This is a genomic window from Dinoroseobacter shibae DFL 12 = DSM 16493, from assembly GCF_000018145.1.
In the GTDB taxonomy this organism is placed as follows: domain Bacteria; phylum Pseudomonadota; class Alphaproteobacteria; order Rhodobacterales; family Rhodobacteraceae; genus Dinoroseobacter; species Dinoroseobacter shibae.
In genome coordinates this window covers 2,082,506-2,536,317 of record NC_009952.1, presented here as the reverse complement: position 1 = coordinate 2,536,317, position 453,812 = coordinate 2,082,506, and the positions used below count along the sequence as shown (strand labels likewise).

General features: G+C 65.4%; 435 protein-coding genes, 5 tRNA genes, 2 other RNA genes and 2 pseudogenes (2 of these 444 running past the window's edge). 234 read left to right on the top strand and 210 right to left on the bottom strand.

Going from position 1 to position 453,812, the window contains the following annotated elements; genetic code table 11:
• The 6 genes from DSHI_RS12225 to DSHI_RS22995 all read left to right on the top strand — a co-directional run.
• Positions 1-1,078, top strand: the final stretch of a protein-coding gene (locus DSHI_RS12225) for a putative PEP-binding protein (RefSeq protein WP_012179068.1). 1,511 nt of this gene lie to the left of the window's left edge; only the last 1,078 of its 2,589 coding nucleotides appear in the window; its start codon lies beyond the left edge, outside the window; it ends in the stop codon at positions 1,076-1,078.
• Positions 1,079-1,340: 262 nt separating this feature from the next.
• The gene (locus DSHI_RS12220) at positions 1,341-1,946 is read left to right on the top strand and encodes a cell wall hydrolase (protein WP_157865325.1); all 606 of its coding nucleotides are present in this window, start codon (positions 1,341-1,343) and stop codon (positions 1,944-1,946) included.
• Between the two features lie 90 nt (positions 1,947-2,036).
• Positions 2,037-2,888 (top strand): dihydroneopterin aldolase, encoded by an 852-nt coding sequence (locus DSHI_RS12215; RefSeq protein WP_012179066.1) that lies wholly within the window; start codon positions 2,037-2,039, stop codon positions 2,886-2,888.
• 10 nt (positions 2,889-2,898) lie between these two features.
• Entirely contained in the window at positions 2,899-3,912 is a 1,014-nt protein-coding gene (gene folP / locus DSHI_RS12210) for a dihydropteroate synthase (protein WP_012179065.1), read from the top strand.
• A gap of 18 nt (positions 3,913-3,930) precedes the next feature.
• Positions 3,931-5,274 (top strand): phosphoglucosamine mutase, encoded by a 1,344-nt coding sequence (gene glmM / locus DSHI_RS12205; protein ID WP_012179064.1) that lies wholly within the window; start codon positions 3,931-3,933, stop codon positions 5,272-5,274.
• A 169-nt stretch (positions 5,275-5,443) separates the two neighbouring features.
• Positions 5,444-5,572: a hypothetical protein gene (locus DSHI_RS22995; RefSeq protein WP_274580738.1), complete on the top strand. Its 129-nt coding sequence runs from the start codon at positions 5,444-5,446 to the stop codon at positions 5,570-5,572.
• Between the two features lie 70 nt (positions 5,573-5,642).
• Here DSHI_RS22995 and ilvC read toward each other — a convergent pair whose 3' ends face one another.
• Positions 5,643-6,665, bottom strand: a complete 1,023-nt coding sequence (gene ilvC / locus DSHI_RS12200) for a ketol-acid reductoisomerase (RefSeq protein WP_012179063.1) — start codon at positions 6,663-6,665, stop codon at positions 5,643-5,645.
• 134 nt (positions 6,666-6,799) lie between these two features.
• On the opposite strand from ilvC, the gene DSHI_RS12195 reads away from it, so the two are divergent.
• The 3 genes from DSHI_RS12195 (at position 6,800) to DSHI_RS12185 (ending at position 9,084) form a co-directional block, all read left to right on the top strand.
• Positions 6,800-7,258: an Lrp/AsnC family transcriptional regulator gene (locus tag DSHI_RS12195; RefSeq protein ID WP_012179062.1), complete on the top strand. Its 459-nt coding sequence runs from the start codon at positions 6,800-6,802 to the stop codon at positions 7,256-7,258.
• Positions 7,255-7,713 carry an Lrp/AsnC family transcriptional regulator gene (locus tag DSHI_RS12190; protein ID WP_012179061.1) on the top strand — a complete coding sequence of 153 codons (459 nt, stop codon included), beginning with the start codon at positions 7,255-7,257 and terminating at the stop codon, positions 7,711-7,713. Before DSHI_RS12195 ends, DSHI_RS12190 begins: the two co-directional genes overlap by 4 nt.
• Before the next feature lie 240 nt (positions 7,714-7,953).
• Positions 7,954-9,084, top strand: a complete 1,131-nt coding sequence (locus tag DSHI_RS12185; RefSeq protein ID WP_012179060.1) for an aminotransferase class V-fold PLP-dependent enzyme — start codon at positions 7,954-7,956, stop codon at positions 9,082-9,084.
• A gap of 232 nt (positions 9,085-9,316) precedes the next feature.
• Here the strand turns inward: DSHI_RS12185 and DSHI_RS12180 are convergent, their stop codons facing one another.
• From DSHI_RS12180 to DSHI_RS12170, 3 genes are all read right to left on the bottom strand, one after another.
• Entirely contained in the window at positions 9,317-10,516 is a 1,200-nt protein-coding gene (locus DSHI_RS12180; RefSeq protein WP_012179059.1) for a UbiH/UbiF family hydroxylase, read from the bottom strand.
• Positions 10,517-10,591: 75 nt separating this feature from the next.
• Positions 10,592-10,837: a hypothetical protein gene (locus DSHI_RS12175; protein ID WP_012179058.1), complete on the bottom strand. Its 246-nt coding sequence runs from the start codon at positions 10,835-10,837 to the stop codon at positions 10,592-10,594.
• A 129-nt stretch (positions 10,838-10,966) separates the two neighbouring features.
• The gene (locus DSHI_RS12170; RefSeq protein WP_012179057.1) at positions 10,967-11,614 is read right to left on the bottom strand and encodes a pyrimidine 5'-nucleotidase; all 648 of its coding nucleotides are present in this window, start codon (positions 11,612-11,614) and stop codon (positions 10,967-10,969) included.
• 92 nt (positions 11,615-11,706) lie between these two features.
• Between DSHI_RS12170 and DSHI_RS12165 the strand changes: the two genes are divergently transcribed.
• Positions 11,707-12,348, top strand: a complete 642-nt coding sequence (locus tag DSHI_RS12165; protein WP_012179056.1) for a GntR family transcriptional regulator — start codon at positions 11,707-11,709, stop codon at positions 12,346-12,348.
• Between the two features lie 12 nt (positions 12,349-12,360).
• Here the strand turns inward: DSHI_RS12165 and DSHI_RS12160 are convergent, their stop codons facing one another.
• The gene (locus DSHI_RS12160) at positions 12,361-14,268 is read right to left on the bottom strand and encodes a glycosyltransferase family 2 protein (RefSeq protein WP_012179055.1); all 1,908 of its coding nucleotides are present in this window, start codon (positions 14,266-14,268) and stop codon (positions 12,361-12,363) included.
• A gap of 79 nt (positions 14,269-14,347) precedes the next feature.
• Complete coding sequence (gene carA / locus DSHI_RS12155; protein ID WP_012179054.1) at positions 14,348-15,517, bottom strand: glutamine-hydrolyzing carbamoyl-phosphate synthase small subunit; 1,170 nt, start codon at positions 15,515-15,517, stop codon at positions 14,348-14,350.
• A gap of 166 nt (positions 15,518-15,683) precedes the next feature.
• Here carA and DSHI_RS12150 point away from each other — a divergent pair, with 166 nt between their 5' ends.
• On the top strand, positions 15,684-16,145 hold the full coding sequence (locus DSHI_RS12150; RefSeq protein WP_012179053.1) for a GatB/YqeY domain-containing protein: 462 nt from the start codon (positions 15,684-15,686) through the stop codon (positions 16,143-16,145).
• A gap of 71 nt (positions 16,146-16,216) precedes the next feature.
• Complete coding sequence (locus DSHI_RS12145; RefSeq protein WP_012179052.1) at positions 16,217-16,570, top strand: TraR/DksA family transcriptional regulator; 354 nt, start codon at positions 16,217-16,219, stop codon at positions 16,568-16,570.
• A gap of 407 nt (positions 16,571-16,977) precedes the next feature.
• Here the strand turns inward: DSHI_RS12145 and DSHI_RS12140 are convergent, their stop codons facing one another.
• From DSHI_RS12140 to lipB, 4 genes are all read right to left on the bottom strand, one after another.
• A complete protein-coding gene (locus DSHI_RS12140) occupies positions 16,978-17,499 on the bottom strand; it encodes a DUF2244 domain-containing protein (protein ID WP_012179051.1) in 522 nt (173 codons plus the stop codon).
• Between the two features lie 9 nt (positions 17,500-17,508).
• Positions 17,509-19,185, bottom strand: coding sequence for a cytochrome c oxidase subunit I (gene ctaD, locus DSHI_RS12135; RefSeq protein ID WP_012179050.1), 1,677 nt, complete (start codon positions 19,183-19,185; stop codon positions 17,509-17,511).
• A 411-nt stretch (positions 19,186-19,596) separates the two neighbouring features.
• Entirely contained in the window at positions 19,597-20,136 is a 540-nt protein-coding gene (locus tag DSHI_RS12130; protein ID WP_012179049.1) for a methyltransferase domain-containing protein, read from the bottom strand.
• A gap of 36 nt (positions 20,137-20,172) precedes the next feature.
• A complete protein-coding gene (gene lipB / locus DSHI_RS12125; protein ID WP_012179048.1) occupies positions 20,173-20,835 on the bottom strand; it encodes a lipoyl(octanoyl) transferase LipB in 663 nt (220 codons plus the stop codon).
• 190 nt (positions 20,836-21,025) lie between these two features.
• Between lipB and DSHI_RS12120 the strand changes: the two genes are divergently transcribed.
• Positions 21,026-21,112, top strand: a tRNA-Leu gene (locus tag DSHI_RS12120).
• An 88-nt stretch (positions 21,113-21,200) separates the two neighbouring features.
• Here the strand turns inward: DSHI_RS12120 and DSHI_RS12115 are convergent.
• The 3 genes from DSHI_RS12115 to alr are packed head-to-tail and all read right to left on the bottom strand — an operon-like array spanning position 21,201 to position 23,793.
• Complete coding sequence (locus tag DSHI_RS12115; RefSeq protein ID WP_044027847.1) at positions 21,201-21,947, bottom strand: ABC transporter ATP-binding protein; 747 nt, start codon at positions 21,945-21,947, stop codon at positions 21,201-21,203.
• 23 nt (positions 21,948-21,970) lie between these two features.
• The gene (locus tag DSHI_RS12110; protein ID WP_012179046.1) at positions 21,971-22,747 is read right to left on the bottom strand and encodes an MlaE family ABC transporter permease; all 777 of its coding nucleotides are present in this window, start codon (positions 22,745-22,747) and stop codon (positions 21,971-21,973) included.
• A complete protein-coding gene (gene alr, locus DSHI_RS12105; RefSeq protein ID WP_012179045.1) occupies positions 22,744-23,793 on the bottom strand; it encodes an alanine racemase in 1,050 nt (349 codons plus the stop codon). Before alr ends, DSHI_RS12110 begins: the two co-directional genes overlap by 4 nt.
• A 282-nt stretch (positions 23,794-24,075) precedes the next feature.
• Between alr and DSHI_RS12100 the strand changes: the two genes are divergently transcribed.
• Both DSHI_RS12100 and DSHI_RS12095 read left to right on the top strand, forming a co-directional pair.
• A complete protein-coding gene (locus DSHI_RS12100) occupies positions 24,076-26,100 on the top strand; it encodes a PhoX family protein (RefSeq protein WP_012179044.1) in 2,025 nt (674 codons plus the stop codon).
• Positions 26,101-26,228: 128 nt separating this feature from the next.
• Entirely contained in the window at positions 26,229-26,705 is a 477-nt protein-coding gene (locus tag DSHI_RS12095; RefSeq protein WP_012179043.1) for a hypothetical protein, read from the top strand.
• A gap of 24 nt (positions 26,706-26,729) precedes the next feature.
• Here DSHI_RS12095 and DSHI_RS12090 read toward each other — a convergent pair whose 3' ends face one another.
• The 5 genes from DSHI_RS12090 to pyrC form a co-directional block, all read right to left on the bottom strand.
• Positions 26,730-27,536: a DUF1194 domain-containing protein gene (locus DSHI_RS12090; RefSeq protein ID WP_012179042.1), complete on the bottom strand. Its 807-nt coding sequence runs from the start codon at positions 27,534-27,536 to the stop codon at positions 26,730-26,732.
• 96 nt (positions 27,537-27,632) lie between these two features.
• The gene (locus DSHI_RS12085; RefSeq protein WP_012179041.1) at positions 27,633-28,856 is read right to left on the bottom strand and encodes a HAMP domain-containing protein; all 1,224 of its coding nucleotides are present in this window, start codon (positions 28,854-28,856) and stop codon (positions 27,633-27,635) included.
• 287 nt (positions 28,857-29,143) lie between these two features.
• Positions 29,144-30,646, bottom strand: coding sequence for a replicative DNA helicase (locus DSHI_RS12080; protein ID WP_085930420.1), 1,503 nt, complete (start codon positions 30,644-30,646; stop codon positions 29,144-29,146).
• 248 nt (positions 30,647-30,894) lie between these two features.
• Entirely contained in the window at positions 30,895-31,575 is a 681-nt protein-coding gene (locus DSHI_RS12075; RefSeq protein WP_012179039.1) for an orotate phosphoribosyltransferase, read from the bottom strand.
• Between the two features lie 139 nt (positions 31,576-31,714).
• Complete coding sequence (gene pyrC, locus DSHI_RS12070) at positions 31,715-32,752, bottom strand: dihydroorotase (protein ID WP_012179038.1); 1,038 nt, start codon at positions 32,750-32,752, stop codon at positions 31,715-31,717.
• 237 nt (positions 32,753-32,989) lie between these two features.
• Here pyrC and DSHI_RS12065 point away from each other — a divergent pair, with 237 nt between their 5' ends.
• The 13 genes from DSHI_RS12065 to ureG all read left to right on the top strand — a co-directional run bounded on the left by DSHI_RS12065 (position 32,990) and on the right by ureG (position 41,101).
• Positions 32,990-33,835, top strand: a complete 846-nt coding sequence (locus DSHI_RS12065) for an urease accessory protein UreD (protein WP_012179037.1) — start codon at positions 32,990-32,992, stop codon at positions 33,833-33,835.
• A 94-nt stretch (positions 33,836-33,929) separates the two neighbouring features.
• On the top strand, positions 33,930-34,232 hold the full coding sequence (locus tag DSHI_RS12060) for an urease subunit gamma (RefSeq protein ID WP_012179036.1): 303 nt from the start codon (positions 33,930-33,932) through the stop codon (positions 34,230-34,232).
• Between the two features lie 131 nt (positions 34,233-34,363).
• Positions 34,364-34,669, top strand: coding sequence for an urease subunit beta (locus DSHI_RS12055; RefSeq protein WP_012179035.1), 306 nt, complete (start codon positions 34,364-34,366; stop codon positions 34,667-34,669).
• Positions 34,669-35,391 (top strand): hypothetical protein, encoded by a 723-nt coding sequence (locus DSHI_RS22335; RefSeq protein WP_012179034.1) that lies wholly within the window; start codon positions 34,669-34,671, stop codon positions 35,389-35,391. Before DSHI_RS12055 ends, DSHI_RS22335 begins: the two co-directional genes overlap by 1 nt.
• 112 nt (positions 35,392-35,503) lie before the next feature.
• Positions 35,504-35,833 (top strand): hypothetical protein, encoded by a 330-nt coding sequence (locus tag DSHI_RS12045; RefSeq protein ID WP_012179033.1) that lies wholly within the window; start codon positions 35,504-35,506, stop codon positions 35,831-35,833.
• Between the two features lie 135 nt (positions 35,834-35,968).
• On the top strand, positions 35,969-37,678 hold the full coding sequence (gene ureC, locus DSHI_RS12040; protein WP_012179032.1) for an urease subunit alpha: 1,710 nt from the start codon (positions 35,969-35,971) through the stop codon (positions 37,676-37,678).
• Between the two features lie 223 nt (positions 37,679-37,901).
• Positions 37,902-38,081, top strand: coding sequence for a hypothetical protein (locus DSHI_RS22330; protein ID WP_157865324.1), 180 nt, complete (start codon positions 37,902-37,904; stop codon positions 38,079-38,081).
• Positions 38,082-38,435: 354 nt separating this feature from the next.
• Entirely contained in the window at positions 38,436-38,642 is a 207-nt protein-coding gene (locus tag DSHI_RS12035) for a hypothetical protein (protein WP_012179031.1), read from the top strand.
• A gap of 129 nt (positions 38,643-38,771) precedes the next feature.
• Positions 38,772-38,981 carry a hypothetical protein gene (locus DSHI_RS12030; protein ID WP_044027845.1) on the top strand — a complete coding sequence of 70 codons (210 nt, stop codon included), beginning with the start codon at positions 38,772-38,774 and terminating at the stop codon, positions 38,979-38,981.
• Between the two features lie 22 nt (positions 38,982-39,003).
• Positions 39,004-39,486, top strand: coding sequence for an urease accessory protein UreE (locus DSHI_RS12025; RefSeq protein WP_012179030.1), 483 nt, complete (start codon positions 39,004-39,006; stop codon positions 39,484-39,486).
• Position 39,487: 1 nt separating this feature from the next.
• Complete coding sequence (locus DSHI_RS12020) at positions 39,488-40,120, top strand: urease accessory protein UreF (protein ID WP_012179029.1); 633 nt, start codon at positions 39,488-39,490, stop codon at positions 40,118-40,120.
• Positions 40,117-40,500 (top strand): carboxymuconolactone decarboxylase family protein, encoded by a 384-nt coding sequence (locus tag DSHI_RS12015; protein ID WP_012179028.1) that lies wholly within the window; start codon positions 40,117-40,119, stop codon positions 40,498-40,500. Before DSHI_RS12020 ends, DSHI_RS12015 begins: the two co-directional genes overlap by 4 nt.
• A complete protein-coding gene (gene ureG / locus DSHI_RS12010; protein WP_012179027.1) occupies positions 40,493-41,101 on the top strand; it encodes an urease accessory protein UreG in 609 nt (202 codons plus the stop codon). The genes DSHI_RS12015 and ureG overlap by 8 nt, the downstream gene beginning before the upstream one ends.
• A 125-nt stretch (positions 41,102-41,226) precedes the next feature.
• On the opposite strand, the gene DSHI_RS12005 is transcribed toward ureG, so the two are convergent.
• The 3 genes from DSHI_RS12005 to DSHI_RS11995 form a co-directional block, all read right to left on the bottom strand.
• Positions 41,227-42,477 (bottom strand): choice-of-anchor F family protein, encoded by a 1,251-nt coding sequence (locus DSHI_RS12005; protein ID WP_012179026.1) that lies wholly within the window; start codon positions 42,475-42,477, stop codon positions 41,227-41,229.
• Between the two features lie 515 nt (positions 42,478-42,992).
• Complete coding sequence (locus DSHI_RS12000; RefSeq protein WP_044028768.1) at positions 42,993-43,625, bottom strand: LysE family translocator; 633 nt, start codon at positions 43,623-43,625, stop codon at positions 42,993-42,995.
• Positions 43,626-43,847: 222 nt separating this feature from the next.
• A complete protein-coding gene (locus DSHI_RS11995; protein ID WP_012179024.1) occupies positions 43,848-45,068 on the bottom strand; it encodes an acyl-CoA dehydrogenase in 1,221 nt (406 codons plus the stop codon).
• A 142-nt stretch (positions 45,069-45,210) separates the two neighbouring features.
• On the opposite strand from DSHI_RS11995, the gene DSHI_RS11990 reads away from it, so the two are divergent.
• The gene (locus DSHI_RS11990) at positions 45,211-46,122 is read left to right on the top strand and encodes an AAA family ATPase (protein WP_012179023.1); all 912 of its coding nucleotides are present in this window, start codon (positions 45,211-45,213) and stop codon (positions 46,120-46,122) included.
• A gap of 100 nt (positions 46,123-46,222) precedes the next feature.
• Entirely contained in the window at positions 46,223-47,485 is a 1,263-nt protein-coding gene (locus DSHI_RS11985) for a vWA domain-containing protein (RefSeq protein ID WP_012179022.1), read from the top strand.
• A 10-nt stretch (positions 47,486-47,495) separates the two neighbouring features.
• On the opposite strand, the gene DSHI_RS11980 is transcribed toward DSHI_RS11985, so the two are convergent.
• From DSHI_RS11980 to DSHI_RS11970, 3 genes are all read right to left on the bottom strand, one after another.
• Positions 47,496-48,647 (bottom strand): MFS transporter, encoded by a 1,152-nt coding sequence (locus DSHI_RS11980; RefSeq protein WP_012179021.1) that lies wholly within the window; start codon positions 48,645-48,647, stop codon positions 47,496-47,498.
• 88 nt (positions 48,648-48,735) lie between these two features.
• Complete coding sequence (locus DSHI_RS11975; RefSeq protein ID WP_012179020.1) at positions 48,736-49,905, bottom strand: DUF1501 domain-containing protein; 1,170 nt, start codon at positions 49,903-49,905, stop codon at positions 48,736-48,738.
• 11 nt (positions 49,906-49,916) lie between these two features.
• Positions 49,917-51,263, bottom strand: coding sequence for a DUF1800 domain-containing protein (locus DSHI_RS11970; RefSeq protein ID WP_012179019.1), 1,347 nt, complete (start codon positions 51,261-51,263; stop codon positions 49,917-49,919).
• Between the two features lie 170 nt (positions 51,264-51,433).
• On the opposite strand from DSHI_RS11970, the gene DSHI_RS11965 reads away from it, so the two are divergent.
• Together DSHI_RS11965 and DSHI_RS11960 are read left to right on the top strand one after the other, a co-directional pair.
• The gene (locus DSHI_RS11965; RefSeq protein WP_012179018.1) at positions 51,434-52,423 is read left to right on the top strand and encodes an XdhC family protein; all 990 of its coding nucleotides are present in this window, start codon (positions 51,434-51,436) and stop codon (positions 52,421-52,423) included.
• On the top strand, positions 52,420-53,433 hold the full coding sequence (locus DSHI_RS11960; protein ID WP_012179017.1) for a molybdopterin-binding protein: 1,014 nt from the start codon (positions 52,420-52,422) through the stop codon (positions 53,431-53,433). The genes DSHI_RS11965 and DSHI_RS11960 overlap by 4 nt, the downstream gene beginning before the upstream one ends.
• Positions 53,434-53,451: 18 nt before the next feature.
• On the opposite strand, the gene DSHI_RS11955 is transcribed toward DSHI_RS11960, so the two are convergent.
• From DSHI_RS11955 to DSHI_RS11940, 4 genes are all read right to left on the bottom strand, one after another.
• Positions 53,452-53,817, bottom strand: a complete 366-nt coding sequence (locus DSHI_RS11955) for a HesB/IscA family protein (protein ID WP_012179016.1) — start codon at positions 53,815-53,817, stop codon at positions 53,452-53,454.
• Between the two features lie 71 nt (positions 53,818-53,888).
• Positions 53,889-54,251: an SUF system Fe-S cluster assembly protein gene (locus tag DSHI_RS11950; protein WP_012179015.1), complete on the bottom strand. Its 363-nt coding sequence runs from the start codon at positions 54,249-54,251 to the stop codon at positions 53,889-53,891.
• Positions 54,252-54,313: 62 nt separating this feature from the next.
• Positions 54,314-55,210 carry a LysR family transcriptional regulator gene (locus DSHI_RS11945; protein WP_044027841.1) on the bottom strand — a complete coding sequence of 299 codons (897 nt, stop codon included), beginning with the start codon at positions 55,208-55,210 and terminating at the stop codon, positions 54,314-54,316.
• A 273-nt stretch (positions 55,211-55,483) separates the two neighbouring features.
• A complete protein-coding gene (locus DSHI_RS11940) occupies positions 55,484-55,714 on the bottom strand; it encodes a hypothetical protein (protein ID WP_044027839.1) in 231 nt (76 codons plus the stop codon).
• Between the two features lie 18 nt (positions 55,715-55,732).
• Between DSHI_RS11940 and tgt the strand changes: the two genes are divergently transcribed.
• Entirely contained in the window at positions 55,733-56,863 is a 1,131-nt protein-coding gene (gene tgt / locus DSHI_RS11935; RefSeq protein ID WP_012179013.1) for a tRNA guanosine(34) transglycosylase Tgt, read from the top strand.
• A 226-nt stretch (positions 56,864-57,089) separates the two neighbouring features.
• On the opposite strand, the gene DSHI_RS11930 is transcribed toward tgt, so the two are convergent.
• Both DSHI_RS11930 and DSHI_RS11925 read right to left on the bottom strand, forming a co-directional pair.
• Positions 57,090-57,752: a response regulator transcription factor gene (locus DSHI_RS11930; RefSeq protein ID WP_012179012.1), complete on the bottom strand. Its 663-nt coding sequence runs from the start codon at positions 57,750-57,752 to the stop codon at positions 57,090-57,092.
• The gene (locus DSHI_RS11925; RefSeq protein WP_012179011.1) at positions 57,749-59,191 is read right to left on the bottom strand and encodes a cache domain-containing protein; all 1,443 of its coding nucleotides are present in this window, start codon (positions 59,189-59,191) and stop codon (positions 57,749-57,751) included. The genes DSHI_RS11930 and DSHI_RS11925 overlap by 4 nt, the downstream gene beginning before the upstream one ends.
• 208 nt (positions 59,192-59,399) lie before the next feature.
• Between DSHI_RS11925 and DSHI_RS11920 the strand changes: the two genes are divergently transcribed.
• The 4 genes from DSHI_RS11920 to DSHI_RS11905 all read left to right on the top strand — a co-directional run bounded on the left by DSHI_RS11920 (position 59,400) and on the right by DSHI_RS11905 (position 67,505).
• Positions 59,400-60,485: a TRAP transporter substrate-binding protein gene (locus DSHI_RS11920; RefSeq protein WP_012179010.1), complete on the top strand. Its 1,086-nt coding sequence runs from the start codon at positions 59,400-59,402 to the stop codon at positions 60,483-60,485.
• Between the two features lie 114 nt (positions 60,486-60,599).
• Positions 60,600-61,553 carry a TRAP transporter small permease subunit gene (locus DSHI_RS11915; protein ID WP_012179009.1) on the top strand — a complete coding sequence of 318 codons (954 nt, stop codon included), beginning with the start codon at positions 60,600-60,602 and terminating at the stop codon, positions 61,551-61,553.
• A 17-nt stretch (positions 61,554-61,570) separates the two neighbouring features.
• Complete coding sequence (locus DSHI_RS11910; protein WP_012179008.1) at positions 61,571-63,925, top strand: TRAP transporter large permease; 2,355 nt, start codon at positions 61,571-61,573, stop codon at positions 63,923-63,925.
• Between the two features lie 499 nt (positions 63,926-64,424).
• Positions 64,425-67,505, top strand: coding sequence for an Rne/Rng family ribonuclease (locus DSHI_RS11905; RefSeq protein ID WP_012179007.1), 3,081 nt, complete (start codon positions 64,425-64,427; stop codon positions 67,503-67,505).
• Between the two features lie 55 nt (positions 67,506-67,560).
• Here DSHI_RS11905 and DSHI_RS11900 read toward each other — a convergent pair whose 3' ends face one another.
• Complete coding sequence (locus DSHI_RS11900) at positions 67,561-67,788, bottom strand: sulfurtransferase TusA family protein (RefSeq protein ID WP_012179006.1); 228 nt, start codon at positions 67,786-67,788, stop codon at positions 67,561-67,563.
• Between the two features lie 123 nt (positions 67,789-67,911).
• Between DSHI_RS11900 and DSHI_RS11895 the strand changes: the two genes are divergently transcribed.
• A complete protein-coding gene (locus DSHI_RS11895) occupies positions 67,912-69,102 on the top strand; it encodes a hypothetical protein (RefSeq protein ID WP_012179005.1) in 1,191 nt (396 codons plus the stop codon).
• Positions 69,099-70,475, top strand: a complete 1,377-nt coding sequence (locus tag DSHI_RS11890) for a cytochrome P450 (RefSeq protein ID WP_012179004.1) — start codon at positions 69,099-69,101, stop codon at positions 70,473-70,475. The genes DSHI_RS11895 and DSHI_RS11890 overlap by 4 nt, the downstream gene beginning before the upstream one ends.
• Before the next feature lie 39 nt (positions 70,476-70,514).
• On the opposite strand, the gene DSHI_RS11885 is transcribed toward DSHI_RS11890, so the two are convergent.
• The 15 genes from DSHI_RS11885 to DSHI_RS11820 all read right to left on the bottom strand — a co-directional run bounded on the left by DSHI_RS11885 (position 70,515) and on the right by DSHI_RS11820 (position 80,968).
• Positions 70,515-70,706: a hypothetical protein gene (locus DSHI_RS11885; RefSeq protein WP_012179003.1), complete on the bottom strand. Its 192-nt coding sequence runs from the start codon at positions 70,704-70,706 to the stop codon at positions 70,515-70,517.
• Positions 70,707-70,783: 77 nt separating this feature from the next.
• Complete coding sequence (locus DSHI_RS11880) at positions 70,784-70,999, bottom strand: ribbon-helix-helix domain-containing protein (RefSeq protein WP_044027836.1); 216 nt, start codon at positions 70,997-70,999, stop codon at positions 70,784-70,786.
• A complete protein-coding gene (locus DSHI_RS11875) occupies positions 70,992-71,171 on the bottom strand; it encodes a DUF4169 family protein (protein WP_044027834.1) in 180 nt (59 codons plus the stop codon). The genes DSHI_RS11880 and DSHI_RS11875 overlap by 8 nt, the downstream gene beginning before the upstream one ends.
• 139 nt (positions 71,172-71,310) lie before the next feature.
• Entirely contained in the window at positions 71,311-72,702 is a 1,392-nt protein-coding gene (fumC, locus tag DSHI_RS11870) for a class II fumarate hydratase (RefSeq protein ID WP_044028766.1), read from the bottom strand.
• 122 nt (positions 72,703-72,824) lie between these two features.
• Entirely contained in the window at positions 72,825-73,352 is a 528-nt protein-coding gene (locus tag DSHI_RS11865; RefSeq protein ID WP_012179000.1) for an SspB family protein, read from the bottom strand.
• Between the two features lie 97 nt (positions 73,353-73,449).
• Complete coding sequence (gene chrA / locus DSHI_RS11860) at positions 73,450-74,703, bottom strand: chromate efflux transporter (RefSeq protein WP_012178999.1); 1,254 nt, start codon at positions 74,701-74,703, stop codon at positions 73,450-73,452.
• A gap of 34 nt (positions 74,704-74,737) precedes the next feature.
• Positions 74,738-75,082 carry an antibiotic biosynthesis monooxygenase family protein gene (locus DSHI_RS11855; RefSeq protein WP_012178998.1) on the bottom strand — a complete coding sequence of 115 codons (345 nt, stop codon included), beginning with the start codon at positions 75,080-75,082 and terminating at the stop codon, positions 74,738-74,740.
• A gap of 12 nt (positions 75,083-75,094) precedes the next feature.
• Positions 75,095-75,757, bottom strand: a complete 663-nt coding sequence (locus tag DSHI_RS11850; protein ID WP_044027832.1) for a VWA domain-containing protein — start codon at positions 75,755-75,757, stop codon at positions 75,095-75,097.
• A gap of 53 nt (positions 75,758-75,810) precedes the next feature.
• Positions 75,811-76,404, bottom strand: a complete 594-nt coding sequence (locus DSHI_RS11845) for a phage tail protein (protein ID WP_012178996.1) — start codon at positions 76,402-76,404, stop codon at positions 75,811-75,813.
• Between the two features lie 99 nt (positions 76,405-76,503).
• Positions 76,504-77,103 (bottom strand): phage tail protein, encoded by a 600-nt coding sequence (locus DSHI_RS11840; protein WP_012178995.1) that lies wholly within the window; start codon positions 77,101-77,103, stop codon positions 76,504-76,506.
• Positions 77,104-77,211: 108 nt separating this feature from the next.
• Positions 77,212-77,976 carry a hypothetical protein gene (locus DSHI_RS11835; RefSeq protein ID WP_012178994.1) on the bottom strand — a complete coding sequence of 255 codons (765 nt, stop codon included), beginning with the start codon at positions 77,974-77,976 and terminating at the stop codon, positions 77,212-77,214.
• A 226-nt stretch (positions 77,977-78,202) separates the two neighbouring features.
• Positions 78,203-78,552, bottom strand: a transfer-messenger RNA (tmRNA) gene (gene ssrA, locus DSHI_RS21770).
• A gap of 66 nt (positions 78,553-78,618) precedes the next feature.
• Positions 78,619-78,969 (bottom strand): DUF4345 family protein, encoded by a 351-nt coding sequence (locus tag DSHI_RS11830; RefSeq protein WP_044027830.1) that lies wholly within the window; start codon positions 78,967-78,969, stop codon positions 78,619-78,621.
• Between the two features lie 128 nt (positions 78,970-79,097).
• Positions 79,098-80,144, bottom strand: coding sequence for an ABC transporter substrate-binding protein (locus tag DSHI_RS11825; protein WP_012178992.1), 1,047 nt, complete (start codon positions 80,142-80,144; stop codon positions 79,098-79,100).
• A 95-nt stretch (positions 80,145-80,239) separates the two neighbouring features.
• Positions 80,240-80,968: a FadR/GntR family transcriptional regulator gene (locus tag DSHI_RS11820; RefSeq protein WP_012178991.1), complete on the bottom strand. Its 729-nt coding sequence runs from the start codon at positions 80,966-80,968 to the stop codon at positions 80,240-80,242.
• A gap of 90 nt (positions 80,969-81,058) precedes the next feature.
• Here DSHI_RS11820 and DSHI_RS11815 point away from each other — a divergent pair, with 90 nt between their 5' ends.
• The 12 genes from DSHI_RS11815 (at position 81,059) to DSHI_RS11760 (ending at position 91,754) form a co-directional block, all read left to right on the top strand.
• Positions 81,059-81,817, top strand: a complete 759-nt coding sequence (locus DSHI_RS11815; RefSeq protein WP_012178990.1) for a DUF2182 domain-containing protein — start codon at positions 81,059-81,061, stop codon at positions 81,815-81,817.
• 11 nt (positions 81,818-81,828) lie between these two features.
• Positions 81,829-82,530 (top strand): DUF1326 domain-containing protein, encoded by a 702-nt coding sequence (locus tag DSHI_RS11810; protein WP_012178989.1) that lies wholly within the window; start codon positions 81,829-81,831, stop codon positions 82,528-82,530.
• Positions 82,527-83,033, top strand: coding sequence for a DinB family protein (locus tag DSHI_RS11805; RefSeq protein ID WP_245533006.1), 507 nt, complete (start codon positions 82,527-82,529; stop codon positions 83,031-83,033). Before DSHI_RS11810 ends, DSHI_RS11805 begins: the two co-directional genes overlap by 4 nt.
• Positions 83,030-84,136 carry a dimethylsulfoniopropionate demethylase gene (locus DSHI_RS11800; protein WP_012178987.1) on the top strand — a complete coding sequence of 369 codons (1,107 nt, stop codon included), beginning with the start codon at positions 83,030-83,032 and terminating at the stop codon, positions 84,134-84,136. The genes DSHI_RS11805 and DSHI_RS11800 overlap by 4 nt, the downstream gene beginning before the upstream one ends.
• An 11-nt stretch (positions 84,137-84,147) precedes the next feature.
• Positions 84,148-85,134 (top strand): acryloyl-CoA reductase, encoded by a 987-nt coding sequence (gene acuI / locus DSHI_RS11795; protein ID WP_012178986.1) that lies wholly within the window; start codon positions 84,148-84,150, stop codon positions 85,132-85,134.
• A gap of 280 nt (positions 85,135-85,414) precedes the next feature.
• Entirely contained in the window at positions 85,415-86,845 is a 1,431-nt protein-coding gene (locus DSHI_RS11790) for a cryptochrome/photolyase family protein (RefSeq protein ID WP_012178985.1), read from the top strand.
• Between the two features lie 98 nt (positions 86,846-86,943).
• Positions 86,944-88,188 carry an SAM-dependent methyltransferase gene (locus tag DSHI_RS11785; RefSeq protein WP_012178984.1) on the top strand — a complete coding sequence of 415 codons (1,245 nt, stop codon included), beginning with the start codon at positions 86,944-86,946 and terminating at the stop codon, positions 88,186-88,188.
• Positions 88,189-88,207: 19 nt separating this feature from the next.
• On the top strand, positions 88,208-88,648 hold the full coding sequence (locus DSHI_RS11780) for a TrgA family protein (RefSeq protein WP_012178983.1): 441 nt from the start codon (positions 88,208-88,210) through the stop codon (positions 88,646-88,648).
• A 13-nt stretch (positions 88,649-88,661) separates the two neighbouring features.
• A complete protein-coding gene (locus tag DSHI_RS11775; protein ID WP_012178982.1) occupies positions 88,662-89,798 on the top strand; it encodes a gamma-glutamylcyclotransferase in 1,137 nt (378 codons plus the stop codon).
• Positions 89,799-89,850: 52 nt separating this feature from the next.
• A complete protein-coding gene (locus DSHI_RS11770; RefSeq protein WP_012178981.1) occupies positions 89,851-90,888 on the top strand; it encodes a cysteine synthase A in 1,038 nt (345 codons plus the stop codon).
• Positions 90,885-91,604 (top strand): alanyl-tRNA editing protein, encoded by a 720-nt coding sequence (locus tag DSHI_RS11765; protein WP_012178980.1) that lies wholly within the window; start codon positions 90,885-90,887, stop codon positions 91,602-91,604. Before DSHI_RS11770 ends, DSHI_RS11765 begins: the two co-directional genes overlap by 4 nt.
• Before the next feature lie 60 nt (positions 91,605-91,664).
• A tRNA-Ser gene (locus DSHI_RS11760) sits at positions 91,665-91,754 on the top strand.
• Between the two features lie 171 nt (positions 91,755-91,925).
• On the opposite strand, the gene DSHI_RS22605 is transcribed toward DSHI_RS11760, so the two are convergent.
• The 7 genes from DSHI_RS22605 to DSHI_RS11725 form a co-directional block, all read right to left on the bottom strand.
• Positions 91,926-92,441, bottom strand: a complete 516-nt coding sequence (locus DSHI_RS22605) for a hypothetical protein (RefSeq protein ID WP_012178979.1) — start codon at positions 92,439-92,441, stop codon at positions 91,926-91,928.
• Between the two features lie 464 nt (positions 92,442-92,905).
• Positions 92,906-96,571, bottom strand: a complete 3,666-nt coding sequence (gene putA / locus DSHI_RS11750) for a bifunctional proline dehydrogenase/L-glutamate gamma-semialdehyde dehydrogenase PutA (protein ID WP_012178978.1) — start codon at positions 96,569-96,571, stop codon at positions 92,906-92,908.
• Between the two features lie 187 nt (positions 96,572-96,758).
• Entirely contained in the window at positions 96,759-97,832 is a 1,074-nt protein-coding gene (locus DSHI_RS11745) for an ornithine cyclodeaminase (protein WP_012178977.1), read from the bottom strand.
• 8 nt (positions 97,833-97,840) lie between these two features.
• A complete protein-coding gene (rocF, locus tag DSHI_RS11740; protein WP_012178976.1) occupies positions 97,841-98,767 on the bottom strand; it encodes an arginase in 927 nt (308 codons plus the stop codon).
• Positions 98,768-99,444: 677 nt separating this feature from the next.
• Positions 99,445-99,714, bottom strand: coding sequence for a DUF6522 family protein (locus DSHI_RS11735; RefSeq protein ID WP_050757843.1), 270 nt, complete (start codon positions 99,712-99,714; stop codon positions 99,445-99,447).
• Positions 99,711-99,944, bottom strand: a complete 234-nt coding sequence (locus DSHI_RS11730) for a hexameric tyrosine-coordinated heme protein (protein WP_012178974.1) — start codon at positions 99,942-99,944, stop codon at positions 99,711-99,713. Before DSHI_RS11730 ends, DSHI_RS11735 begins: the two co-directional genes overlap by 4 nt.
• A gap of 24 nt (positions 99,945-99,968) precedes the next feature.
• Positions 99,969-100,388, bottom strand: a complete 420-nt coding sequence (locus DSHI_RS11725) for an RrF2 family transcriptional regulator (RefSeq protein ID WP_012178973.1) — start codon at positions 100,386-100,388, stop codon at positions 99,969-99,971.
• Positions 100,389-100,540: 152 nt separating this feature from the next.
• Between DSHI_RS11725 and DSHI_RS11720 the strand changes: the two genes are divergently transcribed.
• From DSHI_RS11720 to DSHI_RS11655, 14 genes and pseudogenes are all read left to right on the top strand, one after another.
• Entirely contained in the window at positions 100,541-100,936 is a 396-nt protein-coding gene (locus tag DSHI_RS11720) for a group III truncated hemoglobin (protein ID WP_245533005.1), read from the top strand.
• Positions 100,937-100,951: 15 nt separating this feature from the next.
• Positions 100,952-101,440 (top strand): hemerythrin domain-containing protein, encoded by a 489-nt coding sequence (locus DSHI_RS11715; RefSeq protein WP_012178971.1) that lies wholly within the window; start codon positions 100,952-100,954, stop codon positions 101,438-101,440.
• A 285-nt stretch (positions 101,441-101,725) separates the two neighbouring features.
• Positions 101,726-102,925, top strand: coding sequence for an NnrS family protein (locus DSHI_RS11710; protein WP_157865323.1), 1,200 nt, complete (start codon positions 101,726-101,728; stop codon positions 102,923-102,925).
• Between the two features lie 21 nt (positions 102,926-102,946).
• Positions 102,947-103,249 carry a hypothetical protein gene (locus tag DSHI_RS11705; protein WP_012178969.1) on the top strand — a complete coding sequence of 101 codons (303 nt, stop codon included), beginning with the start codon at positions 102,947-102,949 and terminating at the stop codon, positions 103,247-103,249.
• A gap of 406 nt (positions 103,250-103,655) precedes the next feature.
• The gene (locus DSHI_RS11700) at positions 103,656-104,009 is read left to right on the top strand and encodes a hypothetical protein (protein ID WP_012178968.1); all 354 of its coding nucleotides are present in this window, start codon (positions 103,656-103,658) and stop codon (positions 104,007-104,009) included.
• A 70-nt stretch (positions 104,010-104,079) separates the two neighbouring features.
• The gene (locus DSHI_RS11695) at positions 104,080-104,826 is read left to right on the top strand and encodes a hypothetical protein (protein WP_157865322.1); all 747 of its coding nucleotides are present in this window, start codon (positions 104,080-104,082) and stop codon (positions 104,824-104,826) included.
• Positions 104,827-104,878: 52 nt separating this feature from the next.
• Positions 104,879-106,057, top strand: a complete 1,179-nt coding sequence (locus DSHI_RS11690; protein WP_012178966.1) for an N-acetyltransferase DgcN family protein — start codon at positions 104,879-104,881, stop codon at positions 106,055-106,057.
• Positions 106,054-107,175, top strand: a complete 1,122-nt coding sequence (locus DSHI_RS11685; protein ID WP_012178965.1) for an alanine/ornithine racemase family PLP-dependent enzyme — start codon at positions 106,054-106,056, stop codon at positions 107,173-107,175. Before DSHI_RS11690 ends, DSHI_RS11685 begins: the two co-directional genes overlap by 4 nt.
• Before the next feature lie 72 nt (positions 107,176-107,247).
• Positions 107,248-107,412: a hypothetical protein gene (locus DSHI_RS22325; RefSeq protein ID WP_157865321.1), complete on the top strand. Its 165-nt coding sequence runs from the start codon at positions 107,248-107,250 to the stop codon at positions 107,410-107,412.
• A gap of 63 nt (positions 107,413-107,475) precedes the next feature.
• Positions 107,476-108,312, top strand: a pseudogene (locus DSHI_RS21760) (IS5 family transposase).
• Between the two features lie 125 nt (positions 108,313-108,437).
• The gene (locus DSHI_RS11670) at positions 108,438-109,910 is read left to right on the top strand and encodes a metal-dependent hydrolase family protein (protein WP_012178962.1); all 1,473 of its coding nucleotides are present in this window, start codon (positions 108,438-108,440) and stop codon (positions 109,908-109,910) included.
• A gap of 116 nt (positions 109,911-110,026) precedes the next feature.
• Entirely contained in the window at positions 110,027-112,336 is a 2,310-nt protein-coding gene (locus tag DSHI_RS11665; RefSeq protein WP_012178961.1) for a membrane-bound PQQ-dependent dehydrogenase, glucose/quinate/shikimate family, read from the top strand.
• Between the two features lie 53 nt (positions 112,337-112,389).
• A complete protein-coding gene (locus DSHI_RS11660; RefSeq protein WP_012178960.1) occupies positions 112,390-113,487 on the top strand; it encodes an HlyD family secretion protein in 1,098 nt (365 codons plus the stop codon).
• Between the two features lie 10 nt (positions 113,488-113,497).
• Positions 113,498-114,547: an FUSC family protein gene (locus DSHI_RS11655; RefSeq protein ID WP_012178959.1), complete on the top strand. Its 1,050-nt coding sequence runs from the start codon at positions 113,498-113,500 to the stop codon at positions 114,545-114,547.
• Positions 114,548-114,690: 143 nt separating this feature from the next.
• On the opposite strand, the gene DSHI_RS11650 is transcribed toward DSHI_RS11655, so the two are convergent.
• The 6 genes from DSHI_RS11650 to DSHI_RS11620 all read right to left on the bottom strand — a co-directional run bounded on the left by DSHI_RS11650 (position 114,691) and on the right by DSHI_RS11620 (position 121,503).
• Entirely contained in the window at positions 114,691-115,329 is a 639-nt protein-coding gene (locus tag DSHI_RS11650; RefSeq protein ID WP_012178958.1) for an META domain-containing protein, read from the bottom strand.
• 33 nt (positions 115,330-115,362) lie between these two features.
• On the bottom strand, positions 115,363-116,529 hold the full coding sequence (locus DSHI_RS11645) for a carbohydrate porin (protein ID WP_050757841.1): 1,167 nt from the start codon (positions 116,527-116,529) through the stop codon (positions 115,363-115,365).
• Positions 116,530-116,669: 140 nt separating this feature from the next.
• A complete protein-coding gene (locus DSHI_RS11640; RefSeq protein ID WP_012178956.1) occupies positions 116,670-118,040 on the bottom strand; it encodes a metal-dependent hydrolase family protein in 1,371 nt (456 codons plus the stop codon).
• A 30-nt stretch (positions 118,041-118,070) separates the two neighbouring features.
• Positions 118,071-119,087, bottom strand: a complete 1,017-nt coding sequence (locus DSHI_RS11635; protein WP_083768384.1) for a TAXI family TRAP transporter solute-binding subunit — start codon at positions 119,085-119,087, stop codon at positions 118,071-118,073.
• Positions 119,084-121,003 (bottom strand): TRAP transporter permease, encoded by a 1,920-nt coding sequence (locus DSHI_RS11630; RefSeq protein WP_012178954.1) that lies wholly within the window; start codon positions 121,001-121,003, stop codon positions 119,084-119,086. Before DSHI_RS11630 ends, DSHI_RS11635 begins: the two co-directional genes overlap by 4 nt.
• A complete protein-coding gene (locus tag DSHI_RS11620; protein ID WP_012178953.1) occupies positions 121,000-121,503 on the bottom strand; it encodes a MarR family winged helix-turn-helix transcriptional regulator in 504 nt (167 codons plus the stop codon). Before DSHI_RS11620 ends, DSHI_RS11630 begins: the two co-directional genes overlap by 4 nt.
• A gap of 301 nt (positions 121,504-121,804) precedes the next feature.
• Between DSHI_RS11620 and DSHI_RS11615 the strand changes: the two genes are divergently transcribed.
• A complete protein-coding gene (locus DSHI_RS11615) occupies positions 121,805-122,461 on the top strand; it encodes a DUF3299 domain-containing protein (protein ID WP_012178952.1) in 657 nt (218 codons plus the stop codon).
• 63 nt (positions 122,462-122,524) lie between these two features.
• Here DSHI_RS11615 and acmB read toward each other — a convergent pair whose 3' ends face one another.
• From acmB to torT, 4 genes are all read right to left on the bottom strand, one after another.
• Complete coding sequence (acmB, locus tag DSHI_RS11610) at positions 122,525-123,712, bottom strand: methyl acetate hydrolase AcmB (RefSeq protein WP_012178951.1); 1,188 nt, start codon at positions 123,710-123,712, stop codon at positions 122,525-122,527.
• A gap of 69 nt (positions 123,713-123,781) precedes the next feature.
• A complete protein-coding gene (locus tag DSHI_RS11605) occupies positions 123,782-125,446 on the bottom strand; it encodes a flavin-containing monooxygenase (RefSeq protein ID WP_012178950.1) in 1,665 nt (554 codons plus the stop codon).
• A gap of 211 nt (positions 125,447-125,657) precedes the next feature.
• Positions 125,658-126,542: a helix-turn-helix domain-containing protein gene (locus tag DSHI_RS11600; protein ID WP_012178949.1), complete on the bottom strand. Its 885-nt coding sequence runs from the start codon at positions 126,540-126,542 to the stop codon at positions 125,658-125,660.
• Positions 126,543-126,835: 293 nt separating this feature from the next.
• A complete protein-coding gene (gene torT / locus DSHI_RS11595) occupies positions 126,836-127,882 on the bottom strand; it encodes a TMAO reductase system periplasmic protein TorT (RefSeq protein WP_245533004.1) in 1,047 nt (348 codons plus the stop codon).
• Between torT and DSHI_RS11590 the strand changes: the two genes are divergently transcribed.
• A complete protein-coding gene (locus tag DSHI_RS11590; protein WP_245533003.1) occupies positions 127,872-130,610 on the top strand; it encodes an ATP-binding protein in 2,739 nt (912 codons plus the stop codon). The two genes, torT and DSHI_RS11590, sit on opposite strands and share 11 nt — an antisense overlap.
• Here the strand turns inward: DSHI_RS11590 and DSHI_RS11585 are convergent.
• Complete coding sequence (locus tag DSHI_RS11585) at positions 130,580-131,284, bottom strand: response regulator (RefSeq protein ID WP_012178946.1); 705 nt, start codon at positions 131,282-131,284, stop codon at positions 130,580-130,582. The two genes, DSHI_RS11590 and DSHI_RS11585, sit on opposite strands and share 31 nt — an antisense overlap.
• 114 nt (positions 131,285-131,398) lie before the next feature.
• Between DSHI_RS11585 and DSHI_RS11580 the strand changes: the two genes are divergently transcribed.
• From DSHI_RS11580 to DSHI_RS11570, 3 genes are all read left to right on the top strand, one after another.
• Positions 131,399-134,071, top strand: a complete 2,673-nt coding sequence (locus DSHI_RS11580) for a molybdopterin-dependent oxidoreductase (RefSeq protein ID WP_012178945.1) — start codon at positions 131,399-131,401, stop codon at positions 134,069-134,071.
• A gap of 147 nt (positions 134,072-134,218) precedes the next feature.
• A complete protein-coding gene (locus DSHI_RS11575; protein WP_245533002.1) occupies positions 134,219-135,427 on the top strand; it encodes a molybdopterin molybdotransferase MoeA in 1,209 nt (402 codons plus the stop codon).
• Positions 135,424-135,954 carry a DUF2478 domain-containing protein gene (locus DSHI_RS11570; RefSeq protein ID WP_012178943.1) on the top strand — a complete coding sequence of 177 codons (531 nt, stop codon included), beginning with the start codon at positions 135,424-135,426 and terminating at the stop codon, positions 135,952-135,954. The genes DSHI_RS11575 and DSHI_RS11570 overlap by 4 nt, the downstream gene beginning before the upstream one ends.
• Before the next feature lie 300 nt (positions 135,955-136,254).
• Here the strand turns inward: DSHI_RS11570 and DSHI_RS11565 are convergent.
• The 4 genes from DSHI_RS11565 to DSHI_RS11550 form a co-directional block, all read right to left on the bottom strand.
• Positions 136,255-136,329, bottom strand: a tRNA-Glu gene (locus DSHI_RS11565).
• 81 nt (positions 136,330-136,410) lie between these two features.
• Positions 136,411-138,168: a single-stranded-DNA-specific exonuclease RecJ gene (recJ, locus tag DSHI_RS11560; RefSeq protein WP_012178942.1), complete on the bottom strand. Its 1,758-nt coding sequence runs from the start codon at positions 138,166-138,168 to the stop codon at positions 136,411-136,413.
• Between the two features lies 1 nt (position 138,169).
• Positions 138,170-139,141: a class II fructose-bisphosphatase gene (gene glpX, locus DSHI_RS11555; protein ID WP_012178941.1), complete on the bottom strand. Its 972-nt coding sequence runs from the start codon at positions 139,139-139,141 to the stop codon at positions 138,170-138,172.
• A gap of 125 nt (positions 139,142-139,266) precedes the next feature.
• Entirely contained in the window at positions 139,267-140,553 is a 1,287-nt protein-coding gene (locus DSHI_RS11550; protein WP_012178940.1) for a homoserine dehydrogenase, read from the bottom strand.
• Positions 140,554-140,952: 399 nt separating this feature from the next.
• Here DSHI_RS11550 and DSHI_RS11540 point away from each other — a divergent pair, with 399 nt between their 5' ends.
• Positions 140,953-141,582 carry a TetR/AcrR family transcriptional regulator gene (locus DSHI_RS11540; protein ID WP_012178938.1) on the top strand — a complete coding sequence of 210 codons (630 nt, stop codon included), beginning with the start codon at positions 140,953-140,955 and terminating at the stop codon, positions 141,580-141,582.
• A complete protein-coding gene (locus tag DSHI_RS11535) occupies positions 141,582-142,091 on the top strand; it encodes a hypothetical protein (RefSeq protein ID WP_012178937.1) in 510 nt (169 codons plus the stop codon). Before DSHI_RS11540 ends, DSHI_RS11535 begins: the two co-directional genes overlap by 1 nt.
• Here the strand turns inward: DSHI_RS11535 and DSHI_RS11530 are convergent.
• From DSHI_RS11530 to DSHI_RS11520, 3 genes are read right to left on the bottom strand one after another with little or no spacing between them, the layout of a single operon-like run.
• Positions 142,088-142,642, bottom strand: a complete 555-nt coding sequence (locus tag DSHI_RS11530; protein WP_012178936.1) for a hypothetical protein — start codon at positions 142,640-142,642, stop codon at positions 142,088-142,090. The two genes, DSHI_RS11535 and DSHI_RS11530, sit on opposite strands and share 4 nt — an antisense overlap.
• Before the next feature lie 9 nt (positions 142,643-142,651).
• Positions 142,652-143,176: a TadE/TadG family type IV pilus assembly protein gene (locus DSHI_RS11525; RefSeq protein ID WP_012178935.1), complete on the bottom strand. Its 525-nt coding sequence runs from the start codon at positions 143,174-143,176 to the stop codon at positions 142,652-142,654.
• A complete protein-coding gene (locus DSHI_RS11520) occupies positions 143,173-144,834 on the bottom strand; it encodes a TadE/TadG family type IV pilus assembly protein (RefSeq protein ID WP_012178934.1) in 1,662 nt (553 codons plus the stop codon). Before DSHI_RS11520 ends, DSHI_RS11525 begins: the two co-directional genes overlap by 4 nt.
• 307 nt (positions 144,835-145,141) lie before the next feature.
• Between DSHI_RS11520 and DSHI_RS11515 the strand changes: the two genes are divergently transcribed.
• The 11 genes from DSHI_RS11515 to ribD all read left to right on the top strand — a co-directional run bounded on the left by DSHI_RS11515 (position 145,142) and on the right by ribD (position 158,103).
• Positions 145,142-146,392, top strand: coding sequence for a sarcosine oxidase subunit beta family protein (locus tag DSHI_RS11515; protein WP_012178933.1), 1,251 nt, complete (start codon positions 145,142-145,144; stop codon positions 146,390-146,392).
• A gap of 427 nt (positions 146,393-146,819) precedes the next feature.
• Positions 146,820-147,083, top strand: a complete 264-nt coding sequence (locus DSHI_RS11510; protein ID WP_012178932.1) for a sarcosine oxidase subunit delta — start codon at positions 146,820-146,822, stop codon at positions 147,081-147,083.
• Positions 147,080-150,022, top strand: a complete 2,943-nt coding sequence (locus tag DSHI_RS11505; protein ID WP_012178931.1) for a sarcosine oxidase subunit alpha family protein — start codon at positions 147,080-147,082, stop codon at positions 150,020-150,022. Before DSHI_RS11510 ends, DSHI_RS11505 begins: the two co-directional genes overlap by 4 nt.
• Positions 150,015-150,593 carry a sarcosine oxidase subunit gamma gene (locus tag DSHI_RS11500; protein ID WP_012178930.1) on the top strand — a complete coding sequence of 193 codons (579 nt, stop codon included), beginning with the start codon at positions 150,015-150,017 and terminating at the stop codon, positions 150,591-150,593. Before DSHI_RS11505 ends, DSHI_RS11500 begins: the two co-directional genes overlap by 8 nt.
• 55 nt (positions 150,594-150,648) lie before the next feature.
• Positions 150,649-152,601 (top strand): DNA primase, encoded by a 1,953-nt coding sequence (gene dnaG, locus DSHI_RS11495; RefSeq protein ID WP_012178929.1) that lies wholly within the window; start codon positions 150,649-150,651, stop codon positions 152,599-152,601.
• Between the two features lie 121 nt (positions 152,602-152,722).
• Entirely contained in the window at positions 152,723-154,717 is a 1,995-nt protein-coding gene (gene rpoD / locus DSHI_RS11490) for an RNA polymerase sigma factor RpoD (RefSeq protein WP_012178928.1), read from the top strand.
• 33 nt (positions 154,718-154,750) lie between these two features.
• Positions 154,751-155,191 carry a hypothetical protein gene (locus tag DSHI_RS11485; protein WP_044027822.1) on the top strand — a complete coding sequence of 147 codons (441 nt, stop codon included), beginning with the start codon at positions 154,751-154,753 and terminating at the stop codon, positions 155,189-155,191.
• 255 nt (positions 155,192-155,446) lie between these two features.
• Positions 155,447-155,908 carry a hypothetical protein gene (locus tag DSHI_RS11480; RefSeq protein ID WP_044027820.1) on the top strand — a complete coding sequence of 154 codons (462 nt, stop codon included), beginning with the start codon at positions 155,447-155,449 and terminating at the stop codon, positions 155,906-155,908.
• Between the two features lie 49 nt (positions 155,909-155,957).
• On the top strand, positions 155,958-156,377 hold the full coding sequence (locus DSHI_RS11475) for a secondary thiamine-phosphate synthase enzyme YjbQ (RefSeq protein ID WP_012178925.1): 420 nt from the start codon (positions 155,958-155,960) through the stop codon (positions 156,375-156,377).
• A gap of 159 nt (positions 156,378-156,536) precedes the next feature.
• Positions 156,537-157,004 (top strand): transcriptional regulator NrdR, encoded by a 468-nt coding sequence (gene nrdR, locus DSHI_RS11470; RefSeq protein ID WP_012178924.1) that lies wholly within the window; start codon positions 156,537-156,539, stop codon positions 157,002-157,004.
• A gap of 1 nt (position 157,005) precedes the next feature.
• Positions 157,006-158,103, top strand: coding sequence for a bifunctional diaminohydroxyphosphoribosylaminopyrimidine deaminase/5-amino-6-(5-phosphoribosylamino)uracil reductase RibD (ribD, locus tag DSHI_RS11465; protein ID WP_012178923.1), 1,098 nt, complete (start codon positions 157,006-157,008; stop codon positions 158,101-158,103).
• Here the strand turns inward: ribD and DSHI_RS11460 are convergent.
• The 3 genes from DSHI_RS11460 to DSHI_RS11450 all read right to left on the bottom strand — a co-directional run bounded on the left by DSHI_RS11460 (position 158,100) and on the right by DSHI_RS11450 (position 162,710).
• The gene (locus tag DSHI_RS11460; protein WP_245533001.1) at positions 158,100-159,998 is read right to left on the bottom strand and encodes a capsular polysaccharide biosynthesis protein; all 1,899 of its coding nucleotides are present in this window, start codon (positions 159,996-159,998) and stop codon (positions 158,100-158,102) included. The two genes, ribD and DSHI_RS11460, sit on opposite strands and share 4 nt — an antisense overlap.
• A gap of 155 nt (positions 159,999-160,153) precedes the next feature.
• Complete coding sequence (locus tag DSHI_RS11455) at positions 160,154-161,311, bottom strand: polysaccharide biosynthesis/export family protein (protein ID WP_012178921.1); 1,158 nt, start codon at positions 161,309-161,311, stop codon at positions 160,154-160,156.
• Between the two features lie 112 nt (positions 161,312-161,423).
• The gene (locus tag DSHI_RS11450) at positions 161,424-162,710 is read right to left on the bottom strand and encodes a capsule biosynthesis protein (RefSeq protein ID WP_012178920.1); all 1,287 of its coding nucleotides are present in this window, start codon (positions 162,708-162,710) and stop codon (positions 161,424-161,426) included.
• 186 nt (positions 162,711-162,896) lie between these two features.
• On the opposite strand from DSHI_RS11450, the gene DSHI_RS11445 reads away from it, so the two are divergent.
• The 4 genes from DSHI_RS11445 to nusB all read left to right on the top strand — a co-directional run bounded on the left by DSHI_RS11445 (position 162,897) and on the right by nusB (position 165,783).
• Positions 162,897-163,499: a riboflavin synthase gene (locus DSHI_RS11445; RefSeq protein ID WP_012178919.1), complete on the top strand. Its 603-nt coding sequence runs from the start codon at positions 162,897-162,899 to the stop codon at positions 163,497-163,499.
• 138 nt (positions 163,500-163,637) lie between these two features.
• Positions 163,638-164,753, top strand: coding sequence for a 3,4-dihydroxy-2-butanone-4-phosphate synthase (ribB, locus tag DSHI_RS11440; RefSeq protein WP_012178918.1), 1,116 nt, complete (start codon positions 163,638-163,640; stop codon positions 164,751-164,753).
• Between the two features lie 2 nt (positions 164,754-164,755).
• A complete protein-coding gene (locus DSHI_RS11435; RefSeq protein WP_012178917.1) occupies positions 164,756-165,307 on the top strand; it encodes a 6,7-dimethyl-8-ribityllumazine synthase in 552 nt (183 codons plus the stop codon).
• Positions 165,304-165,783 carry a transcription antitermination factor NusB gene (gene nusB, locus DSHI_RS11430; RefSeq protein WP_012178916.1) on the top strand — a complete coding sequence of 160 codons (480 nt, stop codon included), beginning with the start codon at positions 165,304-165,306 and terminating at the stop codon, positions 165,781-165,783. The genes DSHI_RS11435 and nusB overlap by 4 nt, the downstream gene beginning before the upstream one ends.
• Before the next feature lie 8 nt (positions 165,784-165,791).
• Here nusB and DSHI_RS11425 read toward each other — a convergent pair whose 3' ends face one another.
• Entirely contained in the window at positions 165,792-166,196 is a 405-nt protein-coding gene (locus DSHI_RS11425) for a hypothetical protein (protein ID WP_050757837.1), read from the bottom strand.
• A gap of 154 nt (positions 166,197-166,350) precedes the next feature.
• Here DSHI_RS11425 and DSHI_RS23110 point away from each other — a divergent pair.
• A protein-coding gene (locus tag DSHI_RS23110) for an IS630 family transposase (protein WP_422703591.1) occupies positions 166,351-167,305 on the top strand; the annotation gives its coding sequence in 2 pieces (ribosomal slippage) (positions 166,351-166,689 and positions 166,691-167,305; 954 coding nt in all).
• Positions 167,306-167,547: 242 nt separating this feature from the next.
• Complete coding sequence (locus DSHI_RS11410; RefSeq protein WP_012178912.1) at positions 167,548-167,895, top strand: hypothetical protein; 348 nt, start codon at positions 167,548-167,550, stop codon at positions 167,893-167,895.
• 18 nt (positions 167,896-167,913) lie between these two features.
• Here the strand turns inward: DSHI_RS11410 and ssrS are convergent.
• A non-coding RNA gene (gene ssrS, locus DSHI_RS21750) (6S RNA) lies at positions 167,914-168,069 on the bottom strand.
• Positions 168,070-168,156: 87 nt separating this feature from the next.
• On the opposite strand from ssrS, the gene DSHI_RS11405 reads away from it, so the two are divergent.
• The 10 genes from DSHI_RS11405 to DSHI_RS11360 all read left to right on the top strand — a co-directional run bounded on the left by DSHI_RS11405 (position 168,157) and on the right by DSHI_RS11360 (position 177,543).
• Complete coding sequence (locus DSHI_RS11405; RefSeq protein ID WP_012178911.1) at positions 168,157-168,597, top strand: MmcB family DNA repair protein; 441 nt, start codon at positions 168,157-168,159, stop codon at positions 168,595-168,597.
• Positions 168,598-168,652: 55 nt separating this feature from the next.
• Positions 168,653-169,408: an alpha/beta fold hydrolase gene (locus DSHI_RS11400; protein ID WP_012178910.1), complete on the top strand. Its 756-nt coding sequence runs from the start codon at positions 168,653-168,655 to the stop codon at positions 169,406-169,408.
• 89 nt (positions 169,409-169,497) lie between these two features.
• Positions 169,498-170,823 carry a histidinol dehydrogenase gene (hisD, locus tag DSHI_RS11395; protein ID WP_012178909.1) on the top strand — a complete coding sequence of 442 codons (1,326 nt, stop codon included), beginning with the start codon at positions 169,498-169,500 and terminating at the stop codon, positions 170,821-170,823.
• The gene (locus tag DSHI_RS11390; RefSeq protein ID WP_012178908.1) at positions 170,786-171,820 is read left to right on the top strand and encodes an ester cyclase; all 1,035 of its coding nucleotides are present in this window, start codon (positions 170,786-170,788) and stop codon (positions 171,818-171,820) included. Before hisD (DSHI_RS11395) ends, DSHI_RS11390 begins: the two co-directional genes overlap by 38 nt.
• A 13-nt stretch (positions 171,821-171,833) precedes the next feature.
• Positions 171,834-172,469, top strand: a complete 636-nt coding sequence (locus DSHI_RS11385; protein WP_012178907.1) for a hypothetical protein — start codon at positions 171,834-171,836, stop codon at positions 172,467-172,469.
• Between the two features lie 69 nt (positions 172,470-172,538).
• Complete coding sequence (locus DSHI_RS11380) at positions 172,539-173,291, top strand: SDR family NAD(P)-dependent oxidoreductase (RefSeq protein ID WP_012178906.1); 753 nt, start codon at positions 172,539-172,541, stop codon at positions 173,289-173,291.
• Positions 173,292-173,293: 2 nt separating this feature from the next.
• Complete coding sequence (locus tag DSHI_RS11375; RefSeq protein ID WP_012178905.1) at positions 173,294-174,328, top strand: LacI family DNA-binding transcriptional regulator; 1,035 nt, start codon at positions 173,294-173,296, stop codon at positions 174,326-174,328.
• The gene (locus tag DSHI_RS11370; protein WP_012178904.1) at positions 174,315-175,298 is read left to right on the top strand and encodes a nuclear transport factor 2 family protein; all 984 of its coding nucleotides are present in this window, start codon (positions 174,315-174,317) and stop codon (positions 175,296-175,298) included. The genes DSHI_RS11375 and DSHI_RS11370 overlap by 14 nt, the downstream gene beginning before the upstream one ends.
• Before the next feature lie 253 nt (positions 175,299-175,551).
• Positions 175,552-176,352: a hypothetical protein gene (locus DSHI_RS11365; protein ID WP_157865319.1), complete on the top strand. Its 801-nt coding sequence runs from the start codon at positions 175,552-175,554 to the stop codon at positions 176,350-176,352.
• A 54-nt stretch (positions 176,353-176,406) separates the two neighbouring features.
• Positions 176,407-177,543: a cobalamin-independent methionine synthase II family protein gene (locus DSHI_RS11360; protein ID WP_012178902.1), complete on the top strand. Its 1,137-nt coding sequence runs from the start codon at positions 176,407-176,409 to the stop codon at positions 177,541-177,543.
• Positions 177,544-177,634: 91 nt separating this feature from the next.
• Here the strand turns inward: DSHI_RS11360 and phaZ are convergent, their stop codons facing one another.
• On the bottom strand, positions 177,635-178,912 hold the full coding sequence (phaZ, locus tag DSHI_RS11355) for a polyhydroxyalkanoate depolymerase (protein WP_012178901.1): 1,278 nt from the start codon (positions 178,910-178,912) through the stop codon (positions 177,635-177,637).
• A gap of 103 nt (positions 178,913-179,015) precedes the next feature.
• On the opposite strand from phaZ, the gene DSHI_RS11350 reads away from it, so the two are divergent.
• The 5 genes from DSHI_RS11350 (at position 179,016) to DSHI_RS11330 (ending at position 183,727) form a co-directional block, all read left to right on the top strand.
• Positions 179,016-180,830, top strand: coding sequence for a PHA/PHB synthase family protein (locus tag DSHI_RS11350; protein WP_012178900.1), 1,815 nt, complete (start codon positions 179,016-179,018; stop codon positions 180,828-180,830).
• A gap of 129 nt (positions 180,831-180,959) precedes the next feature.
• On the top strand, positions 180,960-181,406 hold the full coding sequence (locus DSHI_RS11345) for a phasin family protein (RefSeq protein WP_012178899.1): 447 nt from the start codon (positions 180,960-180,962) through the stop codon (positions 181,404-181,406).
• 207 nt (positions 181,407-181,613) lie between these two features.
• Positions 181,614-182,042, top strand: coding sequence for a hypothetical protein (locus tag DSHI_RS11340; RefSeq protein ID WP_012178898.1), 429 nt, complete (start codon positions 181,614-181,616; stop codon positions 182,040-182,042).
• Between the two features lie 134 nt (positions 182,043-182,176).
• Entirely contained in the window at positions 182,177-182,737 is a 561-nt protein-coding gene (gene phaR / locus DSHI_RS11335; protein ID WP_012178897.1) for a polyhydroxyalkanoate synthesis repressor PhaR, read from the top strand.
• Between the two features lie 48 nt (positions 182,738-182,785).
• Complete coding sequence (locus tag DSHI_RS11330) at positions 182,786-183,727, top strand: LysR family transcriptional regulator (protein ID WP_340214005.1); 942 nt, start codon at positions 182,786-182,788, stop codon at positions 183,725-183,727.
• On the opposite strand, the gene DSHI_RS11325 is transcribed toward DSHI_RS11330, so the two are convergent.
• From DSHI_RS11325 to DSHI_RS11280, 10 genes are all read right to left on the bottom strand, one after another.
• Positions 183,724-184,917: a DegT/DnrJ/EryC1/StrS family aminotransferase gene (locus DSHI_RS11325; RefSeq protein WP_012178895.1), complete on the bottom strand. Its 1,194-nt coding sequence runs from the start codon at positions 184,915-184,917 to the stop codon at positions 183,724-183,726. The two genes, DSHI_RS11330 and DSHI_RS11325, sit on opposite strands and share 4 nt — an antisense overlap.
• Before the next feature lie 72 nt (positions 184,918-184,989).
• The gene (locus DSHI_RS11320) at positions 184,990-186,294 is read right to left on the bottom strand and encodes an NAD(P)/FAD-dependent oxidoreductase (RefSeq protein ID WP_012178894.1); all 1,305 of its coding nucleotides are present in this window, start codon (positions 186,292-186,294) and stop codon (positions 184,990-184,992) included.
• Positions 186,295-187,665, bottom strand: a complete 1,371-nt coding sequence (locus DSHI_RS11315) for a glutamine synthetase family protein (protein WP_012178893.1) — start codon at positions 187,663-187,665, stop codon at positions 186,295-186,297. It lies immediately after the preceding gene.
• Positions 187,646-188,356: a type 1 glutamine amidotransferase gene (locus DSHI_RS11310; protein ID WP_012178892.1), complete on the bottom strand. Its 711-nt coding sequence runs from the start codon at positions 188,354-188,356 to the stop codon at positions 187,646-187,648. The genes DSHI_RS11315 and DSHI_RS11310 overlap by 20 nt, the downstream gene beginning before the upstream one ends.
• A 68-nt stretch (positions 188,357-188,424) precedes the next feature.
• Positions 188,425-189,231 (bottom strand): ABC transporter permease, encoded by an 807-nt coding sequence (locus tag DSHI_RS11305; RefSeq protein ID WP_012178891.1) that lies wholly within the window; start codon positions 189,229-189,231, stop codon positions 188,425-188,427.
• On the bottom strand, positions 189,228-190,115 hold the full coding sequence (locus DSHI_RS11300) for an ABC transporter permease (RefSeq protein ID WP_012178890.1): 888 nt from the start codon (positions 190,113-190,115) through the stop codon (positions 189,228-189,230). The genes DSHI_RS11305 and DSHI_RS11300 overlap by 4 nt, the downstream gene beginning before the upstream one ends.
• Positions 190,116-190,189: 74 nt before the next feature.
• Positions 190,190-190,918 (bottom strand): transporter substrate-binding domain-containing protein, encoded by a 729-nt coding sequence (locus DSHI_RS11295; protein WP_012178889.1) that lies wholly within the window; start codon positions 190,916-190,918, stop codon positions 190,190-190,192.
• A 38-nt stretch (positions 190,919-190,956) separates the two neighbouring features.
• Positions 190,957-191,736: an ABC transporter ATP-binding protein gene (locus DSHI_RS11290; RefSeq protein WP_012178888.1), complete on the bottom strand. Its 780-nt coding sequence runs from the start codon at positions 191,734-191,736 to the stop codon at positions 190,957-190,959.
• A 164-nt stretch (positions 191,737-191,900) separates the two neighbouring features.
• On the bottom strand, positions 191,901-192,341 hold the full coding sequence (locus DSHI_RS11285) for a tellurite resistance TerB family protein (RefSeq protein WP_012178887.1): 441 nt from the start codon (positions 192,339-192,341) through the stop codon (positions 191,901-191,903).
• Positions 192,342-192,420: 79 nt separating this feature from the next.
• Positions 192,421-192,627, bottom strand: coding sequence for a cold-shock protein (locus tag DSHI_RS11280; RefSeq protein ID WP_012178886.1), 207 nt, complete (start codon positions 192,625-192,627; stop codon positions 192,421-192,423).
• Between the two features lie 221 nt (positions 192,628-192,848).
• On the opposite strand from DSHI_RS11280, the gene DSHI_RS11275 reads away from it, so the two are divergent.
• Positions 192,849-193,259: an acyl-CoA thioesterase gene (locus DSHI_RS11275; protein ID WP_012178885.1), complete on the top strand. Its 411-nt coding sequence runs from the start codon at positions 192,849-192,851 to the stop codon at positions 193,257-193,259.
• Here DSHI_RS11275 and DSHI_RS21745 read toward each other — a convergent pair.
• The 3 genes from DSHI_RS21745 to parA form a co-directional block, all read right to left on the bottom strand.
• A complete protein-coding gene (locus DSHI_RS21745; RefSeq protein ID WP_083768381.1) occupies positions 193,256-193,384 on the bottom strand; it encodes an entericidin A/B family lipoprotein in 129 nt (42 codons plus the stop codon). The genes DSHI_RS11275 and DSHI_RS21745 overlap by 4 nt on opposite strands.
• Before the next feature lie 546 nt (positions 193,385-193,930).
• Entirely contained in the window at positions 193,931-194,173 is a 243-nt protein-coding gene (locus tag DSHI_RS11270; RefSeq protein WP_012178884.1) for a TFIIB-type zinc ribbon-containing protein, read from the bottom strand.
• Positions 194,174-194,231: 58 nt separating this feature from the next.
• Positions 194,232-194,867, bottom strand: coding sequence for a ParA family partition ATPase (gene parA, locus DSHI_RS11265; RefSeq protein WP_012178883.1), 636 nt, complete (start codon positions 194,865-194,867; stop codon positions 194,232-194,234).
• A 114-nt stretch (positions 194,868-194,981) separates the two neighbouring features.
• Between parA and DSHI_RS11260 the strand changes: the two genes are divergently transcribed.
• Entirely contained in the window at positions 194,982-195,644 is a 663-nt protein-coding gene (locus tag DSHI_RS11260; RefSeq protein ID WP_012178882.1) for a hypothetical protein, read from the top strand.
• Between the two features lie 9 nt (positions 195,645-195,653).
• Here the strand turns inward: DSHI_RS11260 and DSHI_RS11255 are convergent, their stop codons facing one another.
• Positions 195,654-195,983: an antibiotic biosynthesis monooxygenase family protein gene (locus tag DSHI_RS11255; RefSeq protein WP_012178881.1), complete on the bottom strand. Its 330-nt coding sequence runs from the start codon at positions 195,981-195,983 to the stop codon at positions 195,654-195,656.
• 48 nt (positions 195,984-196,031) lie between these two features.
• Entirely contained in the window at positions 196,032-196,439 is a 408-nt protein-coding gene (locus DSHI_RS11250; RefSeq protein WP_012178880.1) for a universal stress protein, read from the bottom strand.
• Between the two features lie 96 nt (positions 196,440-196,535).
• Between DSHI_RS11250 and DSHI_RS11245 the strand changes: the two genes are divergently transcribed.
• Complete coding sequence (locus DSHI_RS11245; RefSeq protein ID WP_012178879.1) at positions 196,536-197,030, top strand: HugZ family pyridoxamine 5'-phosphate oxidase; 495 nt, start codon at positions 196,536-196,538, stop codon at positions 197,028-197,030.
• A gap of 9 nt (positions 197,031-197,039) precedes the next feature.
• Here DSHI_RS11245 and DSHI_RS11240 read toward each other — a convergent pair whose 3' ends face one another.
• The 3 genes from DSHI_RS11240 to DSHI_RS11230 form a co-directional block, all read right to left on the bottom strand.
• Positions 197,040-197,516 (bottom strand): DUF427 domain-containing protein, encoded by a 477-nt coding sequence (locus DSHI_RS11240; RefSeq protein ID WP_012178878.1) that lies wholly within the window; start codon positions 197,514-197,516, stop codon positions 197,040-197,042.
• Positions 197,517-197,618: 102 nt separating this feature from the next.
• Positions 197,619-199,910 carry a glycosyl hydrolase family 28-related protein gene (locus DSHI_RS11235; RefSeq protein WP_012178877.1) on the bottom strand — a complete coding sequence of 764 codons (2,292 nt, stop codon included), beginning with the start codon at positions 199,908-199,910 and terminating at the stop codon, positions 197,619-197,621.
• 158 nt (positions 199,911-200,068) lie between these two features.
• Positions 200,069-200,899 carry a DMT family transporter gene (locus DSHI_RS11230; RefSeq protein ID WP_012178876.1) on the bottom strand — a complete coding sequence of 277 codons (831 nt, stop codon included), beginning with the start codon at positions 200,897-200,899 and terminating at the stop codon, positions 200,069-200,071.
• A 151-nt stretch (positions 200,900-201,050) separates the two neighbouring features.
• On the opposite strand from DSHI_RS11230, the gene dacB reads away from it, so the two are divergent.
• A complete protein-coding gene (gene dacB, locus DSHI_RS11225) occupies positions 201,051-202,538 on the top strand; it encodes a D-alanyl-D-alanine carboxypeptidase/D-alanyl-D-alanine endopeptidase (RefSeq protein ID WP_012178875.1) in 1,488 nt (495 codons plus the stop codon).
• Positions 202,539-202,821: 283 nt separating this feature from the next.
• On the opposite strand, the gene DSHI_RS11220 is transcribed toward dacB, so the two are convergent.
• A complete protein-coding gene (locus DSHI_RS11220) occupies positions 202,822-203,223 on the bottom strand; it encodes a DUF4864 domain-containing protein (RefSeq protein ID WP_012178874.1) in 402 nt (133 codons plus the stop codon).
• Positions 203,224-203,311: 88 nt separating this feature from the next.
• Positions 203,312-204,970 carry a lysine--tRNA ligase gene (locus DSHI_RS11215; RefSeq protein WP_012178873.1) on the bottom strand — a complete coding sequence of 553 codons (1,659 nt, stop codon included), beginning with the start codon at positions 204,968-204,970 and terminating at the stop codon, positions 203,312-203,314.
• Between the two features lie 122 nt (positions 204,971-205,092).
• On the opposite strand from DSHI_RS11215, the gene DSHI_RS11210 reads away from it, so the two are divergent.
• Positions 205,093-205,515, top strand: coding sequence for a tellurite resistance TerB family protein (locus DSHI_RS11210; protein WP_012178872.1), 423 nt, complete (start codon positions 205,093-205,095; stop codon positions 205,513-205,515).
• A 39-nt stretch (positions 205,516-205,554) separates the two neighbouring features.
• On the opposite strand, the gene DSHI_RS11205 is transcribed toward DSHI_RS11210, so the two are convergent.
• Together DSHI_RS11205 and DSHI_RS11200 are read right to left on the bottom strand one after the other, a co-directional pair.
• Positions 205,555-205,890: a hypothetical protein gene (locus DSHI_RS11205; RefSeq protein ID WP_012178871.1), complete on the bottom strand. Its 336-nt coding sequence runs from the start codon at positions 205,888-205,890 to the stop codon at positions 205,555-205,557.
• An 88-nt stretch (positions 205,891-205,978) separates the two neighbouring features.
• Positions 205,979-206,566 carry a nicotinate-nucleotide adenylyltransferase gene (locus tag DSHI_RS11200; RefSeq protein WP_012178870.1) on the bottom strand — a complete coding sequence of 196 codons (588 nt, stop codon included), beginning with the start codon at positions 206,564-206,566 and terminating at the stop codon, positions 205,979-205,981.
• A 95-nt stretch (positions 206,567-206,661) separates the two neighbouring features.
• Between DSHI_RS11200 and DSHI_RS11195 the strand changes: the two genes are divergently transcribed.
• The 3 genes from DSHI_RS11195 (at position 206,662) to DSHI_RS11185 (ending at position 208,816) form a co-directional block, all read left to right on the top strand.
• A complete protein-coding gene (locus DSHI_RS11195) occupies positions 206,662-207,579 on the top strand; it encodes a trypsin-like serine peptidase (RefSeq protein WP_012178869.1) in 918 nt (305 codons plus the stop codon).
• Between the two features lie 202 nt (positions 207,580-207,781).
• The gene (locus DSHI_RS11190) at positions 207,782-208,225 is read left to right on the top strand and encodes a methyltransferase family protein (RefSeq protein ID WP_012178868.1); all 444 of its coding nucleotides are present in this window, start codon (positions 207,782-207,784) and stop codon (positions 208,223-208,225) included.
• Entirely contained in the window at positions 208,226-208,816 is a 591-nt protein-coding gene (locus tag DSHI_RS11185; RefSeq protein WP_012178867.1) for a TetR/AcrR family transcriptional regulator, read from the top strand.
• A 77-nt stretch (positions 208,817-208,893) separates the two neighbouring features.
• Here the strand turns inward: DSHI_RS11185 and DSHI_RS11180 are convergent, their stop codons facing one another.
• Both DSHI_RS11180 and DSHI_RS11175 read right to left on the bottom strand, forming a co-directional pair.
• On the bottom strand, positions 208,894-209,583 hold the full coding sequence (locus DSHI_RS11180; RefSeq protein WP_012178866.1) for an aspartate/glutamate racemase family protein: 690 nt from the start codon (positions 209,581-209,583) through the stop codon (positions 208,894-208,896).
• Between the two features lie 218 nt (positions 209,584-209,801).
• Positions 209,802-210,281 carry an MOSC domain-containing protein gene (locus DSHI_RS11175; protein WP_012178865.1) on the bottom strand — a complete coding sequence of 160 codons (480 nt, stop codon included), beginning with the start codon at positions 210,279-210,281 and terminating at the stop codon, positions 209,802-209,804.
• A 79-nt stretch (positions 210,282-210,360) separates the two neighbouring features.
• Between DSHI_RS11175 and ettA the strand changes: the two genes are divergently transcribed.
• The 3 genes from ettA (at position 210,361) to DSHI_RS11165 (ending at position 213,811) form a co-directional block, all read left to right on the top strand.
• Entirely contained in the window at positions 210,361-212,016 is a 1,656-nt protein-coding gene (gene ettA / locus DSHI_RS11170) for an energy-dependent translational throttle protein EttA (protein WP_012178864.1), read from the top strand.
• A gap of 272 nt (positions 212,017-212,288) precedes the next feature.
• Positions 212,289-213,311 carry a hypothetical protein gene (locus DSHI_RS22320; protein WP_012178863.1) on the top strand — a complete coding sequence of 341 codons (1,023 nt, stop codon included), beginning with the start codon at positions 212,289-212,291 and terminating at the stop codon, positions 213,309-213,311.
• A gap of 362 nt (positions 213,312-213,673) precedes the next feature.
• Positions 213,674-213,811 (top strand): entericidin A/B family lipoprotein, encoded by a 138-nt coding sequence (locus DSHI_RS11165; RefSeq protein WP_012178862.1) that lies wholly within the window; start codon positions 213,674-213,676, stop codon positions 213,809-213,811.
• 269 nt (positions 213,812-214,080) lie between these two features.
• Here the strand turns inward: DSHI_RS11165 and DSHI_RS11160 are convergent, their stop codons facing one another.
• Complete coding sequence (locus tag DSHI_RS11160) at positions 214,081-214,464, bottom strand: BrnA antitoxin family protein (RefSeq protein WP_012178861.1); 384 nt, start codon at positions 214,462-214,464, stop codon at positions 214,081-214,083.
• Between the two features lie 190 nt (positions 214,465-214,654).
• Here DSHI_RS11160 and DSHI_RS22990 point away from each other — a divergent pair, with 190 nt between their 5' ends.
• Positions 214,655-214,780, top strand: coding sequence for a hypothetical protein (locus tag DSHI_RS22990; protein WP_280985175.1), 126 nt, complete (start codon positions 214,655-214,657; stop codon positions 214,778-214,780).
• A 28-nt stretch (positions 214,781-214,808) separates the two neighbouring features.
• Here the strand turns inward: DSHI_RS22990 and uvrB are convergent, their stop codons facing one another.
• A complete protein-coding gene (gene uvrB / locus DSHI_RS11155) occupies positions 214,809-216,986 on the bottom strand; it encodes an excinuclease ABC subunit UvrB (protein WP_012178859.1) in 2,178 nt (725 codons plus the stop codon).
• A 499-nt stretch (positions 216,987-217,485) separates the two neighbouring features.
• On the opposite strand from uvrB, the gene DSHI_RS11150 reads away from it, so the two are divergent.
• Both DSHI_RS11150 and tig read left to right on the top strand, forming a co-directional pair.
• A complete protein-coding gene (locus DSHI_RS11150; protein ID WP_012178858.1) occupies positions 217,486-217,797 on the top strand; it encodes an ETC complex I subunit in 312 nt (103 codons plus the stop codon).
• 165 nt (positions 217,798-217,962) lie between these two features.
• The gene (gene tig / locus DSHI_RS11145; RefSeq protein WP_012178857.1) at positions 217,963-219,291 is read left to right on the top strand and encodes a trigger factor; all 1,329 of its coding nucleotides are present in this window, start codon (positions 217,963-217,965) and stop codon (positions 219,289-219,291) included.
• A 68-nt stretch (positions 219,292-219,359) separates the two neighbouring features.
• On the opposite strand, the gene DSHI_RS11140 is transcribed toward tig, so the two are convergent.
• The 4 genes from DSHI_RS11140 to rpsF form a co-directional block, all read right to left on the bottom strand.
• Complete coding sequence (locus tag DSHI_RS11140; protein WP_012178856.1) at positions 219,360-221,321, bottom strand: bifunctional 2',3'-cyclic-nucleotide 2'-phosphodiesterase/3'-nucleotidase; 1,962 nt, start codon at positions 221,319-221,321, stop codon at positions 219,360-219,362.
• A 191-nt stretch (positions 221,322-221,512) separates the two neighbouring features.
• On the bottom strand, positions 221,513-222,142 hold the full coding sequence (gene rplI, locus DSHI_RS11135) for a 50S ribosomal protein L9 (RefSeq protein WP_012178855.1): 630 nt from the start codon (positions 222,140-222,142) through the stop codon (positions 221,513-221,515).
• A gap of 12 nt (positions 222,143-222,154) precedes the next feature.
• The gene (rpsR, locus tag DSHI_RS11130) at positions 222,155-222,382 is read right to left on the bottom strand and encodes a 30S ribosomal protein S18 (protein ID WP_005982441.1); all 228 of its coding nucleotides are present in this window, start codon (positions 222,380-222,382) and stop codon (positions 222,155-222,157) included.
• 28 nt (positions 222,383-222,410) lie between these two features.
• Positions 222,411-222,764, bottom strand: coding sequence for a 30S ribosomal protein S6 (gene rpsF, locus DSHI_RS11125; RefSeq protein ID WP_012178854.1), 354 nt, complete (start codon positions 222,762-222,764; stop codon positions 222,411-222,413).
• Between the two features lie 263 nt (positions 222,765-223,027).
• On the opposite strand from rpsF, the gene DSHI_RS11120 reads away from it, so the two are divergent.
• The gene (locus DSHI_RS11120; RefSeq protein WP_012178853.1) at positions 223,028-223,612 is read left to right on the top strand and encodes a YceI family protein; all 585 of its coding nucleotides are present in this window, start codon (positions 223,028-223,030) and stop codon (positions 223,610-223,612) included.
• A 63-nt stretch (positions 223,613-223,675) separates the two neighbouring features.
• Here DSHI_RS11120 and DSHI_RS11115 read toward each other — a convergent pair whose 3' ends face one another.
• A complete protein-coding gene (locus DSHI_RS11115) occupies positions 223,676-224,878 on the bottom strand; it encodes a cytochrome b/b6 domain-containing protein (protein WP_012178852.1) in 1,203 nt (400 codons plus the stop codon).
• A gap of 160 nt (positions 224,879-225,038) precedes the next feature.
• Between DSHI_RS11115 and fabD the strand changes: the two genes are divergently transcribed.
• The 23 genes from fabD to cysE all read left to right on the top strand — a co-directional run bounded on the left by fabD (position 225,039) and on the right by cysE (position 245,809).
• The gene (gene fabD, locus DSHI_RS11110; protein WP_012178851.1) at positions 225,039-225,986 is read left to right on the top strand and encodes an ACP S-malonyltransferase; all 948 of its coding nucleotides are present in this window, start codon (positions 225,039-225,041) and stop codon (positions 225,984-225,986) included.
• Positions 225,986-226,723, top strand: a complete 738-nt coding sequence (gene fabG, locus DSHI_RS11105; RefSeq protein ID WP_012178850.1) for a 3-oxoacyl-[acyl-carrier-protein] reductase — start codon at positions 225,986-225,988, stop codon at positions 226,721-226,723. Before fabD ends, fabG begins: the two co-directional genes overlap by 1 nt.
• A 172-nt stretch (positions 226,724-226,895) precedes the next feature.
• A complete protein-coding gene (locus tag DSHI_RS11100; RefSeq protein WP_012178849.1) occupies positions 226,896-227,129 on the top strand; it encodes an acyl carrier protein in 234 nt (77 codons plus the stop codon).
• 164 nt (positions 227,130-227,293) lie between these two features.
• A complete protein-coding gene (gene fabF, locus DSHI_RS11095; RefSeq protein ID WP_012178848.1) occupies positions 227,294-228,556 on the top strand; it encodes a beta-ketoacyl-ACP synthase II in 1,263 nt (420 codons plus the stop codon).
• The gene (gene mltG, locus DSHI_RS11090; RefSeq protein ID WP_012178847.1) at positions 228,556-229,710 is read left to right on the top strand and encodes an endolytic transglycosylase MltG; all 1,155 of its coding nucleotides are present in this window, start codon (positions 228,556-228,558) and stop codon (positions 229,708-229,710) included. Before fabF ends, mltG begins: the two co-directional genes overlap by 1 nt.
• Positions 229,711-230,156: 446 nt before the next feature.
• Positions 230,157-231,521, top strand: a complete 1,365-nt coding sequence (locus tag DSHI_RS11085; protein ID WP_083768379.1) for a DNA-packaging protein — start codon at positions 230,157-230,159, stop codon at positions 231,519-231,521.
• Between the two features lie 107 nt (positions 231,522-231,628).
• The gene (locus tag DSHI_RS11080) at positions 231,629-232,819 is read left to right on the top strand and encodes a phage portal protein (protein WP_012178845.1); all 1,191 of its coding nucleotides are present in this window, start codon (positions 231,629-231,631) and stop codon (positions 232,817-232,819) included.
• Entirely contained in the window at positions 232,816-233,076 is a 261-nt protein-coding gene (locus DSHI_RS11075) for a GTA head formation protein, RCAP_rcc01685 family (RefSeq protein WP_050757836.1), read from the top strand. Before DSHI_RS11080 ends, DSHI_RS11075 begins: the two co-directional genes overlap by 4 nt.
• A gap of 12 nt (positions 233,077-233,088) precedes the next feature.
• A complete protein-coding gene (locus DSHI_RS11070; RefSeq protein ID WP_012178843.1) occupies positions 233,089-233,706 on the top strand; it encodes an HK97 family phage prohead protease in 618 nt (205 codons plus the stop codon).
• Positions 233,703-234,920 carry a phage major capsid protein gene (locus DSHI_RS11065; protein WP_012178842.1) on the top strand — a complete coding sequence of 406 codons (1,218 nt, stop codon included), beginning with the start codon at positions 233,703-233,705 and terminating at the stop codon, positions 234,918-234,920. The genes DSHI_RS11070 and DSHI_RS11065 overlap by 4 nt, the downstream gene beginning before the upstream one ends.
• Positions 234,921-235,074: 154 nt before the next feature.
• Positions 235,075-235,665, top strand: coding sequence for a head-tail connector protein (locus tag DSHI_RS11060; RefSeq protein ID WP_012178841.1), 591 nt, complete (start codon positions 235,075-235,077; stop codon positions 235,663-235,665).
• Positions 235,662-236,000 carry a head-tail adaptor protein gene (locus tag DSHI_RS11055; protein ID WP_012178840.1) on the top strand — a complete coding sequence of 113 codons (339 nt, stop codon included), beginning with the start codon at positions 235,662-235,664 and terminating at the stop codon, positions 235,998-236,000. Before DSHI_RS11060 ends, DSHI_RS11055 begins: the two co-directional genes overlap by 4 nt.
• Positions 235,997-236,407: a DUF3168 domain-containing protein gene (locus DSHI_RS11050; RefSeq protein ID WP_012178839.1), complete on the top strand. Its 411-nt coding sequence runs from the start codon at positions 235,997-235,999 to the stop codon at positions 236,405-236,407. Before DSHI_RS11055 ends, DSHI_RS11050 begins: the two co-directional genes overlap by 4 nt.
• A gap of 21 nt (positions 236,408-236,428) precedes the next feature.
• Complete coding sequence (locus DSHI_RS11045) at positions 236,429-236,842, top strand: phage major tail protein, TP901-1 family (protein WP_012178838.1); 414 nt, start codon at positions 236,429-236,431, stop codon at positions 236,840-236,842.
• Positions 236,843-236,847: 5 nt separating this feature from the next.
• Positions 236,848-237,177, top strand: a complete 330-nt coding sequence (locus DSHI_RS11040) for a gene transfer agent family protein (protein ID WP_012178837.1) — start codon at positions 236,848-236,850, stop codon at positions 237,175-237,177.
• A complete protein-coding gene (locus tag DSHI_RS11035; protein WP_012178836.1) occupies positions 237,174-237,389 on the top strand; it encodes a rcc01693 family protein in 216 nt (71 codons plus the stop codon). The genes DSHI_RS11040 and DSHI_RS11035 overlap by 4 nt, the downstream gene beginning before the upstream one ends.
• Positions 237,373-238,041: a phage tail tape measure protein gene (locus tag DSHI_RS11030; RefSeq protein WP_012178835.1), complete on the top strand. Its 669-nt coding sequence runs from the start codon at positions 237,373-237,375 to the stop codon at positions 238,039-238,041. The genes DSHI_RS11035 and DSHI_RS11030 overlap by 17 nt, the downstream gene beginning before the upstream one ends.
• A 13-nt stretch (positions 238,042-238,054) precedes the next feature.
• A complete protein-coding gene (locus tag DSHI_RS11025; protein WP_012178834.1) occupies positions 238,055-238,687 on the top strand; it encodes a DUF2460 domain-containing protein in 633 nt (210 codons plus the stop codon).
• Positions 238,684-239,574 carry a DUF2163 domain-containing protein gene (locus tag DSHI_RS11020; protein WP_012178833.1) on the top strand — a complete coding sequence of 297 codons (891 nt, stop codon included), beginning with the start codon at positions 238,684-238,686 and terminating at the stop codon, positions 239,572-239,574. Before DSHI_RS11025 ends, DSHI_RS11020 begins: the two co-directional genes overlap by 4 nt.
• Positions 239,571-240,011: an NlpC/P60 family protein gene (locus tag DSHI_RS11015; RefSeq protein ID WP_012178832.1), complete on the top strand. Its 441-nt coding sequence runs from the start codon at positions 239,571-239,573 to the stop codon at positions 240,009-240,011. Before DSHI_RS11020 ends, DSHI_RS11015 begins: the two co-directional genes overlap by 4 nt.
• A gap of 3 nt (positions 240,012-240,014) precedes the next feature.
• Positions 240,015-243,932, top strand: coding sequence for a baseplate multidomain protein megatron (locus DSHI_RS11010; protein ID WP_012178831.1), 3,918 nt, complete (start codon positions 240,015-240,017; stop codon positions 243,930-243,932).
• Complete coding sequence (locus tag DSHI_RS11005; RefSeq protein WP_012178830.1) at positions 243,925-244,632, top strand: DUF2793 domain-containing protein; 708 nt, start codon at positions 243,925-243,927, stop codon at positions 244,630-244,632. The genes DSHI_RS11010 and DSHI_RS11005 overlap by 8 nt, the downstream gene beginning before the upstream one ends.
• Before the next feature lie 367 nt (positions 244,633-244,999).
• Positions 245,000-245,809, top strand: coding sequence for a serine O-acetyltransferase (gene cysE / locus DSHI_RS10995; RefSeq protein WP_012178829.1), 810 nt, complete (start codon positions 245,000-245,002; stop codon positions 245,807-245,809).
• A 14-nt stretch (positions 245,810-245,823) separates the two neighbouring features.
• On the opposite strand, the gene DSHI_RS10990 is transcribed toward cysE, so the two are convergent.
• The 6 genes from DSHI_RS10990 to DSHI_RS10965 form a co-directional block, all read right to left on the bottom strand.
• Positions 245,824-247,086, bottom strand: coding sequence for a pyruvate dehydrogenase complex dihydrolipoamide acetyltransferase (locus DSHI_RS10990; protein ID WP_012178828.1), 1,263 nt, complete (start codon positions 247,084-247,086; stop codon positions 245,824-245,826).
• 13 nt (positions 247,087-247,099) lie between these two features.
• Positions 247,100-248,455 (bottom strand): pyruvate dehydrogenase complex E1 component subunit beta, encoded by a 1,356-nt coding sequence (locus DSHI_RS10985; RefSeq protein ID WP_012178827.1) that lies wholly within the window; start codon positions 248,453-248,455, stop codon positions 247,100-247,102.
• 12 nt (positions 248,456-248,467) lie between these two features.
• The gene (gene pdhA / locus DSHI_RS10980) at positions 248,468-249,463 is read right to left on the bottom strand and encodes a pyruvate dehydrogenase (acetyl-transferring) E1 component subunit alpha (RefSeq protein WP_012178826.1); all 996 of its coding nucleotides are present in this window, start codon (positions 249,461-249,463) and stop codon (positions 248,468-248,470) included.
• Between the two features lie 99 nt (positions 249,464-249,562).
• Entirely contained in the window at positions 249,563-249,865 is a 303-nt protein-coding gene (locus tag DSHI_RS10975) for an FtsB family cell division protein (protein WP_012178825.1), read from the bottom strand.
• Between the two features lie 274 nt (positions 249,866-250,139).
• Entirely contained in the window at positions 250,140-251,024 is an 885-nt protein-coding gene (locus tag DSHI_RS10970) for a fructose bisphosphate aldolase (protein WP_012178824.1), read from the bottom strand.
• A 94-nt stretch (positions 251,025-251,118) separates the two neighbouring features.
• Positions 251,119-252,300 (bottom strand): phosphoglycerate kinase, encoded by a 1,182-nt coding sequence (locus tag DSHI_RS10965; RefSeq protein WP_012178823.1) that lies wholly within the window; start codon positions 252,298-252,300, stop codon positions 251,119-251,121.
• Positions 252,301-252,481: 181 nt separating this feature from the next.
• Here DSHI_RS10965 and DSHI_RS10960 point away from each other — a divergent pair, with 181 nt between their 5' ends.
• The 3 genes from DSHI_RS10960 (at position 252,482) to DSHI_RS10950 (ending at position 254,723) form a co-directional block, all read left to right on the top strand.
• Positions 252,482-252,988 carry a peptidylprolyl isomerase gene (locus tag DSHI_RS10960; protein WP_044027783.1) on the top strand — a complete coding sequence of 169 codons (507 nt, stop codon included), beginning with the start codon at positions 252,482-252,484 and terminating at the stop codon, positions 252,986-252,988.
• Positions 252,981-253,529 carry a peptidylprolyl isomerase gene (locus DSHI_RS10955; RefSeq protein WP_012178821.1) on the top strand — a complete coding sequence of 183 codons (549 nt, stop codon included), beginning with the start codon at positions 252,981-252,983 and terminating at the stop codon, positions 253,527-253,529. The genes DSHI_RS10960 and DSHI_RS10955 overlap by 8 nt, the downstream gene beginning before the upstream one ends.
• 222 nt (positions 253,530-253,751) lie before the next feature.
• Positions 253,752-254,723, top strand: coding sequence for a DUF3179 domain-containing protein (locus DSHI_RS10950; RefSeq protein ID WP_012178820.1), 972 nt, complete (start codon positions 253,752-253,754; stop codon positions 254,721-254,723).
• A gap of 200 nt (positions 254,724-254,923) precedes the next feature.
• Here the strand turns inward: DSHI_RS10950 and tyrS are convergent, their stop codons facing one another.
• Positions 254,924-256,177 (bottom strand): tyrosine--tRNA ligase, encoded by a 1,254-nt coding sequence (gene tyrS / locus DSHI_RS10945; protein ID WP_012178819.1) that lies wholly within the window; start codon positions 256,175-256,177, stop codon positions 254,924-254,926.
• 51 nt (positions 256,178-256,228) lie between these two features.
• Between tyrS and DSHI_RS10940 the strand changes: the two genes are divergently transcribed.
• Positions 256,229-257,308: an anhydro-N-acetylmuramic acid kinase gene (locus DSHI_RS10940; RefSeq protein WP_012178818.1), complete on the top strand. Its 1,080-nt coding sequence runs from the start codon at positions 256,229-256,231 to the stop codon at positions 257,306-257,308.
• A gap of 18 nt (positions 257,309-257,326) precedes the next feature.
• Here DSHI_RS10940 and DSHI_RS10935 read toward each other — a convergent pair whose 3' ends face one another.
• Positions 257,327-257,767, bottom strand: a complete 441-nt coding sequence (locus DSHI_RS10935; protein WP_012178817.1) for a cupin domain-containing protein — start codon at positions 257,765-257,767, stop codon at positions 257,327-257,329.
• Between the two features lie 7 nt (positions 257,768-257,774).
• Positions 257,775-258,665, bottom strand: a complete 891-nt coding sequence (locus tag DSHI_RS10930; protein ID WP_012178816.1) for a DMT family transporter — start codon at positions 258,663-258,665, stop codon at positions 257,775-257,777.
• A 129-nt stretch (positions 258,666-258,794) separates the two neighbouring features.
• Here DSHI_RS10930 and DSHI_RS10925 point away from each other — a divergent pair, with 129 nt between their 5' ends.
• On the top strand, positions 258,795-259,238 hold the full coding sequence (locus DSHI_RS10925; RefSeq protein WP_083768425.1) for a hypothetical protein: 444 nt from the start codon (positions 258,795-258,797) through the stop codon (positions 259,236-259,238).
• Between the two features lie 141 nt (positions 259,239-259,379).
• Positions 259,380-260,129 (top strand): PRC-barrel domain-containing protein, encoded by a 750-nt coding sequence (locus tag DSHI_RS21410; protein ID WP_012178814.1) that lies wholly within the window; start codon positions 259,380-259,382, stop codon positions 260,127-260,129.
• Positions 260,130-260,204: 75 nt separating this feature from the next.
• On the opposite strand, the gene eno is transcribed toward DSHI_RS21410, so the two are convergent.
• Positions 260,205-261,479, bottom strand: coding sequence for a phosphopyruvate hydratase (gene eno / locus DSHI_RS10915; protein WP_012178813.1), 1,275 nt, complete (start codon positions 261,477-261,479; stop codon positions 260,205-260,207).
• Between the two features lie 199 nt (positions 261,480-261,678).
• On the opposite strand from eno, the gene ltaE reads away from it, so the two are divergent.
• Positions 261,679-262,713, top strand: coding sequence for a low-specificity L-threonine aldolase (gene ltaE / locus DSHI_RS10910; protein ID WP_012178812.1), 1,035 nt, complete (start codon positions 261,679-261,681; stop codon positions 262,711-262,713).
• A gap of 117 nt (positions 262,714-262,830) precedes the next feature.
• Here ltaE and DSHI_RS10905 read toward each other — a convergent pair whose 3' ends face one another.
• The 4 genes from DSHI_RS10905 to DSHI_RS10890 form a co-directional block, all read right to left on the bottom strand.
• Positions 262,831-263,742 carry a pirin family protein gene (locus DSHI_RS10905; RefSeq protein ID WP_012178811.1) on the bottom strand — a complete coding sequence of 304 codons (912 nt, stop codon included), beginning with the start codon at positions 263,740-263,742 and terminating at the stop codon, positions 262,831-262,833.
• An 84-nt stretch (positions 263,743-263,826) separates the two neighbouring features.
• On the bottom strand, positions 263,827-264,240 hold the full coding sequence (locus DSHI_RS10900) for a Fur family transcriptional regulator (RefSeq protein ID WP_012178810.1): 414 nt from the start codon (positions 264,238-264,240) through the stop codon (positions 263,827-263,829).
• Positions 264,241-264,349: 109 nt separating this feature from the next.
• Positions 264,350-265,069, bottom strand: coding sequence for a DUF533 domain-containing protein (locus DSHI_RS10895; protein WP_012178809.1), 720 nt, complete (start codon positions 265,067-265,069; stop codon positions 264,350-264,352).
• Positions 265,070-265,155: 86 nt separating this feature from the next.
• A complete protein-coding gene (locus DSHI_RS10890; protein WP_012178808.1) occupies positions 265,156-266,469 on the bottom strand; it encodes a cation:proton antiporter in 1,314 nt (437 codons plus the stop codon).
• 78 nt (positions 266,470-266,547) lie between these two features.
• Here DSHI_RS10890 and DSHI_RS10885 point away from each other — a divergent pair, with 78 nt between their 5' ends.
• Entirely contained in the window at positions 266,548-267,441 is an 894-nt protein-coding gene (locus DSHI_RS10885; RefSeq protein WP_012178807.1) for a DMT family transporter, read from the top strand.
• A gap of 73 nt (positions 267,442-267,514) precedes the next feature.
• Here DSHI_RS10885 and DSHI_RS10880 read toward each other — a convergent pair whose 3' ends face one another.
• From DSHI_RS10880 to DSHI_RS10865, 4 genes are all read right to left on the bottom strand, one after another.
• Complete coding sequence (locus DSHI_RS10880; RefSeq protein WP_157865317.1) at positions 267,515-268,684, bottom strand: LysM peptidoglycan-binding domain-containing protein; 1,170 nt, start codon at positions 268,682-268,684, stop codon at positions 267,515-267,517.
• 91 nt (positions 268,685-268,775) lie between these two features.
• Positions 268,776-269,426, bottom strand: a complete 651-nt coding sequence (locus DSHI_RS10875) for a protein-L-isoaspartate(D-aspartate) O-methyltransferase (RefSeq protein ID WP_012178805.1) — start codon at positions 269,424-269,426, stop codon at positions 268,776-268,778.
• On the bottom strand, positions 269,423-270,208 hold the full coding sequence (gene surE, locus DSHI_RS10870; RefSeq protein WP_012178804.1) for a 5'/3'-nucleotidase SurE: 786 nt from the start codon (positions 270,206-270,208) through the stop codon (positions 269,423-269,425). Before surE ends, DSHI_RS10875 begins: the two co-directional genes overlap by 4 nt.
• Before the next feature lie 99 nt (positions 270,209-270,307).
• Positions 270,308-270,973: an SDR family NAD(P)-dependent oxidoreductase gene (locus DSHI_RS10865; RefSeq protein WP_012178803.1), complete on the bottom strand. Its 666-nt coding sequence runs from the start codon at positions 270,971-270,973 to the stop codon at positions 270,308-270,310.
• Positions 270,974-271,095: 122 nt separating this feature from the next.
• Here DSHI_RS10865 and DSHI_RS10860 point away from each other — a divergent pair, with 122 nt between their 5' ends.
• Complete coding sequence (locus tag DSHI_RS10860) at positions 271,096-271,689, top strand: biotin transporter BioY (protein ID WP_012178802.1); 594 nt, start codon at positions 271,096-271,098, stop codon at positions 271,687-271,689.
• A 209-nt stretch (positions 271,690-271,898) separates the two neighbouring features.
• On the opposite strand, the gene DSHI_RS10855 is transcribed toward DSHI_RS10860, so the two are convergent.
• From DSHI_RS10855 to DSHI_RS10815, 9 genes are all read right to left on the bottom strand, one after another.
• Positions 271,899-272,417 (bottom strand): DUF1284 domain-containing protein, encoded by a 519-nt coding sequence (locus tag DSHI_RS10855; RefSeq protein WP_012178801.1) that lies wholly within the window; start codon positions 272,415-272,417, stop codon positions 271,899-271,901.
• Complete coding sequence (purF, locus tag DSHI_RS10850) at positions 272,414-273,901, bottom strand: amidophosphoribosyltransferase (RefSeq protein ID WP_044028704.1); 1,488 nt, start codon at positions 273,899-273,901, stop codon at positions 272,414-272,416. The genes DSHI_RS10855 and purF overlap by 4 nt, the downstream gene beginning before the upstream one ends.
• A 186-nt stretch (positions 273,902-274,087) precedes the next feature.
• Positions 274,088-274,558: a hypothetical protein gene (locus DSHI_RS10845; RefSeq protein ID WP_012178799.1), complete on the bottom strand. Its 471-nt coding sequence runs from the start codon at positions 274,556-274,558 to the stop codon at positions 274,088-274,090.
• Between the two features lie 315 nt (positions 274,559-274,873).
• Positions 274,874-275,428: a CvpA family protein gene (locus DSHI_RS10840; protein ID WP_012178798.1), complete on the bottom strand. Its 555-nt coding sequence runs from the start codon at positions 275,426-275,428 to the stop codon at positions 274,874-274,876.
• A gap of 22 nt (positions 275,429-275,450) precedes the next feature.
• Positions 275,451-276,818 (bottom strand): DNA repair protein RadA, encoded by a 1,368-nt coding sequence (gene radA / locus DSHI_RS10835; RefSeq protein ID WP_012178797.1) that lies wholly within the window; start codon positions 276,816-276,818, stop codon positions 275,451-275,453.
• 39 nt (positions 276,819-276,857) lie between these two features.
• Positions 276,858-277,361 carry a paraquat-inducible protein A gene (locus DSHI_RS10830; RefSeq protein WP_083768376.1) on the bottom strand — a complete coding sequence of 168 codons (504 nt, stop codon included), beginning with the start codon at positions 277,359-277,361 and terminating at the stop codon, positions 276,858-276,860.
• A gap of 169 nt (positions 277,362-277,530) precedes the next feature.
• Positions 277,531-278,151 (bottom strand): dimethylsulfoniopropionate lyase, encoded by a 621-nt coding sequence (locus tag DSHI_RS10825; RefSeq protein ID WP_012178795.1) that lies wholly within the window; start codon positions 278,149-278,151, stop codon positions 277,531-277,533.
• 207 nt (positions 278,152-278,358) lie between these two features.
• The gene (locus DSHI_RS10820) at positions 278,359-279,591 is read right to left on the bottom strand and encodes a M24 family metallopeptidase (RefSeq protein ID WP_012178794.1); all 1,233 of its coding nucleotides are present in this window, start codon (positions 279,589-279,591) and stop codon (positions 278,359-278,361) included.
• 120 nt (positions 279,592-279,711) lie between these two features.
• Entirely contained in the window at positions 279,712-280,608 is an 897-nt protein-coding gene (locus DSHI_RS10815) for a LysR substrate-binding domain-containing protein (protein WP_012178793.1), read from the bottom strand.
• A gap of 92 nt (positions 280,609-280,700) precedes the next feature.
• Between DSHI_RS10815 and DSHI_RS10810 the strand changes: the two genes are divergently transcribed.
• The 6 genes from DSHI_RS10810 to DSHI_RS10785 all read left to right on the top strand — a co-directional run bounded on the left by DSHI_RS10810 (position 280,701) and on the right by DSHI_RS10785 (position 287,281).
• On the top strand, positions 280,701-281,504 hold the full coding sequence (locus DSHI_RS10810; protein WP_012178792.1) for a creatininase: 804 nt from the start codon (positions 280,701-280,703) through the stop codon (positions 281,502-281,504).
• Between the two features lie 50 nt (positions 281,505-281,554).
• A complete protein-coding gene (locus DSHI_RS10805; protein ID WP_012178791.1) occupies positions 281,555-282,673 on the top strand; it encodes a polyamine ABC transporter substrate-binding protein in 1,119 nt (372 codons plus the stop codon).
• A gap of 77 nt (positions 282,674-282,750) precedes the next feature.
• Entirely contained in the window at positions 282,751-283,596 is an 846-nt protein-coding gene (locus tag DSHI_RS10800) for an ABC transporter permease (protein ID WP_012178790.1), read from the top strand.
• A gap of 1 nt (position 283,597) precedes the next feature.
• Positions 283,598-284,395 (top strand): ABC transporter permease, encoded by a 798-nt coding sequence (locus DSHI_RS10795; RefSeq protein WP_012178789.1) that lies wholly within the window; start codon positions 283,598-283,600, stop codon positions 284,393-284,395.
• Positions 284,392-285,522, top strand: a complete 1,131-nt coding sequence (locus DSHI_RS10790; protein WP_012178788.1) for an ABC transporter ATP-binding protein — start codon at positions 284,392-284,394, stop codon at positions 285,520-285,522. The genes DSHI_RS10795 and DSHI_RS10790 overlap by 4 nt, the downstream gene beginning before the upstream one ends.
• A 184-nt stretch (positions 285,523-285,706) precedes the next feature.
• Positions 285,707-287,281, top strand: a complete 1,575-nt coding sequence (locus tag DSHI_RS10785; RefSeq protein WP_012178787.1) for a BCCT family transporter — start codon at positions 285,707-285,709, stop codon at positions 287,279-287,281.
• Positions 287,282-287,319: 38 nt separating this feature from the next.
• Here the strand turns inward: DSHI_RS10785 and DSHI_RS10780 are convergent, their stop codons facing one another.
• Positions 287,320-288,306: a GlxA family transcriptional regulator gene (locus DSHI_RS10780; protein WP_012178786.1), complete on the bottom strand. Its 987-nt coding sequence runs from the start codon at positions 288,304-288,306 to the stop codon at positions 287,320-287,322.
• A gap of 126 nt (positions 288,307-288,432) precedes the next feature.
• Here DSHI_RS10780 and DSHI_RS10775 point away from each other — a divergent pair, with 126 nt between their 5' ends.
• The 7 genes from DSHI_RS10775 (at position 288,433) to purU (ending at position 297,186) form a co-directional block, all read left to right on the top strand.
• The gene (locus DSHI_RS10775; RefSeq protein ID WP_012178785.1) at positions 288,433-289,686 is read left to right on the top strand and encodes a sarcosine oxidase subunit beta family protein; all 1,254 of its coding nucleotides are present in this window, start codon (positions 288,433-288,435) and stop codon (positions 289,684-289,686) included.
• A 12-nt stretch (positions 289,687-289,698) separates the two neighbouring features.
• The gene (locus DSHI_RS10770; protein ID WP_012178784.1) at positions 289,699-289,998 is read left to right on the top strand and encodes a sarcosine oxidase subunit delta; all 300 of its coding nucleotides are present in this window, start codon (positions 289,699-289,701) and stop codon (positions 289,996-289,998) included.
• A complete protein-coding gene (locus tag DSHI_RS10765) occupies positions 289,995-292,997 on the top strand; it encodes a sarcosine oxidase subunit alpha (protein WP_012178783.1) in 3,003 nt (1,000 codons plus the stop codon). Before DSHI_RS10770 ends, DSHI_RS10765 begins: the two co-directional genes overlap by 4 nt.
• Positions 292,998-293,010: 13 nt before the next feature.
• Positions 293,011-293,541: a sarcosine oxidase subunit gamma gene (locus tag DSHI_RS10760; protein ID WP_012178782.1), complete on the top strand. Its 531-nt coding sequence runs from the start codon at positions 293,011-293,013 to the stop codon at positions 293,539-293,541.
• Positions 293,542-293,623: 82 nt separating this feature from the next.
• Entirely contained in the window at positions 293,624-294,898 is a 1,275-nt protein-coding gene (gene glyA, locus DSHI_RS10755; protein WP_012178781.1) for a serine hydroxymethyltransferase, read from the top strand.
• Between the two features lie 4 nt (positions 294,899-294,902).
• Complete coding sequence (locus tag DSHI_RS10750) at positions 294,903-296,315, top strand: L-serine ammonia-lyase (RefSeq protein WP_012178780.1); 1,413 nt, start codon at positions 294,903-294,905, stop codon at positions 296,313-296,315.
• A complete protein-coding gene (purU, locus tag DSHI_RS10745) occupies positions 296,290-297,186 on the top strand; it encodes a formyltetrahydrofolate deformylase (RefSeq protein WP_245533078.1) in 897 nt (298 codons plus the stop codon). The genes DSHI_RS10750 and purU overlap by 26 nt, the downstream gene beginning before the upstream one ends.
• Before the next feature lie 29 nt (positions 297,187-297,215).
• On the opposite strand, the gene DSHI_RS10740 is transcribed toward purU, so the two are convergent.
• Positions 297,216-298,133 carry a pseudouridine-5'-phosphate glycosidase gene (locus DSHI_RS10740; RefSeq protein WP_012178778.1) on the bottom strand — a complete coding sequence of 306 codons (918 nt, stop codon included), beginning with the start codon at positions 298,131-298,133 and terminating at the stop codon, positions 297,216-297,218.
• Between the two features lie 141 nt (positions 298,134-298,274).
• On the opposite strand from DSHI_RS10740, the gene DSHI_RS10735 reads away from it, so the two are divergent.
• Together DSHI_RS10735 and DSHI_RS10730 are read left to right on the top strand one after the other, a co-directional pair.
• Entirely contained in the window at positions 298,275-299,426 is a 1,152-nt protein-coding gene (locus DSHI_RS10735; RefSeq protein ID WP_012178777.1) for a DSD1 family PLP-dependent enzyme, read from the top strand.
• 172 nt (positions 299,427-299,598) lie between these two features.
• Positions 299,599-302,106 carry a cation:proton antiporter gene (locus DSHI_RS10730; RefSeq protein WP_012178776.1) on the top strand — a complete coding sequence of 836 codons (2,508 nt, stop codon included), beginning with the start codon at positions 299,599-299,601 and terminating at the stop codon, positions 302,104-302,106.
• Positions 302,107-303,486: 1,380 nt separating this feature from the next.
• On the opposite strand, the gene DSHI_RS10725 is transcribed toward DSHI_RS10730, so the two are convergent.
• Complete coding sequence (locus tag DSHI_RS10725; protein ID WP_245532997.1) at positions 303,487-304,212, bottom strand: hypothetical protein; 726 nt, start codon at positions 304,210-304,212, stop codon at positions 303,487-303,489.
• Between the two features lie 99 nt (positions 304,213-304,311).
• Here DSHI_RS10725 and DSHI_RS10720 point away from each other — a divergent pair, with 99 nt between their 5' ends.
• Positions 304,312-304,566, top strand: coding sequence for a helix-turn-helix domain-containing protein (locus DSHI_RS10720; protein WP_012178774.1), 255 nt, complete (start codon positions 304,312-304,314; stop codon positions 304,564-304,566).
• 339 nt (positions 304,567-304,905) lie between these two features.
• The gene (locus DSHI_RS10715; protein WP_012178773.1) at positions 304,906-305,586 is read left to right on the top strand and encodes a DNA methyltransferase; all 681 of its coding nucleotides are present in this window, start codon (positions 304,906-304,908) and stop codon (positions 305,584-305,586) included.
• On the opposite strand, the gene DSHI_RS10710 is transcribed toward DSHI_RS10715, so the two are convergent.
• Positions 305,581-306,692, bottom strand: a protein-coding gene (locus DSHI_RS10710) for an IS3-like element ISDsh2 family transposase (RefSeq protein WP_076611556.1) whose coding sequence is annotated in 2 segments (ribosomal slippage) — positions 305,581-306,437 and positions 306,437-306,692 — 1,113 coding nt in all. Because the reading frame shifts where the segments join, the coding sequence is not laid out codon by codon here. The two genes, DSHI_RS10715 and DSHI_RS10710, sit on opposite strands and share 6 nt — an antisense overlap.
• A 68-nt stretch (positions 306,693-306,760) precedes the next feature.
• Here DSHI_RS10710 and DSHI_RS21740 point away from each other — a divergent pair.
• Both DSHI_RS21740 and DSHI_RS10695 read left to right on the top strand, forming a co-directional pair.
• Positions 306,761-308,254 carry a site-specific DNA-methyltransferase gene (locus DSHI_RS21740; protein ID WP_157865316.1) on the top strand — a complete coding sequence of 498 codons (1,494 nt, stop codon included), beginning with the start codon at positions 306,761-306,763 and terminating at the stop codon, positions 308,252-308,254.
• Between the two features lie 3 nt (positions 308,255-308,257).
• On the top strand, positions 308,258-310,852 hold the full coding sequence (locus DSHI_RS10695) for a DEAD/DEAH box helicase (RefSeq protein ID WP_012178771.1): 2,595 nt from the start codon (positions 308,258-308,260) through the stop codon (positions 310,850-310,852).
• Between the two features lie 4 nt (positions 310,853-310,856).
• On the opposite strand, the gene DSHI_RS10690 is transcribed toward DSHI_RS10695, so the two are convergent.
• Positions 310,857-312,257, bottom strand: a complete 1,401-nt coding sequence (locus DSHI_RS10690) for a site-specific integrase (protein ID WP_245532996.1) — start codon at positions 312,255-312,257, stop codon at positions 310,857-310,859.
• A gap of 254 nt (positions 312,258-312,511) precedes the next feature.
• Positions 312,512-312,585, bottom strand: a tRNA-Cys gene (locus DSHI_RS10685).
• A 179-nt stretch (positions 312,586-312,764) separates the two neighbouring features.
• Between DSHI_RS10685 and DSHI_RS10680 the strand changes: the two genes are divergently transcribed.
• From DSHI_RS10680 to DSHI_RS10670, 3 genes are all read left to right on the top strand, one after another.
• Positions 312,765-313,418: a protein-L-isoaspartate O-methyltransferase family protein gene (locus tag DSHI_RS10680; protein ID WP_012178769.1), complete on the top strand. Its 654-nt coding sequence runs from the start codon at positions 312,765-312,767 to the stop codon at positions 313,416-313,418.
• Positions 313,419-313,549: 131 nt separating this feature from the next.
• Positions 313,550-314,851 (top strand): TolC family outer membrane protein, encoded by a 1,302-nt coding sequence (locus DSHI_RS10675; protein WP_083768424.1) that lies wholly within the window; start codon positions 313,550-313,552, stop codon positions 314,849-314,851.
• A gap of 119 nt (positions 314,852-314,970) precedes the next feature.
• Positions 314,971-315,699 (top strand): hypothetical protein, encoded by a 729-nt coding sequence (locus tag DSHI_RS10670; protein WP_012178767.1) that lies wholly within the window; start codon positions 314,971-314,973, stop codon positions 315,697-315,699.
• A gap of 18 nt (positions 315,700-315,717) precedes the next feature.
• On the opposite strand, the gene DSHI_RS10665 is transcribed toward DSHI_RS10670, so the two are convergent.
• On the bottom strand, positions 315,718-317,178 hold the full coding sequence (locus DSHI_RS10665; RefSeq protein ID WP_012178766.1) for a cobyric acid synthase: 1,461 nt from the start codon (positions 317,176-317,178) through the stop codon (positions 315,718-315,720).
• A gap of 165 nt (positions 317,179-317,343) precedes the next feature.
• Positions 317,344-317,664, bottom strand: a complete 321-nt coding sequence (locus DSHI_RS10660; protein WP_012178765.1) for a DUF6280 family protein — start codon at positions 317,662-317,664, stop codon at positions 317,344-317,346.
• Positions 317,665-317,877: 213 nt separating this feature from the next.
• Between DSHI_RS10660 and efp the strand changes: the two genes are divergently transcribed.
• Both efp and DSHI_RS10650 read left to right on the top strand, forming a co-directional pair.
• A complete protein-coding gene (gene efp / locus DSHI_RS10655; protein WP_044027775.1) occupies positions 317,878-318,441 on the top strand; it encodes an elongation factor P in 564 nt (187 codons plus the stop codon).
• Between the two features lie 330 nt (positions 318,442-318,771).
• Complete coding sequence (locus DSHI_RS10650) at positions 318,772-319,218, top strand: DUF4399 domain-containing protein (RefSeq protein WP_012178763.1); 447 nt, start codon at positions 318,772-318,774, stop codon at positions 319,216-319,218.
• 15 nt (positions 319,219-319,233) lie between these two features.
• Here the strand turns inward: DSHI_RS10650 and ygfZ are convergent, their stop codons facing one another.
• A complete protein-coding gene (ygfZ, locus tag DSHI_RS10645) occupies positions 319,234-320,019 on the bottom strand; it encodes a CAF17-like 4Fe-4S cluster assembly/insertion protein YgfZ (protein ID WP_012178762.1) in 786 nt (261 codons plus the stop codon).
• An 89-nt stretch (positions 320,020-320,108) separates the two neighbouring features.
• Between ygfZ and DSHI_RS10640 the strand changes: the two genes are divergently transcribed.
• Positions 320,109-320,804 carry a TIGR04283 family arsenosugar biosynthesis glycosyltransferase gene (locus DSHI_RS10640; RefSeq protein WP_012178761.1) on the top strand — a complete coding sequence of 232 codons (696 nt, stop codon included), beginning with the start codon at positions 320,109-320,111 and terminating at the stop codon, positions 320,802-320,804.
• Between the two features lie 52 nt (positions 320,805-320,856).
• The gene (locus DSHI_RS10635) at positions 320,857-322,113 is read left to right on the top strand and encodes a pyridoxal-phosphate-dependent aminotransferase family protein (RefSeq protein ID WP_012178760.1); all 1,257 of its coding nucleotides are present in this window, start codon (positions 320,857-320,859) and stop codon (positions 322,111-322,113) included.
• Here DSHI_RS10635 and DSHI_RS10630 read toward each other — a convergent pair.
• The 3 genes from DSHI_RS10630 to DSHI_RS10620 all read right to left on the bottom strand — a co-directional run bounded on the left by DSHI_RS10630 (position 322,110) and on the right by DSHI_RS10620 (position 327,018).
• The gene (locus DSHI_RS10630; protein ID WP_012178759.1) at positions 322,110-322,325 is read right to left on the bottom strand and encodes a hypothetical protein; all 216 of its coding nucleotides are present in this window, start codon (positions 322,323-322,325) and stop codon (positions 322,110-322,112) included. The genes DSHI_RS10635 and DSHI_RS10630 overlap by 4 nt on opposite strands.
• Before the next feature lie 87 nt (positions 322,326-322,412).
• The gene (locus DSHI_RS10625; RefSeq protein ID WP_012178758.1) at positions 322,413-323,531 is read right to left on the bottom strand and encodes a pyridoxal phosphate-dependent aminotransferase; all 1,119 of its coding nucleotides are present in this window, start codon (positions 323,529-323,531) and stop codon (positions 322,413-322,415) included.
• 373 nt (positions 323,532-323,904) lie between these two features.
• Positions 323,905-327,018 carry a valine--tRNA ligase gene (locus DSHI_RS10620; protein ID WP_012178757.1) on the bottom strand — a complete coding sequence of 1,038 codons (3,114 nt, stop codon included), beginning with the start codon at positions 327,016-327,018 and terminating at the stop codon, positions 323,905-323,907.
• A gap of 121 nt (positions 327,019-327,139) precedes the next feature.
• Between DSHI_RS10620 and DSHI_RS10615 the strand changes: the two genes are divergently transcribed.
• Together DSHI_RS10615 and DSHI_RS22315 are read left to right on the top strand one after the other, a co-directional pair.
• Entirely contained in the window at positions 327,140-329,437 is a 2,298-nt protein-coding gene (locus tag DSHI_RS10615) for a xanthine dehydrogenase family protein molybdopterin-binding subunit (RefSeq protein WP_012178756.1), read from the top strand.
• A 35-nt stretch (positions 329,438-329,472) separates the two neighbouring features.
• A complete protein-coding gene (locus DSHI_RS22315; RefSeq protein ID WP_157865315.1) occupies positions 329,473-329,931 on the top strand; it encodes a hypothetical protein in 459 nt (152 codons plus the stop codon).
• Positions 329,932-330,009: 78 nt separating this feature from the next.
• On the opposite strand, the gene DSHI_RS10610 is transcribed toward DSHI_RS22315, so the two are convergent.
• Positions 330,010-330,759, bottom strand: a complete 750-nt coding sequence (locus DSHI_RS10610; protein ID WP_012178755.1) for a VPLPA-CTERM sorting domain-containing protein — start codon at positions 330,757-330,759, stop codon at positions 330,010-330,012.
• Positions 330,760-331,164: 405 nt separating this feature from the next.
• Between DSHI_RS10610 and DSHI_RS10605 the strand changes: the two genes are divergently transcribed.
• Entirely contained in the window at positions 331,165-332,238 is a 1,074-nt protein-coding gene (locus tag DSHI_RS10605) for a DUF2235 domain-containing protein (RefSeq protein ID WP_012178754.1), read from the top strand.
• A gap of 90 nt (positions 332,239-332,328) precedes the next feature.
• Here DSHI_RS10605 and DSHI_RS10600 read toward each other — a convergent pair whose 3' ends face one another.
• Positions 332,329-332,796, bottom strand: coding sequence for a PaaI family thioesterase (locus DSHI_RS10600; protein ID WP_012178753.1), 468 nt, complete (start codon positions 332,794-332,796; stop codon positions 332,329-332,331).
• 151 nt (positions 332,797-332,947) lie between these two features.
• Here DSHI_RS10600 and DSHI_RS10595 point away from each other — a divergent pair, with 151 nt between their 5' ends.
• Positions 332,948-334,207: a PQQ-dependent sugar dehydrogenase gene (locus tag DSHI_RS10595; RefSeq protein WP_012178752.1), complete on the top strand. Its 1,260-nt coding sequence runs from the start codon at positions 332,948-332,950 to the stop codon at positions 334,205-334,207.
• Entirely contained in the window at positions 334,204-334,788 is a 585-nt protein-coding gene (locus DSHI_RS10590) for a c-type cytochrome (protein WP_012178751.1), read from the top strand. Before DSHI_RS10595 ends, DSHI_RS10590 begins: the two co-directional genes overlap by 4 nt.
• A 66-nt stretch (positions 334,789-334,854) precedes the next feature.
• Here DSHI_RS10590 and metF read toward each other — a convergent pair whose 3' ends face one another.
• Entirely contained in the window at positions 334,855-335,724 is an 870-nt protein-coding gene (gene metF, locus DSHI_RS10585) for a methylenetetrahydrofolate reductase [NAD(P)H] (protein WP_012178750.1), read from the bottom strand.
• A gap of 96 nt (positions 335,725-335,820) precedes the next feature.
• Here metF and DSHI_RS10580 point away from each other — a divergent pair, with 96 nt between their 5' ends.
• Positions 335,821-336,753 carry a LysR family transcriptional regulator gene (locus DSHI_RS10580; RefSeq protein WP_044028675.1) on the top strand — a complete coding sequence of 311 codons (933 nt, stop codon included), beginning with the start codon at positions 335,821-335,823 and terminating at the stop codon, positions 336,751-336,753.
• A gap of 91 nt (positions 336,754-336,844) precedes the next feature.
• Here DSHI_RS10580 and tpiA read toward each other — a convergent pair whose 3' ends face one another.
• Positions 336,845-337,588 carry a triose-phosphate isomerase gene (gene tpiA / locus DSHI_RS10575; protein ID WP_012178748.1) on the bottom strand — a complete coding sequence of 248 codons (744 nt, stop codon included), beginning with the start codon at positions 337,586-337,588 and terminating at the stop codon, positions 336,845-336,847.
• A 248-nt stretch (positions 337,589-337,836) separates the two neighbouring features.
• Between tpiA and DSHI_RS10570 the strand changes: the two genes are divergently transcribed.
• Complete coding sequence (locus tag DSHI_RS10570; protein WP_012178747.1) at positions 337,837-338,676, top strand: MBL fold metallo-hydrolase; 840 nt, start codon at positions 337,837-337,839, stop codon at positions 338,674-338,676.
• A 55-nt stretch (positions 338,677-338,731) separates the two neighbouring features.
• Positions 338,732-340,150, top strand: a complete 1,419-nt coding sequence (locus DSHI_RS10565) for an FAD-binding oxidoreductase (protein WP_012178746.1) — start codon at positions 338,732-338,734, stop codon at positions 340,148-340,150.
• Between the two features lie 189 nt (positions 340,151-340,339).
• Here DSHI_RS10565 and DSHI_RS10560 read toward each other — a convergent pair whose 3' ends face one another.
• Both DSHI_RS10560 and DSHI_RS10555 read right to left on the bottom strand, forming a co-directional pair.
• On the bottom strand, positions 340,340-340,792 hold the full coding sequence (locus tag DSHI_RS10560; protein ID WP_012178745.1) for a DUF302 domain-containing protein: 453 nt from the start codon (positions 340,790-340,792) through the stop codon (positions 340,340-340,342).
• 99 nt (positions 340,793-340,891) lie between these two features.
• On the bottom strand, positions 340,892-341,431 hold the full coding sequence (locus tag DSHI_RS10555; protein ID WP_012178744.1) for an adenine phosphoribosyltransferase: 540 nt from the start codon (positions 341,429-341,431) through the stop codon (positions 340,892-340,894).
• Between the two features lie 336 nt (positions 341,432-341,767).
• Between DSHI_RS10555 and DSHI_RS21395 the strand changes: the two genes are divergently transcribed.
• Positions 341,768-342,697 carry a jacalin-like lectin gene (locus DSHI_RS21395; protein WP_012178743.1) on the top strand — a complete coding sequence of 310 codons (930 nt, stop codon included), beginning with the start codon at positions 341,768-341,770 and terminating at the stop codon, positions 342,695-342,697.
• Positions 342,698-343,141: 444 nt separating this feature from the next.
• On the opposite strand, the gene DSHI_RS10545 is transcribed toward DSHI_RS21395, so the two are convergent.
• From DSHI_RS10545 to DSHI_RS10525, 5 genes are all read right to left on the bottom strand, one after another.
• Positions 343,142-344,713, bottom strand: coding sequence for a GMC family oxidoreductase (locus DSHI_RS10545; protein ID WP_012178742.1), 1,572 nt, complete (start codon positions 344,711-344,713; stop codon positions 343,142-343,144).
• A gap of 14 nt (positions 344,714-344,727) precedes the next feature.
• Entirely contained in the window at positions 344,728-345,252 is a 525-nt protein-coding gene (locus tag DSHI_RS10540) for a hypothetical protein (RefSeq protein WP_012178741.1), read from the bottom strand.
• A gap of 40 nt (positions 345,253-345,292) precedes the next feature.
• Complete coding sequence (locus DSHI_RS10535) at positions 345,293-345,688, bottom strand: VOC family protein (protein WP_012178740.1); 396 nt, start codon at positions 345,686-345,688, stop codon at positions 345,293-345,295.
• 114 nt (positions 345,689-345,802) lie between these two features.
• Positions 345,803-346,093: a ribbon-helix-helix domain-containing protein gene (locus DSHI_RS10530; RefSeq protein WP_012178739.1), complete on the bottom strand. Its 291-nt coding sequence runs from the start codon at positions 346,091-346,093 to the stop codon at positions 345,803-345,805.
• A gap of 152 nt (positions 346,094-346,245) precedes the next feature.
• Positions 346,246-347,118, bottom strand: a complete 873-nt coding sequence (locus tag DSHI_RS10525) for an S-methyl-5'-thioadenosine phosphorylase (protein WP_044027774.1) — start codon at positions 347,116-347,118, stop codon at positions 346,246-346,248.
• A gap of 182 nt (positions 347,119-347,300) precedes the next feature.
• Here DSHI_RS10525 and DSHI_RS10520 point away from each other — a divergent pair, with 182 nt between their 5' ends.
• Entirely contained in the window at positions 347,301-348,905 is a 1,605-nt protein-coding gene (locus DSHI_RS10520) for a SulP family inorganic anion transporter (protein WP_012178737.1), read from the top strand.
• A 111-nt stretch (positions 348,906-349,016) separates the two neighbouring features.
• Entirely contained in the window at positions 349,017-349,292 is a 276-nt protein-coding gene (locus DSHI_RS10515) for a hypothetical protein (RefSeq protein ID WP_012178736.1), read from the top strand.
• A gap of 5 nt (positions 349,293-349,297) precedes the next feature.
• Here the strand turns inward: DSHI_RS10515 and DSHI_RS10510 are convergent, their stop codons facing one another.
• Positions 349,298-349,903 carry a flavin reductase family protein gene (locus DSHI_RS10510; RefSeq protein WP_012178735.1) on the bottom strand — a complete coding sequence of 202 codons (606 nt, stop codon included), beginning with the start codon at positions 349,901-349,903 and terminating at the stop codon, positions 349,298-349,300.
• A 75-nt stretch (positions 349,904-349,978) separates the two neighbouring features.
• Here DSHI_RS10510 and DSHI_RS10505 point away from each other — a divergent pair, with 75 nt between their 5' ends.
• Together DSHI_RS10505 and DSHI_RS10500 are read left to right on the top strand one after the other, a co-directional pair.
• On the top strand, positions 349,979-350,479 hold the full coding sequence (locus DSHI_RS10505) for a GNAT family N-acetyltransferase (protein WP_012178734.1): 501 nt from the start codon (positions 349,979-349,981) through the stop codon (positions 350,477-350,479).
• 32 nt (positions 350,480-350,511) lie between these two features.
• Positions 350,512-351,267 (top strand): vWA domain-containing protein, encoded by a 756-nt coding sequence (locus tag DSHI_RS10500; RefSeq protein ID WP_012178733.1) that lies wholly within the window; start codon positions 350,512-350,514, stop codon positions 351,265-351,267.
• Here DSHI_RS10500 and ptsP read toward each other — a convergent pair.
• The 7 genes from ptsP to DSHI_RS10465 form a co-directional block, all read right to left on the bottom strand.
• The gene (gene ptsP, locus DSHI_RS10495) at positions 351,264-353,507 is read right to left on the bottom strand and encodes a phosphoenolpyruvate--protein phosphotransferase (RefSeq protein ID WP_012178732.1); all 2,244 of its coding nucleotides are present in this window, start codon (positions 353,505-353,507) and stop codon (positions 351,264-351,266) included. The two genes, DSHI_RS10500 and ptsP, sit on opposite strands and share 4 nt — an antisense overlap.
• Before the next feature lie 159 nt (positions 353,508-353,666).
• Entirely contained in the window at positions 353,667-354,905 is a 1,239-nt protein-coding gene (locus tag DSHI_RS10490; RefSeq protein WP_012178731.1) for an aspartate kinase, read from the bottom strand.
• A 310-nt stretch (positions 354,906-355,215) separates the two neighbouring features.
• Positions 355,216-358,008, bottom strand: a complete 2,793-nt coding sequence (locus DSHI_RS10485) for a bifunctional aconitate hydratase 2/2-methylisocitrate dehydratase (protein ID WP_012178730.1) — start codon at positions 358,006-358,008, stop codon at positions 355,216-355,218.
• 501 nt (positions 358,009-358,509) lie between these two features.
• Entirely contained in the window at positions 358,510-359,106 is a 597-nt protein-coding gene (locus DSHI_RS10480; protein WP_012178729.1) for a P-loop nucleotide/nucleoside kinase family protein, read from the bottom strand.
• On the bottom strand, positions 359,084-359,749 hold the full coding sequence (locus DSHI_RS10475; RefSeq protein ID WP_012178728.1) for an SDR family oxidoreductase: 666 nt from the start codon (positions 359,747-359,749) through the stop codon (positions 359,084-359,086). The genes DSHI_RS10480 and DSHI_RS10475 overlap by 23 nt, the downstream gene beginning before the upstream one ends.
• Before the next feature lie 4 nt (positions 359,750-359,753).
• Positions 359,754-360,230: a DUF1178 family protein gene (locus tag DSHI_RS10470; protein WP_012178727.1), complete on the bottom strand. Its 477-nt coding sequence runs from the start codon at positions 360,228-360,230 to the stop codon at positions 359,754-359,756.
• A gap of 125 nt (positions 360,231-360,355) precedes the next feature.
• On the bottom strand, positions 360,356-360,835 hold the full coding sequence (locus DSHI_RS10465; RefSeq protein ID WP_012178726.1) for an NUDIX hydrolase: 480 nt from the start codon (positions 360,833-360,835) through the stop codon (positions 360,356-360,358).
• 168 nt (positions 360,836-361,003) lie between these two features.
• On the opposite strand from DSHI_RS10465, the gene DSHI_RS10460 reads away from it, so the two are divergent.
• Together DSHI_RS10460 and DSHI_RS10455 are read left to right on the top strand one after the other, a co-directional pair.
• Positions 361,004-361,579: a glutathione peroxidase gene (locus DSHI_RS10460; RefSeq protein WP_157865314.1), complete on the top strand. Its 576-nt coding sequence runs from the start codon at positions 361,004-361,006 to the stop codon at positions 361,577-361,579.
• Positions 361,576-362,700, top strand: coding sequence for an acetoin utilization protein AcuC (locus tag DSHI_RS10455; RefSeq protein ID WP_012178724.1), 1,125 nt, complete (start codon positions 361,576-361,578; stop codon positions 362,698-362,700). Before DSHI_RS10460 ends, DSHI_RS10455 begins: the two co-directional genes overlap by 4 nt.
• Before the next feature lie 161 nt (positions 362,701-362,861).
• Here DSHI_RS10455 and DSHI_RS10450 read toward each other — a convergent pair whose 3' ends face one another.
• Positions 362,862-363,332: a hypothetical protein gene (locus DSHI_RS10450; protein ID WP_012178723.1), complete on the bottom strand. Its 471-nt coding sequence runs from the start codon at positions 363,330-363,332 to the stop codon at positions 362,862-362,864.
• 627 nt (positions 363,333-363,959) lie between these two features.
• Between DSHI_RS10450 and DSHI_RS22310 the strand changes: the two genes are divergently transcribed.
• From DSHI_RS22310 to DSHI_RS10425, 7 genes are all read left to right on the top strand, one after another.
• Positions 363,960-364,118, top strand: coding sequence for a hypothetical protein (locus DSHI_RS22310; protein ID WP_157865313.1), 159 nt, complete (start codon positions 363,960-363,962; stop codon positions 364,116-364,118).
• Positions 364,112-364,276 carry a hemin uptake protein HemP gene (gene hemP, locus DSHI_RS21735; protein ID WP_012178722.1) on the top strand — a complete coding sequence of 55 codons (165 nt, stop codon included), beginning with the start codon at positions 364,112-364,114 and terminating at the stop codon, positions 364,274-364,276. The genes DSHI_RS22310 and hemP overlap by 7 nt, the downstream gene beginning before the upstream one ends.
• On the top strand, positions 364,273-364,749 hold the full coding sequence (locus DSHI_RS10445) for a hypothetical protein (protein WP_012178721.1): 477 nt from the start codon (positions 364,273-364,275) through the stop codon (positions 364,747-364,749). Before hemP ends, DSHI_RS10445 begins: the two co-directional genes overlap by 4 nt.
• 105 nt (positions 364,750-364,854) lie before the next feature.
• A complete protein-coding gene (locus tag DSHI_RS10440) occupies positions 364,855-366,009 on the top strand; it encodes an ABC transporter permease (protein ID WP_012178720.1) in 1,155 nt (384 codons plus the stop codon).
• Positions 366,009-366,788 carry an ABC transporter ATP-binding protein gene (locus tag DSHI_RS10435; RefSeq protein ID WP_012178719.1) on the top strand — a complete coding sequence of 260 codons (780 nt, stop codon included), beginning with the start codon at positions 366,009-366,011 and terminating at the stop codon, positions 366,786-366,788. The genes DSHI_RS10440 and DSHI_RS10435 overlap by 1 nt, the downstream gene beginning before the upstream one ends.
• A gap of 21 nt (positions 366,789-366,809) precedes the next feature.
• Positions 366,810-368,549, top strand: coding sequence for an MCE family protein (locus tag DSHI_RS10430; RefSeq protein ID WP_012178718.1), 1,740 nt, complete (start codon positions 366,810-366,812; stop codon positions 368,547-368,549).
• An 18-nt stretch (positions 368,550-368,567) separates the two neighbouring features.
• The gene (locus tag DSHI_RS10425) at positions 368,568-369,182 is read left to right on the top strand and encodes an ABC-type transport auxiliary lipoprotein family protein (RefSeq protein ID WP_044028657.1); all 615 of its coding nucleotides are present in this window, start codon (positions 368,568-368,570) and stop codon (positions 369,180-369,182) included.
• Here DSHI_RS10425 and DSHI_RS10420 read toward each other — a convergent pair whose 3' ends face one another.
• The 4 genes from DSHI_RS10420 to DSHI_RS10405 form a co-directional block, all read right to left on the bottom strand.
• Positions 369,183-370,340 (bottom strand): acetate/propionate family kinase, encoded by a 1,158-nt coding sequence (locus DSHI_RS10420; RefSeq protein WP_012178716.1) that lies wholly within the window; start codon positions 370,338-370,340, stop codon positions 369,183-369,185.
• 3 nt (positions 370,341-370,343) lie between these two features.
• The gene (xsc, locus tag DSHI_RS10415; RefSeq protein WP_012178715.1) at positions 370,344-372,122 is read right to left on the bottom strand and encodes a sulfoacetaldehyde acetyltransferase; all 1,779 of its coding nucleotides are present in this window, start codon (positions 372,120-372,122) and stop codon (positions 370,344-370,346) included.
• Between the two features lie 98 nt (positions 372,123-372,220).
• Complete coding sequence (pdxR, locus tag DSHI_RS10410; RefSeq protein ID WP_012178714.1) at positions 372,221-373,687, bottom strand: MocR-like pyridoxine biosynthesis transcription factor PdxR; 1,467 nt, start codon at positions 373,685-373,687, stop codon at positions 372,221-372,223.
• A 140-nt stretch (positions 373,688-373,827) separates the two neighbouring features.
• The gene (locus DSHI_RS10405) at positions 373,828-374,031 is read right to left on the bottom strand and encodes a hypothetical protein (RefSeq protein WP_044027770.1); all 204 of its coding nucleotides are present in this window, start codon (positions 374,029-374,031) and stop codon (positions 373,828-373,830) included.
• Positions 374,032-374,334: 303 nt separating this feature from the next.
• On the opposite strand from DSHI_RS10405, the gene DSHI_RS10400 reads away from it, so the two are divergent.
• Together DSHI_RS10400 and DSHI_RS23105 are read left to right on the top strand one after the other, a co-directional pair.
• Positions 374,335-375,717 (top strand): aminotransferase family protein, encoded by a 1,383-nt coding sequence (locus DSHI_RS10400; protein ID WP_012178712.1) that lies wholly within the window; start codon positions 374,335-374,337, stop codon positions 375,715-375,717.
• 135 nt (positions 375,718-375,852) lie between these two features.
• A pseudogene (locus tag DSHI_RS23105) lies at positions 375,853-376,306 on the top strand (GcvT family protein); the annotation flags it as partial.
• A gap of 222 nt (positions 376,307-376,528) precedes the next feature.
• Here the strand turns inward: DSHI_RS23105 and DSHI_RS10395 are convergent.
• From DSHI_RS10395 to DSHI_RS10345, 11 genes are all read right to left on the bottom strand, one after another.
• Positions 376,529-376,936, bottom strand: coding sequence for a universal stress protein (locus tag DSHI_RS10395; protein WP_012178710.1), 408 nt, complete (start codon positions 376,934-376,936; stop codon positions 376,529-376,531).
• Positions 376,937-376,982: 46 nt separating this feature from the next.
• Positions 376,983-377,996: an Ldh family oxidoreductase gene (locus DSHI_RS10390; RefSeq protein ID WP_044027768.1), complete on the bottom strand. Its 1,014-nt coding sequence runs from the start codon at positions 377,994-377,996 to the stop codon at positions 376,983-376,985.
• Between the two features lie 59 nt (positions 377,997-378,055).
• Positions 378,056-379,237: a UxaA family hydrolase gene (locus DSHI_RS10385; RefSeq protein WP_012178708.1), complete on the bottom strand. Its 1,182-nt coding sequence runs from the start codon at positions 379,235-379,237 to the stop codon at positions 378,056-378,058.
• A 12-nt stretch (positions 379,238-379,249) separates the two neighbouring features.
• The gene (locus DSHI_RS10380; protein ID WP_012178707.1) at positions 379,250-379,540 is read right to left on the bottom strand and encodes a UxaA family hydrolase; all 291 of its coding nucleotides are present in this window, start codon (positions 379,538-379,540) and stop codon (positions 379,250-379,252) included.
• A gap of 15 nt (positions 379,541-379,555) precedes the next feature.
• A complete protein-coding gene (locus DSHI_RS10375; protein ID WP_012178706.1) occupies positions 379,556-380,539 on the bottom strand; it encodes an alcohol dehydrogenase catalytic domain-containing protein in 984 nt (327 codons plus the stop codon).
• Positions 380,536-381,300 (bottom strand): SDR family NAD(P)-dependent oxidoreductase, encoded by a 765-nt coding sequence (locus DSHI_RS10370; protein ID WP_012178705.1) that lies wholly within the window; start codon positions 381,298-381,300, stop codon positions 380,536-380,538. Before DSHI_RS10370 ends, DSHI_RS10375 begins: the two co-directional genes overlap by 4 nt.
• The gene (gene hisD / locus DSHI_RS10365) at positions 381,293-382,600 is read right to left on the bottom strand and encodes a histidinol dehydrogenase (protein ID WP_012178704.1); all 1,308 of its coding nucleotides are present in this window, start codon (positions 382,598-382,600) and stop codon (positions 381,293-381,295) included. Before hisD (DSHI_RS10365) ends, DSHI_RS10370 begins: the two co-directional genes overlap by 8 nt.
• Positions 382,601-382,609: 9 nt before the next feature.
• On the bottom strand, positions 382,610-383,938 hold the full coding sequence (locus DSHI_RS10360; protein ID WP_012178703.1) for a TRAP transporter large permease: 1,329 nt from the start codon (positions 383,936-383,938) through the stop codon (positions 382,610-382,612).
• Between the two features lie 12 nt (positions 383,939-383,950).
• A complete protein-coding gene (locus DSHI_RS10355) occupies positions 383,951-384,466 on the bottom strand; it encodes a TRAP transporter small permease (RefSeq protein WP_012178702.1) in 516 nt (171 codons plus the stop codon).
• A gap of 117 nt (positions 384,467-384,583) precedes the next feature.
• The gene (locus tag DSHI_RS10350; protein ID WP_012178701.1) at positions 384,584-385,732 is read right to left on the bottom strand and encodes a TRAP transporter substrate-binding protein; all 1,149 of its coding nucleotides are present in this window, start codon (positions 385,730-385,732) and stop codon (positions 384,584-384,586) included.
• Between the two features lie 11 nt (positions 385,733-385,743).
• The gene (locus DSHI_RS10345) at positions 385,744-385,935 is read right to left on the bottom strand and encodes a hypothetical protein (protein WP_012178700.1); all 192 of its coding nucleotides are present in this window, start codon (positions 385,933-385,935) and stop codon (positions 385,744-385,746) included.
• Between the two features lie 160 nt (positions 385,936-386,095).
• Between DSHI_RS10345 and DSHI_RS10340 the strand changes: the two genes are divergently transcribed.
• From DSHI_RS10340 to DSHI_RS10310, 7 genes are all read left to right on the top strand, one after another.
• The gene (locus DSHI_RS10340; protein ID WP_012178699.1) at positions 386,096-387,154 is read left to right on the top strand and encodes a LacI family DNA-binding transcriptional regulator; all 1,059 of its coding nucleotides are present in this window, start codon (positions 386,096-386,098) and stop codon (positions 387,152-387,154) included.
• Positions 387,155-387,524: 370 nt separating this feature from the next.
• The gene (locus DSHI_RS10335; RefSeq protein WP_012178698.1) at positions 387,525-388,262 is read left to right on the top strand and encodes a 5-oxoprolinase subunit B family protein; all 738 of its coding nucleotides are present in this window, start codon (positions 387,525-387,527) and stop codon (positions 388,260-388,262) included.
• Positions 388,259-389,275 carry a 5-oxoprolinase subunit C family protein gene (locus tag DSHI_RS10330; RefSeq protein WP_012178697.1) on the top strand — a complete coding sequence of 339 codons (1,017 nt, stop codon included), beginning with the start codon at positions 388,259-388,261 and terminating at the stop codon, positions 389,273-389,275. The genes DSHI_RS10335 and DSHI_RS10330 overlap by 4 nt, the downstream gene beginning before the upstream one ends.
• Positions 389,272-390,042, top strand: coding sequence for a LamB/YcsF family protein (locus DSHI_RS10325; RefSeq protein ID WP_012178696.1), 771 nt, complete (start codon positions 389,272-389,274; stop codon positions 390,040-390,042). Before DSHI_RS10330 ends, DSHI_RS10325 begins: the two co-directional genes overlap by 4 nt.
• A 61-nt stretch (positions 390,043-390,103) precedes the next feature.
• Positions 390,104-390,796, top strand: a complete 693-nt coding sequence (locus DSHI_RS10320; RefSeq protein ID WP_012178695.1) for a D-lyxose/D-mannose family sugar isomerase — start codon at positions 390,104-390,106, stop codon at positions 390,794-390,796.
• A 6-nt stretch (positions 390,797-390,802) separates the two neighbouring features.
• Positions 390,803-391,558 carry a sulfite exporter TauE/SafE family protein gene (locus DSHI_RS10315; protein ID WP_012178694.1) on the top strand — a complete coding sequence of 252 codons (756 nt, stop codon included), beginning with the start codon at positions 390,803-390,805 and terminating at the stop codon, positions 391,556-391,558.
• A 260-nt stretch (positions 391,559-391,818) separates the two neighbouring features.
• Entirely contained in the window at positions 391,819-393,498 is a 1,680-nt protein-coding gene (locus tag DSHI_RS10310) for an ABC transporter permease (RefSeq protein WP_012178693.1), read from the top strand.
• Between the two features lie 4 nt (positions 393,499-393,502).
• Here DSHI_RS10310 and DSHI_RS10305 read toward each other — a convergent pair whose 3' ends face one another.
• Both DSHI_RS10305 and DSHI_RS10300 read right to left on the bottom strand, forming a co-directional pair.
• Positions 393,503-393,919: a hypothetical protein gene (locus tag DSHI_RS10305; protein WP_012178692.1), complete on the bottom strand. Its 417-nt coding sequence runs from the start codon at positions 393,917-393,919 to the stop codon at positions 393,503-393,505.
• Positions 393,920-394,005: 86 nt separating this feature from the next.
• Positions 394,006-395,034 (bottom strand): Fe(3+) ABC transporter substrate-binding protein, encoded by a 1,029-nt coding sequence (locus DSHI_RS10300; protein WP_012178691.1) that lies wholly within the window; start codon positions 395,032-395,034, stop codon positions 394,006-394,008.
• 228 nt (positions 395,035-395,262) lie between these two features.
• Between DSHI_RS10300 and DSHI_RS10295 the strand changes: the two genes are divergently transcribed.
• Both DSHI_RS10295 and DSHI_RS10290 read left to right on the top strand, forming a co-directional pair.
• Positions 395,263-396,894, top strand: coding sequence for an alpha-D-glucose phosphate-specific phosphoglucomutase (locus tag DSHI_RS10295; RefSeq protein ID WP_012178690.1), 1,632 nt, complete (start codon positions 395,263-395,265; stop codon positions 396,892-396,894).
• Between the two features lie 101 nt (positions 396,895-396,995).
• A complete protein-coding gene (locus tag DSHI_RS10290) occupies positions 396,996-398,603 on the top strand; it encodes an FMN-binding glutamate synthase family protein (RefSeq protein ID WP_012178689.1) in 1,608 nt (535 codons plus the stop codon).
• A gap of 82 nt (positions 398,604-398,685) precedes the next feature.
• Here DSHI_RS10290 and DSHI_RS10285 read toward each other — a convergent pair whose 3' ends face one another.
• The 11 genes from DSHI_RS10285 to DSHI_RS10235 form a co-directional block, all read right to left on the bottom strand.
• Entirely contained in the window at positions 398,686-398,949 is a 264-nt protein-coding gene (locus DSHI_RS10285) for a spike base protein, RCAP_Rcc01079 family (RefSeq protein ID WP_012178688.1), read from the bottom strand.
• Positions 398,950-399,100: 151 nt separating this feature from the next.
• Positions 399,101-400,102, bottom strand: a complete 1,002-nt coding sequence (locus DSHI_RS10280; protein ID WP_012178687.1) for an ABC transporter ATP-binding protein — start codon at positions 400,100-400,102, stop codon at positions 399,101-399,103.
• Entirely contained in the window at positions 400,103-400,939 is an 837-nt protein-coding gene (gene ugpE, locus DSHI_RS10275) for a sn-glycerol-3-phosphate ABC transporter permease UgpE (RefSeq protein WP_044028641.1), read from the bottom strand.
• A 17-nt stretch (positions 400,940-400,956) separates the two neighbouring features.
• Positions 400,957-401,838: a sn-glycerol-3-phosphate ABC transporter permease UgpA gene (ugpA, locus tag DSHI_RS10270; RefSeq protein WP_012178685.1), complete on the bottom strand. Its 882-nt coding sequence runs from the start codon at positions 401,836-401,838 to the stop codon at positions 400,957-400,959.
• A 92-nt stretch (positions 401,839-401,930) separates the two neighbouring features.
• Positions 401,931-403,232 carry a sn-glycerol-3-phosphate ABC transporter substrate-binding protein UgpB gene (ugpB, locus tag DSHI_RS10265; RefSeq protein WP_012178684.1) on the bottom strand — a complete coding sequence of 434 codons (1,302 nt, stop codon included), beginning with the start codon at positions 403,230-403,232 and terminating at the stop codon, positions 401,931-401,933.
• 76 nt (positions 403,233-403,308) lie between these two features.
• The gene (locus DSHI_RS10260) at positions 403,309-404,214 is read right to left on the bottom strand and encodes an HAD-IIA family hydrolase (RefSeq protein WP_012178683.1); all 906 of its coding nucleotides are present in this window, start codon (positions 404,212-404,214) and stop codon (positions 403,309-403,311) included.
• The gene (phnE, locus tag DSHI_RS10255; protein WP_012178682.1) at positions 404,211-405,026 is read right to left on the bottom strand and encodes a phosphonate ABC transporter, permease protein PhnE; all 816 of its coding nucleotides are present in this window, start codon (positions 405,024-405,026) and stop codon (positions 404,211-404,213) included. The genes DSHI_RS10260 and phnE (DSHI_RS10255) overlap by 4 nt, the downstream gene beginning before the upstream one ends.
• Complete coding sequence (gene phnE / locus DSHI_RS10250; protein ID WP_012178681.1) at positions 405,026-405,838, bottom strand: phosphonate ABC transporter, permease protein PhnE; 813 nt, start codon at positions 405,836-405,838, stop codon at positions 405,026-405,028. The genes phnE (DSHI_RS10255) and phnE (DSHI_RS10250) overlap by 1 nt, the downstream gene beginning before the upstream one ends.
• On the bottom strand, positions 405,835-406,632 hold the full coding sequence (gene phnC / locus DSHI_RS10245) for a phosphonate ABC transporter ATP-binding protein (RefSeq protein ID WP_012178680.1): 798 nt from the start codon (positions 406,630-406,632) through the stop codon (positions 405,835-405,837). Before phnC ends, phnE (DSHI_RS10250) begins: the two co-directional genes overlap by 4 nt.
• 62 nt (positions 406,633-406,694) lie before the next feature.
• Positions 406,695-407,669, bottom strand: a complete 975-nt coding sequence (phnD, locus tag DSHI_RS10240) for a phosphate/phosphite/phosphonate ABC transporter substrate-binding protein (protein ID WP_012178679.1) — start codon at positions 407,667-407,669, stop codon at positions 406,695-406,697.
• A 34-nt stretch (positions 407,670-407,703) separates the two neighbouring features.
• Positions 407,704-408,474: a DeoR/GlpR family DNA-binding transcription regulator gene (locus DSHI_RS10235; protein ID WP_044027764.1), complete on the bottom strand. Its 771-nt coding sequence runs from the start codon at positions 408,472-408,474 to the stop codon at positions 407,704-407,706.
• 169 nt (positions 408,475-408,643) lie between these two features.
• Between DSHI_RS10235 and DSHI_RS10230 the strand changes: the two genes are divergently transcribed.
• From DSHI_RS10230 to DSHI_RS10220, 3 genes are all read left to right on the top strand, one after another.
• A complete protein-coding gene (locus DSHI_RS10230) occupies positions 408,644-409,111 on the top strand; it encodes an NUDIX hydrolase (protein ID WP_012178677.1) in 468 nt (155 codons plus the stop codon).
• Between the two features lie 284 nt (positions 409,112-409,395).
• Positions 409,396-409,773, top strand: coding sequence for a PAS sensor domain-containing protein (locus DSHI_RS10225; RefSeq protein ID WP_044027762.1), 378 nt, complete (start codon positions 409,396-409,398; stop codon positions 409,771-409,773).
• A gap of 62 nt (positions 409,774-409,835) precedes the next feature.
• Entirely contained in the window at positions 409,836-411,191 is a 1,356-nt protein-coding gene (locus DSHI_RS10220; RefSeq protein ID WP_012178675.1) for a cytochrome-c peroxidase, read from the top strand.
• Positions 411,192-411,363: 172 nt separating this feature from the next.
• Here DSHI_RS10220 and DSHI_RS10215 read toward each other — a convergent pair whose 3' ends face one another.
• From DSHI_RS10215 to DSHI_RS10200, 4 genes are all read right to left on the bottom strand, one after another.
• A complete protein-coding gene (locus DSHI_RS10215; RefSeq protein WP_012178674.1) occupies positions 411,364-411,987 on the bottom strand; it encodes a ferric reductase-like transmembrane domain-containing protein in 624 nt (207 codons plus the stop codon).
• The gene (locus tag DSHI_RS10210; RefSeq protein WP_012178673.1) at positions 411,959-412,474 is read right to left on the bottom strand and encodes a peptidase associated/transthyretin-like domain-containing protein; all 516 of its coding nucleotides are present in this window, start codon (positions 412,472-412,474) and stop codon (positions 411,959-411,961) included. Before DSHI_RS10210 ends, DSHI_RS10215 begins: the two co-directional genes overlap by 29 nt.
• Before the next feature lie 466 nt (positions 412,475-412,940).
• Positions 412,941-414,419, bottom strand: a complete 1,479-nt coding sequence (locus tag DSHI_RS10205; RefSeq protein ID WP_012178672.1) for an FG-GAP repeat domain-containing protein — start codon at positions 414,417-414,419, stop codon at positions 412,941-412,943.
• On the bottom strand, positions 414,416-415,615 hold the full coding sequence (locus tag DSHI_RS10200) for an ROK family transcriptional regulator (protein WP_245532995.1): 1,200 nt from the start codon (positions 415,613-415,615) through the stop codon (positions 414,416-414,418). The genes DSHI_RS10205 and DSHI_RS10200 overlap by 4 nt, the downstream gene beginning before the upstream one ends.
• A 257-nt stretch (positions 415,616-415,872) precedes the next feature.
• On the opposite strand from DSHI_RS10200, the gene xylF reads away from it, so the two are divergent.
• The 5 genes from xylF (at position 415,873) to xylA (ending at position 421,806) form a co-directional block, all read left to right on the top strand.
• Positions 415,873-416,895: a D-xylose ABC transporter substrate-binding protein gene (gene xylF, locus DSHI_RS10195; RefSeq protein WP_012178670.1), complete on the top strand. Its 1,023-nt coding sequence runs from the start codon at positions 415,873-415,875 to the stop codon at positions 416,893-416,895.
• Between the two features lie 117 nt (positions 416,896-417,012).
• Positions 417,013-418,320 carry a sugar ABC transporter permease gene (locus DSHI_RS10190; protein WP_012178669.1) on the top strand — a complete coding sequence of 436 codons (1,308 nt, stop codon included), beginning with the start codon at positions 417,013-417,015 and terminating at the stop codon, positions 418,318-418,320.
• Positions 418,317-419,063, top strand: coding sequence for an ATP-binding cassette domain-containing protein (locus DSHI_RS10185; RefSeq protein ID WP_012178668.1), 747 nt, complete (start codon positions 418,317-418,319; stop codon positions 419,061-419,063). The genes DSHI_RS10190 and DSHI_RS10185 overlap by 4 nt, the downstream gene beginning before the upstream one ends.
• Complete coding sequence (xylB, locus tag DSHI_RS10180) at positions 419,063-420,505, top strand: xylulokinase (RefSeq protein WP_012178667.1); 1,443 nt, start codon at positions 419,063-419,065, stop codon at positions 420,503-420,505. Before DSHI_RS10185 ends, xylB begins: the two co-directional genes overlap by 1 nt.
• Positions 420,502-421,806 carry a xylose isomerase gene (xylA, locus tag DSHI_RS10175; RefSeq protein ID WP_012178666.1) on the top strand — a complete coding sequence of 435 codons (1,305 nt, stop codon included), beginning with the start codon at positions 420,502-420,504 and terminating at the stop codon, positions 421,804-421,806. Before xylB ends, xylA begins: the two co-directional genes overlap by 4 nt.
• Positions 421,807-421,936: 130 nt before the next feature.
• On the opposite strand, the gene DSHI_RS22590 is transcribed toward xylA, so the two are convergent.
• Positions 421,937-422,656: a THxN family PEP-CTERM protein gene (locus DSHI_RS22590; protein WP_012178665.1), complete on the bottom strand. Its 720-nt coding sequence runs from the start codon at positions 422,654-422,656 to the stop codon at positions 421,937-421,939.
• Positions 422,657-423,924: 1,268 nt separating this feature from the next.
• On the opposite strand from DSHI_RS22590, the gene DSHI_RS10165 reads away from it, so the two are divergent.
• Genes DSHI_RS10165 through DSHI_RS10145 form a run of 5 tightly spaced genes read left to right on the top strand, consistent with a single transcriptional unit; the run spans position 423,925 to position 431,566 of the window.
• On the top strand, positions 423,925-425,085 hold the full coding sequence (locus tag DSHI_RS10165) for a glycosyltransferase family protein (RefSeq protein ID WP_012178664.1): 1,161 nt from the start codon (positions 423,925-423,927) through the stop codon (positions 425,083-425,085).
• Between the two features lie 23 nt (positions 425,086-425,108).
• Positions 425,109-426,353 carry a glycosyltransferase family 4 protein gene (locus tag DSHI_RS10160; RefSeq protein WP_012178663.1) on the top strand — a complete coding sequence of 415 codons (1,245 nt, stop codon included), beginning with the start codon at positions 425,109-425,111 and terminating at the stop codon, positions 426,351-426,353.
• Positions 426,353-427,501 (top strand): glycosyltransferase family 4 protein, encoded by a 1,149-nt coding sequence (locus tag DSHI_RS10155; protein WP_012178662.1) that lies wholly within the window; start codon positions 426,353-426,355, stop codon positions 427,499-427,501. The genes DSHI_RS10160 and DSHI_RS10155 overlap by 1 nt, the downstream gene beginning before the upstream one ends.
• Entirely contained in the window at positions 427,501-429,336 is a 1,836-nt protein-coding gene (locus DSHI_RS10150; protein ID WP_012178661.1) for an ABC transporter ATP-binding protein, read from the top strand. Before DSHI_RS10155 ends, DSHI_RS10150 begins: the two co-directional genes overlap by 1 nt.
• On the top strand, positions 429,323-431,566 hold the full coding sequence (locus DSHI_RS10145) for an aminoglycoside phosphotransferase family protein (RefSeq protein ID WP_012178660.1): 2,244 nt from the start codon (positions 429,323-429,325) through the stop codon (positions 431,564-431,566). Before DSHI_RS10150 ends, DSHI_RS10145 begins: the two co-directional genes overlap by 14 nt.
• A gap of 95 nt (positions 431,567-431,661) precedes the next feature.
• Here the strand turns inward: DSHI_RS10145 and DSHI_RS10140 are convergent.
• The 7 genes from DSHI_RS10140 to DSHI_RS10110 all read right to left on the bottom strand — a co-directional run bounded on the left by DSHI_RS10140 (position 431,662) and on the right by DSHI_RS10110 (position 439,188).
• A tRNA-Arg gene (locus DSHI_RS10140) sits at positions 431,662-431,738 on the bottom strand.
• Between the two features lie 127 nt (positions 431,739-431,865).
• Positions 431,866-433,098 carry an HlyD family secretion protein gene (locus tag DSHI_RS10135; protein WP_012178659.1) on the bottom strand — a complete coding sequence of 411 codons (1,233 nt, stop codon included), beginning with the start codon at positions 433,096-433,098 and terminating at the stop codon, positions 431,866-431,868.
• A 3-nt stretch (positions 433,099-433,101) separates the two neighbouring features.
• Complete coding sequence (locus tag DSHI_RS10130; RefSeq protein WP_012178658.1) at positions 433,102-433,497, bottom strand: hypothetical protein; 396 nt, start codon at positions 433,495-433,497, stop codon at positions 433,102-433,104.
• A 99-nt stretch (positions 433,498-433,596) separates the two neighbouring features.
• Positions 433,597-434,145 (bottom strand): DUF2478 domain-containing protein, encoded by a 549-nt coding sequence (locus tag DSHI_RS10125; RefSeq protein WP_012178657.1) that lies wholly within the window; start codon positions 434,143-434,145, stop codon positions 433,597-433,599.
• Between the two features lie 356 nt (positions 434,146-434,501).
• The gene (locus DSHI_RS10120; protein ID WP_012178656.1) at positions 434,502-436,670 is read right to left on the bottom strand and encodes an NADP-dependent isocitrate dehydrogenase; all 2,169 of its coding nucleotides are present in this window, start codon (positions 436,668-436,670) and stop codon (positions 434,502-434,504) included.
• Positions 436,671-437,101: 431 nt separating this feature from the next.
• The gene (locus DSHI_RS10115; protein WP_012178655.1) at positions 437,102-438,544 is read right to left on the bottom strand and encodes an aldo/keto reductase; all 1,443 of its coding nucleotides are present in this window, start codon (positions 438,542-438,544) and stop codon (positions 437,102-437,104) included.
• Positions 438,541-439,188 (bottom strand): GntR family transcriptional regulator, encoded by a 648-nt coding sequence (locus DSHI_RS10110; protein ID WP_012178654.1) that lies wholly within the window; start codon positions 439,186-439,188, stop codon positions 438,541-438,543. The genes DSHI_RS10115 and DSHI_RS10110 overlap by 4 nt, the downstream gene beginning before the upstream one ends.
• 104 nt (positions 439,189-439,292) lie before the next feature.
• Here DSHI_RS10110 and DSHI_RS10105 point away from each other — a divergent pair, with 104 nt between their 5' ends.
• The 9 genes from DSHI_RS10105 to DSHI_RS10065 all read left to right on the top strand — a co-directional run bounded on the left by DSHI_RS10105 (position 439,293) and on the right by DSHI_RS10065 (position 447,328).
• Positions 439,293-439,670, top strand: coding sequence for a TIGR04076 family protein (locus tag DSHI_RS10105; protein ID WP_012178653.1), 378 nt, complete (start codon positions 439,293-439,295; stop codon positions 439,668-439,670).
• Positions 439,667-440,749, top strand: a complete 1,083-nt coding sequence (locus DSHI_RS10100; RefSeq protein ID WP_012178652.1) for an aldo/keto reductase — start codon at positions 439,667-439,669, stop codon at positions 440,747-440,749. The genes DSHI_RS10105 and DSHI_RS10100 overlap by 4 nt, the downstream gene beginning before the upstream one ends.
• Complete coding sequence (locus DSHI_RS10095) at positions 440,742-441,515, top strand: ABC transporter ATP-binding protein (RefSeq protein ID WP_012178651.1); 774 nt, start codon at positions 440,742-440,744, stop codon at positions 441,513-441,515. The genes DSHI_RS10100 and DSHI_RS10095 overlap by 8 nt, the downstream gene beginning before the upstream one ends.
• A complete protein-coding gene (locus tag DSHI_RS10090) occupies positions 441,508-442,230 on the top strand; it encodes an ABC transporter ATP-binding protein (RefSeq protein ID WP_012178650.1) in 723 nt (240 codons plus the stop codon). Before DSHI_RS10095 ends, DSHI_RS10090 begins: the two co-directional genes overlap by 8 nt.
• The gene (locus tag DSHI_RS10085; protein ID WP_012178649.1) at positions 442,227-443,144 is read left to right on the top strand and encodes a branched-chain amino acid ABC transporter permease; all 918 of its coding nucleotides are present in this window, start codon (positions 442,227-442,229) and stop codon (positions 443,142-443,144) included. The genes DSHI_RS10090 and DSHI_RS10085 overlap by 4 nt, the downstream gene beginning before the upstream one ends.
• Positions 443,141-444,094, top strand: coding sequence for a branched-chain amino acid ABC transporter permease (locus DSHI_RS10080; RefSeq protein WP_012178648.1), 954 nt, complete (start codon positions 443,141-443,143; stop codon positions 444,092-444,094). The genes DSHI_RS10085 and DSHI_RS10080 overlap by 4 nt, the downstream gene beginning before the upstream one ends.
• 16 nt (positions 444,095-444,110) lie before the next feature.
• The gene (locus tag DSHI_RS10075) at positions 444,111-445,373 is read left to right on the top strand and encodes an ABC transporter substrate-binding protein (RefSeq protein WP_012178647.1); all 1,263 of its coding nucleotides are present in this window, start codon (positions 444,111-444,113) and stop codon (positions 445,371-445,373) included.
• Positions 445,374-445,657: 284 nt separating this feature from the next.
• Positions 445,658-446,575: a ribokinase gene (locus tag DSHI_RS10070; protein WP_012178646.1), complete on the top strand. Its 918-nt coding sequence runs from the start codon at positions 445,658-445,660 to the stop codon at positions 446,573-446,575.
• A 60-nt stretch (positions 446,576-446,635) separates the two neighbouring features.
• The gene (locus tag DSHI_RS10065; protein ID WP_012178645.1) at positions 446,636-447,328 is read left to right on the top strand and encodes a hypothetical protein; all 693 of its coding nucleotides are present in this window, start codon (positions 446,636-446,638) and stop codon (positions 447,326-447,328) included.
• A gap of 324 nt (positions 447,329-447,652) precedes the next feature.
• Here the strand turns inward: DSHI_RS10065 and DSHI_RS10060 are convergent, their stop codons facing one another.
• The 3 genes from DSHI_RS10060 to DSHI_RS10050 are packed head-to-tail and all read right to left on the bottom strand — an operon-like array spanning position 447,653 to position 450,884.
• Positions 447,653-448,927, bottom strand: a complete 1,275-nt coding sequence (locus DSHI_RS10060) for a DUF2201 family putative metallopeptidase (RefSeq protein ID WP_012178644.1) — start codon at positions 448,925-448,927, stop codon at positions 447,653-447,655.
• On the bottom strand, positions 448,924-450,042 hold the full coding sequence (locus DSHI_RS10055) for an AAA family ATPase (protein ID WP_012178643.1): 1,119 nt from the start codon (positions 450,040-450,042) through the stop codon (positions 448,924-448,926). Before DSHI_RS10055 ends, DSHI_RS10060 begins: the two co-directional genes overlap by 4 nt.
• A gap of 59 nt (positions 450,043-450,101) precedes the next feature.
• Positions 450,102-450,884, bottom strand: coding sequence for a FadR/GntR family transcriptional regulator (locus DSHI_RS10050; protein ID WP_012178642.1), 783 nt, complete (start codon positions 450,882-450,884; stop codon positions 450,102-450,104).
• Positions 450,885-451,235: 351 nt separating this feature from the next.
• Here DSHI_RS10050 and DSHI_RS10045 point away from each other — a divergent pair, with 351 nt between their 5' ends.
• Both DSHI_RS10045 and DSHI_RS10040 read left to right on the top strand, forming a co-directional pair.
• Complete coding sequence (locus DSHI_RS10045) at positions 451,236-452,288, top strand: TRAP transporter substrate-binding protein (RefSeq protein WP_044027755.1); 1,053 nt, start codon at positions 451,236-451,238, stop codon at positions 452,286-452,288.
• A 120-nt stretch (positions 452,289-452,408) separates the two neighbouring features.
• On the top strand, positions 452,409-453,812 hold the 5' portion of the coding sequence (locus DSHI_RS10040; RefSeq protein WP_012178640.1) for a TRAP transporter large permease subunit. Its footprint extends 663 nt past the window's final position; the window shows 1,404 of its 2,067 coding nt (coding positions 1-1,404); the start codon lies at positions 452,409-452,411; the stop codon falls past the right edge of the window.

Here is a 453,812-nt window from a genome sequence, read left to right as displayed (position 1 = left end):
CATCCGTGCCAATGCGGACACGCCCGCCGACGCCGAAACCGCCCGCCGGTTCGACGCCGAGGGGATCGGGCTGTGCCGGACCGAGCACATGTTCTTCGACGAAGACCGCCTGACCGTGATGCACGAGATGATCTTCGCCGAGACCGGCGAGGCGCGCGGCGCGGCGCTGGAGCGGCTCTTGCCCATGCAGCGGGAGGATTTCGTCGACCTGTTCGAGATCATGCGCGGCAAGCCGGTCTGCATCCGGCTGTTCGACCCGCCCCTGCACGAGTTCCTGCCGACCTCGCGGGAGGGCATCTGGAACCTGGCCGAGGCGCTGGACCTGCCGGTCTCGACGGTCACCCACCGGATCGAGGCGCTGAGCGAATACAACCCGATGCTGGGCATGCGCGGCGTGCGGCTCGGCATCGCGATCCCGGAGATCTACGAGATGCAGGCGCGCGCGATCTTCGAGGCGACGGTGGATGTCAGCCTCAAGGGCGCGATCGTGACGCCGGAGATCATGCTGCCGCTGGTTTCGGCCCGGCGAGAGGTCGAACTGCTCAAGACCAATATCGATGCGGTCGCCGCCGCGGTGCGCAACGAGCGCGGCACGCGCTTCGGCTTCCGTCTGGGCGTGATGGTGGAGACGCCGCGCGCCGCCCTGAAGGCCGGGGAGATCGCCGAGATCACCGACTTTTTATCATTTGGAACCAATGACCTGACCCAGATGACCTATGGGCTCAGCCGCGACGATGCAGGCCGGTTCATGGGAACTTATGTCCAGCAGGGGGTCTTTGCCGAGGATCCGTTCCATACGCTCGATGCGGATGGTGTGGGCGAATTGCTCAACATCGCGGCCGAACGAGGCAGGGCAGTGAAACCTGACTTGACCCTGTCGATTTGCGGCGAGCATGGGGGCGACCCCGATTCGATTGATTTTTGCCGAAAAGCGGGCTTTTCCTACGTTTCGTGCTCACCGTTTCGCGTGCCCGTGGCGCGTATGGCCGCAGCCCACCTGGCGCTGACGGACGCGCCGGTCGAGAAAAAACCGCGCCGTTTCAACCTGCTCGGACGCGTTCTTCGCAGCGGAAGCTGACCATCCGGTCAGCGCCTTCTTGCCGCCATACTGTTGCCCCAATGCCACGGGGGTGGACGCGGCGGCCCTGTTTTCATATGAACGCCCCGCAAGTTGCGCAATGCTGCAACTGCGAGAAATTGCTGCGACTGCATCATTCTGTTCGGATGTAGCGCGGGGGCTGACGAGGTTGATGATGATGTTTGGACAAACCGTTTTGCGGTCTGCATTGGCAGGCCTTTTTATTGCAACTGGCTCTCTGTCCCTGGCCGATGTGACGGTCATGTCGTCCAACAACCCCACCAAGGCCATCGACCTGGAGCTGCGCGGTCTGCTCAGTACCGAACAGGGCATGCTTTCGGCCGTGCCCTCCGACCGGTTGCAGCGGCTGGCCTCGCCGGTCACCACCAGCCCGCTGCCCGCGGAGCGCCGCTACAGCCGTGAGTGGATCGATGCCCAGCCCCCCGTGAGCGGCGGCGAGGCGTGGGAATGCCTGGCGGAGGCGCTCTATTTCGAGGCCCGCGGCGAGACCGTGAAGGGGCAGTTCGCCGTGGCGGAGGTGATCCTCAACCGGGTCGAGTCGGCGCGGTATCCGAATTCCGTCTGCGCCGTGATCAACCAGGGCACCGGGCGCAAATACCAGTGCCAGTTCACCTATACCTGTGACGGGCACCCGGAGCGGATCGCCGAGCCGCGGGCCTGGGAACGGGTCGGCAAGGTCGCGAAGATGAGCCTGCAGAGCGCGACGCGGCCCCTGACCGATGGCGCGACCCATTATCACACGACCGCCGTGAACCCCGGCTGGGCGTCGAAATACATCCGCACCGCCGCCATCGGCGTGCACCGGTTCTACCGGCAGTATTACCCCGGCCGCACCGCGTCGCGGTAACACGCCGGTTGCGCGCCACGGGCGCAGACCCCGGGCGCGGCCTGTGCTAGCGTCCCGCCGACTCAAGCCGCGGCCAAGGATCCCCTGCTGATGAACGATGAAACCCGGCGCGCCTTCGCGCATCCCGAGGCCCGTGCGCTGCATCTGTCGCGCGACGGGCGGGACAGGATCTCCTTGCGCGATTACGTGCTGGAGGTCGAGATCGGCGCCTTTCAGGCCGAGCGGGGCACGCGCCAGCGGGTCCGGTTCAACGTGGTGGTGGAGGTGCGCGCCGCCGCCGAGACCCTGGCCGATGATGTGGACAAGATCCTGTCCTATGACACCCTGACCGAGGCGATCCATGGCGCGCTGGCCGAGGAGCGGATCAACCTGCTGGAAACGCTGGCGGAACGGGTGGCCGACCGGATCCTGTCGGACCCCAAGGCCGCGCGCGCCTTCGTGCGGATCGAGAAGCTGGATCGCGGCCCCTTCGCCCTCGGGGTCGAGATCGTGCGCACCCCCGAAGAGGCGCAGCGCATCGCCAGCCCGGTTCCGCGCCCGCGGCTCGTGCGGGTGCATGCAGCGGCCATCGCGGCGCCGGACCTGTCAGCGCGACTCGACGCGCTGGAGACGGACGGCGTGCCGGTGATCCTGTGCATTGCCGAGATCGCCCGGGAGGGGCCGCGCGCAGCCCATCCCGCCGCCCAGCGGCGGATCGACCTTCTGGCGCTGGAGCAGACCGCCTGGATGCTGGCCGGGCGCGATCCGCGCTGCGTCGTGGTGGACAGCCGGACCGAGATCGACTGGGCCCTGCGGCAGGGGCAGATGACCGTCTGGGCGCCGGGCAAGATGCTGCTCGATGCGACGGACGGCCCGGTGCCGGAGCCGCGCGACACCGAAGGGCAGGCGGCCTGGCTGGCGGCCCGGCTCGATGCGCTTGAGGTTCGCGGGCTGGATCTGTAACCCCGGCCCCATGTCGCGCGCCTATTACCGCCCCATTCCGACCCTGACCCCCGGCGCGGGGGCGCTCCGCCTCGCGGGGGGCTGGGTGTGGTGCGACGGGGTGGAGGTGCTGCGCCGGGACGCGGCGGCGGTGCTGATCCCGGCGGGGGAGGTGCCCGCGGAGATGCGCGCCCGGCTGACCGCGCCGCGCGCGCCGGTGGCGGGGCTCGCGCTGGACCGGCCGCGATTGATGGGGATCCTCAACACCACGCCGGACAGTTTTTCCGACGGAGGGCGGTTCGACGGGCTCGGGGCGGCAGTCGCCCATGCCGGGCTGATGCGGGCGCAGGGGGCGGAGATCCTCGATATCGGTGGGGAAAGCACCCGGCCCGGGGCGCGCGAAATCCCCGTGCCGGAAGAGATCGAGCGCACGGCGCCGGTGATCGCCGCCCTGCGTGCGGGCGGTGTGCGCATGCCGATCTCCATCGATACGCGCAAGGCGGCGGTGGCGGCGGCGGCACTCGACGCAGGGGCGGACATGATCAACGATGTCTCGGCCTTCGGCTTCGACCCGGAGATGGGCCCGCTCGCCCGTAAGCGGGGCGTGCCCGCCTGCCTGATGCATGCCAGGGGCGCGCCGGAGACCATGCAGAACGATCCGCGCTACGATGCGGTGCTGCTCGATGTCTATGACGCGCTGGAGGATCGGATCGCCGCGCAGGAGGCGGCGGGTCTGCCGCGGAGCCATATCCTCGCGGACCCCGGCATCGGGTTCGGCAAGACGCTGGATCACAACCTCGCGCTTCTGCGGGGGCTGAGCCTGTTTCACGGGTTGGGCTGTGCGATCCTGCTGGGGGCGTCGCGCAAATCTTTCATCGGCACTCTGTCCGCGACACCTCAGGCGGCGGACCGGGTGGCGGGGTCGGTCGCGGTGGCGCTGCACGGGGCTGCGCAGGGGGTTCAGGTCCTGCGGGTCCATGATGTAGAAGCGACGCGACAGGCGCTCGCCCTCTGGGCGCCGCTGACGCAGATCGAGACCGGGTAGGAAAGGGCAAGAACAGCCATGGCACGCAAGCTTTTCGGCACGGACGGGGTCCGGGGCACCGCCAACACCGCGCCGATGACGGCGGAGATGGCCCTGCGCCTCGGTGCGGCCGCGGGGCGGTATTTCCGCCGCGACCAGTCCGCCGCGCACCGGGTAGTGATCGGCAAGGACACGCGGCTGTCGGGCTACATGTTCGAGACCGCGCTGACCGCCGGGTTCACGTCGACGGGGATGAATGTGCTCTTGCTCGGGCCGATCCCGACGCCCGCGGTGGCGTTGCTGACCCAGTCCATGCGCGCCGATGTCGGCGTGATGATCTCGGCCAGCCACAATCCCGCCGACGACAACGGCATCAAGTTCTTCGGCCCCGACGGCTACAAGCTGAGCGATGCCGCCGAGGAGGAGATCGAGGAGATCCTGGCGGGCGATATCCGCCCCGCCCAGGCGCCCAATATCGGCCGCGCCAAGCGGATCGACGACGGGCTCGGGCGCTATATCGAGCGGGCGAAGCGGACCTTTCCCGCGCATCTGCGGCTCGACGGGCTGAAGGTGGTGGTGGATTGCGCCAACGGGGCCGCCTACAAGGTCGCGCCCGCCGTGTTGTGGGAACTGGGGGCGGATGTGATCCCCGTGGGCGTGTCGCCGAACGGGCGCAACATCAACCGCGATTGCGGCTCCACCGCGCCGCAGACCGCCGCGGAGGCGGTGGTGTCCCACGGGGCGGATGTGGGCATCTGCCTCGATGGGGATGCGGACCGGGTGATGATCCTCGACGAGAATGGCGAGTTGGCCGATGGCGATCAGCTCATGGCGCTGTTCGCGACCCGCTGGGCCGCACAGGGGCTGCTGCGCGACAACACGCTGGTGGCGACGGTGATGTCGAACCTCGGTCTGGAATACTACCTGAACGATCTGGGGCTGAAGCTGGTGCGGACCGCCGTGGGCGACCGCTACGTGGTGGAGGCGATGCGCAAGGGCGGCTGGAACCTGGGCGGAGAGCAGTCGGGCCATATCGTCATGCTGGACCACGGCACCACGGGCGACGGGCTGATGGCGGGGCTGCAATTCCTGGCCGAGATGGTGCAGCAGGGGCGCAGTGCCTCGGAGTTGAAGCACAGCTTCACCACCGTGCCGCAACGGCTTGAAAACGTGCGCTTCGGGGCCGGGCAGGACCCGCTGGCGGCGGCGTCGGTCAAGTCGGCGATTGCCGCGGCCGAGGCGCAGCTGTCGGGCAAGGGGCGGCTGTTGATCCGCAAATCCGGGACCGAGCCCTTGGTGCGGGTGATGGCGGAATGCGAGGATGAGGCGATGCTGACATCCGTGGTGGGCGAGGTGGTCGCAGCGGTCGAGGCCGCCTGCTGAACAGGCGCGGCGCCCAATTTCCGGGCGCCAGACCCGCCGCCCGGGCCGATCCCGGTGCCCATGCGATTCCGGTTTGCAAAGCCGCATCGAACCTGCAACTTTTGGCTGCAGCGGGGGTCCGGCGCTGCGTCGGATGCCCGCGATTCAAAAAAACCAGGGAGCGAAAATCATGGAAGCCGTTGTTATTGTTGTTTTGTTGGGGTTGGCCGGTCTGTGTGGCTTCATGCTCTACAAGGATGGGACCATCGTGTTGCCCGGCACCACCGTGCCGCCCAAGAAAGACGACGCCGAGAGCTGACGCGCTGCGTCGCCCATGGGCACAAAAAAGCCCCGGCACCGGCCGGGGCTTTCGCGTTTTCGAGCCAGGCTCAGTTCTTTTCCTGGTCCACCAGCTTGCCGGCGGAAATCCACGGCATCATGCCGCGCAGCTCCTTGCCGACCGCTTCGATCTGGTGCTCGTCGTTCAGGCGGCGGGTGCCCTTGAAGAACGGCTGGCCCACGGTGTTTTCCTGCATGAAGTCGCGCACGAACTTGCCGGTCTGGATGTCGGTCAGGATCGCCTTCATCCGGGCCTTGGTCTCGTCATAGGGCAGCACGCGCGGGCCGCTGACATACTCGCCATACTCGGCGGTGTTCGAGATCGAGTAGTTCATGTTGGCGATGCCGCCCTCGTAGATCAGGTCCACGATCAGCTTCACCTCGTGCAGGCACTCGAAATAGGCCATCTCGGGAGCGTAGCCCGCCTCGACCAAGGTCTCGAAGCCCATGCGGATCAGTTCCACCAGGCCGCCGCAGAGGACCGCCTGCTCGCCGAAGAGGTCGGTTTCGCATTCCTCGCGGAAGTTGGTCTCGATGATGCCCGAACGCCCGCCGCCGATGGCGGAGCAATAGGACAGGCCGATCTCCAGCGCGCGGCCGGTGGCGTCGGTGTCCACCGCCACAAGGCAGGGCACGCCGCCGCCTTTGGTGTATTCGCCGCGCACGGTGTGGCCGGGACCCTTGGGCGCCATCATGATGACGTCGACGCCCGCCTTGGGCTCGATCAGGCCGAAATGCACGTTCAACCCGTGGGCAAAGGCGATCGCGGCGCCCTCGCGGATGTTGTCATGGACGTATTTCTTGTAGGTCTCTGCCTGAAGCTCGTCGGGCATTGTGAACATGATCAGGTCGCACCAGGCGGCCGCCTCGGCGATGCCCATGACCTGCAGGCCCTCGGCCTCGGCCTTCTTGGCCGATGCGGAGCCTTCGCGCAGGGCGACGACCAGGTTCTTGGCGCCGCTGTCGCGCAGGTTCAGCGCATGGGCATGCCCCTGGGAGCCGTAGCCCAGAATGGCGACCTTCTTGTCCTTGATCAGGTTCACATCGCAGTCGCGATCGTAATAAACGCGCATTATCCATCCTCCGGTTGCGGGTCGTATCGGCGGGCACCCTACACCGATGGGCGGGAAAGGGCAGAAGGCGGGCGCGAGAATTCGGATGCATTCTGAAATTGCTATTCGCGCTAGTTCGGTTTAGGTAAAAAATCATGCAAATCGATGACATCGACCGTCGGCTCCTGCGGCTCTATCAGTCCGACCCGACCCTTTCGGCGGCGGAACTGGCCGAGGCCGCGCGCCTGCCGCGGGCCACCGCCTGGCGGCGGATCGAGCGGATGGAGGCGGCGGGTGTGATCACAGGCCTGGAGGCGGTGATCGACTGGCGGCGCCTGGGCTTCGCGGTGGAGGTGGCCTTGCGGATCACCTTGGACAAGACCGAGCGCAACGCCTTCGACACCTTCCTCGCCGCCGCCCGCGGGGTGCCGGAGGTCACGGAGATCCAGACCTTCCTCGGCCGGGTCGATGTGCGCCTGAACGTGCTGGCCCGCGACATGGGGCATTACCAGGAGATTTACCGCGCGCGCATCCTGACCCTGCCGCATATCGCCGATATCGAGCAATTGATGCTGATCTCGGACGTCAAGACCGACGAGGCGCTGCCGCTGTGAGCGCGCTCGATGAGACCGACCGCGCGCTTTTGCGGGCGCTGTCGCGCGACGCGCGGCAGACCGCCGGGGCGCTGGGCCGCAAGCTCGGCCTCAGCCAGCCCGCGACCTGGCGGCGGATCAAGCGGCTGGAGGAGGCGGGGATCCTGAAGGGGCGTCGGCTGCGCCTCGACCCGCAGGCGCTGGGCTTCGGGGTGACGGTGTTTCTGGGCGTGAAGCTCGCCGCCAAGGGCCGGGTCAGCGTCGAGGATTTCGAGCGCGCGGTGACCGCGATCCCCGAGGTGCAGGTGGTCCAGCACGTTCTGGGCGCTTATGACTACCGGCTGCGCGTCGTGGCGCGGGACATTTCGGATTTCGAGCGGGTGCTGCGGCGGCGGATCATGACCTTGCCCGGCGCGGGAGAGGTGGAGGCGAATGTGCTGTTGTCGGAGGAGCGGCGGCCCGGACCGCTGGGCTGAGACGGGCCCGTGATGGGGGCTTTCGACCTCTTCGCGTATGCGGTGGGCAAGAGCCATCGGCGCGATGTGCCGGTCGCCTTCCTGGCGAAAACCTGCGCCCGCCGGAGCCGCCTGTTTCCGATCCGCGCCCGGCCTTTCCCCTGCGACGGAAAAGCCCGCGCTCGCCCTGCGGCTTTGCGTTAGTTTGTCCGTGACAGGTGCGGGGGGCGGTGGCTACCCCGGTGGCCAAAGGAGACTGACATGACCGCTTTGCTCGATACCGTCGATCCGGACGGCCTGCTGGAATACTCGGTGGTGTTCACCGACCGCTCGCTCAATCACATGTCCGGGGCGTTCCAGTGCGTGATGCGCGATATCCACGGCATGCTGTGCGAGGTCTACAATGCCGACCATGTGGCCGTGATCCCCGGCGGTGGCACCTTCGGGATGGAGGCCGTCGCGCGCCAGTTCGGCACCGACGCCCATGCGCTGGTGGTGCGCAACGGCTGGTTCTCCTACCGCTGGAGCCAGATTTTCGAGGCTGGGGGCTTCGTCGCCGAGACCACGGTGATCAAGGCGCGACAGGTGGGCAACGGCGCCACCGCGCCCTTCGCGCCCGCGCCGATCGAGGAGGTGGTGGCCAGGATCCACGAGACCCAGCCGGACGTGGTCTTCGCGCCCCATGTGGAAACCTCCGCCGGGGTGATCCTGCCGGATGCGTATGTCACGCAGCTGGCCGAGGCCGCCCATGCGGTGGGCGCGCTGATGGTGCTGGATTGCATCGCCTCGGGCTGCGCCTGGGTGGACATGAAGGCCACCGGGGTCGATGTGCTGATCTCCGCGCCGCAGAAGGGCTGGTCCGCGTCGCCCTGTGCGGGTCTCGTGATGCTGTCGGAGCGGGCCGTGGCCCGGGTGCGGGAGACGGAGTCCACCAGCTTCGCCATCGATCTGAAGAAATGGCTGTCGATCATGGATGCCTATCTCGGCGGCGGACACGCCTATCACGCGACCATGCCCACGGATGCCCTGCGGGCGTTCCGCGACACCATGCTGGAGACCCAGGCCTACGGCTTCGGCAAGCTGGCGGAGGCGCAGTGGGAATTGGGCACCCGGGTCCGCAGCCTGCTGGCGGCGCGGGGGTTCCAGTCGGTCGCAGCGGACGGCTACGGCGCGCCGGGGGTGGTGGTGGTATATACCGACGATCCGGCCCTGCAGAACGGGTCGAAATTCGCGGCCCAAGGGATGCAGATCGCGGCGGGCGTGCCCTTGCAATGCGACGAGCCCGCGGAGTTCCGAACGTTTCGGATCGGGCTCTTCGGGTTGGACAAACTCTATGACGTGCCCGCGGCGGTGACCCGGTTTGAGACCGCCCTGGACAAGGTTCTGAGCTGAGCGCTGGCAAGGGGGCGCGCGCCCCCTTGGCCCCGCCTGGAACGCGCGCGAGGGGCGCATGACGGGCGCAGCGGAACCGTCTGGCGTCCCCGGCTACGCAGACCATGCCGCTACACCGGCGCCGCGGCGCGGTTCGGCCCGGGTATGAGGAAGGTCTGCCGCGGCGCGCCAGCAAGGGGGCGCGCGCCCCCTTGGCCCGGCTCGGCTGTTGCGCGGCCTTGGGGCGGGGCGCCTAGCGGACCCCGAGCCCCAGCTGCATCAGCGATTTGCGCACCGGGGCCAGGCCGTAGAGCGCCTTCAGCCCCTGCGCCCGGGCGTCCCGAAGCGGCTGTGCCCCGGCCATGGAGGCGCGGTTCAGCAGGTCGATCCCGGTGATCCGCGTACGCACATCCGGTGCCCGTTTGCGCGCGTAGGCCTGCAGCATCTCCGGGCTGCCGAGGGTGTCCGGCGCGGCCTCGGCCAGCTCCAGCAGCACCCGCACATCCGCCAGCGACATGTTCAGCCCCTGCGCCCCGATGGGCGGCACCACATGGGCGGCCTCGGCGATCAGGGCCGTGCGCGGGCCGGTGAGCCGCTCCGCCATCTGGCTGATGATCGGCCAGACCGACCGTCTGGAGACCAGCTTGAGCGGGCCCAGCAACCCGGTGGACCGGGCGGTCATCTCGGCTTCGAATTCTGCCACGTCGCAGGATGCGAGGCGCAGCGCCTCCGGTCCCCGCTCCATCCAGACGATGGCGGAGCGCGGCTGGCCCTCCAGATCCGGCAGGGGCACCAGGGTGAAGGGGCCGCCGGAGCGGTGGATCTCGGTGGAGACATTGTCGTGCGGGATCGGGTGGGTGACCGCGAAGGCCAGCGCTTTCTGGCCGTACCGCGTGGTCCGGACGCCGATCCCCAGCGCGTTGCGCACCGGGGAGTTTCGCCCGTCCGCCGCGATCAGCAGCCGCGCCGAGACCATGGTCCCGTCGGTCAGCCGCACCCGGGCCTCGCGTTCGCGCGCCAGCACGTCCGCGGTGCCGACCCCGGGGCGAAAGGTGACGTTCGGCAGCTCCTCGAGCCGTGCGACCATCTCGCGCCGCAAAAGCCAGTTCTGCAGGTTCCAGCCGAAGGGATCGTCGGAGATGTCCCTTGCGTTGAAGGCCTTCTGCACCCGGGCCACGGGCTCGGTCCCGCCGGCATCGATGATCTGCATCACCTGCAGCGGGGCTGCGAAAGGTGCCAGCCGCGCCCAGAGCCCTGCCTTTTCCAGCACCTCGCGGGAGGGCTGCAGGAACGCGGTGGTCCGCATGTCGGCGCCGTCCGCCGCGCCCTCGGTCACCGGCGGGGCGGGGTCGACCACGATCACCTGGAACCCGGCGGATCCAAAGGCGGCGGCGGCGGACAATCCTGCCACGCCGCCGCCGGAAATCAGAATATCGGTCTGTTCGGTCTGCATGCTCCGCCCTCCATTGTTCGGCAACCTAAGGCTGCGACGGGCAGGGGCCAAGCGGCATTTCGTCCGCGCGGCGCGTCAGCCGCGGCTGATCAGCACCAGCGCGGCGTAGATCGCCGCGACCATGGTCAGCGCGCCGACGATCAGCCCGGCATAGCCGAAGACCAGCGTCGCGCCGCCCCAGAGACCGATGATGGCCAGCGCCAGCAGGATGAATTGCACCTCATCCTTGTTCACCGAGGCGTCGAACCGGCTTTCCCGAACCACTTTTTGGGACTTGGGGGCGGGAGCGGATATCGGCGTGTTGGTGGTCAGCGTGGTCATGAGGTTTCTCCGAGTTCTGGGTCTGCGCCGTATATGGCAGCATAGCCATGCGCCGGACAGGAGGCGCGTTGCCGCAGTGCAGCAAAAGCTGAGAAAACCATGCGGGTTTTTTGCCGCCCTGCCCGTGGATCAGGGCAGGACGCGGGTCAGAAAACCGCTCAGGTCATCGGTGTGATGGTGAATATGCGGGGCCGGGTCCGGCTCCGGCGCGACATGGACCGTCTGCATGCCCATCGCATGTGGGGCATGCAGGTTGCGGACATCGTCCTCGAACATGGCGGCGCGCCGGGGTGTCACGCCGTCCTGGGCGAACACGGTCTCGAAGGCCGCGCGCTCCGGCTTGGGGCGGAAGCCTGCGTGTTCCACCCCGTAGACCGCGTCGAAAATCCCGCTCAGCCCGCGATGGTGCAGCACGTTTTCCGCATAGGGCGCGCAGCCGTTGGTGTAGACGATCTTGCGCCCGGGCAGGGCCCTGAGCCGCGCCGCCAGGGCGGGATCCGGGGCGAGCACGGTGAAGTCGATGTCATGCACATCCGTCAGGTAGGGGCCGGGATCGACCCCGTGCACCTCCATCAGCCCCGCCAGCGTCGTGCCGAACCGCGCCCAGTACTCCCGGCGCAGGCGGTCCGCCTCGGCGCGGGAGACACCCAGCGCGTCCATCACATAGGCCGTCATGCGCCGCTCGATCTGGTCGAAGAGGCGCATCTGCGGCGGATAGAGCGTGTTGTCGAGGTCGAACACCCAGGTGTCGACATGGGAAAAGCGATCAGCAACCATGCCCTGCACCTACGCTTTTGCCGCGCGCTTGCCAATGCTTGCTTGAAATTCGGACGCCCGGGCGGATAGGGTTTCGCGCGGAGGAGACAAGAATGACAGAGCCCAAACCGGCCCAGAAAGACGCCTATGACATGATCCTGGAGGCCATCGACGTGGGCATTTACCGCCCCGGCGACCGGCTGGTGGAAAGCGACCTGGCCGAGCGCTTCGGCGTGTCGCGCACGCCCATTCGCGAGGCCCTGCAACGGCTGGAGACCCAGTCCCTGCTGGCGCGGGACGGCCGGTCGCTGATCGTGGCCTCGCTCGATCACAACCAGATGGCGGAGCTCTACGTGGTTCGCTGCGAGTTGGAGGGGCTGGCGGCGCGTCTGGCGGCCCGGCATGCGGCGGTCGAAGAGATCAAGGTTCTGTCGGACATGGTCGAGAGCGATGCCGCGCTGCTCGGGGATGCGGCGGCCATGGCGCGGGCGAACCGGCGGTTTCACAAGCAGATCCACCTGGCGTCCCACAACCGGTTTCTCGTGCAGCAGCTCGATCTGGTCTATCGGTCCATGGCGTTGATGGCGACCACGTCGCTGGCGGCCGAAGGGCGCGGAGAAGAGGCGTTGGAAGAGCATCGCGCGATCCTGGCGGCGATCACCAACCGCGATGAGGATGCGGCCTACGCGGCGCTCAAGGCGCATATTTCCCTGGCGTTCGAGACCCGGCTGAAGAGCGACGCGGAGAAGCTCTGAGCCGGTGGCGGCTCAGGCGGGCGGCTCGGGTACGTCCATCGCGATCCCGTGGTCGGTCTTGTCCCAGTAGAACGGCTTGTAGAGCAGCTCGACCAGCGCCTTGAGCGCGGCGATGCTCGACATCAGGAAATAGACATGCAGCAGCGGCAGCATCGGCCACAGGTGGCGGTGCCGGGCCGCCCGCACGCCGGCGGCCCAGAGCGCCAGGTTCACCGCCTCGATCCCCAGCATCACCGGGCCGAGCACATGGGCCGGTGGCAGAGTGGCCAGCACGGCGTTGGGCACGATCGGGGCGCCCAGATGCCCGAGCCAAAGCCACAGCAGCAGCGGCATGGTCAGCGCACTCAGGATCGAGCCGAGAAACAGGCATTGCAGGGCTGCGAACCCGCCCGGCCCCAGCGCCCGCCACAATGCGCGGGGGCTGCGCATATGCACCGCATAGGTCGCCATGTAGCCCTTGATCCAGCGCGAGCGCTGCTTGATCCAGGGCCAGATGCGCACGTTGGCCTCTTCCTGGGTGACTGTGTCGATCAGGCTGACCCGGTAGCCGTGGCGGTAGAGCCGCATGCCGAGATCCGCGTCCTCGGTCACGTTATGGGCGTCCCAGGGCCCGACCTCCTCCAGAACCTTGCGGCGCAGGAACAGGGTCGTACCCCCCAGTGGGATCGGCAGGCCCAGCCGGTCGAGCCCCTGCAGGAACAGTCCGAACCAGCCGGCGTATTCGGCGGTAAAGCACCGCGCGATCAGGTTGAACCGGGTGTTGAAGAAGTCGAGCCGCCCCTGCAGGCAGGCCACCTCCGGCGCGGCGTGGCGGAAGCCTTCGGCCACCTTCAGCAGCTGGTCCGGGTCGGGCCGGTCCTCTGCGTCGTAGATGCCCACGATCTCGCCGCGGCAGAAGGGCAGCGCGAAATTCAAGGCCCGCGGCTTGGTCTGCACCGTCCCGCGGGGCACCTCCAGCATGCGGAACCCCTGCGGCAGGCGCAGCTGCGACAGGGCGTTCTTGGTCACGTCATCCTCGGCCTCGACCACGAACAGAACATCCAGCAACGCACGGGGGTAGCGGAGCCGGTCGAGATTGTTCAGCAGTTTTTCCGCCACCTCGCTTTCCCGCAACAGAGGCACGAGGATGCTCATGGCAGGCAGGGGCGGTCTGGTCTTGTTCCGCTCCGGGGGCGGTTGCGGCGGGGGGCGCGCGCTCAGGCAGGCGACCGCGAGCATCAGTTTGAAGCCCATGGTGATCGCCAGCACCGCGAGCGTGATCCACATAAGCGCGCTGGTCACAAGCCCCGGGATCAGAACCAGGGCGGCGGTGGCCAGGTACAGGCACACAAGCCCCATCATCGCCGAGAGTGGCCGGAAGCCGCGGCAGCTCCAGCGTCCGGGCAGGGCGGTCTCGGCGCGGGCGATCAGGTGGGGGGCATGGGCGGCGCGGATCGCCTCGGCAATGGCATCGGCACCGGCCACGGCCAGCACCGGCTGCCCGGCTTCGGGTGGCAGGGTCGCGGCGATATCGGCGAATTCCTCCGGCTCGGCCACCAGGTACACGGTCGCCCCGGACAACCGCCGCCAGGGCAGGATACCGTGGGTGAGACACCAGTCGATCCCGTAGGCGCCGATCAGATCGGGATCGGCGGGCGCCTGCTCCGGGTCGATGCGGCCCGCGCGGTACATCTCGCAGCGCGCTTCCAGCAGCAGTTCGGGCGCCAGCCAGCCTTCGGCCTCCAGAACTTCCAGCGGGCGCCGTCCCTGCAGCCGTGCCATGTGCACGGCCTGCAACCGCTCGGCCGGCGAGATGTCCCCCCGCCGCACCAGCAGATCGGCCAGCAACTCCCGCTCCGGGCGCGGCGCTGGCTTGCGCGGCACCGGCGCAAGAAGACCGTCACCCGTATCGCGGGTGGGTTGGAGGGAAATCACGGACATGGCGCTCACAGCGGGGAACACAGGCCGTGCCACCGTGAAACGGCAAGGTTAACATCAAGTTAAGGCGGGTTGCGCCGCGTTAGCCCGCCGTAACTGCACGGCGCGCAGCCATGGCCGCAGCGAACCGCTCGAACAGATAGTAGCTGTCTTGCGGGCCGGGGCTGGCCTCGGGGTGGTACTGCACCGAGAAAACCGGGCGGTCGGTCATGCGGATGCCGCAGTTCGACCCGTCGAAGAGCGACCTGTGGGTTTCGACCACGCCGTGGGGCAGGGTCTGGCTGTCCACGGTGAAGCCGTGGTTCATCGAGGTGATCTCGACCTTGCCGGTTTCCAGATCCTTTACTGGGTGGTTGGCGCCGTGATGGCCGTGGTTCATCTTCACGGTCTGTGCGCCGAGCGCCAGGGCCAGCATCTGGTGGCCGAGACAGATGCCGAAGACCGGCACGTCCGAGGCCTCCAGCACGCCCTTGATCATCGGGACCGCGTATTTCCCGGTGGCCGCCGGATCGCCGGGACCGTTGGACAGGAACACGCCGTCGGGGTTCTGGGCCAGCACGTCTTCGGCGGTGCTGGTGGCGGGCATCACCGTCACGTCGCAGCCCGCCGAGGCCAGGCAGCGCAGGATGTTGCGTTTCGCGCCGTAATCCAGGGCCACGACCTTGTGGCCCGGTGTGGTTCGGCGGGTGTAGCCCTCGGGCCAGGCCCAGCGTTGCTCGTCCCAGCGGTAGGATTGCGCGCAGGTGACCTCCCGGGCGAGATCGACCCCCTCCAGCCCGGCAAAGGCGCGGGCCTGGGCCACGAGGGCTTCAAGGTCGAAATTCCCTTCCGGGTCGTGGGCCAGGGCCACATGGGGCGCGCCCTGCTGGCGGATCTGCCGGGTCAGGCGCCGCGTGTCCACGCCGCCGATCCCGATCCGGCCCGTGCGGGTCAGCCACTCGGTCAGCTTGCCTTGCGCGCGCCAGTTCGAGGGTTCGCTCGGGTCCCATTTGACCACCATGCCTGCGGCGACGGGGTCGGCGGCCTCGTCATCCTCGGCGGTCACGCCCGTGTTGCCGATATGGGGAAAGGTGAAGGTCACGACCTGACCCGCATAGGAGGGGTCGGTCATGATTTCCTGGTAGCCGGTCATGGCGGTGTTGAAGCACAGCTCCGCCGAGGTCGTGCCGACCGCGCCGAACCCGCGCCCGTAGAAGACCGTGCCATCGGCGAGCACGAGGCAGGCGGTCGGGGTGTCGGGGGCGGCGGGCATGGGCGACTCCTCAGCAGCAGGCAAAATCTGGCGGACCCTAAGGGGGGGGCGCGGTCGGGTCAAGCGCGCGCGATCACATCCGGCCCCTGCGCCTGCACCCGCTTGCCAGACCGCGGCGGCCTTCTTACATAGGGCAGGCTTGCCACTTCTGGGGGACAGACACGACATGGATTTGCGCGAGAAGATCTCCTCGGGCCTGAAGGCCGCGATGAAGGAGAAGGACGCCGCCCGGTTGTCCACCCTGCGGCTCATCAGTGCCGCGATCAAGGACAAGGACATTGCCCTGCGCGGCCAGGGCAAGCCCGAGGGCGTGTCCGAGACGGACATCATGGCGATCCTGGGAAAGATGGTGAAGCAGCGCCAGGAGACCGCGCGCACCTATGAAGAGGCCGGGCGGCTGGAGTTGGCCGCGCAGGAACTGGCGGAGATCGAGGTGATCGAGGAATACCTGCCCACCCCGCTCAGCGAGGACGAGATCGACGCGGCGATCGACGACACGATCACGGCACTGGAGGCGGACTCGATCCGCGACATGGGCCGGGTGATCGGCGCGCTGAAGACCCGCTACACCGGCCGGATGGATTTCGGCCGGGTGGGGCCGATGGTCAAGGACCGGCTCAGCGCCTGAGGCGGCCCGGACAAGACAGCACGCCTGCCCCGACGACCCCGACCACGACCCTCGCGCCCCAAGACCCCGCCATGACCGACACGCCAGCCGACGCCCAGACCCTCGCCCGCCGCTACCGCGCGGTGCTGGATGCGGAGATGGCGCAATTGGTGCAGGCCTCCGAAGACAGCGGCGCGGCGCGGCAGACAGTGGAGCTGGACCAGCAGAGCGTCGGGCGGCTGTCGCGGATGGATGCGCTGCAGGGCCAGGCGATGGCGGCCGCGCTGGAGGTGCGCCGCCGCGGACGCCGGGCGCGGATCGTGGCGGCCCTGCACCGTATGGAGACGGGGGAGTTCGGCTATTGCGTCGATTGCGGCGGCTTCATTGGCCTGCCGCGGCTCGACGTGGACCCGACAACGGCAGAGTGCCGCGACTGCAAGGGCTGAGAGCGGCCGCGCGGTCTGCATGTCGCGCATACAAGGGCGCCAACCGGGGTGGTGTCCGGCTGGCGCAGGCCGGTCCGTAATGCGGGCCGGTAACTGCCGGGGCACTCACTCGCTACCACCGAAGGCACTCGTTGCGCCACGCACTGTGGTCCCGGCACCGGTAAGTGTAGGGCACCCGCAGAGAGGGCGCCCTGATCTGGCGCATGTCGGGGCGGATTTGGCCGCGCTGTTGTGGGCAGAGCGCCCCAAAGCCCGTTCGAACGGGCTTGAACGCGCTTTGCGGAGCGGTTGCCGCCTGTTGCGCCGCGCGCGCTACGCGGGGCCGCGGCAGAGGTCCGGGGGCCTGCGAGGCGTGTCGCGCGGGCTGGGCCAAGCCCGTTCGAACGGGCTTGGTCGCGTGTGGGGGCTCAGGGGCGCCGCATCCGGTTGAGCCGGTCCTGCAGGTCCGCATGCAGGTCCAGACGTTCCTCCGGGGACAGGAACGCGCCCAGTTCCACCTCCCGGTCGGAGCCGCGCAGGGTGATGTAGTTTTCCACCGGCCCCTCCTTGGGGTGCAGGCGCAGCTCCACCCAGTAGGGGTTGGCTTCCCAGTGTTGCGCGGCACGGTGCGGGTTGTGCCGGGTCAGGGCGATCCGGTCCTCGGCCAGCACCAGCACCTCGTGCAGGCTCATGTCCCGCTGGTTGCGGCGAATGCCGTACCACACCCCGCCCAGCGACAGCAGCATGAAGGGCAAGAGACCCCAGAGCACCCCCGTCCCCAGCACCGCGACGAGGGGCAGGGACAGCGCCAGCGCGGTGATCGTCATGAACGCGACGAACCCCTTGGCCGTCAGCGACTTGTGCGGCCAGAGATACAGCCGCTGCTCCGTCAAACAGGCCCCGGATTTCTCCGGAGCCTGCTGCGACGTGGTGATCCACTCAAGTGGCATGGGGTTCCCTCAGTGCGACGGCTGCTTGTCCCACATGTCCCGGGTCGGGAGCTGCTCGAACGTGTGCTCGGGCGGCGGGTTGGGCAGGGTCCACTCCAGGGTGTCCGCATGCTCGTTCCAGTAGTTCTCTTCTTCCACGCGCTTGCCGCGGGTGATGGTGTAGAAGACCACACCGATGAAGAAGAGGAACGAGGCGAAGGACAGGAACGCGCCCCAGCTCGACACCCAGTTCCAGAGCCCGAAGGCCTCCGGGTAATCGATGTAGCGGCGCGGCATGCCCTGGCGGCCCAGGAAGTGCTGCGGGAAGAAGGTGATGTTGGTACCGATGAAGAAGGTCCAGAAGTGCACCTTGCCGGCCCATTCCGGGTACTGACGGCCCGACATCTTGCCGATCCAGAAGTAGATCCCGGCGAAGATTCCGAACACCGCCCCGAGGCTCATCACGTAGTGGAAGTGAGCCACCACGTAGTAGGTGTCGTGATAGGCCCGGTCGACGCCCGCCTGGGACAGCACGATACCGGTCACGCCGCCCACGGTGAACAGGAACAGGAACCCGATGGCAAAGAGCATCGGTGTCTCGAACGTCAGAGACCCCTTCCACATGGTCGCGATCCAGCTGAAGATCTTCACCCCCGTTGGCACCGCGATGACCATGGTCGCCAGCATGAAGTAGCTCTGCTGGGTCAGGGACATGCCCACCGTGTACATGTGGTGTGCCCAGACCACGAAGCCCAGGCCGCCGATCGCGATCATCGCCCAGACCATGGGCATGTAGCCGAAGACGGGCTTGCGCGAGAAGGTCGCGATCACGTGGCTGATGATGCCGAAGGCTGGCAGGATCACGATGTAGACTTCCGGGTGGCCGAAGAACCACAGGATATGCTGATAAAGCACCGGGTCGCCGCCGCCGGCCGGGTCGAAGAAGGTCGTCCCGAAATTCCGGTCGGTCAACAACATGGTGATCGCGCCCGCCAGAACCGGCAGGGCCAGAAGAATCAGCCAGGCGGTGACGAAGATCGACCAGGCAAAGAGCGGCACTTTGAACAGTGTCATGCCCGGGGCGCGCATGTTCAGGAAGGTCGTGATGATGTTGATCGCGCCGAGGATCGACGAGGCGCCCGACACGTGGACCGCGAAGATCGCCAGATCCATCGAGAACCCGGCCTCAGTCGTGGACAGCGGCGGATAGAGCACCCAGCCCACGCCGGAACCTGTCTGGCCATTGCCGCCCGGTGCCAGCACCGAGGCAATCGCCAGCGACGTCCCGGCCACGTAGAGCCAGAAGGACAGGTTGTTCAGCCGCGGGAAGGCCATGTCCGGCGCACCGATGTGCAAGGGCATGAAATAGTTGCCGAAACCGCCGAAGAGGGCCGGGATCACCACGAAGAACATCATCAGGATGCCGTGGCCGGTGATCAGCACGTTCCACAGGTGCCCGTTCGGCGTACAGACATCGTTCGCGCCGGCCGCGATGAAGCGCGCGCCCTCGGTACACATGTACTGAACGCCGGGGTTCATCAACTCCATGCGCATGTAAACCGTGAAGGCGACCGAAATGAACCCGGCCAGACCCGCCACGAGGATATAGAGGATCCCGATATCCTTGTGATTGGTCGACATGAACCAACGGGTGAAGAACCCGCGGGTATCTTCGTGACCGTGGCCATGGATGGCTGCATCTGCCATGCTGCTCTCTCCTGTTCGTCGTTCTCCGCGGGGGCCTGTCCAAAGGGTCGTTCAGACGGACTCGCCCTGCGGTTCCGAAATATGTTCTATCGGGGCTGCGCGGGTGCGGCAATGCCGTACACCATGACATACAACAGATTCTGCATGTGTTTTTCGCCACATGGGCGCAAAGGTCGCATGGCTCGGCCATCTGGCGGGGGCGTTCGGGGGCGCTGCCCCCGTCGCCCGGGCCGGGCAACTTCCCCGGAGTATTTTCGCAAAGATGAAGAAGGGCGCGGCGCGGCGTTAAGGCATCACGCGGGAAAGGCGGTTACGACGCCGACAAGTTTTTTCGCGAAACGGCGCGGGATCAAGGGTTTGCAGAGATTTGTTTCGCGAGCGAAGCATTCGATTCTCGCAATGGTTGACGGCTCAATCGGCCTCGGTATCCGGGCGGGGCCAGGTCACCAGGCTGACGGAGTTCGGATTGAACGAGCGCACCTTGCGCACCGTGTCGAACTGCGCGCCCAGCCGGGCCGTCCACCAGCGGGCGGGGCGCACCGTGCAATGGGCGTTCTCGCCATTGGGCAGGATCTCGGCGGCCTTGACGCAGGAGATGTTGAAGAACGCGTTGGGCGAGACGCTGCGGATCTCGGCGAGGACGCGGTCGACCTCTTCGAGGGGGATATGCTCCATCACGTCGGTGCAGATCACGAGGTCGGTCTCCACCTCGGGCAGGGTCGCGATCTGTGGCAGTGCGGGGTCGTAGCGATAGGCGGTGGCGTCGAAGATCTTCGCCAGCCAGTCCACGGTCCGCGCCTGCCCGCAGCCATAGTCGAGGATGGTGCGGGGCGGCGGCAGGAAGGCGACCTGCCGCAGGATGTAGCCGGTCAGCAGCTCCGAGGTCTGGCCATAGACCTTGCCCTCGTGCACCGCGCGGTACTGGGCGATCAGCTCTGCGCTGCGGGACATGAAGACCTCCTGCAAGGGATTTTACGGGACACGGGTTCAGGCCTCCACCGGCAGGGGGCCGAAGGTCTCTTCGAAGCATTTGCGCAGGGCCACGTCCACATCCGCCATGGTCACCGGCAGGCCGAGATCGACCAGGCTGGTGACCCCGTGTTCGGTGATGCCGCAGGGCACGATGCCGGAGAAATGGTCGAGATCGGGCTCCACATTGATCGACAGACCGTGAAAGCTCACCCATTTGCGCAGGCGCACGCCGATAGCGGCGATCTTGTCCTCCTGGAGCTGCCCGGCGGCAGTGCGCGGTTTGTCCTGCCGTTGCACCCAGACGCCCACGCGGCCTTCGCGGCGTTCGCCGGTGACGTTGAACTCGGCCAGGGTGGCGATCACCCAGGCCTCCATCCGGCAGACGAACTGGCGCACGTCGCGGCCGCGTTTGCCCAGATCGAGCATGACATAGACCACCCGCTGGCCCGGCCCGTGGTAAGTGTACTGCCCGCCGCGCCGGGCGGTGTGGACCGGGAAGCGGTCCGGGTCGGTCAGGTCGGCGGGGTCGGCGGAGGTGCCGGCGGTGTAGAGCGGCGGATGCTCCAACAGCCAGATCATCTCGGGCGCGCGGCCCTCGGAAATGGCGGCGACACGCGCTTCCATGGTGGCGAGCGCGTCCTCGTAGGGCACCAGCCCATCGGAAATGATCCAGTCCATCGGCCCCTCCGTGCGGTCCATGAGGGGATGCCCGAAACCGCCGCCTGCTGCAAGGGACGCCCCCTTGCGAGCGGTTGTGAATGCCGCAAATGCGCGCGGACGGCCGGGTGGAAAATCGCGTGCGGGAGGCACAATTCCCTCTTGGCATTGCGGCCAAGGCCCGCTAAACCCCCGCCATTCTCCAAGGCGTGCGGTCGTGGCGGAATTGGTAGACGCGCAGCGTTGAGGTCGCTGTGGGGTAACACCCGTGGAAGTTCGAGTCTTCTCGACCGCACCATTTTCCCCCCGGATGAATGACTTTCCCTACCCTTGTGCGTTTTGCGGCTTTGGCCGGACTTGCCGTGGCACGGGCACCCGCCGACGCCCTATCGCACCGCTTCTATGGGGCCATCGGCGGAGCCGCTGATGAATTGGGTGAGGTAGGGATCGCCGCTGTGATCCATGTCCGAGACCGGGCCGGTCCAGCGGATCTTGCCCCCGTGCAGCATGGCCACGTCGTCGGCGATGGCGCGCACGCTGGTCATGTCATGGGTGATGGTCATGGCGGTGGCGCCCATCTCGACCACGATCTCGCGGATCAGGTCGTTGATCACGCCCGACATGATCGGGTCGAGCCCGGTCGTGGGCTCGTCGAAGAAGATGATCTCGGGCTCGGCGGCGATGGCGCGGGCGAGGCCCACGCGTTTCTGCATGCCGCCCGACAGCTCGGCCGGGAATTGGTCGGCCACGTCCGGGGTCAGGCCCACGCGGCGCAGCTTCTCGATGGCGATGTCGCGGGCCTCGGCGCGCGGGCGTTTCAGCGCCCCGCGCAGCAGGCGGAACGAGACATTCTGCCAGACCGGCAGGCTGTCGAAGAGCGCACCGCCCTGGAACAGCATCCCGAAGCGGGCGAGGAAGGCATCGCGCTCCACCTTCTCGACATCCTTGCCGTCCACCAGGATTTGCCCCGCATCGGGCGAGATCAGGCCCAGCACGCTCTTGAGCATCACCGATTTGCCCGTGCCCGAGCCGCCGATGATCACCATGCTCTCGCCCTTGGGGATCACGAGATCCACGCCGCGCAGAACCTCCTTGGGCCCGAACGCCTTGGAGACGCCGCGCAACTCGATCATCGGAGGGGGGCTGGTGGTGTCGGTCATCCGGAGAAAAACAGTTCGGTCAGCATGTAGTTGGCCGCGAGGATCAGCACGGCCGCCGCGACGACGGAGGATTTGGTGGCCGCGCCCACGCCCTGCGCACCCCGCCCCGAATTCATGCCCGAATAGCAGCCCATCAGGGCGGCGATGGCGCCGAATACGGCCCCCTTCGCTAGCGACGAGACGATGTCGTGCAGTTCGAGGAAATCCACCGTGTTCTGCAGGTAGGTCGCCGGGTTGAAGCCCAGCCGGGAGGTCGAGACCAGGTAGCCCCCCATGATCCCGATCGTGTCGCCCACCGCCACCAGCAGTGGCACCACGAGGATCGCGGCCAGCACCCTGGGGGCGGTGAGGTATTTCATCGGGTGGGTGGACAGGGTGACCAGGGCATCGATCTGCTCGGTCACTTTCATGGTGGCGATCTCGGCGGCGATCGACGAGGTCACGCGCGCCGCGATCATCAGACCGCCCAGCACCGGGCCCAGTTCCCGCACCATGCCGATGGCGACGATCTGCGGCACCACGGCCTCGGCCGAGAAGCGCGCGCCACCCGCGTAGATCTGCAGCGCGAGCGCGCCGCCGGTGAAGAACGCTGTCAGGCCCACCACCGGCAGGCTGAAATAGCCGATATTCAGCAGGGCCTGGCCGAATTCCCGCCAGTAGAAGGGCGGGCGCACCATGTGGCTGAAGGCGGCGCCGACGAAGATGGCGAACCGGCCCGCGGCCCCCAGGATGCCCAGCACGCTCGCCCCGATGGCGGCGATCAGGCGGATCATGCGACGCCGCCCGCATAGTGCCGGGCGTAGCGGGGCCCCAGCGAAGTGAGGATTTCATAGCCGATCGTGCCGGCGGCCTCGGCCAGACGGTCCACGCCTTGCGCGGGACACAGCAGATCGAGCGCCTCCGGCACCTCGTCGAGATGGCTGACATCCACGGTGAGCAGGTCCATGGACACGCGCCCGGCCAGCGGGCAAGCCACGTCGCCCGCATAGAGCATGGCGCGGTTGCTCATTGCCCGGATCAACCCGTCGGCATAGCCCGCCGAGAGCGTCGCGATGGCCCCGTCCGATTGCGCCACCCAGGAACACCCGTAGCCCACGCTTTCGCCCGCGGTGACCGCGCGGACCTGCACCACCGGGATCGACAGGCGCACCACCGGCTCGGCCGCGCCGAAGGGGGCGCCGCCATAGAGCCCGATGCCGGGCCGGGTCATGTCGAAATGATACGCCTCGCCCAGAAGGATGCCGCCCGTGGCCGACAGGCTGCGCGGCACGGTGATCCCGTCCGTGAGGCGGTGAAACTCGGCCAGCTGTGCGGCGTTCGCGGCATGCCCGGGCTCATCGGCGCAGGCCAGATGGGACATCACCAGCTTCGGCCCTTGCCCCAGCGCGAATTCCGCCACCGCGGCCCATTCGTCCGCCTCCATCCCCAGCCGGTTCATGCCCGTGTCGAGTTGGATGCCGAAGGGATGGCGTGGCAGGGCCTCGAAATGCCGGGCGAGTTGCTCGGCGGAGTTGATCATCGGGGTCAGCCGTGCGCCAGCGATGGCCTGGGTGTCGCCCTCCATATGCCCCGAGAAGACGTTGATCGCCGGGCCCGGCCCGAGAGCCTTGCGGAGCGTGACACCTTCCTCGGCGACGGCCACGAAGAACTGGCGTGCCCCGGCCTGGGCGAGGGTGCGCGCGACGCGCCCCGCATCGAGCCCGTAGCCATCGGCCTTGACCACGGCGCCGGTCGCCACCCGACGGTTGGATGCACGATCCAGTGCGCGCCAGTTCGCGGCAATTGCGTCGAGGTCGATGGAGAGGGTTGCGGTGGCCATGGGGCGGTTTTGACAGGCCCGTGTCCGGCGTCAAGGGGGGATGGCGGTCTGAGCGGCGCGCGGCCCACCTGGAGCACGGCAGCACAGGCGGCTGTCGCGGGGGGACGGCGGCCTGGTGCTTCGAGGCCGCTCCAGAATCTGTTTCGAAAAGGCGCAAAGTTCGCTAAGGTTTAGCGGTATTGTCAAGAGTTCGTTACATTTCAAGACCATGACCGGCCACGGGCGCGCAGATGCCCGGTCCGGTATGCGTAACCCAGCCAATCAACAGTCAGGGAGACACAAATGGCACGCGACGAAATCATCCACGATCCCGAATACGGCAACAAGGCGGAAGCCTTTGAAGCGTATGATGATATTCCGACGAACCCGAACCTCGGCAACACGATCGGCGACGTGATCAACGAACGCTACGGGCGGCGCGAGGTTCTGCGCGGCATGCTGGGCGTGTCGGCGACCACGGCGCTGTTCGGAAGCTCTGCCCTGGTGGCGCCGAAGAGGGCCGCGGCCATGACCGCCGCCGACAGCCGCTATGTCTTCGACGAGCTGGCCTGGGGCAATGACGAACGCCATCATATCGCCGATGGCTATAACGCCGATGTCTTGGTGCGCTGGGGAGACCCGATCACGGCCGATGCGCCGGAGTTCGACGTCATGAACCAGACGCCCGAGGCGCAGTCGAAACAGTTCGGCTACAACAACGACTATGTCGGCTTTGCCGAGATCGAACCGGGCCGCGGCATGCTCTGCGTGAACCACGAATATACCAACGAAGAGGTGATGTTCCCCGGCCTCGGGCGCCAGGACCGCACGGGGTTCGAAGGCATGACCAAGGAGCTGGTGGATATCGAGATGGCCGCCCATGGTGGCTCGGTCTTCGAGGTGGTCAAGGGCGCCGATGGCAAGTGGTCGGTGAACCGCGACAACCCGGCGAACCGGCGCGTCACCGCCAACACGCCGATGACCATCGATGGGCCCGCAGCCGGGCATCCGCGGATGCGCACTTCCGCCGATCCGGCGGGCATGACCGTGCTCGGCACGATCAACAACTGCGCCGGAGGGATGACCCCCTGGGGCACCTACCTGATGGCCGAAGAGAATTTCCACGGCTATTTCTGGTCCGACACGCTGGATGCCGAAGGCCGCCCGGACGTGTCGGCCCAGCCCGAAGCCGACAGCATGATCCGCTACGGCGTGCCGGGGCGATGGTATGCCTGGGGCAAGTTCCACGACCGGTTCAACATCGACAAGGAACCCAACGAATCCAACCGCTTCGGCTACATCGTTGAAGTGGATCCGATGAACCCCGACGCGATGCCGATCAAGCACACGGCGCTGGGCCGGTTCCGCCATGAGGGGGCCGAGACCACCATTGCCTCCGACGGGCGGCTGGTGATCTATTCCGGCGACGACAACCGGTTCGACTATCTCTACAAATGGGTCTCTGCCGATCCGGTAACCGAAGAAAACAGCCGTTTCGGATCGGAGCTGTTGTCCGAAGGCACGCTCTACGTCGCGCGGTTCAACCCGGATGGCGTGATCGACTGGCTGCCGCTGGTGCATGGGGAAGGGCCGCTGACCGCGGAGAACGGGTTCGAGTCCCAGGCCGATATCGCCATCGACACACGTCTGGCCGCGGATGCGCTGGGCGCCACTCCGATGGACCGCCCGGAGGATGCGCAACCGGGCCCGAACGGCACCGCCTATGTCATGCTGACCAACAACAACCGACGCACGCCCGAGCAGGTGAATGCCGCCAATCCGCGCCCGGAAAGCAATTTTGGCCACATCATCGAGATCCGCGAGGACGGCGGCAACCATTCCTCGCCCAAGGGAACCTGGGAGATCCTCGTGCTCTGCGGCGATCCCGCCATTGCCGAGGTGGGCGCGCGCTGGAACCCCGAGACGTCCGAGGCGGGCTGGTTTTCGTCGCCGGACAACTGCGCCATCGACGATGCGGGGCGGCTCTGGGTCTCGACGGATCAGGGGTCGGGCTGGGGCCGGACGGGCAAGTCCGACGGGCTCTATTCGCTGGAAACCGAGGGGGATTTGCGCGGGCATGCAAAGCTGTTCTTCCGCTGTCCGGTGGGGGGCGAGTTGTGCGGGCCGTATTTTGCCGACAACGATGAAACGCTGTTTCTGGCGGTGCAACATCCGGGCACGGACGGGACCAAGGATTACCCGGGCTTCGAACGCGACAGCACCTTCGAGGATCCGGCCACCCGCTGGCCCGATTTCGACCCCAACATGCCGCCACGCCCCTCGGTGGTCGTGGTAACGAAACAGGGCGGCGGCAAGATCGCGGTCTGAGCCGTCACCGTTTTGACTGCGGCCGGCCCCCGGCGCGGGGCCGGTTCGCCCGGTGCATGACGCGATGAACCCGCCCGGCGCCTTGGTCGGCCCCGGGATCTCGCAACGCCGTTGGAGGGAGAGAGACAGTGCATTTTCCGCAAGAGGGCGCCTTTGACGATGATCGCACATTGTTGAAGGCGTTTGTGCGCGCCTACGGCGATCACCTCGGCATCATTCTGGGGTTCCGCGCCTCAAGCACCTACCGGATGCCGGTTATTTCCGACGACCTCGGAGAGGTGCTCGGGCCAGCGGGATGGAAACAGATAGAGGATGATCTGGAGGCGTTGATCGAGGCCATCGACAAAACCTCTGACGACGGCAAGCTGCTGCAGCACGGGCTGCTCGGGCGTCACCTGAGGTTCAAGATCGCCGCTTTGAACCACCGGGAAGCAAGGCTTTATCAGGGTGGCAATTTCGTTTTCAATCCGCTGTTTGGCAGGTCGGTGGGAAACATCGCCGACACGATCATCGACAGTGCCTTGGACGCCACGGGGGCAGGGACGACACTTCGGGAAATCGGGGATATCGCCAGCGACGTGATCGGCGATGTGATCGACAGCTGAGGAGGCCCCGGATGCGTCGCCGCCTCAGGGCGTGCCCCAGATGCCACGATTACGCTCCCATATCTTTTCTCCGATCTGGCAGTCGCGGGCATCGTTCGGGCCGGGGCGGTATTGTACCGGGCGTGGCGTCGGCGCGGGCGACGTGCCGACCAGTTCCAGCACCAGCTTGCGGCGCACGGCTTGGGCGAAATCGGCCCAGCTGGTGACCGGGATCACGAAACTGCCCGGCCCACCGATCACGCAGGTCCGGTAATAGATATCGAGATCGTCGAGATGCCAGCGGGAGCGGGGGACCTCCACCGTCATCAGGGGCAGCCCGTTGATCACGATCCCCTCCGCCACGGCCCGGTCGCGTGCAAGGGTGACGAGACCGCCCTGGTTGTTCGGGCCATCCCCGGAGATGTCGATGACCCGTCTCAACCCTGCAAAGGCGTTGCCATTCAGGCTCTCGCGCCCGAAGGCGATCGCGCCGGTGATCGACGTGCGGCGCAGGGCCGGGTTGAACTGCGTGTCGAGCTTCGCGGCGAAGGCTTCGGCCCCGGCCCGGTCCTCGATCAGGGTCCAGTCCACCACGATCCGTTGCGCGCCCGCCCCGGCCCATTCCACGTAGGACAGCGCCACCCGGCCCAGCAGCCCGCCTTGCAAGGCCGAGATGACTTCATCCGAGCGCAGGGCCTCGGCGTAGCCGCGGCGCTGGATTTCCAGTTCCGCCGGGGTCATGGAACGCGACACGTCCACCGCAAGCAGCAACTCGACGTCCACCTCGACGTCCTCGGCCCCCGAGGGACCGGCAAGAAGCGCCGCAAAGACGAAAGCCAGAATCCAAGCCATGGAGAAATCCTACGGCATCGCCGACTTGAGGGGAGCCTAAATCCACCCCGCCGCGCGATTGTGATCGCAGGCGCGCGGTCGTTCGCGGCGCGCGCGCTATTCCGCCGGGTTCTTGCCGTCGGAGCGGAGCCTTTTCACCAGCCCGCTGCCGCTTTCGATGATCGATTTCAGCCGCTCTTCCAGCCGGGTCATCTCGAGGGTCGAGGTCTTGAGGTTCTCGCTCTGATCCCCGATCTCGGCGAGCCCCTTGTAGAGCGTCTCGCTGGCGCTGGTCTGGGCTTCGGCATTGGCAACCACCTGACGGAGCTTTTCCAGCAACTCGGTCGCGGCCGCCGCGTTTTCGACCTCCGCCAGGGCGTCATCGAGGGTTGCGATCGATCCGCGCACCGCGTCGAACCAGGCATTCGACAGGCGCGGCTCCTGCTTGGCGCTCAGCATCGCGTTGCGCTCCAACTGCCGGATGCCCGAGACCACCGTGTCCACGGTCGCGCGCAGATCGCCCTGCACCGCGATGATGTCGTCATTGGCGGTCACGACCTTGCGCAGCACTGTATCCAGCTCGCCCACGATCCCGGTGATCCGGTCCAGAAACAGGTTGAGATCGCGCGCCAGAACCCCGAATTCATCCGACGTGCGGATATCGGCGCGGTGATCGAGCGTGCCGTAGGCGCGCGCCAGGTTGCTGACAACGGCGCGCAGTTCCATCAGTGGCTCCAGCCGGGCGCGCAGGATCAGAAACAACAGGAAGGAATGCAGCACGATCTTGCCCGCTGACAGGATGCCAGTCAGTTGTACGTCCTTGAACCAGATGGCGAAATCTCGGCTGAGATAGTTGCGCACCACGACGGTGCCGAGCACGTCGCCCACGACCGCCTGGGTGTGACAGGCCAGGCAGAAATCCTCCGCCACGATATCGATCTCGAAGCTCTGGTAGCGTCCCTCGGGCCAGTTGTCCCCGGGGATGCCGCGCGGGGTGAAGCCGAAACTGTCCTCGATCGAGGTGACCGTGACCGGGGTGGGTTCGATGGCGATGACATAACCCAGATCGGACCAGTTTTCCTCCAGGATGGGATACATGGTGCGCGCGGCGACCGGCCCGCCTTCGTTTTGCATGATGGAGCGGACATTGTCGGCCAGATCCTCGGCCACGAGCTCGGCCTCTTCGACCCCGTTGGTTGCGTAGTTGTAATAGACAAGAGCGGCTTTCAGCGAGAACTCCGCGACGGTGACGATGATCAGGATCACGAAGAAATCGCGGATCATGTGAACAAGGAACGACTTGTCGAACCGACCGATGGAGGCGCTGTTCTGGTTGATCATCCGCAGGTCTCCTCCGGTGTTCCCGGAAGAAGTAGCGTTGGCCTGCCGAGTTTAAAGGCGCATCAGCGGGCGCGGCAGGGGGCGGATCGGCTGGGCGCCGTGCAAGGCCCTTCGAAGGGCCTTGGCGCCTCGCGGCACAGTCTGCGCAGGAGGCGCGGTCCGGACGCGCCCCGAGGTCTCGCTTGCGTCATTTCCAAGCGGGCAGGGCCAAGCGGGCAGGCGCGCGTCGCGCGCACCCGGTGCGCGGCGTGCCCCAAGGCCGTTCGAACGGCCTTGTACCGCGTCGCTCAGCCGAACCCGCCCGCATCGCCGCTGTCCTGCTGCCAGCGTTTCACCAGGTTGCCGAAGCGCGTGAACTGGCCCTCGAAGCTCAGCTCGACGGTTCCGATGGGGCCATGGCGCTGTTTGCCGATGATCACTTCGGCGCGGCCGTGGAGCTTTTCCATCTCCTCCTGCCACTTGGCCATGGCCTCCAGGTCGTGGTCGCCGGGCTTCTCGCGTTCCTTGTAGTATTCCTCGCGGAAGACGAACATGACCACGTCGGCGTCCTGCTCGATGGAGCCTGATTCCCGAAGGTCGGAGAGTTGCGGGCGCTTGTCCTCGCGGTTTTCCACCTGGCGGCTGAGCTGCGACAGCGCGACCACGGGGATGTCGAGCTCCTTTGCGATGGCCTTCAAACCTTGCGTGATCTCGGAAACCTCGTTCACGCGGCTGTCCTTGGCCGTGGCCGGGCGCACCAGCTGCAAATAGTCCACGATCAGCACGTCGAGCCCGTGGGTCCGTTTCAGCCGCCGCGCGCGGGCGGCGAGCTGGCTGATCGGCAGGGCCGGCGTGTCGTCGATATAGAGCGGGCAGCTTTCCAGCGACTTGGCGGCCTCGACGAAGCGGCGGAACTCGGTCTCGGTCATGTCGCCCCGGCGGATCTGCTCGCTGGGGACCTCGGCGGCCTCCGACAGGATCCGGGCCGCCAGCTGTTCGGCGCTCATCTCCAGGCTGTAGAACCCCACCACACCGCCATTGACCGTCCCCTCGGAGCCGTCGGGCTTGACCCCGCGCCGATAGGCCTTGGCGATGTTGAAGGCCATGTTCGTGGCCAGGGAGGTCTTCCCCATGGACGGGCGCCCGGCCAGGATCAGAAGGTCCGAGCGGTGCAGGCCGCCGAGCTTCTTGTCCATGTCGATCAGCCCGGTGGAGACCCCGGCGAGCCCGCCGTCGCGCTGATAGGCGGCGTTGGCCACGTCCACGGCTTGCGTCACCGCGCGCAGGAAGGACTGGAAGCCGCTGTCGCTCTTGCCCTGCTCGCCGAGGGCATAGAGGGCTTGTTCGGCCTCGACGATCTGTTCTTTCGGCTCGGAGGCCACGTCGACCTGGGCGGCCTTGCTGACGATTTCCTGGCCCAGCTCGATCAGCTCGCGCCGGATCGCCAGGTCGTAGATCATCTGGGCGTAGTCCTTGGCTGCGAAAGCACTGATCGCGGCGCCCGCGAGGCGCACGAGATAAGCCGGTCCGCCCAGTTCCGCGAGGCCCGGATCGTCCTCCAGAAATGCCTTGAGTGTCACCGGGGAGGCCAGCGCGTTCTTCTGGATGCGGGTCGCGGCAACCTCGTAGATCCGGCGGTGGACCGGGTCGAAGAAATGCTCCGGCTGGATGATCATCGACACCCGGTCGAAGACGTCATTGTTGGTCAGGATCGCGCCCAGCAGCTGCTGTTCGGCCTCGATGTTCTGCGGCAGGCCCGGGCTGTCGCCCTCGGGCCGAAGCGCCGCCACCGCACCAGCCAGTTTCGCCACTTCCGTCACGCGCCGCACCCCTCTTTGACCCGGACCGTTTTTATGGCCCAAACCGCTTTGCAGGGCAATTGTTAGTAACTCTGTTGATAACTGAAAACCCTAGGCATGACCACTGCATCCTGTGGTTGCATATGCCAACCGGTCTACAGAATGTGGTGTCGCATTGGGGCCACGCGCAGGAAATTTTCCGCTCGCGCGGGATTATCCACATGGGCGCGCCCGGCCCGAGAAGGCCCGGGCGCCCTATGTCAATCGCGCTTGTGGGCCTCTTGCCAGGCGCGCGGGTCGTTCAGGAATGTTTCAACTGCGCCAAGCGTTTCGGGATCAAAACTGCCCCGTGCGCGCGCCTCGGCCAGCACGTCCCACCAGGTGCACAGGTGGTGCAGTTTCACCCCTTCGGCGGCGAGGCTCGATTCGGTTTCGGGGAAAATGCCGTAGCTGAAAATCACCGCCGTATGGCCGCAGGTCGCGCCGGTCTTTCGAATCGCTTCCACGAATTTCAGCTTCGATCCGCCATCGGTGGTCAGATCCTCCACCAGCAGCACGCGCTCCCCCTCGCGCATCACGCCCTCGATCTGCGCATCGCGGCCATAGCCCTTGGGCTTCTTGCGCACATAGGTCATCGGTAGCGCCAACCGTTCCGCCACCAAGGCGCCGAACGGGATGCCCGCGGTCTCGCCCCCCGCGATGTTGTCGAACGCCTCGAACCCGGCCTCGCGCATCACCGTGACAGTCAGGAAATCCATCAGCGTCGAGCGGATACGTGGAAAGGAGATCAGCTTCCGGCAGTCGATATAGGTCGGCGAGGGCAGGCCGGAGGCCAGGATGAACGGCTCGCGCGCATTGAAATGCACCGCCTCGATTTCCAGCAACATGCCTGCGGTGAGGCGAGCCATCTCGGCCTGGTCGGGGAAACTGTTGGGGATCATGGCGGCCTCGCTGGGTTGGGACGCTTTCCCCTAGAGCAATCCGAATGCGGGTTGAACCCTTTTTGACGGGCCGCGACGTGCGAAAATGCCGTTGCCATGCCGGGATCCGACATGGATCCCATGGGCAACTCGCGCCCTGTCAGTCCAGAACCCGCCAATGCAGCGGGTGGCCCGGATCGAACAGGGTCACGGGGCCCGCGCCGGTTTCGATCTTCGCGGGGTAGGGGACGGGGTCGTCCGACCGCTCCAGCGTGATGGTGCCCTCGTTGGGTTCCAGCCCGTAATGGGCGGGGCCATGTAGCGACGCAAAGCCTTCGAGCTTGTCGAGCGCGCCCTCTTCTTCGAACACATGGGCCAGGCACGCCATGGTGTTGCTGGCCGAGAACACGCCCGCGCAACCACAGGACGTCTCCTTGTTGTCATCCGTATGGGGCGCGCTGTCGGTGCCGAGGAAGAAGCGCGGATTGCCCGAGATCGCCGCCGCGCGCAGGGCCGCCTGATGCGACGCCCGCTTGACCACCGGCAGGCAGTAATAATGGGGCCGGATGCCGCCCACCAGCATGTGGTTGCGATTGATCATCAGGTGATGGGTGGTAATCGTGGCCCCGATATGGCCGTCGGCACCGGTCACGTAGTCCACCGCGTCCTTGGTGGTGATATGCTCCATCGTTACGCGCAACCCCGGCGTTGCCCGGCGCAGCGGGTCCAGAACCGTGTCGATGAACACCGCCTCCCGGTCGAAGATGTCGACCTCGGGCGTCGTGACCTCGCCATGAAAACACAGGGGCAGGCCGATCTCGGCCATCTTTTCGAGCACGCCGCGCACCTTGTCGAAATCCCGCACGCCCGACGCGGAGTTGGTCGTCGCCCCCGCCGGGTAGAGCTTCACCGCCGTGATCAGCCCGTCCGCATGGGCGGTGGCGACGTCCTCCGGGTCGGTCTCTTCGGTCAGGTAGAGCGTCATGAGCGGGGTAAACGCCATGCCCTTCGGCAGCGCCGACAGGATGCGGTCGCGATAGCCGAGGGCATCCGCGCCCCGCACCACGGGGGGCACCAGGTTCGGCATGATGATCGCGCGGGCGAAATGCCGTGCGGTTTCCGGCAGGACCCCTTTCAGCATGGCGCCATCGCGCAGGTGCAGGTGCCAGTCATCAGGGCGGCGCAGGGTCAGGCGCATGTGAAGTCCTCGTCTCGGCGCGCCCGGTACGGCGCTTTTGTCGGTCCTAGCGCAGCATGCGCCGCGCGGCCAGAGCCAGACTTTCGGAAGAATGCCCGTTTCTTGGTCGATATGCGTCGGCATTAGGCGATTTGGAGACATGCAGGCGCAACAGGCTGGCAAGTTTCTGCGCTGCGGCATGGGGTCGGATTGCAGCCGCCGCTCTGTCGGGGCAGGGTGGCCGCGAAAGGAGCAGACATGCTCAACACGCTAGAGCCGCAGCCTTGCGAAACGGACGCGCTTTCCCCACGCCTGCAACGCAGCACGGGAAGTGCCCGTGTCGTGATGCGGCGCAAAGCCGATGGGACAACGGCGCTGGCCGATCTGGCGCAACAGGGATGTGCCAAGGCGATGCTGCCCCGGGTCCATGCGCCGGTGCCCGAGGTGGTGTTCCTGAACACCGCCGGTGGCGTGACCGGTGGCGACAGTCTGAGCTACAGGCTTGACCTAGAGGCTGGCGCGCAGGCGACAGGGGCGACACAGACGGCCGAGCGCACCTATCGCAGCAGTGCCGGTACGGGCGAGATGCGCGTGCATCTGACGCTCGGGTCCGGTGCGCGGCTCGACTGGTTGCCGCAGGAGACGATCCTCTTCGACGGCAGCGCCACCCGCCGTTGCACGGAGGTGGAGATGGCCGCGGACGCGACGCTTCTGTGGTGCGAGACGCTGGTCTTCGGCCGCGCCGCCATGGGCGAGGCGTTGTCGCGCTTCGCGTTTCGCGACGATCGGCAGGTGCGGCGGGACGGCAAGCTGGTCTTGTGGGAGCCGTTGACCCTGGATGCGACCCATCTGGCGCCCCGGGCCTGCCTCGGCGGGGCCCGCGCGATCGCGACGGTGGCGTTCCTGGCGCCGGATGCGGAGGCGGCGCGCGACACGGTGCGGCGGCTCGCGCCGGAGGGCGTGGACTGGGCGGTCTCGGCCTGGGACGGCAAGCTGGTTCTGCGCGCCTTTGCGCCGGACGCGCAGCCGCTCAAGCATGCTTTGGCGCAGGTTTTGCATGTGTTGCGCGAGGGCGCATCCCTGCCGCGGGTGTGGCAGTTGTGAGGGGGTGTGCAGCATCCTGCGACATGGCGCATCGTCCCATTGCAGAGCGGGGCGGCGACGCCCAAGTGACGAAAGGCAGACGAGAGGAGAGGACATGAACCTCACCCCAAGGGAGAAAGACAAACTGCTCGTGAGTCTCGCGGCGATTGTGGCCCGCGGGCGGCTGGAGCGTGGCGTGAAGCTGAACCACCCGGAGGCCATCGCGCTGATCACGGACTACGTGGTCGAAGGCGCACGGGATGGCCGTTCGGTCGCAGACCTGATGCAGGCCGGCGCGCAGGTGGTTCGGGCTGAGCAATGCATGCCGGGCATTCCAGAGATGATCCATGACGTGCAGGTTGAAGCGACCTTTCCCGACGGCACCAAGCTCGTCACCGTGCACCACCCCATTCGCTGACCAAGGAGCCCGACCATGCAAGACCTGATAGACCGTTTGCGCGAAGCCTTGGACCGTCTTTTCCCGGTGCCTGCTGCCCGGCCCGTGCCGGTGCGCGTCAAGGACGACCGGCCGCGCGGGGGGGCGCGCCGATGATCCCCGGTGAGATCATGGCGGCACCGGGCGACATCACGCTCAACGCCGGGGCCACGCCGCTGACCCTCACCGTGTCCAACACCGGCGACCGACCTGTACAGGTGGGCAGCCACTATCATTTCGCCGAAACCAACGCCGGACTGTCCTTTGATCGGGACGCGGCGCGGGGGATGCGGCTCGACATCGCTGCGGGAACGGCGGTCCGGTTCGAACCCGGACAAACCCGCGACATCACGCTTGTGCCGTTTGGGGGGGCGCGCAAGATTTACGGATTCAATCAGGGTATTATGGGAGCACTGTAATGACCAACCTTCGAACGCCGCTGGACCTCTGGGCCAGTGGCATGAAATTCTGGAAAATGTCGTTGGACATGCAAATCCAGATGGCCGAGAGCGCCTTCAAGCTGGCCAATGCTTATTCGCCCAACACCATGACGGTGAAAACACGGGTTCTGAAGCGCGCGGCGCCCACGCCCAAGGCTGTGTCGAAGCCGTCGGTGAAGGTGGCGCCGAAGCCCGCCGCCCCCGCGCCCAAGGCGAGCGCAACTGTGACCGAACTCAAGCCCGCCGCGAAGTCGGCAGCCAAACCTGCGCCCGAGCCAGCGGAGGAGGCCGCGCCGAAACCGGCGGCAAAGAAGGCCGCGCCCAAGCCCAAGGCGAAGACAGCCCGGAAAGCAGCGGCCAAACCGGCCGCCAAGGCGGTGCCGAAGGCCGGTGCCTCGGCGCCGACAGCGAAGCCGAAAGCCAAGCAGGCTGCGCCGGTTCCGGCTGCGAAGGCTGCGCCGGAAGCGGCGCCCAAGCCCGTCACGCAGGATGCAGCGCCCCAGGCGGTGGCCAAAACCGCAGCCAAGCCTGCCGCCAAGGAAACCGAGGCGCCGAAGAAGCCCTCCCGTCGTCGGGCGCCGCCGCGCAAGAAGACCGTAAGCCTTGCGCCGATGCCAGAGGCCGTGACCGCGCCTGCCAAGGCCAAGGCCGAGGCGACTCCGGCAGAGGCCCCGGCGAAAGCGGCCAAGTCGCCCTCCTGAGGGCGGCGCAGCACCGATCAGATCCCGTGCTGGCCCCCAAGGGGGCCGCACCTCCCTGCGCTCAGCGCTCTCCCCGTTCCGGGGACGCCCCTTTTCCGAAAGTCAGCCCCCCATGCACCATGCCATTCAGACCCAGTCCAACATGTTCGATTATCTCAGCACCGGCGCGAATGTCTGGCGCCTGGGGGTCGAGACGAATTCCGTGATTCTGTTGCGGATGATGGGCATGGCCGGAATCTGGAACACGCCCTTCGACGAGAACTGGCGCATGATGGCCGAGAAGCCCAAGGTTTTCATCAACTCCGGCCGCGACGGAATGGTCGCCGCCATGGAGGGCAAGGACCCCGCCAAGGTGATGGATGCCTCGATCAAGCATCTCAACGACGCCACCAACGAGAACCGCAGGCGCCTTGTGGATCGCGGTTTGCGCAAACTGAGCTGATCTTGGGCGCGGCGCTCGTTTTTTGGGCAAATGCTCTGCTCTGAGTACGCTCCGCGCCGATCATTTCGGGCCTGCTGCTGCGGAGCTGGGCAAAACACCTCATCTTCGGGCTGACGAAAAACCCGAGGACTGCCCATGCCCGCCACGATCTCCCGCGCCGCCTATGCCGACATGTATGGGCCGACCACGGGCGACAAGGTGCGGCTTGCCGATACCGACCTGATCATCGAAGTCGAGCGCGACCTCACCACCTATGGCGAAGAGGTCAAGTTCGGCGGCGGCAAGGTCATCCGCGACGGCATGGGGCAGTCCCAGGCCACCCGCGCAGAAGGCGCGGTGGATACCGTCATCACCAACGCGCTGATCGTGGACCATACGGGGATCTACAAGGCCGATGTGGGCCTGCGCGACGGGGTGATCGCGGCCATTGGCAAGGCGGGCAATCCCGACACGCAAACAGGGGTGGATATCATCATCGGCCCCGGCACCGAGGCGATCGCGGGCGAGGGGCGGATCCTGACCGCGGGCGGTTTCGACAGCCATATCCATTTCATCTGCCCCCAGCAGATCGAGGATGCCCTGCATTCTGGCATCACCACCATGATCGGTGGCGGCACGGGCCCGGCCCATGGCTCGCTCGCCACGACCTGCACGCCCGGCGCGTTTCATATCGGGCGCATGCTGCAATCCCTCGATGCGTTTCCGATGAATTTCGGGCTGGCGGGGAAGGGCAATGCATCTCGCCCCGGCGCGCTGGTCGAGATGATCGAGGCCGGGGCCTGCGCCATGAAGCTGCACGAGGACTGGGGGACGACCCCCGGCGCCATCGATTGCTGTCTCAGCGTCGCCGACGACATGGACGTGCAGGTGATGATCCACACCGACACCCTCAACGAGAGCGGCTTTGTCGAGAACACCATCGCCGCCATGAAGGGCCGCACGATCCACGCCTTCCACACCGAAGGCGCGGGGGGCGGCCATGCGCCGGACATCATGAAGGTCGTGGGCTTCGAGCATGTGTTGCCCTCCTCGACCAATCCGACCATGCCCTACACGGTCAACACCCTCGAAGAGCATCTCGACATGCTCATGGTCTGCCACCATCTCGACAAGGCAATTCCCGAGGACGTGGCCTTCGCCGAGAGCCGCATTCGCAAGGAAACCATCGCTGCCGAGGACATCCTGCACGACATGGGCGCGTTCTCGATCATCGCATCGGACAGCCAGGCCATGGGCCGTGTGGGCGAGGTCATCATCCGCACCTGGCAGACCGCCGACAAGATGAAGAAGCAGCGCGGGCGCCTTGCGGAGGAGACGGGCGACAATGACAATTTCCGCGTCCGCCGCTACATCGCGAAATACACGATCAACCCGGCCATCGCCCACGGTATCAGCGCCCATATCGGGTCCATCGAGGTCGGCAAGCGCGCCGATCTCTGCCTCTGGAATCCGGCCTTCTTTGGCGTGAAGCCCGAGATGATCCTCATGGGCGGCACCATCGTCTGCGCCCAGATGGGCGACCCCAACGCGTCGATCCCCACGCCGCAGCCGGTCTACACCCGGCCCATGTTCGGGGCTTACGGACGGTCCGTGGAAAACTCCGCCGTCCTGTTCGTCAGCCAGGCGGGGCAGGCGGCGGGCATCGGCGCCAGCCTCGGCCTCGCCAAACAGACCCTCGCGGTCAAGACCTGCCGCGATATCGGCAAATCTTCTATGGTGCATAACAGCGCCACGCCAGAGGTCGAGGTGCATCCCGAAACCTACGAGGTGCGCGCCGATGGGGAGTTGTTGACCTGCGAGCCGGCGACAGAACTGCCGCTCGCCCAGCGTTACTTCATGTTCTGATCCATGGCGATGTTTCAACAGCAGTCGAACACGGGGTCCGGCCCGAGGAGGGGGGCGCGGCGCGCATGGTCGGATACTGACAGCGTTGACGCAGTACCTTTCTGCATACCAAGGTATGCACGGAGCGCAATGCAGCCTTGCATCTGGAGGGCTACCAGCTTTGGTGCATTTGGGGCACATCTTATATACGATCTAAGTATACAATCGTATTCAGAGGTGAGACATGCCGACTGCACCCCTCCAGCCCCCCGCAAACCTTGCATGGATGCACGGCGTGACAGGCGCGTTCCGCAATGCCTATCGCTTCATGTGCCTGTTCCAGCGCTCCGATCGCGAGTTGGAGCGGCGCGGACTGAGCCGCAAGCAATTGGTGGACAGCTACCTGCGCAGCTTCGACGCCTGAACCGACTTCGTCCTGCGGCGTGCGCCAGCCGCAAGGGCGCCCTCCTGGGGCGCTTGGATCTTGGCGCGGTGATCAAACCGCATGGCGATGGTGCGTGGACTCCGTCCCAGGTGCGGAGTTGCCCTTCCCCAGCCGTGAAAATTCCAGATCTTGGTAGGCGGCTCAAGGCGCCAGTGCGGCCGCAGGCTCAGGTCAGCCTGACGGCACATTCAATGAACATGTCCGAAGTGCGCGGCGGCCTATGCTGCAGGTGCAAACCGGGCTTGCGGTTGCGGGTCTACCTCCGCCGCGCGGGAGAGGCCATTTACGAGGTCGAAAGCGGCACTGACGTGTCTGCAAAAACGGAGACCTCCCATGGCGACCCTCACGCTCGACCGTCCCGCGATTGCCGAAATCGCATCGTCCATTTTCGACGCCGTCCTTTATGTGCCCGCGCGGGTTGCCCATGCGCACGAGATGCGCGCGGAAATCGAGCATGTGATGGCTTTGACGGACGCAGAGATCGACGCCATGCAGACAACGCGCGAGACCCTGCTGCGGGATATCGCTCAGCGGGTCTGAGAGCACCGTACGGCACTCCGTCCCCAAACTCACGGCCGGACTGTCCTTCGGCTGTGCATCCCAGAGGCTCTTCGTATGTCGCAATGTGCGAACGAACGGGCCGAACGACAATCAGGTTCAGACCACTTCATGACCATGCCGCTTTGCCTCAGGCCAGGCTCTTCCGGACTGCTTGCCCGTCTGCGCGAGGTGTTGCGCAACCCCCGGGCGATGCCACCACCCTCGACCGAGTTCGATCGGCTCAATGCCCTGTCCGATGCGGAACTGCAAAGAATGGGGCTGACCCGCTCGGTCCTTCGGCGCCACCTGCACCAGAAGCGCACCGCAACGCGGCAGTGATCGCCCTGCAGGCGGGGGCGACATGAGCCTGCCGCGCATCACCCGCCTTGGCAAAGCCCACGGGGCGACGGACACGCTGAGCCTCGATTACGAAGCGCGCTTTCTGCGCCGCAAGCGCCTTGTGTCCGATGGCGGGCGCGCCTTCCTGCTGGATCTGCCCGAGGTGGTCAGCCTGGGCCCGGAGCATGGGATCGACTTGCCCGACGGGACCCGCATCGCCGTGAGGGCGGCCCCCGAAGCGCTGCTGGCGGTAAAGGGGGATCTGACCCGGCTGGCCTGGCATATCGGCAACCGGCACACGCCTTGCCAGATCACGCCGGATGCCCTCTATATCCGTCACGACCATGTGCTCGCCGACATGCTGCGGCAGCTTGGTGCCGAGGTCGCGCAGGTGACCGCGCCATTCACCCCGGAGGGCGGGGCCTATGGCCACGGTCGCACCATGGGGCATGAGCACGGACACGGGCACGGGCATGACCATGCCCATGGGGCGTCCGATGACTGACATGATCGCGGCCCGGCTGCGTCTGTCGCAATGGCTGTCACCGAGTTTCCCGGTGTCGGGCTACGCCTATTCCCACGGGCTCGAACAGGCCATTTCGACCGGCGACATCGCGGATGCCGAGGACCTTCTGGCATGGCTCCAGGCACTGCTCACGTCCGGCGCGTGTCAGGCCGATGGTGTGCTGGTGGCGCGGGCCGCCGCGGGTGACCCGCTGGAGCCTCTCTGCGAGGCGGCCGAGGCGCTCGCAGGCTCCGCCGAGCGCTGGTCCGAGACCCGAGATCAGGGTGCGGCCTTCGTGAGCACCACGAACGCGCTCTGCGACACGGCGCTGCGGCCCATGCCCTATCCGGTGGCCGTGGGCGCCCGGGCGCGGGCGCTTGGCCTGCCTGTCGGCGAAGTCGTCGCCCTTTACCTGCAGGCCTTTCTCGGCAATCTCATCTCCGGGGCGGTGCGGCTCATCCCGCTCGGCCAGACCGAGGGCCAGCAGGTCAGCCAGAGCTTGCATCCGACCATTTCCACCCAAGCCCGTTGCCTCGCCACGCGCCCGCTGTCGGAGATCGGCACCGGTGCAGTCCGTGCCGAGCTCGCGGCGATGGCCCATGAAACCCAAGAGGTCAGGATCTTCCGCACATGACGACGACCGAGACCGGACGCGCTCTCTCCGAGGCGCTCAACCCCGGGATGGAGGCCGCGCTGGAGGCGCGCTATGGCCACCTTGTGCCCGGCCTCGCCGAGGGGATCGTGGATTTCGCCTATGGCCGTCAATATGCCCGCCCCGGTCTTTCGCTGCGGGACCGCTACCTCGCGACCATCGCGGCACTCGCTGCGTTGGGTGGTCAGACGCGGCCGCAGCTCAAGGTCAACATCGCCGCCGGACGCAAGGCGGGCCTGACCCGTCAGGAGATCGGTGAGGTCATCTGGCAGATGTCGCTCTATGGCGGTTTTCCATCCGCGATCAATGCGTTGAATGCTGCACTTGAAGTTTTCGACGAAGAAGGTGCCGAGGATGTCTGAGCATGGCCCCCTGCGCATTGGGATCGGCGGACCGGTCGGTGCGGGCAAGACGACACTGACCGAAAGGCTCTGTGCTGCGTTGCGCGACGACTACTCCGTGGCGGTGATCACCAACGACATCTACACCTCGGAGGATGCCGAGTACTTGATGCGCGCGCAGGCCCTGCCGCTGGAGCGGATCCGCGGGGTGGAAACCGGGGGCTGTCCGCACACGGCGATCCGGGAGGATGCCTCGATCAATCTCGCCGCCGTGGCCGACCTGCGGGCGAGTTTCGCGGATCTCGACGTGATCCTGATCGAGAGCGGAGGCGACAACCTCGCCGCAACCTTCAGCCCGGAACTCGCGGACCTGACGATCTACGTGATCGACACGGCGGCGGGCCAGGACATCCCGCGCAAGAAGGGGCCGGGGCTGGCCCGGTCCGACCTGCTGGTGATCAACAAGACCGATCTGGCGCCCCATGTGGATGTGGATCTCGCACTCCTGGAGTCCGATGCCCGCACGGCGCGCGGCGCGCGTCCTTTCGTGATGGCGGCCCTGAAATCGGGACAGGGGGTTGCCCAGATTGTTGCGTTTCTGGAACGTGAGGGCGGGCTCTGAAAGGGTCCCTCGAGAGACCGCCGTGCCGGATTGGCCAGGCACCCAAGGCCTGGATCACAGCGCGCCATAAACAAGAAAACCGGGCGCAGGAACGCCCGGGATCGAGGTTTTTCACCGACTGCCGCTCAGGCGGTCTTGCGCCGACGCACCCAGCCAAGCAGGCCCAAAGCCCCCAGCAGCAGCGGAGCCCCCGCCGGCAGCGGGACAATCGACGGCGCGGGGATCGCAGTGGTTCGGATGGTAAAAGACGACTGGCCCGTCAGGTCTCCAAGCTCGATCGCGTAGTTGAGGTTGAGGTTCGCGAGATCCTCGATCTCCCCCTCCTCGAAGATGTCGATCCACGGATCGTCCGGGTTCGACAGGGCCTCGACGATCTGGTCGAAGGTGCCGGTCTCGAAGGTATCCAGCGTTTGTCCGAAGGTGCAGTTCAGCGAATCGTCCGGATCGCAGGTTTCGCCAACCGTGCGGCGCAGCTCCCACAGATCGTCGCCGATCTGCCATGCCATGAGCAGGTTGTCGGTTTCCGCATCGTCGTCGAAGTCCCAGAACAGCCCCTGGGCGACATCGGTCTTGGTGTTCCAGTCGCCGAAGATGTCTTCATACGCGCCGTAATAACCCGCTGTGGTGATCATGTGGTCGGTCTGGACAAGGTCGAAACCGGTGCGTTCGTCCGAGAAGAACCCGTCGATCAGGAAGTTGTCATTGTCGCCGGCATCCCCGAACAGGCCGAAGGGCATCTGGGAGGTCGACGATTTCCCACTGTTGTTGGGTTGGGCCGTGAACTCGGTCGAAAACACCAGCTGGTCGGTCGTGGCGGCCACGAAGTCTTCGCCGATGCCGAAGCCCAACTCGACGGTGACGCCTTCCAGCGCCGCGCCGGAGTCGTTGATCAGCCGCCCGAAGACCTGGTAGGCCTTGCTGCCTGTGTCGGACGCGTCGATGTCGAACACGAGGTCCACGGGCGCAAACCCTGTGATGTTCTGCTTGATGCGCTTGCCGCTCTGGAACGGACTGGTGCAGACCGCGCTCGGGTTGGAGGTCATCAGACACCCCGACAACTCCAGCGGCGCGCTGGAGCCGGTGTCGTCATAGGTCTGACTTTGGACCTTGATCCCCGGGCTGCCGGCTTCGGGCGGCGCGAAAGTGATGGTGCCGCTGGTGGTCGCTCCTGTGGGCACGCTGCCATCGGGGTTCAGGGTGCGGTCATAGACTTCGCTGGTGCCGGTCACGCCGGGTGCCGCGTTGGGATCTACGGCGACATTGCCCGTATTCCATTGCACGATCGTGGCGGCGTGACCCGCAACAGGGGCCAGCGCGGTCATGGCGCACAAAAGCGCAGGCTGGACCCTGCGCTTCAAATCGTCTGTTCGGGGCATAGAACTTTCTCCCTTGTTACTACCCATTGGGCCGGGAGAGTTTCCTCATGAGCCATTGAACCCACCTTCCCCCAAAAGCGCCCAATAGATTCATTTATTCATATTAAAGAATATAAATCAACCTCAAGGAGCATCGCGATCTCGTTACGTCATGCATTGGCTGCAGTGCGCGTGGCGCTGGCAGTGAAAAGAAAGCCTCGTAAGGGTCTGAAAATGGAACCTTATGCGCGGGCTTCTCTTGCGTCCGCCGTCGCACGCAGGAGTTGCGCGGCCTTGGGGGCGACTCGATGCTGACCTTGGCCCTGTCGCACCGTGGCAGGACAATGCTGCGCATCTTAAGGGCGGCAGCCCCGGCATGGCGGCCGCGTCCCGCCGCAGCTGAAGCGCGTGTCGCCGGGCAGGGCGATGCGCGGGATCAGTGCCGGGTCAACCCGGGCATGTTCTGTTGGTGGCTTGAAGCGCGCAGGACACGCACCTCCAGGGATGTCGCGCCGCAGGTCGGGCAAATGGCCCGGTCAGGCGCGCTGTGCCGTGGCCGTCAGCACACCCATGCCGATCAGCGTTCCGCCACCCGCGCGGGTGATCCAGGCGAGCACACGGGGACGCCTTATGGCTCTTCTCAGCCGATCGGCCAGCAGCGCATAGGCCAGCGCGTTCAGGGTCGCGAGCGTTACGAAGGTCAGGATCAGAAGGGTGAATTGCGGCAGCAGCACCGCGCTGGCATCGATGAACTGCGGCACGAACGCGATGAAGAAGGCGATGCTCTTGGGGTTGAGCGCCGTGACCGTGGTGGCATGAAGGAAGGTCTCGCGCGGCCTGACCTTGCCCGCGCCCTGCACATGGCCTGGCGCCAATGCGGCCCCCGTTGCACTGCGTAGCAACTTGATCCCGAGCCAGATCAGATAGACCGCGCCCACCCATTTCAGCGCCGTGAACAGGGTGGCCGACGCCAGCACCAGCGCACCGAGACCCGCGAGCGAAGCGCTCATGGCAATCAGGTCCCCCAGCGCGACCCCCGCCGCCGTGCTCAGAGCGACCCGTCGCCCCTGGCTGAGCGCATAGCTCAACACCAGAAGGATCGTCGGGCCGGGGATCAGGAGCAGAAGCGTCGAGGCCGCCACGAAGGCGAGCCAGGTCTCGATCGGCATGATGGTAAGGGGCATGGGGCGGTCTCCGAGGGTGTTGCGCTACTGCGAGTATAATGGCGGACCTGCGCCGCGGAGAACTGGAAGGATTTTCGAAAATCCTTCCGCCCCGTCCAAACCTATGCGCCAGACGCGCCGGCCCGGTCCCGGCGTAATGCAACCGGGCGCTGCCGCCAGCCTTCTGTGTCCAAGGATTTTCGAAAATCCTTGGCCCGGCTCAACGGTTCAGAAAAACGCCTGCAACCCGGTCTGCGCCCGCCCGAGGATCAGCGCGTGCACGTCATGGGTGCCTTCATAGGTATTCACCGTCTCCAGATTCACCATGTGGCGCATGACCTGGAACTCCTCGGAGATCCCGTTGCCGCCATGCATGTCCCGCGCCGCCCGCGCGATCTCCAGCGCCTTGCCACAATTGTTCCGCTTCAGCAGGCTGATCATCTCCGGCGCCGCACGCCCCTCATCCATCAGCCGTCCGACCCGCAGCGCCGCCTGCAGCCCCAGCGCGATCTCGGTCTGCATATCCGCCAGTTTCTTCTGGAAGAGCTGGGTCTGCGCCAGCGGGCGCTTGAACTGATGCCGGTCCAGCCCGTATTGCCGCGCGGCGTGCCAGCAGAACTCCGATGCGCCCATCACGCCCCAGCCGATGCCATACCGCGCCCGGTTCAGGCAGCCGAACGGCCCCTTCAGCCCCTCGACCCCGGGCAGCAGCGCGTCCTCCCCGACCTCGACCCCGTCCATGACGATCTCGCCGGTCACGCTGGCGCGCAGGGACAGCTTGCCCCCCACCTTGGGCGCGCTCAGCCCCGGCGTGCCCTTGTCCAGAACGAAGCCCCGGATCTTGCCGCCATGGGCCTCGGACTTGGCCCAGACCACGAAGACATCCGCAATCGGGCTGTTGGAGATCCACATCTTGGACCCCGTCAGCCGGTAGCCCGTCGGCGTCTTCTCCGCCCGGGTCTTCATGCCCGCGGGGTCCGAGCCCGCATCCGGCTCGGTCAGCCCGAAACAGCCGATCAGGGTGCCCGCGGCGAGGCCGGGCAGGTACTTCTGCCGCTGCTCTTCGGTGCCGTAGGCGTGAATCGGGTACATCACCAGCGAGGATTGCACCGACATCATCGATCGATAGCCACTGTCGATGCGCTCGATCTCCCGCGCCACGAGCCCATAGGCCACATAGGAGCCGCCGAGCCCGCCATAGGCCTCGGGCACGGTGATCCCCAGCAGCCCTGCCGCGCCCATTTCCGAGAAGATCTCCGGCGCCACGGTGGCCTCGCGATAGGCGTCGATCACCCGCGGTGCCAGCTTGTCTGCGGCAAAGGCCGCCCCCCCGTCGCGCAGCATGCGCTCCTCTTCGGAAAGCTGGTCTTCCAGCCGCAGGGGATCGGGCCAGTCGAACCCTGCCAGGTCCGGGGCATCCTTGTTGGAAATCGGCGTCTCGATGTTCATCACGGTTCTCCTCGCGGTCCGCGTGGAACATAGCGCCAGGGCCCGGCGGCGTCCATCGCGCCGCTGCGGGGCCGCGACCTGCGCCTGATGTGGGGCTTGACCCGCCCTCGGCCCCATGCAGGGTGGGGGCACGGAGGATTTGATGAGCGATACGTTTACCAGCATCGACCATGTGCAAGAGGTGCTCTCTGCGCAGAACTATGTCTGCGGACGCCCCCTTGCGACGGTCGTGTTCCTGGCCGCGACCCTGGGCCGGCCGATCTTTCTCGAAGGCGAGGCGGGGGTCGGCAAGACCGAGATCGCCAAGGCGATGGCCGCGGCCCTGGGCAAGCGGTTGATCCGGCTGCAGTGCTACGAGGGGCTGGATGCGTCCTCGGCTGTGTATGAGTGGAACTTCCCGGCGCAGATGGTGGCGATCCGCACGGCGGAGGCCTCGGGTGGTGCGGACCGGCAGGCTCTGCAGGCGGAACTCTTCTCGGACGACTACCTGATCGAGCGGCCCCTGCTGGAGGCGATGCGCCCGCAGGAAGGCGGCGCGCCCGTGCTGCTGATCGACGAGATCGACCGGACGGACGAGCCGTTCGAGGCCTTCCTGCTGGAGGCGCTGTCGGATTACCAGGTAACGATCCCGGAACTGGGCACCATCGTCGCCGCCGAGCCGCCGCTGGTGGTGCTGACCTCCAACCGGACGCGCGAGGTGCATGACGCGCTCAAGCGCCGCTGTCTCTATCACTGGGTCGATTATCCGACATTCGACCGGGAGATCGCGATCCTGCAGGCCCGCGCGCCCGAGGCCGCCGCTGCGCTCAGCCGCGAGGTCGTCGCCTTCGTCCAGCGCCTGCGCACGGAGGATCTGTTCAAGAAACCGGGCGTGGCCGAGACCATCGACTGGGCAAAATGCCTGCTGGCGCTCGACGTGATGGAACTCAGCCCCGAGGTCATCGCCGACACGCTGGGCGCCATCCTGAAATACCAGGACGACATCCAGAAGATCGAAGGCTCCGCCGCCAAGCAGATCCTCGACGAGGTCCGCGCCGAACTGGCACCGGCTTGAGCGATGCCGCGCAACGCCTCATTCTCAAGTCTGCAAATATCCTCGGGGGGTCCGGGGGGCAGACAGCCCCCCGGCCTTTCCGTCTGAGCCGGGGTCTGCCATGGCGCAATTCCGCGATCTCGACCTGCCCGACGATCCCAAGCTGAGTCACAACATCACCTATTTCGCCCGCGCCCTGCGCGCGGCGGGGCTGCCCGTGGGGCCGGGGCGGGTGATCGATGCGGTCAAGGCAGTGCAGGCCGCGGGCTTCACCGAGCAGCGGGATTTCTACTTCACCCTGCAGGCGTGTTTCGTCTCGCGCCCCGAGCAGCGCGCGGTGTTCCACCAGGTCTTCCGGCTCTACTGGCGCGACCCGCGCTACATGGAGCAGATGATGTCCTTCCTGACGCCCATGGTCCGCGGCGTCTCGGAGGAGCGTAAGGCCAAGGCGGCGGAGAAGCGCGCCGCCGAGGCGCTGCTCGACGGGGTTGACCGGGACCTGCCGGACATGCCGGAGATGGAGGACGAGGGCACCGAGATCGAGATCGACGCCTCGCGCACCATGTCGAGCCAGGAGCGTCTCCAGACCCTCGATTTCGAGCAGATGTCCAATGCCGAGATGGCCGAGGCCAAGCGCCAGATCGCCAAGCTGACCCTGCCGGTGAAACCCATCCGCGCGCGCCGGACCAAGGCCGACCCCTACGGCGCCCGGGCCGATTGGCAACGCACCATGCGCGACGCCATGCGCAGGGGCGGCGAGATCCAGTCGCTTGCGACCAAGGCGCCGCGCACGCGCTGGCCGAACCTGGTGTGTCTGTGCGATATTTCGGGGTCGATGTCGCAGTATTCGCGCGCCGTGCTGCACTTCCTGCATGCGGTGAGCAACGCCAAGGGCGCGGGCTGGGCCAAGGTGCATGCGTTCACCTTCGGCACGCGGCTGACCAACATCACCCGGCACCTGCACCAGCGCGACGTGGACGCGGCGCTCTCGGCCGCCGGGGCCGAGGCGCAGGACTGGGAGGGCGGGACGCGGATCGGGCAGTGCCTGAAGACGTTCAACCATGACTGGTCGCGACGGGTGCTGAACTCGAACTCCATGGTCCTGCTGATCACCGACGGGCTGGACCGGGACGACCCGGAGGCGCTGGAGGCGCAGATGACGCGGCTGCATCTGTCCTCGCGCAAGCTGGTTTGGATCAACCCGCTCTTGCGGTGGGACGGGTTCGCGCCCAAGGCCGCCGGGATCATGGCGATGCTGCCCCATGTGGACAGCTTCCGTTCTGGGCATAATATCGCGTCTTTGCAGGCGCTTGCAGAAGCTATTTCATGTGACGACGATCAGGGGGAAAAGGCCCGTCTGATGGCAATGATGCGCGCCGCGTGACCGTGACCCCTCAAACCGGCGCGCGCCCGGTCTGACGCATGGCACGCAGGGACAGAACGAGGGCGATGCCCACCACCAGCGCGCCCACCAGCGGCAAGGCCGCGAGCCCGCCCATGGCCAGCACCGCGCCACCGAGCGCGGCCCCCAGCGCCTGTCCTGCAAAGAGAATCGAGGAATTGGCGGGCAGCACGACCGTGGCCAGCCCCGGCGCGGCGTCAACGAGGCGGGCCTGCTGCGCCGTGTTGATGCCGAACACGGCACTGCCCCACAGGATGATCGCCAGACCCGCCAGCACCGGCGCCCCCGCGGTGCCAAGAAGCGCGACCATGCTCAGCGCCGTCAACGCGATCGCGCCATGGGCCACCGGGCCTGCGCCCACCCGGTCCACGGCCCATCCGGCGGCGAAATTGCCGATCAGGCTGGCGAGCCCGAAGAGAAACAGCAAGCTCGCGATCCCGTCCGTGCCGACCCCCGTGACCGTGCCGAGATAGGGGCCGAAGAAGGCAAAGAGTACGAAGCTCCCGCCGATCTGGAACAGCGTCACGCCAAGCAGCGCGCGGATGATGGGCAGGCGCAGGGCCTCGTCCCAGCGGGCCAGCGTGGCCGCGGGCAGGAAGAGCCCACCGGGCACCCCGCGCCACAGGGCGATCACCGCGCCGAGGCTGAGCACCCCGAGCCCGGCCAGCAGGATGCGCCAGCCGAAATTCAGCCCGATCCAGGTGCCGAGGGGCACGCCCAGCACGCTGGCGATGGTCATCCCGCCGAAAACGAGGGCGATGGCGCGGCCCCGTTCCGCCGGGGGCACAAGCGAGGCGGCCACGGCCACGGCCGTTGGCGAGAAGGTCGCGGCGGCCAGCCCGCCCAGCCCCCGCGCAATCAGCAACGTCGTGTAATTCGGCGCCACCGCGCTGAGCAGGCTGGCGGCGGCGAAGACCAGAAGCGACAGGGCCAGCACCCGCGACCGGTCGAACCGGCCGGTAAAGGCGGCGGCGACGGGGGCTCCGAGCGCGAAGGCGAGGGCGTAAACGGTCGTGACCTGGCCCGCGGCAGAGACGCTGATCGCGAGATCGGCGGCGATCGGGTCGAGGATGCCCGACACCACCATGGTGCCGGTGCCGATCATCACGTTGCCGAGGGTCAGGTAATAAAGACGGGCGTCCATCGCGGGCTCCGGGGATCGGGGGGGGAATGCCCCGCCGCGCGGTCTAGCATGCGCGCGAAGCGGCGTCTGCCGCCTATGAAACGCCCTGTCAGGCGATCAGGCGCGGGGAGCTGCCCATCTCCAGCCCCGGGAACACGATGCGGTCGAGGTGGCTGGCCGCGACCCCCATATGGTCGCGCAGCACCCAGGCCGCCAGCGCCCGCAAATCGCGCGTGGGCATCAGGTCCCGCCCTTCGTACAGCGCCGCATCCGACAGGCCCGGCCAGTCGGTGATCACCCGCCCCCCGGCCAGCGCGCCGCCGGCGAACAGGGCCGCCCCACCCGTGCCGTGGTCGGTCCCTTGCGAGCCGTTCTCCCGCGCGGTGCGGCCGAATTCGGTCACCGCCATCACCACCGTGCGGGACCAGTCCGCTCCCAGATCGGTCTTCAGGGTGGTCAACGCGCTGACCAGATCGCGCAGGGCGCGCGCAAGGGCAGGCGCCTGGCGCGCATGGGTGTCCCAACCGCCGAGGGAAAAGGCCGCAACGCGGGTTTCCTCGCGCAGCCGTGCGGCCGAGAACCGGGCCAGCGCCTCGCCCCGCCGCGCCTGTCTCGCGCTCATCTCGGCCGCATCGGTCGCCTCCGACAGGGCCGCGGCCTGCGCATGGGCGGCGGCGAAGAGGGGATCGCCCGCATAGATCTTGCGCAGCAGGGCCTGCGCCTGCGGCGACAGGTGAAGATCCGCGTCCGGTGCCCAGGTGGAAACAGGCTGGTCGCCGCGCAGCAGCAGCAGTGTTTCATGGCCCACGGCGAACCCGGTCTCGCTGCGGACATCCGGCAGCCCGGCCAATGCCCGGTTGAGCCAGCCATCGGCCCCGGGGGTCAAGGCGCCGTTCGTGGCCGCACTGCCGTTTTCCAGTGCATCCTGCCCGTCGAAATGGCTGCGCCGATCCCGGTACGGGGTCGAGACCGCATGGGCGAAGGCCAACTCGCCCCGCTGCCACCAGGGGGCAAGGGGGGCCAACTCCGGGTGCAGCGCGAACCGGGTGTCGAGGGCGGGGCCGTGATCCGTGGCCGAAGGGCGCAGGGCTTTGAAATCCACGTCGCCCACGGGACGCACGACATCGAGCCCGTCCATCGCCCCGCGCAGCACGATTACCACCAGCCGCGCGTCGCCGGGCACCGCCGCCAAGGTCACCGGCGTGATCAATGGCGAGGCCGCGAGCGAGCAGCCCACCGCAAGGCCCGACCGCAGAAGTTTTCGTCGCGTGACGTCCATGTGCAGGCTCCTTACCGGCGGTTGAATTCAGGGCTGGCCAAGACGATCACATGGCCTTCGATGCGATCCTCGGCCCCGGCCACGGCAAATCGCAGGGTGGGCGACGCGGCATCCCCGACGGCCGTGTCGAGAAAGTCGCGGGGGTCCGAGCCGCCGAGCATCCGCTTGGCGAACCCGTCGCTCCAGCGCAGCCGTGCCGAAAGGCCCACCGGCGTGATCCATGCCTCGGGTGCTTCGGGCCATCCGTCGGGACCCTGGGGCCGCCAGAGCGGTTGACCCATTTGCGCCAGCGGTTGCAGGAAGTCCCGGTTGACCTCGCGCGGGCGCAGGCCGCTGAGCTGCGCGGGATCGGTGCCTGCGGCGCGCAGGGCCGCCACCACGAACTCGAAGGGCGTCCGTGCCTTCACCGCCTGCGGGTGCCAGGCTCGGGGGTCGTGCAACATCACATCGTAGAGCGCCGTCAAGCGCGTGTCCGTGGCGAGATAGGCATCGGCCATATCCGCAACCAGGTCCCGTGGTGCCGGGGCGCCAAGGAAATGTACGACGAGCTTGCGCGCCAGGTGCTGGGCGGTCTCGGGATGTGCGGCGAGATCGTCAAGAACCTGCGCGATCGGCTCGATGCCCGGCCGGTCGCTGTGATAGGTGCGCCCCATCACGGTTTCCGGCCCCGGCTCCACCCGCCCGCGGTAGAAGGCGTAGCCATCGGGTCCATGGGCAAGCCCGGTGAGCAACTCGGCCAGCTCGCGCACATCGGTCTGGGTATAGCCCGCGTCAACGCCAAGCGTGTGCAACTCCAACAGCTCCCGCGCGAGGTTCTCGTTCAACCCCCGACCGCGTTCCAGCCCTGCGGGGCTGTTGGGGCCGAAACTCCGCCCCTGGTCGAGATACATCACCATGGCCGGGTGCGTGATCACCGCGCGCAGCATGTCCTTGAAGCGGCCGGTAATGTGCGGGCCGATGGCTGTCGCGTGCATGTGCGGCAAGGCCAGGGACAAGCGCGGGAAGGTCTGAGCCGCGGTAAAATGATCGATCCAGAACGCGAGCAGGCGCTGATCGAAGCCCGTGGGCGATTCCATCGCGGCCTGAACGGCGCGCCGCTGGTCCCGGCGCAGATACTGTGCGAAAGCCCGGTTGGCGCTGCGGCTGCGCTGCATGCTCCCGTCCACGCCCCTGTCGCGGTCCCGGCGGGCCTGCCGGATCATCTCGAAGATCGCGTAGCGCGTGTCCCAGTCGTCGGTAAACGGCAGGCCCGCGTCCGGCAGGCTGGCGAGCAGGCCCGCGGCATCGCGCACCTTCGCCCCGTCAGGCCGGGGGCCGTAGCCGTATCTGAACGCGGCGAGGGTTGCGGCGCTGACCATCCTGGCCTCCAGCGGCGAGTGTTCCTGCTACATATAGGATGCGCCGGGCGCAGCGCGAGAGGGGGAGGAGCCCCGGACCGAGGTCCGGCAGGGTTTCGCGTGTTTGCAGCTCCGCGCGGCCTCTGGTCCCCCGTTGGCCTTTGGGTCATAGTCGCGGCGGGAGGTGCTCCATGACGATATCGCACGATCAGATGCCCGAGCAGGCACTGGCCTGGCACCGGCAGGGCAAGGGTGCCGTGATCGCCACGGTGGTGGAGACCTGGGGCTCCGCGCCGCGCCCCATCGGGAGCCAGCTGGTGATCTCGGGGGAGGCTGAATTGGCCGGGTCGGTCTCGGGCGGCTGTGTCGAAGGTGCGGTGGTGGCCGAGGCCCTCGACGCCATCGAGAGCGGCAAGGCCAGTTCCATGACCTTCGGGGTCAGCGACGACGAGGCCTTTGCCGTCGGGCTCGCCTGTGGTGGGCAGATTCGCGTGATCGTCGAACCGGTGGGGCCACATGTTTCCGAGGACATGCTGGCCGACCTGGTCGCGGCCCGCGCCGCCCGGGCCCCGGTCGCGCTGGCGGTGAACCCGGACACGTGGGAGCGACGCCTTGTCCGCCCGGACACCGATGATCCGCTGTGCCCGGCGCTGATGTCGCGGGCACGGGCGGACAAGTCCGGTTTCGAAGGCGACTGGTTTCTCGGGCTGCATAATCCGCCCCTGCGCATGGTGGTGGTGGGGGCCGTACATATCGCCCAGCCCTTGCTGGCCATGGCGCGGCTGGCGGGGTATGATCCGGTCCTCGTCGATCCGCGGGCGGCCTTCGGCTCGGAGGCGCGCTTTCCCGGCGAGACGATCCTCGACGAATGGCCGGATGCCGCATTGAAGGCGCATGGGCTCGACGCGCGCACGGCGGTGGTCACCCTGACCCATGATCCCAAGCTGGACGATCCGGCCATCGAGGTTGCGCTTGGCGCGCCGTGTTTCTACCTCGGCTGTCTCGGATCGACGCGGACCCACGCCAAACGGGTCGCGCGCTTGCAGGAGGCCGGGTTCGACGAGGCCGCGATCGCGCGCATCCACGCGCCCGTGGGTCTCGACATCGGGGCAAAATCGCCCGCCGAGATCGCCATATCGATCATGGCCGAAATCACGGACCGGCTGCGGAAGGCGCCATGAAGTTCGGAGCGGTTCCCTTGACCAAGGCGGAAGGCGCCCTGCTGGCCCATGCGCTGCGGCTGCCGTCGGGCAAGCTGTCCAAGGGGACGGTTCTGACCTCGCAGATGCTGGCCGAGATCGCGCAGACCGGTCTCGACGAGGTGATCGTCGCCCGGCTCGAGCCGGGGGATATCGATGAGAACGCCGCTGCGGCGCGGGTGGCCGCCGCGCTGGTGCCAGAGGCCTCCCGGCCGCATCTGCGGATCACCGAGCCCTTCACAGGTCGGGTGAATATCGTGGCGGAAGCCTCTGGAATAATTGAGATAGATGTTCCGGCCATCGAGGCGCTGAACTCCGTCGATCCGTTGATTACCCTGGCCACCGTGCCGCAATATGCCCGCGTTACACCGGGTATGCTGGTCGGGACGGTCAAGATCATTGCCTATGGCGTGGCCGCCGACGCCGCGCAGCAGGCCGCGCAGTGTGGCGCGGGCAGCTTGCGTCTGCGCCCGGCCCGCTACAGCTCCGCGGGGCTGGTTCTGACGGAGTTCGGGCCCGCCGATGCCCGTTTGCGCGACAAGAGCATTGCGGCGATCGAGACGCGGCTGATCCAGCTGGGCATGTCATTGGCCGAGACCCGCGTGACCGGCCACAACACCGCCGAGATCGGGGCGGCCCTGGCCGGTCTCGATGGTGAGATGGCGCTCTTGCTGACCGCCTCCGCCACCTCGGACCCGGCGGATGTCGGGCCGGAAGGGGTGCGCGCGGCAGGCGGACAGGTGACCCGGTTCGGCATGCCCGTGGACCCGGGCAACCTGTTGTTTCTGGGCGAGATCGGGCCGCGGCCGGTGATCGGGCTGCCGGGTTGTGCGCGGTCGCCCGCGCTCAATGGCGCGGATTGGGTGCTGGAGAGGGTGGCGTGCGGGTTGCAGGTCACGGGCGCGGATATCGCGGCCATGGGGGTTGGCGGGCTTCTGAAGGAAATCCCCAGCCGCCCGCAACCGCGCCGTCCCCGGCGCAAGCCGGAGTGACCGCGCAGGCGCGCAGGCTCAGGTTTTCGCGGCGAGCGCTTCGTCGAACTTGATCGATTCACCGCATCCGCAGGCATCGACCACATTCGGATTGCGGAACTTGAACCCGGATTCGAGCAGGGAGGTTTCGTAATCGATCTCGGTCCCGAACAGGAACATCTGCGCCATGGGCGCGATCATCACCCGGGCTTCGCCGGTCTCGACCACCTCGTCATGGGGGTCGATCTCGTCCACGTAGTCCATGGTGTATTCCATGCCCGCGCAACCGCCCTTCTTGACCCCGATCCGCAGGCCTTGCTTGTTGCCCTGCGCCATGAGCTTGCCGATATGCGCCGCCGCACGGTCGGTGATGGTCACGGGGGCCTTGCCGGGGATACCAAACATGATCAGGGTCCTTTGCGTCTGGAGCAGATGTAGGCGCCGCGTATGCGTGCCACAAGTCCGAGGCGGACGGGTTACATGAAGCCCAGTTCGAGCCGGGCTTCGTCGGACATCATTTCCATGCCCCAGGGCGGCTCCCAGGTCAGGGCCACGTTGACCTGCTTCACGCCGGGCAGCGGCTCGACCGCTTCGGCGACCCAGCCGGGCATTTCGCCCGCCACGGGGCAACCCGGGGCCGTGAGGGTCATGATGATATCCACCTCGGCCTCGTCGCTGATCTCGATCGTGTAGATCAGGCCGAGATCATAGATGTTCACCGGGATCTCCGGGTCGAACACCGATCGGCAGGCCTCGACGATCTGCTCGTGCAAGGGGTGGTCCGTGCTCGAAGGCCGGATCAGCGGCGCACCTTCCATCGGGGGGGTCTCTACGCTCATATCTATCTCTCAGGATTGTTGACCAAAGATATAAGGTTTTGCGTCCCGCCCGTAAAGGGGCGCTAACGTGTGGAGCGAACCACCTCGCGCAACCAGCTGTTCCGCGCAGCATTGTCGTTGCGCACATGCCAGAGCATGTCATGGGTGATCGGGGGCAGCGCCATTGGCGGTGTGCTGTAGCTGAAGTCCTTGAAGACGGTCTTGTGCAGTCGCAGGGGCATCGTCGCCACGTAATCGGAATCGCGCATGAGTTCCGCCAGTGTGTGGGAATTGGGTGCGGTCATCCGGATGCGCCGAATGATGCCCTGTCGCTCCAGTTCTTGTCCGACCGAGCTCTTTATGGATGCTCCGAAGTCGAGGGCCGCATGCTTGGCTTCCACGAAATCCTCGACGCTTTCGATCGGGCCACGTTGCTTGGGGCAGTAGTAACAGACAGATCGGTCCGAATAGAGCCGCTCGGCCAGCAACAGGGACGGGTAACTCGGCAGGCTCACGGCGATCACCAGGTCTGCCGCCCCGGCAGAGAGCAGTTCGCCGGCATTTACCCGTGAACCCATGTCGTGGAAGTGGATGGTGACATGGGGGGCGGCCTTGCAAATCCGGGCCTTGATCTCGATGAGCTTGGGCAGGATTTCGGTCACGTTGGTCGCGATCCGGAAGGCCCCGGTGTCTTGGGCCGGGTCATAGGTGGCGCTTGTGCGTAACCCCTCCAGACCGATCAGAACCGCGCGCACCCGGGGTGCCAATTCCTTTGCCGTGTCGGTCGGCGCAATGCCACGACCCGATTTGACGAATAGCGGATCGCCGAGTGCTTTTCGCAACCTTTCCAGCCCATGGCTGGCCGTAGATTGCGTGATCCCCAGTTGATCCGCGGCCCGACTGACCGAAACAGTATCGAATACACACAGGAATAGCTTCAATTGACGGCCGTCGAGGCCGTAGATATCCAGATCCTTCATACCCTCGCTCGAGTCCCTGAAGGGGTGCGCGCACGGAAAACCGTGCAAACACCGCATTTTATATGCGTGGGCATGCGTCCGTGAGTGTGGCTTGGATGCGGCGTGCCCGATGGGTCGTATCGATTAATCCGATACATATAATATCATGCATCAATTGATCTCATCAAACAAGAGTGTGAATGTCAGGCCAGTGTCGCGCAGTTACGGGATGAGGCAATTCCGTCAGACGGCAGAATGGAATGACAAAATAGGCAAGGCATGGAAAATAATCTCTTACAGGACCCCGAAAAGAAGCGAGATGCTCGAAAGAGGGTTGATCTTGCCTGGCTCCCGGACGAGTTGGAAAATCTGCTCTTTCTTGTCGCGCGTGCGGGTATGACCGCAACGGCGCGCGACTTGCGTTTCGCGATCCGAAGTGCGCAGGTCGAACTCGCTCACCGCGGCGGCGGGACGCAGGTCGGAAGCGGGGGTCCCCTCCGGTTTTCGCGTGACGAGAGCGGACAAGGCTCCTAACAGCAGGGCATGACACAGAGATTTTCCTTCACGCGCCTCGGACAGGACGGGGCGGCGCGGCTTGGCCGTATCAACACGCCCCGCGGAGAGATCCGGACGCCGGCCTTCATGCCGGTGGGCACGGCGGCCACGGTCAAGGCCATGCGCCCCGAAAGCGTGCGCGAGACCGGGGCGGATATCCTGCTGGGCAATACCTACCACCTGATGCTGCGCCCCACGGCGGAGCGGATCGCGCGCCTCGGCGGGTTACACAGGTTCATGAACTGGGACCGGCCGATCCTGACCGATTCCGGCGGGTTCCAGGTGATGAGCCTGACCGGGTTGCGCAAGCTCACCGAGCAGGGCGTGACTTTCAAGAGCCATATCGATGGCTCGAAACACATGCTCAGTCCCGAGCGGTCGATGGAGATCCAGAAACTGCTCCGATCGGATATCGTCATGTGCTTCGACGAGTGCCCGGCCTTGCCCGCGCCGCGGGAGCGGATCACCGAGAGCATGGAGTTGTCCATGCGCTGGGCCGCGCGGTCGCGCGAGGCGTTCGGGGACTGGCCGGGGCATGCGCTCTTCGGGATCCAGCAGGGCGGGCTGGAGGAGGATCTGCGCGGCAAGAGCGCCGAGGCGCTGCGGGCCATCGAGTTCGACGGCTACGCAGTCGGCGGGCTCGCGGTGGGCGAGGGGCAGGAGGCGATGTTCGGCGTGCTGGATTACGCCCCCGGAATGCTGCCCGAGGACAAGCCGCGTTACCTGATGGGGGTCGGCAAGCCCGGCGACCTGGTGGGCGCGGTCAAGCGGGGCATCGACATGTTCGACTGCGTGCTGCCGTCGCGGTCGGGCCGCACGGGGCAGGTCTTCACCCGGCGCGGGGTGGTCAACATCAAGAACGCGCGCCATGCGGATGATCCGCGTCCGCTGGACGAGGATTGCACCTGCCCGGCCTGCCGCAGTTACAGTCGGGCCTATCTGCACCATGTGTTCCGGGCCGGTGAAATTCTGTCCTCGATGCTGCTGACCTGGCACAACCTGCATTACTACCAGGAGTTGATGCAGGGGATGCGCGATGCGATCGGTGCCGGGGATTTCGCAGGGTTCGAGGCGCGGTTTCTGGCGCAGCAGGCCGAGGGCGATATCGCGCCGGTCTGAGGGCGGGGCCGGTCTGGCCGCTGCGACGCGGCCGTGAGGCGCGTGGAGGCGCAAACGCTCAAAACGGGCGAATGACCCGCTTCGGGCGGCGATCTGGCCTCTGAAACCTTCCCCGCGGGGAAGGTTTTGTGGCGTGTTTACAATAATTTAACCGTGCGGAGCGCTAGGGAAATCTTAATCCGCCTGTGCCCTTCGCGGCCCGTCGCAGGCGCGCTGCGGGAGCGTGTCAGAGATCGACGCCGGTGCCTTGCAAAACGCCATGCTCCATGGCGTAGCGGGTCAGCCCCGCGGTGGACGATATGCCCAGCTTGCGCTTGATGTTCTTGCGATGGGTCTCGACCGTCCGGACCGAGATGTCCAATGTCGCCGCCACTTCCTTGTTGGACTTTCCCGAGGCCAGTTGCAGCAGGATCGTCTGCTCCCGCGAGGTCAGCGGTTCGCGCCCGTCGGCCGTGTTGGGCTCCAGTGAGGCCGACGCGCCGGTGCACATGTAGGTCTCGCCTCGCATCACGGCCTCGATGGCGAGGCGGATCTCGTCGGTAAGCACATCCTTGAGGATATAGCCCCGCGCGCCGTGGCTCATGGCGGTCGAGATGTATTCGGCGCTGTCATGCATCGACAGGATCAGGATCCGGGTGTCGGGGCATTTTTCCAGCACCATCTCGGTCGCGCTCAGCCCGTTGATCTCGGGCATGTTCAGGTCCAGCAGGATCACGTCCGGCGCAAGGGTTTCAACCTGCTCGACCAGCTCGCGCCCATTGCAGAGGCGTCCGATGACCTGCAGGTCGTCGTAGGTTTCAAGGATCGCCTCGATGCCCTCTGCGACCATCGGATGATCATCGACGATAACGACCTTGGTGCGCGGCGGCGTATCGGGTGCGAGTGTCATGCGCGGACCTTTCGGACGGGGGCCGCGGTGCTGCGGGCGGCCGGTTCTGGGGGCAGGATGTGACTGAGTGGCACGGTGGCGTCAATTCGGGTGCCAGCCTCCGAGGAGAAAACCTGCAGCGTGCCGTCGAGCTGTTCGACCCGCTCCTGCATGTTGCGCAGGCCGAGCCCGCCCGCGCCGCGGGAGACATTGGCCAGGCCGCGCCCGTTGTCGGCCACCCGCAGGGTCGCGCCGGTCTGGTGTCCGAAGAGGTCCAGATGCACTTCGGTGGCCTGGGCGTGACGTTCGATATTTGTCAGGGCCTCCTGGGCGATACGGTAGAGCGCGATCTTGGCCTCCGGGTCGAGGCGATTCCGGAACACGACCGTTTTCATTTCCGCGCGGATGCCGGTGCGCTTGGTGAACTCCTCGGCCAGGTCTTGGATCGCAGGGCCGAGGCCAAGATCGTCGAGCTGTCCCGGGCGCAGGTCGCGACTGATGCGGCGGACCTCCTGGATGGCGCCGTTCAGCCCATCGATGCCCTTCTCGATATTCTCCTGGGCGCGCGCGTCGCCGGTCTGGACCCGCCTTCGGGCCAGTTCCAGCGCGTAGCGGATGCCCACGAGAAGTTGGCTGATGCTGTCATGCAACTCGCGGGCCACGCGGCCGCGCTCTTCCTCCTGGGTGTCGAGGACGCGCTGGGTCAGCGCCTTGAGTTTGGCGTCTGCCAGCCGCCGCTCGCGGATGTTGATCAGCAAACCGGAGGCAAACACCGCCAGCAGGGCCGCCAGCGTGATCGCCCCGATCCAGAAGAAGGTCTGCGCGATGCGGGACTCGGTCGCGGCGCGGGCCGCGGCCACGTGCGTCAGCACGTCGTCGATGAAAATGCCGGTCCCCAGCGCCCATTGCCAGTCTTGCAGGCCGACCACGTAGGTGATCATCCGCGCCTCTTCGCCCGTGGAGGGTTTGACCCAGTCATAGGTGTGATACCCCGCCCCGGCGCGCGCGATGCGGACCAACTCGTCCACCACGGGGACGCCGTTGCTGTCGGTGCGGCCGGTCCAGTTGCGGTTGATCAGCTCGGTCTGGCGCGGGCTCACGAGGTTGGTTCCGTCATAATGATAGACGAAGAAGAACCCGTCGCGCCCATAGAGCATGGCGGCGAGGATCTGGGTCACCCGTTCCTTGGCGGCCTCGTCATCGGGGGCGGCGCGGCCGTATTCGGCAAAGAACGCGGTGCGGGCCAGCTGGATGTAATTGCGCAGCTCGCGCTTCTTGGCCTCGATCAGCTGGGTTTCCAGCCCTGAGATCTCGCGCTCCGCCAGTTGACGGCCCTGGTCGGCCACCACGACCGAGATCGCGGCCACCGCGAGCACGAGTGGAATGGTCGCCAGCAGAAAGAGCTTCTGGCCATAGCTGACCTGCAAGCGCTTCAGATACGGGGCAATGAACCGGGCCATGTCAGGTTCTAGCGCCTTCCGCGGACCGATGCCAAGCGTCGCGTTCGGCCGTTTGACGTTACGGAAGCCTGCCCTTCAGATATTATTTTCATCAATACCGACTGGTGGGTATTCCGCGTTGCAGGTGGATTGTCTAGGTTCGCGCCACTGTTAACGATCCGCCCATCTTGCAAAGGGTGGGCATCGACAAACCCGAGGGGAGGATTTTATGGATCGTCGTTCTTTTTTGCGGACATCGGCACTGGGCGGGACCGCGGCTGCGGCAAGCGCAGGGTTGGCCGCACCGGCCATCGCGCAGAGCACGCGCACACTGACCATGGTGACGTCCTGGCCGCGCGGCTTCGCGGTTCTGGATGATGCTGCGACCTACTTCAACGAGGCGGTCAATGCGATGTCGGGCGGCAGCCTGATCATCGAGAAAAAGGCCCCGGGTGAGCTTGTCGGTGCGTTCGAGGTATTCGACGCGGTGGCCGCAGGTCAGGCCGACATCTACCATTCGGCCGACTACTACTGGATCGGACAGCATCCGGGCTACGCATATTTCTGCGCGGTGCCTTTCGGCGCGACGGCACAGGAACTGACCAACTGGTACTACCATGACGGGGGTCAGGACCTGCACAACGAGCTGGGCGCGATCTTCGGCATGCACTCCATGCAGTGCGGCAACTCCGGCTCCCAGTCCGGCGGCTGGTTCCGCAACGAGATCACCTCGGCCGAAGACTTCAACGGTCTGCGCTTCCGGATGCCGGGCCTCGGCGGGCAGGTGCTCGGCAAGCTCGGCGCCTCGGTGCAGAACATCCCCGGTGGCGAGCTCTACCAGGCGCTGTCTTCGGGTGCCCTCGACGGTCTGGAGTGGGTCGGTCCCGCCGCGGACGAGAAGGCCGGCTTCCAGGAGGTCGCCAAGATCTACTACACCGCCGGCTTCCACGAGCCGGGCTCCGGGCTGACCGCATCGGTCAACCTGGACGTCTGGAACGAGCTGTCGCCGGAACATCAGGCGATCATGGACAACGCGGCCAAGGCCACGACGAACTACCAGCTGAGCCAGACACTGGCCATGAACGGCGCAGCCTTGGCGCGTCTGCAGGCCCAGGGCGTGCGCACCCTGCAATTCCCCGACGATGTCTGGGATGCGTTCGGCGCGGCCTCCAAGGAAGTTCTCGACGAAAACATGGGCGACGAGCTCTATGCCAAGATCCGCAACAGCTTCGACGCCTCGCTGGCCAAGAGCTCGGACTGGCTGCTGAAGTCGGACGCCTATTTCGTGGAGCAGCGCAACCGCGTGCTCGGCTAAAGCGACAAGACGAACGGCAAGGGCCCCCGAGCGGGGCCTTTGTCTCATGGACAGACCGGGGTGGCACGGCGAGGTCTGTCCGTCGCGCCCCGAGATGACGATGAGGGAACTCCCATGGAGAGTGAAGCGCAAGTCAGTGCTCTGGCGAGTATCGCAGGCGGGGTCTGGTGGGTCCTCCAGAATATCGGATTGGCTTTCTACAACACCGCCTGGGCGATCCTGAACCCGGGCCAATGGCTTGGCTGGATCGGTGGGCTTGAGACGACCGAAGACAAGGAAGCGCTGATGCGCTTTGCCTATTACGGCGCCTCGGTGGAGTTCTTCTTTTTCCTGCTGACGGCTTTCCTCGTGGCCCTTGCCATCGGCATCGCGCGGCCCCGGGCCATGTGGGGCATGGTGATCGGGCTGGAAGGGTTCGCGAACGTGGTCGGGCGCGTCGCGGCCTGGGCGGGTTTGCTGATGGTGGTTCAGCAGATCCTGATCGTGATGCTGCAGCGGTTCTTCCTCGTCAGCCAGATTTCAATCGGGCCGTTCGGGTATACATTTACCAAGGATCTCAGTTGGTTCGGCGAGGAACTTAAACTTTATAACGCGATCGTCGTCTGCCTGTGCTGCGCCTATACGTTCGTTCAGGGCGGGCATGTGCGCGTGGATCTGGTCTATTCGGTGGTCAAGCACCGAACCAAGAAGGTGATCGACATGGCGGGCAGCCTTCTGTTCATGATGCCGGCCATGGTGCTGATCTGGCTCTATTCGTGGTTTTTCATGTGGCGCCACCTGATCACACCCAAGATCAGCGCGTCCGACCCGTTCGACCGGATGATGTTGAAGGCGCGCGCGGTGCGCTGGAATGTCGAAACCGTGGGCTTCAGCCCGCAAGGGTTCGACGGATATTTCCTGTTCAAGATCCTGATCTGCCTGTTCGTGGCCATGGTCTTCCTGCAGGCGGTGGCGTTCTTCTTTCGCTCTTTCCAGGAATGGCGCGAGGGCGAGGAGAGCGCTGGCAAGTATCACGACAAGGATGCCTTGGGTGACGAAGACGCCGAACGCGTCGCGGAAATCCACTAGGGCATGGGGCTGACATCATGATTTTCGGTTTGGACGGCATCGAGATTGGCCTGATCATCGTGTTCCTGTGCCTGTTTGGCGGGATCATGTCGGGCTTCCCCGTGGCCTTCGCCATCGGCGGGGCGGGGGTGATCTCTTTCGGGATCATCGCGGCACTGGACAGCGCGGGGCTGCTCATTCACCAGGCAATCGACACGGGCAGCGCGGAATACGCGGCCCTGATGGCCGAGGGCGTGGCGCGCGAGGCGATCAGCGTGTTCCGCTACCCCGAACTGCCTAGGGTCGAAGAGGCGCTCTTTCCCGGCGGCTGGGAACAGGCGATGGATCGGAACCTGTCCTTCATCGTCAACCGCCTGAACGAGCGGGTGATCGCGGGCCAGAGCATCGAGACATTGTTGGCGGTTCTGATGTTCGTGATGATGGGCATCACGCTGGAGCGCTCCAAGATCGCCAATGACCTGCTGACCACCATGGCGCGGGTGTTCGGCCCGCTGCCCGGCGGTCTGGCCGTGTCCATCGTGGTGGTGGGGGCCTTCCTTGCGGCCTCCACGGGGATCGTGGGCGCGACCGTCGTGACCATGGGGCTGCTGGCCCTGCCCACCATGTTGCGCAACGGCTATTCCAAGGAGCTGTCCACCGGCGTGATCGCGGCCTCGGGCACGCTGGGCCAGATCATTCCGCCGTCCATTGTGATCGTCCTGCTGGGGACACTGGCGGGCGACATGTACGCCACCGGGCAGGAGAAGCGCGCGGTTCTTGCGGGGTGCACCGACGCGCTGACCTTCCTCGGCGAGCCGGCGGTTCTGTCGGTGGGCACGCTCTTCCAGGCGGCCGTGCTGCCGGGGGTGATGTTGGCGGTGCTCTATGCGCTTTATGCTTTTGGCTACGCGGCCTTCAATCCCTCCAAGGCTCCACCCGTGGTCAGTGATGCACCCGCCGGTGAGGTCATTACCCGCAACGAGGCGCTGACCTGGTTTCTGGTGGCGCCTTTCGGTCTGATTGCGGCGATCATCCTGTCGATGAATGTGGGCGTGATCGGCTCCCAATCGACCGCCGTGTCGACCATGACGGAGCTGGGCGAGACAGCGGAGCTGCGCACAAATGTCAGCCCGGCCTGCCAGGCCTCGATGATCGAGCTGCACGGGCAGGAAAAATGGGATCTGGCCGTCGCGCAGGCTGAACAGATCGCCGCAGGCGGCGGGGCTGCAGAGCGCCGCGACCTGACGGCCGAAGAGCTCGAGGTGGCTCAGGCCGAGCGCCTGGAAGATATCGCGCCCATCGGCACGGGCCTGAGCGTGTTCTTTCTGCTCTTCGGGCTGATGCTGATCGTGGCCCGTGGCGTGGCCCCTCTGGCCAACCCGGTGCCGCTGCTGATCGGCGGGGCAGGGGTCGTGCTGGCCTTCCTGACAGATGCCCTGCTGATCCCGGCGACCATGTCGCCCGGTGGCGCGTTCACGTTGCTGGCGATCCCTTTCGCCATGGTTGTTTATGGCTCTCGGGCGGCGATCACGCGGCTGGCGCAGAACGATCTGATCCGCGTGGTGTTCCCACCGCTGGTCCTGATCGTGGCGGTGCTCGGCTCGATCCTGGGCGGGATTACCAACCCGACCCCGGCGGCGGCGCTGGGCGCTGGCGGGGCGATCATGCTCGCGGCCTATCGCAAGCTGCGCGAAGAAGAGCGTAACGCCAAGCTGATCATCGGCGCTTCCTTCGCGCTCGTTATCCTGATCGTCATCGGCATCAATTTCGACCTGCGAACGGGCGTGGCGGATGTGAGCTTCCAGGATTGGGTGGCGATCATCATCGCCCAGGCGGCCTATCACGTGGCGGTGCTGGGGCTGCTCTATTCGTGCTGGGTGCTGTTCACCCGCGGGGTTTTGAGCCCGGTGGTGCGCGAGACGGCGAAGGTGACCTCGATGGTCTTCACCATCCTGATCGGATCGCAGCTCCTGAACCTCGTGGTGATCTCCTTTGGCGGAGAGCATTACATCCAGGAGTTCCTGCGCAGTTTCGACAACGAGCTGGTGGTGTTCCTGATCGTGATGCTGGTGCTGTTCATCCTGGGCTTCGTGCTCGATTTCCTGGAGATCATCTACATCGTGATCCCGATCGTGGGTCCGGTGATCTATGGCGGCACAATGGACCCGAAATGGGTGACGATCATGATTGCCGTGAACCTGCAGACCTCGTTCCTGACACCGCCTTTCGGCTTCGCGCTGTTCTATTTGCGCGGGGTGGCGCCGCCTTCGGTGACCACGGGTCATATCTATCGCGGGGTGTTGCCGTTCGTGTTGATCCAGGTGGCGGCCCTGGGAATGCTCTTTGCCTTCCCGGGCGTGGTGACCATCGTGCCGAACCTGCTGGGGAACTGATTAACCTTTATTAACAAGCGAAAGGGCGGCCCGAGGGGGCGCCCTTTTTGCATGCGAACTGGTCCGAGGGGGCAAAACAATCATTGTGTTTTGACCTCCACTGGATTTATCTAGGCGAACGGGCGTTCGCCAAGCGTATGGCGATGCCGTCCGGTTTCAGGTTTACCTGCCCCCGCTTCATGGACCAAGGCATCAACGCCGATCCTTTGCAGGGTGCAGTGTTTTCAAGGGGCTGACCGCTCTGCGCACTCTACGCGGCCGTCATCCCCTGTTCATTCCGCAAAGCTCTTGCGGGTTCGGTTTGCTCCCTCGGGAGCTGGAGAAACGCGATGAAACGCGACAAGGCGAGCAGGCAGGCTGCAAGACATGCAGCCGAGGTGACCGGGGTTCTGTCCCCGACCGTGCTGCGCCGCGCGATATCCATTGCACAGCAAAATACACGGCTGACATCCCGGGGGCTTGCGCCACCCGGGCCATTTCTGTCGTGCAGAAAGACAACATGGCAAAGAAGATGCTCATCGATGCCACCCACGCGGAAGAGACCCGCGTTGTGGTGGTCGACGGAACGAAGGTCGAGGAATTCGACTTTGAGTCGGTAAACAAGCGGCAACTTGCGGGAAATATCTATCTGGCGAAAGTGACACGGGTCGAGCCGTCCCTGCAGGCGGCCTTCGTGGACTATGGTGGCAATCGCCACGGGTTCCTCGCCTTCTCGGAAATTCACCCGGACTACTATCAGATCCCGGTGGCGGATCGCGAGGCGTTGCTGGCCGAGGAAATGGCCTTTGCAACCGCCGATGCGGAAGAGGACGAGGTCAAGCCGAAGAAGCGCCGTTCCCGTCGCCGGAAGAAGGTCGAGACGTCGGACGAGGACGCGGCCGAGGTCACTGCCGACAGCAATGCCGCCGAGGCCGAGACGGCACAGGACGCGGACGCTGCCGACAGCCCGGATGCAAAAGACGCCCCGGCAGTCGAGGCGGCGCAGGCTGCGCCGGAAGATGTCGCAGAGGACGCGCCGACAACCGAGACCGAAGCGCAGACAGCCGAGGCCGAACCGGCCGAGACCGCCGAGGCGGACGAAGATACCGCCAAGCCCCCCATGCCGCACGCGGTAGAGGGCGATGACCCGACCGTGAAATCCGAAGAGGTGAGCGAGGCCGACGCGGACCCGCAAGCCGAGCCCGGATCCCCGGCAGCGGAGGAGGCCCCTGCCGAGGACGCCCCTGCCGAGGACAAGCCGGTCGCCGAAGCCGCGCCGCGCCAGACACAGTCCATCCCCGGCATGGACGTGGTCGAGACCGACAGCGAGGCCGAGGACGGTCCGATCCTCGTGGCCGAAGCCGCGGGCGCCGGCCCGGATGGCGATAAGGAAACCGCCGAGAAGCCCAAGCGCCGTCGCAGCCGACGCCGCAAGAAAACCGATGTCGAGGTGTCCGAGGAGGCCACGGACGAGACCGCGGCGGCCGACAGCGACGCCGCAGACCAGGATGACGGTATCGAGGATGTGGCCGACGAGGATGTGGCCGAAGAGATCCGCCGCCCCCGCCAGCGCCGGGAGCGCCGCTACAAGATCCAGGAAGTCATCAAGGTCCGTCAGGTCCTGCTGGTTCAGGTCGTCAAGGAAGAGCGTGGCAACAAGGGCGCGGCCCTGACCACCTATCTCAGCCTCGCGGGCCGCTACTGCGTGTTGATGCCCAACACCGCCCGCGGCGGCGGCATCAGCCGCAAGATCACCAATGCAGTGGACCGCAAGAAACTCAAGGAGATCGCCTCCGAGATCGAGGTGCCGCGCGGCGCGGGCCTGATCGTGCGCACGGCGGGGGCCAAGCGGACCAAGACCGAAATCAAGCGGGACTACGACTACCTCAAGCGGCTATGGGAGCAGATCCGCGACTTGACCCTGAAATCCATCGCGCCCGCCCCGATCTATGAGGAAGGCAACCTCATCAAGCGCTCGATCCGCGATCTTTACAGCCGCGATATCGACGAGGTGCTGGTCGAGGGGGAAGAAGGCTACCGGGTGGCCAAGGACTTCATGAAGATGCTCATGCCGTCCCACGCCAAGAACGTGAAGCTCTACAATGAGAACCTGCCGCTCTTTGCGCGGTATCAGGTGGAAAGCTACCTCGCGGGCATGTTCAACCCCACGGTGCAGCTGAAATCCGGGGGCTACCTCGTGATCGGCGTGACCGAGGCGCTGGTGGCGATCGACGTGAACTCGGGCCGGGCCACCAAGGAAGGCTCGATCGAGGAGACCGCGCTCAAGACAAACCTGGAGGCCGCCGAGGAAGTGGCCCGCCAGGTCCGCCTGCGCGACCTCGCCGGTCTGATCGTGATCGACTTCATCGACATGGAAGAGCGGCGCAACAATACCGCTGTCGAGAAGCGTCTGAAGGACAAGCTGAAGACCGACCGCGCGCGCATCCAGGTGGGCCGCATCTCGGGCTTTGGCCTTCTGGAGATGTCGCGCCAGCGCCTGCGTCCGGGGATGCTGGAAATCACCACCCAGCCTTGCAACCATTGTCATGGCACCGGGCTGATCCGGTCGGATAATTCCTTGGCGCTGTCGATCGTTCGCGCGCTGGAAGAAGAGGGCATGCGCCGCCGCGTGCGCGAGGTTCTCGTCAAGGCGCCGGTCAATGTCATCAACTACCTCTTCAACGAAAAGCGCGAGCATATCGCGCTGATCGAGGGGCGCTACGGTTTGTCCGTGCGGCTGGAGGCCTCGAACGAACTTTCGGGGGCGGACTTCACCATCGACAAGTTCAAGACCGCGACCCGCAAGGTGGTCGAGCTTGACGCGCCGGTTGTGTCGATCGACACCTCGGGCGTGGACGAGGCCGAGATCGTGGAGGAGCCCGACGAGGAAGAGGCCGACACCGAGACCGAGGCAGAGACTGCCGCCACCGAGGAGACCAGCGAAGAGCAGGCCCCGCGCAAGCGCCGCCGCCGTCGCCGCCGCTCCCGCCGGGGCGGTGGGACCGAGAACGGCGAGTCCAACGGAGATGGCAGCGACGAGGCACAATCCGCCGCAGACGCGGACTCCTCGGATCAAGCTGACATTTCCGAAGAAGCGGAGTCCTCCCAACCGGCGGTTGAGGCAGAGGCAGAAGAGGCCCCGAAACCCAAGCGTCGTCGGCGTCGTCGCCGGAAGTCCGACGCAGAAGAGGGTGAAGCTGCTCCCGATGGGGATGCTGTCTCTGAAGACGTCTCTGCGCCTGAACCCGCCCCGACCCCCGAGCCGGTTGCGGAGGCCAAGGCCGACGCGCCTGCGGCGGAAGCCGAGCCTGTAGCGGAGGCCGAAGCGCCGGTTGAACCCGCAGAGTCTGAGGCGCCCGCCCCGGAGGTCGATCCCACGCCGGAGACGGCCGAAACGGCCCCTGTCGAACACGGAGACGAGGCATCCGACACGACCGATGAGGAGACCGGCCAACCGGTCTCCGAAGAGGCATCGGAAGCGGAGGCCGAAGACCCCCAAGCCGTGGAGCCCGAGCTTGCAGAGGCCGCCAACGAGGCTGCGCCCGCGCAGGACGACGACACCAAGCCCAAGCGGCGCGGGTGGTGGTCGCTCGCGCGCTGAACTGGTATCCATATCGATCGGAAAAGGCGTCCCTCGGGGCCCCTTTTTCATCGGCTCAGGTTTTGCGGATCACGTAGAGTTGGCCGTCGTCCCGGTCGGTCTGGCGCAGCAGTTCATGACCGCTCTCGGCGCAGTAATGGGGCACATCGACGATCGCGGCCGGGTCATCGGCCAGCAGGTGCAACTCCGCGCCCTTGGGCAGGGATTTCAGCGCCTTGCGCGCTTTCAGGACGGGTAGGGGGCACAGCAACCCCCGGGCATCGAGATGGGTCTGATCGGACATGGCCCTTGAATACCGGCCTGTCGCCCGCGCTGCACGTAAATTCCGCAGCCCTTACGCCGCTTTCGGCTCTGGTGATCTATCCAAGCCCCGGAGCGCGGGCTAGGGTCGCGCAAAACGCGAGCGATGCGAGCCATGACATCCACGGAACAGGCGCCAGAGGTCCGGCGCCGCAAGGTGTTCTACCTGCCCGGGTATGACCCGTTTCCGCCCCGGCGATACCGCGAGATGTATCGCCGCGAGGGCCGCAAGCAGGCCGAGCTGTCGGGCTATGGCCTGAAGGTCGCGGGCCTGCCCGGGGGGACCGCCTGGCAGGTGGACTTGCGCGACGGTGCGCGAGAGGTCGTGACGCAGATCGAGGTGCTGGTCTGGTCCGATCTGGTGCAGGCGTCCATGACGGGCAATGTGCTGCGGTCCTACGCGGCGCTGGTGCGAACCGCGTGGATCTATCTTGCCAGCGGGGCCCTCTGGCGGTTGACGCGGTTGCGCAAGGGGCCGGTGCTGGCCGCGCTCTATCCGGTGGTGGCCTTGCTGGCGCAGCTGCTGCTGGCGCTGGGGGCGGGGGTGCTGTGTCTGCAGCTGGTCCCGGTGCCATGGCTGGATCTTTTGCTGGCGGTCGGGGTCTTCGCCCTCGTGCTGGAGGCCGGGTACCGGGCGGATCGCTGGCTCTATGCCCATTACCTGATGCGGGACTATGCCTATGCGGCGGGGCTGGGCGGGGCGTATCCGCCGGAGTTGCGCGCCCGGTTGTCGGGGTTCGCGGACCGTGTGGCCGAGGCGGCGCGCGGAGAGGTAGACGAAGTGCTGCTGGTGGGCCATTCCTCGGGCGCGTATCTCGGGGTGACGGTGTTGGCAGAACTGCTGCGTGCCGGGCGCCTGGAGAGCGGCGTGACGGTCGGGTTTCTCAGCCTCGGTCACGTCACGCCCATGGTGTCGGCCCTGCCGCAGGCGACGGAATTGCGCGGCGATCTGGCGGTACTGGGCCACCAGTCCCGGGTTTTCTGGCTGGATGTGACTGCGCCCGGCGATGGCTGCGCCTTCGCGCTGTGCGATCCGGTGGCCGTGAGCGGCGTGGCACGCGCAGACCAGACCGGGCCGCGCATCATCTCGGCGCGTTTCAGCGAGACGCTCGCGCCGGAAACCTGGGCAAAGCTGCGCTGGCGCTTCTATCGGCTGCATTTCCAGTATCTGCATGCGTTCGACCGGCCCGGGGATTACGACTATTTCCAGATCACGGCGGGGCCGCTGCGGCTCAAGGACCGGTTCGAGGCGCGGGCCCCTTCGCCCAGCGTGCTGCGCCGACGTGTCGTCGCATGAGGCCGCCCGCCCCGAAACCCGTGGCGCGGCAGGACCGGGTGTCGCTCTGGCAGTACCTGAAGCTCTTTCGCAAGGACATCCTGTCGGCGCAGCCCGCGCGGCTTTACCGCGCGTGGATGGCGGAGTTCCGGACGCCGTTTTTCCGCTCCTACCTGGTCAACGACCCTGTGTTGGTGCGCGAGGTGCTGCACGATGCGCCCGAGGATTTTCCGAAATCCGACCGGATCGCAGAGGGGTTGCGCCCGCTTTTGGGCGAGAGTGTCTTTTTGACCAATGGGGCGACCTGGGCACGCCAGAGACGGATCATCGATCCGGCCTTCGAGCGGGGCCGCGTGCGCGAGAGTTTCGCGGCGATGCAGGACGCGGCGCGCAATGCCGTGGCGCGGCTGGAGGCGCGGCGCGCGGCGGATCTGGTCGAGATCGAGGAGGTCTGCGCCCATGCGGCAGCGGATGTCATTTTTCGGACCCTGTTCTCGGTGCCCATAGATGATGCGATGGCAGCGGTAGTCTACCGCGCCTTCCGCGCCCATCAGCGCAGCCAGCCGATCCTAAACCTCGGCGCGTTCCTGCCCCTGCCGCGCTGGATGCCCCGGATGCACCGGGCCGAGACAAAGGAGACCGCGGCGCATCTGCGGGCGCTGATCGCGCAGATGACGGCCCGGCGGCAGGCGGAGATCGCCGCTGGAACCGCGCCGCGGGATCTGGCCACGAAGATCATGACCACGCCGGACCCGGAGACCGGCGCCCGATTCTCGACCGACGAGATGGTGGACCAGGTCGCGATCTTCTTTCTGGCCGGGCACGAGACCAGCGCCAGCGCATTGGCCTGGGCGCTCTACCTGCTGGGCGCTGCGCCCGACGTGCAAGCCCGGGTCCGGGCGGAGGTGGCGGCGGTCGCACCTCTTGAAATGACATTCTCCGATCTGTCGAAATTGCCGCGCACGCGGGATGTCTATCGCGAGGCGCTGCGGCTCTACCCGCCGGTGCCGATGATGGTGCGGCAGGTGGAGGCGGCGCGCGTATGGCGGGGCCGGAAAATCCGGCGCGGCGCCCAGGTGGTGCTCAGCCCCTGGCATCTGCAGCGCCACACGCGGCTCTGGAGCGCGCCGGACGTGTTCGATCCCGACCGATGGCAGCGGGAGGAGACGCAACAGAGCCAGCGCGACGCCTATATGCCGTTCTCCGCCGGGCGCCGGGTCTGTCCGGGGGCGGGGTTCGCCATGGCCGAAGGAACCTTGATGCTGGCGGCGTTCCTGCAGGCGTTCCGGTTCGAAGCGGACCCGAACCACGTGCCGGTGCCCGAGGCGCATCTGACCGTGCGCGCGCGCCACGGGATCTGGTTGCGCGTCGGGGCCGCCGGCCAAGAGTTTTGAGCAAAACTCTTGGCAAAATCCTTGCTCAAGGATTTTGCGTCAGACCACCCGGCGGATCGGCTGGGCATTGCAGAAGATCACGATATCGCCGCCATTCTCAACCGCATGGAAGCCGCGTCTTCGGATCTCGGCCAGAAATTCGGCGCGCCCGACGATCCTCTCCACATCCCGCATGCGCCGCCGCACCACGCCGCCCTGGCGGGCTGTTTTCGAAGAAAAGACCTGGAGCATCCATGTCTCCGGGGATCTCGGGATCGGTCGCGTGCATCGCATGGCCGAAACCATGCCGCGCCACGGTAAACAGACCCTTAATCGCGATAGTGCCGTAGAATCGCCAGGCGAATGGCAGAGGCCAGCCCCAGATCCGCGCCGCGTTCGGCGTCGATTTCTGCGGCCAAGGCGTTGATCGGCATGTTGCGGTCGGCCGCCATGTCGCGGAATGCAGTCCAGAACTCGTCCTCCAGCGACACGCTGGTGCGGTGCCCGCGCAAGGTCAGGGAGCGTTTGACCGGGCGTCTAGTCATCCTCGGCATAATGCTGGTCGAGATGCTTCTTCTCGCGCTCGGCCCGCGAGATACGCAGCAGGCGTTCAGCCTTGCTCTCACCATGAAGAGTGGCTTTTTCCGAGGCAGTTACACGCTTTTCTTCACGTGCTTTCTGCTTTCTGATCGTGCGGAGATTCGTGACCTGGACCATGGTCGCAGGATGCGCATCTCCGCTCCGGATCACAAGTGGATGCAGGCGCCTGGCACCGGTTTTTCGATGCCAGGCATTAGAGGGACGTGTCAGCCCGGTGGGCGATGCGGTACACAGGATTGGTCGGTGGCGCAGCGCCTTACCTCGGGCCGATCATGTCCTCCGGGCGCACGACCTTGTCGAAGGTTTCCGCGTCAACGAACCCCAGCGCAATGGCTTCTTCCTTCAGGGTGGTGCCGTTCTTGTGGGCGGTCTTGGCCACCTTGGTGGCGTTGTCGTAGCCGATGGTGGGCGCGAGGGCCGTGACCAGCATCAGGCTTTCTTTCATCAACTTGTCGATCCGTTCTTCATTGGCGCGTGTGCCCATCAGCATCCGCTCGGTGAAGCTGTCGGCGGCATCGCCCAGCAGGGTCATGGATTGCAGCAGGTTGTAGGACATCATCGGGTTGTAGACGTTCAGCTCGAAATGGCCCTGGCTGCCGGCAAAGGAAATGGCCGCGTCATTGCCCAGTATATGGGCGCAGACCTGGGTCATCGCCTCGGCCTGGGTCGGGTTCACCTTGCCCGGCATAATCGACGAGCCGGGCTCGTTTTCCGGCAGGATCAGCTCGCCCAGTCCGGACCGTGGCCCGGAGCCGAGAAAGCGCATGTCGTTGGCGATCTTGTAGGCCGCCATGGCGGTCGTCTTGATCGCGCCGGACATGAAGACCATCGCGTCGTGGGCGGCGAGCGCTTCGAACTTGTTGGGGGCGGTCACGAAGGGAAGGCCGGTGATCTCGGCCATGTTGGCGGCCACGGTTTCGGACCAGCCCGGCGAAGTGTTCAGCCCTGTGCCCACGGCGGTGCCGCCTTGGGCCAGTTCGTAGATGCCGGGCAGGGCCATCTCGATCCGGGCAATGCCGTTGCGGATCTGCTTGGCGTAGCCGGAGAATTCCTGGCCCAATGTGAGGGGCGTGGCATCCTGGGTATGGGTGCGGCCGATCTTGATGATGTCCTTGAACTCTTCGGCCTTGGCTTCCAGCCCCTCGGCGAGTTTCACGAGCCCGGGCAGCAGCACGTCGCGCGCGGTGGTCGCGGCGGCGATATGCATGGCCGTGGGGAAGGTGTCGTTGGAAGACTGACCCATGTTGCAGTGATCGTTCGGATGCACCGGGTCCTTGGAGCCGATCACGCCGCCCAGGATCTCGATCGCGCGGTTGGCGATCACCTCGTTGGAGTTCATGTTGGACTGGGTGCCGGAGCCGGTTTGCCAGACCACCAGCGGGAAGTTGTCGTCGAACTTGCCGTCGATCACCTCGCCCGCGGCCTGGATGATCGCATCGGCCAGGCGGGCGTCGAGCTTGCCGCTTTTCTTGTTGGCCATGGCGCAGGCCTTCTTGATCACGCCGAGGGCGCGAACGATCGCCACGGGTTGCTTTTCCCATCCGATGGGGAAGTTCATGATCGAGCGCTGCGTCTGCGCGCCCCAATACTTGTCGGCAGGAACCTCGAGCGGGCCGAAGCTGTCGGTTTCGGTGCGGGTCTCGGTCATGGTCATGGGGGGACACTCCCTTCCGTATACGTTCGCATGCCGTTTACCGCTCAGGACAGGTCCGGGCAATCGGGGAATGGTGCCGCGTGCCCGGGCCAATTGGCGCAGGGCAGCAGGCGCGCTTACTTGCGAAAGGAATCGAGGCTGACGATCTCGGCGTCCTTGGACGTGCCAGGCTTCTTCTCGGTGGTGTCCTTGGCGGTCGGCTTGTGCGGGCGCGCCTCCGGCGGCGGAACGAGGGCCGTGACCTCATGGGTCTCTTCCTCGTCATCCTCCTCGTCCTCGAAATCGGCATCGTCCTGGGTTTCGAACCGCAAACCGAATTCCACGGAGGGGTCCACGAAGGTCCGGATTGCATCCAGCGGCACGGTCAGCGCTTCGGGCTGGTCGCCGAAGTTCAGCACCACCGAGAAATCCGCCTCGCGCACTTCCAGCCCGTCGAACCAGTGCTGCAGCACGATGGTCATCTCGTCCGGGTAGCGCTCGCGCAACCAGTCGGACAACTCGACCCCCGGGTGCTGGGTGTCGAAGGTGATGAAGAAATGATGTTCGCCGGGCAATCCGTCAGCAGCCACCTCACGCAGGACATCCTGAATGAGCGCCCGCATCGCCCGGTGCATTCGGTTTCCGTAATCGAGGCGTTCAGCCATTCGGGAGATCCTCATCGCGTGCAATCTCAGGTTAAGTAAAGTCACTTGGGATGGAAAGGTCCGGTCGTCAAAAAGAACATTTGCCGCGCAGGCGGTATCAGATCAGGGTGATGACCCCCGCAGCGGTGGCGCAAAAGGCAAGCACAACCGGGAATTCCAGCTTCAGGCGCAACATCAGGTAGGCCGCGAACAGGGTCAGGCCGAGGGCCGCCCCGTTCCACGAGGCCAGCAGCGGAAGCTCGGCCACCACACCCGGCACCGCCACCGGGCGCAAACTGTCGAACAGCACATGCAGCGCGAACCACAGCACAAGGTTCAGGATCACGCCCACCACAGCGGCGGTAATGCCCTGCAGAGCGCCGGTCAGGCGGGGCCGTGTGGCGATCCACTCCACATACGGTGCGAAGGTGAAAATCCACAAAAAACAGGGCACAAAAGTCACCCACAGCGTGATTAGCCCGGCGATCAGTGCCAGTCCGAGCCCGCCTTCGGCGAACCCTGCGAGAAAGCCCACGAATTGTGTGACCAGAATCAGCGGCCCCGGCGTCGTCTCCGCCAGACCCAGCGCGTCGATCATCTGCTCGGGCGTGAGCCAGCCCCGTTCCTGCACGACCTCTTGCGTCATGTAGGCAAGCACTGCATAGGCCCCGCCGAAAGTGACCACCGCGAGCTTGGCGAAAAAGAGGGCGATCTGGCTGAGCAGGTCGGCACCGCTGGCCCAGAGCACCGCGATGGGCGCGAGCCAAGCAGTCAACCAGGTCAGAATCGTGCCGATGGCAGGGTGGGGTAGGGCCTCGCTCTCCGCGGACGTCGTCACGGGCCCGCGGGCGCTCAACGCACCGTAAAGCGCCGCCGCGGCGATGATCGCAGGGAAGGGCACGCCGAACACGAAGAGCGCCGTGAAGCTGAGCGCTGCCAGCATCCATCGGTCCCGCGAGGTCAGCGTCTTGCGCGCAAGACCCAGGAGCGCCTTGAACACCAGGACGATCACGGCCGCCTGAATGCCCAGAAACACCCCGTCCACCAGGGGCAGATCGCCGAATGCGGCGTAGGCATAGGCGAGCGCGAAGATCACGCAGGCCCCCGGCACCACGAAGAGCCCCCCCGCGATCAACCCGCCCGGCGTGCCCCGCAGCTTCCAGCCCGCATAGGTGGCCAGCTGCATCGCCTCCGGCCCGGGCAGGAGCATGCAAAAGGACAGCGCGTTGAGGAATTGCGGCCGCGTCAGCCAGGCGCGGTCCTCGACCAGCTCTTCCTGCATCAGCGCGATCTGGGCCGCAGGGCCGCCGAAGGACAGAAGGCCGATGCGACCGAAGACGCGGGTCAGCTCCGACAGGGAGGGGGGCGTCATGGGGCCGGGTGCGGCATGGATGCGGCGCGGGGGCTCATCCGTGCAGGGCCACGCTGTCGGCGGGGGCCTCGGCCCGGTCGGTCATGCCGTAGTCGCGCAGCACATGGGCCACGCGCAGCCGGTAGTCGGCGAACATGCCCGCGCGGCCCGCGGTCTGCGCCCGCCGATGCTGCGTCAGCCGGCGCCATTCATCCAGCGCGGCTTCATCCCGGAAAAACGATACCGACAAGAGCTTGCCGGGGGTTGTCAGGCTCTCGAAGCGTTCGACCGACAGGAACCCGTTGATCTGCTCGACAAGGGGGCGCATCTCCGCGGCCATGGCGAGATAGGCGTCCTTGCGGCCCTCGGCGGGATGGACTTCGAATATCACGGCAATCATCTGGGGCTCCGGTCAGAACATGATCTGGGAAATTTCGCGGCGAATCTTCTCGCGCAGGGTGCGGGCATAGCTGCGATAGCCGCGGGCGGTCATCACGAAGCCGCCCCGGGTGATGACCGCGCGGCGAAAGTAATTGGTGATCGACAGGCCCAGCGACTCGATCGCCAGCGCATTGATCTCGATGCCCGCGCGTTCAGCGGCGCGGCGGGCCAGCCGCGGGTCGGAGCCCGCGTTATCCGGCCCATCGCCTGACACATCGATCACCTTGCGCGCGCAGTCCGGGACGGCCGCGAACTGCGCAAGCCCGAAGCTCAGCGCCTCGCCCACGGCGGTGTTTGACATGACATAGGCGCGCGGCATGGCACGGGCGCGGGCGGCGAAGGCCGCCAGGTCCGCCTGGCTGTGGATGCGTGTCCAGGGGATCGACAGGTTCTGCGCGTCCCGTCCGGACCATTGCATCACGGCCAGCGCCATACGGCCCCGGATCAGGGCCTCGGCGATCTCGGTATCGGCCAAGGCATCGGCCAGCCCTTCGGTTTGATACCGGTACTCGGCACTGTCGATGGATTGGGACACGTCGATGGCCAGCAAAAGCGCGGTCTGGCAGGCCCGCGCGGGCAGGGCGGGGACCAGCAGGGTCAGGGCCAAGGCGAGCGGGCGCAGGGGAGCGAGCATGGCCGCAGGTTGCACGCCGCAGGGGCGGCGCGCAATCACGGAGTGTGCCGGCGCTAGCTGCGCGAGGGGAACAGGCCCTGTGTCACGATGCACATCTGCACCACGGTATAGGGCGGCATGTTGTTGACCGGTTGTCCGGCGCCGGTACTGCCGATCGCGCCCGCGCCCATCCCGGTGTCGGCGCTGCCGGCGGCATAGCTGGAATCGCGCCCCGTCGTGGCGGGCAGGGCACCGGCGGGCGAGGGGGTATTGGCAGCCGTGCTTGTGCCTGTCAGCGCGTGGGCGTGTGGGGGCAGTTGGTCGACGGTCAGCGTGTTGGTTTCGCTGCCGCCCCGGGCGCCGATGCGCTTGTTGGTCAGGCCCGGCCCGGTTCCGTTGTGCAGGGCCACCCGGCCGCGCATGTCGGGCAGGGCGAAGGTCGTGCGCCCGTCCCCGCCGAATTGCGTGCCCAGCAGGGAGAACAGGGCAGAGTTCTGGCTGATCTGGATCAGTTGTCCGTTGAGTGGCGCGGTTCCGCGCGGACAGAAGTTCCATCCGCCCATGATGATCTGTCCGAGGTAGGCCTCCTGCGCGTGTGCGGGGGCCGAAACGGATGTGGCAAGGGCCAGGACGCAGGCGGCGAGGGAGGATTTGAGGGGATTGAACATGGGTAAACCTTTTTATGATGGTGCGCCCGCGGTGGCAGGCAAAGGGTCGTCCTGCACCTGTCATTGACGTGCAGGGGGGGCGGTGTCGCTGGGTTGGGGTCAGTTCCGGCTCGGGTAGATCCCGAAGCCCACCATGCAGTAGGTCACCACGTTGAACGGAGGCATGTTGTTGACCGCACTTCCTGCGCCAGTGCTTCCGATGGCGCCAGCGGCCATGGCGGTATCCGGGGTTCCGGCGGCATAGGTCGAGTCGCGCCCGGTGGTGGCCGGGAGCGCGCCTGCCGGAGACGGCGTGTTCGCCGCGGTTGCCGTGCCGCTCAGGGCGTGGCTGTGGGCGGGCAGTTGCGCGACGCTGAGAGTGTTGGCCTCGCTCCCGCCCGTCTGGCCCAACCGGCGGTCTGACAGGCCGGGGCCCTGGCCGGTGTGAACGGGAACCCGACCGCGCATGTCCGGCAGCCCGAATGTGGTGCGCCCGTCGCCGCCATAATTCGTGCCCAGCAGGGAGAAGAGAGCCTGGTTTTCGTTGATCGACAGCAAACTGCCATCGAGGCGGAAGGTGCCGCGCGGGCAGAAATTCCAGCCGCCGATGATGATCTGTCCGATGTAGTAATCCTGCGCCCGGGCCTGGGACAGCGCGGAGACGGACAGCCCCAGTGCGATGGCGCCGATGGCGAATGTAGATTTGAGTGTGTTCAACATGGGTGAAAAGACCTCTGTCATGGGCATGTCAATGCACGCCGGTCATGGTCGCGGGGCGCGAGCCCCGCGGTGACAAATCAAGCACTCGTTATGTGAAAGTCGGTGGGCTCAGCCGCGCCGTGCGCGGCGGGCCAACCCGAGCCCGACCAGGCCGGTCAGCAGCAGCGGAAGACCGGCAGGGACCGGAATCACGTGGGGCGGCGGCGGGGCCACGCCACCGAGATCGAAGGTGATCGTGAAGGTCGAGATACCCGCCGTGTCGCCGTCCCTCGTGTCGCCCTCGATCTGTCCGAGGAAGTCGAGGCTCTTCACGGACGCGAGCGTCGTGGTGTCGGACGATTGAGAAAAACCGAGACCGGGGGCTTCGAAGATTTCGAGATCGTTTCTGCCGCTAATTCCTGCTATGTCAAAGATAATCTCGCTCACACCGTTGCCCGTGGCGAACAGGTCGCCATCCCCCAATGCGACGCTGTCGAGGGTGCGCACGGAGGTGCCGGCGACGGTAACCGTGAAATCGAAGAAGAAGTCGTAGATGCGGGCGAGCGTCGGGGAGCCTTCGCCGGCGATGCTGATGGCCGGGTCGATTGTCGCGGTAAGAGAGACCGTGGAACTCGTGGACGATGTCGTTATGCCTATTTCTGAAGCGTCGACGCTCCGGTCGCCCGGAAAGGCCGCGTCGGTACGATCCGGCAGCCCGCCAGTGGTGTCTGTGCCGAACCGGTCATCAAACTTGAAGCCGCTGAAGGTGACATCGCCCTGGGTGAGCGTGGAGCCCGCGACCAGTTGATCGAGTGTGATGGCCGAGGCCACGGTTGCGCTGAACGGAAGAAGGGCCGTGACGGCGGTCGCGGCAAGAAATGAACGCATCTTCATTTGGAAAACCCCTGAATTTTTTGGTAAAGTTTGAAAAATCATTCCATTTTTTTGCACTGATTTCAATTGTTTTCTGACCGCCGGTGCGCGGGGTCGGTTGATCGACTGGCTCCGAGACCAGGCAGAATGTGTCCTCAAGGGGCACCGGTGCTCGGCCAAAGTCGGGCATCAGGGTGTTGCGGACAAGGGGCAGGCTTGTGTTGCAAATTGTCTTGTTCGGGAGAGATGTGCAGGCTTCTGTTGCCAGGTGCCTGCGAACCCCGCCTTACGCTGCTAGGCGCAAGGACTTAAGTTTCGGTGTTGTTACTGCTTACGCAGCAACGGCCACCGGAGCACGGTTGTCGTTTGCAACTGTACAATTTAGGCCGATAACGGTGGCACCCAGCCGAGACAAAGCTAACCCCTTTAGACGTTCGTCGATCCTGTTTCGGCCCCCTCTGCCTGCAAACGACAGGGCTGTTGGTGGAGCCGCCGGGTACCGCCCCCGGGTCCGATCCGCTTATTACGAGCGCGTTTATGTCCATAGTCCCGAAGGACAGATCAGATATAGGCATTGGGTGCGCCGGATGCAAAGGCGCAAAATCCTTGAGCAAGGATTTTGCCAATTTCCTTTCGGAAGGAAATTGGCCTCGCGGGACCGTCCTAGAGGTTGATGGCGAGCGCGGTAGCGGCGACCAAGGCCTCGGTTGCGAAGAACCCCCAAGTGCGGCGCGTCGGTGCCTCGTCTCGCAGGATCGAGGTCATCCGCCCCACCGCCGCCCCGCCCCAGGCGAACCCGATCATGGCGTAAGCCGCCGGTGTTCCAAGCAGGATCGCCCCGAACCCCAAGCCGACGAAGAGCGCTCCCGCCGAGGCGCGGATTTCCGACACGCCCATGGTCGTTTCTCCCCGCTTCAGGTCCAGCGCCTCCATGGTGTATTTTGGCGCCAGCCAGCCGAAAAGACCCAGACCGATACTGATCAGCGCAATGAAGATGTTGAGAATGTCGATCACGGGTCCGTCCCTTTCTGCGATATCAGACCGCCGAAACCGGGGTCTCCACGGACAAACACCGCGCCGGGGCGCGGTGTTCCATGTCATCTCGTCCGGTCGTCTTCGGGGACCGGCCTTGATCCGTAGGATCAGAAACCGGCCTTGATCCGCTCGAACGTGGCCGATTGCTTCTCGCGCAACTCCTTGCTCATGGGCAGTTGTGCCAGCACCGGCGCGTTGACCTCACCCAACCCGACTGAGGCCAGTTCTTCGGCGCTGATCTGCGCCATGGCCGCGGCGTTGGAATGCCCGTAGCCCGCTTCCAGCAAAGGCCTGGTCGAGGATGGGTCCAACATCGCATTCATGAAATCATAGGCCTTGTCTTCGGACCCCTGGCCCTCGGCGAGGTTCACATAGCCGCACAGCCAAAGGGAGGACCCTTCCGCAGCTTCCTGCTGATAGCCGATGGGGAATCCCTCTTCGGTCATGGTCGGCAGCGTTTCGTTCCAGGCCCAGGCCACCAGCACCTCGCCCATGGCCAGAAGCTGTGCCAGCTCCGCCGGGTCGGTCCAATAGGTGCGCAGGTTCGAATGGACCTCGCGCAGCCAGGCCGATGCCGCTTCGAATTGCGCATCGGTGGCGGTGGTCCAGTCGGTCGTTCCCGTCGCCAGGTAGGCAAGGGCGTAGGCATCGTCGACATTGTCCGGCAGGGTGATCCGCTGGGCGTATTTCGGATTGCGGAACACGTCGAGGCTCGCCACGTCCTCTGCCGGGACTTCGTCCATGTTGTACGCGATGCCGGTGGAGCCGAAATCCAGCGGGATGAAGTAGGTGTTTCCGGTGCCTTCGGTCACGTCCTGCCCGGTCAGATCCGCATTCAGGTCCGCGAAGGCCGGGATGCGGGATGTATCCCAAGGCTCCAGCAGGCCGCTGGCGACCCATTTTGTCACCGAGCCCGCGCAGACGTGGCTGACATCCGGGCGAAAGCCGGACACCATTTTCTGGAAGGCCTCTTCCTCGTCGCCGAAGAAGGTGAATTCCGGGCTCGCGCCGTGGGCGTCGACATAGGCGCTGTGGAATTCGGGCAATTCGAACCCGGCGTAGTCGAAGACGATCAGGTCGCCATCAGCGGCCGAGATCGGGGTGGCGAGGACGGCGAGCGCTGTCGTCGCGGTCAGGCGGAAGGCTGTGCTCATTGGGCTCCCAAGCTCCAGGAAAATGCATCACGCGCTTCACGGTAGAAAGAACGCAAGGCAGGTGCAACAACGCGTTTGCACCCCCGGGGCGGGTCTCAGCCGGCGGCGCGTTTTGCGCGGCTCTGGGAGCCGAGTTCCGCGGTATAAAGCGCCAATGCGCTCAGGGCCTGATCGACCCGCGCGCCGTCGCGGGCGGCCAGCCCGTCGAGGATGTCGCCATGCAGATCCACGATCCGCGCGCGCGATCGCTCGCTATGGGTGATCATGTTCATCAGGGGCTGCATCCCTTCCACCGCCCCGGCCAACTGGTAGCTGAGTACCGGGTTGTCCGCGGCCTCCACCAGTACCCGGTGGAAGGCCACGTCCGAGGCGCAGAAAGCCGCATCGTCCAACCCCGGATCGCTCTGACGGCGCAACTCCGCCTGCAGGGCGGCGAGGTGCGAATCCGTCCGCCGAGCGGCGGCCAGCGGCGCACAGGCCCGCTCCAGCGCGTAGCGGGCTTCGCAGGCGGTCTCGAAATCCACGGCATTCATGCTCAGCACGAGCGTCGCCGTGATCTCCTGCTGGCTTGCGGCCTCGGCAAAGCTCAGCCGGTTGACGAAGGCCCCACCCGTGGCCCCGCGCTGGGTCCGGATGAGGTTCTGCGCCGCCAGCCGTTTCAGCGCCTCGCGCACCGTCGGGCGCGATACCTCGAATCGCTCGGCCAGCTCCGCCTCCGAAGGCAGACGCGCATCCACCAGAAGATCGGCCCGCAGGATCGCCGCCCGGATCTGGTCGGCAATCTGCACCGCAAGGTCGCGCCCCGGTTCAAGCTGGTATTCCATGCGGCCCGATCCCGCCTTTCATACGTCTGACATTAATTGTTTGACATTTAGATTGGCCCGTTAAATCTTCGGGCGCAAGAGGGAGGATCCATGACAGCTCTTCGCACGTCCTTGCGCGGTCTCTCGTGGCTTGCGTTTTTCGCCATCATCCTGCTGGCGTGGTGGGTCATGTTCGACATGGCCCGCATGAGTGGTGTCGATCTCTGGGGCCGCCCCGTGGGCATGAACATGATGCCGATGGAAAGTTTCGGCACGCTCTTTGCCATGTGGGCGATCATGATGGCGGCGATGATGCTGCCGACCCTTGTTCCAACCCTTGGCACCTATGACGCGCTGATCCGGTCGGCGGACGGGACGCGCGCGGGGTGGATCGGGGTGCTTCTGGGGTATTTCCTGGTCTGGGTCGCGGTCGCGGCGCTCTTGGCGGTGGTGCAAGTGGCGTTCCTGAACACCGGGATCGTCAACGGGCTGGGGGCGTTCACGTCGCTCTGGCTGAGCGGGCTGTTGCTGCTGGCGGTGGGGCTTTTCCAGTTCAGCCGCCTCAAAGCGGTCTGCCACGGGGTCTGCCACAGCCCGATGAGCTATTTTCTCGGCCGTTGGCGCACGGGCTTTGCGGGCGGGCTGCGCATGGGCGCCGGGATGGGGGCGTTCTGCGCGGGCTGCTGCTGGGGCCTGATGGCACTGGGCTTTGTCGGCGGGACCATGTCGCTGGTGTGGATGGGGCTCGCCACGCTTTTCATGGTGGTCGAAAAACTGCCGGAGCTTGGCACCCATGTGACCAAACCCATGGGGATCGTATTGATGACGGCGGGGCTCGGGGTGATTGCCTATGCCGCGACCGGGATGTGAGGGAGAAAACGATGGCCAAGACACCGCGCAAGAGCGACCGGTTGCAGGTGATGGAGCGGATCGACGCGCGAATGAACCCGCGCCGCCGCCGCGCCGAGCCGACCAACTGGGAAATCAAGGGAGAGCTGTTTCTGAATTGCTCCTGCGATGTGTTCTGCCCCTGCGTGGTCTCGCTCGGCAAGCACCCGCCCACGGAAGGCGACTGCAAGGCCTGGATGGCGATCCGCATCGATGAGGGGCATTTCGAGGGCGAGAGCCTTTCGGGCCTCAATGTCGGGCTGATGGTCGAGATCCCGGGCCGGATGGCCGAGGGCGGGTGGCGCGTGGCGGCCTATGTGGACGAACGCTCCAGCCAGAAGGCCTATAACGGTATTCTCAAGATATTCTCCGGCGCGGCGGGGGGGACCACCGGGCTCTTCACCTTGCTGGTCTCCGACATCATCGGGGCCGAGCGTGCGCCGGTAGAGATCGTCACCGACGGCGCGCGCCGGTCGATCCGGATCGGGCGCAAGATCGAGGGAGAGATCGAGATGGTGGGCGGCGCGGACCCTGAACATCCGGTCATGGTGTCGAACTCGAAATACTGGATGGGCCCGGACATCATCGTCGCCAAGGGCCTCAAGAGCCGGGTGCGCGACTACGGTCGGATGTGGGATTTCGGCGGCAAATCCGCCGAGATCTGCCCGATCCACTGGCACGGACCGGGCAAGTGATCACCGCCGCGTTCTGTCGAACCATGGCGGCCTATAACGCCTGGCAGAACGGGTCGCTGATGTCTGCGGCGGACACCTTGACCGAGGCCGCGCGGCAGGAAGATCGCGCGGCTTTCTTCGGGTCGATACAACGGACGTTTTCCCATCTTCTGTGGGCCGACACGCTTTGGATGAGCCGATTTGACCGCTGGGACAAGCCCGCGGGCGGGATCGCCGAGAGCGTCCAATTCGTCGAGGATTGGGATCAGCTCTGCGCGCTGCGTGCGGATGCCGATGCGATGATCCGCAACTGGGCCAAGAAGCTGGATGAGGGCGCTGTCGAGGGCAGGCTGGCGTGGCATTCCGGGGCGCTCGGGCGTGATGTGGAGAAACCGCTTGCTGTGTGCATCACGCATTTCTTCAACCACCAGACCCACCACCGGGGACAGATCCACGCGATGCTGACCGCGGCGGGGGCGCGACCCGGCGACACGGATCTCTTTGCCATGCCGGAGGCCCCATGACGCCTTTGCTCTCCCTTGCCCGCCGGCTGAGGCGCACGCCGTTCTCCGAAGGGGTGGAGGCCGCCGGGGTGCGCGCCTACACGGTCTACAACCACATGCTGCTGCCGACTGTGTTCGAGTCCGTCGAGGAGGATTACCACCATCTCAAGCAGAAGGTGCAGGTCTGGGATGTGTCCTGCGAACGGCAGGTGGAGTTGCGCGGCCCGGATGCGGGCAAGTTGATGCAGCTTCTGACCCCGCGGGACCTGCGCGGGATGTTGCCGGGGCAGTGTCTGTATGTGCCGATGGTGGACGAGACCGGGGGCATGCTGAACGATCCCGTGGCGCTGAAGCTGTCCGAGGACCGGTTCTGGATCTCGATCGCCGACAGTGATCTGCTCCTGTGGGTGAAGGCGCTGGCCAATGCCCGCCAGCTCGAAGTGCTGGTCGAAGAGCCCGATGTCTCGCCCCTGGCGGTCCAGGGCCCGCTCGCCGATGATTTGGTCGAGCGGGTGTTCGGCGCGGATGCGGTCAGCCTGCGGTTTTTCCGCTTCGGGTTCTTCCAGTTCCAGGGTCATGACCTGGTCGTTGCGCGCTCGGGCTATTCCCGGCAGGGCGGCTTCGAGATCTACGTGGAAGGTAGCGATCTGGGCATGCCGCTCTGGCATGCCCTGTTCGAGGCGGGTGCTGATCTCGACGTGCGCGCGGGCTGCCCCAACGGGATCGAGCGGGTTGAGGGCGGGCTATTGAGCTACGGCAACGACATGACCCGCTGGAACACCCCCTTCGAATGCGGGCTGGAGCGGTTCTGCAACGTGCAGACGGCCATTGGCTGCCTGGGGCGCGATGCGCTCCTGCGGGTGTCCATGGACGGCCCGAACCGCCAGATCCGCCCCATCGAGATCGAAGGCGAGCGGGTGCCGGTCTGCGACCGGGCCTGGCGCCTTCTGGCCGGGGACGAGCATGTGGGGCAGGTGACCTCCGCCGCGTGGTCGCCGGACTTCGACACGAATGTTGCCATCGGCATGGTGCGGATGACCCATTGGGACCCGGACACCGAATTGATGGTCGAGACGCAGGAGGGGCTGCGCCCCGCCCGCGTGCAGGAAAATTTCTGGATCTGAGGAGAGACGATATGAGAGCCCTGGTGGTGCGCAAGGATGGCGACGAGAAACCGGTCGCGGCGGTCGAAGAGATCACCGCGGATGACCTGCCTGCGGGGGAGGTGACGGTGGATGTCGAGTTCTCTACCGTGAACTACAAGGACGGGCTGTGCATCGGGCCGGGGGGCGGATTGGTGCGGAATTACCCTCATGTGCCGGGGATCGATTTCGCCGGGACGGTGGCCAGCTCCGACGACGACCGCTACGCGCCGGGCGACAAGGTGGTGCTGACCGGTTGGCGCGTGGGCGAGGCCCATTGGGGCGGCTATGCCGAGCAGGCCCGGGTCAAGGCCGATTGGCTGGTCCCGCTGCCCGAGGGGCTGACCACGCGGCAGGCCATGGCGGTCGGGACCGCCGGGTTCACGGCCATGCTGGCGGTGATGGCCTTGGAGGATCACGGGTTGGGCCCGGGGCAGGGGCCGGTGCTGGTCACCGGGGCCGCCGGCGGTGTCGGGTCCGTGGCGACCGCGATCCTGGCGGCCAAGGGTTACGAGGTGGCCGGGGTGACCGGGCGGCCCGAGACGGCAGAGTATCTGAAATCGCTCGGCGCAACTCAGATCGTGGCGCGCGAAGAGATGGCCGAGACCGTCAAACGCCCGCTTGAATCCGAGACCTGGTCGGGCTGCGTCGATGCCGTGGGCGGCGCGATGCTGGCCCGGGTGCTGGGCCAGATGAAATACGGCGCCTCGGTCGCGGCGGTCGGTCTGGCCGGGGGCGCAGGTCTGCCCGCCACGGTGATCCCGTTCCTGCTGCGCGGCGTAAACCTGCTGGGAATCGACAGCGTGATGCAGCCTTATGAGAACCGGATGCGGGCCTGGAAAGAGCTCGCCGCGCACTTGCCCATGGACAAGCTCGAAGCGATGATCCAGCCCGCGACACTCAAAGATCTACCGGCCCTCGGGCGCGACATCCTGAAGGGCCAGGTCAAGGGCCGCGTGGTGGTGGACGTGCGCGCCTGACCGCCGGGCCTGGTCCAAGCGGTTTCGAAACCGCTTGGCGCGCAATCCCCGCGGAGCGGCGAAAACCACCCCTTGGCGCAAGTCCGCGCCGGGGCAGGGGGGCCGGCGCTGCCGTCGCAGCCGCCGCAAGCAAGCGGTTTCGAAACCGCTTGGCCCGTGGCCGGCTCTGCGCCCAGGCTTCGACTGGGTCTTGTGGTTGCATGCGCGGCACCTTTGCTTGACCTGCCGCGCGCCTGCGCCATCTCCGGCAGGGAGGACGACACAGGACAGGACAGTGGAGATGAGCAGTCAGACCGACAGGGCGCCGGTGATCTGGTGGGTGCGCCGGGACCTCCGGCTGAGCGACAACCGGGCGCTTGTGGCGGCGGTCGAGACCGGTGCGCCGGTGATCCCGGTCTTCCTCTGCGATCCCATTCTCGACAGCCTCGGCGCGGCTCCCAAATGGCGCTTCGGGCTCGGGGCGGCGGCGCTGGACGCAGCCCTTCGGGACCGCGGCTCGCGGCTGATCTACCGCAAAGGCGACGCGCTCGAAACCCTGCGCGCTCTGGTGTCGGAAACCGGTGCCGAGACCGTCTACTGGAGCCGCGCCTACGACCCCGACCAGGTCGCCCGCGACAAGGCCGTCAAATCCGGGTTGCAGGACGACGGCGTGGACGCGCGCAGCTTCACCGGGCACCTGTTGATTGAGCCTTGGACGGTCGAGACCGGCTCGGGCGGGTTCTACAAGGTCTACACACCGTTCTGGAAAGCGGTCCGTGACCGCGCCATGCCCGAGCCGCAGCCCGCCCCCGACCGCATCCCCGCCCCCGACAACTGGCCCGAGAGCGACCGGCTCGACTACTGGGCACTGGGGGCCGCCATGAACCGCGGCGCGGCCATCGTAGCGCCGCATCTCGCCATCGGTGAGGACGCGGCCCGCGGTCGGCTCGGCGCATTCATCGCCCACCGGGTCGGGGATTACGACCGCGCCCGCGACATCCCCGGCATCGAAGGCACCTCGCGCCTGTCGGAAAACCTCACCTATGGCGAGATCGGCCCCGCCACCTGCTGGCAAGCGGGCCAGCGCGCGCTGGCCGAGGGCAAGGCCGGGGCGGAGACCTTCCTCAAGGAGCTTGTCTGGCGCGAGTTCGCCTATCACCTGGTCTGGCACACGCCCCACCTGATCGAGAAGAACTGGCGCGCGGAGTGGGACCACTTCCCCTGGCGCGATGACAATGCGGACGCAGAGACCTGGCGCCGGGGCCGCACGGGCATCCGGTTTGTCGATGCGGCCATGCGCGAGATGTATGTCACCGGCACCATGCACAACCGCGGCCGGATGATCGTGGCCTCTTACCTCACCAAGCACCTGATGACCCATTGGCGGGTCGGGCAGGCGTGGTTCGATGATTGCCTGGTGGATTGGGACCCGGCCTCCAACGCCATGGGCTGGCAATGGGCGGCGGGCTCCGGCCCTGACGCCGCGCCCTATTTCCGCGTGTTCAACCCCGACACCCAGCTCGACAAATTCGACCGCGACCAGTCCTACCAACGCCGTTTCATCGCCGAAGGGCAGGGCACGCCGCCCGAGGATGCGCGCGCGTATTTCGATGCGATCCCGCGCAGCTGGGGTCTGTCGCCCGACGACGCCTACCCGGATCCGATCGTACCGCTGGACGAAGGCCGCAAGCGCGCCCTCGACGCCTACCAGGCGCGCAAGGATGCTGCATAATTGACACCGGGCCTGTAAACCCCCTAGGACGAAGCCGACACGCCCTTGAAACACCGCCCTTTTCGCGGCGTTACTGCGGCGGACAGTTGAGGATAAAGATGACCCTGCTTACCGGAACCAAAGGTGCCGCCGAACCCGTGTTGACGTCGCCCAAGGGGCAGAAAGACCTGCCGCGCTACTTCAAATCAGCTTTCGACATCGCCTCCAAGATCGAACACGGACGGCTCGATTTCGTGCTGGCGGACGGACGCCGCTTTCGCGTCGAAGGGCCCAAACCCGGTCCGGTGGCGGAACTGGCCATTCATAACGACGACGTGTTCGCGCGGCTCGTTCGCGAGGGGGAGCTTGGCTTCTGCGATGCCTATCTCGACGGCTGGTGGAGCACGCCGGACCTGCAGGGTTTCATGGATCTGATCACCGCCGATAACGACGCGCTGTTCGACGGCTATACCGGGTTTGCACTGGTGCGGATTGTCGAGAAACTGCGCTTCTGGCTGCAATCCAACAGCAAGACCCAGGCCAAGAAGAACATCGCCGCCCATTATGACCTGGGCAACGAGTTCTATGCGCTGTGGCTCGACGACACGATGACCTATTCCTCGGCCATGTTCGAGACCGGGCAGGAGAGCACCGAGGCCGCGCAACGCCGCAAATACGCCTCGATGGTGGATGAAATGGGCGCCCAGCCCGGCGATCATGTGCTGGAGATCGGCTGTGGCTGGGGCGGGTTCGCCGAATATGCCGCCAAGGAACGCGGGCTCAAGGTTACCGGCCTCACCATCAGCCAGGCGCAATTCGACTACGCCACCGCCCGGATCGCCAAGGCCGGGTTGTCGGACCAGGTCGAGATTAAGTTGCAGGATTACCGCGACGAGCACGGGCTTTATGACGGCATCGCCTCCATCGAGATGTTCGAGGCCGTGGGCGAGCGGTACTGGCCTGTCTATTTCGACACGGTCCGCGAGCGGCTCCGGCCGGGCAAACATGCCACGCTGCAGATCATCACCGTCAAGGATTCGAAATTCGAAACCTATCGCAAGAGTGTTGATTTCATTCAGAAATACATCTTCCCCGGCGGCATGCTCCCGGGTCCGAGCGTGCTGCGACAGCAGGCCCGCCGCGCGGGGCTGGAGGTCAAGCGCTCCATCGAGTTCGGCGAAAGCTACAGCCAGACCCTGCGCCGCTGGCACGAGACCTTCAATGACCGCTGGGACGAGGTCGCCTCTCTCGGGTTCGATGACAGATTTCGCCGCATGTGGAACTTTTATCTGACATCTTGTGCTGCCACGTTCCACTACGGGAACTGCGATGTCACGCAGATCACGGTGACGAAACCGGGCTAGGGGCAGGTGAGAGGATGGCATGCCGACGGGCGCGAAACTCTTCGGGGCAATCATTTTCTGTCTGACCGGCGCGCTGGCGGCGTGGATCGGCATTCCGGGCCTGCCCGATGAGCGCGCGCCCGGGGTGCTGGTGCCGCTGTCTGCACTTACGGGCATCTGGTTCGGCTGGCGGCTCGCGGGCGCCCATGCGGGGCCGAGCCTGCGGCGGTCCTTCGCGTTGTCGGTGCGCACCGTGACGCTGATGATGCTGACCACCTTGTTCCTGATCGCCGGTGAAGAGGCCTATCAACGCTCGATCAAACTGCGCTATGATGGTCCGATCGAGGCTGTGACCGATATCGCCAATCTCATGCTGTTCTTCGGAGCAATGGCGATCCAAGGCCCGGTTTTCACGGTCCTCGGCCTCGGGGTGCTGATCGGCACGGTCTTCGTGCGCTGGGCGGGGCGCAGCCTCGCATGACCCGCCCGCGGCCATGACAGATATCTTCGTCTTCGGCACCCTGCGCGACCTGTCCCTTTTGGAAATCGTGCTCGGCCAGTTGCCCGAGCGGCGCGAGGGCTGGTTGCTCGGCGCGCGCACCGTCTGCGCCGCGGGCCATGATTTCCCGATCTCGATCCCCGCCGCACCGTCGGACCGGTCCCCCGGTCTGCTGCTCATCGGCCTGAGCGCAGACGATATCGCCCGGCTCGATTTCTACGAGGACGGCTTCGGCTATCTGCGCCGGACGGCCACCGTCACCTGCGCGGATGGAACCTTGCGGCAAGCGCAGCTTTACCGACCCACCGACGACGCGCTGCGCCCCGGAGGTCCGTGGGACTTGTCCGCATGGCAGGACCGACATGGCGCGGTCACGCGGGAAACGGCGCTGGAGGCGATGTCCTATTTCGGCACCCTGACCTCGGCCGAGATGGCTGCCCTCTGGCCGGTGATGGCCGCCCGCGCGCAATCCCGGCTGGCCGCGCGCACCCGACCCGCGCCTGTCCGCGACGACCTGCCGTCCCGCGACGCGGTGGTCGTGGAGCGGACCGACATCCCCTACAACAAGTTCTTCCGCCTCGAAGAACACCACTTGCGCTTTCCCCATTTCGACGGCGGGCTGAGCGATCCGGTCTCCCGTGTGGCCTTCGTGGCGGTGGATGCGGTCACGGTCCTGCCTTACGACCCGGTGCGCGACCGGGTTCTCCTGGTCGACCAGTTCCGCATCGGGCCCTATGTGCGCGGCGATGCCCAACCCTGGACATTGGAGCCCATCGCAGGCCGTGTCGACGGGGGCGAAACCTGGGAAGAGACCGTCCACCGTGAAGCCCGTGAAGAGGCGGGGCTGACCATGTGGCACCTGGAGCGGATCGGCACCTATTACCCCTCCCCCGGGGCGGTGACCGAATCCCTTGCCTCCTATGTTGGGCTGACCGATCTGCCCGATGATGCCGTGGGCCTTTTTGGCGTCGATCATGAGGCCGAAGACATCAAGACCCGGATCGTGGGTTTCGACACGCTCATGGCGATGACCCGCGACGGGCGCGTGCAGAACGGTCCGCTGATGATCTCGGCCCTCTGGCTGGCCGCCGAACGCGCCCGTCTGCGCACCCTGCCGCGCCCCGACACTTGAGGTCCGCCAACGCGGCGCGTATCACCCGGGAACGGCTTAGAGGGAGACCGCCATGCACAGCTATCGTGACCTTGCGGAGGCCATTGGCCACACGCCGCTCATCCGCCTGAACGCGGCCAGCGAAGCGACCGGGTGCGAGATCCTTGGCAAGGCGGAATTCCTCAACCCCGGGCAGTCGGTGAAGGACCGTGCCGCCCTCTACATCATCCGCGATGCGGTGGCCCGCGGAACCCTGAAGCCGGGCGGCACAATTGTGGAAGGTACCGCCGGGAACACCGGTATCGGGCTGGCACTTGTCGGGGCCTCGATGGGGTTCAAGACCGTCATCGTCATCCCCGAAACCCAGTCCGAAGAGAAAAAGGACATGCTGCGCCTGGCGGGCGCGGACCTCGTGCAAGTGCCCGCCGCGCCTTACCGCAACCCCAACAATTACGTGCGCTACTCCGAACGGCTGGCCAAGCGGCTGGCCGAGACCGAGCCGCACGGGGCGATCTGGGCCAACCAGTTCGACAACGTCGCCAACCGCCAGGCCCATGTGGAAACCACCGGCCCCGAAATCTGGGACCAGACCGGCGGCAAGGTCGACGGGTTCATTTGTGCCGCAGGCTCCGGCGGCACCGTGGCGGGGGTGGGCCTCGCGCTCCAGCCCAAGGGCGTGAAGGTCGGCCTCGCGGACCCCGACGGCGCGGCGCTCTACAACTTCTACACGCAGGGCGAGCTGAAATCCGAAGGCTCCTCGATCTCCGAGGGGATCGGACAGGGGCGCATCACCGCCAATCTCGAAGGCTTCACCCCGGATTTCGCATGCAACGTGCCCGACAGCGAGGCTTTGCCGATCGTCTTCGACCTCTTGCGTCACGAAGGGATCTGCCTCGGCGGTTCCTCGGGCATCAACATCGCCGGGGCCATCCGCATGGCGCGGCATATGGGGCCGGGCCACACCATCGTAACGATCCTGTGCGACTACGGCACGCGCTACCAGTCCAAGCTCTTCAATCCCGATTTCCTGCGCAGCAAGGATCTGCCCGTGCCCGACTGGCTCGACGCAAACCCGCGCAGCCTGCCCGCGGTCTTCGAGGAGGTTCCATGACCCGGCTCCTGTTTCGCGACGATGCCTATCTGCAGGAGTGCACCGCCACGGTGACCGCCCTGACCCCCGAAGGCGGTATCGTCACCGACCAGACCGTGTTCTACGCCACGGGCGGCGGCCAGCCTGGCGACGCGGGCCGGATCGCCTGGGACGGCGGCGAGATCGAGATTGCGACCGCCGTCAAGCTGGACACCGGCGCCATCGCCCATGTCCCCGCAGAGGCCGCCTCCCTGCCACATGTGGGCGCCGGGCTTCGACTGAGCCTCGACTGGGCCCGCCGCCACCGGCATATGCGCATCCACACGGCGCTGCACCTTCTGTCGGTGGTGATCCCCTTGCCGGTCACCGGCGGGGCCGTCTCGGCCCAGAAAGGGCGGCTCGATTTCGACATGCCCGACGCGCCCGAAGATCGCGACGCCCTCGAAGCCCAACTCGCCACCCTGATCGAGCGGGACCTGCCCGTGGCCGACGAATGGATTACCGAGGCCGAACTGCTCGCCAAACCCGAGCTGGTGAAGACCATGGCCGTGAAACCGCCCTTGGTATCGGGGCAGGTGCGCCTGGTGCGCATCGGCGAAGGCGCCGAAACCGTCGATCTGCAGCCCTGCGGCGGCACCCATGTGGCACGCACGGGCGAGATCGGCCGGGTGGTCCTGGGCAAGATCGAGAAAAAGGGCCGCCAGAACCGGCGCGTCAATCTGCTGCTCGATCCGTAGGAAAACCCTCGGCCTGGGGACTTGCACCCGCCCCGGGTTTGGCGGTAAGACCCCTCGCACGGAGAGGTGGCCGAGTGGTCGAAGGCGCACGCCTGGAAAGTGTGTAGGCGGGAAACCGTCTCCAGGGTTCGAATCCCTGTCTCTCCGCCACTTGCCCTTGAGAAAGTGTTCTCCCGATCCGGCTGCGGCCGGATTTTTCCGTTGTTTTCGAGGGTTATGCACGAGGGGCCGTTCACCGGCCCCGGTGCGAAGAGGGCGCAAAGCGTTCTCTACGGGCTGATATTCTCCGGACCTCATGACTACGCCGATTTGGTGAATTTCTTATAGGTACACGTGAGATATAAAGAAAATCCAGCGTCCGAAATTGCTTGGATTGAAGTCGCGTTTGCGTTTGTTGCGACCGGTTTCGGAATTTCTCAGGCCATGGCCCATTCGAGCCTTTGCTTCCGACGCTCCCAATCGGGCATCCTCATCCATCTTCTCGGTGATAGCCCGGCGGGTCGCGCTGGCGATGCGATCGGCCTTTGAAGCCTCGGAGACCCCGGTCTCTTCGACGACTGCCTTAAGCGCGTCGGGATCGTTGATGTTCACCACCTCGATGATGGTTTCCGCCGGCATCGCAACGACATGGTCATCCAGCAGTTTCTGGATTTTCGGTTCGAATTCGCGGACGTCCACCGTCTCCTGGTAGCGAAGCTGGACAGACCGCTTCAGTTCAGAGAACTGCTTCCAGTCCCGCTTGAGTGCATCGATCCTGGTCTCATCGAAGACATCGAACAGCTTGTCCGACGAGAGCGAAAAGCCTGCCGGGGTGAAGGGTTTGCCCTGTGCTGTCACGATGTATGTCAGTTGTCCCGAAGATAATGTGTCAAGGACTTCGAGCAGCTGATGCAGGACAGGGAAGTGTACCGTTGTGCCTGTCTTTTGTTGCTTAATCGTCAGCCCGGCCTCGATCTGCGCGACATGTGCGCGGGTGTCGCAAGAAGTCTCTGAAAGTGTTCGGGCCTGATTACGGGTTCGGCAGACCAGGTCCTAATGGCGCGCCTGCCAAGCCGCGACGAGATGGGCGGGACCCTTGACCTGCTGTAAGGCACTCCACCCACGGAATCGCGAGCGCAGTGCGAGACTCGACACCCTAAAGGTCCTTTTTCCAAAGAAACACGAATTCACAAGCTTTGGTCGGATGGCGCATATGCAAATCCAATGAATGGCTCCGAATCGTCCAAGTCCGCAAGGTTACGCGCTGTGCGATGCTGGGCGAGGGCAACGTCGGGCCAATTCCGGAGGGATCGGGCCTTCTTTCACGACGAGGCGGCCAGCAATTTGGCATTGCCGCCTGCCGCCGTCGTGTCGATGCACAGGTGGCGTTCGAGCACGTACCGCTCGGGCGCGATTTCGTCGACGATCAGCGGGATGATTGGTCCGTCGCGTTGGGACAAGGCGACCCGCAGGGTGCGCGTCCAATCCGAAGCGCCGGCAGCGGCGACGACCTCTATGCCTGTGAGCTCTGTCAGGGTTACACAGTCGACCGTGCCGTCGAGGGTCACGACAGGGGCGCCCGCGTCGGAGAGCGGTTGGGACAGGGGCGTGCTGCCGGGCAGGGCAATCACCACCGCGCATCCTGCGCCAAGTGCCTGCACCGCCTGGGCCATCGCGATTTCCGGGGTGGGGCCGAGGCACAGGACCGTGCCGCGCGGGACCATGCTCAGGCGGTTACTCTCGCCGGTCGGCCCCGGCAGCGTCTGCGGGGACATGTCGAAGGCCGCCGTTTCCGACAAGGCGCGGCGCACCACGCCGGTACTGCCACTGAGCGCCATGCGCAAGATGTGCACCCGGTCCGGCCGTGCGGCCCAGTTTCGCGCATCGAGCGACGACAGGGCCGTGTTCAGTGCCGCTTTGCCGAGCACAGCCCCTTGCGGGGCGGGATGGCTGGTGGACTTTCCGACCTTGCGGAAGCGGGTCAGGTAAAGCGGCCCTCCCGCCTTCGGACCGGTTCCCGAAAGCCCTTCGCCGCCAAAGGGCTGACTGCCCACGATGGCGCCGATCTGGTTGCGGTTGACGTAGACATTGCCGACCTGGATTCGTTCGACGATCTGTTCGACCCGGTCGTCGATCCGCGTGTGAAGGCCGAAAGTCAGGCCGTAGCGGCGCGCATTGATGGCGTCCACCACCTGGTCGATCTCGTTCGCCTTGAAGGTCGCGACATGCAGAACGGGGCCGAAGATTTCGCGTTCCATGTCCGCGATGCCGCCCACCTTGACGATGGCCGGGGTGACATAGGTACCGCTGTCGGGTGCGGCGAGCGTCTTGATCAGGGTGCCCGCTTTCCGGTGCTGGTCGATATAGCCCAGGATATCGCTCTGGGCGTCGGCATCGATCACGGGGGACACATCGACATCCAGGTTCCAGCTGTCGCCGATCACCAGCGCATCGAGCGCGCCCGACAGCATCTCCATCAGCTTGTCATGCACGTCTTCCTGAACGTAGAGAATGCGCAGGGCGGAACAGCGCTGGCCAGCCGACTGGAACGAAGAGATCAGGATATCGCGCACGGCCTGTTCGTGCAGGGCGGTGGAATCGACGATCATCGCGTTCAGACCACCGGTTTCGGCGACCAGAACCGCCTCTGGTCCGGCGTTCTTCGCCAGTGCCTTGTGGATGATCATCGCCACTTCGGTGGAGCCTGTGAAACAGACCCCGGCAATGCGCGGATCGCTGGTCAGCGGACCGCCAACCATTGGACCGTCGCCGGGCAAAAGCTGGAGGGCGGCGTCGGGCAGGCCGCAGTCGCGCATCATCTGCACCGCGCGAGCGGCGATGATCGGCGTCTGTTCGGCCGGTTTGGCCAGCACCGCGTTGCCCATGACGAGAGCCGCCGCGATCTGGCCGGTGAAGATGGCCAGCGGGAAGTTCCAAGGACTGATGCAGACGAAGATACCGCGCGGACGGCCCGGATCCTCTTCTTCCAGACGTTCGGCCTCGTTCGCATAGAAGCGCAGGAAATCAACTGCTTCGCGCACTTCGGCAATGCCGTCGAGGACGGTCTTTCCGGCCTCGCGCGTGGTGATCGCGGTGAGTTCGGCGATGTTGTCTTCGTACATGTCGGCCAGTTTGCGCAACATATCGGCGCGCTCGGACACGGGCCGGGCCGACCAGTCTCTGAAGCCGGTTTCGGCGGCATCGAGCGCGCAGGCGACATCCTCGGCGGAGGCCTCCTGAACGGTGCCGACAAGGCGGGTCTTGTCCGCGGGCGAATGCACCTCGCGCGTGGGCCCGGTCGGGTCACGGCCCCCGGCCAGCATCGGTCGTGCATGCCAGGTGGTCTCGGCGAAGGCTTCGCGCGCAGTCATCAGCGGGAGGATCGATGCCGGTTCGTTGACGCGGTAGCCTCTGGAGTTGCGCCGGTCGGGGGCAAAGAGGTCGGATGGTTGCCGGATCGCCGGGTTCGGGATCTGATCGCCCAGCTTCTCCATCTCGGATACCGGATCGGCGGAGATCGCCTCGGCGGGGATGTCGGGATCGACGATCTGGTTCACAAAGGATGAGTTGGCCCCGTTTTCGAGAAGGCGGCGGACGAGATAGGCCAGAAGATCCTGATGCGCGCCGACCGGCGCATAGATCCGGCACCGGGTGCCTTCGGTCTCCTTGACGATCTGATGCAGCGACGCGCCCATTCCATGCAGGCGCTGGAATTCGAAGCAGTCTCTGGCGTTGCCGGCCATCTGCAAGACGGCGGCACAGGTATGGGCGTTGTGGGTGGCAAACTGCGGATAGATTCGGTCGCGCCGGTCCAGCAGCATTTGTGCACAGGCCATATAGCTCACATCGGTATTGTTCTTGCGGGTAAAGACCGGAAACCGTTCCACCCCCAATTCCTGCGCCAGTTTGATCTCGGTGTCCCAGTAGGCGCCCTTGACGAGCCGCACCATGATCTTCCGATCATACCGCTCTGCCATGTCATACAGGGTCTCGATGACGGGCCCGGCACGGCGGCCATAGGCTTGCACGACAACGCCGAACCCGTCCCACCCGTCGAGATCCGGGTCTGACATCATCGCTTCGATCACATCGAGCGAGAGATCGAGCCGGTCCTGTTCCTCTGCGTCGACATTGAAGCCGATACCGGCCTGGGCGGCTTGTTTTACCAGTGCCGCCGCGCGGGGCACCAAGTCTGCCATCACCGAATGTCGGTGGGTGTATTCGTAGCGTGGGTGCAGGGCCGACAACTTGACCGAGATGCCGGGCGAGGAGCGAACATCCCCCGTGGCCTGCCTGGCAATTGCCGTGATTGCCTGGGCATAGGCGGCATGATAGCGCCTGGCATCGGCGTCGGTGCGGGCCGCTTCGCCAAGCATGTCGTAGGAATAGGTGAACCCCTTTTTTTCCAACTCGCGGGCGTTCTTCAGGCCTTCCTCAATGGTCTGACCTAGAACGAATTGTCGTCCCAGCACCTTCATCGATTGGCCGACAGCGGTGCGCACGACCGGCTCGCCCAGGCGCTTGACCAGCCCGCGCAGGGCGCGCGCCGGCCCCCTGGGGTCTTCATCCAGAACCTTGCCGGTCAACATCAGCGCCCAGGTCGATGCATTCACCAAAGAAGACGAGGAATGGCCCAGATGCGCGCCCCAGTTCGATGGCGCAACCTTGTCCTCGATCAGATCATCAATGGTGTCCGCATCCGGGACGCGCAGCAACGCTTCGGCGAGGCACATCAGGCCCACGCCTTCGGATGTCGAGAGACCATATTCGGCCAGAAACGCCTCCATCATAGAGGGCCTGGTCTCGTTTCTGACCCTTGTCACGTATCGGGCCCCGGCAGCGGCGGCCTTCTCGCGTTCGTGTGCCGACAGTTTGATGCGGGCGGCCAGAGATTTCAGAAGCGCGGTTTCCTCGGCGGTGTAATGCGCGCGCACCTGGGCGCGAAACGGATTGTCGATCTGACTGGATATGTCGAACGCCCTGTTCATTTTCGTCTCTCCCAAAGGTGCCTTGATCTCCGGCCCTGCCAGCTCGCCCCTTGCTCGGTGTGCCTCCCGACCGGACAGGTTGACGTCCCGCCTGCATTTCGGGAGCATAACGTGGACGCGCGGATTGCGCATCTGCCGTTCTTCGATCGGCTCGCGGCGACGTGCAAAGCTGCGTCTTGATGGCCGCTCAGCGAGGTCGCGCGCGCTGGATCATGCCGAACAGATCGCGGGGGTCGTCGGGGTCGGCGATGATGTCGAGGTCCTCGTAGAAGGGATGGTCCTTCAGCTTGTCACGCAGGTAGCGCAAGGCCGAGAAATCTTCGATGGCAAAGCCCACGCCGTCAAACAGCGTGATCTGGCGGTCATTGATGCGCCCAGGTGCCGCTCCGGTGATGACTTGCCACATCTCGGTCACAGGGAAGTCCTCCGGCATCTGCTGGATCTCGCCCTCGATCCGGGTCTGTGGCGGATACTCCACGAAGACGTCGGACCGGATCAGGATATCCTTGTGCAATTCGGTCTTGCCGGGGCAGTCGCCTCCGATAGCGTTGATGTGCAGGCCTGCGCCGACCATGTTGTCGGTCAGGATCGTGGCGAATTGCTTGTCGGCGGTGCAAGTGGTGATGATCTGCGCGCCCTCGATGGCCTCTTCCGGGGTGGCGCAGGGGATCAGCTCGAAACCCTGTCCGGTCAGGTTACGCCGCACTTTTTCTGTCGCCGCCCGGTCGATATCGTAAAGCCGCAGCGTGTCGATGCCGCAGATCGCGCGCATCGCCAGCGCCTGAAATTCCGATTGTGCACCGTTGCCGATCATCGCCATGACCCTGCTGCCCTTCGGCGCGAGGTGGCTGGCGACCATGGCAGATGTCGCCGCGGTGCGAAGCGCGGTCAGCACCGTCATCTCCGTCAGGAGTTCCGGATAGCCGGTATCGACCCGCGCGAGCAGACCGAAAGCGGTCACGGTCTGTAGCCCATCCTTCGTGTTTCTGGGATGGCCGTTGACGTATTTGAAACCGTAATCCTCACCATCGGATGTCGGCATCAGTTCGATCACCCCCTCCGGCGAATGGCTGGCAACGCGCGGGGTCTTGTCGAATTTCTCCCAGCGGCGGAAATCGTCTTCGATGTAGCGGGCAAGGTCCCTGAGCATGGTCTCGATGCCGATACTGTGGACCAGCTTCATCATGTTCTCGACGCTGACAAAGCGGATATAGGCAAGGTCGGAGGGGCCAGGGACCGGGTCGTTGGCAGATGCGGACATGAGTTTGCTCACGAATGGCTGCGGGTTGGGCGGTCGAACACTCGCCGACCGAAAAGCGACGCGGTGAGATCGACCATGAGCGATGCGGTGCGCCCGCGATCGTCGAGGAAGGGGTTCAGTTCCACAAGGTCGAGGGAGGAGACAAGTCCGCTGTCATGCAGCATCTCCATCACCAGGTGCGCCTCGCGGAAGGTGGCGCCGCCGGGGACGGTGGTGCCGACGGCGGGGGCGATGGCGGGTTCCAGGAAATCGACATCGAGCGAAACATGCAGCATGCCACCCGCCGTTGCGACTCGCGCCAGGAACGCGCTTAGTGGGGCGGCGATACCATGCTCGTCGATCTGGCGCATATCGATCGCAGTCATGCCGGATTGTGCTATGAAATTGCGCTCCGATGCATCGACCGAGCGCAATCCGATGAAGCAGATGTTTTCCGGCGGTACTGGCGCGGTGAGTGTCGGGAATCCGTCAAACCCGGCTTGACCCGTGATGTAGGCGACAGGCGTGCCGTGCAGATTTCCCGATAGGGTGGTCGTCGGCGTGTTGATATCAGGATGCGCATCCAGCCAGAGCACGAAAAGCGGACGATCCTGGCCCGCGGCATGAGCTGAGACGCCGGCAACCGTGCCCAGTGACAGCGCGTGATCGCCCCCCAGAAAGATCGGAAAGCCTTGCCCGATGGCCGCCTGCGCGGCCTCTGACAGCAGTCTTGTCCATGTGATCGTTTCCGAAAGCGCGTGCAACTCTCCGGGTGGGGTGTCGGCCACCCAGGTTGGGCCCGGCAGGTTGCCGCGATCCTCTGTTTGCCAGCCCAGATCGCCGAGGGTGTCAATCAGTCCGGCGGTGCGATACGCGTCCGGGCCCATGAGGCAGCCACGGCGGCGCTTGCCGCAGTCCATGCCAGCCCCGATCAGAATGCATTTCTGCGTGCGCATGCCTTGGTCCCTTCCCCGCGTGCTGCGGTGATCGCCCCTTTACCATACATGCCGCGCCGGTTTGCTGCGCGCCTTCGCAGGGGGCGTGCGAGGGGCAGTCTCTTCAAACCCCGAGCGTTCCGAACCGCCTTTTCGTATTCGGGGTACATTTGCCAGCGGGCAGGATGACACCTCCCAATCGGGGATGATGCTTCGAAGTCAATCTGCGCGGATATGTCGACAGAGCCATTTTGCCTTACCATCTGGCTCATTTCCGCATTTAAACCCGCTGTATCACGGAGCGCCCGTGGGTCAACGGTTTGCTTGCGGCGCTTGGCTGATCGGGCTGTCCGCCAGGGACGTCGAAGAGCAGAAACCGATCATTTATCGGTAACGGTTCATTCGACTCTGATGCTCCGCCAGCGCGCGGTTTCTCGGTATCTTCCCGGGGGTGGCTGTTTGAGCCGTGCCGGTGTCGGCGATACGTCCCTGCGTGATGTGGTGCGCCGGTCGTTGGGTGACGCAGGTCGGATTCTTGCCCATGGGACAGGGCCATCACATTGCGATGCCTGCCTTCGGGCCAAGGCTGCGGGCTTCGACTGCTCCTGCGGATGTGGCCCCGGGAAAGGTGCTGGACTCGGGCGGATAGCGTGCCGCGCGGACTGAGGTTAAAGACGACGTTGGGCAGAGCCTGTGTCTCAGGTTGCCCGGCCCGGTCTCGGGGCGTCGAAGCGGGTCCGCCGCAGAACCTGACCGGTATCGTCGATGGTCAGCCGAAACGCACGACCGGCGTGATAGAAGGTCAGGCGCCAACGCCCCGCATCCGATCCCTCGCCCTTTTCGCAGAGCGATGTGATGTCTCCCGACTTCATGCCCGGATGCACCATGGACGGCGCTATGCCGAAGGCTTCGGCCAGCAGTTCCGCGTCCACGACGATACCGTCTGCCCCGACTTCCACCTGCATCATGGTGTGTCCCTCCAGTAGCCGTTGGCGGCCGCCACGGTTGCGAAATGGGTCGCGACCACCTGGCTGACGGCGATCAGCGCGTCGGCGTCTTCGGCATACTCCGGGCGCATGCGATCGCGGGCCTCCGCATCCGGCTGGGTCAGCTTGATGGCAACGCGCGCGAGTTTGACGGCAAGATCATAGCCCTCCTCTGGGGTGGCGGTGGTCAGGGTGGGTAGCCATGATGACATGGAGTTTCCTTCCGTTTCAGGGTGTCAGGCGGCGTTGCGGGGCTCCGACAACGCGATATCGGCCAGGGTGGAACGATCGAGGTCGGTGAGAAAGGCGCGTTCCGCCGCACGAAGCCGAGCCTTCAGGCCGCACTGGCGGTCGATCGTGCAACTATGCGGGCCGGAGCCGAAGCATTCCACAATGGGCTGATCCTGTTCCAGCACGGCGATCACGCGTCCAAGGCGCAGCTCCGACGCCGGTTGCGCCAATGTCGCGCCGCCGCCGCCCCCGCGCCGGGTCTCGACGATCCCGGCCCGGGACAGCCGCTGCATGATCTTGCTCAGATGATGGCGCGACAGGTCGAACTCCTCCGCCAGATCTGCCGTGGAGAAGGCACGCTCTGGCGCACTGGCCATGCGCATCAGCATCCGCAGTCCGTAATCGGTGAAGGAGGTCAGGCGCATCGGGTCGCACTCCGTTCAATTGGTATTTACAATGCGTATTAACAGGTCTACCGCTGGATGCAAGGCACTTGACCCCGGAGGCCCTCTTGGCCGTGTTGAAACAACAAATACCCCGCATTGCCTCGGCGCGCCCGGAAATGACACGCACGGTCATGCGTGATACCGGCCTGGATGAAGCGCAGCTCCGGGAGTTGGTCCACCGCTTCTACAAGAAGGTGCGTGACGACGGCACGCTCGGACCGATCTTTGCAGACCGCATCTCGGACTGGGACCCACATATGGCCCGCATGGTCGATTTCTGGTCCTCGGTCGCACTGATGACCGGGCGGTATCACGGTGCACCTTTGCCGGCGCATACGGGCCTGCCGGTCACGCGGGCGCATTTCGATCACTGGCTCATGCTCTTCCGCGAGACTGCGCGCGAGGTCTGCACGCCGCAAGGCGCGGACCACGTCATTTCCCGCGCCGAACGCATTGCGCGGTCTCTGCACATGGCTGTGCAGAATGCTCAAGCCATCTGCCCCCATGCCATCCCAAGCCTGCAGTGACGAAAGGACGTCATCATGACTGACCAGCCTCCCCTCCACGATCCAGCCGAGCTGACCCGCTACATCGAGACACGGTATCACGCCCGTCACCGCGATCAGCTGCCGCTGCTGGCGGAATTGTCCGCGATGGTCGAAGCGGTGCATATCGATGATCCTCGTGCGCCTGCCGGGCTTGCCGCAGTGCTCGATCGCATGATCGGTGACATGGAAGTTCACATGAAAAAAGAGGAGTTGATCCTGTTTCCCGCCATTCGCAACGGGGGCGGCCCTGGTATCGAAAACCCCATCGCCGCGATGCGCGCCGATCACGATAACCATGCGTTCGAGCTGTCCGAGATCCGGCGTATCACGGGTGGTCCGGATCTGCCCGACGATGCCTGCGGAAGCTGGACGCGCCTTTACAGGGGTCTCGAAGAGTTCATGGACGATCTGCAGGAGCATATCCGGCTGGAGAACGACGTACTGTTTCCGCAGTTCGAGAGGGAAACACGGCTGGAGGCCTGAGAACAGGCCGCAGAGGGGGTCTGGGCGGTCGCGCCCAGGCGCCCGAAGGCGGCCGGGCAGCCGCAGAGGGAAGAGCGCCATGACCGGCGACAGATCAGGTGGATCGAGTGCATTGCCTCATGAGATGGCGCGGAGAGGCCGCGAACCCTGCGACGCGGCTGCCGAACGCGCCGATGACGAGCTGCGATGGCGCAAGATCCCAAGGGGGGCGTCTGCCGCAAACCCTTGGCAAAGGCTGCGAAATCATGGGATCGAAAGCGAAGTTCGACGGAAGGAAAGCGTGACGTGAGGACCACAAGCGAACAGATGCGAGCCTGGACGGGACCTGCGGTGTTGTCCTACGGGTTCCGACCGTTCTTTTTGGCTGCCGGCCTGTGGGCCGCCGCCGCGATGGTCGCCTGGATCGCCATGCTTTCCGGGCAGGATGTGCTGCCCACTGCGTTCGATCCTGTTTCGTGGCATGCCCATGAGTTCCTGTTCGGGTATCTGGGGGCCGTGGTCGCGGGGTTCATGCTGACCGCTGTGCCGAACTGGACCGGGCGGCTTCCCCTTGTGGGTTGGCCGCTGGCGGGACTGTTTGCGCTCTGGCTGGCGGGGCGCTTGGCGGTATCGATTTCGGAGGTCCTTCCGGCCCTTGTGGTTGCCGCCGCCGATCTTTCCTTTGCTGTCCTTCTCGCATTGGCCATGACGCGCGAGATCGTGGCGGGCCGTAACTGGCGCAACCTGACGATCCTGGCCCTTCTGGCCACGTTCATCCTGGCCAATGGCCTGTTTCACTGGGAGGCGGCCCGGGGAGGTAATGCGGCCGGTGGCTTTGGTCTGCGCCTGGGGCTGGCGGCCGGGTTGATGATGATCGCCGTGATCGGGGGACGGATCATTCCGTCATTCACCCGCAACTGGTTGGTCAAGCGGGGCGATACGGTCCTTCCAGCGCCCCCCATGCAGGCGTTCGACAAACTGACGCTTCTTGTCTTGCTGGGCGCACTGCTGGCTTGGGTGGGCTGGCCGCTGCATGTTCTGACTGGTGGGCTACTCGTCGCAGCAGGCTTGCTTCATCTGGCGCGGCTGACCCGGTGGTCATGGCAGCGCACGGCGTCCGAACCGTTGGTTTGGGTGCTGCATCTCGCGTACCTGTTCCTGCCGATGGGGGCGGTCCTGCAAGGTCTGGCGACCCTCCGGCCGGAACTCGTCGGCACGGCACCGGCACAGCACGTTTGGATGGCGGGGTGTATCGGGCTGATGACCCTTGCGGTCATGACACGGGCGACCTTGGGCCACACCGGCCGGGCGCTCACAGCGGGCAGCGGCACGACGGCGATCTATCTTCTGATCGTGGCAGCGGTCCTGTCGCGGGCGCTGGCGGGCGTCTGGCCGGCATGGGCCAGCATGTTGCACGCGCTTTCGGCGGTGTTCTGGATCGCGGCTTTCGGGGGTTTCTCGCTGCTCTATGGCGGATTGCTTCTGCGCCCCAAACCAGCCGCATAGGCGCCGGGCCGGACCCGCGACGTGTTCGTGGAGCTCACTGCGACTGACCGACATGGCGCGAGCGCCGCGGGCGTGGTTCGCAACGACGGGTTTACCGTGTCGGAAGATGACGTGTTGACCGTCACCGTGCCGGCCAATGACACGCTGTCCGGTAACCTCACCGGGCTGGAACTGGTCGGTCCGGCCCCCGAGGGCGAAAGGCTGGATCTGGCCAGGGGCGGCACCTTCACCTTCGCACGCGCCCCGGCGCTGCAGGCGCTCGCACAGACAGGACGTTGCCAGTTTCGCCATCGTTGCAATCTTGTTGTTAAAAGGGTACCTTGACCGAAGATCAGTCATCGCAGGGTGCAGGGTCAAGTAACGCGCCGTACTTTTGCTGACCGTCTGTACATCTTGAAAATCCGGTGGTCGGTGCCTCGTCATTGGGCGCGTTGACCTGCCGCTTGCCGACGTTTTCCCCCGGACCCCCGACGGGCCTGTCTACGTCGTTTTTATCGGACCAAACCGTCACCTGGGGCCGAGACCCGATCGCGGTTGGTGTCGGCCGCGAGTGCGGGAGCGCTCGTCTGCCAAAGGCATTTACGGGCACGTCGCGCCAGATAGGTGTGCAGGCGAGCTTTGTCATGCTGCATCGGTTAAAGAGACCAAGAAAGCGCGTTGGCCCGGGATCGGGCCTGCGCACGTAGTTCGACAAAAGTGTGGCGGCGCTTCCTCCGTCAAAGGATTCAGAATGACTTTTCCAGAATGGACGAAACCCGGCATCTATGGGGCTTTAGGCGGTGCGATCGCGATATCCATCCTTGGCTTCAACTTCGGTGGCTGGACCACCGGCGGCAGCGCGCGGGAGATGGCGGAGGACATGGCAAGCGAGGCTGTAACCACCGCCATGGTGCCGGTCTGCCTGAGCATGGCAGCGGCCGATCCTGCGCGCTTGGAGAAGACGGCCCTCGTCCAGGAAGCGTCGACATTCAACCGCAGCAGGGTCTTGATGGACACGGGCTGGGCGACCTTGCCCGGTACCGATACGCCCAGCCGCGACTTGGCGAATGCCTGTTTGCCGGGGCTCGAGCTGGATGGGTCGTGATCCCGCAGCGCGTCCGTCGCCGGTCCGGTCGGTTCTTGCAATCTGCGCACGGCCACAGGCGCGTCTTGTTATGCAGCTCTGGCTCGGTACGCTCTGTGCGGTGATGCTCATGGCCCTGCCGAGCTTTGCGCAGCCGGTACCGGATAATGCCAGCGCCAAAAGCTATGGGGACGGTTGGGAATGCGATATCGGCTACAGGCAGAGAGAGGATCTCTGTGCCGCAGTGGTCGTTCCTGAAAACGCCTATGCAACCAACCGCAGTTATGGGCGTGGATGGGCCTGCCTTCATGGCTTCCTGGAGCGTGATCGGACGAGCTGCGTCGCCGTGGTGGTGCCCGAGGGCGCGTTTCTCGACCCTTCGGGTGAGCGCTGGCATTGCCTGCGGGGTTTTGCGAGGCGAGACGGCGCCTGCGTGGAGGTGATCGTGCCTGAGAATGCGTTCCTGACGGAGTCGCGTGCAGGCTCCGCCTGGGCATGTGCGCGCGGGTTCGAGGCGGTTGGGGATCTCTGCGCACCCATCGATGTACCAGCCAATGCCTTTCTGAACACGTCGCGCTTCGGACAGCCCTGGACCTGCGCGCGCGGCTTCTACCAGCAGGGAGAACTGTGCCCGCCCGTCAAGATCCCTGAGAACGCGTATTTTGACGACTCAACGTATGGCACCGGATGGAAATGCGCTCGGGGATACACGGCCTCCGCCACCGGATGCGATGTGATTGCGTTGCCATCAAATGCCCATCTCGATCGGTCAGGAAACCGCTGGGCCTGCAACCGGAATTTCCAGAGGTTCAACGACCGGTGCGTTCTCAATGACTAGACAAGTCGCACCAGCCGCGCGGCACCGAATTCCAATCCCGAGGGGACAAGCCATGCCATACGAATACAATACCGACACGACAATCCGCCGTCCCGTTCGCGGGGCACAGGCGCCCCCCGTTTTGCCTGTCGCCGCCCGAAGCCCCGTGCCGCCGACAGCGGTGGTCTATTGCGATGGTCACTTCGGCGAGATCGACGGCAAGACCGCCAATGGCCTTGTCCGGCATTCCGAGGCTTACCGAATACTCTCGGTGATCGACCGCGGGCGCAGCGGCCAGGATAGCGGGCTGGTCCTTGACGGGGTTGCCAACCGCATCCCGATCCTCGGCAGTCTGGCGGATGCGCTCGCGCACGCGCCGAAAGTCCCCGAGACCTTTATTCTCGGCATGGCGCCAGCAACGGGGCGGCTCTCCGTCAAGGATCGCGCGGTGGTTCTGGACGCAATTGCGCACGGTATGACCATCGTCAGCGGATTGCATGAGTACCTGAGCGATGATCCGCAGATCGCGGCTCAAGCCGCCGCGCACCGGGTCACCATCCGCGACATGCGCAAACCCAAGCCAAACAAGGACATGCGCCTCTTCGATGGCAGCATCTCCGGGGTGAAGGCCCTGCGCATCGCGGTTCTGGGCACCGACTGCGCAATCGGCAAGCGGACGACCGCAACTGTGCTGGCCCGCGCACTGAGCGACGCAGGTTTCCGGACGGCGCTCGTGGGCACCGGGCAGACCGGCCTGATGCAGGGCGCCAAGTACGGGGTTGCGATGGATGCGGTGCCGCCGCAATTCTGCTGCGGCGAACTCGAAGGCGCGATCCTGGCCGCAGCGGCAGCAGAACAGCCCGATATCATCGTTATCGAAGGGCAGGGGGCCCTGAGCCACCCTGCATTTTGCACTTCGGCCTTCATCTTGCGCGGTAGCCAGCCGGATGCCGTGATCCTGCAACACGCGCCGAAACGGGCCCGTCGTTGCGACTTTCCAGGGATGCCCATGCCGTCAGCGGCCAGCGAGATCGCTTTGATCGAAGCTTTCGCGGACACCCGTGTCATCGGCCTCACCCTAAACCACGAGGGCATGTCCGATGCCGAGATCACCGCCGCGATCGCAACGATGACCTGTAAGCTCGGGGTGCCGGTGACCGATGCCCTGCGACGCCCTGGAGCGGACCTCGTCTCCATGGTCCTTGCCGCCTATCCCGGCGTGCGGCAAGGCACTTACGGGGTTGCCGTATGAAGAACCCGCGCCTCGAGGTCGATCTGTGCAAGATCCGCCACAATGCGCAAACGCTTGCCGGGCGGCTGACACCGCGTGGCCTTGGCATCACGGCCGTGACCAAGGCTGTGTGCGGGAACCCCGCCATTGCGCGCGCCATGCTTGAGGGAGGTGCAGTGGGGCTTGCAGAGGCGCGTCTGCGTAACGTCCGCAGGTTGCGTGAGGCTGGGCTGACCTGTGCTGTCACTCTGATCCGCACGCCGATGCTGAGCGAGGCTGCGGAAGTCGTCCGGCTCTGCGAGACCAGTTTCAACTCCGATCTGCGTGTCATCTCGGCGCTTTCGGCCGAATCCTGCCCACGCAGGGCAGCGCATGGCATCATTCTGATGGTCGAGATGGGCGATTTGCGCGAAGGCATTCTGCCAGAGGAACTCGGTGCGTTGGCTCTGCGTGTGCGCGCCTTGCCGGGGGTCGTATTGCAGGGGATCGGAGCGAATTTCGCCTGTTTCGGAGGGCAAGCGCCCGAACCGGCCATCATGATGGCCCTGTCCGACATTGTCGTCGAGACCGAGCGCACCTGCGGTGTCATCCTGCAAACTGTGTCCGGCGGCAACTCGGCCAACCTTCCCTGGGCAATGGGTGCGACTCCGACGGGACGGATCACCGACCTGCGGCTGGGCGAGGCCATCCTCCTCGGGGTGGAGCCGGTGTCCGGTGACCGGATCGCGGGGCTTCACACCGATGCCATTACCCTTGTCGCCGAAGTTATCGAGGCGGGCTTCAAGTCCTTGCCAAGCCGGGCAGCCAAGGCCACCGCGTCTGGTCGCAGGATCCGACCCAGCCGAACAACCCGGCTCATCCTTGCCCTTGGAGTGCAGGACACGGATGTACAGGGGCTGGTCATGCCCGTCGGCACCACCTTTGTGGGGGCGACCAGCGATCACCTCGTCGTCGTTACACAGAACGCACTGCCAAGGCCGGGCGGCGAGATGCGCTTCCAATTGAATTACAGTGCCTTGATGCGGGCAATGGCAGCCCCGGACATCGAGACGGTTCTTCGCTGTGACCGGCCACCAACGGATGCGTCCTATGCCGTCGCGGACCCTGTACTCGCGCAACACCGACACCACCAATATTGAGGAGACCAAACCATGGTTAATCGCCCGAAATCGAATGTATTCAAAACCCAGACGCCCAGAGCGGAAACGCCGATGGACAAGACCACCCGCATTGTCCGCGAAATCGCTGACGAAGAAGCCGAGAAGAGAAGGATCAAGAACGCCCGCTTGCGCAGCGCGCGCCTCGAGCGTGAGGCCAACACACCGGCAGAACCTGCGAAACCGCCGCGCAAGACGCGGGCTGCCAAAGCGGTCTAGGGTCAGGACCCATTGATTTCCTTGGGATGGCGTGATCTGCGGTCCACAAAACGAGCGGTGAACATGTTTGATCTGTTTTGGCTGACCGACGCCAGATGGCGCGTCTTGAGCTCTTCTTTCCCAAGTCACACGGCAAGCCACGGGTCGATGATCGGCGTGTGCTGAGTGGGATTATCTTAATCAACCGCAATGGCTTGCGGTGGCGCGACGCGCCCGCCACCTACGGTCCGCACAAGACGCTCTACAACCGTGGGAAGCGCTGGAGCGACAAGGGCATCTTCGCTCGCATGATGGCGGGTCTTGCTGTCGAACACGGCGAGAAGCAGACTGTGATGATCCCCTCTCATCGAAACTGCGTTTCGACTGCCGGGCAGTGGACGCCACCGACCTGAAGGCCCACCGCACAGCGATGAGTTTGGGCGTCAAAAAGTGGGGCGTGGACGCCTGATCACCGCCCGGCAGGGTATTTCCGTAGGAAATGTCCCGAGAGGGAGGCCGCACCGAATGCGGCATGAACACCAAGCTGCACGCCATCTGCGACAGACAAGGACGCCCGCTGAACCTGTTCGTGACCGCTGGCCAGGTCAGCGACTATATCGGCGCACGAGCATTGCTGAGTAGCCTGCCGGATGTCGACTGGCTGCTCGGGGACCGCGGATATGATGCCGACTGGTTTCGAGAAGCGTTAGAGGACAAAGGGATACGCGCCTGCATCCCTGGTCGGAAGCAACGGAAGAAGACCGTCAAATACGACAAGCGTCGCTACAAACGACGCAACCGGATCGAAATCATGTTCGGTAAATTGAAGGATTGGCGGCGTGTGCCAACCCGCTACGACAGGTGCCCGAAGGTCTTCCTATCAGCCGTCGCCCTCGCAGCAACCTCATTTATTGGCTATGAGGCCTGACCCGAATATCCAACGCGGACGTAAGAGTGAGCTTCTTTTCTTAAAAGCGTTGACAAAGTCATGGCATTCCCGTTCAAGGTCCGACATCCCAGACGTGTTTCGAGCAAGGAGATCGGTCATGAAAGTCCAAACGACAGTACTTCTCGGTACCGCGGTGTCCGCGCTCGTTGCCGTCCAAGCACTGGCGCAGGATATTCCTTCGGAAGTGACGCTGTTCAAGGATGTGAACATCTTCGACGGCAAGAATGACGCGCTTCTCGAGGGGTATGATGTCCTCGTAGTCCGGAACCTGATCCAGCAGATCGCCGAGGATATCCCCGTCTCGGGCACCTATGAGCTTGAAGTGAGCACTGGTGCGCTGGAGCGCGTCGAGACCCTGCCGGGATCGGGCGTCAACGGCTACTCGATCACGATCCGCGATGCGGACGGTGTCGAGACACAGACACAGCAGGTCGCTGTCAACGTGATTGCGGGCGGCGGCAGAACCCTGATGCCGGGCCTGATCGACGCGCATTATCACCTGATGCTCGCGGCCAGCCAGGGGGATAGCTGGCGCCTCGAGCAACCCGATTACACCCATGCAACCATGGTGGTCGAGGCTAACAACCTGCTGCAGCGCGGGTTCACATCTATCCGCGATACGGCTGGTCCGGGCTTCGGCATCAAGAAGGCGGTCGACGAAGGGATGATCCCCGGCCCACGGATGTACCTGTCCGGCACGCTCATCACCCAGACCTCCGGACACGCAGACCGCACCCTGCCTTTCGAGGAGCCCCGCATCTTCAGCGGCCGCGCGCCCGTGGGTGAGGAAGTGATGAAGCTCGACCGGGTGGTGAACGGTCGGGACGAGGTGCTGGCGGCAACGCGCCAGAACCTCAAGCAAGGCGCAACGCAGATCAAGATCGCCATCGGCGGCGGTGTCTATTCGCTCTACGATCCGCTGGACGTGACGGAGTTCACCGAGGACGAAATCCGGGCGGCTGTCGATGCCGCGTCGGACTGGGGCACCTATGTCACCGCTCACGTCTACACGCCCAAGGGAGTCCTGCGCGGCATAAGGAACGGTTTGAAGACCATCGAGCACGGCCAGTTGATGGACGAAGAAGCCGCCCGCGAAATGGCTGAGCGTGGCGTCTACCTCATCACCCAGCCCTTCGAGGCCGAGGAAAACCTGCGCGCGCTCGCCAACGACATCCAGTGGGCCAAGTACCTGCAAGTCGTCGAAGGCTGGCAGCGCACCGCCGACCTGGTCAAGCAATACGATATCAAGATGGGCTTCGGCACGGACTTGGTCTTTGCGCCGGATACCAACGGGCAGCAGGCCGACTTCCTGGCGCGTTTCGGCAAATGGTTCAGCAATATCGAGATGCTGCGCATGATCACTTCGACCAATGCCGAGATCCTGGCGCTTAGCGGTCCGCGCAACCCGTATCAGGAGGGCCCGCTCGGTGTGATCGAGGAAGGCGCCTACGCGGACATAATCCTCGTGGACGGCAATCCGCTGGAGGATGTCTCCATCCTCGGCAGCAACGGCGCGAACATCCCGCTGGTCATGAAGGACGGCCGGATCTTCAAGAACACGATGAACTGACCCGGGGACGGGTCGCGCCTTCGATTTCCGCTGCCCCGGTCGGGATCATTTCGTTTGCGCATAGACTGCGAATCCAAGTTGCGCCAGCTTACACAACCCAACTCGGAGCTAACATCTTGACCAAGCTTTTCGGAGCCATTCTCGTCCTTGTCGGGGCCCTCATGTTCGTGCCCGGCATCTGGCTGATCGCACTCGGCGGGTCGTGGTATTACAGCCTTGCGGGCGCAGGGCTCGCGGCCGCGGGCTTTTACTACTGGAAGAAACAGCTCCTGGGGGCCTGGATTTTCGGGGCGGTATTCGCCGGCACCGCGCTCTGGGCCGTCTGGGAAGTCGGGTTCGAGCTCTGGCCGCTGGTGCCGCGCCTGGTCGCGCCCATGGTGTTGGCCATCCTCGCTGTCCTTCTGGTGCCATCCCTGAACGAGGGGCGCGGACGCACAGCCAGCCTCGCGGCGGCCGGGGTGCTTGCGCTGGGGATTGCCGGGTTCTTCTGGGGCATGGCCACGCCGCAGAACGTCATCGCCAACACCGACCCGGTCCCGACCCGTGCGATCGCGGCGGAAAGCCCGAACTGGACCCATTACGGGCGCACCCCGACCGGCACGCGCTTTGCGCCGTTCGACCAGATCACGCCCGAGAATGTGGGCGAGCTGGAGGTCGCCTGGACCTTCAACCACGGCGACGCGCCCTCCGGCACGGGCCAGGACCAGAACACGCCACTCTACGTGGACGGGCTGGTCTATCACTGCTCGCCCAACAACATCGTCAGCGCCATCGACGCGGTGACGGGCGCGCAGGTCTGGCAATACGACCCCGAAGCGAGCTCCCCCCTGTGGCAGCGGTGCCGGGGCGTGACCTACTACGAACCGACGCCGCGGGAAGGCGCCCCGGCGGACGGCACCTGCGCCGCGCGCATCGTGCTCAGTTCGGTCGACGCGCGGTTGATCCAGCTCGACGCGCGGACCGGCGCGCTCTGCACGACCTTCGGCGACGGTGGCGCGGTGGACCTGACGCGAAACATGGGCGAGGTGCGGCCAGGATTCTACTTCCCGACCTCCGCGCCCACGGTGATGGGCGACCGGATCATCCTCGGCGGCTGGGTCTGGGACGGCATGGCCGTGGACGAACCCTCCGGCGTGGTGCGCGCCTTCGATGGCCGCACGGGCGAGATCGCCTGGGCGTGGGATATCGGCAATCCGGCCATCGACACCGTGCCGCCCGAGGGCGAGACCTATACCCGCGGCACGCCAAACGTCTGGTCCACCCCGGCCTTCGACGCAGCACTCGGCCTCGTCTACCTGCCCACAGGTAACGCGCAGCCCGATTTCTACGGAAGCTCGCGCATCGAGGCGGCGAATGACTGGAACTCCTCCATCGTCGCGCTGGATGTCGAAACCGGCAAAGTGGTCTGGAGTTTCCAGACAACCTACCGCGACATCTGGGACTACGATGTGCCGGCCCAGCCGATGCTCTACGACATCACCACCGAGACCGGCGAGGTCGTGCCCGCCCTGATCCAGGTGACCAAGCGCAGCCAGACCTTCGTGCTGGACCGGCGCGACGGTACCCCGATCGCAGAGGTGCGCGACCTGCCTGTGCCCACGACCGGCGGGGTCGAGCCCGACTACCTGTCGCCGGTGCAGCCCTACTCCGTGGACATGCCGGTCATCGGGGCGGAGCCCTTGACCGAGGCCCGGATGTGGGGCGCCACACCGCTCGATCACCTTTATTGCCGCATCCGCTTCCGGCAGGCTTATTACGTGGGGGATTTCACGCCCATGTCCGAACAGGGCACGCTGATCTGGCCGGGCTATTTCGGGGGCATGAACTGGGGCACGGGCACAATAGACGAGGCCCGCGGCCTTTTGATCGTGAACGACACACGGGTTGCGCATCTGCTGCAACTGATCCCACGTCAAGAGGCTGATGCCCTGGGCGTCGAGGTGGTCGGCCCTCATGACGGGCTGGCGCCCCAGGACGGGGCACCGTTCGGGGCGATGCGGTCGAACTTCTTCTCCTTCGTCGGCGTGCCCTGCCAGGAGCCGCCCTATGGCACGATGACCGCCATCGACCTCGCGGACCGGTCGATCCTATGGCAGCGGCCCGTCGGGACCATCGAGGAGACCGGGCCCTTCGGCATCCGCACCGGCTGGCGCATGCCCGTGGGCCTGCCGTTGGTGGGCGGGCCGATCTCCACCGCGAGCGGCCTGACCTTCTACTCGGGCACGCAGGACTATTACCTGCGGGCGTTCTCATCCGAGACCGGCGAAGAGTTGTGGCGCGGGGCACTCCCGCTCGGCTCGCAATCCACGCCGATGTCCTATATCGGGCCAGATGGGCGTCAGTATGTCGTTGTCACCGTAGGCGGCCTGAACGATATCATGGGACGCGGCGATATCGTGATGGCCTTTGCCCTGCCAGAGGAGTGAAAGGGCCTAGGCGGTGTGGTCGCATGTGAAGATCGGTTGGCAAAGGACGTGACATGAGCGAGACCCAGACATCTCCGCCTTCCGGAGGCAGCCCAGCCAGAACCGTTGCGCTGGTGGTTGTCGTGGCGCTGGTGCTGATCGCTGGGCTTTATGCGCTGATGGATCGCTATGTGCCCAGCAGCCCGCGCGGGATTGTATCGGCCAACGTGGTGCAGATCGCTCCGCGGGTCTCGGGCACGATCACCCGCGTTCATGTGGCCGACGATGCGATCGTTGAGGCGGGGGATCCGCTCTTCTCGCTCGATCCTCGCCCGTTCGAGCTGGCGGTGCGGCAGGCCGAGGCGAATCTGAACACCGCGCTTCAGACCGTAGATGCCTCGGGCGCGTCGCTGGTCGCGGCACAGGCCGCCGTCACCCAGGCCCGCACCGCGCTTGAAAACACGCAGGCCGAGGCCGACCGGACCTTTCAGCTGGAAGAGCGCGGCATCGTGGCCACCGCCCGCGGCGATGACGCCCGCGCCGCGGTCGAGTCCGCTCAGGCCCAGCTGGATCAGGCGGAGGCCAATCTCGACAGCGCACGAGCGCAGCTTGGCCCCGAGGGGGCAGACAACCCCACCATCCAGGCCGCCACGGCACAACTGGAACAGGCGCAGTATGACCTGGCCTCGACCACGGTGACCGCGCCGCACCTCGGGGTTGTAACCAACGTGACCTTGTCGGAGGGGCAGTTCATCGGGGCAGGAAGCCCGGCCTTGACCTTCATCGACGCCGAGGCCGGTTGGATCACCGTCGATCTGCGCGAGAACCAGCTTCAGAAGATCGAGGCGGGAGATCCGGCCCGCGTCTTGTTCGATGCGCTTCCGGGGCGGATTTTCGAAGGACGGGTCCAGAGTATCGCCTGGGGTATCGCGCCAAGGCGCACGGTGCAGGGCGGGTTGGTTGCGAACCAGCAGACGACCCAGTGGTTCGAGCCGGCGCGCACAATCCCCGTGCGGATCGAGCTGGAAGGCGGGATGGAGAACTGGCCCTATGCCGTCCGCGTCGGCGGCAAGGTCCATGCGGTGATCTTTTCCGAGAGCGAAACCGGCCCCATCGCCTGGGTGGCGCGCGGGTTGCAACGGCTGCGCTCCTGGCTCAGCTACCTGCACTGAGGGGGCTGCGATGTACGTCGCCCCCCGCCCCGATGCCGCCGAGGACCCGCTTTACGGCATCCGCCTGGGGCTGACCGGTGCGCTCGCCTTTGCGGCGATACCGCTGCTGGATCCGGTGATGCCAACCATCGTCGCGGCTCTGCCCGTTGGCCTGATCGCGGCACAGCGGCGGGCCTTCTCTCCGGTCCGGGTCTTCGCCGGGCCTATCGCGGCCTGCATCATTGCTGTGCTGATGGCATGGTTCGTGGTCTGGCTCCAGCCTATGGCGGTGGTTTATGCCGGGGCAATGTGGCTTGTCTATTTTGTGGGCTTCGGGCTGATCCTGCGGACCGGGGCGGCGCCAGGCATGCTCATCGTGATCATGGGCGTGCTGTTTTCGGTTATCGGCATGAGCGGGGCTGCTGCGGTCGAGGTGCTGCGCAACCAGTTCATCCTGGGGGCGCTGCTGACCCTGGTAATCGCGCCTTTGGTCTATGCGATCTGTCCCACGCGCACGGCGGCGCCGCAGGTCGATGCGCCGCGGCCCGAACAGGGCAACGTGGTCGTCGGCGCCGCGATCCGGGCATTCGTCCTTCTGGGACTGAGCTTCTGGCTCTATGCGGTGATGCCGCCCTCTGACATCATGATGGCGATCATGGCGGCGCTGGTGCTGGTCTTCCCGACCCGCCGGGCGGTCTTCTTCGAAGCGGGCCAGCGCATGCGCGCGACGCTCTACGGCAGTGCACTAGCGGCGATCATTCTCGGGGTATTCCTGCTCTCGCCGCACCTGCCGATCCTGCTCGGGCTGATCTTCCTCGCCGGACTCTGGGTGGGGCAACGGATGCTCTTCGACCCGCGGCCCCATTTCGCCTATCAGAACGCCTATCCGGCGGCGATGGCGCTGGTGGCCGGGGCGCTGAGCACGCAAGACCCCGGTGCGGCCATCCTGTCCCGCGTGGTGCTGACTTTGGTCGGAGCGTTCACGGCAGCCTATGCCGTAGCCCTGCTCGATCAGCTCACCGACTGGCGTCAGGACCCCGGCCCCGCAGGCACCGCACAAGCGTCCTCAGCCGGGGGCTAGATCTCGCCGTGCGTAACTCGCCACATACGATGCGCGCCGATCATGTTGTCCTATGTGCGATTTGATCCCGAGCGCTCCATCCTTGCGCGTTGTCGTGAGGTGCAGGGGGGATTCCAAGCCATCACCCCCTGCGGTAGGCACCTTTACTCTGCTTGGACGCTAAAAGAATATGTGACACCCGCTCGGGTTTCGATCCGCAGCGTGCGCTCCTCGACCCTGTACGATGTCGCCTGCGAGAGATCCGCCGCCATTTGTGGGACAGGGTCCGCGGCACATGCCATGCGGGTGAGGGCCACCGGTCCGACGCTCAGCGCACCCGCACTGTTCGTCTCCGGCTCGGCCTCCCAGGTCCCCCGTCCGAGATTGCAGTCCGCGCGCAGCACGAGGCCGCCATCGGCCAGAAAGCCGATCGTGTGATGCCCGGTTTCCTCGATCTCGGCTTCACCAACCTGAACCAGTTCCCACACACCGCCCACAAGTGCTGCGCCTCCGGGCACCGCGGTGCAGATCACGGGATCGGTGCCGGTGCTTTGCCATCTGACCTCGTCGCCTTGCCCCCGCAAAGTGCCGGGGGTGCCCGAGTAGACAAACCCGGAGCCCGAAGGCTGCGCTTCAAGCGTGACCTCCATGGTGACCCGTACGCTGTCCTGTCCGAATTCGGCGACGAGGCTGCGCCCATCGTTACAGGTGAATGGCACGGCTTCCATCGACTGGGCGCTGACGGTCGTGGCGGCAAAGGTCGTCGCTATGAAGACGACGCAGGCGATACGTGGGAGGATCATGGTACTTTCCTTTGCGGTTGTCGGGCCATTCTGTCAGAACGCGGCGCGCAGCCGCAGACCGAACAGGGCGATGGTGTCCTTGTCGGGGTTCAGGGCGGGGTTCTGGATGATCTGCACGCTCGGCGTGATTTCAATCCCCTCGGTCAGTTGCCAGCGGCTGAAAGCCTCCACCGTCCATTGATCGTCCAGATCGACTCCGAACGTGTCGTCGTTCGGGCGGCTCCAGTTCACGCCAAGGCCGGTCAGTTGGCGACCGGGGTTTTGGGTGTAGCCGACGCCGACACTGAGTGCCGCCTCGTAGAGGCTGCCGCCCGCATCGGCCCAGCCGCCGCGCACAAATGGCAGCCATGTGTTTTCGATACCGCGAGTATAAGAGAAGGCGATGCCGTAGCCATCGTCACTGCCGGCCTTGGTGCGCTCGTCGATTTGCCATAGGGTCACATGGGCGTTGTCGATGAAGAGCGCCTTCGGTCCGGAAGTCCAACCCAGTTCCAGAGATTTGAAGGTCTCACCCTCGTCGAACAGGGTATCGAAGCCGCCCAGCAGGTCCGTGGCGTCCCCGTTGGCGTCCACGATCCCAACCGCCGCATAGACCCTGTCGGTCAGGAATCCGGCCGCGACCGCACCCAAGGCACCATCAGGCAGGCCGCCGATGGTGCCGGAGCCGGTCTGGAACGCCAAGTTGGAAAACCCGGTCCAAGGGCTCGCCAAGGCAAAGACATCGACATAGTCGGTCACGTCGAGCCATCCGACTGATACCACGGCCTGTCCATCCGCGAGATTCTGCTGCCAGTAGAGGTTCGTGGCCCGCCATCCCTGGTCGTTGAAGACCGAATTGACCAGCCCGACATAGCCAAGCTCGGTGCCGAAATCCGTCACTGCGAGATCGCCATAGGCGTGGCGCTGTTCCAGCTTGAACACGAGGTTACCGGTGTTGGGGCCGTCCCTGCCAACCAGGGCCCATTTCCCGAAAGCGCGAAACACGCCGCTGCCGGCGGTCCGGTCGCCAGGGCTGGAACTGGCCCGGAAACCCAGGGCATTGTAATCGAACCCGAGGGTCAGCCCGGTGCGGGCTTCGAGGTCGGATTTCCACTGGGTCCACCCCTCCTGGATGTCGACGGCGAGCAGGCTGTCCTTGTCCTGCGCGTCATAGCTCAGCGTGCTCGGAGTTGCGGAAGGCCCCGACAAGGTTTCTGCCACGTTCGCGGCCTGCGCGAGGCTCGAAGGCCCGAATGCTAACAACACAGTGGATGCGGCAAGCGAGGGGAGCCGCAGAGACCGGCATGGCGGCGTCGCGGGGCATGTGTCGGGGGGTGGAAAAGCGGTTGGCATCGGTCTGCTCACAGGATGTTCTTGTGGATCACGCCACCCTTCATGATCAGGGCCAGCGAGGTTTCGGGGGTCGTGAGGATCGAGATGTCGTCCAGCGGGTTGCCGTTCACCAGCAACAGGTCGCCATAGGCCCCGGGTTCAATCACCCCGAGCGGTCCTGCCTGGTAGGGATGGCGCGCTCCGCTGCGCGCGAACAACTCGGCATTGCCCGAGGTGGCCTGCATCAGGATCTCGGTCGGGGTGTAATAGGCAGTGCGCGCGACGAATTCGAGCGACTGGAACGGGCCTTTGTCGATGGTGCCGAGAATGTCGGTCCCCCAGGCAACTTTCAGGCCAAACGCCTTGGCCCGCTCATACCCTTCGGTGGCGCCCGCCTTGGCTTGCAGGAATTTCGGCAAAGCATCGCCGGTCAGCCCTGTGTCCTCCGGATTGGCGGCATAGGTCAGGTACTGGGTCGAGAAGAAGACATCCTTGTCCTTCATCATCTGCATGGATTCTTCCGAGGCGAACAGTCCATGCTCGACCGAGCGCACGCCGGCGGTCAGGGCGTTCTGGACCGAGGCGTCGGAATAGGCATGGATCTTCGCGTAGGTGCCCCATTTTTGCGCCTCGGCCACGATGGCTTGCAACTCCTCGAGGGTGAATTCCGTCACGTCGAGCGGGTCATGCGCCCCGGTGATCGAGCCGCTGCCCATGATCTTGATCTGGGTTGCGCCGTAGCGCAGGGCCTCGCGTGTCGCCTTCATCACCTCCGCCTTGCCGTCAGCGGTGATCGTCCAGCCACGCAGATAGGCCGGGTCGAGCTGGCCGGTGAAATGCGGCGAAAGGTAATTCATCCGCGGCTCGAAATCGCCATGCCCGGAGGTTTGAGAGATGAAGAAGCCCGAGGGAAGGATGCGGGGGCCCGCAATGACGCCTGCGTCAATGGCGCGTTTCAGGCCAAAGGCGGGCCCGCCCGCGTCGCGAACAGTGGTGAAGCCGCGCATCAGCATCCGCCGCGCGCCTTCGGCCGCCATCACCCCGGTGTATTCATGGGGCGAGCCGTAGATCAGCTCCTCGATCTCGTCATGCCACATGATATGCGTGTGCGCGTCGGTCAGGCCAGGCGTCAGCGTGAGGCCTGTCGCGTCGATCACTGTAGCCTCTTGCGCCGACAGGCCCGCGCCCACGGCTGCGATCATCCCGTCCTCGACCAACACATCCACGCCGGTGATCAGATCGGGGGCGCGTCCGTCGAAGATCGCGGCCCCCTTGATGAGTGTGGCAGCCGGGCTTGCGGCCTCCTGGGCCCGCAGGGGCAGGGCGGCCGTTAGTCCAAGCGCCCCGGCGCCGCCCAGAAGGGCGCGACGGCTGACTGTGTTGGGTTTGGTGGTGCTCATGGGGGAGTGGTCCTTGTTTGGGGGGTGGGGTCAGCCCGGTGGGGGAAATGTGATGGCCTCGGGGATCGGCCAGCCGGCCTCACGGTAGTAGCGCTCTGCCCCGGGATGCAGCCGCCCAGAGACCAGAGAGAGCGCCATTTCAGGCGTGATCGTGCCGGGCATCCAGTCGGCGGCGCTATGGATGTCGCCGAGGTTTTCCCAGATCGCCCGGGTCACTTCGTAGACGACATGTTCCGGGACATGCATCCCGGCGCTGAAATTCACAATCGATCCATGGGTGCGCGTGGCCGTGTCGTTGACCTGGTTCGGCCCGTAGGCATCCGGGGGTATCTCGTTGGCGGTTCCGCCGGTCTCCGCTCGGATCGTCACATTGCGCAGATCGACATCCAGCAACCGGATCCGGCTTGTCAGGGCGAATTGCTGGACCGCGGCGCTTGGCAGGTTCGTGGGCAGGACGATCACGTCGATCTTGCCATCCTGAAATGCCTGGATCGCGGCGTCGAACCCGAAGGCCTGGAGCTTCATCTCGCCCGGCGTGATACCGGTGGATTGTTCGATGACACGCAGGACCACCTCGGTGGCGGCGCCGCCGGGAGGGCCCGCGAACACGGTCCGACTTCGCAGATCGGCCAGGCTCTCGATGCCGGACCCCGCGCGCGTGATGTAGTGGTAAGGCCCCATCTGGTAGGCGAAGATCATGCCCACGTTTTGCTCCAGCGCGGGTGCCGTCTCGAAATGCTGGAATGGGCCGAGGCGATTGACCATCATCCAGTTGATGGTGGGTGCACCGAACAGAAAGTCGACGCGTCCGGTGGCGGCGTCCATCATGTGCCGTGTGGCCGTGCCCGTGGCGCTGACCTGTAACTCGATGCCGTCCACATGGGTGTTCACGACCCGGGCAATGGTCGTGTTGACCACGAAAGGCGTGAGGCCCGGTGCGAGGGAGGTGACCTTGTACCGCTCGGCCAAGGCGCCCCCGGGGAACTGGAGCGTCGCAACCGCGAGGATGCCCGCACCCAGCATTCTTTTGGCACCCGACCGGATCATGTGCCATGCGCCCGCAGGGAGACCCGCTTGATCCAGCCCGCCCGGTGCAGGGGGTGCAGCACCCCCATAGCGATGCCCAAGGCCAGCCCGGGGCCCCAGAGGGCGACCGTCGGCACCATCACGGCGCAGGCGGCGCCCCCGCGCAGCATGCGATTGTGCCGCGGCAAACGTCCCAGCACCGGGTCCGCGCCGCCCAGAGCAGTGGCAAGCAGCCAACTGGCCAATGACAGGCGCAGCGCCGTGGTCAGAAGCTCCGCCCAACTGAAGCTGCCCGCCACCAGCAAGAGCGACGGCGCATAGACGAACGCGAAAGGCACGATCAAGCCGACGATCGAAATCCGCAGCGCGGTGAACGAGATCCGCAAGGCATCCGCCCCCGCAATAGGGGCCGCCACGAAACAGCCATAGGCAATGGGTGGCATGATCGAGGAAAACACCGCGAAGTACAGAACGAACATATGCGCGGCGAGGGGCAGAACGCCTGCCTCAATGAGCGTTGGTACGATCATGATCGCGACGATCAGGTAGGCCGGCAGTGTCGGCAACCCCATCCCGAGGACAAGCGCCCCAAGCATCGCCATCAGTAATGCCAGGGGCAGATAGGCATCGCCGACCTCGGAGAGCGCGACAGCGAAGCGGATCGCGATGCCGGTCTCGTTTACCACGGCCAGCACTATCCCGATGACCGCAACCGATAGCAGGATCCGTGCCGACGCGAGCCCGCCTGCACAGAGCGCCCACCAGATCCGGATCGGTTGCTGCCGGAGCTGGGGCGTCAACACAAGGCCCGTCACAAGGGCCGCGATCGTACCGGCAAGCCCCGCCATGGCGGGTGAGCTGCCTGACAGGAACGCGATCATCAGTACGGCAAGCGGCACCAGAACGAGGGCCGATTGCAGCCAGTCCTGCCGCGTGAGCTTGGGAATATCCTCGGCAGCCAGGGGGCGGATATCCAAGCGCAAGGCCTCCACATAGACCTGCGCGAAAAGGCCGAGATATTTGAACAGGGCGGGCAGGGCGGCGGCAGCAATCACCATCAGCAGCGGCAGCCCAACGAGGTCGGCCATCACGAAGACCGTGGCGGCCATGATGGGCGGGGTAAGTTGCCCGCCTGAGGACGCCGCGGCCTCGACCGCTCCGGCAAAGCGGCTTGAAAACCCCTGCCGCTTGATCATCGGAATGGTGAAAACGCCCGTGCCCGCGATGTTCGCGGCAACGGAGCCGTTCATCATGCCGAAGACCGCGCTGGCAGCAATGGCGGCATGGGCCCCGCCGCCGCGCACCCGCCCAAGCAGTGCCGTTGACAGCCGGATCAGGCTCTCGCCTGCGCCCGTTTGCTGCAGCACCGCACCCAGGATTAGGAAAATCAGCAGGTTACTGGCAACCAGACCGGTCATTCGCCCGAAGACCCCGTCGAAGGAGTACCACGTGATTTGCACGAAATCGCCCAAGCCTACGCCGAAATGGGCGACCGCGTTGGGCAGGTAAGGCCCGCCGAAGGCATAGAGGATCAAGGCCCCGGCGAGAATCGCCAGCGATCTGCCCCAAACCCGTGCTGCCAGCACGATCACGGTGAAAACCCCGGCCAGACCCGCGAGCACGGACAAAGGCGTCGCCACGAAAAACCCGGTCCACAATTCCGCCTTGACCGCGTGAAACCACCAACCCGCGCAGCCGAAACCGGCCAGGAGAGCAGCGTCGACCGCCCGCCCCGACGGCCTGCCACGCCTGGCGGGGTGTGCCAGACCCACAATAGCCACGGATAGCGCGATCGCCCCGAACCGGGCCGTGGCCTCATCGAGAGTTGCAAAGGCGATCACACAGATCACCAACAGCGCGAAAAGCCCGCCCAGGGGTGCACCTAGCCCGCCGGCCGGCGCCGGGTTCGCGACTGGTATGGTCGCCGGCTGATTCATCCTTCGCGCTGCCGCTCCATGAGCAGGGCATGGGCATGATCGCCAACCTTGTCGAGCAGGCGCAGCAAGGTTTCGCATTCGCTCGCCGTTAACACCGACGCGGTCACCGCGTTCCGCTCAGCGGTGAACCGGATCAACACATCGTGCAGCTTGCGCCCCGCGCTGGTCAGATCCAGCGCGAGCGCGCTCGCATTCGATGCAAGAGGTCTTGTGTGGATCAGGCCCCGATCCACCAATTGATTGACGATCCGACTGAACTGCCCCTTATCCATGTAAAGCCTTTCGCGCACTTCCCGTGAGGGAACTGGCCCGAAGGCGGACACGAGCCCAAGGATCCGCCACTGATTCAGCGTGACGTTATGGTTGAGCTTGTAATGATAGCTCCCGGCCCGGTCGTTGATCGCGTTCAACCGCGCGACCTTGAAGCTGAGCGCGTCGGTGATGTCCGCGATCTCGGGGTGAACGGACGGCCGTTCCGTCGATTTCGGCAGCGGGATCATACACACTCCTTTTTCAAATTTTTTGTGACGACACGTGTTGACCTAGTCAACAGTATTGTGCCTGATACCAGTACGGAACAGTGTCGATGCAATGCGCCAGACGCAAACCATCAGTCCTCCCGCCCGTTTGTCGTCAGAAAACGTCGATCCGGCGCAAAAAGCAACGCAGCAGGCGGGCGGACATGGCAGCTGTGAGTCGCCTCGGCGGCTCTTGGCGTGGCGGTCTTCACGATCTCGGCCTGCGCGGGCGTCTGCGCCGAAGGGGTTCCGTCAGACCAGGCACGTCATCAAAGGAGCCCCCTTGTTCAAGTCCCTAAGCCTTGTACTCGGTTTTGTACTGAACTTCGCCCCGGCGGCAGCCTTTGCTGTGGAGCCGCGCGAAGTCACCTGGGCCGACCTGGCCCCGCCGGCGGCGGCCATAGATAACCCGTTTGAGCGGCTGACGCCCGGGCAAATGGATGCGCTCCGATTGATTCTGCGGCACGAAACGCGGCCCACGCCGACCTCTGCGCCCGAAGCGGCCCTGCGTGTGCAGGAGCTGCGAGACACGCTGGCGAAGGATGGGGTCGACGTGGATGCGCTGTTCCAGGCGCGCCTGGACATCATCGCTCACCGGCAAGCTGCTGCTTCGCGCGTCAACGAAGGCGTCCTCGGCGCCCCCGTTCGGATGGCGGGTTTTGTTTTGCCCCTCTCGTTCGAAGGCGAAAGGGCAACCGAGTTTCTTTTGGTGCCTACGGTCGGCGCCTGCATTCATACGCCACCGCCGGCCCCCAATCAGGTCGTGCACGTTGTCTATCCCGAAGGTGTCGAGGTCACCGGTCTCTTTACGCCTGTCTGGATCAACGGGGCGCTTGTTGCACAAAGCTCTCGACCCACGGTACGCTTTTCCGACGGTCAGGCGCCCGTGTCGGTGAGCTATATGATGACAGCCGATATCGTCGACTACTTTTCTGATTGAGACGGGCCAGTCAGCGTCTCGCTGCTCGGGGCGGCCGCCGGTTGACGGCGGCCGCCATGTCTATCAGGCCGCCTTTGCAGCGCGCAGGGACGCGTAGAACGCGGTCTCGAAATCCACGTAGCCGGTGAAGGAAACCGGGTCGCCAAACGGAAGGATTTGTGTGGCCCAGAACCCTCCGAACCCGTTTGTCCGATCGATCCAGTAGAACAGGTTCGCCAGACCTGCCCAGCCCAATGCACCGGCGGGACGACCGGTCGGCGCTTCTTCGTCGTTGACCATGAAGCTGTAGGACCAGGATTTCGAGAGCCCCGGGAAAAACTCGGCATCGTTCGAAAGCGAAGGGATCACCCCCGGTAGCATCCCGATCTTCATTTCGCCCAAGTGGTTCTTCTCGGCCATGGCGACTGTTTCGGGTTTCAGCACGCGGCCGTTGGGGCCCATGCCGTCGTTCAACCACATGCGAATGAACTTCATGTAGTCGCCCGCGGTCCCATAGAGGCCGTGCCCCCCCATGTGGATCTCGGGCGTGTCGGTCAACTCGAACTCCATGGGCGTGAGCGAGCCGTCCTCGCCGCGCGCGTGCATCCCCGCGAGCCGCGAGCGCAAGCCATCGTTCAACTCGAACGTCATGTCCTCGATGCCAAGCGGATCGAAGATCCGGGTCTGGAAAACCTCGCCCAACCGCTTGCCTGTGATACCTTCGACGACCTGTCCGACCCAGTCGATATTTGAGCCATATTCCCACTTGTCGCCCGGATCGAATTGCAGCGGCGTCATGAGCGATGCTTTCGAGGCGGTGATGACGCTGGGCTGGCCTTTTTCCTGCGCAAGCCGGTTGTAGGTTTCGCTGAAGAAGTCGTAGCCGAACCCGCCCGTATGCAGCAGCAGGTGCTTTGTGGTCACCGGGCGCTTGGGCGCGCGCAGGATCGGCTCGCCCGCGTCGTCGAAGCCCTCGATCACCTGAAGTTTGCCGATGTCCGGGGCATAATCGCTGGCAGGCGCGTCGAGATCCAGCCTGCCCTCTTCTACAAGTTGAAGTGCCGCCGTCGCCGTGATCGCCTTGGTGGTCGAAAAGATCGCGAACGCGTCGTCCACGCCCATGGCCGTGTCGCCGTCGATCCGGCGCACCCCGGCGGCGCCTTCATAGATGTTGCGATCGCGATCCGCCACCATGGCGACGACGCCCGGCACGCGCGGCTCGGAGGTGACGACCCGATTGAGAATGTCGTCCGCGTTGAAAGTATGACCCATGTTTTCCTCCCGAATAGATATGTGAACAGCCGTGCGCCCCGGTCAACCCTGGCGCACGGTTGGTTGGTTTCAGGCCACCTTCGTGGTTTTGGCCTTGCTCATCTTGAAGGAGGGATAGCCCTCCTTGGCGATCGCCTCACATTTGTCGCGATAAACTCCAACTCCGCCAGTATAGGACAGCACACGCCGCGGTTTGCCCGGCACGTTGGAGCCGGTGTACCAGGAATCGGTCTTCGCGATCAGCGTGGCCTCGGCGGTTTCGTCGTGATGCTGCACCCAGGCGTCTTCGCCCTCCTTGGTCGGTTCAATCACGTCATTGCCGCTGGCACGGATGTCGCGGATGCAGTTGGTGATCCACTCGGTCTGCTGCTGGAGGCAGGTGGTCATGTTGCAGAGCGCCGCAGAAGGCGCGAGCGGTGCGCCGGTCATGAACAGGTTCGGAAAGCCATGTTTCATCATCCCGAGCATGGTGCGGATGTCCTTGCGCCATTCCTCGGCCAGTTTCATTCCGCCCCGACCGGTGATGTCGATCCGCGCCAGCGCGCCTGACCCGGCATCGAAACCCACCGCCATGATGATGGTGTCGACTTCGTAGACAGTGCCATCTTCGAGTTTCACCCCCTCGGGCACGATCTCGGCAATCGGGTTGTCGCGTACGCTGACGGCTTCGACGTTGTCGCGCAGATATGCCTCCAGGTATTGAGTTTCCAATGGCACGCGGTGGGTGCCGAAGCCGTAATCCCCCTTCTTGGGGACAAGAATGTCGATGAGGCGCGGATCCTTGAGGCGCGCACGCATCTTTTCGCGGACGAATTCGGAGATCTCTTCACTGACCTCTTCGTCGAAGAACATCTCCACAAAAGAAGCAAGCCAGAGCTTGAGCGAGCCATCGGCGTAAATCTCCTCGAGGATCTCGCGGCGACGCTCCGGTGTCAGATCAGCCCATGTGTTCTCGAAATCGTACTCGAACCCGGTGAAGGTATGGGGAATGGTGGTCTTCAACTCATCAAAGCGGTCCTTGTACCAAGCGGCCTCTTTGGGGCCATATTTGGGGTTTTTCATGGGCAGGACATATTGCGGGGTGCGCACGAACACGGTCAGCTGAGCCACTTCGGGCGCGATGGTCTGGATCACCTGGATGCCGGTGGCGCCGGTTCCGATCACGGCGACGCGCTTGCCTTCCAGCGCAAGGCCTTCCTTTGGATAGCGCCCGGTATGGACGATCTTTCCCTTGAAGCTCGCCTGTCCCGGGAAACGCTCGGTCAGGGGGGCCGACAGCATGCCGGTGCACCCGATCAGGTAGCGTGTCGTCACGACATCACCTTGGTCGGTCTCGACCGTCCAGAGCCCGCGCACCTCGTCAAAGCGCGCGCTGGTGATGGTGGTCGAGAAAGAGATATCGCGCCGCAGATCCAGCCGGTCTGTCACGTAGTGCAGCCACCTCTCGATCTCGCGCTGGCCGGGGAAGCGCTCGCTCCAGGTCCAGTCCTTGTAGAGGCGCTCGTCGAACAGGTACTGGTAGATATAAGACTCGCTGTCGAATTTGGCGCCGGGATAGCGGTTCCAGTACCAGGTGCCGCCCACATCGGTTGCGGTATCACAGGCGTGCGCGTTCAGCCCAAGCTCACGCAGTTGGTGCAGTTGATACAATCCGGCGACACCGGTGCCGATGACCAGCGCGTCGATCTCGGTCGGCAGCGGGTTTCTTTTCCGGGTCTTTGTCTCGTCCAGCATCAATCGTATCCTCCTCTGTAGCGGCCATTTTTCCGGCCACTTGGTCTTCTCGTGCCGGAGTTTCTCTCCAGCGCGTGCAGGAAGTCTGACTGCAGATTGAAGGGGCGTCTTGAACGTTCCCGGATCGATTGTTGTACGTTTCCGAATGGGAAACAGTTGTGACCCCTCCGGGAAACACTACCGAGGGGCCACGAAGGCCGACGCGTTGGTTTCAATGCGCCTTGCGACGGAAAACGGCCGGAGTTTCTCCGAATTCGGCGGAGAACATCCGCGTCAGGTGCGCCTGGTCGCAGAAACCGCAATCGGCGGCGATCGCCTTGATCGGCAACCCGGTGGTCGCAAGCAGACGGCGAGCACGCTCCAATCGTTTCGATTTGACGAAGGCGTAGGGCGGCCTGCCGAAGCTGCGTCGGAATTTCCGCGCAAACAGGCAGGTCGTCATGTCGAGTGCCCCGGCCATAGCCTTGAGGTCGAGCGATGTCGCCATGTTCGCTTCGATGAAGTCTACGATCCGCCGCTCCTGCCACGAGGAGAGCTCGTCGTTGTTGCGGGTCTCCAAAAGGCGAACGGAAGCATAGCTTCGCAGCAGGTGGATGATTAGGCCCCGTGCCACTGCGTCGACATAAAGCGCACCGCCCAGTGCCTGTGAGCGGGCCTCCCGCGCAATCGCCTCTGCGGCGTTGGCCATCACCGGATCATCCGTCCGGAGCACGTCGTGCAGCGATACCTCGGTTACGGCACAGTCCATAAGTTCGCTCGCGACCTCGGCCACAAGATCCCCCGACAGGTAGACATGGGTCACGTCGATCGGATCATGCCAGTTCCAGTAGGCGCGCTGGGCCCTGGTCAGCAGCGAGGTCGCGCCAGGCCCCAGCGTATCGCGCTGCCACTTGCCCTCGAAGCGACGCTGCATCGGTGTGGTGCCGGACTTGTAGCTGACCAGCATGAAGTCGCGCATGGCAGGTACGACAACGTCCTGACCATGGTAATGATAGGACCGCAACGCCACGTCTTTCCAGTTCTGGCCATCGCTTGCCAGAAGCACCTTGCCCGGTACATGGTCGGGCAATTCTTCAAACGGTATCAATCCTCCCATCAACCATCCTCCCCCCTGAAGGCTGTCTGGAATATGTCCCGCGCACGATTCTTGCGCAGGCCCGCTCATTCGCGATCTCCTGATATAGCACAGGCGGATCAAAGCACCTATTGCGTTGTCCGTCAGCCGCTTCCCGCTGGCGCGTTCTCTACATTGCTGCTCTTCTCGAAGGCTCCGCAGCAAACAGCCGTCATCAGAAAACGTGAACGCAATGCTAGCGGCTTTCTGCGCCATGCATTTCCGGATCTCCGAACAGTCGCAGTTTACGTCAGGGAAGACGAAGACAGCGTACTCTATTGAAGTGTCGGAAAGTACTTTGCGGGCGAGGTCGGTATCTGTCCTAGCGTTTCGTCCCCGGCCCTCAGCAACCGCACCTCCGGACCCACCACTCGTGCTTGACCGGGCGCTTCCGATACAGCTGCAAGCATCGCCAGACGGGCCTGAAACATCGGGTCGTCGAAAGATGCTGCCAGGACATTGCCATTCATAAGGCTGCGCTTGATCGTGTGGCTGACATAGGTCGCCAGCATTTGCGGTCGGTCAGGCGCCGCATGGGAGGCGAAGAGACCGATCGCCGCCTCGATAGCCGGAGCGCTGCCGATCAGGTAGTCGACCTTGGGGTGATGCTCCAATGCCTCTTCTGCAAGGCGCAGTTGCTGCCTCAGCCCGGTATCCGCTCTGTAGATGTCGAGGATCGTGACCGTGCTTCCGGCCAACCCGTCCCGCAGACCTGCTTCAAGCGGCCCTGTCCACCCGGATTCGGCGGGGCCGGTCAGAAGGACCGCAGTTTTCGGTTCTGAACCGGAGGGATGGCGGTCGCGCAGGAACGTTCCCAGGATATGCCCCATTTCCGTCCAGTCCACGCCGATCCGGGCGCTCAATGCATCGCTGCGAATTTCGTTGATCAGCCCGAAGACGGGGGTGTCCGCCGACACTTGGGCAAGTGTTTCGGTGAGGTCAGGATGGTCCGAGCTGACTGCCCCGATCAGGATGGCATCGACCCCTAAAGCCGCACATCGTTCCAGCTGTGCGATCTGTGTCGCCCTGGCACGATAGCCTCCGGCCTCGAAGAACAACAACTCGACGTTCTGTTTCCTGGCTTCTTCCTCCAACCCGAACCCGACACTCAGCCAATACTCGTCCTTGAAATGGGGCACGAGCACGCAAAGAACTTGTCGGTCGGCTGCGGCAGCGGAAACCGGAGGTCCCACCCCCCAGAGCCCAGCGGCAAGACCGATAGAGATGATTGTGCGCAGCATACGGCCCCCGTACTGTCGGAAGATGCGACGCACGAGTTTTGACACGCGATTGATCCAGGTCCTGAGTGCCATGGCTGCCATGGCCATTATCGTGGGTTTGGCCGCAATCGGCGTCAATCGCTATCTTATTTCGACAAAGAATGCCTTTGTCGAAACGACCTTGCCTGCCACAACGCTCGCTAGCCGGATCGGTGCCTCCAGCGAGCTGGTCGGCGCATTGGCCGCGGCATTCGTGCAAGTGGATACACAAGAGGACCTCGCGCAGATTGCAGAGACCCTCAAACTGGCCGTGGACGATATCGAAGATGGCATGCAGGAGTTGGCGGCCATCGCTCCGCCAGAGGCCGATTTTCCGCAGACATCGAGGACTCGCGATATTCTCGAGCGCATGACCGTGAATGCCGGTGCAGAGTTGCAGCTTGCAGCACGGATCCAGCAAGTCGGCGAACACGTCGCGCTGGATGGTGCGCGGCTGGACGCCTTGATCGAGGCCGAGACAGATCTGGCGCGGCTGCGGATCACCGCTGGCATCGCGGACCTTTACGCGAGCCCGGAGGAAGACCCGCGCCCTGGCCTGGACCGATTGGCCGATCGTTACTTTTTTGGTTTCGAGCGACTGACAGAGTTGGCACGCTTGATTGATGCCATGCGAATCCAGTTTCAGCAGGTGCCAGATCTGAACACGCCCGAAGACGTGCAGGCGGCCCACGAGAGCCTAGCGCGGACGCTCGTCCTGGTGCAGCGCCGCATGGTTTTTTTGCCGTCACCGCAGGTAGCCCTGGATGCGACCTCGCTTTTGCAAAGACAGCAGGCGGCAATCGGTTCCGAAGGACTCACTGGGATGGCCCTGGAAAGGCTGGCCCTCCGGGCTGGCATTGCAAGCGACAGCGCGCTTCTGCAAAGCACAATTGCCGAGCTGGCAGCGCGCGCGCGCCTCGCCCGCGATGCGGTTCAGGCGGACGGCGCGGCTCAGATCGCTCTGGCTAGCCAGCGTTCATCGGTCCTTGTGTCCGGGTTGTTCCTTGCGGTTGTGAGCGTCGCGCTGGTCGCCGCAATGCTGCTTGTCTATGCGCGCAGGCGCCTCATCGGTCGTCTTTCCGAAATCTCGCAGCGCATCGTGGCCGTGGCGCGCGGCGACTACGGCAACCCCATGCCGATCAGCGGCCACGATGAGATCGGGCGCATGGAAAAGGCACTCAACATCCTGCGCCGTCGTGCGCAGGACGAGGCTCGGCTCCGTGACAGTCTCGAAGAGGCGGTGATCGCGCGTACGGGCGATGTTGTGGCTGAAATGCGCGCCTCCAATGCCGCAAGGGCCGACGCCGAAGCCGCAAACCGCAGCAAAAGCGCCTTCCTCGCCCGTATGAGCCACGAGATCCGAACGCCTCTGAATGGCATCATCGGCATGCTGGACCTGCTGGAAGCGGAGACAGAGGACCCCGAGCGCAAGGCTCGCACCAAGACGGCGCTGAGCTCTGCGCGCGACCTGCGCGAGATCACCAATGACATCCTGACCTTCGCCAGCGGGGAAACCACCGCGGACCGCGGCAATCCGGTGCATTTTGTTCTGCGAGAGTTGGTCGGCCAGATGGGACACCACCTGCAATCCCTTGCGGCTCAAAAAGGGCTGGCCGCGGTGGTTGATCTCTCAGAGTCCGCGCCCGTTGTTCTTTACGGCGATGCAGTGAAAATCCGTCAGATCCTTGGCAACCTGATTTCGAACGCCGTCAAATACACGAGGGAAGGCACCGTGACACTGACTGTCGATCACGCGATGGATGAGCGGTCCGGGCAGCCCGTTCTCAGTTTCACGGTCGCGGATACCGGTACCGGGATGACATCGCAGGCGCTAGCGCGCGCGTTCGATGCCTATGCGCGGGCGGATTCGGCGCGGCAAGCCGGCATTGAGGGACTGGGGCTGGGGCTGGCCATCTCACGGAGCCTGACAGAAGCACTTGGTGGCGCGCTGAGCGTCGAGAGCGAAGCGGGGGTCGGAAGCCGGTTTTCGCTGACCGTCCCGCTCTCGTTGGGCGATCCTGAACAGGTCGCACAGGCCGGGGACGACTGGCTGCCCGGGCTGAAGATGTCCCGCGATGTGCTTGTGATCGACGACCACCGGGTGAACCTGATGGTTGCACGGGGCTACCTCGAAAAGCTTGGCTGCCGTGTGACCGAAGCGGGCACCGGACGTGCGGCACTGCAGCTCTGTCGGGCGCAGCGTTTCGATCTTGCGTTGATCGATCTCGATTTGCCCGACATGCGCGGGGAGGAGGTCGCGGCGGAGTTGCGACGCCACGAAGATGCGCCCATGTTGGTCGCCCTGACGGCTCACTTGGCGCAAGACACTGCCGAGAGCCGCGCGCGCCTTGGCTTTGCCCGTATCCTCACGAAACCGATCTCGCCGCGTGCACTTGCGGAGGTGCTGGAGCAATGCGTTCCTGACACGGCAATTCGAGACGATATGTCGGTCATCGAGAGTCTGCGCGCCGATACAGAGGACCTGGGGCCGCAGGTCACGGCTGCCATCGTGCGGGAGTTTCTCGATGACCTGCCGCGGGCGGTCGATCATCTGTTCTCAAGCGCAGCAGAGGACAGGCGCAAGGCAGCGCACAAGCTCAAGGGGGCAGCGTCGAATTTCCGCCTTGATGCGTTCTGCGCGGTCCTGGCAGCAGTGGAAAAAGCCGATAGCGATCTGGATGAAGAGTTGCTCCGTGAAGTTGAGCAGCGTGCCATGGAGGCCGCCGAGTCCCTCGAAGCCGCGCTTGTCGCGACAGGACTTCAGAGCGCGGCCGGATCGACGAACTGGTAACCCTTGCCGTGTTCGGTCAGAATCCATTCCGGCCTCGCGGGATCCTTTTCCACCTTTTTTCGCAGGCGCCCGACGACGACATCGATCATGCGATTGTTTCCGCGCCCCGCGGGTCGTCCGATCATCTCGGCAATTCGCGCGCGGCTGAGGGTTTGGCCGGGGTGGTCGGCCAAGGCCGTCATTACATCGAATTCCTGCTTTGACAGGGGCTCGATGCGGGCTGCCGAGATCAGCCTGCGGCGTATGCGGTCGAAACGCCAGGGCCCGAAATCGTGAACGGCGTGCGCGCCCTGTGGGGCCTGACCGATATCGGTAATCCGTGCCAGCAGGTTCTTGACCCGCGCCGCCAGTTCGCGCTTGTCGAAAGGCTTCGTCACATAATCGTCGGCTCCCATCTCCAACCCGACGATCTTGTCCACCTGATCGTCTCGGGCGGTCAGAAGGATGATCCCGACGCGGGACACGGCCCGTTGCTCCCGCGTGATGGTCAGCCCGTCCTTTCCGTCGAGATTGATGTCCACCAGCAAGAGTTCAGCCGGGTCGTCGTGAAGGGTCTGCTCCATCTGTTCGGCGTTCTCGGCTTCGCTGACACGGTAACCCTGTTCCCTCAGATACGCGGCAAGGCGCATCCGAGTCGTGCGGTCATCTTCGACAATGAGTATGTGCCCGGTCATGCACCGACTGTTACATTTCTTTACATCTTCGAACAATCCTAACTGCGGCGGATCAAGGTCTGCGCAGTTGCCGGAACATAAGGTTGGCCCAGTCCGCATCCTCAGGAGGCCAGAATGTCACTCACGCAACCCACCCGCCGCGCTTTTATCAAGGGCGGTGCCGCCCTTTTCGGCAGTGCCAATCTGTTGGGCACAACAGCATTCGCCGCGCTCGACCCGAACTCGTTCGACAGCCGGGTCTTCCATGCAACGCATTATGGCCCGTTCGAGGGCGTTGTGCGCGATGGCAAGCTCGTGGGTCTGAATACCATAATGGATATCGATGCCCGGCCGACCGAAATGTTGACCACTGGCGTCATCGACCGGACCTATGACAAGTCTCGCATCAACTACCCGATGGTGCGCAAATCCTATCTCGAAGGTTGGGAGACCGGCGACATCAAACCTGAACTGCGTGGCAAAGAAGAATATGTCCGCGTCGATTGGGATACCGCCTGGAGCTTGACCGCCAAAGCCCTTCTCGACGCGGCGACCAACCATGGCAACGAGACGATTTTCTCTTCGTCCTACGGCGGTTGGTCCAACGCGGGCACCTTCCGTCCCAACGTGCTGCAGGGTCGGTTGATGAACCTGATCGGCGGTTGCACAGTGACGGCAGGTGACTGGTCGGCGGGGGCGTCCCAGGTGGCATTGCCGCATATCATCGGCGACATGGAAGTCTATTCCACGCAATCCGCGTGGGAGACCATCCGCGACAACACCGAGGTATTCGTGCTGGTGGGCTGTGACCCGATCAAGAACAACCGGGTCGAGTACCGCGTGGCCGACCACGGGATGTATGCGCATTGGGAAACCATTCGCGATGCCGGCGTCAAGTTCATCTCGATCAACCCGCAGAAAACGGCGTCCGATGACTATCTCAATGCCGAATGGGTCAAGATCGTGCCCAACACAGATGTGGCGCTGTTCTGTGCCATGGCGAACCATGTTCTGGTGATGGGCCTCGAAGACAAGGCCTACATGGATAAGTATACCGTTGGGTCCGAGAAGTGGGTCGCCTATCTGAAAGGAGAGACCGACGGCGTCGAGAAGACACCTGAATGGGCTGCGCAGATCACCGGCATCGCCGCTGAGAAGATCCGTGAGATGGCAGAGCTTTTCGCGAAGTCAAACACCGAAATCGCCGGCGCCTGGTCGCTTCAACGTGCCCAGCACGGCGAGATGACCCACTGGGCCATAATCAACTTCGCAGCGCTTACCGGCAAGATCGGCAAACCCGGCCAGGGTGTGGGCTTCAGCTGGCACTATGGCAACGGCGGTATGCCGGCCTCTGGCAAATCCAACCCCGCAGGACTGTCTCAGGGTCGGAACTTCGTCAAAACCGTCTGCCCGGCCAGCCGGATCACCGACATGCTGGAGAACCCCGGCAAAGAGGTTTTCTACAACGGGAACACCCACACCTATCCGGATGTGAAGGTCGTCTTCAACGCGGGCAACAACTTCATGTCTCACCAGCAGGACACCAACCGGCTGATCAAGGCGCTGGAGAAGGTGGAAACCGTTGTCAGTGTGGACGTGTGGTGGACTGCGGCGACCCGTTGGTGTGACATCGTTCTGCCTGCGGCGTCCACCCTGGAACAGGACGATATCAGCTCCGGCGGCACCTATTCCAATGACAAGGTCTACGCGATGAAGAAGGTCATCGAGCCTGTGGGCGAGAGCCTGCCGGACTACGAAATCTTCGAAGGGTTGGCTGACAAGCTTGGCCTCTGGATGCAATTCACTGATGGTGAAGACAAGATGTATCACATCAAGCTTGCCTACGAGAAATCCAGCGCCTCTGCGCATACCCCATTCGAGGAGTTCTGGGAAAAGGGATTCGCCCGTCAAGAAGTGCCCGAAGAGGCCCGCAAATGGACCCGTCACGGTGATTTCTACAGCGACCCCGAAGCAAACCCACTGCACACGACATCGGGCAAGATCGAGATGTTCTGCGAAGACTTCGCGAAACTCGAGATCGATGACATGCCCGGCATGCCGATTTGGATGGAGAAACACGAGTATCTTGGCAACGCCAAGGAAGGCCAGTTGCACGTTGTCTCGCCCCACCCGTGGTTCCGCCTGCACAGCCAGATGGACCAGTCGGAAAACTTGCGCAATCTCTACAAGGTGCAGGGTCGCGAACCGGTGCGGATCAACTCCGAAGATGCCGCGTCACGCGGAATCGAGGATGGCGACTTGGTCGAGCTCTACAACGATCGGGGCACAGTCATTGCCGGCGCCGTAGTCAGCGATGAGATCATGCCCGGAGTCGTCTCGATCTACGAGGGGGCATGGCCGCAGCTCGACAGCAAGGGTCGGTGCAACTCGGGGCTGGTCAACTTCCTTACCTCGACGCAGCGGTCTTCGGGCGTCGCCCAAGCGACCACGGCGAATACGACTCTGTGCTACATGCGCAAATGCGAGGATCCCGAGGGTCCGAACATGGCATATGAAAAACCTCCGATCATCGAGAATTACGAACTGGCTGCGATCGACGAGGATAAGCTGGGCCTCGATCGGATCTATGATCTGACCGAGAAACTCCTGGCAGATTTGGGGCCCGGTGAGAAGATCTACTTCGAACGTTGCACGGTCTGTCACGCGCCGCGCGAAGTGACCCACTTCACCCAGCAGCAATGGCGCGGCATCACGCCTTCGATGTTCCCGCGTGCCGGGCTGGAGGGGGACGAGGCGGCCTTGGTCATGGACTATCTGATGGAGAACGCCGCCGACGCGCCGAGATAAGCGCACTCAGATACGCTTCGAGTGGGCCGGTTGCCCGGCCCTCTCAATGATTGCCATTCTTTCGAAATTTCGAGGTCCTGGAAGATGTTCATTGCTCCCGTTCCCGGCGATTGTGGCTGCGACAGCCTTTCTGCAAGCATGGAGATGATGAGCGTCGCAGAAGCGCGCGATCTTGCCATCTCGTTGGTGAAACCGATCGAAGAAACCGAACGAGTGAGCCTGTCGGAGGCCCTTGGCCGAACCATTGGGCGCGCCGTGCACGCCCCGCGCGAGATGCCGTTTTTCGACAACGCGGCCATGGACGGGTTCGCACTGCGCTGCGCGGATCTGGCGGATCGCTGCTGCCTGCCGGTTGGCGCCACGGTTGCCGCAGGCGATGCGCCCATGCGTCTGCCCGAGGGTGCGGCGGTCCGCATCTTCACCGGTGCGCCGGTGCCCGCCGGTGCCGATGCAGTCGTGATGGTCGAGGCTTGCATCGACAAGCAGCACAAGGTCCATATCTCCCAAGTCCCCGCGCCGGGAACGAATATTCGCCGTGCCGGCAGCGATCAGTTCGTGGGTCAAAGCCTCATCGCGTCGGGAAAGTACGTCGATGCTCACCACATCGGCCTGCTGGCGGCCAACGGTATTTATGAGATCGAGGTCGTTCGCCGCCCCCGTGTCGCCGTGTTCTCAACCGGCGATGAGCTTTGTGCGGGCCCCTGTGCGCCTGGCCAGATCCCGGATGCCAACCGGCCTATGCTTCTGGCGTTGGCGCGACAGGCAGGGGCAGAGGTCAGCGACCTGGGTATCTTGCCCGATGATCCGCGGTCGACTGCTGACGCCTTGGGCGGGATCGGTGCGCGGTTTGACCTCGTCCTGTCCTCGGGCGCGGTGTCGATGGGCGGCAAGGATCACATCCGTGGCGCTCTGGAGGCGGCGGGTGGCACGGTGCAGGGCTCGCGTGTGGCCATCAAGCCCGGCAAACCGGTGATGTTCGGCCAATTGGGTGCGGCGGGCTTTACAGGCCTTCCGGGAAACCCGTTTGCGGTGCATGTCGGCTTTCATCTCTTCGTGCTGCCGCAGCTGCTACGCCTGCTGGGCGCGCGGCAGACCGCCTTTGCGCCTGTTCCGGCCGTTGCAGGGTTCGACTGGACCCGCAAGGCTGGGCGGGCGGAGGTGTTTCCGGTCCGGCTTGTCGGCCATGACACTGCAGGCTGTCCAATCCTTGGGCGGCTCGGCAAGAGCGTTTCGGCCACACTGCTACCGCTGGCTGAGGCAGATGGGCTGGCCATCGTGCCACCGAACACCTCTCGGATCACGGCGGGCACGGCGCTTGCCTGGCATCCTTTCTGCGACAAAGGAAATCCCCAATGAGTTTCTTTCCTCTTGCTGCCGTCCATTTCGATCACGGCGATATCGACACGTTTTTCAGCAATATCGCGGAGGCGTTTACGCAACGCGGCTTCGTGGTCTGCGGCGTGGTGCAAACCCGGGGTGAGGCTGGCGGCGAATGTCATTGCGCCGACATGGACCTCACCACGTTCGGTTCCAATCGGACATTCCGCATCTCGCAACCGCTGGGTAACGGATCGCGGGGTTGCCGCTTGCACCCCGGAGCCCTGGCAGAGTGTTCCGCATTTCTGGAGCAAGAGCTGGAAAAGGGACCCGACCTGCTGATCCTTAACCGGTTCGGTCGCGGTGAAAGCGAAGGACGCGGATTTCGGGATCTTATGATCAGGGCTCTCGCGCTCGACATACCGGTGCTGACCGCCGTTCGACCCGCTTATGTCGAGAGTTGGTCGGAATTCGGGGCCGGGGCGGCAGCTGATCTCGCGATGAGCTTGGAGGCTGCGCTGCACTGGTTCGACGCTATTCACCCAGACTGTGCTTCTGCGGCGTAACCAGCACAGGTTGCCTGCATGGTGAAATCCGCTCCTGTGCGACCTGTCCTTGCTACGGGGAAGGAGACATTTTCTGTCCGACCAAGATGAACCCTGTGCCTCGTGCAGCCGCTGCGCTTCGCCAGAAAAGCCGCTTGGAGTCGTCATGTCCGCCAGCCGAGATCGCGGAGACGACAGGTCTTGCGCCCGAGGTTCAGACAAGACAGCCAAATGCAGCACATCGGGCGCGTCGCGAAACCAAAAATCATGCTCGCCACTCGATCGAGTGGCCGCATGGGAGGGGATTGAACTATCAAAAAGTGGCAGCCCGTAGGGGAATCGAACCCCTCTTTCCAGGTTGAAAACCTGGCGTCCTAACCGATAGACGAACGGGCCATCAGGAACGTGGGGGGTTACTAGGCAAACCGTGCCGTGCGCGCAAGCGAAAAATGCAGGTTTATTGCCGATGCTATCGGCTTAGGCCTCGGCAGCAGCAGCGTCGTCCAGACGCAGCTGGGCCTTGTGCTGTCCGCCCCAGCTGTTGATCTCCAATCGCCCGGCGAGATGGAACGTGCCCCGTGCGGATTGGGAAAGGGCAGGGCCGATCGGGGTATCGAACGCGCCGAAGGCGATGCCGTCCATTCGGGTGCCACAGGGCCCCGCGAAACTGAAGCGGAGGTGGCTCTCACCCACGGGCTTGGCATATCTGATCGTGACGCTTGGCAAGGCAAAGCGGGGTGCCGGGGCAGAAGCGCCGAAGGGACCGGCATCCTCGATCCGGGTGATCAGCTCCGTAGTGATCGCGCGGGGGCTGAGTACGCCGTCGACATGCAGCCCTTTGGGACCCAACCGATCCGCGCCTTGCGCTGCGAGTAGTTCGGACAGCCGCGCCATGGCCGGTTCCAGAAGATCACGGCGCACCGTCAGGCCCGCGGCCATCTTGTGCCCACCACCCTTCAGGAGCAGCCCCTCATGTGCCAAACGCTGGATGGCGGCGCCGAGGTCAATGCCGGGTACTGACCGACCCGATCCCTTGCCCTCGTCACCCTCAAGGCCAATCACGATGGCTGGCCGATTGGCGGTCTCTTTCAGGCGAGAAGCGACGATGCCGACCACGCCTGGATGCCAGCCTTCGCCGGCGGCCCAGGCAAGCGGTGCATTCAGGCCCCGGGTTTCGGCCTGCTCCAGTGCGCTGGCCCTTACCTGGGCCTCGATATCGCGCCGCTCAGCGTTGAGCTTCTCTAGCCGCTCAGCGAGGGCAGCCGCCTCGTGCGGATCGCGGGTGGCCAGAAGCCGCGCTCCGAGATCCGCCGCCCCTATCCGTCCACCTGCGTTGATCCGAGGCCCCAACACGAAACCGAGGTGGTAGGAACTGGGTGCCCTGTCCAGTCCGGCGGAATCGGACAGTGCGGTCAGGCCCGGGCGTTCGCGTCGGCCCATCACCGTCAGCCCCTGCCGCACGAAGGCCCGATTAACACCCGACAACGGCGCGACATCGGCCACTGTCGCAAGCGCCACCAGATCAAGGAGCGCCATCAGGTCCTGTCCCGGCTGACCTGCCGCGCGCTGTTGCCGGTTCGCTTCGACCAGCAGCAGGAACACCACCGCCGCCGCGCAAAGGTGGCTGAGACTGCCATCCTCATCCTGCCGGTTGGGATTCACCACGGCATGGGCCGCTGGCAGGCATTCCTCCGCGAGGTGGTGGTCGAGAATAACCACATCCGTCCCTTGCGCCGCCGCCACCGGGTCATGGGACAGGGTCCCGCAGTCGACGCAGATGATCAGGTCGTGTGCGTCGGCAAGCGCCTCCATGGCAGGGATGTTGGGGCCATAGCCCTCGTCGATCCGGTCCGGGACATAAAGCGTTGCCGTCCGGCCCTGCGCGCGCAACCAGTCGATCAGCAGGGCGGCCGAGCTGCCTCCGTCCACGTCGTAATCGGCAAAGATCGCGATCCGTTCATTCCGCGCGATGGCTGCGTTCACGCGGGCGGCTGCGCGCTCCATGTCCCGCAGGGAGCGTGGATCGGGGAGCAGCGCGCGCAGGGTAGGGGCTAGGAAATCCTCGGCCTCCTCCGGGGCCACTCCGCGCCGGGCAAGCGTGCGGCAAACGGCATCCGGCAAGCCGGTGATCTGCACAAGCCGCTCCGCCGCGCGGTCCTGGTCCGGGCTCAACCCGATCCAGCGGCGTCCGGTGAGCGAGCTTTCGACGCCGAGAAACGCGGGACCATCGGTCACGTCAGGTCGCGGAGGTCGGGTTCCGGTAAATCATCCGCCGCACGGACCCGGTCTTGGAGCGCATCAGGATCGTCTCGGTGGTCAAGTAGCCCACCTCGCGCTTGATTCCCGACACGATCGAGCCGTCGGTCACACCTGTCGCAGCGAAAATGACATCTGCGGTGACCAGCTCGTCGCGTGTGTAGATCCGGTCGAGATCCTCGATCCCGGCCTTGCGGGCGCGCCCGATCTCGTCGTCGTTTCGGAAAAGCAAACGGCCGTACATCTGTCCGCCCATGCATTTGAGCGCCGCCGCGGCCAGCACGCCCTCGGGGGCCCCGCCGGAGCCCATATACATGTCGATCCCGGTAATCGCGGCTTCGGCACAGTGGATCACGCCCGCCACGTCCCCGTCGGTGATCAGCCGGATGGCGGCACCCGTGCTGCGGATCTCGGCGATCACGTCCTCATGGCGCGGGCGCTCCAGAACACAAACTGTGATATCTTCGGCTCCGCCGCCCTTAGCCTTGGCCAGGGCATGCACCCGCTCCGCCGGGCTCATGGCCAGGGTCACGGTATCCACCGGGTACCCTGGGCCGATCGCCAACTTGTCCATGTACACGTCCGGCGCGTGCAGCATCGAGCCGCGTGGCCCCATGGCGATCACCGTCAGGGCATTGGGCATATCCTTGGCGGTCAGCGTTGTGCCTTCCAGAGGGTCGAGCGCGATATCGACCGCGGGGCCGGTGCCGGTGCCCACTTCCTCGCCGATATAGAGCATGGGGGCTTCGTCCCGCTCGCCTTCGCCGATCACCACGACGCCGTTGATGTCGAGCAGATTAAGCTGGTCGCGCATGGCGTTAACGGCTGCCTGGTCTGCCGCCTTCTCGTCCCCGCGACCGATAAGGTTTGCAGAAGCGAGCGCGGCTTGTTCGGCCACCCGCGCGAGTCCCAGAGACAGCATGCGGTCGGAAAAATCGGCAGGGGCGTTCATCGGATATCCTTCATCAACAGAAACGTCGTCGGCTGGTGCATGGATACCGGGGCGGTCCCGACTTGGAAAGCGCCACCGGCGCGGGACCGGCAGGAAAGTGCGATCAGGTCACATTCAGGGCAGGCTCAAACTGCTTCGATGCGCAGAGCAACGGGCGTGCCGAGAACGACGCCTGTCTTCGGCAATGCCTCGAGCGCGGCATCCACGGCGTTCCGAGCTGCCTTGTGGGTCACGATCAGCACCGGCGCAGAGGAGGATTCGTGCCCGTACTGACGCATCCGGTCGATGGACACGCCCGAATCCCCGAGGACTGTCGCAACCTTGGCCAAGGCGCCCGGTTTGTCTTCCAACTCCATCCGCAGGTAGTAGGGCGCCGCCACCGCGGATTGTGCCCGGATCGGCGTTACCAAGCCCGAGGCCGGCTGGCCGAACGTGGAAATTCGGTCGCCACGCGCGATGTCCATGATGTCCGATAGAACCGCCGAGGCGGTCGGACCTTCGCCAGCGCCGGCCCCGCGGAGCACGACCTGTCCGACCTGGTCGCCCTCGATCACCACCATGTTCGTGCCGCCCTCCAACTGCCCCAGCGGGGAACTTGCCGGCACAAGGCAGGGACGCATGCGCTGCTCCAGCCCGCGACCACTGCGCTGGGCTACGCCGAGCAGCTTGATCCGAAATCCCATGTCGGCCGCATGCCGGATATCTTCAAGGGTAACCTGCTCGATCCCTTCCAACTCCACACCGTCGAAATCCACCTTTGTGCCGAAGGCGATGGAGGCCAGCAGCGCCAGCTTATGTGCCGCATCGATCCCGCCCACATCGAGCGTCGGATCGGCCTCGAGATAGCCCAGCTTCCCGGCCTCTTCGAACAAGATGTTGTAGCCGAGCCCCTCGGCCTCCATCCGGGTCAGGATGTAGTTGCAGGTGCCGTTCATCACACCCATCACGCGGGTGATCTCGTTCCCGGCCAGCCCCTCGGTCAGCGCCTTGATGACCGGAATTCCGCCGGCAACCGCCGCCTCGAAGCGGATCACGCGCCCGGCGTCCTCTGCGGCCATGGCGAGGGCCTGGCCGTGATGGGCCAGCATCGCCTTGTTGGCGGTCACCACGTCCTTACCCGCCGCCAGCGCCGCTTCGGTTGCGTTCCTGGCCGGGCCGTCCTCGCCGCCCATCAACTCGACAAACACGTCGACGTCATCGCGCCGCGCCAAAGCTACGGGGTCATTCTCCCAGCCATAGGTGGACATATCCACGCCTCGGTCCTTGTCGCGGCTGCGCGCTGACACGGCGGTGACCTCGATGGGACGTCCAGCGCGCGCGGCCAGAAGCTCCTGTTTGCGCGAGATGATCTTGACCACACCGGCACCCACCGTGCCGAGCCCGGCGATACCAAGGCGAAGAGGGGACGACATGGGCAGGCTCCGTCAGTAATGGCCAAACATGGTTTGCGCCCTCGTAATCAATCGCGAAGTCAGGTGCAACGAGAAGCGTTTACCGGTTCTGTCCGGCCCTCTCGCGCAGCGCGGCCCCCCGCGCCAGAAGTGCCTCGGTCGGATCGGTATCTGCGGTGCCTGTCGAAACCGCAATCGGTAGTTCCGACAATGGAGCAAGCTCCGGCGCCTCTGCAGCCAACGCGGCCTCGGAGATGGCAGTGTCGAGGAATCTTAGGTCCGAACAGCCAGCTAGCAGGATCAGTCCGATAAGTGAAAGAAAGGGCAGGCGCATGAGCCGTACGCTAGTGCCGTTGTCCGTGCCCCGAAAGCGGAAAAAATCCCTGTCAACTGAACATCTGTTCATATAGCCTCTTCGCCATGGCACGGAAAACAGGTTCGCATTCGGAAATCACCGGGCCCCGTGTACGGGCCGCCGCGCAGAGCCTGATTGCGCGCCATGGCTACGCGGCCGTGTCGATGCGCCAGATCGCGCGCGAGGTCGGCGTGCAGGCCGGGGCGCTTTATCTTTATACCTCCGACAAGCAATCGCTGCTCTTCGACCTGATGAGGGTCCATATGGAAGAGTTGCTCGATGCCGTAGCGGAGGTCGATCTCGACGGGAATCCCACAGAGGCACTGGACCGGTTCGCGCGCTTTCACATCACTTTCCACCTCGATCGCGCGGAGGCGGTGTTCATCTCCTACATGGAGCTGCGCAACCTGACACCGGAGAATTTCGCCCATATCGCGCAGCAACGCGGAAGCTATGAGGCCTTGCTGGAGGGAATTCTGAAACGGGGACATCGGAGCGGGCAGTTCGCCTTGCCCGATACCAAGCTCGCCACCATGGCGTTGATTGCGATGTTGACGGGGCTGACAACTTGGTTCCGGGATGGGGGTCGGCTTGACCGCAAGGAGGTGGAGCGGATCTATCTTGCTTTGGTGCACCAGACCGTGACTTCCGGGGAGATACCATCGGATATCGCCGCGGTGCGTGCGGTGTCTTGATGGACGGCGCAGGAGATACAGACGAGGATATCCGCAGGCCCGTGGTGCTGGTCTTGCAAACCAGCGCTGTGAAACGCGTCTTTTCGGTGGTGATCCTGTACCTCCTTGCGGTTCTGCTGGGTTTCGTTCTGCTGGTTCATCCGCCTGGGGACTTGGTCTGGACCCTGTTTCTCGGAGCGATGTTGGCGGGAACGGTCTGGCTGGCCATTCGGACCCAGGCGGCAACGCGCCACTGGCTCGAATTGCGCGATGATGGTCTTTACCGGAACGGCGAGGATCTTTTGTGCGGGTTCGACGAGATCGCGAGCGTCAATCGCGGGGTGTTTGCCTTCAAGCCCTCGAATGGCTTTCTGCTGCGTCTCAAGGTGCCCGGGCAGAGATGCTGGGCGCCAGGTCTCTATTGGCGGCTGGGCCCGTTCCTTGGAGTTGGCGGAGCGACGCACAAGGCGCAGGCGGACATGATGTCCGAGGCCATCGCCCTGATCCTGGAACAGCGCACAGCCTCCTAGCCTCTGTAATCCACACGGGCGGCGAACCGGGGCGACGTGACCATATAGTTGTTGAACTCGAGGCCGTTGCGCACCCCGACGCGAAACAGCGTGTGGTAGATCGACCAGCTTTCGACCAGCAGGATGTGCTCTCCATCCACAAGCAGCGGCAACTTGCTCTCCATCGCAACCAGATCTGCGGTCGTCAGCGCGGTGCGATCGCCGGTGGCATAAGACCAGTGCACCTCATACTGGTTTTCGTCGGCAACCCATTTCAACGATGTGTAGCGCAAGTCTGCGTCGCTGCCGAACTTTATCAGGTATTCGTAGAGTCCGCGCAGCCCATCCAGGTAGTTCCGGTCCACGACCAGCATCTGTCGCGAGAGAATGTCACCTACCGTGTAGGTCGCCTTGATCGAGGCGTTGTACTGCCGGAACCCGTCGAAGATCGCGAAGCTGGCCACGTACCACCAGCATAACCAGCACATGGCAAATAGAAATTCGGCGATCACCAGTCCCTTTTCGTCCCGGGCGAACCGGGATCGTAAGGTTTTGAGAAGAAACCATTTCATGCCGCTCTCCTAGGGTTCGGCCACAAAAGCGGAGGCCGTGGTCATCTGGTAGCCGCCGCTGGCATCCTTCGAGAGGGCCAGACCCAGACCAGTGAGCGGGAACCAAGGGTCCACCACGGTACAGAGCCGAACGAGAACCAGTCTGTTGGCCTGTGCCTGCGTGTAAGTGACGACTGGCAGCGTGTTGTTGATCCTGTCGGCACAGGCCGCGCGGGTGTTGGGCCAGCTCCAGACGGGCGGGTTGATCGTCGTCATCTCGACAACGATGGTGGACCGGCAATCGGAGATAAGCAGCGTTTCGTTGCAGATGCGGTCCTTCACATCCGACTCGCTCAGGGGCGTGTTCGCGTTGAGCCGCAACTCCCGGATCGTGATGTCCAACGCCCGTTCCATCATGGTGTATTTCGCAGTCAGCATCGCTGCCTCGAAGGTGGACATGAAAACCGCAATGATCAGCGGGAAGACGATCACGAACTCGACCGTTGCGGTGCCCCGCTCGTCACGACACAGAAATTTACGGAAGCCCCGGATCATAGCGACAACCGAAGTTGCTGGATCGTGTTCGCGATCGAGCTGAAGGCTTCGGAGATCTCGACCCCCTCCACGTCGAAATAATGCCCCGAGGAAGACGCGCAGTAGCGCATCAGATCCTGTCCGCGCTGCGGCGCCTCGAAGCCGATCGTGAAGATCACGACGTCTTGCGCTTTGAGTTGGTCGCAGATCTGTTCGGTGTATCCGTCCGCCGTGCTGTTGCCAGTATACCTGGTGACAGCGTTGCGGTATTTCTCGCGGATGGTCTTCTGGTTGTCGTTCTTGACCCTGAAGAAGAACTCCGAGATGAAGCGCACGCTGAACGTCCCGAAGAGCTCCGCATGGCTCAATTGCCGTGCCGAGGGCTCCCCGAGCTCCCACTCCCAGGACCCCTTGTCAGAGTCGTTGCCGTTGGTGTCGCTCTCCGGAGTGCGCCCGACGTTCCACCAGGGTTTCTTGTCATTGTTCGCACGGTTCTGGAAGTAGACGAAATAGCTGTCACTCGCCTCGTCCCACCAGACAGGCGACATTGTTCCCTTGAACTCGTTCTTCAGATCGTATTGCGAGGTGTTTTCCCCATCTGTCATCAGCACCACGACCTTGATTGTTTCGGGGTCGCTGTAAAGCACAGGCCGCCCGGCGAGATCCGCCTCCAGATGACCTCCGTCGATCATGTCATCGACGATGTTCTGGGTACCGGGATCCAACAGGGCCGCTGCCCATTTCATGCCGATATCCGTGGCCGTATTCCCGCTCGCTCCAAGCTCCGCCACCTTGTTGGTCAGGTCCGTAACGCTGGTCGACCAAGGCAGAATCGCGCCATAGGTGCCCACCTGGCACCACGGTCGACCGATGAGCCGGTCCCCGTTGAAGGTGTGGAGATTACTATTGTTGCGGTCGAAATGGGCCAGCCGGTCGAGCGTCTTGGTCCGGTCGATCGAAATCGACTGGAAATCCGTCGCCGTGAACCGCACACAGTTCGAAACCGTCTGTTGCGTGGAGACCGCGTACTCGTCCAGTAGCTCATCCGGCACATTGACCACTGCATGATAGGGGATGATCGAGACCGAGGTCAGTCCGGTGCCATCCGCTGCCACGTTGTCGTTGCCGGCCATCATGGTCCGGACGAACTGGTCAGCAGCTGTCCGCATGTTCGCCAGCTTGCCGTCCCACCCCATGGATCCTGAGATGTCGAGGACGAGGGAGACTTCGATGTTCTGGATGCGCTCTTCTGCCTTGCTGCGGGCGAAGGCATCCAGTGTTTCGATGCCGGACATGTTCATGAACCAGGTCGGAATGGTCGCACTGACCTGCGCCTCCACCTCCTTGAAGTTTAGCCCTTTGGAAACCTGCACGCCATCGAGATACTGGGACATACCCGCCTTGGCGAAATAGTCCTCGACAACCGCCTTGGCGTTGGTGGTCTGGTCAAGATCCGCTGCGGCCAGAACGGCCCGGTCCGAGGTGGCCTGCAACCGTGTGCGCACAGCCTCGTAGCGCATCAGATCGATGGTCAGGCCAGCGATCATCATCATCAGGATGAAGATATAAAGCGAAAACCCCGTCAGAACCCCTGCTTCGTCACGACAGAAAGCGATCACGAGTTTCAGGGCACTGGGCCGGGAAGGGACGGATTTTTGATCTGTTTCGGTTTTACGCATGGGACACCTATTGGCACGCGCCCATTCCGGACGCAGAAGCTCACCCCACAATGTCACCCCGAAATCGGGCAGAAGCTTGGCACAACTCGGCTCAAACAAAGGAGTCTGTGCCGGGTTTGAACGTTTCGCGCCGCCCGACAGGCGATCCCAACTTGCACCGTGGATCATGAATTTGCGGTTAAGCCGCGTCAGAAGCTTGCAGTTCGCAGGTTGTTTAGGGACTGTGATCCTGCGGAACCTGCGCCAGGCGGCCCAAGGTACCCGCGCGGCCGGACACCGGACCGCAGACAAACCGAGCGAGGGCAGGGTGCGCTATTCCGCGCTGGAACTTCTCAAACAAGGGCTCTCGGGCAACAAGGGTTGGCCCCTGCTGTGGCGCAGCCCCGCGCCGAAGCCCGCCTACGATGCGCTCATCATCGGCGGTGGCGGGCATGGGCTCGCCACGGCCTATTACCTTGCGCGCAATCATGGGATGACCAATGTTGCGGTGCTGGAAAAGGGGTATCTCGGCAGCGGCAATATCGGCCGTAACACCACTATCGTACGTGCCAACTACCTGCTGGCCGGTAATTCCGAGTTCTATTCCCATTCCTTGAAGCTATGGGAGGGGATGGAGACGGATCTGAACTTCAACGCGATGCACTCCCAGCGCGGGATCATCAATCTGTTCCACTCCGACGGGCAGCGCGATGCCTTTGCCCGCCGCGGCAACGCCATGATCAACCAGGGTGACGATGCGATCCTGCTGGACCGGGAGGGTGTGCGCCGCGAGGTGCCCTATCTGGATTTCGACCAGACCCGCTATCCGATCTATGGCGGGCTGTGGCACAAGCGCGGCGGGACCGCGCGCCACGACGCTGTCGCCTGGGGCTATGCCCGCGGAGCCGACCAGCGTGGTGTTGACCTGATCCAGAATTGCGAAGTCACCGGATTTCTGATCGAGAACGGCTCTGTACAGGGCGTGCAGACCACGCGCGGGGAGATCCGCGCCCCCAAGGTCGGCATGGTCGTGGCGGGTCGCTCGGGGCAGGTGGCCGAGATGGCGGGCTTCCGTCTGCCCATCGAGAGCCACATCCTGCAGGCCTTCGTGACCGAAGGGCTGAAACCATGCATCGACCAGGTGATTACCTATGGCATGGGTCACTTCTATATCAGCCAGTCCGACAAGGGCGGTCTGGTGTTTGGCGGGGACCTGGATTTCTACGCCTCCTATGCGCAGCGCGGCAACCTGCCGATGGCCGAGCACGTTGTTGAGGCGGGAATGACTCTGATGCCGATGATCGGCAAGGCGAAGATGCTGCGCTCCTGGGGCGGGATCATGGACATGACGCCCGACGGCTCGCCAATCATCGACCACAGCCCCGTACAAGGGCTCTATGTCAACGGGGGCTGGTGCTATGGCGGGTTCAAGGCAGTGCCCGCCTCAGGCTGGTGCATGGCGCATCTCATGGCCACGGATACGGTACACGAGATCGCTCGACGCTATCGGCTCGACCGGTTCCGCACGGGGCACCTGATCGACGAGGAAGCCACGGGCAGTCAGCACAATCTACACTGAGCCAAGGATCGGCACTGGCCCGGCCCCGCCATATCCGTGCGCGTAAAATCGATGTCGAATTGTCCGTCGACGGACTTCAGTAACCCGCAGATCCTCAACGCGCCATCTGTGGCGCATCCCGGCACATTGTTGTCGATCGACCGAGAGCCGTACCATTGAAGTCGCTGGCATTGCGAAAGCCCGGGAGCGCGGTCAAAGCCCTGGCGGCAAGCTCTCCAAGCCGTGGTTCCGCTGAAAATCTACGACAGCCATGGTCCCGCACGCAGGCCAGCGCAGCTTCAACGGGCTGACCGTCGCGCGGTCCGTGTCCGCCTCGCATTTTTCTCCACAACGTGGCAAACCTTTCCATTCCGTGTCGCGACGATGTTGTAACGCGGCTTCGGCCGCGCTTTAGTACCCGGGAGGTGCAACCGAAAAGGCAAGCGACGTGCGCATTCCCTGTCCCCTTTGTGGCAATCGCGACCTTCGGGAATTCACCTATCTGGGGCACGAGACCTACCTCGACCGCCCTGCACCCGGCGATGCGGAGGCGCTCGATAGCTACCTACATCTCCGGGACAATCCGGCAGGCGAAACCGGAGAGCTTTGGTATCACGGGCTAGGCTGTGGTGCGTGGCTCCATGTGCAGCGCAACACCGTCACCCACGAGATCGGAGCGGTCACCCTCGCTTCGGAAAAGGTTGCGCCATGAGGCTCGATGGTGCGGGCCTGATCGACCGGGACACGCCGCTGCGCTTTCAGTTCGACGACCGTTGGATGGGCGGGTTTGCGGGGGACACGCTGGCCTCGGCTTTGATGGCGAACGGGGTAAAGCTGGTCGCTCGGTCCTTCAAGTACCACCGCCCCCGGGGCATCTGGTCGGCGGGTTCCGAAGAGCCCAACGCTTTGGTGCAGGTGGGCAAATTCGCGCGCCAGGTGCCGAATGTGCGTGCGACGCAGGCCGAACTTTTTGAGGGTCTCTACGCCACCAGCCAGAACCGGTGGCCGTCGCTGACCCTCGACCTGCTGTCGTTGAATGATCTGGCGGCGCCCTTCCTCGGGGCGGGGTTCTATTACAAGACCTTCATGTGGCCGCGCAGCTTCTGGGAAAAGCTCTATGAGCCCGCAATTCGGCGGGCGGCAGGGTTGGGTGCCCTGTCGGGTCAGACCAACACCGAGCCCTACGAGAAGGCCTATGCCCATTGCGACCTGCTGGTGATCGGCGCCGGGCCTGCGGGGCTGATGGCGGCCCTGACCGCGGCCCGGGCGGGTGCGGATGTGATCTTGGCAGAGGAGGGTGACCGTTGTGGCGGGCGGCTCCTTTCCGAGCAGGAGGAAGTCGACGGGGCCTCAGGGCAGGATTGGGTGAGCCGGATAGTGGCGGAGTTGGTGACGAGTGGGCGGGTCCGGGTCATGACCCGCACCACGGTGACCGGGGCCTATGACGGCGGCATTTACGGAGCGCTGGAGCGGGTGGGCCTGCACCTGGCCGACCCGGCGCCCGCCCTGCCGCGGGAGTGTTTCTGGCGCATCTCGGCGCGGCGCGCGATCCTGTGCGCCGGCGCGTCCGAACGGCCCATCGCCTTTCCGATGAACGACCGTCCCGGCATCCTGTCAGCCGCAGCCCTGCGAACCTACGCCAACCGTTATCGCACTGTGCCGGGGCCGCGCGTGGCGCTCTTTTGCAACAATGACGATGCGTACCGCACGGCTCGGGACCTTGTCGCCAGCGGGGTCGAGGTGGCTGCCGTGGTGGATACCCGCGCCGAGACGCCCGAGGGCGACTACCCGGTTTTCCGGGAGGCACGCGTGGTTGACACCAGGGGCCGCCATGGCCTGCGCCGGATCACCGTCGATGGCCCGGACGGACGGCGGCAGATCGAGGTGGACGCCCTTGGCGTCTCTGGCGGCTGGAACCCGAATCTGCATCTGACCTGCCACATGTACGGGCGCCCCACCTGGAACCCTGCGCTGCATGCTTTCGTGCCTACGCCTGGGGCGGTGCCAGGTCTCGATGTGGCCGGGGCGGCCGCGGGGGTGTTTTCCACCCATGGAGCCTTGAAATCGGGAGTGTTCCGGGCGCGCAAGGCGTTGGAGTCGCTGGAGCTGGCACCGTCCTCCATGCCCATCCCGCAGGCAGATGACGCGCCTTACGTCCTCTCGCCGATCTATGCGGTCGACGGTGCCAAGGGCGCACGGGGCCGAGCCTGGCTCGACTTCCAGAACGATGTGACCGTCAAGGATGTCCGACAGGCCGCGTCCGAGAACATGACCAGCGTCGAGCACATGAAGCGTTACACCACCCAAGGCATGGCCACGGATCAGGGCAGGGTGTCGAATGTGCTGGCGCTTTCGGTGCTCGCCGATGCCACGGGGCGGGGCATCCCAGAGACCGGGACAACCACCTTCCGCCCGCCCTATACGCCCGTTTCCCTCGCCGCGCTGGGCGCAGGGGCGCAGGGCAAGGGGTTCGCGCCGGAGCGGCTGACCACGTCTCATGCAGGCAGCCTCGCGCGCGGTGCACCCATGGTCGAAGCCGGTCTGTGGTATCGCCCGAGCTACTTCCCCAGAGACGGCGAGACGACCTGGCGCGAAGCTTGCGACCGGGAGGTCGGCCATGTTCGCAGTGCGGTCGGGGTGTGCGATGTCTCCACCCTCGGCAAGATCGAGTTGCAGGGCCCCGATGCGGGGGCGTTTCTCGACCTGGTCTATGCCAACACCTTCTCGACCCTGAAACCGGGGCGCGTGCGCTACGGGGTGATGCTGCGCGAGGACGGGCATGTGATGGATGACGGCACGACAGCCTGTCTCGGGCCGGGGCACTATGTGATGACAACAACAACCGTCGCAGCGCACAAGGTCATGCAGCATCTTGAATTCGTGCAGCAATGCCTGGTGCCGACGATGCGGGTGCGCTTTACCTCCGTCACCGAGAATTGGGCGCAATTCGCCGTGGCGGGGCCGCAAGCCCGCGCGTTGCTCAACGATCTGCTGGACGCGCCGGTGAGGAATGCCAACTTTCCGTTCATGGCCTGTGGGGCGGTGCGGTTGGGGGGTGTGGGTGGTCGTTTGTTCCGCATCTCGTTCTCGGGAGAACACGCCTATGAAGTCGCTATCCCGGCCCGCTACGGTGCTGCGCTGTTCGAGCAACTGGTTGCCCGGGCCGAGGCCATGGGCGGCGGAGCCTACGGGATGGAGGCGCTCAACGTGCTGCGGATCGAAAAGGGGTTCGTGACCCATGCGGAGATCCACGGCCGCGTCACCGCGGACGATGTCGGGCTGGGGCGGATGGTGTCAGCCAAGAAGGACTGCATCGGCAAGACCGCCAGTCAGCGCCCGGGCCTGACCGACCCAGACCGGGAGCAACTTGTGGGCCTGCGGCCCTGCGACGGGCGGACCGCTTTGTTGGCCGGGGCGCACCTGTTCGAGCCCGGGGCAGAGGCGGTGCGGGTCACCGACCAGGGCTACGTGACTAGCGTGTGTTTCTCACCGACGCTACAGACGCCTATTGGGCTCGGCTTCCTGCGCCGAGGTCGGGCACGGCATGGGCAGCGGGTGATGATGATCGATCACTTGCGGGGGGTGACCACTGAGTGTGAGGTGACGGATCCCGTGTTCTTTGATCCCGACGGAGGGCGCGCCCGTGGCTGACCCCGCTTCACTCGCACCCGCATGTCCTTTGCCCGCGGTAAAGATCGGAACGGTCGCGCTGACCGAGGTCGCGGTTGGAACCGTCATGTCGGTACAGCCCTATCCCGGCGCGGGGCAAGCGGTCTCTACCAAACTGGCCCAGTTGACCGGGATACCCTTCCCGGAGCCGGGGAGATCGGCCGACTTTGAAGACTTGCGTGTCCTCTGGGCAGGGCGGGACACAGCGTTCCTGGTGGGCGAGGTGCCACCGCTTGACCTGTTGTGCGGCGAGGCCGCGCTCACGGATCAGTCGGACGCTTGGGTGGTTTTGCGGCTGAGCGGGTCGCAGGCCCGCGAGGTGCTTGCACGGCTGACGCCGCTTGATCTGCGGGACACAGCCTTTACGGAGGGCCAGACGGCGCGCACAGAACTCGCTCATATGGCGGTCTTGCTGGTTGCGCTGCCCGCTGCAGTGGAGATCTGGCTTATGCGGTCCATGCGGTTGACGGCCCTCGACAAATTATCTCAAGCGATGAAGTCCGTGGCCGCGCGTGCCGCGCGTGACCGCGACACCGGAGATGCTGCGCCGTGAAATCATCGCGCGGTGGCTCTGGACTTGCCCCCCCTAGCGCCCGATATGATGGAGCATGAGCCTTCCACCGGGATTCCTTGACGAGCTGCGCAGCCGCGTCTCCATGGCGCAGGTGGCCGGGCGCAAGCTGATCTGGGATATGCGCAAATCCCAGCAGGGCAAGGGCGACATGTGGGCCCCGTGCCCCTTCCACCAGGAAAAGACAGCCAGCTTCCACGTCGATGATCGCAAGGGGTACTACTACTGCTTCGGCTGTCACGCGAAGGGGGACGCGATCTCCTTCGTGCGCGAGACCGAGAATGTGGGCTTCATGGAAGCCGTGGAGATCCTCGCCGCCGAAGCCGGAATGCCGATGCCCGCCCGCGATCCGCAAGCGGCCGCCAAGGCGGACCGACGCACGCAACTCAGCGAGGTCGCCGAGCAGGCGGTTCAGTTCTTCCGTCTCAACCTCAAAACCGCCGCGGCGGCGGAGGCGCGCGCCTATCTGGTGCGCCGCGGGTTGTCGGAAGAGGCGCAGGCGCGGTGGGAGATCGGATTTGCGCCCGACGGATGGCAACATCTGTGGGACCATCTGCGCGGCAAGGGCGTGGCCGAGGACCTGATACTCGATGCGGGGCTGGCCAAGCCGTCCCGCAAGGAGGGCGGTCGACCCTACGACGTGTTTCGCAACCGGATCATGTTTCCTATCCGGGATGCACGGGGCCGGGCGATCGCCTTTGGCGGCCGCGCCATGGACCCCGAAGACGGTGCGAAATACCTCAACTCCCCGGAAACCGAGCTTTTCGACAAGTCCCGGGTGCTCTTCAACCATGCCCGGGCCCGGGAGGCGGCAGGCAAGTCCTCCCCGCTGATCGTGGCCGAGGGCTACATGGATGTGATTGCCCTATCGGAGGCCGGGTTCGCCGGGGCGGTGGCGCCTCTGGGCACGGCGGTGACCGAGCCGCAGCTCGAGTTGCTCTGGCGGATCTCGCCTGAGCCGGTCTTCGCGCTGGACGGGGACCGCGCAGGCCTGCAGGCGGGTCAGCGGGTCGTGGATCTTGCCTTGCCGCTGATCACCGCGGGCAAGTCGATGCGTTTTTGCATCCTGCCGGAGAAACAGGACCCCGACGACGTGATCCGCGCTGGCGGGGCGGAGGCCATGGCGACCCTGCTGGATCAGGCCAAGCCCATGGTAGAGCTGCTATGGCAGCGCGAAACTGCGGGCAAGGTGTTCGACAGTCCCGAGCGCAAGGCCGCGCTGGGCAAGGCGCTGCGGCAGGCCGTGGCGAAGATCACCGACCCCACCATCAAGCAGCATTACGGCCAGGAAGTTAAAACCCGGCTGGACGCGCTCTTCGGCTATGGGCCGAGCAAGGGGCGTTCGGGGCCTGCCGGCCCGTGGCGCAAGCGTGGGCAAGAGGGCCCGACACAGACCACGCGCAGCTCAGCCCTCGTCACTGCCGACCGTGACGACCTGCTGCAGGAGAGCGTTATCCTTGCCACGCTCTGTGCCCATCCCGGTTTGATCGCGGAGTTCGAGAGCGATCTTCTCGACCACAGGTTCGGAACCGAGGCCTTCGCCCGCATGGCTGCGCGTTTGGCCAGCATGATGCCGGACCCAGATGCGCCGGAGATCTCGCTCGAAGGGACAAGCTGCGCTCAGACCCTTGAAGCGATCCTTTCGGAGCGCCATGTGACAATATCACCTTCGCTGCGGCCGGGCTGCGATCCCGAAGTGGCGCGCATGACCGTCGCCGAGGGGTTCGCAAAATTGGCTGCGCGGACCGGTTGGCAGCGAGAGATGGAAGACGCAATCGAGGATTTCGCCTCCGTGGCCGATGAGGATCTCACATGGCGGCTGGGACAGGCGGCCGAAGCGCGGGAGGCGGCTGGACGCATCTCGCAAACTGACACGACCGAGTACGACATTGCCGACAACGGGGCACGAATCAGTCGGGACGAGCGAAATGCCCTTGATAACCTGTTAAACGGGATCAGCTTTGCAAAAGGACGATCGAACGGGGGCTGACCCCGTACGGAAAGTTAAGTAAACACGGGTAAAAGTGGAGAGCGCGAATCACTTTGGACCTGATTCGTTTTTGGGTGGGAACCCGCGAAACCGGCACGCTCCCTTAATCAAGGAAATCTGAATGGCCGCCAAAGACACTGACGACCGCAAGACCGATGACCAGGACGCCGAGGCAATGCTCGACATGAGCCAAGCGGCGGTCAAAAAGATGATCGCCGAAGCCCGGACGCGCGGCTACATAACCTACGATCAGCTTAATCAGGTTCTGCCGCCGGATCAGGTCAGCTCGGAACAGATCGAGGACGTGATGTCCATGCTGTCCGAGATGGGCATCAACATCATCGAGGAAGACGAGGCCGAGGACGGCGATGCGCCCGCGAATGCATCGACGCAGGTCGTCGAATCCTCCAGTTCCCGCGAAGTAGCGGTCTCTACCTCCTCGTCGGAGACGCTCGACCGCACCGACGACCCGGTCCGGATGTATCTGCGCGAGATGGGGTCTGTCGAACTGCTGAGCCGCGAGGGCGAGATTGCCATCGCCAAGCGGATCGAAGCGGGCCGGAATACCATGATCGCGGGGCTCTGCGAGAGCCCGCTGACCTTTCAGGCGATCACGATCTGGCGCGACGAACTGCTGTCCGAGGACATCCTGTTGCGGGACGTCATTGACCTGGAGGCCACCATGGGTGGGGCCATGGACGAGGACGAAGAAAGTTCCAGTGTCGTGGAAATGGCAGCCAACAGCCCGGCCGCCCCGTCAGAGAAGTCCGACGAGCCGGAACTGGACGCGGACGGCAACCCGATTGCCAAGACCGACGATGAAGACGACGAGGACGATCAGGCCAACATGTCCCTCGCTGCCATGGAAGCGGCCCTCAAGCCCAAGGTGCTGGAGACGCTCGACCTGATCGCGCGCGACTATGCACAGTTGAGCGAGATGCAGGATCTGCGCATTTCGGCCACGCTGAACGAGGATGAGAGCTTCTCGGTCGAGGACGAGTCGAACTACCAGAAGCTGCGGGCCGAGATCGTTCTCCTCGTCAACGAGTTGCACTTGCACAACAACCGTATCGAGGCGCTGATCGACCAGCTGTATGGGATCAACCGTCGGATCATGGCCATCGACTCGAGCATGGTGAAGCTTGCCGATCAGGCGCGGATCAACCGCCGCGAGTTCGTCGAAGCCTATCGCGGCTACGAGTTGGACCCGACCTGGTTGGAGCGTATGGCCGAAAAGCCCGGGCGCGGATGGCAGGCTTTCATCGAACGCTCCACAACCAAGATCGAAGAGCTGCGCTCGGACATGGCCCAGGTCGGCACCTATGTCGGCGTGGACATCACCGAGTTCCGTCGCATCGTGCAGCAGGTGCAGAAAGGCGAGAAGGAGGCCCGGCAGGCGAAGAAGGAAATGGTCGAGGCGAACCTGCGCCTCGTAATTTCCATTGCCAAGAAATACACCAATCGCGGCCTGCAGTTCTTGGACCTTATCCAGGAAGGCAATATCGGCCTGATGAAGGCCGTCGACAAGTTCGAGTATCGCCGCGGCTACAAGTTTTCCACCTATGCGACCTGGTGGATCCGTCAGGCGATCACCCGGTCCATTGCGGACCAGGCGCGCACGATCCGGATCCCAGTGCATATGATCGAGACGATCAACAAGCTGGTGCGCACCGGGCGCCAGATGCTGCATGAGATCGGCCGCGAGCCGACACCGGAGGAACTGGCCGAAAAGCTCCAAATGCCGCTGGAAAAGGTGCGCAAGGTGATGAAGATCGCCAAGGAGCCGATCAGCCTGGAGACGCCCATCGGCGACGAGGAAGACAGCCAGCTTGGGGACTTCATCGAGGACAAGAATGCGGTTCTGCCGCTGGACTCGGCCATTCAGGAGAACCTGAAAGAGACCACGACCCGGGTGCTGGCTTCGCTGACCCCGCGCGAAGAACGCGTGTTGCGCATGCGGTTCGGAATCGGGATGAACACCGACCATACGCTCGAAGAGGTTGGTCAGCAGTTCAGCGTGACCCGCGAACGCATCCGGCAGATCGAGGCGAAAGCGCTGCGCAAGCTCAAGCATCCCAGCCGGAGCCGGAAGCTGCGCAGTTTCCTGGACCAGTAAAGGCTTGGCCGCGGCTGGCGGAAGGCATGTGAGATGAGCGGCAAAACGATCTTGTTCGTTTTGGGCATCGCCGTTCTGGCGCTGGTTCTCTACACGGTCAGGGATCGTATCCCCAGCCCCTCCGTCAGTGCACAGCGCCCTTACTCGGCGCCCAACGGGCACAAGGTGGTGCCCCTGGGAAATGGCCCTGGCAGGTTCGAGGTTCTGGACACCCCCGGGGCCATGGGGCGAGGATATTTTTGTGCTGCCGCACGCTACGCGGAGGCGGTCTTGCGGGCTGAAACCAGGGACCACGTGCGCGTGATTGCAGAACTCGGGCCCAGCCAGACCCAAGACAACCGTCGCGCGGTGGGGTTCGAGTTGGTCCCTGCTGCGGAAGTCGCGGATTCCGAAACGACCAATATTTCAGCACCTCGTATCGACCAAACCGGGGAAAGCCGTTCGATAGTCGTTTCTCGGCAGTTTTGCGCCTGAAATGCGTAGCTGCCGAGCATTCGTCGGGTTGCACACTGGCTTTTGCGCACTTGCCGCGTAGGTTGCGTTGCACCTGATGTGAGGACGTCCTGTGACCCAGACCCATAGACTCCTGTGTTTGATCGGCGCCTTCATGGTGCTCGCCGCCGCGGGTATTACTCTCCCCTGAGGGTTTTCGCTCGGAAATGCGGCATGTAAGCTGTCGCAAACATGGGCGGCAGACCACCGCCACATCTGCCCGAAGGAGGAGAAATCATGCCCCGCAATTTGCTGGCTTTTATTATGGTGATTTTGTTCGGGGGCGGTGTCTCGACGGCAGGTGCGCGAGAGCTTGCAGAGCGCTACACGCCAGACACGCCGTATCGTGCCATTAACGAGTTTGGCGTGGTCCTAAGCGCAGAGCCGGAGGCCGTTGTCGAGGTGTATGCCAAGCCGGGCGCGTCGGGGCCGAAGTATTTTTGTGCGGCGGCCGAGTTCTCCAAGCGGTTTCTGGGCGCCAGTCCATCTGATCGGCTCGTCATCGTACGACCCGAAGGAGCAAGCGCCACGCGCTCCGGTGCGAAAAGCGTTCTGTTCGGGATCGTTCCGAGATCGGCATCCGGCAGCCTGCCGCCGACGGGTCTGACGATAAATCCGCGCAAGGCTGGGGAGCATCGCAGCGTGAATTCCGGCCTTTCTTTTTGCGAACCTCCGAACAAGCGGCGCCGCGACGACTGATGCCGCGCTGCGGCCCTTTGCTTGGCCTTTGCCCTTCTGGACCAGCACCATGTCCCATCAGTGCTTTACCTTCGACACCTCCGGGCCGGGCCTGACCGAGATCACGCGCGACGTGGCGGCGTGGATCGCAGCACAAGACGTGGCAGAGGGCCTGCTCACCTTGCATATCCAGCACACCTCCGCCTCGCTCCTGATTCAGGAGAACGCGGACCCGGAGGTGCGCACGGACCTGACCGAATTTTTTCAACGTCTTGTGCCGCCCACAACCGACCCATCCATGGCGTATCTCACCCACACCTATGAGGGGCCTGATGATATGCCGGGCCATATCAAGGCGGCTTTGTTGCCCACATCGCTTCAGATCCCGGTGATCGGCGGACGCATGGCCTTGGGGACGTGGCAGGGGATCTATGTCGTCGAGCATCGCGACCGGCCGCAGACCCGGCAGATCGTGGCGCTCCTGCGCTGACCGGGACGCGGGATTAAAGTCACTTTCGCGCCTGTGTCGCCCAGATTACACACAAGATACGGCAGGTCGAATTGCCCTCTACCCAACGGATTGGGATATGCCTATGGTGCCTGTGGATAACGCGCCAACAGGCCATAAGGACGTGGAGGGAAGACGCCGATGCGGTGCCCATTTTGTGGAAACGTAGACACGCAGGTCAAGGACTCCCGCCCCGCCGAGGACCATGTCGCGATCCGGCGGCGCCGGTTCTGCCCGGCCTGCGGGGGGCGGTTCACCACCTATGAACGGGTGCAGTTGCGCGACCTTGTGGTTATCAAATCTTCCGGCAAACGCGAGGATTTCGACCGCGATAAGCTGGAACGCTCAATCCGCATCGCCATGCAGAAACGGCCGGTGGAGCCTGATCGTCTGGATCAGATGATTTCCGGCATCGTCCGGCGGTTGGAGAGCATGGGCGAGACCGATATTCCCTCGGCCACCATCGGCGAGATCGTGATGGAAGCACTCGCCCGGATCGACACGGTGGGTTACGTCCGGTTTGCCAGCGTTTACAAGAATTTCCAGGCGGCGGATGACTTTGACAAGTTCGTGAGCGAGTTGCGGCCGCCGACCGGCAAAGACAGCTGACATGTCCGACGACCTGCGCTGGATGCAGGTTGCGCTGACCTTGGGGCGGCGCGGTCTCGGCCAGTCTTGGCCGAACCCGGCGGTCGGCTGTGTGCTGGTTGCGCCGAACGGACGCGTGGTCGGGCGCGGTCGCACCCAGTCCGGCGGGCGCCCCCATGCGGAGGTCGTGGCCCTCGCGCAGGCCGGGGCGGCAGCGCGCGGTGCGACGGCCTATGTGACCCTCGAACCCTGTGCCCACCACGGACAGACCGGCCCGTGCTGCGATGCGCTGATCGCTGCTGGTGTGGGGCGTGTTGTCACGGCGCTGGAAGATCCCGATCCACGTGTCGCAGGGCAGGGGCATAGCCGCCTGCGCGCCGCCGGCGTTGCCGTCACCGAAGGCGTCGGGCGTGCTGCGGCGAGGGAGGATCAGTTGGGCTTCCTGAACCGTGTAACCCTTGGCCGTCCCATGGTGACCCTGAAACTGGCGCTGACGCTCGACGGCCGCATCGCAACCGCGCGAGGGGAAAGCCAATGGATCACGGGGGCCGAGGCGCGCCGGTACGGTCATGCCCTGCGGGCACGGCATGACGCCGTGCTGATCGGGGCCGGGACTGCGCGGACGGATGATCCCACGTTGACGGTTCGCGGTGTCGGCGTTGTGCGGCAACCGGTGCGGGTGGTCGCGAGCCGGGATCTGGACGTGCCAATTCCCTCCCGCCTCTCCCAGAGCGTGACAGCCGACGCGCCGGTCTGGCTCTGCCACGGTGGCGAGGCGCCCGCGGAGCGGATCGCGCGGGCGCGTGCGGCAGGACTGAAGTGTGTGGAAGTGGCCGCAGAGGCCGAAGGCGTCTCTGTCGAAAGTTTGCTCCGGACCCTGGCGCAGCGGGGTCTGACGCGCGTTTACTGCGAGGGCGGCGGCGCATTTGCGGCGGGGTTGCTGCGGGCGGGCTGCGTTGACAGGCTCGCCGTTTTTTCCGCGGGCTGCGTGATCGGGGCGGACGGGTTGCCGGGGCTCGGTGATCTTGGGGTGAACCTGCTGGCAGATGCGCCGCGCTTCAGACGGCTCGGGGTGCGGCAAGTAGGCGGCGATGTCCTGACCGAATGGGCCCGTACCTAACGCCAGATCCACGATTGCGACGCGAGAAGTCCCTGCAGCTTGGCAAGCAAACGCAGGGACGGCTTATGCGCTGCTTCGGTTTCCTGTTCCAGCCGATCGAGTACGGTTTCGACAGGGCAGGGCAGGTTCGAGACTGGATCGTGATAGCGCGGGTAGTCGATCAGACATGCTTCGACCAGTGCGGCCAGATCCGGTCGAGCCGTTCGCCGCGCGAAGGCCGGGTGATCGGCAGAGGCGAGGTCTCGGGTTAGACCCCAGCCCGCATAGAAAGGAACCCCCGCGCAGACCACCGGCTTGCCCCGAAGAAGTGCCTCGAACCCCATCAGCGATGACAGGGTCCAGACCTCCGCCGCGGCTGCCAGTACCGATACCGGGTCGACCCGCCGCGCGATCTCATTGGCCTGTTCGCTCTCGATCGACCCGTCTCGTAGGCCAGCCTCCACGTCCGGGTGGGGTTTGTAGACGATATGGGCGTCGGGATTGGCGGTTCGGGCGGCCAAGAGCAAATGTTCGATGTCGGGGATAACCCCACTCTGTCCGAGCAACACGGAGGCATCATCGCGGACCTGTCCGATGACCAGGATGCAGCGGCGGTGCGCGTCAGGCGGGCTGTAGCCGGGCAGGTCGAGATTGTATTTGCTCAGTCCGGAGGCCCGCAGCCGGTGCAGCAGGACGCGCCCACGGGCAGTGCTGCCGATTGCGGCACGGCGCGCAATCAGATGCTCCAGATCGCTGGGGACAGTCGGGTCATAGTAAATGCCGCGCCGGTCATGGACGAGGGACAGCGGCGGCACGAGGTTCGCGCCCAGTCCGCGGGAGCGCAGGAAGCCATCCTCGACCCGCAGCAGAGGCATATCGCGCTGGCGCGCCGCATCGACAATGGCCGGTGGCGTGCGGCTGGCCCAGCTCAGGATCGGGCGACCGCTGCGGTCGGCAAGGTCCAGTGCCTCTTGTTCGCCAGAGACATAGCGCACAGGTCCGTCCCCGTGGAAGGCGGTCATGGATGCGCGTTTCCACAGGCGCATGCCCTGGGCGACATATCCGGCCCGGTCCTGCCGCCAGGCGCGGGCGCGGGCTGCAAGGGCCGCCATCACCTCTTCGACCGTGCAGAGTCGGTCGCGGCTGGGGTCATACCAGATCGGGTAGAGGCCGAGCACAGCCAGTGCAAGTTGCGCGCGATCGAGAGTTCGCTTCCGCCGGGGAACCGGGACGCGATCGTCGCTGAGACCCCAGCCCGCATAGAAAGGTGTGCCGAAGATCTGCGGCCGCTTGCCGGATAGGATCGTCTCGAACCCCATCTGCGAGCTGACCGTATAGACCGCATCGGCGCCCCGGATCAGGGTCCAGGGCGAGACCGGGTCCGAAAATGCGGAGCCAAAATGCCCCGGCCGCGCGTCGGTCGCTGCCGGGTGACCCTTCACGATGATCTGCTTGCCCGGGTGGTCTGCGCGTGCGGCCTCCAGCATCTCGGTAAAACGCGCGGCATCCGCGCCCGCGCCGGCAATCGATGCATCGCCGCGCAGTTGGTCGATCACGAGGACATAGGGCCCCGCCGGAGCGGGCAGGGTCGGATCGTGGGTGTTGTACTTGCTCAGATCGGCTTCGATCAGCGCGTCTATAATCGCCTTCCCCCGCACGGTGTCCGACAGGGGCGCGGTGTTGAGCATGTCCTCAAGATCGCTGGGACCGGTGCTGTCATAAAACGGGCGTTGCCGGTCGAAGGTGAGACCATGGACCGGTGCGCCCGCGCGCCCGGGCAGAACCGAGCGCAGGAAGCTGTCTTCGAGATAGACGCAAGGCGCGCCGAGGCATCTGGCAAGAGCGGTTCCGCGCCGCGCGCTCTTGCCGCCATTGCCCCAAAGCGCAAGCGGGCGTGTGGTCCCCGGTCTGGCCATGGTCAATCGCGAGCCCGCAAGGATGAGAATGCGGCGGAGGTCCCGATCCCGCAGGTGGCTGAGCGAAGAAACGCACATCTCGTCCGGCAAGGAAAAAGGCGCCCGCGATATGCCGCGCGCGCCTTTTTCGGATGCTTCCTTGCCGGTCAGGGCGATCAGTTGGCTGTCAGGGTTTCGATATTCGCTGCTGGCTGGATCACGGCCCCGAACAGCAGGCTGACAGTCTTGTTCCAACGCGCGATTGGCGCTTCGGTGACGTAGACCGTGTCACTGTCCTTGATCATGAAGTCCTCCGCAGTGAAGAACCCGTTCGGTTGTGTCAGGTCGAGCACGTAGACGACGCGCTGCGGACCTTGCAGGTCCGGCCGCCCCAGAACCGTGCGGGCGACGTCTTCGCTCTCGTCGCGCAGGATGAACACTCCGGTTGGGTCCGCGAGATTCGGGTCCAGACCGCCGACCTGGGCGAGTGCCTCTAGGGCCGTCAGGTCCTGGGCATCGAAGTTCACGCGGGTCTGGCCACGGGTCGCACCCAGTGCGATGAAGCTGCGCGGGTCCTGTTCGATGATGATCTTGTCGCCGCCGCGCAGGGCGATATCCAGCGACGGATCGCGGTAGAGATCGGTCAGCCAGATCGTGCCGATTTCGCCTCCGCGGATGACCCGGACCAGGATCATGTCGTATTCGGCGAATTCCGCGTTCACACCCCCGGCCCGGGCAATCATCGAAGACAGGGTTCGTGTCGGTCGTTCGATTGTGTAGACGCCCTGCCCATTGACGTTGCCAACGACCGTGACCGTCGCGCCGTCCCCGGCAATCCGACGGACGCTGACTTGCGGGTCGGGCGTTTGGGTTTCCAGTTGCCGTGTGATGATGCCACGCAAGGCTTCGGGCGTGTTTCCGGCGGCCATGATCCGGCCAGCATAGGGCACGAAGATGAAACCGGCGCTGTCGACTTGCACCTGTTCGATCACAGATGCGGCCGCGCCGCCACGCGCAAGTAGCCCCTCAACCACGTTTTCCCAGATCGTCAGACCGAGAATGTCACCGGGCCGGATCGCGTCCGGGCTCACTGTGCCTGCGCTCAGAAAACTGCTGGAAAAGCCCGTTGCCGGGCGAGAGAAGGTCTGTTGCGCCACCACGTCGGTCACTGGAACGATGAAGGCGTTGCCAGCCTCGGACACCGAAGCGTCGAAGAGTTCGTTCTTCACCGGACCACTGCGGGGCAGGCCACATGCTGCCAAGGCGCCGGTGGTGACCAGGATCAGGGCCACGCGCGCAAGACGCGAAAGCACAGCTGTTTTGCCGAATGTCACGTTTTCTGCTCCTCAAGGCGCAAAGCGCAATTTTTTCACAAAGGCTAGTTAAGCGGACTTCGTTTGGGAAGACAGCAAGCCGAATCAGGTGCACCGTGAGACAAAAGCGTTGTTATTTCACAACGCGTATCGGGAAGCGTCGCCGTGGTGCGCCGATCTTGAGGGCTCCATAGGGGTCCTGGTCGGACAACACCATGTCCGTGACCTGCCGTAGAAGGTGTTGCCGCCCGGTCGCCGAGTAGAACCCTCCGGCCACTTGGCTGCTTTCCAGCAGGTAGTGCCGGAAGTCGCGATAAGCGCGCATGTCGGGCGGGATCGGGTCCGCAAAAAACGCCTCCAGGGGTTGGGCCGAGACAAGCTCCGGCTTGGCATAGACTGCCTGGCCCAGGGTCTTGACCGGCAGGCCGCGCCACAAGGCCTGCTGTGCAGCCGTGGAATTGACCGTCAGAACTGCGCGCGCCTGGTCGAGCAGGCGGGCAAGTTTGCCACCCTTCACGTAATGCACGCGATCGGCGATGCCGGTCTCGCGGGACAGGCGCTTGATTACCGCCGGCAGAGGCGCGCGACCATCCTCGAGCGGATGCGCCTTGAAGACGAGGTGGTGATGCGCGGGGGCTGCGCGCGCAAAGGCGCCGATGACATCGGCGAGCACCTCGGTCATGGATGCGAACGGGCTGTGGGCCTGAAATGCGCTGTCATGTTCGAGTTGCAGCAGGAAAAGGTGATAGGGGAACCCACCTCGCCGGATCCGGCGCGTTGCAAGCGCCCGTTCCACCATGGTCAGTGGCAGACGCAGCAGCATCTTCAGGTAGAGCAGGAATTCCTGCCGCACGGTCAGGGCGCGGTGGGGCTTGAACGCGGTGTAGTCCGAATTCCGGAACAGGACATGAAAGTGATAGACCGCGCCATAGAACATGTGCTGGCGAATATCGCCCCAGCGCGCCGGGGCACCCGGCAACTCGGGCGCATGGCCGCGCAGGGCCTGCGTCATTTCAGGAATCGTGGTGTCCATCAGAGGCGAGTGCCCGTTGGAGCCGCCCCGCTCATAGGTGACCCAGGAGGGGCGCAGATAGCCCTCCTCGAACACATGGATGCGGCAACCATGCTGCCGGGCGGCTTCCACTGCCGTGCGGTGAATCCACCGGGTGTCGCCGTAGAGCACGATGTCCGTGATCGCCTTGCTGCGCAGCAGTTGGGCGCAGGTCTGCGGCCAGTCGGCGCGCGGTCCGGTAAACGGGATGTAGCGGGGCTTGTCTTTCCAGAACCGCGCATCCCCGGCATTGAATCCCACACGCCAACAGCTCGCGCCTGCGCGGGTCAGCATCGCGGCGAGTTGCGTGAAGAAGGGCCCGTGGGGACCTTGCAGGAAAAGAAAGCGCCGCGCGGGCGATCCGGTCATGGTGTTTCTGTGCCTCGAGACAACTGCGATCCGGGTAACGGGTATTCTTGGATTAATGAAGAGATCACAACGGTTTCCAAGTGGTAAATTTCTCAACGTCCATTCTCCGCCGTTGCGTAGGGGTTGCTGTGGCCCGGTTGCCCCGCTAGCTGTGCGCTCAACCCCATGGACGGCGGAGGTTCTGACATGTTCACAGGAATAATCACCGATATCGGCACCGTGCGCGCCCTCGAACAGGCGGGCGACCTTCACGCGCGCATCGGATGTAGCTACGCACCGGGATCGATCGCGTTGGGCGCGTCCATTGCCTGCAATGGCGTATGTCTGACAGTGGTCGACAAGGGGCAGGACGATACCAGCCCGTGGTTCGACGTGACCATCAGCGCCGAAAGCGTCGACAAGACCAATATCGGCGACTGGCGTCCCGGCGCACGGGTCAACCTGGAACGGGCACTGAAGGTCGGGGATGAGCTTGGCGGGCATATCGTGTCGGGCCATGTGGATGGCGTGGCCGAGATCACCGCCATGGCGCAGGAGGGCGAAAGCACGCGCGTCACCTTCCGTGCCCCCGAGGCCCTGGCGAGGTTCATCGCGCCCAAGGGATCTGTCGCGCTCGACGGCACATCGTTGACCGTCAACGAGGTCGATGGGGCGGAATTCGGCGTGAATTTCATTCCCCATACCAAATCTGCGACCACATGGGGCGGCGTGAAGGTCGGCGACCGCATCAACCTCGAAATCGACACGCTGGCCCGCTATGTCGCGCGGCTGCAGGAGTGGCAGCCGTGATCGACCCGGGCGTCTGACCGCGCGCAGCGTCCGTCGCACAGCCAGTGGTGCACTAGGGCATTGCGCAAGATCGGACCGCTGCCTCTGGCCTTGTGCGCCCGGCTGCGCTATCCCGCCCGCAGATTCAGAGGACAGACCATGGCCGAAAGACTCAAGACCGACTACTCAGATGCCATCTCTTCCGTGGAAGAGATCATCGAGGATGCCCGCAACGGCCGGATGTTCATCCTCGTCGATCATGAGGACCGCGAGAACGAAGGGGATCTGGTGATCCCGGCGCAGATGGCGACGCCGGATGCGATCAACTTCATGGCCACCCATGGCCGCGGCCTGATCTGTCTGACCCTGACCAGCGAGCGGATCGATCAGTTGGGCTTGCCGTTGATGGCGTCCTACAACTCCTCTCGCCACGAGACCGCGTTTACCGTGTCCATCGAGGCGCGCGAGGGAGTGTCCACGGGGATTTCGGCTGCCGACCGGGCGCGTACCGTTGCGGTGGCCATCGACGCGGCAAAGGGCGCCGCCGATATCGCCTCGCCCGGCCATGTCTTCCCGCTTCGGGCGCGGGATGGCGGGGTGCTGGTGCGCGCCGGACATACGGAGGCGGCCGTGGATGTCAGTCGCCTTGCCGGGCTCAACCCGTCGGGCGTGATCTGCGAAATCATGAACGACGACGGATCTATGGCGCGGTTGCCGGACCTGATCGCTTTCGCGCAGCGGCACAACCTCAAGATCGGTACGATCTCGGACCTGATTGCCTACCGGCGCCGCAATGACAACCTGGTGAAGGTTACCAAGGAAACCAAGGTCTCCTCGGAATTCGGAGGCGACTGGGCACTGAAGATCTACACTGACAAGACCCAGGGGGCCGAGCATATCGCGCTGATCAAGGGTGACATCTCCACGCCGGAGCCGGTGCTGGTGCGGATGCATGCCCTCGATCCGATGCTCGATGTTGTGGGCACTGGCGGGCCCGGGCGGGCCGGGGAGTTCGGGGATGCGATGCGGATCGTGGCGGACGAGGGGCGCGGCGTGGTCGTCTTGCTGCGTGATACCACGATGAAAATCGCGGCCGGTGGCGAAGAGGTGTCGCCCCAGACCCTGCGCCAGTATGGCCTCGGCGCGCAGATCTTGTCGTCGCTGGGACTGTCGGAACTGATCCTTCTGACCAATTCACCGTCGCCCAAGGTGATTGGGCTGGAGGCTTACGGCCTCACCATCACCGGCACCCGAAAAATACCGATGCAGAGATAGACATGGCCCAAGCCGAGACACATCATGAATTGCCACTGCCGCGCTTCGAAAAGCCGGTGAAAGTGCTGATCGTCCAGTCCCCCTATTACAAGGATATCGCCGACGGGTTGCTGACCGGCGCGAAAGCCGTGCTCGAAGCGGCTGGCGCCAGCTTCGAGGTGGTGCATGTGCCCGGCGCACTGGAAATCCCGCCCGCCATTCGGATTGCCCATGTGCAGTCGAACTTCGACGGGTACGTGGCGCTGGGGTGCGTGATCCGGGGCGAGACGAGCCATTACGAGACCGTCTGCAACGACAGCTCCCACGGGCTTATGCTGCTGGGGTTGCAGGGCGCGTGTCTGGGCAACGGGATCCTCACGGTGGAAAACAAAGACCAGGCGCTGGTGCGTGCCGATCCCGAAGGCCAGAACAAGGGCGGTGGGGCGGCGGCGGCCGCGCTGCACCTGATCGCGCTGTCGCGCCGCTACGCGACCCAGACGAAAGGCGTCGGGTTCAAGCCCCGCGGCGAGACCATTCAGCTGGCGGATGGGGGCGAAAGCCCGAGCCGCGCATGAGCAAGCAATCCGACAAGCTGGCCGCCAAACGCCAGGCGAAGTCCGCCGCGCGGCTCTATGCGGTGCAGGCGCTTTTCCAGATGGAGGCGGCCGGACAGTCCGCCGACAGCGTGATCCGGGAATTCGAGGATCACCGGTTCGGCGCGATCTACGAGGAAGGCGAGATGGCCGAGGGTCACGTCACCCTCTTTCGCACCACCGTCGGCGAGGCGGTCAATTGGCAGGCGAAGATCGACCAGCTGACCGACCGGGCCCTTGCGACCGCTTGGCCCATCGACCGGATCGACCCGACGCTGCGCGCCCTGTTCCGGGCTGCGGGGGCGGAGTTGGTGAGGGCCGACACGCCCCCAAAGGTGGTGATCAACGAATACGTCGATCTGGCGCGCGCGTTCTTTCCGGACGGCAAGGAGCCGAAGTTCGTCAATGCCGTGCTCGATCACATGGCGCGCGAGGCCAAGCCCGACGCGTTCAGCTGAGCCGGGCCTCAGCTCAGGCAGCCGGGAATCGCGACCCGGGCACGGGCATCGGTTCCGAACGTGCCTTCCAGAACGCCGCCCCCGGCCTGCAAGACCCGTGCCTTGGCGCCGTTGATTTCCGCGCCGGCGATCACGGTGGGCCTTGCGCCCGTTGTGTCATCCACGTCGATGGTGAATGCGGCGTGTTGCATCGGCATCATACGGTCGAAGCGAATCGTGACGCTGCGGTCGCCATCCTTCACCTCGCTGATCGCCGCAATGTCTTCAGCCCCGAGGATAACATCGACGGGTTGGAACACATCGACCCCCGGGCCCCCCTCGGCGACGTCGAACACCAGGGCGCCATCCGAGCCATCGAGATCGACGACAACCTCCGTCGGGCCAAGCGGGCACGACCCGGTGTAAACGATCATGAACCTGTCCTTTGGTGCGCTTTCTTCGAAGGCAATGGCCATATCCGCCGCGGCGGTGCCCGCGTTTAGAGCATGTCGCCTCTGACCAGATTCAGGATTCCCCTGATGTTGTTCCTATGATTCCATGTCTTTCAGGCAGATATGGAGGTCAGAGATGGGCAAAGCGCATCCTGTTGAGTTGCGTGAACGTGCCGTGCGGCTTGTCGAGCAGGGCAACACGCACACAGAGGCGGCTCGGCGGCTGTGCGTGTCGATCAAGTTCGTCAACGACATGGTGCGGCTCAAGCGCGAGACCGGCTCGCTCGCGCCGAAACCTCAGGGCAATCCCGGGCGCGGCAAACTGACCAGCGTCAAAGGCTGGGTGGAGAGCCGGATCACGGCGCAACCCGATCTGACGATTGACGAGTTGACCGCGGAACTGGCCGCGAAACACGGGGTGAAGGTTCATCGCTCGTCGGTCGGTCGGCTGCTGCTCAGGCTCGGGCTGTCACACAAAAAAAGACCTGCAAGCCCTTGAGCAGAAGCGTCAGGACGTGGCCGATCTGCGCCGCATATGGATCGGCAAACGCCAGCCCTTCATGGCCAGACATCTGGAAAGGCTGGCTTTCATCGACGAGACATCGCTCAAGACGAACATGGCCAAGACCACCGGCTGGGCCCCGCGCGGGCAACGCCTGGTCGATCACGCGCCGTTCGGGCATTGGCGCACCCAGACCTTCATCGGTGCCCTGCGCCATGATCGCCTCGATGCCCCGTGGGTGATCGATGGCGCAATGAACGGCGAGTTGTTCGACCTCTATATCGAGACCCAGCTGGTGCCGACCTTGGGTCCGGGCGACGTGGTCATCCTCGACAACTTGTCGAGCCATAAGAGCCCCGGCGCAGCCAAGGCCATGCGAGATATCGGCGCGTGGTTCCTGTTCCTGCCGCCCTACAGTCCCGACCTCAACCCGATCGAGATGGCCTTCTCAAAGCTCAAGGTCCTGATCCGAAAGGCTGCAGCCCGAACCTACCATGAACTTTGGCAGGCTGTCGGTCATGTGTGCGACCTCTTCACCGACGAGGAATGCTACAACTTCTTCAAGGCCGCAGGATATAAAACCGATTAAACGCGACACGCTCTAGAACAAGCGTGCAGGATGTCAGAAGGGCAGCGCGGGACAGTTGAAAGGCCATATCGGTTCTCCTCAAGTTGTCTTTTAATCTAGCGCGCGGAGAATCGGCGTCCATTTTCCGCCTGCCGGTTATTTCAACATGGCGTCCCTGCACCGTTGCTGGAGAGATACGCGACAGGATTGGGGCTGGCGGTTTGAGCGCCAAGTACTATCTGAGGGGTTATACGGAGGCCCCAATGCCCGAATTGATCAAACTCTACATCCGCCAGTGTTTCATTGGCTTCGGAATTTCCATCCTGTTCGTCGGAATGCTCTATGCTTTCGACATCGCAAACCTGTGGAGCCTGGTGTCGACCTCCCAGGACGGTGTGTTGGTGACGGCAATGCTCGTCATTTCCAACGCGGTCGTGTTCTGCGGTGTCCAGTTCGCCATCGCTGTGATGCGCATGGCGGAACCGCATGACGACAAACGGGACGGCGGCACGCCTGCCCGACCGCACCCTCGGCTCCAGGCCAGTACGATCCCCGTCGTCCGCCGCCCGGACGGGCATGGCACCCGCCCGACGGAGCGCATCGCGTTCTGATCGAATAAAAGGGTAAGCGGCGGGACCACGCGTACCGGGGAGGCGTTTCATTCCCGAGGACCTGTATATACAGGTGGGCGCCAGGTAAGTGGACCAGGGTCCAAACAGAGCCAGCTCCCTCGGAATTGCTTAAGGCCACTGGAATTTAGCCCATGTCGAATACAGCAGTACCCGCCTGCTTGCGCATATAGGCCCCGTGCCCTGTCCGAACAAGGGACAAAGCGTCTGGACAGATGTTCACCCCTTGTTCATATTCGAGCCATGACTGATCTGCTGCAACCGGGGCAACGGCTGGCGCGGGGCGTGTGCCGCCATCTGCGCAGTCTGGATTTCGCCTGTGTCGAGGAATTCACCCCGGACCGGGGCTTGCGCGTCGATGTGATGGCGTTGGGCCCCAAGGGCGAGCTCTGGGTGGTCGAGTGCAAATCCAGCCGGGCCGATTTCACATCCGACAGTAAATGGCAGGGCTATCTCGACTGGTGCGACCGGTATTTCTGGGCCGTGGACAGTGCCTTTCCCTGCGACCTGCTGCCCGAGAATACTGGCCTGATCCTGGCCGATGCCTATGATGCCGAAATCCAGCGGATGCCGGATCTCCACAAGCTGCCCGCTGCGCGTCGTCGGGCCCTGACACAGCGCTTCGCCCGGGCCGCTGCCTTGAGGCTTCAGGCCACGCGCGACCCGGAGATGACGCTGGCTTGACCGGCTTGCCGCCTCGGCCCCCGCGGTCTACCACGGGAAAAAACGGGAGCGGATCATGCCTGAACCAAGCTATCTCGACACCGCACGGGGCCGCCGCCTCGCGTATCACCGGACCGAAGGCATCGGGCCCTTGGTGGTGTTTCTCGGCGGGCTGAAATCGGACATGGAGGGGGCGAAAGCACTCCATCTCGAAGCCTGGGCGCAGGGCAGGGGACGCAATTTCCTGCGCTTCGACTATTCCGGCCATGGCCAAAGCAGCGGCGCGTTCGAGGACGGCTCCGTCGGGGAATGGGCGGAGGACGCAGCGGACATGCTTGCGGCCATGCCCGACGACCGGTTGGTTCTGGTGGGGTCCTCCATGGGCGGATGGGTGTCGCTGCTCATGGCGCGCGGGCTTGGGGCCCGGGTCGCAGGGCTTGTGACCATCGCCGCGGCCCCTGATTTCACCGAAGACGACTGGTGGGGCGGCATGACCGAGACCGAGAAGGCCGAAATGGCGCGACTGGGCCGGATCGAACGCCCCTCGGACTATGACGACAGCCCCTACATCATCACTCGCAAGTTCATCGAGGATGGCCGCCGCAACCTCGTGTTGCGCGACCCACTGCCCTTGTCCATGCCGGTCCGGTTCCTCCATGGCACCGGCGATACGACCGTGCCCACGGCCCTCGCCTTGCGGTTGTTGGAGCACGCCGAGGGTCCGGACATGCGGCTGACCCTTGTGGACGGGGCCGATCACCGCTTCTCCGACGAGACCTGTCTCGCGCTGATCACAGACACCGTTGAAGAGGTGCTTGTCCGCATCCCTTAGCATAGCAATTTTGCAATCGTATGCATTTTGACTTGAGGCACCGCGCCAAAACCTTATCCTCAGGTTAACACCGCAGGTCTGGAGGGGATATGGCCGAGTATCTGAAGCGAGGAAAATCCGAAACCGAGCGCGCCGAGGACGACGCGCGCACGCAGGCGACCGTGACGGGCATCCTGCAAGACATCTCGACCCGCGGGGATGCCGCCGTGCGGGATCTGAGCGAGAAGTTCGACGGTTATACGCCACAGGCCTTCCGGCTGTCGCCCTCCGAAATCGAAGCAGCGATGCAGAAGGTCACCACCCGCGAGATGGGCGATATCCGGTTCGCCCAGGATCAAATCCGCAACTTCGCGCAAGTCCAGCGCGCCAGCATGACTGATGTGGAGGTTGAAACCATTCCCGGTGTGATCCTGGGCCACAAGAACATCCCCGTGAACTCCGTGGGGTGTTATGTGCCCGGGGGCAAGTTCCCCATGGTGGCCAGCGCCCATATGTCGGTGATCACCGCCAAGGTGGCTGGGGTGAAGCGCGTGGTCGCCTCCGCACCGCCCGTGAAGGGCGCGCCGCACCCGGCCATCGTGGCGGCCATGCATGAGGGCGGGGCGGACGAGATCCTCGTGCTCGGCGGGGTGCAGGCCGTCGGGGCCATGGCTCTCGGAACCGAGAGCATTGCGCCCGTGGACATGCTCGTGGGGCCGGGCAATGCCTTTGTCGCCGAAGCCAAGCGGCAGCTTTTCGGGCGCGTGGGAATTGATCTGTTTGCCGGGCCGACCGAGACATGCGTGATCGCCGACGACACCGTGGATGGGGAAATGGTGGCGACCGACCTGCTTGGCCAGGCGGAGCATGGCTACAACTCTCCTGCCGTTCTGATCACCTGCTCGCGTAAACTGGCCGAGGATACGCTCTCCGAGATTGACCGCCTTCTGGCCATCCTGCCCACCGCCGAGACTGCGCGTGTCAGCTGGGAAGACTACGGCGAGGTGATCCTTTGTACCGACTATGACGAGATGCTGCGCGTCGCGGACGACGTTGCGTCGGAACATGTGCAGGTCATGACGGACCGGGATGACTGGTTCCTCGATAACATGACCAACTATGGCGCGCTCTTCCTCGGCCCGCGCACCAACGTGGCCAATGGCGACAAGGTGATCGGTACCAACCATACCCTGCCGACGAAGAAGGCCGGGCGGTATACCGGGGGGCTTTGGGTCGGCAAGTTCCTCAAGACCCATAGCTACCAGAAGGTGCTGACCGACGAGGCGGCGAAGCTCGTGGGCGAGTATGGCTCGCGGTTGTGCATGCTGGAAGGCTTCGTCGGTCATGCGGAACAATGCAATGTCAGGGTGCGCCGCTACGGCGGGATCAACGTGCCCTATGGCGAGGGCGCGCCCTACCGTGACGCCGCCGAATAGGGCCGACGCGCCGCGGGCAGCCCGGGCGTTGCTCGCGCCGCTTCGGGCGGCGCTTTACCATGATCTGGGCGGGGCTGCCGGGTCCGGGACTACCGTGTTCGCCCCGCAGGCACGTATCCGCCTGTGTCACCCATTCGGCGATGTCACCGGCTGGCAGGGGCTTTGGCAAACCGCGCTCGGCCCTTTGGCCTCTGCCATGCCTGATGGCGAACGGCGCGACCAGATCGTCCTCGCCGGACAGGACCATGACGGCGCGCTCTGGCTCGGCTGTGCGGGGCTCTATCTCGGGACGTTCATCGCTCCGTTACTGGGTATCCCTCCGACCCGGCGCGTGGTCCACATGCGCTACCACGAGTTTTTCCGCATTGCGGAGGGGCAGGTGGTCGAGATGCAGGCGGTCTGGGACCTGCCGGAGATGATGATGCAAGCCGGGGTCTGGCCGCTCTCGCCCAGCCTCGGGCGGGAATGGTGCGTACCGAGCCCCGCTCCGGGCGACGGGCTCGGGCCTCACACGGGCGACGGAGCGCAGGCGTGCGCCCATGTCGTCGCCATGCTCGCTGCGATGATCCGCCACCCGCAAGAAGGCGGCCCGGAAGTGATGGAGTTGGACCGTTTCTGGCACCCCAGGATGATGTGGTACGGCCCGGCCGGTATCGGCACCGGGCGCGGGATCGACGGGTTTCGCCGTCACCACCAGATCCCGTTTCTCAAGGCAATGCCCGACCGGGGCCAGCAGCCGGAAAAGACAACCTCCCATTTCTTTGCCGAGGGCGCCTATGTGGGCGTGACCGGCTGGCCGAACATGGCCCAGACCCTGACCGGGGACGGCTGGCTCGGCATTGCGCCTGCCGGGCAGGAGGTCACCTTGCGCTCGCTGGATTTCTGGCGGCTGGAGGAAGGGCTGATCCGCGAAAACTGGGTGCTCGTGGATCTTCTGGATCTTTATGCGCAGATCGGTGTGGATGTGCTCGCGCGCATGGCCGAACTGCGCGATTGAGCGGAGTAATCGGATGCGCAAACCTCGCAGCTACACCGCCCTCGAGGATTTGGGCCGGATCAGACTTAGCAGATATTTTGCCTTTCGAGACTTTCTTGGCTCGGAAATTGGCAATTTCCATCAAATATCCAGTATTCCTGATGATCCCGACCTTGCGGTCAAGGCCGGGCAGGCGCTGGCGGAAAACCTGCTCGATCCACTGGTCGAAACCTTCGGGCCGATCGACATCCGCTCCGCTTATCGCGCGCCGAACCTGAACCATTTCGGGGCGACGCAGGTCAAGCCGCAGAAATGCGCCGCCAACCCCAAGAATTACGCTGGTCATATCTGGGACCGGCGCGACGTGACGGGGCGGATGGGCGCCTGTGCGTCCGTCTCGATCCCGTGGTTCGCGCGGCGCTATGCCGAGGGGCGGGATTGGCGCGACCTGGCCTGGTGGCTCTGGGATCACCTCGACTTTCACGAGGTCTATTTTTTCCCCAACACCGCCGCTTTCAACCTGACCTGGCGGGAGGCCCCGCGCAAACGCATCCTGTCGTACATCCGTCCAAAGGGGCTTCTGGCGTCGCCGGACCACCCTTCGCCGCGTGATCGGGCTGCGCACTACGCGGACTTCCCCGCTTTTCGGGGCATCGAATATCCGCGTTGACCCCTCGACAGGCTGGCGGGCGCAGGGTAGCACTTGGGACTGCATAGGAATGCAAGCTCAGGTGGTCCCATGTTGCCCCGCACCCCTTCGTTTCGGCTGGACGGCCAGCGCGCCCTCGTCACGGGGGCATCGCGGGGCATCGGACTGGGGTGCGCTGTCGCTCTGGCCGAGGCCGGGGCCCATGTGGTGATGGCCGCGCGTGGACAGGCCGAGTTGGACGCCGCTGCCACGGAGATGCGCGCCGAGGGCTGGTCGGTGGAAACCGCCGTACTGGACATCGCGGACCTGGACGCGCAGGCCGAATTCTTCGGCGCACAGGCGCCCTTCGATTGCCTTGTGAATTCGGCAGGGCTGGCGCGCCATTCTCCGGCACTCGATACTCGCCCCGAGGATTTCGATGCGGTGATGTCTGTCAACCTCCGTGCAGCCTATTTCCTCGCCACCAACGCGGCCCGGACCATGCCCGACGGCGGCAGCATCGTGCAGATCAGCAGCCAGATGGGCCATGTGGGCGGGCTGGACCGCGCGGTCTACTGCGCCTCCAAGCACGGCGTCGAAGGCATGACCAAGGCCATGGCGCAGGAATTCGGCCCCCGCGGCATCCGCGTCAACAGTCTGTGTCCGACCTTCATTCGCACACCGCTGACCGAGGCGACCTTTGCCGACCCCGAAAAGCGCGCCTGGATCATGGGCAAGATCAAGCTGCCCCGCGTCGCCGAGATCGAGGACATCATGGGCGCGGTCGTGTTCCTGTGCTCCCCGGCCAGCGCGATGGTGACGGGAACCGGCCTTCTGGTCGATGGCGGCTGGACCAGCGGCTGAGGATGGCGCGGGACCGGGTCACATCGCTGGACGTCGCGCGGGTTGCGGGGGTCAGCCAGTCCGCGGTCAGCCGGGTCTTCACCCCCGGTGCATCCGTCTCGCCCAAAACCGCCAAGAAGGTCCGCGCCGCCGCCGAGGAGCTGGGCTACCGCCCGAACGTGCTTGCGCGGTCGCTCATCACGGGCCAGTCAAAGATCATCGGGCTGGTGGTCGCCTATCTCGACAACCAGTTCTACCCGGACGCGCTGGAACGCCTGTCCATGGCGCTGCAGGATCGTGGCTATCACATCCTCGTTTTCATGGCCTCCGGCACGGGCGCGCAGGTGGACCGGGTGATTGGCGAACTGCTGGATTACCAGGTCGACGGTATCATCACCGCTTCGGTCGGCATGTCGGACGAGTTGACCAAACGCTGCAACTCCGCCGGCATCCCCGTGGTGATGTTCAACCGCGGCCAGGATGATGCGCGCCTGTCTTCCGTCACCTCGGACAACTTCACCGGCGCGCGCGAGATCGCCCGCTTTCTCGCAGCGGGCGGGCACGAACGCATCGCCCATATCACCGGCTGGACCGGGTCGAGCACCGGACGCGACCGAAAGGCCGGGTTCCTCGCAGGGCTCGAGGATGCAGGCCTCGCCGCTCACGGTATCGTCGACGGGCACTACCGGCGGGCGGAGGCGCAAGCGGCTGCGCACGCGCTCTTTGCAGGCGCGGCACCACCGGACGCGATCTTCGTCGGCAATGACCACATGGCGTTTGCCGTGATGGACACCGTGCGCGGGGAGCTGGGCGTCAGGATCCCCGAGGATGTGTCCATCGTGGGCTACGATGATGTGCCGCTGGCGGATTGGGGCGCGTACCGGCTGACCACATGGCGGCAACCTTCGAACCGCATGGTGGCCGCGACAGTCGAGCTGCTGCTGGGGTTGATCGACGATGCGGACCGCGCGCCCGAAAAACTGGAAATCGCAGGGCGGCTGATCGTGCGCGACAGCGCGCGGGTGCCCGCGGATTGGAGTGAAAATGCAAGGGTTTGACCCGAAATTCCGGGATTTTCCCGACTACATCATCGGCATCACCAAGGAGATCTGGGAAGATCGCGGCATCGCGACCCTCCATCACTATTACGCGCCGGATATCGTCGTGCGGTCCCCGGCCTCGGTCGTTATCGGCAACCAGGGCGTGATCGCGGCCACCATGGCGACACTGGCGGAGTTTCCCGACCGCACCCTGCTGGGCGAGGATGTGATCTGGTCCGGAACGCCCGAGGAGGGGATGCTCAGCTCCCACCGCCTGTTGAGCACCGCCACCCATCTGGGCGACGGTGTTTACGGGGCGGCCACGGGAAAGCCGCTGGTCTACCGGATCATCGCGGATTGCCACGCGCGCAACAACCAGATTGATGACGAATGGCTGATCCGGGATCAGGGTGCCATCGTGCGCCAGATGGGGTGGGAGCCGAAAGCCTTCGCCGCCGATCAGATCGCGCGCGAAGGTGGTCCCGAGGTCTGTGTCAAACCCCTGACACCCGCGACCGACCGGGTGGGGCCCTACACCGGGCGCGGCAATGACAATGAATGGGGCGCGCGCTATGCCGATCTGCTCACGCGGATCATGGGCGCGGATATGGCCGCCATTCCAGAGGGTTATGACCGGGCCTGCCAGTTGGAGCATCCCGGGGGCCGCACCGGGCATTCCTTCGGCGCGGCGGATCGGTTCTGGATGGGGCTGCGGGCGTCCTTTCCGTCGGCCGAGTTCCGGATCGAGCACCAGATCGGGCGCGAGGACCCCCAGATGCCGCCGCGCGCGGCCCTGCGCTGGTCGCTCCACGGGCGTCACGATGGATGGGGCGCGTTCGGTCCCCCCACCGGGGCGGAGGTCTACATCCTGGGGCTCAGCCATGCGGAGTTCGGCAGCCTTGGTGCCGCCGCACCGCGCTTGCGCCGGGAACACGTGATCTATGACGAGACGGCGATCTGGAAGCAGATCCTGCTCGCGACCGGATGACGGGCATGGCGCGATCGCAGCTCGTTCTGGCCTGCCGTGGCGCGAGGCCTGTTCTGTGGGTCTCCCCGCCAAGGAGCCTTCCGTGACGTTCCCTCCAATTCTGTCCAGTCTCGCAGCTGCCGTGCTCACTTTGACCGGTACCGCGGTTTGCGCCGAGACCTGGAACTTGCGCAGCCATGATGACGGGTCCTTCTTTTTGCACAGCATGAGCGGCCCTGCGGGAAGCTTCGCTCTTGAATGCGGGGAAAAATCGGTGCGCGGCCTGTCACCATTGCAGACGGGCAATACCACACCGCGGGTCACCCGCGCCGACGCGCTCCGGATCGGTTTCGGCAGCGCAACCTTGGGTTTGCCGCGGTCCGAGGGCAGCCGCAGCGACGTGATGCTGGTGGTCGGCAGGGCGGGCTTCCAGTTGCCGGAGTTGATCTGGGACGAGCTTGACGGCTCCTGGGGGGCGGAGCTGTCGGCCACCGATCCCGCCTTCACCGAGATCGCGCAGGCGGAGGTATTCGGCATCTATACGGCGTCTGACGCGCAGATGCGGACGCTCTCGGCCGTCGGTTTCGGTTCGGTTCATGCCCGGCTGCTCCAGAGTTGCGCGGCGGGCTTTGCGGCCATCGGTCAGCCTTGGGTTGTCGGCTTGCCGGAGCCGGCAGCCCCTTGGCAGGCCAATGGAACGGAGGCGCGTGCCCGCACGGCCCTGACCGAAGGCTGCAATGGGGCGTTCGATCTGGAACCATCTGCGCTCCTGCGCGGCCAGATCGACGGGGACGGGATCGAGGATGTGGTGCTGGACTGGGGAAGCGTGACCTGCCGCTCCGGTCCGGCGCGCCCGTTCTGTGGCGCCGCCATGTGTTCGGTGGATGTGTTCCTGAGCGCCCGGAGCGGAGCGCCCGAGACCCTGTTGGCGCTCGGGGTGCGGCTGCAACCGCTGTCGAACGGGCTACAAGGGGTTGCGACGGGCGGGTCACTCGCCATGTGCCAGGACCGCGGCGGCGGATCGTGTGAATTCCTGTGGTACTGGACCGGCACCGGTCTGGAGGAGCTGCGCTAGCCGCACCTGACCACCACCGAAGCGATACCGGACTACACCTTGAGGGAGAGACAGATGACAGCCATTCGCACAACCCATGTGGGGAGCTTGCCGCGCAGTCAGGAGGTCGTCGATTTCATCTTCGCCCGCGAGCAGGGCGCAGAATATGACACCGATGCCTTCGCGGCGGCGATGACGCGGGGATGTGAGGAAACCGTCGCCAAGCAGGTCAAGGCAGGGATCGACGTGGTCAGCGATGGCGAGACCTCGAAGATCAGCTATGCCACCTATGTCAAGGACCGCTACACGGGCTTTGCCGGGGACAGCAAGCGCAACGCCCCCGCGGATCTCAAGATGTTCCCGGCCTTTCTCGAACGGCTCAAGGACGAAGGCGGCACGCCCACCTATGCCCGGCCCATGTGCGTGGGCGAAGTGCGTTCCAAGGGGCAGGGGGAGCTGCAGACCGACATCGCCAACCTCAAGGCCGCGATGGCGGCCCATGGCGCATCCGAGGGCTTCATGAATGCCGCCTCGCCCGGGGTCATCTCCCTGTTTCTGCAAAACGATTTTTATCCCACCCGGGACGCGTATCTTGCCGCGCTGGCCGACGCCATGGCCGAGGAATACCGCACCATCGTGGAGGCGGGGCTCTACCTGCAGCTTGACTGCCCGGACCTCGCGCTGTCGCGGCACATGCTTTTCAACGACTTGACCGATGATGAGTTCATCAAGATCGCCGGCGCCCATGTGGAGGCTCTGAACCACGCGCTTGCGGGGATCGACCCGGCCCGGGTGCGGGTGCATATCTGCTGGGGCAACTACGAGGGGCCCCATGTCTGCGATATCGACATGGACAAGGTCTTCGGCACGCTCATGGGGGTGTCGGCGCAGCAGCTTCTGTTCGAGACCTCCAACCCCCGCCATGCCCACGAATGGACGGTATTCCGGGACCGCAAGGCCGAGATCCCGGAGGACAAGATCCTCGTGCCCGGGGTCATCGACAGCACCACGAATTTCGTCGAACACCCGGAACTTGTCGCCCAGCGGATCGAACGCTTTGCCGGGATCGTCGGTGCGGACCGGGTGATCGCGGGATCGGATTGCGGCTTCGGGACCTTCGCCGGGTTCGGCGCGGTGGATCCGGACATCGCCTATGCCAAGCTCGCCGCCCTCAGTGATGGGGCGCGCCGAGCCTCCGCACGGTTGGGCTGACGCCTGGGTCCGAACACGAAAACGCCGCCCGGCGAGATCTGCGGGGCGGCGTTTTTCATTTCGGCTCCAAGGCGGCGAGCCGCAGGACGGGTCAGCTCGCGGCTCTCCCGGCATTCTTGTTCGCGGCTGTGGGCGCGACGTCGCTGTTGGCGTCGATGAATTCCAGCACCAGAGGACGGATGTTGTTCCGCCAGGACCGTCCCGCGAAGATCCCGTAATGGCCCGCACCCGGCTCCAGGTGGCTTGCCTTTTTCGACTGCGGCAGGCCGGTGCAGAGGTCCAACGCGGCGACACATTGGCCAGGGGCCGAGATGTCGTCGTCCATCCCCTCGACGGTTTTCACCGCGACGGTCGTGATCTTGCCGATATCCACATGCACGCCGTTGACCACGAATTCATTCTTCGCGATTTCGCGGTTCTTGAAGATCCGCTCCACGGTCGAAAGGTAGAATTCCGCAGTCATGTCCATTACGGCGAGATATTCGTCGTAGAACCGGTTATGCGCGTCGTGATCGGCGGCTTCTCCCTTGGCGGCCCGCACAACCTGGTCCGTGAAGGCCTTGGAGTGGCGTTCGGCATTCATCGACATGAAGGACGCCAGTTGCAGCAGCCCGGGATAGACCATCCGACCCACACCCGCGTATTTGAACCCGACCCGTTGCAGCATGGTCTGCTCCAACTGGCCCATGGTCACGCGGTTGCCGAAATCGGTCACCTCGGTCGGGGTGGCGTCCGGATCGATCGGCCCGCCGATCAGCGTCAGCGACCGCGGCTGGGCGTCCGGCTCTTCGGCGGCGAGATAGGCCGTCGCGGCCAATGTCAGTGGCGCGGGCTGGCAGACCGCGATGACATGGGTCTCCGGCCCCATCACCTTCATGAAATCCACGAGGTAGAGGGTATAATCCTCCACGTCGAACTTGCCTTGAGACACGGGGATGTCGCGCGCGTTGTGCCAATCGGTGATGTAGACTTCGCAATCGGGCAGCAGGCTCAGCACGGTGGAGCGCAACAGGGTCGCGTAATGCCCGGACATCGGCGCCACGAGCAGAACCTTGCGGCGTTTCTTCGGCCGACCGAGCACGTTGAACCGGATCAGGTCACCGAAGGGGCGGGCAACCACGATTTCCGTCTCGACCAGGTGATCGCGCCCATCCTCGGCCACGACGGAGCGTATGCCCCAGTCGGGTTTCGTGACCATGCGCGCAAAGGTGCGTTCCGTGACCTCACCCCAGCCTGCCAGTACCTTGAAAAAGGGGTTCGGAACCATGCCGGTCACCGGGTACGATGCCATGGCTTTCGCGGTCGCCCCCAGCCATTCATTGGTGTTTCGCGCGCTTTCCATAAGATCGTAGGTCACGAGGTACTTCACGACGTCTCCTTAACTTCCGGTCGCCCGGATCAATTCGTCGCTTTGCCCCCCCGTGCAGGCGACGATACTGTCAGGTTGCGGAACATACGGGGAAAGCGGTGGTATGACAACTGAGTCGGGCGGGCGGGAAGTCGCAGGATTAGAAATGGGTGAAAATCTCGAAAAACTGAATGCGAATGTTGCGAAAATGGAAGAGCTTTCGCAACGATTGGTCCGGGCCATCTCTCAGCGGGAGGCGCATGACCAGGGTCTTCAGGGGCCTGGAACCGACGTCTACATGAAGGCCGCGAGCGCTTATGTGGCCGAGGTGCTCAACAATCCGGCCAAGCTGATGGAGCACCAGGTCCAGTACTGGGGCAAGACGCTCAAGCATGTGGTCGAAGCGCAACAAATGCTGGCCAAGGGTCAGCTGAAGGCGCCCCGTGACGAACATGCGGGCGATCGCCGCTTCAAGAACCCGCTTTGGGATACCCACCCGTATTTCAACTTCGTCAAGCAACAATACCTGATTTCTGCGGAATCGATCGAGAAGGCGGTGGCCGATCTCGACAACCTGGAGCCCAACGACAAGAAGCGGGTGGAGTTCTTTTCCAAGCAGATCGTCGATCTGTTCTCGCCTGCGAATTTCCTGTCCACCAATCCCGATGCGCTCGAGAAAGCGGTGGAAACCAACGGCGAGTCCCTGGTGCGCGGGCTGGAGAATCTGGTGCGCGACATCGAATCCCATCAGGGCGAGCACCTCGTCACCCTGTCGGATCCGTCCGCCTTCACCGTGGGCGAAAACCTCGCCACGACGGAAGGCTCGGTCGTCTATCGCAACCGGATGATGGAATTGATCCAGTATGCGCCCAAGACCGAGACCGTCTGCAAGACGCCGCTGATCCTGTTCCCGCCCTGGATCAACAAGTTCTACATCCTCGACCTGAAGCCCAAGAACTCCCTGATCAACTGGATCGTCGAGCAGGGCTATACGCTTTTCGTGGTCAGCTGGGTCAACCCGGACGAAACCTATGCCGATGTCAGCCTCGATACCTATGTCGAGGAAGGCTACATGACCGCCATCGAGGAAGTGAAGAAGATCACCGGCGAGAAACAGGTCAATGCCGTGGGTTACTGCATCGCGGGCACGACTCTGACCTCGGTTCTGGCTCTGATGAACAAGCGCGGCGACAAGTCGGTGCGTTCGGCGACCTTCTTCACCACCATGACCGATTTCGAGGATGCGGGCGAGATGGCCGTGTTCCTCGATGACGATTTCGTCGACGGGATCGAACGCGAGGTCGCGAGCAAGGGCTACCTGCATTCGTTCTTCATGTCGCGGACCTTCTCCTACCTGCGGGCGAACGACCTGGTCTATGGCCCCGCGATCCGCAGCTACATGATGGGCGAGGCGCCGCCCGCCTTCGACCTTCTGCACTGGAACGGGGACAGCACGAACCTGCCCGGCAAGATGGTGGTGCAGTACCTGCGTGACCTGTGCCAGGGCAACAAGCTGGCCAAGGGCGAGTTCGAGCTGTGCGGCGAGGTGCTGTCGCTCAAGGACATGAAGACACCGGCTATGGCCATCGCTTGCGAGACCGACCACATCGCCCATTGGAAAGGCAGCTTCAACGGCTTCAAGCAGTTCGGCAGTCGCGACAAGACTTTCATCGTGTCGGAATCCGGGCATATCGCCGGCATCGTCAATCCGCCGAGCAAGATGAAATACGGCCACTATACCAATGACGGCCCGATGGAAGATCCCGAGACCTGGCTGGCCTCGGCCGAGTATCACGAGGGTTCCTGGTGGCCGCGCTGGTCGGAATGGCTCAAGCGCCGCTCCGGGGCGCAGGTCCCGGCCCGGCAACCGGGCGATGCGACTCACCCAGCCCTCGCTGCGGCGCCAGGTGAATACGTCGTTGCGCGCGTAGATGGTTGATATCAAAGGAAATAAAAAATACTGCAGCGCAGCAATTTAAACTTGAATTGCTGCGCTGCAGCGTCTATATCATTGGTCAGACGCACGAAACACCCGGCGGTCGGGTGCAAGCGCCCAGGAGATAGACCAATGGCTAAAGCCGAAGATTTCACCAAGTACATGTCCGACTTCATGGCATCGTTCCCGATGGACACCTCCGCCATGACCGACGCATTCAAGAATTCCGCCGCTCTGAGCGAGAAGCTGTCGAAAGTGGCTCTGGAAGCTGCCGACAAATCCACCGAGATCTCCACCAAGTGGACCAAAGAAACGATCTCGAAGCTGGGTGATGTCACTGCCGCCAAGACCGAGCCGACCGACTACACCAAGGCGATGACCGACTTCGCTTCCGCGCAGGCCGAGATGGCTTCCGAGAACATGGCGGCCTTCGCTGAAGTCGCCAAGAAGGTTCAGATGGAAACCGTCGAGCTGATGCTGGCTGCCGGCAAGGAAGTTCAGGAAGAGACCACTGCCGCCGTCAAGAAGGCGACCGCAGAGGCCACGACCGCTGCCAAGAAAGTTGCTGCTGCGAAGTAAGCACGACCAACAGAACACCAACCTCCTCCCAATCTGGTGTTCCGTTAGAGAGGGTGGGCTTCATGCTCACCCTCTTTTTTTGCCCATGCAGCGGGTGGGGCATAATGCTGCATCGCAGAATTTGTCTTTGGTTCAGAGCATAGCCTCCCTTAGACTGACCCTATCGCAATGCCCACGTCAGAAGGGCCGCATCCAAGGACACAGACCATGGCAAACAATGACGACTTCACGAAGTACATCACCGACATGCTCAGCGCGTACAAGATGGACAACTCCACCATGACCGACGCGTTCAAGAACAGTGCCGAGTTGGCCGACCGGATGTCCCAGGTGGCCCTCGAAGCAGCAGAGCGCGCCAACGATGTCTCGGCCCAATGGGCCAAAGACACCCTGTCGAAGATGGGCGATGTCTCGGCCTCCAAGGACGCGCCGGCAGACTATACCAAGGCGATGTCCGATTTCGCAGCCGCGCAGGCAGAGATGTCCGCCGAAATGATGTCCGCCTATGCGGAGATCGCCAAGAAGGTGCAGATGGAAACCGTCGAATTGCTGATGTCCGCCACACAGGACATGCAGGCCAACGTGAGCGCGGCCCAGCCCGGCGCCAAGAAGGCCGCACCGCGCAAGCGCAAGTAACACCGCACCCTCCTGTGCCCCGGGTATGCGTTCGGGCGGGCCCTGTGCCCGCCCATTTTCATGCGCGGGTTTCTCTTTCTTTTTCTGCACACGTGCCCTAAAGTTTTCTGCACCGCCAAAACAAGGAGGGGGTTGTGGCAGAAACCGGAAAACCGTTGTTGATCAAACGGTACGCGAGCCGACGTCTCTACAACACGGAAACGAGTGACTATGTCACGCTGGAGGATATCGCGAAGTTCATTCGCGAAGGCCGCGAGGTGCAGATCGTCGATCTTAAGAGCGGCGACAACCTCACCCGTCAATATCTCCTTCAAATCATTGCAGAACATGAGAGCCGTGGCGAGAATGTCCTGCCAATCTCGGTGTTGACCGACCTGGTGCGGAGCTATGCGGGGCAATCCACCTCCGTGGTGCCCCAGTTCCTCGCGGCGTCCTTCGAGATGCTGCGCGACAGTCAGGAGAAGATGATCAACAACCTCGGGGGCATGCCCAATCCCATGGTCGCCGTGCCGGGTTTCGAGCAGATGCAGAAACAGCAGAAAGCGTTTCTCGAAACAATGATGGGCGGGTGGACACCTTCCAGCACCATGCCGACCGAGGAGGCGAGCGAAAAGCCCGAGGACTCCACAGCCGATATCGACGATATAAAGCGGCAATTGGCCGACCTGCAGAAGAAGCTTTCCGGACTGAACTAGGCATGATCCGAAAGTGGTCCGGCCGCCGCGCCGTGCCCGCGCGGGATGGTGTCGACCTTGGCGCATAGTGGCAAATTCACGCTTTGGGGTGTCGAGGTGTTCCTCGCCACCGCGGAGGAACGTGCGATCTCTGCGGCAGCACGCCGTCTGGGCGTGAGTATCTCGGCGGTCTCACAGCAGCTCACGAACCTCGAGGCCGCACTGGGAGTGGACCTTCTGGACCGTTCCGCGCGGCCCATGGCCCTGACACCGGCGGGGCGGCTGTTCCGTGCCCGGGCCCAGGCCATTCTCAACGAGGCCGAGCTCGCCCGGATGGAACTGGCCCGAACCGGCAGAGGGGCGGTGCCCCGAATCCGGCTGGGGGTGATCGAGGATTTCGATGCCACCGTGACCCCGGGTGTCCTGCTCGACCTGGTCGCGCAGTTGCCGCGCAGCCGCATCCGCCTCGAAAGCGGCGCGAGCCATCGGTTGCTCGACCTGCTGGACAGTCGCGGGCTGGATATGGTCGTCGCCACCGAAGTGGCCGCGCCGCCCCCCTGGATGGATGTGCATCCGATCCTGCGCGACCCTTTCGTGCGGGTGCTACCGAAATCCGCAGGGCCGCAGATCGAGTACATCAAGTACACCAGCCGCCATGTCATGGGCCAACAGATCGAGGCGCATCTCGCCCGCCACGGTCAGCCGTCCGATGCCCGGTTCGAACTCGACAGCTACGCGGCGATCCTCGCGATGGTGGCGGAGGGGCGCGGCTGGACCATCCTGACCCCGCTCGGGGTAGCCTCGGCGCAGCGCTTCCTCGGGCAGGTCGATCTGGAACCCCTCGACACCCCGCCGCTGGCCCGCACCATTTCCGTCATGACACGGCAGGATGTCCTGCTCGACATGCCGGAACGCGTGGCCGAGACCCTGCGCGCGCGCGTCGCCGCGGCGGTGGTCGATCCGCTGCTGGCGCGCTGGACTTGGTTGCGGGGCCAGCTCGAGATGCTCTAGGCGCTCAGCCGCTGGGGCTCCTTCACCGCGAAAATCCCCTCCCGCAGGATCGCAATGATCGTATTCAGCTCGTCCGGGGTCAGCCGTGCGGGCAGGCGCAGATCGCAGGCCCGCATCAGCATCTCGCGCGTCTTGGGCAACTCCGGCTGATCCCGCAGGAATTGCCAGTTCCAATAGGCCCGTGCATTGTCGGCGCTCATCCCGAACACCTGCACCGACAGGCCATGGGTCTGCGTCGCCGCGCAGAACGCCCGGACCTCTGCGTCGCTCAAACCCACAAGGTTGAACTGGATCGAATCCGGCGCGCGGGCTTCTCCGGGCAGGGGGCTGGGCACCTGCATCCAGGGCAGCGCGTTCAGGGCGGCGGCGACATAGTCGTGATTGGCGCGCCCGTCCCGCACCCGGCGCGGGATTTCCGCCAATTGCGACCGGATGATCGACGCCGACAGGTTGCCCAGCCGCGTGTTGTAAAGCGGCAGCTGGTTCTGCCACCGCGCGCAGGCCGAGCCGATGCCCGGGTGTTTCTTCCACGCATGCTCATAGGCGCCGGACATGATGATCGCCCGCGCGGCCAGATCCGCATCGTCGGTGATCAGGATCCCCCCTTCGCCCGCATTCACCAGCTTGTAGGACTGGAACGAGAAACAGCCGATCCGCCCGATCGTTCCGATCTTGCGCCCCTTCCACACCGTGCCCAGGGAATGGGCCGCGTCCTCGATCACGGGGATGCCGCGCGCATCGGCCAGCGCCATGATCGCGTCCATGTCCGATGTGTGCCCGCGCATGTGACTGATCAGGATACAAGCGATGTCTTCGGTCAGCTTGGCCGCGAAATCCTCCAGGTCGATCCGGTAATCGGCGCCCACCTCGACCAGCACCGGTGTGCAGTCCGCATGCACCACCGCCGAGGGCACCGCCGCGAAGGTGAAGGCCGGGATCAGCACCTTGGCCCCGCGCGGCAGGTCCAGCGCCTTCAAAGACAGGAACAGCGCCGCCGAACAGGATGCCACCGCCACGGCATAACGGCTTCCCATCATCTCGGAGAATTCCTGTTCCAGCAGGGAGACAGGCGCATTCTCCGGCGCGGTATAGCGGAACAGATCACCCGATTGCAGCAACCCGTCGATCTCGGCACGGGCCGCGGCAGGGATCGGCTCGGCATCATAGGTGTTCGGGGCGATAAGGGTCATGTTGCGCCTTTCCTGAAAAGTCATTTCAGGAAATCTACAGGTTTCGCCACGTGGTTTCCAGACAATCCTGCGTCAGAACGGCAGGCGATCCCGCAGGCCGGCAAGGCTCATCGCGCCCAAGAGCAGCGGCGCGCGTAGGGCCGCGCCGCCGGGGAAGGGCGCATGGGGCAGGGCGGCAAGCTGGTTGAACCGCTCCGGCTCCCCCGCGGCGGCCTCCGCCATCGCCTTGCCGAAGAGCAGCGACAGCGCCACGCCATGGCCCGAATACCCGCCTGCCGAAAATACCCGGGGCGAGACCTTGCGCGCAAACGGCAGGCGGCTGCGGGTGATCGCGAGCGTTCCGCCCCAGGCGTAATCGATCCCGATCCCGCGCAACTGCGGGAAGATCCGCTCGAGCGGCCCGCGCACCTTGCCGGCAATATCCGGCGTGAACCGGTAGCGATAGCTTTCGCCGCCCCCGAACAGGAGCCGCCCGTCCGGCGCGCGGCGGAAATAGTTGACCACGAACTTGTTGTCGGCGACCGCATGCCCCTCGGGCAGGATCGCATCCGCGTCCGGGCCGAGCGGTTCGGTCGCGACCATGTAGGAGTTGATCGGCATGACATGAGCTGCGGTCGCGCTGTCCAGGCCGCCGATATACCCGTTCCCGGCGAGGATGACCTGCTCGGCCGCGATGGTGGCCGCGTCCGTGGTCACGACCACATGGGGGCCTGCATCCGCGACGCTGCGTACCTGGGAGCCTTCGAAGATCTGCGCCCCCGCGACCTGCGCCAGATCGGCAAGCCCCAGAACCAGCTTGAGCGGGTTCAGGTGCGCCGCCCCGGCGTCGAGCACACCGCCCGCGTAAACCGCGCTGCCCACCAACGCGGCGATCCGGTCCCGGTCCAGTGGCGTGACCCCGTCATATCCCACTGCCGCCTGCACATGGGCGGCCTCCGCGTGATACCCGGCCACGTCTCCGGCGCGGTCCGTGGCATAGATCACCCCGGCTCGCAGATCACAGTCGAGGCCTCGCGCGACCAATTCATCGACCAGCTTCCGCGCTTCGCGAGCCAGCGCCCACTGGGCGTGGGCGGTCTCGCGGCCATAGCGCGCCTCCAGCGTGCTCAGATCCAGCCGGGGACCGGAGGCGACCTGCCCCCCGTTGCGCCCCGACGCGCCGAACCCGACCCTCTGGGCTTCGAGGACCACCACGTCATAGCCGCGCTCGGCCAGGTGCAGGGCCGCCGACAGCCCGGTATATCCGCCCCCCACGATGCAGACATCCGTATGGATCGGCCCCTGTGCCGCCGGCAGGGCGGGGCGCGCGGGCACCGTGCTGGCGTAGTAGCTCGGCGGGTAGGCCCCGTCCCGATCATTGGCGCGCAGCAGGTCCATTCACACGTTCAGAAGCAGATGCTCCCGCTCCCAGGGTGAGATCACTTGCAGGAACTCGGTGTATTCGTGGCGCTTGACGATCTCGTAGACCCGGCAGAATTCCGGCCCGAGAATATCGTGCACCGCGGTCGCCTCGGAAAACAGGTCCAGCGCCGCGCCAAGCTCCGGGGCGAGGTCCTCGGACCCGGAATAGGCATCGCCCACATATTGCGGCTTCGGCGGTTTCTCGGCCAGCAGGCCGAGATAGCCGCAGGCCAGCGAAGCCGCGATGCCCAGGTACGGGTTGCAATCCATCCCTGCCAGACGGTTCTCCACCCGCCGCGCGGCCGGGTTGGCCACCGGCACCCGCAGACCCGCCGTGCGGTTGTCCCGCGCCCATTCTAGATTGATGGGGGCGGCATTCTCCGGGACATACCGCCGGTAGCTGTTCACATAAGGCGCATAGAGCGGGACCACATCGCCCAGATGGCTCTGCAACCCGGCGATGAAATGCTGAAAGGCGGGGGTCTCGGTGCCGTCCGGCGCGGTGAAGATGTTCTCCCCCGTGGCGATGTCGGTCACCGAATGGTGGATATGCATGGCCGAGCCCGGCTCGTCCTGGATCGGCTTGGCCATGAAGGTGGCGAAACAGTCATGCCGCAGCGCCGCCTCCCGGATCAGCCGTTTGAAATAGAACACCTCGTCGGCCAGCTTCAGCGGATCGCCATGGCGCAGGTTGATCTCGATCTGGCCGGCGCCGCCCTCCTGGGTGATGCCGTCGATCTCCAGCCCCTGAGCCTCGGCGAAATCGTAGATATCGTCGATCACCGGGCCGTACTCGTCCACCGCGGACATGGAATAGGCCTGCCGGGCCGCCGCGCGCCGCCCGGTGCGCCCCATGGGCGGCTGGATCGCGATGGCCGGATCGATGTTGCGCGCCGTGAGGTAGAATTCCATCTCCGGCGCGACCACGGGTTTCCAGCCCCGCGCCTTGTAGAGTGCGATCACCCGCTTGAGCACGTTGCGCGGGGCCACCGGCATGGGCGCGCCGGACTGATCCTCGATGTCGTGGATGATCTGCAAGGTCCAGTCGGCGGTCCAGGGCGCCGGGGTCGCGGTGCTGAAATCGGGTTTCAGCACCATGTCGGGCTCGGTGAACCCGTCGAGCGCCGCCTCCGCCCAGCCGCCGGTAATGGTCTGGAAAAAGATCGAATTGGGCAGATAGAACGACATCTGCCGCGCGAACTTGGCCGCGGGCATGGCCTTGCCGCGGGCCACGCCCGCAAGGTCGGCCACGATGCATTCCACCTCGTCGAGGCGCCGCCCTTCGAGGTAGGCGCGGGCGGGTTCGGGCACGCTGGCGAGCATCCGCTCAAGCGGCGTTTCGGCCATGTTTGGGGGTCCTGTCCATGAGGAAAAAGGCGGCGATGGCCTTGGCGATCGCCATGTTGTCGATCGGTTGATCGAGTTGGAGGGCCGCGGTGTCCAGCTGGCTGGCGGGCACGTTGTCGACTGCACGCTGGGAGGTCAGAAGGGCCGACAGAACCTCGGGCGTGAACTCGGGATGCGGCTGCACGCTCCAGGCCCGGGTGCCATAGATCAGCCCGGCATGTTTGCAGAATGCGTTCGACATGAAGGTCTGCGCATCGGCCGGCGGCTCGGTCACCTGGTCGCGGTGCCAGGCATTGAGATGCAGCGCGCCCATATCCTCGGCGTAATAACTCTGCCGCCCGACCGCCCATCCGCCCGCAAAGGGCAAGACCTCGCCGCCGAGGGCCTTTGCGAGGATCTGATGGCCGAAGCAGATGCCGACCATCGGCACATGGGCGACATAGGCGGCGCGGATGAACTGCTCCAGCTTCGGGATGAAGTCATGCGCCTCGTAGGCCCCGTGGCGGGAGCCCGAGATCAGCCACCCCTCCTGCGCGTCCGGTCCGGGCGGAAACTCGAGGTTTTCGACGTCATAGGTGGTGAAGGTGAACCCGTGCCCGGTCAGAAGCGTGGGATACAACCGTTCATACCCGCCGTGCTGCTCACGCACCTCGTCGGGCGGCTGTCCACATTGGAGAATGCCGATGTCCATCTTGGCTCAGTTGTTTCCCACCTTCAGCCTAGCCTCAATTTTTCCGATCCCGCAAGCGTGTCCTGCGGTCAACGGACCAATTGTGGGCGCAGGCGCAGTTTCGGCCGCACATGGGGCGCGAGATGGCGGTTGAGCCGACGGTTGATCAGGCTGAACACGAAGATCACCGCCAGTGTCAGCAGGATGAAATAGAACGCCACGATGGGGTAGGGGATGAACGGGTTGAAGGTCTTGTCCGCGAAATACTGCGCGTAATATAGCGCATCGCCGCGCTGCTGAAACGCGGGAAAGCCCGCGAAAAACACCAGCGTCGTGGCATGGAACAGGAAGATCGCCTCGTTGGTATAGGACGGCCAGGCCAGCCGCAGCATGGTGGGCCAGGTCACCCGGCGGAACTTCGTCCACCCGGCCAGCCCGTAGGCATCCGCCGCCTCCAGATCGCCCTTGGGCACCGAGCGCAGCGCGCCGTAGAAAATCTCGCCCGCATAGGCAGAGGTGTTCAGAAACAGCACCACCAGCGCCCCCGCCCAGGCCGAGGTGAACGGGTCGAAGGCGGGCGAGACCGCCTTGAGCTGGATGAACAGGAAATAGGCGAGGAAGAACTGGATGAAGAGCGGCGAGCCCCGGAACACGAAGATGAACCAGTCCGCGGGCACCCGCAGCACCGCGCGGTCCGACGCCTTTCCCAAGGCCACCGCCGTGGCGAGGAAAAATCCGAACAGCAACGCGAAAGCCCCGAAATACACGTTCCAGATCAGGCCCGACCCGATCAGGGTGAACTGCTCGCACAGGGTGAAATCCGACCGCGGCAGCAGCCGCTCGCCATGGCCGATCGACCGCAGCGCATAGTCCTGAACCGTCTGCCAGCAGCTCATGTCGCCGGCGCCTTGCGCTGGGCTTCCCCGGCCATGGTGGCTTGACCGTGGCTCAGCCGCTGCATCAGACGCGCAAAGATGCGTTCGGACACCGAGGTCAGGGCGAGGTAGAACACCAGCAGACCCAGGAAATACCACAGCCGCCAGTCGCCATGGGGATAATCCGAGAACCGCGCGCTCTGCACCCCGCCGAGCTCCCGCGCCCAATAGACGATGTCCTCGATCCCCAACAGGAACAGAAGCGGCGTCGCCTTCACCAGGATCTGCCACAGGTTGGACAGGCCCGGCAGTGCATAGACCCACATCTGCGGCACCAGGATCCGCCAGAACGCCTGCCGCCGGGTCATGCCATAGGCCTCGGCCGTCTCGATCTGTGCCCGCGGCACCGCGGTCATCGCGCCGTAAAGGACGTTCGCCGCGAAGGCCCCGAACACCACCGCAAAGGCGATCACCGCCAAGGTGAAGCCATAGGTCTCATGCACCCATTGCGGGCTCGTGGACAAAGGCAGCTTGGCCTCGGCGCAGACCACGAAATCGTTGCCCTGCCGGACGGCCTGCGTCCAGTCGGGGCATTTCCAATGGTGACGCAGGTATTCGAGCCCCTGGTCCAGCGCGATGGGCACGAAGAGGAAGAAGGCGATGTCCGGGATGCCCCGCACCATCGAGGTATAGCCCTTGCCGAGCCAGCGCAGCGGCGCAATCTGGGACCGCGCCGCGATCGCCCCGCCGAACCCCAGAAAGAGCGCGGCAGGCGCCGTCACCACCAGAAGCAGCATCACCGTCCCGAAACTGCCGTAAAAAGCCATGTGCTTGCCCGTGGTCAGGTAACACGACAGCCAGGTCAGGCCGGACAGCGTCGATGGATCTGCGCAAAAGGCGAACATCTGGGAAAAAGGCGTCCTTCAAATACGGCCGGAGGCGGGCAGAGACCCGGCGCACCGGGTCCCGCCACGTCAGTTCAGAACAGGGCCGAGCCCGGCAGCCATTTCGCGATCAGCGCGTTGAGCGAGCCGTCGTCCTTCATGGACTGGATCGCCGCGTCGAACTTGGCGCGCAGCTCCGGGTCGCTCTCGCGCAGGCCCATGCCGATGCCACCGCCGAGCAGCACATCTTCGCCCACGAACACCAGGTCCGCGTTCTCGGTCACGAAGGGTTCGAGGAACGCCTTGTCCGCCAGCACTGCGTCGGCTTCGCCGTTGCGCACCGCTGCCACTGTCTCGTCCGGTGAGGCGAACTCGATCAGGGTCGCGCCGGTGCTGGCGATATGGCTCGCCTGGATCGTGCCGGTCTGGGCCGCGATCACGCCGCCCTCCAGGTCCACGTCTTCCGACAGCCCCATGAAGGCCGAGGGGTCGGGCTGCGTGTAGTTCTGGGTGAAGTCGATGACCTCGTCGCGCTCGTCGGTGATCGACATGCCCGCGATGATCGTGTCGTAGTTCCCCGACACCAGGTTCGGGATGATCGAATCCCAGTCATTGGTGACCCATTCGCAGGTCAGCTCGGCGCGTGCGCACAACTCGTCGCCCAGCTCGCGTTCGAACCCGTCGACCTCGCCCGCGTCGTTGAGGAAGTTGTACGGAGGATAGGCGCCCTCGGTGCCCATGCGGACCGTTGTTCCGTCGCTCGCGGCAAAGGCGGCGCCAGCCATCAGCGTGGCCAGGGCGGTGCCGAAGATCAGTGTTTTCATGTGGTGTGTCTCCCCAAAAAAGACGTAGTGATTGATTGTCATGCTGGCGCTGTTGCGCTCAGAAACTGTTTAAGACGCGCCGATTTTGGCTGTCCGAACAGAATATCGGGCGGGCCCTCTTCCTCGATCAGGCCCTGGTGGAGGAATACAACGTGATCGGAGACATCGGCCGCAAGCCGCATGTCATGGGTCACGATCAGCATGGTGCGTCCCTCGGCGGCGAGGTCCTTGATGACCTTCACCACCTCCTGCTCCAGTTCGGGGTCGAGCGCCGAGGTCGGCTCGTCGAACAGCAGCGCCTTGGGCTCCATCGCCAGGCCACGGGCAATGGCCGCGCGCTGCTGCTGGCCGCCCGAAAGCTGCGCGGGATAGGCATCGCACTTGTCGCCGATCCCCACCTTGTCGAGCAGGGCGCGCGCCCGCGCCTCGACCTCTTTGGGCGGCTCGCCCAGCACCGTCACCGGCGCTTCCATCACGTTTTCAAGGATCGTCATATGGGCCCAGAGGTTGAATTGCTGGAACACCATGGACAGGTTCGTCCGGATCCGGATCACCTGTTTCTTGTCCGCAGGCCGGCGGTCCAGACCGCTGCCGGTCCAGGTGACCGGCTCTCCGCAGAACAACACGTCGCCCCGCTGGCTGTCCTCCAGCAGGTTGCAGCACCGCAACAAGGTGGACTTGCCCGACCCCGAGGAGCCGATCAGGGACACGACATCCCCCCGCTCGGCACGTATGCTGACCCCCTTCAACACCTCCAGGGCGCCATAGGCCTTGTGCAAATCCCTTATCTCGATCACCGGAACGGTTGGCTCTGTCACGGTCTGCGCTCTCTGCTGGTCATCGCAAAGTAGGAGCCAGTTTGACCGGGATTGCAATGGGGCGGCGGGATTGGCGCTAGGAAACCCGGTGATTTTCTGACCAGTTGCCCGGGTCAAGGGCGATGCGGGCCCGCTGCTGTAGGGGCCGAAGCAGCCTGCAAGGCTCAGGCGCCGGCTTCGACCCGCTGCCGGGCCAATGCACTGTCGCGATCGTTCACGCCCAGCAGGTTCGCCGTGAGCCGCAGGAGCGAATCCTCCTCCGGGTCGCGCACCCCGTCCGCCAGAACCACGCCCCACAGGGCTTCGATCACCGCGGTCCGGTCCTCGTAGGGCACGCCATCCTTGATCGCGCGGGTGAAGCGCACCGTGTCGGGGGCCTGCGCCTCCAGCGCCTCGGCATCGCCGCGCATCTTCGTCGCCTCGAAGGGGGACAGGCCGTGCCGTTTCGCGATGATCTTGTCGATCCGGGCCTTCTCGGCCTCGGCATAATCCCCGTCGGACCGGGCGATACGCACCAGCAGGGCCGCGAGCGCGAGCCGGGCATCGGGTTCCGGAAAGGCTTCGGGCGCGGGCGCCGTCAGGCGCTTGAGCAAATCACCAAACATGCAGGGGATATAGCCTTTGAAGCGGACATGGAAAAGGGCGCGGTCGACCGCGCCCTCGAAAAGCTGCAGGGGCCCGGGATCAGGCCAGAACGATGTTGGTCGCGCTCTCGCGGCCGTCACGGCCGGCTTCGATGTCGAAGGTCACCTTCTGGTTGTCCTTCAGGCCGGTCAGCCCGGCGCGCTCCACGGCAGAGATGTGCACGAACACATCGCGGCTGCCGCCATCGGGGGCAATGAACCCATAACCCTTCGTTTCGTTGAACCATTTCACGGTGCCAGTGGCCATCCGATTTCTCCTTGGTGTGGCTGCCCGCGGAGGTGCGGCAGCTTCGGCGTCAGTGGTAGCATGTCGAAACTGAAGCCATCGGGAGACAGTGGATCGAAGTGCGGAACCGTTCGCACACTGGAATTGAGCACGGTCCGGCAAGATTGCAAGAGGTTTTTGCACCGACTTGACAGGCCAGACACGATGATGGGGACTTGGGCGGAAACCTGCAGGAGGCCGTCATGGCGCCCAACCCCCCGGAAACCCCCGATGAAACCCCAAAGGGCGCGTTGACCCTGCGTACCCTTGCGATGCCCGCGGATGTGAACGTGAACGGTGACATTTTCGGCGGCTGGGTGCTCAGCCAGATGGACATCGCCGCCGGGATCGTGGCCGGCGAACGGGCGCAGGGGCGGGTGGCGACCGTGGCCATCGATGCCATGAAATTCATCCGCCCCGTGAAGGTCGGCGACGTGCTGTGCATCTATGCCGAGATCGAGCGGGTCGGTCGAAGTTCCATGGGCGTGGCGCTGGAGGCCTGGGTGCTGCGCGGCCGGATCGGGGCGCGGGAAAAGGTCACCGAAGCCCTGTTCACCTTCGTCGCCATCGACGAGGAGGGCCGGACCCGCCCCGTCCCGAAACCGCAGGCCTAGCGCGCGGCACCCGCAATGGCGTCGCCCGCCTCGGAAACATCCTGTCCGATCCCCTCCACCGTGTTGCAGGCGGACAAAAGGAGCGGGGTGGCGAGAAGAAGGGCAAGCGCAACACTGCGGATCATGGGAGCCTCATGGAGAACGTTTTGCCGGATTTAGCCGCAGTCCCGGCGCGCTGACAAGGGCTGGCCTTTCAAAGCGCCGCCCAATCGTCGAAGCGGAACGGCGGCGCGTCTTGCGAAGGATGCGACGGCGGGGCGGGTTGCGGGGCGGGGCGTGTCATGGTGTGTCCTGTGGTTGCGTGACCTCGATATGGGCACGGCGTGCTCCAAAGCGATGGGTATTGCAAGGATATCGCGCAGCCGTGAGGCGGGGTCGCGGATTTGTGAGCGGCCGAAAGAAATCAAGAGGCTCCGCGCGGCACCCGGTCGGTTGATCCCGCGGTATGCCTGACGGGGCCGTGATCCAGCGGCGCGCGCTGCGCGCGCATGTGTGCGGCCCGTGCCGGGCCGATGCTGAAGGAGGGGGGCGCTGCCCCCGGCCGCGCTGCGCGCGCCTCCCCCGGAGTATTTTCACACAAATGAAGATGCGGACGAGGCCTGCGGGCTTACGTCTCGACATATCTCCCGGCGGCGCGCGGAGCGCCGCGGGGGCCGCGCCTTTCCCAAGGGTCAGAAGTCGAACAGCTCCATCAGGAAGCTTTCCTTCTTCTTGCGCTTGGGGCCCCGTCCGCCGGGATAGTCGTCGTCGAATCCACGGGTCGGCTGCGGCGCCGCGGCGGGGACGGAGCGTTCGATGATCTTGTCCAACTCCCCCCGATCGAGCCAGACCCCCCGGCAGCTTGGGCAGTAGTCGATCTCGACCCCGCTGCGGTCGGTCATCACGAGCTCGGTTCCGTCGATCGGGCATTTCATGGGCGTCTCTCCGTTTGTTCCTTTTACAGATGGGATCGGAGCGTCCCATGAAAAGACCTCACTCGAACATCTCCATGATCTCCCGGTGCAGCGCCTCCACCTCGGCCACGGCGGCGCCCTTGCGGGCGGCCTCTTGCGCGCCGAGGCCCTGGCCCAGGGTCTCGGCATAGACGATGCGGTTGGCCAGGTGCGCGTCCGCCAGGTCCGCGGCGGTCTGGCCCGCCGCCTCGGCCACCTCGGCGCCCAGCCGCGTGCCCGCCCGGGTCCGGTTCAGCACCAGCAGCGTCGGCTTGCCCACCCGGTCCGCGAGATCCAGTACCCCTTCGGTCGCCCACAGATCCACATGGGAGGTCGCCACCGGCACCACCACCAGGTCCGCGGCGCGCAGGGCGGGCTTGAGATCGCTGTCCACCTTGGGCGGCGTGTCGATGATCACCAGGTCGCAGGCCTTCGACAGCTTGCCCACCTCATAGCCCACCCCCCAGGCCGAGGCGGTGGAGAACTCCATGTCCGGAACCCCCTCCAGCCGCTCCAGCCGGGTCATGAACCACCGGCCCAGCGAGCCCTGGGGGTCGGTGTCGATCAGCGCCACGCTCTGGCCCGCCCGCAACCCCGCCACCGCGAGATTGACCGCCAGCGTGGTCTTGCCCGACCCGCCCTTTTGCTGTGCCACGGTTATGATCTTGCCTGTCATCTCTGTCCCCTGCGCTCCACAGGACACAATTTGCGGTGATTCCGAACCAGACGCACGCGAAATGTGGGAGGGCACTGGACAGGCGCGTGAATTTGTCGGGAATTTGGGCGGGACATGACACGGCTTGGTCTCCTCCTGCTGCCTCTTCTGCTCGCCGCACCCGTTCAGGCCGGACCCTGGCCGCAACCGGACGGGCAGGTCTTCGTGTCCGGAACGGTCGAACATGCCGGCGGAGATGACTGGGTCGGCACCGGGTATGGCGAGTACGGCCTGACCCAGAACATCACCCTGGGCTTCGACAGTTCGGTCACGGCCTTCGTGGGCGAGGGCTACGTGTTCCTGCGCTACCCGATTCTGCAATCGGACGGACCGAACCGGTTCGCGGTCCTGGGCGGGGTGGGGGCCTCGGGCAATCTCGAACGCGGGGTTCAGCCGCTCTGGGTGATCGGGGCGAGCTGGGGCAGGGGGCTGCAATACCCGTTCGGCAACGGCTGGGCCGCGGTGGATGCCAGCATCCGCTTCCGCGAGGAAAACAGCTTCGCCAGCACGCGGTTGACCAAGCTGGACGCCACGATCGGCTGGCAGCGCGACAATCGCGACCTCGCCATCCTGCAGATCCAGACCTCCGAAGAGCGCGGCCAGGACGCGCTGATCAAGTTCGCGCCGAGCTATGTGTGGCACTTCACCGACTGGTTCCAGCTGGAAACAGGCGTGACCGTGCCCCTGGCCGGGGATGACGTGGCCAAGGTCAAGATCGGGGTCTGGTCGCAGTTCTAGGGGCCGCGCTCAACCGGGCGTTTCGAACACGGCCGCCACGTCGTAAAGCACCGGCTCGAAGCTGCGGCACATGTCGCTGATCTTGCGATTGCGCGCGCGCATCTCGTCGCTGCGCAGCATGGCCTGGAAATCCTCCCGCCGGGCCCATTGGCTGTAATTGGCGATCCGGGTCTGGGCGTCGTTCACATGCAACCCGGCGGAGATGAAGCCGGGTTGCTTCGAGATGAAACTGGCATAGGCGTCGGTCAATTCTTCGAGCAGGTCCTGGCAGGTGCCGGGCGTCACCTCGAAGGTGGTCAGAACGGTTTGCTGGTTCGTTGTCTTGGCAATCTGGGGCATGTCGGGGTCTCCTCCCCCGACAGCCTAGACCCAATTCCGTCCCTTTGGCTAGCGGATCACATGGACCGAGCAGGGGGCGTGCCGCACCACGCGGCTGGCGGTGGAGCCGAGGAAGAAATCCTGCAACCCGGGCTTGTGGGACGAGATCACGATGCAGTCGACGCCGTGGGTGGTGGCATAGTCCACCAGGGTCGCGCCCGAATGCCCGGTCACGACCTTGACCGTAACGTCCTCGGGCATTCCCAGCTCGGTGGCGAGCGCCGTTTCGAATTCCTCGATCCGGTGCGCGGTATGGTCCTCGGGCAGGTACTGGGTGGCATAGCTCGGCAGCGCTTCGAGCACGTAGAGCGCCGTCACCTGTGCCCCTTCGGCGCACAGCGCCCGGCCAAGGGCCAAGGCATCCTTGCCGGTTTCCGCATGGTCGATATCGACCGCTACCATCACATGTTTGTACATAAGATTGGTCCTTGTCTCAGGTGTTTGGCTCCGCGACACTGCTATCAAGTCCGGGCGGCGCGCGCCTTGATTGAAATCATGATCCGGAATTCAGCCATGCCTGACAAGATCAATCCGATCCGCGACACCGACGCCGAGGCCCGCGATCTCGCACGCGGGCTCATCGCGGGGGCGCGCTTCGGGGCGCTGGCGGCACTGGACCCGGCGACCGGTGCCCCGGTGGTCACGCGCATCGCGGTCGGGCTCGATCCGGCGGGCCATCCCCTGACGCTGGTCTCCGAGCTGTCGCACCACACCAGGGCGCTGGAGGCCGATGCCCGCTGCTCGCTTCTTCTGGGGGAGCCGGGGCCCAAGGGCGACCCGCTCACCCATCCCCGGATCACGCTCCAGGCCACCGCCGCCTTCACCCGCCACGGCACGCCGGACTACGCGGTCTTGCGCGATCACTACCTGCAAACCCATCCCAAGGCGCAGCTCTACATCGATTTCACGGATTTCCACTTCGCCCGGTTCCAGGTGAGCGGTGCCGCGCTCAATGGCGGCTTCGGCAAGGCCTACAGCCTGACGCCCGCCGATCTCGGCCTCGGCTGAGCGCGCGGCTCACCAGCCCTCGGTGCCCGGCCCGCCCTTGACGATCCCGCGCAGGTTCGAGGTCACCCAGCCGCCATAGAAGGTGCCGGGTTGCTCGCTCGCCAACTCTTCGCCCACGAAACAGGCCTCCATCCGTTCCGGATAGAACGCCACGTAATCCTTGAGGGCCGCGAAGCGCGCGGTCGGGGCGCTGTAGCTCCAGGCGGCCTTGTGGCTCACCATCCGGTCGGCCTTCACGTCGAAATACCGCGCGCGCCCCTTCCATTCGCAAAACGAGCTGCCCGGCGCCGGCACCAGGGCGGTCTTCAGGATATCCTCGGGCGGGAAGTAATAGGTCGGCGCGTGATGGGTCTCCAGAACCCGCAGGCCCTTCACCGTCTCGGCCACCACCAGCCCCGAGAACACCACGCGCAAACGCACGCCCACCGGCTCCAGGGCCGGTGGGCGTGGGTAGTCCTGAACGTCTTCAATGGCGAGTTCGGTCACGCAGGCCTGTCATGTTCGGGAGGGTGGCAATGCACGTCTTTGCCCGACCCTAACACGCGCGCGCGACCGATACCACGGCCCAGACCTCGCCCGGACCCCGGCTCAGACGGGCCGATCCGCGCGCACGGTCACATGCACGGTGCCCTTGCACGGTTCGGGCCAGTTCAGCCGCACCTGGTCGCGCTCCGGCCCGTGGTTGAAGTTCATCGTCGGCATCGCATAGACCAGCCGCCCGGTGTCGTCGGTGATGTTGCCCTCGGCGATCACCCCGGTGACGAACCGCGCCCGCCCCTCGAAGGGCAGGTAGCCATCGGTGTCCAGCACCCATTGCTGCGCCTCGGTGTTCTGCTCCAGTGGCAGGGTCACCGGGTTCACCGTGATCCGGGTGATCGCGTTATAGGCATTGGCGTCGAAGGTGACGTTCCGCGTGCGGCCCACATCCAGCGGCGCGATGGAGGCATCCACCCCCTCGACCCGGTCGATCTCGCCATTGATCGACTTGAACACATTGTCCGACACGCTCAGGCCCTGGATGAAATGACCCGCGCCATAGGGCTTGATCTGGATGAACCGGAACCAAGGCCCGGCGCCGTTCACCGTGAAGATGTTGCCGGTGATGGTCAGCCCGCCAAAGGACAGCTCGACCCCGAAATCCGGCGTCGCGTCATGCTCGTTGGTCCATTCCAGGGTGCTGTTGTCCAGGTAGTTGCCCGTGAAGGTGGTCTTCACGTTCAGGTTGGTCAGCACGATGCCCGCCGTGCGCGGCCCGCCCAGGGTGCCATCCCCCTGGAACCAGTGGTTCCCGGTGAAGATATGGCCGGCCCCGTGCACCACCATGAAATGCTTGAACCGCACCGCCCGGTTGTCGCGGATCTTGGCATCGTTGGCATTGATGTTGATCCCGATGGAGGTCCGATCGATCACATCCTCATCGATCTCCGGCGACAGGAACTGGCAGCGATCCACATGCAGGTTCTGACACCCCACCCCGTGCGAGGTGATCGCGCGATCCTTCGGCTTGGTGAAATCGCATTCCTCGACCGCGAACACGTCGCCATCGGGCGCCAGCAGAATGCCCGAGGCGTTCTCGTTCAGCCGCAGGTCGATATTCTGCAAGGTGAACTTGGCCAGCCGCGAGAAGCCGCTGAAATCCAGCGCATACTGGAACTTGCGGAAGGTGTAGGTCTGCGTTCCCTCCGCATCGTACAGAGGCTGGCTCAGGGTCAGCCGCCGTGCGCCCACGTTCACGTCGCGGACATAGACCTCGCGGCCCACGCCCTCGCCCTCCACCAGGCTGCCGGGCTGGATCTGCGCGATGTTCTCCACATCGAACAGCTCGAAGGGCGTGTTGACCGTGTAGCTCGCCGCCGAGCTGGCCTCCACCGTGTCCCAGGCGGGGCTCGGGGCGCAGTTGAACTGCCCGTTGCGGATCACCCGGCGGATGGTCGAGGTGTCCTTGTTGCCCACCGCGGCATGGATGTCGATCGGCTCGGTCAGCGAGATCGACCGGCCCGACAGGTCCAGAACATCGTGGTCCGAGAAGTTCAGATAGGTCTGCACCGCCTTCTTGAAGGCCAGAACCTCGTCCCCGAACGCGTCGAAATAGGCGTTGAGATTGAAATTCCGCGTCAGCGACAGCCGCTTGTTGTCGGGCATGGTCACCGTGCCCTCGAACCGGGTCTCGGCGGTCATGGTCACATGCTCGGCCAGGAAATAGAGCCCCTCGGGCACCAGCACCCGGCGCCCGTTCGCGGCCGCATCCGCGGCGATGAAGGCGGCACTGTCATCGGTCACCCCGTCGCCGCGCGCGCCGTAATCCTTGACGTCGACCCAGTCCATCATCTTGCGCAGATAGACCGTGGTCACATCCTCGATCCGGATGTCGTCGATCCGGATCAGCCCGCCATTGGGCCCGCTCAGGTCCAGCCCGAAATGCCCGTAGATCGGCGTGGTGCCCCAGGCCATGTCGACGCCGCCGCGGCTGCCCGAGCCGACGATGGCCGAGATCTCGTAAACCTCGCCGAAGCTGTCGATCGAGACCAGCGGCCCGTCCTCGACGATGCCGCCCACGCTCGCGCCGCCCGCGGCCCCGGCCCAGGCCCCGATCCGCGCATCGGGCAGCGCGCCCGACAGCACCTTGACCCGCGCCGTGATCCGCAGGTAGCAGCCCGGTAGGATCGGCGTCTCGCCCTTGTAGCGGATGCGCGTGGTGTTGTTGACCTTCTGGATTTCCAGGCAGCTGCCGAAATCCGCGTCGGACGGCACCAGAACCGCGTTCGGTGCCCCGTTCCAGGTCGCGGTCGGCGGTGTCCCATTGCCCTGGGACCACACATCCAGCCCCGCCGAAAACGGCGGCGGCATCAGATCCAAACCGTCGGTGATCGCCTTGTTCATCCGAACCCCTTTCGATTGACATACAGGCGCAGCTCACCCCGCGCGTTCTGCGCCAGGCCGAAAACCCACTGTGCTCTGTCGGAAAATGCGCCGGACGGATCCGGCATTGCGGGCAGATTACCCCGGGGGTGTTAACGCCTCGGAAACCCGGCGTACGCTCACCCCCGGCGCAACAGCAGCGAGCCGAACCCGGCCCCCACCAGCATCGTGAGCCCCACCAGGGCCAGCCCCCCCGGCAGCTCTCCGAAAAAGAGCCAGCCCAGGATCGTCGCCGCGATCAGCTGGAAGTAGACGAACGGCGCCAGCTGGCCCGCCTCCGCCCGCCGGAACGCCATGACAAGCATCAGGTTGCCCAGGGTCGAGCCCGCCGCCGACCATAAAACCAGCCCCGCCACGGGCCAGCTGAACGCAGGCACCGTGCTCAGCCCGAACGGGGCCAGCACCAGCGCCGCAATCGCCACCTGCGACAGCAAGAGCGCCCGGGGCCGCGCCACATCCGCCACCCACCGGCTCGCCACCAGAAAGAGCCCGTAGAACACCCCCGCCGCCACCGCGAAGCCCAGCCCCACGGTCATCCCGAACCCCGGCTGCACCACCAAGAGCACCCCCGCGAACCCCATCAGCAGCAACAGCGTCCGCCCGGTGGACAATCGCTCCCCCAACAGCACCCCCGACAGGAAATAGGACAGGATCGGCCCGACGAAGAACGCCCCGAACACATTGGCCAGCGGCTCGGTCCTCAGCGCCGTCAGGATGCAGGCCACCCCCGCCCCGATCAGTGCTCCGCGCAGCCAGATCCGCCAATCGAGAAAGATCCGCGACTCGAACGCCCCGGCCATGAACGGCAGCACCAGCACCACGCCCAGGGCAAACCGGCTCCAGCCCACGAAAAACGGTGACACACCCGCGCCCACGAGCATCTTGCCCGCGGTGTCGCCCAGCGGGATCAGGCTCATGGCCAACAGCATCAGGGCAACCGTGCGCGCCATGTCGCCTCCGGGGGGCAGGGCAGGGATCAACCCCCTCCGCTTAGGGCAAAGCGGCGCAGATTGACAAGCGCGGACGCGCTCTCTTGTTCCGGCCCGATTGATGCGCTTTAGTCGGGCCATGTCTGGCGCAAACACACCCAAGGGACGCGTGATGAACCGGCGCGCCCTGCTGAGCGGGCTGGCCGCGCAGGCCGCCCTTCTGCCCGGCGCCGCCCGCGCGCTCGGCAGCTCGCCGCACCCCGCGCCCCGACCCGACGGGCTCTGGCGCCGCGCCGTGCCCGAGCTCGGGGAGCTGCTGCGCGCCGCCGATCTCGGCGGACAGACCAGCCTTGCGGTGATCGACCTGCGCAGCGGGCTGGCGCTGGAATCCGTCGCCGGGGGCACCCCCCTGCCACCGGCCAGCGTCGCCAAGGCCGCCACCGCGCTCTACGGGCTGCGCGTGCTGGGGCCGGAACATCGCTACACCACCCGCCTGCTGGCCACGGGCCCGATCCGCGCGGGCCGCCTCGACGGCGACCTGATCCTCGCCGGCAGCGGCGATCCCAGCCTCGATACCGCCGCCCTGGCCGGGCTTGCCGACCGGTTGCGCGCGGCCGGGGTCTCGGAGGTCGCGGGCGCGCTCCGGGTGCAGGGCAGCGCGCTCCCCGAGATCCGCTCCATCGACCCGGGCCAGCCCGACCACCTCGGCTACAGCCCGGCCATCGCGGGGCTCAACCTCAACTTCAACCGGGTCTATTTCGAATGGAAACGCCAGGGCAGCGACTATGCCATCACCATGGACGCCCGCACCGGCGCGTTGCGCCCGCAGGTGCGCGTGTCGTCCATGTCGGTGCAGCCCCGGAACCTGCCGATCTACACCTACGAACAACGCGGCGCAGCCGACCACTGGACCGTCGCCCGCGACGCCCTGGGTGCCGAGGGCGGCCGCTGGCTCCCGGTGCGCAACCCGGCCGCCTATGCCGCGGACGTGTTCCGCACGCTCTGCGGCGCGCAGGGCATCCGCGTGACCCTCGGCCCGCCCCTGGCGGTGCTGCCGGACACCGCGACGCTCATCGCCAGCCATGACAGCGAAACCCTCCCCGGCCTGCTGCGCGGGATGCTGAAATACTCCACCAACGTCACCGCCGAATGCATCGGCCTGACCGCTTCCACCGCGCTCGGCGCCCGCCCCGACAGCCTCCAAGCCTCCGGCGCGCAAATGGCCGCCTGGCACAGCGCCCAACTGATGGGCGCAGGGCCGATCCGCTTTGCCGACCATTCCGGCCTCGGCGACCGCTCCCGCATCTCCAGCCTCGACATGGCCCGCCTGCTGAGCACCCATGGCACCCGAACCGCGCTCACGCCGCTGCTGAAACCCTACCTGCCACGGGATGCCAGCGGCGCGCGCATGGCCAGCGCCCCGGCGCAGGTGGTGGCCAAGACCGGCACGCTCAACTTCGTCTCCGGCCTCGCAGGCTACATCACGCCACCCTCGGGCCGCGCGCTGGCCTTCGCGATCTTCTCGGCCGACATCGACCGCCGCGCGGCCCTCAGCCGCGCCGAACGCGAACGCCCCGAGGGGGGCCGCGCCTGGGCCCGCCGCGCGCGCCGTTTGCAAAATGATCTCGTCCTGCGCTGGAGCCGCCTCTACGGCGCCTGACCCCCCCGTGTCCGGGCCCACGCGTGGCAATGTCGCGCCCTGCGTCGACAGAAACGAATGACGCCCCCAGGACACCTCAGCCCCGTTAACCTTGACGGCTCCCCAAGGGATCCCTCCCGACGCGCCCCCCAAACCCTGCCCTTCGGGCCATTAACCTTAACGGCCCGGCGGCACACCGAAGGCCCCCGGGTCAGCCCCCGTGGGCCGCGCCTGCCTTCATCTGTGCGAAAATACTCCGGGGGAGTCGCGCAGCGACGGGGGCAGCGCCCCCACACGCCCGGCCTCAGGCCCCGACGCTGGTATCGCGCAGGATCTGCACCCCGTTGATCCGCCATCCGGCCTGGTTGCGGATCATCTGGTATTCCAGCAGATGCGATCCCCCCTGGGCGTCCCGGATGCGGACCCGCTGGTACAGGCTCCCGCCGCGATCCTCCAGCTCCAGGAACCGCACCTCCGCGGGCCGCCACACCATCGGGTAGCCGTTGCGCACCATGCTGCCGAAGCGCTGCCAGGTGCCGAACATGGTCTGGATCATCGGCGAGGCATAGGAAAACGCCTGGGCGAAATCATCCGCCTTGAACGCCTCCAGCTGCGCCCCGATCACCGCCTCGATCTGCGCGGCATCGGCCCGCGCGCCCGTGGCGGCGAAGGCCAGCGCCGTTGCGAGAAAAGTCCGTCTGATCATGGAAAGTCCTCCGGGTCGCTCCGGCCCAAGACCTATCCCGAACCCGCCCCGGGTCAATCCGCGCGGCCGATGGCTCGCCCCCGAACCCTCAGGCGGCGTCCCCGATCAGCTCCCCGGCCAGCGCCCGGTCGATCAGATCCGCCGTGGCCTCGGGGCCGTAAAGCGCCGCGAACCCGCCAAAGCGCGGGCCCTCGGACGCGCCCAGCAGCACCTCGTAAAGCGCCTTGAACCAGTCGCGCAGATTGGCGAACCCGTGCAGCTTGCCGATGGCGAAACACACCGATTGCAGGTCCTCGTCCGACCCGTAATCCAGCGTGGTGACCGCACTCTCCTGGCCTGCCGCCGCGTTCTTGCGCGCGATCATATCGGCGCCGAGACCGGGGTCGCGCAGGGCCTTGGCCAGATCCGCCATCGCCGCCCGCTCCTGGTCGCTGGGCGCGCGGAAGCGGCGCGTCGGCTTGATCCGATCGTTGAAATACCGCACCGCGAAACCCGCCGCCGCGTCCAGACCCGGATGGGTCTCGGCGGTGGCCTCGGGGGCGTACTTCCGGATGAACCCCCAGAGCGCATCCTTGTTCTCCGCACCCGACACCGACGCCAAGTTCAGCAGCATCGCGAACGACACCACCATGTCCGAGCCGGGCACATCCGCCCCGTGGATATGGAACACCGGGTTGTTCAGCTGCCCCTTGGCGTCCTGGCCCGGATAGGCGCGCAACTGCTGGTGATACTCGTCCACCGCCTTGGGGATCACGTCGAAATAGAGCCGCTTGGCGGTCTTGGGCTTGAGATACATGAAATATTGCAGGGATTCCGGCGCGGCATAGGTCAGCCACTCCTCCATGCTCAGCCCGTTGCCCTTGGACTTGGAAATCTTCTGCCCGTTCTCATCGTTGAACAACTCGTAAGACAGGCTCTCGGGCGGCCGCTTGCCAAGCGCGCGACAGATCTTGCTCGACTGGGTCACGCTGTCGATCAAATCCTTGCCCGACATCTCGTAATCCACGCCGAGCGCGGCCCAGCGCATGGCCCAGTCGGGCTTCCACTGCATCTTGACGTTGCCGCCCGTGACCGGGATTTCCACCCGCTCGCCATCCGGCTCCTCATAGACGATGGTTCCCTTCGCGACGTTCCGCTCCAGGGTCGGGACCTGCAATACGTGGCCCGTCTTGGGGCTGATCGGCAGGAAACACGAATAGGTCGCCTGCCGGTCCGCGCCCAGGGTCGGCAGCATGATCTTCTGGATCTCGTCGAACCGCTCCAGCGCCACCAGCAACATCTCGTCGAACTTGCCGGAGGTGTAATACTCCGTCGCACTCGCGAACTCGTACTCGAACCCGAAACTGTCGAGGAACTCGCACAACCGCGCATTGTTGTGCTGGGCGAACCCCGCATGGGTGCCGAACGGGTCGCGCACCTTCGTCAGCGGCAGGTTCAGGTCCGCGCGCAACTCCTCCTGCATGGGCACGTTGCCGGGCACCTTGCGAAACCCGTCCATGTCATCGGAAAAACAGATCAGCTTGGTGGGAATGTCGCTCAGCAATTCGAAGGCGCGGCGCACCATGGTCGTGCGCGCCACCTCCCCGAAGGTGCCGATATGCGGCAACCCGCTCGGTCCGTACCCGGTCTGGAACAGCACATGGCCCTTCTCCGGCGCGCCCTTGGCATAGCGTTTGAGCACCCGGCGCGCCTCTTCGAACGGCCAGGCCTTCGACGCCATCGCAATCTCGCGCAAACTCTCGGTCATCTGCTCTTCCTCGGGGGGCTCGGAAACGGGGCGGGCAAACCGTCACCCGCGTCCGCGCTGCCTATTGCGGGCGCGCGCGCAGGTCAATATCTAGGCCGCATGCACCCAGAAAGGACCCAGAGATGAGCACCAACCCGCTACTCAGCCCACAAGACGCCCTGGTGGCGCTCATGGTGGCCGCCTCCGCGTCCAACGAGCATATCGAAACCTCCGAGCTGGTGAAAATCAACCAGACGATCAACCACTTGCCGATCTTCGCGGATTTCGACGCCGACCGCCTGCCGACGCTCAGCCGCGCGGTGTTCGACCTGTTCGAGGAGGAAGACGGGCTTGATGCGCTCTTCGGGCTGCTGCGCGAGGCCCTTCCGGCGGAGCTCAACGAGACCGCCTATGCGCTGGCCTGCGACGTGGTCGCCGCCGATGGCACGCTCGACGAGCCCGAGCTGCGCTTTCTCGAAGAGGTCCGGTTCGAACTCAATGTCGACCGGCTCAACGCCGCCGCGATCGAGCGGGGCGCACGGGCGCGTCACATGACCCTGGGCTGACGCACGAAAAAGGGGCGCCGCTCGGCGCCCCCGGAACCCTTACTGCACAGCCTGCGCTGGCGCATTTTCACGCGCCTCCCGGCTTTCGGCGGCTCGGCTGTCCTCGCCCGGCGGCTGCACGTCGAGCATCGGCACCGTCACCTCTTCCTCGCGTGTGGTCACCTCCACCTCCGGCACGTCCACGGTCATGGTCTCGTCCACGATGTCCACGTCGCCCACGGTGGTCTCGTACTCGGGCAGCTGGCCGCCCTCCACGTCGATCTCCACATTCGGCAGTTGCGCGTCCTCTGTCTGCTCCACGTCGATCATGTAACTGGCGGCCGCAATGGCGACCACGGCGACGGCGCCGACCCCGATGATAAGTCCCGTTTTCATGTTCTGTCCTTTCCAGGCGTGATGTCCGTTTCACAGGCTCAACGCCCAAACCCCTGGAAAGTTTCCCGAACCCCCCGAGCGCCCCGCGCTACCAGTCCCCGCGCGCCCGGATCTCCGACGAGGACAGGTCCACCAGCGGCACGTTCACGAAGGCCCAGGCCGGGGCCTGCGCGCGGCCCAGCCCGGCCGCCCCGCGCCGCGCACCCGCAAACCGCTGTGCCGCCGGGGCACGCAGGGCGGCCAGCCGCTGCCCGGGCCGGGCCAGAACCCCCACGGGCACCTGCGCCATGATCTCGTCCCACCGATCCCAGCGATGGAACTGCGCCAGGTTGTCCGCCCCCATCAGCCACACGAACCGCACCCCGGGATAGCACCGGCGCAAGCCCGCCACCGTCTCGGCGGTGTAGCGCGTGCCCAGCTCCGCCTCGATCCCGGTGATCCGCACCCTGGGATGGCGCATCAGCGCCCGCGCCCGGGCACAGCGCAGCGCCAGCGGGGCAGGGGGGTTGGGCTTGAGCGGGTTGCCCGGACTGACCAGCCACCACACCCAATCCAGCCCGAAGCGCGCCAGGGCCTGTCGGGTGATATGCACATGCCCCCCATGGGCCGGATCGAAGGATCCGCCCAGCAAGCCCACCGTCTGGCCCGTCCCGGCCATTGGCCACCCTGACCGCATCCCGCCTCTCCTGTGCCAGGGGCCTTGATGGGGGCCGCCCGCGGCCAAGTCAATTCCATGTCGACCTGCCCGGCCCGACTGCCTAGGTTTGACCCATGCCCACCGGCCTCCGCCTCCTGCTCGCGCTCTGCGTCCTGCTGCTGCCCGCCGCCGCCCCGGCGGAGGTGCGCGACGATGCCAACACGCCCGCCGCCAACGCGGTGGTCTCGCTGGGGCGCTGCACCGGCACGCTGATCACGCCGACCGTTATCCTGACCGCAGCCCATTGCATCGCCCCACATCAACGCCTGCCCGCGCTCGATTCGGCGCCGCCTCGCTGCGCCCGCTTCCCCCAGCAGCACGAGATATCCAAAGAGCCCCACGAAGACCCCTTCGCCTGGACAACCTTCCCCACCCGCGCCGCGCCGGTCGCGCGCTTCGGCACCGACAGCGCCAGCCGCCGCATCTCCATGAAGGCCGAGGCCTACAGCCTGCCGGCCTGCGCCGACATGGCGCTCCTGCGACTGTCCCACGACGTGCCGAGTGCGGTGGCCACGCCGCTGCCGGTGCTTGTGACGGGCCCCGAGGGCCTGCCGCCGCCCTGGCGCGACTTCCCCCTGCGCCACGCGGGCTGGGGCGCGGCGAGCGTCGAGGAGCTCGACGGCGCCGTCCGCCAGACCGGCACCGTGCGCCCCTGGACCGAGAACGCCTGCACCCTCTTCGCCCTGCCGCCCGTGCGCCCCAACGGCGCGCGCATCCTCACCGGCGACAGCGGCAGCCCCCTGCTGGCCATGCTGGAGACACCGCAAGGCCCGCAGGAACACGTCATCGCCGTGCTGTTTGCCAGCGGCACGCCGGATATCGCCACCTGCGGCCCGCCCGCCCTGCGCGTGCCCCAGCGCCACGGGGCCTACACCGCGACCTGGCGCAAGGCCCTGCCCGAGAGCGACGCGACCGATCTGGGCGCCTGGCTCACCCACCACGCCCCCGACGCCGTGCGCACCTGGCCCGACCTCACCCCGCCGCCGGGCTGAGCCCCCCGCGCCCTGCCGCGCGATCGGCCCCGGCCAGACCGAACCGGTCCGCCGGTGACGACACCGCCCCCGTTCGCGGCGCCCCCCCGGCCCACGCGCAAACCGCCGAAGGCGGCCCTCTGCGCGCCGCGACACTCTCTCGTTGACTCACATTAAATGATAAAATATATTTTTTATTTATAATCTTTATCCGGAGATGCCCATGACCCGACTCATTCCTCCCATCCTGGTTCTGATCCTGCTCTCGGCCCTGGTCCCTCTGCGCGTCTTGCATCCCGAAACGCTGGTGATGCGCGCCAATGCAGCCATGCCTTGGGATGTTCCCCTGTCGCTCGGTCTCGTGGTGCTGGCCTGGGCGTTTTGGCATTTCAAGCGCCGGGATGCCGAGATCCACACCTTCCGGCAACCGAAGGTCATGGTCACCGACGGACCGTTCCGCTACAGCCGCAATCCGATGTATCTGGGCTTTTTCCTGCTGCTTCTGGCGGCGGCCTTCTACGTCAACACCTGGTGTGCGCTGCTTGCCCCATTGGCCTTTCTCCTGACCGCGATCTTCTGGTACATCCCGCATGAGGAAAAGCGGATGCGAGACACCTTCGGATCCGCCTATGACGACTACGCATGGACAACAAGACGATGGATCTGAATGGCAAGGCCCAAGCCCGATACGGATAAGATCAGATCGCGGCTGATCGCCGAGGCGGAAGCCCAGCTCGAAGAAACGGACGGTCGGCGCTTGGTCTTGTCGGACCTGGCGGAACGCGTGGGCATGTCCCAGTCCCATGTGCACACGTTCTTTCCGACCAAGGCCGACCTGATCCGGGAACTTGCGGCCCGGTGGTTCGACGCTGTCGAAACCGCCTCCGCAGACGCGGCCAGCGCCGATGCCCCGCCCGACGCGCGTCTGGAGCAATGGGTGCTCTCCATCCTACGGATCAAGCGCGACCGCTTCGATGCAAACCCCAAGCTGTTTCGCGCCTACCTGGAGCTTGCCGGCGCGCATATGGACCTCGTCCAGTCCCACGCCGCCGCCCTGCGCGCCGATCTCGCGCGGATCCTGCGCGATCTGGTCGGGGCGCAGGACGCGGACCACGCCGTGCCGCTTGTCGAGAATGCGACCCTTCTGTTTCGCACACCCCAGAACATCGCCGCCTACCGCGCCCGCGCCACGGACGAGGCCGCGCGGGCGATCTGCCACCTGCTGACCCGCAGTCTTGCGCGGTCGAAGGGCACCTAGCCAGAACTGCGAAACGGGCCAAGCCCGCGCTCGGCTTTCGCACGGCCACCGGAGGGGCGCCGCCCACCGCTTGCAGGTTACGCCATGGCGCGGTCGAGTGCGGTCGCACAGTGGATGCGCGTCGTGTCGAACACCGGAACGGCCACGTTGCCTTGGTGGAGCAGCATACCGACCTCGGTGCAGCCCAGGATCAGACAATCCGCGCCCCCATCGGCCAGGCGCCCCGCGATTTGAACGAACGCGGTTTCGCTCCGCTCGGTCCGGATGTCCTTGCACAGCTCGTCATAGATCACCCGGTGCGTCGTGGCACGGTCGGACGGGTCGGGCAGGACCGGGTCCAGCCCTGCGGCCCTCAGGCGCCCGGTATAGAACTGCTGCTCCATGGTGAAGGCGGTTGCCATCAGCCCCGGACGCCGCAATCCGGCCTGCAGGATCGCTTGCGCCGTCGCATCCGCAATGTGCAGCAGCGGGATTCCGACGCCCTCCATCATCCGATCCGCCAGCTTGTGCATGGTATTCGTCGCCAGAAGCAGGATCCCGGCCCCGCCCCGTTCGAGCGCTTGCGCTTCGCTGTTCAGAATCGTGCCGGCGCGGGTCCACGCGCCCGCGGCCTGCAGCGCCTCGATCTCGGCAAAATCCAGCGACCGTATCAGAAGCTGCGGCGAATGCAGGCCGCCGAGCCGTGCGCGCGTGAGCCTGCACAGCTCGGAATAGTAGAGCTGGGTGGACGCGGCGGACATGCCCCCGAGAATTCCGATCGTTTTCATGTCTTCGCCGTGCGGTCCCGCGCTACGATGCCTGCGCCAAGGCCTATGGCAAACCGGCCCGCAAGTGAAGCGCCGCTGCGTGTCCCGCCCCGCACAGATCCCGGGCCCCGTTCCGGCCCCGCGGTCGGACGAGACCCGCCAAGCCATGGGCCGGGGCCGCGCGCGGTCTCCGGGGCAGGGGGGCTTGGTCCACCAAGGCCCGGCCCCCGGCCCCGGCCTCACGGCGCCGGGCGCAGCACCACCGCATCCCCGCGCCGGATCGTGCCGGTCCGGACCACCTCCGCCACCATCCCGCCATGGCCGCGCACCGCCGCGTAGCCGCCATGGCCAAAGGTCTCCTCCATCCGCGAGCACGGCGCGCAGGGTCCGCGCAGCCGCAGGACCACCTCCGCGCCGATCCCGATCTCCCGGTCGCGATAGGCCAGAAGGTTCAGCCCCGAGACCACCAGGTTGCGCCGCAAATCCGCCGCCGCCACCAGCCCACGCCCCAGGTACCCGCCGATCGCCGCCAGATGCTCCGCCTGCACCAGCGACACCGCCCGCTTGCCCGCCCGCGCCCGGTCCCCCTCCAGCCCGGCCTCGGTCACCCGCACCGCGTCCACCGCCACCACATCCGCCCGCCGCCCCGGCCGCAGCCCGATCCAGTCGACCCGCCCCGCCTGCGCCGCGCGCCCCATCATCTGCCGCAACTCCGACATCGGCACCCCTCCATTGCCCCGCCCCGCGAGACTGGCTAGAACCCCGCCCAAGCGCAATTCCCAAAGGGTGATGAGAACCATGGCAGCCTATCAGTACGTCTACCACATGGACGGCGTGTCCAAGACCTATCCCGGCGGCAAGAAATGCTTCGAGAACATCCGCCTCTCCTTCCTTCCGGGCGTCAAGATCGGCGTCGTCGGCGTCAACGGCGCGGGCAAGTCCACCCTAATGAAGATCATGGCCGGCCTCGACACCGACTTCACCGGGGAGGCTTGGGCCGCCGAAGGCGCCCGCGTCGGCTACCTGCCCCAGGAGCCCGCCCTCGACGAGACCCTCACCGTGCGCGAGAACGTCATGCTCGGCGTCGCCCCCAAGAAGGCCATCCTCGACCGCTACAACGAGCTGGCGATGAACTACTCCGACGAGACCGCCGACGAGATGGCGAAGCTCCAGGACGAGATCGACGCGCAAAACCTCTGGGACCTCGACGCCCAGATCGACATCGCGATGGAGGCGCTGCGCTGCCCCCCCGACGACGCCAGCCCCGCGAACCTCTCGGGCGGGGAGCGCCGCCGCGTCGCACTCTGCAAGCTCCTGCTCGAAGCCCCCGACATGCTGCTCTTGGACGAGCCCACCAACCACCTCGACGCCGAAACCATCGCCTGGCTCCAGAAACACCTGATCGAGTACAAGGGCACCATCCTCATCGTCACCCACGACCGCTACTTCCTCGACGACATCACCGGCTGGATCCTGGAACTCGACCGCGGCCGCGGCATCCCCTACGAGGGCAACTATTCCGCCTGGCTCGACCAGAAGGCCAAGCGGCTCGAACGCGAGGCCAAGGAAGACAAGGCGAAACAGAAAACCCTCGCGCGCGAGCTCGAATGGATCCGCGCCGGCGCCAAGGCCCGCCAGGCCAAGCAGAAGGCCCGCATCAACGCCTACGAAGAACTCGCCGGCCAGTCGGAGCGCGAAAAGGTCGGCAAGGCCCAGATCATCATCCCCAACGGCCCCCGCCTCGGGAGCAAGGTGATCGAGGTCGAAAACCTCACCAAAGCTTATGGCGACAAGCTGCTGATCGAGAACCTCTCCTTCTCCCTGCCGCCCGGCGGCATCGTCGGCGTGATCGGCCCCAACGGGGCGGGCAAATCCACACTCTTTCGCATGCTGACAGGGCAGGAGCAGCCCGATGGCGGCACGCTCAGCTACGGCGACACGGTGCAACTGGCCTATGTCGACCAGTCCCGCGACACGCTCGACCCCGCCGCCACCGTCTGGGAGGAGATCTCCGGCGGCGGCGAAATCATCGAGCTTGGCGACGCCCAGATCAACTCCCGCGCCTATTGCGGCGCGTTCAACTTCAAGGGCGGCGACCAGCAGAAGAAGGTCGGGCTCCTGTCGGGCGGCGAACGCAACCGCGTCCACATGGCGAAACTGCTGAAATCCGGCGGCAATGTCCTCCTGCTCGATGAACCTACCAACGATCTTGACGTGGAAACGTTAAGAGCGCTTGAAGACGCCATCGAGGATTTCGCCGGCTGCGCCGTGGTCATCTCCCACGACCGCTTCTTCCTCGACCGCCTCTGCACCCACATCCTCGCCTTCGAGGGCGACGCCCATGTGGAATGGTTCGAGGGGAACTTCGAAGCCTACGAGGAAGACAAGGCACGGAGACTGGGGCCGGATGCCCTCGAACCCAAGCGCGTGAAATACAAGAAATTCACCCGTTAGGGTGTATTTGTTGGAGTTCCGCTTGGGTTCGAGGTGTGCGCGGCAGCGGTTTTGCGCAGCAAAACCGCGTGCGCACTCGGTAGGAGTAGCTTGACAGGTTAGAGCCCAAGCGCGTGAAGTATAAGAAGTTTTCCCGTTGAGGCTTGCGTAAGCGGGCATCCATCAGTGCGCGGCAGCGGTTTTGCGTAGCAAAGCCGCGTGCGGCACCCGGTGGCAGTGACTTGACAGGTCGCAGCCAACGCGCGCGAAATGCAAGAAGTTTACGAGGTGATGTGTCCAGAAAAATTGGCCAACTCCACGGTGTTATTGAAGAGACAAGTGCATCTGTGGATTGCAGATGCCTCTATTATGGTGTCGATGGCAAACGCTGTAAAAACCAAGCAATTAAGTCACACTCACTACAAAGAAAAGGTCCACTTCAAGCAATTTCAGAACACGGCCACGTAATAAAAATTGGTCACTCGCTCAAAGCAAAGCCTTTTGAGAGTCGGGAACTGTTTGAACTTACAGGAGTCAAGAAGGCATCAACCTTTCCGGGCTTTTGCTCTGAACACGATACGTCGCTTTTTTCAGAAATAGAGGGACGTAAAGTTGACCTCTGCGAGCAAACAGCATTACTTTTGTTCATTCGCTCAATTGCGATTGAGCACTACAAGAAGAAGTTAACGACCTCCCTTTATCGGAATATGTTCGAGCAACTCGGAGATGAGATTCGAAATGACCGAAAAGACTATCTTCGGTACGCAATTCGAGGCAGCTCGATAGCGGTGAAGCATGGAGAGGAACGGCTTAGGCTATACTTCTCTCTCTTGCACAAACGAATACCGTCAAACTTTCACTTTGTTGCCGCTCGGTTCGCAGAAACGCTTCCTTTTTCATGCACTGGCGCGACGGAACCCGACAGCGACATGAATGGTAATAGCTTGTTTCTCAAAGACCCTCTAAAGATCAAATGGAATACTATCTCTACTTTCTGCGGCTGTATTGGAGGCAGTTACTATTTTTTTATAGGTGGATTGCAGCGCTACAGAGATCATAGAGCTCTAAAATTCCTAAGGTCAGTTGACCTTTGTTCCCGCGATACTGCGGCCATGATATTCACGCTTTGCGCTACTCATTTTGAGAACCTTTACGCACGCCCAAGCTGGGTCGAGACGCTAAAACAAAGTGAAATCGATTTACTGAAATACATGATTATGTCAGGAGTGGCAGAGGAAACTCGCAGTAAGGAAGCGCTTTCATCCAGGCTATCATTTCCAGAACACCAGCCTACTGAGATACGCTCGAAGTTGTAGCCGTTTCGCCGATAACGCCCGCGCGAAGTGCGGGCAGCGCCCGACCCGCCCCCCAGGGCGGGCGCTTCTCGCCCACCCTCGGGCCGGGCGCTGGTCTTCGCTCAAACGTGGCACGCCAAACACGCGCCCTCCGGGCTCCGCCCGTTCGGACCTCGAAACGTCCACAGGACGTTCTGCCGCCTGCGGCGGGCCAGTCCTCACCCCACCCAGGGCGGGCGCTTCGCTTCCCGCCCCCGGGCCGGGCGCTGGTCTCAACTCAAACGTGATGCGCCAAACACGTGCCCTCGGGGCTCCGCCGGTGCGACCCGGAACCACCTGCGCTCCCTGCGCGTTGCAGGTTCATGCAAACCCAAGGAGTTCCCATGACACGTCTCAAGCTCGTCCTCGCCGCCCTGTCCCTGCCGCTGATCCTCGCGGCCTGCGCGACTGTGGAAGGCGCGGGGCAGGATATTTCGACCGCCGGCGACGCCATCGCCGAAGAAGCGCGCGAGGCGCAGTAAGCCCCGCGGCCGGGGCAGGGGTCGCACCCGGCGCGGTGGACCCTGCGTCCGCGCTTCGGGAAGCTCGGGCACAGAGTCCGCGTCGCACCTCCGCGGCGCGGAAGGTCATTCGGACCCTGCGCCGTGTTGCCTGCTTGGGCTCCGCCCGTTCGGACTTCGAAACGTCCACTGGACGTTCCGCCGCCTGCGGCGGACCAGTCCTCACCCCCGCCCGTTCGCAGCTTGAAAGGTCCACTGGACCTTTCATCGGCCCTTGGCCGAACCTCTGCTCACTCCTCCGGCAACTCGATCCCCAGCGACCGGTCCCGGCTGCGTGCGAACCGCTCCAGCTTGTAGACCTCCGCGATCCGCATCTGGGCGTAGGTCGCCAGCAGCCGGTTGATCCGCGCCTGGTATCCCGGCCCCATGGCGCGGAAGAACTTCGCCACGCTCTCGTCCAGCCGCAGGGTCACTTTCGTCTTCTTCTCCACCAGCGGCAGGTCCGCCTCCAGGGTTTGCCAGGCGTCGGGGACCAGCGCCTGGATGCGACCCGCCCAGGCGTCGTCCCGCTCCAGCCCGTGCAGGTGCAGGGTCAGCCGTTCGCGGGCCAGCCGCTGGGCGCGGGTTTCGCCCTTGGCGTCGGACCACAGGGGGTGAGGGGGCAGGTCGGGCATCGGCGCACTCCGTGATGTCAGGCGCCGATACCCTCCGCGATCCCGGTTAACGGGGCGTGACCGGTGCGTGCGCTGGTGCCCGACACCTGTCCGACCCGGGCCCGACGCCGATCCGACCCGGTCGGACGGCCCCTTGCGCCGCCCCGGCCCCCGTGCTGTGATGCCGCGAAACCGGACCCAGGAGGCCCCCATGACCCGCAAGATCCTCGCCCTGCTCATCGCCCTGCCGCTGCTCGCCGCCTGCGCCCAGGTGGACCCCGAGACCGTCGAGGACGTCTCCGAGGCCGAGGCGATGACCGAAGACCTGCCGATTTAACGACGCGGCGCAAGGTTCGGAAAAGGCGCTATTTTTTGCGCCGCTTGACGTTCCCGCCGCGCTGGCCCGGGCGGCCCGCGGTGCTGCGCCCCTGGGCCTTGACGGCCGCGTCGCTCGCCGCCTCGATCGCCGATTGCCGCGCCAGCGGGTCGTCCGCAATCGCCAGATCCACCGCCTCCAGCCGCTTGACCTCGTCGCGCAGGCGCGCGGCCTCCTCGAACTCCAGGTTCTCCGCGGCCTTGCGCATATCCGCCCGCAGCCCTTCAAGAACCGTCTCCAAGTTCCCGCCGTGCAACGGTTTTTCGACCTTGGCGGTGACCCGGTTCATGTCCACGTCGCCCTGGTAGAGCCCGGCCATCACGTCTTCGACATTCTTCTTCACCGTCTCCGGCGTGATGCCATGTTCCTCGTTATAGGCGATCTGCTTGGCGCGCCTGCGGTTGGTTTCGGCCAGCGCGCGCTCCATCGATCCGGTGATCCGGTCGGCATACATGATCACCCGCCCCTCGGCATTCCGCGCCGCCCTGCCGATGGTCTGCACCAGCGAGGTCTCCGAGCGCAGGAAGCCTTCCTTGTCCGCATCTAGGATCGCCACCAGACCGCATTCAGGGATGTCCAACCCTTCGCGCAGCAGGTTGATCCCGATCAGCACGTCGAAGGCGCCGAGCCGGAGATCCCGCAGGATTTCAATGCGCTCCAGCGTGTCGATGTCGGAGTGCATGTAGCGGACCTTGATGCCCTGTTCGTGCATGTACTCGGTCAGGTCCTCGGCCATCCGCTTGGTCAGGGTGGTGACCAGTGTGCGGAACCCGTCGGCGGTGACGCGGCGGACCTCGTCCAGCAGGTCGTCCACCTGCATCTCCACCGGGCGGATTTCGACCTGGGGGTCCAGCAGGCCCGTGGGGCGGATCACCTGTTCGGTGAACACGCCGCCGGCCTGTTCCAGCTCCCACGCGGCGGGGGTGGCCGAGACGAACACCGACTGGGGCCGCATGGCATCCCATTCCTCGAATTTCAGGGGCCGGTTGTCCATGCAAGACGGCAGGCGGAAGCCGTGCTCGGCCAGGGTCATCTTGCGCCGGAAGTCGCCCTTGTACATGCCGCCGATCTGCGGAACCGAGACGTGGCTCTCGTCGGCGAAGACGATGGCGTTGTCGGGGATGTATTCGAAGAGTGTGGGCGGCGGCTCCCCCGGCGCGCGGCCGGTCAGGTAGCGCGAATAGTTCTCGATGCCGTTGCAGACGCCCGTCGCCTCCAGCATCTCGATGTCGAAATTCGTGCGCTGCTCAAGCCGCTGGGCCTCCAGCAGCTTGCCCTCGGCGACCAGCTGGTCGAGGCGGATGCGCAGCTCTTTCTTGATCGACACGATCGCCTGCTGGAGCGTGGGGCGGGGCGTGACGTAGTGGGAGTTGGCATAGATCCGGATGCGGTCGAGGGTGTCGGCCTTCTCGCCGGTGAGCGGGTCGAACTCGGTAATGCTTTCAAGCTCTTCGCCGAAGAACGAGAATTTCAGCGCCCGGTCCTCCATGTGGGCGGGCCAGATCTCCAGGCTGTCGCCGCGCACCCGGAAAGAGCCGCGCTGGAACCCGGCGTCGTTGCGGCGGTATTGCTGGGCCACGAGATCCGCCATGATCTGGCGCTGGTCATAGGACTGCCCCGCGACCAGGTCCTGGGTCATCGCCTCGTAGGTCTCCACCGAGCCGATGCCGTAGATGCACGACACCGAGGCGACGATGATCACGTCGTCGCGTTCGAGCAAGGCCCGGGTCGCCGAGTGGCGCATCCGGTCAATCTGCTCGTTGATCTGGGATTCCTTCTCGATATAGGTGTCGCTGCGCGGCACATAGGCCTCGGGCTGGTAGTAGTCGTAATAGCTGACGAAATATTCGACCGCGTTGTCGGGAAAGAACCCCTTGAACTCGCCATAGAGCTGCGCGGCGAGGGTCTTGTTCGGGGCGAGGATGATCGCGGGGCGCTGGGTCTGCTCGATCACCTTGGCCATGGTGAAGGTCTTGCCCGTCCCGGTCGCGCCCAGAAGTACCTGGTCGCGTTCGCCGTTGCGCACGCCCTCGCTCAGCTCCGCGATGGCGGTCGGCTGGTCCCCAGCAGGCTCGAAACTGGTCGCCATCCGGAACATCCGACCGCCTTCGAGCTTGGGACGGGTGCGGACATCATCGGCGCTGGCATGCAGGACGGGTTGATTCATCGGGCAACTCCTTACGTGAGTCTTAAAATGATCTGTTTTTGTTCCACTGCAAGGGGGGATTGGCGACCGCATTTTGCAACGAAAATTTGCAATTCTGCATGGGGCGCGGACAAGAAGTTGATTTGAATCAAGGGGCTGCGGGGAGGCGGTCTTAGACCTTGGTCTCGGTCGTTTGCGCAACAGGGTTTTAAAGGTGAGAAAAAACAGGAGTTTAAAATATCAGCGACGTGTGGTCGCTCCGGCGGGCACAACCAAAGCGGGATAAATTTATTGTAAACCTTAAATCACCCGCGTAGCGTTCAAGGGCAAGCAGCAAATGGCTGCCGGTCGGTCTCGCACCACCCACCCCACCCCTCGCTCCCTCGAGGCTGATCGGCAGTCGCTTGTACCCCCCCAAAAAAGCTGTGTGAAGACCTTCGCGTCTCTCGGTCGCACGATCCGGGACTTGTGAATGGCGAGATTGCCCGCAATATAAACGCACCATTGTTGGAGAAGTCGAATGCGCGCGCGGATTTACCAGCCAGCCAGAACTGCCATGTCCTCGGGTCAGGCCAAGACCAAGGGCTGGGTGCTCGAGTTTGCCCCGGCGGATGCCCGGTCGATCGACCCGCTGATGGGGTGGACATCGTCCTCCGACACGCAAAGCCAGGTCAAGCTGCGGTTTGACACCCGCGAGGCGGCGCTGGATTATGCCAAGGAGCACGGGCTGGAGGTCACGATCACCGAGCCCAAGAAACGCAAGCCGAATATCCGCCCCGGCGGCTATGGCGACAACTTCGCCACCAACCGGCGCACCGTCTGGACCCACTGACCCCGAGGCGTGGTCTCAGCGGATGGCGGGGCGGCCCGGACAGGGGCCGGGGGCGTCGGATTCCCCCCTTGCGCCCATGGACCTGCGGTCATAGAACGGCGCCTGATTTGCAAGCCGGATCGGGGGATCCCCCGGCTTTTCCGAACTGAACCGATAGGGGATGACATGAACGTCACCGAGACCCTCAACGAAGGCCTGAAGCGCGGCTATTCGATTACCGTCACGGCAGCCGAGCTGGACGCCAAGGTCAACGAGAAGCTGTCCGAAGCGCAGCCCGAGATCGAGATGAAGGGCTTCCGCAAGGGCAAGGTCCCGATGGCGCTGCTGAAAAAGCAGTTCGGCCAGAAGCTGCTGGGCGAGGCGATGCAGGAGACCATCGACGGCGCCATGGCCAAGCATTTCGAGGACAGCGGCGACCGTCCGGCGCTGCAGCCCGAGATCAAGATGACCAACGAGGACTGGAAAGAGGGCGACGATATCGAGGTCGCCATGTCCTACGAGGCGCTGCCCGAGGTGCCGGACACCGATTTCAGCACCGTGACCCTGGAAAAGCTGGTCGTGAAGGCCGATGAGGAGGCCGTCAACGAGGCGCTGCAGAACCTGGCCGAGAACGCCAAGTCGTTCGAGACCAAGGAGGGCGCTGCCGAGGACGGGGACCAGGTGGTGATCGATTTCCTCGGCAAGGTCGATGGCGAGGCGTTCGAGGGCGGGGCCGCGGAGGATTATCCGCTGGTTCTCGGGTCGAACTCGTTCATTCCGGGCTTCGAGGAGCAGCTGATCGGCACCTCGGCGGGCGAAGAGAAGAACGTGGACGTGTCCTTCCCCGAACAGTACCAGGCCGAGCATCTGGCGGGCAAGGCCGCGGTGTTCGAGTGCAAGATCAAGGAAGTGAAGGCGCCCAAGGCGGCCGAGATCGACGACGAGATGGCCAAGCAGTTCGGCGCCGAGGATCTGGAGACCCTGAAGGGTCAGATCTCCGAGCGGCTGGAGGCGGAATATGCCGGGGCCGCGCGCGCGGTGATGAAGCGCAAGCTGCTGGACGAGCTGGACACGCTGGTCAAGTTCGAGCTGCCGCCGAGCCTGGTGGCCACCGAGGCGGGCCAGATCGCGCACCAGCTGTGGCACGAGGAGAACCCGGAGGTGGAAGGCCACGACCACCCGGAGATCGAGCCGACCGAGGAGCACAACAAGCTGGCCGAGCGCCGGGTGCGTCTGGGCCTGCTGCTGGCCGAGCTGGGCCAGAAGAACGAGATCCAGGTGACCGATGCCGAGATGACCCAGGCGATCATGGCGCAGGCGCGCCAGTATCCGGGCCAGGAGCGGCAGTTCTTCGAGTTCATCCAGCAGAACCAGCAGATGCAGCAGCAGCTTCGCGCGCCGATCTTCGAGGACAAGGTCGTGGATTACATCTTCGAGCTGGCCACGGTGACCGAGAAGGAGATCTCGAAAGACGATCTGCAGAAGGCGGTCGAGGCGCTGGACGACGAAGTCTGAGCCTGCGCCCGACGGAGATACGCGAAGGCCGCCCGGTGGGGCGGCCTTTGTCGTTTCCGGGGGGGCGCTCAGAGGGTGATGCGGAACTGCATGAACCCGTCGGGGGCCGCGCCCGCCGGTGCGATGGTCAGGCTGGTGACCTCGCCCAGGTAGTCGATGGCCTTCGGCCCGGTTTCGAACAACACGGTGGTGCCGGGCAGGGGGGCGAAGCGCCAGTTGCCATCGGCGCGCGGGCTGATCGTGCCCTGTTCGACGATGTAGCGGACGATCACGTCGCGGTTGGTGTCGGGCCCTTCGAAGATTACCGTGTCACCGGTGCCGGGGAAGCTGCCGCCGCCCGAGGCGCGGTAGTTGTTGGTGGCGATGATGAAGCGGGCGTCGGGGTCGATCGGCGCGCCGTCGTGGCGCAGGTCCACGATCCGGTTGGCGTCCGGGTTCAGCAACTCGCCCTTGGCGTCGAATTTCGAGGGCTGGCTGAGGTCGATCTGGTAGGTGACCCCGTCGATCACGTCGAAATTGTAGCTCGGGAAGTCCGGGTTCAGGAGGGCGGCGTCCTGTGCGCCCGGAGTGACCTGGTTGAACATGCCCGCGGAGCGTTCGAGCCAGTCCTTGACCTGCGCCCCGGTGACCAGCACGGCCCGGGCGGTGTTGGGGTAGAGATAGAGATCCGCGACGTTCTTGATCGCCACGTCGCCCGCGGGCACGTCGGTGTAATACTCCGGCCCGCCGCGGCCCCCGGCCTTGAACGGGGCGGCCGCCGACAGGATCGGGAGGCCTTCGTACTCGGTGCCTTTCAGCATGTCGGCGATGTACCAGCTTTGCGCGATGGAGACGATCTGGACCGAGGGGTCATCGGCCACCAGCGCGAAATAGGAGTGCAGCGGCGCGTCGGTCTTGCCCACGGCGCGGCGGACATAGGCGAGGGTGGCGTCGTGGTCTTCCTGCACCGAGGCCAGCACGTAATCCTGGCTCTCGACCAGGGCGGTGATCGAGCGGTCCTCGTTGCGCTGGGAGATCGGGCGCGCCTCGGTCTCGGCGGTGACGACGCGCCAGGCGCCGCCCTCGCGTTCGAGCATCAGGTCGATCAGGCCCATATGGGAGCCCCAGAACCCGCCCATGGTCGCGGGCTTGCCGTGGATCGTGCCGGCCTCGGCATCGACGGCGGCATAGTCCGCATAGGTGGCGGAGGGGAAGACCAGGTGGCTGTGCCCGGTGGCGATGGCATCGATCCCATCGAGCCCGGCCAGCGGGACGGAAGCGTTCTCCATCCCGTCGGTTTCCTGTGCCGAGCCGATGCCCGAATGGCTGAGCGCGATAATGATGTCGGCGCCCTGCTCGCGCATCTGGGGGATGTAGGCGCGGGCGGTCTCGAGGATGTCGCGGGCCTGCACGTTGCCTTCGAGATGCTTGCGGTCCCAGTTCATGATCTGGGGCGGCACGAAGCCGATCAGCCCGATCTTGATCGGGTGGGTCTCGCCCGCGCCGTCGGTCAGCATCCGGTCGAGGATCACGTAGGGCGCGATGAACGTGGTGTCGCCGCGCGGGCCCGCGCCCATGTCCTTGACCACATTGGCCGAGATCACGGGGAACTCGGCCCCGGCCAGGGATTTCATCAGGAAATCGAGCCCGTAGTTGAACTCGTGGTTGCCCAGGGTCGAGGCGTCGAAGCCCACGGTGTTCATGGCGGTGATCACCGGGTGGGTGTCACCCTCTTTCATGCCACGCTCATAGGCGATGTAGTCGCCCATCGGGTTGCCTTGGAGGAAGTCGCCATTGTCCACCAGGAGCGCATTTGTCGCCTCGGCGCGGATGTCGTCGATCAGGGCAGCGGTACGGGCCAGGCCCACGGTGTCGCGGGGTCGGTCGGCGTAGTAATCATAGGGGAAGACATGCACATGCAGATCGGTCGTTTCCATGATCCGCAGGTGTGCCTGGTTGGCGGCGGCACGGGCGGAATAGGGATGTAGCGCGATCAAGCTGGCTCCGGCGGCGGTGCCGAGAAACTCCCGGCGGGTCATGGGGTTCAACATCGGGTAAATCCTGTGCTCGGAATCACCCTAGGGTTGCATGGAATGGTAAGAATCCCGAGCAGAAAGTGATAGTCGCGATTCATGCAGAAGTTGCATGGCAGGTATTCCGCAGGGTCTTGCGGTAAATTTGCCATAAGAAAAGCCGCCCGCGAGGTGCGGGCGGCTTGTGATCCGTCAAAGAGGACGATGCCTCAGGGCTGTTCGTCTTCTGCCTCTTCCGTGGCGCGATCTTCCGGTGTTTCGACCAGATCGCTGTCCTCGGAGGCAGCGGAGCCGATATCGTCGAACAACTCGGCGATCTCGAATTCAGCCTCTGCCTCGGCTTCGGCGGCCAGTTCCTGGATCGATTTCCCGGAGGCTTGCAGCTCGGCTTCCTCGGCAGAGCGGGCCACGTTCAGCACGATATCGGCGGTGACCTCGGGGTGCAGGGTCACGTGCACGGTGTGCAGGCCCAGCTCCTTGATCGGGCGGGACAGCGAGACCTGCTTGCGATCGAGAGAGAAGCCGTCGGCGGTGGCAGCCTCGGCCGCGTCCCGCGTGGTCACGGAGCCGTAGAGAGCGCCGGCGTCGGAGGCGGAGCGAATCACGATGAACTGCTGTCCATCGAGCTTCTCGGCCATGGCCTCGGCTTCTTTCCTGGTTTCCAGGTTGCGCGCCTCGAGCTGGGCCTTCTGCGCTTCGAATTGCGCGATGTTGGCCTCGGACGCGTTGAGCGCCTTGCCCTGCGGCAGCAGGTAGTTACGAGCATAGCCCGGCTTGACGTCGACGACTTCGCCCATCTGGCCCAGCTTGGCCACGCGTTCGAGAAGGATGACTTGCATGTGCTCGGCTCCTTATTTCACGGCATAGGGCAGCAGGGCGAGGAAGCGGGCGCGCTTGATGGCACGGGCCAGTTCACGCTGCTTCTTCGCCGAGACGGCGGTGATGCGGGACGGCACGATCTTGCCACGCTCGGAGATGTAGCGTTGCAGGAGCCGGGTGTCCTTGTAGTCGATCTTGGGTGCATTGTCGCCGGAGAAGGGGCAGACTTTGCGGCGGCGGAAAAACGGTTTTGCAGCCATGGTTTAGCGTCCTTTTCTCAAGCGTCTGTCAGCGGCGTTCGCGACGGTTGTCGCGTTCTTCGCGCTTCTGCATCTGGATCGAGGGCCCCTCGGGGTGCTCGTCGACCTTGATGGTCATCACGCGCATCACGTCGTCATGCAGACGCATCAGGCGCTCCATCTCCTGCACGGCCGGTGCGGGGGCATCGGTCTTGAGGAAGGCGTAATGGCCCTTGCGGTTCTTGTTGATCTTGTAGGCCATCGTCTTGAGGCCCCAGTACTCGCTGTCGACGACTTTGCCGCCATTGTCCGCGAGGACGGATCCGAAATGTTCGACGAGGCTTTCAGCTTGCGCGTTGGACAGGTCCTGACGCGAGATAAAGACATGCTCGTAAAGCGGCATGTGCTCTCCAGTTCTTTTACGCGTGTTTCATAGGGCGGCTTTCCGAGGTCCCGAGCCGCACACGAGAGGCCACGCAGGGTCAATGACACGGGACCCGCGCGTTATAGGGGGTCTGGTGTCGAACGCAAGGGGCGATGGCGGGGGCGGCGGGGCCGCGGTCTCTGCGCATGGTCGCACAGAAGATGTTGGAGCGCGCGGGGTTGTGAAACGCCCGCGGCGCGCTCTTATCCTGCCCAGGTATTCATCAACATGAGAGACCCACAATGACCCTTCTCCGCACCACGGCACTGGCCGGTGTCTTCGCCCTTGGCGCCACGGCGGCCTTTGCCGATGCGCAGCGCTACGTGCTCGACGCCAGCCACAGCCAGATCGTCTTCAGCTACGATCACCTTGGCTATTCCACGACTTATGGCATGTTCTCGGGCTTCGAGGGCGAGATCCTGTTCGACGCCGAGGATCCGGCGGCCTCGAGCGTCTCGGTCTCCATGCCCGTGCGGTCGATGATCACCGGCTGGGAAGAGCGGTTCACGCATTTCATGACCGACGAGTTCTTCGGCGCGGATGACGACGAGGACATGGTCAGCTTCACGTCCACGGCCATCGAGGTCACTGGCGAGGACACGGCGCTGATCACCGGGGATCTGACCCTGAACGGGGTGACCAAATCCGTCGTTCTGGATGCAAAGCTGAACCAGACCGGGATGCACCCCATGGCCCAGAAGGAATGGGCCGGGTTCGACGCGACCACGACGCTGCTGCGTTCCGATTATAATGTCGGGGCCTTCGCGCCGTTCGTCAGCGACGAGGTCGAGGTTCTGATCTCCATCGAGGCGATGTTGGCCGACTGAGCGCACTCACGATTCCATCGGCAGGGGGGCGCGCAGGGATGCGGGCCCCCTTTTTCGTGCGGCTCAGGGGGCTGTGCTGCGGGCGGTCAGGTCCACCGCGATGGTGACGGTGAAACCCACGCTGGTCTCGTCCGGGTAGGCGGTGCCGATGCCGAAATCGAGCCGGGCGACTTGCGTCTCGCCGGTCATGCGGGCGAGGCCGTCGGTGATGTTCAGGGTGAAGGGCAGGGTGACCGGCACGGTGCTGCCTTTCAGGGTCAGGGTGCCCTCGGCGGTATGGCCCGCGTCGGTGCCGGTGATCTCGGCCGCGAAGGTGGCGGTGGGGTGGGTGTCGGCGGCGAAGAATTCCGCCCCAAGCGCCTGGGACGTGACGGAGCCGAGGGTGAGGCTGGGGATCGCGACGGTGACGGTGACATCGCCCGTGCGGCTGTCGGGGTCGTAGGCGATGGCGGCGGTCCAGTCTTCGAACGTGCCGGTGACCGGTGCGCCGAGTTGGGTGACGGTGATCGAGAGGGTGCCGTCCTCGACGGTCCAGTCGGAGGCGACCTCGGCGAGTTCGGCCTGCGGCAGGGGGGCGGCGTCGTCATGGGCGAAGAGCCCGAGCCCCGCGCCCACGGCCAGCGCCGCGGCGAAGGCCCCGGCAGCGCCCAACAGCGGCAGGGCGGGGCCGTGGGGCTTGGCGGGGGTCGCGGGGGCGGCAGCGGTTGCGCCGGGCAGCATGCGTTGCAGGGTCAGGTCGCGGTCGAAGAAGCGGTGCTTGAGCGCGCCCGCGACGTGCAGGACCAGCGCGATCACGAGAACCCGCTCGAAGATGATGTGCAGGCTGGCGAAGGTATGGGCGAGCGTGTCGGATTTCGGCACGAAGGGCAGAGATTGACCAAAGGGCCACCAGATCGGCGCAAAACCGGTGGTGGCCGCGTGGTGGATCCAGCCGGAGAGAGGCACCAGCAGGAGCGTGCCATAGAGGGTCCAGTGCACGGTTTCGGCGGCGAAGGTTTCCAGCCGCCGCTCGGGATGCAGGGGGGCGGGTTTGGGTTGGCTCAGCATCCAGGCGACTCGGGCCAGGGCGGCGAAGAAGGCGGTGACCCCGAGCGTCTTGTGGATCGAGAAGACAAATGCCTTGCGCGACAGCTCCTCCCCGGTAGCGAAGGGCATGTCGTTGGCAATGATGCCCAGCGGGATCAGGGTGAGGATCAGCGCGACCGTGAGCCAGTGCAGGGTCTTGCTGACACTGCCGTAAGTGTTGTGCGCGTTGGTGAGGGCCATCGGGGTCTCCTTGCCGGTTCGATGTTCACCTAGCGAGTGCGGCGCGTGGGGCAAAGGCGCTCGGAGCACAAGAGTTGTGCGGCGATTGGGACCCGGGGGCGGAGATTGCACGCCAAGGCCCGCTCGGGTATGAGGCGGGACGCCAGAATGAGGAGTTTCCATGAGCAGAGCCTTCGTTTTCCCCGGGCAGGGGGCACAGACTATCGGTATGGGGCGCGATCTCGCCGAGGCCTACCCGGCGGCGCGGGCCGTTTTCGAGGAGGTCGACGATGCCCTGGGCGAGGCGCTGAGCGCGCTGATCTGGGAGGGCGAGGCGGACCGGCTGACGCTGACCGAGAATGCGCAGCCCGCGCTGATGGCGACGTCCCTGGCCGCGCTGCGGGCGCTGGAGGCCGAGGGGCTGGACTGGGCGGAGGTGTCTTGCGCGGCGGGGCATTCGCTGGGCGAGTATTCGGCGCTGGCGGCGGCGGGCGCGCTCAGCGTGGGCGATACAGCGCGGCTGTTGCGGGCGCGGGGGCGGGCCATGCAGGAGGCGGTGCCCGTGGGCGTGGGCGCCATGGCGGCCCTTCTGGGGCTGAATTTCGAGACCGTTTGCGCGGTGGCCGAGGAAGCCGCCCAAGGCGAGGTCTGCGAGGCGGCCAATGACAACGACCCGGGGCAGGTCGTGGTGTCGGGCCACAAGGCGGCGGTGGAGCGTGCGGTCGATCTGGCCAAGGCGCGCGGCGCGAAACGCGCGGTGTTGCTGCCGGTGAGCGCGCCGTTCCATTGCGCGTTGATGGCGCCCGCGGCGGAGACGATGAAAGATGCGCTCGCCGCGGTGGAGATCGCCACGCCGCGCGTGCCGGTGATCGCCAATGTGCTGGCCGCCCCGGTCACCGCGCCCGAGCAGATCCGCGACCTGCTGATCCGGCAGATCACCGGGTCGGTGCGTTGGCGCGAAAGCGTGGGCTGGATGGCGCAGAACGGCGTGACGGAAATCTGGGAGATCGGCGCGGGCAAGGCCTTGATCGGCATGGTGCGGCGCATCGATCGCAGCATCGCGACCCAGGCGATCGGCACCTCTGAGGATGTCCGCAAGGTCTGCACCACACGCGAGGAGACGGCATGATGTTCGATTTGACCGGCAAGACGGCGCTTGTCACCGGAGCCTCCGGCGGGATCGGCGGGGCGATTGCCACGGCGCTGCACGCCCAAGGCGCGACCGTCGGGCTGAGCGGGACGCGCGTCGATCCGCTCGAAGCGCTGGCGGCGGAATTGGGGGAGCGGGCCCATGTTCTGCCCTGCAACCTGAGCGATGCGGACGCGGTCGAGGCCCTGCCCAAGCAGGCGGTCGCGGCCATGGGGTCGGTCGATATCCTGGTGAACAATGCCGGGATCACCCGCGACAACCTGTTCATGCGGATGTCGGACGAGGAATGGGCCAGCGTTCTGGACGTCAACCTGACCTCGACCATGCGGCTGTGCCGGGGCGTGTTGCGCGGGATGATGAAGGCGCGCTGGGGCCGGATCGTCAATATCAGCTCGGTCGTCGGCGCGACCGGCAATCCGGGGCAGGGAAATTACGCGGCCTCCAAGGCCGGGATGGTGGGGATGTCGAAGTCGCTGGCCTATGAGGTGGCGAGCCGCGGGATCACGGTCAATGCCGTGGCGCCGGGCTTCATCAGCACCGCGATGACCGACAAGCTGACCGACGATCAGAAGGACAAGCTGCTGGTGCAGGTGCCGTCGGGGCGCATGGGCGAGCCGGGTGAAATCGCCGCGGCGGTGGTCTATCTGGCCAGCCCCGAGGCGGGTTACGTGACCGGATCGGTCCTGCATGTAAACGGCGGGTTGGCGATGATTTGAGCCATCCCGCGCGGCTGGCGCGAAAGCGTTTGCCTTTGACAAGCCATGTGATATAGGCGGCGCAGTTTTGGAGCGGGAGACCGGTCCTGCCGCTTTGCGGACTACCATCGCCGTATTGGGCGGCACAGACGACACCGGGCGAAGACCCGATAACACGAATGAGGACATGAACATGAGCGACGTAGCGGATCGCGTGAAGAAGATCGTGGTGGAGCATCTGGGCGTGGAAGAGAGCAAGGTCGTTGAAAACGCGTCCTTCATCGACGACCTCGGCGCGGACAGCCTGGATACGGTCGAGCTGGTCATGGCCTTCGAAGAAGAGTTCAGCATCGAGATCCCGGACGATGCCGCCGAGACCATTCAGACCTTTGGCGATGCGGTGAAGTTCATCTCCGAAGCGTCCTGATCCCAGGCGTTTCAGAACAGGCAGGTCGGCGTCCCTCGGGGCGCCGTTTTGCGTTGCGGGGTCGGGGCTGCGCGAGGTCGTGCTGGACTTGCGGCTTGTTGCTTGCCCCGTGGTAGGTGCCGCGTGTATCAGGTGGCGGAGAAAAAGACCGGTGAGGATTGAGCATGCGTCGGGTTGTGGTCACAGGATTGGGAATGGTGTCGCCGCTGGCCAGTGGCGTCGAGGAAACGTGGACGCGTCTGTTGGCCGGGCAATCCGGCGCGGGGCAGATCACGCGCTTCGATGCGAGCCATCTGGCGACGACCTATGCCTGCGAGGTGCCGCGGGGCGATGGCAGCGACGGGACGTTCAACCCCGATGACTGGATGCCGCCGAAAGAGCAGCGCAAGGTGGACGAGTTCATCCTCTATGGCATGGCGGCGGCGGAGCAGGCGGTCCGGGATTCCGGCTGGGCGCCCGAAGACGAGGATGGCAGGCTGCGCACGGGTGTGATGATCGGCTCGGGCATCGGCGGGCTGAGCAGCATCGCGGAGACGGCGGTTCTGCTCAAGGAGCGGGGGCCGCGGCGGGTTTCGCCGTTCTTCATCCCCGGCGCGCTGATCAACCTGGTTTCCGGGCAGGTGTCGATCCGGTTCGGCTTCAAGGGGCCAAACCATGCGGTGGTGACGGCGTGTTCCACCGGGGCCCATGCCATCGGGGACGCCGCGCGGCTGATCATGCTGGACGATGCGGATGTGATGGTGGCGGGCGGGGCCGAAAGCCCGATCTCGGAGATCGGGATTGCGGGGTTCAACGCCTGCAAGGCCCTGAGCACCAAGCGCGGCAATGATCCCGCGTCGGCCAGCCGCCCCTATGATGCGGACCGGGACGGGTTCGTGATGGGCGAGGGGGCCGGGGTGGTCGTTCTCGAAGAGTACGCGCATGCCAAGGCGCGCGGTGCGAAGATCTATGCCGAGGTGGTGGGCTATGGCCTGTCGGGGGATGCGTATCACATCACCGCGCCGTCGGAGGATGGCGAGGGCGGCGAGCGGTCCATGCGCGCGGCCTTGAACCGGGCGGGCATCGAGGGCGCGCAGGTGGATTACATCAACGCCCACGGGACGTCGACCATGGCGGATGTGATCGAGCTGGCCGCGGTGGAGCGGGTCTTGGGCGCCGGGGTCGAGACCGCGACCATGAGTTCCACAAAGTCCTCGGTCGGGCATCTTCTGGGGGCGGCTGGCGCGGTGGAAGCGATCTTCTCGATCCTGGCCATTCGCGACCAGGTGGCGCCGCCGACGATCAACCTGGACAATCCGGCGGTCGAGAGCAAGCTGGACCTTGCCGCGAACGCGGCGCGCAAGCGCAAGATCGACTATGCGCTGTCGAACTCCTTCGGGTTCGGCGGCACCAATGCCTCCCTGGTTCTGGCGCGGGTCACCGACTGATGTGGCGCGCGCTTGCGTCCAACATGCTGACCCTGCTGATCGTGGGGTTTCTCGCGCTGGTCGCGGTGATTGCCTGGGGGCAGCGGTCCTTTACCGGGCAGGGGCCGCTGGCGGAGCCGATCTTCTTCGAGGTGCCGCGGGGGGCGTCCCTGACGCGGATCGCGGATGCGTTGGAGGCGGAAGGGGCCGTCAGCTCGGCGGTGATCTTTCGGCTGGGCGCGCAATATACCGAGCGGGAAGGCGATCTGAAATTCGGGAGTTATGAGATCCCTGCGGGCGCCTCCATGGCGGATGTGCTGGATATTCTGACCGCGGGGGGGGCGGCCTCGTTCCGCTACATGGCGACTTACCAGATCCGGGTCGACGACGCGGAGCTGCGGTTGCGCGAGCGGATCCCGGGGGAGGACCGCGACGAGTTGGTGGCCAGTTTCGCACCCGGCGAGCCGGTGCCCGCGGCCTATGCGGAGCTGGTGGCAGCGGGCACGCCGATGGCCTACCGGGTGGCGATCGCCGAGGGGGTGACGAGCTGGCAGATCGTGGATGCGCTGCGCAAGGCCGATTTCCTGAGCGGAGAGATCGCCGAGGTGCCGCCGGAGGGCAGCCTGGCGCCGGACACCTACGAGGTCGCGCGCGGCGGAGATCGGGCGGATATCATTGCGGCGATGTCGGAGGCGCAGACCCGGATCCTGGCGCAGGCCTGGGCGGCGCGGGACGCTGAACTGCCGCTGGAAAGCCCGGAGGAGGCGCTGATCCTGGCGTCGATCATCGAGAAGGAAACCTCGGTTCCGGAGGAGCGGGAGGTGGTCTCGTCGGTCTTCGTGAACCGGCTCAATCGGGGGATGCGCCTGCAGACCGACCCGACGGTGATCTATGGCATCACCAATGGGGTGGGGGTTTTGGGCCGGGGCTTGCGGCGCAGCGAGTTGCGTGGGGCAACGCCTTATAATACTTATGTTATTCCGGGGCTTCCACCAACGCCCATCGCCAATCCTGGGCGCGAAGCGATCTTCGCGGCGGTGCAGCCGGCCGAGACGGATTACATCTTTTTCGTGGCCGATGGCACTGGCGGGCACGCCTTCTCGCGCACGCTTGCGGAGCACAACGAGAACGTGGCGCGGTGGCGCGCGATCGAGCGCAGCCGGGAGGCGAACTGAGCGAATTCGCGGGGCAGCGCGCGCTGGGTGTTGCGCAACCTATGCGATAGTGTTTGACTTGGCGAACGCTCCAAAGTATACCTTCAGGCAAGCTAGAAAAAGTGGGTAAGCGGCCAAGGGAAACCTCGGCCGTTTTTCTTTTACTCGTGCGGAAAAGCCTGAGAGGCCCTTCAGCATGATCGGAGACACCGGGACCGGAGCCTGCCAGCCAGGTAGCTTTCTCGATGCCGCAACAGACCAGGTTGTTTACCTGCGAAATTGCGTTCAGTGCGCCATTGTCCGTGTAGAGGAACTGGCGCGTACTGGAACACCAAATGACACCAGCGCCGGAGAATTCCGCAAGCTCTTGAAAGAGTTGCGGGAGATTTCGGGTATTGCACTCAGGGAGGAAAGTCGACTTGCAGAGCAACTCGCAAAGGAAAACGGGGGACTGCACGCAGGAGCCTATGACCTTGTCGCAGCTCGCGCTGAAATCGGGCGCAGACTGGCTGACCTCAGAACCGCCAGAAGTCACCCAGACGTTTCTGGAGAGCCTGAGTGACCATGCCATCGCGGCCTTGCCGCATCTGTTCGAGTTCTGGGCCTTGCCGCATCAGATCGCCCCGGAGGGTGACTGGCGGACCTGGGTCATTCTCGGCGGCCGTGGCGCGGGCAAGACCCGGGCAGGCGCCGAGTGGGTGCGCGCCGAGGTCGAAGGCGCGCGCCCGCTGGATGCGGGACGGTCACGGCGGGTCGCCCTGGTCGGGGAGACCTATGACCAGGTGCGCGATGTGATGATCTTCGGCGAGAGCGGCATTCTGGCCTGCAGCCCGGCGGACCGGAAGCCCGAGTGGCAGGGCACCCGGCGGCAGTTGGTCTGGCCGAACGGCGCGATCGCGAAATGCCACTCGGCCAACGATCCGGAGGCCCTGCGCGGGCCGCAATTCGATGCGGCCTGGGTGGACGAGTTGGCGAAATGGCCGAATGCCGAAGAAACCTGGGACATGTTGCAATTCGCGCTGCGCCTGGGCGTCAACCCGCGGCAGGTCGTGACGACCACGCCACGGCCCTCGACGATCCTGAAACAGATCCTTGCCACCGGCTCCACGGTCAAGACGACCGCGCCGACGGAGGCGAACCGGGCCTACCTGGCCGCGAGTTTCCTGGAGGAAATCCGGGCGCGCTATGCCGGGACACGGCTGGGGCGTCAGGAACTCGATGGCGTGCTTCTGGACGATGTCGAGGGCGCGCTCTGGACCAGTGCCGGGATCGAGGCCAACAGGGTCGAGACCGTTCCGCCACTGGACCGGATCGTGGTCGCGGTCGATCCGCCGGTCACCGGGCACAAGGGGTCCGATGCTTGCGGGATCGTCGTGGCCGGGTTGGTTGCGCAAGGCGAGCGGCGCGGCTGGACGGCCTATGTGCTGGAGGATGCGACCGTCTCGGCGAGTACGCCGCTGCAATGGGCCGAGGCCGCCGTGGAGGCCGCGCGGCGCCATGAGGCGGAGCGGGTCGTGGCCGAGGTTAACCAGGGCGGCGACCTGGTGGAGACCGTGCTGCGGCAACTCGATGACGTGCTGCCCTACCGGGCGGTGCGGGCGACCCGTGGCAAGGTGGTCCGTGCGGAGCCGGTCGCGGCGCTCTATGAGCAGCGGCGGGTGAAGCATGTTCGCGGTCTCGGCGCGCTGGAAGACCAGATGTGCCAGATGACCAATCACGGGTTCAAGGGCTCGGGCAGTCCGGATCGGGTCGATGCCCTGGTCTGGGCCTTGACCGAGCTTCTGCTGGACCCGCCGAAAGACAAGAGCGAGCCTCAGATCCGCGCGCTCTGAGCCCCGGGGCGCGCTGCCGCGTCCATCACTGATCGCACCAGAATCCACGTCACCGCCGCGCGCGGATGGCGTCTTTCCGGCTGCCTGAACAAAAGGAAGCATCTTTCATGGTGTTCAATCTGTTCCGACAAAAACAAGACATACCGGCGACGGATCGCGTGCCCGAGGTCAAGGCGTCGGCCACGAGCCGGGTTGTGGCCATGGGCAGCTCCGGGCGGATTGCCTGGACACCGCGGGATTCGGGGTCGCTGACGCGCAACGGGTTCGCGGGCAATCCGGTGGGGTTTCGGGCGGTCAAGATGATTGCGGAGGCCGCCGCGGCGCTGCCGCTGGCGTTCCAGGATGCGGAGCGGCGCTACGAGGCGCATCCGCTGATCACGCTGCTGGCGCGGCCCAGCCAGGCGCAGGGGCGGGCGGAGTTCTTCGAGGCGCTCTATGCGCAGCTCCTGCTGACCGGCGACGGTTTCGTGGAGGCGGTGTTCGCCAAGCCCGAGCTGCCCACGGAGTTGCATGTGCTGCGCTCGGACCGGGTGCGGATCATTCCCGGCGCGGATGGCTGGCCGAGCGCCTATGAGTACTCGGTCGGGGCGCACAAGCACCGGTTCATGGTCGAGGAGGGGCGCACGCCGATCTGTCATCTGCGCACGTTCCATCCGCAGGACGACCATTACGGGCTGTCCCCGATGCAAGCGGCGGCGACGGCGCTGGATGTCCATAACGCGGCGACCCGGTGGTCAAAGGCGCTGTTGGACAATGCGGCGCGGCCGTCGGGCGCGTTGGTCTACAAGGGGTCGGAGGGCGACGATACGCTCTCGCCCGAGCAGTACACGCGGCTGGTCGACGAGATGGACAGCTACCACCAGGGTGCGCGCAATGCGGGGCGGCCCATGTTGCTGGAAGGCGGGCTCGACTGGAAACCCATGGGGTTCAGCCCCTCGGACATGGAGTTCCAGAAGACCAAGGAGGCTGCGGCGCGCGAGATCGCGCTGGCCTTCGGGGTTCCGCCGATGCTGCTGGGGATTCCCGGGGACGCGACCTATGCCAACTACCAGGAGGCGCACCGGGCGTTCTATCGCCTGACGGTGCTGCCCTTGGCGCAGAAGGTGACCGCGTCGCTGGGTCATTGGCTGACGGATCTGTCGGGGGACGCCGTGAATGTCGCGCCCGATCTGGACAAGATCCCGGCCCTTGCCGCTGAGCGCGACGCGCAATGGGCGCGGATCGGGACGGCGAGTTTTCTCACCGATGCCGAGAAGCGGGTTCTGCTCGGGCTGCCGGCGGAAATGGATTGCTCATGAGCGATCCGTCCAAGCCCAGGGGTGGATCGCGGTTTCTCTACGAGCCGTTCGAGTGTCGGCCTGCAGACTGCGTGCCGTCCCACAAGATCGAGGCCAATGAACGGCTTGCCGAGCAGCGCTGGGAGGCGCTGGAGTACCGTTTGCAGGCCATGAATTCCTTGCTGGAGCGCCTCGAGCGGCGGCTCTGGCTCACGATTCTGGGCGTTGCCGGGGCAGTCCTCGCGGAAGCGGTCCAGTCGATCGTCAGCACCCAATAGGAGCATCATCCAATGACGCAATCCATGGACGGCCCAGTGGCACACGCTGGGCTGGAGACGAAGTTTTGCCGTTTCGGCACGTCGGAGAGCGACGGGGCGACGGCGCAGGGCCTCGAGATCGAGGGCTATGCCAGCCTGTTCGGGGCGGTGGACCAGGGCAACGACATCGTGGATCCGGGCGCTTATGCGGCGTCTCTGACGGCGCTCGCGGCGGCGGGACGGCAGGTCAAGATGCTGTGGCAGCACGATCCGGCCCAACCCATCGGGGTTTGGGACGAGGTGCGTGAGGATGCCAAGGGTCTGTATGTCAAGGGGCGCCTTCTGCCCGAGATCGCGCGGGGCCGCGAGGCTGCCGAGTTGATCGCGGCGGGTGCGCTCGATGGTCTTTCGATCGGGTATCGCACCAAGCGCGCGTCGAAGGACGCGCAGGGGCGGCGGCACCTGACGGAAGTGGAGCTTTGGGAGGTGTCGCTTGTGACCTTCCCGATGCTTCCCGAAGCGCGGGTCGGACACAAGACAAGCTGTCTTGAGGATGACTGGCGTTCGTTGGCGGAGGCGCTGCGTGCGGCCCGCCTGGCGCTGGGCGATCAGGTCCCGGCGGAAACGACTTCGAAAAGGAGTGAAGAATGAGCAACAGCGATCCCTCTGCCTTGCTCGCAGCAAAGACGGCCCCTGACGCCGTGGCGGACGGGGTGTCTCCGCTCGCCGAAGTCACCGCAGAACTGAGTGCCTTCGTGCGCGAAGTCACGGCCCAGAAGGCCGAAATGAAATCCCGATTGAAACAACAAGAAGAGCGTCTCCTCATGCTTGACCGCAAATCTACTTCGTACGCGCGCCCCGCGCTGTCTGGTGCTGTTGCCGAAGCAGCGCCCCATCAGAAGGCGTTCGACGCCTATCTGCGTTCCGGCGATGACGACGCGCTGCGTGGTCTGGAACTGGACGGCAAGGCCATGTCCACGGCGGTGTCCGGCGAGGGCGGCTATCTCGTCGATCCGCAGACCTCCGAGACCGTGAAGAACGTCCTGAAGTCCCAGGCCTCCCTGCGGGCGGTCGCACAGGTCGTGACGGTGGAAGCCACCAGCTATGATGTGCTGGTCGATCACACCGAGGTCGGCACCGGCTGGGCGAGCGAGACCGGCAACCTGACCGAGACCGACACCCCGCAGATCGACCGGATCTCGATCCCGCTGCACGAGCTTGCTGCCCTGCCGAAGGTCAGCCAGCGACTGCTGGATGATGCGGCGTTCGACATCGAGGCATGGCTGGCTGAGCGCATCGCCGACAAGTTCGCCCGCTCGGAAGCGGCGGCCTTCGTCAACGGAGACGGCGCCGACAAGCCCAAGGGGTTCCTTACCCATGACAGCGTCGACAACGATGTGTGGACCTGGGGCAATCTCGGCTACGTGGTCACCGGCTCGGATGGTGATTTCAACAGCGTGAGCCCCGCAGATGCGATCGTGGACCTGGTTTACGCGCTGGGCGCGCGCTACCGCGCCAATGCCAGCTTCATCATGAACTCCAAGACCGCTGGTGTCGTGCGCAAGATCAAGGATGCCGATGGCCGGTTCCTGTGGTCGGACGGCCTTGCCGCGGGGGAGCCGGCGCGTCTGCTGGGCTACCCGGTGCTGATCTCCGAGGACATGCCGGATATCGGCAGCGATGCCACGGCCATCGCCTTTGGCGATTTCGGCGCCGGCTACACCATCGCGGAGCGTCCGGACCTGCGCATCCTGCGCGATCCGTTCTCGGCCAAGCCTCACGTTCTGTTCTACGCCACCAAGCGCGTGGGCGGGGATGTGAGCGATTTCGCGGCGATCAAACTGCTGAAATTCGCGGTGAGCTAAGGGTCTCTGATCCAACCGTGAATCTGTCCCGTCTTCGGGCGGGACAGTGGGCGCGTGTGGGGAAACGGCGTTGTCTAGCTTCTTCCCTCCGTCCGAGTAGCGCCGCCACGCGCGCCCGATTTCGATTTGTGACGTCCCGACTGGAGAGCGGAAAATGAATCTAAGCGAAGTGACTTCAGTGCCTCTGGCGTCCTTGCCGCTACAAGAGTTTCGGGACCATCTGCGTCTCGGACGTGGTTTCGAAGATGACAGTCTTCAGGATATTGTTCTCGAAACGGCGCTTCTGGCGGCGATCAACGCGATCGAGGATCGGACGGGCAAGGCCCTTCTGCAAAGGGAGTTCAGGCTTGAGCTGACCCATTGGGAGGGGCCGTGTGTCCAGTCCTTGCCACGCGGCCCTCTGATCGCTGTCCGGCGCCTTGCGATCATGCAGATGGACGGCTCGATGGTCGAGTTGTCCGAGGGCGATTATTCCCTGCTGCACGACACGTTTCGGCCCGGTTTGCGCGCCAAGGGCGGGTTTCCGCAAATTCCGACCCATGGAAGCGTCCAGATCGACTTCGAGGCGGGCTATGGCCCGCAGTGGTCGGATGTGCCCGGCAGCCTGGCCCAGGCGGTTTTCATCCTGGCCGCGCATTTCTATGAGGCGCGGGATGGGCAGCAGTCGCGGGGCTTCCCGGCCCTGGTCCGCACGCTGATCTCGGCATTCCGGGATGTGCGGATATTCGGAGGGCGCCGGAAATGACGCCCGTGCTGAGTCGCAAGCTGATCCTGGAAGAGCGCGTGCAGGTGCCGGACGGGGCAGGTGGATTTCAGGAAAGCTGGGAGGCGCGCGGCATGCTTTGGGCGGACGTGCGTATGCGCAGTGGCCGGGAAACGACCCGTCGACCCGCCGTGGCCGTTTCCATGACGTCGTCGCGCATCACCGTACGTGCCGCGCCCTTCGGCAGTCCGAGCCGACCCAAGCCGGATCAGCGATTTCGAGAGGGCAATCGGACCTTTCGGATCCTCGCGGTCGGAGAGGCGGATCACGATGCCCGTTTCCTGACCTGCTTTGTCGATGAGGAGGTTCCGGGATGAGCTATGCGCTGTCAGGTATATTGCAGAGAGCCATCTACCAGCATCTTGTCGGCGACGCCGTTCTGCAATCGCTGGTGGGTGATGCGATCTATGATGCGGTCCCGTCCGGGGTCCTGCCCACGACCTACATCACCCTGGGACCGGAAAACGCCGTCGCACGCGCGGATCGCAGCAGTGCGGCGACGCGCCATGATTTCGTGATCAGCGTGCACACGGAGAAGGACGGGTTCCAGGCGATCAAGGAGGTCGCGGGCGCCATCAGCGATGCGCTTGTCGATGCCCCCCTGAGCCTGAGCCGCGGTTCGCTCAGCACCCTCGAGTTCCTGCGCGCCAAGGCGCGCCGGTCCAGCAACAGTCAGATGCGCCAGGTGGACCTGTGGTTCCGCGCGCGCATCGAAGACGACTAACCCCCAGATTTGGAGAGCCCAATGGCTGTGCAAAAAGGCAAAGACCTTCTGATCAAACTGGACATGACCGGAACGGGTCAGTTTGAAACCATCGCCGGTCTTCGGGCCACGCGGATCACCTTCAACACCGAGACGGTCGATGTGACCTCCCTCGAGAGCGCGGGCGGGTGGCGCGAGCTGCTGGGCGGTGCCGGGGTCAAGAGTGCGTCGCTCTCGGGGTCGGGCGTGTTCCGCGACGAGAATACGGACGAGCGGGCGCGGCAGATCTTCTTCGACGGGGAAGTGCCGAACTTCCAGGTGATCATCCCGGATTTCGGGATCGTGGAGGGGCCCTTCATGATTACCGCGATCGAGTATGCCGGCAGCCAGAATGGCGAGGCCAGCTATGAAATGACCATCGCTTCGGCGGGTCAGATCACCTTCAACGCGATCTGATCCCGATGGCGAACCCTTATGCAGGCGAGGTGGCCCTGACGGTGGATGGGCAGACCTATGCCATGAAACTGACCCTGGGTGTTCTGGCCGAGCTCGAACATGAGCTGGAGGCGGGGTCGCTGGTCGCGGTGGTCGAGCGGTTCGAGGCGGGCCAGTACCGCACGCGCGACGTTCTTCTGTTGCTCAAGGCCGGGTTGCGCGGGGGGGGCTGGACCGGCCAGATCGGCGATCTTGCCCAGGCCGATATCGAGGGCGGTCCGATCCATGCCGCGCGCGCGGCGGCCACGCTTCTGGCGCGGGCCTTTGCGCTGCCGGAGACTGCGAGCGGCCCATGAGCCAGTTCGACTGGCCCGGCCTTCTGCGTCTTGGCCTGGGCTCTCTGAAACTGCGCCCAGAGGAATTCTGGGCACTCACCCCGGTGGAACTGCTGCTGTTGCTCGGTGCGGAAGCCGGTGGCGACGCGCCCCTTGGTCGGGCGCGTCTGGAAGAACTCGTCCGGGAGTTTCCGGACACGACGGAGGTCAGCGAGAATGTCGGATTACGATGAGTTGGACGGGTTCGATGCCCGGATGAACGAGCTGGAGCAGACGCTGGGCGATGCGGCGGCGGTTGCCGGGGCGTTCGATGCCGAGATGAGCCGCCTGCGCGACAGCATGCTCTACACCGAGCGGGAGGCGGCCTCCCTCGGGAGCAGCGTGGGCAGCGGCTTGCGTCGCGCGTTCGACGGGTTGGCCTTCGAGGGGCTGAAACTGTCCGACGCGCTCAAGACGGTGGCGCAGTCGATGGTGGACGCGGCCTACAACACGGCGATGTCGCCGGTGCAAAAGGCGGTGGGCGACACGTTGGCGACGGGTGTCAATTCGCTGATGTCCGGTTTGTTCGGGTTTTCCCATGGGGGCAGCTTTTCGCAGGGTCGCGTGATGCCGTTTGCCAAGGGCGGGGTCGTCACCTCGCCCACGACTTTCCCGATGAAGGGGGCCACCGGGTTGATGGGCGAGGCCGGGCCGGAGGCGATCATGCCGCTGGCGCGCGGTGCCGATGGGCGGCTCGGCGTGCGGGCCGACGGGGCAGGGGGTGGGCGGCCGGTGCAGGTCGTGATCAACATCTCCACCCCCGATGTGGAGAGCTTCCGCCGGTCCCGCAGCCAGTTGGCCGCGGATATGGGGCGCGCGCTGACGCTCGGCCAGAGAAACCGCTGAGAGGGGCAGGATCATGCAATTCCATGAAGTGAGGTTCCCCGCGAACCTGAGTTTCGGCTCCACCGGCGGGCCGGAGCGGCGGACCGAGATCGTCACCCTGGCCAACGGGTTCGAGGAGCGCAACACGCCCTGGTCCCAGTCGCGCCGCCGCTATGACGCGGGCGTGGGGATGCGGTCGCTGAACGACATCGAGGCGCTGATCGGGTTCTTCGAGGCGCGCCAGGGCCAGATGTACGGGTTTCGCTGGAAGGACTGGGCCGACTTCAAGAGTTGTGCGCCCTCGGAAACGGTGGCGTTCGAAGATCAGGCGCTCGGCAGAGGCGATGGGGAGACCCGGATCTTTCAGTTGATCAAAAGGTATCGGTCCGGGGCACAGTTCTATGCGCGCACCATCACGAAGCCCGTCGCCGGAACGGTGCGGGCCGGGATCGACGGTGTTCAATTGTCCGAAGCTGTGCATTTCGAGGTGGATACGGTGGCTGGGCAGCTGGTCTTTACGGACCCTCCGGAGAACGGGGCGGAGGTGACGGCCGGTTTCGAGTTCGACGTGCCGGTTCGGTTCGATACGGACCGCATCCGGACGTCGGTTGCGTCCTTCCAGGCCGGGGATATCCCCTCGGTTCCCGTGGTGGAGTTGCGGATATGAGCGCGGGTGAACAGGCGCTGAATGCGCATCTTGCCAGCGGGCTGACCACATTGTGCCGGTGCTGGCTGGTGAGGCGCCGGGATGGCAAGACGCTGGGCTTTACGGACCATGACCGGGATCTGTCCTTCGAGGGCGTGGTGTTCGCAGCCGATAGCGGTCTTGTCGCCTCGGCGTTGCAGCAGTCCACGGGGTTGTCGGTCGACAATTCCGAGGCGATCGGGGCGCTGTCCAACGCGGCGATCTCGGAGGTGGACATTCGGGCTGGCCGTTTCGACGGGGCGGAGGTTCAGATCTGGCTGGTGAACTGGGTGGAGCCGGATATGCGCAAGCTGCAGTTCCGCGGCACGCTCGGGGAGCTCCAGCAGGTGGATGGGGCGTTCCGTGCGGAGTTGCGCGGGCTTGCCGAGATGCTCAACCAGCCGCAGGGGCGGATCTACCAGCGCGATTGTACCGCGTTGCTCGGGGATCGGTCGTGCAAGTTGGCGCTGTCGGCCGCGGAGTTCACGGCAGAAGCGCCGATCCTCAGCCAGAGCGACAATCGCATCTTCGCGTTCGCGCCGCTGGAGGCCTACGACCTGACCTGGTTCGAGCGCGGGCGGCTGGAGGTGGTGACCGGTGAGGCGGCTGGCCTGCAGGCGCTGATCAAGAACGACCGCTGGTACGATAATCGGCGAGAAATCGAGGTTTGGGAGGCGCTGGGTCAATCGGTCCAGCCCGGAGACATCGTGCGTCTCGAAGCGGGCTGTGACAAGCGGATGTCCACCTGCCGGTTCAAGTTCAACAACGTGAAGAATTTCCAGGGTTTCCCGTTCATTCCGGGCGATGACTGGCTTGTCAGCTACCCCACGCGGGGCGGTCAGAACGATGGCGGGAGTTTGTCCTCATGAGCTGTGCAGACCGCGTGGTTGCGGAAGCTCGTGGCTGGGTAGGCACGCCTTATGTGCACCAGGCATCCGCCCGCGGGGCCGGTGCCGATTGTCTCGGGCTCGTGCGCGGGGTCTGGCGCGGGGTGTTCGGCGACGAGCCGGAAGCGGTTCCGCCTTATACCCCGGACTGGTCCGAGCCGCAGCGCGACGAGATCCTCTGGCGCGGCGCGGCGCGACACTTGCAGCAAAAGCGGGTCGAGGACGCGGCGGTAGGCGATGTTCTGCTGTTTCGGATGCGCGCGTCCGGTGTGGCCAAGCATCTCGGCATCCAGTCCGAGGTCGGGCCGCTGCCTTGCTTCATACATGCCTATTCAGGTCATGGGGTCATCGAAAGCCCTCTGTCCCGGCCCTGGGCGCGGCGGATCGCGGCGCGCTTTGCTTTCCCGGTAGGAGACTAATCCATGGCGACCATCGTTTTATCCGCAGCCGGAGCGGCCATTGGCACATCGCTCGGCGGGGCGGCTTTCGGGCTGTCCGCGACGGTTATCGGACGGGCCATCGGGGCCACGATTGGCCGTGCCGTCGATCAGCGCCTGATGGGAGCCGGCTCGGCCGCGGTGGAAACGGGGCGGATCGACCGGTTCCGGATCTCGAATGCGAGCGAAGGCGATGTGATCCCGATGGTGTTCGGGAAGATGCGCGTTGCCGGACAGGTCATCTGGGCCTCCCGGTTCAAGGAGACCAGTTCCTCGTCCGGGGGCGGCAAGGGCGCACCGGCGCGGCCGAAGGTGACCAGTTTCACCTATACCGTGAGCCTAGCAATCGCGCTCTGTGAAGGCGAGATCCAGAGTGTGGGCCGGGTGTGGGCCGATGGCGTTGAAATCTCGCAAAGTGATCTGAACCTGCGGGTGTACTATGGCGCGCATGATCAGACGCCGGACCCCAAGATCGAGGCAGTCGAAGGTGCAGGCAGCGTGCCGGCATTTCGCGGCACCGCCTATGTCGTGATCGAGGATCTGGACCTGGGGCAGTATGGCAACCGGGTGCCGCAGTTCAGCTTCGAGGTCTTCCGTCCTGCCCAGCCGGAGGGCGGCGCGCCGCCGCTTGCAAGCCGGATACCGGGTGTGGCGATGATCCCGGGGACGGGGGAATACGCGCTGGCGACGACGCCTGTGCACTGGACCTCGGGGCCGGGTGCCAACACCTCGATCAATATCAACACGCCCGGGGCCGAGACCGATTTCGATGTCTCGTTGCAGAGCCTTCAGCGGGATTTGCCGAACTGCAATTCGGCCTTGCTGGTGGTGAGTTGGTTCGGGAACGATCTGCGCTGCGGAGAGTGCGAGCTACGCCCGAAGGTAGATCAGAAGCGATACGAAGGGGTCCAGATGCCCTATCGCGTGGGCAGCTTTGCGCGGGACGATCTGATGGAAGTACCGCGCGTGGATGGCGCGCAGATCTATGGCGGTACGCCCTGCGATCGGTCGGTCATCGAAGCGATTTTGGCATTGAAAGACGCGGGCAAGAGCGTTGTTTTCTATCCCTTTATCCTGATGGAGCAGCTTGCGGGCAATGATTTGCCGAACCCCTATTCCGGGCAGCCGGGCCAGCCGGTCTTGCCTTGGCGCGGGCGTATCACAAGCTCGCTCGCCCCGGGCCAGGACGGCTCGCCCGACGGTACCGCGGATGCAGAGACCGAAGTGGCGCGGTTTTTCGGGAATGCGTCGGCGTCCGATATCGCGATCTCGGGCAATTCGGTATCGTGGAATTCGGGCGTGGATTGGAAGTACCGGCACTTCATTCTCCACTATGCGCGGCTGTGCGCGGCGGCGGGTGGTGTCGATGCATTCTGCATCGGGTCGGAGATGCGGGCCCTGACGCAAATTCGTGGAGCCGACAACAGCTTCCCGGCGGTGGAAGCCTTGCGCGATCTGGCGCGGGACGTCCGTGCGATCCTGGGGAACGAGACCAAGATCGGGTATGCCGCCGATTGGTCGGAGTATTTCGGGTACCATCCTCAGGATGGCTCGGGCGATGTGTTCTTCCACCTTGACCCGCTTTGGGCGGACGAGGCGATCGACTTCATCGGGATCGACAACTACATGCCCCTATCCGATTGGCGTGACGGGCTGGATCATGCGGACGGGGATGCCGGGTCGATCTACAACGCGGCATACCTTCGGGACGGGGTTGCCGGAGGGGAAGGGTACGACTGGTTCTATGCCTCCGAGTCCGACCGCCGCGCACAGATACGCACACCCATCGAAGACGGTCTGGCCGGGGAGCCTTGGGTGTTCCGCTACAAGGATCTGGTTGGGTGGTGGTCGAACCATCACCATGACCGGATCAATGGCGAACGCCAAGCGCAGCATAGCCCTTGGGTGCCGGGCAGCAAGCCGATCTGGTTCACGGAAGTTGGCTGTGCGGCGGTCGACAAGGCTACGAACCAGCCCAACAAGTTCGTGGACATTCGTTCGTCGGAGTCCGCGTTGCCATGGTTCTCGGATGGTCGACGCGATGATCTGATCCAACAGGCCTACTACGACGCCACGCTGGGCTACTGGACGGACCCTGACAACAACCCGAGTTCCGATCTGTATGAGGGGCGGATGCTGGATACGGAGCGTATCCACGCCTGGGCCTGGGACGCTCGGCCCTGGCCGTATTTCCCGAATAACGGCGTCCTTTGGGCGGATTCGCCGAACTATGCCCGTGGCCACTGGATCGGCGGTCGGATCACGGCGCAGTCGCTGGCGGAAGTCGTCAGGGAAATCTGCCTGCGGGCTGGAGTAACCGAGGTCGATGTGAGCGAATTGGCGGGTCTGGTCCGTGGCTACGTCGTGGACAACATCTCGTCAGCCCGTGCATCCCTGCAACCCCTGATGCTGGCGCATGGCTTCGAAGCGGTGGAGCGAAACGGGACCCTCGTGTTCCGAAGCCGCAGGCAGGAAAGAGCGACCGAGGTGGACCCTGACCTCTTCGCGGTGGACAGTGACCTCGAAGGGGTATTGCAACTGACGCGCGCGCCCAATGCGGAATTGTCCGGGCGTGTTCAGCTGCGGTACATCGAAGAGGGCGGGGACTATGCCACCCGGTCTGCGGAGGCGCTCTTCCCGGATGAGACATCCAACATCGTGTCGCAGTCCAGCTTTCCGATCAGCCTGACCTACTCGGAGGGTAAGGCCATCGTCGAACGGTGGTTGGCGGAATCGCGTGTTGCAAGAGAGACCGCGCGGTTTGCCTTGCCGCCGTCGCGGTCGGATATCAAAGCCGGAGAAACCCTCCAGCTTCCCCATGGATCGGGGGGTTCGGCTCTGTTTCGGGTGGATCGGATCGAAGAAGGCCTGCAGCGTAGCATAGATGCGGTTCGGGTTTCGGACACGGTCTACACGGCGAGCGACGCGGTGGAGGAGCTTCCTCCGGTCAAGCCCTTCTCGCCGCCCGTTCCGGTTTTCCCGGTCTTTCTGGATCTGCCCCTCATCACGGGGGACGAGGTGCCCCATGCGCCTCATCTCGCCGTGACGGCGCGGCCCTGGCCAGGCAGTGTTGCGGTGTACAGTTCAGCGGAGGACGCAGGGTACGAACTCGAGAAGTTCGTTGGATCACCCGCGACCCTCGGGGTCACGGAGACGGATCTTCCGCGGGCGCGGCCGGGGATATGGGACCTTGGGGCGCCGCTTCGGGTCAGGCTCACCTCCGGTCAGTTCAACTCGGTTGACACAGAAGCGGTTCTGCGCGGCGCAAATCTGGTGGCCATCGGGTCGGGCTCTGCCTCAGGTTGGGAGTTGTTCCAGTTCCAGACCGCCGAGCTTGTCGCAGCTGACACTTTCGAGTTGTCGAACCGCTTGCGCGGGCAACTGGGGACCGAGACGGACATGGCCGATATCTGGCCGACCGGCAGCTACGTTGTCTTGATCAATGGCGCGGTGGAGCAGGTGAACTTGGCATCCCAGGCCGTCGGTTTGCCGAGGCACTACCGGATCGGGCCGGCGCAACGCCCCATAGATGACCCGACCTTCATCCACGTGTCCGAAGCGTTTTCGGGCATTGGTCTTCGACCTTATGCGCCGGTGCATGTTACGGCTCGGTATTCGGCGGATGGCGTCCGGGTGAGTTTTGTCAGGCGCGCACGGATTGATGGGGACCGCTGGGACCTGGAAGAGATACCCCTCGGCGAGTCGACGGAACGTTACTTGGTGCGTGTGCGTGCCCTCGATGAGACGCTTTTGCGTGAGGTCACGGTAACTCAGACAGTTTGGGACTACACCGCGGAGATGTATGCGGAGGATGGCGCGCCAGCCGGGGCCATTCTCGAAGTTGCACAGATTTCCGACCGGTTTGGTCCAGGCTCTTTCGGAAGGACTATCTTCTATGGCTAACAGCCCCAATATCGAACTGCCCTTCGTCGAGGCGGCGCAGGCGCAGAAGCACGTAACGGTGAATGAGAGCTTGCTGCGGCTCGACGCGGTCTCGCAGCTTGTTTTGCAGTCGCTGTCCGAAACCGTGCCACCCAATGATGCAGAGGATGGGGAGGTGTACGCGGTGCCGCAGGGTGCGCAGCCTCCCTGGCAAGCCTTGCCTGGCAAGCTCGCGCTGCGGAGCAATGGCGGTTGGGTTACGATCACGCCGCGACCGGGCTGGCAGGCGTGGGTGGTCGAACTCGGCGCGCTTTGCGTTTTCGATGGCAGCGGCTGGGTGTCCGTCGGCCCAGGAGCGGCCGGTGCCGGGCCGAGATTCGAGGCGATCGAATTCGAGCATACTGTCCAGAGTGGTGGTGCTCAGGACACCACGGTCGTTATCCCTGCGCAGTCCTCGGTGATTGGTGTCACCGCGCGCGTGTCAGATGAAATCACAGGCAATTTGACATCCTGGCGGCTTGGTGCGGGAGGCTCCGACAATCGCTACGGATCCGGGTTTGGAACGGCGCACAATTCCTTCGTGCGGGGGCTGACCGGCGCGCCCTTGGCTTACTACGCGGACACGCCACTGATCCTGACGCCCGAGAATGGCGCGTTTTCGGGCGGTGCGGTGCGGTTCGTGATCCACATGCTTCAGATCGACATTCCAGACCTTGTGTGATGCAGCGGCTCGGTCTTGAGGAGGTCGTGACACTTGCACGATCCTTGGTGTCGATCCCGTACGAAGACCAAGAACGGTTTTGCCTCGAGCTGTTTTCTGCGGCGCATGTCCATCACAAGATCGCCAAGCGTCTGGGCGGGCGGAAGGCGCGGGAGTATCAACCGGTGCTCCCGCCCGCACCCAGTGCTTGCGATATGTCGCGCGACGTCGTGTCTGAGTTGAGCGCGGAGTTTTGCAGCGTATTCAGTGCGTTGCGTGCGTGGCGCGGTCTTCAGGCGCAGAGAGGCGGCGCTCCGAACCGATAGACGACTTGCGAGGTGGCCTCGAATTCCTTACCTGTTTTGCACAGAGTATTGGAGTTCACGGGATGGGCAAAGCGTCGAAATCGCTGAAAGCAGTTGATCCGGTCTGGCACCGGATCGGTGAAGAAGCCCGTCTGGCCGTGGCGGACGAGCAACTGCTGGGAGGGCTTGTCCATTCAAGCATCTTGCATCATGCAACGTTTGAGGCGGCTCTGGCCTACAGGATTACACTGAAGCTTTCGTCGCCGGAGATGTCTGCCCAAACGCTGCGCCAACTCGTCGATGACGCGTTTGCATCGGATGCAACACTTGGGGTTGCGGCGCGTGCTGACCTGGTTGCTGTTTACGAGCGGGATCCGGCGTGCCATCGCTTGATGCAACCTTTGTTGTACTTCAAGGGTTTCCAGGCGGTTCAAGCTTATCGCGTGGGGCATTGGCTTTACAGCCAAGGGCGGCATGACCTTGCGTATTTCGTGCAGATGCGGGTCAGCGAAGTGTTCGGTGTCGATATCCATCCCGCTGCGAAGATCGGGCAGGGGATCATGATCGACCATGCCCATTCGATCGTGATAGGGGAGACGGCCGTGGTGGGAGACAATGTCTCCATGCTGCATTCCGTGACCCTGGGCGGGACCGGCAAGGAAGATGATGATCGTCACCCGAAAATCGGCGATGGCGTTCTGATCGGGGCCGGCGCGCATGTGTTGGGCAATATCACGATCGGTCACTGTTCCCGCATCGCGGCGGGCTCTGTGGTTCTGAGTGACGTGCCGCCCTGCAAGACTGTTGCGGGCGTTCCGGCCAAGATCGTTGGGGAGGCTGGTTGCGCGCAGCCCTCGGTCACCATGGATCAGCTTCTGTCAGAATCCATCTGAAGCGTAAAACGCGCCTATGCCAGAAGAAGAAGCGGGTTTTCGAGGCCTGATACGATCTCTGCCAGAAGTGCGGCGCCAACCGAGCCGTCGATGACGCGGTGGTCCACCGACAGCGTCATGGACATCTGCGTCGCAACTGTTACAGCCCCATCCGCGTCGACGGTCGGCTTTTTGACACCTGCCCCCACGGCGAGAATGGCCCCGTGGGGTGGGTTGATCACCGCGTCGAAATTCTCGATTCCGAACATGCCGAGATTGGAAATGGCGAAGGTACCGCCGACATATTCACTCGGCGCAAGTTTGCGCTCGCGCGCGCGGGCTGCGAGGTCTTTCATTTCCTCTGAAAGGGCGGAAATCGACTTTTGATCCGCATCCTTGATCACGGGCGTGAACAGGCCGCCCTCGATCGCCACTGCAACCGCGACATCGGACCTCTGCATCTGCAGGATGCGGTCCTCTGCCCAGACAGCATTGGCGTGGGGCACGCTCTGCAGTGCTCGGGCACAGGCCTTTATCACGAAATCATTGACGCTCAGTTTCTTGCCGCTGGGCGCGAGTTGCGCATTCAACTCGGTTCGGAAAGTCAGCAGGGCATCAAGATTGGCCGCTCTGCGCAGGTAGAAATGCGGGATCGTCTGTTTGGCCTCCGTCAGGCGCGCGGCGATGGTCTTTCGCATGCCATCGAGCGAAACTTCGGTGAAGGGACGATCCGCGAAGATCGATGCTACGGACGAAGCCGATTTCGGACCCTCTGGCTGGCGGGTTTGGGGTGCGGCAGCCTGTTCCGGAACGGCAGCCGGCTGTTCTGCGGCATCTACATCTGCCTTCACGATGCGGCCATGCGGACCTGAGCCCCGGATCTCGGAAAGGTCCAGACCTTTCTGTTTTGCCAGGCGCCGGGCGAGGGGGCTGGCGAACACACGATCTCCGGTTTTTGGCGGCGGTGCTTTGGCAGTCTCTTGCGGGGCGGCCTCTTGTTGGACGGAGGCGGGCTCCGGCGGTTGCTCCGCAGGCTTCTCCGCGCCGAGCTCCTCGCCCTCTTCGAGCAGGATCGCGATGAGCGTGTTGACCTTCACATCGTCCGTGCCCGCAGCAACGAGGATCTTGCCGATGATGCCATCATCAACAGCCTCGAACTCCATCGTGGCCTTGTCGGTCTCGATTTCGGCGAGCAGGTCTCCGGACGAGACGCTGTCGCCTTCCTTGACCATCCATTTCGCGAGCGTGCCTTCCTCCATGGTCGGAGACAGCGCAGGCATCAGAATCTCGGTAGCCATCCCTACCCCTCCCTCAGCGGTACGTAACCTTGTGAACGGCCTCAATCACTTCATCGGTCGTCACAAGGGCCAGTTTTTCGAGGTTTGCGGCATAGGGCATCGGGACATCCTTGCCGGTCAGGTTGATCACGGGCGCATCGAGATAGTCGAACGCTTCCTGCATCAAAACGGCCGAGATGTGGTTTCCGATGGAGGCCACCGGGAAGCCTTCCTCGACAGTCACGCAACGGTTGGTTTTCTGCACCGATGCGATCACGGTTTCGGTATCGAGCGGCCGGAGGGTCCGCAGATCGACCACTTCCGCGCTGATGCCATCCTTGGCCAACCGATCCGCGGCTTCGAGCGCGTAGGTCATGCCGATCCCGAAGCTGACGATGGTGACATCGCGCCCTTCGCGCCAGATCCGCGCCTTGCCAAAGGGCACTGTGTAGTCGTCGATCATGGGCACTTCGAAACTGCGGCCGTAGAGGATTTCGTTCTCCAGGAAGATCACCGGGTTCGGATCGCGTATGGCGGATTTCAGCAGGCCTTTCGCGTCGGAGGCGGAGTAGGGCATCGCCACCTTCAGCCCCGGAATATGCGCATACCATGCGGCGGAGTCCTGGCTGTGTTGTGCGGCGACGCGCGCGGCCGCGCCATTGGGGCCGCGGAACACGATGGGGCAGCCCATCTGGCCGCCGGACATGTAAAGGGTCTTGGCCGCGGAGTTTATGATCTGGTCGATCGCCTGCATCGCGAAGTTGAAGGTCATGAACTCCACGATCGGGTTGAGCCCTCCAAATGCAGCTCCCACCGCAAGTCCCGCGAAGCCGTGTTCGGTAATCGGCGTGTCGATCACCCGCTTGGAGCCGAATTCGTCCAGCAAACCTTGGCTGATTTTGTAGGCGCCCTGATATTCGGCCACCTCTTCGCCCATCAGGAATACGTTCTCGTTCCGGCGCATTTCCTCGGCCATGGCGTCGCGCAGAGCTTCGCGCACGGTCATGGATTTCATCTGCGTGCCCGGGGGCAAATCCGGCTCGTCCGGGATGACGATTCTTGCCGGGGTCACCGGCGCGGCAGGCGCGGGCTGTTGATCGGTCGCCTCATCCGAAGGCGCTGCGGCGACCGTGTCGCTGAGGGTTTCGCCATCCTGGATCAGCACGGCAATCGCGGTGTTCACGGCGACACCATCCGTGCCGCTTTCGACCAGGATCTTGCCGATGATCCCTTCATCGACCGCTTCGAACTCCATGGTCGCCTTGTCGGTTTCAATCTCGGCGAGGATGTCCCCTGAGGAAACGCTGTCGCCTTCCTTCACGAACCATTTCGCCAGCGTGCCTTCCTCCATGGTCGGAGACAAGGCGGGCATGAGAATTTCTGTGGCCATGGTCGTCTCCCCTCAAGCTTCGGCGTAAATGTCGGTCCAGAGCTCGGACAGGGCCGGCTCAGGGCTCTCGCGGGAGAATTCCGCCGCCTCGTTGACCACGGCCTTGATCTCCTTGTCTATTGCCTTCAACTCATCTTCACTCGCATGATTGCCGCTCAGGAGCATCTCGCGCACATGCTCGATGGCATCGCGTTGCTCGCGCACTTTCTGGACTTCTTCACGGGTGCGGTACTTCGCGGGATCAGACATGGAATGCCCTCGGTAGCGATATGTCTTGACCTCGAGGATGTAGGGGCCCTTGCCTGCGCGACAGTGGGCAACCGCCTTCTCGCCGGCAGCCTTCACCGCCAGAACGTCCATGCCGTCGACCTCTTCCCCGGGGATACCATAGGCCGCGCCCCGTTCCCAAAGAGATGGTGACTTGGTTGAGCGCGCCACGGAGGTTCCCATCGCGTACTGGTTGTTCTCGATCACGAAGACCACCGGCAGCATCCACAACTCTGCCATGTTGTAGGTTTCGTAGACCTGCCCCTGGTTCGCGGCACCGTCGCCGAAATAGGCGAAGGTCACACGATCATTGCCCCTGTACTTGTCCGAAAACGCTAGCCCAGCGCCGATTGGCACCTGCGCACCGACGATACCGTGCCCGCCATAGAAGTGCTTCTCCTTCGAGAACATGTGCATCGAGCCGCCCTTGCCCTTGGAGTAGCCCCCCTCGCGTCCGGTCAGTTCGGCCATCACACCCTTGGGGTCCATCCCGCAGGCCAGCATGTGGCCGTGGTCCCGGTAGCTCGTGACGCGCTTGTCGCCGTCTTCGGCGGCGGCTTCGAGGCCGACGACCACCGCTTCCTGGCCGATGTAAAGGTGACAGAAGCCTCCGATCAGACCCATCCCGTAGAGCTGGCCTGCCTTTTCCTCGAACCTGCGGATCAGCAGCATCTCCCGATAGTAGGACATCAGGTCCTCTTTCGAGACGTTGGGTTTCTTCGTGGAGCGGCGTGCTGCCATGGTCGGCCCTCCCAAGCACGAACGAATGGTTTAATGTTAAACTAAAGGAAGGCGTTTTTCGCGTCAATCACCTCTGCGCAGCGACGTGTCGGCAGTGGCCTAGCGGATGACGATTTCGTTCGGCCGGGCATAGCCGAGCACATCCCGCGCCCGCTCGTCCAGCAGGTCGAGGTCGAGAAACTGGTCGGACAGGCGCAGCGTCTTGTTCTCCAAGGCGCGTAACTCGCCCTGCAGCAGGGCCAGTTCTGCCCGCAGGCGGGCTTCTTCTGCCTCGGCCTGGACGCGGTTGAAAAGGCCATACTCGCCCTGCACGGCGTGAAACACGAAATACGTACCCACGAGGAACGCGATCAGGGTCACCACGGCCCCATGCACGGCGGAGTGTTTCGGTTTACTGGTCATATCTGCCTCTTGCCCGTCTCTGTCGGACGGTGCGTGCATCATGCCACAGAGCTGAGTCGCTGTGAATCCCCTAACTCGCCGCTTGTTTGGCTAAGGTTTCTTGCAGTTGCGGTGTCTGTCCGCAGCCATCGCAGAAGACGCGCGGCAGGATAGATGCGCAAATGTCTTTACCTGACCTTGCGCGGCGGTGCCTCTGCCTTTTGTCCAAGACGTCCGCCATGGCACGCAAAAGGCCCCGGCGGGGCGGGGCCTGCGAAGTCCGAGGGTCCGGGTGTCAGCCTGCGATGGAGGCCGCGTGGATGCTGTCGATCGTCGCTGCAATGGTTGCGTTGAATTCCGCGTCCGACTGCTGGGCCGACAGTCCCTCGGTCAGCGCACGGGAGAAGGACGCGATCACGCCGGTGTTCTCGGCCAGCTTGGCGTTCGCCTCCTCGCGAGAATACCCGCCGGACAGCGCCACCACCTTCATTACCTTCGCATGCTCGACCAGCGGCAGATACTGGTTCGGCTTGCTCGGCAGGCTGAGTTTGAGCATGATCTGCAGCCCCTCGGGTACGGTGTCGAGATGCGCGAGGATTTCCGCAAGCAACATATCCTCCGCTTCGGCCTTGTCGGCAATCGTGATGGTGACTTCCGGCTCCAGAATCGGCACGAGGCCATGGGCCAGGACCTGTGCGCCGATCTCGAATTGCTGCGCGACGATGGCCTTGATCCCCTTCGGATTGGCCGCTGAGATCACCGAGCGCTCCTTTGTCCCGAAAATGCCCATGGCCGCGGCGCGCGACAGAAGGTCGTCGAGACCCGGCATCGGCTTCATCAGTTGCACGCCGTTGGCCTCGGCCTCCAGCCCCTTGTCGATTTTCAAGAACGGCACGACGCCCTTGTCTTCCCACAGGTAGGCCGGGGCCGATTTGCCCGCGAACTCGCGATCCATGGTCATCTCGAACAGGATCGCTCCGATCACCTTCTCGCCGGTGAAGGCAGGGGCCGCCACGATCCGCGAGCGCATCTGGTGGATCAGGTCGAACATCTCGGCATCCGTGCCATAGGCGTCCTCCTCGATCCCGTAGAGCCGCAGCGCCTTGGGGGTGGAGCCGCCGGACTGGTCGAGGGCCGCGATGAAGCCGTGGCCGGAACGGATCTGGTCTGCTTTGGACATGGGGGACTCCGAAAATCTGTTGACGCGTCGGGTTGCGTCTACCGAAGGCCTGTCACCGCTGCAATTCTGGTCGCGCTAACAGTGGCGGACTCGCTCAGGCGGCTTCCAAGGCGGCCACGCCTGGCAGGGTCTTGCCCTCCATCCATTCCAGAAATGCGCCCCCGGCGGTGGAGATATAGGTGAAATCGTCGGCAACGCCGGCCTTGTTCAGGGCCGCGACCGTGTCGCCGCCCCCGGCGACCGTGATGAGGGTTCCGGCTTTGGTCGCGTCCGCGGCGGCGCGGGCGGCGGCATTGGTGGCCATGTCGAAGGGCGGGATCTCGAACGCGCCGAGCGGGCCATTCCAGATCAGCGTGCGCGCTTGGGCGAACACCTCTTTCAGGGCCGCGACTGTCTCCGGACCTGCATCGAGGATCATCGCATCCCTTGGACATTCCGAGACGGGCAGGGTCTGTGACGGGGCGCCGGCCTCGAACTTTCGCGCGACCACGATGTCCTTGGGCAGGTGAATCGAGCAGCCCGCCCGTGCGGCCTTCTCCATGATCTCGCGCGCGGTATCGGCCATCTCGTGCTCGGCCAGCGATGCACCCACATCGATGCCCTGGGCGGCGAGGAAGGTATTGGCCATGCCGCCCCCGATCACCAGGTCATCTACCTTCTCCACGAGGTTGCCCAGAAGCGCCAGCTTGGTCGACACCTTGGCCCCGCCGACGACCGCGACGACGGGGCGGGTGGGCGTGCCCAAGGCCCTTTGAAGCGCCTCCAGCTCCGCCTGCATCAACCGACCGGCGCAGGAAGGCAGCAGACGCGCGATGCCCTCGGTGGAGGCATGGGCGCGGTGGGCCGCCGAGAAGGCGTCGTTGCAATAGATATCCCCGAGCGCGGCCAGCGCCGCCGCCATTTCGGGATCGTTTTTCTCCTCACCGGGCGCGAAACGGGTGTTTTCCGCCAGAACCACTGTGCATTTCGGCAACGCCTCCAGTGCGGCGCGGTCGGGATGCGCAATGAACTCGACCGGCCGCCCGAGCGCCTCTTCCAGCGCGGGCAAAACGACGCGCAGGGACATCTCGGGCACCACCTTGCCCTTTGGCCGGCCGAAATGCGCCAGCAGCACCGGCAGCCCGCCCTTGGCCAGGATGTCGGTCACTGTCGGCACGATACGCTCGATCCGGGTCGTATCGGTGACCACCCCGTCGGCCACAGGCACGTTGATGTCGACCCGTGTCAGCACGATCTTGCCGTCCAGCGCCATGTCGTCGAGGGTTTTCCAAGTCATGCCTGTCTCCATCTGCGATTGCCGCTGTTCTGCCAGACACGCGGCAAAGGTCAACCCGGGGGCGTGCACGGCACAACCCCGGGGCGGGGCAACACCCGCTTGTCGGTGTGGGCGATTATTGGGTTTCGCATCCTGTCCGGGCCTTCTAGGTTGCCCGTGACAAATGCAGGAGGATGCCAGCATGGCCGATATCAAAGACCCGGAAAATACGATCCTGATGGAGCTCAAGGATGGCACCGTCACTATTGAGTTGCTGCCAGACGTGGCGCCCAAGCACGCCGAGCGCATGAAGGAGCTTGCCCGCGCGGGAGCCTATGACAACGTTGTGTTTCACCGGGTGATCGACGGGTTCATGGCCCAGACCGGGGATGTGGCGAACGGTAACGCGGCCAAGGATTTCAACATCCGCATGGCGGGCACGGGCGGCTCGGACCTGCCGGATCTGCCGGCGGAGTTCTCGTCGCTGCCCCATGACCGGGGCACGCTCGGGGCGGCGCGTTCGGCCAATCCCGACAGCGCGAACTCCCAGTTCTTCATCAACTTTTCGGACAATCACTTCCTGAACGGACAGTACACGGTCTATGGCCGCGTGATCTCGGGTATGGAGCATGTGGACAAGATCGTCCGCGGAGAGCCGCCGATGAACCCCGACCAGATGATCTCCGTGAAGGTGGCGGCCGATGCGTAGTCTTGCCCTGGCGTTGACCCTGTTGGCGAGCCCCGCGCTCGCCACGGGGCTGCAGATCGAGGTCGCGGGCGAGGGGGCCAACGGCACCATCACCATCGACCTGCGCGAGGATATCGCGCCCCAGCATGTCAAGCAAATCTCGGAGTTGGCCGCAGAAGGCGCCTATGACGACGTGGTGTTTCATCGCGTGATCGAAGGCTTCATGGCCCAGACCGGCGATGTCGAACATGGCAAGTTCGGTGGCGATATGCGCCGGGCCGGAACCGGCGCCTCGACCCGTCCCGACCTGCCGGCGGAATTTTCTGACGTGCCGTTCGACCGGGGCGTGGTGGGCATGGCCCGGGCGCAGAGCCCCAACTCGGCGAATTCGCAGTTCTTCATCATGTTCAGCGAAGGGCATTTCCTGAACGGTCAGTACACCGTGGTGGGCGAGGTCACCGACGGTATGGAGGTTGTGGATGCGATCAAGCGCGGCACCGGGCGCAACGGTGCTGTGGTCGGCGCGCCGGACCGCATGGTCAGCGTGACCGTTATCGACTGACCGCGCCGCGCGCGCTGCCATGGGAATGTCACCAGAACGCCTCCGTCGCCCGGGGGCGTTTTTTTTGCCTGTTTTTCGCACTGCCTCATCCCACCTGCCGCCAAGGGCGTAGCGCGCGTGGGCGCAACCGCATCACTCCCGCTGCGTCACCTTGCCGTGAGGCGGGCTGGCGCAGTCAGGGGCGCCGATGCATGCTGGCTCAGGGAAACTGGAGGGCCTGTCATGCTCATGCGAAGTCTTGTCCTGATTACGGCCGGATGTCTTTGGATCGGGGCCGCCAAGGCCGATCCCGAGGCCTGGAAGCAGGAATGGCCAAACACCGATTTTTCGATCAGTGCGGTGCCTTTCGTTGAAATCCTCTCGGGCGGCCCTCCGAAGGACGGCATCCCGGCGCTGAGCGATCCCGAGTTCATTCCGGTGATCGAAGAGGACCGTATCGATCCGCGAGAGCCGGTCATTGCAGTGGAACTGGGTGGCCAGACGCCCCGGGCCTATCCGATCCGCTACCTCACATGGCATGAAATCGTGAACGACACCGTGGGCAAGTTGCCCATCGCGGTGACCTTTTGCCCCTTGTGCAACTCGGCCATCACCTTCGACCGGCGGCTGGAGGACACGGTGATCACCCTGGGTGTGAGCGGCAAGCTGCGTATGTCGGACATGGTCATGTATGATCGCGAAACGGAAAGCTGGTGGCAGCAGGCGGTGGGCGAGGGGATCGTAGGGGTCCACACCGGCAAGGTTCTGGAGCAACTGCCAACCTGGATGGAAAGCTGGGCGGAGTTCTCGAGCCGCAATCCGGACGGGCTGGTCATGGAGGAACCGAGCTGGAGCCGGGACTATGGCCGCAATCCTTATGTGAACTATGACAGCTCCCGGCGGCCGTTTCTCTATTCCGGCGAGATGCCACCGCACGGTATTCCGGCGCTTGCCCGCGTGATTCGGGTCGGCGACCGGGCCTGGCCGATGGAGCGACTGCGCCTCACCGAGGAGCTGACCGAAGACGGTGTGACGATTTCCTGGCGGGCGGGTAAGGCCTCGGCTCTGGATACGTCTCGGATCGGCGATGGCAAGGATGTCGGCAGCATCCGGGTGCGGGACGCGGAGGGCAACGATCTGCCCCATGACGTGATGTTCGCTTTCGCCTATCACGCCTTTTGGCCCGAGGGCGCATGGATTCTGGGAGATCGGTGATCCAAAGGCGCGGGCTGACGCCCGCATGACATGTTTTGTGGGCGCTGGCTGCGAAGGTCGTGCGCCTGGGGCGAACCGCGCCGTTTTTGGTAACCCGCGGGCGAACAGCGGCCTGGCCGTGCCTCCGGCACCGAGGCGTCGACGGTGAGTCGAGCGGATCGCTTCGTGTCGGGTGGTCTTGCTGAGAAAAAGAAGCTGTCTCAGTCCGCACGTTTGATCAGGGCATGACGCTTGCGGCCTGCGCTGAGTTTGATCGGGGCGGCGAGGCGGTCTGCGTCGATCATAAGGCCCGCATCGGTCAGCGGCGCATCGTCGAGCTTGGCGCCGTTTTCCGCGATCAGGCGCTTGGCTTCCTTGCCGGACTTGGCCAGCCCGCTGCGGGTGATGAGTTGCACGACCGAGATCCCGTCGCCGATCTCGTCGGTGGTCAGGGTCAGGGTCGGCAGATCCTCGCCCGCGCCGCCCTTTTCGAACACTTCGCGGGCAGTGGCTTCGGCGGCTTGCGCAGCCTCCGGCCCGTGCAGGAGGGCGGTGACCGCATTGGCAAGGATGATCTTGGCGTCGTTGATCTCCGACCCCGCGAGCGCGCCGAGCCGGTCGCATTCCTCCAGCGGCAATTCGGTGTAGAGTTTCAGGAAACGGCCAACATCCGCATCGGTGGTGTTGCGCCAGAACTGCCAGAACTCGTAAGGCGAGAGCATGTCGCCATTCAGCCAGATCGCGCCACCCTGGCTTTTGCCCATCTTGCGCCCGTCCGACGTGGTGAGCAGCGGCGAGGTCAGCCCGTAGACCTCCTGGTCGAGGATGCGACGCGTGAGGTCGATCCCGTTCACGATATTGCCCCACTGGTCCGAGCCGCCCATTTGCAACCGGCAGCCATAGCGGCGGTTGAGCTCCATGAAGTCATAGGCCTGCAGGATCATGTAGTTGAATTCAAGAAAGCTTAGGGATTGCTCCCGGTCCAGCCGGGATTTGACCGACTCGAAGCTCAGCATCCGGTTAACGCTGAAATGGCGGCCTACATCGCGCAGGAATTCAAGGTAGTTCAGCCCGTCCAGCCACTCGGCATTGTTCAGCATCAGCGCATCGGTCGGCCCGTCGCCATAGGTGAGGTAGCTGGAAAACACCTGCTTCATACCGGCGATATTGGCGTCGATCTGCTCGGCGCCCAGCAAGGGTCTCTCGTCAGACCGGAAACTGGGGTCGCCCACCTTGGTCGTCCCGCCGCCCATGAGCGTGATCGGTTTGTGTCCGGTTTTCTGCAGCCAGCGCAGCATCATGATGTTCAGAAGATGCCCTACATGAAGCGAGGCGGCGGTCGCGTCATACCCGATATAGGTGGGGACAACGCCCTTGCTCATGGCCTCGTCCAGCCCCTGATAGTCGGTACAATCCGCCAGGAAACCGCGCTCCATCATCACGCGCATGAAGTCGGATTTGGGCTGGTAGGTCATTGCCGGATCGGTCCATCTTGGGGTGTCGCGTGGTCTATATCGGGGACGGGAATGAAGGGAAAGCCGCTTTGGGCGCTTGGCTGCATGTCGGGCACTTCGCTGGACGGGGTCGATGCAGCACTGGTGCTGACTGACGGGGAGCGCGTGCTGGAGCAAGGGCCAAGCGCCTACCGACCCTATAGCGCGACGGAGCGTGCGGCCTTGCGCGCGGTGCTGGGCCGTTGGCCGGGGCCGGGATTGGAAGCAGCACTGGCGGTGGTCCAATCTGCCCATGCGGAGATTATCTCTGGATTTCAAGATGTTGAAATTGTTGGTTTTCATGGCCAGACGCTCGCCCATGGTCCACGTGGGGCCGGCACCCATCAACTCGGTGACGGGGCGGCGCTGTCACAGGCGCTTGGTGTGCCCGTGGTCTGGGATTTTCGCAGCGTGGATGTGTCCCTGGGCGGGGAAGGTGCGCCGCTTGCGCCGATTTATCACTGGGCGGTCGCGCGCCATGCGAGATTGGAAAATCCCGTGTGTTTTCTGAATCTTGGTGGTGTCGGGAACCTGACATACGTGGACCCTTCCAAGGGGCCGGAGGCGATTCTGGCCTTCGACACCGGCCCGGCAAATGCTCCGATCGACGACCTGGTGTTGGGGCGGACAGGCCAGCCTTTTGACACGGGTGGGGCGCTGGCGGCGGAAGGGCAAATCGTTCAGCCCATCATCGACCGGCTTCTGGATCAGGATTATTTTGTAAGAAAACCACCTAAATCATTGGATAGAAACGACTTTTACTGGTTGTTGGAGGCAGTTTGCGAACTAGAGACGCCTGATGCGGTCGCCACCCTGACCGCCTGCGCGGCCGCGGCCGTGGCGGCGGGTGTTTCCCTCATGCCCCAAGCACCTTCGGCGATAGTCCTATGTGGCGGGGGTCGAAAAAACAATTATATGAAACAGAGCATTGCGAAATTTACTTCATGTGACGTGACAGACGTCGATGCGCTCGGCTTCGACGGAGACATGATCGAGGCGCAAGCGTTCGGTTTCATGGCCGTGCGGGTTCTGAACGGCGCGCCCACGTCCTTCCCCGGCACCACGGGGGTCGCGGCGCCCGTGGGGGGGGGCGTCACGAGTGGGCTGAACTGATCCGGCTTGCGCTGGCGTCTAGGGCGCGCGCGGAATGTCGAAGCCTGCCGGCGCCAGGGTGAAGCCCTCGAACCTGAACCCCGGTGACACGGTGCAACTCACCAGGCTCCACCCATCTGCAGTGGTGGCCGTGCTTGTCGCAGCTTGCCAGTGGTCCGGCGGCACGATGGCCTGTGGGCTACCTGCGTCCAGATCGGCGCACAGCCGGTGATGCCGGGCTGGACCGGCCTTGGTCGCGGCGATCCACAGGTCCAGCGGTGCGCCCCCATGCCAGAGCCAGATCTCCGTCGCGTCCACCTTGTGCCAGTGGCTTCGCTCCCCGGTCTTGAGCAGGAAGTAGATGGCAGTGCCCGCAGGACGGGCACCCGGGGCCGCCTCGGCGACCCAGGTCTGGCGGTACCAGCCTCCTTCGGGATGGGGGGCAAGGTCCAGGCGGCGGATGATTTCGTCGGCGGTCATGGCGCTCTCAGGGGCCCAGTTCGGATGCCGGGCGATGCTCCCGCCACAGGATATAGAGACCGGCCGAGACCGTGACAGCGATCCCCAGCGCCGCAAGACCATTCGGCAGATCTTGGAAGATCATCCAGCCGATCGCCGTGGCGAAGGGTATCTCGAGATACTGCATCGGGGCCAGCGTCGCGGAGGGTGCCAGCCGCAAGGCCCAAGTCATGGCGAGATGCGCCGCGGTGCCTATCGCGCCGAGCAGGGCCAGAAGCAGCAGAACCGGACCATCAGGCCAGAACTGGCGCGCGCCGAGAGCTTCGGCCGAGATCAGCCATCCAAGCAACAGCACCGCACTTGCCATCCAGCCCGACAGGGCTTGAAGCCGCACCGGGTCCACATCGCGCGCGAGTTGCCGAGTGGTCAGCATGAACAGTGCAAAGCACACAGCAACCCCCAGCGGCAGCAGGGCCGGGGCGCCGACCTGCGCGAAACTCGGCTGCACGATCAGCAACGTGCCGGCGAACCCGACCACGCAGGCCCAGATCCGGCGCGGCCCAACCTCTTCGCCCAGTACGTATTTTGCCAGCACCAGCATGAAGAATGGCATCACGAAGGCAATCGCGATGGCATCGGCCAGCGGCAGGTAGCGCAACGCCGTGAACATCATGCCGATGCCCAGCATGTGCAGTCCCGTACGCACCGCCATCAACCGCCATTGCCGCCCCGAGAGCTGCGGGCCCCGACGCAGCGTAAGCGGCGTGAGCAGAATGGCCTGGCTGGCAAATCGCACGAACAGCAGCACAACCAGGGGCACGACATCGCCGAGCACCTTGGCGATCCCGTCGCCGAGCGGCGCCAGAGCACAAAAAAGCAGCATCAGGCCGATGCCGAGAAGGGGGCGATCCCGGGGCATGGCATGACCCTAGGCGCGGGACCGCTCGCAGGAAAGGCATATGGCGAAGCGGTGCGTGCGGCCCGATTAACTGTTTGGCAAAGCGCAGCTGGCATGGTGGTGGACTATAGTCAGTTTGGGGACGACCATATGACCAGTAAGCGTCGGTATGCCTTGCTATTCGCCATCATCGCCTGCGCAGCGCTGCCTGCAACCAGCGCCTATGTGCTGTACGAGGTGACGGACAATCCGACCCTGCGTCCGCTCGGCATCACGCAGGAACGTCTTGCTTCGGTCAATGGGGGCCCCTCGGAGGGCGTGTCGATACTGGTCCGCGTCGACTGGGGGGCAGACCGCCGGGACGGCATAACCCAGCGCGAGCTGCGCGAGATCATCGCCAGCACGCTCTCCAGTCGCACCGACAGTTTCGTGTTTCAGTTCGAGGATGTGCCGGGGTCGGAGATCGGCATCACATTCAGCGTCGGAGTGAACAGCTACGGCCCCTTCCCGAAAGAACGGATGATCGACGGGATCATGCCGTCCCTGATCGCTCTCGACGCCACAAAGCGCGCCCGCGGCAACGATCGGAGCTGACCGCATCGCGCGGGCGGTGCGATGTCGATCTGCCTGCGCGCACCCGCCGCGCTCGGAGCGCGAGAGGAACCTTTCCGCTACTGCACCGTTGATCCTTCAGACAGCGCCGAGAACGGCGCAGCAGATACAGGAGGATTTTCCATGACCCGCTTGAGCCTTGCTCTCATCGCCACGACCGCCATGTGTAGCCCTGCCTTCGCGATGAGTGGCGCAGACGAGGGCAACACAGTGTCCGAGGTCCAATCCCATGCGACAGAAGCCGCCGAGACCGTCGAAAACGGTGCATCCGAAGTGTATGATCGGATAACCGAAGAGATCAGCGATGCCGCCGCTGCAGTGGAAAGCGCCACGACGTCCAGTACGGAGCAGGCCGCAGAGGTCGGTGGTGATGCCGCCAGCGCGGTCGAGGACGTCTATAACTCGGCTGTCGAGACCACGAAAAAAGCCTATGCGGAAGCAATTGATGAAGTTGAGCACACGAAAGAAACCCTCGCCGCCCGCGCGGAAATGGGCGAGGCGCGCGTCCTCACACCGATCGACCTCGATAATCGGTCCGACTTCATCAGGGCCAGCGACATCATCGGGGCCGACATCTATACCGCCCGCGCGGCGATGGAACCTGGCGCCTGGCGAGAAGCCACGCGCATTGCCGACGATTGGGATAACATCGGCAACGTGGTCGAAATGGTTGTCGGGCCGGACGGAAACCTGCGGGGCCTTGTCGCCGAAGTGGGCGGCGTTCTCGGGATGGGCGATGCCCATGTCCTGATCGAGATGTCGGACCTGCATCGCACCATGCCTGACGATGATGGCAACTTCGCCTTCGTGACGTGGATGTCCGAGGAGGATCTGAAAAACGAGCGCCCGGTCGAAAAGGATTGGTGGCAGTAAGAACGGGTAAGGGGGCCGACCGGCCCCCTTTTCTTCGAACATCAAAACTTTCTCGCGAAGCTCGCCCGCCTAGGCTCAGCGCAGGATCGACCGGCCCGCGTAGATCGCCGTCTCGCCCAGTTCGTCCTCGATCCGGATGAGTTGGTTGTATTTCGCCAGCCGGTCCGAGCGCGCCAGCGAGCCAGTCTTGATCTGCCCGCAATTCGTGGCCACGGCGAGGTCGGCAATGGTGGCATCCTCGGTCTCGCCGGAGCGGTGCGACATCACGCAAGTCATCCGGTTGCGATGGGCCAGGTCCACCGCCGAAAGGGTTTCGGTCAGGGTGCCGATCTGGTTGACCTTCACCAGCAGGGAATTGGCGCAGCCCTTCTGGATACCCTCGGCCAGCCGTGCAGGGTTCGTGACGAACAGGTCATCGCCCACAAGCTGCACCCGGTCGCCCAGACGCTCGGTCAGCAGCGCCCAACCTTCCCAGTCGTCCTCGGAACAGCCATCCTCGATCGACAGGATCGGGTAGTCGTTCACCAGCGCCTCGAGGTAGTCGACATTGGCCTCGGGGGTCAGGGTCTTGCCCTCGCCCTTCATCTCGTAGCGCCCGTCCTCGAAATACTCGGTCGCGGCACAATCCAAGGCGAGATAGATGTCTTCGCCCGGCGTATAGCCGGCCTTTTCGATCGCCTTCAGCACGAAGTCCAGCGCATCGCGGGTGGAGCTGAGGTTCGGCGCAAAGCCGCCCTCATCGCCGATGCCGGTCGACAGGCCCGCGGCCGACAGTTCCTTCTTCAAGGTGTGGAACACCTCGGCGCCCATGCGCACGGCCTCGGCGATGCTGTCGGCCGAGACCGGCATGATCATGAATTCCTGGATATCGATCGGATTGTCCGCATGCTCGCCGCCGTTGATGATATTCATCATGGGCACCGGCAGAACCCGCGCCGAGGTGCCGCCCACATAGCGATAGAGCGGCTGGCCCGTGGCCTCGGCGGCAGCCTTGGCGACCGCCAGCGACACGCCCAGGATCGCATTGGCACCAAGGCGGCTCTTGTTCGGGGTCCCGTCCAGTTCGATCATCGCGCTGTCGATGCCCACCTGGTCGGTCGCGTCGATGCCCATCAGGGCCTCGGCGATCTCGCCATTGACGAAGGCCACCGCCGTCTTGACGCCTTTGCCGAAATACCGTGCTGTGTCCTTGTCGCGCAGCTCGACCGCCTCGTAGGCGCCGGTAGACGCACCTGACGGCACCGCCGCCCGGCCCAGGGTGCCGTCTTCGAGCGTGACGTCCACCTCCACCGTCGGGTTGCCCCGGCTATCAAGAATTTCGCGAGCATAGACATCAACGATCAGTGACATGGGGTCTGTTCCTCTCAGGCGCCGGATTTGCGGCTGTGCATAGCAGGGGTTCTGCGTGGATTGAACTGCTGAATCCGGTCTGCAAGTTGGAATTGTTATCGCTAACATAATTTCTGGGTCTTTCCGGCAACGCCAAGCCCGGCCATCCTTGGTGCGTCGGTGCCATGCAGCATCGGGGCTTCGGAAGGCAGGCAAGGTCATGACCCTCTACAGCAGCGGTATCGCCCCGGTGGGGACGATCTGTGATTTGCGCTCGGATACCGTGACCCGGCCCTGCGCCGGGATGCGCGCGGCGATGGCGGACGCCGAGGTAGGGGATGACTGCTACGGCGAGGATCCAACCGTGTTGCGCCTGGAAGCGGTCCTGGCGGAGCGGACGGACAAGGCGGCGGGGCTGTTTTTTCCAACCGGCTGCATGAGCAACCTGGCCGCCCTGATGGCCCAATGCGCCCGCGGCGAAGAGGTGATTGTGGGACGCGACTACCATGTCTACGCGGATGAGGCGGCCTCGGCGAGTGTTCTGGGTGCACTGTCACTGGTTCCGATACCGGTGGCAGAAGATGGCGGGCTGGAGCCTGCAGAGATCCGCGCGGCACTGAAGCCGGAGGATGTGCATTACGCCCGCTCGCGCCTGCTGTGCCTTGAAAACACCGTGGGCGGGCGCGCGGTGCCGCTGGCTCGAATGGCAGCAGCAGTGCGGACCGGGCGGGAGGCGGGGCTTTCGGTCCACCTCGATGGTGCGCGGTTCTTCAACGCAGTGACGGCACTGGGCTCTAGCGAGGCGGAACTGGCGGGCTTGGCGGATACCGTGTCGCTCTGCCTCTCCAAGGGGCTGGGGGCGCCTGCGGGAACGGTGCTGGTCGGACCCACACCCGTGATTGCCGAGGCGCGGCGGCTGCGCAAGCTGTTGGGGGGCGGGATGCGCCAGTCTGGGGTGCTGGCCGCGGCGGGCCTCTGGGCGCTGGAGCACCAGCTGCCGAGACTGGCAGAGGATCACGCCCGGGCCGCACGCCTCGCGCGGGCCCTGATCCCGCTCGGGACGGTACGGCAAGGCACCAACATGGTCTTCTTCACGCCGCCGGTGCAGAACCGCGCCGCGCTCGCGGCACGCATGGCGGGGCAGGGTGTGCGGATCAGCGATCCGGGCGAAGGTGCGATCCGGCTGGTGGTGCACAGGGATGTGGACGACGCCGCCCTGACGGCCGCAATCGCTGCGTTCGAGAGTTGTCTCTGACCTTCGTCTGAGGGTGACGAAGCCCGTTCGAACGGGCTTGACCACGCGATTTGGAAATCGCGTCCCAAGCGCCTTGCAAGGCGCTTTATCAAGGCGTTTCGAAACGCCTTTTTGCCGTCAGTGCACGGGCTTGATGAAGGTGCCGTTGTTGAGATCCCGCATCGCTTGCTGCAGTTCGGCGCGGGTGTTCATCACGATCGGCCCATGCCACGCCACGGGCTCCTCGATCGGGCGCCCAGAGACCAACAGGAACCGGGCGCCCTCGGGGCCCGATGTCACCGAAATCTCGTCCCCAGTGTCGAAGCGAACCAGCGTGCGATTGCCCGACATGTCACGGATGTTGATCTCCTCTCCGGCAACCTCCTTCTCGACGCGCACCCCCACGGGCGCGGAAGCGTCGCGGAACCGCGCCGCCCCCGCGAACACATAGGCAAAGGTGTTGGCATAGGTGTCCACGGGAAGGACGCGGCGCGTGTTTGGCGGCATGGAAATGTCGAGATACTGGGGCTCGGCCGCGATCCCGTCCACGGGGCCGCGCACGCCCCAGAAACTGCCGGTGATCACGCGGGCCCGGGTGCCGTCATCCTCGATCACTTCGGGAATGTCGCTGCCCGCGATGTCCTGGTACCGCGGCGTGGTCATCTTCTGCGCACTGGGCAGATTTGCCCACAACTGAAACCCATGCATCTGCCCGGCGGCATTCCCGCGAGGCATTTCCTGGTGCAGGATCCCCGACCCGGCGGTCATCCACTGTACCGATCCTGCGCCAAGCGTGCCTCGATTGCCGAGGCTGTCACCGTGGTCCACCTCACCTTCCAGCACATAGGTGATCGTCTCGATCCCCCGGTGCGGGTGCCAGGGGAAACCTTTTTCATAGGCCTGCGGATCGTCGTTGCGGAAATCGTCCAGCAACAGGAAGGGATCGCTGTCGGACGGGTCGCCGAAGCCGAACACGCGGTGCAGGTGTACGCCCGCACCCTCCATCGTGGGTTGCGCCATATGTGTCGATTTCACGGGGCGAAAGGTCATCGCGCATCTCCTGCTGTCTGACTGGAAACATGGCGGCCTTCGCGAGGCCCGGCAACGCGCGGGACGCACAGGGCTTGTGCGTCCTCACTTCTTCTTCATCGGCACGCCGTAGAGTTCGAGCTTGTGGCCCTTCAGCCGGTAACCCAGCTTCTCTGCGATCTTTTCTTGCAGCGCTTCGATCTCGGGCGAGACGAATTCGATCACCTTGCCCGAATTGAGGTCGATCAGGTGGTCGTGGTGGTCGCGCTCGGCATCCTCGTAGCGCGCGCGGCCATCGCCGAAATCGACCTTCTCAAGGATCCCGGCCTCCTCGAACAGTTTGACCGTGCGGTAGACCGTGGCGAGCGAGATGCTGGGATCGAGCGCGGTGGCGCGCGCGTAAAGCTCTTCCACATCCGGGTGGTCCCGCGCCGCGTCCAGAACCGTCGCGATCACGCGGCGCGGTCCGGTGATGCGCAGGCCCTTGGTCTCGCAGCGGCTGAGGATCGTATCGGTCATGTGCGTCCCGTGGATGGTGCCAAGACTGATACGCAATCGCGCCGCGCAGTTCCAGTGCCAAGGAACGGCCGCGCCTGCACCGTCTGCCCGGGGGCTTGCAGGTTTCGGATCAGCCCGGAAGCGTCGGCGCGCCCATCCGCCGGTGCAGGGCGGCACGCTGGGCTGCCGTCAGACCAAGCGCGGTGCCAAGATCGGTCAGGAAACGCGCCTCGGCCGGGCTGTCGAGCCTGATCGTCATCAGCGCCGCGCCGTAGACCCGGTCGCGCAGCCCCTCCGGCGTGTCCGCCGCGAGGCCTGCAGGATCGAGCGGGGCCTGCATCTGTGCCGTGACGAAAGCGACCTCGCCGGGGCTGGCGTCGCCCACGGTGGCGAGGATGCGTTGTTTCTCCTGCATGTCGATGCCGCCGTCGGACTTGGCCGCTTGGATCATCGCCCGAAGTAGCAGCTTGGCGGTGTCCTCCTCCTCCCGGCCGGCCGCACCGTCGTCGATATGGCCCGACAGGATGTCGCCGAGGCTGGTGGTCGCGGCCGCCGCGCCGCCTGCCAATCCCAGAACGCCCGCGAGCCCGGCAAGCCCAAGCAAGCCGCCATCTCCGTCACCTCCAGCACCATCGCGCAGATTGTCGAACACACCGCCAAGGCCGCCGGACTCGTCACCGAACAGCCCGCCAAGGGTGCCTTCGGTCTCGGCCCCGCCGAACAGGCTGCCCGCCTCGGCCTGCCCGCCGCCGAGCAAAGCTGCCAGCCCTTCGCCCCCGGACAGCTTGTCCACTCCCCGGGCCGCGGCGTAGCCGATGGCCACCTTGGCCAGCGTTCCCATGAAACTCATCCGATCTCTCCCTTCAACCGGGCACCAGCTTGCCACAGGCAACGCCGCCGGTCATCCGGGAAAGCCGTGGGGAAGCAAGCCAGGGCTCACCTCTGCCGGGGTGCTTGCATATCCCGCGTGCCCGACCCAGCAACCTCTGCGCGCGCGGCCTTCTGCGCGGCCCGTGCCTGTCGGCTGAGCGCCCGGGCCAATGGCGCCACTGTCAAACCTTGTACCACGATCGAGAAGATCACGACCACATAGACCGCCGTCAGCAGCACCTGCGTCCACTCGGTTTCGGGCAGGGATAGAACCAGCGCCACCGAAATCCCGCCCTTCAGCCCGCCCCAGGTCATGATCGGGATCGCCTCCGGGGTCAGGTCGGCGGGACTGCGCACGAGGTAGAGCGGGATTGCCACCGCCGCGAGCCGCGCGATCAGCGACAGGACAATCGCGCCGACGATCAGCCCGAAAGATGCGTGACTGAAGGTGACGGCGAAAATCTCGAACCCGATCATCAGGAAGAGGATCGCGTTCAGGATCTGGTCGATCAGGTGCCAGAACATGTCGACCTGGGTCCGCGTCAGCTCGGACATGCGGTGCTCGGACAGAACCTCGCCGATCATCAGCCCTGCGACCACGGCCATGATCGGGGCCGATACCCCCAGCCACACGGACAGCGAATACCCTCCGAGCGCCAGTGCCAGGGTCAGCATCACGTCAAGCGCGTAATCGTCCACCCGAACCATCAGCTTGAAGGTCAGCCAGCCCAGCACCAGCCCGACCAGCGCCCCGCCCCCAGCCTTCCGCACGAACAGAAAGACCGCGTTGAAGAACCCCGCGTCCATGTGGGCCTGCGCCGGAAAGGCCAGTCCCACGAGGATCAGGAACACCACGTATCCGACCCCGTCATTGAACAGGCTCTCGCCCGCGATCTTGGTCTCAAGGCTCTTGGGCATGTTCGTTGAGCGCAACACGCCCAGAACGGCGACGGGGTCGGTGGGCGAGATCAACGCCCCGAACACCAGCGCGATCAGCACCGGTGCGCCCGCAAGCGCCCAGAACCCCACGCCCGCCACTACGGTGGAGATCAGCACGCCGAGGGTCGCCATGAGCAGCACGATGCGGCCTTCGTGGCGCAGGTCCGAGATCTTCACATGCAGCGCCCCGGCAAAGAGCAGCAGGCCCAGCATCCCGTCGAGCAGCGCGTCGGAGAATTCCAGCCGCGCCACCATTCCTGTCACGGCCTCGCGCATGACGCTCTGCGGAAAGAGCGCGTCGATCCCCATCACCGAGAGCGAGGCAGCAAGCGCCACCAGCAAGATCCCGATCGAGGGGGGCAGGCGTAGGTACAGGTGATTGATGACACCGAAGAGAGCGGCGATCACCACCAGCAGCGACGCGATCTGAAAGAAATCCATGGGCGGGCTCGTCCTCGGGTCCGGGTTGCGACCGCACCGGCAACGGAGTACCGAGAAGGGCGCTGACCGGAGATTTGCATGCCCCCCCGCGAGAGTATAGACGCCTTCGGTGCCGTGGCGCTGGTGGGCTTCGCCCTGCTGATGGGGCTCAACCAGGTCGCGATCAAGATCGTGGGCGATGGCTTGCAGCCGGTCTTTGCCGCAGGACTGCGCTCACTGGGCGCGATGATCTGCATCTGGCTCTGGATGCGGTTTCGCGGGCTGCCTCTGAAGGTGGCGCCGGGGACGGTCAAGGCGGGGCTGGCAATCGGAGCGCTCTTTGCGATCGAGTTCCTGTGCCTGTTCATCGCGCTCGACATCAATAACGTCACCCGGGTCAGCGTTCTGATGTATTCCATGCCAGTCTGGCTGACGTTGATTGGCCATTGGGTTTTGCCGGGCGAGCGGATGTCGCTGTCCAAGGCGGTCGGGCTGGCCCTGGCCTTTGCCGGGGTGATCGTGGCCTTCGCAAGCCGTGGCAGCGACCTGGTCACAGGGAGCTTCTGGGGCGATCTCTTGGCCCTCGGGGCGGCAATCAGCTGGGCGGGGATCGGACTGCTCGCCAAGGCCTCGGCGCTGAAGACTGTGCGCCCCGAGATGCAGCTGATGTGGCAAGTGGCGGTCTCGGCGGCGGTACTTCTGGCGTTAGCGCCGTTTTTCGGGCCACTGGTGCGGGATCTCGCGCCGATCCATGTCGGCTCGCTGCTGTTTCAGATCGTGGTTATCGTCTCTGCGGGCTACATCTTCTGGCTCTGGCTGTTGTCGATCTACCCCGCCGGAGGGGTGTCGAGCTTTGCCTTCCTGATGCCGCTGAGCGGTTTCGGGTTCGGCTGGCTGTTGCTTGACGAGCCCCTGAGCGCGAGCCTCTGGCTGTCTCTGGGGTTGCTGCTGGTGGGGCTCGTTCTGATCAACCGGCCGCGCCGGGCGCGCTGAGCGGGCCAAGCCCGTTGCAACGGGCTTAAGCGCCTTGCAAGGCGCTTGGCCCGGCTCCGGCCATCGGCGCGGATCAATTCAGGTAGGGCACCGGGTCGACGCTTTCGATCCCTTCGCGGATCTCGAAATGCAGGAAGGACGGATCGCCCGTGGCCACGGTCGCGACCTGCTGTCCCCGACGCACGGTATCGCCCTTCTCCACGGCGATATCTCCCACATTGGCGTAGACCGTCAGCAGGTTGTCCGGGTGCCGCAGCACCAGGATCGGCACCTGGTCCGTATCACGGGTGATCGCGGCGACCTCGCCGTCGCCCGCCGCCACCACGGGCGTGCCCGGGTCCGCAGCGATGCCGATGCCGTCGTTCCGGCCCTTGTCGTAATCGCGGATGATCCGGCCCGCGACCGGGAAGGCGAAGCTCGCACTGTCCGAGGCCTCGGTCTGGAACTGCCCCATGTCGGGCGCGTCGGGCACGGCGGCCACGGGTTCCGGCTCGGGCAGGGGGGTACTGGCACTCGGTGGGACCGGCGCGACGCTACCCTGCCCGGGCGCGGGCTGCTCGGGGGCGGCGGCAGGGGCCGCAGCCGCTGTGGTCAGCGGCACCAGCAGAACTTGTCCCTCGCGCACCGCGAGATCCGGACCCAGTCCGTTCCAGTCCGCCAAAGCTCGCACCGAGATGTCGTAGAGCCGCGCGATGGAATAGGCTGTCTCCCCGCGCTGCACCTTGTGTTGCATTGGTGTCGGGCCGGACAGTTCCGCCGAGGGCACGGCGCGCACCAGCGGGGTGTCTACGCTGCTGGTGCCTTCGGGCAGCTCCGCCCGTTCGATCGCGCCCGAAGCGAGGACCGCGATATCCGTGGTGCCCACAGGCTCTGCCACCCGGGTCGGCAGGGCCAGAACCTCGCCCTCTCGCAGCACGGTTTCCGGGTTCAGCCCGTTGAACCGTGCCAGCGCGCCCGGGTCGACCCCGAGCCGCGCGGCGATGGTGTTGGCGGTGTCGCCCTGCCGCGACAGGACCACCTGATAGTCGGCATAGGAAATCACCCCGCGCTCATCGGGCTCGGGCCGTGGGGCGGCGGGCGCCCCCACTGCGCCGGCAGTCGAGAACGGGCCGCCGAATGCGTCCCGCATGTCGAAATCCATGGTCGAGGTGTCGCAGCCCGCCAGGGCCAGGGCGCTACAGATCGCCAATACCGAGGCGGTGCGCCGCGCGCCGCACTTGGGAGGCTGGGAGATGTCGGTCATGGGCTCAAGCCTTCTGCTCTTGTCGGGCCGTGGCGCGCCTCTTTTCGGGTCGCTGCGCACGACATCCTTCCTCGGGGGCCGGGACGCGCATTCAGGCGCTGTTCTCCGGCGCGATGCCTTCTACCAGGGGGACAAACCGCACGCTGCGCATCTCTTCATAGTCGAAACCGCTCTCGGTTCGCGTGACCTTGATCAGGCTCTGCACCGCATCCGACTGCCCCACCGGCACGACCATGATACCCCCCTCGCGCAGTTGCGCCAAGAGCGGACCGGGGGGATCTTCGGCGGCTGCGGTCACGAGGATACGGTCGAACGGGGCCTGGTCGGGCAAACCGAAGCTCCCGTCACCGGTCAGAACCGTCACATTGGTCAGATCGAGCGCCTTGAACCGGGCCTCGGCGGCACGGGTCAGGCGGCGGTGACGGTCCACGGTCCACACGCGGCGGGCAAGTTGGCTGAGGATCGCCGCCTGGTAGCCTGCGCCTGTGCCCACTTCGAGAACATGGTGGCGGGGCCCGATCTCGGCGGCCTGTGTCATCAACCCCACGATCGAGGGCTGGCTGATGGTCTGGCCACAGGCGATGGGCAAGGGCACGTCCTCATAGGCGCGGCCCGAAAACACGCCTTCGACGAAGAGGCCGCGGTCGATCTTTTCCATCGCCGTCAGGACCGCCCTGTCCCGAACCCCGCGCGAGCGCAGAGCATAGAGGAACTGCATGACCTGTTCCGGCGATGGGCTCATGCCAGGGCGGCCTCCAGGTCGGCGAGTTTGTCATAGGCGGTCAGGTCGGCGCGCATGGGCGTGACCGAGATATAGCCGTCGAGGTTGAGACTCACGTCGCTGCCTTGCTCGGCCGGCACGTTCTGTGCACTGCCCTGGACCCACAGGAACCGCCGGCCAGACGGCGACAGCTGCGCCTCTACCCGGAACCGCGCATGCGAACGAAGTCCTTGTGGGGCCGCGCGCACCCCTTTCACACCGGCGGCCAGCACCGGCGGGAAGTTGACGTTGTAGAAGGTGCCGTAACCCGGCCCACCCCACTGATCCGCAGCCAGCAGCTTGCGCACCACCGCGACCCCGTGGCGGCGAGCGGCGTCAAACGGGTCGTCGGCAGTCGCCATGGCGGGCCCGTAATACTGCGACAACGCGATGGCCTTGTGGCCTTGCAGCGCACCCTCCATGGCCCCGCCCAGGGTGCCGGAATAGAGTGCGTTCTCCCCGGAATTGTTACCCCGGTTCACCCCGGACAGGATCAGGTCCGGCGCATCGCCGTTCATCACGTCATAGAGACCGGCCATCACGCAATCGGCCGGGCTGCCCTCGGCGGCATAGCGGCGCGGGCCCAGCTCGGCGATCATGGTGGGTTGGGTATAGCTGATGCAATGGCCCACACCGGACTGCTCGAACGCCGGGGCCACGGTCCAGACCTCGCCACCCGGACCAGCGATCTCGGCGGCGATTTCCGCCAGGACCTCGAGCCCGGGGGCGTTGATACCGTCGTCATTGGTAATGAGGATGCGCATGATCTGCCCTTGTGTCTGCCCTGATCCCTGTTAGCGGCGGCGCGCGGCGGGGACAAGGGAGGCCGGGCAGCGGGCGCGCCCCCGCCCTGCGCAGGGCACTCAGGCGTCGAGCAGGGCGAGCAGGCGTTTGGCCTCCGCGGCAGGCGCGCTCAGGGCGGTGCGATCCTCGCCGGGGAAGAACCGGGCACGGGTGGCCGTGGGCATGGGCGCGGGAGTGAAGCTTGCGACCTTCGGCCCGGTCCGAACGGTCTCGGCGGCCCAGCTGGCCACAAGGGCCGCCTCGGCCGCCTTGGAGGCCCCGTAAAGCCCGAAGAATTTCTCGCCCGCCCGCGGATCGGCGCAGAAGATAGCGCGCCCCTCGGCGGCTTCGTTGAGCAGAGGCGCGACCATGCGGATCACTCGCTGGGTAGCCTCCACATTGGTGGCGAATGTCTTGGCGTAGTCCTTGGGGGCGGCGTGATCGACCGGCGACAGAGTGGGTGCATGGACCGCGCAATGCACCAGCAGGTCGATCCGGCCCCAGCGGTCGTAGATAGCCCGGCAGATCCCGGCAACCGCATCCTCCTTGGTCAGGTCGATCGGCGCGAGCGTCGCGCTGCCGCCCGCGGCCTGGATCCGGTCGTCGAGTTCTTCGAGCGCGCCCACGGTCCGCGCCAGTGCGATAACATGGGCGCCGCGCGCGGCCAGGGCCTCGGCCACTGCGTGCCCCAGCCCGCGGGAGGCGCCGGTAACCAGCGCAATCTTGTCGGTCAGATCATATGCCATGGGCGAGGGTGTAGGCTTGAGCGTCGGGGGAGCGCAAGGGGGTGTGTACCTGCGTCGCGCTTGACTTTGGCGTGCGCGGACGGAACAACCGAGGTAACCTCTGCAACGACAGGATGACAGCGATGAGCACCACGACCCTCTCCCAAGCCGCGTTCGGCGAGACGACACTTCTGCGCAAGGCCCTGCTGGTTCTGGGCGGATCGCTCTTCATCGCCGTTGCGGCGCAGGTCAGCGTTCCGATGTTTCCGGTGCCGATGACCCTGCAGATGCTGGCGATACTGCTGGTAGGCTTTGCCTTCGGCGCCCGCCTCGGGGCGGCGACGGTGCTGGTCTATCTCGGCCAGGGCCTGGCGGGGCTGCCGGTCTTTGCCAATGGCATGAACGGACTGGCCTTTGCCGGCCCGACCGCGGGCTTCCTGATCGGCTTCGTGGCCGTGGCCTATATCGCCGGGCTGGCCGCCGAGCGCGGGTTCGCCAAAGGCTTCGTCGGCACGACGGTGGCGGCCCTGGTGGCCTCGGCGCTGGTCTATATTCCCGGCGTGGCCTGGCCGATGCTGGTGGCGTCGTCGTTCGGGATCGAAGGCGGCTGGGTCGGCATCGGCGCCGACAAGGCCTGGGCCTGGTTCATGGGGCCGTTCCTTCTGGGCGATGCGGTCAAGGCCGTGATCGCGGCGTTGATCGTCTCCGGGGCCTGGAAGGTGCTGCGCCGCGCCTGACGCAGCTTCACTGAATAACTCTGATCGCGAAACGCCGCCCCTTGGGGCGGTGTTGTCGTTCGTGCAGGGGCCAAGCGCCTTGGAAGGCGCTTAAGCCCGTTGCAACGGGCTTGCCCCGGCGACCGACGCGCATGCTAGCGGCACCGATTGGAGAGCCTCCGGGTTCTCGCTGCTCTCTGCCGAGAAGGCTGGGATCGTCTTGATCGGATCTATCCGGGCTCACGGCGTGAGGTCTGATCCGAAACCACGGTCGCGCTGGATGCCTCGGTGGCTCTGACTTCTGGTGCCGCGTCCCGGTCGAGCGACGGCGTGTCCATGACCGTTCGCGACTGCCGCAGCCGCGCCAGCGCCGCCTTGCACATCCCCATCTCCAGCCAGCGGCATCCGGCGCAGATCCGGTCCAGGTCGTCAGGCACCAGCCGCGCCATGCGGTCCTGCGCCTGCCCCCAGGTGATCACCTCGCCTGCCGCCAGATCGAGCGCCGTGCCATGGGCCCGGTCCAGCCGCGCGATCTTGCCTTGATCCACACAAAGCCGTCCGCGCCGCTTGGGGCAGGGCGCGCAGATCGCGTCCGTATGGGCAGTCACGGTGATCTCGGTCGCGTCACCACCGGCCGCGCGCAGGCGCGTCACCACGATCTCGTGCATGTTGGCCGTGAACCGGTCGGAATAGCCCTTGCCCTCGAACCCCAGGGCGCACAGGAAATGATGCGGCCGGAACCGGATCATTCCGCCGCGGGGCGCAGCTGGAACCCTTTCTCCAGCATGTCCGACGGGGCCACCGGATATTCGCCTGAAAAACACGCGTCGCAATATCGAGGGGCCGCCGGGTCCCGGCCTTCGGGAACGCCCGCGGCGCGGTAAAGCCCGTCCAGCGTGATGAAGCGCAGGCTGTTGACCCCCAGATGAGCGCACATCTCGTCCTCGGACATGGTGGCGGCCAGCAGTTTCTCCCGCTCCGGCGTGTCCACACCGTAGAAACATGGCCAGGAGGTCGGGGGTGACGCGATCCGGAAATGCACCTCTGCGGCTCCCGCATCGAGGATCATTTCCTTGATCTTGCGCGAGGTCGTGCCGCGCACCACTGAGTCGTCCACCAGGATCACCCGCTTGCCCTTGATCAGCGCGCGGTTGACGTTCAGCTTCAGACGCACGCCCATGTTGCGGATCTGCTCGGTCGGCTCGATGAAGGTCCGGCCCATATACTGGTTACGGATGATTCCCATGGCATAGGGAATGCCCGACTCCTGGCTGTAGCCGATGGCGGCGGGCGTGCCACTGTCCGGCACCGGGCACACAAGGTCCGCGTCCACGGGCGCTTCCTTGGCCAGTTCCACCCCGATCATGCGGCGCGTGTCATAGACCGACCGGCCGCCGATGATGCTGTCCGGGCGGGAGAAATAGACATGCTCGAAGATGCAGAAGCGGCTGGCGCGGCGCTCGAACGGGAAATAGCTTTGCACGCCTTCGTTTTCGGTGATTACCACCATCTCGCCCGGCTCGATCTCGCGCACGAACTCGGCCCCAATGATGTCGAGCGCGCAGGTCTCCGAGCTGAGCGCCCATCCATCGCCGAGCTTGCCCAGCACCAGCGGGCGCACGCCCAGCGGATCACGTACGCCGATCAGCTTGGTGCGGGTCATGGCGACCACAGAAAACGCCCCTTCGCAGCGGCGCAGGGCGTCCTTCATCCGCTCGGGGATGTTGCGCTGCAGCGACCGTGCCATCAGGTGAATGATGCACTCGCTGTCCGAGGAGGACTGGAAGATCGAGCCGCGGTCGATCAGTTCGCGACGAAGGGCATCGGCATTGGTGATGTTGCCATTATGGGCGATCGCCGCGCCGCCCATGGAAAACTCGCCGAAGAATGGCTGCACATCGCGGATCTGGGTGTGCCCTTTGGAGCCGGCGGTGGAGTATCGCACATGCCCGATGGCCAGATGGCCGGGCAGGGTTTCCATCAGTGACGCCTTGGTGAAGTTGTCCCGCACATAGCCGAAGCGTCGGGCGGAGTTGAACCCGATTCCCGGCGCATGGCTGACGATGCCGCCGGCCTCCTGGCCGCGATGCTGCAGCGCGTGCAGGCCGAGGGCCACGAAATTCGCGGCCTCCGGCAGGCCGACAACGCCGAACACACCGCATTCTTCATGCAGCTTGTCGTCGCCGTCATCGGAACGCACGGCGTCGAAGTCAAACGGATGGGCCGGGGGCATCTTGGGCGGCCGGTCGGCGGGCGTGTCTGGGTGGGACAACGGGCGCTCCGATTCCTTGAAGAGGTCGGGCTCGTCATACTGCGTCGCAGCGCGTCTGTCACGAAACTATCATGGAAACTGCGGGACGCGGCCGCGGGCGCGCTTAGCCGGACTGGCCCAAAGGCTCGAGGCCGCTCCCGATCGCGCTCAGAACAGGATCGCGCGGCTGCCCCGAGGGGTGGGGGTTTCAAGCTGGCGCAGGGCCTCGGCGGCCGCGACCTCGTCTTCGCAGGGCCAGCGGTCATATTCGGCCAGCCGGATCTTCGGGGCGTAGTCGCATGTTGCATCGCGTTCGATGAAATAGGTGACCTCGCAATCGTCGAATGCGTGGCCGTTCTGGTCGAAATAGGTATTGCGCACCCGCATGGAAAACCGTGCCTGGGCGAAGCGCGGGGTGCCCATCACCGTGGTCTGGATGAAGGCGAGCCCCGCCCGCACCAGGATGGAGCGATAGCTGCTCAAGGCCGCGTGCAGATCCTCGCGCGACTGCAGGACGAGAATGCGGTCGCCGAAATAGACCGCGACCGGAGTGGCATACATCTCGGTCAGGTCCATCAGCTGGCCCCGGGTGAAACGGTCGACGATGCAATTTGCGAAAACGTGAGAAGCGGGCGTCATGATCGATACTCCCAAAACGGGGCGGCGCCGCATCCGATAATCCGGATGGGGCGGTGTTACTACAGGTTGTCAACTGGGGCCCGCACCTGAGTGAAGGGTGCCGCGGCCGGGTCGTAAGCTTGCTGCGGGAGCGCTAACACCAAACCGCTTTGAACGTCTCTAGGCAAAATTCTCAATTGTGGATGTGACGTAGCGTTACGCTGGGAGGTCGCGGGGGATCGGTCCCGAGGCCGCGCGTCGGTGCCTCGGAAAACCGGGGCGAGCGGCGCCGAAACGGGCCGGTTGCGCGTGATTCTGTCCCGCGGCCCCGGCCGATCAGGCGCCGCAGTTGCCCACCAGCTCTTCGTACCGCCCGACGATCCAGCCAGTCGCATCCTCGGGGATCTGCGCTTCGATCTGTGTGGTGAGCGAGCCGAACACCTCCGCCGACCGGCTGTCCTCGACCATCGCCATGCTGTCGCTGACCATGATGCGTTCATAGGCCAGCAGCGCCACAGCCACCAGCAGGATGCCCCGCACCGCCCCGAACAGGAAGCCGAGCCCCTGGTCCACCCCGCCGAGGGCCGTACGGTGGATCAACCCGGAAAAGAGCGGCGTGAAGACTGACACCACGATCAAAGTGACCGCAAAGACCCCGGCAAAGGCGGCGATGATCGCCAACTCGCAACTGTCCTGCAAGATCGGTCCGACATAGGGCAGTTCCTTGATCAAGGGCTCGACATCCCCGGCGAACAGGAAGGCCACGATGGCCGCCGCAATCCAGCCCGCGATCGCCATGACTTCGCGCACGAGGCCCCGGGAAAACGCCAGCAGCGCCGAGATCACGATGACACCGGCAACGATGCCGTCCACCAGAGTAAAACCGTCCATTCCCGCGCGTCCCCTGTTGGGCTTATCCTGCCCCGAACATGTCCCCGACCACCGTGGCCAGGTCCGGCATCTGCCGTGTTTCCAGCCCCGAGGTGGTCCCCGTCTTGCTGCCTGCCGGGGCAAGCGCCTTGGTGAAACCAAGTTTCGCGGCCTCTTTCAACCTGTTTTCGGTCTGGCCAACGGGGCGCAGGGCGCCCGAAAGGCTGATCTCGCCGAAGACGACCATCTCCGCCGGCAGGGCGATATCCTCCCGCGCCGAGAGCAGCGCGGTGGCCACGGCGAGGTCCGCCGCCGGCTCGCCGATGCGCAAGCCGCCCGCAACATTGAGATAAACATCGAGCCCGGTGAACGGGATGCCGCAGCGCGCCTCCAGCACCGCCAGGATCATCGACAGCCGCCCGCTGTCCCAGCCGACCACCGTGCGCCGCGCATTGGCGAGCGCCGAAGGCGCGACCAGCGCCTGCAATTCGCACAGTACCGGCCGGGTGCCCTCGATGCCCGCGAACACCACCGAGCCGGGGGCAGGCGCGTCGCGCCCCGACAGGAACAGCGCCGAGGGGTTGGCGACCTCGGCCAGCCCCGCGCCGGTCATTTCGAACACGCCGATCTCGTCGGCCGGGCCGAACCGGTTCTTGACCGAGCGCAGAATGCGGAACTGATGCCCGCGCTCGCCCTCGAAATAAAGCACCGTGTCGACCATGTGCTCGACCACCCGTGGCCCCGCGATCTGTCCCTCCTTGGTCACATGGCCCACCAGGATCACGCTGGTGCCCGACCGCTTGGCAAAGGTGACCAGCTCATGGGCGCAGGCACGCACCTGCGCCACCGAGCCCGGCGCGCTGTCCACGGTGTCGGACCAGAGCGTCTGGATCGAATCGAGAATGGCGAGATCCGGCGCCTCGGCCTCCAGCGTGGTGAGAATGTCGCGCAAGTTGGTCTCGGCCCCCAGCTTGACCGCCGCATCGGCCAGTCCCAGCCGCCGCGCGCGCATCCGTACCTGGCTCGTCGCCTCTTCGCCCGAGATATAGACGGCCTTGGCCCCCGCCCGGGCAAAGCTCGCCGCCGCCTGTAGCAAGAGCGTCGATTTCCCGATCCCCGGATCGCCACCCACCAGCACGGCGGAGGCATCCACCAGCCCGCCGCCCAGCACCCGGTCCAACTCCTCCAGCTGCGAGGTCCGGCGCGGCGGCGGCGCGTCCTCGCTTGCCAGATCGCCCAGGGGCACTTTCTTGCCCCGGATCCCGCCGAGGCTCTTCTTCGACGGTCCCGCGCTCAGGGGCACCTCTTCGGAGATCGAATTCCACGCCCCGCAGCCGTCGCACCGGCCGGACCACTTGGAATGGGCGGCGCCGCACTCGGCGCAGATGAAACGGGTGGCGGGTTTGGCCATATCAGGCGCTCCGGATGATGGGACGGCTCAAAGCCCGCGTCACGGGCCGTGCGGGTCCTGTCTCTTGCCCGATCCTGCGGCGGTGGTCAAACCGCCCGGACGCTCCGCGAGATAGCTGAAAAGCAGTGACGCCAGAACACAGGCCGTGAACAGCCCCAACCCCCAGGCGACCTCCACCCGCGCCAGCCCGACACCTTTGACGATGACCACGTAGAGCGCGATCAGGAATACGTCCGCCATCGCCAGCCGCCCGAGCCAGATCAGCCAGACAGGCTTCTTCGCAAGCAGCCCGAATTGCACGGCCGCCAAGGTCAGGGTCTTGGCATAGGGGGCAAGAATGGCAAGCACCGCCACCAGTGCGGCCAGCGCCGGGGCGCTGTCCCACAAGCTCGCGACCCCCGACAGCACCGAAATCTCGGCCAATCCGAAGATCGGCAGCAGCCCCGCGCGCAAGAGCGGCGCGGTCCAGGCGATGGGAAACAGAACCAGCAGCGACAGGTTGGCCCAGGCCAGCACTCGCGCGTTCACATCCCGACCTCGCATGCTGCCGGGGCGCCCGCGTGGCGCGGCAAGCGCCTCGGGGCGCAGTCGATCACGGTCACCATCATCGCGTCAGCTTAGGCAGCCACAGCCTGGCGGGCAATGCGACGCGGGACGACAACCCGGCGGAGGCTGGCCCGGGCGCACGGCCGCCCGCCCTTGGACAAGCCGCTCAGGGGGGCGGGGCGCTGCGTGCGGGCTTCTCCCGCAGCGCCCAGAGAACCAGCAACGGGGCTTCGACGGCGCGCATCGCATGCACGACGTTGAACGGATTGTACCAGGTGCCGCCTTGCGGGACGTGGACCCAACCCGCGCGGCCCTGCCGAAACTCCCCCGGGCTGAGAACGAGATAGGTCTCTTCGGGGCTGTGCCTGTGATCGGGGTATTGCACATGCGGGGCCAGCAGCGACATGCCGATCCAGACATCGTCGCGCGGCTCCAGCCCGCCGGGGCCGACGAGCATGGCATTGGCGTGGGCGTCGGCGAAATGCGCGCTCGCCCCCGGACCGCCCCCCTCGCGGCGGCGCCACTGGAGCGCGGGCTCAAGTGCGGCAAAGCACTCCGCAAGGTGTCGCAGATCCGGCGCGTCGAACCGCGCAGGGTCGAGGAGGGCGTCGAGATGCGTGCAGACGGGCAACCGTGCGCCGATGGGGGCCGCGTTCGGGGCCGCGGTCTCGAGGCTGTTGAAGATACGGTCGAGGGACCGCGCTGAAACTGGCTCGGTCGCGCGGGCGGCATAACTCTGTCGTGCGGCGTCCAGAAACGCTTGCAGGGCTTGGATGCGTTCGGTCATTTCCGGATCCCGGCTCCAGGAGAACGTGCCGCCAATCGCGGCGGCATTCCCAGTCTAATCCGTGTACGGGCCCGGACCCAAGGCGTGATGTCGTATCGCAAGCGACCTGCCGCCAAATAAAGCTTGGAGGCCACTCGACATGACGCGACCAGCGCCAAGTCGGCACTGGTCGCGGGGTTTGAGGCTGCGCGCGGATGCGCGCAGGCGTCAGTTCTTGATGATGTTGTGCTCGGGGCCGAAGGGGAACCCGGTGATGTTTTCCACCGTGTTGTCGTCGTTGATGACCAGGATGTCATGCTCGCGGTAGCCCCCGGCCCCCGGCTGACCCTCGGGGATCATCACCATCGGCTCCATGGACACCACCATCCCTGGCTTCAGCTCGGTTTCGATATCCTCGCGGAGCTCGACGCCCGCCTCGCGGCCGTAGTAGTGGCTCAGCACACCGAAGCTGTGCCCGTAGCCGAAGGAGCGATACTTCAGCAGGTCCCACTCGCGATACATCTCGTTGAGCTCGATCGCGATGTCCATGCAGCGCGCGCCGGGCTTGATCAGCTGCAGGCCACGCTCGTGCACCTTCACGTTCTTTTCCCAGATGTCGAGGCTGGCATCGTCCACATGGTCACAGAACAGGGTCCGTTCCAGCGCGGTGTAATAGCCGAAGATCATCGGGAAGGTGTTGAGGCTGAGGATCTCGCCCGACTGCACCTTCTTGTTGGTCACCGGGTTATGGGCGCCGTCGGTGTTGATGCCGGACTGGAACCAGGTCCAGGTGTCCATCAGCTCGACGAAGGGGAAGGAGTTCGCGATCTCGCGGATCATCGCGGTGGTGCCGGCGATGGCCACTTCATGCTCGGGGACACCGGCCTTGACCGCTGCGGCCACGGCCGCGCCACCCACGTCGGCGACGCGCGCGCCTTCCTTGATCAGCTTGATCTCTTCGGCGGACTTGATGGTGCGCATCCACATGGCGGGCTGGCCGACATCGACGAACTCGACGCCCGGCAGCGCATCCTGCAGCAGCTGGCGGTACTCGAGCGAGACATGGTCGAACTCGATGCCGATGCGCTTGGCGCCCGGGGTCAGCTGCTGGATCGCGCGATAAAAGTTGTCGCGGCGCCAGTCGGTGTAGGTGATGTTGTTGCCAAAGCTCCGGCGGAAGGGCTGGCCGCCATCGATCCCGGCGGAGATCGTCGTGGCGTTCTTCTGGTCGATGACCATGCCGTATTTACGGCCGAAATAGCAATACAGCCAGCCGCTGTAATAGTTGATGCAGTGATACGAGGTGAAGAGCGACGCATCGACATCGTTCTTGGCCATCCAGTCGCGCAATTCGTTTTGCCGACGGGCCATCTCGGTGTCCGAAAAGGGCGAGAACTCTTTTTCGCCGTTATGCCATTCCATGACGTGGAGCATGTCGTCGACGTTGGTATTACCGTCCATCTCGAAGATCCTTCCTGCTGACAGTGACCCGGCTTGGGTAACAGCGCGCCGAGCGGAGGAAAAATTAATTGAAATGATTATACCATTAGCAATGCAAATGTGATCATCGGCAAGCGGACCTCACTTGGTGCGCGCGCGCGTCGGAAGCCGGAAGGTGGACACATCCTCGGTGATCTTCTCGATCAGTTTCAGGGCGGCGTCGGACATCTTCACATGTTTGTAGAACAGGCCCACATGGATGTTTGCGAGGTTGGGAAACCCCTCGCCGGGGCTCAGCAGCCGCATTCCGGGCAGCAACGTCTTCTTGGTCAGCGCCGTGACGCCCATACCGTCCAGCACCGCCTTTTGCAGGGCAGACACGCCCAGGCTCTCGAACGAAATCCGCCAGTCCCGCCCTTCGGTGTTCAGCGCGTCGATCATGCGCTTGCGGTAGAAGCAGCCGTTGGGATGCGCGACGACCTTGAGCGGCTGGTCCGGATCGATTCTGTGGTCGCGGGCGCAGACCCAGACCGGATGCTCGGACCAGTAGACCGAGACATGGGGTGCGGGCATCGAATCGGTTATGGCTATGGTCATGTCGAGGTCGTCCACATGCAGCGCCGATAGAAGATCCGGGCTGCGGTTGCAGCGAATGTCCAATTGAACGGCAGGGTTCTCGCGGGCGAACCTGGTGATGATGCTCTGGAAATACTCGATCGCGTAATCCACCGGCAGGCCGACGCGGAGCGTGCCCAGGATGGACGCTTGCTGCAGGTTCGCAACGGCCCGGTCGTTGAGGCGCAACATCTCGCGGGCATAGCCCAGCAGGGTCTGTCCGTCCGGCGTCAACTCCACCTGCTTGCCTTGTTGGGCCAGCAGTTTCTTGCCGGTGATCTCCTCGAGCCGCTTGATCTGAAGCGATATGGCCGGTTGCGTCCGGCCGAGAATGCGCCCGGTTTCCGTATAGTTACGCAGATCAACCACCGTCACGAAGGTCCGCAGCAGGTCGGTTTGCAGATTGGTGAATTTGCGCGCCATTAACAATCCTTATCCCGGCATTGTTACTATGAATTTTTGGCAGAGCACAAGCTACCGTAGGCTTCGGCGCATCTTTTGTCTCTGGGGGTGCCATGCCACGTTCGACCGTTTTTGCTGCTGAAATGCCCTGGCCGGACTATCAGAAACGGGTGCAATCGGGTGACGTGCCCGTTCTCATCCCGCTGGGATCGATGGAACAGCACGGCCATCACATGCCGATGCATGTGGACGTCCTGCTGCCGACCGAATTCGCCCGCCGCGTGGCCGAGAAGGTCGGGGCCCTCGTCGCACCGCCCTTTACATACGGATACAAGTCCCACCAGAAGTCCGGCGGCGGCAACTTCTTTCCCGGCACGACGAGCCTCGATGGCGCAAGCCTCGTGAACGCGCTCAAGGACGTGGTCAAGGAATTCGTCCGCCACGGCGTGCGCAACCTGTGCATCGTCAACGGGCATTTCGAGAACTCCTGGTTCATCACCGAGGCGATCGACCTGGCGTTGCGCGAACTCGGCTGGGGCGGCGTGCATGACGTCAAGATCGTCGTGCTGTCCTATTGGGACTTCGTGGACCAGGCCTCCATCGAGAAACTCTATCCCAATGGGTTCCTGGGGTGGGACATCGAACATGGCGGTGTTCTGGAAACATCGCTGATGCTGCGCCTGCACCCCGATCTGGTGTCGCTGCAGGACGCGGTGGAGCACGCGCCCGCGACCTTCCCGCCCTATGACGTCTACCCGGCCAAGCCCGAATGGACCCCGGCAAGCGGCACCCTGTCCTCTCCGAAAGAGGCGACCGCCGAGAAGGGCGACATCCTGCTGGAGGTCTGCACCGCGGGCATCGTCAACGCGCTGCAAACCGAGTTCGCCCTGACCGCAGGCCCGTCCGGTAGCAACTGAACAACAGCCAAGAACAAAGAGAAAAATTCGTCCCAACAAGGAGTTTTCCAATGCCGACCAACCTGATCCGGCCCAGTCGCCGCAGCCTGTTGAAGATGACCGGCGCCGCGGCTCTCGCCACGCCGTTTCTGTCGATCCGTGCCGCCGCGCAAACGACCGAGCTGTCGATGCTGGCCTGGTACGGTCATGCCGAGCCCGACATCGTCGGCGCCTTCGAAGAGGCCAACAACGTCAAGTTCGTCCCGAAATACTACACCGGCGGCGACAACATGCTGGGCCTGATCGCCCAGTCGCCGCGGGGCACCTTCGATGTGATCCTGTCTGATGCCGAATATGTCCAGCAGCTCAATGCCGCTGGCTTCATCGAAGAGCTCGATCCGGCCGATTACGCCTTCGACGATTTCTTCCCCGAGTTTCAGAAATTCCCCGGCCACTGGCAGGACGACAAGCTGTTCTCCGTGATCACGCGCTTCGGGTTTCTCGGCGTCGCCTACAACACCGATGCCTTCACGGCGGAAGAAGCCTCCAGCTACGATCTCTTTGCCGACGAGCGTCTGACCGGCAAACTGGGCCATTTCGACTGGCACCTGCCCAATCTCGGCCAGATGAGCCTGCATGTGGGCAATGCCAGCCCCTACGACATCGACGAAGCGGCCTGGGAGCGCGTGCAGGAGCATACCATGGGTCTGCGCCGCCAGGCGGGCGGGTTCTTCGACTATGGCGGCACCTTCTCGTCGCTCGACAACGGCCAGATGCTGGCCTTCGCCGGGATCGGCGACTGGATCACCGGCACACTGGAGAAAAACGGCAGCCCCGTGCGCTCCGTCATCCCGGAACAGGGCGGCCTGCAATGGACCGAGAGCTTCTCGATCGGGAAGGGCTCGCGCAACCAGGAGATGGCCAAGAAGTGGATCCAGTACATCACCTCGCCCGAGGGCCAGGCAAAATCCGCCGACATGGCCGCATACCCCGCCATCGTGCCGTCGCAGGCTGGCTGGAAAGTGCTCAACGACACCAACCCGGCCGAGGCGCGGCGCCAGAACATGGTCCTGGGTGAGCGCAACGCGATGGACATGATCCGCGAGGGCCTGATCCAGTATCGCCAGCTCCCGGTTCAGCAGAGCCTGGAGGACTGGAACGACTTCTGGTCCGACTACAAAGGCGCCTGACGCATACGCGGGGCGGGGGCGGCGGATCCAAGGCTGCCCCCGCATCGCATTTCGATTGCAGAGCCATGGGATTTCACATGACCAAGCGCCCGACATTCTTTTCCCTGATCCTGTCTCTGCCACTCCTGATCTGGCAGCTGACCTTCTTTCTGTTTCCGCTTCTGTTTCTGGTCGCGATCAGCTTCTGGACAGTGCGCAATTTCCAGATGACGCCGGATCTGAATTTCGCCAACTGGGAGCGGATCCTGACGCGCGGCGTCTTCTGGGACGCCTATTTCCGCACGATGGTCCTGGCCACGACCGCGGCCGTGATCACCAGCGCGATCGCCTTTCCCGCATCCTACGCGATCTCCTTCAAGATGAGCGAGAAGGCCAAGCGGTGGATGATCTTCATCCTGATCATCCCGTTCTTCACCAGCTACCTGGTGCGGGTCTATTCGTTGCAGGTGTTCCTGTCCGACGCGGGCATCGTGAACGCGGCGCTGGGCTATCTCGGCCTCGGACCCTTCACCATGCTGAACAACGCCTTCGGCATTCTCGTCGGCATGGTCACACTGACCCTGCCGCTCGTGATCCTGTTGCAGACCTTCAGCCTGAATTTCGTCAACCGGGACCTGATCGAAGCCGCGCACAACCTGCGGTGCGGGCGGCTGCGCACGGTGTTCGCGGTGATCGTGCCCTCGGCCAAGGTCGGCCTCGTGATCGCGGCGCTCTTTGCCTTCATCCTCAGCTTCGGGGATTTCGTCAGCCCGCTTTACCTCGGCGGCGGCAACCCTCCGACGCTGTCGATCATGATCACCGACATCACCAAGTCCGGACAACAATGGCCGCGCGCCGCTGTGGTCGCGATCATGATGATCGCCACCCTGCTGACCGTTGCCTTCGCGGCGATCACATACGCCTACAAGGAGCGGGGCAAATAAGATGGGCAACGAAAACCGTATCATCAATATCCTGCTCAAGGTGCATATCGCCCTTTGCCTGCTGTTCATCTTCGCGCCGATCGCGGGCAGCTTCGTGTTCTCGCTCAATTCCGACCGGTTCCCGTCCCTGCCTCTGGGGGAGTTCTCGACCGAATGGTACCGCCTGATCTGGGAGGACCCGCTGGTCTGGCAGGGCTTCGGCAACACGCTGGTGGTGGGCCTGACGGTCGCCGTCATCGCGACCTTGCTGGGTTTCGGCGGGGCGTATACCGATTTCCGCTACAACTTCACGGGCAAGTCCTTCTACGTGGCCTTGGCGCTCTTGCCGCCGACGATCCCGGTCGTGATCCTGGGGCTGGCGATGCTGGCCTTTCTCAGCCGGGTGAACCTGTCGGGCACGACGATTTCGGTCATCATCGCTCACGGTGTCATGTGCAGCCCCTTTGCCATGGCGATCATCCGGCTGCGTCTGTCGCAGATGGACCCGGACCTCGAAGCGGCCTCGTGGAACATGGGCGGCAACCAGTGGCAAACCCTGCGCTATGTCATCATCCCCTTCGCCAGACCCGCGATCTTCGCGGCGCTCTTCATCACCATGGCCGTGTCCTTCGATGAATTCGCGGTGGCCTGGTTCGTGTCGGGGCTCAACGAAACCTTGCCCGTCAAGATCCTCGGCTTCCTGCAAGGTCAGGTCAGCCCGCGCATCAACGCCATCGGGTCGCTCCCCTTCCTGAGTTCCATGACGCTGATCATCTTGGCCCAGCTTCTGCTGCGCAGCCCGGAGGACAAGAAATCATGAAAGCGAACGCACAAATGGACCAGTCGTCAGAACCGATCGTGAAGTTCGACAACGTCGTCAAGCGGTTCGGCAGCTTCACCGCGGTCAAGAAGGCGGATTTCGAGATCGGGCGCGGCGAGTTCCTCGCCATCATGGGCTCCTCGGGCTGCGGCAAGACCACGACCCTGCGGATGCTTGCCGGCCTCGAGGACCCCACCGAGGGGGCGATCTATCTCGATGGAGAGCAGGTCAACGGCAAGGCGACCTGGGATCGCGACACGCCGATGGTGTGGCAATCGCTGGCCCTGTTTCCCTTCCTGACCGTGCAGGAGAACGTCGAATTCGCGCTGAAGATGCGCGGCATCGGCAAGGAAGAGCGGCGGCAGCGTGCCGACAAGTGGCTCGACAAGATGCAGATCACCGAGTTCGCGGACCGCAACATCAACCAGCTTTCGGGCGGCCAGAAGCAGCGCGTGGCCCTGGCCCGTGCTCTCGTGACCGAGCCGAAGATCCTGTTGCTGGACGAGCCGCTCTCCGCGCTCGACGCGCATCTCAAGGTCCGGATGCAGTCGGTCTTGTCGAACCTGCAAAAGGACCTCGGCATCACCTTCGTCTACGTGACCCATTCCATGTCCGAAGCGTTCTCCATGGCCGACCGCGTGGTCATCATGAGCCGTGGCCAGATCGAACAGATCGGCACCCCCGAAGAAATCTACCGTGAGCCGCACAACCGCTTCGTCGCGGAGTTCCTCGGGTCCGCCAACATCTTCGACGGTGTGGTCGAGGGGCCCGCCGAGGACGGCGGCTGGCGCGTCAGCTACGAAGGCGGCGAAACGGTTCTGGACAAGTCCGAGCTGGCCGAGGCCCGCAAGGGACAGGCCGTGACCTTCATCGTCAGTGCCGAGAACATGCAACTGAGTCTGCCCGACAGCGGCCAGCCGGGGATCGCGGCGAGCGTTGCGGGCGAGGAATTCATCGGGGGCACCGCGATGGTGTTCCTGGAAACCGCCACGGGCCAGGAGCTCAAGGTCCAGAAAACCCACGAGGAGCTTTCGCAGCTCGATCTGCATGCCGGGTCGCGCATCATCGTGCACTGGGCGCCTGACAGCTGTCACGTTCTGCCCGGCGAGACCGGCGCGCGGAACTAGACCGCGCGCGGCCCCGCTCGCGCCAGCCCGGCGCGGCCCGGGGCCGAGACCGAAAATTTGCCGTGCTGTGCCCGGTCGCGTGTATCCTACGGAATGACGGACCAGCAAGACGGGCACCGGCATCGGAAAAAGGCACGCGGGCAAGGAGGTCCGCGCGCGAGACTAGACCCATGGGAGGACTTTCATGTTGATCCGATCAGGACCGTTCAGGGGGGTGAATCCACACACATCCCTGATATCGGCAGGGATAATCCTGCTTTTCGTGTTGCTTGTGCTGGCGTTTCCAAGCCGTTCGGCCGACTGGATCGACGCCGCCAGAACCCTTATCACGTTCTATTTCGGCTGGTGGTACGTGCTGCTTTCGGGCGTGTTTCTCGTATTCCTGATCGCAATCGCGTTCAGCAAATACGGCGCGATCCGGCTCGGAGACGCGGACGAGCGCCCGAAATACAGCTACTTTACCTGGTTCGCGATGCTCTATGCCGCGGGGCAGGGGATCGGGATCATCTTCTGGTCCATCGCCGAGCCGATGTTCCACTACTCGGGCGGCACGCCCTTCGCCGATGGCAGCGGCACCGCGGCTGCGGCGGACATGGCGATGCAGGTGACCTTCTTTCACTGGGGCCTGAACGCCTGGGCGATCTACTGCATCGTGGCCCTGGCCTTGTGTCTGGTCAGCTACCGGCTGAAGAAGCCGCTCGGCATCCGCTATACCCTCTATCCGTTGTTCGGCGACCGTGTCGAAGGCCCGCTGGGCGTGGTGATCGACGTGGTGGCGGTGTTCGCAACCATCTTCGGCATCGCGACCTCCCTTGGCCTGGGGGTCACGCAGATCAACGCCGGCCTCAACCACCTGTGGGGCGTTCCGATCTCCGAGACGGTCCAGCTTGTGCTGATTGCCGCGATCACGGCTGTGGCGCTGTGCTCGGTCCTGTCGGGCCTTGACCGGGGCATTAAGTGGCTGTCGCAGGTCAACATGTGGCTGACGATCGCCCTGCTGGTCTTCTTCTTCACCTGGGGGCCGACCCAATACCTGCTGGTGAGCCTGGGCGAGGTGACGCTGGCTTACTTTGTCAGCCTCTTCTCCTTCAACGTCTACATCGAAAGCGTGCCCGCCGAGGCAACCCGTTGGAGCGACATGTGGCAGGGCTGGTGGACGACCTTCTACTGGGGTTGGTGGATTTCCTGGGCGCCCTTCGTGGGGGTGTTCGTGGCGCGCGTGTCGCGGGGCCGGACGGTGCGGGAATTCATCCTTGGCGTCGTGGGCGTGTCCTCGATCCTGTCCTTCGTCTGGATCGTGGCCTATGGCGGCACCGCGCTCTGGGCCGAGGTTCTGGGGCCGGGGGGCGTGTCCGATGCGGTGAGCGCGAATGTCTCCATGGCGCTCTTTGCCACCTTCGATGCGATGGATGTGGGGGCCATCGGCTTGGTCGCCGGCGTGTTCGGCACGATCCTCGTGACGACCTATTTCGTGACCTCCTCGGATTCCGGCACGCTCGTTGTCGCCACGATCCTCAGCGAGGGCAACGAGCATCCGATGTATCGCCACCGCATGATCTGGGGCACGTTCGAAGGTGTCGTCGCCGCCGTCCTGCTGGTCGTTGGCGGGAGTGCCGCGCTCAGCACGCTGCAGACCGCGGCGATCATCGCCGCACTGCCGTTCTCGGTGATCATGGTGCTTATGTGTTTCGCGATCATCCGCTGCCTTGCGCTCGAACATGGCAAAGAGGCGATCAGATCCGCCGACAAGACCGCCTGATCCGGCGGTATCGGGTGGGCGCGGGAGCGCCCGCCCGTTCAGGCGTCGGCGTCCTCCGGGACCGCCTGGCGCCGCCAGGTTTCGGGGGGCACACCCTCGCGGGCCCGGAACACCTTGCTGAAATGGGACGCATCGCAAAACCCCGTCGCGGCGGCGATATGCGTGACGGACTGGTCGGTGCGCCGCAGCAACTGGCGCGCGACATTCAGCCGAACCGCGATACCGGCCTCCGCAGGTGACAGCTGCAGCGCCTCGCCGAAATGGCGTTGCAACTTGCGACGGCTGATGCCCAGACGCTTTGACAGCTGATCCACGGTCAACGGCGTCGCCACGTTCTGCCGCATCAGAAGCAGCGCCTTGCGGACCAGCTTGTCCGAGGTGCTGAATTCCAGCGGCAGCCCCGGCTGCGGGTTCTCCGGGGTCTGCGCCTCGTCGATGATCATGATGTTGAGGCTCTTGCGCGCGGCGGCCTGCCCGATATGGCGGTCCACCAGGAAAGCGGCGAGATGGGCCGAGCTTGCCCCCCCGGAACAGGTCAGCCGATCGCGGTCGACGACGAAGATCTGGTCCGATACCGGGATCAGCCCCTCGAACTGTTCGAGAAAATCGTTGTGATGAAACCAGCTCACGCAGCAGCGATAGCCCTCCATCAGCCCCGCCTGGTGCAGGATGAACGCCCCCGTGCAGACCCCGACGATTGGGACATTGGCCTCGGCCGTGCGCTTGAGATAGGCGATGTAGTCGGGGTTCAGATCCTGGATCGCCGGGATCAGTCCGCCCACAACGACCATGTAGTCAAAGGCGCGCGGATCGCCGAGACGCTGATCGGGCTGCACCGGAATCCCGCAGCTCGACACCACCGGGTTCATGGTCGCCGACAGAACCTTCCACGAACACCGGATCGGCCGGGAGCGGTCGCCCTCATCGGCCGCGAGCCGCAGCACATCGACGAAATTCGCGAACGCCGACAGGGTGAACTGCCGCGTCAGGATGAAGCCGACCTTCAAGGCTGGTTTGGTGCTCATTTCGGCCTTTCCCGCGCGATCACTTGGCCAGAATATACTACGCTTTTGGCGCAAGGATACAATGCGTGTGCCGTGCTCTGAGTCAATGTCCACCGAACGCACCCTTCCACATCCGAGGCTTTGCACATGACCCATTTCTCCGCGATGTCGCTGCTGAAAAATGCGCTTACCGGCCACAAGAACTGGCCCGAGCAATGGCCCGACAAACAGCCCAAGGACGAATACGACGTCATCATCGTCGGCGCTGGCGGCCACGGGCTGGGCGCGGCCTACTACCTGGCCAAGGAGCACGGCATCACCAATGTCGCCGTGATCGAGAAGGGCTGGCTCGGGGGTGGCAACACCGGCCGCAACACCACGATCATCCGTTCCAACTATCTCTATGACGAGAGCGCGAAGCTCTACGATCACGCACTCGATCTGTGGGAAAACCTGTCGACCGAGCTGAACTACAACGTGATGTATTCCAAGCGCGGCGTGATGATGCTGGCCCATAACGTGCATGACGTGCAGTCGTTCCAGCGCCATATCCATGCCAACCGGCTGAACGGCGTCGACAACCAGTGGCTGACCCCAAAGCAGGCCAAGGAATTCTGCCCGCCGCTCAATATCTCGCCCGATGCGCGCTATCCCGTGATGGGCGCGGCCCTGCAAAAGCGCGCCGGGACCGCGCGCCACGATGCGGTGGCCTGGGGCTATGCGCGGGCCGCGGCCAAGCGCGGCGTCGACATCATCCAGAACTGCCCCGTGATCGCGATCCGCCGTGCCGCCGATGGCTCGGTCGAGGGCGTCGATACCGCAAAGGGCTTCATCAAGGCCAAGAAGGTGGCCGTGTCCGCCGCCGGTCACACATCGGTCGTGATGGACAGCGCGGGCGTGCGGATGCCGCTGGAAAGCTACCCGCTCCAGGCGCTCGTGTCGGAACCGATCAAGCCGGTCTTCCCCTGCGTCGTGATGTCGAACACCGTGCACGCCTATATCAGCCAGTCCGACAAGGGCGAGCTGGTGATCGGCTCGGGCACCGACCAGTACACCAGCTATTCCCAGCGCGGCGGCCTGCCGCTGATCGAACACACGGTGTCGGCGATCTGCGAGGTCTTCCCGATCTTCAACCGGATGCGGATGCTGCGCAAATGGGGCGGCATCGTGGACGTGACCCCCGACCGGTCGGCCATTCTCGGCAAGACCCCGGTCAAGGGGCTCTACGTCAACTGCGGTTGGGGCACGGGTGGCTTCAAGGCGACCCCGGGGGCGGCGCACACGCTGGCCTGGACCGTGGCCAAGGACGAACCACACCCGATCAACGCCCCCTTCACGCTCGAACGCTTCACCACCGGCCGTCTCATCGACGAAGCCGCCGCAGCCGCTGTTGCGCACTGAGGAGACACGATTATGCTTTTGATCCACTGCCCCTATTGCGACGAGACCCTCCCCGAGCTGGAATTCGCCTATGCCGGCGAGGCGCATATCGACCGCCCCAAGGACCCCTCCGCGCTCAGCGATGAAGAATGGCGCGATTTCCTGTTCATCCGCACCAACGTCAAGGGCGTGCACGCCGAGCGCTGGCGCCACATCAATGGATGCGGGCGGTTCTTCAACGCCCTGCGCGACACGGTGAGCGACCGGTTCGTCACCACCTACAAGGCCGGAGAGGCCCGTCCCGACACCCAGAGCCTGGAGGCCGCAGAATGACCGAGTATCGCGTAGAAGGCCGGGGTCGCGTCAACCGCAAGACGCCCGTCCGCTTCACCTTCGACGGCCAGACCTATGAGGGGCTCAAGGGCGACACGGTCGCCTCGGCCCTGTTGGCCAATGGCGTCCACCTCATGGGCCGCAGCTTCAAGTATCACCGTCCCCGTGGGGTGGTCACCGCCGGCTCCGAAGAGCCCAATGCGCTGGTCGGAACAACCCGCGGCAAGGGCCGGTTCGAGCCGAACACCCGCGCCACCATCCAGGAGATCTATCCCGGCCTGGAGACCGAGAGCCAGAACAAGTGGCCGTCGCTGAAATTCGACCTCGGCGCGATCAACGACCGGCTCTACATGCTGTTCTCCGCCGGGTTCTACTACAAGACCTTCATGTGGCCCCGCAGCTTCTGGGACAGCGTTTACGAGCCGCTGATTCGCAAGGCCGCGGGCCTGGGCAAGGCGCCCACCGAGGTCGACCCCGACACCTATGCGAGCCGCTACATGCATTGCGACGTGCTGGTCGTGGGCTCGGGGCCCTCGGGGATCGCCGCGGCGCTGACCGCGGGCCGGGCCGGGTCCAAGGTCGTTCTGGTGGACGAGAATGCCGAGATGGGCGGCACGCTGCTCTCCGAGCCCTCCGTGTCCATCGATGGCCAGCCCGCCTGGGAATGGCTCGAAGGGGCCATGGCCGAGCTTGACCGCATGCCCAACGTGCGCCGCATGACGCGTACCACGGCAATGGGCTATTATCACCAGAACATGATCGGCATGGTCGAGAAGCTGACCGATCACATGGCGGAAATCCCCGAAGGCGCGCCGCGCGAACGGATGTGGCGTGTCCGCGCCCGCGAGGTCGTTCTGGCCCAGGGCGCCATCGAGCGCCCGATGGTGTTCGACGGCAACGACACCCCCGGCATCCTCATGGCCGGGGCGGCGCAGACCTTCCTCAACCGCTTCGGCGTGCTCGTGGGCAAGTCGCCCGTCGTGCTGACCAGCCATGACAGCGCCTGGTACAGCGCCTTCGACATGGCCGATGCCGGTGCGTCGGTCGTGGCGATCGTCGATACCCGAAACGACGTGTCCCAGGCCCTGCGCGACGAGGCGCAGGCCCGGGGTCTCAAGACCTATCTCGGCTACACCGCCACCGGCACCAAGGGGCGGCTGCGGATCAAGGCGCTGCGGGTCAACCCGGTGCGCGACGGCAAGGTCGGCGCGGGGCACCTGCTGTTCTGCGATGCGGTTCTGATGTGCGGGGGCTGGACGCCGTCGCTGCACCTGTTCTCGCACACCAAGGGCTCGCTGCACTGGGATGCCGAGTCCAAGGCCTACCTGCCCGGCAAGAAGTCCGAGGATGTGCATATCGCCGGGGCCGGGCGCGGCCTCTGGGGCATCGCGTCCGCGCTCGAGGATGGCGCCAAGGCCGGCGCGGCCGCGGTCCAGTCGCTCGGCGGCAGCGCCGGGAGTGCCACCTACGCGGTGGCGGACGACCGCACCGGCACCGGCGTCACCCAGAAGGAGCTGCCCACCGATCGCAGCCCGGGCAAGGCCAAGGCCTTCGTCGATTTCCAGAACGACGTGACCGCCAAGGACATCCGCCTCGCCGTGCGCGAGGGCATGAAGTCCATCGAACACGTCAAGCGCTATACCACCAACGGCATGGCGACCGACCAGGGCAAGCTCAGCAACATGAACGGGCTGACCATCGCCGCCGACGCGCTCGGCAAGGAGGCACCGCAGGTCGGGCTGACGACCTTCCGCCCGCCCTATACGCCGACCACCTTCGGGGCCTTCTGCGGCTATCACAAGGGGGCGCATTTCGAGGTGACCCGCAAGACGCCGATCGACCCCTGGGCCGAAGAGCACGGGGCCGCCTTCGAGCCGGTCGCCCTGTGGCGGCGCGCCTGGTACTTCCCGCAGGCGGGCGAGGACATGCACAAGGCCGTGGCCCGCGAGTGCAAGTCCACCCGCGAGAGCGTGGGCATGTTCGATGCCTCCACCCTGGGCAAGATCGAGGTCTCCGGCCCGGATGCGGTGGAGTTCATGAACCGGATGTATACCAACCCCTGGACCAAGCTGGGCGTCGGCCGCTGCCGTTATGGCCTGCTGCTGGGCGAGGACGGGTTCATCCGGGACGACGGTGTCATCGGACGGATGCGGGACGACCTGTTCCACGTCACCACCACGACCGGCGGTGCCGCGCGCGTGCTCAACATGATGGAGGATTACCTCCAGACCGAATGGCCCGAGCTCAAGGTCTGGCTGACCTCGACCACCGAGGAATGGGCGACCATCGCCCTGAACGGACCGAACGCGCGCAAGCTGCTCGCCCCCTTCGTCGAGGGCGCGGACATCTCGGCGGATGCCTTCCCGCACATGTCGGTGGTGGAATGCACCGTCGCGGGCTTCCCCTCGCGGCTCTTCCGGATCAGCTTCACCGGCGAGCTGGGCTTCGAGATCAACGTGCCCGCCCGCCATGGCAAGGCCCTGTGGGAGAAGCTCTGGGAAGCCGGGCAGCAGTACGACATCTGTCCCTACGGCACCGAAACGATGCACGTGCTGCGCGCCGAGAAGGGCTACATCATCGTGGGCCAGGACACCGACGGCACGGTCACGCCCCAGGATGCGGGGATCGGTTGGGCCATCGGCAAGGCCAAGCCCGATTTCGTGGGCAAACGCTCGCTGCAACGGCCCGATATCGTTGCACCGGGGCGCAAGCAACTGGTCGGCCTGCTGACCGAAGACCCCAAGACCGTGCTTGCCGAAGGCGCGCAGATCGTGGACGATCCCAAGCAGGCCAAGCCGATGAAGATGATCGGACACGTCACCTCGTCCTACTGGTCCGAAACCCTCGGACGGTCCATCGCGATGGCGGTGGTGGAGGGCGGCTTCGACCGGATGGACAGCACGCTGCACATTCCGACCGAAAGCGGCGATGCCGTGCCGGCCAAGGTGACCGGAACCGTGTTTTATGACCCGGCGGGCGACCGCCTGAAGGTCGAATGAGGAGGCCAGGACCATGAATGCACCCGTGACATCCTTCGACGCCGTGTCCGTGGCGGTTCTGCCGCCGGTGGCCCGGTTCAACCTGCGCATCGCCCCCGCCGACGTGGCACAGGCCTCCGCGGCCTTCGGGCTGACCCTGCCAACGAAGATCGGGCAGGGCGCCCGGTCCGGGGACCGCGCAGCCTATTGCATAGGGCCGGACGAGTGGCTGCTGCACGCCGCCGAAGCGGATCAGCAGGCCGTCGTGTCCGCCTTCGACAAGGCGCGGGCGGACACACCGCACAGCCTCGTGGTCATCTCCGACCGGGAGATGACGCTGTCGATCACCGGCCCGGCCGCGCTGGACCTGCTGTCGGTGGGCTGTCCTCTCGAGCTGTCGCGCCTCCCGGTAGGCGGCGCCAAGCGGACGGTGTTCGACTACGCGCAGGTCACGCTGATCCGCGATGGCGAAGACGCGTTCCGCCTGGAAGTGTGGCGATCGTTCTTTCCCCATGTGCACGGTCTTCTGGAGATCGCGACCCGCGAACTCGCCGTCGGTCTCTGACCGTCTGCACATCCCCCGGTCATGTCCGCGCCCCCGCCTTGGGGGCGCGCCCCATAACTCTTGCCTGAAAAGGAGCCTCTCCATGCTCAAGACCCTGAACACCGCGGGCATCTCCGACACCGCCATCGCCGAGGCGATCGGCCACGAGCTCGACCGCCAGCAGACCCAGATCGAACTGATCGCCTCCGAAAACATCGTCAGCGTCGATGTGCTGCGCGCCCAGGGCTCGGTTCTGACCAACAAATACGCCGAAGGCTACCCGGGCCGCCGCTACTATGGCGGGTGCGAGCATGTCGACACGGTCGAACAGATCGCGATCGACCGGGTGTGCGAGTTGTTCGGATCCCGCTTCGCCAACGTGCAGGCGCATTCCGGCGCCCAGGCCAACCAGGCGGTGTTTCTCGCCCTGCTCAAGCCCGGTGACCGGATCATGGGTCTCGACCTGGCCCATGGCGGCCACCTGACCCACGGCTCGCCGGTGACCATGTCCGGCAAGTGGTTCGACGTGGTCAGCTACGAGGTGTCGAGGGACGATCACCTGATCGACATGGACAATGTCCGGAAGGTCGCGCTGGACACCAAGCCCAAGCTGATCGTCGCCGGGGCCTCGGCCTATCCGCGGCACATGGATTTCGCGGCCTTCCGGGCGATTGCAGACGAGGTGGGCGCCTGGCTGATGGTGGACATGGCCCATTACGCGGGCCTGATCGCGGCGGGCGAATACCCCGACCCGGTGCCCCACGCCCATGTCGTGACCTCGACCACGCACAAGACCCTGCGCGGCCCGCGCGGCGGCATCATCCTGACCAATGACGAGGCGCTGGCCAAGAAGTTCAACTCCGCCGTGTTCCCCGGTAACCAGGGCGGCCCGTTGATGCATGTCATCGCGGCCAAGGCGGTGGCCTTCGGCGAAGCGCTGGAGCCGTCCTTCAAGCAATACGCCAAGGACGTGATCGCCAACGCGCGCGCCCTGTCCGAGGTGCTGGTTGCAGGCGGGCTGGGCGTGGTTTCGGGCGGCACGGATTGCCACATGGTCCTTGTGGACCTGCGCCCCAAGGGTGTGACCGGCAAGGCCGCTGAGAACGCGCTCGAACGCGCAGGGCTGACCTGCAACAAGAACGCGATCCCGTTCGACCCGGAAAAGCCCTTCGTGACCTCCGGGGTGCGGCTCGGCACCTCCGCGGGCACCACCCGTGGTTTCGGTGAGGCCGAGTTCCGCAAGGTGGGCGCGCTTGTCCTGCGGGTGATCGACGCGCTTGCCGAGAATGCCGAGGGCGACGCCGCCGTCGAGGCCGCAGTGCTGGAAGAGGTGCGCGCCCTGTGTGCCGCGCATCCGATCTACGCCGACGACGTGTAGTCCGATGTTCCTGTCGGTCTTCGATATCTTCAAGGTCGGCGTCGGTCCGTCCTCATCGCACACGATGGGGCCGATGACAGCAGCCGCGCGGTTCCTCGACGATCTGCGCGGCGGGGCCGAGAGAATTCCCGGCGCGGGCAAGCTTGCCCGCCTCGGCGCCTCACTCCATGGCTCTCTGGCCTTTACCGGCAAGGGGCATGCCACGGACCGCGCGGTGATCCTGGGGCTGATCGGGTATCTGCCCGACACCCTGGACCCGGACGCCGCCGAGAAGCTCGAGGCCGAGGTCCGCGGGACCAAGCGCATCAGCCCGCCCGGGCTGGGCACACTGGCCTTCGATCCCGAGACCGATCTTGTGTTCGACTACGGCCCGCCCTTGCCCGGTCATGCCAACGGGCTCGTGCTGAACGCCTATGACGAACAGGGCAATCTCTACATGACCCAGACCTACTATTCCGTGGGCGGCGGGTTCGTGGTCACCGAGGCCGAGCTGGAGCGCGAGAAGTCTGCCGCCTCCAACGATCTGCATGACGAGAAGGCAGCGATGGGCTATCCCTATCCGTTCGGCTCGGCGGCCGAGATGCTGGCAATGGGCCAGGCCTCCGGCCTCAGCATCGCGCAGATGAAACGCGCCAACGAAGAGGCCCATTCCGGCCCGGGCCTGAACAAGCGCATCGACGCGGTCTGCGCGGTGATGGACGCGTGTATCGACCGGGGCCTGCGGATGGACGGCATCCTGCCCGGCGGCCTGAAGGTCAAGCGCCGCGCGAAGGCGATCCACGAGCAACTGCTGGCAGAGCGCGGCCAGAACCAGAGCCAGCCTCACGTGGCCAATGACTGGTTGTCGGTCTACGCCATGGCGGTGAACGAAGAGAACGCCGCCGGCGGCCGGGTCGTGACCTCGCCCACCAACGGGGCCGCGGGGGTCGTGCCGGCGGTCATCCGGTACTACCGCGACCACTGCATCGGGGCGACCGCCGAGGGGGTGCGCACCTTCATGCTGACCGCCTCCGCCATCGGCGGGCTGATCAAGCACAACGCGTCGATCTCCGGGGCCGAGATGGGCTGCCAGGGCGAAGTGGGCTCCGCGTCGGCGATGGCGGCGGCGGGGTTCTGCGCGGCCATGGGCGGCACCAACGCGCAGATCGAGAATGCCGCCGAGATCGCGCTGGAGCATCATCTGGGCATGACCTGCGACCCGGCCGCAGGGCTCGTGCAGGTCCCCTGCATCGAGCGCAACGGCCTCGGCGCGATCAAGGCGGTCTCGGCCGCCAGCCTCGCCCTGCGCGGCGACGGCACCCATTTCATGCCGCTCGACAACTGTATCGAGACCATGCGCCAGACCGGCCATGACATGCTCACCAAGTACAAGGAGACGAGCCTTGGAGGCCTTGCTGTCAACCTCCCGGAATGCTGATGCCGGGACCCCGCCCGCGGCGGAGCCGCATTTCGTCCTGAACCTGTCCTGCGCCGCAGAGCCGGGGATCGTGGCCGCCGTCACCACGGCGCTGGCCGGGCAGGGGGCGAACCTGGTGGAAACCGCCCAGTTCTGGGACCGTCAGAGCGACCGGTTCTTCCTGCGCGTGGCTTTCCTGGGCCAGCCGGGGACCGATGTCGCCGGGATCGAGGCCGCCCTCGCGCCGACCCGCGCGCGCTTCGGCATGGATGTGACGGTCCTGGACTCGGCCCGCAAGCCGCGGATCCTGATCATGGTGTCGCGCTTCGATCACGCGCTGCTGCACCTGCTCTACCAGGTGCGGGTCGGCTGGCTCTCGGCCGAGGTGGTCGCGATCGTGTCGAACCACCCCGATGCCCGGCGCGTGGCCGAGCATGAAGGCGTTCCGTTCCACCATATCCCCGTCAGCCGCGACACCAAGCCCGAGGCCGAGGCCCGCCTGAAGGCCCTGGTCGCCGAAACCGGCGCCGACCTGGTCGTGCTGGCCCGCTACATGCAGGTGTTGTCCGATGACTTCTCCCGGGTGCTGGCTGGCCGGGTCATCAACATCCACCATTCGTTCCTGCCCAGTTTCAAGGGGGCCAAACCCTATCACCAGGCCCATGAGCGCGGGGTCAAGCTGATCGGCGCCACGGCCCATTACGTGACAGCCGATCTCGACGAGGGACCGATCATAGAACAAGAGGCCGAGCGCATCACCCACTCGATGACACCCGACGATCTGGTGGCCGTGGGGCGCGATATCGAATCCCGTGTGCTGGCCCGCGCCGTCAAACGCCACCTGGAGGGGCGGGTGATGCTCAACGGGCAGAGAACGGTCGTCTTCACCTGACGCGAGGGCCTGCGCGTCAGGCCGGGCGTCTAGGAGTGCAAGGCCACGGCGATATCCGCCGCCAGCCTGGCGTTGTTCTTGACCAGCGCGATGTTGGACCGCAGGCTCCGCCCCTCCGACAACTCGAAAATCCGCTGCAGCAGGAAGGGTGTCACGGCCTTGCCCGAGATGCTCTGAGCCGCCATCTCCGCCTGGGCCGTGGCGATGTAGCCGTTGATGATCTCCGCCGGGATCTCGTCGCCCGCCGGGATCGGATTGGCCACCAGCATCCCGCCCCCGAGCCGCAGCGCATCGCGCACCTTTTGGAACTCGGAAATCTCCGCCGCGCTGTCCAGCCGCAACGGGATGTCCAGGTCCGACCCGCTGGTCCAGAAGGCCGGCAGCGTGTCGGTGCGATAGCCGACCACCGACACGCCCTGGGTTTCGAGAACTTCGAGGGTCTTCGGCACATCGAGGATCGCTTTCGCGCCCGCGGCGACGACGATGACATCGGTCCGGCCCAACTCGGTCAGGTCCGCCGAGATGTCGAAGCTCGTCTCGACCCCCTTGTGCACCCCCCCGATCCCGCCGGTCGCGAACACCCGGATGCCGGCCATCTGCGCCACGATCATGGTCGCGGCCACGGTGGTGCCGGCCGATTTCCCCTGGGAGATCGCATAGCCGATATCGGCCCGCGAGATCTTCAGCGCATCCTTCACCTTCGCCAGCGCCTCCAGCTCATCCGCGCCCAGGCCGATCTTCAGCACGCCATCCAGCACCGCGATGGTGGCCGGAATTGCACCGCGGGCGCGGATCTCCTCCTCCACGGCCTTGGCCATCTCCACGTTGTCGGGGAACGGCATGCCATGGGTGATGATCGTGCTTTCCAGCGCGACGACGGGGGCGTTGGTTTCCAGGGCGTTCCGAACATCCGCATGGACGTCGACAAAGCTGGGCAGGTGGGTCATGGGGGCATTCCGTGGCGGATAAGGTTGCAGGCAGGGCAGATACGATCTCTTGCCGGATACCGGTCCAGATTTCCAGCCCGATCTCCACGGGGCACGGTTTGCGAAAAGAAGGGCCTGTCACCCGGCTGTCGATGCTCTAGCATGTGCGTCATGACCGACTCTCGCCTCTCCCCTCTGCCCACGCCCTGCCTGCTGGTCGACGAGGCCCGCATGACGCGCAACATCGAGCGCCTGGCGCAACATGCGGCGGCACTCGGGCTCTCTTTGCGGCCGCATCTGAAAACCACCAAGAGCATCGAGGCCGCCCGCCGCGTGCTGCCCGGGGGCAATGGCCCCGCCACGGTCTCCACCCTCGCCGAGGCCGAAGCGTTCGCCGAGGCCGGGATCACCGATATCCTCTACGGCGTGGGGATCAGCCCCGACAAGCTGGAGCGTGTGCTGGCCCTGCATCGCGCGGGCTGCCGGCTCATCGTCCTGCTCGACTGCGCCGCCCAGGCCGAGGCGGTCGCCGCGGCGGCGCGGGCCTCCGGCATCGCGATCCCGGCGATGATCGAGATCGACAGCGACGGCCACCGCAGCGGCCTGACGGCGCAGGACCCCACCCTGGTCGAGGTCGGCCGCATCCTGCATGCGGGCGGCGCGGAGCTTTGCGGCGTGCTGTGCCACGCCGGGGAGAGTTACGGCGCGGTCGGCCGCGCAGCCCAGGCGCTTTGCGCCGAAGAGGAACGCCGCGCGGTGGTCGCCGCCGCTAGCGTCCTGCGCGCGGCTGGCCTGCCCTGTCCGGTGGTCAGTGTCGGATCGACCCCGACCGCCCATGCCGCAGAGCACCTCGACGGGGTCACCGAATTGCGCGCGGGTGTCTACGTGTTCTTCGATCTCGTCATGGCCGGGATCGAGGTCTGCCAGATCGACGATATCGCGCTGAGCGTGCTGACCACGGTCATCGGGCACCAGCCCTCGCGGGGCTGGACGATCTGCGATGCCGGCTGGATGGCAATGTCGCGGGACCGGGGAACGGCGTCCCAGCGGGTCGACCAGGGCTACGGCGTGGTCTGCGATGCCGAGGGGCAGGTGATCCCGGGCTTGATCGTAATCCAGGCCAACCAGGAACACGGCGTGATCGCCAAGCGCCCCGGGTTCGACGGGCCGATCCCCGAATTTCCCGTCGGCACGCGGTTGCGGATCCTGCCGAACCACGCCTGTGCCACGGCGGCGCAACACCAGAACTACCATGTCATCCCCGACACCCCGGGCGCCGCGTTGAAGACCTGGCCCCGGTTCTCCGGCTGGTAGAGACCCGCGCCCGAGAGCACCGCTCGACCCGCAAAGATCCCGTTGTCGCACGCAGCCCGATGCAGGTGCCGGGCCCGCGCGCCAGCGCTCGTCCGCGCACCGGGCGAGGATATTTGGACGCGGGGCCATCTGGGCCGTTTCTGCATTTGCGTTATTCCGCTACGGACTGTTCATGGACATCGTCATTGTTTCCGCGGTGATTGCATCGCTGTTTCTCGTCATCGGTGCGGCAGAGCCTCTTGCCGCGCGGTTGCGGCTGCCCTTCACCGTGATCCTCGCCGTCCTCGGCATCCTGATCGGGTCGGGCGCGATCTTCTTTCTGCGCACGGACCTGACCGATGCCCTCAACCCGGTGGCCGAGGCGATCCTCGGTCTGCCGATCAGCTCGAACGTGTTTCTCTACGTCTTCCTGCCCACGCTGCTGTTCCAGGCGACGCTGGGGATGAACCTGCGGCGCATGCTCGACGACTGGGTGCCGATCATGGTGCTGGCGGTGGTCGCGGTGGTCGTGGCGACGCTGAGTGTGGGCTACGCGCTGTCCTGGGCCAGCACCTTGCCGCTGGTGGCCTGCCTGCTGATCGGGGCCATCGTGTCGACCACCGACCCCTCGGCGGTGGTCTCGATCTTCCGGTCGATCTCGGCCCCCCGGCGCCTGTCGCGGATCATCGAGGGCGAGAGCCTGCTGAACGACGCCGCGGCCATCGCCCTGTTCGGGCTGTTCATGGGCTTCGTGATGATGGGGGTGCCCGATCCCAGGCTCGGCGAGGCCCTCGGCCAGTTCCCGATTCTGATCGCCGGAGGTGCCTTGACGGGCTGGCTCGCCGCGCAGGTGGCGGTGTGGATCATGGCGATGTTCCGCGCCCACGAGTTGGCGATGATCTCGGTTTCGGTGGCCTTGCCCTACCTGGCCTATATCGGCTCGGAACAGGTCGTGGGCGCCTCGGGCGTGATCGCTGTGGTGGCCGCGGGGCTGACCCTGAACCTGACCGGACCCGGTCGCCTGCCGCCGCAGGCCTGGGCCAACCTGGGCGAGGTCTGGGACCTGCTGGCACACTGGGCCGGGGCGCTGATCTTCATCCTCGCCGCCCTGCTCATTCCGCGGCTGCTCGAAGGCGTGCGGCTGTCGGATTTCGTCCTGCTCGGGGTGGTGATCCTGGCGGCGCTCGCGGCCCGCGCCGTGGTGCTCTTTGGCCTGCTGCCGCTTCTGACGCTCATGCGGGTCTCGCCCCATGTGGAACGGCCCTATCGGACCGCGATCCTGTGGGGCGGGCTGCGCGGGGCCGTCACCCTTGCCCTTGCCCTGGCCGTCACCGAGAGCATCTGGGTCCCCGGCGAGGTGAAACGCCTGGTAGGTATCCTGGCCACCGGCTTCACCCTCTTCACGCTGCTGGTGCAGGGCACGACCCTGCGCGCGGTCATCGGCTGGCTCGGGCTCGACCAACTGTCGCCGATCGACGAGGCGATGTCCCGCCAGGTGATCGCGGTGTCGCTTCAGACCGTGCGCGAGGACGTGGCGCGCACCACCGAGGATTACGCCCTGACCCATGACGTGGTCCGGGCCGAGGCGAAGGCCTTTGGCGAACGGCTGGAACAGGCGGTCAAGGCCGCCGAGGACAGCGACGATATCCTCGATCGTGACCGGATCACCCTGGGCCTGATCGCCCTTGCGGGGTTCGAGCGCTACACGATCCTGGCGCGCGTGCGCGAGCGCACGATTTCCGCCCGCATGGCCGAGCAGACCCTGCTCGATGCCGACCGGCTGATCGAAGGGGCGCGGGCCGGGGGGCGCAACGGCTACCAGCGCGCCGCGCGCCGGTCTGTCGCCTACGGGCCGGGCTTCCGGGTGGCCGGGCTGCTGCACCGCCGGTTCGGCCTGTCCCGCCCCCTCGTACGGATGACCGCGGACCGGTTCGAGCTTCTGCTGTCGCAACGCCTGACCCTGCGGGATCTCGACGCCTTCATCGAAGGCCGCATTCGGCGCATCCACGGGCGACGGGTTGCGGACCTGCTGCTCGAACTGCTGGCCCGGCGGATCGAGATGGTGGAGACCGCCCTCGACGGGCTGCGGCTGCAATACCCGGGCTACGCGGAAGAGCTGGAGCGGCGCTTCATCCGCCGCACCGCCCTGCGGCTGGAAGAGCGTGAATACGCCGCCATGCGGGAGGATGGGCTGATCGGCGCCGAGGTCTTCACCACCCTCATGCAGGACCTTGCCACGCGCCGGGCCCAGGCAGAGCATCGCCCGCCGCTGGACATCGCCGTGCAGCGGCTCGAGCTGATCCGGCAGTTCCCGCTGTTTTCGGACCTCGATGACAAGACGTTGCGGCAATTGTCGCGGGCGCTGAAGACCCGCTACGTGAACGCTGGCAACATCGCCCTGCACAAGAACCGCCCCGTCCGGAGCGTGTATTTCATCGCCTCTGGGGCCGTCGAAGTCGAAAGCGCGGGGCAAACCTGGCGGCTCGGCCGGGGCGAGATGTTCGGGCAGATCGCGATCCTGATGAAGAAAGCGCGCCGCGCCGAAGCCCGGGCGATTGCCCCCACCACGCTGCTGGTCCTGGACGTGGCGCGCTTCAGGGCCCTGCTGAACCGCAGCGCCGCCCTGCGCGATGCCGTCCGGGCCAGCGCCGAGAAACGCGGCCTCGATCCGAACCAGATCCTCGCCTCCGCCGACCCCTGACCATGTCACGTCGTGGGCTACCGCACGGACACGCACCGACCACCGACCCATGCGGCGCACCACGACATCGACACCTGCGATAGGGGCGTGCCGCCCGCCCGTGGCGGGACCGGCACGCGGCCACCCCGAGTGCTCCCGCGCGCCGGCTCCACGCGCACTTTGACCTCAGCCCCGGCATCCACACGGCACCCGTTCACCCCTTCGGCGGAACGACCGCGAAGACCGACTTCCGACAGGGCGCTGCCCCTGGACTGCACGCCCGGCCTGCCACCCCCCGAGGATTTGGTTCCAAGGGACCGGGCCGACGCCGACGGGGCATCGCGAAGCTGGTGCCCATGGCCCCGTTGCACGACACTCTGTGCGCGCATTTCATGCTGACAACGATCACAAGTGGTCAAGCCGCCAGGGCGACAATTTCGACAATGGGCACCTCCGCTCCATGCAGCCGCTTCCAAGAGGAAATCCTGATCCTCCCAAGCCGACGGTGGGGCACGGGGCCCGGATCGATCTCGGAGCCGCAAGCTCTTCGATGCTGTAAGACGCCCGCGTACCACGCCATGGTCATCCTGCCAGCCAACAAGTGCGGACCTCAACCGGCCGCCCCAACGCGTCCAGCGAAAACCCGCAATCGAGAGAAATGCTTGGAGGCGAGTACCGGACTTGCCACCATTTTTCTAAGTCGTTGAATAACTTAGGATACCAAGTGAGAGGTTTCATTTTGTGTCTCACTTATGAGTGTCACTATGTAGCCCGGATGTTGAGAAGTTGTCAAAGGGATCACAAGGGAAGCCCGGAGGTAGGATGTCCAAGGCACAGCTTACGGGGATAATATGTGATTTGAGATTGATGTAGAGGTATCAGGATTGGATGGTGGTTTTGGATTGCAGGTTGAAATGGATTTCATCGAAGATGGGATAGGCAAGTATATCAATCGGTTTTGAGCATGGATTATAAGATATTGTTTATAAATGATTTTATAGGACAACAGCTTGATTATCTGGCCAGACAGATACTGCGTGCCTTATTTCGCCTATCTGTCCTATAGGTGGCGCGATAGAAAACACTCAGGAAATCAGGGGCTTGTGGTTGTCCGGTGCCATCAAGGATCAATCTTCTGTCCATAAGTGTGGGCGGGTGATTTTTTGCGGGAATCCAGATGCTTGCACTGGCGGTCTTCCAAAGGCTGAGACCGTTTCTGTCCTATAGGTGAGATAGCCAAAGGCAAAGCAACTTCACGGGATCGTCCCGGCCACTGCCGATCTGTACCGTCCCTTCTGTCCTATGGTGGGTTCGGCTTCTCTGTCCTATGGTGCGGGCGTCCCGATTGCGCAGGGAAAACAGATAGATACGGGGATCAATGCACTCCCTCTGTCTAAGCATTCATCCTGAGAGAAACCAACGCAGAAGGCCGTAGGCTGCCCCCAGCGCCACGCCTGCCATAGCTGTGAAGAACGCGACGACGATGGGAACAGCCCATATCTCATAGTAGCTGAGAACGCCCAGCCTTGGGACGATAAGACCGAAGACAAACCCCGCCACTGCGCCCCGCACGCCCCAACGTACTCCGGTGAAGATGATCGCCTGCAATGCAGACCGCAGCGCGTCCTTGTTGGCTTCGATCTTCTCAAACCCGGCATGGTAGGTGTCTGTCAGAACGGACGGGGCATGGGGGAAAGTCCGGTGCGGTGCAGTAGTAGATTGGCCCTCGGAAAAATCTGCCGCAAAATCTTGAGGACGGTTCGCCTGCGGTTGGGCATTTGACATGTGGGCCATGTCGAAGCGTGTATCGCCACTGTCGATTGCGAAACCGCGTTGTCGGGCTTCGTCTATCCAAGGCAGTTGTTTGCCGTCAGTCATGCGATTGGCCTTGTCCGTCGCGTATTCGATAGCTGCAACGTCCGTTTCCGGTGTCGAATGCTTGGTGAACAACCGGGCGACCTTGCCGTTTGCCTCGTCTGTATTCGCCCCACTGTCTAGCAAGTCGAGAAAGTGAACCGCCCGGACAAACCGCTGGCCACGGCGCTTGTTGGAATACCAGACCACAACGGTTCCGACGCAGAGGATTGCAACGATCCACATTTGGCGTTCCCTTCCAAGCAATGACATCCCACGGCCCCAAAGCCCCGGATAGTCTGATTATCCTAAAATGGTATTATCCTGACCTGGGATTACTCGACTGCCTGCATCCGATCAACAGGCAGTCACTTGACCAAGACCCTTCGCACCCCGGAACACGTCTACCTGTGCCAGCGGCTCAGGCAGGTGCGGCTTGATGCGGGATTGACCCAAGCAGACTTGGCCGAACGGCTGGACAAGCCGCAATCCTTCGTGGCCAAGGTCGAGACGCAGGAACGCAGGCTGGACGTGATCGAGTTCGCCAAGTGGATGGCAGCCTGTGAAGGCTTGGGCGCGGTGTCGGAGATCGTCACGACCATTGGCGAGGGGCGGGCAGAGGCGTAGGCGCGATTTCCGGGCCTGTGAGGGCCGTTCCCGCCTTGCGGTCGGCACTTGTCGCCAATGCAGGACAGAGCCGCTCAGCGGGCGTTTCCGAGCCTCTCCGGGCGCGTCTGCCTCTCGTTAGGCGGGATGCTGCGGTTCTGCGGTTTTCCGAGGGATTTCCAAGGCCATAGCCGATGGTTTTGGCTGGCCAGCCACGGTGCAGTCTGCCACTGTAGGGCTGAGGGCACAGTTACCCACCACATCTAGTGATTTCCAAACCGGCCACTTGGGCCGCAAGAGCAAGACCATGACCGCAGGCCATTTGCAGACCACGACCCAAACCACACAACGAGGCTGCGCATGTCGCGGCTGACGGACCTGATAGCACAGGCCAAGGCCAAAGACGCCACACTTGGCAATGAACTGGAACGGGAGTTCCGTGCGCTGGCCAATCGCCGCGCCTTTGGGCTGAACTTTGAACGCCATGCACCAGAAAGCGTGGAACTGCCCGGACGGCCCATCCGCAAGGGCGACAAGGTGCGGGTGTTGCCGCCCCGTGGCAGCACGGACAAGGGCGACCAGCGGCTGTGGAAGGTGAACCGGACCTACAAGCAGGATGGCAAGCGGGTAGCGGACCTGACGCTGCACGAGGCAGCGGAGCCAGAGGCACAGACGGTCCCGGTCGAAGACTTGATCGTGGTGGCCGAGTTCCGCGACTACATCTATCCCGGTCTGGTCAGCACCGGCAAAGTCGAGCGCGGCGGCGACAAGCCCTATCACACGGTAATCAATGGTGAGAACTTCCACGCGCTAGAGGCGCTGACCTACACCCATCGCGGCAAGATCGACGTGATCTATATCGACCCGCCATATAACTCGGGTGCAAGCGACTGGAAGTACAACAATAAATACGTCGGTGATGAAGACGTCTACAGGCATTCGAAATGGTTGGCATTCATGGAAAGGCGACTTCAAGTTGCTCGCCAGCTATTGAAGCCTTCTGGGGCATTGACCTGCTCCCCTTTGAGTCCGCGTTTATAGGTTAGCTCTGTTCAGGGTTTGGTCCTCTCTTGACCGTTGGTGATACTCCCGCGGGGTGAGCCCGTCGAGACTCGAGTGCGGGCGGTGGTGGTTGTAGTCGTCGCGCCATGCCGCAATCATGCGGCAGGCATGGCGCAGTGACGGGAACAGGTGTTCGTTCAGGCATTCCTCTCGCATCCTCCCGTTGAAGCTTTCGACGAGGCCATTCTGCATGGGCTTTCCGGGCGCGATGTAGTGCCAGTCGACTTTACGGTCTTCCTGCCATTTCAGCATCGCGTTGCTTGTCAGTTCGGTTCCATTGTCGCTGACCACAAGGCAGGGGTACCCACGCAGCTCGGCGATCCGATCCAACTCGCGGGCGACACGTGCGCCGCTGATGGATGTATCGACCACAGCGGCCAGACATTCCCGGCTAAAGTCATCAATCACGTTTAGCACCCTGAACCGACGCCCGTCTTCCAGCGCATCCGACATGAAGTCGAGGGACCACCTCTGGTTTGGCCCCTGCGGGATCGCCATGGGCGTCCTGGTGCCCACTGCGCGCTTGCGTCCGCCCCGTTTACGAACGGTTAACCCTTCGTCGCGGTAGAGCCGGTACAGTTTCTTCCAGTTTACCTCCCAGCCCTCACGCTTCAGCAGCATGTGCAGGCGGCGATAACCGAACCGACGCCGCTCGGACGCCAGTTCTTTCATCCTCACCCGCAGTTCCGTGTCGGCAAGGCGCTTCGACCGACGCCGATACACACGCGGATCGATCCCCGCCAGCGCGCACGCCCGGCGCTGATTGTAGCCTTTTGTCTTCATGGCCCAGTCCACGGCATTCCTCCTTGAACCGGGCCTCAGAAGTTTTTTCCAAGCATTTCCTTAAGCGTCGCAACATCCATCATCTGCTCAGCCAGCATCTTCTTCAGTTTGGCGTTCTCAGATTCCAGCGTCTTCAAACGTCGCGCATCTGACACTTCCATGCCACCATACTTGGATCGCCACTTGTAGAAGGTCGCGTCACTGATCCCGTACTTGCGACACAACTCCTTCGCGCCCAACCCAGCCTGGTGCTCCTTAAGAATGCCAATGATCTGTTCTTCACTGAAACGGCTTCTCTTCATCGTCTGTCTCCTCACTTAGAGAACAGGCTAACCAAAATTTGAGGACATTTCAGGGGAGCAGGTCAGCATTGATCGTAACAATTGATGAGCACGAGGTGCGTCGGTTGGGATTGCTGTTGGAGCAAACGCTACCTGACCATACAATTCAACAAGTGACTATCGTCAATAACCCCAAAGGAGTTACTCAGGGCTACCTGTCGAGGGTAGAGGAGTATGCTTTCTTTTGCTTTGGTCCAGAATGTCAAATTTACTCAGCAGATGATGATTTGCTGACGGTTAAGGAGGAAAAAGAAACCGCAGATGGTTTGGCTCGCCCTCGATGGAAGGGCTTGCTGCGTTCTGGTGATGAAGCTCAACGTAAAGACCGAGAACAAATGTTCTATCCGATTTGGATTGACCCAAAACTTGGCAAGATCGTCGGAGCTGGAAAATACCTACCTCTTTCAGAGGAACCTGATTTTTCGCTTTCCAATGAGCACGGGCATGCTGTTGTATGGCCAGTCCGAAAAGACCTTTCGCTAGGCAGGTGGGGTGTTGGTGTTGATACGTTCAATGCCTTAGTCAAGGAAGGCTACATAGCTCTGGGTAAATACGACAAAAAACGCAAATCTTGGGGCCTAACCTACCTTACAGAGCAACACCGGAAAGACATTGATAGCGGTACACTTAGGGTGCTGAGTCGTGATGAAACTACCGGCGTCGCAGATGTTGCGTTTGAGGGTGCAGCAACCAGAAAAATTCGCACAGTATGGCACCGAACAAGCCATGATGCGGGAGCATATGGGACCGATTTGATCGGTCTGTTTCTTGGTAATGGTCGTACCTTTCCATTTCCCAAAAGCCTGTACGCTGTCGAGGATGCTCTTCGGCCAATTGTAAGAGGTAACAAGTCGGCAATCATACTCGATTTCTTTTCGGGTTCGGGCACGAGCCTTCACGCCACCATGCGGTTAAACAGGCAAGACGATGGTCGCAGGCAGTGTATTTGCGTAACCAACAACGAAGTTAAAGCCAGCGAACAGCAGGCATTGAAAAGTGATGGACTGCGCCCCGGTGATCCTGAGTGGGAGCAATGGGGCATATGCGACTACATCACCAAGCCACGCATCAAGGCCGCGATCACCGGCCAGACGCCGGATGGCGACCCGATCAAGGGTGACTACAAGTTCACCGATGAGTTCCCGATGGCCGATGGCTTCGCGGAAAACGCCGAGTTTTTCACGCTCAGCTATGAAACCCCGGTTTCGGTCAGCCACAACCGCGCCTTTGCCCGTGTTGCGCCGCTTCTGTGGATGAAGGCAGGCAGTGAAGGGCGACGCATTGACAGCCTGCCAGAGGCGGGCTGGGACGTGGCCGATACCTATGGTCTTCTGACCGATCTGGACGCCGCTGCACCCTATATAGCGGCGATTGAGGCCAAGGACGGAATCCGCATCGCCTACATCGTCACCGACGACGACAGGCGCTTTCAGTCCGTCGCACAGGGCCTGCCTGACGGGGTGGACGCCGTGCGGCTCTATGAATCCTACCTCAAGAACTTTCGCTTCTCGACGGGGCGCTGAGACATGAAGTTTACGCTCAAAGACTACCAAGACGATGCGGTGGCCCAGGTGCTGGACCGGCTCAAGAAGGCCCGCAAACGCTGGCACGAGGATGGCGAGAAGAACGCCTTTTCCCTGACCGCAACCACGGGGGCCGGTAAGACGGTCATGGCCGCTGCGGTGTTCGAGGCGTTGTTCTTCGGCTCTGACGACTATGAGTTTGAGCCTGACCCCGGCGCGGTGGTGATCTGGTTTTCCGATGATCCGTCCCTGAACGAGCAATCCCGGTGGCGGCTGCAAGAGGCAGCGGACAAGCTGACGACCTCTGACCTTGTGACGGTGGAAAATACGTTCTCACGCGAGGTGTTTGAACCGGGCAAGGTGTATTTCCTGAATACGCAGAAGCTGGGCAAGAACTCCATGCTGGTGCGGGGTGCTGACCCATCTGACCAAGGTGTTCTGACCGTCGATGGCACGCCTTTGATGCCCGATGGCCGGTCCCACACGATCTGGGACACGATCCGCAACACCATCGAAGACCCGGACCTGACTCTTTATCTGGTGCTGGATGAGGCGCACCGGGGTATGCGGGATGCAAGGCAAGGAACGCAAACCATCGTGACGCGGCTGATCAACGGTCAAGGCGCGGTGCCCGGTATCCCGATTGTCTGGGGCGTGTCGGCAACCGTGCAGCGGTTCAACGATGCGGTGAAGTCGATGAAGGACCGCACCGCGCTGCCGAACGTGGTTGTGGATGCCAAACTGGTGCAGGAATCGGGCTTGCTTAAGGACACGATCACACTGGACGTGCCCGAAGACACAGGCGACTTCACGACGGTCTTGTTGCGGCGCGGGACGGAGAAGCTGAAGGAGTCGAGCAAGGCTTGGGCGGCTTATGCGGATGAGCAAGGCGATAGTGCCAAGGTCAAGCCGTTGATGGTTTTACAGGTGCCGAACTCCCCCAACAAAGATGATGTGGGAACATGGCTGAAGACCATCTTTGACGCTTGGCCCGACCTGCCGCCAGACAGCGTTTACAACGTGTTCGGTGAACACAAGGAAGAAAACTTCGGTGGCTTCGTTGTGCCTTACATCGAACCGCAGCGTGTTCAGGAAGCGGACCATGTACGGGTTTTGCTGGCCAAAGATGCAATCAGCACTGGCTGGGATTGTCCAAGAGCCGAAGTGATGGTGTCTTTCCGGGCTGCATCTGACCAGACGCATATTACGCAACTATTGGGCCGCATGGTACGGACCCCACTTGCGCGGCGCATTCCGGGGAATGAACGGCTGAATGCGGTCGATTGCCTGTTGCCCAAGTTCAATCAGGAAACTGTGAAAGCCGTTGTTGAGGCGCTCATGTCAGGCGGTGACGCGGGCGATAGTCCGCCTGGACGCCGAGTGCTGATCAATCCAAAGGAAATGGCCCCTAACCCGGACGTGCCGCAAGCGGTGTGGGACAAGCTGGTAAGTCTGCCATCTGCCGCTAAGCCCAAGAAGCAAGCGAGACCGATCAAACGGCTGACGGCCTTGGCACATGAACTCGCTGCGGATGGTTTGTTGGCAAACGCTGGCAAGCAAGCCCATGCGCATCTGCATGGTGTTTTGGATGCGCAGCGGACAGCCTTAGCGGCGGAGATTGCCAAAGCACGGACGGACGTTCTCACGGTCGAAGGCAAGACAGTCAAAACGGACATTGAAACCCAGAAGATGACGTTTGACGACTTCGTGGAGGCCGCAGACTATGCGGTGATCGAAGACGCCTACAAGCGCGCGGCGCGTTTGATCTCACCCGATCTGGCCAAGACCTACAGCGAACACTTGGCAGACCAGAATGCCGACGCGGAAGACTATGAAGAAGCCTTGATCGAGGCGCACACTGATGTTGCGGCCCTCGGGCTTGTGGACACAATCAAAGCCAAGCTGGAAGGCGAGGCCGAAGCCTTGGCCAATGAATGGCTGACGGAGCATGAGGCTGCAATCAAAGGGCTGAGTGACGAAAGGCAGGACGTATACCGCGAGTTACGGGAACTCAGCGCGCACCCGTTGGACGTCATGTTAGCAGCACCGAAGATAAGCCTTCAGCCAACGGTGGAAGTGAGAAAGGACAAATCGGAGGTAACAATCCCTACTTATCCACTTCACCTACTTTGTGATGCAGATGGCTTGTTCCCGTTTCTTGAGGATTCATCTTGGGAGCCGCTTGTTATCAAAACGGAAAATGATCTGTCCGGCGCAGTCGCTTGGTATCGAAACCCAAAGTCAGCAAAGCCAGAGTCACTTGGCGTTGTATATGATTATGGTGGCGACCCAGAGATTATGCGCCCTGACTTCATTTTTTTCAGGGAGCGGCCCGATGGAACCATTGCAGCGAGTATCGTTGATCCCCACGGGACACACTTAGAAGACGCGCTGCCAAAGCTGCGCGGTCTTTGTGAATACGAAGCAACGCACGGACACCTTTTTGAACGTATTGAAGCGGTTGCTGAAGAATCAAAGGGCGTTTGCAAGTGTTTGGACTTGAAATCTCCGGAAGTAAGAGCCGCCGTTGGCGAAGCCACCAAGGCGGCAGCGGTTTTCTCGGGTCCACAAGCAAAGCCGTATCCAAGTCACGGCTGACGCGTCACTGCCAACTGAACCTTTCAACTGCATCCTTTAGCTGAGGCAGCGTGTAGCCTTCAGCGAAGTAAACGTCCTGTGTGACCCCTGCGCGCTCATGGCCAACGACGCACTGCACGATTGGGTTGGGTACATTTGCTTGACTGAGCCGCGTAACCATCGTGTGCCGAAAGCTGTGAAAAACCAACTCTCGGCTTTTGATCCCCAGCTTGGGGAGAAAAGTGTTTTCGTTGAACCAACGGCTGAGGCTGCGCCCGTAACCGCCGTTACGATGATACTCGAAGTCTTGAAACAACCGGTCATCCCGTGAGCGACTTTCTACAAACTCCAAGAAGCCTATGCGAAGTAGTTCTGAGTGTATGGGAACTTTCCGCTTGCTGGCCTTTGACTTCACACGCTTTCGCTCGTCACCTTCGTCATCAATGTTCAAGAACCAAGTACCGCCTTCCTGCTGAATGTCAGAAATCAATAGCTGGCATATCTCGTTGAGACGCGCCCCAGTGAACATGCCAAGCAGAGTGCCCCATTTGTGGCTTTGCTTGCGCACGAGACCAGACGTGTTTTCAGTCAACTCGTGATACATGAGTTGAGTTTGTGCGAGACTAAAGGGCTTCCGCTCTGTTTTGCTCGCTTTCGCTTTAGCCACCTTCATGCCTTCAAACAGAGCGTGGGGCGTGTAGTCGTTGTTCTTCGCCCACTTGAAGAAGCGAATGAAGTTTGAGATGTGATTGTTCACGGTTGTAATCGAAATCTTGGGGTGCCCCTCGACCTGTACAACCTCCTGTAAAGTGAGGCCTTTAAGTTCGGGTTTGACATGCCGATTCTGCGGCAATGCTCTGACAACCTTCTTGATTTCCTGCGCGTCCTGCTTGGTGATCGACGCAAGCTGGCGATCTGCCCCGCAATATTCGACAAGGATGTTCAAGAACGCCCATATCTGGTCGGTATACTTTTCGTCCCAGCGGTGAGCGTGTTCGTCCATGTAATCCGCGATGGCTTTCTCAAGTGTGACACCGGGAGCGGCTGGGAGCGCCTCTAGAGGGGCGGAAGCGATGGCCGGGGCATCGTCATAGGAATAGTGCTCAAGGCCCTCAGCGGCGTCCAGAACGCGCTTGAGCATGTCCCGGCGACCTTGGCGAAGCTGGAACGTGATCCGGGGCTGGCTGGCGTCCCATTGTTCGTTTGAAACGTCCATGACGCGCTTGAACCGGGAGATGGGCAACCACATCGGGGAGGTTGTTTCCAACTCTAGCAGGCTTTCGTGGTCCAGCATTTCTTCGCGGGCATCGGTAAGGGCGTTCTTCGACAGGCCGCGCCGGTCCAGCCAGTCAAGGTACTGGTCCAGTTGCGCCTTGAAGTAAGTCTGGACCTTCTCGCGTATCTCGCTCTGCCTCAGTCCCGCCAACGCGTTGCTATCCCTCACTAATCTTCCATGTGCAGCCAAGTATCGTGCCAAGTCTGCCGCTTGATGTGGGCATCTTGTTCTTAACGATAACTTAACCGTGCTTCGCTTCTCCCGCCCGGAGTGAGGCAGAGGCCAACGAAAGTAGAATATACCGTGTCTGGAAGGGCTTAGATAGGCTGACAGCTTCATGGATGTGTTCCACCATTGTGTCCCACTCGATAGCCATGAAGCTAAGTCACTGATTTAGAATGAAATGGAGGCGAGTACCGGAATCGAACCGGTGTACACGGATTTGCAATCCGCTGCGTCACCACTCCGCCAACTCGCCGCGCAAGGGTGCGCCGATGCTCTAGCACCGGGGGCGGGGCGGTGCAAGCGGCTCGGGGGGCGCTGCTGGCCCTGCGGGAGCTTCCGGACCCATCCGGGCCTCCGTGTCGCACCGCGCGCGCGTTGCCGAGCGCGCTGTGATATGGCAAACCAAGCCGAGCCAGCTGGAAAGATCACCCGATGACCGATTATGCCGCCCGCAGAACCATGATGGTCGATACACAGGTGCGCCCCTCCGACGTCACCAAGTTCAACATCATCGACGCGATGCTCCATGTCCGCCGCGAGGTCTTCACCCCCGACGACAAGCGCGAGATCGCCTATATCAGCGAGAATATTCCCCTCGGCGGCGGCCGCGTCATGCTGGAGCCGCGGACCCTGGCCAAGATGCTTGATGCCCTGGACATCCAGCCCGACGAGATGGTGCTCGACCTGGGCTGCGGGCTGGGCTACTCGGCGGCCCTGCTGGCGCGGCTGGCCGATGCGGTCGTCGCTGTCGAAGAGGTCGAAGACCTTGCCCGCGAGGCCGAGACGCTGCTGTCCTCCGAGAATGTCGACAACGCCGCCGTGATCCACGCGCCGCTTGCCGAAGGGGCGGCCAAACACGGCCCCTATGACGTGATCATCCTGCAGGGCGGGGTGGAGCGGATGCCCCCCGCCATCCTCGACCAGGTCAAGGAAGGCGGTCGCATCGCCGCGATCTTCATGGAGAAGGGCCTCGGCGCCTGCCGGCTCGGCTACAAGGTCGATGGCGACGTCAGCTGGCGTTTCGAGTTCAACGCATCTGCACCAGTTCTGAACGGTTTCGCCCAAGAACAGGCATTTATGCTTTAAACGCTCTCCACCAGCCTGCATATTCGAAAAAAAGTGATTCGATCACGAGAGAGGTGCAGGCAGTGTTCTCCAAATTCGTGCGTCATACCGTCCTCGGGGCGGCCGTCCTGTGCGCCGCGTCCGGTGCCGCAATGGCCCAATCCCTGACCGATGCGCTGGTCGATACCTACAAGAACAGCGAACTGATCGAGCAGAGCCGCGCGCTCCTGCGGTCCGCGGACGAGGACGTAGCAATCGCCGTGTCCCGGCTCCGCCCGATCCTGAACTACTCGGCCGATTACGGCTATTCGGACAATTTCGGCCGGGAAACCGACAATGGCTCGCTCGGGATCACCGCGTCCCTGCTGCTGTTCGACTTCGGCCGCACCCGGCTGGGGATCGAGGCCAACAAGGAACTGGTGCTGGCGACGCGCGAGGCCCTGCGCGCCACCGAGCAGGACGTCCTGCTGGAGGGGGTGAGCGCCTTCCTGAACGTCCGCGGCGCCAATGACAACGTGGACCTGCGGCGCAACAACGTGCGCGTGATCACCGAACAGCTGCGCGCCGCGCGCGATCGGTTCGAGGTCGGCGAGGTGACCCGCACGGATGTCGCCCAGGCCGAGGCCCGGCTGGCGGAGGCCAATGCCAACCTGACCCGCGCCCTGGGTCAGCAGGCCGCCGCGCGGGAGGTGTATCGCGCCGTGGTCGGACAGTTCCCGCAATCCCTGGCCCCGCCGCCCCCGTCACCGGCGATCCCCGCCACCGTCGAGGAGGCGACCTCGATCGCCGAGCGCACGCACCCCTCGATCCTGCAGGGCCGCCATAATGTGCGCGCCTCCGAGATCGTGGCGGAGGTCGCCCAGAAGGCGATCCTGCCCACGGCGAGCGCCACGGCCAACATCTCCCGGTCGATCCGCGACTCGCTCGATGACACGACCGATTCCAGCATCGGGCTGACGCTGTCGGGCCCGATCTACCAGGGCGGCGGTCTGAGCGCCCAGTACCGTCAGGCACTGGCGGGGGTCGAGAACGCCCGCGCCACCCTGAACCAGTCGGTGCTGGTGATCCGGCAGCGCGTCGGCATCGCCTGGGCCGAAATCCTCGTCACCCGGGCCAATATCGACTCCACCCGCCGCCAGGTCGAGGCCGCCGAGATCGCCTTCGAAGGTGTGACCGAGGAAGCCCGCCTGGGCGCGCGGACCACGCTCGATGTGCTGGACGCCGAACAGGATGTGCTCGACGCGCGCACAGCCCTGCTCTCGGCCGAGATCTCCGCGGTGCAGGCGGTCTATGACCTGTTGTCGGCCATGGGGCTGATGACCGTAGACTACCTCGGCCTGCCGGTGCCGACCTACGACCCGGCCGCGTATTTCAACGCGGTGTCCAATGCGCCGGCGACCAGTACGCAGGGTGCGCGGCTCGACCGGGTGCTGCAAAGCATCATGCGCGACTAACCGCCCAAGGGCGCGTGATTGTCCCGCGACCCGGGACAAGCGGCCGGTCGGGGCAGGTTTTTCTTGTGTGAAAAAGGATGCGTTCCTACACTATCTTGTAGTTCATGCGGGATGACGTGATGCCGAGAGCGCCCTTGAAGCCCATGCCAGCCGATGTCCTCGACACGATCCGGCAGCTTGCCGAACCGAAGCCCGCATCCAACCCGGACCACCCGCCGCCCCTGACCCTGACCGAGCCGATCGCGCCGCCGCCGCAGACCCGCGCGGCGCCAAGGCCCGCCCCGCGGGAGACCCCCTTCGTGGACCGTATCGTTACCCATCTCGCCCGACCGGAGGACGCGCCGTCCGGACCGCTGAGCCGTCCGCCGGACCTCGTCGCACAACAGGGTACCGACGACACGCGCTCCGAAGACGGCGAAGACGATGCGCGCCCCTGCACCCTGCTGCTGACCCCCGAATTCCAGATCCGGCCGCCGGAGCCCTGGCGCCTGCCACTGCGGGTCGATCCGCTGGCGGGGGAGGATTACGCCGAGGATTCCGACCTCGACCGGTTCCCGGCCCATGACGCGGTCTCCGCACTGCCTGAGATGTCCGAAGCCCTGCGCGCCGCGGTCGGCAAGACCATGCGGGCCGCCCTGGCCGAGGCCGGAATCAGCGCGGAGGCGCAGGCGCTCGATCATCTCGTGGATGCGGAGGGACGGATCGACACCGGGGCCCTGCGGCAGCTGGTGCGCGACATCGTCCGGCAAGAACTGCGCGCCGAGATCGACGCGCTGGTCGCACGCCGCCTCCAGTCCCTCGTGCGGACCGAGATCACCCGCAGCCTGGACGCCCGCGACCGCGATTGATCCCTGCCGCGCCGCCGATCACAGCTCCGGCACGGGCCGGGCCTGGGCCAGCACCGCGTCGAGATCCATATGGCTCTCCAGATGGGCGGCGAGTGCATCCAGCGTCTCCTCCACCTCCGTCTCGAAGCTGCGCGCGCTGACCGGCGCGCCCAGCCGCGTCAGCACCGCCGCCCGGAATGCATCCGACGCGAACAGCCCGTGCAGGTAGCAGCCGCGCACCCGGCCCGACGCGCTCACCGCCCCCTCGGCCCGGTCCCCGACCCGCAGCCAGGGTCGGGCGCAATCGGGCCCCGTGGTCTCACCCAGATGGATCTCGTAGCCCTCCAGCGCCGCGCCGCTCTCGACCTCCGTGGCCTGGGTCAGGCGCAGGTGCTTCTGCGGGCGCATCACGGTGGACACATCCAGCAGGCCGAGGCCCGGCACCTGCGTTGCGGCGCCCTCGATCCCCTCGGGGTCCGCGATGGTCCGGCCCAGCATCTGGTAGCCGCCGCAGACCCCGACCACATGCCCGCCACGCCGCACGATGGCCGCAAGGTCGATATCCCAGCCCTGGGCGCGGAAATGCGCCAGATCCGCGATGGTGGACTTGCTGCCGGGGATCAGCACCAGATCCGCGTCGAGCGGCAGGGGGCGCCCGGCCTCGATGATCTCGACGCTGAGGCCCGGCTCCGTGGCCAGCGGATCGAGATCGTCGAAATTGGCCAGCCGGTTGAGCCGTGGCACCACAACCTTGAACGCGCCGCCTCTTCGCGAGGCCACGTCCATCACGTCCTCGGCGGGCAGGCGCCAGGCGTCCGCGAACCACGGGATCACGCCCAGCGGGGTCCATCCCGTCCGCTCGGCAATCGCCGTGACGCCGTCGTCGAACAGTCGAACATCGCCGCGGAACTTGTTGACCGCAAATGCGGAAATGCGGTCGCGGTCGGGTGGCGGCAGGATCGCGTGGGTGCCCACCAGCTGCGCGATCACGCCGCCCCGGTCGATATCGCCCACCAGGATCACGGGGGCCTCCACCGCCTCGGCAAAGCCCATATTGGCGATGTCGCCCGCGCGCAGGTTGATCTCCGCCGGGCTGCCCGCGCCTTCGATCAGCACCAGTTCGGCCTCGGCTGCGAGCCGCCGGTAGCTGTCGACCGCCGGGGCCAGCAGCTGCGGCTTGGCCTTGGCGTAGTCCCGCGCGCGCAAGGTGGCGAAGCGCTGGCCCTGGACGATCACCTGCGCGCCGGTGTCGGTCTCGGGTTTCAGCAGGACGGGGTTCATGTGCACGCTGGGGGCCACGCCCGCCGCGCGGGCCTGCAGCGCCTGGGCGCGCCCGATCTCGCCCCCGTCGGCGGTGACCGCGGCGTTGTTGGACATGTTCTGCGGCTTGAAGGGGCGCACCACCAACCCGCGCCGGGTGAACGCCCGTGCGAGCCCCGCCACGATCATCGACTTGCCCACGTTGGAGCCCGCCCCCTGCACCATGATGGCTCGTGTCATGTCCCCTCCGCGTTTCGGCCCCGGCAGGAGTAGACCCGGCCCGGCCCCCGGGACAAGCCCGGATCGGCCCGCCGCCCGGTCAGCGCCCGGGAGGGGTGATGTCCCGCACGAAAAAACGCGTGCCCGACGGACACGCGTTAAATCGCGAAAACGGAAGGGGCGGGATCAGGCGGCTTTTGCCTGCTGCGCCGCGTTGCGACGCTCGCTCTCTTCGCGGGACAGGGCGACGGAGGTCCGCACGCCTTGCGCCACGAAATCCATGAGCCCGTTCACCACGCGCTCGTTCGGGTCGATGCCCGCGCAGGACAGGACTTCACGTCCATCGCGCGAACGCGCCCAGCGCGCAATCTGCTCCGGGCCGTTTCCGTATTTCTTGTCATCCGCAATTGCATCGTCCAGGGCGGCAAGCACAACGGCAGCGAAGAGTTTGCGCGCGCGCTGACCCTGTTCGTAGTTGAAAGCGGACGAGTCGACGAAGTCGGCCATGGGGTATCCTTGATTATTGCTCTTGTCTTTTAGGCGTAGCGCCGAATATGACGATTTCGCACCGATTCTGGGTTGCGTTTTTTCTATACCAGTTATGTTCCCTGTGCATAGCGTCGCCGTGGTTAACGCAACCTGATGCGGCTTGCTTCGGACACGTCCGCCAGATATAGGAGCGGCCACTCCTCGTTCAACCTTTTGCCATGGTTTCACCGCATGCCCAAGATCAACGGAAACGAAATACGCCCCGGCAATGTGCTGGAGCATAATGGCGGTTTGTGGGCCGCCGTGAAGGTCGATCACGTCAAGCCCGGCAAGGGCGGTGCGTTTGCCCAAGTTGAACTCCGCAACCTGCGTAACGGTTCCAAGCTCAACGAGCGGTTCCGCAGCGCCGACAAGGTGGAGCGGGTGCGGCTGGAGCAGAAGGACCAGCAATTCCTCTACGAGAGCGATGGAATGCTCGTGTTCATGGACAACGAGACCTACGAACAGATTGAACTGCCTGCAGAAATCCTGGGCGACCGGCGTCCGTTCCTGCAAGATGGCATGACGATCCAGATCGAGTATTACGAGTCCGAGGCGCTGAACGCGTCCCTGCCGCAGAAGGTCACCTGCAAGGTAATCGAGACCGAGCCGGTGGTGAAGGGGCAGACCGCGGCCAATTCGTTCAAGCCCGCGATCCTCGACAACGGGGTGAAGGTCATGGTGCCGCCTTTCGTGGGCCAGGACGAGGCGATCGTGGTGAACACCGAGACCATGGAATATTCCGAGCGCGCCTGAGCGAAATTTATTTCGCGCAACGCCCCGGCGGCGGCGCATTCCGAAAAACCCCGAAAAAGACCCAGGCGCGGTTTCGGCCAGCCGGGCCCCAAGGGCCGGATCGGGGCCTGAAACCTTCCCCGTGGGGAAGGTTTGCGCGGTGTCCTGTGCAATTCGATCAAGGTTCCCTCGGGTAAACCCGCCCGATTTCGCCCGATCAGCGAATCACCGTTGCGCAAATCGCCGAGGAGCGCGCGCCGGAAATTGCGTCTGGAAGCGGCGCGATCCGGTCTATCTTCTTGAGGGCAGGCGCGGGACAACCGTGGTCTGCCACCACAGGGAGGACTACATATGACATTCAGGAATACCTTCATCGCGGCGGGTCTGGCCGCGGCACTGGCCGGGGCCGCCTGGGCCGGGGACACGCCCGCCCCCGAAGGCGCGGCGGTCTATTTCGTCAACCTCGAAGACGGGGCCACGGTGTCCAGCCCGGTGACGGTGGTCTTCGGGCTCGAAGGGATGGGGGTGGCCCCCGCCGGGGTCGAGAACGAGGCCACGGGGCATCATCACCTGCTGCTCAACCGCCCGGCCCTGGGCGAGGGCCCGGACGGGGCGGAGGAGCTGCTCTACGGCATTCCGGCCGATGAGAACCACATCCATTTCGGCGGGGGGCAGACGCAAGTGACGCTCGACCTGCCGCCGGGGGAGCACACCATGCAGCTGGTGGTGGGGGACATGAACCACGTGCCCCATGATCCGCCGATCATGACCGAGGTGATCACGGTCACCGTCGAGTAAGCGACGGGCCGGGGCTCAGGGCGTCCAGGTGACGCGGGCGGCCCCGGCCTCCATCGGTCCGGTGGCGCGGTCGAAGCGCAGGTAGGCCAGCGCCCGGTCGCCGCTGCGGGTCCCGAGCACGCCGACGGGTTTGCCGCCTGCGGTAATTTCGTCGCCCGGAGCGGCCTCGCCCGCGACCGCGACCCGGGCGAGGCCCTTGCGCAGCTCGGTCTTGTGCTTCATCCGGGCGACGACCTCCTGGCCGACATAGCAGCCCTTCTTGAAATCGACGCCGTGCAGACGCTCGAACCCCATCTCGAGGATGTAGCTGTCATTTGGGATCAGTTCGGTCCCGGCCTCCGGCACAAGATGGGCGACGCGGAGCGCGTCCCAATCCGTCACCTCGGGCCCGCCCGCCACACCGTAGAGGCGCCAGCCGAGGGCCGGGTCGCGCGGGTCCGCCAAGGCGCCTTCGGGCGCGGGGCCGAGGCCGCGGGCGACGGGCATCTCGGTTTTCTCAAGCGTGACGTCGGCGCGCAGCTTGAACATGGTCAGCCGTTTGAGCAGGTCGGGCGCCAGCGCTTCGGGGGCGTCGAGCAGCAGGGCGTCATCCTGCGCGAGCACGAAAAAATCCGCCAGGTACTTGCCCTGGGGGCTGAGCAGAGCGGCGTAGACGAGGCCGTGCTCCAGCCCCTTGGCCAGATCGTTGGTGACCATGCCCTGCAGGAAATCGCGGGCGTCGCGGCCGGTCACGCGGATCACGGCGCGGGCCGGGGCGGCCTCGATCACGGGGTCGGTTGCGGGGCTGCTGTGGTCGGGCATTTCCCTCTCCCATTCAATCTGATCCTCACATATAGGTTTGGCGCCGGACCACAAGGGACCGGTTTTCGTCTGTTCCGCCCGGAGGGGCCATGCCCGCGCCCGTGTCGATCATCATGCCGGTTCTGAACGCCGAGCACGGGTTGCGCCGGTCGCTGCCGGCCCTGACCGAGGGGCTGGAGGCGGGGCTGATCGCGGAGCTGATCCTGTCCGATGGCGGCTCGAGCGATGCCACGGCGCGGGTGGCCGAGGCCGCGGGCGCGGTCTGGATCACCGGCGCGCCGGGGCGGGGCGGGCAGATCGCCCGCGGGGTGGCCGCGGCCAGGGCGCCGTGGCTGTTGATCCTGCATGCGGATACGGCCCTTGGGCCGGGTTGGAGCGGCGCGGTGATCGACGCGCTGCCGGAGGCCGGGCGCGCGCGCTACGGCGATTTGCGGTTCGACAGCGGGCATCCCATGGCGCGGGTCGTGGCGGGGTGGGCCAACCTGCGCACGCGGGCATTCGGGTTGCCCTATGGCGATCAGGGCTTGTTGATCCACCGGGATCTGCTGCGCGAGGTGGGGGGCATTCCGGATCTGCCGTTGATGGAGGATGTGGCCCTGGCGCGGGCCTTGCGCGGGCGGCTGGCGCCGCTGGGGGTGACGGTGTCGACCAGTGCGGCGCGGTACGAGCGGGAGGGCTGGCTGCGCCGGGGGGCGCGGAACCTGTCGCTGCTGGTGCGGTATCTGGGCGGGGCCGATCCCGCGCGGCTGGCGCGCGCCTATCGCGGGGCGTCGGGGCGGGATTGACCCTGCCGCGAGGCCGCCCTAGTCCTGTGCGGGTTGTTCAACGGAGCCTCCCATGAGCCCCCCGAAAAATCCCGTTAAAACTCCTGCGAAAAGCCCCTCGGTCAGCCTTGCCAACGGGCGCCCCTATCTTGCCATTCCCGGGCCCTCGGTCATTCCGGACCGGGTGTTGAAGGCGATGCACCGGCCCGCGCCCAACATCTATACCGGGGAGCTGGTCGAGATGGTTCACGGGATGGTGCCGGACCTGAAGGCGGTGGCGCGGTGTTCGGGGGACGTGGCGCTGTATGTCGCCAACGGGCACGGGGTCTGGGAGGCCGCGCTGGCCAATACCTGCGCGCGGGGCGACCGGGTTCTGGTGGTGGCCACGGGGATGTTCGCGCGCAACTGGGCAAACATGGCGACGGGGCTGGGCCTGGCGGTCGAGATCCTGGATTTCGGGGATCGGGGGACGTTCGATCCAGGCCTCGTGGAGGCGACCCTGCGCAGCGACACCCAAGGCACGATCAAGGCGGTGATGGCGGTGCAGGTGGATACCGCGACCTCGGTGCGCAACGACATCGCGGCCCTGCGCGCGGCGATGGATGCCTCGGGGCACGGGGCGTTGTTGATGGTGGATTGCATCGCGTGCCTGGCCTGCGACGACTTCCGCATGGACGAGTGGGGCGTCGACGTGATGATGACCGGCTGCCAGAAGGGGCTGATGACGCCGCCGGGCATGGGGTTCGTTTATTTCAACGAGAAGGCGTCGGAGGCGCGGGCGCGGCTGGAGCTGGTCAGCCCCTATTGGGACTGGACCACGCGGGTCTCGCCCGAGGCGTTCTACCAGTATTTCTACGGCACCGCACCGACGCATCACTTGTACGGCTTGCGCGAGGCGCTGACGATGATCCTGCACGAGGAGGGGTTGGAGCCGGTTCTGGCGCGTCATGCCGCCCTGGCGCGCGCTGTCTGGGCGGCGCTGGAGGCCTGGGGGCAGGGGCCGGGGGCGGGGCATGTCGAGATGAACGTCGCCGATCCGGCCTTGCGGAGCCATGCGGTCACCTGTGTGCGGATGCAGGCGCCCCATGCGACGGCCCTGCGCGACTGGGTGACCGCGCATGCGGGCCTGACCCTGGGCATCGGGTTGGGGATGGCGCCGCCGGGCGATCCGGCCTGGCACGGGTTTTTCCGTATCGGGCACATGGGCCATGTGAACGCGCATATGGTGCTGGGCGCACTTGGGGCGGTCGATGCGGGCCTGAAGGCGCTGGGCATCCCCCACGGCCCGGGCGCGCTGGAGGCGGCGGCAGGGGTGGTGGCCGAGGCTTAGTCGCGCGGCTTGATGCCGTTGCGGTGCAGCGGCTTGAGCTTGATCCACTGGTCGATCAGGTAGGCCGCCGCCAGCGCCGGGACGAAGCCGTAGAGCGCCCAGACGAAGCCCAGAACGCAGAAGAGCACGACCCCGAAGGCGACGAGGAAGGGCAGGGTGTAGTCCTGCACCCGGCCCGGGGGGCGGTTCTGCTGGGGCATCTGGTTCTGCATCGGGGCCTCCGTGCATGGCGTCTGCGGGAGAAGATAACTCAAAACCCCCGTGATCCCAGTTAGGATTTCGTGGGCCTTCGGCAGCGATCAGGGCTTTGTGGCGGCCGCGAGCGCATCCGGCAGGCGCTCTGCCAGTAGATCGAGCATCTCCGGCGTGCCGCAGGAGATGCGGATGCAGCGGTCCTGGGGGGCGACGAAGGGCATGCGGACGAAGATGTCCCGGGCGATCAGGGCCTCCAGGATGGCCTTGGCCCGCGCGCCGTCACCGCCGCAATCCAGCGTGACGAAATTGGTGGCCGAGGGTAGGGCGCGCAGGCCATGGGCCGCGCCGATCTCGGCGATCCGGGTGCGGGCGGCGGCGGTCTTGGCCACCACCTTCGCGAGGTGGTCGCTGTCCTGTAGCGCGGCGAGGGCCGCGGCTTGCGAGACGCGGCTCATGCCGAAATGGTTGCGCACCTTGCCGAAGGCGGAAATCAGCCCGGGCGCGGCGATGCCGTAGCCGACCCGCGCGCCGGCCAGTCCCCGGGCCTTGGAGAAGGTGCGCAGGCGGATGACGCGGGGGTCGTCCGGAGCGATCTCGGGGGCGGTGCCGTCGGGGGCAAGCTCGATATAGGCTTCGTCCAGCAGCAGAAGACAGCCGGGCGGCAGTGCGTCAATCATGTCGGTGATCACACCGGCGGCGTGCCAGCTGCCCATGGGGTTGTCGGGGTTGGCGAGATAGATCGCCTTGGCGTCCACCGCCCGGGCCATGTCCAGGAGCGCCTGCGGGTCCTCGTGGTCGTCGCGGTAAGGCACCGCATGGAGCGTGCCGCCGAAGCCCGCCACATGGTAGTTGAAGGTCGGATAAGCCCCGGCGGAGGTCACGACCGTATCGCCCGGCGCCACCAGCAGCCGCACGAGATAGCCCAGCAGCCCGTCGATGCCTTCGCCGACGATCACGTTCTCCATCCCGACCCGGTGATGGGCGGCCAGCGCCGCGCGCAGATCGTGACTTTCCGGGTCGCCATACATCCACGCGCCGGTCGCGGCCTCGGCCATGGCGGCCACGGCCCGGGGCGAGGGGCCAAAGGCGCTCTCGTTTGCGCCGAGCCGGGCGGCGAAGGGGCGGCCGCGGGCGCGTTCCTGGGTTTCGGGGCCGACGAAGGGGACCGTGGCGGGCAGGGACTGGGCGAGAGGGGTGAAGCGGGGGCCGGGCGTATGGGTCATGGTGCCGGATTAGCCTGCCGCGCGCCGTGCCGCAACGGGCCGCGGGTTGCGCGCGGGGCGTGAGTATTTGCGCGCAGAGGAAAGGGGCGCGTTAACCTTAAGGTTCCCGGGCCTGCGCGGGTGGGAGATCCGGTCTCGCGGCGGCTGCTGCGCGCGGTGTCTCGCGACGGTGCGAGGCCAGGTGCTCGGTTTGGCGCGCGTCCGGAACCGGGTGGGTTCTGCACCACCTTCAGGGGGAGGGGGTGCTGGTCACGTTCAAGTCTGCAAATATCCCTGCCGGAGGTGCCCAGGATTGCCACCGGGTGCGGCCGCGGGATTTCTTCGAAACCCGCTTTTCCGCACGCGGCGTCGTGCCTTCGGCAGACGCCGGGGTTTATCCGACTTCTTCGAGACGCTCCAGCGCGGCGCTGAGGGTGGCAAGCTCGGCTTCGCCAGCCGCGAGGCGTTCGCGGTTTTCCTCGACCACTTCGGCCGGGGCGGAGGCCACGAACTTCGCGTTCGACAGCCGCCCCCTGAGACCGCCCAGGTCTTTCTGGAGCTTGGCGAGGGTCTTGCCCAGCCGGTCCTTTTCGGCGCTGACGTCGATGATGTCCGCCAAAGGCAGGGCGAAGGTGCCGCCTTCGACCGGGATGGTCAGCGCGCCCTTGGGAGCCGTGTCTGCCTTGGTGATGCCTTCGATCCGGGCGAGCCGCTTGATCAGGGTTTCGTTATTGGCATAGGCGCGCTGTCCGGCCTCATCGAGCGCGACCTGCACCACGGGCACGTAGAGCCCCGCGGGCACCCGCATCTGGGCGCGCACGGAGCGCACGCTTTCGATCAGCGAGATCACCCAGTTCATTTCGCGGTCGGCGTCGGCGTCGACCAGGTCGGCCCCGTAACTCGGCCAGTCCGCATGCACGAGCATCTTGTCGCGCTGTCCGGTTGTGCCCCAGAGTTCTTCGGTGATGAAGGGCATGATCGGGTGCAGCAGGATGAAGCATTGGTCCAGCACCCAGGCCATGACGGCGCGGGTTTCCGCCTTCGTGGCGTCATCGCCATCGAGCAGGAGCGGTTTGGCGAATTCCACGTACCAGTCGCAGACCTTGCCCCAGACGAAGGCATAAAGCGCATTGGCGGCGTCGTTGAACTTGTACTCGGCCAGGGCGGTATCGACCGCCTCGCGCACTTTCGCGGTCTCGCCGATGATCCAGCGGTTCACGGTTTCGGTGCAGCCGGGGGGCATGGCGGATTGGGTGTGGGCGGTGAAGACCTCGTTCATCTCGGCAAAGCGAGTGGCGTTCCACAGCTTGGTGCCGAAATTGCGGTAGCCCTGCACCCGTTGGAGGTCGAGTTTCAACACGCCGCCCAGGCTGGCCATGGCCGCCGAGGAGAAGCGCAGCGCATCCGCACCGTACTCGTCGATGATCTCCAGCGGGTCGACCACGTTGCCCACGGATTTGGACATCTTCTTGCCCTTGGCGTCGCGCACGAGGCCGTGCAGGTAGACCTCGCGGAAGGGCACCTCGCCGGTGACGGCCAGTTGCATCATCATCATCCGCGCGACCCAGAAGAACAGGATGTCCTGGCCGGTCACGAGAGTGGAGGTGGGGAAATACTTGCGCAGCTCCTCGGTGTCCTCGGGCCAGCCCAGCGTGCCGATGGGCCAGAGCCCCGAGGAGAACCAGGTGTCGAGCACATCCGGGTCCTGCACCAACGGGATCGCGTCGGGCACCGCTTCGGCCCGTTGGGCCGCCGCCACCGCGTCGGTCATCGGATCGACCCGGCCATCGGTGGGGCCGCTGCCCGGGGTGCCGCGCGGGAAGGAGCGCACGATGATCACCTTGTCGGCGTCGGGCAGGGCGTAGTAGCCCGCGGCCTTGGCCCGGGCTTCGTCCACCGAGTGGGCGACGAAATGCACGGCATTGGCGGGATCGAAATCGAGGGTTTCGACCCCGTTCACCTCGACCCGGCGGGGACCGTACCAGACCGGGATCTGGTGGCCCCACCACAGCTGGCGGGAGATGCACCAGGGCTCGATGTTGTCGAGCCAGTGGTAATAGGTTTTTTCCCCGCTTTCGGGCAGGATCTTGACGGTGCCATTGCGCACGGCGTCGAGCGCGGGGCCGACGATCTGCTCGGCATCCACGAACCACTGGTCGGTGAGCATCGGTTCGATCACAACTTTCGAACGGTCGCCGAAGGGCTGCATGATCGGTTTGGACTCGACCAGGGGGAGGAAGGCCGGGACCTCCTCGGTCGCGGCCGCGCCCTCCTCGGTGGATGCGGCTGCGGCGGGGTTGGGGACCATGACGGCGAGGCCTTCGGCGGTGATCTGGTCAACCACCGCCTTGCGGGCTTCGAACCGGTCGAGTCCGCGCAGATCGTCGGGCACCAGGTTGAGGCTGTCGGCCTCGGCCTCGTCGAGCGTGCGGGTGCCTTCGGCGACTTCCATGGCGATGGCGGCGGCCTTGGCATAGGGGGCGCCGTCATCGCGCATCCGGGCCTTGGTGTCCATCAGCCGGTACATCGGGATGCCGCCGCGCTTGGCGACCTGGTAGTCGTTGAAGTCATGCGCGCCGGTGATCTTCACCGCGCCCGAGCCGAAGGTCGGGTCCGGGTATTCATCGGTGATGATCGGGATCAGGCGGCGGTGTTCCTTGGGTCCGACAGGGATTTCACAGAGCTTTCCGACGATTGGCGCGTAACGTTCATCCGATGGGTGCACCGCGACCGCGCCGTCGCCCAGCATGGTTTCGGGCCGGGTCGTGGCGATGGAGATGTAGTCGCGGGTCTCGCGCAGGGTGACGGTGCCGTCCGCGTCCTTCTCGACATATTCGTAGGTCTCGCCGCCTGCGAGCGGGTATTTGAAGTGCCACATATGACCCGGGGTCTCGATATTCTCGACCTCGAGATCGGAGATCGCGGTCTCGAAATGCGGGTCCCAGTTCACCAGCCGCTTGCCGCGGTAGATCAGGCCCTTGTCGTACATGTCGACGAAGACCTTGATGACCGCGTCGTGGAAATTCGGGCCGTTGCCCTTCTCGGGGTCGCCGTCGGCACCGCCCATGGTGAAGGCTTCGCGCGACCAGTCGCAGGAGGCGCCGATGCGCTTGAGCTGGCCGATGATGGTGCCGCGGGATTTGACCTTCTGTTCCCAGACGCGGGCGAGGAATTTCGCGCGGCCCATCTCGGCGCGGGTCGGCTCGCCGTTCGCGGCCATTTCGCGCTCGGTCACCATCTGCGTGGCGATCCCCGCGTGGTCCGTGCCCGGCTGCCAGAGCGTGTCGTAGCCCTGCATCCGTTTCCAGCGGATCAGGATGTCCTGGAGCGTGTTGTTGAACGCGTGCCCCATATGCAGAGAGCCCGTGACGTTGGGCGGCGGGATCATCACGCAGAAGGTCTCGTCCCGCGATGCGTTCGCGCCGGCCGCAAAGCATCCCTCCGCCTCCCACCGGGCATAGAGACGGGGTTCGGCCTCGGCGGCGTTGAAGGTTTTTTCCATGGGCATCGCGGTCATCCTTTGCACTTGGCCGAGGAGATAACGAAAGCCCGTGGAAAGGGAAAGGGGGCGGGCTGGACAGGGGCGCGCATGGGGCTAGAGTTCAGCGCGACAGAGCATGGGGAACATGATGGACAAGTTCGGGATCAGCCAATCGGCGGCGCGTATCGAAGATGTGCGGTTTCTGACCGGCGGTGGGCGGTATGTGGACGATATCGCTCCGGAGGGCGCGCTGTACGGGGCGGTGTTGCGCTCGGACGTGGCCCATGGGGAGATCACCGGGCTGGACACTTCGGCGGCGGCGGCGATGCCCGGTGTGGCGCTGGTGCTGACCGGGGAGGACTTGGCGGCGGCGGGCGTGCGGATGGACATGCAGGCCACGGTCCTGGCCAATCGTGACGGGTCCCGCGCGGCGGGGCCGAAGCGGCCCCTGCTGGCCCAGGGGCGCGTGCGTTTCGTGGGCGAGCCCGTCGCAATGGTATTCGCCGAGACATTGGCCCAGGCCCGGGACGCGGTGGAGGCGATCGCCCTGGAGATCGACGACCTGCCGGCCAAGATCGACCCGGTGCCGGGGGGCGCGACCCTCCACCCGGAGGCAGAGGACAACGTGGCCTTCGACTGGGCCTGCGGCGACGAGGCGGCGGTCGAGGCGGCCTTCGCCGCTGCCGCGCACCGGGTCGGGCTGGTGGTCGAGGACAACCGGATCATCGTGAATTCCATGGAGCCGCGCGGCTGTTATGCCGAGGTGACCGAGGGGCGTCTGCATCTGGCCCATAACGGCCAGGGCGTCTGGGCGATGAAGGGGCAGCTGTGCCGCAATCTCGGGCTGTCCCCCGAGGAGGTGCGCGTCACCAACCCGGATGTGGGCGGCGGGTTCGGGATGAAGGCGATGGCCTATCCGGAGTATTTCGTGGTGGCTCATGCAGCCCGGGTGCTGGGGCGTCCGTGCCGGTGGATGTCGGACCGGGGCGAGGCGATGCTGAGCGACAATGCGGGCCGCGACCTGGTCTCGGATGTGGAGCTGGCCTTTGACGAAGACCTGCGGCTGGTGGGGTTTCGGGCGGATGTGCTGAGCAATCTCGGCGCCTATAACTCCCAATTCGCGCAAGCGATCCAGACCAACCTGGCGATGAAGGTGATGACCGGCGTCTATGACGTGCAGCACGCCTATATGCGGGTGCGCGGCATCTATACCAACACCACGCAGGTGGATGCCTATCGCGGGGCCGGGCGGCCCGAGGCGATCTATACCCTGGAGCGGGCGATGGATCACGCGGCGCGGACCCTCGGCGTCGATCCGTGGGAGTTGCGCAAGCGATGCTTCATCGCGCCCGAGCAGATGCCCTATGCCGCGCCGTCGGGGGAGACCTATGACGTGGGCGAGTTCGCCCGGGTGCTGGACCGGGCCGCGGCGGAATCCGACCGCGCCGGGTTCGCCGCGCGCAAGGCGGCCAGTGCCGCGCAGGGGCGCTTGCGTGGGCAGGGGCTGTGTTACTACATCGAGGCCATTCTGGGCGATCCCAGCGAAGGCGCGAAGATGGTGTTCGAGGCGGACGGGACCGTCACGCTCTACGTGGGTACGCAGTCGAACGGGCAGGGGCACGAGACGGTGTTCGTGCAGGTTCTGCACGAGATGACCGGCATCCCGCCGGAGCGGATCCGCATCGTCCAGGGCGACAGCGATCTGATTGCCAAGGGGGGCGGCACCGGCGGGTCGCGGTCGGTCACGGTGCAGAGCCAGGCGACGCGCGCCATGGTGGACGTGGCCATTGCGGCCTTCGCGCCGTTCCTCGCCGACCGGATGGGCGTCGATCCTGCGCAGGTCACGTTCGAGGACGGATCGTTCCGGGCCGAGGGGTCCAACGTGGTGATGACCATGATCGAGGCGGCCGACGCCGCCCGGGCGGCGGGGGAAACCGCGCTCTTGACCCATGAGGCGGAGGCGACCCTGCCGGGCCGGTCCTTTCCCAATGGCGCCCATGTCTGCGAGGTGGAGATCGATCAGGAGACCGGCGTGGTCGCGGTGGACCGCTACACCGTGGTGGACGATTTCGGCGTGCTCATCAATCCGCGCCTGGCCGAGGGGCAGGTCCATGGCGGCGTGGTGCAGGGTATCGGGCAGGCGATCACCGAGCATGTGGTCTATGACGCGGATGGGCAGCTTCTGACCGCGAGCTTCATGGATTACGGCATGCCGCGGGCGGATGATGTGCCGATGATCGCCTTCTATACCGAGCCGGTGCCGTCGAAGAACAATGTGCTGGGTATGAAAGGCTGCGGCGAGGCCGGAACCGTGGGCGCGCTGGCGGCGGTGGCCAACGCGGTGCAGGATGCGGTCTGGGACCTGGGCCTGCGCAAGGTGGACATGCCCTTCACCCCGGCGCGGGTCTGGGAGATGCTGTCGGACCGCGTTCACGCGGCTGAGTAGGGGCGCGCCTGTGTTGTGGGCGAACGAATATGATCATGCTCCAGTTCATTGAAGGTGTCTTAAGTGGAGTTGGCCGTTTTCTAGCAGAGCGCGTTTGGAAACGCTTTTTCCCTAGTGATCGCAAAGACTGCAAGAGACCTGCAAAGATTGCAAAGTGGCGAGCAAAGCCTGATTACAATATAAACCAGGCGGCGTTTCTTTGGTGTGGTTGGGAGCCTTCCGTTCGTGAAGACTGCGTCACATATGCCGAAAATGACAGCGCGGTTTTCAAATTTATCCGCCGGAAGTGTATCACTCTGATTGGTGAGGGCCCGACGGAGGAGTTCCAACCTCTTGACGCGGTAGAGCGAACGGTGTGCCAAGATTGGCCGGGGTATGGCCTTTCGATGACACGCCGAGATTGGCAGCGGTTTGCGCTTTACATGGAAGAATTGGAAAAACTTAAATACCCGGACTTTCTTAAACCACGTCCGAAATCGTTTGTCGGCGACTAGAATTTTCATTGCGTCATACACTGGACGTAAAAACGGCGCTCCGAAGAGCGCCGTTCGCCTTGGTCGAAGACCCGTCGTTTAAGCGGCGCGGCGCTTGCGCCGGGCCAGGCCGAGACCCGCGATCCCGGCGCCCAGCAGCAGAACGCTCGCCGGCAGCGGCACGGGCGCGGTGGCCTCGTAGCCCTTCACCAGGAAGGCCAGACGGCCATTCGGCGACTTGTCCCAGGCGCCTGCATCCCAGTCGAACACGAAGGTCCCCGACAGCGAGGTGATCGGTTCGCCGCTGTCGAGCGCGAAAATGACGCCGGTTTCGCCGGAATTGCTCAGGTCGTCGAAGATCGAGACGGACTGGGCCATGCCATTGGCCTCGGTCACCGAGATATCTACCGACGTGCCGGTGGGGTTGGTTTCGTCGAAGATGAACCCGCGACCCCGCTTGGTGTCTTCCCGGTTCAGCGCCTTGGCCACAAGCTTCACCGCGCCCAGATCCCCGATCAGCACGTCATTGGACGAGGTGATGAGCCCGGTCCCGTCGCTCACCGTATAATCCAGGATGCCGGTGGTGGAGTTGTAACCCAGCGTCCAGTTGTATGTCTGGCCGTTCACCCAGGTGACGTCCTGCGAGTCGTTGTCGTCCCCCGTGTGCTCGTCCGAGCGCACGAAGACGTCCTTGCCGCCGGTTTTGCCGGAACTGGGTGTCTGATCGACCTTGGTTTCGACATTGAAGAGCTTGTCGCCGACGGGATCGGTCAGCGTCACAAGGGTGGCCGCCGATACCATGGCGGGAGCAAGCGCCAGCGCGGCGCAAGTGCAGAACAGGATTTTCATTGGAGCCTCAACTCGGGTTCACCATTACTGGATCGTTGGCTACTGCGCGTGGTCCGAGTCGTCAATCGGCGGGCGGAGGAGGGCTATGGGAGCGTCTTGCAGAGCACGGGTCGCTTGGGCCGGGGGCGAGGTTTGCCTTTTCGGTGGAATAGATATAAAAATCAAGGGCTTGATTGGGATCATGCTTGAAACCTTGGCAGGGGTCGGGATCGGGTGGCCGGGCAGGTCGCGTCCATAACGTTGCGTCATCGATTTGTAGGCCTGTGGGGGGAGTGTTTTGGGTTCGAATGAATTGTGCCCAGTGTCAGAACAATTCCCGGGCGCCACGGGGACGTGAAACAGGTTTGATTTACACATTTGCGATAAGTTCGGGATACTATGAGCATGAGTACCCGGACCTGACCCATGGCGGCCCCTTCCGTCCATACCCCCACCGACCACATCGTCATTCTCGATGGGACGATGTCGTCGCTCATGCCCGGGCGGGAGACGAATGCGGGGCTGGCCTACAAGCTGATCCGGGACCGGCGGGACCCCCATGTCACCCTGTTCTACGAGCCCGGCATCCAGTGGCAGGGCTGGCGCCGCAGCATCGAGGTGATCGCGGGGATCGGCATCAACCGGCAGATCCGCCGGGCCTACCGGTTTCTCGCCCATCGCTACCGGCCCGGGGATCGGATCTTCCTGCTGGGCTATTCGCGGGGGGCCTATGCGGTGCGGTCGCTGGCCGGGGTGATCGACCAAATGGGCCTGCTGCGCCCGGAGGCGGCGACCGATGCCCGGGTGGGCCAGCTCTATCGCTATTACCAGGAGCGGCGGGGCAGCCGTTGGGCGGCGAAATTCGCTGCCCGCTATTGCCACCGGGACGTGCCGATCGAGATGATCGGGGCCTGGGATACGGTCAAGGCGCTGGGCATCCGCGCGCCGGTTCTGTGGCGGCTGGCCCCCATGGCGACCGAGTTCCATTCCGACCAGCTGAGCGCGTCGGTCAGGCACGGGTTCCACGCGCTGGCGCTGAACGAGCGGCGGTTGGCTTTCGCGCCGGTGCTGTGGACCTGTCCGCCAGGCTGGAACGGGCATGTGGAGCAGGTCTGGTTCCGCGGCACCCATGGCGATATCGGCGGGCAGCTTGCGGGCTTTGCCCCGGCGCGTCCGCTGGCGAATATTCCGCTGGTCTGGATACTGGAGCAGGCGGAGAGTTGCGGGCTGCGCCTGCCGGACCGGTGGCAGGACCGGTTCCCGCGCGACGCCGCGGCGCCCTCGATGGGGTCCTGGCGGCGTTGGGGTAAGCTGTTCTTGCTGCGCGGCGCGCGCAAGGTCGGTTTGGACCGGTCCGAGAGCCTGCACGAGTCGGTTCCCCGCATTCCGAAGATCCCGTTTCTGCGGCGCGCGACGCAAGGGCTGTGGACCATGCCGCGGGGGGATCTTCCGCGGCTGCGTGCCCGGCTGCGCCTTCCGCGGCGTGGCGCCCGGTCCTGACAAGGTCCGCCGGATCCGGCGCAAGGGGTGGTGCGCGCGGGGCGGCGTAGTGCGCCGCGCGAGGAGCGGCGCGTGCTGGCGCGGGCGGGCTCAGCCGTTCAGGATCAGGCAGGTCGTCGTGCCGGTGGCATAGAGTTTGCCATCGGCCAGGCCGCGGATCTCGCCATGGGCCACGGCGGTGGTCCGGCCCCCGTGATCGACGACCCCTTCGGCGGCGATCCGGGTGCCCGGTGGCAGGGCGCGGGTGATGTTGATCTTGTACTCCAGCGTCGTGTAGAGGCGGCCCTTCGGCACGGTTGTCATCACCGCGCAGCCCATCGCGCTATCGAGCAGGGTGCCGTACCAGCCGCCATGGACCCCGCCCATGGGGTTGCAATGCGCCGGATCGGGCGTGCCGGTGAACACCACGCGGCCCGGAGCGACTTCGGTCAGACGGTAGCCTAGCGTTTCTGCCATGGGAGGACTTGGTAGTTTGCCTGACAGCACTGCCTGCATGAATGCAAGGCCCGTCACTGCCTTCAGGTCATCTAATGTCGAGGGGATGAAGGGTTCTGACACAACCTATCCAGTTGAAAGAACAGCAGTTTCAGTGCTTTATGACCGATTCTCGGGCGTATTGTAAGCATAAGTTGACGTAAATCAATTCTTCTCGAATCGGAAATAATGACCCAATATTGGTAAGTTCATCAGACCACTTTGGGAGGAAAACATGAAATCACTACTCGGGTCCGTGGCGCTGTGCGTCGCGGCGACCGGCGTCGCGCACGCGCAGGACAACATGGAAAAATTGTCCAACATGCAGAAAACCGGCGCGACATTCACCTTCATCGATCAGGGCGGCGACCGGGCCGAGGCGCTGCGCAACATCATCCAGCACATCAACGTGCCCGACGGCTTCGAGGTCAGCCTCTATGCGGTTGTGCCCGATGCCCGCTCGATGTCCATGGCGCCCCAGGGCACCGTCCTGTTCGCCGGCACGCGCAAGGACAAGGTCTGGTCCATCGTCGACCGGGATCGCGACAGGGTCGCCGATGAGGTCAAGGACTTCGCGCCTTCGGTCACCTTCGACATCCCCAACGGGCCGTGTTTCTCGCCGGACGGGTTCCTGTACATCGCCGAGCGGAACCGCATCCTGGTCTTCCCGGCTGCCGAGTTCTTCTTCGAGAGTCCGGATATCGCCGTGGGCACCGTGGTGCCGCAGGGCGAGTTGATCCCGGTCGAGGAAGAGAGCTTCAACCACTCCGCCCGGGTGTGCGACATCGGCCCGGACGGCAAGCTTTATGTCTCGCTCGGCCAGCCGCACAACGTGCAGCCGCTGGACAAGATCGAGATGTATGACGAGATCGGCATCGGCGGCATCATCCGGATGAACACCGACGGCTCAGAGCGCGAGGTCTATACCCGCGGCGTGCGCAACTCGGTCGGGCAGGATTTCAACCCGGCGACGGGTGAGTTGTGGTGGACCGACAACCAGGTCGACGGGATGGGCGACGATATCCCGCCGGGCGAGTTGAACCGGCAGACCGAGGCGGGTCAGCATTTCGGCTTCCCCTGGACCAATGCCCGGGTCGAGATCGTCTCGGAGGCGGATTTCCCCCGGCCCGAGGGGGTGACCTTTGTCGAGCCGCAACTTGAGCTGACCGCCCATGCGGCGGATCTGGGCATGCGGTTCTACCACGACAGCAGCTTCCCCGAGGCGTATCATGGGGGCATCTTCTGGGCGCAGCACGGGTCCTGGAACCGCACCACGCCGGTGGGCGCCCGGGTGATGTTCACTGCCCTCGATCCCGAAACCGGGGATGCGGTGGGCGCGGAGGTATTCGCCGATGGCTGGCTGAACGAAGAGACCGGCGAGTATCGCGGGCGTCCGATGGACATCGAATTCCTGCCCGATGGCTCGATGCTGGTCTCGGATGACTTCGCCGGGGCGATCTGGCGGATCGCCTATGTTGGGATGCCCGCCGAATGAGGCAGGCCCTGATCACGGTTCTCGGCGGGCTGATGCTCGCCGGGGGCGCCCCGGCACCGGCGGTCGCGGATGACCCGGTCGCGGGGCGCAAGATCGCCAATATGTGCCGCACCTGTCACGGGTTGGACGGGATGGCGGCGATCCCCATCGCGCCCCATATCGGCGGGGAGCCGGAGGAGTACCTGGAGGCGCAGTTGATGGCCTTCAAGACCGGCGCGCGGGTCCACGAGATGATGAGCGTGGTCACCGCGGGGCTCAGCGCGCAGCAGATCTCGGACGTGGCGGCCTGGTATGCGGCCCATGCGGCGCGCGCCACGCTGCCCGAGGGCGTGCAGGCGGAGGATGCGCCGCAGGCCTGCGTGTCCTGCCATGGCGCGAACGGGATCTCGCAGCTGTTGGACGCGCCGAACCTGGCGGGAGAGACGAACATCTACATCGACACCCAGCTCAAGGCGTACAAACGAGGCCAGCGCCAGCATGACATCATGTCGGAGGTGGCCGCGGAGCTGTCCGATGCCGAGATCCGGGAGATCGCCGATTGGTACGCCGCGATCACGCTCGAGATCGAGATGGCGGAATAGGAAGACGCGCGCCGGGGCGGGGGGAGGCCCGCCCGCGACCTGCGCGGGATATCGGGTCGGGGTCGCTCAGGCCGCGACTTCGGCGAGCCCGGCCTTGGGCGTCACGCCGAGGGCCGCGCAGACCTCCCGGGTCAATTCGGGCTTGTTGAGCGTGTAGAAATGCAGGTCCTCGACCCCGCCCTCGCGCAACTCGGTGCACAGCTCGGTGGTCAATGCGATGGACAGAAGGTCCTCGCGACCATCCCGGATGGCCGCGGCATAAGCCTCGTCGAGCCAGGCGGGCACCTTGGTGCCGCAGCGCAGGGCGAACTGGCGCGCCCGTGTCCAATTCTCGATCGGGATGATGCCCGGGATGATGGGCGCGTCGATCCCCGCCTTGGCGCAGCGATCGCGGAAGCGGAAGAACGTCTCGGCCTCGAAGAAGAACTGGGTGATCGCCGAGTGGGCGCCCGCGTCGATCTTGCGCTTGAGGTAGTCGACATCCGCGTCGGCACTCGCGGCTTCCGGGTGTTGGTCCGGGTAGGCCCCCACGCGCAGGGTGAACTTGCCCGTGGCGGCCAGCGCCTCGATCAGCTCGACCGAGCTGGCAAAGCCGTCTTGGGCCGCGGTGAAGCGGTCGGCACCCTTGGGCGGGTCGCCGCGCAGGGCGACGATCTCGGTCACACCCGCCGCGGCGTAGCCCTCGGCGATCTCCAGGGTCTCGGCGCGGGTCGCCTCGACGCAGGTCAGGTGCGCGGCCACGTTCAGCCCGTAGTTCTGCCCGATCGTGGCCACCGCGTCATGGGTCAGCTTGCGGGTCGTGCCCCCCGCACCGTAGGTGACGGAGACGAAGCTCGGGTCGAGCGGAGCAAGGGTCCGGACCGTATCCCACAGCCGGAAGGAGGCTGCGATGGACTGGGGCGGGAAGAATTCGAAAGACACGCGCGGTGCGGACATGGGGATTTCCTGATTTGGCTGACCGGATGTTTCCCATACTTGCCAAACTGAGACAATTTCATAATCTTCAAGATGAACATGAAGGCGGCTCAGGTCATGCATCTGGAATTTCGACATCTGCGCACGGTCAAGGCGATCCACGAGGCCGGAGGTCTGGCCAAGGCGGCCGATCAGCTCAACATCACGCAATCGGCCTTGTCCCATCAGATCAAGGGGTTGGAGGACCAGGCGGGGCTGGAGCTGTTCGTGCGCCGCTCCAAGCCGCTGAAGCTGTCGGCGGCGGGCATGCGGCTGTTGCGGCTGGCCGAGCAGGTGCTGCCCCAGGTCGCCGCGCTGGAGGAAGAGTTCCGCGGGATCAAGGCGGGCAAGACCGGGCGGCTGCATATCGCCATCGAATGCCACGCCTGTTACGAGTGGCTGTTTCCGGTGCTGGAGCAGTTCCGCAAGGCCTGGCCGGACGTGGATGTGGACATCCGCCCGGGGCTGCAATTCCAGGCGCTGCCCGCCTTGCAGCGCGAAGAGGTGGACCTGGTGATCTCGTCGGATCCGGAAGAGTTGCCGGGCGTCGATTTCACCCCGCTCTTCGACTACGAGCCCGTGTTCGTCGCGTCCGCCGCCCATCCGCTGGCGGCCAAACCCTTTGTCGAGGCAGAGGATTTCCGCGACGAGCTGCTGATCACCTACCCGGTGGATCGCGCCCGGCTCGACGTGTTCTCCGAACTGCTGATCCCGGCGCGGATCGAGCCGCGCGCGGTCCGGCAGGTGGAGCTGACGGCGGTGATCCTTCTGCTGGTGGCGTCCAATCGGGGGGTCGCGGTGCTGCCCGACTGGGTGGTGCGGGAGGTGCGCTACAATTCGGACTATGTCACGCGGCCGCTGACGGAGAGCGGCGTGACCAAGCGGCTCTATGCGGCCACGCGCGACACCGAGACCACGCTGCCCTTCATGTCCCATGTCATCCGGCTGGCGAGAACCGAGCCGATCAAGCTGCAACGGTCCGGGACCGCCGAAGAACCGCAAAGCGCCTGAGCCCCGCGCGCGGCAAAGCCTCTTCATCTGTGCCGAAATTCTCCGGGGGAGACGCGCGCAGCGCGGCGGGGGCAGCGCCCCAACCGGACCCTCAGCCCAGTGCGGCGATGATCCCGGTGAAATCCGCCGCCTTCAGGGATGCGCCGCCCACAAGCGCCCCGTCCACGTTGGACACGGCGAAGATCTCGGCGGCGATGCCGGGTTTGACCGAGCCGCCATAGAGCAGCCGTACCGACCGCCCCACGCCTTCGCCGAAACGTTGTTCCAGTCGCGCGCGGATGAAATCATGCACCTCGCCGATCTGGTCGACGCTGGGCACCCGGCCCGTGCCGATGGCCCAGACCGGCTCATAGGCCACCACGAGATTGGCACCCGTGGCGGTATCGGGGATGGAGCCCGCCAGTTGCCCGCCGATGATCGCCAGCGTGTTGGCGGCATCGCGTTCGGCCTCGGTCTCGCCCACGCAGACGATGGCGGTCAGCCCGGCTTGCCAGGCCGCGAGCGTCTGGGCGCGCACATCCGCGTCGCGCTCGCCGTCGTCCTGGCGCCGTTCGGAATGCCCCACGATCACGTAGCTGGCCCCGGCATCGCGCAGCATCGGCGCCGAGACATGGCCCGTATGGGCGCCCGAGGGGGCGGGATGGCAATACTGCCCGCCGATCTGCAGGGCGGTGCCCTCGGCCTGCGCCGCCATGGGCGCCAGGAGCGTCGCGGGCGGGCAGAGCAGGACCTCGGGTCCGTCCGCAGCGGCCGCGGCCGTGATCGCCTCCGCTTCCGCGAGGGCCGCGCGCAGCCCGTTCATCTTCCAGTTTCCCGCCGCCAGTTTCCGCCGCATGGCCTGTCCTCTCGTCGCGTTTCGTTGCCCAATGGATACGCGGGTTGGGCGGGCGGTGCATCCGCTTTCTGGCGCGGCATGGCCGGTTCGGTCTGCTTGAAGATGCGGCACCCGGCCGCCATCCCGCGGCGATCCCGGCGCGGCGCGGCGGCAAAAGCGGACAGAGGCCCGTGCGGCCCTATATGGACAAGGTATCCCGGTTTACCCTGGTCTGCCCCGCAGGCCCGCGCCCGACAGGAGGTTCGCCCATGCGCTGCATCTCTCTTTTCGCCGCCGCTCTCGCTGCCATGGGGCTTGCCGCCCCGGCAGAGGCCCAGGCCCGCAAGCCCAGCCATTGCATCGCCATCGCGGATGCTGCGCCGGGGATCGAGTACATTCAGAAGGCCAGTTTCGGACAGCCCCTGCAGGAGTTCACCGTGCGGCTGAGCTATATCGCCCATGCCAGCTTCCTGCTGGAGGGGCCGGAGGGCTTCTCGGCGGTCACCGATTACACCGGGTTTCTGGGCAACACGGATTTCTTTCCCGATGTGGTCACGATGAACAACGCCCATTCGACCCATTGGACCGACACCCCGGACCCGCGCATTCCCCACGTTTTGCCCGGATGGAACCCCAACGGCGCCAATCCGATCGAGCATTACCTGGAACTGGGCGAGGTGCTTGTGCGGAATGTGCCCACGGATGTGCGCTCGGGCTTCGGCACGGTGAGCGCGCCCCTGGGCAACTCGATCTTCGTGTTCGAAATTGCAGGGCTCTGCATCGGGCATCTGGGGCACCTGCATCACGCGCTCAACGATCGGCAATTCGCGGCGCTGGGCCGGCTCGACGTGGTGATGGCACCGGTCGACGGCGGCTATACGGTGCCGCAGGAGGTGATGATCGACCTGCTCAAGCGGCTGCGGTCCTCGGTCATCATTCCGATGCACTGGTTCGGGGACTTCACCCTGGAGAAGTTCCTGGACGGCATGGCCGATGAGTTCCGCATCGACCGGCGGGAGGAGAATTTCATCGAGGTCTCGCTCCGCAGCCTGCCGTCGGAGCCGACGGTGGTGGTGCTGCGCCCGGCCTGGCTGCGCGACGACGGCTGAGCTTGACCCGCCGGGGCGCTGCGGGGACAAGAACGCGACAGATCAGGAGACAGAGATGCTGGACACCGTGCCTGCCGATTTCGAGACCGCCGTGCGCGCCGCCCTGCCGGAGGCGGCCTTTCCCGAGTTGTCGGCGGCCTATCTCGAAGAGCCGCGGGGACGGTATGCGGGCTCCGGCGGGCTGCTGGTGGCGCCGGGCGCGACCGAGGAGGTGGCGACGCTGGTGCGGCTGGCCCAGGCGCACAAGGTGCCGATCATCCCCTACGGCGGCGGCACGGGCCTCGTGGGCGGGCAGATCGCGCCCGCGGGTCCGGTGCCAGTGATCCTGTCCCTGCGGCGGATGCGGTCCATCCGCGCGGTCTATCCCGAGGAGAACGTGCTGGTGGCCGACGCGGGCGCGGTGCTGGCCGAGGTGCAGCAGGCGGCCAGGGATGTCGGGCGGCTCTTTCCGCTGTCGCTGGCTTCCGAGGGCTCGGCCACCATCGGCGGGGTGTTGGCCACGAATGCGGGCGGGGTCAATGTGCTGCGCTACGGCAATGCGCGGGACTTGTGTCTTGGGCTGGAGGCGGTGATGCCGGATGGGGCGATCTGGCACGGGCTGACGCGGCTGCGGAAGAACAACATGGGCTACGATCTGCGCCACCTGCTGATCGGGGCGGAGGGCACGCTGGGGATCATCACCGGCGCGGCGCTGCGCCTGTCACCCCTGCCGCAGCGCCACGGGGTCGGGCTGCTGGTGGTCGACAGCCCCGCCGCGGCGCTCGACCTGCTGGCGCTTGCGGGGGAGGTTGCGGGCGACACGATTTCGGCCTTCGAGCTGATCTCGGGGCGCGGGTTCGAGTTCTTTGCCGAGACCATGCCGGAGATGCGCGCGCCCCTCGATCCGGTGCCCGCCTGGTCGGTGCTGATCGATCTGGCAGGTGCCAGCGGGTTCGATCCCGAGGGCGCGCTGGAGACGCTTTTTGCCCGGGCGGCGGAGGCGGGGCTGGTGTCTGACGGGGTGATCGCCCAGTCCGAGGCGCAGGCGGACGCGCTCTGGGCGCTGCGGGAGAACATCCCCGAGGCCAATCGGCGGATCGGGTCGGTGTCGTCCCATGACATCTCGGTGCCCCTATCGGAGATCCCCAACTTCATCGAGACCGCCACGGCGCGGCTGGCCGGGATCGGGGATTACCGGATCAACTGCTTCGGCCATGTGGGCGACGGAAACCTGCACTATAACGTTTTCCCGCAACCGGGCCGCAGCCGGGCCGATCACGAGGACGAACGGCCCGCGATCAAGACCTGCGTGCATGATCTGGTGCATGAGCTGGGCGGGTCGGTTTCGGCCGAGCACGGGGTGGGGCGGCTGAAGGTCGAGGATCTTGAACGCTACGGCGATCCGGTGAAGCAGGCGGCGATGCGCGCGATCAAGGATGCGCTAGACCCACACGGGCTGATGAACCCCGGTGCGGTGCTGCGCGCCCGGACGTGACCGATCCGGCGCAAGGATCCGGGGGAAAAAAGCCCGGCGCCGTGAGGGTCACGGGCCGGGTCAGTCAACCTTAGGGAAACCTGTCGATCGCTGCATCGACAGTAATCACCATAGCGCCGAGTCGTTAGCAAACCGTTAGGATTTGACCGGTTTCCGGCACCCTGCATATGCAGGTGGCGGGCGTCCGGGCTACTCCGCCGCCACCGCCTTGGCGGTCAGCGCCTCCAGCGCGCCGGTCATCTTCGCCAGGTAGGCGGCGTCCGCGGGCAGCCCGTGGGTCGCGACCAGATCCGCCGGAGCATGGTAGGCGACGCGCACCTGTCCGTCGGCATCCCGGTAGGCCAGCACGCGCAAGGGCAGGTCGAGCCCCGCGGTCTGCGCGTCCTGCATCGCGGGGGTGCCCAGGGCGGGGTTGCCGAAGATCAGGACCTCGGTGGGTCGCAGCTCCGCGCCGATCTTGGCTGCGCCGCCCGCATGGTCGATCCGGGCGAAGATCGTGGCGCCCACGCCGGTCACGGCGGCTTCGAGCCGGTCGAGGGTTTGGGCCACGGTGTGGGGGCTGGCCTTTTCGATCATCCCGGCGGAGGCGGCGAGAGGCAGTGCGCTCAGAACCAGGGCGGCGAGGGGGAGGGGGCTGTGCATGGGGTGTCCTTTCGTGATCCCGCGGGTCTATCACCTTCCACGCCGGAGGCCCGTGACAAAGCCGTGACAGGCCCGTGATCACGCCCGCCGCGGAGCCGGTCAGTCGCCGTCGAAGGACGTCAGGGCGTGGACCCCCATATCCATCTCTTCGAGCAGCTTGCGTCCGCCGAGATCGGGCAGGTCGATCAAGAAGGCGCAGCCCACCACCTCGGCCCCCAGCCGTTCGATCAACTGGATGCCCGCCCGCGCGGTTCCGCCCGTGGCCAGAAGATCGTCGACCAGCAGCACACGCTCGCCGGGCTGGAAGGCGTCGTCGTGGATCTCCACCGTCGCCTTGCCGTATTCGAGCACGTAATCCTGCGCGATTGTCTTGCCGGGCAGCTTGCCCTTCTTGCGGATCGGCACGAAGCCGACGCTGAGTTGATGCGCCACGGCCCCGCCGAGGATGAAGCCCCGCGCCTCCAGCCCCGCGACCTTGTCGATCTTCACGTCCACGAACGGGTCGAGCAGCTGGTCCACAGCGATGCGAAAGCCGCGCGGGTCGGCGAAAAGGGTGGTGACATCGCGGAACATGATCCCCTCATGGGGGAAGTCGGGGATGGTGCGGATGTAGTCTCTGAGGGTTTTGCGGGGGGTCATGGGCAGTCTTTCCTAGGGTCCGAGACGCGCGCATCCTTGGCAATGCGCGCGCGCTGGTCAAGCAGCCTAGAGTCCGCTGGAGAAAAAGGCGCATCGGTCGATGCGAGACTTCGTTCAGAGCTTTGGGATCGGATGACCGCCGTGAGCCCGAACTAGTGGGCGCTCCACCTCGCACCGATGTCCGCTTCTCGGATTGCGGCTACCGCTTGGCGCACTCCGGCGTCATCAGCTCTGAGCGCGTCTGAAGGCACGACAGGTGCGCGGTTAAAAAATCTGAACCGCTGCGATGAGTACTGCGACCAAGGGCATCGAAACCCTTTGAGGAGTACACTGACAATGAGCATCGAGACACTTACCTTTGGTGGACGCGGCGGCGACGCATTTGACATCGCCGGGTTCGAAGCGATCGGCCTGAGTTCCGCCTCGCGGATCGACGAGCTGCGGCTGGACAATGCCCGCTACGGCGGCAACGGCGGGAAGAAAGAGAGCGGTCTGTCGTTCAGCAGCGACGAATACATCAATGAAATGGTGATCAGATCAGGAAGCCGGGTCGACCGGATCGAGCTGCGCACCAACCGCGGCCGCGAGTTGGTCCATGGCGGCAATGGCGGCACGCGACATGAGCTCACGGACATTCGCGTGCTCGGCCTTGGCGGGCGTTCCGGCAGCGAACTGGACCAGCTTGCCGTCCACTTCATCCGCGACTACCAACCCAGCCAGCCGGAGCCCGGCCGCCATACCGCGATCATCGGCGTCGTGCCGCAGGGGGAGCTGATCGAGACCTTCGAGCTGGACCGCACCAGGGAGCTCAACGCCACCCGCCGTCTCTTCCAGACGACCTTCACGGCCAACCAGAGCAGTTCGTTCGGGGGGTCGCTCGGCAGCGCCAAAGGCGAGTTCACTGCAATGGCCAGCAAGTCCTTCGGGCTCACGCAAGTCGTCGAAAAGGAATTCCTGGAGGAGATCGAGACCGAAGAGGTGAACAGCGAGACGGTCACCCGCTCGCCGGGCCGGGGTTTCGTCGGGCTGGAGACGGTTCAGGTAGAGGTCTACCGTGTCGAGGCCCCCTCGCGCGACATCAACGATGCTGTCTGGTGGACCTTCCCCGTTGGCACGCCCGAATACATCGAAGTCCGCGAAGAGATTGGCATCCCGCCGCTCGAAAGCGTCATCGACATGACCGGCATCCTGAGCTTGCAACTGCCGGTGATGGCGCCCCGGAAGACGGAGCGGTTCGGCTGCGACTGGTACGCGGCCCAGCCCTGACACGGCCCGCGCCACTCCGGACAGTCCCCGTCCGAAGTGGCGCCCCGCCCGTCTGGGAGAGGCGCATCTTGCTAGGTGCCGCGCGTCGCGTGAATGATGTCTGAGTGCGGACAGCAGCCAATCGGGTCCAGGTCGGCGAAGTCGCGATTTGGCTGACTTGCCGAGCCCTCTCCTTACCGAGAGGTCCGCCGAAATCCAAACGTTTCTGTCCCCGCCAAAAACGACCGAACGCGGATCAGCCAGTTCATCCAGAACCGCCGATGGTGCATGTGCGGCGAAGGTCTGAAAAGTCCCGCATTGCACACAACCGCACAGGCGCGGCCTGACGCAGACCCATGCACAGGGATGACCGTGGACTGACGCGGTGTTCCGTCCAACCTTGCGAGACATACGCAAAAGGCCACCCGTTGCCGGGTGGCCTTGCGTGTTGGCAAATTCGCAGGCTCAGAGGTTTTGGGCCGTCATCTCCCGGGCAATGTGGTCTGCCTGCCGCATGGCCAGCGCCACGATGGTCAGGGTCGGGTTCTCTGCCGCGCCGGTCGTGAACTGCGAGCCGTCCGAGATGAACAGGTTGGGGATGTCGTGGGTTTGCCCCCATTTGTTCACCACCCCATCGCGCGCATTCTCGGACATCCGGTTGGTGCCGAGGTTGTGCGTGCTGGGATAGGGCGGCGTCGGGAAGGTGCGGGTCGCCCCCACCGCCTCGTAGATCGCCTGCCCCTGTTGCCAGGCGTGGTTGCGCATGGCGATATCGTTGGGGTGGTCGTCGAAATGCACGTTCGGTGCCGGCAGCCCGTACTGGTCCAGAACATCGGTATTGAGCGTGACCCGGTTGGTCTCCTGGGGCATGTCCTCGCCCACGAGCCACATGCCCGCCATGTTCTCATAGGCATCGAGCGCGGAGGTGAATTCCCGCCCCCAGGCGCCGGGGTCGAGGAAGGCGGCCATGAAGGGCAGGCCGAGGCTGAGCGTCTCCATCTCGTAGCCGCCGACAAAGCCGCGGGACGGGTCGTGCCGGGCCTCGTCGGTGATGATCCCGGCCATGGTCGTGCCGCGCCACATCTTCACCGGTTTGTCGAAGGTCGCATAGACCGAGGCCGTCATGTGGCGCATATAGTTGCGCCCGACCTGGCCAGACGAGTTCGCCAACCCATCGGGGAACATGGACGAGGCGGAGTTCAGCAGGAGCCGTGGGCTTTCGATCGAGTTGCCCGCCACGGCCACCACGCGCGCCTTTTGCAAATGCTGGTTGCCGTCCGCATCCGCGTAGAGCACGCCGGTGACCTTGCCCGTGTCGTCATGCTCGATCTTCAGAACATGGGCCTGGGTGCGCAGTTCGTAATTGCCGGTATCCAGTGCGCGCGGGATTTCGTCATAGCTGGGCGACCACTTGGCCGCGACCTTGCAGCCCTGGAAACAGAAGCCCATCTGCTGGCACGGGGTGCCGTCCGCGTTGGTTGAACTCTTGATGGCCATCCGGCCGGTGTGCACGTCCTTGTAGCCGAGCGCCTTGGCGCCCGCTTCGAACACCTTGTAGTTGTTGTTGCCGGGCAGGCCGGGCCGATCCCCGGTGCGGGTGACGTGCATCTTGTCTTCGGCCGCGGTGTACCACGGATCCATCTCCGAGGCATCGATCGGCCAGTCCAGCAGGGACGCGCCGGGCACGTTGCCATAGGTCGTGCGCGCCTTCCATTCATGCTCCTGGAACCGCAGGCTCGCGCCCGCCCAGTGCACCGCAGAGCCGCCGACGGATTTCACGATCCATGCGGGCAACCCGGAGAAATCCCGGCTGACCCGCCAGTCGCCGGAGGTCGTGCGCGCATCCAGCCAGGCCAACTGGCCAAAGCTCGCCCACTCATCCTGCAGGAAGTCCTGCGGTTCGTGGAACGCGCCCGCCTCCAGCGAGACCACTTTCACACCTTTTTGCGCCAGCTCATTGGCGAGCGTTCCGCCCCCCGCGCCGGTGCCGATAACCACGACGACAGAGTCGTCGTTCAGATCGAACGTCGTTGCCATGTTCGTCTCCTCCCTCAGACCCAATCGATGTCGTCGAAACCGTTTGCGAGATAGCCACCCTTGGTGAAACTCTCGCCTTCATACCCGAACAGAGGCCAGACCTCTTTCTGGTTATAAAGCCCGGTGACGAGACCGCCGCGGATCTGCTGGAAGAACGGGCTGTTTTCCATGCCGCGCAGGATGTCGACGCGGTCGCGCTCCCAGCCTATGGCGAGGTAGCTGTCATAGCCTGCGTTGCGCGCGGCGGCATTCAGGTCGGCAATGCCGTTCTCGATGGTCCCGGCGTCGTCGTCGGTGTCATAGCCCTTGACCGCGGCGGCGTAGAACTTGTCGCCCACGTGGTCGTGCGGATAGATATCCCGTGCCATCTGCACCAGCGTGGCGAAGGTTTCTGGTTTCAGCGCGACGGTTTCGGCCGCCCAGGCCGCGTCGCGCCCGGCGACAAACCCCGCGCCGACCACGAAGCTTGCGCCCGCCGCCGTGGCACGGGACAAAAGCGCCCGTCGTGTCAGGCCCTTGGGCCCTTTGGTCTCGATCATGTTTTCCTCCCAGAAATGATGCGCGGCCTCCCCGCCGCGCCTATTGAAAGCGTCCGCTGCGTTCGAGCACCTCGATCTGGTACCCGTCCGGATCGGCCACGAAGAAAAACCGCCCGACGAGCTTCCCGTCGGGGGCGAATTCCACCAATTTTCGGGGGTTGAGGCCCTCGGCCTCGAAGCGGGCGTGTTCCGCGTCCAGATCATCGACCGAGACCGCGAAATGCCCGTAACCATTGCCCAGGTCATAGGGCTCGGTCTGGCCCTTGTTGACTGTCAGCTCCAGCTCGAAGCCGGTCTCGTCATTACTGAGATAGACGAGCGTGAAGTCCGAGAAATCGAGCCTGTCGGCCACATCGAGCCCGAAGGCGCGCTTGTAGAAATCGACCGACCGCGCCTCGTCCAGAACGCGGATCATGCTGTGGATCGCCTTGGCCAATCCAACCTCCCTGGTGTCTTGTTCCTTGGACGATCAGGGTAACGCCAGGGCAACGAGGGCCGGGTAGTAGGGTTTTACTACTGCCCGTAATTTATGCGGTCATGCGCGGGCGGTCTACTCGGCTGCGATGCCGTTGCCGACTGCGCTGCGTGTCTCGATGTAAAGCAGGGCGGTGCAGCGCAGGAGCGAGGTGAAATTCACCGGCTCGCCACGCGCTTCGAGGACCTCGCCATGCAAGGTGGAGATAAAGGCCGGTGTGCTGCGGCCCTCGGCTTCGGCCATCTCGTCGAGGATGGCCCAGAAGCTGTTTTCCAGACGGATCGACGTGCTTTGCCCGTTCAGGCGCAAGCGCCGCGTGGTACAGGCGTACCGTTCGGGATCCTGATGAGAGAAGATCTGGCACATGGCTGGACACCCCTTCGCATACCTTGCGTCAAAGCTAGCGTGCTGGTCATTTTCTGTCCATTATGCACACGCAGCAGGGTGCTGCGCATCCATTCCCTCAAGTCCGGAAATATCCCGGGGGGTGCGGGGGGCTGGCCCCCCGCCGCGCCCGTTCAGAGCACACGCCCGGCCACGGCGTCCAGCTTGGCGACCAGCGCCGGGTCGCGTTTCTCCGGCGCGGTGAGGATCGCGTAGTCCAGCGCGCGATCGCAACCATGGGGGCAGGGGGCGCGGTCGGCCCCCAGCAGCTTGGGCAGGCGTGCGACCAGCCCCTTGGCCTTCTCGGAGTTGCCCATCAGGGTCTTGATGATCTCGTTGACATCCACCTCGCCGTGGTCGGGATGCCAGCTGTCGTAATCGGTGATCATCGCGACGCTTGCGTAACACAGCTCCGCCTCGCGCGCGAGCTTGGCCTCGGGCATGTTGGTCATGCCGATCACGTCGCAGCCCCAGCTTTCGCGGTACATCTTGCTCTCGGCGAGGGTAGAGAATTGCGGCCCCTCCATCGCGAGGTAGGTGCCGGTTTCATGCACTGTGATGCCCGCATCGCGCCCGGCCGTGAGGCAGGCGGCGCCGAGCCGGGGGCAGGTCGGATGCGCGACGCTGACATGGGCCACGCAGCCGGTGCCGAAAAACGATTTCTCCCGTGCGAAGGTCCGGTCGATGAACTGATCGACGATCACGAAATCGCCCGGTGCCATCTCTTCGCGGAACGATCCGCAGGCGGAGACCGAGATCACATCCGTCACGCCGAGCCGTTTCAGCGCGTCGACATTGGCGCGGTAGGGCACGGTGCTGGGGCTGTGCACATGGCCTCGGCCATGACGCGGCAGGAACGCCATCTTCACCCCGTCGAGCGTGCCGGTCAGGATCGCATCTGAAGGCGTGCCCCAGGGGCTGTCCACGGTGGTCCATGTGGCCCCTTCGAGCCCGTCGATCTCGTAGAGTCCAGATCCGCCGATAATTCCAATATATGTCTGCATCATAGCCCCCGCGTTGTCCCCATAATGGCTAGGCAGCGCGGGACGCAAGGTCAATGGGCCGGGCCCGCCGGAGCGCGACCGTATTGCACCAAGTGCAGGGCGGCATTGCATCTCGGGGCTATGCAGGCCGGTCCAAACCGGGTACGACGCGCCCAACCCCCATTCCCGTTTCCCGAGGTTTCCCCGTGCCCCGAGCTCTGCTGGCATCCTTTGCCAATCGTATCGCCTTTTCCGCCCCGACCGCCGATGAAACCCTCAGCATCTCGCGCATTCGGATCGAGTTGTTGTCCGGCCTGACCGTGGCGCTGGCCCTCGTGCCCGAGGCCGTGGCGTTTGCCTTCGTGGCGGGGGTGCATCCGCTGGTGGGACTTTACGCGGCCTTCATCGTGGGTCTGATCACGGCGCTGATCGGGGGGCGGCCGGGCATGATCTCGGGCGCGACGGGCGCGCTGGCCGTGGTCATGGTGGCGCTGGTGGCCGAGCACGGGGTCGAGTACCTGTTCGCCACGGTGGTGTTGATGGGGATCCTCCAGATCCTCTTCGGCATCTTCAAGCTGGGCAAGTTCATCCGGCTGGTGCCGCATCCGGTCATGCTGGGCTTCGTCAACGGGCTGGCCATCGTGATCTTCCTGGCGCAGCTGACCCAGTTCAAGGTGCCCAACGACGCTGGAGAGATGGTCTGGATGACCGGCTGGCCGCTGGTGATAATGCTGGGTCTGGTGGCGCTGACCATGGCGATCATCTGGGGCATGCCCAAGATCACACGCGTTATTCCCGCGCCGCTGGCGGGGATCGGGATCGTGGCGGTTCTGGTCATCGCCTTCGGGATCGACGTGCCGCGGGTGGGGGATCTCGCCTCCATCGCGGGGGGCTTGCCGAGCCTGCATATCCCCATGGTGCCGCTGAACATGGAGACGCTTCAGATCATCGCGCCCTATGCCTTCATACTCGCGGCCATCGGCCTGATCGAGAGCCTGCTGACCCTGAACCTGGTGGGGGAGATCACCGGCAAGCGGGGCGGCGCGAGCCAGGAGTGCATCGCCCAAGGCGTCGCCAATACCGTGACCGGGTTTTTCGGCGGCATGGGCGGCTGCGCGATGATCGGCCAGTCGATGATCAACGTGAAATCCGGTGGGCGGACGCGGATCGCCGGGGTGGCGGCGGCGCTCTTTCTGTTGCTGTTCATCGTGGCGGCCTCGCCGCTGATCGAGCAGATCCCGCTCGCGGCCCTCGTGGGCGTAATGTTCATGGTGGTGATCGGCACCTTCGCCTGGCAATCCCTGACGATCCTGCGCCGGGTGCCGTTGACGGATGCGCTGGTTATCGTGCTGGTGACGGTGGTCACGGTGCTGACAGACCTTGCCATCGCGGTGGTGGTGGGGGTGATCGTCTCGGCGCTGGCCTATGCCTGGAATAACGCCTCGCGCATTCACGCCAAGACCTACACCACCCCCGAGGGGGCGAAGGTGTACCAGGTGCAGGGGCCGCTCTTTTTCGGCTCGTCGGCCGGGTTCGTCGAGCTGTTCGATGTGACCCATGATCCGGGTCAGGTCATCGTGGACTTCGCCGACAGCCGGGTGGTCGACCAATCCGCGCTGACCGCCATCGAAGCCATGGCCGCAAAATACGCCGATGCGGGCAAGAACCTGCAACTGCGCCACCTGAGCCGGGACTGTCACCAGTTGCTGACCAAGGCGGGTCAGTTGATGATCGACAGCGACGATGACCCCGACTACGCCATCGCCGCCGACTACCAGGTCAAGACCGGTATCCTTGGCGGGGGACACTGAGCGGCGACGGGACACTTGCCAGACGGACGGGTTTGGGATTAGAGCGGAAGGGACGGGTGGCAGAGAAGACCCGTCCCCCCACATCGGTAATTCCTGGAAAGGTGTCGCGCCATGATCGTGCGTCGTCCGCTATCCGCCCGTCTGGAAGCCTGGCTGATGCGCCATGAACAGCATCTGAAATGGCTCGCGCTGTGCCTGGGCGTGGCCAGCACCGTGGCCATCGTGCAGAACTGGCATCCCTGGCCCATGGTGCTGGGCTTGCCCTTCTGCCTGATCTGGATCCTCTGCGCCTGGCTCCATGGCGAGCGGCAGTTGAAATACATCAACATCCTGTTCAGCGCGCTCTATCTCTACGGTCTGACGCGCTACGCGCTGATCGGGGCCTGAGCGGCTCAGTCGTCCGGGCGCGCCAGCGAGAACAGATTGTCGACGCAGGCATAGTCCCTGTAGCCGAGCCGCGACAGCGGCCGGAAAGTGGTCACGTCGAACCGCCCGTCGACCAGGTGCTCGTCGCGCATGTGGATGCCCGTGACCTGACCGAAGACCACGAAATTCGATGGGCCCTCCAGTTGCACGATCTGCGTGAGCCTGCATTCCAGGTTGGCGGGGGCTGCGGCCACGCGGGCGCAGTCGATGGTCTCGCACGGCGCCTTCTCGATGCCCGCGCGGGCGAACTCGTCCACTTCCGCAGGGTAGCTGCCGGAGCTGACATTCATCACGTCGCGCAAGGCATAGGAGACGATGTTCACACAGAACACGCCGGTTTCGCGGATATTTGCCACGCTGTCCTTGGTGTCGCCGCGATCCTCCTTGGCGGAGGTCGAGGCGAACATCACCTGCGGCGGTACGTAAGCCACGGCGTTGAAGAAGGAGTAGGGGGCGAGGTTGTCCTGCCCGTCCGCGCCGCGGCTGGAAATCCAGCCGATAGGGCGCGGCGCGACGATGGCGTTGAACGGATTGTGGGGCAGCCCGTGTCCCTCTTCGGGGCGGTAGAACATGGAAACTCCTCGTTGTTTGCGCATCACCTAACGCCTGTGATAGGCGCGGAGCCAGCAAAAAAACGGAGCGCCCCGGTGCAATTGCGGCAGGAAGAACCAGGCGATTGGTGGGAGGTGGAGGCGCTCTTCGATCTGTGCTTCGCGCCCGGTCGCGAGGCGCTGTCATCCTACCGGCTGCGCGACGGGGTTCCGCCAGTGGGCGCGCTGTGCCTGGTGGCGCCGAACGAGGACAATGCGCTGGGCGGGGTCGGTGGCGCGATCCGGTTCTGGCCGATCCGCGTGGGTGGGGCGGAGGCGCTGCTGCTCGGTCCGGTGGCGGTGCACCCGACCCGGCAGGGGGAGGGGTTGGGCGCGCTGCTGATCCAGGCGGGTCTGGAGAAGGCCGCGGCACTGGGCTGGACGCGGGTCCTGCTGGTGGGCGATGCGCCCTATTACGGCCGGTTCGGCTTTGTCCGGGCCGAGGGGATCGAGATGCCCCCGCCGACCAATCCCGACCGGGTGCTGGTCCAGGCGCTGAGCGCGGGCGCGTGGGACGATGTGCGCGGCGAGGTCACGCCCGCGACCCCGGCGCCGTAGACAGACCGGGCCCGGGCGTGTCAGGCTCGGGCATGGTCGGATCCCTCCCCAGGCCCTTGGGGCGCAGCCTGTCCCTGATCGCCGCTTGCGCGGTCGCGGGGCTCATGCCCGTGCCCCATGCCGGTGCGGCGCAGGGCTGCAGCGAGGACGCGATGGTGGTGTTCGACGGGTCCGGGTCGATGTCGGAGATGGGCTTCAACCTGATGGACGAGCCGCGCATCTTCGCCGCGCGGCGCGCCATCCGGCAGGTCATGCCGCAGGTCGCCCCGGTGCGGAATCTCGGCCTGCTGGTCTATGGCCCCGGCCCGCGGGAGGCGTGTGACAATATCGATCTGCGGTTTTCCCCGATCCCCGACGCCGCGCCCCGGATGATCGCCGAGATTGACCGGCTCATGCCGTCGGGCAACACCCCGCTGACAGCGTCGGTGGCCCGCGCGGCAGAAGCGCTCGATTACCGGACCCGCCCCGGGGTCGTGGTGCTGGTCACGGACGGCAAGGAAACCTGCGGGGGTGCGCCATGTCAGCTTGCGGCCGAACTGGCGGCCGATGCGCCCGCGCTGACCGTGCATGTGATCGGCTTCAAGCTGCGCGGCGAGCATTTCAGCTGGGACAGCGAGAACCAGCATGATTACCGGCAGGGGCAGACCGTGGCGCGCTGCCTCGCGGATCAGACCGGTGGACTGTACCTGACGACGGAAACTGTGGATGAGCTGGTGGCCGCCCTGCGCACCACGCTGGGCTGCCCGATCTTCGGTCGGCTGGAGGACGCGGTGCTGCCGGCGGGCTAGTTCTGGTGGCGCAGCCACTCCATCACCGCGGGGCGTACGGTCATGGCGCCCGAGGCGCGCGCCTGGGTGATCACGGCGCGGGCCTCGCGCAGGTCGGAGCGCCGCAACAGATGTTTGACCGGCCCGATGGAGGCCGGGCGCATGGACAGCGACCGCAACCCCATGGCGGCAAAGCACAGCGCCTCGATCGGGCGGCCCGCATCCTCGCCGCAGAAGCTCAGCGGCGTGCCCACATCGCGGCACCGGCTCACGATCAGCTCGATCAGGCTCAGGAAACTGACGTTCAGCGTGTCGTAGCGGCGGCGCACCCGCTCGTTCTCGCGATCCGCGGCAAAGAAGAACTGTTTGAGATCATTGCCGCCGATGGAGACGAAATCCGCCATCTCGAAGAAGGAGTTGGGCGCAAAGGCCAGGCTGGGGGTTTCCAGCATCGCGCCGATCTCGACGCTCTCGGGCAGGGTGCGTCCAAGTGCGGCCTCGCGGTCGATCTCGCGCAGCAGGGCGTCGCGGGCGCGGGTAAATTCCTCCAGCTGGGCGATGAAGGGAAACATCACCGTCAGGGGCCGCCCGTTGGCCCCCCGGATCAGGGCCTGCAGCTGCATCCGCATCACGCCGGGCTTGTCCAGCCCGACCCGGATCGCGCGCCAACCCAGGGCCGGGTTCGGCTCGTCCTGGGGTTTCATGTAGGGCAGCACCTTGTCGGACCCGATATCCAGCGTCCGGAAGACCACGCGCTTGCCATCGGCCGCGTCCAGCACCCGGGCGTAGATCTCGGCCAGTTCCGAGCGGCGTGGCACCTTGGAGCGGGTCAGGAATTGCAACTCGGTCCGGAAAAGCCCGACACCTTCGGCCCCCGAGCTCGGCAGCGACGGCAGATCCGCCATCAGCCCCGCGTTCATGGTCAGGGAAATCACGCTGCCGCAAAGGGTTTCGGCCGGTTTGTCGCGGATCGAGGCATAGCGCTCCTGCGCCTTGGCCTGCATGGCGATCTTGTCGGTGAAATGCGCCAGCACCCGGTCGTCGGGGCGCAGGTGCACGATCCCCTGCTCGCCGTCCACCAGCACCAGATCGCCATTCAGCGCCTCGGTCGTGATGCGTTTGGCATGGACGATCAGGGGGATCGCCAGGGCGCGCGCGACGATGGCCGCGTGGGAGCCAACCGAGCCTTCCTCCAGGATGATGCCCTTGAGCGCACGACCGTAATCCAGAAGCTCGCCGGGGCCGATATTGCGCGCCACGAGGATCGGGTCGGCGGGGATCTCGGCCCCGGTTTCGCCGCCCTGGCCCGTGAGCAGCCGCAGAAGCCGGTTCGAAAGGTCGTCGAGGTCGTGCAGCCGTTCGCGCAGATAGGCGTCGGGCACGCGCTCCATCCGGGAGCGGGCGGCCGATTGCTCCTTCTCGACAGCCGCTTCGGCCGAAAGACCGCTGTCGATGCTTTCCTCCATGCGGCGCATCCAGCCGCGGGAGTTGGCGAACATCCGGTAGGCTTCGAGGATCTGGAGCTGTTCGGCATCGCCCTTGGGTGCGATGTCGAGCATCTCGTCCACGGAGACGCGCAACTGGTCCACCGCCCCGCGGAGGCGGACAAGCTCGGCTTCCGGGTCGTCTGAGACCAGCTTGGTGACGACCACGCGCGGCTCGTGCAGATAGACATGGCCCTTGGCGATGCCTTCCTGGGCGACGCCGCCGCGGATCATGATGGGGTTCTGATGCGGCGCGGCCAGCGCCGCTCCCTCGCCGGTGAAGGCGCCAAGCTCTTTCATCTCGGCCAGCACCATGGCCACGACTTCGAGGGCGTAGATCTCGTCGGTGGAATACTCCCGCTTGGCGCGGGATTGCACCACGAGCACACCGAGGGTTTCGCCAAGGCGCTGGATCGGGACGCCGAGGAAGCTCGAATAGACCTCCTCCCCGGTCTCCGGCATGTAGCGGAACCCCTTGGTGCTGGGCGCGTCTGCGGTGTTGATCGCGCGCGAGGTCCGGGCGACACGTCCGACGAGACCCTCGCCGATGCGCATCCGGGTCTTGTGCACCGCTTCGGGATTGAGCCCTTCGGTCGCGCACAGCTCCAACGTGTCGGGATCCCGGAACAGGTAGATCGAGCAGACCTCGGTGCGCATGCTGTCGGCGATCAGGCTGGTGATCTTGTCCAGCCGTTCCTGACCCGCGCCCGCCTCGGCAAGCGTGGCCTGCAAGCGTCTGAGAAGCTTGCGGCTTTCGGTCTCGATACTGTCGGCCATTCTGCCGTCCCGGTCCTTCGCCCGGCATTGCCGGGCTCCTGCGCTCAGGCCCGGTTAGACCATATTCCCCCGCCCATGGGAACGAAAATCAAAGCGCGCGCGGGCTGGGTGGACCGGGCCCTCGGCGCTATGCGTGGAGGGGGCCGCCCTTGCCGGGCGTCAAGCTGCGCGGTCCAGTTCGAATGCGTCGTGCAGGGCCTGCACGGCCAGTTCCATGTACTTGCGCTCGATCAGCACCGAGATCTTGATCTCGGAGGTGGTGATGACGCGGATGTTGATCCCCTCGTCGCGCAGGGCCTGGAACATGCGCGCCGCCACGCCGGCGTGGCTGCGCATTCCGATGCCGACGACCGAGACCTTTGCCACATCCGTGTCGGCCACGAGTTCCTGGAAGTTGATCTCGCCCAGTTCCTTTGCTTCCTTGATCGCCCGTTCGGCCCGCAACACCTGGTCTGTGGGGCACGAGAACGTCATGTCTGTCCGCCCGTCCTCGGAGATGTTCTGGACGATCATGTCCACGTTCACCCCGGCCTCGGACAACGGCCCGAAGATGGCGGCAGCGATCCCGGGCCGGTCGGCCACGGAGATCAGGGTCATTTTCGCCTCGTCGCGGGAATAGGCGACGCCGGAGACAACATTGCTTTCCATAATCTCATCCTCATCGCAGACCAGCGTGCCTGACGTGTCGGTATTTTCCTCGAAGCTCGACAGTACCCGCAGGGGGACCTTGAAGCGCATGGCCAGCTCGACCGAGCGTGTTTGCAGGACCTTGGCGCCGAGCGAGGCCAGCTCGAGCATTTCCTCATAGGCGATGCGGTCCAGCTTGCGGGCCTTGTCCTCGATCCGGGGGTCGGTGGTGTAGACCCCGTCCACATCCGTGTAGATGTCGCAACGCACCGCGCCGAAGGCGGCGGCGAAGGCCACGGCGGTGGTGTCGGACCCACCCCGGCCCAGGGTGGTGATGCGGCCCTCGGGGCTGATCCCCTGGAAGCCCGCGATCACGGCCACCTGCATGCCCTCGTCGAACTTCGCGTCGAGATTGGCGCGGGGGATTTCCTCGATCCGGGCAGCGGCATGGGCGGAATTGGTGCGCAGGGGCACCTGCCAACCCTGCCAGGAGCGGGCGGGGATTTCCATCTCCTGCAAGGTGAGCGCCAGCAGGCCCGCGGTGACGTTCTCGCCCGAGGAGACCACGGCGTCGTATTCGCGGGCGTCGTAGAGCGGCGATGTCTTGCCCACCCAGCCGACCAGTTCGTTTGTCTTGCCGGACATGGCCGAGACGATCACGATCACCTTGTGACCGCGGGCAACCTCGCGCTGCACCTTCTCGGCGGCGTTCTTGATCTTGTCGAGATCGGCAACGGAGGTGCCGCCGAATTTCATCACCAGAATGGACATTTGCGTCTCTCGTCCCTCGTATTGCGCGCCCATGTACGGGAACCGGGGGGGAGGGGCAAGAGACAGGGACGTCGCGGGGCCAAGCGCCTTCGAAGGCGCTTGAAAGGCGCTTGCAAGCGCCTTGGTCGCGCGACATCCCACAGCCTTGCGTGGGTTGCAGCGCGCGCAAGGGCACGGCCCCCGGTCCCGAAGCGGGCCGCCTGGGACGGTCTAAGCGCCTTCGAAGGCGCTTGGCCGCCGCCCTTACCCCCGCGCGGACCCCATCGTGCGGGGGTAAGGGCGGCGGGTGCACCCGGAGGGCGCTGCGCGCCTAGAAGTGGACCGACTTGGCGTCGATCGGTGGGGTCAGGGGCGGGGCGAACTTGGTCAGGTTGATCCCTTCGACCGCTGTCTTGTACTCCTCGACCGTCGGGGTGCGCCCGAGGATCGCCGAGAGCACCACGACCGGGGTCGAGCCGAGCAGGGACTCGCCCTTCTTGGTTTCGCTGTCGGCCACCACGCGGCCCTGGAACAGCCGGGTGGAGGTTGCCAGGACAGTGTCACCCTTGGCCGCCTTCTCCTGGTTGCCCATGCACAGGTTGCAGCCCGGACGTTCGAGATAGAGGATATTCTCGTATTCCGTGCGCGCCTTTTCCTTCGGCGCGGAATCGTCGAACTCGAAGCCCGCGTATTTCTGCAGCACGTCCCAGTCGCCCTCTTCCTTCAACTCGTCGATGATGTTGTAGGTCGGCGCGGCGAGCACCAGCGGCGCCTTGAACTTGACCTCGCCATTGGCCTTTTCGAGATTGCGCAGCATCTGGGCCACGATCTTCACGTCGCCCTTGTGCACCATGCAGGAGCCCACGAAGCCGAGGTCGATCTTCTTCTCCGCGCCGTAATAGGAAATCGGCCGGATCGTGTCGTGGGTGTAGCGTTTCGAGACATCGGCGTTGTGCACATCCGGGTCCGCGATCATCGGCTCCACGATCTGGTCGAGGTCCACCACCACTTCGGCGAAGTACCGGGCGGTGTCATCGGGTTTCAGGGCGGGCTTTTCGCCCGACCGGATCTCGGCGATGCGCGCATTGGCCTTGGCGATCAGCCCGGCGAGCATCTGCACATCGTTGTCCATGCCCTTGTCGATCATCACCTGGATCCGTTGCTTGGCGATTTCGAGGGACTCGATCAGCGTGTCGTCGTTGGAGATGCAGATCGACGCCTTTGCCTTCATCTCGGCGGTCCAGTCGGTGAAGGTGAAGGCCTGGTCCGCCAGCAGCGTGCCGATATGCACCTCGATCACCCGGCCCTGGAAAACGTTGTCGCCGTGCTGGGCCAGCATCTGCGCCTGGGTGGCGTGGACCACGTCGCGGAAGTCCATGTGATCGGCCATCTTGCCCTTGAAGGTCACCTTGACCGACTCCGGGATCGGCATGGTCGCCTCGCCCGTGGCGAGTGCGAGTGCCACCGTGCCGCTGTCGGCGCCGAAGGCCACGCCCTTGGACATGCGCGTGTGGCTGTCGCCGCCGATGATGATGTCCCAGTCGCTGACAGTAATGTCGTTCAGGACCTTGTGGATCACGTCGGTCATCGAGTGATAGACGCCCTTGGGGTCGCGCGCGGTGATCAGCCCGAACTTGTGCATGAACGCCATCAGGCGCGGGGTGTTGGCTTGCGCCTTGAGGTCCCAGACCGAGGCGGTGTGACAGCCCGACTGGTATGCCCCGTCCACTGTCGGCGACAGCACCGTGGCGGCCATCGCTTCCAGCTCCTGTGAGGTCATCAGGCCGGTGGTGTCTTGGGAGCCGACGATATTGACCTGCACCCGCACGTCCGAGCCCGCATGGAGCACCTTGCCCGGGGTGACGCCGCGGGCATTGGCGTTGAAGATCTTTTCGACGGCGGTCAGGCCCTGGCCTTCATGGGAAATTTCCTTGGCCGGGGCAAAGACCGGCGTCGGCTCCACGCCCAGCGTTTCAGCGGCGAGCGTCTGCAGCTTCTTGCCGAAGACCACGGCATAAGAGCCGCCGGCCTTCATGAACTCGACGGCCTGCGGGCTGAACGCGGAGGAGACATCCGCGAGCTCTTCGCCGCCATCGGCGCTCATCAGCTTGCGCGCCTTGGTGTCGATCTTCAAAACGGTGCCCGTGTCGACGGAGTATTTCTGCTCCAGAATCGGGTTGCCGTCATTGTTCAGGATCGGGTTGCCGTCGCCATCGACTTTCTTCACCCAGTTCTTCAGATCAATGCCGATCCCGCCGGTCACGCCGACGGTGGTCATGAAGATCGGGGAGATGCCGTTGGTGCCCGCGACCACGGGGGCGATGTTGACGAAAGGCACGTAGGGGCTGGCCTGTTTGCCGGTCCAGAGTGCCACGTTGTTCACGCCGGACATGCGCGACGAGCCCACGCCCATGGTGCCCTTCTCGGCGATCAGCATGACGCGCTTGCCCGGATGTTGAAGCTTCAGCGCCTCGATCTCTTTCTGGGCGGCTTCGGAGATCATGCATTTGCCGTGCAGTTCCCGGTCCGAGCGCGAGTGTGCCTGGTTGCCGGGGGAGAGCAAGTCGGTGGAGATATCGCCCTCGGCGGCGATATAGGTCACGACCTCGATCTCGTCCTCGATCTCGGGCAGCGTGGTGAAGAACTCCGCCCGGGCGTAGCTTTGAAGGATGCCGGTGGCCACGGCGTTGCCGGCCTCATGGGCCGCTTTCAGCCGGTCGGTATCGGCCTCATAGAGGAACACCTGGGTCTTGAGGACCTCCGCCGCCTGGGCGGCGAGGCTGGCATCATCGCCGAGTGCGATGTCGAGCAGCACTTCGACCGAGGGCCCGCCGCGCATGTGCGACAGAAGCTCGAAGGCGAAATCGGGCGTGATCTCGGCCACTACCGACTCGCCAAGGATGATCTCCTTGAGGAATTGCGCCTTCGCCCCCGCCGCACTCGTGGTGCCGGGCAGGGTGTTGTAGATGAAGAATTGCAGCGAGTCCGCGCGATGTTCATGCGCGGGATCCTTGATCTGGGCGATGATTTCGCTCGTCAGGGCGGCGTCATCGATGGGCTTGGGTTGCAAGCCTTGTTCCTTGCGCGCGGCGATTTCTTCGAGATAGGCTGTGTACAAGCTCATGGCGGACCCGGTCGTTGAATGCTGTGGGGATGTGCCGTCCGGACTTTGGGGTCCGACGCACGGGCTGTATATTCTGTATACCGTGGTATGCTACGTGTTTCAGAGGTGCAAGCCGGCGAGACGTGGCATGTTGCCCCACATGTTACTGCGCGAGAGGCCCTCGGCGCGTAGCGACCCGACGCCGCGTACGCCGACAGGTGCATGTGGAACGTCTTTCTTGCCTCGAGTCTCCGGGGGTGTTTATGGAATTAAAACAGAAATTTGCATGGCGAACTTCAGCTGAGATATCAGCTTCAGGTCGCGCGCCCTGCGCCGTGTAAAATAGACCCGGGCGGCCGCTTGAATGGGTGCAATGCAGCGGGGTTGCGACCAGAGCGCGTCCATGGACAAGCCCCTTGTCCGACTCGGCGCTGCGACATCCTTGGACTGGATCCGCCGCCAACGCCCAAGCATCACGACCCGACCGGGCCAGAGGGCCCGCGGGGCTGGATCACAGCCCGCTCAGCCAGACCCCATGACCCCCCGAGCGAACGGGTCGGCGCCGAAGCGGCTGGGCGCCAGGCGGCGCAGGGCGCTCACGATGGCGGAAACTGACTCGTCGGGCGTGCGCATGTATGTATCGATGGTCAGGTCGGCCTCGGGCCACTCGTCGATCTGCCGCGCCTGTACGCTCTGCCAGTCGGGCAGGCCTTGCCGTGGACGTTCGGTCAGGCGTTTCTCCACCCGGCGGCGATGCTCCTGAAGATCGGAGCACTGGATATTGACCTGCACCATCTTGGCCTGACAGCCCATCGCAACGCTCATCCAGGCGTTGCGTGTCATGGCGATCGGGTTGACGCAATCGGCGATCACCACATGGCCGAGATCGAGGTTGGAGGTCGCCACCTGGTAGGCCACGTTGTAGCCCAGTGGCCCGATATCGGCCCCGAGCCGTGCTTTCAGCGGGGCCTCGATCCGGTCGATGACCAGGTGCACCGCGCCGATCTGCGCCGCCAGGGCCTCGGCAATGGTCGATTTGCCCGCTCCCGGCAAGCCGCCGAAAACAATCAGAACCCCAGGGTCCGACAGGGCATCATCAATAAGGGTGCGCTTGTCCATTCCACATCTCGAAGCAGCCGGAGGTGTCCAGGGTCAGGGCCTCGAACCGGTCGGCGAGGCCTTGTGCTGACTGGGCCGGAGTGAGATGCGCGGTGGGACCGCCCATGTCCGTCTGCACCCAGCCCGGGTGATAGATGCCGACCGAAATTCCCAGGCCCGCGAGGTCCGTGGCCAGGTTGCGCCCGAGGTTCAGCGCCGCCGCCTTGGACGCCCGGTAGATATAGGAGCGCCCCGGCGCGTGCGTGTGCGACGCCATTTGCGAGGAAATGATCGCGATCTTGGCCTGCCGGGCCTGCTGCAGCTGTGGCAGGAGCGACTGGACCGACAGGAACACCCCCATCACGTTGGTCTCGAACATCCGCGCCCACATCTGCGGCGGGTAGCCATCGGCCAGGTTTTCTTCCCGATCGAGATAGATCCCGGCATTGCAGACCAGCAGATCGATCGGGCGTCCGTCCAGATGCGCGCTCAGCGCCGCATGGCTGTCTGGGTCCGTGACATTGAGCGGGTGCCATGACACGCCGTCGATCGTCTCCGGCGGGGCCGTGCGATAGGTGCCCAGAACGGAATGTCCACGCGCCGCAAGCACGCGGGTCAATTCCAGTCCGATGCCTCGAGAGGCGCCTGTCACCACGCTCTGCATGCGGTCAGTTCGATTTCGTGCGGTTCGAGAAGGGCAGGGGCAGGATGGGCACACCCTCCTCTGCGAGCGCCCGGGCCTCGTCGAGCCGCGCCTCGCCATGGATTGCGCGCGTTGGCGCGTCGCCGAGATGCATCGCCCGGGCCTCGGTCGCGAAATCCGTGCCGACATAGTCCGACGAGGCCTCGACCTCGGCCCGCAGGCGGGCAATGGCCTGCGCCAGGGGGCTGTCGGGCTCGGAAAGAGAAAAACTCTTGCCATCGGCGCCCGGCGCGGTCGCGGCAGCTTCGGGTGGGAGGGGGGCGATTTCGCGGCTGCGAGAGGCCTGAACGCGGGGCGCCATGAGGGTCTTGTCAACCTCTGGCGAGCCGCAGACGGCACAGCTCGTCATCCGCGATTTGCGAAGTTTTTCAAAGGCATCGGCGGAATGAAACCATGCGTCGAAAACATGGTCACGGTCACATTTCAGAGTGTAACGGATCATGTAAAAACGGCCTTGCAATGAGACTGGGAACCGGACCAACGAACCTACAGTATGCCGAACGTCCTAAAAAGCAAAGAACTGCGCAAGGGTTTGCCGGTATGTCGCGGCTGCTCACGCGCCTCGGGTCACAGATGCACGAGACTGGGGTCGAAATCGCGCAGGATCCGGCGCAACTCCGGCTCCGTGACCCGGGCGGCGGCCTTCTTGCGCGAGAACCACTTGCGCTTGCGGGCCTTCTGCTCGGGGAATTTTTCCGCCAGGCGGCTGACCTTCACGGGGAACACCGCGACGACGACCGGCAGCCGGTCCCGGTCTTCAAGCGCCTTGAGATACGAATAGAGCCCGAGGCAGGTCTCGGAGATCCGGCCCTCGATCCCGGCTTCTTCCCAAGCTTCGCGGGCCGCGCTCGCGGTGGCAGAAAGGCCCGCTTCGGGCCAGCCCTTGGGGATGATCCAGCGCCCGGTCTCGCGGCTGGTAATCAAGAGGATCTGCACCTTGCCGTTCACCACCCGGTAGGGCAGCACGCCGAACTGGGTGCGTAGATCGCGCTTGCCGGATTTGCCCAGTTGCAGGGGATGCTGCTTGTTTCTGGCGGCTACGACCATGATCCATGTCACCCGGCGCTGCGGCGGCGACCCCTGCCGCTTCATTGTGGGGGAAGCTACAAGTTGCGGCTAGGGGATGCCAGCCGTGATTTGCCGACCCCGTGCCATTTGAAACCCGGCTTCATCTCTCTATGTCACGGGATATGCGAGCGTTCTGGAGAGAGTGACATGCGATTTCTCAGAGGCCTGATCTTTGCGAGCGTCCCTCTTGTGGCGGTGGTCGGGCTTGTCGCGGCCAGCAGCGTGGCCGCCCGGCCGGCGACCTCCGACCCTTTGCCGGACGGGGCCGGGGCCTTCATGGCGATTGAGGGCGTGCCCTTGAACCTGTCCGACTGGGCCGGGCAGCCGGTTCTGGTGGTCAATACCGCATCGCGTTGCGGTTTCACCGATCAGTACGCGGGTCTGCAGGCGCTCCAGGACCGTTACGGCACCGACAGGCTGACCGTTCTGGCGGTGCCCTCGGACAGCTTCAACCAGGAATTTGCCACGGCCGAAGAGGTCGCGGAGTTCTGTGCGCTGAACTATGATCTGACGCTGCCGATGACCGACATCACCCCGGTGCGCGGCACCGGGGCGCATCCTTTCTATGATTGGCTGGCCGAGACACAGAACGTCGTGCCCCGGTGGAATTTCACGAAGATCCTGCTCGATGGCGAAGGGCGGTTCGTGGCCCATTTCGACACCGCAACGCGGCCCCTCTCGCCCCGGATCACGCGGGAAATCGACGCCTTGATTACCCGGTGACGCCGCTTTTCATCGGGGCCGAGATCTATCGCAACTCGACCTATGGCGGCTGGCATCCGTTGCGCATCCCGCGGGTGTCGACGGCCATGGACCTGTCCCGTGCGCTGGGCTGGTTGCCGCGCGGACAGTACCGCGTCAGCCCGCGCGCCAAGCCCGCGGCCCTGCATATCTGGCACGACCCGGCCTATGTGGCCGCGCTGGTGCAGGCCGAGGCCGATGGTACGGTCAGCGATGCCGTGCGCGCTCGGCACAACCTGGGCACGCCCTCCAACCCCGTCTTCGGCGAAGTGTTCCGGCGTCCGGCCACGGCGGCGGGCGGCTCCATGCTGGCGGGGGCGATCCTCGGGGCCGGGCCCGGCGTGGTCTATCACCCGGCGGGCGGCACCCATCACGGGCTGCCGGACCGGGCCAACGGGTTCTGCTATCTCAACGATCCGGTGCTGGCGATGTTGTCGCTGCGGCAGGCCGGGCTGCGCCGCATTGCGTACGTGGATATCGACGCGCATCATTGCGACGGGGTGGCGGTGGCCTTCCGGGGCGATCCGGATGTGTTGATGATCTCGGTGCACGAGGAAAAACGCTGGCCCTTCACCGGCGGGCTGGAGGAGACTGAAGGCGGCTCAGCCCTCAACCTGCCGGTGCCGCGGGGGCTGAACGATGCGGAGATGGCCTTCATCCGCGACGCACTGATCGTGCCTGCGGTGGCAGCCTTCGCGCCCGAAGCCATCGTGTTGCAATGCGGCGCGGACGCGGTGGAGGAAGACCCCCTGTCGCGTCTTGCCTTGTCCAACAACGCCCATTGGGCAGTGGTGTCCGCCTTGGGGGCGCTGACCGACCGGTACCTGGTGCTGGGGGGCGGGGGCTACAACCCCTGGACGGTCGGGCGCCTGTGGGCCGGGGTATGGGCGACCCTGAACGCGCTGGAGATCCCGGAGCGTTTGCCGCCCGAGGCCGAGGCGGTGCAGCGGGGCCTGTCCTGGGCCGGAGCGAAGATGACCCGGATGCCGGAACCGGCCCTGTTCACCACTTTGCGCGATGCGCCGCGTCCGGGACCCGTGCGCGACATGCTGCGCGCGCGTGTGGCGGTGTTGCAGGCACGGTCCGCGGTTTTGGTCGGCTAGATGGTCCCTAAAAAGTTGGCCGGCCCCTTGTTTCCTTGGGGCCGGCCGTTCGCGACGCACCTTTTTTGCTCTGTCGAGCGTATTGGGCTTTGGGGCGTCGGTTTGGCGGGCGGGGAGGGAGGGGCCCCGCCGCGCCTTGGGGGTTTGTTAAGGGCTTTGGTTTACTCGTTGCTTGAGCCTTTTGCGCCCTTGATTGCGGCGAGGTCTGCGAAGGAGTAGTCGGCTGCGTCGAGGCCCAGTTGGGCGGCCAGCTGTGCCTGGGCGGGGGAGGTGCCGACCGACTGGGTGGAGACGACGCCGCCCGGTGCGGACGCGTTGTAGCCGGTGTCGCTGTCGAAGGAGCCCTTGATGGCGGCCAGTTCGGCGAAGGAATAGTCGCCTGCGTCGAGGCCCAGGGTCGCGGCCAGCTGTGCGTGGGCGGGGGAGATGCCGACCGACTGGGTGGAGACGACGCCGCCCGGTGCGGGGATGGTGTAGCCGGTGTCGGTGTCGAAGGAGCCCTTGATGGCGGCCAGTTCGGCGAAGGAGTAGACGCCGGGTGCGACGCCCAGGGTGCGCTCGAGTTGCGTGTTGGCGATGGCCGGGGCGGCGATGGCGGTGCTCAGGGCGGCGATGAGTGCGATGCGTGTCATGTGAGTAGTCCTTTGTGTGCGTTGCGATGCGTGTCGCGGTTGATGTGGCGGCCGTGTGCGGGCCGGTAGGGTCTGGATGGCCGGTTTGGCCGGGGTTTGCTTGAACACCCGTGCGGATGTCTTGCAGGATCGTGCTTGGCAGGTTGGAGTGTGTCCGTGCTGCCGATGGGATGGATTTGGACCTGCCGGGGGTGCAATGAAACGGCGATGATGCGGGGGGTATATGTGCGGAATTGCACATCACGAGGCGGTGAGGGGTATTTGTGCGCGCGGATTTGTGGTTTTTGCGAAAAGCCGAGCGATATCAGCGCCTTGGCCTGACACGAAGGCTCACGCGCGGGTGATGTTTCCAACACCGCGCCCGATCGCGCCCAAACCCGCCCCGCGACACACGCGGATCACATGTTTCGTGAGCGGGCGTTTCGGGGCCGCAGGGGGGGAGGGGGCGTTAGCGGGGCGCATTTGTGGCGATTTTCCGCTGTGTGCCGAAGGTCGGGAGGCTTTGGATCTGCGATCCAGACAATGGAGAGGTTGACAAGACCTACTAAAATAGTCAGGAATAGAGGCATCCAGCCAACCCTCCCGAGTCAGGGCCAGCCGACAACTTTGTTCTGACAGGATGAGGCCATGCCCGAATTGTTCGAAGACCTCCGCCAGACGCGCCGGACCCGCTTGATGGATCTGGTTTTTGCCGACGAGGCCCCCGAAGGCCCGGCGCCTTTCACGCTCGAATGGCTGTTCGACCATGTCGAAGCCCACCGCGACCGGGAGGATGCCCCATGCTGAGCGTTGCGAAGGAAACGACACTGCCGCCGCAAGATGCGCTGCCGGTTTATGACGCACGGGATCTGACCAAGGGCGGCGATCTGGCCCGGATCAAGCTCGATGCGCAAATCTACACATTGCGGGTCACGCGCGCCGGTAAATTGATCCTGACGAAATGACGGTGCAGGCGACACATCGCGGGGCGGCCACCGTCGGCTATGTGCAGGACCTGCCGCCGCTGGAACGGGACGCGGTGCTCTACCTGCGCCTGTGGTGCGATGGGCCGGACGCGCAGGCCCGGGTCTGGACCGCCTTCGCGGCCTCCCTCGGGCCAGAGGCGGGGCGCCCGGCACTGAAGGCGCTCGAGAATCTGTGCATGCTGTGCCTGCGTCACGGTCGCCGCCCGATGGCGCGGCATGGCGTGGCCTGCAAGTGCCTGGGCGCGGACGAGGCCTGTTTCGCCAATTTCGTGGGCTATGCTAGCGAGGGCAGCACGGAGGATGCGCTGTTGCTGGCGACGACCCTGGTGCGTCCGGACATGGGCTACCAGGTGGTCGGCCTCGCGCAGGAATTCGGTCTGGCGCTGCGTCGCATGGTCCTGCGCAGTCAGGATCCGCCGCGGCGGGTGCCGTTGTCCGTCACACTTCATTGAGCGGGGGGCGGGGCGCGCGGTCCTTGGGGCTGCGCGCCCCGTGACAAAGGGCGAGAGAGGCCCTAGTGCTGTTCGGAACGAAGCGAACGGGATGAGGCAGCACGCGTGGCCGCAACGGATGCCGCAGAATATGCAGAAGGACGCGGGGTCGATGCGCGCCCCGCGCCCGACTTGCGCTTGTCGCAGGATGAAGCCGGGGTCGCAGGCGCGCTGAGTGGCGATCTGACGATCTACGGGGTGGCCGATCTGCAGCGGCAGCTTGCCGCGCGCCCGGCCGGGTCGCTGACCCTGGATCTGTCCGGCATCGGGCGGATCGATACGGCGGGCGCCTGGCTGCTGGCAGAACTGGCGCGGGGCGAGGGGGTCCGCCTTGTGGGGGCGCCCGACAAGGTGGCGCGGCTGATCGCCAACGTGGCCAAGGCCGAGCCCGAACACCCGGAGCGGACAGAGACGCCGCCGACCCTGACCGATCGCTTGGAGCGGCTCGGGCGGCAGGTGGTGGAGGGGACGAAATTCCTCGGCGGGCTGACCGGGATGCTGGGCCTCGTGCTGGCCCGGTTCGGTCGGGCCCTGCGGCATCCGCGGGAGTTCCGGATGACCGCGCTGGTGCATCATTGCGAGGAGGTGGGGCTCAGGGCCGTGCCCATCGTGGCGCTGATGGCCTTTCTGATCGGTATCGTTCTTGCCTTCCAGGGCGCGAGCCAGCTGCGGCAATTCGGGGCCGAGGTCTTCGTCGTCGACCTGATCTCGATCTCGATTCTGCGAGAGCTTGGCATTCTGCTGACGGCGATCATCGTGGCCGGGCGGACGGCCTCATCGTTTACCGCGGCCATCGGGTCGATGAAGATGCGCGAAGAGATCGATGCGATGCGGACGCTGGGCCTCGACCCCGCGATGCTGCTGTTCCTGCCGCGGGTACTGGCGCTGCTGATCATGTTGCCGATCCTGGGGCTGATCGCCAACCTGTCGGGGTTGCTGGGCGGGGCGCTGATGTCCTGGATCGAGCTGGGCATCTCGCCCGCGATGTTCCAGACCCGGCTGATCGAGGGGACCGATATCAATCATGCGGTGGTCGGGCTCGTCAAGGCGCCGTTCTTCGCCATCCTGATCGGGGTGGTTGGCTGTCATGCGGGGATGCAGGTGGAGGGCAACGCCGAATCCCTTGGCCGGATGACCTCGGGTGCGGTGGTGACCGCGATCTTCGCCGTGATCGTGACCGATGCGGCGTTTTCGATTTTCTTTGCGCAGATGGGGATCTGATGGCAGAGCCGGTGGAGAACGTGATCCGGGTGCGCGGGGTGCGGACGCAGTTCGGCACGCATGTGGTCCATGAAGACCTGGATCTGGACGTGCGGCGGGGCGAGATCCTGGGCGTGGTCGGCGGCTCGGGCACCGGCAAGTCGGTGCTGCTGCGCACGATCGCGGGGCTGTTGCGGCCTGCGGCGGGGCGGGTGGAGGTTCTGGGCACCGACATGCTGAGCGCCGACGAGGCGACGCGGGCCGCGGTCGAGGCGCGCTGGGGCGTGATGTTCCAGGACGGTGCCCTGTTTTCCTCCCTGACCGTGCGCGAGAATGTCGAAGTTCCCATGCGCGCGATCCCGGGTCTGGATGCGGCGACGCGCCGGGCATTGGCTGCGCTGAAGGTGTCGATGGTGGGACTGCCGCCGGTGGCGGAGGACAAATACCCCTCCGAGCTGTCTGGGGGGATGCGCAAGCGCGCGGGATTGGCGCGGGCGCTGGCCCTCGACCCGGAGATCGTGTTCCTCGACGAGCCGACCGCCGGGCTCGACCCCATCGGGGCGGCGGATTTCGACACGTTGATCAAGGGGCTGAGCACGGATCTGGGCCTGACGGTCTTTCTGGTCACCCATGACCTTGATACGTTGCACGCGATCTGCGACAGGATCGCTGTCCTTGCGGAACGCAAGGTGCTGGTCACGGGCACCATGGATGAGATGCTGAAGGTGGATCACCCTTGGGTGCACGCGTATTTCCACGGCCCCCGTGCCCGGGCGGCGCTTGAGACGGCAGGCGGCTGAGGCCGGAAGGAGAGACGAGACTTGGAAACGCGTGCCAATTACATCCTGATCGGGCTTTTCACGCTGCTGGGCATCCTCGGCATGATGGCCTTTTTCCTGCTGTTCGCGCGGGTCGAGCTGGACCGGCAATTCGCCTATTACGACATCCGGTTTTCCTCGGTCTCTGGGTTGAGCGAGGCGTCGGACGTACGGTTCAGCGGCTTGCCCGTGGGGCAGGTGGTCGATGTACGGCTGGCCCCGGAGCAGGACGGCTCGATCGTCGTGCGGGTTGAGGTGAATGCCGACACGCCGGTGCGCACGGACAGTGTTGCGACGATCGAGGCTCAGGGGGTCACGGGCGTGTCCTTCGTCGGGATCAGTGGGGGAACGCCGGACGCGCCGCTTCTGGTGGCGGCCACCGACGCGCAGGTGCCCGAGATCGAGGCCGGGCGCTCGGTGCTGCAGACCCTGTCTGAGGACGCGCCCGAGCTGATCACCGAGGCGCTGCAGATCGTGCAGGAGGTCAGCGCACTGCTGACCGACGACAATCGCAACCTGCTGCGCAATATCCTGGTCAATACCGAGGCGGCCTCGGAAGAATTCGCCAGCGCGTTGGAGAATTTCTCCGGCGTGGCCGATACGGTGAACGCCTTTGCCGACCAGATCAGCCGGTTCAACGCCACGCTCGATACCCTGACGGGAGAGATCAACGACGTGCTTTCCACGGCCGACACGACGCTGGCCTCCATCGGAGCCTTGTCGGAGGAGACGCGCCGGATGGTCCTCGACGGTGAGGAGGTGCTGTCGACGCTCGACGATTCCCTGGGGGCCGCGCAGACCTATATCGAAGGTGATTTGGCCGGTGCGACCGAGGAGGCCCGGGCATTGATGGCCGATCTGCGGGCGCAGGCCGACACCCTGGGCACCGAGGCTGCGGCGCTGATCGAGGGGTTCGGCGCGACCGGCGACGTGGCCACGGCCCGGCTTACGGAGTTTGCGGGCACGCTGGCGGCGGTGGATCGGCTGGTCGCCTCACTGGAGGCAACCTCGGGCGAGGTCCAGGTGGCCGTGCGGCGCATCGACGGGCTGGTTGCGGAAGAGGGCGCACCGCTGCTGAGCGAGACGCGCGCGCTGGTCGCAACGGCGCAGGCGGCGATGGAGGCGGTTAACGCGGTGGCGACCGTGGACATGCCCGCCATCGTGGCCGATATCCGCGCCGCGACCGACACCACGACCCGGGTGGTCGCCGAGGTAGGCGAGAACCTGAGCGGCGCGTCGGGCCGGGTGGAGGCGCTGATCGTGTCAGCGCACTCCACCCTCGCCGATGTCACCACCACCTTCCGCAATGCCAACGAGACCCTCACGGCGGTGAACACCGCGATGGAGACTGGCGACAGCGCCCTGCGCGCCGCCGAGAGCGCCTTTACCTCCGCCGATCGGGTGATGAGCGAGGATCTCGACGGGGTCATCGCCGCGCTGGAGAGCACGCTTGGCTCGCTGACCGGGGCGGTGGACAGCGTAGCAGAGGACCTGCCGCTGATCAGTTCGGATCTGCGCAGCGCCAGCGATGCCGCCGCGCGGGCCTTTGCCGAGGTGGAGGCGCTGGCCGAGGCGGCCGGGCCCAGGCTGGAGACTTTCGCGACCACCGGCCTGCCGCTTTATTCCCGGCTCGCGCAGGAAGCGCGCGTGCTGGTCGAAAACCTCGACCGGCTGACCAACCAGATCAGCCGCGATCCCGCGCGGTTCATCCTCAACCCCAACACCCCGGAATTCAGAAGGTAGGTCCCGATGCGCGTCCTCATGCCCCTCAAAGCCTGTTCCGTGGCGCTGCTGACGCTTAGCAGCCTGTCCGGTTGCGCGGCGGTGTCCGCGCTCGGCTCCGCGTCCGAGGTTCTGGATGTCTACGAGTTGCAGGCGCCTCGGACTCTGCCGGAGGGGCCGGTCCGGGCGCGCGACGTGGTCATAGAGTTGCCAACGACCACTGGCGCGCTGCAGACCGACCGGATCATGATCCGGCCCGACCCGTTGCAGGCGCAGTATCTGCCAGGGGTGCGGTGGGGCGACGCGACACCGGTGATGGTGCAGACCTTGATGCTGCGCACCCTGGAGGCAAGCGGGCGCTTGGGCTATGTCGGCCGCCGACCCCTCGGGATCAACGGTGATTACGCGGTACTGACGGAGATCGTGGATTTCCAGGCCGAAGCCGTGCCGGAGGGGCCGGGCGCGGTGGTCGTGCTGAGCCTGATCGGTCGCGTGGTGCGCGAGTCGGATCTGCGGATCATGGGGACGCGCCGCTTCGCCGTACAAGTGCCTGTGGCCTCGGTGTCCGAGGCCGAAGTGATCGCCGGGTTCGACCAGGCGGCACAGCAACTCTTTGCCGAGCACGGCGCCTGGGTTCTGTCGGTGGTGCGCTGACTACGCGCCGAGCACGCGCAGAGCATCGGCGGCCAACATTCGCTCTTCCTCTGCCGGGATGATGTAGATGCCGGTCGCGGAGGCGGCACTGTGCAGAGCGGTCTGACCTTCCGCGTTGGCCTCCGGGTCGATCTCGGCTCCGATCCAGTGAAGACCCGCCACGATGCGCGCGCGGATTTCGGCCGCGTTCTCGCCGATCCCACCTGTGAAGGCGATGGTTTCCGTCCCGCCAAGAGGCGCAAGCAGGGAGCTCGCATGCCGCACCGCCCAGTAAACGAAATGGTCCACCGCGAAGCCGGCCTCGGGGCGGTCGGAGGCCATCAGGGTCCGCATGTCCGACAGCCCCCCCGACAGGCCGGCCAGCCCACTTTCATTGTTCAGGATCCGCCGTGCGCGCGCGATGCCGTGATCCTCGGCCAGTTTCAGCACGGCGTTGCCATCTATGCTGCCGCTGCGGGTCGCCATGGTCAGACCTTCCAGCGGGGAATAACCCATGGTCGTGGCCACGGAGCGTCCGTCGCGGATCGCACAGATCGACGCGCCGCTGCCCAGATGGAATGCCAGCAGGCGGTCGGGCAGGGCGGCACCGGTCACGCGCGACCAGCTGTCTACCATCGCGGCATAGCTTTGCCCGTGGAAGCCATAGCGGCGCAGGCCCGCGGTTTCCGCCGTGTCGGGCAGGCCGTAGCGCAGGGCGACCTCGGGGTTGGAGGCGTGGAACGCGGTGTCGAAGCTGGCGCATTGCGGCACGTCCGGCATCAGCGCCGTGATCCGGTCGATGGCCGCGAGGTTGTGGGGGTTGTGCAAGGGCGCCAGGGCCGAACAGGCGGCGATTTCGGATCGGGTCGCGGGGGTGATCCGCACGGGCGCGGTCAGCCGGACGCCGCCATGGACCACCCGGTGCGCGACAGCCTTGAGGTGGCTTGCGGTGATGCCTCGCGTGGCCAGTGCTTCCAGGATCGCAGCCAGCGCTGCACCATGGTCGGGCAGGTCGCATGACGCGGACCGTGCGCCGATCTTCAGCCGCCCGGGCCCGCCAATGGACTCCGCCTGCCCGGTAAGATGCTCTGCGAGCGCCGGGGTGAACAGCGCAAACTTGAGCGACGACGACCCCGCGTTCAGAACAAGAATCAGGTCCGACCGGGCCGGGTCCGCCATGGATCAGCCAGCCTCGACCATCATATCCTGTTTCGAGACACCTGCGACCTTGTTTGGTTTTTTCATTGCGTCTCTTCTGAATGGTTCTCCGAGTTCCTGGTTGAGCAGGACCTCGATGAGGGTTGTTTTGCCCTCGGTCATCTGGGCCTTGATGGCGGTTGCGAGGGTGTCGGTCAACTCCTGCATGGTGCGCACGACCACGCCGTCGAGCCCGCAGGCGCGCGCGATGCCGGCATAGGAGACCTCCTCGTCGAGCTCGGTGCCCACGAAGTTGTCGTCGAACCAGAGCGTGGAATTGCGCTTCTCCGCGCCCCACTGGTAGTTGCGGAACACCACTTGCGTGATCGCGGGCCAGTCGCCGCGGCCGATCGCCGTCAGCTCGTTCACCGCGATGCCGAACGCGCCGTCCCCGGCAAACCCCACCACCGGCGTGTCGGGTTGGGCGATCTTGGCGCCCACGATCGCCGGCAACCCGTAGCCGCAGGGGCCAAAGAGCCCCGGCGCGAGGTATTTGCGCGGCGCGTCGAAGTCCGGATAGGCGTTGCCGATGGCACAGTTGTTGCCGATATCCGAGCTGATGATCGCGTCGCGCGGCAGGGCGGCGGTGATCGCGCGCCAGGCCATGCGCGGGCTCATCCAGTCGGGTTTCGCGGCACGGGCGCGGGCGTTCCAGGTGGTGCCGGGGTCGTCCTCCTCATGGTCCATGGCGCTGAGCTGCTGGGCCCAGCGGGATTTCACCTGCGCGATCCGGTCGCGCCGTTCCTGGCGGCCCGCATCGCCCGCATCCTCGGCCAGCTGGCCCAGGATGCCGCGCGCCACCTTGGCCGCGTCGCCGACGATGCCGACGCTGATCTTCTTGGTCAGCCCGATCCGGTCGGAATTGATGTCGACCTGGATGATTTTCGCATCCGCCGGCCAGTACTCCATTCCGTAGCCCGGAAGCGTTGAGAACGGGTTAAGCCGGGTGCCGAGTGCCAGCACCACATCGGCCTCGGAAATCAGCTCCATCGCCGCCTTCGAGCCGTTGTATCCCAGCGGCCCCGCGAACAGCGGATGGCCCCCCGGAAATGCGTCATTGTGTTGATATCCCACGCAAACGGGCGCATCGAGCCGCTCGGCCAGCGCCTTGCTGGCCGCGATCCCGCCCTCCGACAGCACCACGCCCGCGCCGTTCAGGATCACCGGGTTTTTCGCCTCCGACAACAGCGCCGCGGCGCGCGCCACCGACGCCTCGCCGCCCGGGGAGCGCTCGAATTCGATGGGCTCGGGGATCTCGATATCGATCACCTGGGTCCAGAAATCGCGCGGGATGTTGATCTGCGCGGGCCCCGAGAGGGTTTTCGCCTTGGAGATCACCCGGGTCAGCACCTCGGCCATGCGCGAGGGATCGCGGACCTCCTCCTGGTAGGCGACCATGTCCTCGAAAAGCTTCATCTGCGCGACCTCCTGGAAGCCGCCCTGGCCGATGGTCTTGTTGGCCGCCTGGGGCGTGACCAGCAGAAGCGGCGTGTGGTTCCAGTAGGCGGTCTTCACGGCGGTGACGAAATTGGTGATGCCGGGGCCGTTCTGGGCGATCATCATCGACATCCGCCCCGACGCCCGGGTGAAGCCATCGGCCATCATCCCCGCAGAGCCCTCGTGCGCACAGTCCCAGAAGGTGATCCCCGCTTCCGGAAACAGGTCCGAAATCGGCATCATCGCAGACCCGATGATCCCGAACGCATGGTCCACACCATGCCGCTGCAAAACCTTGATAAACGCCTCTTCCGTCGTCATCCGCATCGTCTGGTTTCCTCTGTACCGGTCGCTCGTTTGGTATGGTTGGGAGCAATCTAGGAGCGGGAGCCGGACCACACATAGGACCAGATTTTTGAGCCTGATCAGTCCAGATCGGCCAGCGCAGCGGCGATCAGCCGAATGCCCTGGGGAATGCGGGCCACCTCGATCGACGAATAGGCGAGCCGGTAAAAGTTGCGCTGAGGGCGGGTGGGGTCGAAGAAGGCCGCGCCCGGTTCGATCACCACCCCCTTGGACCGGAGCCGCCGGGCCAGCAGGTCGGTATCCACGCCGTCCGGCGCCCGCATCCACAGGCTCGATCCGCCATTGGCGGGTTGGGAGGCGACTTGCAGCCCGGTCTCGGCGATCGCCGTTTCCATGGCGCGGCGGCGCACCTCGTAGGCCTTGCGCATCCGGTTGATCTGCGCATCGAAATGCCCGCGCGACAGGAAGTTCGCCGTGGTCCGCTGAATCAATCCCGGCGGATGGCGGAGCACGGTGCCGCGCAACCGGCGGGCCTCGGCGATGAAGGGGTGCGGGGCGACCATGAAACCCAGCCGAAGCCCCGGAAACAGGGACTTCGAGAACGAGCCGACATAGATCACCGTGCCATGCGTGTCGAACGACTTGAGCGACGGTGTTGCAGTGCGCCCGAAAGCCAGCTCGAACTCGTACTCGTCCTCCACCACCACGAAGCCGCGTTCGGCGGCCAGGGACAGCAGCGCCTTGCGCCGGGCCAGTGGCATGGTGGCGTTGGTGGGGCATTGGTGGCTGACGGTGGTGAAGAGCACGTCGAGCGCGTCGGGCAGCGTTTCGGGGGCCAGACCGTCTGCGTCCACATCGACGCTTTGGGTATGGCAGCGTGTGGCGCCGAGGATCTGGCGCAGGCTGGGGTAGCCGGGGTTCTCCAGCACCGCCTTGCGCCGCTGGGTGAGCAGAAGTTGCGCACAGAGCCAGAGCGCGTTCTGCGCGCCCATGGTGATCAGGATCTGGTTGGGGCGCGCCGCGATCCCCCGCCGGGGCAGGATGTTGCGTTGGATATACTCCACGAGTTTCGGATCGTCCCGCTCATAATGGTCGGCGGTCAGGCTCTCGAATTCCCGCAGGCCGAGCGCCTCGAGCGCGCAGAGCCGCCAATTACGATGATCGAAAAGCTGGGGATCCGTCTGTCCGTAGATGAACGGGTAGGGGAAGCTGTGCCAGTCGAAGGGGCGGGCGATCTCCTCGGGCGGCGGTTCCCGGTGGGACATCAGGCGCGTCCAGTCCACGATGCTCTCGCCGTTCTGGCAGGCCTGCACCAGGCTGGGCGCGCTGGGGGCGCTGTCGGAGACGAAGTACCCGGATCGCCCGCGCGCCACGAGGTAGTCGTCGGCCACGAGGTCGGTGTAGGCGATGGTCACGGTGATCCGGCTGACGCCGAGCTGGCGGGCGAGGCCACGGCTGGAGGGCATCTTGTCCCCCGGCTTGAACCGGCCGCTGAGGATACCGTCGATCACCTGCCGCTTGATGCGGTGCTGGCGGGTGCCTTCGCCGTCCTGATCGAAGATGAGGGACTCGGGTCTGATATCCATATCTGGCCCGAGAGTGCCGAAGAATTTGCCGCCGCGCTAGGTCCAGATGCCTGTTCAGTCAGGCGCGGTCCTTCCAGGGCACGCGGCAGGTCTCGCCCTTGCCATCAGGATATCGATGCCGTGGCCGATGATGCCGGTGATCACGGTAGTGGGTCGGTCTCGGTGTAGGTGGTCTCGCCCATGAAGGGGCGATTGCGTGGATCGGCATCAGGTTGAAGCCGGTGAAGCCCCCAGGACAAGAAGATCGTGACGACCGAGATGTTCGACGCGGCGCGGTTCGGGCGCTCGGCGCTTTCGTCGCCGATGCTCACGGTCTCGAGCGCGCGAAAGTCGGCCCGGGTCATGGTCGCGCGTGACAGCAAGGATCGCGAAGAACGCACCTGTGAAAATTGCGTGATACATCAGGAGTATGGTCATGCTTCGGTCTCTGTTATCGGTCCGACTATGACGAGCGCTTTGGATGCGGCATGGATCCAGTGGGGTAGAAGTCGTTAAGTCCAGCCTGACACTCCTTGCGCCGGACAGGTGGAGGTTCTGGCCTTATGCTCTGGGCCAGGCTGGCCCTATGGGCGCGGCGTCAGTCCCGGCAACGTCTTTCCGTGCCGCACCGGATGCAGGCGCCCCTCTTGCCAGGACAGGACAGGCCGATGACCACTCATGTTGCTCCCAATGACCTCAGCCATGTGATCGAGGCGGATCGTGCCCATCAGTGGCACCATCTGATCAACCACAAGCCCTTCGAGACGACCGATCCGCGGATCATCGTCGAGGGCAAGGGAATGCGCGTCTGGGATGCCCTGGGCAAGGAACATCTGGATGCGGTCTCCGGCGGGCTCTGGACCGTCAACGTGGGCTATGGGCGGGAGCGGATCGCGAATGCCGTGCGCGACCAGCTCATGCAGATGTGCTTTTTCTCGAATTCGCTAGGCACGATCCCGGGGGCGATCTTCTCGGAAATGCTGATCGACAAGATGCCGGGGATGAGCCGGGTCTATTATGCCAGCTCCGGCTCGGAGGCGAACGAAAAGGCGTTCAAGATGGTGCGCCAGATTGCGCACAAGGTCCATGGCGGGCGCAAGACCAAGATCCTGTATCGCGAGCGGGACTATCACGGCTCGACCCTGGCCACGATGTCGGCGGGTGGACAGTGGGAGCGCAAGGCGCAATACGGCCCCTTCGCGCCCGACTTCGTCGAGGTGCCTCATTGCCTGGAATATCGCGCCCAGTGGGAGGGTGAGAACTATGGCGAGCGCGCGGCTGACGCGATCGAGGAGGTGATCCTGCGCGAAGGCCCGGACACGGTCGGCGCGCTCTGCCTGGAGCCGGTGACGGCCGGGGGCGGTGTGATCACCCCGCCCGAGGGCTACTGGCCGCGCGTCCAGGAGATCTGCCGCAAGTACGATGTGCTGTTGCATATCGACGAGGTGGTTTGCGGGCTGGGCCGGACGGGCAAGTGGTTTGGCTACCAGCATTACGGGATCGAGCCGGATTTCGTGACCATGGCCAAGGGCGTCGCCTCGGGCTACGCTGCGATTTCGTGCATGGTCACGACCGAGCGCGTGTTCGAGATGTTCAAATCCGAGCCCGGCGCGCCGCTCGATTATTTCCGCGATATCTCGACCTTCGGGGGGTGTACGGCGGGACCGGCGGCCGCGATCGAGAACATGAAGATCATCGAGGAAGAGGATCTGCTGGGCAACACCGACCGGATGCATGACCAACTGATGGGCAACCTCGCCGGGCTGATGGAGAAGCATCGGGTGATCGGGGACATCCGCGGCAAGGGCCTGTTCTGCGGGGCCGAACTTGTGGCGGACCGGACCACGAAGGAGCCCGCGCCCGAGGCCCTGGTGCAGGCGGTCGTGGCCGATTGCATGGCCCAAGGCGTCATCATCGGGGCGACAAACCGCTCGCTGCCGGGGTACAACAACACGTTGTGTTTCAGCCCCGCACTGATCGCCACCGCGGACGATATCGACCAGATCACCGACGCCGTCGACGGGGCGCTGACCCGGGTGTTCGGCGCATGAGCGATCTGCCGGGCACCGCCCGCGTTGCAATTATCGGGGGCGGGGCGGTCGGTGTGTCGCGCCCCTACCATCTGGCGATGGCGGGTTGAAGAGATTGCGTGTTGGCCGAACGTCTCCGCCGCCTCGGCGGTGATGAACATGCAGCGCTATTCGTGGTACATCGAGGATGCCATGGCGCGGGTGCCGCCCTTGGGCACTGCCTGGGTGAGGCGGCTGATCAACGGCCCCATTCCCTACGCGCCGGACGGTCTGTCCCTGCTGGGGCCGATGCCCGGCGTGCCCAACGCGTTCGAGGTCCAAGCGCGCACCTTCGGGATCGTGCAGGCGGGCGGGACCGGCAAGGTTCTGGTTGAGTGGCTCCGCGATGGTCAGGCCGAGTGGTACATGTGGGCGGCCGATCCACGCCGCAAGACCGGCTATGCGGACGAGGACGACAGTCGCGCCAGGGCGCTAGAGACCTATGGCCATGAATGCGCCATGCACTCGCCCATCACGCGTGGCCCGCGGGGCGCAATTCGGCGCCTATACCGGGTGGGAGCGGGCGGTCTGGTTCGCCGAGCCGGGCGACGACACGTCCGAGGCCGCCACGGTCAGCGCGCTGCCCTTCCGGGATCCGGAGAATGCGCGGCTGATCGCGAAGCGACATGCCCGGCAGGGGAGGCTGGCGGCGCGGGGGCAGGGTCAGCCCGCCACGCCGACGCGGGATCGGGAGACGCCGGGTTGCCTGCAGAGCCAAAGGGCTGCGACATGGCCGCTTACCGGTCCACGCGCTCTCTCGCGCACCTCCGAGGCCGATCCAGGGCGCCAGGGCTCAGCGCATCACCATGACGGAACAACTGGCCCGCCGCACCACGCGCGCGGCGGTGGAGCCCAGGAAATAGTCGCGCATGCCGGGACGATGGCTGCCCACGATGATCAAGGTACAGCCGTGATCTTCGGCGAATTGCGGGATTTCCACGCCGGGTTTGCCTGTGATCACATGGGTTTCGACATCATCGGCCTCTCCCACCAGTCCCGAAAGCTTCTCGGCCACTTTCGCGGTCAGGTTGTTCTCGGGCTTGTGGGTGACGAACTCCGACACATAGCCGGGCACAGTCTCCAGCACCGTCACAACGAGGATTTTTCCACCCGGGGCGAGCATGTCCCGGGCCTGGGCGAGCTTGGGTTGGATCAGGTCTGCATGGTCGAGGTCGACCGGTACCAGAATTTTCGCGGACATGGGGTCTCCTTCTCGGGGCGGCCCGGTGGGTCCGGGGGACTGGGGCTCAGGGATGGGTGGCGGCAAGACGGCGGGCGCCGTCGAGATAGGCGCGCGGCACCGCGATGCCGTGTGCCTGCGCGGCGTTCAGGGCGGCCAGACGGCGTGTGCCCGGCAGGCGGGCGCCCTCCATCGTCTCGATCTGGGCCAGCAGCGGGGCGAGCCGGGCAGTGAACGCCTCCGCCCCCTCGGGCGGACGCCAGAGCGTCAGAAACTGGCCGACCCCAGGGGGCGGGCCGTCAGCGGAAAAGAACGACCCGGCCTCGGTGCTCAGCGCGGCACCGGTCATCACCGCGGACAGGATCTCGACCATCAGCGCCAGCGCGGTGCCCTTGGCCTCGCCGATGGGCACCATGGTGCCGCCGAGCGCTGCCTCGGCATCCGTGGTCGGATTGCCCGCGGCATCGAGCGCCCAGCCTTCGGGGATCGGCTTGCCCGCCTTCTTGGCATTCATCACCTTGCCGCGGGCCACCTTCGACAGCGACAGGTCGATGACCAACGGCGCGCTCCCGGCCCTGGGCGTGGCAAAGGCGATGGGGTTGGTGCCGAAAAGCGGGGTCTTGCCGCCCCAGGGGGCAATCGCGGCGGGGGCGTTGACCACCATCATCGCCACCAGCCCGGCTTTTGCCGCCCGCTCCACATGGATCGACAGCGCGCCGCAATGGTGCGAGCGGGTCACGGCGATGGCGGCGGTGCCAAGTTCCCGCGCGACGGCGATGCCTTCGTCAATGGCACGCTCCAGCGCCGGATAGGCGAACCCGTGGCCGGCATCCACCAGCAGTGTGGTCGGGGCAGGGCGGGTGATCGTCACCTCGGCCCCGGCGACGATCTTGCCGCTGCGGGCCTGGGCCACGTAATCTTCCAGCCGCGAAAACCCGTGGCCCACCTGGCCCTCGGCCTCGGCCGCGACCAGCGCGTCGGCGGTGCTGCGCGCAGCGCCTTCCGGCACGCCGTTGGCCGTAAAGGCCCGGAACAGAAGGTCGCGCGCGTCGGGCAGGGAAAGGGTTTCGGTCTCGGACATGTACACCTGGTCTTCGAAAGGAGAGACGGGCGCGCGGACACTGCCGCGCGCCCGGATCGTTACGCCGAGCGGTAGAGCTTGGTCATCGAGAACTCCCGATGCCCCAGCGCCTCGGCGGCGGTGTTGCGGCCATTGGCGGTTCGGCAGATCATCTCGATCAGCGCATCGCCCGCCTCGTCGATGGTCATCTCCCGACGCAGGATGCCGGAGACATCCACATCCACATGCTCGGCCATGGTGCGCACGGTGCGCGGATTCGCGGTGATCTTGATCACCGGCACGATCGGGTTGCCGACCACGTTGCCCTGGCCGGTGGGGAAGGTGTGGATCACCGCGCCGCCCGCCGCCATCAGCGTCACGCATTCGGCGGCCGCCGAAGAGCTGTCCATGAAGTAGAGCCCGTTGCCGGACTTGGGCTGCTCGGCAGGCTCCAGGATATCGATGAACTGCGAGGTGCGGCCGATCTTTTCCAGGTTGCCAAGGGCCTTCTCCTCGATCGTGGTCAGACCGCCTTCGATGTTGCCCTTGGTGGGCTGGCTGTCGCTCAGGTCATCGGTCTGGTGCGCGAAGATCACGTCATCCTGATAGGCCTTCCACATCTTGTACCAGCGCTGCCCGACCTCTTCGTTGATCGCGCGCTTCTGGCAGATATGCTCGGCCCCGGTGATCTCGGAGGTCTCGCCAAAAAACCCGGTGATCCCTTCGGGCAGGAGCTTGTCATACATGTTGCCGACCGTGGGGCAGGATCCGAGGCCCGTGGTGGTATCGCTCTCGCCGCATTTGGTGGACACCCACAGCTCGGAGATGCTGCACTCTTCGCGCTGCATCTCGGTCGCCTTGTGGACGAAATCCTTCGCCGCCCAGGAGGCCGCGCGGATCGTTTCGAAGTCGCCCTTCTGCTCGATCGAGAATTCGGCTACTTCCTTGCCGGTCTCGCGGATGCCGTCGGCGATGCGCTTGGTCCAGCCGGGCTCGATGCCGATGACGACCACCGAGTGCACGTTCGGGTTCGCGCCGGTGCCGATCATCGTGCGGAAATGCAGCTCCAGGTCCTCGCCGAACTGCAGGCGGCCATAGGCGTGCGGGATCGCCAACGTGCCCTTGACGTTGTTGGCGACCGCCTCGCAGGCGGCGTTGGAGATGTCGTCCACGGGCAGGATGAGCACATGGTTGCGCACGCCCACGCGGCCGTTTTCACGCCGGTAGCCCTTGACGGTCAGGTTTGAATACTTCGATGCCATTCCAGTGGCTCCTTACCAGCGTTTCGTTTTGCAGTTATGGGTGTGCAGATGCTCGCCCTGGCCGACATCGGCGATGATCTTGCCGATATCCTCGCCGTATTTCATGGCGGTGTCGCCAGCCTTGAGGTCCTTGAGCGCGACCTTGTGGCCGATCGGCACATCGTGCCTGGCGGTCAGCCGGAAGGTCGAATTGTCATGGGTGACACAGCACAGCATGTCCGTGCCGGCGGTCAGCCCCTCGACCACGACCACACCGACATTGTCGTCATGTTCGTGGACCAGAAGATGCGGTATTTCAGACATTTAGGTCTCCTGTCTTTACGGCTTGAGTATGATCTTGGGTGCGGGCACGCGGCCCGCGCGGATATCGGCGAAGGCGTCTGCCCCCGCGGAAAGGGGACGGCTTTCGGTCCAGTCGAGCCCGCCGAGGCGGCCGTCAAACATCGCGGCACAGGTGTCGCGAAAATCCTGCGCGGTGTAGGTATAGGTGCCGATCACGGTGATCTCCTGCAGGGTGATCCGCCTAATGTCGAGGCCCGCGGACCCACCCCCCAGCCCGATATGCAAGAGCAGACCGCCGGGACGGGTCGCCGCCGAAGCCGCCGCCCGGGTGGCATCATAGCCAACCCCGTCCACGGTGATGTCGAAAACCCGGCCTGCGACCTGCTCGGGCGTCGCGATGGTGTAGTTTGCATCGCGAGCGAGGTACTCGCGGCGCATGGCGTTCGGCTCCACGAGGGTCACGTCCGCCACACCCTGCGCTTGCAGGCTGATCGCGGCGGCCACGCCGATGGCCCCGCCGCCGATCACCAGGGCGCTGTCGCGGCGCGCGTCGGCCATGGATGCCAGCCCCAGACGCACCGCGTGCCAGCTGACCGCCACGGGCTCGGCCAGGGCGGCTTTCTCCAGCGGGACGTCGTCGGGTACGGTCACCAGGTTGCGTGCCGGCATGGCGACGTATTGCGCGAACGCCCCATCGCGCGGGGGCATCGAGATGATCTGCCTTGTGGCACACAGGTTGTCGCGTCCCGACACGCAGGCCGGGCAGGTGCCGCAGGTCACGAGCGGATTGATCGTCACACGCTCCCCGTCGCGGGGGCCGCCGATTATCACGCCCGCGCCCTCGTGCCCGAGGATCAGCGGGGCAGGGCGGCGATCGTCATGTCCGAGATAGGCATGCATGTCCGAGCCGCAGATCCCGACACTGTCGATGCGGATCAGGTGATCGCCCGCAGCCGGAACCGGCTCCGGCACATCGCGGAAGGCCAGCTGCGCCACCCCGGTATAAACGAGCGCCTTCATTTCGCGGTGAATCCCCCGTCGACCATCAGGATCTGGCCCGTGACATAGGCCGAGGCGTCCGAGCACAGGAACAAGAGCGGGCCGTCGATATCCCCTGGCACGCCATTGCGTCCGATGCAGGTCTTGTCCGCAAGCTCCTGCGCCAGCGCGGGATTGTCGAACACGGGTGCCGTCAGTTCGGTCTTGAAAAACCCCGGTCCGACGGCATTGGCATTGATCCCCTGGGCGGACCAGGCCTCGGCCATGGCGCGGGTCAGTTGCGCGATCCCGCCCTTGGTGGCGCCATAGGCGACACCGCCTGGAAAGGCGCGCGTGGTCTGGAGCGAGGCGAAATTGACGATCCGGCCCCAGCCCTTCTCCGACATGGCTGGCACCAGCGCCTGAGCGAGGAAGAAGGGCGCGGTGAGGTTCAGCGCCAGCGTGGCATCCCAGCCGGCGGCCGTGACCGCATCGGCCCGCTCGCGATTGTTGATCCCCGCGGCCAGCACCAGGATATCCGGCGCACCGAAGGGTGCGGAGATTGCCTCCACCATGTCCGGCAGGCTGTCGCGGTCGGCCACGTCCCAGGCGGCGCTGGCGGTGCGGCCCGGTGTTTCGGCCTCCCAGGCTGCGAGCGCGTCGGCACGCCGCGCGACGCCGACGACCGAGGCTCCGGCGCGGGCCAGCACCGTGGCCGCGCGCCGCCCGAGGCCCGAACTGGCCCCGGTCACGCAGGCCACGCGGCCCGTCAGATCGAACATGGAGGCAGGTGCGTCAGTCATTGCCGGTCAGATCGAATTCCTGGTCGGGGAAATACTTCCTGAGACGAATATCGGCGGTGCGAGCGTGGCCTTCCATCCCTTCCAGTCGCGAAATGCGCGCCGTGGCGAGCGCGACGGGCTTGGACCCTTCGCGGGTTGAGCGCTGCCAGGTCACGATCTTCATGTATTTGTGCACCGAAAGCCCCCCGGTGTAATTCGCGGCCCCCGAGGTCGGCAGCACGTGGTTCGTCCCCGAGGCCTTGTCACCGAAGGCCACGGTGGTCTCTTCGCCCAGAAACAGCGAGCCGTAGCAGCTCAGCCGCTCCAGCCACCAATCCAGATCCTCGGCCTGCACGGTCAGGTGTTCGGGCGCGTACTCGTCCGAGGTCGCGGCCATTTCCTCACGGTCGGCACAGACGATCACCTCGGCATAATCGCGCCAGGCGGCGGTCGCGTTCTCGCGGTTCACGTCCGGCAGGTCGTCGATCAGGCCGGGGACCAGTTCCATCACCTTCTCGGCCAGCGCGCGGTCATCGGTCACCAGCCAGACGGGCGAGTTGTAGCCATGCTCTGCCTGACCGACCAGGTCGACCGCCACCACCATGGGGTCGGCGGACGCATCCGCCAGGATCAGGCTGTCGGTCGGCCCCGCGATCATGTCGATGCCCACGCGCCCGAAGAGCATCCGCTTGGCTTCGGCCACGAACTGGTTGCCGGGGCCCACGAGGATGTTCGCCTTGGGCAGACCGAAGAGGCCAAAGGTCATCGCCGCCACGCCCTGCACCCCGCCCATCGCCATGATCTTGTCGGCACCGCAGACATGGGCGGCGTAGACGATGGCGGGCGCGATGCCCACATCCGGTCGCGGTGGCGAGCAGGCCACGATATGCTTGCAGCCCGCCACCTTGGCGGTGGTCACGGTCATGATCGCGCTGGCGATATGGCTGTAGCGTCCGCCGGGCACGTAGCAGCCCGCCGCATGAACCGGGATCGCCTTCTGCCCCGCGATCAGGCCCGGCACCACCTCGATCTCGAAATTGGCGACCGTGTCACGCTGGGCCTCGGCGAAACGCTTCACGTTGGCATGGGCGAAATCGATGTCGTGCTTGAGCTTCTCGGGCACCTGCGCGATGGCCGCGTCGATGGCGTCCTGGCTCAGCAGGATCTCGCCTTCGTAATTGTCGAACTTCCGGGCATAGGCCAGTGCGGCGTCGTCCCCGCCGGCCTCGATCTCGTCGAGGATGGCGCGCACGATCTTCTTGGTCTCGCCCGCGTCGCTCTTGGGGGTCAGGGTGGCTTTCTTGAGATACTCTCGCGACATGTTTCGATCCTACTTGAAGATGTCTGGAAGAAGGGCGGTGGAGATTGCCGGAATATAGGCAATCATAAGGGTGACGAGCAGCATGAAAAACACGAAGGGGACTGCCCGATAGGCGATTTTCAGGATGGATTCCCCTGTTATGCCCGACACCACGAACAGGTTGAGCCCCAGCGGTGGCGTGATGAAGCCCACGCCCAGGGCGGTGATCATCATGATGCAGAACTGGATCTCGTTCATGCCGATCTCTTCGGCCAAGGGCAGCAGGATGGGCGCCAGGATCACGATGTTCGGCGTGGTTTCCATGACGCAGCCCGCGGCGACCAGAATGGCCAGCATCATCAGGATCAGCACCCAGGGCTCTTCGCTGACACCGGTCGCCACCGCGACGAAGCCCTGCGGCACGCCGATGATGGCCAGCGCTTCGGCCAGCGGCACAGAGAAGGCGATGATCGGCAGGATCACCCCGTTGACCTTGGCCGAACTCACCAGCATCGCGGGAAAATCGCTCAGCTTCAGCGTGCCCAGCACGAAACCCATCACGATGGTGACCACGACCGCCGTCGCGCCGGCCTCTGTCGGCGTCATCCGCCCCGAGAAGATGCCGTAGAAGATGATGCCGGGCACGATGAAGGCGTACCAGCCGGACTTCAGCGCCGTCCAGAGGCGGGAGAAATACTCCGGCATCGAGACATTGCCGCCGCCCTCCCAGCCGTTGAGCCGGTTCATGATGATGTTCGTCACCAGGATCGAAACCAGGATCGCGAGGCCCGGAATGACGGCCGCCAGGAACAGGGTCGAGGCCGAAATACCCAGCACGAGGCCGATGATGATATAGGCGATCGAGGGCGGGATCAGGATGCCGGTACAGGCCCCCGCAGCCACCAAAGCGCAGGCATAGGGCCGCGGATAGCCCGACTCGACCAGCCGCGCGATGGTCATCCGCCCCACGGCAGCGGCGCCCGCCGCGTCAGAGCCCGAGATCGCCGCGAACATCCCGCAGACCAGCACCGTCGCCGATCCGAACCCGCCCTTGGCGAATTGCGTGAGCGCCTCGGCCACATCGAGAAACTTGCGCGACAACCCCGTGCGGACAAGCGCGTCGCCGGTCAGGATGAAGAGGGGCACCGCCGTCAGGGCAAACGCGTCGATCCCCGAGAACAGCCGTTCGCCCACGAGGCTCAGGGGCAGGGCGCCCGACCACACAAGCATCAGGATCGCCGAGGCGCCGATGGCGGCCCAGACCGGCACGGCAAGGGCCACGAGGGCGACGAACATGATCACCGGGCCATAGAAATCCCAGCCCAGGATGACGGTTTGGTCCATTTGCTGCCAAAGCATGTCTCCGCCCCCTCAGTCGAACAGCTTGTCGCCTTCGTAAACGGGTCGTCCCGCACGAAGGTCGGCCAGATCGCGCAGGAAGGATTGCACGAGGCGAAGAATGACGAGGGCGAACCCGGTGGGCACCGCCATCAGGAACCAGACCTGGCTGATCCGCAGGCCCGGTGTGACCGAACCGAACTTGGCCGACACCAGCACCGTCTCGAACGACCAGTAGAGCGCGATGATCGCCACCACGAACATCACCAGATCCCCGAAGATGTAGAGCAGGGCCTTGGCGCGGCGGCCGACATACTGCATCAGAACGTCGATGCGGATATGGCCGCGTTCCTTGACCGCGGCGGCGCAGCCGATCCAGGCGAGGTATATGAAGGAATAGCGGACGATCTCCTCGCCCCAGATCGAGGAGTAGGACATGATCTCACGCCGCAGAACCTCGATGAACATCGTCGCGACGAGCATAACGTAGAACAGCAAGAGCGCCCATCGCTCCCCGTTCTTGTCGAGTATTCGCAGGAAATTTCGCATGAGTCCCTCCCCGACCCCGAAAGGGCCCAGCCCGATCTCGGGCGCCTCCGCGTTGAACGATGCGGTCGTGAGGGGCCCGGCGCCGCAGCGCCGGACCCGGTGTCGTGAGTGGCGTCTTTACGCGTCGTGGACGTAGAATTTTCCGCGTGTGCCCGCGGCTTCTTCCAGTTTGGAGAAGGCCTCCATGGACCCGGCCAGCTCTACCTTGAACTCGTCCCATTCGGTGCGCTGGTAGCCCCCGGCGGCCTGCCACTCCGCGAGTTGGTCGTCGTCCAGGGAGTGGAACTGGACACCGGATTTGGTGAGCTCTGACATCGCATAGGCGCGCGCGGACGGCACCTTGGCGAGGTTCTGGTGCGTGGTCATCTCGCCCGCGAACTCGATCCCTTCCTGCACGTCCGATGGCAGGGAGTTGAACCATTCGAGGTTCATCGAGAACACCTGGCTGTCCGGCACCGCCTGGGTGAAGGTCACATGGCTCAGAATGTCGCCGAAGCCGAAGACATAAAGCGCGCCCACGGACGGATCGAGCGCATCAGCCACGCCCTGCTTGATCGCCGAAGGCGTCTCGCCCCAGGCGACCGGGGTCGGGTTGGCGCCGACCATGCGGTAATATTGCTGCAGCATCGCGGAGCCCGGCACGCGGAACTTGATGCCATCGAGATCGCCCGGCGACAGCACCGGCCCCGCACCCCCTGCGCGCACCGCGACGACCCGCGGGTCGATCACCACATACATCAACGCCTTGAAGCCCGCGGCCTCGATCTTGGGATGCACCTCGGCCTTCCAGGGATCGGAGCTGACGAGGTTGGTGAAGCGCTGGTTCGAGCCGCAGAAATACGGCAGGTTGATCAGGTCGGTGGCACTCGCAAACGGTGCGAAATTGGCCAGAGAATGCTGTGCGCACTGGATCGTGGCACCCTGAACCGCCTGCACCAGGGCCGCGCCCGCGCCGAGCTGCCCGCCCGGGGCGAGCTTGACATAGACCTTGCCGTTGGTGGCGTTCTGGATGTTTTCCTTCAGGTCGAGTTGCATGATCGGATAGCTGCGCGATGCGCCCAGCACATAGGCAGTGGCCAGCGTCATCGTGTGATCGGCGGCGGCCTCGCGCTCACGCTCTTCGCGGGCGGATTGCGCCACGGCCGCATCGGACCACAACAGCCCGCCGGCCCCGACGACCAGGGCGGCCGTGAAGCTGCCCGAGCCTGCGAGTTTCAGGAAATTCCTGCGCTCGACCGACGCGATTTCCTTGGTATCACGATCCATGTTTTCCTCCCTCATGGATTTCTGTCTTTTCTGTCAGGGTCGGCGGCTTCCGCCTTCAGGATCGCGACCGTGAAGAGAATTGCGGCGATGAAGAGAATGACCATCTCCGTGACATCGCTGAACATCGGTGCATTGGTCACCGCCCCCATGACCACATTGGCCACGTAGATGGTGAATACTGCTGCGGATAATGCCAGAAACACCGCTTCGTCCTCCCAAACGCCCCGAGTCGCGCTCAATGTAAGCGCTTACATAAATTCATGCAAGCAATTACATTGGCCCAAGGTCGCCTTTCGTCGCGGACCCGGACAGGCTAGCCTGTCGGGATTGGACAGCTGGCGACGCTGCGGTTGTAGGAGAAGCATGGTCGACAGGACGACAAACAGGCGCGTGGCACGCAAACCCGCCACCCCCTCGCCGACCCTCCAGGACGTGGCGCAGGCGGCGGGCGTGTCCACGGCGACCGTGTCGCGCTGCCTGAACTCGCCGGAACTGGTGGTCGAGCAGACCCGGGAGCGCGTGCTGGCCGTGGTGCAGGAGCTTGGCTATGCGCCCAACTTCGGGGCACGGGCGCTGGCGGCGAAACGCACCAATACCATCGGCGCGATCATTCCCACCATGGAAAACGCGATCTTCGCACGGGGCCTGCAGGCCTTTCAGGAAGAATTGGCCCGCCACGGGCTGACCCTTCTCGTGGCGTCGTCCTCCTACAGTCCCAAGCTGGAGGAGGAACAGATCCGCACGTTGCTGGCGCGCGGGGCGGATGCGCTGCTGCTGATCGGGTTCGAGCGTTCGGCGCGGGCTTACGAGCTGTTGCAGCAGCGCGGCGTACCTTACGTCATCGCCTGGGCCTATAGCGCGGGCAGCGACCACCATGCCATCGGCTTCGACAACCGCGCGGCGATGCGGGCGCTGGCGCGGCAGGTCTTCGGGCTGGGTCACCGGGATGTGGCGATCATCGCGGCCCCGATGGACAGCAACGACCGGGCGCGGGAGCGGGTGCTGGGCATCTGGGACGCGGCTGCCGAGGTCGGGCTGGATCGGGACGCCCTCACCTTGGTCCAGACACCCTACTCGATCGAGAATGGCGCGCGGGTCATGGCAGAGATCCTCGCAGGGCCGCGTCAGCCCACGGCGGTGATGTGCGGTAATGACGTTCTGGCCGTGGGCGCCATGGGGGCGGCCCGCGCCGCCGGGCTGTCGGTGCCCGGGGACCTGTCGATCACCGGGTTCGACGATATCGAGATCGCCGGCATCGTGACGCCGGGCCTGACCACGGTCCATGTCCCGCACCGCCAGATGGGGATCGAGGCGGCCCGCGTCCTTGCCACGTTGCTCTCCGGCGGTGCCCCTCCGGTGCCGCTGCTTCTGGAGACGCAGATCATCTCGCGGGCTTCTCTCGGACCCGTGTCCGGGACTTGACCGCCCCTATCATCGGACGCGCAGGCGTAACGCAGAACGCAGAGCGCCACGCAAGCGTGACGCGGAAAGGGGCGCAAGGGACAAGGGGGGGCCGCTGTTCACAACGTGACCCTCCGGGCGCCGCGTGATCCGTCCTTGGCGCGTGTGATTGCATCGGGGCGCGCCGACACAGGTCCGGTCCGCTTCGCCCCCGACGAAAACTGCCCTCCTACCTTCACGGTGCCCTAGTCGACGCGGTGCGTCGCTCCCGCGTTGCGCTCCTGCCGCGAAGCAGGCAAGGTGCCAGCGTGAGGGAAGATCGAGCGGGCATGTCAGACAGGTACACAGCGCAACTTGCGCCGGACACATCCGCCGCCTGCCGGGGTGCGCCATGACGGGCGCTTGGCCGAAAATCCGCCCCGTGGGCCTGACCGGCCTGCTGGTCAGCTTCGCCGACACCCTGTCGGACCCGGCCAACCGCGCAGCCCTCGCCTTTCGCGCCGCGGTGGAGGCGGAAGCCTGGCCAGACGTTTTGGAAAGCTCCTGCACCCTGGCCTCCTGTTTCATCCGCTTCGACCCGGTGGAGACCGACCCCGAGCCGCTGGAAGCGCGGCTGGCAGATCTGCTCGCGGCTCGCGACTGGTACGCGGCCCCGTTCCCCGCCGGGCGGCGGCTTTGGCGTATCCCGTGCGTGTTCGGCGGCGATCTCGCCCCGCAGCTCGGGGACGCGGCGCAGGCGGCGGGCATGTCCCCCGCCCAGGCGATCGAGAGCTTGAGCACCGCGCGCACCCGGGTCCTGACCCTCGGCTTCGCGCCGGGCATGCCCTATCTCGGCACGCTGCCCCCCGCCTGGGACCTGCCGCGCCAGACCGAGCTGACGCCCCGCGTGCCGGTGGGCGCGCTGGTGCTGGCGATCCGCCAATTCGTGCTCTTCGCCACCACGGCGCCCACGGGTTGGCGCCATGTGGGCCAGACCGCCTTCACCGGCTACCGCCCCGGCGCCGACCGGCCCTTCGCCCTGTGCGCGGGCGACGAGGTGATGTTCCCAGCGATCCCTGCGGAGGACTATGCCGCCTGCGAAGCCGATCCCAGCGGCCTCGGCGGCGCGACATGGGAGGTGCTGGAATGACCGCGCGCCTGGAGATTTGCGCCGCCGGTCCCGGCCTGACCGTGCAGGATGCCGGGTTCCTGGGCTATATCGGGCAGGGTCTGTCTCGGGGCGGGGCGGCGGACACCCGGGCCCTGGCCGAAGGCGCCGCATTGCTGCGCCAGTCCCCCGACCTCGCCGCGATCGAGATGGCCGGCAGTGGTGGGACCTTCCGGGTCACCCGCGACGCCCGGCTCGCGCTGACCGGCGCGCCGATGCAGGCGACGCTCGATGGCGCGCCGCTCGCCTGGCACGCCTGTCACGCGTGGCCCGCCGGGGCCGAACTGCGCATCGGCGCCGTGCAGGGGGGCAGCTATGGCTACCTGCATGTGGGCGGCGGGATCGACACGCCTGTGGAGCTCGGCTCACGCTCCACCCACCTCACCGCCGGGCTGGGCCGGGCGCTGGCGGCGGGCGACAGCCTGCCCCTGGGCCGCGATCCCGGTGGCCCGGTGGGGCAGGGGCTGCAGGTCGAGGATCGCTTCTGTGGCGGCGAGATCCGCATCATCCGCAGCTTCCAGAGCGACAGCTTCGCGCCCGAGGATGTCACCCGCCTCTCCGAGACGCCCTTCACCCGCGACCCGCGCGGCAACCGGATGGGTGTGCGTCTCGCCCACGCGGGCGACGGGTTCTTTGCCCGGGGCGGGCTCACGGTGCTGTCCGAGATCGTCGTGCCCGGCGACATCCAGGTCACCGGCGAGGGCGCGCCTTATATCCTCGGGGCCGAAAGCCAGACCACCGGCGGCTATCCCCGCATCGCCACCGTCATCCCCTGCGATCTGCCGCGCGCGATGCAGGCCGGGCCGGGCGCGCCGATCCGCCTCGCCCTCGTGGATCGCGCCACCGCCCTTGCGGCCGAGCGCGCCGAGGCCAAGCTGCTGCAGGCCTTGCCGAAACAGGTCCGCCCCCTCTTGCGCGACCCGCGCGAGATGTCGGACCTTCTGTCCTACCAACTGATCAGCGGCGTCACCGCCGGGGAGGAGCCCTCGCCATGACCATCACAGTCGATTTGAACGCCGATATGGGCGAAAGCTTCGGTCCCTGGCCCATGGGCGACGACGCGGCCCTGCTGCGCACCATCACCTCGGCCAATATCGCCTGCGGCGCCCATGCGGGCGACTGGGACGTGATGGCACGGACCATGGCGCTGGCGGTCGAGAACGGCGTGGGCATCGGCGCCCATCCCGGCCTGCCGGACCTGCAGGGCTTCGGGCGGCGCCGGATGCAGATGCCCCATGACAGCCTGCGCAACCTCGTGGCCTGGCAGGTCGGCGCGGCCCAGGCCATGGCGCGGCAGGCGGGCGGGGCGGTGCGGCACGTCAAGTTGCACGGGGCGTTGGCCAACATGTGCTCGGAGGATGCCGAGATGGCGCGCGCCTGCTACGAGGGTGCGCTGGCTGCCGACCCGGACGTGATCATCATGGTACTGGCCGCCACGGCGCAGCAGACGGCGGTCGAGGCGCTGGGCTGCCGCTGGGCCGCCGAGATCTTCGCCGACCGCGCCTATAACGACGACGCGACCCTGGTGGACCGCCGCCTGCCCGGGGCCGTGATCCACGACCCCGACCGGGCCGGCGCGCGCATGGTCGAGATGGTCAAGGCCGGTGCGATCATCACCGAAAGCGGTGCTCATATCTCCACGCCCATTGACACCATTTGCCTGCATGGCGACACGGCCGAGGCCGTGGGCATTGCCCGCGCCACCCGCGCGGCGCTGGAGGATGCGGGCATCACGCTGGCGCAGTTCCCGGGCCGCCGCTGACCCCTTTACACCCCCGCCGCTCCGGCCCATGGTCCCGGGCGATAGCGGGGAGGGGACGCGCATGAAACGATCCGAAATCAACGCCATCATGGCCGAGGCGGATGCCCTGATCCGCCGCCACGGGTTCGTTCTGCCGCCCTTCGCGCGCTGGAGCCCCGCGGAATTCGCCGCCCGCGCGCCCGAGGCCCGCCATGTCATCGACGCCCGCTGCGGCTGGGACATCACCGATTACGGCGCGGGGCGGTTCGACGAGATGGGGCTGTTCCTGTTCACCCTGCGCAACGGGCGGCTTGCGGACCTGCAGCGCGGTGGTGGCATGTGCTACGCCGAGAAGCTGCTGATCTCGCGCCGCGACCAGCTCTGCCCGATGCACACCCATGTGATCAAGGCCGAGGATATCATCAATCGCGGCGGGGCCACGCTGGTGGTCGAGCTCTACGGCTCCGACGACGCGGGCAACTTCGCCGAGGATCGCGGCGGCACCGTGGCCTGCGATGGCATCGCGCGCCCCTACGCCCCCGGCGACAAGCTGCGCCTCGCGCCGGGCGAGAGCGTGACGCTGATGCCCGGGGACTGGCACGCCTTCTGGGGGGAGGGGGGCGACGTGTTGATCGGCGAGGTCTCCACCGTCAACGACGACGAGACCGACAATATCTTCCGCGATCCCATCGGGCGGTTCGCCGAGATCGAGGAGGACGTCGCGCCCACGCACCTGCTGGTCAGCGATTACGCCACACACCTGCCGCGGAGCTGACCGCGCTTGCCCGCCTTGGATCCCGTCGCGCTTCTGGCCATCTTCGCGGCCCTCGCCCTGGGCGGCACCGTCAAGGGGGCGACCGGCGCGGGCGCGCCGGTGATCGCGGTGCCGGTGATCGCGGCGTTCTACGACGTGCGGCTCGGCGTGATGATCATGGCGATGCCGAATCTCCTGTCGAACAGCTGGCAGCTGTGGCGCTACCGCGCGCATCTGATCCCCGGCGGGTTCACCTGGATGCTGGCGGGCGGGGCGGCGGCGGGCTGCCTGGCCGGTACCTTCCTGCTCGCGGTGCTGCCGGACCGGGTCCTGCTGCTGGCGGTGGCGTTCGGAGTGGCGGTCTATATCGGCCTGCGCCTTGCACGCCCGGAGTTCCGGTTGGCGCTGGACACCGCACGGCGCATCGTCTGGCCGGTATCCCTGGGGGCGGGGCTGTTGCAGGGGGCGGCGGGGATCTCTGCCCCGATCACCCTGAGCTATCTCAACGCGATGCGCCTGGCGCGGCCGGTTTTCATCGCGACCGTCTCGACCTGTTTCATCGGCATGGCGGTGGTGCAGGTGCCCGCGCTCTTTGCCACCGGGCTTCTGACCCTGCCGGTCTTCGGCCTGAGCGTTGCCGCGCTGGCGCCGATCCTGTTGTTCATGCCGCTGGGGGCGTGGCTGGCGCGCAAGATGTCCGCCGAGGGGTTTGACAAGCTGGTTCTGGGGTTGCTGAGTGCGCTGGCGGCGCGGCTCTTCTACGTGGCCCTCACCGGCGGCTGAGCGGTGCGCGGTCCAAGCGGTTTCGAAACCGCTTGATCCCCCGCCGGGCCCGGCGCGCTGGATCCGCGGGGCGGGCCGCAGCCGACCGCTCTTCCAAGGTGCTCCCATTGCCGGCCATGCGCGCCCCAAGCGGTTTCGAAACCGCTTGGCCCCGGTTCCGGGTCGGGCGCGCGGCATGCGATTGCGCGCTCAGCGGCGCAACGGCGCGGGGGACGCAAGGCGGGTTGCGTCCCGCCCGTGGGCGAGGCTAGATCGCGCCCATGGCAACCCTGTCCGATCCCTCTGGCGAGCGTCCCGTGAAAAGCCGTGCCCGCAAGCGCCGCGAGGCCCGGCTGCTGGGCACGGGCGCGCTCGTGCTCGCGGCGCTCTGCCTGCTGCCCATGCTCGCGGTCCTGATCACGGCGCTGTCGGGGGGGACCGATACCCTGGCCCAACTCGCCGACACCGTGCTGCCCGGCTATACCGGCGCAACCCTGGCGCTGGTGGTGCTCGTCGGCACCGGCACCTTCATGATCGGGACCTCCACAGCCTGGCTCATATCGATGTACGAGTTCCCTGGTCGCCGCTGGCTGGAGGTGCTGCTGGTCCTGCCGCTGGCCTTTCCGGCCTATGTGCTGGCCTATGCCTATACCCATGTGCTCGACCATCCCGGCATCGTTCAGGCGACGCTGCGATCGGTGATGGGCTGGGGACCGCGCGACTACTGGTTTCCCGAGATCCGCTCGCTGGGCGGGGCTGCGGCCATGCTGATCCTCGTGCTCTACCCGTATGTCTATCTGCTCGCCCGCGCGGCTTTCGTGCAGCAGAGCGCCACCACTTTCTTTGCCGCCCGCGCCCTGGGCCGCACGCCTTTCCGCGCCTTCCTGGAGGTCTCCATGCCCATGGCGCGCCCTGCCATCGCCGCGGGCGTCCTGCTGGCCACCATGGAGACCATCGCCGATTTCGGCACCGTGTCCTATTTCGGCGTCCATACCTTCGCCACGGGCATCTATACCAGCTGGTTCAACATGGGGGACCGGGTGGCCGCGTCCCAGCTTGCCCTCGGGCTTCTGGGCTTCGCGCTCCTGCTCGCGGTGCTGGAGCGTCAAAGCCGCGGTTCTGCCAAGTACCACGGCGGCAAGCGGCAGGAGGCCATGCCCCGCACCACCCTGACCGGCTGGCACCGCTGGAGCGCGACGATCCTGTGCGGCGCGCCGGTGCTTCTCGGCGTGGCCATCCCGATCGTCACCCTGCTGGTCATGGGCATCGGGTCCGAGCAGAACCTGCTCAGCCGCCGCTACATTCGTTTCATCACGAATTCCCTGACCCTGGCCTCGGCGGCGGCGGTTCTGACGGTCTGCGCGGCGGTGATCCTGGGGTACTACCAACGCGTCCGCCCCGGCCCGCGCTCGGACGCGGCTCTCTATATCGCGCGGCTCGGCTACGCGATCCCGGGCGGGGTGATCGCGGTAGGGCTTCTGGTGCCCTTCGCGCTCTTCGACAACACGCTCGATGCCTGGATGCGCGCCAATTTCGACCTCTCCACGGGGCTGCTGCTGACCGGATCGATCTGGCTTCTGGTGGGGGCCTACATGATCCGGTTTCTCGCCGCGGCGCTGGGCGCCTACGAGGGCGGACAGGCGACGATCAACCTCAATCTCGACTATGCCGCGCGGGTGCTGGGCCAGACCGCCTACGGCACCCTGCGTCGGGTGCACCTGCCGATCCTGACGCCAAGCCTGCTGACGGCGCTGCTGATCGTGTTCGTCGACGTTATGAAGGAATTGCCCGCGACGCTCATCATGCGGCCCTTCAACTACGACACGCTGGCGGTGCAGGCCTACCGGCTGGCCTCAGACGAACGGCTCGAAGGGGCGGCCGTGCCCAGCCTGCTGATCGTGGCCGTGGGGCTCTTGCCGGTTATCCTGCTCTGCCGCCAGGTCCGCCGCCAATCGCGCTGAGCCCTCAGGGGTCCGGCACCACCTCGACCGGGCCGACCCCGGTGATCCGCGCCGCGCAATCCGCAACCGGAGCGAAACCGGGGCCGTCGAGCCGACAGGCCCCGACCACGAAGGCGTAGCGTTCGACTTCCGTGCAGGGGGCGTTCGGGGTCTCGAACACCGCCGTGACGCTCTCGCCCGGGGCGAGGTTCATGAACCACGTGCCTTTGCTGCGCCCGACTTGCGTGTCCCCGACATAGAGCAGGAAATGCCCGCTGACCTCCAGGGCCGGACGCTCGCCACGATTGGCCAGGGTCATCTGTGCCGTGCAGTAATACTCCCGCAAGCCGATCTCGCCCAGTGACAGCTCGAACTCGGCGCCATGGGCGGCCGACGCGGCGCAGAGATAAGCCGCCGTGGCCAGGATATGCCGTCTTTTCATGTCTCTCTCCCGTTCTTGCGTCCGTGTCACGAAAACGGGCGCGGTCCGAAAACCGCGCCCGACCGAAGGTCCCGAAGGAACGAGGCTTACTCCCAGCCGGCCGCGGTCAGCACGCGCTGGGCTGCGTCGACATTGTTGCCGATGGCCGACAGGTCGATCACGTCCGGACGGAAGATGCCGAGGGCCGCAACCGACGGCGAAAGGCCAACACCGGGCACCGCGGGATATTCGTCATTGCCGGCCGAGAAATACTCCTGCGCCTGCACGGACGACAGGTACTCGAGGAACTTCACCGCGTTGTCGCGGTTCGGCGCGTTCGCGGCCACCCCGCCGCCGGAGATGTTCATATGCGCCCCGATCGAGTTCTGGTTCGGGAACACCCAGCCGATATTTGCGAGGTCTTCCTCGGACATGGTGCTGTCGCCCTTCCGGGTCGCGCGGGCGTAGTAATAGGTGTTCGACATCGCGATGTCGCACTCGCCCGAGGCGATGCCGCGCAGCTGATCGGTATCGCCGCCCTGAGGCGCGCGGGCGAAGTTGCCGACCACGGCCTTGGCCCAGTCGGTCACCGCTTCTTCGCCCAGATGCTCGATCAGGGCCGCGACGATGTTCTGGGTATAGACGTTGGTGGAGGACCGGATGCAGACCATGCCCTCATATTCCGGCTTCGCCAGGTCCTGATAGGTGGCCGGCGGGTTTTCCACGTCGGTCTTGTCGTAGAACAGGATGCGCGCGCGCTGCGAGAAGCCGAACCACTGGTTGTCGTCATCCTGCAGGTAGGCCGGGATGCGCCCCTCGAGGATCGGGCTGTCCACCGATTGCAGCAGGCCGAGATCCTTGGCCCGTGCCAGACGCACCGTGTCCACGGTCAGGAATACGTCCGCCGGGCTGTTGGCGCCCTCGGCCTCCATCCGCGCGATCAGTTCGTCGGCGTTACCCTCGATCCGGTTTACGGTGATGCCCGTGGCCTCTTCGAAATCCGAGTAGAGCCGCTCGTCCGTGTCGTAGTGACGCGACGAATAGAGGTTCAGCTCACCCGCAGCATAGGCCACGGAACCGAGCAGCGTGGCCGCGGCGGTCAGACCGGCAAGCGGCAGAGAAAGTCGTACAGGCATGGTTACTCCCCAAGGTTTGTTAATCCTGACTGTTTTGATCAGTATACGAGTGCGCGCCGAGATCAAGGGGTATTCGACTGTTTTAGTCGGGTTTCTGCACGACGCGCCGTCGCGCAGTGGTCACACCGTGCGGCAGCTCCCGGGCGATGGGCCAGCCCCCCTTGCAGCCGCCGCCAACCCCGGGGCACTACAGGGGCACACCCCCCGCCCATACGCAGGAGATCGACCATGCCAGGCCACATCGTTCAGACCGCTCCGATCCCCGGTCAGAAACCCGGTACCTCCGGGCTGCGCAAGACCACCCGCGAATTCCAGGCCCCGCATTTCCTGGAGAACTACGTCCAGGCCATCTGGAACGGGATCGGCGGTGTCGCGGGCAAGACCCTCGTTCTGGGCGGGGACGGGCGCTATTTCAACGCCGAGGCGGCTCAGGTCGTCCTGCGCATGGCCGCGGCCAGCGGCGCGGCCCGGGTCATCGTGGGGCAGGGCGCGCTTCTGTCCACGCCCGCCGCCTCTCACCTGATCCGCAAGCGTGGTACCGATGGCGGTATCATCCTGTCGGCCAGCCACAATCCCGGCGGGCCGGAGGGCGATTTTGGCGTCAAGTACAACGGCCCCAATGGCGGCCCCGCGACCGAGGAGGTCACAGATCGCATCTTCGCGGCCACGCAGGCGATCACCGACTACGCCATGCTCGACGCGCAAGACGTGGATCTCTCTACCCTGGGCGAGACCCGGCTTGGCCAGATGGTGGTCGAAGTGGTCGACCCGGTTGCCGACTACGCCGCCCTGATGGCCGAGATCTTCGATTTCGAAGCGATCCGGGCGCTTCTCGCGCGCGGCTTCCGGCTGCATTTCGACGCCATGCACGCGATCACCGGCCCCTATGCCAAGGCGATCCTCGAAGACACGCTGGGTGCTGCGCCGGGCAGCGTGGTCAACGGCACCCCCAGCCCGGATTTCGGCGGCGGCCACCCCGACCCCAACCCGATCTGGGCCAAAGAGCTGGTCGACCGGATGATGGGCCCCGATGCGCCCGATTTCGGCGCGGCCTCGGACGGGGACGGGGATCGCAACATGATCATGGGTCGCGGCATCTATGTCACGCCCTCCGACAGCCTCGCGGTGCTGGCGGCCAACGCCACACGCGTGCCGGCCTATGCCGACGGGCTGGCGGGGGTGGCACGCTCCATGCCCACCTCCCGCGCGCTCGACCGGGTGGCCGAGGCGCTGAGCATCGACTGTTACGAGACCCCCACGGGCTGGAAGTTCTTCGGCAACCTGCTGGATGCGGGCCGGGCGACCTTGTGCGGCGAGGAAAGCGCCGGGACCGGCTCGGACCATGTGCGCGAGAAAGACGGGCTCTGGGCGGTGCTCTTCTGGCTCAATATTCTCGCCGACAGCCGGGCCTCCGTCGCCGACCTGATGGCGGATCACTGGGCGCGGTTCGGGCGCCATTACTACTCCCGCCACGACTACGAGGCGGTGGATACCGCCGCGGCCAAGGGCGTTATGGACGCCCTGCGCGCGCGCCTTGCGGACCTGCCCGGTACCACCGCGGCGGGCCGACAGATCGCCTTTGCCGACGAGTTTTCCTATGACGACCCGGTCGATGGCTCCCACAGCGCGGGGCAGGGGCTGCGCGTGGGCTTCACAGACGGCGCGCGGCTGGTCATCCGCCTTTCGGGCACCGGCACCGTGGGCGCGACCCTGCGCGTCTATCTCGAAGCCTTCGTGCCCGGCCCCGAGGGGCTCGACCGCGACCCGCAAGAGGCGCTCGCGCCCATGATCGCCGCGGCCGAGGCGCTGGCCGAAATCGCAACCCGCACCGGCCGCACTGCCCCGGATGTGATCACCTGAGCCCGCCCCCGTCGATTTAGCCGGTTCACAGAGCCGAGCATCGGTGTTTAGGGTTTCTCAAGGACCGTCAGCCCATGCTGACGGAGGTTTGGAGCCCGCCCATGTCGCGTTATTCGATTTTCCTCGCTGTCACCGTGCTGACCCTCGCGTCGCTGGTCGCTGTTGCATGGAGCGTCTGGTTCTGGATCCCGGTGGCCTTCTTCGGGGGGCTGTCCCTTCTGGGCCTCTATGACGTGATCCAGTCGCGGCACTCGATCCTGCGCAATTACCCGGTGATCGGGCATATGCGCTTCCTGTTCGAAGGCATCCGCCCCGAGATCCGGCAATACCTGATCGAAAGCGACCAGGACGAGGAGCCGTTCTCCCGCGACATGCGCTCGATCATCTACCAGCGCGCCAAGGGCGTCGAGGACAAGCGCCCCTTCGGCACCCGGATGCGGGTCTACGATTCGGGCTACCAGTGGCTGACCCACTCGGTCCGCCCGGTGCATATCGCGGACACCGATTTCCGCGTCCGCATCGGCGGGCCGGACTGCACCCAACCCTATGACGCCTCGATCTACAACATCTCGGCGATGAGCTTCGGGGCGCTCTCGGGCAATGCGATCCAGGCGCTCAACAAGGGCGCGAAGGCAGGCGGCTTTGCCCATGACACTGGCGAGGGCGGGGTCAGCATCCACCACCGCGAAGGCGGCGGTGACCTGATCTACCAGGTGGGCTCGGGCTATTTCGGCTGCCGCACCCCGGAGGGCGTGTTCGACCCCGAGAAATTCCGCGAAACCGCCGCCAACCCGCAGATCAAGCTGATCGAGCTGAAGCTGTCCCAGGGCGCCAAGCCCGGTCATGGCGGGGTGCTGCCGGCCTCGAAGATCACGCCCGAGATCGCCGAGGCGCGCGGCGTGCCCATGGGCGAGGACTGCGTCTCACCCGCCTCCCACAGCGCGTTTTCCACCCCGATCGAGATGATGGAATTCATTGGCAAACTGCGCGAATTGTCGGACGGCAAGCCCGTGGGTTTCAAGATGTGCATCGGCCACCGGCGCGAATTCATGTGCATGGTCAAGGCGATGCTGGAGACCGACATCACCCCCGACTTCATCGTCATCGACGGGAAAGAGGGCGGCACCGGTGCCGCGCCGCTGGAATTCGCCAACCGCATGGGCATGCCGCTGGTCGAGGGGCTGACTTTCGCCCACAACACCCTGCGTGGTGCTGGGGTCCGTGATCGGATCAAGATCGGTGCCTCGGGCAAGATCGTCACGGCCTTCGACATGGCCAAGGTGCTGGCACTGGGCGCGGACTGGGCCAATTCCGCCCGCGGCTTCATGTTCTCCATCGGCTGCATCCAGGCCCAGGCCTGCCACACCAATGCCTGCCCGGTGGGCGTCGCGACCCAGGACCCGCTGCGCCAGCGGGCGCTGGATGTCGCAGACAAATCCGTGCGGGTTGCGCGATTCCATCGCAACACGCTCAAGGCACTGGGCGAGATGACCGGTGCGGCCGGGCTGGAAAGCCCCGGCGACTTCCTGCCCTATCACCTGATGGTGCGCGAGACCGACCGCGGCATGGTCACCGGGGACGAGGTGTACCCCTACCTGCCCGAAGGCTTCCTGCTGCGCGGGGAGGAAGACGCCTTCGGCTACCTGCGCCGTTGGCGCCGCGCCGATGCAAATGACTTCTCACCCGCCGACATGGTCAAGGGCACCTGAGCCCGATCGCCCGCCACGGGCCCGCTTGCGCGTCCCATGGCGGTGGCACCGCAGCCCGGTGTGGTCTGCGGTGCCGCAGGGCTCACCGCAGCCCGATCAGATCACTTGCGGTCGTATCGCTGTTGCGCACCCGCCGTGCTCGCACCGGAAGAAGCGTTCCGGATGCCAGGTTCTTGAACGTGACCACGTCGCCGTTCAGCAGCTCCATGGACAGATCTCCGCCGCTGCCGACATAGACCGCGCGCGTCGCGTAGTTCAGTTCCCGGCCATTCGCGGGAATGATAATTTCGGCTGCAACGGCAGGGCTGGTCATGCCGGGTTGCCGGTTCTTGTAAACGTCAATCATTGCATTGTCTCCATGAGAAACCAGCGTCCATAAGGACCTCAAAGAGCTGAAGATTTCGCAATCTCACCGAACGCCTATCCCCCCCGCGCCGCAACGGCCGGGGCGGTCGCTGGCCTGCACCGCCTTCTTGGCAAAGGGGAAGGGCCGGCTATCAGACCCGCCTGCCATTGTCCGCAAACAGCATCGTGTCGCTGTCGTCCCAGTCCAGTTGCACGGTCGCGCCCTCCGCCGGCATGGGCGCCGCGGCGTCCTGGCGCACGGTCAGGGTCGTGCCTTGGGACGCGCGCAGATGCAGCAGCGTCTCCGCCCCCAAGGCCTCGGCATAGGCGACATGCGCTTCCAGCCGCCCCTGGGGGGCCACGCGCAGATGCTCTGGCCGGATGCCGACCTGTTGACCTGCCGGCCCTGCGCGGACCATGTCGGCAGGCAGGAAATTCGTCGGCGGCGAGCCGATGAACCCCGCCACGAAGGCCGTCTGGGGGTTGGCGTAAACTTCCAGCGGCGCACCGATCTGATCGGCCACGCCGCCGTTCATCACGATCATCCGGTCGGCCAGCGTCATCGCCTCCACCTGGTCGTGGGTGACATAGAGCGACGTGACCCCCAGCTCCCGCTGCAGCGCCTTGATCTCCAGCCGCATCTGCACCCGCAGTTTCGCATCCAGGTTGGACAAGGGCTCGTCGAACAGAAAGACCGCGGGCTTGCGCACGATCGCGCGCCCCATGGCGACCCGCTGCCGCTGCCCGCCCGACAACTCCTTGGGCTTGCGACCCAGGTACGGCTCCAACTGCAAGAGCTTGGCGGCCACCGCCACCCGGTCGGCGATCTCCGCCTTGGGCACCTTCGCGATCTTCAGCCCGTAGGCCATGTTGTCGAAGACCGACATATGTGGGTACAGCGCGTAGTTCTGGAACACCATCGCGATGTCGCGGTCCATCGGCTCCAGCGTGTTGACCACCCGCCCATCGATCCGCACCTCCCCCGAACTCACGGTTTCCAGGCCTGCGACCATGCGCAACAAGGTGGACTTGCCGCAGCCCGACGGCCCCACGATCACGATGAACTCGCCTTCGGTCACATCGATGCTCACCCCGTGGATCACATCGGTCTTGCCGAAGGATTTCTTGACATTGTCCAGCGTCAGCGTCGCCATCTACTTCTCACTTTCCACAAGTCCGCGCACGAACAGCCGCTGCATGGTGATCACCACGATCACCGGCGGCACCATCGCCAGGATCGAGGTCGCCATGATCACCGGCCAGTCGGCGGTGTCGTCACCTGATGGGAACATCTGCTTGATGCCCATGACGATGGTGTTCATCTCCGGGTCGGTCGTGATCAAAAGCGGCCAGAGATACTGGTTCCAGCCATAGATGAACAGGATCACGAACAGCGCTGCGATGTTCGTCCGGCTCATCGGCAGCAGGATGTCGAAGAAAAACCGCATGGGCCGCGCCCCGTCGACCCGCGCGGCCTCGGCCAGCTCATCCGGCACCGTCATGAAGAATTGCCGAAACAGGAACGTCGCCGTGGCCGAGGCCACCAGCGGCAGGATCAACCCTTGGTAGCTGTTCAGCATCCCGAAATTCGCGATCACCTCGTAGGTCGGCACGATCCGCACCTCCACCGGCAGCATCAGCGTCAGGAAGATCAGCCAGAAAAACAGCATCCGCCCCGGAAACCGGAAATACACGATGGCAAAGGCCGACAGCAGCGAGATCGCGATCTTTCCCAGCGCGATCCCCAACGCCATGATCAGTGAATTGCCCAGCATCAGTGCGACCGGCGCATTGATCCCCGCGGTCAGGGCGCGGGTGTAGTTCTCGACCAACTGGTCCCCGGGCAGCAGGGGCATGGGCGGGCGCACGATCTCGGGCTGGCTGACCGTCGAGGCCACGAAGGCCAGCCAGATCGGAAAGAAGATGAACGCCACCCCGATGATCAGACCCAAATGGGTCAGCCACAGGCCCAGCCCGCGCTTCTCGACCATGCCAGACCGCTCCGCCATCAGTAATGCACCTTCCGTTCCACGTATTTGAACTGGATCACCGTCAGGATCGACACCAGCACCAGCAACACCACCGACTGCGCCGCTGAGGAGCCCAGATCCTGCCCCACGAACCCGTCGGAATAGACCTTGTAAACCAGGATCGTCGTCGCCTGCTGCGGCCCGCCGCTGGTGATCGTGTGGATCACCCCAAAGGTCTCGAAGAAGGCGTAGATAATGTTCACCACCAGCAGGAAAAACGTCACCGGCGACAGGAGCGGAAAGACGATCGTCCGGAACCGGGTCCAGAACCGCGCCCCGTCGATCGCCGCCGCCTCGATCACCGATTTCGGGATCGCTTGCAGCCCGGCGAGGAAAAACAGAAAGTTGTAGCTGATCCGCCCCCAAGCGCTGGCCACGACCACCAGCCCCATGGCCTCTTCCTCGTTGAGAACATGGTTCCAGTCGTAGCCCAACTGACCCAGGTACCAGGTCACCACGCCCACCCGCGTGTTGAACATGAACAGCCACAGCACCCCCGCCACCGCCGGGGCCACCGCATAGGGCCAGATCAGCAGCGTCCGGTACGTCCCGGACCCCTTGATCAGCCGGTCCGCCAGCAGCGCGAGATAGAGTGCGACGCCCATCGATACCACTGTCACCAGGATCGAGAAGACCGCCGTGGTCACGAAGGACGCGCGGTAGAAGGGGTCGCTGAACAGGAACTCGAAATTCCCAAGGCCCACCCATTGCATCGACAGCCCGAAAGGGTCCGGGATGAACAGCGACTGCCAGATCGCCTGTCCGGCTGGATAGAAGAAGAACAGGGCCGTGATCACGATCTGCGGTGCCACCAGTAACAGTGGCAGCCACAAGCCCTTGAACGTCACGCGCTTTTCCATGTGCCCCCCTCGGCGTCGAAAGGGACGGGCACCGCCATGCCCGCCCCCATGTCACCTTCTCGCACGCCCCGATCCGGGTGCGCGCGGTGTCGTTAGCGGCTCGCCTGCTCGAACCGGCGCAGCAGGGCATTGCCCCGCTCCACGGCGGAGTCCAGCGCGGCCTGCGCGTCCTTGTCACCGGACCACACGGCTTCAAGCTCTTCGTCGATGATCCCGCGGATCTGGTCGAACGACCCCAGGCGAAGACCCTTGGAATTGGCGGTCGGCTCCTTGGCGGTCATCTGGATCACCGCGATGTCCGTGCCCGGGTTCGCCTCGTAGAAGCCCTGCGCGCGGGTCAACTCCCCGGCCTCGGTCGTGATCGGCAGGTACCCGGTATCCTGGTGCCACTTGGCCTGGATCTCGGGGCTGGACAGGAAATCCATGAAGGCGGCGACGCCCGCATACTCCTCAGCCTCGTGCCCCTCCATCACCCAGAGCGACGCGCCCCCGATGATGGTGTTCTGCGGGTCGTCCGCCACCGCCGTCCAATAGGGCAGGGGCCGCACTTCGAATTCGAACTCGGCCTCCGCATTGATCCCGGCATACCCGGCGGAGGATTCGGTGAAGAGCGCGCATTCGCCCGCGCGGAAATTGGCCCCGCCCTCGTTGCGCCGGCCGGCATAGATGAACTTGCCCTCTTCGGCCCATTTGCCCATGGCCGAGATATGCGCGACCTGTGCGGGGCTGTTGAAGGCCAGCTCCGTGTCGGCCCCGGCAAACCCGTTCTCCTGGGTCGCAAACGGCACGTCATGATAGGCCGAGAAGTTTTCCAGGTGGATCCAGCTCTGCCAGGCGGTGGTCATCGGGCACTCGACGCCCGCCGCGGCCAGCTGGTCCAGAACCTCGCCGACCTGCTCCCAGGTTGACAGATCCGTGTCCGGGTCGATCCCGGCCTCCGACAGCATGTCACGGTTCACCCACAGAACCGGCGTGGACGAGTTATAGGGCAGTGACAGCATGTTGCCGTCGGTCGAGGTATAGTAGCCCTTCACCGAGCCGATGTATTTCGACTGGTCGAACCCGTCGCCCATCACCTCGAACACCGGCCGGATCGCCCCCTGTGCAGCCATCATGGTGGCGGTGCCCACTTCGAACACCATCAGGATATGGGGCTGCTCACCCGCGCGGAAGGCCGCGATCCCGGCATTCAGGGTCTCGGAATAGTTGCCCTTGTGGCTCTGGACGACCACGAACTCGTCCTGGCTGGCGTTGAACGTGTCGACCTGCTCGGCCACAAGCTCGCCCAGACGCCCGGTGAAGGCATGCCAGAACTCGATCTCGGTCTGTGCCAGCGCGCTCTGCGCCGAGCCGAGCACCGCCAGCGTTGCGATGGTGGAAATGGTATATTTCATGGGTCTTCTCCCGTTTTGCAGTTGGTGTCCGTCTCTCCGCCATCTGCGGGCGGTTTCCGTGGTTATGTGCGCTTTTTCAGGGGCTTGCCACAACAAAATCAGGTATTATGCCGGACCGCGCGATCATGGCCCCCGCGTCCCGCCCCGCCAGGAACCCGTAGCCCGTGATCAGGGCCGAGCGCACCCGTGCGGTCTGTGCACCCAGGATGTCGGTGTGCAGGCTGTCACCCACCATCACCACCCGGCTCCGGTCCACATCCCCCAGCCGCGCGAAGGCCAGGTCATAAATGTTGGCGAAGGGCTTGCCGAAAAACTGCGGGCTGACACCCGTCCGGTCGGCGAGTTGATGGGCGAAATGCCCCGGCTCCGCGGTCAGCCCCGTCTCCCGCGGAGCCACGATGTCCGGATTGGCCACCAGAACGGGCCGCGGCCGGGCACGCAGGGCACCCTCCAGCAACGCTTGCCGCGCCGCACTCCAGCCCGCGCTGCCCACCAGGAGGAACCCGTCCACCGCCGCATAGGGCGCGGGGTCGTCGCCCAGCACCGTGATCTCCCCGGGGCCGAGATCGTCCAGCGCGATGCCCTCGGGCGTCATCACGCCCCAGCACGCCGCCGCCCCGCCCGCCATGTGATGGGCCAGCGTCCGGCGGCTGGTGATCACGTCCTCGGGCGCGAACCGAAAACCCAGCTTCGCGTATTTCTCCATCAGGGCGGCATGGGGCACGCTGGCGGCATTGGACACGATCAGCACCCGCTTGCCCGCCGCCTGCAGGTCCGCAACCCGCCCCACCGCGCCGGGGATCGCCGTCTCGCCGATATTCAGCACCCCGAACGCATCCAGAAGGAAGGCGTCGAACCGGTCGGCCAGCGGCGCGAGGCTCTCCAGCGCCTCGGGTGTCCCGTGCGGTGCGATGGCCCGGGGCAGGCGGGGGCGCGCCGCCTCGTAGGCGTCGAACGCATGGTCCAGCGTCATCAGGGTCAAATGATTGCGCCCCGCACCTTGGCCGAGACCCATTCGCTGATCACGACAGCCGCCAGGATCACCAGCAGGATCAAGCTCACCTGCGGCCAAGCCAGCACGTTGAGCGAGGATGACAGCTGCAGCCCGATGCCCCCCGCGCCCACAAGCCCCAGCACCGTGGATTCGCGGATGTTGATGTCCCAGCGGAACACCGCGATCCCGGCGAAGGCGGGCATGATCTGCGGCACGATCCCGTAGGCCATGACCTGCCAGCGCGAGGCGCCCGTGGCGGTGATCGCCTCGACCTGCTTGATGTCGATCTCCTCGATCGCCTCGTAAAGCAGCTTGGCGCAGAACCCGATGGACCGGATCGCGATGGCGACCACACCGGCCAGCACCCCCGGCCCGATGATCGCGATCAGCAGAAGCGCCCAGATCAGCGAGTTGATCGACCGGGTCGACACTATGATCAAAAGTGCGATGGGCCGGATGATCAGCGCCGAGGGCGTCGTGTTGCGCGCCGCCAGGAACGCCACCGGCACCGCGAGAAAGAGTGCGATGATCGTGCCCAGCGTGGCGATGTTGATCGTGTCCCAGATCGGCCGCCCCAGCTGGGTGATGTATTCCCACCGCGGCGGGGTGGCCCGGGTCCAGATATCGTCGGCGATCCGCGGCGCGTCCCAGACGAAGAACCACGTGGTCGCGTCCGAGATCCGCTGCCAGCAGACCACGAACACCGCCACCCCCAGCAGCCAGCCGAACCAGCGTACCAGACTTTCGTTGCGGGTCCGGCGATGCCAGACCTGCGTCCCTGCCTTGTCCAGAACCGGCATTATTGCACCCGCGCCCGGATGATGCCGGAGAGGTATTCCAGCGCCATCACGATCCCGATGATCAGCAGCAATATCGCCGCCGCCGTGTTGTATTCATAGCGGTCGAAGGCGGTGTTCAAAGTCGCCCCGATCCCGCCCGCACCCACGAGCCCAAGGATCGCGCTCTCGCGGAAATTGATGTCGATCCGGTACATGCTCAGACCGATGAGGCGTGGCATCACTTGGGGTTGCACGCCGTAGTTGATCCACTGCATCCAGCTCGCGCCCGAGGCCTTGATCGCCTCGGCCTGCACCCGGTCCATGGATTCGATGTCTTCAGCCAGAAGCTTCGACAGAAACCCGATGGTCGCGAAGGACAGGGTCAGGAACCCCGCCAGTGGCCCGAAGCCGAAGATCGCGACCAGCAGGATCGCGACGATGATTTCCTGCAACGCCCGGCTCACGGCGATGATCGCCCGACACACCAGGTAGACCGGCAGTGGCGCGATGTTGCGCGCCGCCCCCAGCGCGATGGGGATCGAGATCGCGATCCCCACCACCGAGGCCGCCACCGTCATCACGATGCTCTCCAGCAGCCCCTCCCAGATATCCTTGCCACGCGAGGTGAAATCCGGATTGGCAAAGCCCAGGATGAACTGCCAGCCCCGCTCCAGCCCGATATAGACCCGGCCCCAATCGACCTCGATGGTGGCGAAGGCGGCAATCAGATAGGCGATGGTGCCCACGATCAGGGTCCAGCGCAGTGCCGCGCTGCGCACGAAAGGCGGCTTGCGCCAGGGCGTGCCGACCATATCCTCCAGCCGGGCTGTCATTCGGCGGCCTCCACGGGCGCGTCCTCGTCCTCCACCTTCTCGATGGTGGCCTCCCAATCCTCCTCGCCGTAAATCTCGGTCAGCTTGTCTGGTGTCAGCCCCGTGGGCCCCCCGTCATAGACTATCTCGCCAAAGCGCAGACCCACCACGCGCGGCACGAACATCTGCGCCAGTGCCACGTCGTGGATGTTGATGATCGCCGCCAACCCGCGCTCGGCGCACAGCTCGGTGATCAGCCGCATGATCTGGCGGGAGGTCTTGGGGTCCAGCGATGCGGTCGGCTCATCCACCAACAGCAGCTTGGGGTTCTGGATCAGCGCCCGGCAAATGCCCACGCGCTGCCGTTGGCCGCCGGACAACTCGTCCGCCCGCTTGTCGGCCATGTGCAACAGCCCAACCCGGTCCAGAAGGCGAAACGCCTCGTCCACATCCGACTGGGGATAGCGCCGCAGGAAGGACCGCCAGAACCCGACAAAGCCCAACCGCCCCGACAACACGTTCTCCATCACCGTCAGCCGCTCGACCAGCGCGTATTCCTGGAAAATCATGCCCATCTCGCGCCGCGCCCGGCGCAAGCCGCCCGACCCCAGCGCGGTGATATTCACATCGTCCAGCCACACCGCCCCGCTCGTGGGCGGCACCAGACGGTTGATGCAGCGGATCATGGTGGACTTGCCCGCCCCCGACGGCCCGATCAGCGCCAGGACCTGCCCCGATGGCACCTCCAGGTCGATCTCCGTCAGGGCCTTGTCCCCGGTCTTGTAGGTCTTGGTCAGCTTCTCGAGACGCAGCATGTCCCACCCCGCAAAAAAGGGCGTGGCGGACCGACCGGCCCGCCACGCGCCATGGTTTCAGATCATTCGCACGCGTAGGAAACGCCGTTGGCCTCGTCGATCTGCCGGATCACCGCCCAGAACTCCTTGTAGTTCATCGGCAAAAACTGGCCCTCGTTGGATTTCGAGAATTCCTCTTCCAGCGACGTGCCTTCCCACTCGAAGTTGATGAAGGCATCGCGGATCTGGTCCTGCAACTCCGGCGTCAGGTTATGGGCGGTGCCATACCCCGTGGTCGGGAAGGTCTGCGAAGTGTAGATCGACACGATCTGGTCCTCGCTCACGACCTCGCGCTCGGTCATCCGGTGCAGCACCGAGTTTGCGATAGCCGCCGCCGGATAGTCCTTGTTGGCCACCCCGAGGATCGAATTGTCGTGTTTGCCCGAGAACACGGGCTCGAAATCCTTTTCGGCTTCCATGCCATACTCCGCCTTCAGGATCGCCGAGGGCGCCTTGAAGCCGGAATTCGACGTGGGCGAGGTGAAGGCCAGCTGCCCGCCCTTGATGTCCTCGATCGTCTCGATGCCGGAGCCGGGATAGGTGATGATCTCCATCTCGTAGCCGAAGCTGCCATCTGTCGCCGCCATCAGCGCGAAGGGCCGGAAGCCCGCGCAGTTGACCGCCAACGGGTTCGACCCGGTGTTGAACCCCGCCACGTGCAGTCGGCCCGAGCGCATCGCCTCGATCTGGGCGGCGTTGCTCTGGACGGGGAAGAACACCACGTCCTTGCCCGTGACCTCCGACAGATGGTCGATGAAGTCCGACCAGGCTTCGGCATAGACCGCCGGGTCCTCCACCGGCGTGTAGGCGAAGATCAGCGTGTCGGGATCGACCAGTTCCGACGGATCGGTCGGGATATCGGCGACCAAGTCGCCATCCACGTCGCAGAAACGCTCGTCCAGATCGCCGCGTGGGCAATCCTGGGCCGATGCGGCCCCGCCCAGTGTCAGCATCGCCGCCATCGAAACGCCGGTCAGCAGTTTGGTTGTGATGTTCATTTGGTTTCTCCCCGAAGTATCAGTATCTTGTGGTTCAGTCCGCGATCAGCACATCGACCCCGGCCCGGTGCAGCGCACTGGCCAGATCCGCCGGGGGTCGCGTCTCCACGACCACCGAGGACAGCATATCCAGTGCCCCCACATGGTTCAGTCCGGTCCGCCCGAACTTGCCGCTATCCAACACCAGATGTGTGTGACAGCTCCGTGACAGCATCGCCCGTTTCACCGCCGTGAACCCGCGCACGGTCTCGAACGGCCCCTCGCCGGTCAGCCCGGCCGCGCCGATCATGCAGCGATCCACGCGGAAGCCGTTGAGGAAGGCGACCGTGTCCGTGCCGGTGACCGCAGATTCCGCTGCCTGGTAGGCGCCGGGCGCCAGGATCACCTCCGCCGCGCCCTCGCCGAGGGTCATCGCCACCGGCAGGCTGTTGGTGATTACCGTGCAGGGCGTGCCACGCCAGGCCAGCGCGCGCGCCACCTCGATCATGGTCGCGCCGCTGTCGATCATCAGGGTCTCGCCGGGATGGACCAGGGCCGCCGCGGCCTGCGCGATGCGGGCCCGCTCGGCCGCGCGGGCGCCGGAGCGCTCGGTCAGGTCCGGATATGTGCCCCGCGTCGGCACCGAGGCCCCGCCATAGGCGCGGCTGATCAGCCCCTCGTGGCTCAGGCTGTCGAGATCGCGGCGCAGGGTTTCGGTAGATACATCGAAGCGCCGGGCGAGGTCGCTGACCCGCACATGCGGATGCAACTTCAGCTCCAGCAGGATGCGGCGTTGCCGTTCCGACTTCTTCAGTCGTCGCGGCACGCTGCGCCGATTTTCGCACCCAGTGCCAGAGACCGCGTGTGCCACGATTCCTGCCTCCCCCCAAATCTGGCCCTAGCATTGTTGGCAATCGCCACGATATGCAACGAATTTTGTTGTACCCACCCCATGAAAATGTTTTTTTCATCGCGATTTGAGGAACATGGATTTCATGGCCAAGACGCCCCAGGAGGCCCGGCTGCAGGTCGCCGCCCTGCCGATACGCTGGAAGGACGGCAAGCTGCGGGTGCTGCTGATCACCTCGCGCACGACCCGGCGCTGGATCATCCCCAAGGGGTGGCCGATGACCGACCTGTCCTTCCCCGAGGCTGCTGCGATCGAGGCGCAGGAGGAGGCAGGGGTCGTGGGCCAGGTGCTCACCACGCCGCTTGGGCATTACCATTACCGCAAGGTCCTGTCGGAGACCGAGTCCTGCCTGTGCAAGGTGACGGTCTATCCGCTGATCGTCGACCGGCTGGAAGAGTGCTGGAAGGAACAGGACGAGCGCACCCGCAGGTGGGTCTCCGCCAAGGAGGCTGTCGCGCATGTGCAAGAACCCGAGCTGGCCGCGATCCTGCGTGTCCTGGGCAAACAGTGCCGCTCCCGCGCCGATCTGGAGGCACTCGGCGCCCCCTCCTGACTGACAGGGCCGCCGGTCGCGCCGGGACCAAGCGCGTTGCAACGCGCTTAAGCCGCTTGCAAGCGGCTTGGCCCGGGCGGATCCCGCAGGATCGGCGGACAAGCGCGTGCCCCGGGTGGATCTGCCGCGGCATGCGCAGGGCTAAGCGCGGTGCAATGCGACCCAGCGGCCTGGCCCGGCGCAGTCCGCCTCCGCGACCCATCGACCGCACCGCTTGGACCCATCGCATGCGCGCTATATGTTTGATGCGCAGACATTATCGCGACCTGATACGGAACACGCCCATGCCCGACACACCGCAAGACATCGCAGACCTCCGCGCCCTTCTGGACGAGGACGAGGCCGAGATGAGCGTCGTCTTCTCCGACCCGTCGCAGCCCGACAACCCGATGATCTATGTCAGCGACGCCTTCCTGGTCCAGACCGGCTACACCCTCGAAGAGGTGCTGGGCCGCAACTGCCGTTTCCTGCAGGGGCCCGACACCAACCCCCATGCGGTCGAGGCGATCCGCCAGGGCCTGAAGGCCGAAACCCGCTTCACCATCGACATCCTGAATTACCGCAAGGACGGCTCGGCCTTCGTCAACCGCTTGCGCATCCGTCCGATCTATGACCCCGAGGGCAACCTGATGTTCTTCGCAGGCGCCCAGAACCCGGTCTGACCGCCGCTCTTGCCTCCGCCCCGCCCCTGCGGCACGGTTCGCCCGAGAGGAGAGGAGGCACCATGCAGATAACCCATCGCAGACCGGTCCGCACCGCGTGCATCGCGGCCTTGGTGCTCGTGCTGCTGGCCCCGCTCGCGCGCGCCGAGGCGCTGCCGCTGCCCGACCCGGTCACCGATGCCGACTACGCCCCGGTGGACGGCGCCGAGGCGCGCCTCGGTCAGCTGCTCTTCTACGACCCGATCCTGTCGGGCAACCGCGAGGTCTCCTGCGCCACCTGCCACCACCCGGCCTTCGGGACCTCCGACGGGCTGTCACTGGGCATCGGCGATGGCGGCACCGGCCTCGGCCCCGCCCGCCGCGCCGATCCCGACAACCCGCCCGAACAACGCATCCCCCGCAACGCGCCCGCACTCTTCAACCTCGGCGCCCACGAGTTCACGGTGCTCTTCCACGACGGCCGGATCGAGACCGACCCGGATCGCCCCGGTGGGTTGCGCACCCCGCTCGACGCCGACATGGTCGCGGGCTTCGCATCGCTCCTGTCGGCGCAAACCATGTTCCCGGTGCTCAGCGCCGACGAGATGGCCGGCCACTATGGCGAGAACGAGATCTCCACCGCCGTGCGCCAGGGCCGCCTCACCGGGCCGGGCGGCGCCTGGGACCTGATCTCCCGCCGGGTGGCGGCGATCCCCGCCTATGGGAAGGCATTCGCGCGGGTCTACCCGCAGATATCCGCGCCCGACCAGATCGCCTTCACCGACATCTCCAACGCCATCGCCGCCTTCATGGCCTTCGAGTTCCGCTCCGACACCAGCCCGTTCGACGCCTACCTGCGCACGGGCCAGGGGCTGGACGCGGCCCAGGGGCGCGGCATGGCGCTGTTTTACGGTACCGCTGGCTGTGCGGCCTGCCACGCGGGAAAATTCCAGACCGACCACGGGTTTCACGCCATGGCGGCGCCGCAGATCGGGCCGGGCAAGTCTGCACGGTTCGAAACCCACGCCCGCGACGAGGGCCGGATGCGCGTGACCGGGCGGGCGGCGGATGCCTATGCCTTCCGCACCCCCTCCCTGCGCAATATCACCCGCACCGCGCCCTACGGCCATGCGGGCGCGCACCGGGATCTCGGGGCGTTCCTGCGCCACCATATCCGGGCCGATGGCGGGGCAGGGCGGTTCGATCCGAAAGGGACAGTGCTGCCCGACCTCGCCGTTTCCGATTTCCGCGTCATGACGGACCCGGCGCAGCAGGCCGAGATCACGTCCGCGCGGACAATCGAAGGCCCGGTCTTGTCAGAGGCGGAGATCGCCGACCTCATGGCCTTTCTCGGCGCTCTCGAAGACCCGGGCGCGCTCAAGGGCCGCCTCGGCATCCCCGCCGCCGTGCCCAGCGGCCTTCCCGTCGCCCGGCCCTGAGCACATCAATTGCCACCCGCGCCCAAGCGGCTTCGAAGCCGCTTGCCCCCGCGGCCCCGGCGCGACATCCTGCTCCGTCCCGCCGCGCGCCACCGTCTCGTCGCCCCGGAACTGCGCGCACCCAAGGCCACCCGCGCCCCAAGCGGCTTCGAAGCCGCTTGTCCCGGCGCACTCACGCCCGTCGTCGCGGCGCCCAGGCCCGCAGTGTCCAGACCGCCCAGCCGGTCGCCCCCAGCACCCCCGCGCAGAGCAGCGCACGTGTCACCGGCTCCATCACGCCCTCGATCTGCACCGCATGCACCGCTGTGCCAATCACGGCCAGCACCACCGCCGCCGTATGGGCCCTGCGCCAGACCCGCGGCCCCATCCGGCGCGGCAGCACCGCCAGCCCTGCCGCCCCGAACACCGCCCACATCGCCACGACACCCCAGGCAGAGAACGGCGTGGGCGACACCAGAAGCAGCGCATCCACAACGTCGGGCGGGCTGGTGATCCAAAGGCCGCCCACATGCAGCAGTACCAGCGCCACCAGCGCGCTGCCGGTCCAGACATGCACCCGCCGCCCCAGCGCCCTCGGCACCAAGGGCAGCAGCCCCGCCGCCAGCAGCGGTTGCAGCAACATCCGGCCAAGCGCGAAAATTCCCGCGAACCCCGCCGCGATATAGACCGGCTCCCGCCAGGCCAGAAGGGGACTGCCCGCGGCCAAAACCACCGGCACCGCGATCCCCAGCCCCACGGCCGCCCAGGCCGCAAGCCCGCGCATCGGCTCAGACCGGCTCCAGCACGAAGGCCACATCCAGCGTCGTGTCCTCGGCGCTGCCCATGATCGGGCGCAGGAACACGGTCTTGAACCCACCCCCGCCATGGCCCGTGTCATGGTCCGCGTCATAGACAAGATGCCCGTGCGGCTGGCCGAAGGCGGGCACGATCTGTGGCATCTCCAGCCGGAACATTCCGTTGGCATCGGTCAGGGTCGCGCCATGGCTCTCGGGATCGCGCTCATGGCCTTCGGTGGTATGGGCCCACATCTGGATGCGCCGGCCGGGCAAGGGCGCGCCGTCGCCCGCCCGCCGCACGGTCCCGGTCATCCAGAACCCGCCGCCCCCAATGCGCTCCACGATCGGCGCGCCGGGGCGGTAATTGTTGGCTCCGCCGCGCATGGTCGGCGTCGGCGCAAGTCCCGCCGCCCGGGCGGGCACGCTCAGCCCGCCGAGGGCCGCGGCGGTCCCGGTGGCCAGACCCGTGCTCAGAAGGGTGCGGCGCGTAAGAAAACTCCCAGTCATCCAAGTCTCTCCTGTCTCTGAACGGCCAATCGTCTCTTCTGTCGAACGTAACACACCGACAGGGTCTGGCGACCGCGCGGCGCCTGCGCGCGAGACACGGTTGTGTGAGCGCCCGGCCACGAATTGCTTGAGATTTCGTATCAGCACCGCGCGGTAACCTATTCAAAAACCGTAATGTTTCGCGCGCGAAACAAATCTCTGGAAGCTCTTGATCCGCCACGATTTCGCGAAAAAATTTGTCGGCGGTGGAGGGCATCTCCGGTCCCGGTCCGTTAATCCGGGCCGCCCGCGCAACGCCCGCCCCCGGGCAAGCGGCTTCGAAGCCGCTTGGGCTCCCCGCGGCGCCCCGAGCCCCTGCGCCCTCGTCACGCTCCGTGCCGCCGTCCCACCGCTCCGGGCGGGGCGACAGCTGGGCCAACCGCGCCCCAAGCGGCTTCGAAGCCGCTTGGCCCCGTCCGCCGCGCGCTCAGGGCTCCACGCGCAGCACCCGGTCCGCAGCGCTCTCGCCCTGCCAGATCACCCGGTCGGCGGCATCGCGCAGCTCGACCTGCGCCTGCGTCGCTTCGCCCAGCCCGAAATGCAGCGGCGCCGCACTGCCGCCTGCATGACCGCCCCCGATCAGGCGCTGCTGCACCTGCGCGCCCGCGTTCGTGATCACCGTCACCTGTGCGCCGATCTCCGCCAGCCCGAGCGCTGACAGGTCCACCGCCAGCCAGCGGCCCGTTTGCTGCGAAACATTGCGATAGAGCTCCATCGGCGCGCGCCGGTTCACCACCACGAGGTCGAGCCGCCCGTCGCCGTCCAGATCCGCCAGGGCCGCGCCCCGCGACCGCGCCGTGGTGGCCACCCCCGCGGCGACCGAGACCTCCTCGAACCGCCCGTCCGCGCGCTGGTGCAGAAGGTTGTTGGGGTCCTGCATCGCCAGCCCAGGCATCTGGTCCACGTTGCCCTTGGCCAGAAACAAATCCGCGCGTCCGTCATTGTCCACATCCCCGAACTCCGCATGCCAGCCGGTGGAGGGGCGTCCATCCTCGCCCGTGTGGGGCCGCTGGGCATAGGTGCCGATGGCGAAAGGGGCGGCGGCATAGGTCCCGTCGGCCTGTGCGATCTGCATCAGCTGGTCGCCCATGGAGGTCAGCATCACCTCGTCGCGCCCGTCGCCGGTCAGATCCCGGCTGGCGATCCCCATGCCCCAGAGCGCCACCTGCGGCCAGCCATCCTCCGGGCCCAGAAACCGCCGCTCGGCCAGGTCGAACATCTGCTCGTACCCGCCGCGCACGTAGTAATGCCGGTCATTGGACAGCCGCAGGGTCATCCGCCCGCGCGCATCCCGCGCCGCCAGGGCCGAGAGGGTGCAGAAGCCCGGCCCGAAACTGTCGCTGCGAAACCCGCCCGCCTGGCCGGGGCGCAGAACTTGATGGTCGTCACAGGCCTCGAACGGCCCGTCGGGGTCGTCGCGGTCGACATAGTTGGCCACGAAAAGTGTCGGGCGCTCGTCGCCTGGCGCGACCCAGGCGGTGAAGGCGGTGGACCAGGCGTCGCCGGGGTCGATCCCCAACTCCGCGGTGGCCTCGGTGAAGGCGCAGTCCGGCCCGCCGCGCAGCACCAGGTTCGGCCCCACCCGCAGCACGAAGAGATCGCGCCATCCGTCCCCGTCGATGTCGAGCGGATAGGCCCCGGTCACGCCGATGATCTTTGGCAACAGACCGGGCGCGAACCGCATGCCGCCGCGGTTGCGCAGCAGGATCGCCGGGGCCTCGCCGCCCGCGGCGAACAGCTCCGGCAACCCGTCGCCGTCGCAATCCAGCACGGCAAGACCGCCGCCGACGAAATGCTCCCACCCGCCGGAATAGACATGGGGCGGCAGGGTGCCCGACAGATCCTCGAACCGGATTTCGGACTGAGCCGGGCCCGCAAGGCAGGCCAGCAGCGCAATGGCTCTCATCTCTCCCCCATGAGCGCGTCCGTGACCGCCGACAGCGCCAGCGCCGTCGCCCCGCGCGCCCAGACCTGGTCGCCCCAGGCGTGGATCTCGACCCGGCTGCGCGGGGTGGCGGGGTGCAGGGTCATGCGTTGCATCTCGGCGAGCACCTCTTCGGCATAAAGGTAGTCGTAGCGCATCCGCGCGCCGCTCAGAATGATGAGTTCCGGATCGAAAAGCTGCACCACATTGGCCAGTCCCAGCGACAGGAAGCGCCCGGCGCGCTGAAAGATCGCCTTGGCCGCGCCGTTGCCGGCCTTGGCCTGATCGAACAGGCTCTCCAGCATGGCGGCGGCGGTCTGGGCCGAGCGGGGGTCGCGGTCGAGCGCGGTGGAGGCCTCGCGCACCAGCGCGTAGTCGGCCAGATACGCCTCCAGGCAGCCGCGCTGCCCACAGCGGCAGAGCGCCCCGTCGAGCTGCACCTTGGTGTGCCCCAGCTCCAGCCCGAGCCCCTGTGCGCCGCGAAACAACCGGTTGTTCAGCACCAGCCCCATGCCGACCCCTTGTTCGATCGTGACCACGGCGAAGTCCTGCATCGCGCGGCCCGCACCGAACCACAGCTCGGCCAGCGTCAGGACATTGGCGTCATTCTCCAGATGCGCGGGCAGGCCGAAGCGGTCTTCGATGATCGCCTGGAGGGCATGATCCTGCCCGGCGAGGATCGGCGACCAGGCGACGCGGCCGGTTTCGTGATGGACGGCCCCCGGCAGACCGACGCCGAGCGCCGCCACCCGGTCGCGGGGCAGGGCGGCTGCCGCCAACACCTCGTCGATCAGGGTGGCCATCTCGGTCAGCAGCGCCTCGACCGCATAGCGCCCCGGCTGGCTCGCGCGGTGGGCGGTGGCCAGTTCGGTGCCGGAAAAATCCGACAGGCTGACCGTGTGCATCTCGTCCGACAGGCGCAGGCCAAGCACGTAGCGGGCCGCGGGCACCACGGCGAGGGCCACGGGCGGGCGACCGCGCCCGGTCTCGCGGGCGGGGGCGGCGATTTCGGTGAGAAACCCCGCCTCGATCAGGTCCGAGGTCAGCGTGGTGACCGAACCGGGCGAGATGCCGAGGGCGCGGGCGATGTCCATTCGCGGCGCGTGCCCGGCGGCGCGCACATGCTCGAATACCGCCTGACGCAGGGGTTTTGCATTGCGGCCCGAATCGGGCAGCATGGGCCCGCATCCGGGAGTGTCGCGCGTCGCGGCATCCTCTGGCATTAATTCATCCCCTGAACTTTATAGCCCATAGAAACCCGCGCATCTTTCCCTCAAGCGGCGGTGTAAGGCAGGTTTTCCCGGAATATGACGCATATAATTTCGCCACCTGTCAAATTTATTTTGACAACCGAATTAAACTTTGCATCACTGAGGGGGTGAGGGTCGAATGACCCCGGAGCCTGGGTTCAGGCGCCTACATTTGGGAGGACTACATGCGTAAAGCAATTCTCGCGGCCGCCATCGTCGCGGCCGGTGTCACCACATCGGCCTATGCCGATGTCACGGTCGGTGTCAGCTGGTCGAATTTTCAGGAAGAGCGTTGGAAGACCGACGAGGCCGCCATCAAGGCCGCGCTCGAAGCCGCCGGCGCCACTTATGTTTCGGCGGACGCGCAGTCGTCCTCGGCCAAGCAGCTGTCGGATGTGGAGAGCCTGATTGCGCAGGGTGTCGATGCCCTGATTATTCTGGCCCAAGACAGCCAGGCCATCGGCCCAGCCGTGCAGGCCGCGGCCGACGAGGGGATCCCGGTGGTTGGCTATGACCGCCTGATCGAGGATCCGCGGGCCTTCTACCTGACCTTCGACAACGTGGAAGTGGGCCGGATGCAGGCCCGCGCCGTGCTGGAGCAGGCCCCCGAGGGCAATTACGTGATGATCAAGGGCTCGCCCACGGACCCGAACGCGGACTTCCTGCGCGGCGGGCAGCAGGAGATCCTGCAGGATGCCATTGACGCAGGCAAGATCACCATCGTGGGCGAGGCCTATACCGATGGCTGGCTGCCGGCGAACGCCCAGCGGAACATGGAGCAGATCCTGACCGCCCAGGACAACCAGGTGGACGCGGTCGTGGCCTCCAACGACGGGACCGCGGGTGGCGTGGTCGCGGCCCTGACCGCCCAGGGCATGGAAGGGATCCCGGTCTCGGGCCAGGACGGTGATCATGCCGCGCTGAACCGGGTGGCCAAGGGCACCCAGACCGTGTCCGTGTGGAAGGACGCGCGGGATCTGGGCCGGGCCGCGGGTGAGATCGCCGTGGCCATGGCGAACGGCACCGCGATGGCGGATATCGAGGGTGCGACCTCCTGGACCTCCCCCGGGGGGACGGAGTTGACCGCCCGGTTCCTGGCGCCGGTGCCGGTGACCGCCGACAACCTTACCGCGGTGGTCGATGCCCAGTGGATCACGCAAGAGACCCTGTGCCAGGGCGTGACCGACGGTCCGGCGCCCTGCAACTGATCGCCTGACGATCCGGTCCCGGCGCGCGCGGCGTGCCGGGGCCATTGCCGTTCACCGACGATCCGCGCCAGATTTGCGCCTGCGCCAGTGCGCGCGGGATCAGGAGGGACTTGACCCATGTCCGATGCATCCCCGACCGAGAGCCGCCTGCCCAGCCGGGCCAAGCGCAGTTTCCTGCAGACCCTGGAGTTGGATACCCGCCTTCTGGGCATGATCGGGGCCTTCGTTCTGGTGTGCCTGGTCTTCAACCTGCTGACAGACGGGCGGTTCCTGACGGCGCGGAACATCTTCAACCTGTCGATCCAGACCGTGAGCGTGGCGATCATGGCCACGGGCATGGTGTTCATCATCGTCACGCGGCATATCGACCTGGCGGTGGGGGCGTTGCTGGCCACCTGTTCGGCGGCCATGGCGATGACCCAGACCGCGATCCTGCCGCAGGTCTTCGGGCTGGAGTTGGGCCATCCGGCGATCCCGTGGATCGCGATGCTGGTGGGCCTGGTCACGGGCACGGTGATCGGGGCGTTCCAGGGCTACCTGGTGGGGTATCTGATGATCCCGGCCTTCATCGTGACCCTGGGCGGTCTGCTCGTGTGGCGCAACGTGGCCTGGTACATGACAAACGGGCAGACCATCGGGCCGCTCGATCCGACCTTCATGACCCTTGGCGGCATCAACGGGACGCTGGGCGCGACCCTGAGCTGGATCGTGGGTCTCGTCGCGGTGGTCGCGGCCTGCTGGGCGCTGTGGTCGGGGCGCAAGAACAAGATCGCCCATGACGCGCCGGTCAAGCCCGTCTGGGCGGAACTGACGGTGATGGGGGTGGTGTCGGTCGCGATCCTCGGGTTCGTGGCGATCCTGAACAGCTACGAGGTGCCCACGGCGCGGCTGCGGCGGCTCTTCGAGGCGCGCGGCGAGGTGATGCCCGAGGGCTATACCGAGGTTTACGGCATTCCCTATTCCGTGCTGCTGCTGATCGCGGTGGCGGTGGCGATGACGGTGATCGCCAAGAAGACCCGGTTCGGGCGCTACATCTTCGCCACTGGCGGCAACCCGGACGCGGCCGAGTTGTCGGGGATCAACACGCGGATGCTGACGGTGAAGGTATTCGCGTTGATGGGGGCGCTCTGTGCGATTTCGGCCATCGTGGCCTCGGCGCGGCTGACAAACCATTCCAACGATATCGGCACGCTCGACGAGCTGCGCGTGATCGCGGCGGCGGTGATCGGGGGCACGGCGCTGGCGGGCGGTATCGGCACGATCTATGGCGCGATCCTCGGTGCGCTGATCATGCAGTCGCTGCAATCGGGCATGGCCATGGTCGGCGTCGATGCGCCGCTGCAGAACATCGTCGTGGGCACGGTTCTGGTGGCCGCGGTTCTGATCGACATCCTCTATCGCAAGCGGATGGGAGCGAAGTCATGACCCCCCTGGTGGAACTGGACGATATCTCGATCTCCTTCGGGGGGATTCGCGCGGTGGACGGCGTGTCGCTGGACCTTTACCCGGGTGAGGTCGTGGGGCTTTTGGGCCATAACGGGGCCGGAAAATCGACGCTGATCAAGATCCTGGCGGGGGCGTACCGCAAGGATAGCGGCGAGATCCGGATCAACGGCAAGAAGGCCGAGATCAACAGCCCGAGGGATGCGCGGCGCTACAATATCGAGACGATCTACCAGACGCTGGCGCTGGCCGACAACCTCGATGCGTCCTCGAACCTGTTTCTGGGGCGGGAGTTGACCACGCGCCTCGGCTTTGTGGACGACACGCGGATGGAGGCGGAGACGCGCAGGATCATGGCGCGGCTGAACCCGAACTTCCAGAAACTGAGCGAGCCGGTGAGTGCCCTGTCGGGCGGGCAGCGGCAATCCGTTGCCATTGCGCGGGCGGTCTATTTCAACGCGCAGATCCTGATCATGGACGAGCCGACGGCGGCGCTGGGCGTGCACGAGACGCAAATGGTCGCGGACCTGATCAAGGAGCTCAAGGCGCAGGGGCTGGGGATTTTCCTGATCTCCCACGACACGCGCGAGATGCTGGAGCTGTGCGACCGGGTGTCGGTGATGAAGAACGGCAAGCTGGTGGGGACCGAACGGGTCGAGGACGTGACGGAGGACGACATCCTGTCGATGATCATTCTGGGCAAGAACCCCAAGGCGGTGGCCTGATGTATCTGGGACTGGATCTGGGGACATCGGGGCTCAAGGCGGTCCTGATCGACGAAAACCAGGCGCTGGTGGCCGAGGCGACCGCCCCGCTGGAGGTCGCGCGCCCCCATCCCGGCTGGTCGGAGCAGATGCCGTGCGACTGGCTGGCGGCGACCGAGGCGGCGATGGCCGCGCTGGGTGCCCGCGCGGACCTGTCGGGGGTGCGGGCGATTGGCCTTTCGGGGCAGATGCACGGGGCCACGCTGCTCGATGCGTCCCACGAGGTGCTGCGGCCCTGCATCCTGTGGAACGATACGCGCGCGGCGGCGGAGGCGGCCGCACTGGATGCCGACCCGGCATTTCGCTCTGTGACGGGGAATATCGTGTTTCCCGGCTTCACCGCGCCGAAGCTCGCCTGGGTGCGCGCCCATGAGCCGGACGTGTTCGATCGCACGGCGCTGGTGCTGCTGCCCAAGGATTACCTGCGGCTCTGGCTGACCGGGGAGGCGGTGGCGGAGATGTCCGATGCCGCCGGCACCTCCTGGCTCGACACCGGCGCGCGGGACTGGTCCGCGCCGCTGCTGGCGGCCACGGGGCTGAGCCGGGATCACATGCCCCGGCTGGTAGAGGGATCCGAGGTCTCGGGCACCCTGCGCGACAGTCTCGCCGATGCCTGGGGTCTGCCGCGCGGCGTGCCGGTGGCAGGCGGGGGCGGCGACAACGCCGCCTCGGGCATCGGGATGGGCGTGGTGCGGGCGGGCGACGGGTTCGTCTCGCTGGGCACCTCGGGTGTGCTGTTCGCGGCCTGCGACGCCTATGCGCCGGACCCGGCCACGGCGGTGCACACGTTCTGCCATGCCCTGCCGGAGACCTGGCATCAGATGGGGGTGATCCTGGCGGCCACGGACGCGCTCAATTGGTTCGCGCGGACCTGTGGGACCGATGCAGCGACGCTGACGGGCGGGCTCGGCCCCCTGCAGGCGCCCGGGCGCCCGGTCTTTCTGCCCTATCTGGGCGGCGAGCGGACGCCCCATAACGATGCGGCCATTCGCGGCGCGTTTGCCCGCATCGACCATGCCGCGGACCGTGATGCGCTGGCGCGCGCGGTGCTCGAAGGCGTGGCCTTTGCCTTCCGCGACAGCTTCGACGCGCTGGCGGCCACGGGCACGCGGCTGGAGCGGCTGGTGGCCGTGGGCGGTGGGGCCAAGTCTGACACCTGGGTGCGGATGATCGCGACGCTGATCGGCCTGCCCATCGACCTGCCGCAAGCGGGCGATTACGGCGGCGCGTTCGGCGCGGCACGGCTCGGCATGATGGCGGCGACGGGGCAGGGGGCGGCGCTGGCCACCCGGCCCCCCATCGCGCGGAGCCTCGATCCGGTGCCGGCCCTTGCCGACGCCTTCGGCGAGGCCCATGCCACCTACCGCGCCACATACACCGCCCTGAAAGGACTGGACCGATGAGCGATTTTTTCGCGGGGATCCCCGCCGTCACCTATGAAGGCCCCGAGGCCCGCAGCGACTTCGCCTTCCGGCACTACAACCCCGACGAGATGGTCATGGGCAAGCGGATGGAGGATCAGCTGCGCTTCGCCGTGGCCTGGTGGCATTCCTTTGCTTGGGAAGGGGGCGACCCGTTCGGCGGTCCGACCTTCCAGCGCCCGTGGTTCGGCGACACCCTGGATCATGCCCGCGCCAAGGCCGATGCGGCGTTCGAGATGTTCCGCATCCTGAACGTGCCGTTCTATTGCTTCCACGACGCCGATATCCGCCCCGAGGGCGCGAGTTTCGCCGAGACCACCGCGAACCTTGAAGCGATGGTGGACTACCTGGGCCAGAAGCAGGAGGCGAGCGGCAAGCGGCTGCTCTGGGGCACCGCGAACCTGTTCTCGCACCGGCGCTACATGGCTGGGGCGGCGACGAACCCGGACCCGGATGTGTTCGCCTATGCCGCCGCCACCATCAAGACCTGCATGGACGCGACCCACAAACTGGGCGGCGCGAATTATGTCCTGTGGGGCGGGCGCGAGGGGTACGAGACCCTGCTCAACACCGATCTGGGGCGCGAGCGGGAGCAGGCGGGCCGGATGCTGCAGATGGTTGTGGATTACAAGCACAAGATCGGGTTCGAGGGCACGATCCTGCTGGAGCCGAAACCGCAGGAGCCCACGAAGCACCAATATGATTACGACGTGGCCACGGTGTTCAGCTTTCTGTCGGAGTTCGGCCTGCAGGACGAGGTGAAGATGAATATCGAGCAGGGCCATGCGATCCTGGCCGGGCATTCCTTCGAGCATGAGCTGGCGCTGGCGCGGGAGTTCGGGATCCTGGGCTCCATCGACATGAACCGCAACGATTACCAGTCGGGCTGGGACACCGACCAGTTCCCGAACAACATCCCCGAGGTGGCGCTGGCCTATTACGAGATCCTGCGCGCGGGCGGCTTCGATACCGGGGGCACCAATTTCGATTCCAAGCTGCGGCGGCAATCGCTGGACCCGGCGGACCTGATCGCGGCCCATGTGGCGGCGATGGATGTCTGTGCCGCGGGGCTGAAGGCGGCGGCACGGATGCTGGAGGATGGCGAGTTGGAGCAGCGGCGCGAGGATCGCTATGCGGGCTGGCGCGCGCCCTCGGCGGAAGCGATGCTGAACGGTGGCAAGCTGGAGGACTGCTTTGCCCATGTGATGGAGACCGGGCTTGATCCGCAGCCGGTCTCGGGCGGGCAGGAACGGCTGGAGGCGCTGGTCGCGCGATACCTGTAAGCCGGGACCGACACATGAAGGGAGCGTACTGGTATTGGACACCCCATGCCCTTGCAAGGCCGGTCCCGGTCGAGGGTTCATGTCCCGACGCGACCGAGGCCGCGTCGGGGGTGCGCAGGTTCGGCCTCGGTCAGGCGGCTTTCTTGCGGCGGCGCAGGGCGGCCAGCCCACCGACACCGGCCAGCAGCATCCAGCCCGCGGCGGGCAGCGGGATGGCAGCCACGTCAGCGGTGAATGTGCCCAGGAGGGTCGTCGTGTTCGACGCATTCTCTGCAGTCAGGAAGCTGGCGCCCATGTTGAACCCCGTCACGGACACGAAGTAGTCTACCCCACCGATTGTGAGGGAGTCGGACGCGCCGACATTCAGGGTGGGGGTCACCAAGTCGCCACATGGCTCGGGACCGCCAGCTGCGCAGGGGGCGCCACCGGGATCGTTCGGCGTTTCAAAATGATCGAAAATGAACTGCGACGTCAGCGATCCTGCGACACCACCGATCGTGAATTCCGTGGTCACGTCGAGCGTGGCTCCGGTGATGGATGTCCCCGAGTTGATTGGGAAGTTGTCGTGGGTGAAATTGCCCAGGGTGAACACCGTGTCAGATGAAAAAGGGGCTGTTGCAGGCGGGGCGACGCCAACAAAAGTGTAGCCGCTCTGCGGTCCACCGGAGGGCGTGGTCGTGCCCCAGGAAATGGCGTTTGTGGTGAGCCCGCTCACGTTCGTGCCGCCGGTGACGCTGGTCCATTCACCTGTCACGCTGGTGATCACGATGTCGCTGATGGTCGACGCGGAGGCGCCACCTGCGACGATCACCGCGACAGCGGTTGTCGCGAGAAATTTACCAAGTCTCATGTCGTTTTACCTTTCACGTTAACTGCGGCTAAAACCGCTAGTGTACCATACCTCAGTATTAGTTAACGGCATAGACCGGCGTTAATGTTTTGTTAACCTAATTCCATAGGGATTTTTCTTTTTATTTCGTGGCAAAGTGCAGGTGTAACGGGCGGTGCGCACGGGCGGGTTGTCACGCTAAGGTGTTTCCTCATCATGGTTTTTTGAAAGAACTTAGATCTCACTGCCGTCCGCGCTGTGATCTTGACTGCAGTATATTCTGCGGTGCGGCGTGCCAGGGAAGCGTCGGATGCCTGCGCCAGCGCTTTGCTCGAAGCGTGCTCTGGCCCCTTTCCAACGCTCTTTTTTCGGATAATTCGCCTTGTTTTCATGGTGCGGCGAAAGTGGTTTGTGTCCCGTCTTGATGCCGCCACAGGGGTGGTGCAGGGCGTGGCGCGGGACTGCAGCAGTCGGGCCCGTGGGTCGTTCTGTTGGAACGTGTTGATGTGTCAAAGGATTTCAGGTGAATGCGCAGTGGGTTACGTGCGTCAATTGAAAGCGTTTTGAATGAAGGCTTCAATACATTGAGGTTGTCTTTTCAGCTGCCCGGGGTCGAGACACCGAAGCTCACGCGTTCGGGGGTGCGTTTCGAAAAATCGCAGGTACATCAACGGATTGCCTGACGAGTGTTTCTAGATCTGAATATAGCTCGGGGTGTTTCAGGGGTGGACGCTTTTCGGAATTCCAGGTTCATTCAATCTTTATTCGGAATGGGTAATATTAATTTTTTCGATTGATGACGTTCAAGAAACAATCTTGCCGTTCGATCCGACATTGGCCTGCTAGCCTTCGGGCCGAGAGGCCCGGCCGATCCACGGGTCGCTCGCCGCGCCCGGCAGGCGGGGGCGCGCTCGTGGGAACCGCGTGCCATCGATCCGATACCCGACGCCTGCACCGCGCGACAGTCCCGCGCAGGGGCTGTCGGTCGGTGCGGTGGCCCCCCCCGCGCTTCGGGGAAGGCCGGTCGTGGGACCGGGGGCGCGCAAGTCCGCCTCCTGCCGCCGTCGACCCGAGGGTTTTTGTCCATATCAGAGTGTCGTCAGACACCGCCGCGACAGCTCCGTCAAAATCGCAAAGGGCACGAGTCGCAGGGGTATTCCGCGCTGAAAGCGGCGATCTAGACCGATGGTTTATGGCAGAGAGGTGCCCATAAACCCCAGTTTAATGGACCAATCGGCCGGTTGCGCCAACTGCTTCACGAAGTTCAGCCCACAGCAAAAGGTTTCAGGATGCAGGCCAACCGTATCGCCCTTTATTCCCATGACACGCTCGGTTTTGGCCACTTTCGGCGCAACCTGATGCTGGCCAAGAAGCTGCGCGCGTTGCCGTCGAAGCCGGATGTGATGCTGGTGGCCGGGACCTACGAAGTCGGGGCCTTTGACATTCCCGACGGCATCGAGGTTCTGACGCTGCCGGCCTATGCCAAGCACGCGGATGGCCAATACACTGCCCGGCGCCTGAACATGGAGCTGTGCGAGCTGCGCGCCCTGCGCGAGGCGATCCTGGCGGCCACCTTGAAGCGGTTCGCGCCCGACCTGCTGATCGTGGACAATGTCCCGCTTGGCGCCCAGGGGGAACTGGAGGGGCCGCTGCGCAAGCTTCGCAAACGGGGCAAGACGCGGCTTGTGCTGGGGTGTCGCGATATCCTCGATGATCCGGCGACCGTGCGGCGGCAATGGCTGCGCCAGCGCCATGTCGAGACCATCAACACCTATTTCGATGCGGTGTGGATCTATGGGGACCCGGCCGTCTATGACGTGTTCAAGGACTGCGATCTGACCGGCATCACCGCCGAGATCGTGCATACCGGCTACTTGTTGAAGGACTGGCCCGCCGAGGTCGCGCCGAGTGGTGGGGAGGCGCCGCTGGTTCTGTGCACCGTGGGCGGCGGGCGCGACGGTCTCGACCTGTGCAAGGCGTTCGCGGCGGCGGAGCTTCCGGCGGGTCACCGCGGCATCATCGTGCCGGGCACGCAAATGGATGCGGACGCCCTGGCCCGTATCCGGCAGATCGCGGCGGGCAATCGCGGCATGCAGGTGGTGCCCTTCGTGCCGGACCTCGTGCCGCTGATGGCCGCGGCGCGCCGGATCGTGGCGATGGGGGGCTACAACACGACCTGCGAGATCCTGGCCCTGAAGAAACCGGCGCTGATCGTGCCAAGGGTCGCGCCGCGCACGGAGCAGCTGATCCGCGCGCGCGCCCTGAGCGACCGCGGGCTTGTCGATATCTGCCACCCGAGGGGGCTGTCCCCGACGGCCTTGTCGGAGTGGATGGCGCGCCCGATCCCGCGCGCGGCCTCTCATGGGATCAGGACCGATGGGCTGGCCTCTGTTGCCGCCCTCGCCCAGTCCGCGCTTTACCCCGATTACCAACAGATCGCCGCAGAGTGATCCGATCAGAAAAGGAGATCGCCATGATCCATATCCGTCCACCGAAACAGGGAAAGATCGGATATATCTGCAAGCGCTACCCGCGCTTTTCCGAGACCTTCATCGTCCACGAGATCCTCGCCCATGAGCGCGCGGGCCAGCAGGTGGAGATATTCGCGCTGCGCCCGGTCATGGACACGCATTTCCAGGACATCCTGTCGAAAGTGCGCGCGCCCGTGCACCGGATCCCCGAGAAGACCCGCTCTGTCAGCGTGTTCCGGGACCTTCTGGAGAAGGCCGAGGCGCTTTATCCCGGTGCGCCGCAACGGGCGCTGGCCACGGGCGCTGCGACCGATGCCATTGCGCAGGGGCTTGCGCTGGCCATAGACGCCAAACGCCTTGGCGTGACGCATTTCCACGCCCATTTCGGCACGGTCGCCACGACGGTCGCGCGCGTGGCCTCGCAGGTCTCCGGCATTCCGTATACTTTCACGGCCCATGCCAAGGATATCTATTACCGCTACGACCCGCCGATCGAGCTGGACGTGAAGCTGCGCGATGCGGCGGCGGCGGTGACGGTTTCGGATTTCAACCTGGCCTACATGACCGAGACGTTCGGCAAGGACGCGGCCGGGCTCGTGCGGCTTTACAACGGGCTCGATCTGTCGGGCTTTGCGTGGTCCGAGCCGACGGCGCGGCAGACGGATATCCTCGCCGTGGGCCGCCTGATCGAGAAGAAGGGGTTCCATATCCTTGTGGAGGCCCTGTGGCAGTTGGCGCGCAAGGGGCAGACCCCGCGCTGCCGGATCATCGGCATGGGGGAGGACGAGGACAACCTGCGCAGCCAGATCGCGGCGGCGGGCCTGGAGGGTCAGGTGACCATCGAAGGACCGCGCCCGCAATCCGAGGTCATCGCCGCCATGCGCGACGCCGCCGTTCTGGTCTGCCCCTGTATCGTGGCCCGCGACGGCAACCGTGACGGGTTGCCCACCGTGTTGCTGGAGGCGATGGCGCTTGGAACGCCCTGCATCGGGACGGATGTGGTCGGCCTGCCGGAAATCCTGCGCCCGGGGGACACCGGGCTGCTGGCCAGCGAGGGCGACCCCGACACCTTGTCCGCCGCGATTTCGCAGATGCTTGGCGACATCGACCTGCGCCGGCGCGTGTCGCGCAATGCGCGCCGGTTGATCGAGGAAGAGTTCGACATCGACCGCAACGCGGCCCGGTTGCGCGAGCTCTTTGCGTCCTGCTCGGGCCCTGTGCCCGCCGGCCTGAAGGGAGCAGCCTGATGCGCGTAGCTTATGTCTCGACCGATCCCGGCATATCGCCCACCGGCACCAAGGGGGCGTCGATCCATGTGCGCGCGATCCTCGGGGCGTTGCTGCGCATGGGCGCAGAGGTGACATTGTTCGCGCCCCCGTCCCGCGCGCCGTTGCCGGAGGATTTGGCCGCGGTGACCTGGGTGCCGCTGCCGAAACCGGCCAAGGGCGCGCCCGAGGTCCGCGAACGCGCGCTGATCGCGGCCAATGCGCGCCTGGCGCAGGCGATGGAGGACCACGGACCTTTCGATCTGATCTATGAGCGGCACGCCCTGTTTTCGGACGCGGCCATGCAATTCGGTGCGGCGCGCCGGATCCCCAGCGTGCTGGAAGTCAACGCGCCGCTTCTGGAAGAACAGCGCCGCCACCGGGTTCTGCAGAATTCGGACGAGGCGGCGGCTCGTGCCCGGTCCTCGATCTCGGCGGCGGATCGGATCATCGCCGTCTCCGATGCGGTCGGCGCCTATGCCGAAGGCTTCGGCGCCCGGTCGGTCAAGGTCGTGCCGAATGGCGTCGATGCGGACCGCTTTGCGGTGCCACCCGGGTTCCGGCCGCCTTTCACCCTCGGGTTTGTCGGCACGCTCAAGCCCTGGCACGATGTGGCCTGCCTGATCGATGCGCTGACGCTGGTCCGGCGCTCGGTGCGCGATGCGCGGCTGCTGGTGGTCGGCGACGGTCCGGAGCGCGCGGCCCTCGAGGCGCAGGCGCGCGAGGGCGGTCTTGCCGACGCGGTCGACTTCCATGGCGCGGCGCCGTCGCAGGACATCCCGGCGCTGCTGGCCCGGATGCATGTGGGGCTCGCCCCCTATCGCGGGGGGGATCCGTTCTATTTCTCGCCGCTCAAGATCTACGAATACATGGCGGCGGGCCTGCCCGTTCTCGTCAGTGACCGGGGCAACATGCGCGATGTGGTCCTGCCGCCCCGGGCGGGCGCGGTGGTGCCGCCCGATGACCCCGCTGCGCTGGCCGAGGCGATCATCCACCTGGCGCAGAACCCGTCGGTCGGGCGCGCGCAGGGCCAGCGCGGGCGCGCCCATGTGATCCGCACCGCCAGTTGGGATCACGTCCTGCGGGCGAGCCTGAACGGCCTGCCGCTCCCTTCGGTCCTGGCCGCCTGATGGCCCGGTCCGGCAGCCGTCCGTCCTCGTTGGCGGAGACCGCCCCCGGCTTGCGCCGGGTGTTGCGGCGACTGGCCCCGTTCATGCGCGACGAGCGTCCCCTGATCGCGGGCGGGGCGCTGGCCATGCTCGCGGCCGTCTTCGCCAAGCTGGCCGAGCCCTGGCCGCTGAAGTTCGTGATCGACATGTTCGTGCCCGGGCGGGGCGGAACGGAGCCGGGGATGCCCTTCGGGCTGACCGATCCGATCATGCTCCTGGTGCTGTGTGCGCTGTCCATAGTCCTGGTGATGGGCTTGCGCGCCACGTTCGAGTTCACCGCACGGGTGACCTTCGCGCTCGCCGGGGCGCGGGTTCTGGCGAAGGTCCGCGCGACGCTGTTCGAGCATCTGCAACGGTTGCCCGTGGCGTTTCACCAGAAATCCCGCCCCGGTGACCTGACCCTGCGGCTGATTTCCGATGTGGGCATGCTCAAGGAGACCACCGTCACCGCCGCCTTGCCGCTGGCCGTGAATGCGCTGGTGCTGGTCGGCATGATCGCCGTGATGCTCTGGATCGATTGGCAGCTTGCCCTGATCGCGCTGTCACCCTTGCCCGTGCTGTGGCTGATGACGATGCGGATCGGGCGGCGTATCCAGTCGGTCAGCCGCAAGACCCGGAAAACCGAAGGGGCCATGGCGGCCTCCGCATCCGAGGCGATGTCGAACGTGGCCATCGTCCAGGCGCTCGGCCTCGAGAAAGCGATGAGCAAGGATTTTCTCGGCGACAACGCCGCTGAGTTGAAACAGGGCGTGCAGTCCAAGCGGCTGACCGCGGGGCTGGAACGCCGGGTCGATATCCTGGTGGGTGTCGGCATCGGCCTGGTGCTGTTGTTCGGGGGGCTGTCCATCCTCGACGGGCGCACCACGCCCGGGGATCTGATCGTCTTTCTGACCTACCTCAAGAACACGTTCAAACCCGTGCGCGACTACGCCAAATATGCCGCCCGCCTCGCCAAGGCGACCGCGGCCGGGGAGCGGGTCATCGCGTTGCTCGACGAGGACACGAAGCTGACCAGCCTCGCGACGCCCGTCAAACTGCCCGAAACCCAGGGGGGGATCGCGTTCGAAAACGTGTCTCTGAACCTGGGCGGCTCCGAGATCCTGAAGGATATCTCGATCTCGATCCGCGCAGGCGAGCGGGTTGCCATCACCGGCCCGTCTGGGTCAGGCAAATCGACGCTCCTGTCCCTGGCGATGCGCTTGCAGGATCCCGATGCGGGGGCCGTGCGCCTCGACGGGCGGGACCTGCGGGCCCTGGCGGTGGAGGATGTTCGCGACAGCTTTGCCTTCGTGCCGCAGGATCCGGTGCTGTTTCATGCCAGCATCGCGCGCAATCTGGGCATTGCCGCGCGTCACGAACCGACCCCAGACGAGATCATCGCGGCCGCGCAGCTTGCGGGGGCCCATGACTTCATCCTGTCGCAACCCCAGGGCTATGACACGGTGCTGGCGGAACGCGGCAGCACCCTGTCGGGCGGCCAGCGCCAGCGCCTGTCCTTCACGCGCGCGGCTCTCAGGAACGCGCCGATCTTCCTGCTGGACGAGCCGACCACCGGTCTGGATGCGACCACTCAGGCGAACCTGGCAGACGCGATCTGGCAGCTGACCGAGAACCGCACGCTTTTGATGGTGACCCATGATCTCCATCTCGCGGCCCGGGCGGATCGGGTGATCTGCCTGGAGGGCGGGCGGATCGTCGCGAACGGTCGCCACGAGGACGTTCTGGCGCAAGGCGGGCTCTATGCCAAGCTCTGGGCCGAGCAGATGCAGACGGGGGTCGCCCATGCCGCAGAATGATGCGCTGATCGCGCGGGATCCGGGCTTGCCGGGGCTTGCGCTGCTGCTGGACCGCTCGGCGCTGGAGGCCGGTCTCGGCGCGCCCATCGCGGCGCTGGGGTCGCTGCGCTACAAGCCCGGCACCAGCTGCACCCGCGCCGTGCGCCTGGCGGATGGTCGCCATCTGTGGCTCAAGGCGCTGACCCGCGACAGGCATGGCCAGGTGCTTGCGCGCGGCCAGGACCTTGCGCCCCAAGCGTTGCGCGACCGGCATGTGGTGGCGCAATCCCCCGCCGCGGACCGGGACATTCCCGGTCTGAAACGGCTCTGGCCCGAACAAAGCAGGCCGGCGGAGCTGGCGCGCCTGCTGGGCGATCATCCCCTGTCCCGGGCCGTGCTGCACCCCCTGAGCCACCGTCCGACCCGCCGTCTGGTCGCGCGCCTCGACGCGGGCGGCACACGGGCGTTCCTGAAGGCTTACACGCGCAAGGCCCATGCACAGGCATTGTCGGGCATCCTGCTGGCCGCCACGCTCGGGCATGGGCGCGTTCTCGCGGCCTGCGCCGAGCGTGGGCTGATCGTGTCCGACTGGATCGACGGGCGCAGCCTGTGCCCGGCCAACGATGCGGCGCTCGACCCGCACGCCTTCCGCCAGGCCGGAGCGGCCCTTGCCACCGCCCATCGCGCCGGCCTTCGGACGCCGTTTCAGGCCACCCGGTTCGATGCGGTTCGCCGCCTGCGCGCCCTTGCCAAGGACATCGGCCGCCTGCTGCCGGAGCAGCGCGCCCGCGCCAACGACCTTGCCGAGCGGCTCGTCGCAGCCCTCGCGTCGGTGCCGGAGCAGTACGGCCTGATCCATGGGGATTTCTCGGCCGACCAGATCCTGGTGGGCGCAGAGGACGCGATCACCATCATCGACTGGGATCGCGCCGCGATGGGCGATCAGGGGTCCGATCTCGGCAGCGCGCTGGCCCGGCTGGAGGTGCAGCGCCTGTGGCACGGCCTGCCCGAGGCGGCGGCGAAGACCGCGACCGAGGCCCTGCTTGCCGGTTACGGGGATGTGCGGCCTCTGCCTGCGTCCTGGTCGGCGCAGGAAACCGCCCATCTCTTCCTGCTGTTGGGAGAAGCGTTTCGTCATCAGCTGCCCGATTGGCCCGCGCGGACCTGCGCACTGCTGGACCGGGTCGAAGCGGGCCTCCGCACCGCTCCGGCGCCACAGGTCGATCCGGAACTGCCCCAACTCGCAACATTGCTCGATCCGCAAGGGGCAGCGCAGGCCCTTGCGGCGCATCAAAGCCCGACCGTGGTCGCGCCGCCCAAACTCCGGCGCCACAAACCCGGACGCCGTGCACTGATCGACGTGACCGCGCGGGACGCGGCAGGAGATGCGACCGACTACCTTATCAAGACACGCGCCAAACGGGCCGATCATGCCACCCCGGCATACCATGCCGCGTTGCGTGCGGCCGGGTTCACCGAAACCGGGGCAGGGGCCTTTGCCGTGCCCGAGGCATGGCCCGGCCCGCCGCGTCTGCGCGCCTGGAGCATGCGGAAGGTGCCCGGTCGGACCCTCACCGCCTGCCTACATCCCAAGGCCCCGGTGGCGCCGTTCCGGCAAGCCGGGCGGGCGCTGGCCGCGTTGCATGCCTGCCATGTCGAGGGCGTGCCGCGCTGGACGCCGGAGGCCGAATGGGACGTGCTCGCGCGGGCGCTGGACCATGCGGCGAACGCGCATCCCGGCGATGCCGAGGCGCTGGCGGGCCTGCGCCGGGCGGCGCGGATTGCCCTCGACCGGGTGCCGAAGCGCCCGGATGTCCTGCTGCACCGCGACTTCTATCCCGACCAGCTGCTCGTGGAGGAAAGCCGCCTTTGGATGATCGACCTCGACCTTCTGGCGATGGGGGACCGGCACGTGGATGTGGGCAATTTCCTTGCCCATCTTGATGAGCAGGGGCTGCGCGATCACGGCGCGGTGCAGGTCTTCGACGACCATGCCCGCGCGTTCCTCGCAGGGTACCAGGAGGCGGGCACGCTCGATATGGCCTCGGTCCGCGTTTTGCGGGACGTGTCCCTGGCGCGCCATCTTCACATCTGCGACCGGATCGCCAGCCGCAAACCCTGCTATCCCAAGCTGCTCGCCGAGCTGTCCCGCTGGTTCGATCCCGGCGGTGCCATGGGCCGCGCGCCGCACCCTGCCTGTGCGATGTCGGTGCCCCGACCGGGGGCCGCCGCCCGGACCCGCGCAGGATAAAAGGGCGCATCCGGCGCGACATCCGCAGACCAGTGGCAGGCGGGCCAGCCTGGTGCATCAGAGTTCAACAGGCGAAGGTGGCAAAGGCGCCGGATTGGCGGTCCCTGAAGGATTCGAACCCTCGACCGATCGCTTAGAAGGCGATTGCTCTATCCAGCTGAGCTAAGGGACCGCGCCCGGATTTGGTAGGGCATATGGCGCGGGCTTGTAAAGACCGTTTCCGGCGCGGCGCAGCAAAACCTTTTCCGATCAGGGCTTTACCGCACATGCTCCTCCCATTGTCCCGGCGGGTGCAGGGCTCAATGACCGGTGAAGACCAGCAGCTGGAAGGGCATCAGCAGCGCGCGCAGGCGCAGCCCCGCCGCATGGACCACGCCCACCGTGTCGACCACGTGCAGGCCGATCCGGTGGAAAATGCCCAGATCCTCGGTCTCCAGCCGTTCGTGGTTGTTGGTGTAGGCATTGGCAAGGCAGCGGCTGCCCGGCGGGATCAGGTCGGTGGTGCCGGGATAGAGCGGCTCCATGAACACCGTGACCGTGCCGGGCGCGCCCTGGGCACCGATATCCAGAAGCTGGTCCGACGGCCGGATCTGGCCTGCGGCGATCACGTCCTGCACCTGCACCACCACCATGGGCACGATCGAGAAGGGCTGCGAGACGCAGGCGATCTCGGCCACGCTGCCGGGGCGGATCACTTGCGCTGCGACCTGCGGGAAACCCGCCTGGAAGCGGTTGCGCCCGGAATCCAGCGGCACGAGCACACCGGCGGGGCGCAGGATCGGGTTGACGATATCGCCCACGCGCAAATCGAACTGCTCGATCCGGGCGTCGATCCCGGCATAGACGGTCATCTTCCCGATCTCGGTCTCGGCCTGGGCCAGCGCGGCCTTGGCCGTGGCGCGTTGGGCGGGCAGGGCGACCTCGATCCGGGTCTGGAGCGAGCGCAGGTTCGCCTCGGCGGCATCGAGCGCGCCTTGCGCCTCGTCGAGCTGGTTGCGCAGGGTGTCGACCTCCCGCTGAGTGACGGCGGAGGAGCCTTCGGCCAGCAACGTCTCGCGCCGGTTCAGATCCTGCTCGATCTGCCGGTAGGCGGCTTGCGCCTGTTCCAGCGCGCCGGTGGCCCCGCCCAGATCGGATTGCGCGACCAGGAGTGCGGCATCGACCTCCTCGATCTGGCGGCGGGCGGTTTCGGCCGCGGCCTCCTGCCGGGAGCTGTCGAGCCGGAAGATCGGATCGCCCGCGGCGACCTCCTGGTTGATATCCACATAGACCTTGTCCACGCGCCCCGCGCTTTCGGACAGGATCGTCACCGTGCGGAAGAAGGAGGTCACGTTGGACGTGCTGGGGTGGAAATAGAACACCACGGTGATCAGGCTGATGGTCAGCATCGCGCACAGGGTGATGCCCCAGCGCAGCTCGTACCACATGGTGAAGAAGGTGATCTCTTGCCCCCAGGTCTTGCCCTGCACCCGGCTGCGGTAGAGGTAATCGGGCAGCACCGTGAGCATCGAGCACAGCATCAATTCCAGCATGGCTCAGCCCTCTTTCTCGGCTGTGGGGGCAGGGGCCTCGTCGCGTCGCGGCCCTCCGGCAAGGTTGCGCAGCGATTGCGCGATGGAGTTCAGCGGCGTGATGAAATCCGGCGGACGGAAGGCCGCCAGCACCAGGGCCGCGACCCAGAACAGGTTGTTATGGGTAAAAAGCGCCAGCATCGCCAGCACGCTGATCAGTTGCAGCTGCACCGCGTTGGAGCGGTGCGCCATCTTCTCGGGCAGGGCATGCAGGGTGAAATAGGCCACGCCCAGCCCCAGGATCACCGCGATCAGGAACACCACCATGAAGCTCATCAGAAAGTCGCTGCCATCGGCGCCCGCGACATAGGGCGGCAAATGCGCGGGGGCCATCGGGTGGATATCGGCGGCGGTGCTCATGGGCTCGGGCTTTCCGGTCGGGGGGTGCTGCGGCCGCAGGCTAGTGGCGGGACCGGCGGTTTTCCAGCGTCTTCTGCGCGGGGCGGTGTGGGGCGGGGCTCAGGCGCTCTGGCGCGCGCCGCGGGTGGCGGCCCAGCGGTCCGGGTCACTGCCGAGCGCGGTCCAGAGCCATGCCTCCACCGCGGCCTCGGTCGGCTCCAGCCGTTCGGCCATCCCGCCGGTGAAGGTCTCGAAGGCCTCGGCATTGAGGCTGTTGAGCCCCACGAGCACGGGGATGTCGCGGGCCAGCGCCTCGGCGATCAGGGGCCGGAAGCCGCGGCCGCTGGCCTCCTGCTTGCCGAACTTGTTGACAAAGAGTAGGTCCGCCTGGGGCAGGAACGCCTCCGACAGCCCGATCGCGCTTTCCAGGGCCTGCGGGTCGAGCCGACACCCCCGGGACCCCGCGCCGAGGCTTTGGGAGATGCGGACCACCGGCCCGTCGGGCAGGATCTTGACATCCATGTCGCAGGGCTTGTCGTCGCCGCAATCGGTGTTGGTCTGGACTGTGCCGCACAGGGTGACGCCGGCTGCCTGCATCCGGGCCGCGAGGCTCCAGAGCAGCAGGTCGGTGCCGCCGCGCGCATTGGACATGGTGCAGGCGATCTTCATGTCGGGGGTCCTCGATCGGGTCGGCGGTTCGGCCGGGATTGCGGGTCGTCGCCTCGATATAGCGCCAGTTGCGGCCGGATTACAAACGGGACCGTGTGCGGGGCGCACCCGGTCGCGGCCGCGCCGGACAATGCGCTTCGAAGCGCGTTGGTCCCAGCCCCCGGGCGGATTTCCCGCGTCGCGATCCGGGAATGCAGGGTCGTTGCCGGCACACCCGGCAGGGCCGCGGCGCCTTGCGGGGCGTGCCGGTGACCATCCGCGCGGATCAAGCGGTTTCGAAACCGCTTGGCCCCTTCGGGTCGCGGCACGCGAAAGGCCGCCCCGAAGGACGGCCTTTCATCCGTATTTCGCCCGGCTCAGCCGATGATCGCGTTCAGGGTCGGGCTGGGCCGCATGACCGCCGCGACCTTGGCGGGATCGTTATGGTAGTAGCCGCCCGTATCCGCCGGTGTGCCCGCGCCCGCGGCCAACTCGGCCAGGATGGTCTCCTCGTTCTCGGCCAGCTTTGCCGCGATGGGCGCGAAATGCGCCGCGATCTCGGCGTCCTTGTCTTGGGCCGCCAGGGCCTCGGCCCAATAGCGCGCGAACCAGTAATGGCTCGCCCGGTTGTCGGGCTGGCCCACCTTGCGACCCGGGGAGCGGTCGAATTCCAGCACCTTCTGGGTCGCCGCCTCCACCGCGTCGCCGAGCACGCCCGCCTTGGCGTTGTCCCGGCTCTGGGCCAGGAACTTGAAGCTCTCGCCCAGGGCGCAGAACTCGCCCAGGCTGTCCCAGCGCAGGTGGTTTTCGGCCTGCAACTGCTGCACATGCTTGGGCGCGGAGCCGCCCGCTCCGGTCTCGAACAGCCCGCCGCCCTGCATCAGCTTGACGATGGACAGCATCTTGGCCGAGGTGCCCAGCTCCAGGATCGGGAAGAGGTCGGTCAGGTAGTCGCGCAGCACGTTGCCGGTGATGGCGATGGTGTTCTCGCCCTTGGTGATCGTCTCCAGGCTCGCGACCGTGGCCTCGGCGGGCGACATGATCTCGAACTTGTCGGCCACGCCCGCGGCCTCCAGGATCGGGGTGACATGCTTGATCAGTTCGGCGTCATGGGCGCGGTCGGCGTTCAGCCAGAAGATCGCGCGATAGCCCGTGAGCTTCTGCCGCTCGATCGCCAGCTTGACCCAGTCCTCGATCGGCGCCTTCTTGGCGGTGCAGGAGCGCCAGATGTCGCCCTTCTCAACCTCGTGGGAATGCAGCACATCGCCATTGGCCGCGATCATGCGGATGGTGCCGTCGGCAGGGGCCTCGAACGTGGTCGGGTGGGAGCCGTATTCCTCGGCCTTCTGCGCCATCAGCCCGAGATTCTGCACCGTCCCGGCGGTGGTGACATCGAGCTTGCCGTGCTTCTTGAAGAACTCGATCGTCTCGGCATAGACGGGCGCATAGCTGCTGTCGGGGATGACGCAGACGGTGTCGGCCTCGTTGCCATCCGGGCCCCAGCCCTTGCCGCCCGCGCGGATGATCGCGGGCAGGGAGGCGTCGATGATCACGTCCGAGGGCACGTGCAGGTTGGTCAGGCCGGTGTCGGAATTGACCATGTACATCGGCGGCTGCTTGTCCAGCACCGCCTGGTAATCGGCCAGCACTGCGTCCGAGGCGCCGTTCAGCACCGTGCCCAGCCCGCCGCGCGCGCCGGTCAGCTCCGGGTGTTTCTCGAACAGCTCGGCAAAGAACACCTCCACCGCGTGGCCGAAGATGATCGGGTCGGAGACCTTCATCATCGTGGCTTTCAGGTGGATCGACCACAGCACGCCCGCCTCTTTCGTGGCCGAGATCGTCTCGGCCAGGAAGTCGCGCAGGGCGGCGACGGACATGAAGGTCGCATCGCACACAGTGCCCGCGTCGAGCGGCACGCCCTCCTTCAGCACCGTGGTGCCGTCCGCGCCCACGAATTCGATCCGCGCGGGCCCGGCCTGGGCCGCGGTGATGGTGGTCGAGGTCTCGTTGCTGCAGAAATCCCGCGCGCCCATGGTCATCACGGTGGTCTTGCTGTCGGCGGTCCATTCGCCCATCCGGTGCGGGTTGGCCCGGGCATAGTTCTTCACCGCCTGGGCCGCGCGCCGGTCGGAATTGCCCTCGCGCAGCACGGGGTTCACCGCCGAGCCCTTGACCGCGTCATAGGCGGCCTTGATCCTTTCCTCTTCCGGGGTGGTCGGGTTGGCCGGATAGGCGGGGATGTCGTGGCCTTGGGATTGCAACTCGGCGATGGCGGCATCGAGCTGCGGCTGGGAGGCGGAGATGTTGGGCAGCTTGATCACGTTGGCGGTGGGCGTCTTGACCAGCCCGCCCAGCTCGGCCAGGTGATCCGGCGCGCCCGCCACCGCGGCCAGGATGCGGGCGGCCAGGCTGATATCCTTCTTGCCCACCGACACGCCCGCAGGGGCGGCGAAGGCCTGGATGATCGGCAAGAGCGACGCGCTCGCCAGTTCGGGCGCTTCGTCCACGGTGGTATAGACGATATCCGGGTTCGTTTGATCAGCCATGTTCAACTACCTTTGGGCGATTCTGGATCGGGTCGGTGCCCTGGAGATGCGCGGGGCGCGCGCATGGGCGGTTCAGTTCGGGGTGTCGGTGTTCCGTACACGACGGTATACCAACATCTGCGCCCCGGGTAAATCAGCCCATGCGGGAGATCAACGGGACAAACGGGCGCGGGGGCGGGTTTTGCGCGCGAGCCGAGTTGGTACGCCCCGGACTGGGCCTCGCCCCGGTCGCGACCGAGGGTGTGCCACGCTGCCATTGTCATGCCAAGAAGGCCTTGCGCCGTGCTGCGCACGTCGCGTGATTGGATTTTGCGCCGTGCTGCGCACGTCGCCGGGGGCGGGCGCTGCCCCCGCGCGGCGGGGCCGCGCGCCCCCGGAGTATTTTGACACAGATGAAGGGGGCCGCGCGGGCTGGGGCCCGAGACGGGGGTTCAGGAGGCCGGGCGATGGGCCTCGGCTTCGATCTCCACCCGGTAGCCGCCGATGAGGCCGGCCACCACCACCAGCGTGTTGGCGGGCTTGATCGCGCCGAAGACCCGGCCATGGGCGCGGGAGACCGCCTCGACGTCCCGCGCATCGGTGATGTAGATCCGGGTGCGCACCACGTCTTCGAGGCGGGCGCCGAGGGCGTCGAGGCTCGCCCCGATCCGGTCGAGGATGAAGGTCGTCTGCGCGCCCGCGTCGTCCGGGGCCACGACCCGGTCCGCACCCGCCGTCGCCGTGGTGCCCGAAACCCGGATCGTGTCGCCATCGGCCCGCGCCCTTGCGTAGCCCGCGATCTCCTCCCACTCCGTGCCCGTGGTGACCAGCGGCCCGCGCGGGCCCGGGCGGGCGCGCACGGCGCTTGGCATCTCCGACAGGTGGTGGCTGAGATCTCCCGAGGCGGTCAGGAAGGGGGGCTTGCGGTACTCGTCGCCGCAATCTCCAGGCACCGGGCTGGTGGCGGCGAACCCGGCCTCCAGCGTGGCGCGGTCCGCCGCATCCAGCGCAAAGCCGAAGAGCCGGGCGTTGTCGGCCATATGGGCCCGCTCACCGAGCCGCGCGCCGATGATCACGCCCGCCACATGGGGCTGCGCCAGCACCCAGCGGGTCGCCACGTTGGCCACCGACACCCCGTGCCGGGCCGCGACCTCCGCCGCCGCTGCCAGCAGCCGCTGGAACCCGTCCCAGCCGCCCGCTGCCGCGATGAAGCGGCGGTATTTCATCTTCGACCAGTCGCCGATCCCGGCCGGGTCCGGCGCACCCAGCCAATGCTCCGACAGGAACCCGCCGCAGAGCGTGCCGTAAGCCAGCAGGCGCACGCCGGTCGCCGCGCAGACCTCGGCCAGCGGCCCCGCCGCGCGCCGGTCGAGCAGGGAGAACGACACCTGGTTGGAGACCAGTGGCACCCCGTCCGCCACCGCCAGCGCCAGGTGGGCCGCGTCGAAATTCGTCACCCCGATCTCGCCGATCAGCCCCTCGTCGCGCAGCCGCGCCATCTCGTGCAGCGCGTCGAGCCAGGCGGGATGGGCAAAGCTCCACCAATGGAACTGCAGCAGATCGACCCGGTCCACGCCGAGCCGGTCCAGCCGCTCGGTCACGCCCGCGCGCACGACCTCTGCGCTCATCGGCCCGGGGGGCGGGCACCACTTGGTCGCCACTGTCGCCTGCGTGCCCCGCGCAAGCAGCCGCCCGGCGATGATCTCGGCGCTGCCGTAATGATCGGCCATGTCGAAACTGTCGAAGCCCGCCGCCGCATAGGCCCCAAGCGCGTCCGCGGCCCGCTCAGGGTCCAAAACCGCACCGTCCTTTTCCATATCCGCCACCTGCCAAAGCCCGGTCAGGGCGCGGGAAATCTCCAGCGAGCCCAGGCGCGCGCGGTCCGGCGCGCTCATGCCACGCCCTCCGGCAGCAAGACCCCGAAACTGCGGCCGATATCGCGGGCCAGCGCCGCCTGCGCTGCCGCCCGGTCGCCACGCTCCAATGCCGCCAGCAATTCCAGGTGGTGCGTATGCTGCGCGATCTCGCGGGCGTCCGGGTGCTGCATCACCAAATGCAAACAGGCGCCGTATTGCAGCCAGAGCGCCTCGATCAGCGGCAGGATCACCGTGCTCTCGCTCTGCCGGTAAAGCGTCAGGTGGAAGTCGTAATTCTGCTGCAGGTCCGGCTGCGGCCCCTCGCGCGTCAGGATCGCCGACAGCTCGGCCCGGGCCGCATCGGTCATCCGGTCCATGGCGAGATCCAGCGCCAGCCCTTCCAGCGACAGCCGCGCGCGCCACAGCTCCCGGATGCGCGCCTCTGGCAGGTCGGGCACGCGCAGACTGCGGTTCGGCATATCCTCCAGCGCGCCCTCGGCCACCAGCCGCCGCACGGCCTCGCGCACAGGGGTCATCGAGGTGCCCAGCATCTCGGCCAGCCCGCGCAGGGAGACCGCGTCGCCGGGGCCGAACTCGCCGCGCGTGAACGCCCCGCGCAGCTCGGCATACACCGTGTCACGCAGGGAAACCGGGTCGATCCGGGCAATGTTGAGCGCACACATGGGGGGCCTCCGGCGATTGGGTGTCCTATGGGGACCACAGGCCGATTGACAGGTCAAGAATATCCTATCTACGATAAGATATCACAGATCACGCAGGCGAGGACATGCAGGACAACAGCGACGAGGCGGGCGTCTGGCTCTATGACCTGCGGGTGGAAACCGTGCTCGACCCCGAGCGCGCGCCGGTCTGCCGCCACGTGGCGGGCGAAAGCTTCCGGGTGGAGGGCGAGACGCTGGTCTTCGACCCCGGAACCCGGGTGTCGATGTACGCGCTCGCCGCGCTCCTGCCGCTCCTGCCCGCGAAACAGCGCGAGACCGCACCGGGCGACTGGATGTCCACCGATGCCGAGGTCGCCTGCCCGGACCCCCATTGCGGCGGCCGTTTTCGCATCATCCGCGAAGGCCGCCGCTGGTTCGCCCATGCCGCCACCACCGGGCTCCCCGACGCCCGCGGCACCCCGTACTGGGAGGGCGAACCATGAACCCCGAGACCGCGCAACTGCGCCACGATCACGAGATCAGCCGCGTGATCAAGGGCGGCTGGCAGCTGGCCGGAGATCACGGATCCGTGGACCGCGACGCCGCCATCCGCGATATGGAGGCGTTTCTCGACGCCGGGATCACCACCTTCGACTGCGCCGACATCTATGTGGGCGTCGAAGAGATGATCGGGGCCTTCATCGCCGATCTGCGCCGCCGCCGCGGGGCCTCGGTGGCGGACCGCGTCTGCGTGCATACCAAGCTGGTCCCGGACCTCGGGCGGCTTGCGGACCTGCGCCCCGAGGAGGTGGTGGCGATCATCGACCGCTCGCTGATGCGCCTTCAAGTCGACCGGCTCGACCTGGTGCAGTTCTTCTGGTGGGACCTGGGGCAGGGCGACGCGGTCGCCGCTCTCTCGGTGCTCAAGGACGAGCAGGCCAAGGGCAAGATCGGCAATCTCGGGGTGACCAATTGGGACATCGCCGAGACCGCGCGCTTCACCGAGGCGGGCTTCGATCTGGTCTCGACCCAGGTGCAGTATTCCGTCCTCGACGCGCGTCCCGCGAACGGGCTGGCGGACTGGGCCACGGGCCAAGACATGCAGCTTCTGTGCTACGGCACCCTGGCGGGCGGGTTCCTGACCGAGCACTGGCTCGGCGCCCCGGACCCCGGCTTCGCCTTCGCGAACCGCTCGCTCGTCAAGTATCGCCTGATCATCGATGAATTCGGCCGATGGGACCGCTTCCAGAGCCTGCTGCGCACTCTCAAGGCGATCGGCGACAAGCACGGCGTGGGCCTCAGCGCCGTCGCCACGCGCCATGTGCTCGACCAGCCGGGGGTCGCGGCGGCCATCGTCGGGGCGCGCTATGCCCGCCACCTGCCGCGCACGCTGGAGGTGTTCGACCTGGCCCTCGATGCCGAGGACCGCGCGGCACTGGCGGCAATCCTGGCGCAAGCCGACGGCCCGACCGGCCCGGTCTACGGGTTGGAGCGGGACCGCACCAGCCGCCATGGCCGGATCATGAAATACAACCTCAACACCAAACCCGACGACGCGGTGCTGGGCGCGGCCGATGGCTGAGCCGATCCTCGCTACCCACGGATTGACCCATGATTTCGGGCCATTCCGGGCACTTCATGGAGTGTCGCTTGAGGTCGCGCCCGGCACCATGACCGGGCTGATCGGCCCCAATGGCGCGGGCAAGTCCACGCTCTTCAACGTGCTCACCGGCGCGCTGCGCCCGACTTCCGGCACCGTCACCCTGCAAGGCACCGACATCACCGGCCAGCCGCCCGACGCGCTCTTTCGCGCGGGGCTCGCCCGCAGCTTCCAGATCCCGCGCCCCTTTGCTCGCATGACCGTGCTCGAAAACGTCATGCTGGCCCCCAAGGCCCAGATCGGCGAGCGGGTCTGGGGCGCCTTCCTCAACCCCCGCGCCATGGCCGCGCAAGAGAACGCGATCCGGCAAAAGGCGATGGAGGTGCTGGAATTCGTCACCCTCGCCAAGCTCGCCGACCAGGCCGCCGGAGAGATCTCGGGCGGCCAGATGAAACTGCTGGAACTCGCGCGGGTGCTGATGGGCGATCCGACCCTGATCCTGCTCGACGAGCCCGCGGCGGGGGTGAACCCGGCGCTGACCGAGGTGCTGATCGACAAGATCGAGACGCTGAACCGAACGGGCACGACCTTCGTGATCATCGAGCATGACATGGATTTCGTCATGCAGCACTGCACCCCGGTGATCGCGTTGGGCCAGGGGCGCGTGATCTTCGAGGGCACGCCGGAACAGGCCCTGGCCGATCCCGTGCTGCTCGACGCCTATCTCGGGGCCCAGGCCCATGGCTGACGCGCTCACCATCACCGACCTGGTCGCGGGCTATCGCCCCGGCCTGCCGATCCTGCACGGCGTGTCCCTGCGCGCCCGCGCCGCCAGGGTCACAGTGATCATCGGCCCGAACGGGGCGGGCAAATCCACCCTGATCAAGGCCATCGCGGGCCTCGTGCCGGTCACCTCCGGCACCATCGCCGCCGAGACCGAGATCACCGGCCTGCGCCCGGACCTTCTGGCGCGCCACGGCATCGCCTATGTCCCCCAGTCCGACAACATCTTCCGCACGCTCACGGTGCGCGAGAACCTCGACCTGGTGCTGCGCCACGTGCGCGCCGACGCCCCCGCCCGCCGCGCGGGGCTGCTCGATCAGTTCCCGGTGCTGGCCGACAAGCTCGGCGACAAGGCCGGGGCGCTCTCGGGCGGGCAGCGGCAATTCCTCGCCGTGGCCATGGCGCTGGCCACCGCCCCGAGCGTGATCCTGATGGACGAGCCGTCTGCGGGCCTCGCGCCCAAGGCGGCCCAGGAGGTGCTGGAACACGCCCGTGCGCTGACCGAGACCGGGGTGACGATCCTGCTGGTGGAACAGAACGTCAAACAGGCCCTGCGCCTGTCGGATCACTGCTACATCCTCGCCGATGGCCGCAACCAGATCGACGGCCCGGCGGCCGACCTGCTGGACGATCCGGTGGTGGGCCAGATCTATCTCGGCGGCAAACGGGTGGCTTCATGATCCAGCACCTGCTCGACGGCATCCTCGTGGGCGCGATCCTGTCCCTGGGCGCGATCGGGCTGACGCTCACCATGCATATGCTGCGCTTTGCCAACTTCTCCCACGCGGAACTCCTCAGCATCGGCGCCTATGCAGCACTTGTGTTCGACGCGCTGTTCTCGGCCCTGCTGCCCGCTCTGCAAACCGCGATCCCGCCCCTCAGCCTGACCTGGACGCTCAGCCTTGCCACGGTTGCGTCCATGGCCCTGACGGGCCTGTCGGCCATCGCCATCGACCGGCTGATCTTCAAACGCGTGCGCGAGAAGGGGGGCGAGCTGTCCATGGTCTTTGCGTCCTTCGGGGTGGCCATGGTGATCCGCAACCTGATCGGGCTGGGCTTCGGGCTGAACACGCAACTCTATTCCGACGACATCGTTTTCGCCACCGTGCTCAGTCGCGATCCGCTGATCCTGGTGAAACCCGACCAGGTCTTCACCCTTGTCGCCGCGCTGGCGATCATGGTCGTGTTGCACCTCGTGCTGTCACGCACGACCTTCGGCTACTCCCTGCGCGCGGTGGCCGAGAACCCGGTGCTGGCGCAGGTGTCGGGCATAAACCTGCAACGCATGGTGGCGCTGATCTGGATCCTCGGCGGCACGCTCGCCGCGGCGGCGGGCGTGTTCTACGGGCTGACCAACCAGATCACGCCGGTGATCGGGCGCGACCTCGTGCTGCCGATCTTCGCGGCCACCATCGTCGGCGGCATCGGCAGCATTTATGGCGCGGTCCTGGGCGGGTTCCTGGTGGGGATCGCCGCGAACCTCGCACTTGTGGTGCTGCCCTCGGGCTACAGCCCCTCGGTGCCCTTCCTGATCCTTGTCGCGGTGCTGGTCCTGCGCCCCCATGGGCTTTTCGGCGAGGCGCGCGCCACATGATCGGGCTGGTGTCCTACCTGGTGTTCTTCGCGACCATCGCCAGCATCCTGGCGATCGCGGTGCTGGGGCTGAACCTGCACTGGGGCAATACGGGGCTTTTCAACGGGGGCGTCGTGGCCTTCTTCGGGGCGGGCGGCTACGCCACGCTGATCCTCGGCGGCACGCCCCAGGCGGCGCATCTCGGCGGCTTCGGGCTGCCCTACGGGCTGGCGCTGCTCGGCGGGCTCGTGATCGCGGGCCTCCTCGCCTGGCTCGTCGGGTTGCTGACCATCCGGCTCAGGCATGACTACCTCGCCATCGCCACCTTCGGGGTCGCGGTCGCCTTCGAGAACCTGGTGCGCAACGCGCAAAGATTGGCCGGCGGCGCCTCGGGCCTGCGGGGGTTCGAGCGTCCGCTCGCCGACACGATCCCGCCGGGGCTGGCCTATAACGCGGCCTTCTTCGCCTTCGTGCTCGCCGCCCTGATCGCCACCTATCTCGGGCTCGAGCGCCTGATCCGCGGCCCGTTCGGACGGCTGCTGCGCGCGATCCGCGAGGATGAAACAGCCGCTCGGGCCCTTGGCAAATCCCCCGACCGGATCCGCCTGACCGCCTTCGTGATCGGCTCGGTGATCCTGGGGCTGGCGGGCGCGCTCTATGCCACCTTCTACGCCTTCATCAGTCCGCAGGATGTCCTGCCGATCCTGACCTTCCAGATCTGGGCGATGCTGATCGTCGGCGGTGCCGGCAACAATCGCGGCGCCATCGCGGGGGCGTTCCTGATCTGGGGCGCCTGGACCGCCAGCGGATGGGCGCTGTCGCGCTTCGCACCGATCGAGGTCCAGCTTTACACTGGATCGATCCAGTTCGTGCTGATCGGATGCGTCATCGTGGGCATGTTGCTCTGGCGGCCCCAAGGCCTCTTCCCAGAGCGGCTGGTTGTGTCACAATCCGGCCAAACCGACAGATAAAAATAGGGAGACTTCCATGAAAACGACCACTCTCGCCCGGACGGGGCTCATGCTCGGGGCTGCCCTCGGCGTGCTCGTCACCGCCGGGGCCGCCAGTGCCTGCACCACCAAGATCGGCGCGGTGCTGCCGACCTCCGTCGACTGGGGCAAGCCCATCGCGGCCACGGCACAATTTGCTGTCGATCAGGTAAACGAGGCGGGCGGTGTGAACGGCTGCCAGATCGAGATGGTGCTGCGCGACACCCAAGTCGACCCGAAGGTCGGCGTGGACGCGGCCAAGGCGCTGGTGGATCTCGACGGGGTGCGGGTGCTGCTGGGCGCGGTGTCGTCGGGTGTGTCGATGCCGATCCTGACTTCGGTGACCTTGCCTGCGGGCGTGATGCAGATGTCGTGCTGTTCGTCCTCCACCGCCTTCACCCAACTCGCCGCCGAGGGCAAGACCGAGGGGCTGTGGTTCCGCACCTTTGCCACGTCGGGCGTGCAGGCGGCCATGGGCGCCAAGGTGGCCGCGGACCGGGGCTACAAATCCGTGGCGATCTTCTACAAGAACGACGACTGGGGCCAGGACATCGGCAAGCTGGTGGCCGCGGATCTCGAAGCGCTGGGGATCGAGGTCACGGGGTCGGTCGCGCTGAATGACGGCCAACCTTCCTACCGCGCCGAGGTGACCGAGGCGCTGCAGGGCCAGCCGGAGGCGATCTATCTTGCGCTTTATCCCAAGGAGGGGATCGCGGCGGTGCGCGAATGGCTGTCGCTCGGCGGGACGCAGAACATGATCGTGGCGAATTCCCTGAAGTCCGACGAGTTTGCCGAGAATGTCGGGCTGCAATTCCTGGGCAACACCCTGGGCACCGACACCGCCTCGCCGCGCGCAGAGTCCGCGGATGCCTTCGTGACCCGCTATACCGAACGGTTCGAGAGCGCGCCGACCGGCCCGGGCCTCGCCAACAGCTATGACGCGACAATGATCGCGCTTCTGGCAATGCAGGCGGCGGGCGAGGGGGCCTCGGGCGCCGAGATCGCCGCGCAAGTGGGCCGTGTGACCAACCCCGAAGGCACACCGATCAGCGCCGATGGCGCCGGTTTCGCCGCGGCTGTCGAGGTGCTCAGCAGTGGCGGCGACGTGTTCTACCAGGGCGCGACCGGGAACGTGCAGTTCGACGAGAACGGCGACGTGTCGGCCCCTGCGGTGATCTGGAGCTTTACCGAAGAGGGCATCACGGAGCAGGAATACATCTCCCTCGACGAGGTGAACGCCTTCATGGCGTCGTTGAAGTGATCGCAAGTCGGTGTCGGTCCTGACGGACCGACCCGCGCCCGGCGGGCCAAGGCCTGCCGGGCGGCCAAGGATTTTCGAAAATCCTTGTTCCCTGGGCCGTTAACCTATTCAAGACTCGTAATGTTTCGCGCGCGAAACAAATCTCTGTATCCCCTTGATCCCCCCGGATTTCCCGGAAAAACTTGTCGGCAAATTCCGATCCCGATCCATGCCACCTGTTAACCTCCCATGCGATTGCGCCCCGCCGCCCGCGCGCTAGACTGGCGCGGCAAGGGGAGAGCATCATGGGCAAACCGATCGTCATTCTGGGTATCTTCGTGGCCGATTGCGCCTTTCGTGCCGCGCGCCCGCCGCGCATGGGCGAGACCGTTCTGGGCGACAGCTTCGCGCTGAACCCCGGCGGCAAGGGCTCCAACCAGGCCATCGCCGCGGCGAAATCCGGCGGCGACGCACGGTTTCTGACACGCCTCGGGGAGGATGCCTTTGCCGACATGGCCGCGGCGATCTGGGCCGAGGCGGGGGTGCGGGCCACCGCGCCGCGCGATCCGGCCAGCTATACCGGGGCGGCCTATATCTATGTCGACCCGGCGACCGGCGACAACGCGATCATCGTGGCTCCGGGGGCGGCGGCGCTGCTCGGCCCTGCGGACCTCGACGCGCAGGCGGAGATGATCGGCGGGGCGGGCGTGTTTCTGACGCAGCTCGAACAGCCCATGCCCGCCGCCCGCCGCGGGCTCGAGATCGCCCGCGCTGCCGGTGTCACCACGATCCTCAACCCCGCCCCCGCAGCCCCCCTCGACGACGCGCTGCTGGCGCTTTGCGATATCGTCACGCCGAACGAGACCGAGGCGGAGGCGCTCACCGGCCACCCCGTCACCGGCCCCGACGACGCGGTGCGGGCCGCCGATGCCCTGCTGGCGCGGGGCCCGGGGGCTGTGATCGTCACCCTCGGCGCGCAGGGCGTTCTCTATCGTAGCGCCACGCAGACCATCCACCAGCCCGCCTTCACCCCTGGGCCGGTGGTCGAGACCACGGGCGCGGGCGATGCGTTCAACGGGGCGCTGGCGACGGCCCTGGCCGAGGGACAGGACACCGCCTCGGCCCTGCGCTTCGGCTGCGCGACCGCGTCGATCTCGGTCACCCGTCCCGGCGCGGGGCCGTCCATGCCGAGCCGCGCCGAGATCGACGCCCTGCTGGCCTGAGCCCTCGACAGAGCCGTTTCGCGGCGTACATGGCCCCTTGGCGCCAGGGAGGGCGCGCCCATGATCTTCGTCGTCACCCCGGAGACCGTCGTCGGCCGCCGCACGCTCGACACCACCTATGTGCCGCGCAAGCTCTTGTCGCTGGGCGCGATGGTCTATCCGCGCGGGCGCTGGTTTTCGAAACTGTTCTGGCGGATCGTGTTCGAGAAATCCCTGACGCGCTACGTGATCGCGCTGATCCCCTTTCCGCTGATGATGCTGGCGCGGCCCGACTGGGCGCTGGCGCTCAGCCAGGCGCCGCTGGCGATGTTCGGCTTCGTGCTGATCATCGAGACCTATGTGCTGACCGTGTCGGACCGCGACAAGCGCCGGGCGCTGGCCAGCGAGACCGAGATCGCCCGGGCCATGGACCTGTTCCGCAGCCGGGCGCGCATGGTGCTGGCGCGGGTGGCGGCGGCGCGCGGGATGACCCGGGGGGAGCTGCACCTCGTGATCGAGCAGTCGGGTCTGGTGCGGGTGCCGCAGCTGACCTTCGTGTCGGTGCAAATGGGCGGGGAGAGCCCGCGGTTCCTCGAACTCGACGCCGCCGAGCGGGCGATGCTGGCCGAGACCCTGTTCGACGCCGAGTTGACCGAGCAGCAGCTGCAACTGGCGAGCCTTGCCCAGAACAAGCTGGAATGGAGCGTGTCCTTCGACCCCGCGGCGGTCTCCGCCCATGAGCGGCTGGCGGCCATGGCCCGGGCGCGGGGGTAAGGACGGTTTCGCGGCGCGACGTTTGCCCCTTGATACGACAGAGCGCGGCGGCGGGGCGCGGTACGGCGATCCTCGGGCCGTGCGGCGCGGTATATGGGGCCACCATGGGACGACGAGCCTGCGGCAGCACAGGCCCATCCGGATCGCCGTGCCGGTGGGCGGCCCGGCGGTGCGCGGCGGCTGCGCCTTGTCCTGCGCTGGCGTATCCTATGGGATGGTGAAGCGCCGCACCGCGGCCCGGCGATACGCTTGTGTCGCTTTGGGCCGGCGGGCGGCGTGTCGTGAGTATTTTTGCACAAAAGAAGGAGAGGCGTGCGCGCCCTGTCAGCGGTCCAGCACCAGCACGCGACCGAAGGGTGGGGGGCTCTCGGGTGGTTTGGGGCAGGCCCAGATTACCGGGGCGCGGCCGGGTGCGGCGCCCATGGGGCCGTCGAGATCGGTGAGCACCACGACCGCCGAGGGGGTCAGCGCGGCGGCGCGTTCCAGCACATCGACGAAACTCGTCCCACCGTCGCGGGCGAAGTCCCAGCCCGCCAGGGTCGCGGCCCAGTGGGTGCCGCGCATCTTGTGGGCCGATTGCACGGTCTCGTCGAAGATCAGCACGTGGATCTCGGCCAGCACCCGGCGCCCGATCCGGGCGATTTGCGCGGCGAAATGGGCCAGCTGATCGCCGGTGACCGAGCCGGAGCTGTCGATGGCCAGCACGATCCGGGGCTGGGTCGTCTCGCGCTGCAGGGCGGGCTCGAAGACCGGGACGGGGCGGCCGCGTGCGCGCGCCTCGGCCTCGCCCGCGACCCAGCGGCCCGCGGGGCGGCGGAAGCTGCGGCGCGGGTCGGCCCGTGTCGCGCGGTCCAGCAGGCCGCGCAGGATCACCTCCCACGGGGTGGTGGTCTCGGGGATGTCGGCGAGCCGGAAGCCGAGCGCGCCGATCCCCCGGCCAGCCAGTTTGCCGGCCTCCAGCGCCCGGGCGAGGTGCTGGCGCCACTCGAAATCGCGGGCCTCGGGCGTGTCCTCGTCGCCGTCCTCGCCCGTGGGGCTGGGGGCGATGTCGGGCCGAAAGCCGTCCGCGCCCGCCATGGCCTTGATCTTGTCGGTCTTGCCCTGGCCCTCGGGCTTCGCGGCGGCGTCGCGGCGCATCTCCGTGAAGAGGCGTTCGGCGTCGAAGCTCCGGAGCAGGTCGGCGGGGCTGTCGATGCCAAGCTCGCGTTTCACGGTGGCGTGGCTGACATGGGGGCGGGGCTGGATATAGCCCGCCTGCAGCAGGGTTTCGTTGATCAGGATGTCGGCGGCGATGCCGAAGAGGTCCGGATCGAAGCCGGGTCCGAGCCGCAGGCGGAGCGTTTCGCTGCGGGCGGAATGGCGCAGGGCGATGTGCAGGATGTGGTGGGCGCAGAGGCCCATCTGCTCCGGCAGCGACAGCGCCGCGAAGCCGGGTGCGTAGCGGATGGTGTGCCCGTCGCTGTCGGCGGGCAGGTCGCCCGCAAGATCGGCGTCGCGGTGGGCGCACCAGAGCGCGAGAGCGGCGAGCGCCGGATCGGCCTCCGACAGCTTTTGCAGCGCATGGGTGGCGCGGCGGCTGTGGGATTGCGCGCGGCTCATGCGAGGCCTGCATCCTCCCGCGCGCGGGCGTAGTCGGCATAGACCGGGCTGTCGAGGAAGGCGTCGGCGAGGTCGCGGGCGAGCGCCTGCTGGATCAGCAACTCGAACCCGTGGGTGCGCAATTCTTCCAGCGGCAGGGTGCGGAAGACCGGCTCGGGGCGCGCATCGGGCAGGGTGGCGAGGTCGGCCATGCATTCGATGATGCGCGGCGCGGTCTGGGCCGTCAGCGCGCCGATCAGCCCGTAGACCAGCGCGTGCAGCCCGTGCATCGTGTCGGGATAGAGTGGCGCGCGGCGGCCCCGGTCGGTGGCGAGCAACTCCTCGATCTTGACCGAGGCCGCGACCTCGTCGGCCACGAGGGCGAATTCGGCGCCGATCGCCTCGCCCACGGTGCCGGCCACGAGGATGTTGCGCTGGCGGCGGTCGGGCACTGCGCGGAGGATGTCGCTGACCCGTTCCCAGGCGCGGGGGGTGGCGGCGATGATCTCGTCGCGTTCCTGGGCCGCGGCCCCGGTGGACAGAAGATCGCCGCGGCTGCGCAGGAAGGCGATGACGGCCGGGTGCAGGCCGCGGGGGACGGCGAAGTTTTCCAGCCAGTCGGTGGCCGAGGCGGTGACGTGCAGATGCACCAGCCGGTCCGACAGCGCGCTGCCCATCTCGTAGGCGATGGCGCCGTCCTCGACCGTGTTTCCGGCAGCGACGAGGAACACGCTGTCGGGCAGGCGGTGCTGGCCCACGCGGCGTTCCTGCAGCAGGCCATAGACCGTGGGTTGCAGGCTGGGCGCCGCGGCGGTGAGTTCGTCGAGAAACAGCACCGAGGGCGCGTCGGGGTCGTCCGGCAGGTCCTCGGGGCGGTACCAGACGGTCTTGCGGGCGTCGTGGTCGTAATAGGGCAGGCCGCGCAGATCCTGCGGCTCGATGGTGGTCAGGCGCAGATCGAAAAGGCGCGCGCCGATTTCTTCGGCCAGTTGCGCCACGATCTGGGATTTGCCGACCCCGGGCGCGCCGTGGAGCATGTAGGCCGCCGTCAGGCGCCCGGCGCGCTGCGCCGCCCAGGCGGTGCGGAGCACGTCGAGGGCGGTGCCCGCGGAAACTGTCATCGCGTTGAGGGCCATGCCTGTCCTTTCCGGTCTGGACCAGAGCTAGGGCGGGGGCGGGGCGCGTCGAGCGGACGTCAGGCGGGCCGGGTCAGGGCGTAGCGTTTCTCGGCGAGCGCTTCGCGGCGTTGCTGTTCCTCGCCCTTGCGGAACGAGGCGCCGACAAAGTCGATATGGGCGCGGGCGGCGGCCTCGGCGGCGTCGGGGTCGCGGGCGAGGATGGCGGCGCCAATCGCCTCGTGCTGGGCCAGCAGCATCTCGCCCGTGCCGTCGATGGCGCGCAGGTAGTCGCGGTTGTAGAACACGCCGCGGCGGGTCAGCTCGTAGATCGAGGACATCATGTGACTGAGCATGGTGTTGTGCGATGCGTCGACGATGGCCGAGTGAAAGGCGATGTCGCTTTCCATGGAGGCGCGGGCATCGTCGCGGTCCTGGGCTATGCGCATGTTCGCTAGGTGTTGCGAGATCGCCTGGGCGTCGAAATCGGTGTGGCGTTCCGCGGCGAGACGGGCGGCGAAGGCCTCCTGTTCCTTGCGGTATTCGAGGTACTCGAAGAACGCCTCGCCATGGCGGGAGAACAGGTCCAGCAGCGCCGGGGACATGGCGGTATTGGTCAGTTGCGCGACGAAGGAGCCTTCGCCCTTGCGGGTCTCCAGCAGGCCTTCGTCCTCCAGCCGTTTGAGCGCCTCGCGCAGCTTGGGGCGGGAGACGCCGAGGGCCTCGGCCAGGTCCCGTTCGGCGGGCAGGCGCGCGCCCTGGCGCAGCACGCGGGAGACGATCAGATCCTCGATCTGCGTGACCACGGCGTCGGCGACCGAATCGTGGTCGATGGGCTGGAAGATGTGCGGATCGGTGGGCATGGGCGGTCTCCGGTAGCGTTTGGCGGCGCGGGGGTCCGGTAAATAATATTGTCCTTTTGGGTGTGACTTCAAGGGTTGCTTGCCTGGGGTCAGCTGGGGAATACCGTTGCATACCAAGGGGGTTAGGGAAATGAGGGCAAAAAATATACCTTATTTTTCGGGCTCAGAGCCATGCACCCGGTGCAGAGGGGCCATGCGCACGAATTGTCGCGGCCGGTAAATAAAGTTTGCCGCAAGGGGATGGTCAAGTTTATGAACCACGGCAAGGTGGCGGAAAACGATCCCGGCACCGGCCCTGACACTGGCCCCGATGCAAGACCCCGGAGGGCCGAAAAAACTCGTGGAGGAAACATGAAAAAGACCCTGACCTGCCTGCTGGCCGCGGCGACGATGCTGACCGCGCCCATGGCCCATGCCGCCGACAAGATGCTGCTGAAGACCCCGATTGCGTTCTCGACGGCCCTGCCGGGGCTGGGCACGCCGATCCCGCGGGTGGCCGATGCGCTGGCGACCATGTCCGGCGGAACGCTGAAGATGAAGGTGTACGAGCCCGGCAAGCTGGTCCCGGCCTTCGAGATCCTGGATGCGGTGTCCTCGGGCAAGATCAACTCCGGCTACACCACCGCCGGGTATTGGGCGGGCAAGATCCCGGCGGCCCCCCTGTTCTCGGCTGTGCCCTTTGGCCCCGAGGCGGGCGAGTACATGGCATGGCTCTATTACGGCAACGGCATGGATCTCTATCAGGAGATGTATGACCAGGCCGGCTACAACGTGCATGTGCTGCCCTGCGCGATCCTGGCGCCCGAAACCTCGGGCTGGTTCGCCAAGGAGATCACGTCGGCCGAAGATCTGAACGGGCTGAAGATGCGGTTCTTCGGGTTGGGCGGCAAGGTGATGCAGAAGTTGGGCGTGGCCACATCGCTGCTGCCCGGCGGCGAGATCTTCCCGGCGCTGGAGAAGGGCGCCATCGACGCGACCGAGTTCTCGATGCCCGCCATCGATGCACGGCTCGGTTTCCACAAGCTGGTGAAGTTCAACTACTTCCCCGGCTGGCACCAGCAGGCGACCGTGTTCGAGTTGATGATCAACAAGGACGTCTGGAACGACGCCAGCGAGCAGCACAAGGCGATCATCGAGAGCGCCTGCAAGGCGTCCATGGCCGACAGCTTCGCCGAGGGTGAGGCGATCCAGCACGCGGCGCTGATCGACAACGTGGAAAAGAACGGTGTCGAGATGAAGCAGTGGTCGCCGGAGATGCTAGAGCTGTTCCGGGCGACTTGGGACGAGGTGGCCGCAGAAGAAGCCGCGAACGATGAATTCTTCGCCAAGGTACTGGCGGACATGACCACGTTCCGCGACGGCTACGCTCTGTGGAAGCGCAACGCCTTCCTGCCGCGGGACTGACCGTGGCCCGGGGCGGCGCCCATGTGGCGTCGCCCCTCCTGATTTCCTGATTTTTCAGACAGTTGCACAAATCCGGCTGGACAGATGCGTCCGCCATTCAAGGACCAGAGGAGAGGAACGATGGCGGTGGACATCCCCCAGATCGAGGACCCGCTCGAAACCTACGAGCATATTCTCGAACACGAGGAGCGCGACAGGCAGCCGGTGGCGGTGGCGCTGGACAATGCGGTAAAGGGCGTGGGCCATGTGGTGATGTGGGCCAATATCGCGCTCATTGCCGCCATCGTGGCGCAGGTGCTGTTCCGCTACCTGCTGAACCAGAACTTCCCCAAGCTGGACGAGATCCAGTGGCATTTCTACGGCGCGGTGACGATGATCGGCATCTCCTACGCGCTGGTCACGGACAGCCATGTGCGGGTCGATCTCTTGCACATGCAACTCAGCCGCCGGTCCCAGCGGATCATCGAGGTGCTGGGCATCCTGTTCCTGCTGGTGCCGCTGATCTACCTGATGGTGGACCAGGGCTGGGATTATTTTTACGAGAGCTACCGGGTGAACGAGCGCTCCGACAGCCCCACGGGTCTGCCCCTGCGCTGGGCGTTCAAGGCGATCATTCCCATCAGTTTCGTTTTGCTGGGCATCGCGGCAGTGGCGCGGTTGATCCATGATGCCCATGCGCTCTGGGTCGGGTACGAGGATGAACGTCCGGGCCGCGGGCTGGGTGTGGTGCTGATGGCGCTGCTGGCCTTCGCGGTCGTGGGCTTCGGTCTGAGTTTCCTGGTGGAGACGACGGAAGAGAAGCTGGTGGTGGCGATGTTCATCACCTTCATCGCGCTCTTGTTCACCGGGTACCCGGTGGCCTGGGTGCTGTCGGGGGTGGGTGTGGCCTATTGCGGGCTCGCGTTCCTGTTCGACAACGACCTGATGCTGTGGACCGGGCTGGAAGGCACGCTCACGGGGCTGGATTACCTGACCCTGGGCGCCACGGTGAACCGGGTCTATGCGACCATGTCGAACGCGGTTCTGGTGGCCCTGCCGATGTTCATCTTCATGGGGCTGATGCTGGACGAGAGCGGGGTCGCGGAGCGGCTGATGACCTCGATGCAGCGGCTTTTCGGCAAGACGCGCGGAGGGCTGGCGATCACGGTGACGATGATCGGGATCATCCTTGCGGCCTCCACGGGGATCATCGGGGCATCCGTTGTGCTGCTGGGGGTTCTGTCCCTGCCGGCGATGATGCAGCAGAAATACTCGCCGCGCCTGGCCGCGGGGGTCGTGTCGGCCTCGGGCACCCTGGGCATCCTCATTCCGCCGTCGATCATGCTGGTCATCATGGCGGACCAGATGGCGCTGTCGGTGGGCGATCTGTTCATGGCCGCGGTGTTCCCGGGGGTGATCATCGGGGGGCTCTACCTGGTCTATATCTTCGTGATCTCGTACCTGAAGCCCGACGTGGCCCCGGTGCCGGAGGGTGCGCAATCGCCCGATTGGCAGGCGGTCAAGGACGTGATGGTCGCGGTGCTG

Coding starts and splice junctions, on each gene's coding strand:
- DSHI_RS12220 (WP_157865325.1), top strand. CDS start 1,341: ATGTCGTCCAACAACCCCACCAAGGCCATCGACCTGGAGCTGCGCGGT.
- DSHI_RS12215 (WP_012179066.1), top strand. CDS start 2,037: ATGAACGATGAAACCCGGCGCGCCTTCGCGCATCCCGAGGCCCGTGCG.
- folP (WP_012179065.1), top strand. CDS start 2,899: ATGTCGCGCGCCTATTACCGCCCCATTCCGACCCTGACCCCCGGCGCG.
- glmM (WP_012179064.1), top strand. CDS start 3,931: ATGGCACGCAAGCTTTTCGGCACGGACGGGGTCCGGGGCACCGCCAAC.
- DSHI_RS22995 (WP_274580738.1), top strand. CDS start 5,444: ATGGAAGCCGTTGTTATTGTTGTTTTGTTGGGGTTGGCCGGTCTGTGT.
- ilvC (WP_012179063.1), bottom strand. CDS start 6,665: ATGCGCGTTTATTACGATCGCGACTGCGATGTGAACCTGATCAAGGAC.
- DSHI_RS12195 (WP_012179062.1), top strand. CDS start 6,800: ATGCAAATCGATGACATCGACCGTCGGCTCCTGCGGCTCTATCAGTCC.
- DSHI_RS12185 (WP_012179060.1), top strand. CDS start 7,954: ATGACCGCTTTGCTCGATACCGTCGATCCGGACGGCCTGCTGGAATAC.
- DSHI_RS12180 (WP_012179059.1), bottom strand. CDS start 10,516: ATGCAGACCGAACAGACCGATATTCTGATTTCCGGCGGCGGCGTGGCA.
- DSHI_RS12175 (WP_012179058.1), bottom strand. CDS start 10,837: ATGACCACGCTGACCACCAACACGCCGATATCCGCTCCCGCCCCCAAG.
- DSHI_RS12170 (WP_012179057.1), bottom strand. CDS start 11,614: ATGGTTGCTGATCGCTTTTCCCATGTCGACACCTGGGTGTTCGACCTC.
- DSHI_RS12165 (WP_012179056.1), top strand. CDS start 11,707: ATGACAGAGCCCAAACCGGCCCAGAAAGACGCCTATGACATGATCCTG.
- DSHI_RS12160 (WP_012179055.1), bottom strand. CDS start 14,268: ATGTCCGTGATTTCCCTCCAACCCACCCGCGATACGGGTGACGGTCTT.
- carA (WP_012179054.1), bottom strand. CDS start 15,517: ATGCCCGCCGCCCCCGACACCCCGACCGCCTGCCTCGTGCTCGCCGAT.
- DSHI_RS12150 (WP_012179053.1), top strand. CDS start 15,684: ATGGATTTGCGCGAGAAGATCTCCTCGGGCCTGAAGGCCGCGATGAAG.
- DSHI_RS12145 (WP_012179052.1), top strand. CDS start 16,217: ATGACCGACACGCCAGCCGACGCCCAGACCCTCGCCCGCCGCTACCGC.
- DSHI_RS12140 (WP_012179051.1), bottom strand. CDS start 17,499: ATGCCACTTGAGTGGATCACCACGTCGCAGCAGGCTCCGGAGAAATCC.
- ctaD (WP_012179050.1), bottom strand. CDS start 19,185: ATGGCAGATGCAGCCATCCATGGCCACGGTCACGAAGATACCCGCGGG.
- DSHI_RS12130 (WP_012179049.1), bottom strand. CDS start 20,136: ATGTCCCGCAGCGCAGAGCTGATCGCCCAGTACCGCGCGGTGCACGAG.
- lipB (WP_012179048.1), bottom strand. CDS start 20,835: ATGGACTGGATCATTTCCGATGGGCTGGTGCCCTACGAGGACGCGCTC.
- DSHI_RS12115 (WP_044027847.1), bottom strand. CDS start 21,947: ATGATCGAGTTGCGCGGCGTCTCCAAGGCGTTCGGGCCCAAGGAGGTT.
- DSHI_RS12110 (WP_012179046.1), bottom strand. CDS start 22,747: ATGATCCGCCTGATCGCCGCCATCGGGGCGAGCGTGCTGGGCATCCTG.
- alr (WP_012179045.1), bottom strand. CDS start 23,793: ATGGCCACCGCAACCCTCTCCATCGACCTCGACGCAATTGCCGCGAAC.
- DSHI_RS12100 (WP_012179044.1), top strand. CDS start 24,076: ATGGCACGCGACGAAATCATCCACGATCCCGAATACGGCAACAAGGCG.
- DSHI_RS12090 (WP_012179042.1), bottom strand. CDS start 27,536: ATGGCTTGGATTCTGGCTTTCGTCTTTGCGGCGCTTCTTGCCGGTCCC.
- DSHI_RS12085 (WP_012179041.1), bottom strand. CDS start 28,856: ATGATCAACCAGAACAGCGCCTCCATCGGTCGGTTCGACAAGTCGTTC.
- DSHI_RS12075 (WP_012179039.1), bottom strand. CDS start 31,575: ATGATCCCCAACAGTTTCCCCGACCAGGCCGAGATGGCTCGCCTCACC.
- pyrC (WP_012179038.1), bottom strand. CDS start 32,752: ATGCGCCTGACCCTGCGCCGCCCTGATGACTGGCACCTGCACCTGCGC.
- DSHI_RS12065 (WP_012179037.1), top strand. CDS start 32,990: ATGCTCAACACGCTAGAGCCGCAGCCTTGCGAAACGGACGCGCTTTCC.
- DSHI_RS12060 (WP_012179036.1), top strand. CDS start 33,930: ATGAACCTCACCCCAAGGGAGAAAGACAAACTGCTCGTGAGTCTCGCG.
- DSHI_RS12055 (WP_012179035.1), top strand. CDS start 34,364: ATGATCCCCGGTGAGATCATGGCGGCACCGGGCGACATCACGCTCAAC.
- DSHI_RS22335 (WP_012179034.1), top strand. CDS start 34,669: ATGACCAACCTTCGAACGCCGCTGGACCTCTGGGCCAGTGGCATGAAA.
- DSHI_RS12045 (WP_012179033.1), top strand. CDS start 35,504: ATGCACCATGCCATTCAGACCCAGTCCAACATGTTCGATTATCTCAGC.
- ureC (WP_012179032.1), top strand. CDS start 35,969: ATGCCCGCCACGATCTCCCGCGCCGCCTATGCCGACATGTATGGGCCG.
- DSHI_RS22330 (WP_157865324.1), top strand. CDS start 37,902: ATGCCGACTGCACCCCTCCAGCCCCCCGCAAACCTTGCATGGATGCAC.
- DSHI_RS12035 (WP_012179031.1), top strand. CDS start 38,436: ATGGCGACCCTCACGCTCGACCGTCCCGCGATTGCCGAAATCGCATCG.
- DSHI_RS12030 (WP_044027845.1), top strand. CDS start 38,772: ATGACCATGCCGCTTTGCCTCAGGCCAGGCTCTTCCGGACTGCTTGCC.
- DSHI_RS12025 (WP_012179030.1), top strand. CDS start 39,004: ATGAGCCTGCCGCGCATCACCCGCCTTGGCAAAGCCCACGGGGCGACG.
- DSHI_RS12020 (WP_012179029.1), top strand. CDS start 39,488: ATGATCGCGGCCCGGCTGCGTCTGTCGCAATGGCTGTCACCGAGTTTC.
- DSHI_RS12015 (WP_012179028.1), top strand. CDS start 40,117: ATGACGACGACCGAGACCGGACGCGCTCTCTCCGAGGCGCTCAACCCC.
- ureG (WP_012179027.1), top strand. CDS start 40,493: ATGTCTGAGCATGGCCCCCTGCGCATTGGGATCGGCGGACCGGTCGGT.
- DSHI_RS12005 (WP_012179026.1), bottom strand. CDS start 42,477: ATGCCCCGAACAGACGATTTGAAGCGCAGGGTCCAGCCTGCGCTTTTG.
- DSHI_RS12000 (WP_044028768.1), bottom strand. CDS start 43,625: ATGCCGATCGAGACCTGGCTCGCCTTCGTGGCGGCCTCGACGCTTCTG.
- DSHI_RS11995 (WP_012179024.1), bottom strand. CDS start 45,068: ATGAACATCGAGACGCCGATTTCCAACAAGGATGCCCCGGACCTGGCA.
- DSHI_RS11990 (WP_012179023.1), top strand. CDS start 45,211: ATGAGCGATACGTTTACCAGCATCGACCATGTGCAAGAGGTGCTCTCT.
- DSHI_RS11985 (WP_012179022.1), top strand. CDS start 46,223: ATGGCGCAATTCCGCGATCTCGACCTGCCCGACGATCCCAAGCTGAGT.
- DSHI_RS11980 (WP_012179021.1), bottom strand. CDS start 48,647: ATGGACGCCCGTCTTTATTACCTGACCCTCGGCAACGTGATGATCGGC.
- DSHI_RS11975 (WP_012179020.1), bottom strand. CDS start 49,905: ATGGACGTCACGCGACGAAAACTTCTGCGGTCGGGCCTTGCGGTGGGC.
- DSHI_RS11970 (WP_012179019.1), bottom strand. CDS start 51,263: ATGGTCAGCGCCGCAACCCTCGCCGCGTTCAGATACGGCTACGGCCCC.
- DSHI_RS11965 (WP_012179018.1), top strand. CDS start 51,434: ATGACGATATCGCACGATCAGATGCCCGAGCAGGCACTGGCCTGGCAC.
- DSHI_RS11960 (WP_012179017.1), top strand. CDS start 52,420: ATGAAGTTCGGAGCGGTTCCCTTGACCAAGGCGGAAGGCGCCCTGCTG.
- DSHI_RS11955 (WP_012179016.1), bottom strand. CDS start 53,817: ATGTTTGGTATCCCCGGCAAGGCCCCCGTGACCATCACCGACCGTGCG.
- DSHI_RS11950 (WP_012179015.1), bottom strand. CDS start 54,251: ATGAGCGTAGAGACCCCCCCGATGGAAGGTGCGCCGCTGATCCGGCCT.
- DSHI_RS11945 (WP_044027841.1), bottom strand. CDS start 55,210: ATGAAGGATCTGGATATCTACGGCCTCGACGGCCGTCAATTGAAGCTA.
- tgt (WP_012179013.1), top strand. CDS start 55,733: ATGACACAGAGATTTTCCTTCACGCGCCTCGGACAGGACGGGGCGGCG.
- DSHI_RS11930 (WP_012179012.1), bottom strand. CDS start 57,752: ATGACACTCGCACCCGATACGCCGCCGCGCACCAAGGTCGTTATCGTC.
- DSHI_RS11925 (WP_012179011.1), bottom strand. CDS start 59,191: ATGGCCCGGTTCATTGCCCCGTATCTGAAGCGCTTGCAGGTCAGCTAT.
- DSHI_RS11920 (WP_012179010.1), top strand. CDS start 59,400: ATGGATCGTCGTTCTTTTTTGCGGACATCGGCACTGGGCGGGACCGCG.
- DSHI_RS11915 (WP_012179009.1), top strand. CDS start 60,600: ATGGAGAGTGAAGCGCAAGTCAGTGCTCTGGCGAGTATCGCAGGCGGG.
- DSHI_RS11910 (WP_012179008.1), top strand. CDS start 61,571: ATGATTTTCGGTTTGGACGGCATCGAGATTGGCCTGATCATCGTGTTC.
- DSHI_RS11905 (WP_012179007.1), top strand. CDS start 64,425: ATGGCAAAGAAGATGCTCATCGATGCCACCCACGCGGAAGAGACCCGC.
- DSHI_RS11900 (WP_012179006.1), bottom strand. CDS start 67,788: ATGTCCGATCAGACCCATCTCGATGCCCGGGGGTTGCTGTGCCCCCTA.
- DSHI_RS11895 (WP_012179005.1), top strand. CDS start 67,912: ATGCGAGCCATGACATCCACGGAACAGGCGCCAGAGGTCCGGCGCCGC.
- DSHI_RS11890 (WP_012179004.1), top strand. CDS start 69,099: ATGAGGCCGCCCGCCCCGAAACCCGTGGCGCGGCAGGACCGGGTGTCG.
- DSHI_RS11885 (WP_012179003.1), bottom strand. CDS start 70,706: ATGCTCCAGGTCTTTTCTTCGAAAACAGCCCGCCAGGGCGGCGTGGTG.
- DSHI_RS11880 (WP_044027836.1), bottom strand. CDS start 70,999: ATGACTAGACGCCCGGTCAAACGCTCCCTGACCTTGCGCGGGCACCGC.
- DSHI_RS11875 (WP_044027834.1), bottom strand. CDS start 71,171: ATGGTCCAGGTCACGAATCTCCGCACGATCAGAAAGCAGAAAGCACGT.
- fumC (WP_044028766.1), bottom strand. CDS start 72,702: ATGACCGAGACCCGCACCGAAACCGACAGCTTCGGCCCGCTCGAGGTT.
- DSHI_RS11865 (WP_012179000.1), bottom strand. CDS start 73,352: ATGGCTGAACGCCTCGATTACGGAAACCGAATGCACCGGGCGATGCGG.
- chrA (WP_012178999.1), bottom strand. CDS start 74,703: ATGACGCCCCCCTCCCTGTCGGAGCTGACCCGCGTCTTCGGTCGCATC.
- DSHI_RS11855 (WP_012178998.1), bottom strand. CDS start 75,082: ATGATTGCCGTGATATTCGAAGTCCATCCCGCCGAGGGCCGCAAGGAC.
- DSHI_RS11850 (WP_044027832.1), bottom strand. CDS start 75,757: ATGCTCGCTCCCCTGCGCCCGCTCGCCTTGGCCCTGACCCTGCTGGTC.
- DSHI_RS11845 (WP_012178996.1), bottom strand. CDS start 76,404: ATGTTCAATCCCCTCAAATCCTCCCTCGCCGCCTGCGTCCTGGCCCTT.
- DSHI_RS11840 (WP_012178995.1), bottom strand. CDS start 77,103: ATGTTGAACACACTCAAATCTACATTCGCCATCGGCGCCATCGCACTG.
- DSHI_RS11835 (WP_012178994.1), bottom strand. CDS start 77,976: ATGAAGATGCGTTCATTTCTTGCCGCGACCGCCGTCACGGCCCTTCTT.
- DSHI_RS11825 (WP_012178992.1), bottom strand. CDS start 80,144: ATGAGCACAGCCTTCCGCCTGACCGCGACGACAGCGCTCGCCGTCCTC.
- DSHI_RS11820 (WP_012178991.1), bottom strand. CDS start 80,968: ATGGAATACCAGCTTGAACCGGGGCGCGACCTTGCGGTGCAGATTGCC.
- DSHI_RS11815 (WP_012178990.1), top strand. CDS start 81,059: ATGACAGCTCTTCGCACGTCCTTGCGCGGTCTCTCGTGGCTTGCGTTT.
- DSHI_RS11810 (WP_012178989.1), top strand. CDS start 81,829: ATGGCCAAGACACCGCGCAAGAGCGACCGGTTGCAGGTGATGGAGCGG.
- DSHI_RS11800 (WP_012178987.1), top strand. CDS start 83,030: ATGACGCCTTTGCTCTCCCTTGCCCGCCGGCTGAGGCGCACGCCGTTC.
- acuI (WP_012178986.1), top strand. CDS start 84,148: ATGAGAGCCCTGGTGGTGCGCAAGGATGGCGACGAGAAACCGGTCGCG.
- DSHI_RS11790 (WP_012178985.1), top strand. CDS start 85,415: ATGAGCAGTCAGACCGACAGGGCGCCGGTGATCTGGTGGGTGCGCCGG.
- DSHI_RS11785 (WP_012178984.1), top strand. CDS start 86,944: ATGACCCTGCTTACCGGAACCAAAGGTGCCGCCGAACCCGTGTTGACG.
- DSHI_RS11780 (WP_012178983.1), top strand. CDS start 88,208: ATGCCGACGGGCGCGAAACTCTTCGGGGCAATCATTTTCTGTCTGACC.
- DSHI_RS11775 (WP_012178982.1), top strand. CDS start 88,662: ATGACAGATATCTTCGTCTTCGGCACCCTGCGCGACCTGTCCCTTTTG.
- DSHI_RS11770 (WP_012178981.1), top strand. CDS start 89,851: ATGCACAGCTATCGTGACCTTGCGGAGGCCATTGGCCACACGCCGCTC.
- DSHI_RS11765 (WP_012178980.1), top strand. CDS start 90,885: ATGACCCGGCTCCTGTTTCGCGACGATGCCTATCTGCAGGAGTGCACC.
- putA (WP_012178978.1), bottom strand. CDS start 96,571: ATGAACAGGGCGTTCGACATATCCAGTCAGATCGACAATCCGTTTCGC.
- DSHI_RS11745 (WP_012178977.1), bottom strand. CDS start 97,832: ATGTCCGCATCTGCCAACGACCCGGTCCCTGGCCCCTCCGACCTTGCC.
- rocF (WP_012178976.1), bottom strand. CDS start 98,767: ATGCGCACGCAGAAATGCATTCTGATCGGGGCTGGCATGGACTGCGGC.
- DSHI_RS11735 (WP_050757843.1), bottom strand. CDS start 99,714: ATGATGCAGGTGGAAGTCGGGGCAGACGGTATCGTCGTGGACGCGGAA.
- DSHI_RS11730 (WP_012178974.1), bottom strand. CDS start 99,944: ATGTCATCATGGCTACCCACCCTGACCACCGCCACCCCAGAGGAGGGC.
- DSHI_RS11725 (WP_012178973.1), bottom strand. CDS start 100,388: ATGCGCCTGACCTCCTTCACCGATTACGGACTGCGGATGCTGATGCGC.
- DSHI_RS11720 (WP_245533005.1), top strand. CDS start 100,541: ATGCGTGATACCGGCCTGGATGAAGCGCAGCTCCGGGAGTTGGTCCAC.
- DSHI_RS11715 (WP_012178971.1), top strand. CDS start 100,952: ATGACTGACCAGCCTCCCCTCCACGATCCAGCCGAGCTGACCCGCTAC.
- DSHI_RS11700 (WP_012178968.1), top strand. CDS start 103,656: ATGACTTTTCCAGAATGGACGAAACCCGGCATCTATGGGGCTTTAGGC.
- DSHI_RS11695 (WP_157865322.1), top strand. CDS start 104,080: ATGCAGCTCTGGCTCGGTACGCTCTGTGCGGTGATGCTCATGGCCCTG.
- DSHI_RS11690 (WP_012178966.1), top strand. CDS start 104,879: ATGCCATACGAATACAATACCGACACGACAATCCGCCGTCCCGTTCGC.
- DSHI_RS11685 (WP_012178965.1), top strand. CDS start 106,054: ATGAAGAACCCGCGCCTCGAGGTCGATCTGTGCAAGATCCGCCACAAT.
- DSHI_RS22325 (WP_157865321.1), top strand. CDS start 107,248: ATGGACAAGACCACCCGCATTGTCCGCGAAATCGCTGACGAAGAAGCC.
- DSHI_RS11670 (WP_012178962.1), top strand. CDS start 108,438: ATGAAAGTCCAAACGACAGTACTTCTCGGTACCGCGGTGTCCGCGCTC.
- DSHI_RS11660 (WP_012178960.1), top strand. CDS start 112,390: ATGAGCGAGACCCAGACATCTCCGCCTTCCGGAGGCAGCCCAGCCAGA.
- DSHI_RS11655 (WP_012178959.1), top strand. CDS start 113,498: ATGTACGTCGCCCCCCGCCCCGATGCCGCCGAGGACCCGCTTTACGGC.
- DSHI_RS11650 (WP_012178958.1), bottom strand. CDS start 115,329: ATGATCCTCCCACGTATCGCCTGCGTCGTCTTCATAGCGACGACCTTT.
- DSHI_RS11640 (WP_012178956.1), bottom strand. CDS start 118,040: ATGAGCACCACCAAACCCAACACAGTCAGCCGTCGCGCCCTTCTGGGC.
- DSHI_RS11635 (WP_083768384.1), bottom strand. CDS start 119,087: ATGATCCGGTCGGGTGCCAAAAGAATGCTGGGTGCGGGCATCCTCGCG.
- DSHI_RS11630 (WP_012178954.1), bottom strand. CDS start 121,003: ATGAATCAGCCGGCGACCATACCAGTCGCGAACCCGGCGCCGGCCGGC.
- DSHI_RS11620 (WP_012178953.1), bottom strand. CDS start 121,503: ATGATCCCGCTGCCGAAATCGACGGAACGGCCGTCCGTTCACCCCGAG.
- acmB (WP_012178951.1), bottom strand. CDS start 123,712: ATGGGTCATACTTTCAACGCGGACGACATTCTCAATCGGGTCGTCACC.
- DSHI_RS11605 (WP_012178950.1), bottom strand. CDS start 125,446: ATGCTGGACGAGACAAAGACCCGGAAAAGAAACCCGCTGCCGACCGAG.
- DSHI_RS11600 (WP_012178949.1), bottom strand. CDS start 126,542: ATGGGAGGATTGATACCGTTTGAAGAATTGCCCGACCATGTACCGGGC.
- DSHI_RS11590 (WP_245533003.1), top strand. CDS start 127,872: ATGGCTGCCATGGCCATTATCGTGGGTTTGGCCGCAATCGGCGTCAAT.
- torT (WP_245533004.1), bottom strand. CDS start 127,882: ATGGCAGCCATGGCACTCAGGACCTGGATCAATCGCGTGTCAAAACTC.
- DSHI_RS11585 (WP_012178946.1), bottom strand. CDS start 131,284: ATGACCGGGCACATACTCATTGTCGAAGATGACCGCACGACTCGGATG.
- DSHI_RS11580 (WP_012178945.1), top strand. CDS start 131,399: ATGTCACTCACGCAACCCACCCGCCGCGCTTTTATCAAGGGCGGTGCC.
- DSHI_RS11575 (WP_245533002.1), top strand. CDS start 134,219: ATGAGCGTCGCAGAAGCGCGCGATCTTGCCATCTCGTTGGTGAAACCG.
- DSHI_RS11570 (WP_012178943.1), top strand. CDS start 135,424: ATGAGTTTCTTTCCTCTTGCTGCCGTCCATTTCGATCACGGCGATATC.
- glpX (WP_012178941.1), bottom strand. CDS start 139,141: ATGAACGCCCCTGCCGATTTTTCCGACCGCATGCTGTCTCTGGGACTC.
- DSHI_RS11550 (WP_012178940.1), bottom strand. CDS start 140,553: ATGTCGTCCCCTCTTCGCCTTGGTATCGCCGGGCTCGGCACGGTGGGT.
- DSHI_RS11540 (WP_012178938.1), top strand. CDS start 140,953: ATGGCACGGAAAACAGGTTCGCATTCGGAAATCACCGGGCCCCGTGTA.
- DSHI_RS11535 (WP_012178937.1), top strand. CDS start 141,582: ATGGACGGCGCAGGAGATACAGACGAGGATATCCGCAGGCCCGTGGTG.
- DSHI_RS11530 (WP_012178936.1), bottom strand. CDS start 142,642: ATGAAATGGTTTCTTCTCAAAACCTTACGATCCCGGTTCGCCCGGGAC.
- DSHI_RS11525 (WP_012178935.1), bottom strand. CDS start 143,176: ATGATCCGGGGCTTCCGTAAATTTCTGTGTCGTGACGAGCGGGGCACC.
- DSHI_RS11520 (WP_012178934.1), bottom strand. CDS start 144,834: ATGCGTAAAACCGAAACAGATCAAAAATCCGTCCCTTCCCGGCCCAGT.
- DSHI_RS11505 (WP_012178931.1), top strand. CDS start 147,080: ATGAGGCTCGATGGTGCGGGCCTGATCGACCGGGACACGCCGCTGCGC.
- dnaG (WP_012178929.1), top strand. CDS start 150,649: ATGAGCCTTCCACCGGGATTCCTTGACGAGCTGCGCAGCCGCGTCTCC.
- rpoD (WP_012178928.1), top strand. CDS start 152,723: ATGGCCGCCAAAGACACTGACGACCGCAAGACCGATGACCAGGACGCC.
- DSHI_RS11485 (WP_044027822.1), top strand. CDS start 154,751: ATGAGCGGCAAAACGATCTTGTTCGTTTTGGGCATCGCCGTTCTGGCG.
- DSHI_RS11480 (WP_044027820.1), top strand. CDS start 155,447: ATGCCCCGCAATTTGCTGGCTTTTATTATGGTGATTTTGTTCGGGGGC.
- DSHI_RS11475 (WP_012178925.1), top strand. CDS start 155,958: ATGTCCCATCAGTGCTTTACCTTCGACACCTCCGGGCCGGGCCTGACC.
- nrdR (WP_012178924.1), top strand. CDS start 156,537: ATGCGGTGCCCATTTTGTGGAAACGTAGACACGCAGGTCAAGGACTCC.
- ribD (WP_012178923.1), top strand. CDS start 157,006: ATGTCCGACGACCTGCGCTGGATGCAGGTTGCGCTGACCTTGGGGCGG.
- DSHI_RS11460 (WP_245533001.1), bottom strand. CDS start 159,998: ATGGCCAGACCGGGGACCACACGCCCGCTTGCGCTTTGGGGCAATGGC.
- DSHI_RS11450 (WP_012178920.1), bottom strand. CDS start 162,710: ATGACCGGATCGCCCGCGCGGCGCTTTCTTTTCCTGCAAGGTCCCCAC.
- DSHI_RS11445 (WP_012178919.1), top strand. CDS start 162,897: ATGTTCACAGGAATAATCACCGATATCGGCACCGTGCGCGCCCTCGAA.
- ribB (WP_012178918.1), top strand. CDS start 163,638: ATGGCCGAAAGACTCAAGACCGACTACTCAGATGCCATCTCTTCCGTG.
- DSHI_RS11435 (WP_012178917.1), top strand. CDS start 164,756: ATGGCCCAAGCCGAGACACATCATGAATTGCCACTGCCGCGCTTCGAA.
- nusB (WP_012178916.1), top strand. CDS start 165,304: ATGAGCAAGCAATCCGACAAGCTGGCCGCCAAACGCCAGGCGAAGTCC.
- DSHI_RS11425 (WP_050757837.1), bottom strand. CDS start 166,196: ATGATCGTTTACACCGGGTCGTGCCCGCTTGGCCCGACGGAGGTTGTC.
- DSHI_RS11410 (WP_012178912.1), top strand. CDS start 167,548: ATGCCCGAATTGATCAAACTCTACATCCGCCAGTGTTTCATTGGCTTC.
- DSHI_RS11405 (WP_012178911.1), top strand. CDS start 168,157: ATGACTGATCTGCTGCAACCGGGGCAACGGCTGGCGCGGGGCGTGTGC.
- DSHI_RS11400 (WP_012178910.1), top strand. CDS start 168,653: ATGCCTGAACCAAGCTATCTCGACACCGCACGGGGCCGCCGCCTCGCG.
- hisD (WP_012178909.1), top strand. CDS start 169,498: ATGGCCGAGTATCTGAAGCGAGGAAAATCCGAAACCGAGCGCGCCGAG.
- DSHI_RS11390 (WP_012178908.1), top strand. CDS start 170,786: ATGGCGAGGGCGCGCCCTACCGTGACGCCGCCGAATAGGGCCGACGCG.
- DSHI_RS11385 (WP_012178907.1), top strand. CDS start 171,834: ATGCGCAAACCTCGCAGCTACACCGCCCTCGAGGATTTGGGCCGGATC.
- DSHI_RS11380 (WP_012178906.1), top strand. CDS start 172,539: ATGTTGCCCCGCACCCCTTCGTTTCGGCTGGACGGCCAGCGCGCCCTC.
- DSHI_RS11375 (WP_012178905.1), top strand. CDS start 173,294: ATGGCGCGGGACCGGGTCACATCGCTGGACGTCGCGCGGGTTGCGGGG.
- DSHI_RS11370 (WP_012178904.1), top strand. CDS start 174,315: ATGCAAGGGTTTGACCCGAAATTCCGGGATTTTCCCGACTACATCATC.
- DSHI_RS11360 (WP_012178902.1), top strand. CDS start 176,407: ATGACAGCCATTCGCACAACCCATGTGGGGAGCTTGCCGCGCAGTCAG.
- DSHI_RS11350 (WP_012178900.1), top strand. CDS start 179,016: ATGACAACTGAGTCGGGCGGGCGGGAAGTCGCAGGATTAGAAATGGGT.
- DSHI_RS11345 (WP_012178899.1), top strand. CDS start 180,960: ATGGCTAAAGCCGAAGATTTCACCAAGTACATGTCCGACTTCATGGCA.
- DSHI_RS11340 (WP_012178898.1), top strand. CDS start 181,614: ATGGCAAACAATGACGACTTCACGAAGTACATCACCGACATGCTCAGC.
- DSHI_RS11325 (WP_012178895.1), bottom strand. CDS start 184,917: ATGACCCTTATCGCCCCGAACACCTATGATGCCGAGCCGATCCCTGCC.
- DSHI_RS11320 (WP_012178894.1), bottom strand. CDS start 186,294: ATGGACCTGCTGCGCGCCAATGATCGGGACGGGGCCTACCCGCCGAGC.
- DSHI_RS11315 (WP_012178893.1), bottom strand. CDS start 187,665: ATGGCCGAAACGCCGCTTGAGCGGATGCTCGCCAGCGTGCCCGAACCC.
- DSHI_RS11310 (WP_012178892.1), bottom strand. CDS start 188,356: ATGGACATCGGCATTCTCCAATGTGGACAGCCGCCCGACGAGGTGCGT.
- DSHI_RS11305 (WP_012178891.1), bottom strand. CDS start 189,231: ATGAGCTGCTGGCAGACGGTTCAGGACTATGCGCTGCGGTCGATCGGC.
- DSHI_RS11300 (WP_012178890.1), bottom strand. CDS start 190,115: ATGTTCGCCTTTTGCGCAGATCCATCGACGCTGTCCGGCCTGACCTGG.
- DSHI_RS11295 (WP_012178889.1), bottom strand. CDS start 190,918: ATGAAAACACTGATCTTCGGCACCGCCCTGGCCACGCTGATGGCTGGC.
- DSHI_RS11285 (WP_012178887.1), bottom strand. CDS start 192,341: ATGTTTGGTGATTTGCTCAAGCGCCTGACGGCGCCCGCGCCCGAAGCC.
- DSHI_RS11280 (WP_012178886.1), bottom strand. CDS start 192,627: ATGGCCACTGGCACCGTGAAATGGTTCAACGAAACGAAGGGTTATGGG.
- DSHI_RS11275 (WP_012178885.1), top strand. CDS start 192,849: ATGGCGCCCAACCCCCCGGAAACCCCCGATGAAACCCCAAAGGGCGCG.
- DSHI_RS21745 (WP_083768381.1), bottom strand. CDS start 193,384: ATGATCCGCAGTGTTGCGCTTGCCCTTCTTCTCGCCACCCCGCTCCTT.
- DSHI_RS11270 (WP_012178884.1), bottom strand. CDS start 194,173: ATGAAATGCCCGATCGACGGAACCGAGCTCGTGATGACCGACCGCAGC.
- parA (WP_012178883.1), bottom strand. CDS start 194,867: ATGACAGGCAAGATCATAACCGTGGCACAGCAAAAGGGCGGGTCGGGC.
- DSHI_RS11260 (WP_012178882.1), top strand. CDS start 194,982: ATGACACGGCTTGGTCTCCTCCTGCTGCCTCTTCTGCTCGCCGCACCC.
- DSHI_RS11255 (WP_012178881.1), bottom strand. CDS start 195,983: ATGCCCCAGATTGCCAAGACAACGAACCAGCAAACCGTTCTGACCACC.
- DSHI_RS11250 (WP_012178880.1), bottom strand. CDS start 196,439: ATGTACAAACATGTGATGGTAGCGGTCGATATCGACCATGCGGAAACC.
- DSHI_RS11245 (WP_012178879.1), top strand. CDS start 196,536: ATGCCTGACAAGATCAATCCGATCCGCGACACCGACGCCGAGGCCCGC.
- DSHI_RS11235 (WP_012178877.1), bottom strand. CDS start 199,910: ATGAACAAGGCGATCACCGACGGTTTGGATCTGATGCCGCCGCCGTTT.
- DSHI_RS11230 (WP_012178876.1), bottom strand. CDS start 200,899: ATGGCGCGCACGGTTGCCCTGATGCTGTTGGCCATGAGCCTGATCCCG.
- dacB (WP_012178875.1), top strand. CDS start 201,051: ATGAACCGGCGCGCCCTGCTGAGCGGGCTGGCCGCGCAGGCCGCCCTT.
- DSHI_RS11220 (WP_012178874.1), bottom strand. CDS start 203,223: ATGATCAGACGGACTTTTCTCGCAACGGCGCTGGCCTTCGCCGCCACG.
- DSHI_RS11215 (WP_012178873.1), bottom strand. CDS start 204,970: ATGACCGAGAGTTTGCGCGAGATTGCGATGGCGTCGAAGGCCTGGCCG.
- DSHI_RS11210 (WP_012178872.1), top strand. CDS start 205,093: ATGAGCACCAACCCGCTACTCAGCCCACAAGACGCCCTGGTGGCGCTC.
- DSHI_RS11205 (WP_012178871.1), bottom strand. CDS start 205,890: ATGAAAACGGGACTTATCATCGGGGTCGGCGCCGTCGCCGTGGTCGCC.
- DSHI_RS11200 (WP_012178870.1), bottom strand. CDS start 206,566: ATGCGGTCAGGGTGGCCAATGGCCGGGACGGGCCAGACGGTGGGCTTG.
- DSHI_RS11195 (WP_012178869.1), top strand. CDS start 206,662: ATGCCCACCGGCCTCCGCCTCCTGCTCGCGCTCTGCGTCCTGCTGCTG.
- DSHI_RS11190 (WP_012178868.1), top strand. CDS start 207,782: ATGACCCGACTCATTCCTCCCATCCTGGTTCTGATCCTGCTCTCGGCC.
- DSHI_RS11185 (WP_012178867.1), top strand. CDS start 208,226: ATGGCAAGGCCCAAGCCCGATACGGATAAGATCAGATCGCGGCTGATC.
- DSHI_RS11180 (WP_012178866.1), bottom strand. CDS start 209,583: ATGAAAACGATCGGAATTCTCGGGGGCATGTCCGCCGCGTCCACCCAG.
- DSHI_RS11175 (WP_012178865.1), bottom strand. CDS start 210,281: ATGTCGGAGTTGCGGCAGATGATGGGGCGCGCGGCGCAGGCGGGGCGG.
- ettA (WP_012178864.1), top strand. CDS start 210,361: ATGGCAGCCTATCAGTACGTCTACCACATGGACGGCGTGTCCAAGACC.
- DSHI_RS11165 (WP_012178862.1), top strand. CDS start 213,674: ATGACACGTCTCAAGCTCGTCCTCGCCGCCCTGTCCCTGCCGCTGATC.
- DSHI_RS11160 (WP_012178861.1), bottom strand. CDS start 214,464: ATGCCCGACCTGCCCCCTCACCCCCTGTGGTCCGACGCCAAGGGCGAA.
- DSHI_RS22990 (WP_280985175.1), top strand. CDS start 214,655: ATGACCCGCAAGATCCTCGCCCTGCTCATCGCCCTGCCGCTGCTCGCC.
- uvrB (WP_012178859.1), bottom strand. CDS start 216,986: ATGAATCAACCCGTCCTGCATGCCAGCGCCGATGATGTCCGCACCCGT.
- DSHI_RS11150 (WP_012178858.1), top strand. CDS start 217,486: ATGCGCGCGCGGATTTACCAGCCAGCCAGAACTGCCATGTCCTCGGGT.
- tig (WP_012178857.1), top strand. CDS start 217,963: ATGAACGTCACCGAGACCCTCAACGAAGGCCTGAAGCGCGGCTATTCG.
- DSHI_RS11140 (WP_012178856.1), bottom strand. CDS start 221,321: ATGTTGAACCCCATGACCCGCCGGGAGTTTCTCGGCACCGCCGCCGGA.
- rplI (WP_012178855.1), bottom strand. CDS start 222,142: ATGCAAGTCATCCTTCTCGAACGCGTGGCCAAGCTGGGCCAGATGGGC.
- rpsR (WP_005982441.1), bottom strand. CDS start 222,382: ATGGCTGCAAAACCGTTTTTCCGCCGCCGCAAAGTCTGCCCCTTCTCC.
- rpsF (WP_012178854.1), bottom strand. CDS start 222,764: ATGCCGCTTTACGAGCATGTCTTTATCTCGCGTCAGGACCTGTCCAAC.
- DSHI_RS11120 (WP_012178853.1), top strand. CDS start 223,028: ATGACCCTTCTCCGCACCACGGCACTGGCCGGTGTCTTCGCCCTTGGC.
- DSHI_RS11115 (WP_012178852.1), bottom strand. CDS start 224,878: ATGGCCCTCACCAACGCGCACAACACTTACGGCAGTGTCAGCAAGACC.
- fabD (WP_012178851.1), top strand. CDS start 225,039: ATGAGCAGAGCCTTCGTTTTCCCCGGGCAGGGGGCACAGACTATCGGT.
- fabG (WP_012178850.1), top strand. CDS start 225,986: ATGTTCGATTTGACCGGCAAGACGGCGCTTGTCACCGGAGCCTCCGGC.
- DSHI_RS11100 (WP_012178849.1), top strand. CDS start 226,896: ATGAGCGACGTAGCGGATCGCGTGAAGAAGATCGTGGTGGAGCATCTG.
- fabF (WP_012178848.1), top strand. CDS start 227,294: ATGCGTCGGGTTGTGGTCACAGGATTGGGAATGGTGTCGCCGCTGGCC.
- mltG (WP_012178847.1), top strand. CDS start 228,556: ATGTGGCGCGCGCTTGCGTCCAACATGCTGACCCTGCTGATCGTGGGG.
- DSHI_RS11085 (WP_083768379.1), top strand. CDS start 230,157: ATGACCTTGTCGCAGCTCGCGCTGAAATCGGGCGCAGACTGGCTGACC.
- DSHI_RS11080 (WP_012178845.1), top strand. CDS start 231,629: ATGGTGTTCAATCTGTTCCGACAAAAACAAGACATACCGGCGACGGAT.
- DSHI_RS11075 (WP_050757836.1), top strand. CDS start 232,816: ATGAGCGATCCGTCCAAGCCCAGGGGTGGATCGCGGTTTCTCTACGAG.
- DSHI_RS11070 (WP_012178843.1), top strand. CDS start 233,089: ATGACGCAATCCATGGACGGCCCAGTGGCACACGCTGGGCTGGAGACG.
- DSHI_RS11065 (WP_012178842.1), top strand. CDS start 233,703: ATGAGCAACAGCGATCCCTCTGCCTTGCTCGCAGCAAAGACGGCCCCT.
- DSHI_RS11060 (WP_012178841.1), top strand. CDS start 235,075: ATGAATCTAAGCGAAGTGACTTCAGTGCCTCTGGCGTCCTTGCCGCTA.
- DSHI_RS11055 (WP_012178840.1), top strand. CDS start 235,662: ATGACGCCCGTGCTGAGTCGCAAGCTGATCCTGGAAGAGCGCGTGCAG.
- DSHI_RS11050 (WP_012178839.1), top strand. CDS start 235,997: ATGAGCTATGCGCTGTCAGGTATATTGCAGAGAGCCATCTACCAGCAT.
- DSHI_RS11045 (WP_012178838.1), top strand. CDS start 236,429: ATGGCTGTGCAAAAAGGCAAAGACCTTCTGATCAAACTGGACATGACC.
- DSHI_RS11040 (WP_012178837.1), top strand. CDS start 236,848: ATGGCGAACCCTTATGCAGGCGAGGTGGCCCTGACGGTGGATGGGCAG.
- DSHI_RS11035 (WP_012178836.1), top strand. CDS start 237,174: ATGAGCCAGTTCGACTGGCCCGGCCTTCTGCGTCTTGGCCTGGGCTCT.
- DSHI_RS11030 (WP_012178835.1), top strand. CDS start 237,373: ATGTCGGATTACGATGAGTTGGACGGGTTCGATGCCCGGATGAACGAG.
- DSHI_RS11025 (WP_012178834.1), top strand. CDS start 238,055: ATGCAATTCCATGAAGTGAGGTTCCCCGCGAACCTGAGTTTCGGCTCC.
- DSHI_RS11020 (WP_012178833.1), top strand. CDS start 238,684: ATGAGCGCGGGTGAACAGGCGCTGAATGCGCATCTTGCCAGCGGGCTG.
- DSHI_RS11015 (WP_012178832.1), top strand. CDS start 239,571: ATGAGCTGTGCAGACCGCGTGGTTGCGGAAGCTCGTGGCTGGGTAGGC.
- DSHI_RS11010 (WP_012178831.1), top strand. CDS start 240,015: ATGGCGACCATCGTTTTATCCGCAGCCGGAGCGGCCATTGGCACATCG.
- DSHI_RS11005 (WP_012178830.1), top strand. CDS start 243,925: ATGGCTAACAGCCCCAATATCGAACTGCCCTTCGTCGAGGCGGCGCAG.
- cysE (WP_012178829.1), top strand. CDS start 245,000: ATGGGCAAAGCGTCGAAATCGCTGAAAGCAGTTGATCCGGTCTGGCAC.
- DSHI_RS10990 (WP_012178828.1), bottom strand. CDS start 247,086: ATGGCTACCGAGATTCTGATGCCTGCGCTGTCTCCGACCATGGAGGAA.
- DSHI_RS10985 (WP_012178827.1), bottom strand. CDS start 248,455: ATGGCCACAGAAATTCTCATGCCCGCCTTGTCTCCGACCATGGAGGAA.
- pdhA (WP_012178826.1), bottom strand. CDS start 249,463: ATGGCAGCACGCCGCTCCACGAAGAAACCCAACGTCTCGAAAGAGGAC.
- DSHI_RS10975 (WP_012178825.1), bottom strand. CDS start 249,865: ATGACCAGTAAACCGAAACACTCCGCCGTGCATGGGGCCGTGGTGACC.
- DSHI_RS10970 (WP_012178824.1), bottom strand. CDS start 251,024: ATGTCCAAAGCAGACCAGATCCGTTCCGGCCACGGCTTCATCGCGGCC.
- DSHI_RS10965 (WP_012178823.1), bottom strand. CDS start 252,300: ATGACTTGGAAAACCCTCGACGACATGGCGCTGGACGGCAAGATCGTG.
- DSHI_RS10960 (WP_044027783.1), top strand. CDS start 252,482: ATGGCCGATATCAAAGACCCGGAAAATACGATCCTGATGGAGCTCAAG.
- DSHI_RS10955 (WP_012178821.1), top strand. CDS start 252,981: ATGCGTAGTCTTGCCCTGGCGTTGACCCTGTTGGCGAGCCCCGCGCTC.
- DSHI_RS10950 (WP_012178820.1), top strand. CDS start 253,752: ATGCTCATGCGAAGTCTTGTCCTGATTACGGCCGGATGTCTTTGGATC.
- tyrS (WP_012178819.1), bottom strand. CDS start 256,177: ATGACCTACCAGCCCAAATCCGACTTCATGCGCGTGATGATGGAGCGC.
- DSHI_RS10940 (WP_012178818.1), top strand. CDS start 256,229: ATGAAGGGAAAGCCGCTTTGGGCGCTTGGCTGCATGTCGGGCACTTCG.
- DSHI_RS10935 (WP_012178817.1), bottom strand. CDS start 257,767: ATGACCGCCGACGAAATCATCCGCCGCCTGGACCTTGCCCCCCATCCC.
- DSHI_RS10930 (WP_012178816.1), bottom strand. CDS start 258,665: ATGCCCCGGGATCGCCCCCTTCTCGGCATCGGCCTGATGCTGCTTTTT.
- DSHI_RS10925 (WP_083768425.1), top strand. CDS start 258,795: ATGACCAGTAAGCGTCGGTATGCCTTGCTATTCGCCATCATCGCCTGC.
- DSHI_RS21410 (WP_012178814.1), top strand. CDS start 259,380: ATGACCCGCTTGAGCCTTGCTCTCATCGCCACGACCGCCATGTGTAGC.
- eno (WP_012178813.1), bottom strand. CDS start 261,479: ATGTCACTGATCGTTGATGTCTATGCTCGCGAAATTCTTGATAGCCGG.
- ltaE (WP_012178812.1), top strand. CDS start 261,679: ATGACCCTCTACAGCAGCGGTATCGCCCCGGTGGGGACGATCTGTGAT.
- DSHI_RS10905 (WP_012178811.1), bottom strand. CDS start 263,742: ATGACCTTTCGCCCCGTGAAATCGACACATATGGCGCAACCCACGATG.
- DSHI_RS10900 (WP_012178810.1), bottom strand. CDS start 264,240: ATGACCGATACGATCCTCAGCCGCTGCGAGACCAAGGGCCTGCGCATC.
- DSHI_RS10895 (WP_012178809.1), bottom strand. CDS start 265,069: ATGAGTTTCATGGGAACGCTGGCCAAGGTGGCCATCGGCTACGCCGCG.
- DSHI_RS10890 (WP_012178808.1), bottom strand. CDS start 266,469: ATGGATTTCTTTCAGATCGCGTCGCTGCTGGTGGTGATCGCCGCTCTC.
- DSHI_RS10885 (WP_012178807.1), top strand. CDS start 266,548: ATGCCCCCCCGCGAGAGTATAGACGCCTTCGGTGCCGTGGCGCTGGTG.
- DSHI_RS10880 (WP_157865317.1), bottom strand. CDS start 268,684: ATGACCGACATCTCCCAGCCTCCCAAGTGCGGCGCGCGGCGCACCGCC.
- DSHI_RS10875 (WP_012178805.1), bottom strand. CDS start 269,426: ATGAGCCCATCGCCGGAACAGGTCATGCAGTTCCTCTATGCTCTGCGC.
- surE (WP_012178804.1), bottom strand. CDS start 270,208: ATGCGCATCCTCATTACCAATGACGACGGTATCAACGCCCCCGGGCTC.
- DSHI_RS10865 (WP_012178803.1), bottom strand. CDS start 270,973: ATGGCATATGATCTGACCGACAAGATTGCGCTGGTTACCGGCGCCTCC.
- DSHI_RS10860 (WP_012178802.1), top strand. CDS start 271,096: ATGAGCACCACGACCCTCTCCCAAGCCGCGTTCGGCGAGACGACACTT.
- DSHI_RS10855 (WP_012178801.1), bottom strand. CDS start 272,417: ATGATCCGGTTCCGGCCGCATCATTTCCTGTGCGCCCTGGGGTTCGAG.
- purF (WP_044028704.1), bottom strand. CDS start 273,901: ATGCCCCCGGCCCATCCGTTTGACTTCGACGCCGTGCGTTCCGATGAC.
- DSHI_RS10845 (WP_012178799.1), bottom strand. CDS start 274,558: ATGACGCCCGCTTCTCACGTTTTCGCAAATTGCATCGTCGACCGTTTC.
- DSHI_RS10840 (WP_012178798.1), bottom strand. CDS start 275,428: ATGGACGGTTTTACTCTGGTGGACGGCATCGTTGCCGGTGTCATCGTG.
- radA (WP_012178797.1), bottom strand. CDS start 276,818: ATGGCCAAACCCGCCACCCGTTTCATCTGCGCCGAGTGCGGCGCCGCC.
- DSHI_RS10830 (WP_083768376.1), bottom strand. CDS start 277,361: ATGCGAGGTCGGGATGTGAACGCGCGAGTGCTGGCCTGGGCCAACCTG.
- DSHI_RS10825 (WP_012178795.1), bottom strand. CDS start 278,151: ATGACCGAACGCATCCAAGCCCTGCAAGCGTTTCTGGACGCCGCACGA.
- DSHI_RS10820 (WP_012178794.1), bottom strand. CDS start 279,591: ATGGACGGTAATACCAACGTCGACGACATGCTCCACGTCATGGAATGG.
- DSHI_RS10815 (WP_012178793.1), bottom strand. CDS start 280,608: ATGGCGCGCAAATTCACCAATCTGCAAACCGACCTGCTGCGGACCTTC.
- DSHI_RS10810 (WP_012178792.1), top strand. CDS start 280,701: ATGCCACGTTCGACCGTTTTTGCTGCTGAAATGCCCTGGCCGGACTAT.
- DSHI_RS10805 (WP_012178791.1), top strand. CDS start 281,555: ATGCCGACCAACCTGATCCGGCCCAGTCGCCGCAGCCTGTTGAAGATG.
- DSHI_RS10800 (WP_012178790.1), top strand. CDS start 282,751: ATGACCAAGCGCCCGACATTCTTTTCCCTGATCCTGTCTCTGCCACTC.
- DSHI_RS10795 (WP_012178789.1), top strand. CDS start 283,598: ATGGGCAACGAAAACCGTATCATCAATATCCTGCTCAAGGTGCATATC.
- DSHI_RS10790 (WP_012178788.1), top strand. CDS start 284,392: ATGAAAGCGAACGCACAAATGGACCAGTCGTCAGAACCGATCGTGAAG.
- DSHI_RS10785 (WP_012178787.1), top strand. CDS start 285,707: ATGTTGATCCGATCAGGACCGTTCAGGGGGGTGAATCCACACACATCC.
- DSHI_RS10780 (WP_012178786.1), bottom strand. CDS start 288,306: ATGAGCACCAAACCAGCCTTGAAGGTCGGCTTCATCCTGACGCGGCAG.
- DSHI_RS10775 (WP_012178785.1), top strand. CDS start 288,433: ATGACCCATTTCTCCGCGATGTCGCTGCTGAAAAATGCGCTTACCGGC.
- DSHI_RS10770 (WP_012178784.1), top strand. CDS start 289,699: ATGCTTTTGATCCACTGCCCCTATTGCGACGAGACCCTCCCCGAGCTG.
- DSHI_RS10765 (WP_012178783.1), top strand. CDS start 289,995: ATGACCGAGTATCGCGTAGAAGGCCGGGGTCGCGTCAACCGCAAGACG.
- DSHI_RS10760 (WP_012178782.1), top strand. CDS start 293,011: ATGAATGCACCCGTGACATCCTTCGACGCCGTGTCCGTGGCGGTTCTG.
- glyA (WP_012178781.1), top strand. CDS start 293,624: ATGCTCAAGACCCTGAACACCGCGGGCATCTCCGACACCGCCATCGCC.
- DSHI_RS10750 (WP_012178780.1), top strand. CDS start 294,903: ATGTTCCTGTCGGTCTTCGATATCTTCAAGGTCGGCGTCGGTCCGTCC.
- DSHI_RS10740 (WP_012178778.1), bottom strand. CDS start 298,133: ATGACCCACCTGCCCAGCTTTGTCGACGTCCATGCGGATGTTCGGAAC.
- DSHI_RS10735 (WP_012178777.1), top strand. CDS start 298,275: ATGTGCGTCATGACCGACTCTCGCCTCTCCCCTCTGCCCACGCCCTGC.
- DSHI_RS10730 (WP_012178776.1), top strand. CDS start 299,599: ATGGACATCGTCATTGTTTCCGCGGTGATTGCATCGCTGTTTCTCGTC.
- DSHI_RS10725 (WP_245532997.1), bottom strand. CDS start 304,212: ATGTCATTGCTTGGAAGGGAACGCCAAATGTGGATCGTTGCAATCCTC.
- DSHI_RS10715 (WP_012178773.1), top strand. CDS start 304,906: ATGTCGCGGCTGACGGACCTGATAGCACAGGCCAAGGCCAAAGACGCC.
- DSHI_RS10695 (WP_012178771.1), top strand. CDS start 308,258: ATGAAGTTTACGCTCAAAGACTACCAAGACGATGCGGTGGCCCAGGTG.
- DSHI_RS10680 (WP_012178769.1), top strand. CDS start 312,765: ATGACCGATTATGCCGCCCGCAGAACCATGATGGTCGATACACAGGTG.
- DSHI_RS10675 (WP_083768424.1), top strand. CDS start 313,550: ATGGCCCAATCCCTGACCGATGCGCTGGTCGATACCTACAAGAACAGC.
- DSHI_RS10670 (WP_012178767.1), top strand. CDS start 314,971: ATGCCGAGAGCGCCCTTGAAGCCCATGCCAGCCGATGTCCTCGACACG.
- DSHI_RS10665 (WP_012178766.1), bottom strand. CDS start 317,178: ATGACACGAGCCATCATGGTGCAGGGGGCGGGCTCCAACGTGGGCAAG.
- DSHI_RS10660 (WP_012178765.1), bottom strand. CDS start 317,664: ATGGCCGACTTCGTCGACTCGTCCGCTTTCAACTACGAACAGGGTCAG.
- efp (WP_044027775.1), top strand. CDS start 317,878: ATGCCCAAGATCAACGGAAACGAAATACGCCCCGGCAATGTGCTGGAG.
- DSHI_RS10650 (WP_012178763.1), top strand. CDS start 318,772: ATGACATTCAGGAATACCTTCATCGCGGCGGGTCTGGCCGCGGCACTG.
- ygfZ (WP_012178762.1), bottom strand. CDS start 320,019: ATGCCCGACCACAGCAGCCCCGCAACCGACCCCGTGATCGAGGCCGCC.
- DSHI_RS10640 (WP_012178761.1), top strand. CDS start 320,109: ATGCCCGCGCCCGTGTCGATCATCATGCCGGTTCTGAACGCCGAGCAC.
- DSHI_RS10635 (WP_012178760.1), top strand. CDS start 320,857: ATGAGCCCCCCGAAAAATCCCGTTAAAACTCCTGCGAAAAGCCCCTCG.
- DSHI_RS10630 (WP_012178759.1), bottom strand. CDS start 322,325: ATGCAGAACCAGATGCCCCAGCAGAACCGCCCCCCGGGCCGGGTGCAG.
- DSHI_RS10625 (WP_012178758.1), bottom strand. CDS start 323,531: ATGACCCATACGCCCGGCCCCCGCTTCACCCCTCTCGCCCAGTCCCTG.
- DSHI_RS10620 (WP_012178757.1), bottom strand. CDS start 327,018: ATGCCCATGGAAAAAACCTTCAACGCCGCCGAGGCCGAACCCCGTCTC.
- DSHI_RS10615 (WP_012178756.1), top strand. CDS start 327,140: ATGGACAAGTTCGGGATCAGCCAATCGGCGGCGCGTATCGAAGATGTG.
- DSHI_RS22315 (WP_157865315.1), top strand. CDS start 329,473: ATGCTCCAGTTCATTGAAGGTGTCTTAAGTGGAGTTGGCCGTTTTCTA.
- DSHI_RS10610 (WP_012178755.1), bottom strand. CDS start 330,759: ATGAAAATCCTGTTCTGCACTTGCGCCGCGCTGGCGCTTGCTCCCGCC.
- DSHI_RS10605 (WP_012178754.1), top strand. CDS start 331,165: ATGGCGGCCCCTTCCGTCCATACCCCCACCGACCACATCGTCATTCTC.
- DSHI_RS10595 (WP_012178752.1), top strand. CDS start 332,948: ATGAAATCACTACTCGGGTCCGTGGCGCTGTGCGTCGCGGCGACCGGC.
- DSHI_RS10590 (WP_012178751.1), top strand. CDS start 334,204: ATGAGGCAGGCCCTGATCACGGTTCTCGGCGGGCTGATGCTCGCCGGG.
- metF (WP_012178750.1), bottom strand. CDS start 335,724: ATGTCCGCACCGCGCGTGTCTTTCGAATTCTTCCCGCCCCAGTCCATC.
- DSHI_RS10580 (WP_044028675.1), top strand. CDS start 335,821: ATGCATCTGGAATTTCGACATCTGCGCACGGTCAAGGCGATCCACGAG.
- tpiA (WP_012178748.1), bottom strand. CDS start 337,588: ATGCGGCGGAAACTGGCGGCGGGAAACTGGAAGATGAACGGGCTGCGC.
- DSHI_RS10570 (WP_012178747.1), top strand. CDS start 337,837: ATGCGCTGCATCTCTCTTTTCGCCGCCGCTCTCGCTGCCATGGGGCTT.
- DSHI_RS10565 (WP_012178746.1), top strand. CDS start 338,732: ATGCTGGACACCGTGCCTGCCGATTTCGAGACCGCCGTGCGCGCCGCC.
- DSHI_RS10560 (WP_012178745.1), bottom strand. CDS start 340,792: ATGCACAGCCCCCTCCCCCTCGCCGCCCTGGTTCTGAGCGCACTGCCT.
- DSHI_RS10555 (WP_012178744.1), bottom strand. CDS start 341,431: ATGACCCCCCGCAAAACCCTCAGAGACTACATCCGCACCATCCCCGAC.
- DSHI_RS21395 (WP_012178743.1), top strand. CDS start 341,768: ATGAGCATCGAGACACTTACCTTTGGTGGACGCGGCGGCGACGCATTT.
- DSHI_RS10545 (WP_012178742.1), bottom strand. CDS start 344,713: ATGGCAACGACGTTCGATCTGAACGACGACTCTGTCGTCGTGGTTATC.
- DSHI_RS10540 (WP_012178741.1), bottom strand. CDS start 345,252: ATGATCGAGACCAAAGGGCCCAAGGGCCTGACACGACGGGCGCTTTTG.
- DSHI_RS10530 (WP_012178739.1), bottom strand. CDS start 346,093: ATGTGCCAGATCTTCTCTCATCAGGATCCCGAACGGTACGCCTGTACC.
- DSHI_RS10525 (WP_044027774.1), bottom strand. CDS start 347,118: ATGATGCAGACATATATTGGAATTATCGGCGGATCTGGACTCTACGAG.
- DSHI_RS10515 (WP_012178736.1), top strand. CDS start 349,017: ATGATCGTGCGTCGTCCGCTATCCGCCCGTCTGGAAGCCTGGCTGATG.
- DSHI_RS10510 (WP_012178735.1), bottom strand. CDS start 349,903: ATGTTCTACCGCCCCGAAGAGGGACACGGGCTGCCCCACAATCCGTTC.
- DSHI_RS10500 (WP_012178733.1), top strand. CDS start 350,512: ATGGTCGGATCCCTCCCCAGGCCCTTGGGGCGCAGCCTGTCCCTGATC.
- ptsP (WP_012178732.1), bottom strand. CDS start 353,507: ATGGCCGACAGTATCGAGACCGAAAGCCGCAAGCTTCTCAGACGCTTG.
- DSHI_RS10490 (WP_012178731.1), bottom strand. CDS start 354,905: ATGTCCATTCTGGTGATGAAATTCGGCGGCACCTCCGTTGCCGATCTC.
- DSHI_RS10485 (WP_012178730.1), bottom strand. CDS start 358,008: ATGAGCTTGTACACAGCCTATCTCGAAGAAATCGCCGCGCGCAAGGAA.
- DSHI_RS10480 (WP_012178729.1), bottom strand. CDS start 359,106: ATGGACAAGCGCACCCTTATTGATGATGCCCTGTCGGACCCTGGGGTT.
- DSHI_RS10475 (WP_012178728.1), bottom strand. CDS start 359,749: ATGCAGAGCGTGGTGACAGGCGCCTCTCGAGGCATCGGACTGGAATTG.
- DSHI_RS10470 (WP_012178727.1), bottom strand. CDS start 360,230: ATGATCCGTTACACTCTGAAATGTGACCGTGACCATGTTTTCGACGCA.
- DSHI_RS10465 (WP_012178726.1), bottom strand. CDS start 360,835: ATGGTCGTAGCCGCCAGAAACAAGCAGCATCCCCTGCAACTGGGCAAA.
- DSHI_RS10460 (WP_157865314.1), top strand. CDS start 361,004: ATGCGATTTCTCAGAGGCCTGATCTTTGCGAGCGTCCCTCTTGTGGCG.
- DSHI_RS10450 (WP_012178723.1), bottom strand. CDS start 363,332: ATGACACGCATCGCACTCATCGCCGCCCTGAGCACCGCCATCGCCGCC.
- DSHI_RS22310 (WP_157865313.1), top strand. CDS start 363,960: ATGCCCGAATTGTTCGAAGACCTCCGCCAGACGCGCCGGACCCGCTTG.
- hemP (WP_012178722.1), top strand. CDS start 364,112: ATGCTGAGCGTTGCGAAGGAAACGACACTGCCGCCGCAAGATGCGCTG.
- DSHI_RS10445 (WP_012178721.1), top strand. CDS start 364,273: ATGACGGTGCAGGCGACACATCGCGGGGCGGCCACCGTCGGCTATGTG.
- DSHI_RS10435 (WP_012178719.1), top strand. CDS start 366,009: ATGGCAGAGCCGGTGGAGAACGTGATCCGGGTGCGCGGGGTGCGGACG.
- DSHI_RS10425 (WP_044028657.1), top strand. CDS start 368,568: ATGCCCCTCAAAGCCTGTTCCGTGGCGCTGCTGACGCTTAGCAGCCTG.
- DSHI_RS10420 (WP_012178716.1), bottom strand. CDS start 370,340: ATGGCGGACCCGGCCCGGTCGGACCTGATTCTTGTTCTGAACGCGGGG.
- xsc (WP_012178715.1), bottom strand. CDS start 372,122: ATGCGGATGACGACGGAAGAGGCGTTTATCAAGGTTTTGCAGCGGCAT.
- pdxR (WP_012178714.1), bottom strand. CDS start 373,687: ATGGATATCAGACCCGAGTCCCTCATCTTCGATCAGGACGGCGAAGGC.
- DSHI_RS10405 (WP_044027770.1), bottom strand. CDS start 374,031: ATGACCCGGGCCGACTTTCGCGCGCTCGAGACCGTGAGCATCGGCGAC.
- DSHI_RS10400 (WP_012178712.1), top strand. CDS start 374,335: ATGACCACTCATGTTGCTCCCAATGACCTCAGCCATGTGATCGAGGCG.
- DSHI_RS10395 (WP_012178710.1), bottom strand. CDS start 376,936: ATGTCCGCGAAAATTCTGGTACCGGTCGACCTCGACCATGCAGACCTG.
- DSHI_RS10390 (WP_044027768.1), bottom strand. CDS start 377,996: ATGTCCGAGACCGAAACCCTTTCCCTGCCCGACGCGCGCGACCTTCTG.
- DSHI_RS10385 (WP_012178708.1), bottom strand. CDS start 379,237: ATGGCATCGAAGTATTCAAACCTGACCGTCAAGGGCTACCGGCGTGAA.
- DSHI_RS10380 (WP_012178707.1), bottom strand. CDS start 379,540: ATGTCTGAAATACCGCATCTTCTGGTCCACGAACATGACGACAATGTC.
- DSHI_RS10375 (WP_012178706.1), bottom strand. CDS start 380,539: ATGAAGGCGCTCGTTTATACCGGGGTGGCGCAGCTGGCCTTCCGCGAT.
- DSHI_RS10370 (WP_012178705.1), bottom strand. CDS start 381,300: ATGACTGACGCACCTGCCTCCATGTTCGATCTGACGGGCCGCGTGGCC.
- hisD (WP_012178704.1), bottom strand. CDS start 382,600: ATGTCGCGAGAGTATCTCAAGAAAGCCACCCTGACCCCCAAGAGCGAC.
- DSHI_RS10360 (WP_012178703.1), bottom strand. CDS start 383,938: ATGCTTTGGCAGCAAATGGACCAAACCGTCATCCTGGGCTGGGATTTC.
- DSHI_RS10355 (WP_012178702.1), bottom strand. CDS start 384,466: ATGCGAAATTTCCTGCGAATACTCGACAAGAACGGGGAGCGATGGGCG.
- DSHI_RS10350 (WP_012178701.1), bottom strand. CDS start 385,732: ATGGATCGTGATACCAAGGAAATCGCGTCGGTCGAGCGCAGGAATTTC.
- DSHI_RS10340 (WP_012178699.1), top strand. CDS start 386,096: ATGGTCGACAGGACGACAAACAGGCGCGTGGCACGCAAACCCGCCACC.
- DSHI_RS10335 (WP_012178698.1), top strand. CDS start 387,525: ATGACGGGCGCTTGGCCGAAAATCCGCCCCGTGGGCCTGACCGGCCTG.
- DSHI_RS10330 (WP_012178697.1), top strand. CDS start 388,259: ATGACCGCGCGCCTGGAGATTTGCGCCGCCGGTCCCGGCCTGACCGTG.
- DSHI_RS10325 (WP_012178696.1), top strand. CDS start 389,272: ATGACCATCACAGTCGATTTGAACGCCGATATGGGCGAAAGCTTCGGT.
- DSHI_RS10320 (WP_012178695.1), top strand. CDS start 390,104: ATGAAACGATCCGAAATCAACGCCATCATGGCCGAGGCGGATGCCCTG.
- DSHI_RS10310 (WP_012178693.1), top strand. CDS start 391,819: ATGGCAACCCTGTCCGATCCCTCTGGCGAGCGTCCCGTGAAAAGCCGT.
- DSHI_RS10305 (WP_012178692.1), bottom strand. CDS start 393,919: ATGAAAAGACGGCATATCCTGGCCACGGCGGCTTATCTCTGCGCCGCG.
- DSHI_RS10300 (WP_012178691.1), bottom strand. CDS start 395,034: ATGCCTGTACGACTTTCTCTGCCGCTTGCCGGTCTGACCGCCGCGGCC.
- DSHI_RS10295 (WP_012178690.1), top strand. CDS start 395,263: ATGCCAGGCCACATCGTTCAGACCGCTCCGATCCCCGGTCAGAAACCC.
- DSHI_RS10290 (WP_012178689.1), top strand. CDS start 396,996: ATGTCGCGTTATTCGATTTTCCTCGCTGTCACCGTGCTGACCCTCGCG.
- DSHI_RS10285 (WP_012178688.1), bottom strand. CDS start 398,949: ATGATTGACGTTTACAAGAACCGGCAACCCGGCATGACCAGCCCTGCC.
- DSHI_RS10280 (WP_012178687.1), bottom strand. CDS start 400,102: ATGGCGACGCTGACGCTGGACAATGTCAAGAAATCCTTCGGCAAGACC.
- ugpE (WP_044028641.1), bottom strand. CDS start 400,939: ATGGTCGAGAAGCGCGGGCTGGGCCTGTGGCTGACCCATTTGGGTCTG.
- ugpA (WP_012178685.1), bottom strand. CDS start 401,838: ATGGAAAAGCGCGTGACGTTCAAGGGCTTGTGGCTGCCACTGTTACTG.
- ugpB (WP_012178684.1), bottom strand. CDS start 403,232: ATGAAATATACCATTTCCACCATCGCAACGCTGGCGGTGCTCGGCTCG.
- phnE (WP_012178682.1), bottom strand. CDS start 405,026: ATGCCGGTTCTGGACAAGGCAGGGACGCAGGTCTGGCATCGCCGGACC.
- phnE (WP_012178681.1), bottom strand. CDS start 405,838: ATGACAGCCCGGCTGGAGGATATGGTCGGCACGCCCTGGCGCAAGCCG.
- phnC (WP_012178680.1), bottom strand. CDS start 406,632: ATGCTGCGTCTCGAGAAGCTGACCAAGACCTACAAGACCGGGGACAAG.
- phnD (WP_012178679.1), bottom strand. CDS start 407,669: ATGAACATCACAACCAAACTGCTGACCGGCGTTTCGATGGCGGCGATG.
- DSHI_RS10230 (WP_012178677.1), top strand. CDS start 408,644: ATGGCCAAGACGCCCCAGGAGGCCCGGCTGCAGGTCGCCGCCCTGCCG.
- DSHI_RS10225 (WP_044027762.1), top strand. CDS start 409,396: ATGCCCGACACACCGCAAGACATCGCAGACCTCCGCGCCCTTCTGGAC.
- DSHI_RS10220 (WP_012178675.1), top strand. CDS start 409,836: ATGCAGATAACCCATCGCAGACCGGTCCGCACCGCGTGCATCGCGGCC.
- DSHI_RS10215 (WP_012178674.1), bottom strand. CDS start 411,987: ATGTGGCCTTCGTGCTGGAGCCGGTCTGAGCCGATGCGCGGGCTTGCG.
- DSHI_RS10210 (WP_012178673.1), bottom strand. CDS start 412,474: ATGACTGGGAGTTTTCTTACGCGCCGCACCCTTCTGAGCACGGGTCTG.
- DSHI_RS10205 (WP_012178672.1), bottom strand. CDS start 414,419: ATGAGAGCCATTGCGCTGCTGGCCTGCCTTGCGGGCCCGGCTCAGTCC.
- DSHI_RS10200 (WP_245532995.1), bottom strand. CDS start 415,615: ATGCTGCCCGATTCGGGCCGCAATGCAAAACCCCTGCGTCAGGCGGTA.
- xylF (WP_012178670.1), top strand. CDS start 415,873: ATGCGTAAAGCAATTCTCGCGGCCGCCATCGTCGCGGCCGGTGTCACC.
- DSHI_RS10190 (WP_012178669.1), top strand. CDS start 417,013: ATGTCCGATGCATCCCCGACCGAGAGCCGCCTGCCCAGCCGGGCCAAG.
- DSHI_RS10185 (WP_012178668.1), top strand. CDS start 418,317: ATGACCCCCCTGGTGGAACTGGACGATATCTCGATCTCCTTCGGGGGG.
- xylB (WP_012178667.1), top strand. CDS start 419,063: ATGTATCTGGGACTGGATCTGGGGACATCGGGGCTCAAGGCGGTCCTG.
- xylA (WP_012178666.1), top strand. CDS start 420,502: ATGAGCGATTTTTTCGCGGGGATCCCCGCCGTCACCTATGAAGGCCCC.
- DSHI_RS22590 (WP_012178665.1), bottom strand. CDS start 422,656: ATGAGACTTGGTAAATTTCTCGCGACAACCGCTGTCGCGGTGATCGTC.
- DSHI_RS10165 (WP_012178664.1), top strand. CDS start 423,925: ATGCAGGCCAACCGTATCGCCCTTTATTCCCATGACACGCTCGGTTTT.
- DSHI_RS10160 (WP_012178663.1), top strand. CDS start 425,109: ATGATCCATATCCGTCCACCGAAACAGGGAAAGATCGGATATATCTGC.
- DSHI_RS10155 (WP_012178662.1), top strand. CDS start 426,353: ATGCGCGTAGCTTATGTCTCGACCGATCCCGGCATATCGCCCACCGGC.
- DSHI_RS10150 (WP_012178661.1), top strand. CDS start 427,501: ATGGCCCGGTCCGGCAGCCGTCCGTCCTCGTTGGCGGAGACCGCCCCC.
- DSHI_RS10145 (WP_012178660.1), top strand. CDS start 429,323: ATGCCGCAGAATGATGCGCTGATCGCGCGGGATCCGGGCTTGCCGGGG.
- DSHI_RS10135 (WP_012178659.1), bottom strand. CDS start 433,098: ATGCTGGAATTGATGCTGTGCTCGATGCTCACGGTGCTGCCCGATTAC.
- DSHI_RS10130 (WP_012178658.1), bottom strand. CDS start 433,497: ATGAGCACCGCCGCCGATATCCACCCGATGGCCCCCGCGCATTTGCCG.
- DSHI_RS10125 (WP_012178657.1), bottom strand. CDS start 434,145: ATGAAGATCGCCTGCACCATGTCCAATGCGCGCGGCGGCACCGACCTG.
- DSHI_RS10120 (WP_012178656.1), bottom strand. CDS start 436,670: ATGGCTGATCAAACGAACCCGGATATCGTCTATACCACCGTGGACGAA.
- DSHI_RS10115 (WP_012178655.1), bottom strand. CDS start 438,544: ATGAGCGCGCCGGACCGCGCGCGCCTGGGCTCGCTGGAGATTTCCCGC.
- DSHI_RS10110 (WP_012178654.1), bottom strand. CDS start 439,188: ATGTGTGCGCTCAACATTGCCCGGATCGACCCGGTTTCCCTGCGTGAC.
- DSHI_RS10105 (WP_012178653.1), top strand. CDS start 439,293: ATGCAGGACAACAGCGACGAGGCGGGCGTCTGGCTCTATGACCTGCGG.
- DSHI_RS10100 (WP_012178652.1), top strand. CDS start 439,667: ATGAACCCCGAGACCGCGCAACTGCGCCACGATCACGAGATCAGCCGC.
- DSHI_RS10095 (WP_012178651.1), top strand. CDS start 440,742: ATGGCTGAGCCGATCCTCGCTACCCACGGATTGACCCATGATTTCGGG.
- DSHI_RS10090 (WP_012178650.1), top strand. CDS start 441,508: ATGGCTGACGCGCTCACCATCACCGACCTGGTCGCGGGCTATCGCCCC.
- DSHI_RS10085 (WP_012178649.1), top strand. CDS start 442,227: ATGATCCAGCACCTGCTCGACGGCATCCTCGTGGGCGCGATCCTGTCC.
- DSHI_RS10080 (WP_012178648.1), top strand. CDS start 443,141: ATGATCGGGCTGGTGTCCTACCTGGTGTTCTTCGCGACCATCGCCAGC.
- DSHI_RS10075 (WP_012178647.1), top strand. CDS start 444,111: ATGAAAACGACCACTCTCGCCCGGACGGGGCTCATGCTCGGGGCTGCC.
- DSHI_RS10070 (WP_012178646.1), top strand. CDS start 445,658: ATGGGCAAACCGATCGTCATTCTGGGTATCTTCGTGGCCGATTGCGCC.
- DSHI_RS10065 (WP_012178645.1), top strand. CDS start 446,636: ATGATCTTCGTCGTCACCCCGGAGACCGTCGTCGGCCGCCGCACGCTC.
- DSHI_RS10060 (WP_012178644.1), bottom strand. CDS start 448,927: ATGAGCCGCGCGCAATCCCACAGCCGCCGCGCCACCCATGCGCTGCAA.
- DSHI_RS10055 (WP_012178643.1), bottom strand. CDS start 450,042: ATGGCCCTCAACGCGATGACAGTTTCCGCGGGCACCGCCCTCGACGTG.
- DSHI_RS10050 (WP_012178642.1), bottom strand. CDS start 450,884: ATGCCCACCGATCCGCACATCTTCCAGCCCATCGACCACGATTCGGTC.
- DSHI_RS10045 (WP_044027755.1), top strand. CDS start 451,236: ATGAAAAAGACCCTGACCTGCCTGCTGGCCGCGGCGACGATGCTGACC.